The sequence below is a fragment of the Ruegeria sp. HKCCD6604 genome (assembly GCF_013110635.1).
Lineage (GTDB): Bacteria > Pseudomonadota > Alphaproteobacteria > Rhodobacterales > Rhodobacteraceae > Ruegeria.
Window position 1 is genome coordinate 452,744 of sequence record NZ_WVQW01000001.1, and the last position, 458,540, is coordinate 911,283.

At 58.6% G+C, this 458,540-nt stretch carries 449 protein-coding genes, 6 tRNA genes and 2 pseudogenes (1 of these 457 cut by a window edge); 210 read left to right on the plus strand and 247 right to left on the minus strand.

The genetic code is table 11. From position 1 onward, the window contains the following. The 3 genes from GS614_RS02255 to cls all read left to right on the plus strand — a co-directional run. Positions 1–1,520, plus strand: partial view of an arylsulfatase gene (locus GS614_RS02255; protein ID WP_253285273.1) — the 3' portion only. It extends 91 nt beyond the left edge of the window; 1,520 of the gene's 1,611 nt are visible here — the last part of the coding sequence; the start codon falls outside the window, past its left edge; it ends in the stop codon at positions 1,518–1,520. A 74-nt stretch (positions 1,521–1,594) separates the two neighbouring features. After that, a complete protein-coding gene (locus tag GS614_RS02260; RefSeq protein WP_171725405.1) occupies positions 1,595–2,569 on the plus strand; it encodes an HAD family phosphatase in 975 nt (324 codons plus the stop codon). Positions 2,570–2,592: 23 nt separating this feature from the next. Then, positions 2,593–4,005, plus strand: coding sequence for a cardiolipin synthase (gene cls / locus GS614_RS02265; protein WP_171231591.1), 1,413 nt, complete (start codon positions 2,593–2,595; stop codon positions 4,003–4,005). Here cls and GS614_RS02270 read toward each other — a convergent pair. Then, the gene (locus GS614_RS02270; protein WP_152458063.1) at positions 4,002–4,436 is read right to left on the minus strand and encodes an ion channel; all 435 of its coding nucleotides are present in this window, start codon (positions 4,434–4,436) and stop codon (positions 4,002–4,004) included. The genes cls and GS614_RS02270 overlap by 4 nt on opposite strands. A gap of 174 nt (positions 4,437–4,610) precedes the next feature. Between GS614_RS02270 and GS614_RS02275 the strand changes: the two genes are divergently transcribed. The 3 genes from GS614_RS02275 to GS614_RS02285 are packed head-to-tail and all read left to right on the plus strand — an operon-like array spanning position 4,611 to position 8,705. Beyond that, positions 4,611–5,258: an ABC transporter ATP-binding protein gene (locus tag GS614_RS02275; protein WP_171328300.1), complete on the plus strand. Its 648-nt coding sequence runs from the start codon at positions 4,611–4,613 to the stop codon at positions 5,256–5,258. Next, entirely contained in the window at positions 5,255–7,669 is a 2,415-nt protein-coding gene (locus GS614_RS02280) for an FtsX-like permease family protein (RefSeq protein ID WP_171725406.1), read from the plus strand. Before GS614_RS02275 ends, GS614_RS02280 begins: the two co-directional genes overlap by 4 nt. Beyond that, on the plus strand, positions 7,659–8,705 hold the full coding sequence (locus tag GS614_RS02285) for a lipocalin-like domain-containing protein (RefSeq protein WP_171725407.1): 1,047 nt from the start codon (positions 7,659–7,661) through the stop codon (positions 8,703–8,705). Before GS614_RS02280 ends, GS614_RS02285 begins: the two co-directional genes overlap by 11 nt. Before the next feature lie 75 nt (positions 8,706–8,780). Here the strand turns inward: GS614_RS02285 and GS614_RS02290 are convergent, their stop codons facing one another. From GS614_RS02290 to GS614_RS02305, 4 genes are all read right to left on the minus strand, one after another. Then, positions 8,781–9,212, minus strand: a complete 432-nt coding sequence (locus tag GS614_RS02290) for a universal stress protein (protein WP_171115790.1) — start codon at positions 9,210–9,212, stop codon at positions 8,781–8,783. Continuing rightward, positions 9,209–11,818: a TRAP transporter permease gene (locus GS614_RS02295; RefSeq protein WP_171725408.1), complete on the minus strand. Its 2,610-nt coding sequence runs from the start codon at positions 11,816–11,818 to the stop codon at positions 9,209–9,211. Before GS614_RS02295 ends, GS614_RS02290 begins: the two co-directional genes overlap by 4 nt. 99 nt (positions 11,819–11,917) lie before the next feature. Beyond that, entirely contained in the window at positions 11,918–12,886 is a 969-nt protein-coding gene (locus GS614_RS02300) for a TAXI family TRAP transporter solute-binding subunit (protein ID WP_171115786.1), read from the minus strand. A gap of 591 nt (positions 12,887–13,477) precedes the next feature. Beyond that, positions 13,478–13,563, minus strand: a tRNA-Leu gene (locus tag GS614_RS02305). Positions 13,564–13,710: 147 nt separating this feature from the next. Here GS614_RS02305 and GS614_RS02310 point away from each other — a divergent pair. Both GS614_RS02310 and GS614_RS02315 read left to right on the plus strand, forming a co-directional pair. Further along, the gene (locus tag GS614_RS02310) at positions 13,711–14,289 is read left to right on the plus strand and encodes a YqaA family protein (protein ID WP_152458071.1); all 579 of its coding nucleotides are present in this window, start codon (positions 13,711–13,713) and stop codon (positions 14,287–14,289) included. After that, entirely contained in the window at positions 14,286–14,756 is a 471-nt protein-coding gene (locus GS614_RS02315) for a disulfide bond formation protein B (RefSeq protein WP_171725409.1), read from the plus strand. The genes GS614_RS02310 and GS614_RS02315 overlap by 4 nt, the downstream gene beginning before the upstream one ends. On the opposite strand, the gene GS614_RS02320 is transcribed toward GS614_RS02315, so the two are convergent. Beyond that, entirely contained in the window at positions 14,753–15,340 is a 588-nt protein-coding gene (locus tag GS614_RS02320; RefSeq protein ID WP_152458073.1) for an HNH endonuclease, read from the minus strand. The genes GS614_RS02315 and GS614_RS02320 overlap by 4 nt on opposite strands. A 213-nt stretch (positions 15,341–15,553) precedes the next feature. Between GS614_RS02320 and GS614_RS02325 the strand changes: the two genes are divergently transcribed. Both GS614_RS02325 and GS614_RS02330 read left to right on the plus strand, forming a co-directional pair. Beyond that, positions 15,554–16,159: an rRNA large subunit pseudouridine synthase E gene (locus tag GS614_RS02325; RefSeq protein ID WP_171725410.1), complete on the plus strand. Its 606-nt coding sequence runs from the start codon at positions 15,554–15,556 to the stop codon at positions 16,157–16,159. Between the two features lie 32 nt (positions 16,160–16,191). Then, entirely contained in the window at positions 16,192–16,617 is a 426-nt protein-coding gene (locus tag GS614_RS02330; RefSeq protein ID WP_171725411.1) for a VOC family protein, read from the plus strand. Between the two features lie 45 nt (positions 16,618–16,662). Here the strand turns inward: GS614_RS02330 and GS614_RS02335 are convergent, their stop codons facing one another. Together GS614_RS02335 and GS614_RS02340 are read right to left on the minus strand one after the other, a co-directional pair. Beyond that, positions 16,663–17,328 (minus strand): alpha/beta hydrolase, encoded by a 666-nt coding sequence (locus GS614_RS02335; protein WP_171725412.1) that lies wholly within the window; start codon positions 17,326–17,328, stop codon positions 16,663–16,665. After that, on the minus strand, positions 17,325–17,957 hold the full coding sequence (locus tag GS614_RS02340) for a DNA-3-methyladenine glycosylase (protein ID WP_171115777.1): 633 nt from the start codon (positions 17,955–17,957) through the stop codon (positions 17,325–17,327). The genes GS614_RS02335 and GS614_RS02340 overlap by 4 nt, the downstream gene beginning before the upstream one ends. Positions 17,958–18,054: 97 nt before the next feature. Between GS614_RS02340 and GS614_RS02345 the strand changes: the two genes are divergently transcribed. After that, positions 18,055–19,281, plus strand: a complete 1,227-nt coding sequence (locus GS614_RS02345; RefSeq protein ID WP_171725413.1) for an MFS transporter — start codon at positions 18,055–18,057, stop codon at positions 19,279–19,281. Here GS614_RS02345 and GS614_RS02350 read toward each other — a convergent pair whose 3' ends face one another. From GS614_RS02350 to cysS, 3 genes are read right to left on the minus strand one after another with little or no spacing between them, the layout of a single operon-like run. Next, the gene (locus GS614_RS02350; RefSeq protein ID WP_171116538.1) at positions 19,282–20,058 is read right to left on the minus strand and encodes a squalene/phytoene synthase family protein; all 777 of its coding nucleotides are present in this window, start codon (positions 20,056–20,058) and stop codon (positions 19,282–19,284) included. 2 nt (positions 20,059–20,060) lie between these two features. Further along, positions 20,061–21,695, minus strand: coding sequence for a citramalate synthase (gene cimA, locus GS614_RS02355; RefSeq protein WP_171725414.1), 1,635 nt, complete (start codon positions 21,693–21,695; stop codon positions 20,061–20,063). Beyond that, positions 21,695–23,092 (minus strand): cysteine--tRNA ligase, encoded by a 1,398-nt coding sequence (cysS, locus tag GS614_RS02360; RefSeq protein ID WP_171725415.1) that lies wholly within the window; start codon positions 23,090–23,092, stop codon positions 21,695–21,697. The genes cimA and cysS overlap by 1 nt, the downstream gene beginning before the upstream one ends. 218 nt (positions 23,093–23,310) lie before the next feature. Here cysS and GS614_RS02365 point away from each other — a divergent pair, with 218 nt between their 5' ends. After that, a complete protein-coding gene (locus GS614_RS02365; RefSeq protein WP_171725416.1) occupies positions 23,311–23,655 on the plus strand; it encodes an MmcQ/YjbR family DNA-binding protein in 345 nt (114 codons plus the stop codon). A gap of 56 nt (positions 23,656–23,711) precedes the next feature. Further along, positions 23,712–24,899 carry a pyridoxal phosphate-dependent aminotransferase gene (locus tag GS614_RS02370; RefSeq protein WP_171725417.1) on the plus strand — a complete coding sequence of 396 codons (1,188 nt, stop codon included), beginning with the start codon at positions 23,712–23,714 and terminating at the stop codon, positions 24,897–24,899. Positions 24,900–24,907: 8 nt separating this feature from the next. Here GS614_RS02370 and GS614_RS02375 read toward each other — a convergent pair whose 3' ends face one another. Beyond that, complete coding sequence (locus GS614_RS02375) at positions 24,908–25,438, minus strand: outer membrane protein (protein ID WP_171167979.1); 531 nt, start codon at positions 25,436–25,438, stop codon at positions 24,908–24,910. A 400-nt stretch (positions 25,439–25,838) separates the two neighbouring features. Between GS614_RS02375 and GS614_RS02380 the strand changes: the two genes are divergently transcribed. Next, a complete protein-coding gene (locus GS614_RS02380; protein WP_171725418.1) occupies positions 25,839–27,383 on the plus strand; it encodes a trimethylamine methyltransferase family protein in 1,545 nt (514 codons plus the stop codon). A gap of 45 nt (positions 27,384–27,428) precedes the next feature. Here GS614_RS02380 and GS614_RS02385 read toward each other — a convergent pair whose 3' ends face one another. Both GS614_RS02385 and GS614_RS02390 read right to left on the minus strand, forming a co-directional pair. Beyond that, positions 27,429–27,674, minus strand: a complete 246-nt coding sequence (locus GS614_RS02385; RefSeq protein ID WP_117868858.1) for a hypothetical protein — start codon at positions 27,672–27,674, stop codon at positions 27,429–27,431. A gap of 540 nt (positions 27,675–28,214) precedes the next feature. Next, positions 28,215–31,835: a vitamin B12-dependent ribonucleotide reductase gene (locus GS614_RS02390; RefSeq protein ID WP_171725419.1), complete on the minus strand. Its 3,621-nt coding sequence runs from the start codon at positions 31,833–31,835 to the stop codon at positions 28,215–28,217. Positions 31,836–32,281: 446 nt separating this feature from the next. On the opposite strand from GS614_RS02390, the gene GS614_RS02395 reads away from it, so the two are divergent. Further along, positions 32,282–32,812 (plus strand): hypothetical protein, encoded by a 531-nt coding sequence (locus tag GS614_RS02395; protein WP_253285274.1) that lies wholly within the window; start codon positions 32,282–32,284, stop codon positions 32,810–32,812. Positions 32,813–32,823: 11 nt separating this feature from the next. Here the strand turns inward: GS614_RS02395 and GS614_RS02400 are convergent. The 4 genes from GS614_RS02400 to pdxH all read right to left on the minus strand — a co-directional run bounded on the left by GS614_RS02400 (position 32,824) and on the right by pdxH (position 34,671). Beyond that, positions 32,824–32,900, minus strand: a tRNA-Pro gene (locus tag GS614_RS02400). Between the two features lie 43 nt (positions 32,901–32,943). Continuing rightward, entirely contained in the window at positions 32,944–33,411 is a 468-nt protein-coding gene (locus tag GS614_RS02405; protein ID WP_171328270.1) for a DUF192 domain-containing protein, read from the minus strand. Positions 33,412–33,416: 5 nt separating this feature from the next. Next, positions 33,417–33,923 (minus strand): cold-shock protein, encoded by a 507-nt coding sequence (locus GS614_RS02410; RefSeq protein WP_174829352.1) that lies wholly within the window; start codon positions 33,921–33,923, stop codon positions 33,417–33,419. A 142-nt stretch (positions 33,924–34,065) separates the two neighbouring features. Next, positions 34,066–34,671, minus strand: coding sequence for a pyridoxamine 5'-phosphate oxidase (pdxH, locus tag GS614_RS02415; RefSeq protein ID WP_171116534.1), 606 nt, complete (start codon positions 34,669–34,671; stop codon positions 34,066–34,068). Positions 34,672–34,806: 135 nt separating this feature from the next. On the opposite strand from pdxH, the gene fabI reads away from it, so the two are divergent. From fabI to trpE, 5 genes are all read left to right on the plus strand, one after another. After that, the gene (fabI, locus tag GS614_RS02420; RefSeq protein ID WP_171725420.1) at positions 34,807–35,613 is read left to right on the plus strand and encodes an enoyl-ACP reductase FabI; all 807 of its coding nucleotides are present in this window, start codon (positions 34,807–34,809) and stop codon (positions 35,611–35,613) included. Positions 35,614–35,617: 4 nt separating this feature from the next. Next, entirely contained in the window at positions 35,618–36,127 is a 510-nt protein-coding gene (gene gpt, locus GS614_RS02425; RefSeq protein WP_170344155.1) for a xanthine phosphoribosyltransferase, read from the plus strand. A 21-nt stretch (positions 36,128–36,148) separates the two neighbouring features. Then, the gene (locus tag GS614_RS02430) at positions 36,149–37,324 is read left to right on the plus strand and encodes an aminotransferase (protein WP_171725421.1); all 1,176 of its coding nucleotides are present in this window, start codon (positions 36,149–36,151) and stop codon (positions 37,322–37,324) included. Between the two features lie 80 nt (positions 37,325–37,404). Then, positions 37,405–39,246 carry a peptidylprolyl isomerase gene (locus GS614_RS02435; RefSeq protein ID WP_171725422.1) on the plus strand — a complete coding sequence of 614 codons (1,842 nt, stop codon included), beginning with the start codon at positions 37,405–37,407 and terminating at the stop codon, positions 39,244–39,246. 11 nt (positions 39,247–39,257) lie between these two features. Next, a complete protein-coding gene (trpE, locus tag GS614_RS02440; protein WP_171725423.1) occupies positions 39,258–40,769 on the plus strand; it encodes an anthranilate synthase component I in 1,512 nt (503 codons plus the stop codon). Between the two features lie 58 nt (positions 40,770–40,827). On the opposite strand, the gene GS614_RS02445 is transcribed toward trpE, so the two are convergent. Then, the gene (locus GS614_RS02445; RefSeq protein WP_171115749.1) at positions 40,828–42,261 is read right to left on the minus strand and encodes a polysaccharide deacteylase family 2 protein; all 1,434 of its coding nucleotides are present in this window, start codon (positions 42,259–42,261) and stop codon (positions 40,828–40,830) included. A 198-nt stretch (positions 42,262–42,459) separates the two neighbouring features. Here GS614_RS02445 and GS614_RS02450 point away from each other — a divergent pair, with 198 nt between their 5' ends. From GS614_RS02450 to lexA, 6 genes are all read left to right on the plus strand, one after another. Continuing rightward, positions 42,460–43,041 carry an aminodeoxychorismate/anthranilate synthase component II gene (locus tag GS614_RS02450; RefSeq protein ID WP_171115746.1) on the plus strand — a complete coding sequence of 194 codons (582 nt, stop codon included), beginning with the start codon at positions 42,460–42,462 and terminating at the stop codon, positions 43,039–43,041. Beyond that, a complete protein-coding gene (gene trpD, locus GS614_RS02455) occupies positions 43,038–44,057 on the plus strand; it encodes an anthranilate phosphoribosyltransferase (protein WP_171228257.1) in 1,020 nt (339 codons plus the stop codon). Before GS614_RS02450 ends, trpD begins: the two co-directional genes overlap by 4 nt. Next, complete coding sequence (gene trpC / locus GS614_RS02460; protein WP_152458096.1) at positions 44,054–44,866, plus strand: indole-3-glycerol phosphate synthase TrpC; 813 nt, start codon at positions 44,054–44,056, stop codon at positions 44,864–44,866. Before trpD ends, trpC begins: the two co-directional genes overlap by 4 nt. Next, positions 44,866–45,339 carry a cyclic pyranopterin monophosphate synthase MoaC gene (gene moaC / locus GS614_RS02465; RefSeq protein WP_171725424.1) on the plus strand — a complete coding sequence of 158 codons (474 nt, stop codon included), beginning with the start codon at positions 44,866–44,868 and terminating at the stop codon, positions 45,337–45,339. The genes trpC and moaC overlap by 1 nt, the downstream gene beginning before the upstream one ends. Next, positions 45,336–46,508 carry a gephyrin-like molybdotransferase Glp gene (gene glp, locus GS614_RS02470; RefSeq protein ID WP_171725425.1) on the plus strand — a complete coding sequence of 391 codons (1,173 nt, stop codon included), beginning with the start codon at positions 45,336–45,338 and terminating at the stop codon, positions 46,506–46,508. The genes moaC and glp overlap by 4 nt, the downstream gene beginning before the upstream one ends. A 78-nt stretch (positions 46,509–46,586) precedes the next feature. Continuing rightward, positions 46,587–47,285: a transcriptional repressor LexA gene (gene lexA / locus GS614_RS02475; RefSeq protein WP_171725426.1), complete on the plus strand. Its 699-nt coding sequence runs from the start codon at positions 46,587–46,589 to the stop codon at positions 47,283–47,285. Here the strand turns inward: lexA and GS614_RS02480 are convergent. Continuing rightward, positions 47,279–49,327, minus strand: a complete 2,049-nt coding sequence (locus GS614_RS02480; RefSeq protein WP_171725427.1) for a ComEC/Rec2 family competence protein — start codon at positions 49,325–49,327, stop codon at positions 47,279–47,281. The genes lexA and GS614_RS02480 overlap by 7 nt on opposite strands. Before the next feature lie 78 nt (positions 49,328–49,405). Here GS614_RS02480 and gltX point away from each other — a divergent pair, with 78 nt between their 5' ends. After that, the gene (gene gltX / locus GS614_RS02485; protein ID WP_171115736.1) at positions 49,406–50,806 is read left to right on the plus strand and encodes a glutamate--tRNA ligase; all 1,401 of its coding nucleotides are present in this window, start codon (positions 49,406–49,408) and stop codon (positions 50,804–50,806) included. Between the two features lie 121 nt (positions 50,807–50,927). After that, the gene (gltA, locus tag GS614_RS02490) at positions 50,928–52,223 is read left to right on the plus strand and encodes a citrate synthase (protein ID WP_171115733.1); all 1,296 of its coding nucleotides are present in this window, start codon (positions 50,928–50,930) and stop codon (positions 52,221–52,223) included. A 135-nt stretch (positions 52,224–52,358) separates the two neighbouring features. Here the strand turns inward: gltA and GS614_RS02495 are convergent, their stop codons facing one another. Continuing rightward, positions 52,359–53,426, minus strand: coding sequence for a PA0069 family radical SAM protein (locus GS614_RS02495; protein ID WP_171725428.1), 1,068 nt, complete (start codon positions 53,424–53,426; stop codon positions 52,359–52,361). 270 nt (positions 53,427–53,696) lie between these two features. Between GS614_RS02495 and GS614_RS02500 the strand changes: the two genes are divergently transcribed. The 3 genes from GS614_RS02500 to GS614_RS02510 all read left to right on the plus strand — a co-directional run bounded on the left by GS614_RS02500 (position 53,697) and on the right by GS614_RS02510 (position 56,316). Then, positions 53,697–54,395 carry a B12-binding domain-containing protein gene (locus GS614_RS02500; RefSeq protein WP_152458104.1) on the plus strand — a complete coding sequence of 233 codons (699 nt, stop codon included), beginning with the start codon at positions 53,697–53,699 and terminating at the stop codon, positions 54,393–54,395. 146 nt (positions 54,396–54,541) lie between these two features. Then, on the plus strand, positions 54,542–55,579 hold the full coding sequence (locus GS614_RS22035) for a Hint domain-containing protein (RefSeq protein WP_171725429.1): 1,038 nt from the start codon (positions 54,542–54,544) through the stop codon (positions 55,577–55,579). A 77-nt stretch (positions 55,580–55,656) separates the two neighbouring features. Continuing rightward, the gene (locus tag GS614_RS02510) at positions 55,657–56,316 is read left to right on the plus strand and encodes a DUF1638 domain-containing protein (protein WP_171725430.1); all 660 of its coding nucleotides are present in this window, start codon (positions 55,657–55,659) and stop codon (positions 56,314–56,316) included. 2 nt (positions 56,317–56,318) lie between these two features. On the opposite strand, the gene GS614_RS02515 is transcribed toward GS614_RS02510, so the two are convergent. Then, positions 56,319–56,729: a SufE family protein gene (locus GS614_RS02515; protein WP_117868838.1), complete on the minus strand. Its 411-nt coding sequence runs from the start codon at positions 56,727–56,729 to the stop codon at positions 56,319–56,321. A 139-nt stretch (positions 56,730–56,868) separates the two neighbouring features. On the opposite strand from GS614_RS02515, the gene GS614_RS02520 reads away from it, so the two are divergent. Beyond that, positions 56,869–57,399 carry a hypothetical protein gene (locus GS614_RS02520; protein ID WP_152458108.1) on the plus strand — a complete coding sequence of 177 codons (531 nt, stop codon included), beginning with the start codon at positions 56,869–56,871 and terminating at the stop codon, positions 57,397–57,399. A 6-nt stretch (positions 57,400–57,405) separates the two neighbouring features. Here the strand turns inward: GS614_RS02520 and rnd are convergent, their stop codons facing one another. From rnd to purM, 3 genes are all read right to left on the minus strand, one after another. Next, entirely contained in the window at positions 57,406–58,563 is a 1,158-nt protein-coding gene (gene rnd / locus GS614_RS02525; protein WP_171725431.1) for a ribonuclease D, read from the minus strand. Positions 58,564–58,677: 114 nt separating this feature from the next. Further along, a complete protein-coding gene (gene purN / locus GS614_RS02530; protein WP_171204835.1) occupies positions 58,678–59,274 on the minus strand; it encodes a phosphoribosylglycinamide formyltransferase in 597 nt (198 codons plus the stop codon). Continuing rightward, a complete protein-coding gene (gene purM, locus GS614_RS02535; RefSeq protein ID WP_171725432.1) occupies positions 59,271–60,317 on the minus strand; it encodes a phosphoribosylformylglycinamidine cyclo-ligase in 1,047 nt (348 codons plus the stop codon). The genes purN and purM overlap by 4 nt, the downstream gene beginning before the upstream one ends. A gap of 106 nt (positions 60,318–60,423) precedes the next feature. On the opposite strand from purM, the gene GS614_RS02540 reads away from it, so the two are divergent. Beyond that, a tRNA-Ile gene (locus tag GS614_RS02540) sits at positions 60,424–60,500 on the plus strand. A gap of 53 nt (positions 60,501–60,553) precedes the next feature. Here the strand turns inward: GS614_RS02540 and GS614_RS02545 are convergent. Together GS614_RS02545 and GS614_RS02550 are read right to left on the minus strand one after the other, a co-directional pair. Beyond that, entirely contained in the window at positions 60,554–61,111 is a 558-nt protein-coding gene (locus GS614_RS02545) for a hypothetical protein (protein ID WP_171115717.1), read from the minus strand. Between the two features lie 98 nt (positions 61,112–61,209). Continuing rightward, entirely contained in the window at positions 61,210–62,529 is a 1,320-nt protein-coding gene (locus tag GS614_RS02550; RefSeq protein WP_171167937.1) for an ATP-binding protein, read from the minus strand. Between the two features lie 44 nt (positions 62,530–62,573). On the opposite strand from GS614_RS02550, the gene GS614_RS02555 reads away from it, so the two are divergent. The 3 genes from GS614_RS02555 (at position 62,574) to GS614_RS02565 (ending at position 63,841) form a co-directional block, all read left to right on the plus strand. After that, positions 62,574–63,488, plus strand: a complete 915-nt coding sequence (locus GS614_RS02555; protein WP_171725433.1) for an MBL fold metallo-hydrolase — start codon at positions 62,574–62,576, stop codon at positions 63,486–63,488. Positions 63,489–63,563: 75 nt separating this feature from the next. Further along, positions 63,564–63,638, plus strand: a tRNA-Asn gene (locus GS614_RS02560). 128 nt (positions 63,639–63,766) lie between these two features. Next, positions 63,767–63,841, plus strand: a tRNA-Asn gene (locus GS614_RS02565). Positions 63,842–63,862: 21 nt separating this feature from the next. Here the strand turns inward: GS614_RS02565 and GS614_RS02570 are convergent. From GS614_RS02570 to zwf, 4 genes are all read right to left on the minus strand, one after another. Continuing rightward, the gene (locus GS614_RS02570) at positions 63,863–65,482 is read right to left on the minus strand and encodes a long-chain-fatty-acid--CoA ligase (RefSeq protein WP_171725921.1); all 1,620 of its coding nucleotides are present in this window, start codon (positions 65,480–65,482) and stop codon (positions 63,863–63,865) included. Between the two features lie 186 nt (positions 65,483–65,668). Next, entirely contained in the window at positions 65,669–67,273 is a 1,605-nt protein-coding gene (gene pgi, locus GS614_RS02575; RefSeq protein WP_171725434.1) for a glucose-6-phosphate isomerase, read from the minus strand. Between the two features lie 4 nt (positions 67,274–67,277). Then, positions 67,278–67,949 (minus strand): 6-phosphogluconolactonase, encoded by a 672-nt coding sequence (gene pgl / locus GS614_RS02580; protein WP_171167932.1) that lies wholly within the window; start codon positions 67,947–67,949, stop codon positions 67,278–67,280. Next, positions 67,946–69,400 carry a glucose-6-phosphate dehydrogenase gene (zwf, locus tag GS614_RS02585; RefSeq protein WP_171725435.1) on the minus strand — a complete coding sequence of 485 codons (1,455 nt, stop codon included), beginning with the start codon at positions 69,398–69,400 and terminating at the stop codon, positions 67,946–67,948. Before zwf ends, pgl begins: the two co-directional genes overlap by 4 nt. Positions 69,401–69,563: 163 nt before the next feature. On the opposite strand from zwf, the gene GS614_RS02590 reads away from it, so the two are divergent. Next, positions 69,564–70,517: a radical SAM protein gene (locus tag GS614_RS02590; protein WP_171725436.1), complete on the plus strand. Its 954-nt coding sequence runs from the start codon at positions 69,564–69,566 to the stop codon at positions 70,515–70,517. On the opposite strand, the gene GS614_RS02595 is transcribed toward GS614_RS02590, so the two are convergent. Continuing rightward, on the minus strand, positions 70,518–71,180 hold the full coding sequence (locus GS614_RS02595) for a hypothetical protein (protein ID WP_216601082.1): 663 nt from the start codon (positions 71,178–71,180) through the stop codon (positions 70,518–70,520). Positions 71,181–71,278: 98 nt separating this feature from the next. Further along, the gene (locus tag GS614_RS02600; RefSeq protein ID WP_171725437.1) at positions 71,279–71,548 is read right to left on the minus strand and encodes an usg protein; all 270 of its coding nucleotides are present in this window, start codon (positions 71,546–71,548) and stop codon (positions 71,279–71,281) included. Between the two features lie 193 nt (positions 71,549–71,741). Here GS614_RS02600 and gyrA point away from each other — a divergent pair, with 193 nt between their 5' ends. Further along, positions 71,742–74,468 (plus strand): DNA gyrase subunit A, encoded by a 2,727-nt coding sequence (gene gyrA / locus GS614_RS02605; RefSeq protein ID WP_171725438.1) that lies wholly within the window; start codon positions 71,742–71,744, stop codon positions 74,466–74,468. A gap of 191 nt (positions 74,469–74,659) precedes the next feature. Next, positions 74,660–75,262, plus strand: a complete 603-nt coding sequence (locus GS614_RS02610; protein ID WP_253285275.1) for a hemolysin III family protein — start codon at positions 74,660–74,662, stop codon at positions 75,260–75,262. A gap of 303 nt (positions 75,263–75,565) precedes the next feature. Here GS614_RS02610 and GS614_RS02615 read toward each other — a convergent pair whose 3' ends face one another. The 4 genes from GS614_RS02615 to GS614_RS02630 form a co-directional block, all read right to left on the minus strand. Beyond that, positions 75,566–75,841 carry a hypothetical protein gene (locus tag GS614_RS02615; RefSeq protein ID WP_171725440.1) on the minus strand — a complete coding sequence of 92 codons (276 nt, stop codon included), beginning with the start codon at positions 75,839–75,841 and terminating at the stop codon, positions 75,566–75,568. A gap of 382 nt (positions 75,842–76,223) precedes the next feature. Then, complete coding sequence (locus GS614_RS02620; RefSeq protein WP_171725441.1) at positions 76,224–77,693, minus strand: carboxypeptidase M32; 1,470 nt, start codon at positions 77,691–77,693, stop codon at positions 76,224–76,226. Position 77,694: 1 nt separating this feature from the next. Further along, positions 77,695–78,843 carry a heme A synthase gene (ctaA, locus tag GS614_RS02625; protein WP_171167918.1) on the minus strand — a complete coding sequence of 383 codons (1,149 nt, stop codon included), beginning with the start codon at positions 78,841–78,843 and terminating at the stop codon, positions 77,695–77,697. A gap of 59 nt (positions 78,844–78,902) precedes the next feature. After that, positions 78,903–79,646: an RNA methyltransferase gene (locus GS614_RS02630; RefSeq protein ID WP_170344120.1), complete on the minus strand. Its 744-nt coding sequence runs from the start codon at positions 79,644–79,646 to the stop codon at positions 78,903–78,905. Positions 79,647–79,801: 155 nt separating this feature from the next. On the opposite strand from GS614_RS02630, the gene GS614_RS02635 reads away from it, so the two are divergent. Then, positions 79,802–80,422: a thiamine phosphate synthase gene (locus tag GS614_RS02635; protein ID WP_171639410.1), complete on the plus strand. Its 621-nt coding sequence runs from the start codon at positions 79,802–79,804 to the stop codon at positions 80,420–80,422. Here the strand turns inward: GS614_RS02635 and GS614_RS02640 are convergent. Beyond that, a complete protein-coding gene (locus GS614_RS02640; protein ID WP_171167912.1) occupies positions 80,419–81,561 on the minus strand; it encodes a HupE/UreJ family protein in 1,143 nt (380 codons plus the stop codon). The two genes, GS614_RS02635 and GS614_RS02640, sit on opposite strands and share 4 nt — an antisense overlap. A 171-nt stretch (positions 81,562–81,732) precedes the next feature. Between GS614_RS02640 and GS614_RS02645 the strand changes: the two genes are divergently transcribed. The 3 genes from GS614_RS02645 (at position 81,733) to GS614_RS02655 (ending at position 84,276) form a co-directional block, all read left to right on the plus strand. Then, complete coding sequence (locus GS614_RS02645; RefSeq protein WP_171725442.1) at positions 81,733–82,626, plus strand: PfkB family carbohydrate kinase; 894 nt, start codon at positions 81,733–81,735, stop codon at positions 82,624–82,626. Next, on the plus strand, positions 82,623–83,534 hold the full coding sequence (locus tag GS614_RS02650; RefSeq protein ID WP_171725443.1) for a pseudouridine-5'-phosphate glycosidase: 912 nt from the start codon (positions 82,623–82,625) through the stop codon (positions 83,532–83,534). Before GS614_RS02645 ends, GS614_RS02650 begins: the two co-directional genes overlap by 4 nt. Positions 83,535–83,598: 64 nt before the next feature. Beyond that, on the plus strand, positions 83,599–84,276 hold the full coding sequence (locus GS614_RS02655; protein WP_152458130.1) for a DUF502 domain-containing protein: 678 nt from the start codon (positions 83,599–83,601) through the stop codon (positions 84,274–84,276). Here GS614_RS02655 and GS614_RS02660 read toward each other — a convergent pair whose 3' ends face one another. Further along, positions 84,277–85,302, minus strand: a complete 1,026-nt coding sequence (locus GS614_RS02660; RefSeq protein ID WP_171725444.1) for a patatin-like phospholipase family protein — start codon at positions 85,300–85,302, stop codon at positions 84,277–84,279. It abuts the gene before it with no gap. Between the two features lie 64 nt (positions 85,303–85,366). Further along, entirely contained in the window at positions 85,367–86,140 is a 774-nt protein-coding gene (locus tag GS614_RS02665; protein WP_171725445.1) for a 3-hydroxybutyrate dehydrogenase, read from the minus strand. A gap of 298 nt (positions 86,141–86,438) precedes the next feature. Here GS614_RS02665 and GS614_RS02670 point away from each other — a divergent pair, with 298 nt between their 5' ends. Together GS614_RS02670 and GS614_RS02675 are read left to right on the plus strand one after the other, a co-directional pair. Then, positions 86,439–88,256: an extracellular solute-binding protein gene (locus GS614_RS02670; protein WP_171725446.1), complete on the plus strand. Its 1,818-nt coding sequence runs from the start codon at positions 86,439–86,441 to the stop codon at positions 88,254–88,256. Positions 88,257–88,814: 558 nt separating this feature from the next. Then, positions 88,815–89,054 carry a hypothetical protein gene (locus GS614_RS02675; RefSeq protein WP_171167900.1) on the plus strand — a complete coding sequence of 80 codons (240 nt, stop codon included), beginning with the start codon at positions 88,815–88,817 and terminating at the stop codon, positions 89,052–89,054. Here GS614_RS02675 and GS614_RS02680 read toward each other — a convergent pair. Further along, positions 89,043–89,666, minus strand: coding sequence for a helix-turn-helix domain-containing protein (locus tag GS614_RS02680; protein ID WP_171167898.1), 624 nt, complete (start codon positions 89,664–89,666; stop codon positions 89,043–89,045). The genes GS614_RS02675 and GS614_RS02680 overlap by 12 nt on opposite strands. Before the next feature lie 64 nt (positions 89,667–89,730). Here GS614_RS02680 and GS614_RS02685 point away from each other — a divergent pair, with 64 nt between their 5' ends. The 4 genes from GS614_RS02685 (at position 89,731) to GS614_RS02700 (ending at position 94,906) form a co-directional block, all read left to right on the plus strand. Further along, entirely contained in the window at positions 89,731–91,248 is a 1,518-nt protein-coding gene (locus tag GS614_RS02685) for a class I adenylate-forming enzyme family protein (protein WP_171725447.1), read from the plus strand. Beyond that, positions 91,245–91,904 (plus strand): DsbA family oxidoreductase, encoded by a 660-nt coding sequence (locus GS614_RS02690; RefSeq protein ID WP_171725448.1) that lies wholly within the window; start codon positions 91,245–91,247, stop codon positions 91,902–91,904. Before GS614_RS02685 ends, GS614_RS02690 begins: the two co-directional genes overlap by 4 nt. A 76-nt stretch (positions 91,905–91,980) precedes the next feature. Further along, positions 91,981–93,189, plus strand: a complete 1,209-nt coding sequence (locus GS614_RS02695; protein WP_171725449.1) for a multidrug effflux MFS transporter — start codon at positions 91,981–91,983, stop codon at positions 93,187–93,189. Positions 93,190–93,247: 58 nt separating this feature from the next. Further along, positions 93,248–94,906, plus strand: a complete 1,659-nt coding sequence (locus GS614_RS02700) for a tetratricopeptide repeat protein (RefSeq protein ID WP_171725450.1) — start codon at positions 93,248–93,250, stop codon at positions 94,904–94,906. Between the two features lie 140 nt (positions 94,907–95,046). Here GS614_RS02700 and mfd read toward each other — a convergent pair whose 3' ends face one another. Next, positions 95,047–98,505, minus strand: coding sequence for a transcription-repair coupling factor (gene mfd / locus GS614_RS02705; RefSeq protein ID WP_171725451.1), 3,459 nt, complete (start codon positions 98,503–98,505; stop codon positions 95,047–95,049). 21 nt (positions 98,506–98,526) lie between these two features. After that, positions 98,527–99,051 (minus strand): component of SufBCD complex, encoded by a 525-nt coding sequence (locus GS614_RS02710; RefSeq protein WP_152458141.1) that lies wholly within the window; start codon positions 99,049–99,051, stop codon positions 98,527–98,529. Between the two features lie 120 nt (positions 99,052–99,171). Here GS614_RS02710 and hemB point away from each other — a divergent pair, with 120 nt between their 5' ends. The 4 genes from hemB to GS614_RS02730 all read left to right on the plus strand — a co-directional run bounded on the left by hemB (position 99,172) and on the right by GS614_RS02730 (position 104,024). Beyond that, positions 99,172–100,170 carry a porphobilinogen synthase gene (hemB, locus tag GS614_RS02715; protein ID WP_171231541.1) on the plus strand — a complete coding sequence of 333 codons (999 nt, stop codon included), beginning with the start codon at positions 99,172–99,174 and terminating at the stop codon, positions 100,168–100,170. 142 nt (positions 100,171–100,312) lie between these two features. Further along, positions 100,313–100,888 (plus strand): YSC84-related protein, encoded by a 576-nt coding sequence (locus GS614_RS02720; RefSeq protein ID WP_152458143.1) that lies wholly within the window; start codon positions 100,313–100,315, stop codon positions 100,886–100,888. Between the two features lie 168 nt (positions 100,889–101,056). Continuing rightward, positions 101,057–103,519: a penicillin acylase family protein gene (locus GS614_RS02725; protein ID WP_171725452.1), complete on the plus strand. Its 2,463-nt coding sequence runs from the start codon at positions 101,057–101,059 to the stop codon at positions 103,517–103,519. A gap of 109 nt (positions 103,520–103,628) precedes the next feature. Then, the gene (locus GS614_RS02730) at positions 103,629–104,024 is read left to right on the plus strand and encodes a nuclear transport factor 2 family protein (RefSeq protein ID WP_171725453.1); all 396 of its coding nucleotides are present in this window, start codon (positions 103,629–103,631) and stop codon (positions 104,022–104,024) included. A 1-nt stretch (position 104,025) separates the two neighbouring features. Here GS614_RS02730 and GS614_RS02735 read toward each other — a convergent pair whose 3' ends face one another. From GS614_RS02735 to trkA, 5 genes are all read right to left on the minus strand, one after another. Continuing rightward, the gene (locus GS614_RS02735) at positions 104,026–104,331 is read right to left on the minus strand and encodes a putative quinol monooxygenase (RefSeq protein WP_171725454.1); all 306 of its coding nucleotides are present in this window, start codon (positions 104,329–104,331) and stop codon (positions 104,026–104,028) included. A gap of 14 nt (positions 104,332–104,345) precedes the next feature. Beyond that, a complete protein-coding gene (hflX, locus tag GS614_RS02740; protein WP_171725455.1) occupies positions 104,346–105,623 on the minus strand; it encodes a GTPase HflX in 1,278 nt (425 codons plus the stop codon). Beyond that, a complete protein-coding gene (gene hfq, locus GS614_RS02745; protein ID WP_005982826.1) occupies positions 105,623–105,862 on the minus strand; it encodes an RNA chaperone Hfq in 240 nt (79 codons plus the stop codon). Before hfq ends, hflX begins: the two co-directional genes overlap by 1 nt. A gap of 132 nt (positions 105,863–105,994) precedes the next feature. After that, positions 105,995–107,533, minus strand: coding sequence for a TrkH family potassium uptake protein (locus GS614_RS02750; RefSeq protein ID WP_171115655.1), 1,539 nt, complete (start codon positions 107,531–107,533; stop codon positions 105,995–105,997). After that, positions 107,533–108,909, minus strand: coding sequence for a Trk system potassium transporter TrkA (trkA, locus tag GS614_RS02755; RefSeq protein WP_152458149.1), 1,377 nt, complete (start codon positions 108,907–108,909; stop codon positions 107,533–107,535). The genes GS614_RS02750 and trkA overlap by 1 nt, the downstream gene beginning before the upstream one ends. Positions 108,910–109,005: 96 nt before the next feature. Between trkA and GS614_RS02760 the strand changes: the two genes are divergently transcribed. After that, a complete protein-coding gene (locus GS614_RS02760; RefSeq protein WP_171115653.1) occupies positions 109,006–109,485 on the plus strand; it encodes a hypothetical protein in 480 nt (159 codons plus the stop codon). 18 nt (positions 109,486–109,503) lie between these two features. Here the strand turns inward: GS614_RS02760 and GS614_RS02765 are convergent, their stop codons facing one another. From GS614_RS02765 to dusB, 5 genes are all read right to left on the minus strand, one after another. After that, positions 109,504–110,913 carry a sigma-54 dependent transcriptional regulator gene (locus GS614_RS02765; RefSeq protein ID WP_152458151.1) on the minus strand — a complete coding sequence of 470 codons (1,410 nt, stop codon included), beginning with the start codon at positions 110,911–110,913 and terminating at the stop codon, positions 109,504–109,506. Further along, positions 110,910–113,174, minus strand: coding sequence for a PAS domain-containing sensor histidine kinase (locus tag GS614_RS02770; RefSeq protein WP_171725922.1), 2,265 nt, complete (start codon positions 113,172–113,174; stop codon positions 110,910–110,912). The genes GS614_RS02765 and GS614_RS02770 overlap by 4 nt, the downstream gene beginning before the upstream one ends. A 123-nt stretch (positions 113,175–113,297) precedes the next feature. Further along, positions 113,298–114,665: a response regulator gene (locus GS614_RS02775; RefSeq protein WP_171725456.1), complete on the minus strand. Its 1,368-nt coding sequence runs from the start codon at positions 114,663–114,665 to the stop codon at positions 113,298–113,300. After that, positions 114,665–115,753 carry a nitrogen regulation protein NR(II) gene (locus GS614_RS02780; protein ID WP_171725457.1) on the minus strand — a complete coding sequence of 363 codons (1,089 nt, stop codon included), beginning with the start codon at positions 115,751–115,753 and terminating at the stop codon, positions 114,665–114,667. The genes GS614_RS02775 and GS614_RS02780 overlap by 1 nt, the downstream gene beginning before the upstream one ends. Further along, positions 115,750–116,733 (minus strand): tRNA dihydrouridine synthase DusB, encoded by a 984-nt coding sequence (gene dusB, locus GS614_RS02785; RefSeq protein ID WP_256368866.1) that lies wholly within the window; start codon positions 116,731–116,733, stop codon positions 115,750–115,752. The genes GS614_RS02780 and dusB overlap by 4 nt, the downstream gene beginning before the upstream one ends. A gap of 182 nt (positions 116,734–116,915) precedes the next feature. Here dusB and GS614_RS02790 point away from each other — a divergent pair, with 182 nt between their 5' ends. The 7 genes from GS614_RS02790 (at position 116,916) to GS614_RS02820 (ending at position 124,100) form a co-directional block, all read left to right on the plus strand. Next, positions 116,916–118,046: a bifunctional 2-C-methyl-D-erythritol 4-phosphate cytidylyltransferase/2-C-methyl-D-erythritol 2,4-cyclodiphosphate synthase gene (locus GS614_RS02790; protein WP_171725459.1), complete on the plus strand. Its 1,131-nt coding sequence runs from the start codon at positions 116,916–116,918 to the stop codon at positions 118,044–118,046. Beyond that, positions 118,043–118,540 (plus strand): phosphatidylglycerophosphatase A, encoded by a 498-nt coding sequence (locus GS614_RS02795; RefSeq protein WP_171614177.1) that lies wholly within the window; start codon positions 118,043–118,045, stop codon positions 118,538–118,540. Before GS614_RS02790 ends, GS614_RS02795 begins: the two co-directional genes overlap by 4 nt. Next, a complete protein-coding gene (locus tag GS614_RS02800) occupies positions 118,537–119,013 on the plus strand; it encodes a CinA family protein (RefSeq protein WP_171725460.1) in 477 nt (158 codons plus the stop codon). The genes GS614_RS02795 and GS614_RS02800 overlap by 4 nt, the downstream gene beginning before the upstream one ends. Positions 119,014–119,210: 197 nt before the next feature. Further along, positions 119,211–120,392, plus strand: a complete 1,182-nt coding sequence (locus GS614_RS02805) for an ammonium transporter (RefSeq protein ID WP_152458157.1) — start codon at positions 119,211–119,213, stop codon at positions 120,390–120,392. Between the two features lie 142 nt (positions 120,393–120,534). Beyond that, positions 120,535–121,215: an orotate phosphoribosyltransferase gene (locus GS614_RS02810; RefSeq protein ID WP_171115637.1), complete on the plus strand. Its 681-nt coding sequence runs from the start codon at positions 120,535–120,537 to the stop codon at positions 121,213–121,215. A 225-nt stretch (positions 121,216–121,440) separates the two neighbouring features. Continuing rightward, a complete protein-coding gene (locus GS614_RS02815) occupies positions 121,441–122,931 on the plus strand; it encodes a replicative DNA helicase (protein WP_171167861.1) in 1,491 nt (496 codons plus the stop codon). A 122-nt stretch (positions 122,932–123,053) separates the two neighbouring features. Beyond that, a complete protein-coding gene (locus GS614_RS02820; RefSeq protein ID WP_171725461.1) occupies positions 123,054–124,100 on the plus strand; it encodes a Hint domain-containing protein in 1,047 nt (348 codons plus the stop codon). A 45-nt stretch (positions 124,101–124,145) separates the two neighbouring features. Here GS614_RS02820 and GS614_RS02825 read toward each other — a convergent pair whose 3' ends face one another. After that, positions 124,146–124,685, minus strand: a complete 540-nt coding sequence (locus tag GS614_RS02825) for a GNAT family N-acetyltransferase (protein ID WP_171725462.1) — start codon at positions 124,683–124,685, stop codon at positions 124,146–124,148. Between the two features lie 241 nt (positions 124,686–124,926). Here GS614_RS02825 and alr point away from each other — a divergent pair, with 241 nt between their 5' ends. The 5 genes from alr to GS614_RS02850 are packed head-to-tail and all read left to right on the plus strand — an operon-like array spanning position 124,927 to position 128,345. After that, positions 124,927–125,961, plus strand: coding sequence for an alanine racemase (alr, locus tag GS614_RS02830; RefSeq protein ID WP_171725463.1), 1,035 nt, complete (start codon positions 124,927–124,929; stop codon positions 125,959–125,961). Further along, positions 125,958–126,740: an ABC transporter permease gene (locus GS614_RS02835; protein ID WP_170344083.1), complete on the plus strand. Its 783-nt coding sequence runs from the start codon at positions 125,958–125,960 to the stop codon at positions 126,738–126,740. Before alr ends, GS614_RS02835 begins: the two co-directional genes overlap by 4 nt. Continuing rightward, positions 126,737–127,483, plus strand: coding sequence for an ABC transporter ATP-binding protein (locus tag GS614_RS02840; RefSeq protein WP_171167850.1), 747 nt, complete (start codon positions 126,737–126,739; stop codon positions 127,481–127,483). The genes GS614_RS02835 and GS614_RS02840 overlap by 4 nt, the downstream gene beginning before the upstream one ends. Further along, positions 127,483–127,872, plus strand: a complete 390-nt coding sequence (locus GS614_RS02845) for a hypothetical protein (RefSeq protein ID WP_171725464.1) — start codon at positions 127,483–127,485, stop codon at positions 127,870–127,872. Before GS614_RS02840 ends, GS614_RS02845 begins: the two co-directional genes overlap by 1 nt. A gap of 20 nt (positions 127,873–127,892) precedes the next feature. Next, entirely contained in the window at positions 127,893–128,345 is a 453-nt protein-coding gene (locus GS614_RS02850) for a paraquat-inducible protein A (RefSeq protein ID WP_171725465.1), read from the plus strand. Between the two features lie 181 nt (positions 128,346–128,526). On the opposite strand, the gene GS614_RS22040 is transcribed toward GS614_RS02850, so the two are convergent. Further along, entirely contained in the window at positions 128,527–128,682 is a 156-nt protein-coding gene (locus tag GS614_RS22040) for a hypothetical protein (protein WP_253282422.1), read from the minus strand. Between GS614_RS22040 and GS614_RS02855 the strand changes: the two genes are divergently transcribed. The 6 genes from GS614_RS02855 (at position 128,675) to GS614_RS02880 (ending at position 134,797) form a co-directional block, all read left to right on the plus strand. Beyond that, entirely contained in the window at positions 128,675–129,277 is a 603-nt protein-coding gene (locus GS614_RS02855; RefSeq protein WP_253285276.1) for a DNA repair protein, read from the plus strand. The genes GS614_RS22040 and GS614_RS02855 overlap by 8 nt on opposite strands. Positions 129,278–129,398: 121 nt before the next feature. Next, entirely contained in the window at positions 129,399–130,763 is a 1,365-nt protein-coding gene (gene radA / locus GS614_RS02860; RefSeq protein WP_152458168.1) for a DNA repair protein RadA, read from the plus strand. Between the two features lie 40 nt (positions 130,764–130,803). After that, on the plus strand, positions 130,804–131,397 hold the full coding sequence (locus GS614_RS02865) for a CvpA family protein (RefSeq protein ID WP_152458169.1): 594 nt from the start codon (positions 130,804–130,806) through the stop codon (positions 131,395–131,397). Positions 131,398–132,039: 642 nt separating this feature from the next. Next, positions 132,040–133,563 (plus strand): amidophosphoribosyltransferase, encoded by a 1,524-nt coding sequence (gene purF, locus GS614_RS02870; RefSeq protein WP_171725467.1) that lies wholly within the window; start codon positions 132,040–132,042, stop codon positions 133,561–133,563. A 298-nt stretch (positions 133,564–133,861) separates the two neighbouring features. Continuing rightward, a complete protein-coding gene (locus GS614_RS02875; RefSeq protein ID WP_171725468.1) occupies positions 133,862–134,110 on the plus strand; it encodes a hypothetical protein in 249 nt (82 codons plus the stop codon). Between the two features lie 42 nt (positions 134,111–134,152). Next, complete coding sequence (locus GS614_RS02880) at positions 134,153–134,797, plus strand: SDR family oxidoreductase (protein ID WP_171115611.1); 645 nt, start codon at positions 134,153–134,155, stop codon at positions 134,795–134,797. Positions 134,798–134,857: 60 nt separating this feature from the next. Here the strand turns inward: GS614_RS02880 and GS614_RS02885 are convergent, their stop codons facing one another. The 4 genes from GS614_RS02885 to GS614_RS02900 all read right to left on the minus strand — a co-directional run bounded on the left by GS614_RS02885 (position 134,858) and on the right by GS614_RS02900 (position 137,375). After that, a complete protein-coding gene (locus GS614_RS02885; protein ID WP_171725469.1) occupies positions 134,858–135,700 on the minus strand; it encodes an ATP-binding protein in 843 nt (280 codons plus the stop codon). A gap of 116 nt (positions 135,701–135,816) precedes the next feature. Further along, positions 135,817–136,698 (minus strand): twin-arginine translocase subunit TatC, encoded by an 882-nt coding sequence (tatC, locus tag GS614_RS02890; RefSeq protein WP_171167848.1) that lies wholly within the window; start codon positions 136,696–136,698, stop codon positions 135,817–135,819. Beyond that, positions 136,695–137,153, minus strand: a complete 459-nt coding sequence (gene tatB / locus GS614_RS02895) for a Sec-independent protein translocase protein TatB (RefSeq protein WP_152458175.1) — start codon at positions 137,151–137,153, stop codon at positions 136,695–136,697. The genes tatC and tatB overlap by 4 nt, the downstream gene beginning before the upstream one ends. 6 nt (positions 137,154–137,159) lie before the next feature. After that, positions 137,160–137,375 carry a twin-arginine translocase TatA/TatE family subunit gene (locus GS614_RS02900; protein ID WP_152458176.1) on the minus strand — a complete coding sequence of 72 codons (216 nt, stop codon included), beginning with the start codon at positions 137,373–137,375 and terminating at the stop codon, positions 137,160–137,162. Positions 137,376–137,597: 222 nt separating this feature from the next. Here GS614_RS02900 and GS614_RS02905 point away from each other — a divergent pair, with 222 nt between their 5' ends. Together GS614_RS02905 and GS614_RS02910 are read left to right on the plus strand one after the other, a co-directional pair. Further along, positions 137,598–137,903, plus strand: a complete 306-nt coding sequence (locus GS614_RS02905) for a hypothetical protein (RefSeq protein WP_171167847.1) — start codon at positions 137,598–137,600, stop codon at positions 137,901–137,903. A 21-nt stretch (positions 137,904–137,924) separates the two neighbouring features. Further along, positions 137,925–138,596: a YafY family protein gene (locus GS614_RS02910; RefSeq protein ID WP_171725470.1), complete on the plus strand. Its 672-nt coding sequence runs from the start codon at positions 137,925–137,927 to the stop codon at positions 138,594–138,596. A gap of 58 nt (positions 138,597–138,654) precedes the next feature. Here the strand turns inward: GS614_RS02910 and GS614_RS02915 are convergent, their stop codons facing one another. From GS614_RS02915 to GS614_RS02950, 8 genes are all read right to left on the minus strand, one after another. After that, entirely contained in the window at positions 138,655–139,821 is a 1,167-nt protein-coding gene (locus GS614_RS02915) for a peptidoglycan DD-metalloendopeptidase family protein (RefSeq protein WP_171725471.1), read from the minus strand. A gap of 62 nt (positions 139,822–139,883) precedes the next feature. Continuing rightward, positions 139,884–140,534, minus strand: coding sequence for a protein-L-isoaspartate(D-aspartate) O-methyltransferase (locus tag GS614_RS02920; RefSeq protein ID WP_152458180.1), 651 nt, complete (start codon positions 140,532–140,534; stop codon positions 139,884–139,886). After that, positions 140,531–141,313: a 5'/3'-nucleotidase SurE gene (gene surE / locus GS614_RS02925; RefSeq protein WP_171725472.1), complete on the minus strand. Its 783-nt coding sequence runs from the start codon at positions 141,311–141,313 to the stop codon at positions 140,531–140,533. The genes GS614_RS02920 and surE overlap by 4 nt, the downstream gene beginning before the upstream one ends. Positions 141,314–141,427: 114 nt before the next feature. Further along, positions 141,428–142,522 carry an ABC transporter ATP-binding protein gene (locus GS614_RS02930; RefSeq protein ID WP_171231521.1) on the minus strand — a complete coding sequence of 365 codons (1,095 nt, stop codon included), beginning with the start codon at positions 142,520–142,522 and terminating at the stop codon, positions 141,428–141,430. Between the two features lie 80 nt (positions 142,523–142,602). After that, the gene (locus GS614_RS02935) at positions 142,603–143,652 is read right to left on the minus strand and encodes a methyltransferase domain-containing protein (RefSeq protein ID WP_171725473.1); all 1,050 of its coding nucleotides are present in this window, start codon (positions 143,650–143,652) and stop codon (positions 142,603–142,605) included. A 106-nt stretch (positions 143,653–143,758) separates the two neighbouring features. After that, entirely contained in the window at positions 143,759–144,871 is a 1,113-nt protein-coding gene (locus GS614_RS02940; RefSeq protein WP_171725474.1) for a hypothetical protein, read from the minus strand. A 2-nt stretch (positions 144,872–144,873) separates the two neighbouring features. Then, positions 144,874–145,653, minus strand: coding sequence for an SDR family oxidoreductase (locus GS614_RS02945; protein WP_171725475.1), 780 nt, complete (start codon positions 145,651–145,653; stop codon positions 144,874–144,876). Between the two features lie 73 nt (positions 145,654–145,726). Beyond that, positions 145,727–146,089 (minus strand): nuclear transport factor 2 family protein, encoded by a 363-nt coding sequence (locus tag GS614_RS02950; RefSeq protein WP_171204874.1) that lies wholly within the window; start codon positions 146,087–146,089, stop codon positions 145,727–145,729. A gap of 109 nt (positions 146,090–146,198) precedes the next feature. Between GS614_RS02950 and GS614_RS02955 the strand changes: the two genes are divergently transcribed. From GS614_RS02955 to GS614_RS02970, 4 genes are all read left to right on the plus strand, one after another. After that, positions 146,199–147,803 (plus strand): peptide chain release factor 3, encoded by a 1,605-nt coding sequence (locus tag GS614_RS02955; RefSeq protein ID WP_171725476.1) that lies wholly within the window; start codon positions 146,199–146,201, stop codon positions 147,801–147,803. A gap of 49 nt (positions 147,804–147,852) precedes the next feature. Next, positions 147,853–148,596: a hypothetical protein gene (locus GS614_RS02960; protein WP_171614202.1), complete on the plus strand. Its 744-nt coding sequence runs from the start codon at positions 147,853–147,855 to the stop codon at positions 148,594–148,596. Further along, positions 148,593–149,522, plus strand: a complete 930-nt coding sequence (locus GS614_RS02965) for a glycosyltransferase family 2 protein (RefSeq protein WP_253282420.1) — start codon at positions 148,593–148,595, stop codon at positions 149,520–149,522. The genes GS614_RS02960 and GS614_RS02965 overlap by 4 nt, the downstream gene beginning before the upstream one ends. Before the next feature lie 185 nt (positions 149,523–149,707). Further along, a complete protein-coding gene (locus GS614_RS02970; protein ID WP_152458188.1) occupies positions 149,708–151,054 on the plus strand; it encodes a DEAD/DEAH box helicase in 1,347 nt (448 codons plus the stop codon). Here the strand turns inward: GS614_RS02970 and GS614_RS02975 are convergent. From GS614_RS02975 to GS614_RS02985, 3 genes are read right to left on the minus strand one after another with little or no spacing between them, the layout of a single operon-like run. Next, positions 151,051–151,953 carry an EamA family transporter gene (locus GS614_RS02975; RefSeq protein ID WP_171725477.1) on the minus strand — a complete coding sequence of 301 codons (903 nt, stop codon included), beginning with the start codon at positions 151,951–151,953 and terminating at the stop codon, positions 151,051–151,053. The two genes, GS614_RS02970 and GS614_RS02975, sit on opposite strands and share 4 nt — an antisense overlap. A 21-nt stretch (positions 151,954–151,974) precedes the next feature. After that, a complete protein-coding gene (locus GS614_RS02980) occupies positions 151,975–152,877 on the minus strand; it encodes a fatty acid desaturase (protein WP_171725478.1) in 903 nt (300 codons plus the stop codon). Then, on the minus strand, positions 152,870–153,073 hold the full coding sequence (locus tag GS614_RS02985; RefSeq protein ID WP_171167827.1) for a DUF2061 domain-containing protein: 204 nt from the start codon (positions 153,071–153,073) through the stop codon (positions 152,870–152,872). The genes GS614_RS02980 and GS614_RS02985 overlap by 8 nt, the downstream gene beginning before the upstream one ends. Positions 153,074–153,181: 108 nt before the next feature. Here GS614_RS02985 and GS614_RS02990 point away from each other — a divergent pair, with 108 nt between their 5' ends. Both GS614_RS02990 and GS614_RS02995 read left to right on the plus strand, forming a co-directional pair. After that, positions 153,182–154,051 carry a helix-turn-helix domain-containing protein gene (locus GS614_RS02990; protein WP_171725479.1) on the plus strand — a complete coding sequence of 290 codons (870 nt, stop codon included), beginning with the start codon at positions 153,182–153,184 and terminating at the stop codon, positions 154,049–154,051. Between the two features lie 79 nt (positions 154,052–154,130). After that, positions 154,131–154,313, plus strand: a complete 183-nt coding sequence (locus GS614_RS02995) for a hypothetical protein (protein WP_117868740.1) — start codon at positions 154,131–154,133, stop codon at positions 154,311–154,313. 1 nt (position 154,314) lies between these two features. Here the strand turns inward: GS614_RS02995 and GS614_RS03000 are convergent, their stop codons facing one another. From GS614_RS03000 to GS614_RS03015, 4 genes are all read right to left on the minus strand, one after another. Beyond that, complete coding sequence (locus GS614_RS03000) at positions 154,315–155,073, minus strand: SDR family oxidoreductase (protein ID WP_171115584.1); 759 nt, start codon at positions 155,071–155,073, stop codon at positions 154,315–154,317. Next, complete coding sequence (locus GS614_RS03005; RefSeq protein ID WP_171167821.1) at positions 155,070–156,536, minus strand: carnitine 3-dehydrogenase; 1,467 nt, start codon at positions 156,534–156,536, stop codon at positions 155,070–155,072. The genes GS614_RS03000 and GS614_RS03005 overlap by 4 nt, the downstream gene beginning before the upstream one ends. 8 nt (positions 156,537–156,544) lie before the next feature. Then, entirely contained in the window at positions 156,545–156,862 is a 318-nt protein-coding gene (locus GS614_RS03010) for a hypothetical protein (protein ID WP_171725480.1), read from the minus strand. 61 nt (positions 156,863–156,923) lie between these two features. After that, positions 156,924–157,838 (minus strand): 3-keto-5-aminohexanoate cleavage protein, encoded by a 915-nt coding sequence (locus GS614_RS03015; RefSeq protein WP_171115578.1) that lies wholly within the window; start codon positions 157,836–157,838, stop codon positions 156,924–156,926. 133 nt (positions 157,839–157,971) lie between these two features. Between GS614_RS03015 and GS614_RS03020 the strand changes: the two genes are divergently transcribed. Then, a complete protein-coding gene (locus GS614_RS03020) occupies positions 157,972–158,958 on the plus strand; it encodes a GlxA family transcriptional regulator (RefSeq protein ID WP_171665400.1) in 987 nt (328 codons plus the stop codon). A gap of 76 nt (positions 158,959–159,034) precedes the next feature. Here GS614_RS03020 and GS614_RS03025 read toward each other — a convergent pair whose 3' ends face one another. From GS614_RS03025 to GS614_RS03035, 3 genes are read right to left on the minus strand one after another with little or no spacing between them, the layout of a single operon-like run. Beyond that, the gene (locus tag GS614_RS03025; RefSeq protein ID WP_171725481.1) at positions 159,035–160,081 is read right to left on the minus strand and encodes an aldo/keto reductase; all 1,047 of its coding nucleotides are present in this window, start codon (positions 160,079–160,081) and stop codon (positions 159,035–159,037) included. Between the two features lie 31 nt (positions 160,082–160,112). Continuing rightward, positions 160,113–160,571 (minus strand): DNA polymerase III subunit chi, encoded by a 459-nt coding sequence (locus tag GS614_RS03030; protein ID WP_171362732.1) that lies wholly within the window; start codon positions 160,569–160,571, stop codon positions 160,113–160,115. 4 nt (positions 160,572–160,575) lie between these two features. Next, entirely contained in the window at positions 160,576–162,042 is a 1,467-nt protein-coding gene (locus GS614_RS03035) for a leucyl aminopeptidase (RefSeq protein ID WP_171167811.1), read from the minus strand. Between the two features lie 229 nt (positions 162,043–162,271). Here GS614_RS03035 and lptG point away from each other — a divergent pair, with 229 nt between their 5' ends. The 5 genes from lptG to rsmA all read left to right on the plus strand — a co-directional run bounded on the left by lptG (position 162,272) and on the right by rsmA (position 168,667). Continuing rightward, the gene (gene lptG / locus GS614_RS03040) at positions 162,272–163,372 is read left to right on the plus strand and encodes an LPS export ABC transporter permease LptG (protein WP_171168656.1); all 1,101 of its coding nucleotides are present in this window, start codon (positions 162,272–162,274) and stop codon (positions 163,370–163,372) included. After that, positions 163,372–165,534 carry an LPS-assembly protein LptD gene (locus GS614_RS03045; RefSeq protein WP_171725482.1) on the plus strand — a complete coding sequence of 721 codons (2,163 nt, stop codon included), beginning with the start codon at positions 163,372–163,374 and terminating at the stop codon, positions 165,532–165,534. Before lptG ends, GS614_RS03045 begins: the two co-directional genes overlap by 1 nt. Next, complete coding sequence (locus tag GS614_RS03050; RefSeq protein ID WP_171725483.1) at positions 165,525–166,778, plus strand: peptidylprolyl isomerase; 1,254 nt, start codon at positions 165,525–165,527, stop codon at positions 166,776–166,778. The genes GS614_RS03045 and GS614_RS03050 overlap by 10 nt, the downstream gene beginning before the upstream one ends. After that, a complete protein-coding gene (pdxA, locus tag GS614_RS03055) occupies positions 166,775–167,740 on the plus strand; it encodes a 4-hydroxythreonine-4-phosphate dehydrogenase PdxA (RefSeq protein ID WP_171725484.1) in 966 nt (321 codons plus the stop codon). Before GS614_RS03050 ends, pdxA begins: the two co-directional genes overlap by 4 nt. Positions 167,741–167,824: 84 nt before the next feature. Next, the gene (gene rsmA, locus GS614_RS03060) at positions 167,825–168,667 is read left to right on the plus strand and encodes a 16S rRNA (adenine(1518)-N(6)/adenine(1519)-N(6))-dimethyltransferase RsmA (protein ID WP_171725485.1); all 843 of its coding nucleotides are present in this window, start codon (positions 167,825–167,827) and stop codon (positions 168,665–168,667) included. A 54-nt stretch (positions 168,668–168,721) separates the two neighbouring features. Here rsmA and GS614_RS03065 read toward each other — a convergent pair whose 3' ends face one another. The 3 genes from GS614_RS03065 to prfA all read right to left on the minus strand — a co-directional run bounded on the left by GS614_RS03065 (position 168,722) and on the right by prfA (position 171,439). After that, the gene (locus GS614_RS03065; RefSeq protein WP_171614229.1) at positions 168,722–169,300 is read right to left on the minus strand and encodes a DUF4167 domain-containing protein; all 579 of its coding nucleotides are present in this window, start codon (positions 169,298–169,300) and stop codon (positions 168,722–168,724) included. 241 nt (positions 169,301–169,541) lie between these two features. Then, complete coding sequence (gene prmC, locus GS614_RS03070; protein WP_171614231.1) at positions 169,542–170,387, minus strand: peptide chain release factor N(5)-glutamine methyltransferase; 846 nt, start codon at positions 170,385–170,387, stop codon at positions 169,542–169,544. Next, positions 170,384–171,439: a peptide chain release factor 1 gene (gene prfA / locus GS614_RS03075; protein ID WP_171725923.1), complete on the minus strand. Its 1,056-nt coding sequence runs from the start codon at positions 171,437–171,439 to the stop codon at positions 170,384–170,386. Before prfA ends, prmC begins: the two co-directional genes overlap by 4 nt. 62 nt (positions 171,440–171,501) lie before the next feature. Here prfA and GS614_RS03080 point away from each other — a divergent pair, with 62 nt between their 5' ends. Further along, positions 171,502–171,783 carry a hypothetical protein gene (locus GS614_RS03080; protein WP_152458207.1) on the plus strand — a complete coding sequence of 94 codons (282 nt, stop codon included), beginning with the start codon at positions 171,502–171,504 and terminating at the stop codon, positions 171,781–171,783. A 15-nt stretch (positions 171,784–171,798) separates the two neighbouring features. On the opposite strand, the gene GS614_RS03085 is transcribed toward GS614_RS03080, so the two are convergent. From GS614_RS03085 to GS614_RS03100, 4 genes are all read right to left on the minus strand, one after another. Beyond that, entirely contained in the window at positions 171,799–172,200 is a 402-nt protein-coding gene (locus tag GS614_RS03085; protein WP_171725486.1) for a DUF1499 domain-containing protein, read from the minus strand. Between the two features lie 66 nt (positions 172,201–172,266). Then, entirely contained in the window at positions 172,267–173,214 is a 948-nt protein-coding gene (gene speB, locus GS614_RS03090; RefSeq protein WP_171725487.1) for an agmatinase, read from the minus strand. Positions 173,215–173,301: 87 nt separating this feature from the next. Further along, positions 173,302–174,270 (minus strand): agmatinase, encoded by a 969-nt coding sequence (gene speB, locus GS614_RS03095; protein WP_171328141.1) that lies wholly within the window; start codon positions 174,268–174,270, stop codon positions 173,302–173,304. A 12-nt stretch (positions 174,271–174,282) separates the two neighbouring features. Further along, positions 174,283–175,446, minus strand: coding sequence for a M20 aminoacylase family protein (locus GS614_RS03100; RefSeq protein WP_171725488.1), 1,164 nt, complete (start codon positions 175,444–175,446; stop codon positions 174,283–174,285). A 66-nt stretch (positions 175,447–175,512) separates the two neighbouring features. Between GS614_RS03100 and mazG the strand changes: the two genes are divergently transcribed. The 3 genes from mazG to GS614_RS03115 are packed head-to-tail and all read left to right on the plus strand — an operon-like array spanning position 175,513 to position 177,821. Beyond that, a complete protein-coding gene (gene mazG / locus GS614_RS03105) occupies positions 175,513–176,379 on the plus strand; it encodes a nucleoside triphosphate pyrophosphohydrolase (protein ID WP_171362726.1) in 867 nt (288 codons plus the stop codon). A 54-nt stretch (positions 176,380–176,433) separates the two neighbouring features. Continuing rightward, positions 176,434–177,375, plus strand: coding sequence for a nucleoside hydrolase (locus tag GS614_RS03110; RefSeq protein WP_171725489.1), 942 nt, complete (start codon positions 176,434–176,436; stop codon positions 177,373–177,375). Further along, positions 177,372–177,821 (plus strand): N-acetyltransferase, encoded by a 450-nt coding sequence (locus GS614_RS03115; RefSeq protein WP_171204894.1) that lies wholly within the window; start codon positions 177,372–177,374, stop codon positions 177,819–177,821. Before GS614_RS03110 ends, GS614_RS03115 begins: the two co-directional genes overlap by 4 nt. On the opposite strand, the gene GS614_RS03120 is transcribed toward GS614_RS03115, so the two are convergent. The 5 genes from GS614_RS03120 to GS614_RS03140 all read right to left on the minus strand — a co-directional run bounded on the left by GS614_RS03120 (position 177,818) and on the right by GS614_RS03140 (position 182,108). Then, the gene (locus GS614_RS03120) at positions 177,818–177,982 is read right to left on the minus strand and encodes a hypothetical protein (protein ID WP_171362724.1); all 165 of its coding nucleotides are present in this window, start codon (positions 177,980–177,982) and stop codon (positions 177,818–177,820) included. The genes GS614_RS03115 and GS614_RS03120 overlap by 4 nt on opposite strands. Before the next feature lie 501 nt (positions 177,983–178,483). Next, positions 178,484–179,758, minus strand: a complete 1,275-nt coding sequence (gene eno, locus GS614_RS03125) for a phosphopyruvate hydratase (protein ID WP_171115541.1) — start codon at positions 179,756–179,758, stop codon at positions 178,484–178,486. Positions 179,759–179,894: 136 nt separating this feature from the next. Then, the gene (locus tag GS614_RS03130; protein ID WP_171167785.1) at positions 179,895–180,773 is read right to left on the minus strand and encodes a DMT family transporter; all 879 of its coding nucleotides are present in this window, start codon (positions 180,771–180,773) and stop codon (positions 179,895–179,897) included. 133 nt (positions 180,774–180,906) lie between these two features. Next, positions 180,907–181,320, minus strand: coding sequence for a Fur family transcriptional regulator (locus GS614_RS03135; RefSeq protein WP_152458216.1), 414 nt, complete (start codon positions 181,318–181,320; stop codon positions 180,907–180,909). A gap of 65 nt (positions 181,321–181,385) precedes the next feature. Then, a complete protein-coding gene (locus GS614_RS03140; RefSeq protein WP_171725490.1) occupies positions 181,386–182,108 on the minus strand; it encodes an endonuclease/exonuclease/phosphatase family protein in 723 nt (240 codons plus the stop codon). Between the two features lie 166 nt (positions 182,109–182,274). Here GS614_RS03140 and GS614_RS03145 point away from each other — a divergent pair, with 166 nt between their 5' ends. Continuing rightward, positions 182,275–183,234 carry a DMT family transporter gene (locus tag GS614_RS03145; protein WP_171725491.1) on the plus strand — a complete coding sequence of 320 codons (960 nt, stop codon included), beginning with the start codon at positions 182,275–182,277 and terminating at the stop codon, positions 183,232–183,234. Between the two features lie 14 nt (positions 183,235–183,248). Here the strand turns inward: GS614_RS03145 and GS614_RS03150 are convergent, their stop codons facing one another. Next, positions 183,249–184,667, minus strand: coding sequence for a YdiU family protein (locus GS614_RS03150; protein WP_171725924.1), 1,419 nt, complete (start codon positions 184,665–184,667; stop codon positions 183,249–183,251). A gap of 85 nt (positions 184,668–184,752) precedes the next feature. Between GS614_RS03150 and GS614_RS03155 the strand changes: the two genes are divergently transcribed. Together GS614_RS03155 and GS614_RS03160 are read left to right on the plus strand one after the other, a co-directional pair. Continuing rightward, positions 184,753–185,172, plus strand: coding sequence for a cupin domain-containing protein (locus GS614_RS03155; protein WP_152458219.1), 420 nt, complete (start codon positions 184,753–184,755; stop codon positions 185,170–185,172). A 97-nt stretch (positions 185,173–185,269) separates the two neighbouring features. Beyond that, the gene (locus GS614_RS03160; protein ID WP_171725492.1) at positions 185,270–186,037 is read left to right on the plus strand and encodes an extensin family protein; all 768 of its coding nucleotides are present in this window, start codon (positions 185,270–185,272) and stop codon (positions 186,035–186,037) included. Between the two features lie 17 nt (positions 186,038–186,054). Here GS614_RS03160 and GS614_RS03165 read toward each other — a convergent pair whose 3' ends face one another. From GS614_RS03165 to GS614_RS03175, 3 genes are all read right to left on the minus strand, one after another. Next, positions 186,055–186,516 carry a hypothetical protein gene (locus GS614_RS03165; RefSeq protein ID WP_152458221.1) on the minus strand — a complete coding sequence of 154 codons (462 nt, stop codon included), beginning with the start codon at positions 186,514–186,516 and terminating at the stop codon, positions 186,055–186,057. A 10-nt stretch (positions 186,517–186,526) separates the two neighbouring features. Continuing rightward, on the minus strand, positions 186,527–186,817 hold the full coding sequence (locus tag GS614_RS03170) for a hypothetical protein (protein WP_171614249.1): 291 nt from the start codon (positions 186,815–186,817) through the stop codon (positions 186,527–186,529). A 77-nt stretch (positions 186,818–186,894) separates the two neighbouring features. Then, entirely contained in the window at positions 186,895–187,968 is a 1,074-nt protein-coding gene (locus tag GS614_RS03175; protein ID WP_371807870.1) for an anhydro-N-acetylmuramic acid kinase, read from the minus strand. Between the two features lie 305 nt (positions 187,969–188,273). On the opposite strand from GS614_RS03175, the gene tyrS reads away from it, so the two are divergent. Further along, complete coding sequence (gene tyrS, locus GS614_RS03180) at positions 188,274–189,527, plus strand: tyrosine--tRNA ligase (RefSeq protein ID WP_171115528.1); 1,254 nt, start codon at positions 188,274–188,276, stop codon at positions 189,525–189,527. On the opposite strand, the gene GS614_RS03185 is transcribed toward tyrS, so the two are convergent. Next, the gene (locus tag GS614_RS03185) at positions 189,515–190,006 is read right to left on the minus strand and encodes a hypothetical protein (RefSeq protein WP_171725493.1); all 492 of its coding nucleotides are present in this window, start codon (positions 190,004–190,006) and stop codon (positions 189,515–189,517) included. The two genes, tyrS and GS614_RS03185, sit on opposite strands and share 13 nt — an antisense overlap. Positions 190,007–190,580: 574 nt before the next feature. Here GS614_RS03185 and GS614_RS03190 point away from each other — a divergent pair. Then, positions 190,581–191,336: a 3-hydroxyacyl-CoA dehydrogenase gene (locus GS614_RS03190; RefSeq protein WP_171725494.1), complete on the plus strand. Its 756-nt coding sequence runs from the start codon at positions 190,581–190,583 to the stop codon at positions 191,334–191,336. A 10-nt stretch (positions 191,337–191,346) separates the two neighbouring features. After that, positions 191,347–191,901, plus strand: coding sequence for a sugar O-acetyltransferase (locus tag GS614_RS03195; protein WP_171725495.1), 555 nt, complete (start codon positions 191,347–191,349; stop codon positions 191,899–191,901). A gap of 437 nt (positions 191,902–192,338) precedes the next feature. Here the strand turns inward: GS614_RS03195 and GS614_RS03200 are convergent, their stop codons facing one another. From GS614_RS03200 to GS614_RS03210, 3 genes are all read right to left on the minus strand, one after another. Continuing rightward, positions 192,339–194,147, minus strand: a complete 1,809-nt coding sequence (locus GS614_RS03200) for an ABC-F family ATP-binding cassette domain-containing protein (RefSeq protein WP_253285277.1) — start codon at positions 194,145–194,147, stop codon at positions 192,339–192,341. A gap of 68 nt (positions 194,148–194,215) precedes the next feature. Further along, positions 194,216–194,971 (minus strand): GNAT family N-acetyltransferase, encoded by a 756-nt coding sequence (locus GS614_RS03205; RefSeq protein WP_171725496.1) that lies wholly within the window; start codon positions 194,969–194,971, stop codon positions 194,216–194,218. 84 nt (positions 194,972–195,055) lie between these two features. Then, a complete protein-coding gene (locus GS614_RS03210; RefSeq protein WP_171167760.1) occupies positions 195,056–195,529 on the minus strand; it encodes an outer membrane protein assembly factor BamE in 474 nt (157 codons plus the stop codon). 85 nt (positions 195,530–195,614) lie between these two features. Here GS614_RS03210 and GS614_RS03215 point away from each other — a divergent pair, with 85 nt between their 5' ends. The 8 genes from GS614_RS03215 to GS614_RS03250 all read left to right on the plus strand — a co-directional run bounded on the left by GS614_RS03215 (position 195,615) and on the right by GS614_RS03250 (position 200,971). After that, complete coding sequence (locus tag GS614_RS03215) at positions 195,615–196,151, plus strand: DUF177 domain-containing protein (protein WP_171725497.1); 537 nt, start codon at positions 195,615–195,617, stop codon at positions 196,149–196,151. A gap of 205 nt (positions 196,152–196,356) precedes the next feature. Next, positions 196,357–196,563 carry a 50S ribosomal protein L32 gene (gene rpmF / locus GS614_RS03220; protein ID WP_008756996.1) on the plus strand — a complete coding sequence of 69 codons (207 nt, stop codon included), beginning with the start codon at positions 196,357–196,359 and terminating at the stop codon, positions 196,561–196,563. A 24-nt stretch (positions 196,564–196,587) separates the two neighbouring features. Further along, on the plus strand, positions 196,588–197,676 hold the full coding sequence (gene plsX / locus GS614_RS03225) for a phosphate acyltransferase PlsX (protein WP_152458232.1): 1,089 nt from the start codon (positions 196,588–196,590) through the stop codon (positions 197,674–197,676). Positions 197,677–197,697: 21 nt separating this feature from the next. Then, positions 197,698–198,669: a beta-ketoacyl-ACP synthase III gene (locus tag GS614_RS03230; protein WP_171614255.1), complete on the plus strand. Its 972-nt coding sequence runs from the start codon at positions 197,698–197,700 to the stop codon at positions 198,667–198,669. Between the two features lie 96 nt (positions 198,670–198,765). Continuing rightward, positions 198,766–199,068 carry an integration host factor subunit alpha gene (ihfA, locus tag GS614_RS03235; RefSeq protein WP_152458234.1) on the plus strand — a complete coding sequence of 101 codons (303 nt, stop codon included), beginning with the start codon at positions 198,766–198,768 and terminating at the stop codon, positions 199,066–199,068. Between the two features lie 18 nt (positions 199,069–199,086). Continuing rightward, positions 199,087–199,692 carry a MerR family transcriptional regulator gene (locus tag GS614_RS03240; RefSeq protein ID WP_171725498.1) on the plus strand — a complete coding sequence of 202 codons (606 nt, stop codon included), beginning with the start codon at positions 199,087–199,089 and terminating at the stop codon, positions 199,690–199,692. Between the two features lie 61 nt (positions 199,693–199,753). Continuing rightward, positions 199,754–199,830, plus strand: a tRNA-Pro gene (locus GS614_RS03245). Between the two features lie 61 nt (positions 199,831–199,891). After that, positions 199,892–200,971 (plus strand): 2'-deoxycytidine 5'-triphosphate deaminase, encoded by a 1,080-nt coding sequence (locus tag GS614_RS03250; protein ID WP_171232026.1) that lies wholly within the window; start codon positions 199,892–199,894, stop codon positions 200,969–200,971. 3 nt (positions 200,972–200,974) lie between these two features. Here the strand turns inward: GS614_RS03250 and GS614_RS03255 are convergent, their stop codons facing one another. The 6 genes from GS614_RS03255 to argS all read right to left on the minus strand — a co-directional run bounded on the left by GS614_RS03255 (position 200,975) and on the right by argS (position 206,585). Continuing rightward, on the minus strand, positions 200,975–201,190 hold the full coding sequence (locus GS614_RS03255; RefSeq protein WP_171204906.1) for a hypothetical protein: 216 nt from the start codon (positions 201,188–201,190) through the stop codon (positions 200,975–200,977). A 65-nt stretch (positions 201,191–201,255) separates the two neighbouring features. After that, positions 201,256–201,906 carry an SMC-Scp complex subunit ScpB gene (gene scpB, locus GS614_RS03260; RefSeq protein ID WP_171231481.1) on the minus strand — a complete coding sequence of 217 codons (651 nt, stop codon included), beginning with the start codon at positions 201,904–201,906 and terminating at the stop codon, positions 201,256–201,258. Further along, positions 201,899–202,693 (minus strand): ScpA family protein, encoded by a 795-nt coding sequence (locus GS614_RS03265; protein ID WP_152458239.1) that lies wholly within the window; start codon positions 202,691–202,693, stop codon positions 201,899–201,901. The genes scpB and GS614_RS03265 overlap by 8 nt, the downstream gene beginning before the upstream one ends. Then, complete coding sequence (gene nagZ / locus GS614_RS03270) at positions 202,683–203,690, minus strand: beta-N-acetylhexosaminidase (RefSeq protein ID WP_171725499.1); 1,008 nt, start codon at positions 203,688–203,690, stop codon at positions 202,683–202,685. The genes GS614_RS03265 and nagZ overlap by 11 nt, the downstream gene beginning before the upstream one ends. Beyond that, the gene (locus GS614_RS03275) at positions 203,687–204,751 is read right to left on the minus strand and encodes an SPOR domain-containing protein (RefSeq protein ID WP_171725500.1); all 1,065 of its coding nucleotides are present in this window, start codon (positions 204,749–204,751) and stop codon (positions 203,687–203,689) included. The genes nagZ and GS614_RS03275 overlap by 4 nt, the downstream gene beginning before the upstream one ends. An 88-nt stretch (positions 204,752–204,839) precedes the next feature. Continuing rightward, positions 204,840–206,585 carry an arginine--tRNA ligase gene (gene argS, locus GS614_RS03280; protein WP_171725501.1) on the minus strand — a complete coding sequence of 582 codons (1,746 nt, stop codon included), beginning with the start codon at positions 206,583–206,585 and terminating at the stop codon, positions 204,840–204,842. A 133-nt stretch (positions 206,586–206,718) separates the two neighbouring features. Between argS and GS614_RS03285 the strand changes: the two genes are divergently transcribed. Next, positions 206,719–207,270 carry a hypothetical protein gene (locus GS614_RS03285; protein ID WP_171725502.1) on the plus strand — a complete coding sequence of 184 codons (552 nt, stop codon included), beginning with the start codon at positions 206,719–206,721 and terminating at the stop codon, positions 207,268–207,270. Here the strand turns inward: GS614_RS03285 and GS614_RS03290 are convergent, their stop codons facing one another. Continuing rightward, a complete protein-coding gene (locus GS614_RS03290; protein ID WP_171328100.1) occupies positions 207,271–208,410 on the minus strand; it encodes a deoxyguanosinetriphosphate triphosphohydrolase in 1,140 nt (379 codons plus the stop codon). Positions 208,411–208,486: 76 nt separating this feature from the next. Between GS614_RS03290 and GS614_RS03295 the strand changes: the two genes are divergently transcribed. Together GS614_RS03295 and xth are read left to right on the plus strand one after the other, a co-directional pair. Continuing rightward, complete coding sequence (locus GS614_RS03295; RefSeq protein ID WP_152458245.1) at positions 208,487–208,810, plus strand: iron-sulfur cluster assembly accessory protein; 324 nt, start codon at positions 208,487–208,489, stop codon at positions 208,808–208,810. A gap of 278 nt (positions 208,811–209,088) precedes the next feature. Then, positions 209,089–209,868: an exodeoxyribonuclease III gene (gene xth, locus GS614_RS03300; protein ID WP_171614269.1), complete on the plus strand. Its 780-nt coding sequence runs from the start codon at positions 209,089–209,091 to the stop codon at positions 209,866–209,868. 4 nt (positions 209,869–209,872) lie between these two features. On the opposite strand, the gene GS614_RS03305 is transcribed toward xth, so the two are convergent. Both GS614_RS03305 and dksA read right to left on the minus strand, forming a co-directional pair. Then, entirely contained in the window at positions 209,873–211,018 is a 1,146-nt protein-coding gene (locus GS614_RS03305) for an FAD-dependent oxidoreductase (RefSeq protein ID WP_171725503.1), read from the minus strand. A 72-nt stretch (positions 211,019–211,090) separates the two neighbouring features. Then, positions 211,091–211,513: an RNA polymerase-binding protein DksA gene (dksA, locus tag GS614_RS03310; protein ID WP_171167736.1), complete on the minus strand. Its 423-nt coding sequence runs from the start codon at positions 211,511–211,513 to the stop codon at positions 211,091–211,093. 382 nt (positions 211,514–211,895) lie between these two features. On the opposite strand from dksA, the gene GS614_RS03315 reads away from it, so the two are divergent. From GS614_RS03315 to GS614_RS03335, 5 genes are all read left to right on the plus strand, one after another. Further along, positions 211,896–212,741, plus strand: coding sequence for a MoxR family ATPase (locus GS614_RS03315; protein ID WP_152458249.1), 846 nt, complete (start codon positions 211,896–211,898; stop codon positions 212,739–212,741). 170 nt (positions 212,742–212,911) lie between these two features. Beyond that, the gene (locus GS614_RS03320; RefSeq protein WP_371809385.1) at positions 212,912–213,301 is read left to right on the plus strand and encodes an N-acetyltransferase family protein; all 390 of its coding nucleotides are present in this window, start codon (positions 212,912–212,914) and stop codon (positions 213,299–213,301) included. Then, the gene (locus GS614_RS03325) at positions 213,298–214,665 is read left to right on the plus strand and encodes a DUF2927 domain-containing protein (protein ID WP_171725505.1); all 1,368 of its coding nucleotides are present in this window, start codon (positions 213,298–213,300) and stop codon (positions 214,663–214,665) included. Before GS614_RS03320 ends, GS614_RS03325 begins: the two co-directional genes overlap by 4 nt. Beyond that, a complete protein-coding gene (locus tag GS614_RS03330) occupies positions 214,646–214,843 on the plus strand; it encodes a hypothetical protein (protein WP_171613446.1) in 198 nt (65 codons plus the stop codon). Before GS614_RS03325 ends, GS614_RS03330 begins: the two co-directional genes overlap by 20 nt. A gap of 4 nt (positions 214,844–214,847) precedes the next feature. Continuing rightward, positions 214,848–216,032, plus strand: a complete 1,185-nt coding sequence (locus GS614_RS03335) for a VWA domain-containing protein (RefSeq protein ID WP_171167723.1) — start codon at positions 214,848–214,850, stop codon at positions 216,030–216,032. Positions 216,033–216,047: 15 nt separating this feature from the next. On the opposite strand, the gene GS614_RS03340 is transcribed toward GS614_RS03335, so the two are convergent. Further along, positions 216,048–217,532, minus strand: coding sequence for an inorganic phosphate transporter (locus tag GS614_RS03340; RefSeq protein WP_171115489.1), 1,485 nt, complete (start codon positions 217,530–217,532; stop codon positions 216,048–216,050). A gap of 209 nt (positions 217,533–217,741) precedes the next feature. Here GS614_RS03340 and GS614_RS03345 point away from each other — a divergent pair, with 209 nt between their 5' ends. Beyond that, positions 217,742–218,428, plus strand: coding sequence for a M48 family metallopeptidase (locus GS614_RS03345; protein WP_152458255.1), 687 nt, complete (start codon positions 217,742–217,744; stop codon positions 218,426–218,428). Between the two features lie 70 nt (positions 218,429–218,498). Here the strand turns inward: GS614_RS03345 and GS614_RS03350 are convergent, their stop codons facing one another. The 5 genes from GS614_RS03350 to GS614_RS03370 are packed head-to-tail and all read right to left on the minus strand — an operon-like array spanning position 218,499 to position 223,763. Continuing rightward, positions 218,499–219,041 carry an RSP_2648 family PIN domain-containing protein gene (locus GS614_RS03350; protein WP_171167719.1) on the minus strand — a complete coding sequence of 181 codons (543 nt, stop codon included), beginning with the start codon at positions 219,039–219,041 and terminating at the stop codon, positions 218,499–218,501. Beyond that, positions 219,038–220,240: an RSP_2647 family RNA methyltransferase gene (locus GS614_RS03355; RefSeq protein WP_171725506.1), complete on the minus strand. Its 1,203-nt coding sequence runs from the start codon at positions 220,238–220,240 to the stop codon at positions 219,038–219,040. The genes GS614_RS03350 and GS614_RS03355 overlap by 4 nt, the downstream gene beginning before the upstream one ends. A gap of 38 nt (positions 220,241–220,278) precedes the next feature. Further along, a complete protein-coding gene (locus GS614_RS03360) occupies positions 220,279–220,551 on the minus strand; it encodes a hypothetical protein (RefSeq protein ID WP_152458258.1) in 273 nt (90 codons plus the stop codon). Then, positions 220,535–223,330 carry a glutamine-synthetase adenylyltransferase gene (locus tag GS614_RS03365; RefSeq protein WP_171725507.1) on the minus strand — a complete coding sequence of 932 codons (2,796 nt, stop codon included), beginning with the start codon at positions 223,328–223,330 and terminating at the stop codon, positions 220,535–220,537. The genes GS614_RS03360 and GS614_RS03365 overlap by 17 nt, the downstream gene beginning before the upstream one ends. Positions 223,331–223,379: 49 nt before the next feature. Continuing rightward, a complete protein-coding gene (locus GS614_RS03370) occupies positions 223,380–223,763 on the minus strand; it encodes a nuclear transport factor 2 family protein (protein WP_216601085.1) in 384 nt (127 codons plus the stop codon). Positions 223,764–223,911: 148 nt separating this feature from the next. On the opposite strand from GS614_RS03370, the gene GS614_RS03375 reads away from it, so the two are divergent. From GS614_RS03375 to GS614_RS03390, 4 genes are all read left to right on the plus strand, one after another. Then, positions 223,912–224,334: a DUF2852 domain-containing protein gene (locus GS614_RS03375; protein WP_171115479.1), complete on the plus strand. Its 423-nt coding sequence runs from the start codon at positions 223,912–223,914 to the stop codon at positions 224,332–224,334. 66 nt (positions 224,335–224,400) lie between these two features. Further along, complete coding sequence (locus tag GS614_RS03380; RefSeq protein WP_171115477.1) at positions 224,401–224,832, plus strand: RDD family protein; 432 nt, start codon at positions 224,401–224,403, stop codon at positions 224,830–224,832. A gap of 75 nt (positions 224,833–224,907) precedes the next feature. Then, a complete protein-coding gene (locus GS614_RS03385) occupies positions 224,908–225,732 on the plus strand; it encodes an arginyltransferase (RefSeq protein WP_171725509.1) in 825 nt (274 codons plus the stop codon). A gap of 7 nt (positions 225,733–225,739) precedes the next feature. Further along, positions 225,740–226,129 carry a VOC family protein gene (locus GS614_RS03390; protein WP_171167707.1) on the plus strand — a complete coding sequence of 130 codons (390 nt, stop codon included), beginning with the start codon at positions 225,740–225,742 and terminating at the stop codon, positions 226,127–226,129. A gap of 132 nt (positions 226,130–226,261) precedes the next feature. Here GS614_RS03390 and GS614_RS03395 read toward each other — a convergent pair whose 3' ends face one another. The 3 genes from GS614_RS03395 to GS614_RS03405 form a co-directional block, all read right to left on the minus strand. Further along, complete coding sequence (locus GS614_RS03395) at positions 226,262–228,616, minus strand: TRAP transporter large permease subunit (RefSeq protein ID WP_171231466.1); 2,355 nt, start codon at positions 228,614–228,616, stop codon at positions 226,262–226,264. Between the two features lie 17 nt (positions 228,617–228,633). Continuing rightward, positions 228,634–229,560, minus strand: a complete 927-nt coding sequence (locus GS614_RS03400) for a TRAP transporter small permease subunit (protein WP_171228130.1) — start codon at positions 229,558–229,560, stop codon at positions 228,634–228,636. A gap of 120 nt (positions 229,561–229,680) precedes the next feature. Further along, positions 229,681–230,763: a TRAP transporter substrate-binding protein gene (locus GS614_RS03405; RefSeq protein WP_117868673.1), complete on the minus strand. Its 1,083-nt coding sequence runs from the start codon at positions 230,761–230,763 to the stop codon at positions 229,681–229,683. 245 nt (positions 230,764–231,008) lie between these two features. Here GS614_RS03405 and GS614_RS03410 point away from each other — a divergent pair, with 245 nt between their 5' ends. Continuing rightward, positions 231,009–232,442 carry a cache domain-containing protein gene (locus tag GS614_RS03410; RefSeq protein ID WP_152458267.1) on the plus strand — a complete coding sequence of 478 codons (1,434 nt, stop codon included), beginning with the start codon at positions 231,009–231,011 and terminating at the stop codon, positions 232,440–232,442. Further along, the gene (locus tag GS614_RS03415; protein WP_171115467.1) at positions 232,439–233,086 is read left to right on the plus strand and encodes a response regulator transcription factor; all 648 of its coding nucleotides are present in this window, start codon (positions 232,439–232,441) and stop codon (positions 233,084–233,086) included. The genes GS614_RS03410 and GS614_RS03415 overlap by 4 nt, the downstream gene beginning before the upstream one ends. A gap of 88 nt (positions 233,087–233,174) precedes the next feature. Here GS614_RS03415 and GS614_RS03420 read toward each other — a convergent pair whose 3' ends face one another. Beyond that, on the minus strand, positions 233,175–233,546 hold the full coding sequence (locus tag GS614_RS03420) for a VOC family protein (RefSeq protein ID WP_171725510.1): 372 nt from the start codon (positions 233,544–233,546) through the stop codon (positions 233,175–233,177). A gap of 47 nt (positions 233,547–233,593) precedes the next feature. Further along, positions 233,594–234,439, minus strand: coding sequence for a hypothetical protein (locus tag GS614_RS03425; protein ID WP_171725511.1), 846 nt, complete (start codon positions 234,437–234,439; stop codon positions 233,594–233,596). Positions 234,440–234,861: 422 nt separating this feature from the next. On the opposite strand from GS614_RS03425, the gene GS614_RS03435 reads away from it, so the two are divergent. The 3 genes from GS614_RS03435 to GS614_RS03445 all read left to right on the plus strand — a co-directional run bounded on the left by GS614_RS03435 (position 234,862) and on the right by GS614_RS03445 (position 238,276). Continuing rightward, the gene (locus tag GS614_RS03435) at positions 234,862–236,613 is read left to right on the plus strand and encodes an acetolactate synthase 3 large subunit (protein WP_152458271.1); all 1,752 of its coding nucleotides are present in this window, start codon (positions 234,862–234,864) and stop codon (positions 236,611–236,613) included. A gap of 69 nt (positions 236,614–236,682) precedes the next feature. Further along, positions 236,683–237,243 carry an acetolactate synthase small subunit gene (gene ilvN / locus GS614_RS03440; RefSeq protein ID WP_117868667.1) on the plus strand — a complete coding sequence of 187 codons (561 nt, stop codon included), beginning with the start codon at positions 236,683–236,685 and terminating at the stop codon, positions 237,241–237,243. A 313-nt stretch (positions 237,244–237,556) separates the two neighbouring features. After that, a complete protein-coding gene (locus GS614_RS03445; protein ID WP_171115460.1) occupies positions 237,557–238,276 on the plus strand; it encodes a helix-turn-helix domain-containing protein in 720 nt (239 codons plus the stop codon). A gap of 9 nt (positions 238,277–238,285) precedes the next feature. Here the strand turns inward: GS614_RS03445 and GS614_RS03450 are convergent, their stop codons facing one another. From GS614_RS03450 to prfB, 4 genes are all read right to left on the minus strand, one after another. Next, a complete protein-coding gene (locus GS614_RS03450) occupies positions 238,286–239,071 on the minus strand; it encodes a DUF2189 domain-containing protein (RefSeq protein ID WP_171725512.1) in 786 nt (261 codons plus the stop codon). A 26-nt stretch (positions 239,072–239,097) separates the two neighbouring features. Continuing rightward, a complete protein-coding gene (locus tag GS614_RS03455; protein WP_171725926.1) occupies positions 239,098–240,498 on the minus strand; it encodes an amidase in 1,401 nt (466 codons plus the stop codon). Between the two features lie 103 nt (positions 240,499–240,601). Then, positions 240,602–241,306 carry a M50 family metallopeptidase gene (locus GS614_RS03460; RefSeq protein WP_367396906.1) on the minus strand — a complete coding sequence of 235 codons (705 nt, stop codon included), beginning with the start codon at positions 241,304–241,306 and terminating at the stop codon, positions 240,602–240,604. Position 241,307: 1 nt separating this feature from the next. Further along, a complete protein-coding gene (gene prfB, locus GS614_RS03465; RefSeq protein ID WP_171328070.1) occupies positions 241,308–242,435 on the minus strand; it encodes a peptide chain release factor 2 in 1,128 nt (375 codons plus the stop codon). A gap of 77 nt (positions 242,436–242,512) precedes the next feature. Here prfB and GS614_RS22045 point away from each other — a divergent pair. After that, positions 242,513–243,340, plus strand: a pseudogene (locus GS614_RS22045) (aminoglycoside phosphotransferase family protein). On the opposite strand, the gene GS614_RS03480 reads toward GS614_RS22045, so the two are convergent. The 3 genes from GS614_RS03480 to GS614_RS03490 all read right to left on the minus strand — a co-directional run bounded on the left by GS614_RS03480 (position 243,337) and on the right by GS614_RS03490 (position 248,371). Next, entirely contained in the window at positions 243,337–245,826 is a 2,490-nt protein-coding gene (locus GS614_RS03480) for a PBP1A family penicillin-binding protein (RefSeq protein WP_171328064.1), read from the minus strand. The pseudogene GS614_RS22045 and the gene GS614_RS03480 overlap by 4 nt on opposite strands. A gap of 94 nt (positions 245,827–245,920) precedes the next feature. Next, complete coding sequence (locus GS614_RS03485) at positions 245,921–247,141, minus strand: N-acetylmuramoyl-L-alanine amidase (protein WP_171725514.1); 1,221 nt, start codon at positions 247,139–247,141, stop codon at positions 245,921–245,923. Between the two features lie 66 nt (positions 247,142–247,207). After that, positions 247,208–248,371 carry a pyridoxal phosphate-dependent aminotransferase gene (locus GS614_RS03490; RefSeq protein WP_171725515.1) on the minus strand — a complete coding sequence of 388 codons (1,164 nt, stop codon included), beginning with the start codon at positions 248,369–248,371 and terminating at the stop codon, positions 247,208–247,210. Here GS614_RS03490 and GS614_RS03495 point away from each other — a divergent pair. Genes GS614_RS03495 through GS614_RS03505 form a run of 3 tightly spaced genes read left to right on the plus strand, consistent with a single transcriptional unit; the run spans position 248,370 to position 251,602 of the window. Beyond that, a complete protein-coding gene (locus tag GS614_RS03495; protein ID WP_171115447.1) occupies positions 248,370–249,752 on the plus strand; it encodes a M48 family metalloprotease in 1,383 nt (460 codons plus the stop codon). The two genes, GS614_RS03490 and GS614_RS03495, sit on opposite strands and share 2 nt — an antisense overlap. Then, positions 249,749–250,507, plus strand: a complete 759-nt coding sequence (locus tag GS614_RS03500) for a DsbA family protein (protein ID WP_171725516.1) — start codon at positions 249,749–249,751, stop codon at positions 250,505–250,507. The genes GS614_RS03495 and GS614_RS03500 overlap by 4 nt, the downstream gene beginning before the upstream one ends. 24 nt (positions 250,508–250,531) lie before the next feature. Further along, complete coding sequence (locus GS614_RS03505; RefSeq protein ID WP_171725517.1) at positions 250,532–251,602, plus strand: agmatine deiminase family protein; 1,071 nt, start codon at positions 250,532–250,534, stop codon at positions 251,600–251,602. A gap of 18 nt (positions 251,603–251,620) precedes the next feature. Here GS614_RS03505 and ispG read toward each other — a convergent pair whose 3' ends face one another. The 3 genes from ispG to hemA form a co-directional block, all read right to left on the minus strand. After that, the gene (gene ispG / locus GS614_RS03510) at positions 251,621–252,751 is read right to left on the minus strand and encodes a flavodoxin-dependent (E)-4-hydroxy-3-methylbut-2-enyl-diphosphate synthase (protein WP_171725518.1); all 1,131 of its coding nucleotides are present in this window, start codon (positions 252,749–252,751) and stop codon (positions 251,621–251,623) included. A gap of 71 nt (positions 252,752–252,822) precedes the next feature. After that, positions 252,823–254,028, minus strand: a complete 1,206-nt coding sequence (locus tag GS614_RS03515) for a helix-turn-helix domain-containing protein (RefSeq protein ID WP_171725519.1) — start codon at positions 254,026–254,028, stop codon at positions 252,823–252,825. A 129-nt stretch (positions 254,029–254,157) separates the two neighbouring features. Continuing rightward, positions 254,158–255,381: a 5-aminolevulinate synthase gene (gene hemA / locus GS614_RS03520; protein ID WP_171328057.1), complete on the minus strand. Its 1,224-nt coding sequence runs from the start codon at positions 255,379–255,381 to the stop codon at positions 254,158–254,160. A gap of 324 nt (positions 255,382–255,705) precedes the next feature. Here hemA and GS614_RS03525 point away from each other — a divergent pair, with 324 nt between their 5' ends. Next, positions 255,706–257,091: a dipeptidase gene (locus GS614_RS03525; protein WP_171725520.1), complete on the plus strand. Its 1,386-nt coding sequence runs from the start codon at positions 255,706–255,708 to the stop codon at positions 257,089–257,091. Between the two features lie 153 nt (positions 257,092–257,244). Here GS614_RS03525 and lpdA read toward each other — a convergent pair whose 3' ends face one another. Beyond that, complete coding sequence (gene lpdA, locus GS614_RS03530) at positions 257,245–258,639, minus strand: dihydrolipoyl dehydrogenase (RefSeq protein WP_171328054.1); 1,395 nt, start codon at positions 258,637–258,639, stop codon at positions 257,245–257,247. 213 nt (positions 258,640–258,852) lie between these two features. On the opposite strand from lpdA, the gene GS614_RS03535 reads away from it, so the two are divergent. Then, positions 258,853–259,287 (plus strand): hypothetical protein, encoded by a 435-nt coding sequence (locus GS614_RS03535; RefSeq protein WP_171725521.1) that lies wholly within the window; start codon positions 258,853–258,855, stop codon positions 259,285–259,287. A gap of 43 nt (positions 259,288–259,330) precedes the next feature. Here GS614_RS03535 and GS614_RS03540 read toward each other — a convergent pair whose 3' ends face one another. The 4 genes from GS614_RS03540 to GS614_RS03555 form a co-directional block, all read right to left on the minus strand. Beyond that, positions 259,331–259,906, minus strand: coding sequence for a DUF924 family protein (locus tag GS614_RS03540; protein WP_152458288.1), 576 nt, complete (start codon positions 259,904–259,906; stop codon positions 259,331–259,333). A 109-nt stretch (positions 259,907–260,015) separates the two neighbouring features. Beyond that, the gene (locus GS614_RS03545; protein ID WP_152458289.1) at positions 260,016–261,287 is read right to left on the minus strand and encodes an MFS transporter; all 1,272 of its coding nucleotides are present in this window, start codon (positions 261,285–261,287) and stop codon (positions 260,016–260,018) included. 111 nt (positions 261,288–261,398) lie between these two features. Continuing rightward, positions 261,399–262,445 (minus strand): tRNA preQ1(34) S-adenosylmethionine ribosyltransferase-isomerase QueA, encoded by a 1,047-nt coding sequence (gene queA, locus GS614_RS03550; protein WP_171725522.1) that lies wholly within the window; start codon positions 262,443–262,445, stop codon positions 261,399–261,401. A 42-nt stretch (positions 262,446–262,487) separates the two neighbouring features. Further along, entirely contained in the window at positions 262,488–265,862 is a 3,375-nt protein-coding gene (locus tag GS614_RS03555) for a DUF3971 domain-containing protein (protein ID WP_253285278.1), read from the minus strand. Between the two features lie 80 nt (positions 265,863–265,942). Between GS614_RS03555 and GS614_RS03560 the strand changes: the two genes are divergently transcribed. The 6 genes from GS614_RS03560 to aqpZ all read left to right on the plus strand — a co-directional run bounded on the left by GS614_RS03560 (position 265,943) and on the right by aqpZ (position 271,037). After that, complete coding sequence (locus GS614_RS03560; RefSeq protein WP_152458292.1) at positions 265,943–266,404, plus strand: peroxiredoxin; 462 nt, start codon at positions 265,943–265,945, stop codon at positions 266,402–266,404. Positions 266,405–266,464: 60 nt separating this feature from the next. Further along, entirely contained in the window at positions 266,465–267,307 is an 843-nt protein-coding gene (locus GS614_RS03565) for a ferritin-like domain-containing protein (protein ID WP_171362681.1), read from the plus strand. A 174-nt stretch (positions 267,308–267,481) separates the two neighbouring features. Then, on the plus strand, positions 267,482–268,813 hold the full coding sequence (locus GS614_RS03570) for a DUF5930 domain-containing protein (protein ID WP_171725524.1): 1,332 nt from the start codon (positions 267,482–267,484) through the stop codon (positions 268,811–268,813). After that, entirely contained in the window at positions 268,803–269,303 is a 501-nt protein-coding gene (locus GS614_RS03575) for a polymer-forming cytoskeletal protein (RefSeq protein ID WP_117868644.1), read from the plus strand. The genes GS614_RS03570 and GS614_RS03575 overlap by 11 nt, the downstream gene beginning before the upstream one ends. Before the next feature lie 121 nt (positions 269,304–269,424). Next, a complete protein-coding gene (locus tag GS614_RS03580; RefSeq protein WP_171725525.1) occupies positions 269,425–270,234 on the plus strand; it encodes a zinc-dependent peptidase in 810 nt (269 codons plus the stop codon). A gap of 113 nt (positions 270,235–270,347) precedes the next feature. Further along, positions 270,348–271,037, plus strand: coding sequence for an aquaporin Z (gene aqpZ / locus GS614_RS03585; protein WP_171167669.1), 690 nt, complete (start codon positions 270,348–270,350; stop codon positions 271,035–271,037). Between the two features lie 62 nt (positions 271,038–271,099). Here aqpZ and GS614_RS03590 read toward each other — a convergent pair whose 3' ends face one another. Both GS614_RS03590 and GS614_RS03595 read right to left on the minus strand, forming a co-directional pair. Then, a complete protein-coding gene (locus GS614_RS03590) occupies positions 271,100–271,657 on the minus strand; it encodes a peptidylprolyl isomerase (protein ID WP_152458297.1) in 558 nt (185 codons plus the stop codon). Next, positions 271,650–272,156 carry a peptidylprolyl isomerase gene (locus GS614_RS03595; protein ID WP_152458298.1) on the minus strand — a complete coding sequence of 169 codons (507 nt, stop codon included), beginning with the start codon at positions 272,154–272,156 and terminating at the stop codon, positions 271,650–271,652. Before GS614_RS03595 ends, GS614_RS03590 begins: the two co-directional genes overlap by 8 nt. Before the next feature lie 133 nt (positions 272,157–272,289). Between GS614_RS03595 and pgk the strand changes: the two genes are divergently transcribed. The 7 genes from pgk (at position 272,290) to GS614_RS03630 (ending at position 278,608) form a co-directional block, all read left to right on the plus strand. Next, positions 272,290–273,480: a phosphoglycerate kinase gene (gene pgk / locus GS614_RS03600; protein WP_171725526.1), complete on the plus strand. Its 1,191-nt coding sequence runs from the start codon at positions 272,290–272,292 to the stop codon at positions 273,478–273,480. 71 nt (positions 273,481–273,551) lie between these two features. Continuing rightward, the gene (locus GS614_RS03605) at positions 273,552–273,896 is read left to right on the plus strand and encodes a lysozyme inhibitor LprI family protein (RefSeq protein ID WP_171725527.1); all 345 of its coding nucleotides are present in this window, start codon (positions 273,552–273,554) and stop codon (positions 273,894–273,896) included. 140 nt (positions 273,897–274,036) lie between these two features. Further along, on the plus strand, positions 274,037–274,336 hold the full coding sequence (locus GS614_RS03610; protein WP_170343950.1) for a septum formation initiator family protein: 300 nt from the start codon (positions 274,037–274,039) through the stop codon (positions 274,334–274,336). A 169-nt stretch (positions 274,337–274,505) separates the two neighbouring features. Beyond that, positions 274,506–275,495 carry a pyruvate dehydrogenase (acetyl-transferring) E1 component subunit alpha gene (gene pdhA, locus GS614_RS03615; protein ID WP_171328037.1) on the plus strand — a complete coding sequence of 330 codons (990 nt, stop codon included), beginning with the start codon at positions 274,506–274,508 and terminating at the stop codon, positions 275,493–275,495. 15 nt (positions 275,496–275,510) lie between these two features. Further along, complete coding sequence (locus tag GS614_RS03620) at positions 275,511–276,884, plus strand: pyruvate dehydrogenase complex E1 component subunit beta (RefSeq protein ID WP_171725528.1); 1,374 nt, start codon at positions 275,511–275,513, stop codon at positions 276,882–276,884. Between the two features lie 14 nt (positions 276,885–276,898). Further along, a complete protein-coding gene (locus tag GS614_RS03625) occupies positions 276,899–278,212 on the plus strand; it encodes a pyruvate dehydrogenase complex dihydrolipoamide acetyltransferase (protein WP_171725529.1) in 1,314 nt (437 codons plus the stop codon). Positions 278,213–278,437: 225 nt separating this feature from the next. Further along, positions 278,438–278,608, plus strand: coding sequence for a hypothetical protein (locus tag GS614_RS03630; RefSeq protein ID WP_171231439.1), 171 nt, complete (start codon positions 278,438–278,440; stop codon positions 278,606–278,608). A gap of 4 nt (positions 278,609–278,612) precedes the next feature. On the opposite strand, the gene cysE is transcribed toward GS614_RS03630, so the two are convergent. Then, a complete protein-coding gene (gene cysE / locus GS614_RS03635) occupies positions 278,613–279,422 on the minus strand; it encodes a serine O-acetyltransferase (protein WP_152458304.1) in 810 nt (269 codons plus the stop codon). 83 nt (positions 279,423–279,505) lie between these two features. Here cysE and GS614_RS03640 point away from each other — a divergent pair, with 83 nt between their 5' ends. Further along, the gene (locus tag GS614_RS03640; RefSeq protein WP_171725530.1) at positions 279,506–279,952 is read left to right on the plus strand and encodes a TraR/DksA C4-type zinc finger protein; all 447 of its coding nucleotides are present in this window, start codon (positions 279,506–279,508) and stop codon (positions 279,950–279,952) included. Between the two features lie 168 nt (positions 279,953–280,120). On the opposite strand, the gene GS614_RS22050 is transcribed toward GS614_RS03640, so the two are convergent. The 15 genes from GS614_RS22050 to GS614_RS03720 form a co-directional block, all read right to left on the minus strand. Then, positions 280,121–284,236 (minus strand): glycoside hydrolase/phage tail family protein, encoded by a 4,116-nt coding sequence (locus GS614_RS22050; RefSeq protein ID WP_253285279.1) that lies wholly within the window; start codon positions 284,234–284,236, stop codon positions 280,121–280,123. Beyond that, the gene (locus GS614_RS03655; RefSeq protein WP_171665372.1) at positions 284,236–284,682 is read right to left on the minus strand and encodes an NlpC/P60 family protein; all 447 of its coding nucleotides are present in this window, start codon (positions 284,680–284,682) and stop codon (positions 284,236–284,238) included. The genes GS614_RS22050 and GS614_RS03655 overlap by 1 nt, the downstream gene beginning before the upstream one ends. Further along, on the minus strand, positions 284,679–285,566 hold the full coding sequence (locus GS614_RS03660; protein WP_171204952.1) for a DUF2163 domain-containing protein: 888 nt from the start codon (positions 285,564–285,566) through the stop codon (positions 284,679–284,681). Before GS614_RS03660 ends, GS614_RS03655 begins: the two co-directional genes overlap by 4 nt. Next, positions 285,566–286,198 carry a DUF2460 domain-containing protein gene (locus tag GS614_RS03665; protein WP_171204953.1) on the minus strand — a complete coding sequence of 211 codons (633 nt, stop codon included), beginning with the start codon at positions 286,196–286,198 and terminating at the stop codon, positions 285,566–285,568. Before GS614_RS03665 ends, GS614_RS03660 begins: the two co-directional genes overlap by 1 nt. Positions 286,199–286,213: 15 nt before the next feature. Next, entirely contained in the window at positions 286,214–286,876 is a 663-nt protein-coding gene (locus GS614_RS03670; protein WP_171167644.1) for a phage tail tape measure protein, read from the minus strand. Further along, on the minus strand, positions 286,863–287,072 hold the full coding sequence (locus GS614_RS03675; protein ID WP_152458311.1) for a rcc01693 family protein: 210 nt from the start codon (positions 287,070–287,072) through the stop codon (positions 286,863–286,865). Before GS614_RS03675 ends, GS614_RS03670 begins: the two co-directional genes overlap by 14 nt. Further along, positions 287,069–287,389 carry a gene transfer agent family protein gene (locus tag GS614_RS03680; RefSeq protein WP_152458312.1) on the minus strand — a complete coding sequence of 107 codons (321 nt, stop codon included), beginning with the start codon at positions 287,387–287,389 and terminating at the stop codon, positions 287,069–287,071. Before GS614_RS03680 ends, GS614_RS03675 begins: the two co-directional genes overlap by 4 nt. A 4-nt stretch (positions 287,390–287,393) precedes the next feature. Beyond that, entirely contained in the window at positions 287,394–287,807 is a 414-nt protein-coding gene (locus GS614_RS03685; protein ID WP_170343937.1) for a phage major tail protein, TP901-1 family, read from the minus strand. A 20-nt stretch (positions 287,808–287,827) separates the two neighbouring features. Next, positions 287,828–288,241 carry a DUF3168 domain-containing protein gene (locus GS614_RS03690; RefSeq protein ID WP_152458314.1) on the minus strand — a complete coding sequence of 138 codons (414 nt, stop codon included), beginning with the start codon at positions 288,239–288,241 and terminating at the stop codon, positions 287,828–287,830. Next, on the minus strand, positions 288,238–288,576 hold the full coding sequence (locus GS614_RS03695; RefSeq protein ID WP_171115397.1) for a phage head closure protein: 339 nt from the start codon (positions 288,574–288,576) through the stop codon (positions 288,238–288,240). Before GS614_RS03695 ends, GS614_RS03690 begins: the two co-directional genes overlap by 4 nt. Continuing rightward, positions 288,573–289,172, minus strand: a complete 600-nt coding sequence (locus tag GS614_RS03700; protein ID WP_171725531.1) for a head-tail connector protein — start codon at positions 289,170–289,172, stop codon at positions 288,573–288,575. The genes GS614_RS03695 and GS614_RS03700 overlap by 4 nt, the downstream gene beginning before the upstream one ends. 169 nt (positions 289,173–289,341) lie before the next feature. Beyond that, the gene (locus tag GS614_RS03705) at positions 289,342–290,520 is read right to left on the minus strand and encodes a phage major capsid protein (protein ID WP_171725532.1); all 1,179 of its coding nucleotides are present in this window, start codon (positions 290,518–290,520) and stop codon (positions 289,342–289,344) included. A gap of 34 nt (positions 290,521–290,554) precedes the next feature. Further along, positions 290,555–291,100 (minus strand): HK97 family phage prohead protease, encoded by a 546-nt coding sequence (locus tag GS614_RS03710; protein WP_171115391.1) that lies wholly within the window; start codon positions 291,098–291,100, stop codon positions 290,555–290,557. 26 nt (positions 291,101–291,126) lie between these two features. Next, positions 291,127–291,345 carry a hypothetical protein gene (locus tag GS614_RS03715; protein WP_152458319.1) on the minus strand — a complete coding sequence of 73 codons (219 nt, stop codon included), beginning with the start codon at positions 291,343–291,345 and terminating at the stop codon, positions 291,127–291,129. Continuing rightward, positions 291,338–292,498, minus strand: coding sequence for a phage portal protein (locus tag GS614_RS03720; RefSeq protein ID WP_171725533.1), 1,161 nt, complete (start codon positions 292,496–292,498; stop codon positions 291,338–291,340). The genes GS614_RS03715 and GS614_RS03720 overlap by 8 nt, the downstream gene beginning before the upstream one ends. 266 nt (positions 292,499–292,764) lie before the next feature. On the opposite strand from GS614_RS03720, the gene GS614_RS03725 reads away from it, so the two are divergent. Next, a complete protein-coding gene (locus GS614_RS03725; RefSeq protein ID WP_171725534.1) occupies positions 292,765–293,283 on the plus strand; it encodes a hypothetical protein in 519 nt (172 codons plus the stop codon). Between the two features lie 63 nt (positions 293,284–293,346). On the opposite strand, the gene GS614_RS03730 is transcribed toward GS614_RS03725, so the two are convergent. The 3 genes from GS614_RS03730 to GS614_RS03740 form a co-directional block, all read right to left on the minus strand. Beyond that, positions 293,347–294,690 carry a DNA-packaging protein gene (locus tag GS614_RS03730; RefSeq protein WP_171725928.1) on the minus strand — a complete coding sequence of 448 codons (1,344 nt, stop codon included), beginning with the start codon at positions 294,688–294,690 and terminating at the stop codon, positions 293,347–293,349. Further along, positions 294,626–294,970 carry a hypothetical protein gene (locus GS614_RS03735; protein WP_171725535.1) on the minus strand — a complete coding sequence of 115 codons (345 nt, stop codon included), beginning with the start codon at positions 294,968–294,970 and terminating at the stop codon, positions 294,626–294,628. The genes GS614_RS03730 and GS614_RS03735 overlap by 65 nt, the downstream gene beginning before the upstream one ends. 199 nt (positions 294,971–295,169) lie before the next feature. Continuing rightward, positions 295,170–295,547 carry a VOC family protein gene (locus tag GS614_RS03740; RefSeq protein ID WP_171204959.1) on the minus strand — a complete coding sequence of 126 codons (378 nt, stop codon included), beginning with the start codon at positions 295,545–295,547 and terminating at the stop codon, positions 295,170–295,172. 204 nt (positions 295,548–295,751) lie between these two features. Here GS614_RS03740 and GS614_RS03745 point away from each other — a divergent pair, with 204 nt between their 5' ends. Together GS614_RS03745 and GS614_RS03750 are read left to right on the plus strand one after the other, a co-directional pair. After that, positions 295,752–296,123 carry a winged helix-turn-helix transcriptional regulator gene (locus GS614_RS03745; protein WP_318245759.1) on the plus strand — a complete coding sequence of 124 codons (372 nt, stop codon included), beginning with the start codon at positions 295,752–295,754 and terminating at the stop codon, positions 296,121–296,123. 326 nt (positions 296,124–296,449) lie between these two features. Next, positions 296,450–297,715 carry a DEAD/DEAH box helicase gene (locus GS614_RS03750; RefSeq protein ID WP_171725536.1) on the plus strand — a complete coding sequence of 422 codons (1,266 nt, stop codon included), beginning with the start codon at positions 296,450–296,452 and terminating at the stop codon, positions 297,713–297,715. 81 nt (positions 297,716–297,796) lie between these two features. Here the strand turns inward: GS614_RS03750 and mltG are convergent, their stop codons facing one another. The 7 genes from mltG to fabD all read right to left on the minus strand — a co-directional run bounded on the left by mltG (position 297,797) and on the right by fabD (position 304,107). Then, positions 297,797–298,954 carry an endolytic transglycosylase MltG gene (gene mltG, locus GS614_RS03755; RefSeq protein ID WP_171725537.1) on the minus strand — a complete coding sequence of 386 codons (1,158 nt, stop codon included), beginning with the start codon at positions 298,952–298,954 and terminating at the stop codon, positions 297,797–297,799. After that, complete coding sequence (gene fabF, locus GS614_RS03760) at positions 298,955–300,220, minus strand: beta-ketoacyl-ACP synthase II (protein WP_152458327.1); 1,266 nt, start codon at positions 300,218–300,220, stop codon at positions 298,955–298,957. 183 nt (positions 300,221–300,403) lie between these two features. After that, positions 300,404–301,147 carry a HisA/HisF-related TIM barrel protein gene (locus tag GS614_RS03765; RefSeq protein ID WP_152458328.1) on the minus strand — a complete coding sequence of 248 codons (744 nt, stop codon included), beginning with the start codon at positions 301,145–301,147 and terminating at the stop codon, positions 300,404–300,406. Between the two features lie 123 nt (positions 301,148–301,270). After that, the gene (locus GS614_RS03770; protein WP_171204962.1) at positions 301,271–301,810 is read right to left on the minus strand and encodes a GNAT family N-acetyltransferase; all 540 of its coding nucleotides are present in this window, start codon (positions 301,808–301,810) and stop codon (positions 301,271–301,273) included. Positions 301,811–301,948: 138 nt separating this feature from the next. Further along, positions 301,949–302,182, minus strand: coding sequence for an acyl carrier protein (locus GS614_RS03775; RefSeq protein WP_008756330.1), 234 nt, complete (start codon positions 302,180–302,182; stop codon positions 301,949–301,951). A 206-nt stretch (positions 302,183–302,388) separates the two neighbouring features. Further along, positions 302,389–303,126 carry a 3-oxoacyl-[acyl-carrier-protein] reductase gene (gene fabG, locus GS614_RS03780; RefSeq protein ID WP_171725538.1) on the minus strand — a complete coding sequence of 246 codons (738 nt, stop codon included), beginning with the start codon at positions 303,124–303,126 and terminating at the stop codon, positions 302,389–302,391. A 42-nt stretch (positions 303,127–303,168) separates the two neighbouring features. Next, positions 303,169–304,107: an ACP S-malonyltransferase gene (fabD, locus tag GS614_RS03785; protein WP_171725539.1), complete on the minus strand. Its 939-nt coding sequence runs from the start codon at positions 304,105–304,107 to the stop codon at positions 303,169–303,171. Positions 304,108–304,281: 174 nt separating this feature from the next. On the opposite strand from fabD, the gene GS614_RS03790 reads away from it, so the two are divergent. Beyond that, positions 304,282–305,508, plus strand: a complete 1,227-nt coding sequence (locus GS614_RS03790; RefSeq protein ID WP_171725540.1) for a cytochrome b/b6 domain-containing protein — start codon at positions 304,282–304,284, stop codon at positions 305,506–305,508. A 60-nt stretch (positions 305,509–305,568) separates the two neighbouring features. Here the strand turns inward: GS614_RS03790 and GS614_RS03795 are convergent, their stop codons facing one another. Continuing rightward, entirely contained in the window at positions 305,569–306,141 is a 573-nt protein-coding gene (locus tag GS614_RS03795) for a YceI family protein (RefSeq protein ID WP_152458333.1), read from the minus strand. A 125-nt stretch (positions 306,142–306,266) separates the two neighbouring features. Next, a complete protein-coding gene (locus GS614_RS03800) occupies positions 306,267–306,785 on the minus strand; it encodes a hypothetical protein (protein ID WP_171115365.1) in 519 nt (172 codons plus the stop codon). Positions 306,786–307,068: 283 nt separating this feature from the next. Between GS614_RS03800 and rpsF the strand changes: the two genes are divergently transcribed. The 6 genes from rpsF to GS614_RS03830 all read left to right on the plus strand — a co-directional run bounded on the left by rpsF (position 307,069) and on the right by GS614_RS03830 (position 310,855). Next, positions 307,069–307,422: a 30S ribosomal protein S6 gene (gene rpsF / locus GS614_RS03805; protein ID WP_152458335.1), complete on the plus strand. Its 354-nt coding sequence runs from the start codon at positions 307,069–307,071 to the stop codon at positions 307,420–307,422. A gap of 28 nt (positions 307,423–307,450) precedes the next feature. After that, a complete protein-coding gene (gene rpsR, locus GS614_RS03810) occupies positions 307,451–307,678 on the plus strand; it encodes a 30S ribosomal protein S18 (RefSeq protein ID WP_005608650.1) in 228 nt (75 codons plus the stop codon). A gap of 12 nt (positions 307,679–307,690) precedes the next feature. Then, positions 307,691–308,311, plus strand: coding sequence for a 50S ribosomal protein L9 (rplI, locus tag GS614_RS03815; protein ID WP_152458336.1), 621 nt, complete (start codon positions 307,691–307,693; stop codon positions 308,309–308,311). A gap of 158 nt (positions 308,312–308,469) precedes the next feature. After that, positions 308,470–308,955, plus strand: a complete 486-nt coding sequence (locus GS614_RS03820; RefSeq protein WP_171167611.1) for a lytic transglycosylase domain-containing protein — start codon at positions 308,470–308,472, stop codon at positions 308,953–308,955. Between the two features lie 236 nt (positions 308,956–309,191). Beyond that, on the plus strand, positions 309,192–309,893 hold the full coding sequence (locus GS614_RS03825; RefSeq protein ID WP_152458337.1) for an autoinducer binding domain-containing protein: 702 nt from the start codon (positions 309,192–309,194) through the stop codon (positions 309,891–309,893). 107 nt (positions 309,894–310,000) lie between these two features. Continuing rightward, positions 310,001–310,855, plus strand: a complete 855-nt coding sequence (locus tag GS614_RS03830) for an acyl-homoserine-lactone synthase (protein ID WP_171115359.1) — start codon at positions 310,001–310,003, stop codon at positions 310,853–310,855. Between the two features lie 100 nt (positions 310,856–310,955). On the opposite strand, the gene tig is transcribed toward GS614_RS03830, so the two are convergent. From tig to GS614_RS03845, 3 genes are all read right to left on the minus strand, one after another. Beyond that, positions 310,956–312,287, minus strand: coding sequence for a trigger factor (gene tig / locus GS614_RS03835; protein WP_171725929.1), 1,332 nt, complete (start codon positions 312,285–312,287; stop codon positions 310,956–310,958). Positions 312,288–312,471: 184 nt separating this feature from the next. Further along, entirely contained in the window at positions 312,472–313,596 is a 1,125-nt protein-coding gene (locus GS614_RS03840) for a porin (protein WP_171204968.1), read from the minus strand. Positions 313,597–313,904: 308 nt separating this feature from the next. After that, positions 313,905–315,506 carry an NAD(P)H-hydrate dehydratase gene (locus GS614_RS03845; protein ID WP_171725541.1) on the minus strand — a complete coding sequence of 534 codons (1,602 nt, stop codon included), beginning with the start codon at positions 315,504–315,506 and terminating at the stop codon, positions 313,905–313,907. Positions 315,507–315,677: 171 nt separating this feature from the next. On the opposite strand from GS614_RS03845, the gene GS614_RS03850 reads away from it, so the two are divergent. The 5 genes from GS614_RS03850 (at position 315,678) to GS614_RS03870 (ending at position 320,202) form a co-directional block, all read left to right on the plus strand. Then, positions 315,678–316,016 (plus strand): P-II family nitrogen regulator, encoded by a 339-nt coding sequence (locus GS614_RS03850; RefSeq protein WP_152458342.1) that lies wholly within the window; start codon positions 315,678–315,680, stop codon positions 316,014–316,016. Between the two features lie 41 nt (positions 316,017–316,057). After that, a complete protein-coding gene (gene glnA, locus GS614_RS03855) occupies positions 316,058–317,464 on the plus strand; it encodes a type I glutamate--ammonia ligase (RefSeq protein WP_152458343.1) in 1,407 nt (468 codons plus the stop codon). A 126-nt stretch (positions 317,465–317,590) separates the two neighbouring features. After that, on the plus strand, positions 317,591–318,238 hold the full coding sequence (locus GS614_RS03860) for an MSMEG_1061 family FMN-dependent PPOX-type flavoprotein (RefSeq protein WP_171231419.1): 648 nt from the start codon (positions 317,591–317,593) through the stop codon (positions 318,236–318,238). A gap of 66 nt (positions 318,239–318,304) precedes the next feature. Further along, positions 318,305–319,093 (plus strand): lytic transglycosylase domain-containing protein, encoded by a 789-nt coding sequence (locus GS614_RS03865; protein WP_171204971.1) that lies wholly within the window; start codon positions 318,305–318,307, stop codon positions 319,091–319,093. A gap of 197 nt (positions 319,094–319,290) precedes the next feature. Continuing rightward, the gene (locus tag GS614_RS03870; RefSeq protein WP_171115347.1) at positions 319,291–320,202 is read left to right on the plus strand and encodes a hypothetical protein; all 912 of its coding nucleotides are present in this window, start codon (positions 319,291–319,293) and stop codon (positions 320,200–320,202) included. Positions 320,203–320,238: 36 nt separating this feature from the next. On the opposite strand, the gene GS614_RS03875 is transcribed toward GS614_RS03870, so the two are convergent. After that, complete coding sequence (locus tag GS614_RS03875; RefSeq protein WP_171725542.1) at positions 320,239–320,982, minus strand: DUF3445 domain-containing protein; 744 nt, start codon at positions 320,980–320,982, stop codon at positions 320,239–320,241. A gap of 123 nt (positions 320,983–321,105) precedes the next feature. On the opposite strand from GS614_RS03875, the gene dddP reads away from it, so the two are divergent. Next, the gene (gene dddP / locus GS614_RS03880) at positions 321,106–322,449 is read left to right on the plus strand and encodes a dimethylsulfonioproprionate lyase DddP (protein WP_171725543.1); all 1,344 of its coding nucleotides are present in this window, start codon (positions 321,106–321,108) and stop codon (positions 322,447–322,449) included. A 10-nt stretch (positions 322,450–322,459) separates the two neighbouring features. Here dddP and GS614_RS03885 read toward each other — a convergent pair whose 3' ends face one another. Further along, positions 322,460–322,654, minus strand: a complete 195-nt coding sequence (locus tag GS614_RS03885; RefSeq protein ID WP_171725544.1) for a hypothetical protein — start codon at positions 322,652–322,654, stop codon at positions 322,460–322,462. Positions 322,655–322,928: 274 nt separating this feature from the next. On the opposite strand from GS614_RS03885, the gene GS614_RS03890 reads away from it, so the two are divergent. Continuing rightward, positions 322,929–324,143: a bifunctional alpha/beta hydrolase/OsmC family protein gene (locus GS614_RS03890; protein ID WP_171725545.1), complete on the plus strand. Its 1,215-nt coding sequence runs from the start codon at positions 322,929–322,931 to the stop codon at positions 324,141–324,143. Positions 324,144–324,173: 30 nt separating this feature from the next. Here GS614_RS03890 and GS614_RS03895 read toward each other — a convergent pair whose 3' ends face one another. The 3 genes from GS614_RS03895 to GS614_RS03905 form a co-directional block, all read right to left on the minus strand. Then, positions 324,174–324,503: a hypothetical protein gene (locus tag GS614_RS03895; protein ID WP_171725546.1), complete on the minus strand. Its 330-nt coding sequence runs from the start codon at positions 324,501–324,503 to the stop codon at positions 324,174–324,176. Positions 324,504–324,513: 10 nt separating this feature from the next. Continuing rightward, the gene (locus GS614_RS03900; RefSeq protein ID WP_171614391.1) at positions 324,514–325,074 is read right to left on the minus strand and encodes a hypothetical protein; all 561 of its coding nucleotides are present in this window, start codon (positions 325,072–325,074) and stop codon (positions 324,514–324,516) included. A gap of 174 nt (positions 325,075–325,248) precedes the next feature. Further along, positions 325,249–325,581: a hypothetical protein gene (locus tag GS614_RS03905; protein ID WP_171328003.1), complete on the minus strand. Its 333-nt coding sequence runs from the start codon at positions 325,579–325,581 to the stop codon at positions 325,249–325,251. An 88-nt stretch (positions 325,582–325,669) separates the two neighbouring features. Between GS614_RS03905 and purB the strand changes: the two genes are divergently transcribed. From purB to GS614_RS03925, 4 genes are all read left to right on the plus strand, one after another. Next, positions 325,670–326,974 (plus strand): adenylosuccinate lyase, encoded by a 1,305-nt coding sequence (gene purB, locus GS614_RS03910; RefSeq protein ID WP_171228076.1) that lies wholly within the window; start codon positions 325,670–325,672, stop codon positions 326,972–326,974. Positions 326,975–327,348: 374 nt separating this feature from the next. Continuing rightward, a complete protein-coding gene (locus GS614_RS03915; protein ID WP_171115327.1) occupies positions 327,349–327,891 on the plus strand; it encodes a tetratricopeptide repeat protein in 543 nt (180 codons plus the stop codon). Between the two features lie 96 nt (positions 327,892–327,987). Continuing rightward, entirely contained in the window at positions 327,988–329,061 is a 1,074-nt protein-coding gene (locus tag GS614_RS03920; RefSeq protein WP_371809386.1) for a flagellar motor switch protein FliG, read from the plus strand. Between the two features lie 138 nt (positions 329,062–329,199). Next, the gene (locus GS614_RS03925) at positions 329,200–330,123 is read left to right on the plus strand and encodes a lysophospholipid acyltransferase family protein (protein ID WP_171115324.1); all 924 of its coding nucleotides are present in this window, start codon (positions 329,200–329,202) and stop codon (positions 330,121–330,123) included. Here the strand turns inward: GS614_RS03925 and GS614_RS03930 are convergent, their stop codons facing one another. Continuing rightward, positions 330,124–330,825 carry a thioredoxin family protein gene (locus GS614_RS03930; RefSeq protein ID WP_171115322.1) on the minus strand — a complete coding sequence of 234 codons (702 nt, stop codon included), beginning with the start codon at positions 330,823–330,825 and terminating at the stop codon, positions 330,124–330,126. 224 nt (positions 330,826–331,049) lie between these two features. Between GS614_RS03930 and acnA the strand changes: the two genes are divergently transcribed. The 3 genes from acnA (at position 331,050) to GS614_RS03945 (ending at position 336,204) form a co-directional block, all read left to right on the plus strand. Beyond that, on the plus strand, positions 331,050–333,740 hold the full coding sequence (gene acnA, locus GS614_RS03935) for an aconitate hydratase AcnA (RefSeq protein ID WP_171725548.1): 2,691 nt from the start codon (positions 331,050–331,052) through the stop codon (positions 333,738–333,740). Between the two features lie 119 nt (positions 333,741–333,859). Further along, a complete protein-coding gene (locus GS614_RS03940) occupies positions 333,860–335,362 on the plus strand; it encodes a BCCT family transporter (RefSeq protein ID WP_171725549.1) in 1,503 nt (500 codons plus the stop codon). Between the two features lie 140 nt (positions 335,363–335,502). Beyond that, on the plus strand, positions 335,503–336,204 hold the full coding sequence (locus GS614_RS03945) for an SDR family NAD(P)-dependent oxidoreductase (protein WP_171725550.1): 702 nt from the start codon (positions 335,503–335,505) through the stop codon (positions 336,202–336,204). A gap of 29 nt (positions 336,205–336,233) precedes the next feature. Here GS614_RS03945 and GS614_RS03950 read toward each other — a convergent pair whose 3' ends face one another. The 10 genes from GS614_RS03950 to yajC form a co-directional block, all read right to left on the minus strand. Then, entirely contained in the window at positions 336,234–336,773 is a 540-nt protein-coding gene (locus tag GS614_RS03950; protein ID WP_171231406.1) for a DsbE family thiol:disulfide interchange protein, read from the minus strand. After that, positions 336,766–336,924 carry a heme exporter protein CcmD gene (gene ccmD / locus GS614_RS03955; protein WP_171115312.1) on the minus strand — a complete coding sequence of 53 codons (159 nt, stop codon included), beginning with the start codon at positions 336,922–336,924 and terminating at the stop codon, positions 336,766–336,768. The genes GS614_RS03950 and ccmD overlap by 8 nt, the downstream gene beginning before the upstream one ends. After that, entirely contained in the window at positions 336,921–337,694 is a 774-nt protein-coding gene (locus tag GS614_RS03960; RefSeq protein WP_171362647.1) for a heme ABC transporter permease, read from the minus strand. The genes ccmD and GS614_RS03960 overlap by 4 nt, the downstream gene beginning before the upstream one ends. 61 nt (positions 337,695–337,755) lie before the next feature. Continuing rightward, on the minus strand, positions 337,756–338,412 hold the full coding sequence (gene ccmB / locus GS614_RS03965) for a heme exporter protein CcmB (RefSeq protein WP_171725551.1): 657 nt from the start codon (positions 338,410–338,412) through the stop codon (positions 337,756–337,758). After that, positions 338,409–339,023, minus strand: coding sequence for a heme ABC exporter ATP-binding protein CcmA (gene ccmA / locus GS614_RS03970; protein WP_171725552.1), 615 nt, complete (start codon positions 339,021–339,023; stop codon positions 338,409–338,411). The genes ccmB and ccmA overlap by 4 nt, the downstream gene beginning before the upstream one ends. A 144-nt stretch (positions 339,024–339,167) precedes the next feature. Next, on the minus strand, positions 339,168–339,521 hold the full coding sequence (locus tag GS614_RS03975; protein ID WP_171614409.1) for an Mth938-like domain-containing protein: 354 nt from the start codon (positions 339,519–339,521) through the stop codon (positions 339,168–339,170). 12 nt (positions 339,522–339,533) lie between these two features. Beyond that, on the minus strand, positions 339,534–340,298 hold the full coding sequence (locus tag GS614_RS03980) for a TSUP family transporter (protein ID WP_371809375.1): 765 nt from the start codon (positions 340,296–340,298) through the stop codon (positions 339,534–339,536). Then, on the minus strand, positions 340,279–341,247 hold the full coding sequence (gene secF / locus GS614_RS03985) for a protein translocase subunit SecF (protein ID WP_171115306.1): 969 nt from the start codon (positions 341,245–341,247) through the stop codon (positions 340,279–340,281). Before secF ends, GS614_RS03980 begins: the two co-directional genes overlap by 20 nt. Before the next feature lies 1 nt (position 341,248). Continuing rightward, on the minus strand, positions 341,249–342,910 hold the full coding sequence (gene secD, locus GS614_RS03990; RefSeq protein WP_171725554.1) for a protein translocase subunit SecD: 1,662 nt from the start codon (positions 342,908–342,910) through the stop codon (positions 341,249–341,251). Between the two features lie 33 nt (positions 342,911–342,943). Beyond that, positions 342,944–343,231 (minus strand): preprotein translocase subunit YajC, encoded by a 288-nt coding sequence (yajC, locus tag GS614_RS03995; protein WP_152458368.1) that lies wholly within the window; start codon positions 343,229–343,231, stop codon positions 342,944–342,946. Positions 343,232–343,432: 201 nt separating this feature from the next. Between yajC and GS614_RS04000 the strand changes: the two genes are divergently transcribed. Further along, positions 343,433–345,097 (plus strand): mechanosensitive ion channel family protein, encoded by a 1,665-nt coding sequence (locus GS614_RS04000; protein WP_171725555.1) that lies wholly within the window; start codon positions 343,433–343,435, stop codon positions 345,095–345,097. A 72-nt stretch (positions 345,098–345,169) separates the two neighbouring features. Beyond that, positions 345,170–346,462, plus strand: coding sequence for a serine--tRNA ligase (serS, locus tag GS614_RS04005; RefSeq protein ID WP_171362644.1), 1,293 nt, complete (start codon positions 345,170–345,172; stop codon positions 346,460–346,462). 57 nt (positions 346,463–346,519) lie between these two features. Here the strand turns inward: serS and GS614_RS04010 are convergent, their stop codons facing one another. Together GS614_RS04010 and GS614_RS04015 are read right to left on the minus strand one after the other, a co-directional pair. Further along, entirely contained in the window at positions 346,520–347,182 is a 663-nt protein-coding gene (locus GS614_RS04010) for a helix-hairpin-helix domain-containing protein (RefSeq protein WP_171725556.1), read from the minus strand. Between the two features lie 93 nt (positions 347,183–347,275). After that, positions 347,276–348,259 (minus strand): fatty acid desaturase, encoded by a 984-nt coding sequence (locus tag GS614_RS04015; protein WP_171115297.1) that lies wholly within the window; start codon positions 348,257–348,259, stop codon positions 347,276–347,278. A 514-nt stretch (positions 348,260–348,773) separates the two neighbouring features. Here GS614_RS04015 and GS614_RS04020 point away from each other — a divergent pair. Then, on the plus strand, positions 348,774–349,139 hold the full coding sequence (locus GS614_RS04020) for a hypothetical protein (protein WP_216601086.1): 366 nt from the start codon (positions 348,774–348,776) through the stop codon (positions 349,137–349,139). Positions 349,140–349,183: 44 nt separating this feature from the next. Here GS614_RS04020 and der read toward each other — a convergent pair whose 3' ends face one another. Genes der through GS614_RS04035 form a run of 3 tightly spaced genes read right to left on the minus strand, consistent with a single transcriptional unit; the run spans position 349,184 to position 352,735 of the window. Then, positions 349,184–350,647: a ribosome biogenesis GTPase Der gene (gene der / locus GS614_RS04025; RefSeq protein WP_171167550.1), complete on the minus strand. Its 1,464-nt coding sequence runs from the start codon at positions 350,645–350,647 to the stop codon at positions 349,184–349,186. A 49-nt stretch (positions 350,648–350,696) separates the two neighbouring features. Next, positions 350,697–352,019 carry a PQQ-like beta-propeller repeat protein gene (locus tag GS614_RS04030; protein ID WP_171167548.1) on the minus strand — a complete coding sequence of 441 codons (1,323 nt, stop codon included), beginning with the start codon at positions 352,017–352,019 and terminating at the stop codon, positions 350,697–350,699. A 44-nt stretch (positions 352,020–352,063) separates the two neighbouring features. Then, positions 352,064–352,735 (minus strand): hypothetical protein, encoded by a 672-nt coding sequence (locus tag GS614_RS04035; protein ID WP_171167546.1) that lies wholly within the window; start codon positions 352,733–352,735, stop codon positions 352,064–352,066. 225 nt (positions 352,736–352,960) lie between these two features. Between GS614_RS04035 and GS614_RS04040 the strand changes: the two genes are divergently transcribed. Both GS614_RS04040 and GS614_RS04045 read left to right on the plus strand, forming a co-directional pair. Then, positions 352,961–354,187 (plus strand): efflux RND transporter periplasmic adaptor subunit, encoded by a 1,227-nt coding sequence (locus tag GS614_RS04040; RefSeq protein WP_171167544.1) that lies wholly within the window; start codon positions 352,961–352,963, stop codon positions 354,185–354,187. Beyond that, positions 354,184–357,972 (plus strand): efflux RND transporter permease subunit, encoded by a 3,789-nt coding sequence (locus GS614_RS04045; RefSeq protein ID WP_171327967.1) that lies wholly within the window; start codon positions 354,184–354,186, stop codon positions 357,970–357,972. Before GS614_RS04040 ends, GS614_RS04045 begins: the two co-directional genes overlap by 4 nt. A 44-nt stretch (positions 357,973–358,016) precedes the next feature. Here GS614_RS04045 and GS614_RS04050 read toward each other — a convergent pair whose 3' ends face one another. The 3 genes from GS614_RS04050 to GS614_RS04060 form a co-directional block, all read right to left on the minus strand. Next, complete coding sequence (locus GS614_RS04050) at positions 358,017–358,415, minus strand: DUF2147 domain-containing protein (RefSeq protein WP_171327965.1); 399 nt, start codon at positions 358,413–358,415, stop codon at positions 358,017–358,019. Positions 358,416–358,472: 57 nt separating this feature from the next. Further along, complete coding sequence (locus GS614_RS04055; RefSeq protein WP_171725558.1) at positions 358,473–360,278, minus strand: ABC transporter ATP-binding protein/permease; 1,806 nt, start codon at positions 360,276–360,278, stop codon at positions 358,473–358,475. Between the two features lie 76 nt (positions 360,279–360,354). Beyond that, positions 360,355–361,728: a LysM peptidoglycan-binding domain-containing protein gene (locus GS614_RS04060; protein ID WP_171725559.1), complete on the minus strand. Its 1,374-nt coding sequence runs from the start codon at positions 361,726–361,728 to the stop codon at positions 360,355–360,357. A 127-nt stretch (positions 361,729–361,855) separates the two neighbouring features. On the opposite strand from GS614_RS04060, the gene GS614_RS04065 reads away from it, so the two are divergent. Then, positions 361,856–362,407 (plus strand): TIGR00730 family Rossman fold protein, encoded by a 552-nt coding sequence (locus GS614_RS04065; RefSeq protein ID WP_171115275.1) that lies wholly within the window; start codon positions 361,856–361,858, stop codon positions 362,405–362,407. A gap of 43 nt (positions 362,408–362,450) precedes the next feature. Here the strand turns inward: GS614_RS04065 and GS614_RS04070 are convergent, their stop codons facing one another. From GS614_RS04070 to GS614_RS04080, 3 genes are all read right to left on the minus strand, one after another. Continuing rightward, positions 362,451–362,912 (minus strand): host attachment protein, encoded by a 462-nt coding sequence (locus GS614_RS04070; RefSeq protein ID WP_152458383.1) that lies wholly within the window; start codon positions 362,910–362,912, stop codon positions 362,451–362,453. A gap of 218 nt (positions 362,913–363,130) precedes the next feature. Then, positions 363,131–364,009, minus strand: a complete 879-nt coding sequence (locus tag GS614_RS04075) for a metallophosphoesterase (protein WP_171115272.1) — start codon at positions 364,007–364,009, stop codon at positions 363,131–363,133. A gap of 4 nt (positions 364,010–364,013) precedes the next feature. Beyond that, positions 364,014–364,613, minus strand: a complete 600-nt coding sequence (locus tag GS614_RS04080; protein ID WP_171115270.1) for a superoxide dismutase — start codon at positions 364,611–364,613, stop codon at positions 364,014–364,016. Between the two features lie 43 nt (positions 364,614–364,656). Between GS614_RS04080 and GS614_RS04085 the strand changes: the two genes are divergently transcribed. Together GS614_RS04085 and GS614_RS04090 are read left to right on the plus strand one after the other, a co-directional pair. Then, positions 364,657–365,475, plus strand: coding sequence for an FkbM family methyltransferase (locus GS614_RS04085; RefSeq protein WP_253285280.1), 819 nt, complete (start codon positions 364,657–364,659; stop codon positions 365,473–365,475). 63 nt (positions 365,476–365,538) lie between these two features. Next, positions 365,539–365,970: a hypothetical protein gene (locus tag GS614_RS04090; protein ID WP_171725560.1), complete on the plus strand. Its 432-nt coding sequence runs from the start codon at positions 365,539–365,541 to the stop codon at positions 365,968–365,970. 33 nt (positions 365,971–366,003) lie between these two features. Here GS614_RS04090 and GS614_RS04095 read toward each other — a convergent pair whose 3' ends face one another. From GS614_RS04095 to GS614_RS04110, 4 genes are all read right to left on the minus strand, one after another. After that, positions 366,004–366,570: a sarcosine oxidase subunit gamma gene (locus tag GS614_RS04095; RefSeq protein ID WP_171725561.1), complete on the minus strand. Its 567-nt coding sequence runs from the start codon at positions 366,568–366,570 to the stop codon at positions 366,004–366,006. Then, positions 366,563–369,577, minus strand: coding sequence for a sarcosine oxidase subunit alpha family protein (locus tag GS614_RS04100; protein WP_171725562.1), 3,015 nt, complete (start codon positions 369,575–369,577; stop codon positions 366,563–366,565). Before GS614_RS04100 ends, GS614_RS04095 begins: the two co-directional genes overlap by 8 nt. A gap of 67 nt (positions 369,578–369,644) precedes the next feature. Next, positions 369,645–369,974 (minus strand): sarcosine oxidase subunit delta, encoded by a 330-nt coding sequence (locus tag GS614_RS04105; protein ID WP_152458389.1) that lies wholly within the window; start codon positions 369,972–369,974, stop codon positions 369,645–369,647. A 75-nt stretch (positions 369,975–370,049) separates the two neighbouring features. After that, positions 370,050–371,294: a sarcosine oxidase subunit beta family protein gene (locus GS614_RS04110; protein WP_171205004.1), complete on the minus strand. Its 1,245-nt coding sequence runs from the start codon at positions 371,292–371,294 to the stop codon at positions 370,050–370,052. Between the two features lie 176 nt (positions 371,295–371,470). Here GS614_RS04110 and ccmI point away from each other — a divergent pair, with 176 nt between their 5' ends. Genes ccmI through GS614_RS04125 form a run of 3 tightly spaced genes read left to right on the plus strand, consistent with a single transcriptional unit; the run spans position 371,471 to position 373,403 of the window. After that, positions 371,471–372,691: a c-type cytochrome biogenesis protein CcmI gene (gene ccmI / locus GS614_RS04115; RefSeq protein ID WP_171205005.1), complete on the plus strand. Its 1,221-nt coding sequence runs from the start codon at positions 371,471–371,473 to the stop codon at positions 372,689–372,691. Then, positions 372,688–373,152 carry a Holliday junction resolvase RuvX gene (gene ruvX, locus GS614_RS04120; RefSeq protein ID WP_171362628.1) on the plus strand — a complete coding sequence of 155 codons (465 nt, stop codon included), beginning with the start codon at positions 372,688–372,690 and terminating at the stop codon, positions 373,150–373,152. Before ccmI ends, ruvX begins: the two co-directional genes overlap by 4 nt. A gap of 17 nt (positions 373,153–373,169) precedes the next feature. Beyond that, complete coding sequence (locus GS614_RS04125; protein WP_152458393.1) at positions 373,170–373,403, plus strand: DUF1289 domain-containing protein; 234 nt, start codon at positions 373,170–373,172, stop codon at positions 373,401–373,403. Between the two features lie 653 nt (positions 373,404–374,056). Here the strand turns inward: GS614_RS04125 and GS614_RS04130 are convergent. The 5 genes from GS614_RS04130 to GS614_RS04150 form a co-directional block, all read right to left on the minus strand. Continuing rightward, positions 374,057–374,785 (minus strand): STAS/SEC14 domain-containing protein, encoded by a 729-nt coding sequence (locus GS614_RS04130; RefSeq protein WP_170343859.1) that lies wholly within the window; start codon positions 374,783–374,785, stop codon positions 374,057–374,059. A 36-nt stretch (positions 374,786–374,821) separates the two neighbouring features. Continuing rightward, on the minus strand, positions 374,822–375,604 hold the full coding sequence (locus GS614_RS04135; RefSeq protein WP_171725563.1) for a hypothetical protein: 783 nt from the start codon (positions 375,602–375,604) through the stop codon (positions 374,822–374,824). Further along, the gene (locus tag GS614_RS04140) at positions 375,601–376,425 is read right to left on the minus strand and encodes a sulfite exporter TauE/SafE family protein (protein ID WP_171725564.1); all 825 of its coding nucleotides are present in this window, start codon (positions 376,423–376,425) and stop codon (positions 375,601–375,603) included. The genes GS614_RS04135 and GS614_RS04140 overlap by 4 nt, the downstream gene beginning before the upstream one ends. A gap of 15 nt (positions 376,426–376,440) precedes the next feature. Then, positions 376,441–377,436: a tRNA dihydrouridine(20/20a) synthase DusA gene (dusA, locus tag GS614_RS04145; protein ID WP_171725565.1), complete on the minus strand. Its 996-nt coding sequence runs from the start codon at positions 377,434–377,436 to the stop codon at positions 376,441–376,443. A 204-nt stretch (positions 377,437–377,640) separates the two neighbouring features. Then, complete coding sequence (locus GS614_RS04150; protein WP_253285282.1) at positions 377,641–378,261, minus strand: tyrosine-type recombinase/integrase; 621 nt, start codon at positions 378,259–378,261, stop codon at positions 377,641–377,643. Positions 378,262–378,631: 370 nt separating this feature from the next. Here GS614_RS04150 and GS614_RS04155 point away from each other — a divergent pair, with 370 nt between their 5' ends. The 4 genes from GS614_RS04155 to GS614_RS04170 all read left to right on the plus strand — a co-directional run bounded on the left by GS614_RS04155 (position 378,632) and on the right by GS614_RS04170 (position 382,550). Beyond that, on the plus strand, positions 378,632–380,146 hold the full coding sequence (locus tag GS614_RS04155; RefSeq protein WP_171725566.1) for an ABC-F family ATP-binding cassette domain-containing protein: 1,515 nt from the start codon (positions 378,632–378,634) through the stop codon (positions 380,144–380,146). A 157-nt stretch (positions 380,147–380,303) separates the two neighbouring features. Further along, positions 380,304–380,879: a carboxymuconolactone decarboxylase family protein gene (locus tag GS614_RS04160; protein ID WP_256368869.1), complete on the plus strand. Its 576-nt coding sequence runs from the start codon at positions 380,304–380,306 to the stop codon at positions 380,877–380,879. 378 nt (positions 380,880–381,257) lie between these two features. Then, positions 381,258–381,464, plus strand: a complete 207-nt coding sequence (locus GS614_RS04165) for a cold-shock protein (RefSeq protein WP_171115248.1) — start codon at positions 381,258–381,260, stop codon at positions 381,462–381,464. 72 nt (positions 381,465–381,536) lie between these two features. Further along, positions 381,537–382,550, plus strand: coding sequence for a fatty acid desaturase (locus tag GS614_RS04170; protein WP_171725568.1), 1,014 nt, complete (start codon positions 381,537–381,539; stop codon positions 382,548–382,550). On the opposite strand, the gene GS614_RS04175 is transcribed toward GS614_RS04170, so the two are convergent. From GS614_RS04175 to GS614_RS04195, 5 genes are all read right to left on the minus strand, one after another. Continuing rightward, positions 382,542–382,790 (minus strand): ParB N-terminal domain-containing protein, encoded by a 249-nt coding sequence (locus GS614_RS04175; RefSeq protein ID WP_039524390.1) that lies wholly within the window; start codon positions 382,788–382,790, stop codon positions 382,542–382,544. The genes GS614_RS04170 and GS614_RS04175 overlap by 9 nt on opposite strands. 74 nt (positions 382,791–382,864) lie before the next feature. Continuing rightward, positions 382,865–383,554, minus strand: coding sequence for a hypothetical protein (locus tag GS614_RS04180; RefSeq protein WP_171725569.1), 690 nt, complete (start codon positions 383,552–383,554; stop codon positions 382,865–382,867). 1,549 nt (positions 383,555–385,103) lie between these two features. Continuing rightward, positions 385,104–385,313 carry a cold-shock protein gene (locus tag GS614_RS04185; protein WP_170329064.1) on the minus strand — a complete coding sequence of 70 codons (210 nt, stop codon included), beginning with the start codon at positions 385,311–385,313 and terminating at the stop codon, positions 385,104–385,106. A gap of 58 nt (positions 385,314–385,371) precedes the next feature. After that, a complete protein-coding gene (locus GS614_RS04190; protein ID WP_216601087.1) occupies positions 385,372–386,724 on the minus strand; it encodes a DEAD/DEAH box helicase in 1,353 nt (450 codons plus the stop codon). 1,016 nt (positions 386,725–387,740) lie between these two features. Then, complete coding sequence (locus tag GS614_RS04195; protein WP_152458466.1) at positions 387,741–388,343, minus strand: TetR/AcrR family transcriptional regulator; 603 nt, start codon at positions 388,341–388,343, stop codon at positions 387,741–387,743. A gap of 141 nt (positions 388,344–388,484) precedes the next feature. Here GS614_RS04195 and GS614_RS04200 point away from each other — a divergent pair, with 141 nt between their 5' ends. From GS614_RS04200 to GS614_RS04230, 7 genes are all read left to right on the plus strand, one after another. Continuing rightward, the gene (locus GS614_RS04200; RefSeq protein WP_152458467.1) at positions 388,485–388,949 is read left to right on the plus strand and encodes a (2Fe-2S)-binding protein; all 465 of its coding nucleotides are present in this window, start codon (positions 388,485–388,487) and stop codon (positions 388,947–388,949) included. A gap of 3 nt (positions 388,950–388,952) precedes the next feature. After that, positions 388,953–391,139, plus strand: coding sequence for a xanthine dehydrogenase family protein molybdopterin-binding subunit (locus GS614_RS04205; RefSeq protein ID WP_171725570.1), 2,187 nt, complete (start codon positions 388,953–388,955; stop codon positions 391,137–391,139). A 132-nt stretch (positions 391,140–391,271) separates the two neighbouring features. Then, the gene (locus tag GS614_RS04210; protein ID WP_171725571.1) at positions 391,272–392,591 is read left to right on the plus strand and encodes a glutamine synthetase family protein; all 1,320 of its coding nucleotides are present in this window, start codon (positions 391,272–391,274) and stop codon (positions 392,589–392,591) included. Positions 392,592–392,649: 58 nt separating this feature from the next. Then, positions 392,650–393,330, plus strand: coding sequence for a type 1 glutamine amidotransferase (locus GS614_RS04215; protein WP_171725572.1), 681 nt, complete (start codon positions 392,650–392,652; stop codon positions 393,328–393,330). Next, positions 393,330–394,688, plus strand: coding sequence for a glutamine synthetase family protein (locus tag GS614_RS04220; protein ID WP_152458471.1), 1,359 nt, complete (start codon positions 393,330–393,332; stop codon positions 394,686–394,688). The genes GS614_RS04215 and GS614_RS04220 overlap by 1 nt, the downstream gene beginning before the upstream one ends. 8 nt (positions 394,689–394,696) lie before the next feature. After that, the gene (locus GS614_RS04225) at positions 394,697–396,001 is read left to right on the plus strand and encodes an FAD-dependent oxidoreductase (protein WP_171725573.1); all 1,305 of its coding nucleotides are present in this window, start codon (positions 394,697–394,699) and stop codon (positions 395,999–396,001) included. Between the two features lie 112 nt (positions 396,002–396,113). Continuing rightward, positions 396,114–397,328: a DegT/DnrJ/EryC1/StrS aminotransferase family protein gene (locus GS614_RS04230; RefSeq protein ID WP_170343849.1), complete on the plus strand. Its 1,215-nt coding sequence runs from the start codon at positions 396,114–396,116 to the stop codon at positions 397,326–397,328. A gap of 64 nt (positions 397,329–397,392) precedes the next feature. Here GS614_RS04230 and phaR read toward each other — a convergent pair whose 3' ends face one another. The 3 genes from phaR to GS614_RS04245 all read right to left on the minus strand — a co-directional run bounded on the left by phaR (position 397,393) and on the right by GS614_RS04245 (position 400,459). Then, on the minus strand, positions 397,393–397,944 hold the full coding sequence (gene phaR, locus GS614_RS04235; protein ID WP_152458474.1) for a polyhydroxyalkanoate synthesis repressor PhaR: 552 nt from the start codon (positions 397,942–397,944) through the stop codon (positions 397,393–397,395). Between the two features lie 135 nt (positions 397,945–398,079). Beyond that, entirely contained in the window at positions 398,080–398,526 is a 447-nt protein-coding gene (locus tag GS614_RS04240) for a phasin family protein (protein ID WP_152458475.1), read from the minus strand. 130 nt (positions 398,527–398,656) lie between these two features. Then, entirely contained in the window at positions 398,657–400,459 is a 1,803-nt protein-coding gene (locus GS614_RS04245; protein WP_171725574.1) for an alpha/beta hydrolase, read from the minus strand. A 111-nt stretch (positions 400,460–400,570) separates the two neighbouring features. Between GS614_RS04245 and phaZ the strand changes: the two genes are divergently transcribed. Beyond that, positions 400,571–401,842 (plus strand): polyhydroxyalkanoate depolymerase, encoded by a 1,272-nt coding sequence (gene phaZ / locus GS614_RS04250; RefSeq protein ID WP_171115225.1) that lies wholly within the window; start codon positions 400,571–400,573, stop codon positions 401,840–401,842. After that, positions 401,842–402,435 (plus strand): DUF6151 family protein, encoded by a 594-nt coding sequence (locus tag GS614_RS04255; protein WP_253285283.1) that lies wholly within the window; start codon positions 401,842–401,844, stop codon positions 402,433–402,435. The genes phaZ and GS614_RS04255 overlap by 1 nt, the downstream gene beginning before the upstream one ends. A gap of 9 nt (positions 402,436–402,444) precedes the next feature. Here GS614_RS04255 and GS614_RS04260 read toward each other — a convergent pair whose 3' ends face one another. From GS614_RS04260 to GS614_RS04275, 4 genes are all read right to left on the minus strand, one after another. Next, on the minus strand, positions 402,445–403,155 hold the full coding sequence (locus GS614_RS04260) for an alpha/beta fold hydrolase (RefSeq protein ID WP_171725575.1): 711 nt from the start codon (positions 403,153–403,155) through the stop codon (positions 402,445–402,447). Between the two features lie 84 nt (positions 403,156–403,239). Further along, positions 403,240–403,854: a hypothetical protein gene (locus GS614_RS04265; protein ID WP_171329040.1), complete on the minus strand. Its 615-nt coding sequence runs from the start codon at positions 403,852–403,854 to the stop codon at positions 403,240–403,242. Between the two features lie 49 nt (positions 403,855–403,903). Next, a complete protein-coding gene (locus GS614_RS04270; protein WP_171327789.1) occupies positions 403,904–404,896 on the minus strand; it encodes a carboxylesterase in 993 nt (330 codons plus the stop codon). Beyond that, the gene (locus GS614_RS04275) at positions 404,896–405,645 is read right to left on the minus strand and encodes an alpha/beta fold hydrolase (protein WP_171615789.1); all 750 of its coding nucleotides are present in this window, start codon (positions 405,643–405,645) and stop codon (positions 404,896–404,898) included. The genes GS614_RS04270 and GS614_RS04275 overlap by 1 nt, the downstream gene beginning before the upstream one ends. A gap of 193 nt (positions 405,646–405,838) precedes the next feature. Between GS614_RS04275 and thrS the strand changes: the two genes are divergently transcribed. The 5 genes from thrS to GS614_RS04300 all read left to right on the plus strand — a co-directional run bounded on the left by thrS (position 405,839) and on the right by GS614_RS04300 (position 410,523). Further along, positions 405,839–407,797, plus strand: a complete 1,959-nt coding sequence (thrS, locus tag GS614_RS04280; RefSeq protein WP_171725576.1) for a threonine--tRNA ligase — start codon at positions 405,839–405,841, stop codon at positions 407,795–407,797. A gap of 221 nt (positions 407,798–408,018) precedes the next feature. Then, a complete protein-coding gene (locus tag GS614_RS04285) occupies positions 408,019–408,321 on the plus strand; it encodes a DUF2282 domain-containing protein (protein ID WP_170343841.1) in 303 nt (100 codons plus the stop codon). A 71-nt stretch (positions 408,322–408,392) separates the two neighbouring features. Next, entirely contained in the window at positions 408,393–409,250 is an 858-nt protein-coding gene (locus GS614_RS04290; RefSeq protein WP_171725577.1) for a DUF692 family multinuclear iron-containing protein, read from the plus strand. Next, complete coding sequence (locus GS614_RS04295; RefSeq protein ID WP_171725578.1) at positions 409,247–410,008, plus strand: DNA-binding domain-containing protein; 762 nt, start codon at positions 409,247–409,249, stop codon at positions 410,006–410,008. Before GS614_RS04290 ends, GS614_RS04295 begins: the two co-directional genes overlap by 4 nt. Further along, the gene (locus GS614_RS04300) at positions 410,005–410,523 is read left to right on the plus strand and encodes a DoxX family protein (protein ID WP_171167483.1); all 519 of its coding nucleotides are present in this window, start codon (positions 410,005–410,007) and stop codon (positions 410,521–410,523) included. Before GS614_RS04295 ends, GS614_RS04300 begins: the two co-directional genes overlap by 4 nt. Before the next feature lies 1 nt (position 410,524). Here GS614_RS04300 and GS614_RS04305 read toward each other — a convergent pair whose 3' ends face one another. Both GS614_RS04305 and GS614_RS04310 read right to left on the minus strand, forming a co-directional pair. Further along, positions 410,525–410,893 carry a hypothetical protein gene (locus GS614_RS04305; RefSeq protein ID WP_152458486.1) on the minus strand — a complete coding sequence of 123 codons (369 nt, stop codon included), beginning with the start codon at positions 410,891–410,893 and terminating at the stop codon, positions 410,525–410,527. Positions 410,894–410,933: 40 nt separating this feature from the next. Further along, positions 410,934–411,251, minus strand: coding sequence for an ArsC/Spx/MgsR family protein (locus GS614_RS04310; RefSeq protein WP_152458487.1), 318 nt, complete (start codon positions 411,249–411,251; stop codon positions 410,934–410,936). Between the two features lie 214 nt (positions 411,252–411,465). Here GS614_RS04310 and GS614_RS04315 point away from each other — a divergent pair, with 214 nt between their 5' ends. Further along, on the plus strand, positions 411,466–411,672 hold the full coding sequence (locus tag GS614_RS04315; protein ID WP_152458488.1) for a cold-shock protein: 207 nt from the start codon (positions 411,466–411,468) through the stop codon (positions 411,670–411,672). Between the two features lie 364 nt (positions 411,673–412,036). Here the strand turns inward: GS614_RS04315 and thyX are convergent, their stop codons facing one another. Further along, positions 412,037–412,945, minus strand: a complete 909-nt coding sequence (gene thyX, locus GS614_RS04320; protein ID WP_152458489.1) for an FAD-dependent thymidylate synthase — start codon at positions 412,943–412,945, stop codon at positions 412,037–412,039. Between the two features lie 175 nt (positions 412,946–413,120). On the opposite strand from thyX, the gene GS614_RS04325 reads away from it, so the two are divergent. Both GS614_RS04325 and GS614_RS04330 read left to right on the plus strand, forming a co-directional pair. Next, the gene (locus tag GS614_RS04325) at positions 413,121–413,549 is read left to right on the plus strand and encodes a VOC family protein (protein WP_170343834.1); all 429 of its coding nucleotides are present in this window, start codon (positions 413,121–413,123) and stop codon (positions 413,547–413,549) included. Further along, positions 413,546–414,247, plus strand: a complete 702-nt coding sequence (locus GS614_RS04330; RefSeq protein ID WP_171725579.1) for a DUF1194 domain-containing protein — start codon at positions 413,546–413,548, stop codon at positions 414,245–414,247. The genes GS614_RS04325 and GS614_RS04330 overlap by 4 nt, the downstream gene beginning before the upstream one ends. A 117-nt stretch (positions 414,248–414,364) precedes the next feature. Here the strand turns inward: GS614_RS04330 and GS614_RS04335 are convergent, their stop codons facing one another. The 3 genes from GS614_RS04335 to GS614_RS04345 form a co-directional block, all read right to left on the minus strand. Further along, a complete protein-coding gene (locus tag GS614_RS04335) occupies positions 414,365–414,862 on the minus strand; it encodes a MarR family winged helix-turn-helix transcriptional regulator (RefSeq protein ID WP_371807722.1) in 498 nt (165 codons plus the stop codon). 77 nt (positions 414,863–414,939) lie between these two features. Then, the gene (locus GS614_RS04340) at positions 414,940–415,164 is read right to left on the minus strand and encodes a succinate dehydrogenase assembly factor 2 (protein ID WP_170344713.1); all 225 of its coding nucleotides are present in this window, start codon (positions 415,162–415,164) and stop codon (positions 414,940–414,942) included. Positions 415,165–415,193: 29 nt separating this feature from the next. Further along, on the minus strand, positions 415,194–415,586 hold the full coding sequence (locus GS614_RS04345) for a helix-turn-helix domain-containing protein (RefSeq protein WP_171115209.1): 393 nt from the start codon (positions 415,584–415,586) through the stop codon (positions 415,194–415,196). A 92-nt stretch (positions 415,587–415,678) separates the two neighbouring features. Here GS614_RS04345 and GS614_RS04350 point away from each other — a divergent pair, with 92 nt between their 5' ends. Further along, complete coding sequence (locus GS614_RS04350) at positions 415,679–416,881, plus strand: pyridoxal phosphate-dependent aminotransferase (protein WP_171205520.1); 1,203 nt, start codon at positions 415,679–415,681, stop codon at positions 416,879–416,881. Between the two features lie 2 nt (positions 416,882–416,883). Then, positions 416,884–417,285 (plus strand): hypothetical protein, encoded by a 402-nt coding sequence (locus tag GS614_RS04355; protein WP_170343830.1) that lies wholly within the window; start codon positions 416,884–416,886, stop codon positions 417,283–417,285. On the opposite strand, the gene GS614_RS04360 is transcribed toward GS614_RS04355, so the two are convergent. From GS614_RS04360 to GS614_RS04380, 5 genes are all read right to left on the minus strand, one after another. Beyond that, positions 417,282–418,640 (minus strand): MATE family efflux transporter, encoded by a 1,359-nt coding sequence (locus tag GS614_RS04360; protein WP_371809376.1) that lies wholly within the window; start codon positions 418,638–418,640, stop codon positions 417,282–417,284. The genes GS614_RS04355 and GS614_RS04360 overlap by 4 nt on opposite strands. A 119-nt stretch (positions 418,641–418,759) precedes the next feature. Next, positions 418,760–419,683 carry a polyphosphate kinase 2 gene (gene ppk2 / locus GS614_RS04365; protein ID WP_171205518.1) on the minus strand — a complete coding sequence of 308 codons (924 nt, stop codon included), beginning with the start codon at positions 419,681–419,683 and terminating at the stop codon, positions 418,760–418,762. A 261-nt stretch (positions 419,684–419,944) separates the two neighbouring features. Next, positions 419,945–420,553 (minus strand): carboxymuconolactone decarboxylase family protein, encoded by a 609-nt coding sequence (locus GS614_RS04370; RefSeq protein ID WP_171725580.1) that lies wholly within the window; start codon positions 420,551–420,553, stop codon positions 419,945–419,947. Positions 420,554–420,775: 222 nt separating this feature from the next. Next, entirely contained in the window at positions 420,776–421,747 is a 972-nt protein-coding gene (locus GS614_RS04375; protein WP_171615803.1) for a LysR family transcriptional regulator, read from the minus strand. A gap of 90 nt (positions 421,748–421,837) precedes the next feature. Then, on the minus strand, positions 421,838–424,273 hold the full coding sequence (locus tag GS614_RS04380) for an FAD-dependent oxidoreductase (protein ID WP_171725581.1): 2,436 nt from the start codon (positions 424,271–424,273) through the stop codon (positions 421,838–421,840). Between the two features lie 181 nt (positions 424,274–424,454). Here GS614_RS04380 and GS614_RS04385 point away from each other — a divergent pair, with 181 nt between their 5' ends. Next, positions 424,455–425,975 carry a trimethylamine methyltransferase family protein gene (locus GS614_RS04385; protein WP_171725582.1) on the plus strand — a complete coding sequence of 507 codons (1,521 nt, stop codon included), beginning with the start codon at positions 424,455–424,457 and terminating at the stop codon, positions 425,973–425,975. 73 nt (positions 425,976–426,048) lie between these two features. Next, positions 426,049–427,017: an agmatinase gene (locus GS614_RS04390; RefSeq protein WP_171725583.1), complete on the plus strand. Its 969-nt coding sequence runs from the start codon at positions 426,049–426,051 to the stop codon at positions 427,015–427,017. Here the strand turns inward: GS614_RS04390 and GS614_RS04395 are convergent. The 4 genes from GS614_RS04395 to GS614_RS04410 all read right to left on the minus strand — a co-directional run bounded on the left by GS614_RS04395 (position 427,014) and on the right by GS614_RS04410 (position 431,697). Further along, positions 427,014–427,994: an arginase family protein gene (locus GS614_RS04395; RefSeq protein ID WP_152458502.1), complete on the minus strand. Its 981-nt coding sequence runs from the start codon at positions 427,992–427,994 to the stop codon at positions 427,014–427,016. The two genes, GS614_RS04390 and GS614_RS04395, sit on opposite strands and share 4 nt — an antisense overlap. A gap of 54 nt (positions 427,995–428,048) precedes the next feature. Then, positions 428,049–429,638 carry a proline/glycine betaine ABC transporter permease gene (locus tag GS614_RS04400; RefSeq protein ID WP_171167457.1) on the minus strand — a complete coding sequence of 530 codons (1,590 nt, stop codon included), beginning with the start codon at positions 429,636–429,638 and terminating at the stop codon, positions 428,049–428,051. Then, positions 429,631–430,668 carry a glycine betaine/L-proline ABC transporter ATP-binding protein gene (locus GS614_RS04405; protein ID WP_171167455.1) on the minus strand — a complete coding sequence of 346 codons (1,038 nt, stop codon included), beginning with the start codon at positions 430,666–430,668 and terminating at the stop codon, positions 429,631–429,633. The genes GS614_RS04400 and GS614_RS04405 overlap by 8 nt, the downstream gene beginning before the upstream one ends. A 78-nt stretch (positions 430,669–430,746) precedes the next feature. After that, on the minus strand, positions 430,747–431,697 hold the full coding sequence (locus GS614_RS04410; protein WP_152458505.1) for a glycine betaine ABC transporter substrate-binding protein: 951 nt from the start codon (positions 431,695–431,697) through the stop codon (positions 430,747–430,749). Between the two features lie 603 nt (positions 431,698–432,300). Here GS614_RS04410 and GS614_RS04415 point away from each other — a divergent pair. Genes GS614_RS04415 through GS614_RS04430 form a run of 4 tightly spaced genes read left to right on the plus strand, consistent with a single transcriptional unit; the run spans position 432,301 to position 435,293 of the window. Continuing rightward, a complete protein-coding gene (locus GS614_RS04415; protein ID WP_171725584.1) occupies positions 432,301–432,969 on the plus strand; it encodes a cupin domain-containing protein in 669 nt (222 codons plus the stop codon). 3 nt (positions 432,970–432,972) lie between these two features. Beyond that, positions 432,973–433,656 (plus strand): SDR family NAD(P)-dependent oxidoreductase, encoded by a 684-nt coding sequence (locus GS614_RS04420; protein WP_171167449.1) that lies wholly within the window; start codon positions 432,973–432,975, stop codon positions 433,654–433,656. A gap of 3 nt (positions 433,657–433,659) precedes the next feature. Beyond that, positions 433,660–434,736 (plus strand): NAD(P)/FAD-dependent oxidoreductase, encoded by a 1,077-nt coding sequence (locus GS614_RS04425; protein ID WP_171725585.1) that lies wholly within the window; start codon positions 433,660–433,662, stop codon positions 434,734–434,736. Then, positions 434,727–435,293: a TetR/AcrR family transcriptional regulator gene (locus GS614_RS04430; RefSeq protein ID WP_171725586.1), complete on the plus strand. Its 567-nt coding sequence runs from the start codon at positions 434,727–434,729 to the stop codon at positions 435,291–435,293. Before GS614_RS04425 ends, GS614_RS04430 begins: the two co-directional genes overlap by 10 nt. Positions 435,294–435,405: 112 nt before the next feature. On the opposite strand, the gene GS614_RS04435 is transcribed toward GS614_RS04430, so the two are convergent. From GS614_RS04435 to GS614_RS04480, 10 genes are all read right to left on the minus strand, one after another. Beyond that, on the minus strand, positions 435,406–436,560 hold the full coding sequence (locus tag GS614_RS04435) for a Gfo/Idh/MocA family protein (RefSeq protein WP_171725587.1): 1,155 nt from the start codon (positions 436,558–436,560) through the stop codon (positions 435,406–435,408). After that, positions 436,560–437,615 (minus strand): sugar phosphate isomerase/epimerase, encoded by a 1,056-nt coding sequence (locus GS614_RS04440; RefSeq protein WP_171725588.1) that lies wholly within the window; start codon positions 437,613–437,615, stop codon positions 436,560–436,562. The genes GS614_RS04435 and GS614_RS04440 overlap by 1 nt, the downstream gene beginning before the upstream one ends. Positions 437,616–437,642: 27 nt before the next feature. After that, positions 437,643–438,701, minus strand: a complete 1,059-nt coding sequence (locus GS614_RS04445) for a LacI family DNA-binding transcriptional regulator (protein WP_171115172.1) — start codon at positions 438,699–438,701, stop codon at positions 437,643–437,645. Between the two features lie 7 nt (positions 438,702–438,708). Continuing rightward, on the minus strand, positions 438,709–440,331 hold the full coding sequence (locus GS614_RS04450) for a dihydroxyacetone kinase subunit DhaK (protein WP_171725589.1): 1,623 nt from the start codon (positions 440,329–440,331) through the stop codon (positions 438,709–438,711). 11 nt (positions 440,332–440,342) lie between these two features. Beyond that, a complete protein-coding gene (locus GS614_RS04455) occupies positions 440,343–441,335 on the minus strand; it encodes an ABC transporter ATP-binding protein (RefSeq protein ID WP_171615820.1) in 993 nt (330 codons plus the stop codon). Further along, positions 441,328–442,425: an ABC transporter ATP-binding protein gene (locus GS614_RS04460; RefSeq protein ID WP_171725590.1), complete on the minus strand. Its 1,098-nt coding sequence runs from the start codon at positions 442,423–442,425 to the stop codon at positions 441,328–441,330. Before GS614_RS04460 ends, GS614_RS04455 begins: the two co-directional genes overlap by 8 nt. Before the next feature lie 2 nt (positions 442,426–442,427). Next, a complete protein-coding gene (locus GS614_RS04465) occupies positions 442,428–442,616 on the minus strand; it encodes a hypothetical protein (RefSeq protein ID WP_058274732.1) in 189 nt (62 codons plus the stop codon). Beyond that, positions 442,613–443,551: a carbohydrate ABC transporter permease gene (locus GS614_RS04470; RefSeq protein WP_171115165.1), complete on the minus strand. Its 939-nt coding sequence runs from the start codon at positions 443,549–443,551 to the stop codon at positions 442,613–442,615. The genes GS614_RS04465 and GS614_RS04470 overlap by 4 nt, the downstream gene beginning before the upstream one ends. Further along, on the minus strand, positions 443,548–444,495 hold the full coding sequence (locus GS614_RS04475) for a carbohydrate ABC transporter permease (protein WP_171115163.1): 948 nt from the start codon (positions 444,493–444,495) through the stop codon (positions 443,548–443,550). The genes GS614_RS04470 and GS614_RS04475 overlap by 4 nt, the downstream gene beginning before the upstream one ends. A gap of 80 nt (positions 444,496–444,575) precedes the next feature. Further along, a complete protein-coding gene (locus tag GS614_RS04480) occupies positions 444,576–445,895 on the minus strand; it encodes an ABC transporter substrate-binding protein (protein ID WP_152458518.1) in 1,320 nt (439 codons plus the stop codon). Positions 445,896–446,295: 400 nt separating this feature from the next. On the opposite strand from GS614_RS04480, the gene GS614_RS04485 reads away from it, so the two are divergent. Continuing rightward, positions 446,296–447,078 (plus strand): MOSC domain-containing protein, encoded by a 783-nt coding sequence (locus GS614_RS04485; protein ID WP_171725591.1) that lies wholly within the window; start codon positions 446,296–446,298, stop codon positions 447,076–447,078. Positions 447,079–447,273: 195 nt separating this feature from the next. Here GS614_RS04485 and GS614_RS04490 read toward each other — a convergent pair. The 3 genes and pseudogenes from GS614_RS04490 to GS614_RS04500 form a co-directional block, all read right to left on the minus strand. Then, positions 447,274–447,852: pseudogene (locus GS614_RS04490) on the minus strand (IS6 family transposase). Between the two features lie 136 nt (positions 447,853–447,988). Then, entirely contained in the window at positions 447,989–448,810 is an 822-nt protein-coding gene (locus GS614_RS04495; protein WP_253285284.1) for a phytanoyl-CoA dioxygenase family protein, read from the minus strand. Further along, the gene (locus GS614_RS04500) at positions 448,803–449,861 is read right to left on the minus strand and encodes an L-idonate 5-dehydrogenase (protein ID WP_171725593.1); all 1,059 of its coding nucleotides are present in this window, start codon (positions 449,859–449,861) and stop codon (positions 448,803–448,805) included. The genes GS614_RS04495 and GS614_RS04500 overlap by 8 nt, the downstream gene beginning before the upstream one ends. A gap of 69 nt (positions 449,862–449,930) precedes the next feature. Between GS614_RS04500 and GS614_RS04505 the strand changes: the two genes are divergently transcribed. Continuing rightward, complete coding sequence (locus tag GS614_RS04505) at positions 449,931–450,698, plus strand: SDR family oxidoreductase (protein WP_171231347.1); 768 nt, start codon at positions 449,931–449,933, stop codon at positions 450,696–450,698. Positions 450,699–450,746: 48 nt separating this feature from the next. Here the strand turns inward: GS614_RS04505 and GS614_RS04510 are convergent, their stop codons facing one another. From GS614_RS04510 to GS614_RS04530, 5 genes are read right to left on the minus strand one after another with little or no spacing between them, the layout of a single operon-like run. Continuing rightward, entirely contained in the window at positions 450,747–451,337 is a 591-nt protein-coding gene (locus GS614_RS04510) for a LysE family translocator (protein WP_152458521.1), read from the minus strand. A 16-nt stretch (positions 451,338–451,353) separates the two neighbouring features. Continuing rightward, positions 451,354–452,277: a 2-hydroxyacid dehydrogenase gene (locus GS614_RS04515; protein ID WP_171725594.1), complete on the minus strand. Its 924-nt coding sequence runs from the start codon at positions 452,275–452,277 to the stop codon at positions 451,354–451,356. After that, entirely contained in the window at positions 452,270–453,118 is an 849-nt protein-coding gene (locus GS614_RS04520) for a fumarylacetoacetate hydrolase family protein (RefSeq protein ID WP_171205503.1), read from the minus strand. The genes GS614_RS04515 and GS614_RS04520 overlap by 8 nt, the downstream gene beginning before the upstream one ends. An 11-nt stretch (positions 453,119–453,129) precedes the next feature. Next, a complete protein-coding gene (locus GS614_RS04525) occupies positions 453,130–454,926 on the minus strand; it encodes an IlvD/Edd family dehydratase (protein ID WP_171725595.1) in 1,797 nt (598 codons plus the stop codon). After that, positions 454,923–455,681, minus strand: a complete 759-nt coding sequence (locus tag GS614_RS04530; RefSeq protein ID WP_171725596.1) for an SDR family oxidoreductase — start codon at positions 455,679–455,681, stop codon at positions 454,923–454,925. Before GS614_RS04530 ends, GS614_RS04525 begins: the two co-directional genes overlap by 4 nt. 190 nt (positions 455,682–455,871) lie before the next feature. Here GS614_RS04530 and GS614_RS04535 point away from each other — a divergent pair, with 190 nt between their 5' ends. Further along, positions 455,872–456,756: an NAD(P)-dependent oxidoreductase gene (locus GS614_RS04535; RefSeq protein WP_171168624.1), complete on the plus strand. Its 885-nt coding sequence runs from the start codon at positions 455,872–455,874 to the stop codon at positions 456,754–456,756. After that, a complete protein-coding gene (gene denD, locus GS614_RS04540) occupies positions 456,753–457,721 on the plus strand; it encodes a D-erythronate dehydrogenase (RefSeq protein WP_171362591.1) in 969 nt (322 codons plus the stop codon). The genes GS614_RS04535 and denD overlap by 4 nt, the downstream gene beginning before the upstream one ends. On the opposite strand, the gene GS614_RS04545 is transcribed toward denD, so the two are convergent. Then, positions 457,718–458,368 (minus strand): GntR family transcriptional regulator, encoded by a 651-nt coding sequence (locus tag GS614_RS04545; protein ID WP_171231342.1) that lies wholly within the window; start codon positions 458,366–458,368, stop codon positions 457,718–457,720. The two genes, denD and GS614_RS04545, sit on opposite strands and share 4 nt — an antisense overlap. Positions 458,369–458,540: the final 172 nt, after the last annotated feature.

Below are 458,540 nucleotides of genomic sequence, written 5' to 3' on the forward strand. Positions count from 1 at the left end.
CCTGGGCGCAGGATCAAAAGCCCAATATTCTTGTGATATGGGGCGACGATATCGGTCAATCCAACATCTCGGCCTATACAATGGGTCTCATGGGATATCAGACACCCAATATAGACAGGGTTGCCAAAGAAGGCATGATCTTTACCGATTACTACGGTGAACAATCCTGTACCGCCGGCCGTTCGTCATACATCATGGGGCAATCCGTGTTCCGCACCGGTCTTTCCAAAGTCGGCCTGCCTGGGGCAGATCTTGGAATGCAGGTTGAAGACCCAACTATCCCGGGGCTTCTTAAAGACCACGGCTATGTGACCGGTCAATTCGGCAAAAACCACCTTGGTGACAAAGACGAACATCTTCCGACAAACCACGGTTTTGATGAGTTTTTTGGCAATCTTTACCACCTGAATGCCGAAGAAGAGCCGGAAAACGAAGACTATCCGGGTGATCGCGTTCTGGCGGATGGGCGCACCTTCCGCGAGGCCTATGGCCCGCGCGGCGTCATCAAGTCCAAAGCGGATGGCACGATCGAAGACACCGGACCCTTGACCCGCAAGCGCATGGAAACGGTAGATGACGAAACCGTGGCCGCGGCCATCGACTTCATCAAGCGGGCGCATGAGCAAGGTCAGCCCTTCTATGTCTGGTGGAACGGTACCCGCATGCACTTCCGCACCCACGTCAAAGACGAGATGCGCGCCAAGGCCAATGAGTTGTCGGGGCGGGTCGCTGATGAATACACCGCCGGTATGATCGAACACGACATGCATGTAGGTCAGCTGCTGGATCTGCTGGACGAGCTTGGCATCGCTGACAACACGATCGTGCACTATTCCACTGACAATGGTCCGCACATGAACACCTGGCCGGATGCAGCTGCGACGCCGTTCTGGGGCGAGAAGAATACCAACTGGGAAGGTGGTTGGCGTGTTCCGTCAATGGTACGCTGGCCGGGCAAGATCGAGGCCGGATCAGTCACCAACGAGATCGTGCATCACATGGACTGGCTGCCCACTTACCTCGCTGTGGCCGGCGATCCGGACATCAAGGAAAAACTGAAGGCCGGCTACAGCTCATCGGGCATGGATCGCGACTATAAGGTGCACCTTGATGGCTACAATATTCTGCCGCTGCTGACTGGTGAGACTGCGGCAAGCCCCCGGAAAGAAATCTTCTATTTCTCGGATGATGGTGACCTCACGGCGCTGCGCTTCGAAGACTGGAAGCTCATCTTCCTGGAGCAGAAAGCCTGGGCCACGTTGCGTGCCTGGATCGAACCATGGACCGAACTGCGCATCCCGCTGATCGTCAACCTGCGCCGCGATCCGTATGAACGCGCGTACCGCACGTCCAACACCTATTACGATTGGCTGTTGGACCGGGCCTATTTCCTTGTGCCCGCCCAGCAATACGTTGGCAATTTCCTCAGTACGTTCCAGGAGTTCCCGCCACGTCAGAAAGCAGCCAGCTTCAACCTAGATCAGGTCATGGAGAAGCTGACAACGCCGACCAACAACTAGGCCCGGCGGCCCCACGCTGTAGGCCGCCCTGCGCAGGGCGGCCTTTTTTCAACACAACAGATATCGAGAGCTTCATGAAACACATTCTTTTAGGTGCCTTTCTGACCTGTGTTCCCGTATCCCTGCTCGCTGATCCGCTGCCCAGTTGGAACGCCACAGCGGCAAAAGAAGCGATCCTTGAATTCGTGTCCAGTGTTACCGACGCGGAAGGACCTGACTATGTGACGCCTTCAGATCGGATCGCGGTATTTGACAATGATGGCACACTCTGGGCCGAACAGCCGGTTTATTTCCAGTTTATCTTTGCCATGGATCGGCTTTCTGAACTGGCTGAACAAGATCCTTCGATCCTGTCCACACCCGCTTTGAAAGCCGCTGCCGAAGGTGATCTTGCGACGGTTCTTCAAGGGGGCCACGATGCGTTGATCGAAGTTGTCAACGCGTCACATTCCGGAACGACTGTCGAGGCGTTTCAGGCCCAAGTCGCGGAATGGCTGGCCGAGGCCCGACACCCGGACACCGGATTGCCCTATGACCAGATGACCTATCAGCCCATGGTCGAGCTGTTGCGCTATCTTCGGGACGAAGGGTTCAAGACCTATATTGTCTCGGGCGGCGGTATTCATTTCATGCGGGTCTTCGCGGAACAGGCCTATGGCATTCCGCCGGAACAGATTCTGGGCACCTATGGAAACTCGACATTCGAAGATGTCGATGGCGTTCCGACTGTCATCAAGGCCCCCGGGATTGCCTTCATCGACGACAAGGAAGGCAAACCCATCAACATCGAACGCACGATCGGCAAACGCCCCATTCTGGCCGGAGGAAACTCGGACGGCGATTTCGCCATGCTGGATTGGACAACCTCGGGTAACGGACCACGGCTGGGTGTTCTGATCCACCATACGGATGCCGAACGTGAATGGGCCTATGATCGGGAAAGTCCGATTGGGCGGTTGGTTGACGGTCTGGATCAGGGGCCGGACAAAGGCTGGATCATCGTCGATATGGCGAAAGACTGGTCGCGGGTCTACACTGGAGGAAACTGAACGACCCGAAAGACTTAACGCCCATGTGGACATTGCTTGTATCCATCTTTGTTTTTGCGTTGTACGCAACTGCAGTTGTGTTTTCGGTGCGCGCGGCACAAACCGCGCGCACACCGCAAGGAGCCGTTGGCTGGGTGGTCTTTTTGGTATCGGCGCCAATCTTTGCGGTTCCGATGTACCTGTTTCTGGGGCATCACAGGTTTCGCGGCTATCGCATCTCGCGCCAACAAAGCGAACGGGTCGTCGAAGGCATCAAGACCTTTGCTGACTACTCCAGACCTGACCCATCCACGATGTCGGTCAATCCACGACCATTCGAATTTCTGGCTCATCTTCCGGTATCCAGTGGCAATGGCGCTCAGCTTCTGATCGATGGTCAGGCAACGTTTGACGCCATTTTTCAGGCGATAGACGAGGCCAGGAACTATATCCTGATCCAATTCTACATCGTCAGAGACGATGCCTTGGGCCGACAGCTTCAGACCAAGCTGATAGAGGCTGCGAAACGCGGGGTGCATGTCCGTTTCATGACCGATGCCGTCGGCAGCTATGGATTGGCAAACACCTATCTGGACACAATGCGCGAGGCCGGAATTGACGTGGCCGACCCGCGTGAACAACGCGGGCCGAATTTCAGGTTTCAGCTGAATTACCGGAACCATCGTAAAACCGTCATCATCGACGGTGAAACAGGCTTTATCGGCGGTCACAACGTGGGTGTTGAATATCTGGGCGAAGACCCGCATTTCGGCCATTGGCGCGACACGCATATCAAGATGACCGGCCACATCGTCCGGCAATTGCAGCTCATCTTCACCGAAGACTGGCACTGGGCCCGCGATGAAGACCTGATTGACGACCTCGACTGGGCAGGCAGCGAGGCCGAGCAAGACATGAATGCCCTATTGGTGGCCACCGGACCCGGAGACGAAACCGAAACCGGCGCCATGATGTTCTTTTCGGCCATCGCCGAGGCGAAAGAAAGACTGTGGATTGCCTCGCCCTATTTTGTGCCCGACATCGACGTCATGACCGCTCTGCAACATGCAGCGATGCGCGGTGTGGACGTGCGCATCCTTGTCCCGGATATGATTGATCATCGGCTGCCGTGGCTGGCTGCTTTTGCCTATTTCGACGAAATCCGCGATTGCGGCGTACGCGTGTTCCGATACACGGACGGTTTCATGCACCAGAAGGTTTTCGTGGTAGACGACACGCTGGCTGCGGTCGGCACGACCAATCTGGACAACCGGTCCTTCCGGCTGAACTTCGAGGCGATGGCCCTGTTTTTCGATGCCCGCGCAGCCCTGGCTGTTGATCACATGCTACGCGCGGATTTCGAGGCAAGCTATGAATTGACGCGCAGTCTGGCCCAGCAACCCGCGCATATCCGGTTTGGCGCCCCATTGGCGCGGTTGTTTGCGCCTATCCTCTAGGTAAAGAACTTCTCTTGAAAGACGCGCGTCATCATCGCCACCAGGTAAGCGGTCGACAGACCAAAGGCCAGAAGACCAGCAACCGCGGCAAAAGACCCAAAGATGCGCAACCCTTCGCCCAAAACGATATCGCCGTATCCCAGGGTCGTGAACGTCACCAATGAGAAATAGATGGCCGAGTTCCAATCCGGCAGAACCTCAAGCAACACCCAGACGATGGCCCAAATCCAGACCTGAATCGTGTGCGTGGCGACGATAAAGGCCAAAGATACCGCGATTGGTGTTGCCGTGCCAAAGAACACCCCCTTGGCCGACCATTTTTCATCCCACTTGATGATCGTGACGGTACACCAGGTCAACAAAAGAATCTCGACCAAGAAGCAGAGCGCCAGAAATGTACTGCCCCAAACGATCTGATGCAGCAACGTCATGTTTTTCATCCTGATTTACGACAGTGGACCGTCCGGGCAGAATGGCCCTTTGAGGTGCGAGGCACAACCCCGGCGATCGCGCCAAAAGCCTGCGGCGAATGGAACCGGGTACCGGTCCGCACTGGACAGTTTGGAATTCCGTCGCACATCCTTGGAAGAAAAAAAGGCCAGATCATGCTGTTGACCATCGACCGTGTTCAGAAAACCTATCCCGGCGGACGCCCGGTTCTGCGCGACGTGTCGCTGACATTGGATGAAGGGCAAACACTGGCCCTGACCGGCGAAAGCGGCAGTGGCAAAAGCACTCTGCTGAACCTTGCCGCAGCGCTTGATTGTTTCGACAGCGGTGAAATCATCTTGAACCGAACGCCCCTGTCCCATCTGGACGATGCCGGGCGGGCTGAATTGCGGCGCAGTCAGCTTTCGTTGGTGTTTCAGCAGTTCAATCTGATCCCTTCGCTGACCGTTGCGCAGAACCTTTCCTTTCACGCCCGCCTTGCCGACGCTGAGGATGCCGATTGGACCGCGCATCTGACGGAACGCTTGGGCCTGTCCGATCTTTTGGACCGATATCCCGAAAACCTGTCCGGCGGGCAACAGCAGCGGGTCGCGATTGGTCGTGCCATGGCTGCGCGTCCGAAACTGCTGCTGGCGGATGAGCCCACGGGCAATCTGGATGAAACCGCCAGCGCAAGGGTTCTGGATCTGATGTTGGCCTTGGTGGCTGATACCGGCGCAGCGCTTCTGTTGGTCACGCATTCCCAACAGATTGCGGCCCGACTGGATCGAACCGTCCAGCTCTGCGGTGGTCGTATCCAATGACACGCGCCGTCATTCAGGCTTTGATGTCACACTGGCGGGTGCACTGGTTGCAGCTGGCGACGCTTTTGACAGGCATCGCGTTGGCCACCGGTCTCTGGTCCGCGGTTCAGGCCATCAATGCCGAAGCGCGCGCCAGCTATGCCCGGGCCAACGCGCAGCTTGCCCTTGGGCAGTTCGACGAGCTGCGCGATCCTTCCGGTCTGATCCCGGTTTCTCGTTACGTCGATCTGCGTCGTGCTGGCTGGCAGGTGGCGGCCGTCCTGGAGGGCCCCTATCGAATCCAGGGCCGCACATTGCGCCTGATGGGTGTGGACATGGTCGCCTACCCGGCCCTGCCCGCCGTCACCGAAGCCGACCAAAGCACCGCGCCGACTGAGCCGGCGGACATGCTGACCGCTCCGGGGCGACTTCTGATCGCGGCAGAGTTGGAGCCGCTGTTGCGCGACCAGAACAACCTTCCGCCGTTTTCAATCACCACGGCGCTGCCACCGGACGTAATTCTGACGGATATCGGCACAGCCGAAGCCCTGCTGAACCAAACCGGTTTCATCTCGCGCCTCATTGTGTTGCCGGATCAGCCGCGTGATCGGCCACCTTTGGCCGAAGTCGCGCCCGAACTGGAGCGCGCCAGCCCATCCTCGCAAGTCGATACTGCTCGGCTGACTGACAGTTTTCACCTGAACCTGTCGGCTTTTGGCCTGCTGTCCTTTGCCGTTGGCCTGTTCATCGTGAACGGCACCGTCGGGCTGGCTTTCGCCCAACGCCGAGGCATGATCCGCACCCTGCGTGCACTGGGCGTTTCGATGCGGCGGCTGGTCTTCCTGATCCTGACCGAACTGACGGGGCTGGCCCTGATCGGTGGAACCTTGGGTCTGCTTCTTGGGTTCTTTCTGGCCGGAGCGTTGTTGCCCGATGTCGCAGCAACCCTTCGCGGCCTGTATGGTGCGCCCGTGACCGGACAGCTGACACTGCACCCCCATTGGGTGTTTGCCGGGATGGCGATGGCTGTCTGCGGCACCTTGTTTGCCAGTGGCCATGCGCTGTGGCGATTGTCTCGTATGCCCCTTCTGGCGGGGCCCGGTGTGCAAGCCTGGCAGGGCAATGCCGGCACACGTCTTGTGACAGGTTTGCTCGGCTTGTCCCTGATCGTCGGCGGTGTCATCGCCTATCTCGGCATCGGTGGTCTGGTTGCCGGTTTCGTGCTGTTGGCCGGATTGCTGACGGGTGCCGCGCTTTTGTTGCCGGCGCTTCTGACCTTTGCGCTTTCCGTCTTTGGCAACAGGTCCCGTGGCGCCGTCGCGCAGTGGGTCTGGGCCGACATGCGCGCCCAATTGCCCGGGCTGTCGCTTGCCCTGATGGCCCTGTTGCTTGCGCTTGCGGCAAATATCGGTGTGGGCACAATGGTTTCAAGTTTCCGGCTGACATTTGTGGGCTGGCTCGACCAGCGCCTGACTTCAGAGCTTTATCTGACCGTCCGTGACGAAGAACAGGGGCGCGAGATCACGGATTGGCTGCGGCCACAGGTCGACGCCATCCTTCCAATTCGCAACATGGAACTGTCGCACGAAACGGGCCCCCTGTTTCTGTACGGGGTCATAGACGATCCGGTCTATCGGCAGCACTGGCCGTTGATATCGGCGAACTCGACCGTATGGGACGACGTGATGGCCGGAGACGCGGTTCTGATCAACGAACAACTGGCACGGCGCGCGAACCTATGGCCCGGAGACACGCTGACGCTGTCCCCGGATCGAACGCTGACCATCGCCGGGGTTTATTCGGATTATGGAAATCCAACCGGGCAAGCCATTGTGTCGATGAGCCAACTTGACCGGATCGCACCAGGGGCCGAAACCCGACGGTTTGGCGTCCGTTTGAACCCCGAACAGGCGACTGAAATGGCGCAAGCCTTGCGCGAGCGGTTTGCCCTGCCGCGTCAGGCCGTGGTCCAGCAGGCCGCCATGAAGGCGCAATCATTAGCAGTCTTCGAAAAGACCTTTGTCGTGACATCGGCGCTCAATGTTCTGACCCTCGGCGTGGCGGTATTTGCCATACTCACCAGCCTGCTGACCCTGTGGACCCAGCGCTTGCCTCAGATTGCTCCGGTATGGGCGCTGGGACTGAACCGGGCGCAACTGGCGCGGCTGGAGCTTTTGCGCAGCGTACTGCTCGCGGCTCTGACCGCGTGCCTGGCGTTGCCGCTTGGTCTGATCCTCGCCTGGGTTCTGTTGGCAGTGATCAATGTGCAAGCCTTTGGCTGGCGGTTGCCGATGTTCGTATTTCCCTGGGATTGGTTATGGCTGTTCCTGCTGACCCTGCTGGCCGCCCTGGTTGCAGCGGCCCTGCCCGCGCTGCGCATGTTGCGTCTGCCCCCTGCCGATTTGCTGAAGGTGTTCGCCAATGAACGTTAATGCCCTTTTAGCCGTTCTCGTGTTTTTGTGCCCATCGCCTCTTTGGGCGCAGGGTTTTGCAGGTCTTGGAGGGTCGGCGGAAGGGTTCGAGGTTCCGCAGGCGGGGATTGAATTCGACTTTCCCAAAGACCACGGACCTCACCCCGCCTATCGGATCGAATGGTGGTATCTGACGGCCAACCTCAAAGGCGAGGACGGGCGTGACTATGGCATCCAATGGACCCTTTTCCGGTCGGCCCTGAAACCGTTTGAAACAGATGGATGGCAAAGCCCGCAGATCTGGATGGGCCATGCGGCTGTCACAACGCCTGACACCCACTATTTTGCCGAACGCCTGTCGCGTGGGGGGATTGGGCAGGCAGGTGTTGCGGTGCAACCGTTCGAGGCCTGGATCGACGAATGGCGCATGGCCGGACCGGATATGGATATGGATACCCTGACTTTGACCGCGAATGGGGCTGATTTCGGGTACGATCTTGCGCTGAGCGCACAAGGCCCGTTGGTGTTTCATGGCCAAGCGGGCTATTCCGTGAAATCCGCTGACGGGCAAGCCAGCTATTACTATTCGCAACCCTTCTATTCAGTCGAAGGCGTACTGCACCTGCCGGATGGTGATATGCGCGTCACCGGTCAGGGCTGGCTGGACCGGGAATGGTCTTCGCAGCCCCTGGCCGAGGATCAAACCGGCTGGGACTGGTTTTCGCTCAGCTTCGAGGACGGGGACAAGCTGATGGCCTTTCGCCTGCGCGGTGGTCGCGGCGATTTCACTTCGGCCACATGGATCAATTCAGACGGCAGCACCGATGCCATCCCCGACGGGTCCGTCAGGCTTGAGCCGCTTGCGACCGATCAGGTGGCAGGGCGCGACGTCCCGACGCAATGGCGCGTCGTGCTTGCCGACCGAAGCATCGACGTCAAGGTATCCGCCCTTACGCCGGACGCCTGGATGGGGACGCGTTTTGAATATTGGGAAGGTCCGGTCACGGTCACCGGCAGCCACGAGGGCGTTGGGTATCTCGAGATGACGGGCTACTGACCTGGCTGCGGAGCCCGAACGGTGGCAGGCGACCGTCGGGGCTCCGGCCTCTGTGCACGGCATCTGCTTTTCGCGTCAGCGCACCACGTAAACCGAAACGTTGGAATGTCGCACCACGCGCGCGGCATTCGGGCCCAGCAGGTAATCCTTGAAATCCGGCTTGTGGGCTCCGATTACGATCAAATCAGAGCCGGCACTTTCGGCCGTCTTCAAAATCTCCTGATAAGCTGTTCCTGTCGCAACCACATGGCGGATGGTTTCGTTGCGCTCGGCCCCCAGGGCCGATACGCAAAGCGCCGTCAGCTTGGCCTGCGCTTCCTCCAACGCCTTGTCATGAAAACCGGATTCAAAAAACCCCGACACCCAGCTTTCCCCGAAATCGGGCAGCACTGTTACCACGTCAAGTTGCGCCCCTTCCATATCCGCCAGAGCGGCTGCTTTTTGCAGCACCGGTGCATCAATCTCGCCATTGCTGATATCAACGGCACACAGAACGGAACGTGTCATACGAGCACCTCTTGTCTGGCGGCACGGCCGCGTTGCAGGAAAGCGATCAGACCCAGAAGGATCAGCGCCGGGATATAGACCAGTTGCTTCGGAGGCTGGCTGGACGGCAGGCTGACCGAGCTCAGACGCACGGCCTCGTCACCGTAATAGTCAAAGTTGGCCAGATCTTCGGCAACCGGTGATCCAAACATCGGCTCGTCAAGTTTGACAAGGCCATCCTCTTCCAGCAACAGCAGCCCCATGGCATCGACGCGCGCTTCACCGCCCTCTTCGGATCCGACTGGCACCACAATCGTGGTGTCCACCATCTTGCCGGTATCAAAATCCGGCCCGCTGATCACCATGCGAACCTCGGTTCCGGGTGAAGTTTGGCCGATGGTTTCGACAAACGCCGCAGGCTCGACCGAAGTGTATGGAGGTGCGATGCGATCCATGAAGAAATCCGGCCTGAACAGGGCGAAGGCAACGGCGATCAGAGCGATACTTTCGTAGATGCGGCTGTGGGTCAGGAAGTACCCCATGGTGCCTGCCGTGAAGACAAGGATCGCTATCGTCGCAAAAATCGCCACTATGATCCCTTCGACCCATGTCACATCGATCAGCAGAAGATCGGTGTTGAAAATGAACACGAAGGGCAGCGCCACGGTACGCAGGCTGTAGAAGAACGCCGTGAAACCGGTTTTGATCGCATCACCGCCCGACACAGCCGCAGCAGCAAAACTGGCCAGCCCGACCGGAGGTGTCACGTCGGCCATGATCCCGAAATAGAACACGAACAGGTGGACAGCGATCAATGGAACGATCAGCCCGCTTTGGGCGCCCAACTCAACAACCACCCCGGCCATCAACGAGCTGACAACGATATAGTTCGCGGTTGTCGGCAGACCCATGCCCAGGATCAGGCTGAGCAGCCCGACCATGACCAGCATCAGGATCAGATTGCCGCCCGACAGGAACTCGACCAGATCGGCCATCACCTGACCAACACCCGTCAACGTGACGGTTCCCACGATCACGCCCGCGGTTGCCGTGGCAAGCGCGATGCCGATCATATTGCGTGCCCCGTCGATCAGACCTTGCCACAGGTCGGCAACACCATCGATGAAAGTGTTGTACAGGTTGCTCTGCCCCCGGAACATCGCTTTCAGCGGCTTCTGCGTCAGCAGGATGACAAACAGCAGCGATGTGGCCCAGAAGGCGGACAGGCCCGGTGACTTCTGTTCGATCATCAGGAAATAGACCAGAACGATGATCGGCAGTAGGTAATGCAGGCCAGCTTTGTAGATATCGGCGATGACCGGAAGCGTAACCTCTTTTGCGTTAGGGTCGTCGGGTTCCAGATCCGGAACCTGTGCCGCCAGATAGAGCAGTGCGACATAAACCGCGCAGATAATCAGGCTGAGCACGATCCCAGCGGCCGACGGCACCCAGCTTGTCACGGCATCCACCGGGAATTGTGAGCCATAGCAAAGACCTGCAAACACTAGGAAGAAACCCAGCATCCCCACCACGGTCCGCGCCAGATGCACATCGCGGTCGCCCAGCGTGGGCATGTTCCGCTTCACGGCCTCGAGATGCACGATGTAAACGAGTGCGATGTAGGAAATCGCTGCCGGCAAGAAGGCATGGGTGATCACCTCGACATATGAGATGCCCACATATTCCACCATCAGGAATGCAGCGGCCCCCATCACCGGCGGCATGATCTGCCCGTTGACCGAACTGGCAACCTCGACCGAGCCCGCTTGTTCACTGCTGAACCCGACGCGCTTCATCAGCGGGATGGTGAAGGTACCGGTGGTAACAACATTGGCAATCGACGAGCCCGAGATCAGGCCGGTCGCAGCCGAGCCCACAACCGCCGCCTTGGCCGGACCACCACGCAGGTGGCCCAGGGCCCCAAAGGCCATCTTGATAAAGTAGTTCCCTGCCCCGGCTTTATCCAGCAATGCGCCGAACAAAACGAACAAGAAGACGAATTTCGTGGAAACACCCAGTGCGATACCAAACACGCCCTCTGACGTGATCCACATGTGGCTCATCGCCTTTTTCAGGCTCGCGCCCTTCCAGCGGATAACTTCGGGCACCCATTCCGAGGCACCGAAGAAGACATAGGCCAAAAATATGGTCGCGATAATTGCCATGGCCGGGCCAAGCGCACGGCGCGCGGCCTCGAACAACAGCACCAGGCCAAGCAACGCAACCCATTTGTCGGTGTCGTCGGCCAAACCGCCCGCATTGACGATCTTGTCATAGAAGAAATAGCCGTACAGCGCGACGAACGCGCCCACCAATCCCATGATCCAATCCTGAACCGGAATATAGTTCCGAGGGCTGGATTTGAGTGCCGGATAAGCCGCAAAGGCCAGAAACAAAGCAAAAGCCAGATGGAATTGCCGTGCATTGTTCACGACGCTTCCGGGCAAGACATAATTCGCCAGGGGCGAGGCCAGAACAACTTGAAATATCGACCAGATCGCGGCCACGACCGCAAGGAAAACGCCCACGTTCCCGACCGGATTGCGCCCTCCTGCGTCAGAAGATGCAACCAGATCCTGAAGCTCTTCTTCGGAAAGCGGACGATTGGATTGAGTGTCGGAATTCATCAAATGTCTCCCCGTCGCGGCCATTGTTCGGCCTTCTGAAATCCCGTTTCACACGGGTTTTGTGCAGGGCGCCCGTGGGCACCCTGCGTCAGGTCTGGTTTACTGAATCCAGCCTTTTTCTTTGTAGTACTTCTCGGCACCCGGATGCAGCGGAGCCGACAGGCCATCCGCAATCATCTCTTCGGGCTTCAGGTTCGCAAACGCCGGGTGCAGCTTTTTGAAATCATCAAAGTTTTCAAAGACCGAACTGACGACCGCATAGACAGCATCATCCGATACATCTGCCGAGGTCACGAAGGTCGCGCCCACACCAAAGGTCGAGGTGTCTTCATCAGATCCACGGTACATGCCACCGGGAATGGTTGCCTTGCGGTAGAACGAGTTTTCGTTGACCAGCTTGTCCACGGCCTCACCGCTGACGTTCACCAGAACCGAGTCACACGCGGTGGTGGCTTCCTGAATCGAACCCGAGGGGTGGCCAACGGTGTACACCATCGCGTCGATCTGGTTGTCGCACAAGGCTGCCGACTGTTCAGCCGCTTTCAGCTCGGTCGCCAGTTCGAAATCATCTGTGGTCCAGCCCATTTCGCCCAGCAGGACTTCCATGGTGCCGCGCTGACCGGAACCGGGGTTGCCGATGTTGACGCGCTTGCCCTTCAGGTCTTCAAAGTTGGTGATGCCGGAATCGGCGCGGGCCACAACGGTGAAGGGTTCGGGGTGCACCGAGAACACGGCGCGCAGGCCTTCGAACGGGCCGGCTTCTTCGAATTTCGAGGTGCCGTTATAGGCGTGGTACTGCCAGTCGGACTGGGCCACACCAAACTCTAGCTCGCCTTCGCGGATGGTGTTGATGTTGTAGACTGAACCACCGGTCGATTCGACCGAGCAGCGCACGCCGTGCTCTTTCCGGCCTTTGTTGACCAGACGACAGATCGCGCCGCCGGTCGGATAGTAAACGCCGGTGACACCACCGGTACCGATCGTAATGAACTCTTCGGCATATGCCGCCGGAGCCAGAAGGGCTGCGGTGACGAAGGCGCCGACGCTCAGTTTGCTGCTGTTTTTCATCTGTTAACTCCCACTTTTTTTGTCTGGCAGTAGGAAATCAAGTTTGATCACCTGCTCAGGGAAGCGTGCCGATAATACAAACCGGCCCGCATCGCAACGGCTACAAATCTTTGAATTTCCCAATTTCTCCCAACCCTTTCGAGGTTTCATTCAGATACCCACAATGTCAAGGCCGGCACCGGTCTGACCTGCGCCAATTCGCATATATGAGCATAAATCCCGAACTTTCCCCATCAGTTCACAGCGAGCCGTCTGGGTTCATGCAGTCACTCCAAATCCAAAACCTGACCTCATTCCTGGCGCAAATCACCGCGAAACAGAGCGAACCGCGTTTCGGATAAGGAGGCAGGGCATATCACGTTTGTACGTTCCGGCGAATCTGACAAAGGCCCTTCAACACCAACCCGGTTCAAGATCCCCCCCGGCCGGGGGCCTGATGATCTGTCGTTGAAGCAGGCCCGGAACGTCGTGGCATTCACGGGCTGCTACAGAGGACCTCAAACAGGACATGAAAATCTAGGTTGCGGATCATCACCTTGATCACGGCACCCCGCCAAGAGGACGGACGGTGTTCTGAGTTTGTCGGAATTGTGGTGCCCAAGGAGAGACTCGAACTCTCACGCCCGTGAAGGCGGGGGATTTTGAATCCCCTGCGTCTACCATTCCGCCACTTGGGCCACGAACACTGGATTAGCGCCCATCCGAGCGAAGGTCCAGAGGCAAAAACCATCCAATATTCCATTTGTTTCGCCCTCGACTGTTGACGGTCCGTCAGGCGCATGGTTTGGCTGGGCTTCAGACCGAAAACGGGATTTGAGTGCTTTATGTTACGATCGCTTTATGACTGGACCATTCGTCTGGCCGAACACCCTCACGCGCTGTGGGCGCTGGCCATCGTGGCTTTCATCGAAAGTTCGTTCTTCCCGATTCCGCCAGATGTGTTGATGATTCCGATGATTCTGGCCCGCCCGTCCCGGGCGTGGCTGATCGCAACCGTGGCATTGGTGGCTTCGGTTCTGGGGGGCATGCTGGGCTATGCGATTGGTGCGTTTTTCTATGAAAGCATCGGGCAGCCCATTCTGGAATCCATGGGGAAAGCCCATGCCATGGAAGAGTTCAATACCCGTTTCAACGACTTCGGATTCTGGGCCGTTCTGGCCGCTGGTGTGACCCCCTTCCCTTACAAGGTCATCACTATTATGTCCGGCTGGACCGGCATGCCGCTTGGAACCTTCATTGCCACCTCGATTCTGGCTCGCGCCTTGAGGTTCTTCCTGGTGGCAGGCCTGCTCTGGGGATTCGGTGAGCCGATCCGCGACTTCATCGAAAAGCGCCTGGGGCTAATGTTCACTTTGTTCATCATCCTCCTGTTTGGCGGATTCCTGGTGGTGAAATACTTATGACGAGACGTTCGCAACTTGTCGCGGTGGCAAGTCTAGGATCACTGGCGCTTCTTATGGCCGCTTTTGGCTTTCAGCATCTCGGCGGGCTTGCGCCATGCAAGATGTGCATCTGGCAGCGCTATCCACATGCAGTGGCAATCGCGATCGGCGCCGTGGCTCTGGCTTTACCGAGGCTGACCTTTCTTCCTTTGCTGGGCGCAGCGGCGGCCGCGACGACATCGGCGGTGGGTGCATTTCACGCCGGCGTTGAACAAGGCTGGTGGGAAGGCCCAAGCAGCTGCACATCCGGCAGCATCAGCGGTCTGTCCGCAGACGATCTGTTCGATCAAATCATGTCCGCGCCTTTGGTGCGGTGCGATGATATCCCCTGGGAAATGTTCGGCATCTCGATGGCTGGCTGGAACGCTATTGCTTCTGCCATGCTGGTACTGATCTGGCTGGCCGCGTGGAAAACCCGCGCGGCTTAGAACTCGTCCAGCTCTGCATCCCAGTACAGGAAATCGATCCAGCTTTCATGCAGGTGGTTCGGCGGAAACTTCCGTCCGATATTGCGCAACGCTTCGGCATCGGGCTGACGTGGCGGCTTGCGCAAGGTCATCCGAGCCTGGCGCAGCGATTTCGACCCTTTGCGCAGATTGCAGGGGCTGCACGCCGCCACCACGTTCTGCCAACTGGTCACACCACCAGCGGCCCGTGGTACCACATGGTCAAAGGTCAGGTTGTCACGGCTGCCGCAGTACTGGCAGCGGAATTCATCCCGCAAAAATAAATTAAAGCGCGTGAAGGCCACGCGCTTTCTGGGTTTTACATAGTCTTTCAAAACAACGACCGAGGGTATTCGGATCTCGGTGCTCGGGCTGCGGACGACTTCGTCATATTCAGCCACGATATCGACCCGATCCAACCAGGCCGCCTTGATCGCTTCTTGCCAGGGCCACAGTGACAGCGGGTAATAGGACAAGGGGCGATAATCGGCGTTCAAAACCAGGGCCGGGTGTTGTTTGAGCGCACCCGGCTCCCTTACAAATTCGGTCCTGAAGTCTCCGTCCATCACAGAATCGCTCCTCGCTCTCAGCTGCCCGTTTGTGACACCAGAGCGGGGAGCACCCGCCCCGGTCTTTTTATAACTATATATCGTGTTAAAACTCTGACAAGCCCTGATTTTCCACAATATGTCGCAGACGGGGTAACGCGAATCCGTAACAGGCACATGACAGTTATCCACAGCTTGCACCGGGGGTGATCTTCAGGCTATGCGCAGATCATGTCCTGGTTCATTCGCTTCAATAAACCTTATGATGTTCTGCCGCAGTTCACCGACCGCGCCAATTCGGACAGCCCGCGCAGCACGCTGTCCGATTTCATCGATCTGCCGGGCGTCTATCCTGCGGGCAGGCTGGACCGTGACAGTGAAGGTTTGATGCTGCTGACGGATCAAGGGAAGCTGCAATCCCAGATCTCTGACCCAAAGTACAAGATGGCCAAAACCTATTGGGTCCAAGTTGAGGGCACCCCCGACGAGGCTGCCCTGAAAACGCTTCGCAACGGGGTCGAATTGAAGGACGGTTTGACCCGTCCTGCCAAGGCCCGCCAAATCGACGAGCCCGAGGCCCTCTGGCCGCGCACCCCGCCGATCCGCGAACGCAAGACCGTACCGGACAGCTGGCTTGAACTGACCATACGTGAGGGCAAAAACCGACAGGTGCGCCGGATGACTGCTGCCGTGGGCCTGCCGACGCTGCGCCTGATCCGGTACCGCATCGGAGACTGGACCCTGGATGATCTTGAGCCCGGGCAGTGGGACAGCCTGCCAATGCCGACACTGAACGCGGCCACCCAACGCAAGCGCGACCGTCGCCCACGCCGGTGACAGACCCTGCCCCGATCTGCTAAACTGGGGTCATGAAGAAAACGCCTGACATCCCGGCCCCTTCGGCCATTCTTGAAGCGGCGCTCTATGTCGATGATCTGGACGCGGCGGAACAGTTTTATGGCCAAGTTCTTGGGCTCAAACGCATCCAACGTGTCGCTGACCGCCATGTTTTCTATCGCATCGGCGGATCGGTCCTGCTTATATTCAACCCCGACCAGACCGAACAACCGCCGCTCGACCCCGGTATGCCGGTTCCGCCCCACGGCGCGCGCGGCCCCGGACATGTGTGTCTTGTGCTGTCACGAGAGGAAATCGCAGTGATGCGCAAACACCTTCTGGACTGGAATATTCCGGTAGATGCCGAGTTTGACTGGCCCGGCGGCGTGCGGTCTTTGTATGTGCGCGACCCGGCCGGAAACTCGGTCGAGTTCGCCGAAGCGCACCTTTGGGCTTGATCCGGTGCGGAACGCACGGGCGCTCCGCTGATCAGGTTCCAAACACTAAAGGCTCAGCTTGTCGCGCATGAAGGCCAGCGCAACGCTCAGCCCATCCGGGGCGATACCGTGCCCGGTACCTTTCATGACATGGGCATAGACCTCTTTGAAGCCGGCAGCCTGCAAGGCTTCGGCCGCTTCCGGCAGGGACTGTGGGGGAACGACGTCGTCAGCGTCGCCATGCACCAGCAAGACAGGCATCCGGCTGACGGTTTCATCCACCAGCAGATCGGGTTCCAGAAAACGGCCTGAAAAGGCTACGATCCCGGCCACGGGATCTTCCCGCCGCGGCGCAACGTGCAGGCTCATCATGGTGCCCTGGCTGAAGCCAAACAGCACAACCTGTTCGGGCAGAACATCTTCGTCCACCATCAGCGCGTCCAGAAAGGCGTTGAAGTCCTCGACAGCCATTTCCATGCCCCGGCGGGCTTCTTCTTCGGAAGATCCATCGATCCACGGAATCGGGAACCACTGATACCCGTTGGGCATTCCGGGGATCTGCTCGGGGGCGTCGGGGGCCACGAACAACGTGTCCGGCAGGTGTTCGCCCAGCGGATCGGCCAATCCCAGCAGATCGGCACCGTTTGCACCATAGCCATGCACGAACACCACGACCGAGCGCGTGTCGCCCGAAACAGGCTCTTTCCGGAGCGCATTCAAAACCCGTGTCATCTGATCCCTTCTCTTTGTTTTGCAACCCGGTAATAGGCCCACAGCACCCGTGCCGCAACCGAACGCCAGGGCGACCAGGCCTCGGCCATTTTGCGCAGCTCCTTGTCCGTTGGACGTTCAGGCAAGTCATAGAGGATGCGCGCCGCCTCTTGCAGGGCCAGATCACCGGGTGCGATGACATCTGCGCGACCCAGTGAGAACATGGCATAGATTTCGGCTGTCCAGACACCGATACCCGGAACTTGCGTCAATATGGCGACGACATCGGCGTCAGTTGCATCGCGCAGTGCCTTATAGTCGATACGTGCCTCGGCCAGTGCCCGCGCATATCGGATCTTCTGTCGGCTCAGCCCAACTGCCCGCAGATCATCATCCGTTGCCCACAGGATCTTGCGCGGGCCGGTCAACCTTGCATCCTGAAGCCGTTTCCAGATCGCATTGGCCGAAGCCACGCTGACTTGCTGACTGACAATTGCACTCAATAATTGCGCAAACCCATCGGGGCGGCGGCGCAGCGGCAAGGGGCCGGTCTGATCCATCGCATACGCCATGCGCGGACAGGTTTTGGCCAGCCACTCGGCCCCTTCGGCCACACAGTCCGATGTTTCGATGATGCGGCCCGCGGGCATGCGGCCTCCCTGCTCTTTTGTTTCGGGCAGGTTAGGCGCATGTGACGCAGATGCAACCCGCTTGTGCCGCAAACACTTAGCCGATAACCATTCGCCCATGACGATGATTTCAACCCTTCCGGACGACCGGCAGGCCAAACGCAATGTGGCCGTACTGGTGGCTGCCCAAGCCATTCTGGGCGCGCAGATGCCGATGATGTTCATCGTCGGCGGGCTTGCAGGTCAGTCGCTGGCCTCGAACCCCTGCCTAGCGACGCTGCCGATATCCCTGATCGTTCTGGGATCGATGCTGGCAGCCACGCCGATCTCGGCCATCATGCAAAAATGGGGCCGTCGCGTGGGGTTCCTTGTCGGGGCAACGGCCGGTGCACTGGGCGGGTTGATCGGGGCCTATGGTCTGTTTCTGGGCTCGTTCCCCACCTTTCTTGTCGGCAGCCTGCTGACCGGCATCTACATGAGCGCACACGGGTTCTATCGCTTTGCGGCAGCAGACACCGCGTCAGACGATTACCGCCCAAAAGCGATTTCATACGTGATGGCCGGCGGGCTGGCGGCCGCCATCATCGGGCCTCAGATCGTGAAGTTTACGTCTGAAGCATACGTCATCCCTTTTCTGGGAACATATATGGCCGTAATCGGCATCAACGTTCTGGGCTCGGCGCTGTTCTTCTTTCTCGACATTCCGACACCTGCGAAACCTGCGGCCGATGAACCCAAGGGGCGGTCACGGATCGAGTTGCTGAAAACACCCCGCATCGCCGTCGCGATCATCTGTGCCATGGTGTCTTATGCGTTGATGAATCTGGTCATGACCTCGACGCCGCTTGCCGTTGTCGGATGTGGATTTTCTGCCAATGACGCGGCGGATATCGTGACAAGTCACGTGCTGGCAATGTATGTCCCCAGCTTCTTTACCGGGCACCTGATCGCCCGGTTTGGCGTTGAAAAGATCGTCGCTCTGGGCTTGGCCATACTTGCCGCATCAGGGGTGGTTGCGCTGCAAGGCGTCGAATTGGGGAACTTTTTTGTCGCCCTTGTTCTTCTGGGCATTGGTTGGAATTTCGGCTTCATCGGCGCGACCACGATGCTGGCCGCGTCGCATGAACCGCAAGAGCGCGGACGGATGCAGGGCCTCAATGACCTGTTGGTGTTTGGCGGTGTGACATTGGCATCGCTGGCCTCGGGCGGGTTGATGAACTGCTCGGGCGGATCCGCGATCGAGGGGTGGAATGCCGTCAACCTGGCCATGATCCCTTTGCTGACACTGGCAGGTGGCGCATTGCTGTGGCTGGTTCTGCGCCCGGCCGATCCCGAAAGGGTCTGATCACCAGCGCCCGCTGCCGACGGTCCACATCAGCGACAGTCGCTGACGCATTTCGCCTGGCTCAAGCGTTCCTGCCGCCACCCGCTCGGGTTGGGCGATGGCCTGCTTCAGAACTCGTTCCGCCAGCCAACCCGCATACAGCGCGGGACGCGCCTCAGGTGCGATGTCGCCCCGCTTTGATCGCGCCTTGCGCAATCGGTCCAAAGCGGATTGGGCCAATTGCTGAACGCCGCCCTTCGTACCATCAAGCAAAGGTACGCGACCCCGCTTTTCCAGTTCGGGAATGGCGCGGAACCAATTTGCCACACCGACCCCGTACCCGAAATCGCGCAACACGCTTTCATCCGCCACACCCAGCGCCTGCGCAGAGGCGACGAAAAGAGATCCGGAACTGTGGTTGATATAGGCGTCAAAGTGCTCCTGATCCTCGAACGGATCCCGGTATATATCCCAACGTCTTACGGCAACAAATTCATCCAGTACGCCTGCCAGATGCGGCGACAGGACCCGCGACAGAGGCGTCACCACCTCGTGCCGCCGAACCGCGGACCCTTCTGCAATCTCCTGCAACGCGTCGCGCCACCATTGCAGCCGCATTTCGGCAATCATGGCCTCTTGCGTCACCCATGGCGCGCGGGCGACTTCGACATTCAACGCATAGATCGGAAACAAAACCACGCGAGCCGCGACCGGAGCAGCCATCGTCGCGCGGAACCGGTCAGGATCCGCTCGCTGAACCAGCGCGGCGCAGGCTTTGACATCATCGTCGAAGGTCACACTCACTCGGCTGCTGCCTTTTGCGGATCGCAATCACGGACCAGTTTCCACTGGATCGCATCCAGCAGCGCCTCAAAGGACGCATCAACTATGTTCGCACTGACACCCACCGTCGACCAGCGCCGCCCCTGGCCGTCTTCGCTGTCGATGATGACGCGGGTCACCGCTTCGGTCCCGCCCTGGGTGATACGGACCTTGAAATCGACAAGTCGCATATCTGACAAAACCTGCGAATACTGGCCCAAATCCTTCGCCAGCGCCTTGGCCAGCGCGTTCACAGGCCCCCTGTCGTTTCCGGAGTCGTCCATGGATTCGCTAACCGACAGTTTCTTTTCACCGTCCACTTTGACCACGACGACAGCCTCGGACAGGCTGACCATCTTGTTGTATTTGTTCTTCCGACGCTCAACAGTGACCTTGTAGCGCTTGACCTCGAAGAACTCAGGCAGTTGCCCCAGTTCATCCCGCGCCAACAGTTCGAAACTGGCCTGCGCGGTGTCGTAGGAATACCCAACCGCTTCACGATCCTTGATCCGTTCAAGGATGCGGCCCAATGCGGGATCACCGGCTTTGACGCTCAGCCCCGCCTCGGTCAGGCGTTTGCGCAGGTTCGACTGACCCGCCTGGTTCGACATCGGAATGATACGTTCATTGCCTATGCTCGCCGGGTCCACATGTTCGTAAGTCGATGGGTCCTTCAGGATCGCGCTGGCGTGCAACCCCGCCTTATGCGCAAAAGCCGACGCGCCCACATAAGCCGCCTGCTTGCTGGGAACCCGGTTCAAAACGTCGTCCAACATGCGGCTGATGCGGGTCAGCCCGGCCAGCGCATCAGGGCTGACACCGGTTTCGAACTGCGACGCATAGGGTTCTTTCAGCAGCAATGTCGGGATCAGCGCCGTCAGGTTTGCGTTGCCGCAGCGTTCCCCCAGACCATTCAGCGTTCCCTGAATTTGCCGTGCACCTGCTTCGACCGCTGCCAGAGAACAGGCCACTGCGTTCTCGGTATCGTTATGGGTGTGGATACCCAACCGTTCACCCGGCAGACCGGCCGCGATCACTTCGGACACGATCCGCCCGACCTCGGACGGCAACGCGCCACCATTGGTATCACACAGCACAACCCATCGCGCGCCCGCCTCCAGCGCGGCCCGGCAAACTTCCGTCGCGTACTCGCCGTTGTCCTTGTACCCGTCAAAGAAATGTTCGGCATCGAACAACGCCTCGCGCCCTTGCGCCACGATATGCGCCACCGAAGCACGAACGTTTTCCGTGTTCTCTTCAAGCGAAATGCCAAGCGCGTGGGTCACGTGATAATCATGCGACTTGCCAACCAGACAAACGGCCTGCGTTCCCGCATTCATCACCGCAGCCAGCACATCGTCATTCTCGGCCGAGCGCCCCGCCCGCTTGGTCATGCCAAAGGCTGTCAACCGGGCCGAAGTCTTTGGCGCCGCCTCGAAAAACGCGCTATCGGTCGGGTTCGCTCCGGGCCAACCGCCTTCGATGTAATCCACACCCAATGCGTCCAGCGCCTGTGCGATCTGCACTTTTTCAGCGGTCGAAAACTGCACGCCCTGGGTTTGCTGCCCGTCACGCAGCGTCGTGTCGTAAAGATAGAGGCGTTCTCTGGTCATCAGACCTCCTCCAGCTTGGCGGCATCAAAACCGGCGCCCGGCACCAGTTCAACACCTTCCTTGCTCATTCGAACCTCAAGCCCTGCCGCAACATACGCCGCCTTGAGGCGGTCGACCTCCGAGAAATCCTTGTTTTCCATTGCAGATACGCGCGCCTTCGCCAAGCGATCTGCATGGGCACTCAGGTCTATGGACGCCGTGTCAGCCCACGACGGGACATCTTTGCCCAACAAGCCCAAAAATTGCAGAGAATGTCTCAACCCCACGACATCGTCAGCGATGGATAACTGGTGGAGTTCGGCGATAGCACCGGCTGTGTTCAGGTCGTCGGCCAAAAAGTTAACGATTTGAGGATGCGGCTCGCCATAACCAACCCCTTGCGCGGCCTGCGCGTAGAATTTGCGCAAGGTTCGCTCCGCCTCACGGGCTCTTTTCTCAGTCCAGTCCATCGGCTTGCGATAATGCGTCTGCAAAAAGACAAAGCGGATCACTTCGCCCGGAACGCCCTGCTCCAGCAGATCATGCACGGTAAAGAAATTGCCCAGCGATTTGGACATCTTCTTGCCTTCGACCTGCAACATCTCGTTATGCAGCCAGACCCGCGCGAATTCACCGTGCGGGTGTGCGCATTTGCTCTGGGCGATCTCGTTCTCGTGGTGCGGGAACATCAGGTCGTTGCCGCCACCATGGATATCAAAACTCTCACCCAGCAACTCATAGCTCATGGCCGAGCATTCGATGTGCCAGCCCGGACGTCCCCGCCCCCATGGGCTGTCCCAGCCCGGCAATTCATCGGTCGAAGGCTTCCACAAGACAAAATCCATCGGGTTCTTCTTGTAGGGCGCCACCTCGACCCGCGCGCCGGCGATCATGTCATCCACCGAGCGCCCCGACAGCTTACCGTAGCTCTCTTTCCAGCTATCCACCGCGAACAGAACATGGCCTTCGGCGGCATAGGCATGACCCTTAGCGATCAGGTCTTCGATCATCGCGATCATCTGCGCGATGAACTGGGTCGCGCGCGGCATCTCGTTCGGCTCCAACGTGCCCAAAGCGCCCATATCATGCAGGTACCAGCCGATGGTCTCATCAGATCGTTCCTGCACCAATTGCTCCAGCGTGCCTTCCGCGCCCGCCTGTTTGCGGGCCAGCGCCGTGGCGTTGATCTTGTCGTCCACGTCGGTGAAGTTGCGCACATAGGTCACGTGTTCTGCGCCATAGACATGGCGCAACAGACGATAAAGAACGTCGAACACGACCACCGGGCGGGCATTGCCCAGATGGGCGCGGTCATAGACCGTCGGACCACAGACATACATCCGCACGTTGTCAGGGTCGATCGGTACGAAATCTTCCTTTGTCCGCGTCCGCGTGTTGTGCAGCTTGATCGTCGTCATCGGTCGGGCTCCTAGAAAACAGCAAAGGCTTGCGCGTTGGCGCGGGCTTAGCAACTTGTCTCAGGGATGAAAACGAAAGAAACCGGCCCGCTTGATAAATCAGCAGGTAATGCAGCAGATAATGATGCAGGTCACCGGGTTCATGCCCCTCGGTTAGCACGGGAACCCCGCCAAGCCAAGCGTTGAGTTTGCTCACCCGGTCCGGCAGAGTGCCCGTCATGGATCGAGACTTCATCAATTCCATCTGCAAGGAATTTCCCGGAGCCGAGCTGTCGGACCCGTGGGGCGGCGGTCATGACGCGTGGAAGGTTGGCGGCAAGATGTTTGCCTGTATCGGAACTGCAAATGACGGCGTGTCAGTCAAAACACCCGACGTGGAAACGGCTCAGATGGTGATTGATGCCGGTGTCGCGGTGAAAGCCCCCTATTTTCACCGCAGCTGGGTCCGCCTGCCGTTTGATGCCGAGACGGAGGAGCTGCGCCATCGTTTGACGGTTTCCTATGACCTCGTACGCGCATCGCTGACAAAAAAGCTTCAGGCAACGCTGGCGCAGCGAAGCTGATTGACAAACGGCCACTGCTCTGCCCCATTCAGCGCAAAGCAACCAGGGGCGATTTCATGAGATTGTCTGAACGCATCACGCAGATCACCGGCGGCGGCAGCGATGGCTGGGACGTGTTCTACCGCGCGCGCCGGATGTTGAGTGAAGGACAAGCCGTAACCGAACTGACGATCGGTGAACATGACACCCGAACCGACCCTTCGATTCTTCGGGCGATGGAGCTGTCGGCCCGCAACGGCCATACAGGGTACGCGATGGTGCCCGGCACGGACCTGCTGCGCGACACGGTCGCCGCGCGGGTTCAGACCCGCACTGGCGTTCCGACCTTTCGGAACAACGTTCTGATCACCCCCGGCGGGCAAGCCGCCCTGTTCGCGGCACATATGGCCGTTTGCGATCCCGGTGATGTCGGATTGTATCTCGACCCGTACTACGCCACCTATCCCGGCACGATTCGGGGTGTTGGCGCCGTGGCACGTGCGGTTCAAACCCCGGCCGATGACGCTTTCCAGCCCCAGGCCGAGCGGATCGATGCCGCTGCTGAAGGCGCGGTTTCGTTGTTGATCAACACGCCGAACAATCCGACCGGCGTGGTTTATTCCCGCCAATCGCTGGAGGCGGTCGCTGACGTGTGCAAACGGCGCGATCTCTGGCTGATCTCGGATGAGGTATACGACACGCAGGTCTGGGACGGTGAACATCTTTCTCCGCGTGCGCTGCCCGACATGGCAGAGCGAACGCTTGTGGTTGGATCCATGTCCAAGTCCCACGCCATGACGGGGTCGCGTTGTGGATGGGTCGTCGGCCCACAGGAGGTCATCGCCCATCTGATCAATCTGGCGACCCACACCACCTACGGCGTTCCCGGGTTCGTACAGGACGCGTCGAGTTTTGCGCTGACCGCGGGTGTTGAACTTGAAGAAAAAATCGCTGCTCCGTTCCGCCGCCGCCGTGCCTTGGCCATGGATATTCTGGCCTCGCAAAACATCGTCGGCCTCGTCCCCGCGCAGGGCGCCATGTATCTGATGCTGGATATCCGCGCGACCGGGATGTCGGGCGACGCGTTTGCCAACGCGCTGCTGGACGCACACAAGATTGCCGTCATGCCCGGCGAAAGCTTCGGCAAGGCCGCTGCCGGGCACATACGGGTGGCCATGACCGTGGCCGATGAACGCTTTGCGGTTGCGCTGAAAACGCTTTGCGAATTCGCGTCGCATCTTGCGAGGAAGCACGCAGCTGAATAAGCCTGTTGTCAGAAACGAAACGTTGTACGCAAGTTGAAGACGTTGGAATCCAGACCACCGGTGGATCGGGTGACATCATCGAAGTCTTGCCGGAGCGCCTCACCGCTGATGACAAAATTCTCGCCAATCGGATAAGCGATGCCGATCCCGTAAACAGCGGCGGTATCGCTGTCGACGGATGTTTCGGCCCGTGCCGCGCCAACGACGACATACCCCAGCGCGCTGCCGAAATCGTACCCGCCACGCAGTTTCAATCGAGTCATGCTGTCCAGACTGCCCTGAGACTGGCTGAGGTTCAGGGAAAGGCGGTTGTATTCAAGTTCACCGCCCAGTACGAAAGCCCCGAAATCCTGATCATAGCCTACATGCGCGCCAAAGGCGGTGTCATCCCCGCTTGATCCACCCGGTCCATCCGCATCCGCGTACCCAAAGCTGAGCCCAACGTAACCGCCTGTCCAATCCTCTGCCAAAACCGGGCTGGCGCTGGCCGTCAGAGCCACGACAATCAGGGCAGAAAAAAGTTCAAAAGTCTGTTTCAACGCGATTTCACTCGGGATTCAGATCATGTCTAGCTTTGAATTCAACTGGGATCGCTTTTGTCAGAGTTCAATTCCTTGCACGCAAAGCTCAAGAGTAAGTGAATGCAGTATAACAGATTTCTGTCACCGCGGGAGAAAATCTGCCTCAGAATTCCGTCAGTGGACCGTTGGGCAAACATTTGCTGAAGTTAATTTCGTTGAGGTCGCAAACAGAACAGATTGCGTCGCCGTGTTTTGGAACTCTTGCGCCAAACGTTGAGAGGCGGAATGACTGACCACGACTGGAAAATCAGCCTGATCAGCCGCACCATTGGTGCGGACCGGGGGCGTGCAGCGAGAGGGCGGCCGTAAGCGGCCACTTGCCAGTTCCCCAAACATCTCTCACAGATCGGAAAAAGAAATGAACGACCAATCCCGCAACACATCGCGCAGCGGCGGTCGCGCTGCGCGTCGCGCTGCCCGTGCAACCGCGTTGCCTGAACATCTGCGCCCCGTGCGCCCCGGTATGGAGGGCGGTGTCCTGAATGTCCTGACCCAGGCACAGATCGAACGTATCCACGAGGCCGCCCTGACCGCATTGGAAACCATTGGTCTGGCGGACGCGCCGCAAAGCGGGATCGACTATCTGGTTGGTGCAGGCTGCACATTGGGCGACGATGGCCGCATCCGCTTTCCCCGTGCCCTTGTCGAAGACACGATCGCAAAAGCGAACCGCAAGGTCACATTGTACAGCCGCGATGGAAAAACCGATCTGGACCTGACCGGTACCAAAGTACATTACGGCACGGCTGGTGCAGCCGTTTCCATGGTCGACGTGCATGGTCGCGAGTATCGTGATTCAACCGTTCAGGATTTGCACGATGCCGCACGCATCTGCCAACAGCTTGACAATATTCACTTTGTTCAGCGCCCCATGGTCTGTCGCGACATCGCGGACAACCTGGAAATGGACCTGAACACGATCTACGCCAGCTGTTCAGGAACATTCAAACACGTCGGCACATCCTTCACGGAACCCAGCCACGTCGCCCCCGCGATGGAGATGATCTACATGATCGCGGGCGGCGAAGATAAATATCGCGAGCGGCCATTCGTGTCGAACTCGAACTGCTTCGTCGTCCCACCGATGAAATTCGCCACTGAAAGCTGCGAAGTGATGGAGGAATGCATCAAGGCCGGAATGCCGGTTCTGTTGCTGTCAGCCGGAATGGCCGGCGCCACCGCGCCATCAACCATCGCCGGAGCAATCACCCAGGCCACGGCGGAATGCCTTGCGGGATTGGTTTATGTAAACGCCGTAAGTCCCGGCGCGCCCGCAGTTTTCGGCACCTGGCCCTTTGGTCTTGATCTGCGGACCGGCGCAATGTCCATCGGTTCCGGAGAACAAGCTCTGCTGACGGCAGGCTGCGCCCAGATGCACCGTTTCTACGACTTGCCTGGGGGTGCAGCGGCCGGTGCATCAGATTCGAAGCTGCCCGACATGCAGGCCGGGTGGGAACAGATGTGCTCGAACGTGATGGCGGGGCTGTCCGGGTTGAACATGGTTTATGAAGCCGCTGGCATGCACGCCTCGCTGCTGGGTTTCTGCTTTGAAAGCCTCATTCTCAGCGACGACCTGATCGGTCAGGCACTGCGCTGTGTGCGCGGGATCGAAGTGACCGATGAAACCCTGGCATTGGATCAGATCGCATCCGTGTGCATGGGCGGCCCCGGTCATTATCTGGGCACCGATGCGACCCTCAGCCGGATGCAGGCCGACTATGTCTATCCGACATTTGGTGACCGCTCGTCCCCCAAGGAATGGGTGGAGCTTGGCAAACCGGATCTGGTTGAAAAGGCAGTGGCCCGAAAGAATGAAATCCTGTCCACCCCGTCGGCGGCCCGGTTCGACCCGCTTCTGGATGCTGAAATTCGGGAAAAATTCAACATTCACTTGCCGTTATAGCATCTGAAAAAGCGGCCCGATGAGTGTCGGGCCGCCCTTTCGTGTTTACCCGTTGCTGGGTGGAAGCAAACCTGCCTCTTGTGCAACGGCCACTTCATCAGCATCCAGCGCCCCGTCACCGTTTGCGTCCATCGCCGAGAAAGTGTCGGCGTCGACGTCGGGCAACACGGCCTGAATTTCTTCGATGGTCAGAACGCCGTCGCCATTGGCGTCGGTTGAGGACTGCGCCGAGAGCACTCCCGGCAAGGTCAGTGCAGCAATGGAAATCCCAATCAAGTACTGCGGTTTCATTTTCGTGCCTCCTGGATAAGTTGATTATGTCTTCGTCCGGACAGGCCCCAGAAACACCGGATTAGCCGCAGGCGTCACCCGTTTTGCGTGATTTCCGGGAAGTCGCGCCAATCTTTGCGTGTTTGCCCGAGTCGGTGTTGCGACACACCGCCGGGCAAAACCTTGCCAGACCCGTTTCGGCAAAACTTGCCCGACAGGCATGGCCCGATCCGGCAAGACCGCGCTCATCCGGGCAACCAGTCGCAAAAAAGAAAGGGGGCCGAAGCCCCCTGTCAGTTTCGCCATCCAGGCTCATTTCGTTGACCGCCCGGTGTTTTTTTGCCTGCGGCCTGGACGTCGCATGGAACGAGCGCACCCGTTCCGTGAAAGAGTGGGAGGGAGCAAATATTCCGCCCCACCCTGTTCCCGGCCAACACGGGCATGTCGGCCGAGTGAAGAAAGGACATCTGGTAAGTCTTGTGTCCTTTCTCCGAATTCGTCGGGGTCGGTTACCTAGGGCAGCGTCCGACCCCTACGCCCCGGGGTGCCGGGGCGCTTTCCTCAGCTACACCCGCTTGTCGCGCCACAGGTGTTGCATTTCATGCAGGTGCCGTTGCGCACCAGTGTGTAGTTTCCGCATTCGCCGCAGGGATCGCCCTCGTACCCCTGCATCTTGGCCTTTGTGCGGGCGTCCATGCTTGTGGCCACCGCCGTTTCGGCTGCCGGTGCTTCAAAGGAAGCCGCCGGTTCAGCCATGCCGTTCACCTCGACCTGACCCGCGTTGAACACAGCCAGATCTTGCGGCAAGCGCTTGCGCAGATAGCCAGTGGAGCTGATTTGTTTCAGCACTTCCAACGACTTGGACGCGGCTGTATCGCTGATTTCCGAAACATTCGAGACACCCTCGTCCTCGCCCCGACCCAGATCGTCAAAGGTTGCGCCTTCGGGTTTCACATGGGCCAGATCGGTACGATCCAGATAAGACACGGCCAGTTCGCGAAAGATATAATCCAGGATCGACGTTGCATTCTTGATCGAGTCGTTGCCCTGCACCATCCCCGCGGGTTCGAACTTGGTGAAGGTGAAGGCGTCCACGAATTCTTCCAGCGGCACACCGTATTGCAGACCAACCGACACGGCGATGGCAAAGTTGTTCATCATCGCACGGAAGCCGGCGCCTTCCTTGTGCATGTCGATGAAAATCTCGCCCAGCTGGCCGTCTTCGAACTCACCGGTGCGCAGATAGACCTTGTGGCCACCAACGATTGCCTTCTGGGTATAGCCCTTGCGGCGATGCGGCAGTTTTTCACGATGGCTGCGGATGATTTCCTTGACCACAACCTTCTCGATCACCTTTTCGGCCAGAACGACGGCCTTTTCCTGCGCCGAGCCGCTTTCCAGCACCTCTGCCGCCTCGTCGTCATCCTCGACCAGTGCTGCCGCCAGCGGTTGCGACAGTTTCGAACCGTCACGATAGAGCGCGTTGGCCTTCACACCCAGCGACCAGCTGAGTTCATAGGCTTTCTGGCAATCCTCGATGGTCGCGTCATTCGGCATGTTGATCGTCTTCGAGATCGCACCCGAGATGAAGCTCTGTGCCGCCGCCATCATGGTGATATGGCTTTCAACCCCAAGGAAACGCTTGCCTTTTTTCCCGCACGGGTTGGCGCAATCAAAGATCGAATAATGCTCTTCCTTCAGATGCGGCGCACCTTCAAGCGTCATGGTTCCGCAGACATGGTCGTTGGCCGCCTCGATATCCGCACGGGAAAAACCAAGATGACGCAGCAGGTCGAATGTCGGGTCATTCAGCTTGGTCGCCGGGATGCCCAGAACACCGGTGCAGAAATCCTCGCCCAGTGTCCACTGGTTGAAGACGAACCGGATGTCGAAGGCGCTTTCTAGCGCGGCGTCCACCTTGGCCAGCTCATTGGGGCCAAAGCCATGACCGGTCAGCGAGGTGTGGTTGATACCCGGCGCATTGCCGATGGTGCCGTGACCAACTGCGTAGGATACGATCTCTTCGATCTGCGACGAGGAATAGCCCAGCTTTTCCAGCGCCGAAGGCACCGAGCGGTTGATGATCTTGAAGTAACCGCCACCGGCCAGCTTCTTGAACTTCACCAGCGCAAAGTCAGGCTCGATCCCGGTGGTGTCGCAATCCATCACAAGACCGATGGTGCCGGTGGGCGCGATCACGGTGGCCTGCGCGTTGCGATAGCCGTTCTTCTCACCAAGGCTCAGCGCCTCATCCCAGGCGGACATGGCCAGATCGACCAAGCGCTTGTCCGGGCAGTTGCCGTGATCCAGCGGCACCGGTTTGACGGCCAGTTTCTCGTAGCCTTCTGTCACACCCTGCGCCGCGCGGCGGTGGTTGCGGATGACACGTAGCATATGCTCGGCGTTGCGCTCATAACCTTTGAATGCGCCCAGCTCACCGGCAATCTCAGCCGAAGTCGCATAAGCCACACCGGTCATGATCGCGGTCAGCGCACCGCAGATCGCCCGGCCTTCGTCCGAGTCATAGCTGTAGCCCATGTTCATCAGCAGACCGCCGATATTGGCATAACCCAGACCCAGTGTGCGGAAGTCATAAGACAGCTGCGCGATTTCCTTCGACGGGAACTGCGCCATGGTCACCGAGATTTCCAGCGTCAGGGTCCACAGGCGCGAGGCATGCATGTAATCCGCTGCCTGGAACTCACCATCCTTGAGGAAGGTCAGCAGGTTCATCGAGGCCAGGTTACAGGCCGTGTCATCCAGGAACATGTATTCCGAGCACGGGTTCGAACCGCGGATCTCACCATCTTCGGGGCATGTGTGCCACTCGTTGACCGTGTCATGGAACTGGATGCCCGGATCGGCACAGGCCCAGGCCGCATGGCCGACCTTTTCCCACAAATCCCGCGCCTTGACCACCTTGGCCACCTTGCCGTCGGTGCGGTTGATCAGCTCCCAATCGGCATCCTTTTCAACCGCCTTGAGGAACGCATTGGTCACGCGGATGGAATTGTTCGAGTTCTGGCCCGAAACCGAGCTGTACGCCTCCGAATCCCAGTCTGTATCATAGGTCGGGAACTCGATGCTGTCGTGGCCCTGCTTAGCATAATCCAAAACACGCTTGATGTAAGTTTCTGGTATTGCGACCTTTTTCGCTTCACGAACCGCCTTTTTCAGCGCGTCGTTCTTGTTCGGATCATAGGCGTCATCGGCAGATCCATCCCAAGACCGGATGGCCTCGAAAATGCCGTTCAGCATCTTCTCGTGCATCTTCGATCCGGCAACGATCGAGGCCACCTTCTGTTCTTCGATCACCTTCCATTCGATGAATTGCTCGATGTCTGGGTGATCTGCATCGACGATCACCATCTTTGCTGCCCGACGGGTTGTTCCGCCTGATTTGATCGCGCCAGCGGCGCGGTCGCCGATCTTGAGAAAGCCCATGAGGCCCGAGGATTTGCCGCCGCCCGACAGCGCCTCGCCTTCTGCACGTAGATGGCTGAAGTTGGTGCCTGTGCCGCTCCCGTATTTGAACAGGCGCGCCTCGCGCACCCACAGGTCCATGATGCCGCCTTCGTTCACCAGATCATCATCGACCGACTGGATGAAGCACGCGTGCGGCTGAGGATGTTCATAGGCCGATTTCGACTTGGTCAGCTTGCCGGTCTTGTAGTCGACATAGTGGTGCCCCTGCGCCGGGCCATCGATTCCATAGGCCCAGTGCAGGCCGGTGTTGAACCACTGCGGCGAGTTTGGCGCCGCACGCTGGGTCGCCAGCATATAGCGCATCTCGTCGAAATAGGCGCGCGCGTCTTCCTCGGTCGAGAAATAGCCGCCCTTCCAACCCCAATAGGCCCAGGCACCGGCCAGACGGTCGAACACTTGCTTCGACGATGTTTCTCCTTCGAACTCTGCACCTTCCGCGGGAACCGATCGCCACAGAAATTCAGGAACATCCTTTTCTTTCACCTTCTTGAGCTTGGTGGGCACCCCCGCCTTGCGGAAGTATTTCTGCGCAATCACATCACTTGCAACCTGCGACCAACTGGAAGGGACTTCGATGTCATCAAGACGAAAGACAATTGTACCGTCCGGATTTCGGATTTCAGATGTTGCGGACACAAAATTCAGTTCCGCATAGGCGTCCTGATCCGGTTTGGTGAATTTTCTTTCAATCTTCATGTCCGCAGCCCTGGTTTATTCAGCTCAATTTCAGATTCCCGACACCAAATCTTGTGTTGCAGGGTGTCGCCCACAACGCCCTGAGAAGCGTGCAAAAAGGTACTGTTCGCTGCCTTGGACAGCGCAATGCCGCTAATGCGGCCGCACGTTAATCGTTTGTGCTTATCCGACCCTCGCCCGCTGCCTTTTCTGGGATATGCACCAGATGTTGTGGCAATCTCGTTGGCTCATACAATTTGACGTATGTTCCCATAGTAGGTCAACGCCCTTTTTCGGTCATTTCCCAAATCTTTTTTATTGACCTGATGGTTGCATGAGGCCTTCTGCGTGCAGGCCGCGATTCCTCCACAGCTTCATCCACGGCGAATTTCCGCCGACGTTTTGCGCTCTCAAAATGAATTCCCGTTTTTACCAGCATAGTTATCTGGATTTGATCAACCAATGGCATGCTGGTTACCTTGAAAGGGAATCAATACCGTCCGGGCAAACAGACCTGCGCCATGTACCGAACGGTTTACCCAAGAGCGAGGGAGTTCAAACGAATGAAGTTGTTTCATTTTTTCCCGGCCGTGGCCTGCATCGTTGCATGCGCACCACAAGATGTGCCCATCCCGTCACGCAGCGCACAGTTTGAATCCTTCCCGAAACGGCTGTTCGATACGTTTGAAACCAGTTGCTCGGGCCCTGGCGAGTCTTTCAAAAAAACCGGGAACCAAGTTTTTGAATGCAGTGAGTTCCTGCCCCCGAAGGCGACAGCTTTTCTGATTCTGAACTATGACGGCCATCCGCAGGAACTGCCCCAAAGCGTCATGCGTCTTACGTCAACAAAAACAAACGCAGGGTATCGCGTGGACGCGCATGTTTTCTTCCACGTCCCGCAAAAAACCGGTGCGGCAGTTGAAGTTCCGGTTGAAAGTAAGGTTTTGAATCAAGCCATCGGCGAGCTCTACCAGACAATGGGTGGCTCGCCGAATTAGCTTGATGGAAGTGGTCGGGGCGGCAGGATTCGAACCTACGACCCCCTGTACCCAAAACAGGTGCGCTACCAGACTGCGCCACGCCCCGGACCGTGCGCCTTCCTAACGACGCCGATCTGATTTGAAAAGCCCTAACAGGGCCAAATTGCAGGTCCTTGCGAAAAAATTTCGTGCTTCATCTGTGTCCCGGGCCTGATGGAGTAGCGCGCGGACAATCCTGCATTGATTTCCAGCACCGCAAATACGGAATCGCCCCCTTCAATCGGCGTAAGATCACCCGGAATCGCGCCTTCATGCACACGCGTCACCAAACCGGTGCGATCCAGAAAAACCATATCGAGCGGGATCAGTGTGTTCTTCATCCAGAAAGCAACGGGTTGCGGCGGATCAAAGACGAACAGCATACCGGATCGAGCCGGCAACGATTCGCGAAACATCAAACCGCGGGATCGCTCTTGCGGAGTGACGGCGACTTCCACGTTAAATTGCACGGTCGCACTGTCGTTTCTGAGTGTGACTCGATCCGATCTGCATGCAGCAGCGGCAACCCCTGCCCACAACGTTACGAATATGGTCAAGAGTATCCGAAGCCGTTTCATCCGGTTCAGCTATCCAAAGCCGCTTCCCAGGCCAGAACCTGCGCGGCCATCCGACCACGCTTGCCGTCGATCACCCTCATGGCCAGCGCTTCACCTGGTTGCAGATCGGCAAGACCCGACCGGCGCAACACCTCGATATGAAGGAATACGTCTTCATTTCGCCCAAAGACATTGGCAAATCCAAAACCCTTGCCTTTGTCGAACCATTTCACCCGTGCGGCTTCCAGCGGCGCCTTTGCGATTGCCTCCGGATCCAGCTCGGCGAAATCGGCAAGCATCATCGAGTCGGTCCGCGCCGGCGGATCAATCGCAACGACCTCGACCGCCTGAACCCCTCGGTCCGTGCGGTGAGTCATGATTTCAATGCTGGCGCCATCCGCAACCGAACTCTGGCCGTAATTGCGCAGAACATTCACGTGCAACAGAATATCCGGGCCGCCCTCTTCGGATACAACAAAGCCATAACCCTTGGCAGGGTCGAACCATTTTACGTGTCCACGGACGCGGTACATGTTGTTCAGGTCTTCTGGCACGGTTTTCCCATCGCGAATTTCAACAGTTCGTTAAGGGTTTGTTGTTTATGGGAATGGCAGGCAAATTCAAGCTGAAAAAATCGTTTATTTTCTGCCTGTTGCATTTCACGACACGTGAACGTCATGGATTCAACCTTTCAACATGCCATGCCGATCCCGGCTCAATTCGTTGCCATCTGAACCGGTCATGCAAGCGGAATGCTCCATCGGCCCAGAACTCAATCTCGGTGGGCGTCAATCTGTACCCGCCCCAAAACGGCGGACGCGGTGGATTTGGCCCAAGTTTCGCCGTCACTTTCGCGACCTCTGCCATCAAAGCTGCCCGGCTTGAAAGCGGTTGCGACTGCTTTGAAGCCCACGCGCCCAGTCGGCTTTTCAATGACCTTGATGCATAATACTCATCTGCCTGGGGCCCATTTTCACGACGTATTGTACCACGAACACGAAGTTGACGCCGCAAAGATTTCCAATGCATCACAAATGCAGCTTTTCCGGCGGTATCCAGTTCCTTGGCCTTGGCGCTTTCGTAGTTCGTATAAAAAACAAACGAGTCCGCTTCGATTTCCTTGAGCAACACCATGCGTGCATTTGGCAAGCCATCCGGATCAACGGTTGCTAGCGCAATCGCATTCGGGTCGTTCAATTCGGTTTCTTCAGCCTCGGCAAGCCACCGGGCCGCTATTTCAAACGGATCGGAGCCAGCAAAGATGCCATCACGCTCGGTCATTTCCATCCCCTGGAAAGTATTAACGACGAACCTAAGGCGAGAACCCGCTGCGGGCAAGAGCGCACGGCCTTGATGCAGCGCAACCAATGGCATAAACCAACTCAACATAACGCGAAGACAGGCGGAGAACCGAACATGTCAAATCAGTTGATGGCCGGCAAACGCGGCCTCATCATGGGACTGGCCAATGACAAATCAATCGCATGGGGAATCGCCCGCGCCTTGTCGAATGCCGGGGCCGAGCTGGCCTTTTCCTATCAGGGCGAGGCTTTGAAAAAGCGTGTCGACCCGCTGGCGGCGCAATTGGGCAGCGAAATCGTTCTGCCCTGCGACGTCAGTGACGAAGCATCCATCGACGCGCTCTTTGCAGCGCTGGAAGAGAAATGGGGCAAGATGGACTTCATCGTCCACGCCATCGGCTTTTCCGACAAGAACGAGCTGCGCGGTCGCTATGTCGACACCAGTCGCGCGAATTTCAAACTGACGATGGATGTGTCGGTCTATTCTTTCACGGCCGTGATGCAGCGTGCTGAAAAGATGATGTCCGAGGGCGGCAGCGCTGTGACCCTGACCTATTACGGCGCCGAGCAGGTCATGCCGCATTACAATGTCATGGGCGTCGCCAAGGCCGCGCTCGAGGCCTCGGTCAAATACCTGGCTGAGGATCTAGGCAAGGATGGCATCCGCGTGAACTCGATCTCGGCCGGTCCGATCAAAACCCTGGCCGCCAGCGGCATCGGCGATTTCCGCTATATCATGAAGTGGAACGAATATAACTCGCCACTGCGCCGCAACGTGACCATTGACGATGTCGGAAACTCGGCGCTGTATCTTCTGTCGGATCTGTCCAGTGGCGTAACCGGTGAAAACCTGCATGTGGATTCCGGGTATCATATCGTCGGCATGAAGGCCGTTGACGCCCCGGACATGGAAAAAGGTTAAGAACATGAGCGCCAAGGACCGCCTGCCCCACGAAAAAGGCTTTCACATCAGCTGGGACCAAATTCATCGCGATTCGCGTGCACTGGCCTGGCGTCTTGACGGGCAAGGGCCCGATGATGGCAACTGGCGGGGTGTTGTCGCGATCACCCGCGGCGGCATGGCGCCTGCGATGATCGTCAGCCGCGAACTGGACATCCGTACGGTGGATACGATCAGCGTGCGTTCGTACCACCATCAGGAACAGGGTGAAGCAGAGGTGTTGAAATCTCCGGACGCCGACCTGATGGGCGACGGAACCGGTATTCTGATCATCGACGATCTGGTCGACAGTGGAAAGACGCTGGAACTGGTGCGGGAAATGTACCCGAACGCGCATTTCGCAACGGTTTACGCCAAACCCAAGGGCCGTCCGATGGTGGATACCTTCATCACCGAGGTCAGCCAGGACACATGGATCTTCTTCCCATGGGATATGGCCCTTCAATATGTCGAGCCGTATCGCGGCACCGATTGATTCCAGAACAGTAGACCGCACATGACGCTCAGCCGTACCGCCGCAACGTTCGCACCTCCGGTGATGGAGGCGCGCCGATGGGTCGAGGGCGTTTCCTTCCCATCCGACCGCCCGTTGATCAACGTAAGCCAGGCGGCCCCGGTCGATCCGCCGCCGCTGGCCTTGCGGCAGGCCATGGCCGAGTTCGCCGTTCGCGAAGACAGCGCACATCTTTATGGCCCGGTTTTGGGCAATGACGATCTGCGCGCTGAACTGGCGGCGCAGATCAGTTCTCACTATGCAGCGCAGGTAGATTCACCCCGGATCGCCATCACATCAGGCTGCAATCAGGCGTTTTCGGCCGTGATATCGGCGATCACCGGCGAAGCCGATGAGGTCATTCTGCCAACCCCATGGTATTTCAACCATAAAATGTGGCTGGACATGGCAGGAGTACAGGCCGTGGACCTGCCGACCGGCGATGACCTTCTACCCGATCCAGAGCGTGCGCGCGGTTTGATTACGGACAAGACCCGCGCCATTGCGCTGGTCACGCCCAACAATCCGGGCGGCATCGAATACCCTGCCGAACTTGTCAGGGCCTTTTACAACATCGCCCGTGAAACCGGGATTCGCCTGATCGTCGATGAAACCTATCGCGATTTCGACAGCCGCAGCGGCCCTCCGCATGATCTGTTTCAACATCCCGGATGGGACGAAACGCTTGTCCACCTGTACTCTTTTTCCAAGGCTTACCGTCTGACGGGCCACAGGGTTGGCGCCATCGCGACAAGCCCGGAGCTGTTGTCCGAGGTCGAGAAATTTTTGGATACTGTCGCCATTTGCCCCGGCCAGATCGGCCAGTTCGCTGCGTTGTGGGGTATGCAAAACCTGTCGCAATGGCTGGCCGGCGAGCGCGATGAAATTCTTGACCGCCGCGCAGCCATTGCAGAAGGGATGCCGGCGCTTGAAACCCGGGGTTGGCGGCTTTTGGGACTTGGCGCCTATTTTGCCTATCTCGAACATCCGTTCGACCTGTCGTCAGACGAGCTTGCGCGCCGTCTGGTCAGCGAAGCCGGTGTGCTGCTGTTACCCGGCACCATGTTCATGCCCGATCATGACCCGGCTGGAAAACGGCAGGTACGCATTGCTTTTGCCAATCTGGATCGGGCCGGGCTGGGCCAATTGTTCGACCGGTTGCAGGACCTGTCCTTCTAAGCTTGCCCCTCGGCGGTGTGCGTCGTATTCAGGGCCGCAACCGACAGGGCAGAACTCTGCCAAAAAAACAAGAGGGCATCATGGCCGCAGGCGCTAAAAGTCTTTCGAAAACCTTTGTCTGGATTCTGATGGGCCTGCTGATGCTGGGCCTTGCGGGATTTGGCGCGGTCAACCTCAGCGGGACGATCCGCACAGTTGCGCAAGTCGGCGACGAAAGCATCTCGGTCGATGACTATGTGCGCGAATTGCAGCGCGAAATCCGAGCGGTCGAAGCACAATCCGGGCAGCCTTTGCAGATGTCGCAAGCGCGCGAGCTGGGTCTGGATCGAAACGCCCTTGCCCGCCTGACCGCTTTGGCAGCGCTGGACAACGAGGTCCGTCAGCTTGGGATTTCCATCGGCGATGAGAACCTTCAGCAAGAGATCATCTCGATCCCGGCGTTTCAGGGTGTCAACGGAACTTTTGACCGTGAATCCTATCGCTTTCAGCTGGAACAGGTCGGCATGACCGATTCCGAATTCGAATCCGATCTGCGCAAGGAATCCGCCCGAACCATCGTGCAGGGCGCAATCATGGGCGGCGTGAAAATGCCCGCAACGATGACGGACACGATGGTCGACTACATCGGCGCGCGGCGCAGCTTTACGGTCGCAACTATCGGGGCGGAAGCACTGGACACACCTGTGGCCGAACCAACGGACGCGCAGATCCAGGCATTCTACGATGACAATGGAGATCAGTTTACCCTGCCCCGCACCAAGCAGCTGACTTATGCGATTCTGTCGCCTGCAATGTTGGTGGACACGGTCGAAATCGACGAAGACGCGTTGCGGAAGCTTTATGAAGAACGGTCCGACGAATACAACCAGCCCGAACGCCGTCTGGTTGAACGTCTGAACTTCCCAAGCGAACAGGCCGCCAAGGACGCTTTGGCGCAGCTCGAGGTTGGCGGCACGACCTTTGAACAGTTGGTTCGGGATCGCGATCTGGAACTGAACGACATCGATCTGGGCGACGTGACGCGTGAGGATCTGGGCGAAGCTGCGGACGCCGTTTTTGCGGCCGAGCTTGACGCTGTCGTGGGCCCGTTGCCTTCGGTGTTCGGTCCGGCCCTGTTCCGTGTCAATGGATCACTGGCCGCGAACAGTGTTCCATATGACGAGGCCGAGCCGGCACTTCGGGAAGAGTTGGCGACTGAACGCGCCCGCCGCCTGATCGAGGCGCAATCCGAAGATATCAACGACATGCTGGCGGGCGGTGCCACTCTGGAAGAACTGGCGGAAGAAACCGAAATGGAACTGGGTCAGATCGACTGGACCCGTGACAGCGACGACGGCGTTGCGGCCTATGACGGGTTCCGAGCGGCCGCAGAAGCCGTGCAGGAAGGGGATTTCCCTGAAATCGCCTTCCTCGAAGACGGGTCAATTTTTGCCCTGCGCCTAGACGAGGTTCTGCCGCGCCGCCCGGAACCGCTGGAGAGCGCGCGCGACCGTGTCGCCGCGGCCTGGCAGCAGGCCGAGATCAACAAAGCCCTGCGCGAAAAGGCGGATGCCATTCTGAACCAACTGGTACCTGACGGTGATTTCGCAGCGACCGGCCTGCCCTTCCGCGTCGAAAACGCCCTGACCCGCACAGCGTTTCTGAATGACGTTCCGGCCAATTTCATGAACGAAGTTTTCGCAATGGAACCGGGCGAGCTGCGCGTTGTTTCGGGCAATGGTGCGGCTTGGATAGTGCGTCTGGATGAAACCCTGCCGCCGGCGGATACGGATGAACTGCGTCAGTTGCGTGATGCCCTGAGCTCGCAGATGGATCAGGCTTTGGCACAGAATATCTTTAACGCCTACGTACGTGACGCCCAGACCCGGGCGCGCCCTGTGGTGGATCAACAGGCGTTGAACGCCGTGCAGGCGAGCTTTTAAACGAGACCGATATGGCCCTGACACCCGATTTCGAAACCTTCGCGCGCGCCTATGATGCGGGCGAAAACCAGGTTGTATATACGCGTCTGGCCGCCGATCTGGACACACCTGTTTCACTGATGCTCAAGCTGACGGGCGCGCAGAAAGATGCGTTCATGCTGGAATCGGTGACAGGCGGTGAGGTTCGCGGCCGCTATTCGATCATCGGCATGAAACCTGATCTGGTTTGGCGCTGTCACGGGGAAACCTCGGAACTGAACCGTTCGGCCCGTTTCGATGCCGAGGCGTTCTCGCCCCAAGATGGCAACCCGATGGACAACCTGCGGGCGCTTCTTGCCGAAAGCCGCATGGAATTGCCCGATGACCTGCCACAGGCCGCTGCCGGGCTGTTCGGGTATCTGGGTTATGACATGGTTCGGCTGGTGGAACACCTTCCGGATGTGAACCCTGATCCACTGGGATTGCCCGATGCGATCATGCTGCGCCCGTCTGTCATCGCGGTGCTGGATGGGGTCAAGGGTGAGGTAACGGTGGTGTCACCCGCCTGGGCCAGTGACGGTCAATCGGCCAAAGCCGCGTATGCGCAGGCGGCTGAGCGTGTAATGGATGCGGTCCGGGATCTGGAACGCGCGATGCCCGCAGAAACCCGCGATCTGGGTGACGCGCGCGAAGTCGCCCCACCGGTGTCGAACTTCACCAAGTCCGGCTATATGGAGGCGGTGGAAAAGGCCAAGGAATACATCCGCGCGGGTGACATTTTCCAAGTTGTTCCGGCTCAGCGCTGGACCCAGGATTTTCCGCTGCCGCCCTTCGCACTCTACCGGTCCTTGCGGCGCACGAATCCGTCGCCGTTCATGTTCTATTTCAACTTCGGCGGTTTCCAGGTCGTGGGCGCAAGCCCCGAGATTTTGGTGCGAGTGTTTGGCAATGAAGTCACCATTCGCCCCATTGCAGGCACCCGCCCCCGTGGCGCGACGCCAGAAGAAGACAAGGCGAATGAGCTTGATCTGCTGGCCGACAAGAAAGAACTGGCCGAACATCTGATGCTGCTGGATCTGGGTCGCAACGATACCGGTCGCGTGTCAAAGATCGGAACCGTGCGTCCGACCGAAGAGTTCATCATCGAACGATACAGCCACGTGATGCACATCGTATCAAACGTTGTAGGCGAACTGGCCGAAGACAAAGACGCGTTGGATGCCTTTTTTGCGGGTATGCCGGCAGGAACGGTTTCGGGCGCACCCAAAGTGCGCGCGATGGAGATCATCGACGAGCTGGAGCCTGAAAAGCGCGGCGTTTACGGTGGCGGCGTCGGCTATTTCAGCGCGGGCGGAGACATGGACATGTGTATTGCCCTGCGTACCGCCATCGTGAAAGATCAGAAACTCTATATCCAAGCTGGGGGTGGTGTTGTTTACGACAGCGACCCCGAAGCCGAGTTCATGGAAACCGTTCATAAATCCAACGCCATACGGCGCGCGGCAGCTGACGCCGCGCGGTTTACCGGCAACGGAAACGGCTAAAAAAACAGGGGCGCCCGATCAGATGATCACCGCCCCTTTTCTTTGCATTCTGCGCAGGTCACTGCACCTGTTTCATCATGACGGCCGAGATCGGAGCCATTGCCACGCGGTTGCCCCGATCTTCCAGCCCCCACAGCAACAGGGCTGAAATCGTCTCGGGACGCACGCGTCCCAGCATGACCACTGTCCCTTCCTGACCCGCACGGAACGCGGCCTGATCCAGGAATCTGCGCATTATTTTGGGATCCTGCCGTGCGCCGTCGATATCGCGGAAAACGACACTGGACGGAATTCCGTTTCGCGCCGCCAGCTTCTGCACGGTGTTGAGCCCATTGTCCTGCGTAATCAGCCCACGACCGGTTCCCGCAGCAATCGCGGCGACCTGATCGGCCAGTTTGCGATTGCCCTGAATCCCGCTGTTCACACCTTCCAGAATACCAACCGTTTCCGGCAGGGTATCCAGCCACACCGACAGCGACACCTCGGCGTCCTGTGCACTTGCCGCCTCGGGCAGATCCGCCAGTGCCAGCACCTCGAACCCGGCCTTGCGATGACGTGCCATCTTTTCTGCCGCATCAGGGTCCGATGGGTTCACGGCGAAGCTGATCGGATACGGAAAGTCCTGCAACGCTTCGGACCCGAATGAACCCTCGTCATCAATCAGAATGATCGACATCAACGGTTTGGCTTCGGGGTTTTCGAACTTTGCCCCAAAACGCTCGATCGGCTTGGTCGATTTCGGCTGTTCAGCCGAGGCCTGTTCCACGACCGGCTCATCATCCCGTTCCGTCAGCGGAACGACGCGTTTTCCGATGATCGAGCTGGCACTTGCTTTTTGCTCACCCCCGATCTGGGGCAGCGCAGCGATGCGCGGAAGTTCGCGAGGCATGGTGTCTTCATCCCCTTCCACGGCAATCGGGCTGTTTTCAAAGGGGTTCTGTTCTTCGGCCTCTGTCGACTCTGGCTCCGGCTCTGGCGCTGCCCGTGGCAGAGGGTCTGGCTCGGGTGCAAGCGCGGCCACCTCGGTGTTCTCGGGCTCTGCCGGCGGGGCCGGTGTTTCATCAATTACGGCAGGCAGCGCATCGTCTGGCTGAATCGCGGGAACCTGACTTGGCTCTGGCAAGGCGGCGGGTGCTTCGATCACGAATGACACTTCATTTGCACCTGCCGCTTCCGGTTGGTTCAGCGCATCCGTTGCCGCACCGACAACCGGCTGGGAATCGATTGACGTTTCCAGCCCCGACAGATCGGCCAGATCCTCGCCTTCGTCATCGGCGGCTTCTGGCGCACGCGGGGCAAGTTCCACCAGATCGGCGTCAGATCCGGCGTCCGCCACTTCAGCTGGAGCCTCGGGAGTTTCAGAAATCGTCGGCGCCGGTGCTTCGGTTGCAACAACCGGGGTATTCACCATCGGCGTCTTGAGTGACACAACCGCACCCAAGATCAAAACAACGATCGCGCCCGCGACCATTCCTCCGAAAAATCCGCCCATTTTCCTGCCTTTCGCCTCTTTCCTCTGCCTCGTCCAGCTCTGCGCCATCTGGTGTGGCACTCGGCCAATTGAACGCGCCAGAAACGGTATGTCCTCTTGACGCTGCCGCTCAAGCCTGAGCATGTATGTGCGGACATTATACCGTGGCCCGGGGCTGCATCGCCAGCCCGAAATGCCCAAGCGAAGATAAGTGCCCAAATGCTGCTGCTGATCGACAACTACGACTCGTTTACCTACAATTTGGTACATTATTTAGGCGAACTTGGTGCCGAAATGGTCATTCGCCGAAATGATGCGCTGGATGTGCAGGAAGCGATGGCCATGAACCCTGCCGGCATTCTGCTGAGCCCCGGCCCCTGCGACCCGGATCAGGCGGGGATTTGCCTGGCACTGACGAAAGCGGCCGCTGAAACCAAAACGCCGCTTTTGGGGGTTTGCCTGGGCCATCAGACCATAGGCCAGGTGTTTGGCGGCAAGGTGGTTCGATGCCACGAGATCGTTCATGGCAAGATGGGCACGGTGAAGCACACCGGCAAGGGGTTGTTTGCCGGTCTGCCCTCACCCTTTGAGGCAACGCGCTACCATTCGCTGGTGGTCGAGCGCGAGACCCTGCCCGATTGCCTGGAGATCACGGCCGAGCTGGACGACGGCACGATCATGGGATTGCAGCACAAGGAATTGCCGATCCACGGTGTGCAGTTCCACCCGGAATCCATCGCATCCGAGCACGGTCACGCCCTTCTCAAAAACTTCCTGCAAGAACTGAAAGTCCCGGCATGAGCGACGCGCTTAAACCGCTGATCGGAGCCGCTGCCGATCGTCCTTTGACACGTGCCGAGGCCGAAAAAGCCTTTGCCATACTGTTCGATGGCGAAGCCACGCCCAGCCAGATCGGCGGATTGCTGATGGCCATGCGGACACGCGGTGAGACGGTGGATGAATACGCCGCGGCAGCCGCCGTGATGCGTTCGAAATGCAATGCCGTAAACGCACCCGAGGGGGCGATGGATATCGTCGGCACCGGCGGTGACGGCAAAGGCACCCTGAACATCTCGACCGCGACCGCTTTTGTCGTGGCCGGTGCCGGAGTCACGGTCGCGAAACACGGCAATCGCAACCTGAGCTCGAAATCCGGCGCGGCGGATGCATTGGGCCAGATGGGTATCAACGTCATGGTTGGCCCGCAAGTCGTTGAAAATGCGCTGAAAGACGTTGGTATCGGCTTCATGATGGCGCCCATGCACCACCCTGCCATCGCCCATGTGATGCCGTCCCGGCAAGAATTGGGAACGCGCACGATCTTCAATATTCTCGGCCCCCTGACCAACCCTGCCGGCGTCAAACGGCAATTGACCGGCGCCTTCAGCCGCGACCTGATCCGCCCGATGGCCGAAACGCTTGGCCTGCTGGGGTCGGACCGGGCCTGGTTGGTGCATGGTTCGGACGGGACGGACGAGCTTACGATCACCGGCATCAGCTGGGTCGCCGCTCTGGAAGACGGGATTGTGAAAGAGGTCGAATTGCACCCCGAAGACGCAGGTCTTCCGGTGCATCCGTTCGAGGACATTATCGGTGGCTCGCCCGAGGAAAACGCCGTTGCGTTCCGGGCTTTGCTGGATGGTGCCCCGTCCGCGTATCGCGACGCGGTGTTGCTGAATTCAGCCGCCGCTCTGGTCGTCGCCGAAGCGGCAAATGATCTGCGCGAAGGCGTGGCCATGGCTGCTGAAAGCATCGACAGTGGCAATGCCAAAAACAAAATCACGGCCTTGGCCGCCAAGACACAGGAAGCCGCATGACCGAAACCGTTCTGGACAGAATCAAAGCCTACAAACTGGAAGAAGTCGCGGCGGACAAAGCGCAGAAATCCCTGGAAACACTGGAAAGTGAGGCCCGGTCCGCCTCGGAACCCCGTGGCTTTGCCAATGCGCTGCAACACGCCTCGCGGCAAGGCTATGGCCTGATCGCCGAGGTCAAGAAAGCCAGCCCGTCCAAAGGACTGATCCGGCCGGATTTCGACCCGCCCGTTCTTGCAAAGGCTTATGAAGATGGTGGCGCGACATGTTTGTCCGTCCTGACCGACACCCCCAGCTTTCAGGGCAAGAAAGAGTATCTGACGCAGGCGCGCGAGGCGACGTCCCTGCCCGCCTTGCGCAAGGATTTCATGTACGACCCGTATCAGGTGGTCGAAGCACGCGCCCTGGGGGCGGATTGCATTCTGATCATCATGGCCTCGGTCAGTGATGATCAGGCGGCTGAACTGGAAGACACTGCATTCGATTGGGGAATGGATGTTCTGATCGAAGTACACGACGAGGCAGAGCTTGAACGCGCGGCACAGCTGAAAAGCCCGCTGATCGGTATCAACAACCGCAATCTGAAGACATTCGAGACAACGCTCGACACGACGCGCCGCCTGTCCAAGCTGGTGCCCGCCGATCGCACCATCGTGTGCGAAAGCGGCCTAGGTACACCAGACGATCTGAAGGACATTGCACGCTACGGGGCCCGCTGCTTCTTGATCGGAGAAAGCCTGATGCGCCAGGACGATGTTGAAGCGGCAACGCGCCATATCCTGTCAAACCCGCTGATCCCCGGAGTGATGTGATGCCACTGACCCATTTCGATGCCCAAGGTCAGGCACATATGGTCGATGTCTCGGGCAAGGAGGTGACAGATCGTGTCGCCGTTGCCGAAGGTCACATCAGGATGGCGCCGGAAACCTTTGAAATCATTTCCGAAGGTCGCGCCAAGAAGGGCGATGTTCTGGGTATTGCCCGTTTGGCCGGCATCATGGGTGCAAAGAAAACGCCGGACCTCATTCCGCTGTGTCATCCTTTGCCGGTGACCAAAGTGGCGGTCGAGCTTACACTTGACCCGGACCTGCCGGGTGTTCGGATCCAGGCCACCGTCAAGACCTCGGGCCAGACCGGGGTCGAGATGGAAGCGCTGACCGCCGTATCGACAGCCGCCTTGACGGTATACGACATGACCAAGGCCGTCGATAAGGCGATGGAGATAGGCGGCATTCGCGTTCTGCTTAAAGATGGCGGTAAATCAGGACGTTACGAGGCGAAATGATTACTGTCGAAGAGGCCCGCGCCCTGTTGTTCGATCTTGTGGGGCCACTGCTGGCGGAAGAGGTTCCACTGGCCCAGTCCGCAGGGCGTGTTCTGTCGCGGGACGTCACGGCCACGCGGGATCAACCGCCTTTTGCCGCCTCTTCCATGGATGGCTATGCGGTCAAATCTGAGGAGGTCGAACTGCACGCCATGTTCAAAATCGTGGGCGAGTCAGCGGCCGGGCGTCGTTTTGAAGGCGCTGTAGGCCCCGGACAGGCCGTTCGCATCTATACCGGCGCCCCTGTACCCGAGGGTGCGGATTTCGTTGTGATTCAAGAGGATACGGACCGCCGCGGCGATCTTCTGACAATCACGGACACACCCGGCGCCAAAACCAACATTCGGCCCGCTGGCGTGGATTTCAAGGCTGGCACGTCCATATCGGCCCCGCGTTTGATCCGCGCGGAAGATGTGGCCTTGATGGCCGCGATGAACATCCCTCGCGTTCCGGTTTCGCGCAAACCCGTGATCGCCCTCATCTCGACTGGTGATGAGTTGGTCATGCCCGGGGAAGAACCCGGCCCGGATCAGATCATCGCCTCAAACACATTTGGCCTAAAGGCAATGCTCGAAGGATTGGGGGCTGTGGTGCGCGTGCTTCCGATCGCACGGGACACTGTATCGTCACTTGAAACGGCCTTTGGTCTCGCGCAGGGGGCGGATCTGGTCGTGACGATCGGCGGGGCGTCGGTTGGCGATTATGATCTCGTGTCGGGCGTCTCGCAGGGGTTGGGGATGAAGCAATCCTTCTACAAGATCCGAATGCGCCCTGGAAAACCCCTGATGGCCGGTCGTATCGGCAACGCGGCGATGGTCGGGTTGCCGGGCAATCCGGTCAGCGCCATGGTCTGCGGCTATCTGTTTCTGGCCCCGATGGTGCGCCGGATGCTGGGGCTTGAACAGGTGCTGCCACCCTTCCGCACGGCCCGGCTGAGTGGTCCTTTGCCCGAGAACGGGCCGCGCGAGCATTATATGCGCGCCGTGGAGACGGATGCCGGTATCGAAGCTTGCGCAGATCAGGACAGTTCCCTTCTCAGCGTATTGGCTCAGTCCAACGCGCTATTGGTCCGCGCCCCACACGATCCGGCGCGCGACATCGGGGAAATGGTCGAATACCTGCCGATCTGACCTGCCCTCAAATTCGTTGACACAAAACGTGAACATGCGTAGAACAAAAGAAAACGCATGAGCAACGAGGTGTGAGCGATGCTGACCAAGAAGCAATTGGATTTGCTGGAATTCATCCACAAACGCGTGCAGGCGGACGGTGTTCCGCCCAGTTTTGATGAAATGAAGGCTGCTCTCGACCTGCGGTCGAAATCCGGCATTCACCGGTTGATCACCGCATTGGAAGAACGTGGGTTTATCCGCCGCCTTGCCCATCGCGCTCGGGCCATTGAGATCGTGAAATTGCCCGAAAGCCTTGGCGGTGAGCCGACAGCTGGATTTACGCCACGTGTGATCGAAGGCGACCGGCCCAAGGCCCCCCGCCCTGCGAATGTGGAGCCTGTATCGGTGGACGCGCTCGAGCTGCCAGTCATGGGCCGGATCGCAGCCGGTGTTCCCATCGAAGCAATCAGCCATGTATCGCATCACGTGGCCGTCCCCGGCCCCATGGTTTCGGGACAGGGTCAGCACTATGCATTGGAAGTTCGCGGCGACTCGATGATCGACGCTGGCATCAATGACGGTGACGTGGTCGTCATTCGAGAAACCTCGACCGCGGATAACGGCGACATCGTGGTTGCCTTGGTCGAGGATCAGGAAGCGACCCTCAAGCGGTACCTCCGCCGCGGCAACGCAATCGCGCTTGAGGCAGCAAACCCGGCTTATGAAACGCGCGTCCTGCCCGAAGAAAAGGTCAAGGTTCAGGGCCGGTTGGTCGGACTGATCCGCACCTATTGAGCCTGATTGGAATGACGGTCCCCGGCAGGTTTCGGGGACCAAAGCCGATGGCCTGTCATGTCCGCGCTCGAGGTCAGCTTTCCATTCGAAACCGACAGGCTGCCGGTTTCATACAACCGTTCCGGATCGAACACCCCGCATGAACCTTGCAGGGCAAGCGCAACAGCCGAGATGATGATCTGGTTTTTTTGGCATTCATCAAACGCCCGCGCCGCCCGTTTTCCGGTGATATGGATGATCTCAAAATCCTTCAGCGGGTATCGTTGCACGATGTCGCTGTCTGGCCATCTGAGCGCCGCCTCGATCTGATCAACGCCGTCTCCGTCATTTTCAAGCCAGACACCGGCGACAAACCCGCTGCCTTTGCTTTTGCTGAGGGCCCGCCCCTTGTCGGTCATAACCCCCACCAATCCGCCGTTTTCAGCGATCAGGACATCCGGTCTGTGCCCCGAGTTCCAAAGCAGAAATGCCAGGACAACTGGCACTGCTCCGGCCCATCGTGCTTGTCCCTGCCACAAGGCCATCCACAAGGCGCCGAATGCGACCAGGGGCAGGATGTACCAAGGCGGGCTGACGACAAAACCCTGCGCGCCATCAAGGTGCGACACCCAGTCCGAAACCGTAAGGATCCAATGCAACGCCCACCCCATGACGGTCAGGGCAATTGCCTCCAGTCCAAACGGGGCCAGAAGCGCCGCAACGACGGCGGAGGGCACGACAAAAAGACCCATGACAGGAACGGAAAGCAGGTTGGCCAGCAGACCGTAATGGGACATCGTATTGAAATGCGCGGCACCTATGGGGGCTGTTGCAAGGCCTGCAATTGCCGATGACATCACCACGCCGGCGACGGGCTTCAGCCAGTTTGGGCCGGGCATCGGGCCCATCTCTCGCAACGCTCCGAAGACGGCGACCAACGCTGTGGTTGCGGCGAAGGACATTTGAAATCCGGGGCTCAGCAGCGACTCAGGCCGAAGAACCAGCACGATTACGGCGGCAACAGCAACCGCGCGCAGTGAAATCGCGCGTCGGTCGATCAATACGGCCCCCAGCATGACGCTGACCATGACAAAGGCCCGTTCGGTTGCAACGTTGCCCCCGGACAACAACAGATAAAGGGTTGCGGCACAAAGCGCGAGAACAGCAGCCACCTTCCGAACCGGAACTCGCAACGCAACAGGGGGGCACAACGACAGCCCCAACCGACACGCGACGAACACGAAGCCTGTCAGAAGCCCCATATGAAGCCCGGAAATGGCCAGCAGATGCGCCAGATTGGACGCCCGCAAGGATGATAGCGTCTCCTGCCCCATCCCGCTGCGATCTCCGGTGGTGACGGCGGCGGCAAATCCACCGATTTCACCGGGCAGATTCTGCCTGACCCGCTGCGAAATGGCCATGCGGATCGCAGTGACCCGAATGCCGTCGATCCCCTCGGTCGCTGGCGCGATGGTCATGATCGGGACGCGGGTATAGCCGACCGCGCCCAATCGTTGAAACCAGGCATGACGGCGAAAGTCGAAACCTCCGGGCTCGACCGGGCCCTGCGGCGGCGAAAGATGACCCGTGGTCATAATACGCTGCCCCGGTGCGATTGCGCCCGTTGGAACATGAACGGAAAGACGGATGCGCTGCGGCCTGCGCTCCTGAGGTACATCCCCTATGCGTACCTGATCAAGCGTCAACCGCAACGCATCCGAGGCAGACCGATCCATGGCGACGACCCTCCCCTCGACAGGGCCATAATATCGCCACGACAGTACCGGTTCTGCCACCATATGGGCGCGAACGCCTGCCAGAATGAAACCGGCAGCGATCAGCACCCCCCCGATTGCCAACGTTCCCACCCCCGGTGGCAGCCGGCGGCGCAAGGCGACAAGAGCGATTCCAAGACAGACAAGACCGGCATAGACTGACCAATCCGGCTCGACGCGGACGCCGAAATAAAGACCAATCCCCGTCGCCAGCAAAACCGGCGTCCAAGGGAAAAGGTAGCCTGTCTGGCGCAGCAGCGCGGCCTCGACCCGTGCAAGAACACGCATGGTTGCCCCCGTCCTTCGGGCTCGTTAGACAGGCTTCAAACTATGCCAGATACGGTTACCAAAAGGTTAATCCTCACCATGACTGAACAGGTCGTCACTCGTTTTGCCCCCTCGCCCACCGGTTTCCTGCATATCGGTGGCGCGCGCACTGCATTGTTCAATTGGCTGTATGCGCGTGGTCGGGGCGGCAAATTCCTGCTGCGGATCGAAGACACCGATCGCGAACGTTCGACACCCGAGGCGACCGCCGCGATCCTTCAGGGCATGGCCTGGCTTGGCCTTGATCACGACGGTGACGTGATCAGCCAGTTCGAAGGGGCCGCCCGTCACGCCGAGGTCGCGCATCAGTTGCTGGCCGAGGGCAAGGCCTACAAGTGTTTCTCGACCCAGGAAGAAATCGCGGCTTTCCGGGACCAGGCGCGCAGCGAAGGGAAATCAACCCTGTTCCGCAGCCCATGGCGTGACGCCGATCCTGCTACACATCCGGATGCACCTTTTGCCATACGCATCAAGGCGCCTCAGGACGGGGTGACCGTGATCCACGATCAGGTTCAGGGCGATGTGAGCATCCGCAATGACCAGTTGGACGACATGATTCTTCTGCGCTCGGACGGAACACCCGTCTACATGCTGGCAGTCGTTGTCGACGATCACGACATGGGTGTCACCCATGTCATTCGCGGCGACGATCACCTCAACAATGCCGCGCGGCAAATGATGATCTACGAAGCCATGGGCTGGGACGTTCCGGTCTGGGCGCATATCCCGCTGATTCACGGGCCGGATGGCAAGAAGCTGTCCAAGCGCCATGGTGCTCTTGGGGCGCAGGAGTATCAGGCCATGGGCTATCCCGCAGCCGGGATGCGCAATTACCTGACCCGGCTGGGCTGGAGTCATGGCGACGATGAGTTTTTCACGGATGCGCAGGCAAAGGACTGGTTCGATCTGGACGGGATCGGCAAAAGCCCTGCACGGTTTGATCTGAAAAAGCTTGAAAACCTGTGTGGACAGCATATCGCAATCTCGGATGATGCTGCACTGCGGCAAGAGATCGAAGCATATCTGGCCGCAGCAGACCTTCCGCCCCTTACCGAAACACAATCCAGTGATCTGGAACGTGCGATGTATTGCCTCAAGGACCGGGCGCGCACTTTCCCGGAACTGCTTGAAAAGGCTCATTTTGCACTGACAAACCGCCCGATCGTTCCGGATGAAAAGGCGGCAAAGGCACTGGCAACTGTATCCGATGGTATACTGACGGAATTGACGCCGCATCTGCAAAATGTTAGCTGGTCGCGGAACGAACTGGAGGAGGCACTGAATTCCTTTGCCGAGTCAAAGGAGCTCAAATTCGGCAAGCTGGCCGGTCCGCTGAGGGCCGCCCTGGCGGGTCGGGCCGTTACGCCTTCGGTTTTTGACATGATGCTTGTGCTGGGACGGGAAGAAACCCTGGCGCGGCTTTCTGAAGCAGCGAAATAACCCAAGCTTCATAAAGGGGTAACGCTGCTCCGCTAACACCCGGACTGCGCGTCCACGCGCAGTCATTGCCCGTATCACCGGAGGTATCTCTGGCGTGCGCATGAATGAAGAAGGGACAACCATGACCGAAAGCAACAAAACAGCCACTCTGACCGTTCACGGCAAAGAGTATGAGTTGCCTGTTCATTCTCCGACCGCTGGTCCGGATGTCATTGATATCCGCAAGCTTTATGGTCAGGCCGGCGTCTTCACCTACGATCCCGGGTTCACTTCGACCGCAAGCTGCGACAGCACCATCACCTATATCGACGGCGAAAAAGGCGAACTGCTGCACCGGGGCTATCCGATCGACCAACTGGCCGAGAAATCGCATTTTCTCGAAGTCTGCTATCTTCTGCTGTACGGAGAACTGCCGGCGGCAAAGGATCTTGAGAAATTCGAGACCACGATCACACGCCACACCATGCTGCACGAGCAGATGCAGTATTTCTATCGCGGTTTCCGCCGCGACGCGCACCCGATGGCCATCATGGTCGGCGTTGTCGGCGCGATGTCGGCCTTCTATCACGATTCAACGGATATCTCGGACCCGCAGCAGCGTGAAATCGCATCGCATCGTCTGATCGCCAAGATGCCGACTATTGCTGCATGGGCCTACAAGTATCACACTGGTCAGCCTTTCGTGTATCCGCGCAACGATCTGGACTATGCCTCGAACTTCCTGCGCATGTGTTTCAGCGTTCCTGCCGAGGAATACGAGGTCAACCCGATCCTCAGCCGCGCCATGGACCGCATCTTTACGCTGCATGCGGATCACGAACAGAATGCCTCGACATCGACCGTGCGTCTGGCGTCGTCCTCGGGGGCAAACCCGTTTGCCTGTATCGCCGCCGGCATCGCTTGCCTTTGGGGTCCGGCACATGGTGGCGCAAATCAGGCCTGCCTGGAGATGCTGGAAGAGATCGGCACCGTTGATCGCATCCCCGAGTTTATTGCCCGCGCCAAAGACAAGAACGATCCGTTCCGCCTGATGGGCTTTGGTCACCGCGTTTACAAGAATTTCGACCCGCGCGCCAAAGTGATGAAGCAATCGGCTGACGAAGTTCTTGATCTGCTGGGCGTTGAAGACAACCCGAAATTGCAGGTTGCCAAGGAACTGGAACGCGAAGCACTGGAAGACCCGTACTTCGCCGATAAAAAGCTATTCCCGAATGTCGACTTCTACTCGGGCATCATCCTCGAAGCGATGGGTTTCCCGACCTCGATGTTCACGCCGATCTTCGCCCTGTCACGCACTGTTGGCTGGGTCAGCCAGTGGAAAGAGATGATCGCCGATCCGCAAAACAAAATCGGCCGCCCGCGTCAGCTGTACCTAGGCGAAACGCTGCGCGATTACGTGGATATCGAAAATCGCTGATACGCGCCTCACGTCAATCTGTTTCGAAGGCCCCGGTACTGCCGGGGTCTTTTTGTTTGGGCTGAAGCAATGAGAGCGCGAAGACCCGGTGTTTTCCCGCGCAAGACAGCACCGGACAAGCCGGGGCGCAAGACCTCAGAACAGGCTCAGCTGATCCCCGGGCTGCGGCGGCACCGCAAACAAGTCGCAACGCAACGGGGCCGATTTTATGGACAGCCCCAGACGTTTGCAGGTCTTCACGAACCTTTGAGCGATAATCCCGGCATACTCACCCTCGCCCCGCATTCTGTGCCCCCAACGCGGATCGTAGTCCCGCCCTCCATGCATTTCCCGCAGTTTGGACATGACCTTTTCCGCCCGCGGCGGCTCATGATCGGCAAGCCAGCCCTGCCAAAGCTGCGATACTTCGCGCGGCAGGCGCAACATGATCCAGCTTGCGGCATCCGCACCAGCCTCTTTCCCGGCTTCCAGAAGGCTTTCCAGTTCATGATCCGTCAGCCCCGGCACGATGGGTGACGTCATGACACGCACCGGAACGCCCGCTTCCGTCAGCGTTCGGATCACGCGCAACCGCCGAAGAGGCGACGGCGCCCGTGGTTCCATCCGGCGGGACAATTCCGCATCCAACGTTGTCAGCGAAATACCAACCCGCACCAGCCCCCGGCCTGCCATGTCGGCAAGCAACTCCAGATCCCGCTCTATCAGGGTACCCTTGGTGACGATTGCGACCGGGTGGTTGAACTCACTCAAAACCTCAAGACATGACTTTGTAATCATGTGCTTTTTCTCAATCGGCTGATACGGGTCCGTATTCGTACCAATTGCAATCGGCGCGACTTTGTAGGATCTGGCGGACAATTCCTTGCGCAGAACACGCCCCATGTTGGGTCGAGCGATCAGGCGGGTTTCGAAATCCAATCCTGCCGATAGCCCAAGATACGCGTGGCTTGGTCGCGCAAAACAGTAAACGCAGCCATGTTCACATCCCCGGTACGGGTTGATCGACCGATCGAAGGGCAAGTCAGGAGATCGGTTGTAAGTAATAGCGCTGCGCGCAACCTCTTCGCTTGTCTCGGTACGCAGCGGCGGCAATTCTTCCTCTATGTCCCACCCGTCTTCGGCGGGCGTGGTGGCAAAGCGTTCAAACCGACCAGCTTCGTTCGTCGTTGTTCCTCTTGCCTTGATCGTCCGCGCGATGTTCATGTCAGTATGTTCTTCTTTTGTTCTCGCGCAAACATAGGCCTGTCGCCGATTTGGCGCAACCCCCGCCAAATCTTCGTTGGATTGAAGTTAGTTGAAGAGTCTGCAGGATAATCTTGCAGACTTTTCTATCGAGCCCCCCCATTTTTTGGCTTATAGGTCGGTCCCGAAACGACCGACGTCGCAATCGTCACAGTCACGATGCGACGTTTTGGCCAAAACGGAAAAAATGCCACCACGGGTCGATGGCCCGCCCAGCACAGGGAATACCCCATGTCCGACGAAGAAGACATCGTCCTGTCCGAACTGAATGACGACGAACTGGTCGAGCAGATGTTCGACGATCTCTACGATGGCCTGAAGGAAGAGATCGAAGAAGGTACCAACATCCTGCTGGAACGCGGATGGACACCTTATGACATCCTGACCAAGGCTCTGGTTGGCGGTATGACCATCGTAGGCCATGACTTCCGCGACGGCATCCTGTTCGTCCCCGAGGTTCTGCTGGCCGCAAACGCCATGAAAGGCGGCATGTCCATTCTCAAGCCGCTGCTGGCCGAAACCGGTGCACCGCGCGTCGGCAAGATGGTCATCGGCACCGTGAAGGGTGACATCCACGACATCGGCAAGAACCTTGTTTCGATGATGATGGAAGGCGCCGGCTTCGAAGTTGTCGATCTGGGCATCAACAACCCGGTCGAAAACTACCTAGAAGCACTGGAAAACGAACAACCCGACATTCTGGGCATGTCGGCCCTGCTGACCACTACGATGCCTTACATGAAAGTGGTCATCGACACGATGGTCGAACAGGGCGTCCGCGACGATTACATCGTTCTGGTCGGCGGCGCGCCCCTGAATGAAGAGTTCGGCAAAGCCATCGGCGCGGATGCCTATTGCCGCGACGCAGCTGTTGCAGTGGAAACCGCCAAGGAATTCGTGGGCCGCAAGCACAATCAACTGGCTGGCTAAGACCCGAACAATACTGATTGAAAGGCCGTCCGATCCGGGCGGCCTTTTCGATTCTGAAGCGCCTTGTCACCGGAGGATCCGGATTATCCAATTTTAAACCAAAGCAGGTCTAAAAGAACGAGGCATCCACATCCCCAGGGGGTCTCGTGCCGACTACATTCACGGCCATCTCACTCGGCAAACTTGCCGATATCGACAGTTTCGAAGGCAACAACACAGCTGAAAACGCTTCGGCGCTTGTCGGGAAAACCTTTGGCGGGTCCGACGATCCGCTGGTTCACAACAGCGTCACCTGGAGCCCGGTCGGCAATCCGAGTTCGTACTACAACATGAACAACATGTCGGCCAATGATCGGTTTTCGATCGATGGCGGGCCGCCTCAGACATTCGATGGCACTTCGGTCTACAACGCCACGATCACATATTTTGACGGATCAAATGCCAGGATTTCCGCAGTTGTGGCGCAGGATGTGGATGGCAACACCTATCTGATGCCGGAATTCTCGGACAATTCGGACCAATCCGCCTTGGAGGCTGGCCCTGTCCGCTCGATCACGCTCAACAGCCTTGCCGGAAACCGGTATTCAGGCCTGACATCCCGCCGTGAAGATTGGGATCTGGTGCCCTGCTTTACCCCCGGAACGATGATCCGCACCGAGCAAGGCGCGCGACCGATTGAAACCCTGTCCGTCGGCGACCGGATTGAAACCCATGATCATGGGCTGCAACCCCTGCGTTGGATGGGGCGGCGAACCGTCAAGGCAACGGGTCCGCATGCGCCTGTTCTTTTCAAAGCGGGCGCCATCGGAAACACGCGCGACCTTCTGGTGTCGCAACAGCACCGCATGCTGATTGGGGATTGGCGTCTCGAGCTGCACACCGGACATTGCGAAGCCCTGGCGCCTGCCAAACATCTCGTGAACGGGTCCGACATCATACTGCGGCCCGGAGGCGTGGTGACCTACATCCACTTGCTGTTCGACCGGCATGAGCTGCTCTGGGCCGAAGATTGCCTGAGCGAGAGCTTTCATCCCGGCGCGCATATCTGGGACAGTCTCGGGTCTGCCGCACGGCAAGAAATCCTGTCTCTGTTTCCGGAACTGTCGCTGAACGGTGTTGCCGCGTACGGCCCGCTGGCCCGGCCCCTGCTGACCGCGTTTGAAGCGCATGCGTCGGCGGCCTGACATGAGATGTCGGATCGGGGCTTGCCCAACGGCCTCAATCATCCTCCTATGGCAAAAGCCCCGGAGGATGCCAAGCGATGTCAAACGAATCCCTGCCAGATGATGCAAGCCTGACCTCGAAGGGCTATGAAGATACAGTCAAGGGAAGCATCCTGTTGATTGCCTGTGGCGCTCTTGCGCGCGAAATACTGGACATCAAAACACGGAATGGCTGGGATCACATGGCTCTGACCTGCCTGCCTGCGATCCTGCACGTTCACCCGGAAAGGATCACCCAGGCCGTGGAAGACGCCGTGGCCAAGCATCAAGGCGATTTTGACAAGATCTACATCGTCTACGCCGATTGCGGCACCGGGGGTCTGCTTCAGGCCGCCTGCGAGAAACTTGGGGTCGAAATGGTGAAGGGGCCCCATTGCTATTCCTTTTTCGAAGGAAATAAGGCCTTTCAGGACCGCGGAGAAGACGAAACAACCGCGTTCTATCTGACAGATTTCCTGGCCCGGCAATTCGACGCCTTTGTCTGGAAACCACTGGGCCTGGACCGCCACCCGGAACTGCGTGACATGTATTTCGGCAATTACACCAAACTTGTCTATCAGGCCCAGATCGACAGCCCAGAGCTGACGGAACGCGCGCGCGAATGTGCAGACCGAATGGGCCTTGAATTCGAACGCCGGTTCACCGGTTACGGCGATCTGGAAAACACGCTGTCGGACTGGGCAAACCGCCCAGGATGAGGTCAGGCGTTTTCCTGTGCGACCTGCCGGATGCGTTCGATCATAGACCGCAGGCCGTTCGAGCGCTGAGCGGACAGGTGGTCGTTCAGCCCAAGGCGTGCCAGTTCCGCCCCCGCATCGACCTTGGGAACTTCGGCCACGGGCAAACCGTTGTACAAGGACCGAAGAACAGCGATCAGGCCGCGCACGATCAGTGCATCGCTGTCACCATCGAATTTGAAGACGCCGGATTCAATCATCGGATGCAGCCAGACCTGGCTGGCGCATCCATGGACTTTTGTCGCCGGAACCTTGAATGCATCGTCCAGCGGCTCCATCGCCTTGCCCTGCTCGATGACATGGCGATACCGGTCTTCCCAATCCTCGAGAAACTCGAAATCCTCGACAATCTCTTCAAAGGCGGGCGTGGCCATGATGCGGTGATCCTTTGGTTGCATTCACAATTGTGACCTAAGCCGGTGACCCGCCACTGTCCAGCCCCCGCGGTGGCTTTTCAACGCGAAGAATATGCGCTAACCCATTGCCTGAACTCGTGTGAAAGTCTGTGGGTCCATGCAAAAATCTCTGTCCGTTCTCATCATCGCCACGCTGACCCTGACTGCATGCAGCAGCTGGCGTGACTCTCGGGTGAACCCTTCAAACTGGTTCGGATCCAGCAGATCTGTCGAAGCCGAAACACCGCCCGACCCAAATGCCGCCGACGCACTGGTTCCGAAGCAAGGCGGAGGAACCGGCCTGTTTTCCCGCCCCGATGCCGAAGACACCAGCATTCCAATTGGTCAGATCGACGAGTTGCGCATCGACCCAACCCCCACCGGCGCGATCATCTATGCGTCTGGCACGGCTGTCCGACAGGGGGCATTCAACGCGCGTCTGGTTCCTGTTGAAAAGGAAGAAAACCAGAAGAACGGAACTTTGGAATTCGTGTTCCGTGTGAACTACCCCAGCTATGAGACGCCGCAAGGGTCGGAACGTACCCGGATGGTATCGGACGCCATCAATGTCTCGAAGCAGGAACTGGAAGGGATTCGGCTGGTCCGCGTGGTCGGACAACAGAACGCATTGGAATCACGGCGCCGGTAAGCGCCGTTACAGGGACACGACCTTGACCGACTGCCCTTTGGCCGCCAGGGCGATCTTTCCTTCGCACAACTTGAGAGCATCCTCGCCAAAGACCTCGAACCGCCATCCCGACAAGGCTGGAACATCCCGCTCGCCGGCCGCAATCTGATCCAGGTCCGCACTTGTGGCGATCAATTTCGCCGCCACACCTGAACTTTCGGTTTTGGACTTCAGCAGAACCCTAAGCAGGTCAGCCAGCGCCGGATTGACCTTGAGCTTGTCGCGCGAAGTGTCGACCTTGGGCAATTTGTCGGGCGGGCAATTCACGCCACGCTGGACTGCGGCCAGAATACCTTCGGCGATCGCCCCTTTGCGGGCTTCGCGCAACAACAGGCGGGATCCGCCCAAATCCGAATGTGTTTTAGGTTTGGTCGATGCCAGCTCGATCAGCGCGTCGTCTTTGAATACGCGGTTCCGTGGCACGTTGTTTTCCTGCGCATAGGCTTCGCGAAACTGCGCCAATTCCCGCACTACGGCCAGAAACTTGGCCGAGTTCGTACGCGTCTTTACCCGCTTCCATGCGTCCTCAGGGCGGATGTCATATGTGGCAGGCTGTGTCAGCGTCCGCAATTCTTCGGCAACCCAATGGCTGCGCTGCGTCTTTTCAAGTTCTGCGGCCAGGTATTCATAGATCCCGCGCAGATGCGTCACGTCTGCCAGAGCATAGTTTTTTTGAGCATCGGTCAACGGGCGCCGGGACCAGTCGGTGAACCGAGAAGTCTTATCAACGCCTTGTTTGCAGATTTTCCGGACCAGAGTTTCATAGCCGACCTGTTCGCCAAAGCCACACACCATCGCTGCGACCTGTGTGTCGAACAGCGGCTTGGGAAAAACGCCGGCTTCGACCCAGAAGATCTCAAGGTCCTGGCGGGCAGCATGGAACACTTTGACCACGCTTTCATTCCGGAAAAGATCGTAAAGCGGGTCAAGCGACAAACCATCGGCAAGCGGATCGACCAGAACCGCGCTGTCTTCATCCTCGGACGGGACAGCCAATTGCACCAGGCACAGCTTGGAGTAATACGTCCGCTCGCGCAGAAATTCGGTGTCGACCGTGATATAGGGATAGCCTTCGGCGGCCTTGCAGAAATCGGCCAGCTCTTGCGTCGTCGTCAGGGTTTTCATGCGCCGTACTAGTATCGCTCTTGTTTTTGTGCCTGCCCGTTTTTGTCCTCGTCCCGAGCGTTGTCGACGACCATAGGCCGATTATTGCACGGGTGTAAATCACCCACAGAGCGTTCACGGCAACAGGACGGGCGACCTGTTGCCTTCTGCAAAGCGCCGCAGCACTTCAGGGTAGAGCTTATGCTCCCACACCAGCACCCGCGCAGCCAGCGATTCCGGTGTATCATCGGCTTGGATCGGCACCCGCGCCTGACCCAGAATCGGGCCGTCATCCAGTGCCGCCGTCACCTCATGCACCGAGCAGCCGTGTTCGGAATCTCCGGCTTGAATCGCGCGGGCATGGGTGTGTAACCCTTTGTATTTTGGCAATAATGAAGGGTGGATATTCAGCATCCGTCCTTGAAACCGAGACACGAAATCCGCTGTCAGAACCCGCATGAAGCCAGCCAGACAGACAATGTCGGGTCGCGCCTCTTGCAGGGGTTTCAAAAGCTCGGCTTCAAAGGCGCTGCGGTCCCCCTTGAAAGGGCGATGATCAACCACTGCGGTCGGAATGCCACGGTCCGCAGCTTTTTTCAGCCCGCCTGCCTGCGCGTCATTGGACAACACCAAACAGGGCCGCGCCGGATGATCTTTGGTCATGCTGTCAACAAGCGACACCATGTTCGACCCGCCCCCGGAGATCAGGATCGCGACGCGCTTCTGGCTCACAGCAGTTTGCCCGAATAGGCAACGCCGGGCGTTTCCGTGACAGTACCGATCCGAGCGACGGTTTCACCGGCATCCGCCAGCAGGGCCGACAGCTCATCCGCCTTGTCCGCGGCGCACACGACAATAAGGCCGATGCCGCAATTGAAGGTCTTGAGCATTTCCGCCTCAACGATACTTCCGGTCTTCGCCATCCAGCCGAAGACAGGGGGCAGTTGCCAGCTGCCCAGATCGATCCGGGCCCCCAGCCCTTGGGGCAGCACGCGCGGAAGATTTTCGGTCAACCCGCCGCCGGTGATATGCGCCAGCGCGTGAACACCACCCGCACGAACCGCAGCCAAAACCGGTTTTACGTAAAGGCGTGTGGGCGTCAGAAGTGCCTCACCCAGGTTGCCCTCTCCGAAGGGCGACGGCGAATCCCAGCCCAGACCGGACAGTTCGACCAGCTTGCGCACAAGCGAATAGCCGTTGGAATGCACCCCGTTCGAGGCCAGACCCAAAAGGACGTCGCCGGCTTGAACGCCCGCGGGCAGATCTGCGCCGCGTTCCATCGCACCGACCGCAAACCCGGCCAGATCAAAATCGCCATCGGGATACATTCCCGGCATCTCGGCAGTTTCACCACCGATCAGGGCACAGCCAGACTGCGCACAGCCTTCGGCAATCCCTTCGATGATCCGCGCCGCCGTATCGGTATCCAGCCTGCCGGTCGCGAAATAGTCGAGGAAGAACAGCGGCTCGGCCCCCTGACAGATCAGGTCATTGACGCACATGGCCACCAGATCGACGCCGACCCCGTCCACGACGCCGGTATCAATCGCAATCCGCAGCTTGGTGCCCACGCCATCCGTCGCACCGACCAGGATCGGGTCCTGGTATCCGGCAGCCTTCAGATCGAACAGCGCGCCAAATCCACCCAGGCCGCTCATCACACCGGGGCGGTTGGTCCGCTTGGCGGCGGGTTTGATCCGATCGACCAGGGCGTTGCCCGCGTCGATATCCACACCTGCATCGGCATAGGTGATTCCGTTTTTACCCGCTGTCATGTCCGGTCCCTCAAGAAAGCTTTGCGGGCGGGTTAGTCGATTGTGGCGTTTGTTGCAACGGTCAGGCTTGACGCGGCTGTTCACCGTGATACCCAAGCGCCTAGGCGGGCCTGTAGCTCAATTGGTTAGAGCAGAGCGCTCATAACGCTTTGGTTGGGGGTTCGAGTCCCTCCGGGCCTACCATTTCGCCGAAACATCCGGGTGGGTTGTTGCCGTCTGGACGCTGATGCGCTGGCTTATCCGTCCGAATCTTCGAACCCAAAATAGGCGTCAAGCTCCTCTTGCGTTACTTGCCATTCATAGGAATAGCCGTCGCGCCCACCAAAGCTGTAATCCTCGTGACTGCCGGACAGGCTCGGATCTTGATGCACCGCCTCCAAATAGGTCTCGAATTCATCAGGATCGACCCAGAACGACGCATCCATGATCATCATGTAATAATCATAGGCGAGAGGCTCATCGAACTTGCCGAAGTCATTCTGCAAATAGTCCAGCATTTCAGCGCAAAATATCGCCATATTGGCACGCACCTGAACTGGAAGAGGTGCCAGATCCTCGTCGCCATCCACCACGTCCTGCTGCGACGCATGCCACAACTCGGATGCCAACGACTCGATCAGGTCGGACCGCAACCATTTCAGACATGTATCGCCTGCCCCGATAAAACCGGTCAAACGTTCCACCCGCCTTTCATCGGTTTCGTCATACCACTGCCAAAGAGGCAGCAAGGCCGCAAGTGTCGCGCACCCGACAAACCCCTTTTCGGCCAATTTCACGAATCCTGCGATAACCATCTTATGCGCCCCCAAAAAAGCAAAAAACTATGAGGACAGGATGCCATGGCCAGACAAATTAACAAAATTGAACCCCATTCGCAGACATAACAGGGGGTCTATCGCCCGATAATAATGTCCGCGCAGAGCCCTCCGAGACGTTCACTTTTCGACAGACGCAAAGCGCCACCATGCGCGCGCGCGACATCCGCCACAATCGCAAGACCAAGGCCAACGCCACTGCCCTGATTCTGATTGCGAGCCGGGTCGAGTCGCGTGAAAGGCTTTACCGCCTCTGTACGTTGGTCCGCAGGTATACCGGGGCCGTCATCCTCAACGCGGATGCGCATCGATTTCGCGTTCAAAAACAGGCTGAGCTCGGCCCGGCTGCCATAGCGCATGGCATTTCCAATCAGGTTTTCCACCGCCCGGCGTACAGCCATGGGGCGTATCATGACCGTCCCCTGCCCCTCGACCGCGATCAGCTCTGCCTGATGACCGGCCCGTTTTGCATCATCCACGATCTGGCGGAGGAATTCATCCGGTTGGACCTCTTCCGTCGATCCCTCGGCAGCCCCACGCGAAAAATCCAGAAACGCATCCAGCAAGGACTGCATTTCCGTGACATCCTTTTGCAACGGTGCGGCCTCGTCTTCCGGCAACATCGACAGTCCAAGCTTCAAACGTGTCAACGGGGTCCGCAGATCGTGGCTGACACCCGACAGCATCAAGGTCCTTTGTTCGATCTGGCGTTCGATCCGGGACCGCATATCCAGAAACGCATTTCCCGCCGCGCGCACCTCGATAGCACCACCTGGTGAATACGGAACGATTCGCCCCCGCCCGAATGCCTGCGCCGCATCAGCGAGGCGCGTAATGGGACGCAATTGATTCCGCATGTAAAGAAACGAGATCGTCGTCATGATGACCGCAAAGAACACCATGGTGACGATCAATTGATGCGGGGCCGCGGGCGACAACCTGCGCCGATCGAACGTCAATTGCAGCAGCCCCAGATGCGTCTTCAGATAGACCCGCGCCTCTTTGCTGCTGGGTAAAGCCACGGCGTCCAGATTGGGCAACCTGGCATACAGTTCGGATTCGACCTGCGGGGCGATGAAATCGTACCATCGCCGCGCGCCAATCTCAGGCTGTTCGTTGACGCCCAGAAACCTGGCCTTCATCTCAAGGGCCTGCAAATCGGGACGAATCGACGCCAGCGCCTGTTGTTGCGTTTCCGCGTCCTCGATCATTGTCGAAATCAGCATCACCTCGCGGGATGCCGCGCGTGTCATCTGGCCGGTGACATCCTCAAGATGCTTTTGAAGGAACGCGATTCCCACGACCAGCAACAGCACGATCACAGGTAAAACCAGGATCAGCGCTGCCCGGGCGTAAAGACTGCGAGGCATATAAGGTTTGAGCCAGTGCGAAGACATGCGCTAAACCTAACGGGCTGCCCGGACAAGAGAAAGAGCACAGAATGCAGGCACCAGATGAATTCGATCCGCCCGTCGGCCAGCCAGAGGAACTGCATCCGGGTTTGCGGCGTATTCTGGCCCCGAATCCCTCTCCGATGACCTATCGTGGCACCAATACGTATCTGCTGGGTGAATGCGACATTGCAGTCATCGATCCAGGCCCCGCAAGCGAGGCACATCTGGGCGCAATTCTGGATTCCTTGGCGCCGGATCAAAGGATCAGCCATATCATTGTCACACATACGCATGTGGACCATTCACCCCTGGCCGCTCCGCTGGCGGCGCGCACAGGGGCGACGATTTATGCTTATGGCGGGCCCGAGGCAGGACGCAGCGCCGTCATGACCGATCTTGCCGCGCAGGGGCTGACCGGCGGCGGCGAAGGCATCGACACCACGTTTCGCCCTGATGTCGAAGTGACGGATGGTGAGACCATCAATGGCGACGGATGGCAGCTTGAGGTCATTCACACACCGGGCCATCTGGGCAATCACATTGCCCTGGCCTGGCAGAACATCTGTTTCACGGCAGATCATGTCATGGGTTGGGCCAGCTCGCTGGTGTCCCCTCCGGATGGTGATCTGACCGACTTCATGACTGCCTGCCATCGGCTGCGCGCGCGCGACTGGTCGGTTTTCCACGCCGGCCATGGCGCACCGATCACCAACCCTGCCCAACGTTTGGATTGGCTGATTGCACATCGCCAAACCCGCGAGGCCCAGATTCTGAGCGCATTGGAAGAAGAAGACGGGACAGCGCGGCATCTGGCCGAGCGCATCTATACGGATACGCCAGCGGCATTGCTGCCCGCGGCCGAGCGCAACGTCTTTGCTCATCTCGTTGATCTGAATGGAAAAAACAAAGTGGGCCCCATTGGCCCCCTGTCAGTTTCATCTGTTTTTCGACGGGTTCGCTAAAACAAAAAAATTTTTGATGGTTCTCGTACTTAACCTCTGGACGTCCGGAATCGGGGTTGCTATATGCGCCTCAGTTCCGGCGTAGCTCAGCGGTAGAGCAGTTGACTGTTAATCAATTGGTCGTAGGTTCGATCCCTACCGCCGGAGCCAAAATCCCCCCTTCGTTCAGACCTGCATTGCCGTCAAAAATCACATCGATTTATGCCGGTTTTTTTCGTCGAAAAACACACGCACCCTCTGGACGTCGGGAAACCGGATTGCTATACGGCGCGAACCGTTCCGGCGTAGCTCAGCGGTAGAGCAGTTGACTGTTAATCAATTGGTCGTAGGTTCGATCCCTACCGCCGGAGCCAATTCCCCAAAACGCAGCAGACCTAGCCTGTCAGGGCGTCGCCGAACTCGGCCCGAAGCTTGCGTTTCAATACCTTTCCGGTCGCGCTCAGCGGCAATGCGTCGACAAAGACAACCTTGTCCGGAATCTGCCACTTGGCGATTTTGCCTTCGAAAAAGGCAAGCAAATCCTCTTCGCTGGGCTCTTCACCATCGGCTTTCACGGCAACCAGCAAGGGGCGTTCATCCCATTTCGGATGCGGAACACCAACCACGGCGGCTGTTGCAAGCTGGGGGTGGGCCACGGCGATGTTTTCAAGCTCGACCGAACTGATCCATTCCCCACCGGATTTGATGATGTCCTTGGATCTGTCGCGAATGGTCATGTAGCCATCCGGGTCCAAAGTGGCCACATCCCCGGTAGCGAACCAGCCATCCTGTAAAAGTTCCTGATCCTGCAACTGGAAGTAGCTGTCCAGAACCCAGTGACCTCGCACCATCAAATCGCCTTGGGTTTCGCCGTCATGCGGCAGATCATTCCCATCTTCGTCCACGATTTTCAATTCGACCCCAAAGGGTGGTCTGCCCTGACTCAGGCGGATCTTGTGCTGTTCTTCCGGCGGCAGCTTCAGATGTTTGGCCAATGGATAATTCGTCGTGCCCAGCGGGCTCATCTCGCTCATGCCCCAGGCGTGGACCGTGTCAACGCCATAGGTTTCGCGGAACGTTTCGATCATCGACGGAGGGCACGCGGCGCCGCCGATAACCGTGCGTTCAAGGCTTTTGAGTTCGGTTCCGCATGCCGCAGCATAGGCCAGCAAGCCCTGCCAGATGGTCGGCACGCCCATGGCCAAGGTCACGCCATAGGTGTCGATCAGATTGACCAGCGCCTCGCCGTGCAAATCCGGCCCAGGCAATACAAGCCGCGATCCCGACATGGCGCAGGCGTAGGGCGACCCCCACGCGTTGACGTGGAACATCGGCACAACCGGCATGACAACATCCATCGCTGAATACCCGATCACATCCCGTGTGTTCGATGCAAAACTGTGCAGCAGTGTTGACCGATGGGAATACAACACGCCCTTTGGATTGCCCGTGGTTCCCGACGTATAGCACAGACCGCAGGCCGTCTTTTCATCCAGCTCAGGCCATTGGAAACCTGCATCCCCGGTCTCCAGCAACTCGTCATAGAACTTCAGATCAGGAACCTGAGCCGCAGCCTCTTCATTGCGAGGCCCCATGAGGACAAAATGCTGAACTTCGGACAAAGCGTCATGCAGCGCGGCGACCAGCGGAATGAACGTCGCATCAAAGAACAGAACCCTGTCCTGGGCATGGTTGATGATAAAGGTCAGCTGCTCGGGGAACAGGCGGGGATTGACCGTGTGACAGACATAGCCCGCGCCGGACGTGGCAAAATAGATCTCGAGATGCCGCCGATTGTTCCAGGCCAGTGTCCCGATCCTGTCCTGCGGTTCCAGCCCCAGATTGGTCAAGGCCGACGCCATCCGTCGGGCATTCACCGCAATCTCGGACCAGTTGGTTTCAGTGACCGTTCCATCCGTTTCAACCGAAACAATCTCGGTCTGGCCGTGATAGCGGTCAGCGTGATCGATCAGCGACGAAACCAGCAAGGGCTGCGTCATCATCTGTCCTAACATGGACATCCTCCCGTCCTTGGCGAGACCTTGGATGGCCTCTGCCTTGTCCATCTGGCATTGACGGCTTGGGGCGTGACCCGATGCGTCAATACAGTCGTTTCCTACGGAGGAACCCTGCCAATCATTTAATTGTCTGACAATAAAAGAATGCAGCCCAACACGGCCGTGGGCGGCATTTTTTCGCTCTTAGTTTCGGTGTTTCAGCGCGTAGGCGACCAATGCGGCGGTTGATCCGTCCTTACCGTCAGCACTGGCGACACCATCCACGACAGGTCCAAGCGAGTTGGCAAGCTCTTTGCCCAATTCCACACCCCACTGATCAAAGGAATTGATGCCCAGCAGAACACCTTCAACGAACACACGATGCTCGTACAGCGCGATAATCTGCCCCAGAACGAACGGCGTAAGCTTCGGATAGATCAGCGTTGTGGAAGGGCGGTTGCCCGGAAACACGCGGTGTCGCGCCTGTCGGTCAAGTTCGTCGCCATCAAGGCCTTTCTCTGCCATGCGTTCATGGGCTTCATCCAAAGACCGGCCACGCATCAAAGCCTCTGACTGGGCCAGACAGTTGGCCAAAAGCAGGCGGTGATGGTGGGTCAACTCGGGTTCGTGCCCTTCGGCGGCGACCATGAATTCGCAGGGAATGACATCCGTCCCCTGATGGATCAGTTGATAGAACGCATGCTGGCCATTGGTACCCGGCTCACCCCAGACCACCGGCCCGGAGGGGACAGCCAGCGAAGATCCGTCCATCGCGACAGATTTGCCATTCGATTCCATTTCCAACTGCTGGAGATAGGCTGGCAGGCGCAGCAGCCGCTGATCATAGGGCAGCACAGCGCGGCTGGTGCAACCCAGAACCTGACGGTGCCATATACCGACGAGCGCCAGCATCACAGGCATGTTTTCCACCCAATCCGCCGAGCGGAAATGCAGATCCATCGCCTGCCCGCCCCGCAGAAACGCATCAAATGCATTTGAACCGACGGCAATCATGACCGGCAATCCGACCGGCCCCCAGACCGAATAACGCCCGCCCACCCAATCGGCGAAACCGAATACATGCGCCTCGGGGATGCCGAAAGCCTGCGTCTTGTCCAGCGCGCTGGATACGGCGGCAAACTGGCGGGACGGATCACCTCCGCCCTCGGACATCCAGGCGCGGGCCGTGCGCGCATTGGTCATCGTTTCGATCGTGGTGAATGTCTTGGACGCGACAATAACAAGCGTCCGCGCCGGATCCAACGGGCGCAACGTGTCCGCGATGTGGGCCCCATCCACGTTCGAGACGTAATGCACCCGCGGGCCATCGTGATAAGGGGCCAGTGCGTGCGTGGCCATCACCGGGCCCAGGTCGGACCCCCCGATGCCGATATTCACCACATCGGTGAAACTGCCCCCTGCCCCCGCAATGGCGCCGCCGCGCACTTCCTCGGCAAAAACACGCATCCGATGCAGCGTGTCCAGAACCCCGGGCATGACGTCCTGACCGTCCACGTCAACCGGCCCACCATCAAGGTTGCGCAGGGCGGTGTGCAGCACTGCGCGCCCTTCGGTTTCGTTGATCTTCTTCCCGGCAAACATGGCGTCGCGCCGCGTCGCAAGCCCGGCATCTTCGCACAATTGCAACAAAGCAGCGCGCACGTCTTCATCGATCTGCGTTTTTGAATAATCGAACAGCAAATCCCCGGTCGAGGCTGAAAACGACCCGGCCCGGGTTGCATCCTTTGCAAACAGGTCGACGATACGGCGGTCAGCTGCTGCAAGCGCCTTCAAAGCATCCAACTGCATTGCCTCACTCCGCCCAATGAACCGTCATGCCGCTGAGGACCGCGGCGATCGGTGCCTCTTCCGGTGGCATCGACATGGCTTTGTCCAATACGTCTCGTTTTGCCTGCCCGTAGATGATCAGATGTTTCGACAAGGCCCCGTCCAGAACAGGGGCCGTCAAAGAAATCCGGGGCTCTGGCTGCACATCGGTCCGGGCGACGATCAAGGTCGGCGCCTGGCTGTCGAGGGCCTTGTCCAGCCCGTCCATTCCCGGGAACAGCGAGGCCGTGTGCATGTCTTCCCCCATCCCGAGGACAAGAACCGACAAAGGCAGTACCGGCGCGATCAGCGATTCAACTTCCGGCAACGCCGCTTCAGGCTCCGCGCCCGGAACATAAAGTGGAATATACTGCGCGACGGATGCCCGGTTTGTCAGCAGTCTTTCCCGGATCAGACGTTCGTTCGAACGTTCGTGATCAGCCGGCACGCAGCGTTCGTCCGTAGGCAGAACACGCACACGGTCCCACTCGAGATCGGCGGCACACAGGCTGTCAAAAACCGGCCCCGGTGTTGTCCCGCCGGGGACGGCCAATGCAACCGTGTCATTGTGCAACAAAGCGGCCTCAAGCTCACCCGCCAACGCGTTTGCCACATCGATGGCCAACATTTCCCGGTCGGCATATTCCTGAATGTTCATGGCTTTATTCCCTGCCAGCGGCGACCGTCACGTTTCATCAGCAGCTCGGCGTCGCCCGGCCCTGTGCTGCCGCTGTCATAAGGTTTCGGCACGTCCCCGCGCGCCAGCCATCCGGCGATGATCGGATCGGTCCAGGCCCAGGCGGCCTCGACCTCGTCCCCACGCATGAACAGCGTCTGGTTGCCCCGTATCACGTCCATGACGAGGCGCTCGTAAGCGTCTGGCGGGTCTTGGTTCTCGGGCCCCAGCGCTTCGGCGAAACTCATGTCCAATGGCACGTCGATCAGCCGCATACCGCCTGGCCCCGGCTCCTTGATCGTCACTTTCAGCGTGATCCCTTCGTTGGGTTGCAACCGGATCGACAACGCATTGGCGTGACGCCCGGCCTCTTCCCCGAAAATCGAATGCGGCGCGTCCTTGAACATCACATTGATAATAGACGAGCGCGCCACCAGCCGTTTGCCCGTACGCAGATAAAACGGCGTGCCCGCCCATCGCCAATTGCTGACATGCGCCTTCAGCGCCACATAGCTTTCAGTGGTCGAGCGTGGATTGCCGACACATTCGCGGTATCCCGCCCCCTCGGGCCCTGCCGAAAACTGGCCGCGCACGATGTGATGCGGCTCCACCGGATCAAGCGCTCGGATCACCTTGAGCTTTTCATCCCGCACCGCGTCCGGATCGAACTTCGCCGGGGGTTCCATGGCAATCAGGCACAGCAGCTGCATCAGGTGATTTTGCACCATGTCCCGCATCGCGCCGGCGCGTTCATAATATTCTTCGCGCCCATCGATACCGACGGTTTCGGCAACGGTGATCTGGATATGGTCGACATACTGGCTGTTCCACAGCGGTTCGAACAGCATATTGCCAAACCGTACGGCCATCAGGTTCTGAACGGTTTCCTTGCCCAGGTAATGATCGATTCGGTAGATCTGGCTTTCATCAAAATGCGCAGCCAGTGTGGCATTCAGCTCTCGCGCGCTGCCCAAATCATGCCCGAACGGCTTTTCCACCACGATGCGCGTATCTTCGGTCGCCAGATCATAGGCCCGGACCCGCTCGGCCAAGGGGCCGAACAGGCTGGGACCGACCGAGAAATAGAACGCGCGCACGCGGTTGGGTGACAGTTTTTCACCCAGAAGGTCCCATCCTTCGGCTGATACTGCATCCAGCGGGACATAATCGACCCGTTGTAGAAAACGGGACACTCTCTGGGACTCCGAAGCGCGAACCGCAGCATGCCGGCGCAGCGATTCTGCGACCATCTGTCGGAAATCTTCCGCCGAATGGCCTGCACGCGCGGCTGCGATAATCCTGGCATCCTCATGCCATTGCCCGGCGCAAAACCGACGGTAGAGCGCGGGCAGAATCTTGCGCTGCGCCAGATCGCCGGTACCGCCGAAAATGATCAGATCAAAGGGATCAACAGGTATGACGCGTGAAACCATGAATTGTCCTTACCTCGCCCCTTCCGGCATGTCCAATGTTAGCGCAACCATTCGGCAAAAAATCACTCTGTTCAAAACTCTGTCAGAACCGCTGCGTCACCCTTACCAAATCCGCGACAAAGGGGTAGATCGAATTGATGACCTTTAAGAACCGGATGCGGGAATGAAAGACAACGCCCCTCAGCTCGCCAATATCGGCAAGTTTCAAAACAAATCGGTGACAGCTGACGGCCAGACCCGCGCAAGGGTTTCCCTGACACGGCCCGAGACCCTTTGGTTCAATACGGGCACTTTGTGCAATATCGAATGCGTGAACTGCTATATCGCCAGCAGCCCGACCAATGACGCTTTGGTTTACATCACCGCTGACGAGGTCCGGAACTACCTGGATCAGATCGGAGCCCGCAACTGGCCCGTGCACGAGATCGGCTTCACGGGCGGTGAGCCGTTCATGAACCCGCAAATGATCGACATGACGCGCGCCGCGCTGGAAAGAGGGTACAAGGTTCTGATCCTGACCAACGCAATGGCGCCGATGATGCGCCGCAAAATGCGCGAAGGGTTGCTGGGGTTGCAAAAGGAATTCAACCAAATGTTGACTCTGCGCATTTCGGTCGATCACTTCCGCCCGGCCCTGCACGACGAAGAACGCGGCGACGGCAGCTTCGACAAAACCCTGACCGGTATGGAATGGTTGCGCGACCACGGTTTCAACATGGCCATCGCCGGGCGTACGGTCTGGGGGGAGTCAGACGCGGAAAGCCGTGCGGGCTATGCCAGGTTCTTTGCCGAGAACGGATTTGACATTGATCCGCAGAACCCGGCTCAGACCGTTCTGTTTCCCGAAATGGACGAAACTGTCGAGGTTCCAGAAATCACCACCGCGTGCTGGGGAATTCTTGACAAATCCCCCAACGACGTCATGTGCGCCAGCGCCCGTATGGTGGTCAAACGCAAGGGGGCCGAAAAACCTGCTGTCCTGGCCTGCACCCTGCTGCCCTATGAGCCCGAGTTCGAGATGGGTCATACCCTGGCCGAGGCCGAGGCGGACGTGCATCTGAACCACCCTCATTGCGCCAAATTCTGCGTTTTGGGCGGGGCCAGCTGTTCTGGCTGATCAGTTCAGCTCGGGCGATTTCCAGAACTTGGTGCCGGACGCGCCAGCCGATACGCGCCAGCCCTTTTTGTTGAGAACAAAGAACGAGCGGCCATCAGTAAAACGCAGGGTTTCGCCCGTTTTGTCCTCGCCATACATGGCCCCCGTTTCTGCGGTCGCGTCATAGCCTTGGTTTATGAACTTATCCAGATCAGCGGGAGTTTCGAACAGGATCACGAATTTGGTCTCGAACCCACCGATGCCGATGGCGCCGCCAACCCCGCCCGTTCCCATGTTCATGTATGTGTGTTGCCCGGTGTCTTTCGACACCGCCACGCCCCGGCCATAGCCCGCCGACACAGGGAATACTGTAACCTTACGAGAGTCGAACACCGCATACCCGGCACTGACGTCATAAAGAGGCCGCGCATCGGGGTTTTCCGCCAAAAGCTGATCCAAAATCTCGCCTGCCATCGCGTCGAGCTTTGCGCGCGTTTCTTCAGGTGTCGCCTCGTTGGACAGCAGCTCCGAAGTGGACGTGATCGTATCGTCAACCGCTTCGGCACCTTTGTCGATCGTCTTCCCGACGCTCTCGGCACCTTTCTTGATCTTGTCCAGAACACCCTCGGCAAAAACGGGGCTGGTCATGCAAAGCGCTGCAACAAATAGAACGGGTCTGATCATTGTTTTTCCTGTGACGCCATCAGATTGGCAGTCACCATACGCGACTTGCCTCAAATGAGAACAGGAATTCCGACGCACAGGCGAACCTGGCCGATCACTCAGTTCACGCGAAACTCGCCAACCATGTTGCGCCACTCGCCCGGTGCGATCATCTTGCGGTGCGTGAATTTCACGGAATGCAGCGGCCCTTCTATTTCTCGTTGCCAAAACTCGATGAATTCGAAGAGTTTCGGATGATCCGGCGCAAGGTCATATTCCTGCCAGATGAAGGTATTCAGGACGTGGACGTAATCGGGCATGTGATAGAAAAATTCGGCCGTTGTCAGGCCATAGCCCTTAAGCATCAATTCGGTTTCAGTTGTCTTCATGCAGACCTCCGGTTTGTTGCACGGTATTCTCAGGCTAGCACGAAAACCCCCTAATACTTAGATAACAATATGTTACTTGGGTGTTACCGAGGATTCGAACCTTGGGGAGCGCTGCTTGCTTGCACCTTATGTGCCGGGTCTGATAAGGTGCATCCACAAGATATAGACCCAGCACAAAATACGGGCAGTTTACGTGAGCGATACGCCAGAAATCCCCGAAAACATGGATGAAACCCCGCCCGAGCGCCCTGTCTATGACGGCCCGACGGTCTCGATCGAATCCGAGATGCGCACGTCCTATCTGGACTATGCGATGTCGGTCATCGTCAGCCGCGCGATCCCCGATCTGCGCGATGGTTTGAAACCGGTGCATCGGCGCATCCTCTATGCGATGCACGAGACCGGTAATACCCATGACAAGGCCTATCGCAAATCGGCCCGTCCGGTGGGTGACGTGATGGGTAAGTATCACCCCCACGGCGACAGCGCGATCTATGATGCGCTGGTGCGGATGGCGCAGGATTTTTCGATGTCGCTGCCACTGCTGGATGGTCAGGGCAACTTCGGCTCGATGGACGGCGACAACCCGGCGGCCATGCGTTACACCGAAGTGCGGATGGACAAGCCCGCCGCCGCCCTACTGGCGGATATCGAGAAAGAGACGGTCGATTTCCAGGACAACTACGACGGCAAGGACAAGGAACCCACCGTCCTACCCGCGCGGTTCCCCAACATGCTGGTCAACGGCGCCGGCGGTATCGCGGTGGGCATGGCCACCAACATCCCGCCGCACAACCTGGGCGAAGTGGTTAACGCGACGCTGGCCCTGATCGACGACCCGGACCTGACGTCCGAGCAACTGATCGAATACGTCCCCGGCCCCGATTTCCCCACCGGCGGCGTGATGCTGGGCCGATCCGGCGCGCGCAAGGCCTATCTGGAAGGCCGCGGCAGCGTCATAATCCGCGCCAAGACCCGCGTCGAGGAGCTGCGCAAGGATCGCTATGCCATTATCGTGGATGAAATCCCCTATCAGGTGAACAAGGCCTCGATGATCGAGAAGATCGCCGAAGCCGTGCGTGAAAAGCGCATCGAAGGCGTCAGCCACGTTCAGGACGAATCCGACCGCAACGGCGTGCGGGTGGTGGTCGAGCTGAAGCGCGACGCAACACCGGAGGTGGTGCTGAACCAACTGTACCGGTTCACGCCTATGCAAACCTCGTTCGGCTGCAACATGCTGGCGCTGAACGGCGGCCGCCCCGAGCAGCTGACCCTGCGCCGTTTCCTGACCAGCTTCATCGATTTCCGCGAAGATGTCGTTGCCCGCCGCACCGCCTTTGACCTGCGCAAGGCGCGGGAACGCAGCCATATCCTCTGCGGTCTGGCCGTGGCGGTCTCGAACGTGGACGAGGTCGTGGCCACGATCCGGTCTTCGGCCGACGCGGCCGAGGCGCGCGAAAAGCTGATGACCCGGCGCTGGCCGGCCGCGGACATCGCGGATTATCTGCGCCTGATCGACGATCCGCTGTCCAAGATGAACGACGACGGGACCTATAACCTGACCGAGGTTCAGGCCCGCGCCATCCTTGACCTGCGCCTGCAACGCCTGACGCAACTGGGCGTCAAAGAGGTCACGGACGAACTGGAAGACCTGGCCGCAAAGATCAAGGAATACCTGAATATCCTGTCCTCGCGCGAACGCATAATGGGCATCATCGCTGATGAACTGCGCAGCGTCCGCGAACAATTCGCAGTACCGCGCCGCACCGAGATCGTCGACTGGTCGGGCGACATGGAAGACGAGGACCTGATCGAGCGCGAAGACATGGTCGTGACCGTGACTTCGGGCGGCTATATCAAGCGCACGCCGCTTGCCGATTTCCGCGCGCAAAAGCGGGGTGGCAAGGGGCTTTCGGGCATGCAGACCAAGGAGGAGGACGTGGTCACCACCCTCTTCGTGGCCAATACGCACACCCAGCTTCTGTTCTTCACCACCGACGGGATGGTCTACAAACTCAAGACCTGGCGCCTGCCCCAGTCGGGGCGCACCGGCAAGGGCAAGGCGATTGTCAACATCCTGCCGATTCCCACCGGCGTTTCCATTGCGGCGATCATGCCGGTCGATGTGCCGGATGAAGAATGGGAAAACCTTCAGATCGTCTTCGCCACCAGCGCCGGCGACGTGCGCCGCAACGCGCTGAGCGACTTCACCAACGTCAAGCGCAACGGCAAGATCGCGATGGACCTGCCCGAGGGCGTGGAACTGGTCAACGCGCGCATCTGCTCGGACGATGACGATGTGATGCTGGTCACCAATTCCGGCCGGGCGATCCGTTTCTCCACAACCGACGTGCGGGTGTTCAAGGGGCGCAAATCGACCGGTGTGCGGGGCATCCGGCTGAACGCGGGCGACCGCGTGGTCTCGATGTCGGTGATCCGTCATTTCGAGGCCACCCCGGACGAGCGCGCCGCCTATCTGAAAATGCGCCGCCTGATGGCCGGCGTGACCGACGATACCGAAGCCGACGAGGATGGCGGCAATGCCGACAGCATCCTGCCGCAGGAACGCTATGCCGAGATGTCGGCGGCCGAGAACCTGATCCTGACCATCACGGCCAAGGGATCGGGCAAGCTCAGCTCGTCGCATGACTATCCGGTGCGCGGCCGTGGTGGCATGGGCGTGATGGCGATGGACAAGGCGATGCGGGGCGGCCCGCTGGTGGCCTCGTTCCCGGTCGAAATCGACGATCAGATCATGCTGGCCACCTCCAAAGGACAGTCGATCCGGGTTCCGGTCGACGGCATCTCGTTCCGGTCCCGCAGCGCCGGCGGGGTCAAAGTTTTCAACACCGGTAAGGGCGAAGAGGTCGTCAGCGTCGCCCGGATCGCCGATCAGGGTGATGAGGAAACCGAAGAATAATCCTCACGCTAAATTACGGATATGAAACAAAACGCTCGCTCTGCGGGCGTTTTGTCATTCTGGATCACGATATCGATAGCTCTCGGGATGATCCGCTTGCCCGAAGCCATTCTGACGCCTAGCGTTTTCATATGTGGTCTTTTGCACATATCCGACCAGCTTACAGCCGCACAGAACGTATCAGCGACGGGATGGTCCATGTGCTCGGTGTCTCGAGTGCGTTGATTGCGGTTCCCTTGCTGATCACGATGACCATCAATTACCGGTATGATCAATCTGCGGTACTGGGTGCCTCGGTTTACGGGGTGACGTTGATACTCATGCTGACGTTTTCTGCGTTGTACAACATGATCGAGAGCGAGGAATGGCGCGGGTTTCTGCAACGCCTCGACCATTCTGGCATCTACGTCAAGATCGCAGGGACCTATACCCCATTTCTACTGTTGTCCGGTGCTCAGCCTCCTGGGCTGTTGCTCGGGTTGTGGTCCTCGGCAACGCTTGGGTCAGTTCTCAAGATGTTAGACCCAAACCGGTTCCGTTGGTTCGGGCTTGCGCTTTACCTTTTGATGGGTTGGGCAGCCGTCTGGGCCGGGCAATCCATGTTGGCAGATCTGTCCCCCACAATCGTCACACTGATGATTTCCGGTGGGCTCGTGTATACGATCGGTGTCGCCTTCTACCTGCTGGATTGGCTGCCGTTCCACAATACGATCTGGCACGTATTTGTGTTGGTCGGCAGCGTTTTGTTCTTTGCAGCCGTCGCGACCCGGATTGAACTGGTGCCAGTGGTTTAGGTCAATCTGTGCATGTTTGTTCGGCAAGTGTTTGGGCAGAATGAAAGGACGCGCCACCCAAAGGCAGCGTTCAGCGTGAAATCTTAAAACAATCTGACTTTCATATATCGCAGGCTCCTATCTATCTTCACGTGATCGGATTTGTGCTAGCAGCGCTCTGGTCCAAAGCATTCACCGCTTCAAACCAGTCGCGCATCACATCGCTCCAGCCATTTGGAACGCCATGCCTGATTTAGTAGCCAACAACCGAAATGTTCAAACCGGCCTCATAGTCCCCCGGAATGCGCCGATCATAGCACCATGCTAAAAAACTTGGTCCCATTGAAAACCCGCAGAGGTCCCGAGCCTTAGTGTGGCTTCCACGGCGCCCATAGAACCTGGATCAAACCAATCAGAACCGGGCGTGGCGAAGGGAGTACCTCTGTTGTCGTAGCCATGGCGGCCATACATGTCGAAATCTGTTGATGCGCACTTTTCCGGTTCGCCGCGGGAATGGCCGGTGGTTACGATCTGTGCCAGATCAATGGGGAATCGTGCCAACACCTCCTCAAGCGTATTTGGCAATGAATTCAGAAACATCGCGCCTATCGTGAGAGTCACTCCAAACCCAGCCTGTGCCCCGGCCATTCTGGTGCTCAATTTCCAGCGTGGTCGGAACGACGCTGGCCTACCGGCGTTCAAGTACCGGTGTGACAGGAAACACACTCTGAAGCACCCGTTGCGCGTTCCGCGATATCCATGAAGAAAAATCACGGTTGGCCATAGTCATTCGCCCTTCGGACGCAAAACACTGGGTTGTCACCCGGAAACCATACATGAAATACCCGCGCGTCCGAATTCCCCTGCTTGGTACAGATGTGAAAACTTTTTGCACGACACGCTGGTTCGAGTATTCAAGCCAAAGCCAATGTTGCAGCTTATATGGCCAGAAGCCTTGCCAATCGGCTACCGATTCATGACGTCACAGCCCGTACAATCCGCTGAACTTCTGTTCTAGATAGTCCAGCAAAGGTTCGGGCCCCGGCTCTACTCCACTCGCCCTCTGGATAATCTCGCGTGGCGCATAAAGCCCGCCATGTTGCTGGACGTGTTCGCGCAGCCAAGCGGTTGCGCCTGTTGTGTCACCTTCTGCCAGTTGCTCATCCAGTTCAGGAACTGCGCCGCGCAGTGCCTGATACAGACATCCTGCATAGACATTGCCCAGCGAATAGGTCGGGAAGTAACCGAACAGTCCAACCGACCAGTGCACATCCTGCAAACAGCCGTTCGACGGTTTGTCGACCGCATAACCGAAGTCGGCCTTGAACCGGTCATTCCACGCCGCTTCCAGCTCGCTGACCTGCAAGTCCCCGGCCATCAAAGCGCGCTCAAGATCGAACCGAAGCATGATGTGCAGATTATATTGCACTTCATCAGCTTCGGTGCGGATATAGCCGTTGTGAACCCGGTTGACGGTAGCGTAGAAAGCATCTGCATCGGCAATTCCGAAATCGCCGAATGCGTCTTTCATCTGATCGAACAACCATCCCGTAAACGCACGCGAACGGCCAAGCTGGTTTTCATAGATCCGGCTTTGGCTTTCATGCACACCCATGGACACGCCGCGCCCCAGCGGCGTCAGCAGGTAGTCGCGGTCGATCCCCTGTTCGTAAGCCGCGTGGCCGACCTCGTGAATGGTGGAATAAAAGCAGTTGAACGGGTCCGTTTCGCTGGTTCGCGTTGTGATGCGCACATCCAGGCCCGAACCCGAGCTGAACGGGTGAACCGCCTTGTCGACACGGCCGTTGTTGAGGTCATAGCCGAAGGCGACCGCCAGTTTTTGCGTAAGCCGCATCTGGGTCAGCTCGTCAAAGCTTCCGGTCAGCGCGGCAGGTTCAGGGCGTTCCAGAACGGCCGCGCGCAAGGCCACAAGACGTGGGCGCATCTCATCGAAAATGGCCGCGATCTGAGCGCCAGTCGTACAGGGTTCATAATCCTCGACCATGGCGTCATAGACGTCTCCGCCCTGTGCCAGCGCCTCGCCTTCCTGACGCTTCAGCGATACGACCTCTTCCAGTACAGGAAGGAAGGACGAGACATCTTCGTCCGCGCGCGCCTGTGCCCATGTTCCCTGTGCGGCGGACGTGGTCCGGGCAATCGCCGTGGCCAGATCAGCGGGCACCTTGACCGCCCGATCATAGGCGCGCCGGATTTCTCGAAGCTGCGCCTTTCCGACTTCATCCTGAGGCGCGGCCTGATCCAGCCACTCTGCCACGCGCGGATCCGATCGGCGCGCGTGCAGGACGGCCTCGATCGCCGCCATTTCCTCGGCGCGTTGAGGCGCGGCCCCGCGCGGCATGACGGTTTCCTGATCCCAACCCAATCGCCCAGCGATTTGGCCCAGTGCCGAGGTTTCACGCTGAAAAGCCATCAGTTCGTCGAAAGCGGTCATGTTATTTTACTCCGCGCACAGATGTTGCGATTGGATATGCAGTCAGGAACCGCGCGCGCAGGATAAGGGTCCAGACGACGACGGCCATAAACTGGTGGAAGATGGCGATCTGCCAGGGCGCTCCGTAGACGACGGTCACAATGCCGACGACAACTTGCAACGACAGGGCCGCGAAAGCCGCGTTGAAGGCGAAGCGCGTCTGAGGATGCGCGCTGGCGCTGCCGCGGCGCCAGACGACAATAGCAAAGATGAACAACAGGTAACCTGCGCAGCGGTGAATAAACTGCACAAGCCCCGGGCTTTCGAAGAAGTTGCGCCACATCGGCTCCAACGCGGTGGCGTCCGGCGGCAGCAGCTGCCCGCCGATCAGCGGCCAATCGGTATAAGACCGTCCGGCGTCGATCCCGGCGACAAGCGCACCAATGAGTATTTGCAAAAAGGCGAAATGCATCAGGCCGGTGGACAACGAGAACAGTTTCGCTTCCTTCATGCGACGCGCCTGCATCAGGTCACGTTCTTCCCGGCCAAGCTCGAAAATATACCAGGCGAGGAACCCGAGAATTACGAATGCCAGCCCCAGATGGGTGGCCAGGCGATAGCTGGCGACGGCGGTCATCCCCTCGCCCTGCGTCACACCCGATGCGACCATCCACCAGCCGACAGCACCCTGCACACCGCCCAGAAGGCCGGGGATCAGCAGCTTGCCGGTCCAACCCGTGGGTATCTTGCGGGCCACGAGGAAGCCCAGGAAACCGATGGCCCAGACCAGCCCTATCACGCGGCCCAGTTGGCGATGCCCCCATTCCCACCAATAGATGGTTTTGAAGTCGCTCAGCTGCATCCACTGGTTCTGAATGCGCCACTGGTCAATCTGCTTGTACTTGTCAAACTCGGCCTGCCAGTCTGCCTCGCTCAACGGTGGAACGGCTCCAGTGATTGGGCGCCATTCAGTAATCGACAGCCCGCTGTCAGTCAGCCGCGTCAGACCGCCGACAGCGATCATCACCACGACCAAAGCGAACAGGATCATCAGCCAGGCACGGATTGCCTTGCGCGCACCGCCACGCCCCCGGTCGATCATACCGGGTTGAACAGCCTGTTGTTTTTCGGTTTCCGAGACCTCTTCGAAGATGCTGCGCTTACCGCTCATGCTGTCCTCATGTCCTGATTTCGTCGCAAGCTAGGGCTTGGTGGAAGATAGGTCCAGCCTCAGCCTTTGTCTTTCCAGCGGACCATCTGCCGCATGATCCCGTGCAGCATCTGCACGTCGGCCCGCGTCATCCGCATCCGCGACCACAGGTTGCGCAGGTTGATCTTCATACCCTCGGCCTTTTCGGGAGGATAGAAGAACCCGGCCTCTTCCAGCCGGTCCTCGTAGTGTTCAACCAGTTTCTCGACCTCGATCCCCGTGGCCCAGTCCCCCTTGCCCAGATCGGTGGATTCATGCACCACGTCGCCGGTCTGGCGCATCCACTCATAAGCGGTCAGCAAGACGCATTGGCCCAGGTTCAGCGACGCGTATTCCGGGTTCACGGGAACCGAGATGATCGCGTTTGCCTTGGCGATATCTTCGTTCTCCAACCCTGCGCGTTCAGGGCCGAACAGAACCGCAACCTTTTCGCCCGCTGCGACCTTTTCGGCGGCGATCTGCATGGCGCGCTCGGGGCTGTAGACGGGTTTCGTCAGGCCGCGTTGCCGTGCAGTGGTGGCGAAGACAAAGGTGCTGTCGGCCAGCGATCCGGCCAGATCGTCAAACAGCTGCGCTTCGTCCAGCAACCGGCCCGCACCGCTGGACATGGCCACCGCCTTGGGGTTTGGCCAGCCGTCGCGGGGCGCCACGATGCGCATCCGGTCCAGTCCAAAGTTCCACATCGCCCGGGCCGCGGCACCGATATTCTCACCCATCTGCGGGCGAACAAGCACGAAGGAAGGCTGGGATTTGTCGCTGGGCATGGTTCACCTTGTAAAAACTTGGCCTGCTGTAATCGGCAGGCTCTTGCAGGGCAAGGCGCTGGGGCTGGAATTTGCATGGTCTCGGCCATAAAAGTTTGCTTCCCCGCCGCAATCCGCTAAACCGCGCCAAAGACCAAAAGCCGAAGGACGCGCCCATGGACACCCCCGAGCAGCCGCAGATTTACCTGATCACGCCTCCGACCATCGAGCTGAGCACGTTCCCCGCCAAACTGGCATCGGTTCTGGACGGGGCCGAGATCGCCTGCATCCGCCTGGCGCTGGCTGGCAACGACGAAGACAGCATCGCCCGTGCTGCTGATGCCTGCCGCGAGGTTGCCCACGCCCGCGACGTGGCCATCGTTATCTCGAACCACGTGCTACTGGCGCAACGTCTGGGGCTGGACGGGGTGCACCTGGATGACGGCGCACGTTCGGTCCGTGCCGCGCGTAAGGAGCTGGGCGCGGACGCGATCGTCGGAAGCTTCTGCGGCGCGTCCAGCCATGATGGCATGACGGCGGGCGAACATGGCGCGGATTATGTGGCCTTCGGCCCCGTAGGCACCGCCACGTTGGGCGACGGAACCCGCGCCGAAAAGGATCTGTTCCAATGGTGGTCCGAGATGATCGAAGTTCCGGTCGTGGCCGAAGGCGGCCTGACGCCCGAACTGATCGGCGATCTGGCCCCCTGCACCGATTTCTTCGGCATCGGGGACGAGATCTGGGGCGATGACGACCCGCTGGGTGCGCTGAACAGGCTGCTGGCGGCAATGTCTTAAGCCAGCAACCAGGGTTCAGCCATCCAATACACACCGATCCCGGCAATCAGCATCGAGGCCAGAACCGAAATCCGGCCTCGTTTTCTGTGTGACCCGCCTGCAACCAAAAGCGCGCAGGCAAAGGCCACAACAGCCACAAAGACGACAGGCAGTAGATTTCCGACGCCAAACCCCAAAACAGCCGGGGCCAGATGATCGGGCGGCACCCCGATCTTTGTCAAATCCGAAGCCAGCGCCAATCCGTAGACACAGCCTGCGGCAAGCACGGCCAGCAGGCGCCAGACCTGCAAGTGCCGGGCCACCAGGTTCCATAGCGCCAGAATGATGACCGAAGCCACCAAGGCCTGATCCTGCAAGCTTTCCGGCAGGTCCAACACGCCGTACATGTCCAACCCGAGCCCGACAAAAACCCCTGCTGCCAAAAACGCCACCTGAGACATCACAGGCCGCAGGCTCAGCGTCAGCATCACGAGTGTCAGAACAACGACGGTTGGCTTGAGGGGGCTTTGAACAAATCGGCTGATCCCCTTTGCCAAAAACGTCTGCAATGTCTGCTCGGTCGTCAACGACGCCCCGCCCTGCAACGGGATCAACGGGCTGATTTCTCCGGCCGTCAGAAACCCTGTATACGGGGCCACAACGTTTTGCTGCCGAAGCACGACCGACCCGCCGTGCAGCGGCCAGGTCAGGCGCAGGTTCGATGCCTGATCCGACAAATGAGCGGTCAACAACAATTTGGAAACACGCACTTTTTCCACATCCCCCACCACGGGAATACGCACACCTTCATAAGACAGGTCCAGGCGATCAGGTGCTTCGACAACAAGGTTCTGCTTCCAGACCTGAACGAAATTCCTGATCTGAAGTTCCAGTTCCGACGACACCAATCGTCGCAGAGATCGGTACTGTGAATTGCCGGAATAAGCGTCGGGTTGTGTCGGATCGGCACCGGCCAGCATAGCCTCGGCGTTCAGTTTCACCTCGAGAAACAGAGTGTCATCCTTGACCCAGAAATCAATGACCGTCGGCGGGGCCGTTTGCGCCTTTACGGATCCCGGATGCAAGGTCAGAAGAACGATAATACTCAGGGCGCAGGTATTGAGGGCTCGGAGGATGGCACGGAAGACAGGGCCATTCATACGAAACGCTCCAACAGGAAAACAAAATCACCAATCATTGCATTTGATTGTTCCCGCGAAGGCCTCGGATCGCAAGCCCAAAGGCGATTTCGGCCCAGGCCGGTCGGGAATCTCTTGTTGCGAAGACGTTCCGGCTTGCACGGGCAACACTGCTGCGGCATGACGTCCCCTATGACTCAGAACACCAATATCCTGTGCATCGGCTCGGTGCTGTGGGACGTGATCGGCCGATCGGCCAGCGCCATGCGACAGGGCTCGGACGTGCCGGGCCGGATCACCCGCCTGCCCGGCGGCGTTGCGATGAACATCGCCATGACACTGGTTCGGTTCGGCATGACGCCCACCCTGCTGACCGCCATTGGCCGTGATCCCGAAGGCGACGAGCTTGTCCATGCCTGTTCACGCCTCGGCATGGTGACGGATCACATCTATCGGTCGCAGGATTTGCCGACTGACCGCTACATGGCCGTCGAAGGTGCGAACGGGTTGATCGCGGCGATTGCCGACGCGCATTCGCTGGAGGCCGCAGGCGCAAAGATACTGCGCCCCTTGATGCACGGGCCTTTGGGCTATGAGAACGCACCGTTTGAGGGCCCGATCGCACTGGATGGCAATCTGACACTGGACCTGCTGGAAGAAATTGCCCAAAGCCCTGCTTTTGCCCGTGCTGATCTGCGCGTGGCCCCGGCCTCGCCCGGCAAGGCCGAACGTCTGCTGCCCTTCCTGAAACACGCCCGTGCCACGCTCTATGTGAACCTCGAAGAGGCTGGCATCCTGTGCCAGCGCGAATTCCCTGATTCCGAATCCGCCGCGAAAGGCCTTCTGGATCGCGGCGCGCTGCGCGTTCTGGTCACCGATGGCGGCAATTCGGCAACCATCGGCAGCTCGACAGAAGTCCTGACGCAAACACCCCCTGCCGTTCTGGTCACCCGCGTGACCGGTGCCGGGGATACTTTCATGGCGGCCCATATCGCCTCAGAATCCCGCGGTGCATCCAGTGACGAGGCTCTGGCCCGCGCCCTGCACGCCGCTGCAACCTACGTTTCCGGAGAAACCCCACTGTGATCGACATCCAATACTCAGCCGAAGTCCGCGCCGCCAAGGACGCGGGCCAGCCCATCGTTGCGCTGGAAAGCACCATCATCACCCACGGGATGCCCTATCCGCAGAACATCGAAGTCGCGGCCCAGGTCGAACAGGACATCCGCGATGCGGGTGCGGTTCCTGCAACCATGGCCGTGATCGAAGGCAAATTGCATGTGGGGCTTGAGCAGGATCAGCTACAATGGCTGGGTCAGGCCCAAGGCGTTGCCAAGATCTCGCGCGCGGACATGGCAGCGTGCATCTCGACCGGTGGCACCGGGGCCACCACCGTTGCGGCCACGATGATCGCCGCGCATTATGCCGGGATCGAGGTTTTTGCCACCGGCGGTATCGGCGGCGTACATCAGGGGGCCGAGACCACGTTCGACATCTCTGCCGATCTGCACGAGCTTGGGCATACGCCCGTGACCGTCGTCGCAGCCGGGGCGAAGGCCATCCTGGACCTCGCCAAAACGCTTGAGGTTCTGGAAACCCTGGGCGTGCCTGTGATCGCACATGGCCAGGACGAGTTTCCTGCGTTCTGGTCGGCAAAGTCGCCCTTAAACGCGCCCCTGCGCATGGACAGTGCCGATGCCATCGCCAAAGCCCACACGACCCGCCGCGCGCTGGGTCTGCCCGGCGGGCAGTTGGTGGCGAACCCGATTCCAGCCGCCGATCAAATCCCGGCCGAGGAATTGGCCCCCATCATCGCCGAAGCCCAGTCAGATGCAGATGCCCATCGCATCACCGGCAAAGCCGTGACCCCCTATCTGCTGCAACGTATCTTTGAAAAGACCGAAGGCCGGTCATTGGTCGCCAACATCGCCCTTGTTCGAAACAATGCGCGTTTGGCGGCCAAGATCGCGCAAGCGCTCGTCAAACAGAGGTGACGTTAACCTATTGTACCAAGGCCGTGGATTGACTACCTAAATCCGGAAACCATTCGGAACCGCAATGAATACACCCTTCGACGAAGAGCCTCACCGCCGCCCGGGCATGCTTTCACGGCTGCGCGCGTCCTTTTTGACGGGCATCGTGGTCATTGCGCCTGTCTGGTTGACGGTCTGGCTGATCTGGTCGGTGGTCGGCTGGATAGACAGCGCGGTCCTGCCGCTGGTGCCCCAACAGTTCCAGCCCGAACAATACGTGGGCATCAACCTGCGCGGTGTGGGTGTGGTGATCTTCCTGATCTTCACCGTTCTGGTCGGCTGGATCGCCAAGGGCATTCTGGGCCGTTCCCTGATCCACTTCGCCGAAAGCGTTGTTGATCGGATGCCCGTCGTGCGCTCGGTCTATTCCGGGATCAAGCAAATCTCGGAAACGGTGTTTGCCCAGACCGAGCGTTCTTTTGAAAAAGCCTGCCTGATCCAGTACCCGCGTCGCGGGATCTGGGCCATCGGCTTTGTCTCGACCAGCGCCAAGGGTGAGGTCAGCCAACGCGCCGAAACCGGAGGCGAGCTGTTGAGCGTGTTCGTACCCACAACACCTAACCCGACATCTGGGTTTCTGCTGTTCTTCCCCGCAGAAGACGTGATCCTGCTGGACATGAGCATCGAAGACGCCGCCAAACTGGTGATTTCGGCGGGGCTTGTATACCCGAATGGAAAAGACCCGACACAGCCGCCCGAGTGATCAGCTGAACATCGCAGGCAGATCAATTGTGCTGGTCTGACCCAAATCGTCCTTATGGTTGGCAAGAAAACCGTCTGCGGCGTTCCGTCCGGCCTGTTTCAACTTATGCAGAATGACCGGATTGGGCACGGTTTTGGTGGCAACAGACAGGCTGTTCATCAACTCGTTATCTGCAATCATGTGAACCAGCACGCGGCTCATCTCTCCGGCCGTCAGCTTGCCCTCTTTCAGCAACCGTTGGACAAAGCTGATCGCCCGCAACTCGCGAAACAGGGATGAGTTGAAGCTGATCTCGTTGATCCGGTTCTGAATTTGCTGCGGTGTGACCGGAACTTCGTCGCGCTCCAGCGGATTGATGTTCACGATCACCACGTCATCCGGCAAATCATCGTTGAACAGCGGATAGAGAGCCGGATTGCCGGTATACCCTCCGTCCCAATAGGCTTCGGTCCGGTTTGTCTTCGGATCGAAAATCTCAACCGCCTTGAACAGGGTCGGCAAACAGGCCGAGGCCAGGATGGCGTCGGTGCTGATTTCGTCGCCGGTAAAGACGCGGATCTTGCCGCTGCGTACGCAAGTGGCACACACAAACAGGCGCGGGCCTTCATCTGCGCACACCTCGTCGAAATTGAACCTGTCCACCACCGGCTTCAAAGGGTTGCTGTAGAACGGTCCGTACGCATAGGGCGACACCATCCGCGACCAGGCATCCCCAATCGAAAACGGCACCGAATATTCCATCGCCTGCGCAATGGCCGCCGGTTCAAGGCCGCGAAACCAGTTAGCAAAGCGCATGTCGCCAATAGCGCCCATGCGCGTCCACAACCCATCCAGGCGCGCCCGCGCGCCTTCGCGCCCGGAATGAACCATACCAGATTTGTAGGCCGCACCGTTCAGCGCCCCTGCGGAAGTTCCTGTGATGGCAGCGACCTCGATGTCTTCCTCGTCCAAAAGACGATCAAGCACACCCCAGGTGAACGCCCCATGCGCCCCACCTCCCTGCAAAGCCAGATTGATCCGCTTCATACCGCAACCCCTTCATCTTTTTCAAAATACTCCGGGGGTGTGGGGGCAGCGCCCCCACGAAACCTCAAAGCGCTGTCCAGCCACCATCGACGGAAATCGTGGTTCCGGTGATCTGAGCCGCCGCGTCCGAGCACAGAAAGACAGTCGTTCCACCCAGTTGCTCGACGGTGGCGAACTCCTTGGACGGTTGCCGTTCCAAAAGAATGTTCTTCACAACGTCCTCACGGCTCATGTTGTATTCTTTCATCGTATCGGGGATCTGCGACTCGACCAGCGGCGTCAGCACATATCCCGGGCAGATGGCGTTGCAGGTGATCGGCTCCTGCGCGGTTTCCAGCGCTACGGTCTTGGTCATTCCCACCACGCCGTGCTTGGCCGTAACATATGCCGCCTTGTAAGGGGATGCCGTCAGACCGTGGGCCGAGGCGATGTTCACCACCCGCCCCCAACCCGCCTTGCGCATCATCGGCAACGCAGCCGCTGTGGTGTGAAAGGCCGAGTTCATGTTGATTGCGATAATCGCGTCCCACTTTTCAACCGGGAACTTATCGATCGGTGAGACATGCTGAATCCCGGCATTGTTCACCAGAATGTCACAAGACCCCGCCTGTTCGATCAAGGATCGGCATTCCTCGCCCTTGGACATGTCGGCCTTGATGTAGCGGGCATTGGTTCCGGTCTCTTTCGCAATTTCGGCGGCCAGCGCGTGATCTTCATCGCGATCGGTAAAGGAATTCAAAACCACATCGGCACCGGCCCTGGCCAGCTCGCGCGCGACGCCGAGCCCGATGCCCGAATTTGATCCCGTGATGATTGCCGTTTTGCCGGACAGTCTCATGTCCATTCTCCCTCAAGCGTTGATCAGGCGCACCATGCCATGCTGCACCTGCAAAGAAAACGGGGAAACACTTCAATTTAGAATCCCGGCCTGAGACTTCGCGACGCACAAAAAAACGCCCGCACGAAGCGGGCGTTAAGTTATTGAGGCAGGTTTCATACAGGCAAGAAACCTATCGAGCAGTGCAACCTTTATAAGCAATTCTGCGCCTTGGTCCAAGCTAAAAGTTTGATAATAAGAAAAATCATCACTACGGTGAATACCAACAAAATAAGGCCAGAGCAGGATTGTTTCCAAAATGAGCCCGGATTTTCTCCGTCCGTTTCGATCACTTGTGGCGGGAATCGCCAGCATTTTCGTGATCTCTGTCGCCCATGCAGAATCGTCTCATGGCATAGCTATGTATGGGGACCCGGCCCTACCACCGGATTTTGTGTCACTCCCATACGCCAACCCGGATGCACCCAAAGGCGGCAAAGCCGTGTTCGGAAACACGGGCGGCTTTAACAGCCTGAACCCGTTTTTGCAAAAAGGCACCTCGCCATGGCAATTGCCTTTCTGGACCCATGAAAGCCTGATGGGACGGTCATGGGACGAACCTTTCACACTTTACGGGCTGTTAGCCGAATCAGTTGAGACCGATCCAGACCGGTCCTGGGTCGAATTCACCCTGCGGGAGGAGGCGCGGTTTTCCGACGGCAGTCCGGTCACGATCGATGATGTTATCTGGTCTTACGAAACGTTGGGCACGCAGGGGCATCTGCGCTATCGCGGTCTTTGGGGCAAGATCGACAGTATCGAACAAACCGGCCCGCGTTCGGTGCGGATCACGTTCAATGAACCCGACCGAGAGCTTGCGCTGCTGGCCGGGATGCGTCCGATCCTGCAAAAGGCGCAATGGGAGGGCAAGGATTTCGCGGATGCGCAACTTCATGATGTACCGATTGGAACCGGCCCCTATGTGATCGAAAGCTACGAAGCGGGACGCTTTGTGAATCTGCGACGCAATCCGGACTATTGGGGGAACGACATCCCGTTTCGCCGCGGCACCATGAACCTTGATGAGCTGCGGATCGAATTCTACGGCGACGGCAGCGTCTTGTTCGAAGCTTTCAAGGCCGGAGAGCTGTCAGCCGTGCGTGAATTCAACGCCGACAAATGGGACACGCAATACAACTTTCCCGCCGTGCAGCGCGGCGATGTCATCAAGACCGAAATTCCGCATGGAAAACCTTCGGGAATGACCGGGTTCGTGATGAACACAAGAAAGGCTCCGTTCGACGACTGGCGCGTGCGCGAAGCGCTGATGCTTGCGTTCAACTTCGAGTTCATCAACGACACGGTAACCGGTGGTGCGCAACCAAGGATCACGTCTTATTTCTCGGGGTCCGACCTTGCGATGCAGCCCGGCCCGGCCCAGGGGCAGGTAAAAGACCTGTTGCTTCCTTACGCTGACATCCTGTTGCCCGGCACGCTGGAAGGGTATGAACTGCCGAAAGGCGACGGATCGGCCCGGAACCGGGCAAACCTCCGCAAGGCCGCCGGACTATTGGCCGAGTCAGGCTGGACCGTTCAGGATGGCGTGCTGCGCAATGCAAATGGCGATCCCTTTCAGATGACTTTCCTGCTGCAACAGGGTGACAGCGAGATGGCAACCGTGGTCGAGATCTATTCCCGCGCGCTGGAACGTCTCGGCATCCGGGTCACGACGGAACAGGTCGACAATGCCCAATATGTCGGGCGCACGTCTGAACTGGACTTTGACGTCACGATGTTCCGCCGGGCGCTTTCCCTGTCTCCCGGCAATGAGCAGCGTCTTTATTGGGGCAGCGAAACTGCCGATGCGCCCGGCACTCGCAACCTGATGGGCGTATCTTCGCCCGCGGTTGATGCCATGATCGATGCCATGCTGGCCTCAAAAACCCGCGAGGACTTTACCGCGGCCACCCGCGCGCTGGACCGGGTATTGACGGCAGGCCGCTATGTCATCCCGATCTGGAGCTTCGACATCGGGCGCATTGCTCATGTCAAAGACCTTAAGCACCCGGAAATTCTGCCCATCTATGGCGACGGTCCGCAGTACATGCCCGAAGTCTGGTGGTACGACGCCCGGTAAAAAGGCGCAAACCCAAGACCAGGCGTTGTACATGTGAATTCGGCTGGTCTTTCCAATTGAAGTTTCCGAAAGACGGAAGCTTGAAGTTCCAGCTGTTTCATACAAACAGAGCTCAGGAAATTTCCACCAATCGGCAAATTTCAGCACATTGCCATCCCACACAAGATATCGTTTGGCCGCATTGGAAGCATCGTAATCAGGGTCCAACATCGTCACATGCAAGCGATCCGGAAAGAAACACCCACAAACAGTTTTACTTGTCTGGAAAATATGCATATATATTGCGCAGTTAAGCTTAATAACAAGCTGGCGATGACCCCGCCTCTCTGCCTGCCGGGACAATCTGGCGCTGCGGATTACAGAACAACCGGGCCCGCCACCACTCACACCAAATGTAGGCCCGTCGGCCCGTTGCGGAAACTTCGCAGCGGGCACTTTTCCCCTCAAGAAGGCAAGGTCCAGCGCTGCGACATTTTGTCATGTCTTACGTAACGGCACCCTATCCGTACTCTGAAGCGGGGGAGAGCAGTCCTAATCGTTGCTAAGGGAAGCTCATTGATGATGAACTGGACCGATCTTACAAACGACTGGAATGCGGCATGCGAACGCGCAAAGCGGCGTTTTCCGAACCTGCGTGACAAGGACATGATGCGCGTGTTGAAGGATCGAAAAGGGTTTGAAGCCTATTTGGCCGAACGTCACCAACTTACGATAAATGAGGCGCATGAAGAGGTCGAAGATTTCCTGTTCACCGAAGGGCTGAACCGGGAATTCAGCAGAACCGCTTTAGGCAAGTGATGTAACCCAAAGGATCGTCGCGTCTTCGTCACTGACGGAAATCACGTTGTGGCCCATGCTGCCATCGTAATACGCGCTGTCCCCTCTGCGCATCTCAACCGGCTCGTAAAACTCGGTGTAAAGCTTGACGACACCGGTCAGCACATACATGAATTCTTCGCCGTCATGGCGCACCCAGCCGTCAAATTCATCCATTGATCTTGCGCGGACCCGCGCACGATAGGGCAGCATCTGTTTCTTGGTCAGGGTTTCGGCTAGCAGCTCATGCTCATAGGTTGTGGTGGCATGAGCCGTGCCGTCGCCCACACGGGTGATCGCCATGCGTCCGATCACCTGATCGCGCTGGGGCGGCGTAAACAGTTGCGGAACAGAAATCTCCAGCCCGGTCGCAAGCTTCTTGAGCGCGTCGTAAGTCGGCGACATCTGCCCGTTTTCAATCTTGCTGAGGGTCGAGCGTGCCAATCCGGCCTGACTGGCGGCCTGTTCCAATGTCCATTCCCGCGCTTTGCGCAGCTCTCGCACACGTGCGCCAAGGTCCAGCGGCTCAACTTCGGTATGGTCGCCAGAGTCGCGGGCAATTCGGATCAGAGATTTGGGATCTTGAGTGCTCATGACCCTTCTATAGGCCCGGCCAGCCATGCTTGCAACGCGGCAGGCGGCGCGATAGCCAGAGGCCATGTTGTCAATCTTCGATCAGGGGTCGCCCACACCCTGCCCCACGCCATTCAATCTGGCGGCCCATGTTCTGGGCCGAGCCGATCACGCGCAGGATAAAGTGGCTTTGTCGATATTGAGCCCGAACGGCGCGCAGGACTGGACCTATCGCGATCTGAAAGCGGCTGTGCTGGGCACAGGCACGGGATTGCTGCGGGCCGGGTTGAAACCCGGTGATATCGCGCTGATGCGGCTGGGAAACACGGTGGATTTCCCGATTGCCTACCTGGGGGCAATTGCCGTGGGCATCGTGCCGGTTCCGACATCGTCACAACTGACGGAACCCGAAACCGCCAGGATGATCGACGAGCTTTCTCCGGCGGTGATTCTGCGTGATCCGGGCGTTGCCTGCGCCTCGCATTCCAAACAGATCGGGCTGGACGCACTGAAAGCGATGCGAAGCCTGCCCCCGGCAGAATTTGACATGGGCGATCCGGAACGTATGGCCTATGTCGTCTATACCTCTGGAACCTCGGGCAAGCCTCGTGCCGTGGCCCATGCCCACCGGGCAATCTGGGCGCGGCAGATGATGGTCGATGGCTGGTATGGTCTGCGCGAGACCGACCGGCTGTGCCACGCCGGAGCATTCAACTGGACCTATACGCTGGGCACCGGCCTGATGGATCCATGGACCATGGGCGCAACTGCCCTGATCCCCGCGCCCGGCACCGAAATCACGGCCCTGCCTGCCCTGCTGCGCCAGCATGGCGCAACGATCTTTGCAGCGGCCCCCGGGGTCTATCGCAAGATGGTGCAAGAGTGCGAACGAATGGAGCTGCCAGACCTGCGCCACGGCTTGTGCGCGGGCGAGAAACTGTCGCGCGCGCTGCACGAAAAATGGCGAAAGGCCACCGGCACCGAGTTGTTCGAAGCCTATGGCATGTCCGAATGCTCTACCTTCATTTCCTCCAGTCCGGATCATCCCGCGCGCAGCGACGCATTAGGGCAACCGCAACCGGGGCGTCGTGTGGCGATCCTTGGTCCGGACGGTCCGGTGCCGAAGGGGCAAGAAGGCACCATCGCCATTCACCGCACTGACCCCGGTTTGATGCTGACCTATCTCAACGCACCCGATGAGGTTGAAACGCGGATGCAGGGAGAGTGGTTTCTGACCGGCGACCAGGGCGCCATGGCTTTGGATGGTCAGATCAGCTATCTGGGCCGCGACGACGATATGATGAACGCGGGTGGCTATCGCGTGTCCCCGGTCGAGGTCGAAGCCGCCCTGTCCCGCTTTCCGGGCATCACTCAGGTCGGCGCCGCCGCGGTCGAGGTCAAACCGGACACATTTGTGATAGCGGCCTTCTATACCGGCCCGGAAAAGCTGGACGATGCGGCCTTGCGCACCTATGTCGAAGCCAACCTGGCGCGTTACAAACAACCACGCGCCTTCATCCATCTGCCCGCCCTGCCGACCGGCGGAAATGGCAAACTCCTGCGCCGGGCGCTGCCGGCCTATTTCGAGGCACCAACAAAATGACCCAGACCGTCAAGCTCGACATCCTGTCCGATCCGATCTGCCCGTGGTGCTATATCGGCAAGACTCAACTGGACAAGGCGCTGGCCAACGTACCCGACCACCCCTTTGTCATTGAATGGCATCCGTTCCAGTTGAATCCTGACATGCCGGATGCAGGAATGGATCGGCGCGAATATCTCGAGCGCAAGTTCGGCGGCAAGGACGGCGCTGTTCGCGCCTATGCGCCGGTGGTGGAACATGCCGAAAAGGCCGGTCTGAACATCAACTTCGAGGCCATGAAACGAACCCCCAACACGCTGGATGCGCATCGCCTGATCCATTGGGCTGGCATCGAAGGCAAGCAGAATGCCGTCGTCGACGCGCTGTTCGACGTCTATTTCGTGCAGGGTCGCGACATCGGCGACCACGAAGTCTTGGCCGATATCGCGGACAGCGCCGGAATGGACGCCGCCGTGGTCATGAAGCTGCTGAAATCAGACGCCGACCGCGAGGATATCCGCAGCCGCGATGCTCATTCCCGCAAAATGGGTGTGAGCTCGGTCCCAACCTTCATTGTCGCCAATCAACACGCAGTTCCCGGTGCCCAACCTCCTGAAATGTGGGAGAAAGTGATCGCTGAAATCATATCTCAACTTGAGGCTTCCCCTGCAGAATAGCACAGAGGTCTGTGCAAATTTCCAGTCTGGCCTATGCCGACCCGCCGTGATAGCGCGAACGGGTTAGGAGGTCTTCATGGCCAATCGCATGTCGAAGGCGGAATTCATTGCACTGATTGCAATGATGTTCGCCACCATAGCCTTTTCGATCGATTCAATGCTGCCTGCGCTGCCCGAGATCGGCGCGCAGCTCAGCCCCGATGACGTTAACCGTGCCCAACTGATCCTGACGTCATTTGTGTTGGGCATGGGGATCGGCACGTTTTTCACAGGCCCGCTTTCGGATGCGCTGGGACGCAAGCCGGTCATTTACGGCGGCGCGGCTTTGTACATTGCGGCGTCTGCTGTCGCATGGGCCAGTTCTTCACTGGAACTGGTCTTGATTGCACGTGTGGTTCAGGGCCTGGGCGCCGCAGGTCCGCGCGTGGTGGCCATGGCGATCATTCGCGACTTGTATTCAGGCCGCGAAATGGCGCGTATCATCTCAATCGCGATGATGATTTTCACACTGGTACCCGCAGCGGCACCGATGCTGGGCGCCGGTGTGATCGCTTTGTTCGGATGGCGCGGGATCTTTGTGTCTTTCATTCTGTTTGCGTTGATCATCATTTCCTGGATGGGCATTCGGTTGCTGGAATCTCTGGCCCGTGAAAACCGTCGTCCCTTCCGCATTCCGTTGATGTTCTCGGCCACGAAGGAAATGTTCTCGCATCCGACCGTGCGCCTTTCGATCATAGTTCAGACCCTGTGCATGGGGGTGCTGTTCACCATGCTGACAATGGTTCAGCCCGTTTATGACGTTATCCATGACCGCGCCGAAAGCTTTCCGTTCTGGTTCGGGTTCGTGGCGCTGATGTCCGGGTCTGCCAGTTTGCTGAACGCGGCACTAGTGGTGCGTGTGGGCATGCGCCGGATGGTGACATGGGCGCTGGGGGGGCAAATCGTGATTACCACCTTTGTCATGACCCTGAACGCCGCGCATCTTTCGCCAGACGCCTCATTCGCGCTGTTCGTGTTCTGGCAAACCATGGTGTTTTTCATGGCCGGCGTGACGCTGGGCAACCTGAACGCCATCGCGATGGAGCCGATGGGACATATTGCCGGAATGGCAGCCTCGGTCATCGGATCGATATCGACGGTGCTGGCCGCTGCCATCGCCGCCCCGATCGGGTTGTTGTTCGACGGTTCGATCGCGCCTTTGACCTTCGGCATCCTGAGCATGTGCATTCTGGCCTTCGGGCTTATGCTGCACATGGGCCGCGTTGAAGAACGTCTGCCAGCCTGATCTGTGCGACTCGTCAGAAACACGCTACCCTCGTCCTGAACCAAGCGGAGTGCTTCTGATGCGTGAATACTATGATCTGGGCAGCTATTCCTGTCCGGTAACGACCTCCGTTCCCGAGGCTCAGCTGTGGTTCGACCGCGGCCTAAACTGGACCTATGGGTACAATCACGAAGAAGCCGTGGTTTGTTTCCAGCGCGCAGCTCAACATGACCCCCAATGCGCCATGGCATATTGGGGCGTCGCCTACGCGGCGGGACCGAATTACAACCTGCCATGGGACTTGCAGGACGAGCGGGGACGCCGCAAGGCGCTGGCGCTGGCTAATGATGCCATGCAAAACGCCCTTCGATTGGCGGACGGCTGTACGCCCGTCGAGCAAGCTCTGATCCGAGCCCTCCCTGCGCGCTATCCGCAACGAGAGCCGGCAGAGGACATGCACCGGTGGGACCACGATTTTGCCGAAGCGATGCGCGCAGCCTTCGCCGCGCACCGCGATCATGCGGACCTGCGCACGGTCTACGTCGAGGCGCTTTTGAACCTGACGCCCTGGAAAATGTGGGACCTGCAAACAGGTCAACCGGCAGAAGGCGCTGCAACGCTTGAAGCGCAAGAGGCGTTGGAATGGGCCATGGCCAACGATCCGGCCGCCATGTCACATCCCGGCCTGCTGCACCTTTATGTTCACCTGATGGAGATGTCGCCCACGCCGGAAAAAGCTCTGAAAGCCGGTGATGTCCTGCGCACATTGGTGCCCGATGCGGGGCACCTGGTGCATATGCCGACGCATATCGACGTGCTGTGCGGCCACTACCACAACGTGGTGCATTGGAACGAAAAAGCCTCGGATGCGGATCTGAAGTATTACGAACGCGAAGGCGCGTTCAATATCTACACCGGCTACCGCCAACACAACTATCACTTCGCCATCTACGGCGCGCTGTTTCTGGGGCAGATCGAACCTGCCCTGCGCGCCAATCAGGGTTTGTGGGAAACGACGCCCGAAGAAATGCTTCGCATCGAAAGCCCCCCCATGGCGGATTACTTCGAAAGCTACATGTCCATGGGGCCGCACATCCTGATCCGCTTTGGCCGCTGGGAAGAGGCCAAAGCGCTGGAGCTACCCTCCGATCCGGATCTCTACCGCACCCTCACGGCCACGACCCACTACGCCCGCGCCATCGCACATGCCGCAACCGGTGATGGTGTCCATGCCGAAGCGGAAGAGAACCTGTTTCTCGCAGCCAGGGAATGCGTTCCGGAAACGCGCAGGCTGCACAACAATCGTGTGATTGACCTGCTGGAAATCGCGCGGGAGATGCTGCGCGGTGAGATCGAGTACCGAAAGGGCAATTTCGAGATCGCCTTTGCCCATCTGCGCCGCTCGGTCGAACTGGACGACACCCTGCCCTATGACGAGCCCTGGGGCTGGATGCAGCCCACCCGCCACGCGCTTGGCGCATTGCTGTTCGAACAAGGTCATGCGGCAGAAGCAGAGGCTGTCTATCGCGAAGATCTTGGCCTTGGCGGTTCGCTCAGCCGCGCTTCGATCCATCCCGACAACGTGTGGAGCCTGAAGGGGCTGTACGATTGCCTCAAAGCCCGCGGGGAAGATGTTGAAATCCTACAGGTCAAACAACGCCTGGATCTGGCTCTGGCCCGGGCAGATCGGGCGGTTGCGGCGTCCTGTTTCTGTGCGCAGGCTGCAATGCGTGAATAGGCGGGATCGCGCTGCCGCGCGATGCCTCCGGCGGGGATATTTTCAGCCAGATGAAGCTGGGATCCGTGACTTCATCTGACCGCAAATATCCCGGGGAAGATGCGCGGAACGCGCATCGGGGCAGAGCCCCAACTAGCCTATCAGCCAGCCTTGGTTTTCTTCTTTTCCGCGACCACCTTTTCAGCAAGGTCGCGGGCAATCGCAAAGGCCCCTTTGATCTTGTCGCTGTCTTTCTTCCAATCCCGGCGCACGACGATCTTGCTATCCTTGACCTTGGCCATGCCGCGCTGGTTCTGAATGAACTCGACCAACCCCTGAGGGGATGCGAACTTGTCATTGTGGAACTGGATCGTCGCGCCTTTCGGGCCTCCGTCCAGCTTGGCAATGCCCGCCCGTTTGCACATGGCCTTGATGCGCACGACCAGCATCAGAGTGTTGACCTCTTTCGGCAATTTGCCGAAACGGTCGATCAACTCTGCGGCAAAACCTTCCAGTTCCACCTTGGTCGACAGCGATGACAGGCGCCGATAGAGGCCCAGACGAACATCCAGATCGGGCACGTAATCCTCGGGAATCAGAACCGGCACGCCCAGATTGATCTGCGGGGCCCACTGGTCATCAGCATCCGACAGCCCCTCCATTTCACCCGCTTTGATCTTGGCGATCGCCTCTTCCAGCATGGACTGGTAGAGTTCATAGCCTACATCGCGCATCTGGCCAGATTGCTCTTCGCCCAGTAGATTGCCCGCGCCTCGGATGTCTAAATCCTGCGAGGCCAAAGTGAACCCGGCGCCCAACGTGTCCAGAGAGCCCAGAACCCGCAGGCGTTTCTCGGCAGTGGCGGTCAGCTTCTGCCGTGGTTTGGTGGTCAGGTAGGCATAGGCGCGGGTTTTGGATCGCCCCACCCGGCCCCGGATCTGGTAGAGCTGCGCAAGACCGAACATATCGGCGCGGTGCACGACCATCGTGTTCGCCGTTGGAATGTCCAAACCGCTTTCCACAATTGTCGTCGCCAGCAGCACATCATACTTACCGTCATAAAACGCGTTCATTCGGTCATCGAGTTCACCCGCCGCCATCTGGCCATGTGCAACCACATAGGTCAGTTCCGGCAGCTGGCTTTTCAGGAACTCCTCGATCTCGGGCAGGTCCGAGATGCGCGGAACCACGTAGAAACTTTGCCCGCCGCGATAGTGTTCGCGCAGCAGCGCCTCGCGGATCGTGACCGCGTCGAATTCGCTGACATAGGTTCTGATCGCCAAGCGGTCGATGGGCGGTGTGCCGATGATCGACAGATCGCGCACCCCGGTCAGCGACAATTGCAAGGTTCGCGGAATCGGGGTTGCGGTCAGAGTGAGAACATGGATGTCACTGCGCAGTTGCTTCAGCCGTTCCTTGTGTCCCACGCCGAAATGTTGTTCTTCGTCGATGACCAGTAGACCCAGATTGTGAAACCGTATGTTCTTGGCCAACAGCGCATGGGTCCCGATCACGATATCGACCGTGCCCTTGGCCAGCCCCTCACGTGTCTGCTGCGCCTCTTTGGCCGAGACGAAGCGCGACAATTGCCGCACTTCCAGAGGGAAGCCGCGAAACCGTTCCCTGAAGCTTGCCGCATGCTGTCGGGCAAGCAGTGTTGTCGGTGCCACGACCGCAACCTGCACGCCGGACATGGCGGCGACAAAGGCGGCGCGCATCGCCACCTCGGTCTTGCCAAAACCGACGTCGCCGCAGATCAGGCGATCCATGGGGGCACCAGAATGCATGTCTTCCATCACATCCGAGATGGCGCGCAACTGGTCATCGGTTTCCTGATAGGGGAAACGCGCGCTGAACTCCTCCCACGCGTGCGGCGGAGGGTCCATAACGGGGGCTTTACGCAAAGCACGTTCCGCCGCGATGCGGATCAGCTTGTCCGCCATCTCGCGAATGCGCTCTTTCAGCTTGGCCTTCTTGGCCTGCCAGGCGCCACCGCCGAGTCGATCCAAGAGCCCTTCGTCATGGCCGTATTTCGACAGCAGTTCGATGTTTTCGACCGGTAGGTACAACTTTGCCTGCTCGGCATATTCCAGCAGCAGGCATTCATGGGCGGCACCGGCGGCCGTGACGACCTCCATCCCCATGTATCGACCAATGCCGTGATCCACATGCACCACCAGATCACCGGGGCTGAGGGATTGGGTCTCGGTCAGGAAATTCTCGGCCTTGCGGCGCTTTTTGGGTTGGCGGATCAGCCTGTCGCCCAGAACATCCTGTTCGGCGATCACCGTCAGGTCGGGGGTCTCGAAACCATGTTCCAGCGCCCAGACGGCAAGGTGCAGGCCGCGCTTTCCGATGCGCGTTCCATTGGCAATGGGAATCGCCTCGGCCAGACCTTCATCCTCGATCAGGCCGGTCAGACGTTCGCGCGCACCTTCTGAATAGGACGCAATCAGCACCGGACCTTTGTCAAGCTTGGCGGTGATGTGGCTGGCCAGAGCACCGAACAGGCTGATGCTTTCCTGCTGACGTTCCGGAGCAAAGTTGCGCCCGATCCGCCCGCCCGCATCGATGACACCGGGACCCGAGGCCTGCGGCAAAGGACTGAACTGCATGACGCGCCGATCCGCAACAGCCGCCTCCCACGCGGCATCATCCAGATACAGCAGCCCCGGAGGTGTGGGTTTATAGACCGTATCCATGCGGGATCGGTTTTCCAGCGCCAGACGCCGGGTTTCGTATTGATCGGAAATCGTCTCCCATCGGGCCAGTCTGGCCGGCGTAACCTGATCATCGACGGTGATCGTGGCATCCGGCAGATAATCAAACAGTGTTTCAAGCTTCTCGTGGAAGAAGGGCAGCCAATGTTCGATACCCTGATGCTTGCGACCGGCGCTTACCGCTTCGTAGAGCGGATCATCCGTACCCGCGGCGCCGAATTCGATCCGATAGTTCTGGCGGAACCGCGTGATGGCCGCATCATCCAGAATGACCTCGGACACCGGCGCAAGTTCAACCACGTCCAGCTTTTCGGTCGTGCGCTGAGACACGGGATCAAAACGGCGCGCGCCGTCCAGTACGTCTCCGAACAGGTCCAGACGGACGGGGCCCGATTCACCCGGCGGGAAGATGTCGATGATACCGCCGCGAATGGCGTAATCGCCCGGCTCCATCACGGTGGGGCTTTGCGTGAAGCCCATGCGCACCAGGAAGTTGCGTAGCGCGGCCTCATCTATGCGCTGATCGACACGGGCGGTGAACGCCGCTTCGCGCAGCACGTCTCGCGCCGGGACGCGTTGGGTTGCCGCATTCAATGTCGTCAACAACACGAATTTCTGCGGCATCTGGTGAACCAGCGCCGCCAGCGTGGCAACGCGGGCCGCTGAAATGTCGGCATTGGGGGACACCCTGTCATAGGGCAGACAATCCCAGCCCGGAAACACGAAGACCGGCATGTCAGGGGCAAAGAAGGCCAGCGCCGCGCGCATCGCCTCCATCCGCTTGTCGTCACGTGCGACATGGGCCACCGGCCCGTTGCTGCGGGCGATTTCGTTCAGCACAAGCTGCGCGTCAAACCCTTCGGGGGCGCCGCCAACTGTCACGTGGTTCGGAGCCTTCATCGCCTCGCCTTTCAGATTTTGCTATCCCAGAACGCCAATCGAGATGTTCTGATACATGCCCCAGAACGAAGTGACCAGTATCGAGATCATGCCTATGATCTGGGTATAGAGCCGGCAGCGCGCAATGGTTTTCGAAACGGACTCGAGCGTCAGTTCCTGCCGCCGCAATCGTCGCGCGTGCACGATGTTCACCACCAGAACAAGCGTTAGTGGAAACAGAAGAAGGAACACGGCCTGCGCGAATTCGACGCCGTAATAGAACCCAAGCGTGGCCAGCCCGGTGAACAGAAAACACCCGAATGCCAACAGGATGGTGCCTGACATGTCGACGATCAACAAGATCCGGTTGGTGTGTATGCGAACGATGTCCAGAAGGTCGATCTCGACCTGCCCGCCAATGCGTCGGGCACGCACCACCAGATCGTAGGGAATGCCCATTACCCAGTGACTCGCCGAAGACCAGACAACCGCCAGCACGATCCAGAACCAGAGATTCGAAAAGCTGCGCATGTCGATGACTTCAAAGATCGAAGAGTACCAGTCCAAACCCAACCCTTTATTCAAACCACTCAGGGAGGATTGGCCACGCTGCCGCGTCCATTGATACCCTTGAGACCTTTGTGAATTCATGCCACCCAATGCACGAATGTTCAAGGAGAACGCGCCATGAAACCGACCATTGCCCCCTATCCCATGACCCGCTTTCGGCGTGCCCGTCAATCCCGGGCAATCCGCGGACTTGTGCGCGAGAACACCTTGACCACGGACGACCTGATCTGGCCCGTTTTCGTCCGCGACGGCGAAGGGGTTGAAGAACCTGTTCCCTCGATGCCGGGCGTGGTTCGCCGGTCGGTGGATCTGATTGCAAAAGCGGCCGTCGAAGCGCAAGCGCTTGGAATCCCGGCGATATGCATCTTTCCCTACACGGATTCCGCGCTCAAGACCGAAGACTGCGCCGAGGCCTGGAACCCCGACAACCTGTCGAACCGGGCGATCCGGGCGATCAAGGCGGCAGCCCCTGACATTGCGGTGATGACGGACGTGGCGCTGGACCCGTACAATATCAATGGTCATGACGGTTATGTCGTCGACGGTGAGATCGTGAATGATCAGACCATCGAAGCGTTGGTCAAGATGACCCTTGCCCAGGCCGATGCCGGTGCCGACATCATCGGACCGTCTGACATGATGGACGGCCGGATCGGGGAAATGCGCCGCGCATTGGAAGGTGCCGGGCATCACAACGTGATGATCCTCAGCTATGCCGCGAAATACGCCAGCGCTTTTTACGGCCCCTTCCGCGACGCCGTCGGCGCCTCGGGCGCGCTGACCGGTGACAAGAAAACCTATCAGATGGACCCGGCCAACTCGAACGAAGCCCTGCGCCTGATCGAACGCGATCTGACCGAAGGCGCGGACATGGTGATGATCAAACCCGGAATGCCCTATCTGGATATCTGCCGTCGTGTGAAAGACAGCTTTGGTGCGCCCACCTATGCCTATCAGGTTTCAGGAGAATACGCGATGATCCAGGCGGCCGCCCAGAATGGCTGGATCGACGGAGAAAAGGCGATGCTGGAAAGCCTGCTGGCCTTCAAGCGCGCTGGGTGCGACGGTATTCTGACCTATTTCTCGCCTCAGGTTGCCCGCATCCTGCAGGGCTAAAACCCCGAAGAGTCGCAACTTTTCGCCGACAAGCCCCCTTGAGCGGACAGCTTTCCCGTGACACAACGCCCTAATCGGCGTATCCTTGCCGGCAAGATCGGGATCACCCGACATATCAGGCACAGTTACAGAGAAAAAAACCATGAGCAGTTCCAACTCCCCCCGACTGAACCGTCGCGGCTTTGCCTTGGGCATGGCAGGCCTGTCCCTGACCGCCGCCTGCGGCAACGGCGTCGGCAATTCAAACTCGGCCATGATCGACGCCCGCGTCGATGCCACGCTGACCGAAATGTACAGCCGGTATCCCAACACCGTGGAAATCGCAAACAAAGCCAACGGCATGTTGGTTATGCCCCTGATCACCGACGCCGGATTGATCTTCTTTGGCGGTGCCTACGGCCAAGGCGCGCTGCGCATCAACGGCGCCACGGTCGATTACTATTCTGCAATTTCAGGAACCGCGGGTCTGCAAATCGGTGCGCAGCAATATGCGCACATCCTGTTCTTCATGACCGAAGATGCGCTGAACGATTTCCGCCGTTCCAGCGGATGGACAGCCGGTGCCGACATTGGATATGTGGTTGACGCAACTGGGAATTCCTTGTCCACGGACACGACAACACTGCGTTCGCCGGTGCTGGCGGTGGTCTTTGGCCAGGCCGGTCTAAAATTCGGCGCGACCGTCGAAGGTACGAAATACACCCGCATCATCCCATAACCCGGATTACCACTTCCCCCACACACGGCCCCGTCGCAGCACAACACTGCGGCGGGGCATTTGATTTCACCCCTTCCCGCGCAGGTTCTTGCCGCGTTCCTCTTTCGGTCGGACCGACCATCCTCTAGTCTCTGCGCAACATTCATCTGAACAATAATAGGGGCAGTAATGGGTCTTGTTTTCCGCTGGCTGGTGCGCATCGCGTCGGGTCTGATCATTTTGATCCTCGCCGCAATGGGCCTTGTCTATTTTCTGGCCAGCCAATCCCTGCCGGACTATGACCAAACGCTTGAGGTCGAAGGTCTGACCGCCCCGGTCGAGATCGTACGCGACACCGCCAACGTACCGCATATTCTGGGCCAGACCGATCCCGATGTGTTCTTTGGATTGGGATATGCCCACGCACAGGATCGACTGTGGCAGATGACGGTCATGCGCCGTACCGCGCAAGGCCGTCTGTCCGAGGTCTTTGGCCCGCGCACGCTTCACATCGACAAGCTGCTGCGCAGGTTGGACCTTTACGGGCTGGCTCACCGATCAGTCGAGGTGCAGGACGATTATACCAAGGCCGCCTTGCGTGCCTATTCCGCCGGGGTCAATGCCCGCCTGACCGAGATCAACGAAGAGGCGCTGGGTCGCGGCGCACCCGAGATGTTCCTGTTCAACGCTCCGGTCTCGCCCTGGCAACCGGGTGACAGTATCGCAATAATCAAGCTGATGGCGCTGCAACTGTCAGGCCACCTGACCGATGAAGTTCTGCGCGCGCGCACGTCCTTGATGCTGAACAACCCAGAACGTCTGGCCGACATCCTGCCCGACGTTCCCGGACCCGGCATTGCCGCGCTGCCCGAATATGCCACCCTGTTCCCAGATCTTCCGCGTTATGCGGCGGGAACGGACATTCCCGAAACACCTCTTTCGCCCCTTCCCAAACGTGGTCTGGCCGGAGCTTCTAACGCCTGGACCGCCGCGCCGTCACGTTCTGCAAGTGGCGGGACCTTGTTGGCCAACGACCCTCATTTGGGTTTCACGGCGCCCGGGATTTGGTACCTGGCACATCTCGGCTTGGAAAAAGGCGGTGTCATCGGGGCCTCGATCCCCGGTGTGCCCGCCATCATGACCGGACGCAGCGACCGGCTGGGATGGGGGCTTACATCCTCGTATCTTGACGATCAGGACGTTCATATCGAGCAGCTGAATCCTGACAATCCCGAGGAATACCTGACCCCGACCGGCTTCAAGGAATTCCAGACCCGCCCTTCGATCATCGAGATCAAGGGGGAAGCTCCGGTAACGCTGACCCTGCGCTGGACGGACAATGGGCCGGTGCTGCCGGGCACGGATTACAAGCTGGAAACCATCACGCCGCCGGGCCATGTGGCATCGCTGTCCTGGACGGCGCTCAGCCCGCAGGACACGTCGATGTCGGCGTCCATGGCGCTGATGAACGCCGACAACGTGGAACAGGCCATCGCAGTCGGTGAGCAGTTCATCGCGCCTTCTCAGAACCTGTCGCTGGTCGACAAGACGACAATCGGGATGAAGCTGATCGGCGCCATGCCTCGGCGTGATCCGCTAAACCAAAGCCGGGGGCGCATCCCCTCGCCCGGCTGGATCGAGGCCAATCGCTGGCAAGGCCGCCTGCCCTATGCCGACAACCCGGAATTCGTGGCCCCCGTCGGCGGCGTTCTGGGCAACACGAACAACAAGATCATCGACCGCCCCTTCCCGGATCACGTCTCGTATGAATGGGGCGATACGCAGCGCGTGCATCGTTGGGAACGCCTGATGCAATCGCGCGAGGTGCATACTCGCGACAGCTTTATCGAGGCACAGCTGGACACGGTCAGCTTTACCGCGCGGTCCCTGCTGCCGCTGATCGGTGCCGATCTTTGGTTCACCGGGGCTTCGGCCCCCGAAGGAACGCCGGAACGCCAGCGCCAGATCGCGCTGTCGCTGCTTGCGGACTGGAACGGTGAGATGAACGAACACCTGCCCGAGCCGTTGATCTATGCGGCCTGGCTGCGTGCGCTGCAAATCCGGCTGATCTCGGACGAGCTTGGGCCTCTGGCCAGCGAATACAAACATGTCGAACCGCTGTTCATCGAACGGGTCTATCGCGACATTGACGGCGCGGGTGTCTGGTGCGACGTGATTCAAAGCGCACCGGTAGAGACATGCACCGAGATGGCGCGGCTTGCGCTGGACGACGCGCTGATCTGGATCTCTGAACGATATGGCAGCGCGCTTGAATCCCTGCGTTGGGGCGACGCGCATCAGGCAACTCATGATCACCCCGTGCTGGGCTCTGTCCCGATATTGCGGTTTTTTGTGAACATTCGCCAATCGACCAGCGGCGGCGACAACACATTGCTGCGTGGCCGAACATCGGGGGAAGGGCCTGATCCGTTCCAGAATGTGCACGGCGCCGGGTATCGCGGGGTGTATGACTTTGCCGACCCCAACAGCTCGGTCTTCATTACTGCGACTGGGCAATCGGGTCATTTCCTGTCGCGTTACTACGACGATCAGGCGCAGCTGTGGCGGCGTGGCGAATACATACCCATGTCACTGGATCTTGATCTGGCCCGCGCCGCGGCTGTCGGGGTAACCAATCTGATCCCGCGATAATCCGCCTATTCGGCAAGTCCCCGCCCTGTTCGCGGGGGCATCGTGGCACCCACAGCTTTATTCGCCTAACATAACGGCACCGATCATGTGGGACCAAAAGGGGGCGAGTATGGCCAGCATTCGGGATACTCTGAATAACCTCGCGCGAGACTACGCAATAGCCTGGAGCTCAGGTGACCCCGACGCGGTTGCCGGCTTCTTCGCGTCAAACGGGCAGGTCATCATCAACCGGGGCGACCCGATCGAGGGGCGCGCTGCGATCGCCGACATGGCCCGGAGGTTTTACGCGGATTTTCCGGATCTCGAGCTGCGTTGCGACATGATGCGATGGGCCGGATCTCATGCCATATTCGTCTGGACCCGCGAAGGGTACCATTCCGTAACCGGCAATCACGTCACAGCGCGCGGCTGGGAAGAATGGGAACTGACGTCAGATTACCTTGTACAATCATCATCGGGCTGGTTCGACGCGGACGACCATCAACGGCAGATAGACGGGGCCTGACTCACCGTCCGCTGGATGCGCGTTCCATCCTGTAGTCCCGCGGTATCCCCTGAGTGACCCGCGACCAGTCAGACGCCCGTGTTCGGGCCTGATGTGTATCGAAAGCCTGCTGATCTGCAAATAGTTCTGACACGTTGAACCGACCTGGACGGGACTGATCCTCGATCACGTCGAAGGATATGCAGCCCTGTTCCGCCCGGGTCAGTTTCACATGGTCCGGCAACGCCGCGCGCACCTCTTCCAGCCGGTCCACAGGCACATCGATATGGCCAGTAAGGAACACTCTTTGGTCCGGCTTGTGAGACATATCCGGCCCCATCGCTAATTCTTCAGCGCCTCGAACTGAGCCGCCTGTTTATCGGTCCACAATACCGTGATGCGGAAACCGTCATCGGTCTGTTCTTCTGTGCGCACCACATCCTGGCGGAACAACCAGGCCCGCTTGTCCCCGTCAGAGAAAGACAGATCCAATACCGCCTCACGCCGTGCACCTTGCAGATGCATCGCAATCTCGGACAGCAACGGCGCGATGCCTTCCCCGGTTACAGCCGAAATCGCGAATATCTCAGGATCTCGGTCCGCCCGCGCCAGCGTTGCCTCGCGCTCATCGGCGCTCAGCAGGTCTATCTTGTTCCAGACCTCAAGCCGAGGCCTCTCTTCGCCGACGCCGAGCGAGGTCAGGATCGCCTCGACATCCTGCGCCTGCGCCTCGGTTTCCTCGTGGCTGATATCACGCACATGGACGATCAGGTCGGCACCCAGGACTTCTTCCAGCGTGGCCCGGAAAGCCGCCACAAGCTCGGTCGGGAGGTTCGAGATAAAGCCCACCGTGTCCGACAGGATCACTTCGGGGCCGTCGGGCAACTGTACGCGGCGCATGGTCGGATCCAGCGTAGCGAACAGCATGTCCTTGGCCATCACTTCGGCCCCGGTCAGGTGATTGAACAGCGTGGATTTGCCCGCGTTCGTATACCCGACGAGTGCGACGATTGGATAAGGCACCTTGGCCCGGGCGGCCCGGTGCAGTGTCCGGGTCTTGACCACCTTCTGCAACTGCCGCCGCAAGCGTACCAGTTGCTCGTCAATGGCGCGGCGGTCGGCTTCGATCTGGGTTTCGCCGGGTCCGCCGACAAATCCCAAACCACCGCGCTGACGTTCAAGGTGTGTCCACGCCCGTACCAGCCGCGTCCGCTGATAGCTGAGCGCGGCCATCTCGACCTGCAACACCCCTTCCCGCGTGCGGGCGCGATCGCTGAAAATCTCAAGGATCAACCCGGTCCGATCGAGGATCTTGACCTTCCACGCCTTTTCCAGATTGCGCTGCTGCACCGGGGTCACCGGCCCGTCGATCAGAACCAGTTCAACCTCGTTGTCGCGAAAACGCGCACCAAGTTCTTCAATCTTGCCGCTGCCGAACAAATACCCGGCCTGCGCGCGTTGAAGTCGCACGACTTCTGACCCGATCACGTCCAGATCGGGCAATGCGGCGGCCAGTGCCACCGCCTCTTCCAGCGCCGGTTCGGGGACACGGCGCTGTTCGTCTGATTTGATTTCGGGATGCAGCACCCAGCCCCGGGTGCGCGCCCGCTCATGTTCCATCAAGAGGCGTCTTCGCCCTCATACAGGTTGATCGGCTGTGACGGCATGATGGTCGAAATCGCGTGTTTGTAGACCAGCTGCGACTGTCCGTCGCGGCGCAACAATACGCAGAAATTGTCGAACCAGGTGATGACACCCTGCAATTTCACACCGTTGATCAGGAAAATCGTGACCGGAACCTTAGCTTTCCGTACATTGTTCAGGAAGGCATCCTGAAGATTCTGTCTGTCCGAAGCCATATTTTTATAATCTCGCCATTGTTCTTGCTACGCGCTGCGGACCAACGCGCTCCCTCCGGCAGAGTATGGAGTGCTACGCACAGATATTCCAGATGAAAAATCAGGCGTTAGCCGCCGCATGATGTGCCCGGCTCAATCCCGCCAAAGCGACGGGGTGATCAGGGCAATGATCGCCAGCGTTTCCAGACGCCCGATGACCATGGCCGCGCACAGCGTCAGCTTGGCGCTGGCAGAAAGGTCGATCAGGCGAATTGGTACGTCGGTGGCCAACTCGATCAACGGCCCCGTCGTGCTGAGTGTGGCCACGCTCAGCACCATGGCCTGTTCGAATCCGGACCCCATCGCCGCAAGCAATAGGTTGAAGACCGCAAGGGTCAGCGCAAAAAGCATCAGAAAGATCCAGGCGATGAACGCCCCGTCGCTTTGAATGCGGCGATTGCCACCCCCTGCACCGCTGACGGACGAGGGATAGATCAGGCGGTCGATCTCTCGTGCGCCATTCAGATACAGCGCGAAGACCCGCAACAACTTGACCCCTCCGGCCGTCGTCGCGACCCCGCCGCCGATCAGTGCCAGCCCCATCAACAGCAAACCGGGCGTTCCCAAACCCGACAGTTGCTGTGCGTCGTTCCAGTTCGCGCTTTCGAAACCGGCCGTCGTGAGGAAAGCCAGAACGGTGAACAGCATCCCCCAGATGACCTGCAAGGCCTGCATTGGTTCCATTTGACCACCGATTTCCGTCACGCCCGCGACAACCCGGAAGAACAACAGGATTGCGACAGCCAGGACAATCATCAGACCGATGCGAAACTCTGGGTCCGTATCCAGACGGGAATAACCTGTTGTCGCGGTATCCTTCGAAAAAGTCAGACGCGAGAGAGCAAAGAACAGAAACAGAAACAGGATGGCTTCGCCCGTAAACCCGGCCTGCGCCCCTTCCATACCCCCGACCGGAGAGATTCCGGACGTGGCCATCACTGCCATCGCATGGCACACGGCCGTCAGACCGACTTCACCGGCGATCAACAGAAGAACCCAGATCACGGTCGTCAGCCCGACATAGACTGGCGTCAGGGTCCTGGCGACACGGATCAGACGGCCTCGCGGGTCCACGCGCTCGCTCTGTGCCACCCCTGACACCGGGCGCCCCGGCTGGCCTTTGGCAGTGACCTCGAACCCGCCAAGCGACAGCGGCGCAAGGATCGCCGCAGCGGCGATCCACATAAGCAGGCCGCCCATCCAACCGACCATGGCGCGCCACAAATGCAACGGGGCCGTCAGGCGGGCCGGATCCGGAAACAGGTCCGCCCCCGTGGTCGTCAGAGAACTGACCATATCGAAATAGGCGTTCAGAAAGGTGGTCGTTCCAAGCGCGTCGTGAAATGGGATCGCCAGAAAGATCGGCAGCAGCGTGAAACAGGCCAGCATCACCGCCAGCTGCCCCAACGTGCCGCGCCGGGGTATGCGGTTGGAGGACGCCATCGCGATGGTGGCAACCAAAAACAAGCCCAGGATCCCGGAATACAGAAAGGATCGTGACGTGTCGTGATCGTCCAGAGCCAACGCATAGATCGCTGGAATCCACATGGTCAGGGATGCAATGCCCCAGATCAGCAGGAACAACGGCAACCGCCGCAACAATCCAACCTGTTGTGTCCCTGCATGCGCCATCAGAAGAAATCGATTGAAACCTGCATCAGGCGTTCAACCTCTGGTACGTCCTTGGCCATGGCAAAGATTGCGACCACATCTTTTTCATCGATCCGCAGGCTGCCTGTCGGTCGCAAAACCTCGTCTCCCTTGCGGACCGCGCCCACAAGCACCCCCTCGGGAAAGTCGATATCGCGCAGACGTTGCCCGGCCATAGGCGAGGTTGACAGAACCTCGGCCTCGATCACCTCGGCCTCGGCGTCCCCTATGGAATAGACCTGACGCACCCGTCCATGCCGGATGTGCCGCAGGATCGAACTGACGGTCGTGGCTCGCGGGTTGATATAAGCATCGATCCCCAAGGGCCCCATCAGGGCCACCATGCTGGGATCGTTGATCAATGCAATAGCCAGAGCGCAGCCTTCGGCCTTGGCACGCACCGCAGCCAGCATGTTCGTACGGTCGTCATCCGTAACTGCCAGCATCGCATCGGCCCGCTCGATCCCCGCTTCGCTCAGTAACCCGGCATCCAGCCCGTCGCCATGCAGCACGATCGTCCGTTCCAGAGCTTCGGCGGCAAGTTCAGCGCAATGGCGGTCGCGTTCGATGATCTTGGCCCGCACGCGGCTTTCGCGTTCTTCCAGCGTTCTGGCCACTTCCAGCCCGACATTTCCGCCGCCCACGATCACCACGCGATCCTGCCGCTTCTGCGCCTTGCCGAACACCTCCATGGTGCGATCCACGTCCTTGACGTTGGTGAAGACATAGCATTCATCGCCCACGAACAGCTGATCCTCGGATTCGGGAGCGAACAGCGTGCCTTCGCGCCGCACCCCAACCACGATGGAACTGAGGGTCGAGAACAGATCCGTCAGCTGCCGCAACGGTGTATTCACGATCGGGCAATCCTCTTCCACCCGCACCCCAAGAAGCTGCGCCTTGCCGTCCATGAAAATCTCGGTGTCAAAGGCGGATGGGGCGGACAGGCGGCGCATGGCGGCGGCGGCAACTTCGCGTTCGGGGCTGATCACCACATCAATCGGCAGATGATCACGACGGTACAGATCCGAGTGGATCGCCTCGAGGTAGGATTTCGACCGCAGGCGCGCGATCTTGCGCTGGATCGAAAAGACCGAATGCGCCATCTGGCAGGTGACCATGTTCACCTCATCCGAATGGGTGGCGGCAATGATCATGTCAGCGTCACGGGCCCCTGCCCGTTCCAGCACGTCCGGATAACTTGCAAACCCGGCGATCCCCTGCACATCAAGCGTTTCAGTCGCCCGCCTTACCAGGTCGGGATTGTTGTCCACGACGGTAACATCGTTCAGCTCGCCCGAAAGATGCCGCGCGATCTGCCAGCCGACCTGACCCGCACCGCAAATAATGACCTTCATGCTTCTGGCCCTTCTGCCTGAAAGGATTGAATGACAGATGCCCCCAGAGCGGTCAATTGAATTGTCATCGCAGCCCGGCTGCGGCAAGATAAGCACATGAAAACGCTGTTTCCCATGCTGTTACCTTTGATGGTGCTGACTTCTTGCGGACCACTTTCGCTTTACTACCGCGAAGGTGAAAGCGTATCGCGCCTGCAAAAAGAGACCACTCAGTGCCAGCTGAAGGCGGTTAAAGAGGTGCCGGTAGCCAATCAGATCCGCCAAAGCCCGCCAACCTATTGGCCGGGGCGCACATATTGCGATGGCAGGGGTCGTTGCTATCGATCACCCGGCTGGTGGCAGCCCGGCCGTGTTTATACCGTGGATGTAAATCAGGGCCTGCGCAACACGGTCGAAGCGCAATGCATGGCCCAGAAAGGGTTTCGACCCGTAAGCCTGCCGCCGTGCAAGCAGAACGTCAAATCACGCGTGCCCGCAACGCGAACAACCACTTTGCCACCGCTCAACAGCGCGTCGTGCTTTGTAAAATTCGATGACGGCTCATTTCAGATCATAACGCCTGGCCAGGCCGGCTGAGGCCGTGCGACCGGCAGATTATTCTGCCGGTTCGGGTTCATCGATTTGCGCCACGCGCGCACCGGATTTGTTCGAAGTCACCACGCCCAGCGATTTCAACTTCCGATGCAGGGCACTGCGTTCCATGCCTACAAAGCTGGCCGTGCGGCTGATATTGCCGCCAAACCGGTTGATCTGTGTCAGCAGATACTCTCGCTCGAACGCCTCGCGGGCTTCGCGCAACGGCAAGGTGGCCAATGCGCCAGACAACACGACACGACCTGAATCTTCTGCCTTTTCTTCCTCGTTGGGCAACTCACGCGCCTCAATCGGGCCGGAGCCATCGCCAAGGATCAGAACCCGCTCGATCAGGTTTTTGAGCTGGCGCACGTTGCCGGGCCAGGTCATCGTCTGCAACAGCGCGACAGCCTCTTCCGAAAGTTCCCTGATCGGCAAACCCTGAGTTTCGTTGCACATCTCAATAAAGTGCTGCGCCAGAACCGGGATATCTTCACGCCGATCTTCCAGTGACGGCACGGCAATCGGCACGACGTTCAGACGGTGGTACAGCTCTTCGCGGAACCGTTCAGCCGCGATTTCTTCGTCAAGATCCTTGCTTGTTGACGAGATCACGCGAAGGTCCACGCGCACCTTGTCACTGCCACCGACACGCTGGAACTGCTGATCCACCAGCACCCGCAGGATTTTTGATTGTGTCCCAAGGGGCATGTCGGCAACTTCGTCAAAATAGACCACGCCTCCATGCGCCTCTTCCAGCAAACCCGATTCCACGCCGCGTTCTGCCGATTCCCGGCCAAACAGCACCTCTTCTACACGTTCGGGTTCGATCCCGGCGCAGTTTACCGTGACAAATGGCGCGTTAGCACGATTGGAGTGGGCATGGATATACCGTGCTGCGATCTCTTTGCCGGACCCAGCTGGGCCGCTGAGCATCACGCGGCCATTCGACTTGGTCACCTTGTCCAACTGCCCCTGCATGGCGCGGAACGCGGCGGATTTGCCAATCATGTCGGAATTATTGACTTCTTTCCGCTTCAGAGACGCATTCTCTCGACGCAGGCGAGAGGTCTCCATCGCGCGGCGGATCACCACCATCAACTGGTCTATGTTGAACGGCTTTTCGATAAAATCATAGGCGCCCTGCTTGATTGCGGCGACGGCAATTTCAATGTTGCCGTGGCCCGAAATGATCACCACCGGCACATCCGGGTTGTCGCGTTTCACCGCTTTCAGGATGTCGATGCCATCCATTCGGCTGTCTTTCAGCCAGATATCCAGGATCAACAACCCCGGCGGTTCAGAGTTGATCGACGCCATGCACTCGTCCGAGTTGGCCGCCAGCCGGGTTGAATAGCCTTCGTCCTCCAGAATGTCGGACACCAGCTCGCGAATATCGCGTTCATCATCTACGATCAGAATGTCACTCATCTTTGGCCTGCTTTCAGTTTGTTGGTTCTAATTGCCTGCTTCTGTGGCGCTGCCGTTTGGGACACAGTAACCCCCGGCAATCGGATCACGGCCATCGCGCCAAAATGGTCCTGTCCGTCAAATACGGGCGCATCCTCGAGGGTCAGCGCGCCGCCATGCTCTTCAATGATCTTCTTGACGATGGGCAGGCCCAGCCCGGTCCCTTCGTCGCGTGTCGTTACATAGGGCTCAAACAGCCGTGCCCGATCCTCGGGCAGGCCGATCCCGTTGTCTGCAATGGTTATGACCGTACCCGCATCATCACTGGTAACCGTCACTTTGATCTGTGGCTGAAGGTTGTCGGGCGCCCCTTTTCCCTTAAGGGTTGCAATGGCTTCCCCGGCATTCTTGATCAGATTGGTAAGCGCCTGATTCAGCATGGTCGCATCCACATCGGCCATGATGGGCTGTTGCGGCAGATCGGCATCAATCTGCACATCCGGCTGCCCGGCCTGTTGCAGCAGGACCGCCTCATGCACCAGATCAACAAGGTTTTCTTCCCTGCGTTCAGGTTCAGGCATCCGTGCAAATTTCGAGAATTCATCCACGATGCGACGCAGGTCGTTGGTCTGCCGCACAATCACGTTCGTCATCGAATCCAGGCTGCTGCTGTCTTCCTCATCCAGTTTGCGCGAGAACTTGCGCTTGATCCGTTCCGCGCTCAGCTGGATCGGGGTCAGAGGGTTCTTGATCTCATGCGCGATGCGGCGGGCCACGTCACCCCAGGCCGCCATCCGTTGGGCGCTGACCAGATCGGTGACGTCATCGAAGGCAACCACATAACCTTCCAGGCCGCCATCTTCTCCGCGACGGATGGCCATGCGGACCAACAGGTTCTCGAGCCGCCCCTTGCGGGTCACTTTGATTTCGCCCTGAACGGCCTCTTGCCCGCTGTCCTTCAGACTTTCGAACAGGGGCAGAAATTCCGGCACCGCAATGCCGATGGCCAGATGCTGCTCGCCCCCGGTCCAATCCAGCAACCGCTCGGCCGAACGGTTCACGAATGTAATGCATCCTTCCGGGTCCACCCCAACGACACCCGAAGTGACAGAGCTGAGCACCGAATCGAACAGACGGCGCCGGCTTTCAATTTGCCGCGTGTTCTCCAACAGCGTATCGCGCTGTCCTTTCAACTGCCGGGTCATCTGGTTGAAATACCGGCCCAGCATCGCGATTTCGTCGTCGCTGGCCTCTTCAATCACCTGGACGCTCAGATCACCGGCCCCAACCCGCTGCGCCGCGGTGGTCAACCGCCCCACGGGACGCGACAGCCGTTCCGCAAACCACATGCCCAGGGACATTGCCGCAAGGATCAGGATCAACGCAAAGCCCAGATACAACAGGCCGAACTCAAACAGCACCCTGCCCCGTTCGCTTTCCAGTTGCTGATAGAACTGTGCCGTTTCCTTGGTATCGTCCAGCAGCGTCAACAACTGCCCATCCACCTCGCGGCTGACATAGAGATAGCGGTCCAGATAAGCCTTCAGAGGAACCAGCGCGCGGAACTCGTTGTTGGGCCAGTCGGCGATGATCAGCAGGCCCTTGTCGGTGGCTTCTGCAATCTGCTCGGTGGTTGGGGCTTCGTAGTTGAACAGGTAGGACCGGTCCCCGCGCGATTTGATTTCGCCACCACCGTCGATGACATAGGCTTCGCGCAGCCCCCGTTGAATCTGAGCTTGCCCCTGCGCCAGAACTTCACGCAGTTCAGCGTCCGAAATATAGAAATCCAGCGATCGCGCATTATCCAGATATCGCGCAAGAACAGACGCGTCTTGCGTCAATCCTCGGCGGTGTTCCTGTTCATACGCTTCTGCCGCGGTCAGCGAAGACCCAACAACCTGACGCACGCGGTCGGAAAACCAGCCCTCAAGGCCGATATTGACGGTCAATCCGGCAAAAATCGCCACGGTCACGGTTGGAACCAGCGCCAGCAGAGTAAACGCCCCGATCAGGCGCAAATGCAGGCGCGAACCCGCCGACTTGGCCCGACGTGCGGCAATCAAGCTGCCAACCTGCCCAAGCACAAGTGCAGCAACAACCAGAACGTATACGAGATCGGCCAACAGAATCAGCCGCAAGGTCGGTGCAGTGGCGCCAAGATCGAAAGGACCGATGACAAGGTAAGTGGCCAGCGCCAGAACAGGCCCCATGAGAACCAGGCCAAACGTGCCAAAATTGCGCAGTTTCCGTGATTTACGCCATCGACTGATCGATGGGATCATCCCGCTCTGTGCTCGGGTTGCCACTGTCTGCCCTCATCCTGATGTGCCGCTTGCGCGGCTTACCGCCATATATCGTGATCTTTTCCCAACAGATGCCGGGATGCCACGGTTTGTGTGGCGATATTACATCAGTTTGCGTCGACGTGTCACCTGAATATCGAGATCCGTAATCTTTTTTCGCAACGTATTTCGGTTGATTCCCAGCAAATCGGCACATTTCGCCTGATTTCCGCCAGTTGCATCCAACGCGATTTCGATCAGTGGGGCCTCAACTTCCCGCAATATGCGTTGATACAGGCCCGGGGGCGGCAGCATGTTGCCGTGCAGGTCAAAATACCTCCGCAGATGCCGCTCGACCGAGGTCGAAAGCTTTTCGCGCTCACCGCCGCTCAGGACCGGTTCGGCCTCGGGTTGGCTGCCCAGCACCGTTTCCACTTCGGCTTTCGTGATTTCATCAGCACGGCTGGTCAGACCCAACCGGCGCACGGCATTTTCCAGTTGCCGCACGTTCCCGGGCCAGGAATAGCGCCGCACCAGCTCCACCGCCTCGGGGCTGAGCCAGCGTTTGGTGCCGTTTTCCCGCTCTTCCCGCGCCAGAAAATGCTCGGCCAGCAGCGGAATGTCGTCCACCCTTTCGCGCAGTGATGGAACGTGGATCGTCGCCCCGCACAAGCGATAATAAAGGTCCTGACGGATGCGCCCGTTCTCCATCCCTTCGGTCAGGTCTGATTGGCTGGTGGCCATGAAACGGGGAACGTGATCGCCCGGTGTGTCCATCATGCGGACGATGCGCGCCTGAACCTCATCTTCGATATCTGCGATTTCGTCTATCAACAGCGTACCGCCGCGAACCCGCGCCATCACACGGGCCGGGCCTTCCAGATCGCGCAATTCGGCAGCGGTGACAGTGACAAAGGGCAAGGTTCGACGGTCGGAAAAATCGTGAATGGCTCGGGCAATCAGTGACTTGCCCGTGCCGCTTTCACCGGAAATCATGACCGAGAGGTCCGTGTTCATCACCCGGGCGACCAACCGGTACAGGGCCTGCATCACCGGTGTTCGCCCGACTAGAGGCAGTTCTTCGGGGCGCTCGCTTGTGCCCACGGCCGGCTCTGGCTGGGCGCGTTGCTTCTGATCCAGCGCCCGCGCCGTCCGTTTCATCAGATCCGGCAGGTCGAAGGGTTTTGGCAGATAATCGTACGCATCCGCCTCTGTCGCCTGAATCGCCGTCATGATGGTGTTTTGTGCGGAAATCACGATCACCGGCAAACCGGGGCGGTCTTCGGCAATCTTCGGCAGCATCTCAAGACCGTTTCCATCAGGCATGACCACGTCGGAAATCACCACGTCCCCTTTCCCCTCGCCGACCCAGCGCATCAACGTGGTCAGTGATGAGGTCGCATGCACTTTGCACCCGGCACGCGTGAGGGCCTGTGTCAGAACAGTGCGGATCGTGCGATCGTCGTCCGCGACCAGTACGGTGCCATCCATCAGGTGCTCTCCTTCTTGTCCTCGATTGCGTCTCGCGGCGCGCGGCGCAGCGACAGTTTGAATACCGTTCGCCCGGGCACGGATTCGGCCGAAATCCAGCCGTCATGGTCCGAGATGATCTTGCTGACCAGCGCCAGCCCCAGGCCGGTGCCGTTTTCCTTGCCGGATACGAAGGGATCAAAAATGTCGCCGCGGATGTCTTCTGGCAGGCCCGGACCATCATCGATGATCTCGATCTGCAAGGGCAGCGAATGCCCTGACCCGTCACTGCGACGCAACCGGAACGAATGTTCGAAATAGGTCCGCAGGCGGATCGTTCCGCTCTGCGATCCTGCCGCTTCGGACGCATTCCTGAGCAGATTCAGGATCACCTGCAGAATCTGATCCGGGTCTCCGTAAGCCAGCGGCAGCGACGGGTCATAGTCTTCGACGATCGTCATATCAGCGCCAAATCCCAACAATGCCGACCGTCTTGCGCGATCCAGCACATCGTGGATGTTGACCGGCTTGAAGTCAGGTTTCTGAAGATTCCCGAATTGCTCGACCTGTTCCAGCAACTTCACGATCCGGCGGCTTTCGGCAACAATAAGGTCAGTCAGTTCAAGATCTTGCGGCGGTATATTCATGCTGAGCAACTGCGCTGCACCGGTGATCCCGGCCAGCGGATTCTTGATCTCGTGCGCCAGCATTTCTGCCATACCGATGGCGGATTGTGCCGCGGATTTGACGGTATTCCCGCGCGTCATCCGACCTGCCAGTTCACGAGGCGATATGATCATGATCATAGAGCCCGGATGCCCGACCAAAGGCGCAATCTGCAACGCGCATTGCAGCGGCGCTCGGCTACCCGACCCCACATCCACATCATTCACGAACAATGGCGTGCCCTGCCAGCGGGCGCGCTCGAACGCCTCTTCCAACGGCGCGTCCACGGCGATCTGATCCCACACCGGATGGCCGATCACCGATTTGCGCGACGCGTTCAGAAACCCCTCACCCGCAGCATTCACATCGGATATCCGGTCCTGTTCATTAATAATGAACGCCGGAACCGGCAGCGAGTTCCAGATGCTGGCATCGGAATTCATGCCGCCACCTCGTCCGTATCGCTGAGCGCATCCGCCAACAGGCGCAGAACTTCCGCCGGATCGCGCGACGTCAGCACCGCCCGGCGCAAGGGCGCAGGCGTCGCGGCTTCGTCCATGTACCATCCCAGATGCTTTCGGGCGACACGCAGACCCAGATCAGCGCCATAGAAATCCAGCATCGACTGATAATGCGCGCAAACCATATCAACCAGATCATGACCGGTCGGAATCTCGGGCGCCTCGGCCCCGTACAGGTCGTGACAGATTTGCGCCAACACCCAAGGTTTGCCCTGGGCGCCACGACCGACCATCACCCCATCCGCGCCGGATTGGCGCAACGCGGTTCGGGCGGCGTCAGTGTCCAAGATGTCTCCGTTCGCGATGACCGGGATCGATACGGCCTCTTTCACCGCCCGGATCGCCTGCCAATCGGCGTGACCCTTGTAGAACTGACAGCGTGTGCGGCCATGGATCGTGACCATCTGAATACCTGCGTCCTGAGCGCGGCGTGCCACGTCGGGCGCGTTCAACAGAGTGTCGTCCCATCCCAGCCGGGTTTTCAGCGTCACCGGCAGATCGACCGCGCCCACCACGGCCTCGATCAGTGCAAGCGCGTGGTCCGGCGTTTTCAGTAGGGCCGAGCCGGAATAACCGTTTGTTACCTTCTTGGCGGGGCACCCCATGTTGATGTCGATCACACGCGCGCCACGGTCGGCCACCTGACGGGCCGCCTCGGCCATCCAATGGGCCTCGCGCCCGGCCAGTTGCACGGCGGTGTTTTCCACATCCGCGGACAGTTCCGCCCGATCCCGCACGCCGGGCTTGGCCTGTACCATCTCTTGACTGGCGACCATTTCGCTGACGACCATACCCGCACCGAAACGCATCACCAGATCGCGAAACGGGCGGTCGGTGATTCCGGCCATGGGGGCCAGCAAAACAGGCGGTGCTATTTCCTTGTCGGCAAGGTGCAGTGTCAACGTGCTTAATCCTTGGGCAGTTGTGGTTTTGATATCGGTTTCTGCGCATATGAACAACAAATCGGCATGCAGCAAGCCCGCAAAATCATCATTTGCCCATTTTTTAATCACATGGCCATGGGTGATTGCCTCTGCATTCACCGCCGCCTAAACAATGCCCATCACGAGGAGAGCGCGCACATATGACAACTGCCGCCATCATAGTTGCCGCCGGTCGCGGGTCGCGCGCCGGGGGTGGCGTGCCAAAGCAATGGCGCAGCCTTGCGGGCCGGCGGGTGGCCGATTGGACGATCGAGCGCTTTCGCGGACAGGTGGATCACATTGTTCTGGTGTTGTCCGACGAAGACAGCGTCGCATGGGAAGAATTCCGTGAAACCGACCTGATCCTGGCTGCGGGCGGAACGGATCGCGCGGGATCGGTGCGCAATGGATTGGCTGCACTGGCCGACCGGAACGTACAGCGCGTTTTGATCCACGACGTTGCAAGGCCTTGCGTCACACCCCGCATCATCACCGACGTTCTGAACGCCCTGGAAACATGTCCGGCGGCGGCGCCCGGGCTGGCGGTGACCGATGCGCTGTGGCTTGGGCATGAACAGGCCGTGACCGGTACGCAGGATCGCAGCAACCTGTTCGCCGCGCAAACTCCGCAGGGGTTTCACTATGACGCCGTCACCGCCGCCCACGCCGCCCATCCGGGCGGCGCTGCGGATGATGTCGAGGTGGCCCGCGCCGCCGGGCTTGATGTCTGCATCGTACCGGGCGATGCGGACAATCTGAAAATCACCCGACCCGAGGATTTTGCCCGGGCGGAACGCATAATGGGAACGGAAATGGATGTAAGGCTGGGCAACGGGTACGATGTGCACCGTTTTGGCGATGGGGATCATGTGATCCTTTGCGGTGTGAAAGTGCCACATGACCGCGGACTGCAAGGCCATTCGGATGCCGATGTCGGAATGCACGCGGTCACCGATGCGATCTATGGCGCACTGGCGCAGGGGGATATCGGGCAACATTTCCCGCCTTCGGATCCGCAATGGAAAGGCGCCGCCAGCGAGATTTTCCTGCGCCACGCGGTCGAGCTGGCGGGGCAGATGGGATACCGAATCTCGAACGTCGATTGCACGCTGGTCTGCGAATATCCAAAGATTGGCCCTCATGCACCAGCCATGCGAGAAAAGATGTCTGAAATCATGGACCTGCGTGCAGATCAGGTTTCGGTCAAGGCGACAACGTCCGAGCGTCTGGGCTTCACCGGCCGCAGCGAGGGCATCGCCTCTTTGGCCACGGCATGTCTGGTGAAAGCATGAACGCGGCACAGATAATCGGGACTGTCGGTGGCGTTGGCTATTTGCGCCCTGCCCCGGGCACTTGGGGATCCCTGGTGGCCCTGCCGATGGCCTGGGTATTGCACACAATGGGTGGTTTCCCGTTGCTGGCCGTCGCAACGGTTGCGGTTTTTGTCGGCGGCCTCTGGGCCACAAGCGTGATGACCGTGGGTCAGGATGACCACGACCCATCTGAAATCGTCATCGATGAGGTCGCAGGCCAGTTCATTGCGCTTTGGGCAATTTCCTATCCGTCCTGGGCGCATGGAATCGACATTACCGCGCTCTGGCCCGGCTGGGTTGCTGGGTTCATCCTGTTTCGTCTGTTCGACATCACCAAACCCGGCCCTGTCGGCTGGGCCGATCGCCGCGGCGATCCGATGGGCGTGATGCTGGATGACGTGATTGCGGGTATATTTGCAGCCATCGGAGTGATGGTTCTGGCAGGTATCGCACACGGAGTTCTGGGGTTATGAACGTGACAGACCTGCTGGACCGCGCCAAGGCGCAGGGCGTGATGATCGCCACCGCCGAAAGCTGCACCGGAGGCATGGTCGCTGCGGCCCTGACCGATATTCCCGGCAGCTCTGCGGTCGTAGATCGGGGTTTCGTCACCTACACCAACGAGGCCAAACAGGACATGCTGGGCGTTCGGGCCGAAACGCTGAACGCGCACGGTGCGGTTTCCGAACAGGTGGCCCGTGAAATGGCAGATGGCGCACTGCGCAACTCGCTGGCGCAACTTGCCGTCTCGATCACGGGAATTGCCGGGCCGGGCGGGTCCGAATTCAAACCCGAAGGGCGTGTTTGTTTCGGCTTGGCCGTCAAGGGACGGCCGACGCATGTTGACACCGTCGAATTCGGCGCACCCGGTCGCGATGCCGTGCGGCGCGCGGCGCGTGACCACGCCTTGACCCTGCTGTACACGGCCCTTTCCGCAGGCGCCTAAACTTTCAGCACATGGCCAAAAAAACCGCTTCTTTTGAAGTCAGTTGAAAAAAGGCTGCCAAAACAGGCACTTTTTTTCGCTTTGCCTCTTTTTTCTCCAACCGACGGTGGCTTGAAACAGCCCACACCGCTCACGCAGCGCCGATCCGTGCCCAGTTTCCAAGGATCCGCGCACTCATTCGGAAGGGAGAATGGCCCATGAACGGAGCCGATACAGCCTGGATCATCGTAGCAACCGCGTTGGTCCTTTTCATGACATTGCCGGGCCTCGCGCTGTTCTATGGCGGGCTCGTTCGTGCCCGAAATGTCCTCAGCGTTTTCATGCATTGCTTTGCCATTGCCTGTTTGATGAGCGTCCTGTGGCTGGTCGCAGGGTATTCCATCGCGTTCGGACCCGGTGAAAGCGGGCTTTGGGGTGGTTTGGGCAAGGCCTTTCTCAACGGCGTCGACGTGGACAGCCTTGCAGGGACCCTGCCCGAGATCCTGTTCTTCGCCTTCCAGATGACCTTTGCCATCATCACCCCGGCGTTGATCGTGGGCGCCTATGTCGAACGTGTGGGCTTTGGCTTTGTCCTGACTTTCTCGGCGCTGTGGATGCTGCTGTGCTATGCGCCCGTGGTGCACTGGATCTGGGGTGGCGGGATGCTGGCTGATGGCGGCATTCTGGGCGAGATCGGTGTGCGCGACTTTGCAGGCGGCATCGTGGTGCATGAAACCGCTGGTCTGGCAGCGCTGATTGTTGCGATCATCCTCGGGCCGCGTCGCAACCGCACCACTCCGCCGCACAACCCCGGTTATGTCATGGTCGGCGCCGCAATGCTGTGGGTCGGCTGGTTCGGTTTCAACGGTGGTTCGCAACTGGCCGCCGATGGCGGAGCGGCGATGGCCCTGACCGTCACGCACCTGTCCGCGGCTACGGCATCGCTAAGCTGGGCCCTGTGGGAGCGTATCCGCTTTGGCAAGGCCTCGATGGTCGGTCTGGTCACCGGCACAATCGCGGGTCTGGCCTCGATCACGCCTGCATCGGGTTTCGTCGGTCCGGTTCAGGCCCTGATCATTGGCGCGGTGGCCGGTGTTCTGTGTCAGGAAGCCGTCAGCATCGTGCGTAACAAGCTGAATATCGACGACACGCTGGATGTCTTCGCCGTGCATGGTGTCGGCGGTATTTTCGGCACGCTCATGATCGCCCTGTTTGGCCTTGGAACCTGGACCGCTCAGTTGGGCGGGCTCGTTATCGTGGGTGCCTTTACGGCAGTTGTCACGTTTGTGTTGGTCAAACTGGTTGCACAGATCACACCACTTCGCGTAGACGCCGAGACCGAGACAAATGGCCTCGACCTCTCGGTACATGGCGAGCGGGCCTATGACATGAGCAGTTAAGCCCACCTTGGCTGCCCATCGCCCGTATGGGCAAAAGCGGACCTCTTGGGGGTCCGCTTTTCTTTTGCCCAATCCCTCTCGACTCCGGCCCAAGGGTCGGGCTATCAGCCCGCAACGTATTTTCAGCCCCGAGGTTTGCGCCATGATCCCCAGTTCTTTTCCCGACAGCACCGAAATCGCCCGCCTGACTGCACGGATGCTGCTGGAGATCAAGGCCGTGCATTTCAACTCGCGGGAACCGTTCACGCTGGCCAGCGGGTTGCCCAGCCCGACCTATATCGACTGCCGCAAACTGATCTCGTATCCGCGCATCCGCTCGACCCTGATGGATTTCCTGACCGTCACGGTGATGCGGGAGGCTGGCTTTGAGGCATTCGACAACATCGCAGGCGGGGAAACGGCGGGCATCCCCTTTGCCGCCATGGTCGCCGAGCGCATGGCTCTGCCCATGACCTACGTGCGCAAGAAACCCAAGGGCTATGGCCGCAACGCCCGAATCGAGGGGGCGATGAGCGAAGGTGAGCGTGTGTTGCTGGTCGAAGACCTGACAACCGACGGCGGCTCGAAACTGTCCTTTGTCGATGCGATCCGCGAAACCGGTGCCACCTGCGGGCACACCGCCGTCATCTTCTACTACGGCATCTTCCCCGAGACCGAGAAAACGCTGGGTGATCATGGCGTCAAGCTGCACTCGCTCTGCACATGGTGGGATGTTCTGGCCGAGGCCAAGGCACAGAAAGCCTTTGATCAGGAAACACTTGAGGGTGTCGAAGCTTTCCTGAACGACCCGCGCGGATGGCAAGAGGCCAATAAACCAGCGTAAACCTCTTGTGGAAGGATTGGGGATAAACCCGAAAGAATCGGGCAGGTCGCCACGATATGTGGTGACTTTTCCGACAATTCCTACATAATAAGCGATGCATATGCAGGCATCCAAGCGGTCTGGAAAGTTATCCCTAGGCTTTACCCCAAGTTAGTCACAGGTATTTCCAGATAGCTTGCGGTGACGTTTCGCGTGTAGAACCTCGGAACGGGCAGCGGGGACAAAATGAACGAGATCAGCAGTATCGAGCAGGCAGCGGCACAGATTCAGAACGCCGAAACCATGCCGCATTCCATTGAGGCCGAACAACAGCTTCTGGGTGCGATCCTGACCAATAACGACCTGTACGACCGGGTCGCCTCGATCATCGGGGCTGAACATTTCTATGATCCGGTCCATGCCCGTATCTACGAGGTGGCCTCGGCCCGTATTGCAAAGAATGCGCTCGCCTCGCCCGTGACGCTCAAATCATTCATGGCCGAGGATGAGGGGCTGAAGGAACTGGGCGGTCCCGCTTATCTGGTCAAACTGGCGGGCGCTTCGATCAGCGCATTCGCGGTGCACGACTATGCCCAGATGATCTATGACCTTGCCATCCGGCGCGAGCTGATCCGGCTGGGCCGCGACATCTCGGACAAAGCGGCGCGGGTCGATGTCTCGAGCGAGCCGAAGGAACAGATCGTCGAGGCCGAGCAGCAGCTGTATCAGTTGTCCGAGCAAGGCCAGACCGAGCAAGGCTTTCAGTCCTTCCTCAAGGCTGTCACCGAAGCCGTCAACGTCACCAACGAGGCCTACCAGCGCGGCGGCGGCATGGCCGGGATTTCCACCGGCCTGGCCGATCTGGACAAGCAATTGGGTGGGTTGCACCCGTCCGACCTGATTATTCTGGCCGGGCGTCCATCCATGGGTAAAACCTCGCTGGCGACCAACATCGCCTTCAACGTTGCCAAGGCCTACAAGCGTGGCACAAAGCCCGACGGCAGCGAAGGCGCGGTCGATGGCGGTGTTGTTGGCTTCTTCTCACTCGAGATGAGTGCGGAACAGCTTGCGGGCCGGGTTCTGGCGGAAGCCTCGGAGATCTCCAGCCACAAAATCCGTCAGGGCGACATGACCGAGGCCGAGTTCCGTCGTTTTGTGGATGCGGCGAAAGAGCTGGAAGCCTGTCCTCTGTTTATTGACGACACCCCTGCCTTGCCGATCTCGCAACTTGCCGCCCGTGCACGACGGTTGAAACGGACCCACGGGCTGGACTTGCTGGTCATCGACTATCTACAGCTCTGCCGCGGCATGGCCGACAACCGGGTGAACGAAATCGCCGAGATTTCGATGGGCATGAAAGCCATCGCCAAGGAACTGAACATCCCGGTCATTGCTCTTTCACAGCTGTCGCGCCAGGTGGAAAACCGCGACGACAAGCGCCCGCAGCTGTCCGACCTGCGCGAATCCGGCTCGATCGAGCAGGACGCCGACGTTGTGATGTTTGTGTTCCGCGAGGAATACTACAAAGAGCGCGAAAAGCCCGGTGATCACGAACTGGAAAAGATGGAAGAGTGGAAGCAGGCGATGGAACGTCTGCACGGCAAGGCCGAAGTCATTGTCGGCAAACAGCGTCACGGACCCATCGGTACGGTCGAGTTGTCGTTCGAAGCCCAATTCACCCGCTTTGGCAATCTGGTCAAGCCCTGGCAACAGGGTGGTGAAATCGAGGGTTATTGATCGCGGACAAAACACCTGCCCCAGATATGAAACGCCAAGCCCTTTGGTGTTTTTCCTGCCCGGTGTTAACGTGACGGTGACGTTCAACCCAACGCGCCAAACCCGCCCGGAGACCCACTGATTTGCCCGCGATCATATCGGAAATAAGATATCGCAACGGCCCGAACTTTGCTCCGGACGGAGATTTCATTGAAATCCGGGTTCCGACCGGAACCGACGTCACCGGCTTGCAGGTCGATGTTTACAACCCCAATGGCTCGGTGCGCAGTTCGACGGATGTCGACAACGGAACGATGACCACCGTGGGCGGGTTCGACTATTACGTGATTTCGGCGCGCATCAACCGGTTTGGTGCGGTCTCACTTTCGGACAATGGTTCGGTCCTCAGCTTTGTATCCTTCGACTCGCAGGTAACTGCGACACAGGGGCCGGCCAGTGGCCAGACCTCGACCCAGATCGGCAGCAACGGCACGGACGATACCGCGTCTCTGTCATCGAAGGACGGGGTCAACTTTGTTGAAGATCCCAATCCCAGCCCCGGCGCCCCCTGTTTCGTTTCGGACACCCTGATCCTGACGGACCGTGGCGAAATCAGCGTTCAGGATATCCGCCCCGGTGACAAAGTGATGACGACCGAAGGCAGCGCGGCCACCGTTCGGCTTGTTCTGTCCCGGTCCCTGCGCCAGGCCGATCTGTTGAAGTCACCCGAACTGCGCCCAGTCCGCATCACGGCCGGCGCCCTGGGGCACGGCCTGCCCCGCCGAGATCTGACGGTTTCGCGACAGCATCGAATGCTGGTCCGATCGGACATCGCGCAGCGCATGTTCGACACAAGGGACGTTTTGGTCTCGGCCATCCGGCTGACAGACCTGCCGGGCGTTTACGTGGATTACGATGCGACGCAGGTGGTTTATCATCACGTTGTCTGTGACCGTCACGTGGTTCTTTTTGCCGAAGGCGCGCCAAGTGAAAGCCTGTTCGCCGGCCCCGAAGCCCTCAAATCCCTTCCGCCCGAAGCGTTGCACGAGCTGTTGCAGATTTTTCCGGGTCTCGACTGCAATAAAGATATGGACCCTGCCTTTTATATCCCCAGCGGCAGGCGACAGAAAAAGCTGGTGGCCCGACATGTCCGGAACAGCAAGGCGATCATAGATCAGGCCCTGTTCTAAGCTGTGGAGCCAAGGCCATCGACCAAAGCGAAAAACCAATCCCACTCACCACAGCGCCGGGTTGTTCAGTGCGGAAACGCATTGCGATGGGCCTTTCAAAGGCTTCAGTTCGTGACCACCCAACGCCTGACCCAACCAGCCATGCGGATGGCTGAGTTTCAGCGGTGGCTGGGCAGTATCCTCGGTGATCTGCACAAATCCCGTTTTGCTATAATAGGCCGGGTCGCCATAGGTCAGTGCCACATCCACACCTGAGGCCCGCAAGCGATCCAGACCATAAGAAATCAGCGCCTGTCCAATACCTGTTTTTTGCGAGCCCGTTTGAACGGCCATCGGCGAGAGGATGAACACATTGCGCGTATCCTGCGAAAACGTCATCCGGGAAAAGATGGCACAGCCAAGCAGCTCGTGATCGTGATGCGCCGTGCAAACCAGAATGTATTCAGGCGGCGTGCTGTTGATCAATTCACGTACGAACGTACCAATTACTGCGCCCTCTTCCGGCCCTTCCGATGCGGAAAAAACGTCTGCAAAAAAACTTGTGATCTGTGATGGGTCTACGGCCAATCCGCTAGAAAAATCCATGACTTCCTCATTGGTTGACGGTGCGCCCTCGCCTTCGCCGGGACAGAACGATCCTGTTCACAGGATCGCTTTAACTTGGATGTGAAGACAATCCCCGAACCGGGCAATTACAGCGGCAGATTGCCGAATCTTCCGATTTTTTGGTGTTTTCCGCCACAACAGACGAAACACCGTCATAAACCGCCAGGTAAATGCGCCATTCCCTCTTGACCTTGGACGGCGCAATGTCATGAACAGTGCCATGAGTACTGCACGTTTGACGATCAATCTTCAGGCGCTCGCCAGCAATTGGCGGGCGCTCGACGCGAAAACCGGGGTCGAAACCGGTGCCGTGGTCAAGGCCGATGCCTACGGGCTGGGTGCCGGGCCCGTCAGTGACACGCTGGCCGAAGAGGGCGTTCGCAAGTTTTTTGTGGCTGCCGCAGAAGAAGGCGCCGCTGTCCGCCAGGCGGTCGGTCCAGGCCCGATGATCTGTGTCTTTTCAGGGCATATGGAAGGCGATACCCAGTTGCTGCTCGCCAACGATCTGACACCATTGATCAATTCGCCAGAGCAGTTCCAACTCCACCAACACGCCCTGCCCAACCATCCGTTCGGCATTCAACTGGACAGTGGCATGAACCGGCTGGGTCTTGAACTCGCCGACTGGGCCGAATTGCGCCCAAAGGCCGAGGCGATGTCACCGGTTGTCATCATGTCCCATCTGGCCTGCGCGGACGAGCCGGACCATCCGATGAACCAGCAGCAGCTTAGAACCTTCCGAGAGATGACCGAAGGTGTCGCCGCGCCGCGTTCTCTGGCCGCGACCGGCGGCATGCTTTTGGGTCCCGAGTTCCATTTCGATTTCTGCCGCCCGGGCATCGGCCTGTATGGCGGCCTGCCCTTTGCGGACGCCAAACCCGTTGTCACGGTCGATCTGCCTGTCATCCAGGTGCGCAAGGTGGCCGTGGGCGAAACTGTTGGTTACGGCAACAGCTGGGTTGCGCGCCGACCCTCTCGTATCGCCACAGTCGCGGCGGGGTATGCAGACGGCCTGCATCGCGCCATCGGCGGCGGCATAGACACCTTCGCCGGCAATCAGCCCTGCCCGGTCGTCGGCCGTATCTCGATGGATCTGATCACGGTGGACGTCACGGACCTGCCGAAAGACCCGGAACGCCTGCGTATCCTGAATGGCCATCAGACCGTCGATGATCTGGCCGAAGCTGCCGGGACAATTGGCTATGAGATCCTCACATCAATGGGCAATCGCTATTCGCGGGGCTATGTGGAATGAACCCTCTCACCGCGCTCGGAGGTCTGGGCCGCACGGTTCTGAGCCTGCTTGCGGCCTTTGGCCGGGTGGCACTGTTCGCGCTTGATGCGATCTCGCATATACTGCGCCCCCCCTTCTATCCGCGCGAATTTGGCATGGCCCTGCTGAACATCGGCTGGCTGTCTCTGCCGGTCGTCGGCCTGACCGCGATTTTCACCGGCGGTGCGCTGGCATTGCAGATCTACGCCGGCGGCGCGCGTTTCAACGCCGAAGCCGTGGTGCCGCAGATCGTGGCCATCGGTATGGTGCGCGAACTTGGCCCGGTTCTGGTCGGCCTGATGATTGCGGCGCGCGTGACATCCTCGATCGCGGCCGAGATCGCCACGATGAAAGTGACCGAACAGATCGACGCGCTGGTCACGCTGTCCACGCATCCGATGAAATACCTCACCGTCCCGCGCGTTCTGGCCGCCCTGATCACAGTGCCTGCTTTGGTGGCCGTGGGTGACATCATCGGAATTGCCGGCGGCTACACCGTGGCCACGCAGAACCTGGGCTTCAACCCGGCGGCCTATCTTAAAAACACCGTGGATTTCCTGGAAACCCGCGACATCGTCTCATCATTGGTCAAAGGCGCGGCCTTCGGCCTGATCGCAGCCACCATGGGCTGCTACTACGGCATGAATTCCGGCCGTGGCGCGCAGGGCGTGGGCCGCGCCACAAAAGGCTCGGTCGAGGCCGCCGCCGTGTTGATCCTGGCTGCAAACTTCGTTCTCACAGGGGTATTCTTCTCGCTATGATCCGGATGGAGAACGTACATAAGGCCTTTGGCGACAACCACGTGCTGCAAGGCATGAACCTTGAGATCCCCAAGGGCACCTCGATGGTCATCATCGGCGGTTCGGGCACCGGAAAATCGGTCGCCCTGAAATGCATTCTGGGCCTGATCAAACCTGACAGCGGCATGATCTATGTGGACGGCAAAGACGCGAGCAAAGGCGACCGAGATGCCTTTCTGGCCCGGTTCGGGATGCTGTTTCAGGGCGCGGCCCTGTTTGATTCACTGACCGTCTGGCAGAACGTCGCCTTCCGCCTGCTGCGCGGATCGTTGAAGCGCCCAACCGAGGAAGCGCGCGAGATCGCCATCGAGAAACTCCGCCGCGTGGGTCTGAAATCCGACGTGGCCGACCGCTTTCCGGCCGAGTTGTCAGGCGGCATGCAAAAACGCGTGGGCCTTGCCCGCGCCATCGCTGCCGAGCCCGAGATCATCTTTTTCGACGAACCCACCACCGGCCTCGACCCGATCATGTCCGGCGTCATCAACGATCTGATCCGCGAAATCGTGACCGAGATGGGCGCCACCGCGATGACCATCACCCACGACATGAGTTCCGTCCGCGCTATTGCCGACAACGTCGCCATGCTGCACGGAGGCGTCATCCAGTGGACCGGCCCGGTGGGCCAGATGGATGCCTCGGGCGATCCCTATGTCGAGCAGTTCATCAGCGGGAGCGCAGAGGGGCCGATTGAGGCGGTGCGTTAATGTCGCCATCAGGCTTCTTGCGCTGGGAATCCGTAGTTTTCTTCCTGCCGGTTTTCGCTCTATTTCTGATCGCGCTTGCTAGCGTCATTTCACTCGTTAAAAACCACCGACGCCCACTTGCAATATATTTACTACTTGTCGTCGGTGCCATTAGTTATCTGATCTTCATCGCCCAATCTACCGCGGAAACAATGGACGGAGGTCCCGTGGTTTTTGCTGTAGCTTTTCTAATGATGGGCATTTCTTTCTTAGGACCAATACTGCTGTCCATCGGGCTGATAGGAATTATCAAAGAAGCTCAAACGAGTATTAGGGTTTTATGCGTTTCTTCTTTAGGATTGGTTTGGCTTTACGTCATTTCTTTAATTGCCTTGATGCTATTTCGTTAAGCAAGATAGTGTGACTGCCTATGCTCCTCCGCCTCGCCACCCTCTCGCTCCTTATCCTCTACCCAATTGCGTGGTTCGCCCCACTGATGCGCGCGGGGTTTCTGCCGATCTTCGGCCTCAGCGAAATCAGTGTCATCACCGGGCTGCAATCCTTGTGGAAATCTGACATCTTCCTCGCGCTGATCGTCACCATCTTCGCGCTCTTCGCCCCGTACATCAAAACCATCGGCACCGCGCTGATCCAATGGAACCTGCTGGATGCCCGCGTCCAACCCGCGCTCAACATCCTCGGCAAACTGGCCATGGCCGACATTTTCCTGATCGCGCTCTACGTCACTTTGGCCAAAGGCATCTCTTACGCGACCGTTGAGACCGCATGGGGCCTTTACCTGTTCACCGCCTGCATTCTGGCCTCCATCGTGCTTGGCCATATTACAGAGATGACATCCACTTCACGAAAAGCTCAGACCTAATTGATTGAAAACACAAATCTAAGTATCATCTTTATATTTCGAGCAGCAGTGTTTTGTAGTTTTCGGGTCCGCAGCGGATCGTACGCAATCGTTTGATTACCTTCCGCTTTGGCCCGGTGTGTACCGGTTTGAGAAGGAGTTCGACGATCATGGCCGCCCTCCACAGTATTACATTGCAATTTCAGAATGCCTTTTTAAGACTGACTTTTTTCCTGATCTGTTTGGCGGCCTTGTCAGCCGTTTCAGCCACACTGTTATCCGCTTTTGGCGTATTGCCCTGGCTCTCGATGCAGGCCGGATTTGGCGAGGCACCGGCAAAGGATGCCGGCATGTTCATCCAGATTGGCCTGACAACGCTGATTCTCATGCTGGCATTTTACCTGCCGGCCAATGCCCGAATGATGGCGCTGGAAAACAACCACCGCAAATTTGCGCTCAATATGCATGACATCGCGGACGCGTATCAAATGGCCCATGCCGCGGATCGCGGCGGGCTGTTCATGATGTCGTCCGAGTTTGACGCCGTCAAGGAACGTATGGGGTTTCTGCGCCAGCACCCCGACCTGCAATCGCTCGAGCCCGAGATCCTGGAACTGGCCGCGCAGATGAGCCAGATCAGTCAGGAACTGGCCCGGACCTATGGCGATGCGCAGGTCGAACGCGCGCGGATGTTCCTGCAACAGCGACAGGAAGAGATCGAACTGTTTCAACAACGTCTGGAAGAGGCGCAGGTCATCCAGAACGAATTGCGCCAATGGACGCGGGATGTGGAAATGGAAGAGACGATCGCCAGGTCGCAACTTACCCGCCTGCGGGATGAGTTGTTCGAGCTTCTGCCCGAATTGTCGACCCAACTGCACACACCGCGCAACAATGGCGCCTCAAAGGCGTCCAGCGTGGTTGCAATGTCGCCCCTTCGACCGGCGGAATAGGCGCGCCAGCGCCCGCTTCGGGCGATGGCCCAACCGGGCCTGAGGCCGCAGCGCGCCATCGGCGGTGAGGAAAGCCCGCAAGGGCTTGAAGAACCGCCCAAGCTCGGGCACCAAGTGCGTCATGGCAAAGACGACATCCTTCTCCTGCTCGGCCTGCGGTGCGACGCATACAAGATGGTCCGGACGCTGCGACGGTTGCGGCGAATGGAACACCATTGTTCAGGACGCGCCCATATCGACTGGCCCGGCCAGAAAATCCCTCGGCGGCAAACGCGGCCAATCCATCGCACTCACGGATTTGTCCACCGAGGAAACACCGCCGCCCCGCACCCTCTGCGGGGTCGAGGAGCTGGACCGCGTCTTGGGCGGCGGGCTGGTCCCGGCCTCCGCCCTTTTGGTGGGCGGAGACCCCGGCATCGGGAAATCCACCCTGCTGCTGCAAGCCGCAGCGCGTTTCGCGCGTGCGGGCGTGAAGACCATCTATGTCTCGGGCGAAGAAGCCAGCGCACAGGTTCGTATGCGCGCCCGCCGTCTTGGGCTTGAGGACGCCCCCGTTCAACTTGCTGCCGAAACCAACCTGCGCGACATCCTCACGACGCTGGAGGCCGAAAAACCGGGCCTGGCCATCATCGATTCGATTCAGACGATGTGGGCGGACAATGTCGACAGCGCACCCGGTTCCGTGTCACAAGTCCGGGCTGCGGCCCATGAACTGACCACGTTTGCGAAACGGCACGGTGTTTCGATCATCATGGTTGGCCACGTCACCAAGGAAGGCCAGATCGCGGGCCCTCGTGTGGTCGAGCACATGGTTGACACCGTCCTTTATTTCGAGGGCGAGCGCGGCCACCAGTTCCGCATCCTGCGCGCGGTCAAGAACCGCTTTGGGCCAGCGGACGAAATCGGCGTGTTCGAGATGACCGGCAAGGGGTTGGCGCAAGTGACTAACCCCTCGGCCCTGTTCCTGTCCGAACGTGGCAGGCCAAGCCCCGGCTCTGCTGTTTTTGCGGGCATTGAAGGCACCCGTCCCGTGCTGGTCGAATTGCAGGCTCTGGTCGCACCCTCGCCCCACTCACAGCCCCGCCGCACCGTTGTTGGGTGGGACAGCGGGCGGTTGGCAATGATCCTTGCGGTGCTCGAGGCCCGCTGCGGCATTCCCTTTGCCGGGCTCGACGTCTATCTCAACGTCGCCGGAGGTCTGAAGGTCAGCGAACCCGCCGCCGATCTGGCTGTTGCCGCCGCCCTTCTGAGTGCCCGCGAAGACACAGCATTGCCCGCGGACACGGTCGTATTCGGAGAAATCTCGCTGTCCGGGGCACTTAGACCGGCCCCACAGACCGAAAACAGGTTGAAAGAAGCTCAAAAACTTGGTTTCACGGCGGCAATTGCTCCGGCTGGTGGCAAAACCGGCACTGTGGCAGGTCTGACACTCACCCGACCCTCTGATTTGGTGGGGTTTGTTGGCGAAACCTTCGGAGCAGGTTAAAGTCGCGCCCCGAGGGGCAGAAAAAGAACAGGCGAGGGCCATGGAAGGTTTTACAATAATTGACGGGGTCGTCGCCCTGATCATCGTGCTGTCGGGCTTGCTGGCCTACTCACGTGGCTTCATGCGCGAGGTTCTGGCCATTGCGGGCTGGGTCGCGGCGGCCGTTCTGGCATTCATCTTTGCGCCACAGGCTGTACCGCTGGTCAAAGAAATCCCGGTGGTCGGAGATTTCCTGCGCGACAGCTGTGAACTTTCGGTGATCACCGGCTTTGCAGCCGTCTTTGCCTTGGCTTTGATTGTGGTCAGCATCTTCACACCGCTGTTTTCATCGCTGGTGCAGCGCTCGGCTTTGGGTGGCCTGGATCAGGCGCTGGGGCTGTTCTTCGGCATCGCGCGCGGTATTCTGCTGGTTGCAATCGCCTTCTTTGTCTATGACACGGTCATGACTGGCCAGTCCTATACAATCGTTGACGAAAGCCGTTCGGCCAAGGTGTTCGAGCAGTTCAGCAGTCAGATTGAAGAGCAAAACCCCGAAGCCGCTCTGGGTTGGGTGACTGCACAATACGAGGAACTGGTTGCCAGCTGCACGGCAGGAAACGAACAACCCGAAACCACGGCACCAGCTGACGGGTAAACTCAAGGTGCATTGCATGATGAAAGCCCGGCACTGTCCGGGCTTTTTCTTTTCAAACGTACCCTTCCCCGCCACAAACCGTGCAGCGGATCGTTTTCAACCCAAAACACCCGTCGCACCGGCTGGAAATCGGTTTTCCAAGAATATCCCGGCTTTTGACAACTTCGCCCGCCCCGTTGCAGATCTGACAGGGCGCCCGGCCCATTCCCCGGCACCTGTGGCACCGTTGTTTAATCCGCTCCTGCTTCTTTTGAGGTTTATGTTGCCACATTCCGGCCCTTTGCGTGCTTCACCCATCCTGATTTGCACATATTAATTGGCATGACAGCACATATGATTGCACATGTCATCTCCTTCGTGAACTTGCCCCGATCTGCGAAATCCTGACCTGCGGCAATAGGTGAGTGTGATCCTTTGATGACAGCCACGCCATTAGGCATTATGTGGAGGCCAACCCGCCACGGAATCGGAGCCACCGATCTTGTTCTTTCTGTTCGAATGCGCGCTGGTCGTTGTGATGGTCGCCCTATTGGCGTCGTTGTCGCCTGCCACCAAACTGACAGCACGCGCCTTGCAGAGGATCCGAAGCCGAACGGCGGTCAGCCCTCAGGTCAAATCGTCATAGAAGTTGGAGCCCCGTAAATGTGTGGGATTTTGGGAATCGCAAGCCGGACACATGATGTGTTTGCCGAAATCTATGACGGGCTGCTGATGTTGCAGCACCGGGGTCAGGATGCCTCAGGGATCGTGACCTATAACGGCGAATTCTTCCGCGAAAAGAAGGCCAACGGACTGGTCAAGGATGTGTTCAACGCCCAGGATGCAGAAACCCTGTTGGGTCGCGTGGGCATGGGGCATGTGCGCTATCCGACGGCGGGGTCCCTCAGCGCGGCCGAAGCGCAACCCTTTTTCGTGAACGCCCCTTACGGCATCTATCTGGTTCACAACGGCAATATCACCAACACCGCTGAGCAGCGCGAAAAGGTTACAGGCAAATACAGCCGTCACCTGCGCACCACGTCAGACTCTGAAATCCTTCTGAACGTCCTGGCCGACAAAGTGGCGGACGCGATCAAGGTGAATGGCAACGGCGAACCCATCCGCAATCTGTTTGCCGGTGTGAAGATGACGATGGAACGCGTTCAGGGCGCCTATTCCGTGATCTGTCTGGTCGCGGGTGTCGGTATGCTGGCCTTCCGCGATCCGTTTGGCATTCGCCCACTTTCGGTCGCCAAACGCGAAGTGGACGGAGACGGTGATGATTATGCCTTTGCCTCGGAAGACGTGGCCTTTGGCATCAACGGCTTTGAAAAGCTGCGTGATCTTCGCCCGGGTGAGGCGATCCTGATCGATCTGGACGGCAACATGCACGAGTATCAGGCGGTCGAAGGCAAGCTGACGCCCTGCATATTCGAGTATGTCTACCTGGCGCGCCCGGATTCTTTGCTGGACGGTGTTTCGGTTTACAAAACGCAGATGCGCATGGGCCAGACGCTGGCGAAACAGATTCAAGACTCGGGGTTGGAAATCGATCGGATCATACCGGTGCCCGACAGCGCCCGCCCCGTGGCCCTGGAAGCCGCAAAGATCACCGGCATCCCCTATCGCGAAGGGCTGGTGAAAAACCGCTATGTCGGGCGTACGTTCATCATGCCGGGTCAGGCGGAACGGCAGAAATCCGTCCGCCGCAAGCTGAATGCCGTGCCGCTGGAATTCAACGGCCACAGTGTTCTGCTGATCGACGATTCCATCGTACGGGGCAACACCATCAAGAAGATCGTTCAGATGTGCCGCGATGCCGGGGCCAAGAAGGTCTATGTCGCCAGCGCCTCGCCGCCGGTGAAATACCCCAATGTCTACGGTATAGACATGCCTACCAAGGCCGAGCTGATCGCGAACGGCAAGGAAGTCGAAGAGATCCGCGAAGAACTGGGTGCCGACGCCCTGTTCTATCAGCACTTGGAAGATCTGATCTGGGCCGCCAAAGAGGGCAATCCCGAGATCGAAGCTTTCGACTGTTCCTGTTTTGACGGCAAATACATCACGGGCAGCGTCAGCGAAGACTATCTGGATAATCTGGAACACAGCAGCCGTGTCAGCCAGAAGCGCGCCGACATGCAGGTTCCGGGCGGGTCCTGGAACGCGGCGAAACTGGCCTCGGGCTGAGCGGACGAAACGGGACTGACACGGTCGGTTTTCCGTTCTGAAAAGCGAATCAAAACGGCGGATCATCCCGGCCAGCCGATAGCTGTCGACCGGCCTGATTGCTGTCATGGGATGTGGATGAGTGGAAACTTGCCACAACCAGTCGGCGAATTCCACGCAATCACAAGGGCTTTTTTCAAGGGCGCCAAATCGTGATGACACCTGTCCGTGCAGCGCTTTTGTTCGCTTGAGCGTTTTGCTATCTGGCCGCGACCACTCACTCAAAAAGGGGTCCGGGCCACGCCCCGGACCGCGGATCATGTCAAACGCCAAAGTCCAAAGCGCGGCCACACAGCGGGGCGCGCTGAAGAAGAATTCCGTCTCGGTTCTGGGCGTATTCGGGCCGAAAGCGGATATGCGCGCCCTGATGCGACTGTCATCAGGCAGCGTGAAAGAAGTAAAACCCGGAAGCCGCGTTGCCTCGGGCACAGTTGTCGCGATTGATGAGCATGGCATAATGCTGCGACAAAGCGGCCAGACCAGACGTATCGCCATCCCCGGCGGCTGATCACATCTTGACGCCCCGCGCGCGGGGGTTCAAACCGCACGCATGACCGATACGACCAAAATCGCCCTGATAACCGGGGCCTCGCGCGGGCTGGGCGCTGCCCTGGCCGAAGCGCTGGCGCCCGAATACCACATCGTCGCCGTCGCCCGGACCACTGGCGGGCTGGAAGAACTGGACGATCGCATCAAGGCCAAGGGTGGCTCTGCCACGCTGGCACCGATGGACATCACCGATCCGAACGCGATGGCAACCCTGTGCCGCGGGATCCATGACCGTTGGGGCAAGGTGGATTTGTGGCTGCATACGGCCATTCACACCTCGGCGCTGACGCCGGTACATTTCGTTGACCCCAAGGAATGGACCAAGGCAGCCAACACGAATGCAAACGCAACCTCGGTTCTGATCCCATATGTCTCGCCGCTGCTGGGTGAAAACGGCCACGCGGTATTCTTCGATGACCCGAAAGCCGGACAGAAGTTCTATGGCATCTATGGGGCCACCAAGGCCGCGCAAATGGCGCTGGCCCGCAGTTGGGCGGCCGAGACCGAACGCACCGGTCCGCGCGTTTCGATCGTGGAACCAGCACCGATGCCGACCGCCGTGCGTGCCCGGTTCCACCCGGGCGAAGATCGCGATGCACTGACGAGCACGGCTGATGAGGCCGCCCGGATACTGGCGCTGCTTTAGGAAATGGCCCTGACGGGCCATGCCTCCGGCGGGGATGTTTTTGGCCAGATGAAGCTGGAATCAGGCGATATGAACGCCGTTGCGCCCGGCCAGATCGACGAAGTACTGCCACGCGACACGGCCTGAACGCGATCCGCGCGTGGCCTGCCATTCAATTGCTTCGGCGCGCAGGATTTCGGCATCGACCGAAACGCCATAGGCGGCACAATAGCGGTCGATCATGGCAAGATATTCGTCCTGATCGCAGGGGTGGAATCCCAGCCACAAACCGAAGCGGTCGGACAATGATACCTTTTCCTCGACCGCCTCTGACGGGTTGATGGCGCTGGAACGTTCGTTTTCAATCATGTCCCGCGGCATCAGGTGGCGACGGTTCGAGGTCGCGTAGAACACCACGTTTTCCGGGCGACCTTCAATACCGCCATCCAGAACGGCCTTGAGCGATTTGTAATGCTGGTCATCGTGACTGAACGAGAGGTCGTCGCAAAACAGGATGAACCGATAAGGCGCCGCGCGCAGGTGGTTCAGCAGACGCGCGACCGAGCCCATATCCTCGCGCTGTAGCTCCACAAGCTTCAGGTCAGGATGATCTGCGCTCAGCGTGCCGTGGACGGCCTTCACGAGGCTGGATTTGCCCATCCCGCGCGCGCCCCACAACAGTGCATTGTTTGCCTTGTAGCCGGCCGCGAAGCGGCGGGTGTTGTCAAGTAACGTGTCGCGCGACCGATTGATGCCGACCAGCAGATCCAGATCGACGCGATTGACCTGTTCGACCGGTTCCAGGCGTTCCGGTTCCACATGCCAGACAAAGGCCGGGGCCGCATTGAAATCCGGTGTGGCCAAAGGCGCCGGCGCCATGCGCTCCAACGCGGCAGCAATACGGTTCAGGGCTTGGTCGTCCATCGGCTCCTCCGGTCAGATACGGATCGGTTCAAAGCATGTTCTGATTGGCGCAACAAGGCCCGCGAACGAAAAAGGCGCGCCCGAACGGGGCGCGCCTCAGCTGTTGTTTCAGCAGGTTACTTGTCGTCTTCGAATTCCCGCATCAGATCTTCGTCCGCTTCGGCTTCTTCATCGTCATAATAGCCGTCGGCCCGCAACTGCTCTTCTCGCTTCCTTTCAACCCGGGCAACCAGGAAGATCGAAATCTCGTAGAGGCCATAGACCACGACAAAAAGGATAATCTGCGTGATCACGTCAGGAGGCGTCACGATCGCCGCCAGCACCAGAATGCCGACCACAGCATATTTGCGCACGGCCCCCAGACCCTCGGCGCTGACCAGACCTGCCTTGCCCATGAGGGTCAGAAGAACCGGCAATTGGAAGCACAGCCCAAAGGCCACGATGAACTTGATCGTGAGGTTCAGGTATTCCTGTGCCGAGCCCTGAAACACCACGCTCAGCGGCGCGGCCGTCGCGCCATCGGCCACGGCTTCGCCTTCAGCGCCGAATTGCTGGAACCCAAGGAAAAAGTCATAAGCCAGGGGCGTGACGACATAGAAGGCAAAGCTCGCGCCCAGAAGGAACATGAAGGGCGAGGCCAGCATGAAAGGCAGAAACGCATTCTTCTCTGACTTGTAGAGGCCCGGAGCCACAAAGCGCCACATCTGCATCCCGATATAGGGAAACGCCAGAATGAAGCCCCCCAAAAGCGAGACCTTGATCGCGACAAAGAACCCTTCCTGCGGCGAGATGAAGATCAGGCCGCAATCCTGTCCGCGCTCGGTCAGGACCTCACACAAAGGGTTGGTCAGAAAATTGAAGATCGGCGTGGCCACCGTAAAGCAGATGATCATCCCGACCAGAAAAGCCACGACGCAGTGGATCAACCGCGTGCGCAGCTCGGCCAGGTGCTCGATCAATGGGGCCGAGGTATCTTCGATCTCGTCGGTCTTGGTCATGTTTCGCCTTCAGTCTTCAGCGCCGCTTCGGCTTCTTCGGCCTTGGCCAGGGCCTCGGCAGCTTCCTTGGCCTTGCGCTCGGCGGCAGCGCGGGCCGTTGAGGCCTGAATTTTCTTGGCCTGTTCGGCTCGCTCGGCTGCCAGTTTGCCGGTTTCGCTGTCAGGATCGAACTTGGTGGGATCCATGCTTTTTGCCATATCCTGCGCGGCTTGTTTCACGCCGTCCATGGCCGAGCCAACCGGATTCGCGGCGGCGTTGAGACCTTTCTTGATCTCGTTTACACCGGCCTGATCGGCGGCCTCGTTCATGGCGCTGCTGAATTCGCGTGCCATGCCACGGGCCTTGCCGACAAATCGCCCGACATTGCGGAACAAAACCGGCAGGTCCTTCGGCCCGACGACGATCAGGGCGACAATGCCGATGACCAGAAGTTCGGTCCAGCCCAGATCAAACATCTGCGCTTACGCCTTGTCTTTCTCGGTTTCAGGCGTCACGTCCTTGGCCAGTTCCGACGCGTCCTGTTCCAGTTCTTCCGAACCGTCCTTCACGCCCTTCTTGAACGCGGTGATACCTTTGCCGACTTCGCCCATCAGCGAGCTGATCTTGCCGCGACCAAACAGAACCAGAACCACAACGGCGATCAGCAGAAGACCGGGAAGGCCAATATTGTTCAGCATCTCATTTCTCCTTTTTCATCGGCGCCTTTGTGCGCCGGGAATATGAACTGGGTCCGTGTTTACGCCGCCAGGCCCTGTCCCAAAAGGGATCCGGCACAGATTGAGCGCGAAAATTGACCTCATCTGCAAAAAACTATGGGCTCGCATTTTCCAACTGACAGGTTTATGTCAGTTGGAAGGGGCTAGGAACAGGGCATCGAAACCTGGTCAACGGAGACTCACATGACCCATGTTGCTGAAATCGTCACCTTCACTCTTGCCAACGGCACCACCCCTGAAGAGTTCGTAGAGCTCAGCAAGGCATCCGAAGCCTTTGTTCGCAGCGCACCTGGCTTTGCCCATCGACAGCTCAGCCAAGGCGCAGACGGCCGCTGGACCGACTATGTCGTCTGGACGGACATGAAGGCCGCGCAGGACGCTGCGGCGCAGTTCCCGCAACAGGAATGTGCAGCAGGCATGATGGCGGCCATCAACCCTGAAAGCGTTCAGATGCGCCATGAGGCCGTATTGTGGAACATGACTGCCTAGGCGCGGTCCGGACGGCGTGTCATGCGCCGAACTGACCGCCTGTTCGATATCATCCAGATCCTGCGCGACGGCAAACTGCACCGCGCGCAGGACATCGCGGACCAGCTGGAAGTGTCGGTCCGTACCATCTATCGCGACATGGACACACTGGTCGCCTCGGGTGTTCCGGTCGAAGGAGAGCGCGGCGTGGGTTACATGGTGCGCGAGCAGATCACCCTGCCGCCGCTGAATCTGACCCCGGCCGAGCTTGAGGCCCTGAACCTCGGCATGGCGATCGTGGCCGAGGCCGCAGATCCAGACCTGAAAGCCGCCGCGAACTCTCTGGCAGACAAGATCGATGCCGTTCTGCCCACACAGGTTGTGGCCGAAGCCGATAGCTGGAAATTCGCGGTCTACCCTTTTGCAGATGCAGCCCGCGGGCTTGCACATATGGCTCCGATCCGCGCGGCCATCAAATCACGCCAAAAGCTTCGGCTGTCCTACCGCCGCATTGACGGCGTTCTGACTGAACGCACAATCCGTCCGCTTCACATGGAGTACTGGGGCCGCGTCTGGACGCTCACAGCATGGTGCGAACTGCGCAACGGCTTCCGCGTCTTCCGCATCGACCTGATTGAATCCGTCTCGCCGCTGCCAGAGATCTTTGCAGACGAACCCGGCAAACGCCTGAGCGACTACGACCCAAACGCCTGACAGGCAGCCGTATTCAGAAGTGTTTCGGGCAGAGGCACAGCCCGAAACGAGCGATATATCATTTCAAGTATGGGTCCGGATCCACTGATTCAAACCCTTTGCGCACCTCGAAATGCACATAGGCATCGTCTCCGCCCCTCAATTGCGCCAGCTTTTGTCCACGGCGCACACGATCCCCTTTCTTGACGGCGATGTCATCAACATTGGCATAGACCGTCAGCAGATCGTTTTTGTGTTTGACCACGATGATCGGAACCTGATCCGCGTCCGCGGTGATTGCCGCTACGGTTCCCGCCTCAGCCGCGGTGACGGCTGTGCCGGGGGCCGCAGCGATGTCGATACCTTCGTTCTTGCCCTTTTTATAGCCGCGGATGATGGTGCCGCTGACCGGCAGGGACAGGGCCGTAGATCGCGTGTTTGTCGGGGCTTCGGCCGTCACATCAGGGGCTTCAGCGCGCGGCGCGACCTTTTCGTCGGGCAAGGGCTGCGTGGCACTTGGAGGCGTCGGCGTCGGCGACCCCTGCCCCGGCTCCGTTACCTCGGTGGCCGCAACCGGTGCCGCTGCAGCAGCGCTTTGACGTGGCGCGGACTGGTTCTTGACCGGGATCAACAGAAACTGACCTTCACGCACGGCGAAGTCGGACCCCAGACCGTTCCATTCCGCCAGCGATTCCACCGGCACCTGATAGAGGCGCGAAATTGTGTAAGCCGTTTCGCCGCGCTTGACCTTGTGGCGGACAGGTTCCGGCCCGCTTGCGACGGGCGCCGGGGCTGGCTTGGCAGGCTCCAGCGTCGTTGTCCGGACGCCCCCCGTTTCAGGGGCCTGATCAATGGCGGCTCCGGCAACTGATGCGATATCTACGCCACTGCCTGCACCTACCGAACGCGGCAAGGCGAGAACTTCGCCCTCTCGCAGGGTGTCGGTTGTCTGAAGGCCGTTGAACCGAGACAGCTCACCCTCGGGCAGGCCGACACGCGCGGCCACATCGCGCACCGTGTCGCCCCGTCGGGCCACGACAACCTGGTAGTTCGGATAGGTTATCACCCCCCGGCTGTCGGGCGACGGGCGCGACGTTGTTGCCGACTGCACTGCATCAGTGGTCGAAAATCCGCCGACCTGACCGCGCAGGTCGTAATCCAGTGGCCCTTCACACCCGGCCAGAATGGCCATAGCGGCCACTCCGGTCGCGCAGCGACGCATAGCTGATTTGGATACTGCACTCATAATTCTGTCCTCAACGCCTGCCCCTGTTGTCCGGGGTTTCGACGACCAATTTATCAAGCCTGTTACGCCTCGTCCTTGCCAAGCCCCTCAAGCAGAGGCACGAAACGGACCGACGTCAATTCTTCATAGTCCAGACCGGCCTCGGTGCGCGTTACTTTGATCAACTGCTGCACCGTGTCCGACTGACCCACGGGTAAAACCATAATACCCCCGATTTTCAGCTGCGCCAAGAGCGGTCCCGGAGGGTCTTCGGCCGCGGCCGTTACGATGATCCGATCAAACGGAGCCTGTTCCGGCAAGCCAAAGGATCCATCCGACAACATGGCCGTGATATTCGTAAGCCCCAGATCGGCAAAAAGCTTCCCTGTCTCGCTGACCAGCCGCCGATGGCGTTCGACCGTATAGACCCTGCGCGCCAGTTTCGACAGGATTGCGGCCTGGTAACCTGACCCGGTTCCGATCTCGAGCACGGTATCGCGCGGCCGAACGTCCAGCGCCTGCGTCATGAGACCAACGACCGACGGCTGACTGATCGTCTGACCGCAGGAGATCGGCAATGGCATGTCCTCGTAAGCGCGATCTGCGAACAGGCCGGTGACAAAGCGGCCCCGATCAACCTGTTCCATTGCCTCCAGAACGCGCGCATCCGTGACCCCCCGTTTGCGCAGGGCAAACAGGAACTGCATCACGGTTTCCGGGTCCAGTCCGCTCATTCGACCGCCTTCAATGCCTCCAGCATGTCATATGCGGTCAAGTCGGCGCGCATCGGTGTAACCGAGATATAGCCTTCCAGATTGACCGCAGCATCCGTTCCCGGCGCAGTCGGGTTATGCTGATAGCCACCCTTGATCCACAGGAACCGCCGCCCTGAGGGCGAGCTGTGCGGTTCGACCGAAAAATGCGTGTCGCGCCGGAAACCCTGCGCGGCAACGCGCGTACCTCGCACTTCATCTGCCGGGACAGGTGGGAAGTTCACGTTGTAAAACAGGCGGTAATCGCCCTGCTCGGCCGGGGTTGCATCCAAAATACGCCGGACCAGATCGGCCCCGAACCGCGCGGCAGCCTCGAACGGGTCGTCCAGCCCCAGATTTCGCGGGCCGAAATACTGTGACAGAGCAATCGCAGGAACCCCCTGCAGCGCCGCTTCCATCGCTCCGCCGATCGTGCCCGAATAAAGCGTGTTCTCGGCCGAGTTGTTGCCCCGGTTCACGCCGGACAAGACAAGATCCGGCGGGCAGTCTGACATCACGTAATGCAGCCCTGCCAACACACAATCCGCAGGCGACCCTTCCGCCGCATAACGCCTTTCGCCCAACTTGGCGATCATCGTGGGATGGGTATAGCTGATGCAATGCCCGACACCCGATTGTTCAAAGGCGGGCGCGACCACCCAGATCTCACCATCCGGACCTGCTAGTTCGGCAGCGATCGCCTCCAGCGTGATCAAGCCCGGAGCGTTGATCCCGTCATCATTGGTCAGAAGAATACGCATGTGCCCGATTTACCCCCGCGTTTGGCCCTTGATAGACCCAGCCCCGCGATGCGGCAAGCGACGCGACCCTGCAATCTGAGGCTTTCGCGCACCACTTGCACGGAAATCGCGAGGTTAACTCTGCGCCTCGGGGAAAACGAAACATTTGTCGCGACGAATGGTCAGCCACATGACACGGCCCGGATTGGGCACAAAGACATTGGGGACCGTCGCCCTGAGGATCGAGCCGTCGTAGTCCATGCGAAACTCGACCAGGCTTTCGTTTCCAAGAAAACGCGCGCGCTCGACCACGCCCCGCGCGGCAACGCCATCGGTCGCGGTCGGCAGCGGGCCCTTGCCGTTGCGGTCGAAATCCAGTTTGACATGCTGGGGGCGAAATACGATCTCGACATCCGTTCCATCCGGAATACCCGGCGCCAGAAACTGGCCGAACGGCGTGTCTGCCAGCGCTCCGTTCACCTGCGCCCGCAACACGTTGACATCACTGAAAAAGGCCACGGCCGCCTTGTCCGCCGGCCGGGTATAGACATTGTATGGCGCGCCCTGCTGGACGATCTTGCCGCGCCGCATCAGCGCGATCTCATCCGCCATCCGCATCGCCTCTTCCGGTTCATGTGTAACCAGCAGAACGGCCGCATCCTCTTCCTTGAGAATGGACAGCGTCTCATCCCGAATACCGTCGCGCAGACGGTTGTCGAGGCCCGAAAAGGGCTCGTCCATCAGCATGATCCGGGGCCGTGGCGCCAAAGCGCGGGCCAGGGCCACGCGTTGTTGCTCGCCGCCCGACAACTGATGTGGGAACCCGTCGATGAAACGCATCAGGTCCACTTTGCGCAAAAGCTCTTCGACCCGGGCTCGTTTTTCGTCCTTGCTGCCTTTCAGGCCAAAGGCCACGTTGTTGGCCACGCTCAGATGAGGAAACAGCGCAAAGTCCTGAAACATCAACCCGATCTCGCGCCGCTCTGGGGGCACCCGAAACACGGTGTCGCAGATCAGTTTGCCATCGACGTAGATCTCGCCCGAGTCCTGCATCTCGACCCCGGCAATCATGCGCAGGGTGGTGGATTTCCCGCAGCCAGACGGCCCCAGCAAACAGGTTACCTTGCCGGCCTGCACGGTCAATGACACGTCATCCACAACAACCCGCCCCTCGAACCGGCGAATAATGTTGCGAATTTCCAGACGCGGAGGAGTTGCGTTACCTGTCACCGATGGACCCCATTGCCTTTCCCGATCAAATCCATCGGGCTTGGGCGGGGATAGCAACCCCGCCCCTCAGGTGCAAGAGATCAGCAGCAACCGCCGGATGATGCGGTTTCGCCTGTTGCCTCGAACGGGCTTTCACCGCCACAGCCTTCGAAAATGCCGAAATGGGTGGAAAAATCGCCGATAAAGTCGAAATGGCGGGCAAACCGCGTGTCCCGCAGCATCATCCAGGTATTGCCGCAGACCGGAAAGACCTTGCCGGTTTCGATGACATGGTGATCGTCCAGTACAAACGCATGCGGCGCGTTGGGAACAGTGCCTTTGTAGATCACCGCCTGGCCGTAATCCTCGCAGGCCGGTTCCAGCGCCGGCAGCTTGAACAGACGGTAGGTCGCCGACAGGAATCTGAGCGGGGCAACACGATCCTCCAGCGCAGGATTCTCGATGGTCAGCGGGCGGTGCGTCACCCGGCGCGGATCACCGAAACCTGCCTTGCGCGCCATCGACAGGAAATCATTCCAGTACAATGCACCCGACAGACACTCGCCATACAGAACTTCATCCTCGGCCATCGCCTGCGGGACACGGCGGTCGGCATAGACGTCCGAGAAATACATCTCGCCGCCTTCTTTCAGCAACCGATGCGCGCCGCGCAGCACGGCATCCTTGTCGGTCGCCAGGTTGATGACGCAGTTCGAGACGATGATGTCGAACGATCCGGGTTCCAGATCCAGTTCCTCCAGCTTCTCGATATAGCCGTGATGGAATTCCACATTGCTTTTGGCGTGCCCAAAGGCTTGGGCGTGATAGTCCTGATGCGCGCGGGCAACGTCCAGTTGTTCGGGTGTCATGTCCACACCGACGACCCGGCCTTTTTCACCAACCATGGCAGACAGCGCATAGACGTCGCGCCCCGCACCACAGCCAAGATCGAGGATCGACATGCCCTCGAGATCCAGAGGCGCGATCAGACCGCACCCGTAATATCGGGTCAGCACATCGTCATGAATCCTGGACACTATCCGCTTGAGATGATCCGGCATGTCGTCCGGCGTGCAACAGGCGTTGGTCTGCAAGTCCGCACTGCTTTGCAGGACTTCACCGTAATAATTCCGTACCGAATCGTGTTTCATCGCTGCTTCCCCGTCATGCGTGTCTGTACGCAGCTAGTGCAGCGGCCTTGCATTCGCAATCCGGCCACGGTCGTTCTGACGAAAGCGTGAGTGTTCCTGCGCCCAACTACTCCAGCAACTCAAAGTCCACATCGGCACGGACAACGCCGTTCACCTGAACCTCAAGCCGATGCGCGCCGGGGATCAGCCTGAAGGTAGACGCATCACCCTTCAGCCTGTGACGCTTGGCCAACGTGAGCCTGCCGTTGCTCAAAGCCGCCTGTTTCAGCTTGTACACCTTAGGTGATGTTTTTCCCGCAGGGCGCTGAAAATAAATAATATAATCCACCAGAACCGGTTGTTTCCCTACCCCGGTCAGATCAACGGAAAACTCCAGCGCTTCGCCGATACGGGCCTCGGAACTCAGATCAATTGTCACGGCGATATCCGCATCTGGGTCATATCCCAGCATCTTCATCGCCTCTGGGTGCCCGGCCTTGACTAAACCGCGCAACGTATGAGAGGTCATCCACTCCAGCTCTGCCGCGGTCTGTCGCGCCTCGGTGCGCCACTTGTCCAGACGCCCAAGCACCAGGCCCGGGTCTTTCTTGGCAATATCATTCAAATGGTTGGCCACCGACCGCGTGACATACCGGGTCGGATCGCCGTGCAACCTGTCCAACAGCGGCAACGGGTCCGTCAGACCCAGACCGATGCCCTGCCCCCATGGCAGACGGGGCCGCGTTCCCTCGCTGACCAATCGGCGCACGTGATAGCTGCCGTGGGTGCACCAGTCCTGCATCCGCCCAAGCACCTTGTCCGGGGCATGGTTCAGAAAAGGCCGAATGGCCCATTCCATCGAAAACCGCTGCGTCAGCTCCTCCAACACATCCAGAGACAGATCGACGTGATCCAGCCCGATGGCCGCGACCCATTCACCCAGCGGCGCGAAAATGAAATCGCCGAAATCATCATCCGATCTGGCAGGGTCCAGCGGAGGCGGCAAAGACCGCAAAATCACCGGGGCGACTGTCGGCAAGTCGCCCGGCACGGCCTGTTGCAGGCATGTCGCGATCCAGCTCATACGCTGTTTCAGTTCCAGTTCAGGCAGGCGCGACATGACCTGTGCCTGAAACGCAGAGGCGTCGAAACCCGGTTCAGCATCCAAGAACAAGGCGCTGAGAAAACTGACCTTTTCAGCATTGAACAACTGATCTTTCAACGAAAACCCCTGCGCCATGATCACATCGTCAGGTTGGTCGCACCGCCGTCCAGCAGGATATTCTGGCCAACGATGAAGCCCGCATGTTGCGAACACAGAAACGCGCAGGTCGAACCAAACTCCTGCCGTGAACCATAGCGTCTGACCGGGATCGTCGCCGCACGGTTGGCACGCGCTTCGTCAATCGAAATACCCTGTTGCGCCGCCACACCGCTGTCCAGAGAATCCGCCCGGTCCGTGGCGTGGATGCCCGGAAGCAGGTTGTTGATGGTCACCCCGTGTGGCGCCACCTGACGCGAGGTTCCGGCCACATAGCCCGTCAGACCTGTACGCGCCGCGTTTGACAGACCCAGAACCGCAATTGGCGCACGCACGGATTGCGAGGTGATATTCACCACCCGGCCCCAACCCTTTTCCATCATTCCGGGAAGCAGGGCCTTCATGAATGCAATCGGCGTCAACATGTTGGCATCCAGCGCCTTGATGAAATCATCGCGCTCCCAGTCCGACCACGATCCGGGTGGCGGTCCACCGGCATTTGTCACAATAATATCAACGCCCTGCGCGGCCTCGATCACCTGCGCCTGACCGTCGGGGGTGGTCACGTCGCAAGCCACGGTCTGCACCTCGACGCCGTGTTCTGACCGAAGGCGTGCGGCTTCAGCCTCCAACACTTCGGGGCCGCGTGCGTTCATCACCAGATTCACGCCAGCCTCGGCAAGCGCCTCGGCGCAGCCAAGACCCAATCCTTTGCTGCTGGCACAGACCAGCGCGCGTTTTCCTTGAATTCCCAGATCCATCGGATCCTCCCTGTCAGTCATCGCCGCATGTCTAGCACCGGCCAGACAGGGAAGACCAGAAACGGATCGTCGATCAATAGAAGAACTCTTCCCGGATGATCTTGCCGTCGGCGACGTGATAGACACCCACTTCGCGCATATCGAACGCTTCGCCGGTTTCCTTCACGGTGCCCTGCACTTCGAAAATCACGGCAAAACGGTCTTCGCCATGAGGAAGCGGATCGCTGACAGACGCACTGGACACTTCATGAGCGCTTTCCCACCACTCATGCTTGCCACGGATGGCGTCGATCCCTTTGGTTTCCCGACCCATTCCCTGAAAATCCTGCCCTTCGACCGACACCGCATCCGGCGCATACAGCTTGGACAGGTTTTCCTTGGCCCGGTCTTCCCGGCAACCAGCCACGAGTTCATCTGCAATCTCTTTCAAATTCATTGATCCACTCCATCATTTGTTCACTATATGTTCTTTTTGCCACAGACCCATGATTCGTACCAGACCCTTTGTCTTGCTTCGGCAGGATTCCCCGCATATACGCGCGCTCATGCTTGATACCTCGAACCAACCCACCCTGCCGCCCGAGATCGCCCGACGCCGGACGTTCGCCATCATCTCGCACCCGGATGCGGGCAAGACGACGCTGACGGAAAAGTTCCTGCTGTACGGGGGCGCGATCCAGATGGCCGGTCAGGTGCGTGCCAAGGGCGAGGCGCGGCGGACCCGGTCGGACTTCATGCAGATGGAAAAGGATCGCGGCATCTCGGTCTCGGCTTCGGCGATGTCGTTCGACTATGGCAACTTCCGGTTCAACCTTGTGGATACACCCGGCCACAGCGATTTCTCGGAAGACACCTATCGCACGCTGACAGCCGTGGACGCGGCCGTCATGGTGATCGACGGCGCGAAAGGTGTGGAAAGCCAGACGCAGAAACTGTTCGAGGTCTGCCGCCTGCGCGATCTGCCGATCCTGACCTTCTGCAACAAGATGGACCGCGAAAGCCGCGACACGTTCGAGATCATCGACGAAATTCAGGAAATGCTGGCCATCGACGTCACGCCCGCCGCCTGGCCCATCGGCGTGGGGCGCGACTTCATCGGCTGTTATGACATGCTGCGCGACCGGCTGGAACTGATGGACCGCGCCGACCGCAACAAGGTGGCGGAAAGCATCGAAATCAACGGGCTGGACGACCCCAAACTGGCCGAGCATGTGCCTGCCGAATTGCTGGGCAAACTGCTGGAAGAGGTCGAGATGGCGCGCGAATTGCTGCCTGCGCTTGACCCGCAGGCGGTACTGGAAGGCCACATGACCCCGATCTGGTTCGGTTCGGCCATCAACTCGTTCGGCGTCAAGGAACTGATGGAAGGCATCGGCGCCTATGGCCCGCAGCCACAGGTTCAATCCGCAGAACCCCGCCAGATTTCCCCCGACGAAAAGAAAGTTTCAGGCTTTGTGTTCAAGGTTCAGGCCAATATGGACCCCAAGCACCGCGACCGGGTGGCCTTTGTCCGTATGGCCAGCGGTCACTTCAAGCGTGGCATGAAGCTGACCCATGTGCGGTCGAAAAAGCCGATGGCGATCTCGAACCCCGTATTGTTCCTGGCCTCTGACCGCGAGTTGGCGGAAGAGGCCTGGGCCGGTGACATCATCGGCATTCCCAACCACGGGCAGCTGCGCATTGGCGATACGCTGACCGAAGGCGAAGCGCTGCGGGTGACCGGCATCCCGTCGTTTGCGCCGGAACTGCTGCAAGGCGTCCGCGCGGGCGACCCGATGAAAGCCAAGCATCTGGAAAAAGCCCTGATGCAATTCGCCGAGGAAGGTGCGGCCAAGGTGTTCAAGCCTTCGATCGGCTCGGGCTTTATCGTGGGGGTCGTGGGTGCATTGCAGTTCGAAGTGCTCGCCAGCCGGATCGAGATGGAATATGGCCTGCCGGTACGGTTCGAGGCATCGCAGTTCACCTCGGCCCGCTGGGTCAGCGGTGACAAGGCCGAAGTCGAGAAATTCGTGGGCGCCAACAAGCAGCACATCGCGCATGATCATGACGGCGACATCGTCTATCTGACCCGCCTGCAATGGGATATCGATCGGGTGGTCCGTGACTATCCCGCGCTGAACCTGACCGCGACAAAAGAGATGATGACCTGAGGCAACTGTCTGATTGCACAGGCAGGTTTGGCTGTGCAATCCTGCGCGCATGAGTGACGACGAACTGACCTATCCCGGTGGCCTGCCCGACATGCTGGACAGCTATGAGAACCGGCGCAGCCCGTTTCAGTTCGGCACCCTGACCCTGCCCGAGCTTGACGTCGATCTGGATGATCTGGCCAAACGCATCGTGCCCGACACCGCCACCGAATTGCCACCCGGGCGCAGCACCACCTGGGATCGCAAACGCGTTCAGATCGCGCGGGAATTCGTCGGAAAGTCAGAGCTTGCCTTCCTGAACGCCCAGCTGATCTCGAATCTCAGAAAACGCTCCTTTCCGCGTCAGGCCCCTGCGCTGTTCTGCCGGTTGTGGGACGAACAATCCGACCATCTTCTTTCCGCCCTCGACCTGCGTTGGCTGGTATCGTCTGTTCAGACCTTTGCGGATCACGGTCAGACGCCGACACAGCGCGAGGTCGGACATGCCTTGCGCGTGTTCTTCAGCATGATGAAGCTGTATGAGTTCGAGCGGCTCTTCTCGGGGCTGGCCCCGGAAACGCCGTTTCAGTTCAAGGACAGGAACCACGTCCCGCTGCCCTATCAGATGAAAGGCTTTTCCTTTGAAAAAGGCGGGCTTGACGTCAATCTCATCGCTCCGATCTGGACCAAGGCGATGAACGATCCCACGATTGCACCGCTGGTGGATCACCTGATGATCCAATTGAACAAGGACCCAGGTGGAGTTTTTCGACGCCTGAAACGCATGCGCGACACCCGCGCACCGCGCAAATGACCACCTGGGGCATTGTTTCCATGGTCCGGGGGCCAACCGAAGACGTCCTTCGGTTCGTGGCCCATCACCTCGAACTGGGGGCAGATTTCATGTATGTCTACATGGACGAACCCAACCGCCGCACGTTCAGAGCGCTGAGAATGCATCCCAAGGTCCGGGTCCGTAACTGTGATGACGCCTTTTGGGAAAAACGCGGACGCGCACGACCGGAAAAGCATCAGGTGCGCCAGTCGGTTCACGCCACTTTTGCCTATCGAAACACCCGGCTGGATTGGTTGACACATATCGATGTGGATGAGTTTCTTTGGCCGGCGGCGCCCATTTCTGATGTTCTGCGCGATGTCCCAGACACGGTTCCCGCGGTGCGTGTCCGCCCGTTGGAGGCCTTGGCCGGGGGCGATGACCTGTACAAAGCTCATATTCCGCATGGCCCGAACCGCGAATCGCTGGTCGAGACCATTTACCCGAATTACGGCGCCTTCGTCATGGGCGGTTTCCTGAGTCATGTTCAGGGAAAGCTGTTCGTGCGCACCGGGTTGAAAAACCTGAGCATCCGCATCCACAACCTGTTTCAGAACAAGGTGCTGCTGCCCTGCAAATACGAACTTCCGCAGATCGATCTGTGCCATCGTCATGCCCCGGACTGGGACCACTGGATAGCGCACTACCAGTTCCGCATGGATCGTGGCTCGTATCAGGCCGGCATGGCTCCGAATGTTCCGCGCGAACAGGGGGGGCTGAGCAAGAACGAACTGCTCAATTGGATCGAGGCCGAACAGGGCATGGTCGGGCTGCGTGCGTTCTACAATGAAATGAGCGGCGCGGACGCAGAGGTGCGCGCCAACCTGGAACGCCACGGCCTGCTGCGCCACCGCCCTTTGAACCTGGACGAAAAACTACAGAAACACTTCCCCGGAAGTTGCTGAATTGTTGCTGAAATTCACCGCAGACAAAAGGCAGGGTCAGGTGAAATTCTCTTCATTTGACCCCGATCAACGTTTTTGTTATGTCCGCGTACAAGCCGAAATGTCGCATTACGCGCATGGCCATCCGGGCCCGGCACATCTTTGACGCGCGGGCCAGGTCAAGTGTCCGCAAAAACCGGACATACATGACAAAATTCAACGAACTGAACCTGAACCCGAAGGTCCTCAAAGCCATTGAAGAGGCCGGATACGAATCCCCCACTCCGATCCAGGAAGGCGCGATTCCGCCCGCTCTGGAAGGCCGTGATGTCTTGGGGATTGCCCAGACCGGCACTGGCAAGACCGCCAGCTTCACACTGCCGATGATCACCCTGCTGGCCCGTGGCCGCGCCCGCGCGCGCATGCCGCGCTCGCTGGTGCTGTGTCCGACGCGGGAACTGGCCGCCCAGGTGGCCGAGAATTTCGACACCTATACCAAACACCTAAAACTGACCAAGGCGCTGTTGATCGGCGGTGTCAGCTTCAAAGAGCAAGAGGCCCTGATCGATCGCGGCGTCGACGTTCTGATCGCCACTCCGGGCCGCCTGCTGGACCATTTCGAACGTGGCAAGCTTCTGCTTACCGGTGTTCAGATCATGGTGGTGGACGAAGCCGATCGGATGCTGGATATGGGCTTTATTCCTGATATCGAACGCATCTTCTCGCTGACGCCGTTCACGCGGCAGACATTGTTCTTCTCGGCGACCATGGCTTCCGAGATCGAGCGCATCACGGATACTTTCCTGTCCGCCCCTGCCCGGGTTGAAGTCGCCCGGCAAGCGACCGCATCCGAGACGATCGAACAGGGCGTTGTCATGTTCAAAGGCGGCCGTCGGGACCGTGAAGCAAGCCAGAAACGCAACGTGCTGCGCGCCTTGATCGACGCAGAGGGCGAAAAGTGCACCAACGCAATCATCTTCTGCAATCGCAAGACAGATGTCGATATCTGCGCGAAATCGCTGAAGAAATACGGCTATGACGCTGCCGCGATCCATGGCGATCTGGACCAATCGCAGCGGATGAAGACGCTGGACGGGTTCCGCGACGGATCATTGCGTCTGCTGGTTGCGTCCGACGTCGCTGCGCGCGGTCTGGATGTTCCAGCCGTCAGCCACGTGTTCAATTTCGACGTCCCCGGCCACCCCGAGGATTACGTGCACCGTATCGGCCGCACCGGTCGCGCCGGGCGCGAAGGCAAGGCCATCACGATCTGCTCGGTCCGCGATGAAAAAGCCCTGGCTGCGATCGAAAAGCTGATCCAGAAGGACATCCCGCGCATCGACAATCCGGTCAAGGAAGAGCCCAAGCCTGAAAAGCCGAAGCCCGAGAAAAAAGCCCGGGACTCCGAAGCCAAGAAAGACACCCGGAAAGAGCGAGAGCCCAAAGGGCGTGGCCGCGGGCGCAAGGAAGACAATGGCCGGGCCGTGGTGGGTATGGGCGATCACCTGCCCAGCTTCATTGCCCTGAGCTTTGACGAGCGTCGTGCTGGCTAAATCGCCAGCACCAAGGCCAGTATCGAGACACCCAACAGCAACATCCCGGCGATTTCTCGCCGGGTGATCGTCTCGCGGAAAAACAGGATCGAGGCCATCAGGCTGAAGATCAGCTCTACCTGCCCCAGCGCTTTGACATAGGCTGCGTTTTGCAGTGTGAAGGCCCAGAACCAACAAAACGAACCACTCAGACTGGTCAGTCCGACAAACACGCCGGTGGATCGGGTTTGCCACACCGCGCGCAGTTCGGCCCGGTCGCGCCACAACAGCCACAGGCCCATGCTGACAAACTGAAACGTCACGACGGCGGCCAGGGTGATCAGTGCGCGGAACCAGGCGTCGGCATCACCCAATTGCAACGAGGCCCCGCGATAGCTGACGGCGGAAAATGCAAACAATACCCCTGATCCAAGCCCCAATTGGGACGCGCGGTTGGTCAGATGCCGCCACCAGGCGCCGCCTCCTCCGGGGGTTTTCGACAGCAAAAGCACCGCCATCAACCCCAACAGGATCGCAACCAGCGCGCCGCTGGAAACGCTGTCGCCCAAAACCAGAAAGCCGACGATCGCGGTCTGAATGACTTCGGTTTTCTTGAAGGTGATCCCGACCGCAAAGTTTCGTTGTTTGAACAACGCCACAACACAGATCGTCGCCAGGATTTGCGCCGTGCCTCCGATGACAGCGTACAGCCAGAACACTCCACCAATCGGAGGCAAGCTGGCGCCCGTTGTCAGCATCGCCACAAACAGCCCAGCAACGGCCAGCGGCATGGAATACGCAAATCGCGCAAAGGTCGCGCCGGCGGCAGACAGTTTCACGCGGCTCAAGGATTTTTGCAGCATGAACCGCACGGTCTGAAAACTGGCGGCGGCGATGGTGACAGGGATCCAGAGACTCATGTCACCCGTTGTGTCGCCAAATCAGTGCTTTGGCCAGAGCGGATGCGGAACCGGGTCCTTGGCGCGCAGCAGATACTGCCGGAAGATCTGTGCATAGGAGCGGTAAACATACGCCTCATTGCAGGCCAGATACCTGTCTTTGCCATCCCGATACAACGACGGCAGCCGATACCATGGCGCGGCGGGATTCATGTGATGAACAACATGCAGGTTGTTGTTCAGAAACAGAAACGCCAACGGCCCGCTGTCTTCGATAATCACGGTCCGCGCGCGAGACTTCTCGTGCGCGCGGTGTTCCAGAAACGTGCGGATCTTCAGCAATGCCAGCCCGATATAGGCCGAAATCAGATAGGCCCAGATCGGCATGGCCGATTGTGCAACGATCCACAGCACCGCAACCGCGCCGGGGATATGCAAAGCCCAGGCCAGCAGGATCGCCCTGTCGCCGCGCCGCAGCCCCCGCCATTCGTCGCGCAGAAACAGCACCTGCCCAATGGCCGGGCCCAGAACCATCCGCCCCAGAAGCGTGTTGTTCAGGGCCAGCACAGCCTGCACGCCACGCGGCAGGTCCGCCCAGACGTTGGGATCCAGATAGTTGGATTCGGGGTCGTCATACGGGTCGGTCAAAGTGGCATCCTGATGATGCGCCAAATGCAGATCGCGAAAACGGTTATACGGAATGGCCAGGGTCAGCGGCAGCGCCATCAGCGCCTCATTCAGCCATTTGGCTCGGAACGGGTGTCCGTGCAGGACTTCGTGCGTCAAAGACGAATGCAGGGCCGCAACAAAGCCCAAAGCCAGCACCGCCAACCACAGCGAAATATCCGCCAGCCAGAACAGCCCGAACAGCCATGCGGCATAGCATCCGACGATCAGGGCAAATGTACCCCATTCGGGCGACTTGGGTGTCGAGGGCTCAGCCATTGCGCCCCCAAGAAACTCCGGCCCAAATTCTTTCATAGACAATGTAAAGCGTCAGGCCGATGGCGGTATTCACCAGTGCCAATGCCCCGCCGACGGCGGCCGAGCCTGTGGCGATCAGGCCCACCAGAGTCATGGTGGCCAACCCCATGACATTCCACACGATTGCTTTCACGACCGATCTTCGCCGCGTTTCCATTCCGATCCCCATTCTTTTTGCTTTTACAAAGGGGTTACATTTCATTTCTCACGCTGAAAATTCTGAATATGATTAACAAAACTAATCATCTGTGATATTTTTCATCGCATGAAGGAAAACATCGACAAACGCGACCGCGCCGCTCAATTCCGCCTACGCCTTGCCCGCGCGATGGAGGACCGTCACGTCAGCCAAAGCGCGCTTGCGCGCCACATCGGCGTGGACCGTTCGACCGTTTCTCAGTTGTTGACCGGTCATGGCGCGCGTCTTCCCAACGCGCATGTTGTGGGTGGCTGTGCCGCGGCACTGGGTGTCTCGGCTGACTGGTTGCTGAGCCTGTCCGACAGACCGGAAAGCGCGGCAGAGATTTTGGCCAGTTCCCTGTCCTTTACGGAAGCCCCTCGCGCCCTTGTCGATGAGCGGATTTTCGACTGGCACAAAGAAGCCGCCGGGTACAAGATCCGCTATGTTCCGGCCACCCTGCCCGACATGCTCAAGACGCGCGCGGTGCTGGAGTGGGAATATGCCCCCCATCTGGGTCGCACGGCAGATCAGGCCATCGGTGCATCCGAAGACAGGTTGACCTGGATGCGCAGTGCGCAGTCTGATTACGAAATTGCAATGCCATTGTTCGAGATCGAAAGCTTTGCAAGCGGCACGGGGTATTACCAAGGCCTTTGCCCGGCGATTCGTCAGGAGCAGATCGATCATCTGCTGGAGCTGTGTGAACAGCTTTATCCCCGAATGCGTATCTATCTGTTCGATGCCAAACGGCTTTATTCGGCCCCTGTAACGATTTTTGGGCCGCTGCTGTGCGTTTTTTACGCAGGCAGTCACTATATGGCGTTCCGTGACCGGGACCGGATCGAGACGTTTTCACGGCACTTCGACACACTTGTGCGCGAGGCCGATGTGGCCGCCCGCGATTTCCCCGACCACTTGCGACAACTCAGAACGGCAGTATCCGGCAAGAATTGATGCAGCGGCGCAAAACCTGTGCTATCGTCCCTTGGCGCGAACCAACGGGCATTCCGATCACAAACGGAGGACCACAGGAATGGACGCAATTCAAACCGCTCAATACGCGCGCGCGCTGTATGCCGCGCACGGAGACCGGGCCGAGGCGGAAGCCGCGCAGAAAATGCGCGAATGCGAAGCCGCCGGAAACCAGAAAGAGGCGCAGGATTGGCAGGCGGTCCGTCAGACCATCCGCCAGATCCGGGGACCAAATCAGGGCTGACCTACAGTTTCGGGTCGGGGTTGACCGTGTGCCCATCCACCGCAATCACCTGCCCAGACACCAGCCGTGCTGCGTCTGAAGCAAGAAAGACGGCCATATTGGCGATATCCTGCGCTTCCACAAAGCGCCCCATAGAGGTGCCCGAGGCATAGCCCTGATAGACCTCATCGCGGGTCATGCCTTTCGCAGCTGCCTCTCGGGCCAAGACACCTTCCATACGCGGGCCTTCCACGGCACCCGGGCAAATGGCGTTTGCGCGAATGCCCATCGGCCCAAGTTCCATCGCCAGCGTTTTCATCAACCCTATGACCGCCCATTTGGCCGAGGCATAGGGCGCTCGGAACGGATAGCCGTACTGACCAGCTGTCGAAGAGGTCAAAATGATGCTGCCCGCCCGCGCCGATTTCATCATAGGGGCCGCGTGCTTGGCGGCCAGAAAGGCCCCGTCCAGATTGACCGCGACGCAGGCGCGCCATGCATCCAGATCGATATCCTCGATCGCGTTGGTCGGCCCGGCGACTCCGGCATTTGCGCACAGAACATCCAGCCCGCCTGCGGCCCCGACAGCCTGAAACACCGCGCTCATGTCGGCCTCATTTGTCACATCAGCCCTGTGCGCCACCCAATGGTCGGGCAAGATATCCAGGGCTGACTGGTCAATATCCGTTACCCAGACATCATAACCAGCAGCGTCAAACGCCGCGGCCATGGCATGACCGACACCCGATGCCCCGGCCGTTACCAATACGCGCCTGGTCACGATGGCTTCCGAATGGCGGCACCCGCCCCTTCAGGGTAAGGCAAACCGGCCTGTGCCTCGGCAATCCGCGCCATCGCTGCTTCGATCTTGGGCGACGGCGGGCTGGGACGGCGGGTTTCAAGACTGACATGCAGCAGAAAGCTCTCGCCCGTGGCCAACAGCTTGTCACCTTCATACATGCTGTGAAAGACATGCAGCTTCTTGCCCTGCCCCAACAGCATCTGCGTGCGCACGTCGATCTTCGCCCCTGCATGGACTTCGTCGATGTAACGGATGTGGTTTTCGGCGGTGAAATAGCTGCCACCCGACGCGATATACTCCATATCGCAACCGATGATCTCCATGAAACGGTCCGTGGCGGCCGCAAAGGCTTCCAGATACTTGGCTTCGTTCATATGGCCGTTGTAATCCGTCCAGTCCAACGGAACGGCGCGGGACAGGGTCAGAATCGGCTGGCTCAGATCCGCCTGATCCAGCGACGGCAGGGCACCCGGTTTCAACAGCGCATCATGCTGGTTCAGCACCGCCCCCGCACCATAGTTCTGCGCCTTGAGGGCACGCATCATGCCAACAAGGTTGTTGTCGCGAATGCGCTCCAGTTCACGGATCGAATGCATCCCTGATTGCGCGTCCGACTGATCCGCGATCAGGTCGACCAGTTCATCGGTGAATTCCGGCACGTCCATCAGCTTGGTCCAGGGCCATTTCAAGGCTGGCCCGAACTGAGCCATGAAATGTCGCATTCCCGCTTCACCTCCGGCCACGCGATAGGTTTCGAACAATCCCATCTGCGCCCAGCGGATGCCAAAGCCCATCCGGATCGCCTCGTCGATCTCTTCGGTCGTGGCGATGCCATCCTTGACCAGCCACAGCGCCTCGCGCCAGACCGCCTCAAGGAACCGGTCGGCGATATGCGCGTCGATCTCTTTCTTGACATGCAGCGGAAAGAATCCAACCGAGGTCAGCAATTCCCTGGCCCGCTCAATCATCTGCGGTGGGTTTTTGTCGGTCGGCACCAGCTCGATCAGCGGCAGCAGATAGACTGGATTGAACGGGTGCGTCACGACGATCTGTTCGGGCCGCAAAGCACCGTCCTGAAGCTCCGATGGTTTGAACCCGCTGGTCGATGACCCGATGATCGCGTCTGGATCACAAGCTTCCTGCAAGCCCTTGTAAACCTTCAGCTTCAAATCCAGCCGCTCTGGCACGCTTTCCTGGATCCACGTCGCGCCCTGTACGGCGTCGGCCATGTCGTCATGAAAGCTCAGCGCGCCCTCGGCCGGCAACGGAACGTCACTCAGCCCCGGCAGGGATCGCCGCGCATTGTCCAGTACTTCGCCTATTTTGCGTTCTGCTTCGGGGTCCGGGTCGAACACCCGAACGTCCCAGCCATTGAGCAGGAACCGTGCGGCCCATCCGCCGCCGATGACACCGCCCCCAATAATTGCTGCCGTCTTTGTCATGCTGTCCTCTAATCGATACAGATTACCTGCGCGCGCGCCGTCTCATCCAAATGCGGAATGCATCCGAATTTCGGCGTCACCGCGCTGCATTGTTTGGTGTCCGACAGGCAGAACCCTGCGCAGTCAGAGGCTTTTTCACAGGAGTTTCCAGCGTCGGGCAAAGGTTCAAAGCAGATAAACTGCCGTATCCGCCCGCCCATCTCATAGCTTCCCCCTTTGGCTTCGCAGTCCTTGCGGGCCAAAGGGTCTTCCGCGGTCTGTGCCACCCCGACCCGGGGCAGACATACGGCCAGAACCGTCGCGCAGATTACAAGCACCGATCGCATTGCTCACTTCCTTTTGCTGGCCCCCCTGCACTTACCGGTCATGGCAAGGGACGCAAACAGGTCAACCTTTGGGAGCCCGTTTGACCAGCCCCAACTTCTCGCGCACCTCGGCCGGCCCGATCACCCGCGCGCCCATGTTCTCGATGATGGTGCCTGCGCGTTCGACCAGTTGCCAGTTTTCGGCCAGCACACCCTTGTCCAGCCACAGGTTGTCCTCGAGCCCCACGCGCACATTGCCGCCCGCCAGCACCGAGGCCGCCACATAGGCCATCTGATGCCGCCCCAGCGAGAACGCGCTGAAGGTCCAGTCATCGGGCACGTTGTTCACCATCGCCATGAAGGTGTTCAGATCATCCGGCGCCCCCCACGGCACGCCCATGCACAGTTGAACCAGGGCGTTGGGTTCCAGAATTCCCTCTTTCACCAGTTGCTTGGCAAACCACAGATGGCCGGTGTCAAAGGCCTCGATCTCGGGTTTCACGCCCAGATCGGTCATCATCTGCCCCATCGCTCGCAACGCGCCGGGCGTGTTGGTCATGACGTAATCCGCCTCGGCAAAGTTCATCGTGCCGCAATCCAGCGTGCAGATTTCGGGCAGGCATTCGGCCACATGCGCCACGCGTTCGGTCGCGCCAACCAGATCGGTTCCAGCCTCGGCCAATGGCAACGGGTTTTCGATACCGCCGAACACCATGTCTCCGCCCATGCCAGCCGTAAGGTTCAGCACTGCGTCCACCTCGGCATCCCGAATCCGATCGGTCACCTCACGATACAGCGCCAGATCGCGCGACGGGGCACCTGTTTCGGGGTCGCGCACATGGCAGTGCACCACGGCCGCACCCGCCTTCGCGGCAGCAATCGCACTGTCGGCAATTTGCTTCGGTGAACGCGGCACATGAGGGCTTCGATCCTGCGTCCCGCCCGAGCCGGTCACGGCGCAGGTGATGAAGACTTCGCGGTTCATTTCCAGAGGCATGGCGTTTTCCCCAAGTTATACCCGGTTTTGCCTTGGGTTTTCCCCAGGCTTCTCCCCGGATTCCGATTTGCGTTCTGCCCCGACTCTGGCGCAGCCTTGGGAAAACCACTTGGCAGAATGCGAATCGAACTTGATGCAATCCGCAAAAAACATACTGCAACCCGAACATCGGGCCCTGAAAACCGCCGTTCTGGTGCTGGACGAATGCAACACGCTCAGCTTCGCCTCGGCGGTCGATCCGATGCGCGCGGCCAACCGTCTGGCGGAACGGCCCGCCTTTGACTGGGACTATGTGACCGCCACAGCCGAACCCGCGATGCTGACCAGCGCCTTGCAAGTACCCGGCATCCCGCTCGCTCGCCTGCAAGGTTGCGACCTAATGATTGTCGTCGCGGGCTTCCAACTGGCCCGCCACGCCACCCCCAGCCTGCTGGCCGGGCTGCGCCGCATTGCCGGTACCGGGGCGACGATGGCCGGGATTGACGGCGGCCCCTGGCTGCTGGCCGAGGCCGGGCTGCTGGACGGCCACCCCGCGACGACCCACTGGGAAGACCTGGAAAGCTTCGCTTCCCGCTTCCCCGACGTCGAAGTGCGCCCCGACCGTTTCACCGTCTCGGACAGTCGCCTGACCTCTGGCGGCGCGATTCCCGCTGTCGAGATGATGCTGCACATCATCGCCGCCCGTCATGGCGCGGGTTTCGCCTCCCGTGTCTCGGGCCTGTTCCTCTATGATGGCGCGCCGGACCCGGGCAAACCGCAAAGCCGCACCGGCGTCCCACATCGCCACACCGCGCTGACGGCAAAGGCGAATTCGTTGATGCAGGCATCCTTGGATGACCCCCTGCCACTGGCCCATATCGCAGACCAGCTGGGCACCAGCCCGCGCACCCTGCAACAACAGTTCCGCTTGCGCCTGAACACCACGCCGCAGGATCACTATCTGCAACTGCGCCTGGCCGAGGCCCGCCGTCTGGTCACTGACACCGACCTTCCATTGATGGATGTCGCGCTGGCCACCGGTTTTGCCTCGCAATCCAGTTTCGCCCGCGCTTTCCGCACCGCGCATGGCCAATCTGCCCGCGACCTCAGGCAAGAGCGCGCGCACCCCACCCATCACTGACCGGATCCAACTTCATCTGGCCAGAAATATCCCGGGGGAGGCACGCGCAGCGTGCCGGGGGCAGAGCCCCCTCGCCTCAGTACGGCATCGGGCGCGCCTTGTGGACAGCGTCCAGCTCGGCCAGCAACTCCTTTGACAACGTCAAATCCGCACCGGCCAATACGTGTTCAAGCTGCGCGACCGTGGTCGCGCCAAAAATCGCCGACATCATGAATGGTCGCGAGCGGCACCAGGCCAACGCCATATGGGTCGGATCCAGGCCATGTCGCGCGGCAACATCCAGATAGGCCGCGACCGCATCAAACACCCGGTCAGACTTGCGCCCGCCCAATTGAGGTGAAAGCGACATACGTGAGCCGTCCGGCACGGCCCCGCCCTGGTATTTCCCGGTCAGCAGCCCGGTGCCCAGGGGTGAAAACGCCATCAGGCCGACATCTTCATGTACGCTCAGCTCGGCCATGTCGGTATCGAACAGACGGCACAGCAACGAATACTCATTCTGTACGGACGCCGCACGCGGTGTGCCCGTCTGCTCGGCCAGTCTCAGCCATTGCGCCGTACCCCATGCGCTTTCATTCGACAGGCCAAAAGCGCAGATGTTGCCTTTGTCCACCTGAACCTGCAAGGCCTCCAGACACTCCTGCATATTTTCCAGAACGTCCGCGGTATTGTGGCCCGAAGGCGCATAATCCCAGTTTTGACGGAACATATAGCTGCCGCGATTGGGCCAGTGGAACTGGTAGAGATCGATGTAATCCGTCTGCAAACGCCGCAAAGACCCTTCGATGGCCTCGGGAATGGTCTTGGCGGTGATCGGCGCACCGTCGCGAACATATGACAGCCCCTCACCCGAATGCTTGGTCGCCAGTACGAAATCCGCCCGGCGCGACGAATTTGCAGCGTTCCAATTTCCAAGAATTTCTTCGGTACGACCAATTGTCTCTTTGGCGACAGGATTCACGGGATACATCTCGGCGGCATCCACAAAGTTGATCCCCGCATCCAGCGCCATGTCCATCTGCCGGTGCGCATCCGCTTCCGAGGTCTGTGACCCGAACGTCATCGTCCCGAGGCAAAGATCGCTCACGACAATCCCGGTGCGGCCCAGAGGCTTCATCTGCATCCTCAAATCTCCTGATAAATGGCACGGCCGGTCAGGCTTCGGCCTTCTTTTCCCACCGCCCGGTTTCTTCCGACCAGTATTGCGCGGCGCATCCGGCGCCGGTCAGCGTCTTCCACTGCCCGCGCGCGTGCTGTACGGCCATGTCGTCATTGCCGTCGAACAGAATGCAAACCCGCTCCAGGGCCGACACCTCTTCGGGTTCGACCGGCGCGCCGTCCACCGCCATGACACACACCGCGCCGTTGGGGGCCTCGGCGCTGGTGGTCAGAAGGATCGGCTGCTCGGCGTCATGCGGGCCGCCTTCGCGACCATGCGGCAGGAACCCGTCCTCGGGGCCCAGCCACAGCTTTTCATCCAGCCAGTCCATCCGTGCGGGATCGGTGCCCCGCACGGCAATCTTCCACCCGGCCTGTCGCGCCTTGTCCAGCAGCACAGGCAAGGTGTGCTCCAGCGGCTGGCGGGTCAGATGGTAGAAATAGACGGCACCCATTCGCTTACTCGAAATTGTCCTGCACGAACCGGCTCAGCGCGCGCACACCCCAGCCCGTGGCACCTTTGGGCGCATAGGATGTCTCGGACGACACCGAGGCCACACCCGCGATATCCAGATGGATCCAGGGCGTATCCTCTTTCACGAAACGTTGCAGAAACTGCGCCGCCGTGATCGAGCCCGCCGGACGGCCACCGACGTTCTTCATGTCGGCGATGCGCGATTTGAGCAGCTTGTCATAGGCATCGCCCAACGGCATCCGCCACGCGCCTTCATCCTCGGCCCGGGCCGATTTCAGGAAGGCGTCACAGAATGTGTCATTGTTGGAAAACACACCTGCATTCTCATGACCCAGCCCGATGATGATCGCCCCGGTCAGGGTGGCCAGATCGATCATGCCCACCGGATTGAACCGCTCCTGTGCGTACCACATCACGTCGCACAGAACCAAACGGCCTTCGGCATCGGTGTTGATGATCTCGACCGTGTCGCCCTTCATCGACTTGACCACATCGCCCGGACGGGTGGCATTGCCCGAAGGCATGTTCTCGACTAGCCCGACAAGGCCCACCACATTGGCCTTGGCCTTGCGCTTGGCCAACGCGCGCATCGTGCCCGCGACAACACCGGCACCGCCCATGTCCATGGTCATGTCTTCCATGCCACCGGCCGGTTTCAGCGAAATGCCCCCTGTGTCGAAAACCACGCCCTTGCCCACCAAAGCCAAGGGCGCATCGTCCTTGTCGCCGCCATTCCAGTGCATCACGACGACTTTGGACGGGCTGGCAGAGCCCTGCCCGACGCTCAGCAAAGTGCGCATGCCCAGTTCAGCCAGCTTGTCCTCTTCCAGAACTTCGACTTCCAGGCCCAACTCCTGCATCTCGACAAGACGATCGGCAAATTCCGTGGTCGTCAGAACATTTGCGGGTTCGTTGGTCAGATCACGCGTCATCCGCACGCCGTCGGCAATCGCGTATAGCGGTGCAAACTCTGCTTCGGCTTCCTTGGGTTTTGAATGTCCGATCGTAATTGAACCGCTGCCTTCGCTGTCCTTGGTTTTGTGCGCGTTGAAATCATAACTGCGCAGCACCATGCCAAGGGCCAGATTTTCGGTATGCGCCTGATTGCCGACCATCACCAGCATGTCCTTGCCACCTGCGGATTTGGCCAACGCGGCACCAGCCTTGCGGGCCTCGTCGGCTTCCGGGCGGCGCGGCAGCACGACGACGTCCAGCGCTTCGGCCGCCATCCCAGCCGGCCAGGCCATCGAGATAACATCGCCGGTCTTGGACTTTCCGAATTTCTCACTTTCGACAAGCCGCGCCACAGCGCCTTTCGTCAGACGATTGGCCCGACGCGCCGCAGGGTTCATTTTTCCGTCCGACGGAATGATGATGGCCACCCGCCCTTCGGCCTGCGCCATCGCATCCAAGTCAAACTCCTGAAAGCGGACCGGTATCAGACTGCTCATTGCAAACTCCTCGAATTCTGTTCCCCAAGACCTAGCCCGCGCCGCCCGACTTGACCAGATAGCAGTTTTCCCCGCGTTTCAATTGCAGTAAGGTCCCGAAAAAATAACCGGCAGGCTCGGGGGAGAAAGACGTGACACGAGAGGGCAGGCATACGCCGTCGCGCAGGAAGACATGCACGCGCGATTTCGGCCCGTTTTCCGGCGCAAAAGGCTTGGCGGGGGCAGTCTTGTGATCCTCGACCGCTATTTCGCCCGCCGCTTTCTACAGAGCTTTCTGGTCATCGGCGGTATTTTTCTGACCTTGATGATTCTCATCGATCTGATCGAACAGATCCGCCGATTTGACGACGTCGACCTGTCCTTCGGCCAATTGTTGCACCTGACGCTTCTGAACACACCGGCCGCCATTAGTGAAATGCTGCCCCTGCTGGTCATTCTGTCCACCATTGCCTTGTTCGTCGGGCTGGCGCGGACCTCTGAACTCGTGGTGACCCGCGCCACGGGTCGCTCGGGTATCCGCGCACTGGTCGCGCCAGCGGCGCTGGCCCTGATCATCGGTGCGCTTGCGGTGGCATTGCTGAACCCCATCTCTGCGGCCACATCCCAGGAATTCCAACGCCTGTCCGATTCCTATCGCAACAACGGCAGTTCAGCGCTTTCGATCAGCAGCGAAGGCCTTTGGCTGCGTCAATCGGCGGAAAACGGACAGGCCGTCATCCATGCCCGGGGCACCTCGAACGGGGATACGCTGGGCCTGGACGACGTGACCATCATCACCTTTGCGCGCGATGGCAAACCCACCCAGCAGATCGTCGCCGACAGGGCCGTGCTGGAAGACCGAAACTGGGTCCTGTCGCGGGCCAAGATCTGGAATTTGCAGAATGGGCAGAACCCCGAAACCAGTTCGGTGGAGCATGAACGGCTGGAGTTGCCGACCTCGCTGACCCGGCAGCGGATTCTGGACACTCTGGGGCAACAGGATTCAGTGTCGGTTTTTGACCTGCCGCAACTGATCAAGGATCTGCGCGAAGCCGGGTTTTCGACCAAGCAATATGAAGTCTGGTTGCAGGTGCAGCTGGCCCGGCCGTTCTTTCTGGTCTCGATGGTGCTGATCGGGGCTGCTTTCACCATGCGCCACGTTCGGTTCGGCGGTACCGGAATAGCAGTTTTGACGGCCGTACTGCTTGGCTTTGCCATCTATTTCGTCCGCAATTTTGCGCAAATCCTCGGGGAAAACGGACAATTGCCCGTCTATATCGCGGCCTGGGCGCCGCCCTTCGCCGCCATCTTGTTGTCCCTTGGCCTGCTTCTACACGCGGAGGACGGCTGATGCGGAGCATGATTTCCCTGCTGCTGACCAGCGCAATCGCGTTGTCGGCACCGACCGTTCTGGCGGCGCAAACCACGTCGGCCGAGCCTGACCCGCAAGCTGCGCAGTCACAGGCCGAACCCGCCCTTTTGGTTGCCGACAAAGTCTTTATTACACCCGACAGAAAACTGGTGGCCGAAGGCAATGTCGAAGCCTTTCAGGGCGATACCAAGCTGTCAGCCCAACGTGTCACCTATGACCGGGAAACCGGTGAGCTGACGCTCGAGGGACCTATTCGCATTGATCAGGGGGGCCAGTCGACCCTTCTGGCCGATTCCGGACAGCTGGACAGCGGTATCCAAAACGGTCTGCTGATCGGTGCTCGGATGGTTTTCGATCAGCAGATCCAGATTGCCTCGGTTCAGGCGAAACGGGCAGCGGGCCGCTATACGCAATTCAGCAAGGTCTCGGCCACTTCCTGCCATGTCTGCACCAATGGTAAGCCACCCCTTTGGCAGATCCGCGCCCGCAAGGTCACACATGACCAGTTGGAGCGGCAATTGTACTTTGAAGGCGCGCAGCTTCGCGTGCTTGATTATCCGGTATTCTATTTCCCGTATCTGCGCTTGCCGGATCCGACATTGGAGCGCGCAACCGGCTTTCTTGTGCCGTCGATCCGCAGCACCTCACAACTGGGAACGGGGGTTCAGGTTCCCTATTTCTTCAAGCTGGGGGACCACAAGGATCTGACCTTGACGCCGTACTTGTCGGGCAAGACCACGACGCTGGGGTATCGATATCGCCAGGCGTTCGTGAACGGGCGCATTCAGCTTGAAGGGGCCTATACCCGTGATGATGTCCAGCCCGATCAGGATCGCGGTTATCTGTTCGCCAGCGGTTGGTTCAACCTGAAGAACGATTTCCGGCTGACATTCGCTCTGCAAACCACCTCGGACGACGCCTATCTGGCGGACTACGGGCTGCCGGGCCTGGATCGTTTGCGCAGCGAGATAGCGCTGGAACGGATCAAACGCGACACCGCGTTCAAAACAAGCCTGATCCATTACAAAACACTGCGTGACAGTGAAAATCAGGACGAAATCCCATCCCGCGTCTTCGACCTGAATTATGAAAAGCGATTCTTCCCCGGCGCACTTGGCGGCGAGGTTCGGCTGGCTTTCATCGGTCACGCACATGAACGCACCAGCGACGCCGATATCGTTGGCCGTGACCTAGCAAGGGCAACTGTTGATGCCGAATGGTTGCGAAGCTGGACACTTGCATCGGGCCTGCGCGCGGACGCGACGCTGGGCGCATCGGTGGATACGTTCAATATTCGCCATGACAGCAACTTTCCCAGCAATGTGACCCGCTCGACGCCGCGCGCGGCGTTGACGCTTCGCTATCCGATGACCCGTCGTGAAAAGACCGGCGCGGTTCAGCTTCTGGAACCGATCGCACAGTTGGGATGGACCCATGTCTCGGACACTGATGTGCCAGATGATGAAAGCACGTTTCAGGAATTCGATCAGGGTAACCTGCTGGCCCTGTCCCGATTCCCTGCGGAAGATCAGCGCGAAGACGGTGCCACCGGGGTCATCGGCCTGAACTGGGCCCGCTATGGTGCAGACGGACAGCAGGCGCTTGTAACGTTGGGTCAGGTGTTTCGGGCGGATGCCGACCCGAATTTCACCCTGACGTCCGGGTTGCAGGGCACCACGTCCGACTTGCTGGTGGCGGGGCAAATCACCACGGCCAACGGTTGGTCACTCGGCGGGCGCGGTCTGATAGACAGCGATTTCAGTTTCGTCAAAGCTGAATTGCGCGGCGCCTGGGCATCCGAGTTTGCCGGCCTGTCCGGAAGTTATATCTGGCAGGAAGAGGATCCGGCGGAAAACATTGCGGATGAAATCTCGGAAATATGGCTTCTGGGCCGCTATCAAGTCGACCAGAACTGGCTTACGAATGCCGAGGCACGCTATGATCTGAACCAGTCAGAGCCAATCCGGTTGGGGCTTGGTGTAACCTACCAGAACGAATGTGTTCAGGTTAACATGTCCGTAAGCAGACGCTTTACTTCAACATCCACTATTGAGCCTTCGACAGAATTCGGCTTTACCCTATCGCTGACAGGATACGCCCTTGAAGGCGGTGGTAACACATACAAGAGAAAATGCAGTTGATATCAGGTTTCTCCAGGTTTCTTCGTTCCGGTTGGCACAAACCGGTCACGCCGGCACTGGCCGCCGTTTTCCTCGCTTTTTCAGCACTGCAGGTCAGCGCCCAGAGCCTGTTCTCGCCAGCGATCCGCGTGAATCAGGATATCGTCACCTGGTACGAACTGGAACAACGCCTGCAATTCCTGAATGTTCTGGGCCTGCCCGGCGGCAATGAAGCTGACGTCAGAGAAGCCCTGATCGAAGAAAAGTTGCGCAAGCAGGCCATGCGTGAAGCAGGCGTGGAAGCTGCGCCGGAAGCCGTACAACTGGGTATCGACGAGTTCGCCTCGCGCGGGCAATTGTCCACCGAACAATTCCTGCAACTTTTGGGTGAGGCAGGCGTCGACCCGGAAACTGTCCGTGATTACGTTGCAGATCAGCTGGCCTGGCGCGACTATATCAGCTCGCGCTATCTGTCGCAGGCCCGTCCGACCGAAGACGAGATTGATCGCGCGCTGGGACAAACCGGTGGCGGCGGCCTTCAGGTTTTGCTGTCCGAGATCATCATCCCGGTGAACCCGCAAACCGTTGCACAGACCGAATTGCTGGCGGAAGAAATCTCGCGACTTGAAACTATCGAAGCGTTTTCAGCCGCAGCGGCGCAATATTCCGGAGCGGCAACCCGCAACGAAGGCGGACGACTGGACTGGCTGAATATCTCCAACCTGCCGCCTGCCTTGCAGCCGGTTATTCTTGGGCTCCAGAACGGCGAGATCACCGACCCCATCAGTTTGCCAAACGCCGTTGCCCTGTTTCAGTTGCGCGGATTGCGCGAGGTGGCGACCGCTGCGCCGCGGATTTCCAAGCTAGATTATGCTGCCTATTACCTGCCGGGTGGTCGCAGCGCCGAGACCCTGGCACGGGCTGCCGCCCTGCGGGAGGAGATCGACACCTGCGATGACTTGTATGGAGTCGCCAAAGATCAACCCGTCGAAGTCCTGGACCGCATCGAAGCCAGCCCTTCAGAAGTACCACGTGATTTCGCCGTAGAACTGGCCAAGCTGGATCGCTTCGAGGTGTCAACAAACCTGACCCGTAACAACGGGCAGACGCTTGTGTTCTTGATGCTGTGCAACCGAGTCCGCGACCTGGGCGAAGACACCTCGCGGGCGGATGTCGCGAATGCACTGGCGCAGCAGCGGCTACAGGCCTTTGCGTCCAGCCTGGTAGAGCAGCTGCGGGCTGACGCCACCATTGTTCAAGAATGACACGCCCGATTGCGCTCAGCTGCGGTGAACCGGCCGGGATCGGCCCTGAAATCGCGGCCAAAGCGTGGGCCGAGCTGCGCCAAACCTGCCCGTTTTTCTTTATCGGCGATGCCAACCACCTGCCTGCTGGCACGCCCATTGCGAAAATCCAAACCGCTTCGGATGCTGTTGCAGTCTGTGATCAGGCCTTGCCCGTGCTGCAACTGAACTTCCCTGCTGCAAACATGCCCGGCCAGCCGGACCCAGCCAATGCCCCATCGGTGATCGATGCCATCGAAACCGGCGTAGACCTTGTAAATGGGGGCGCAGCGGCCGCTCTGTGCACCGCGCCCATTCACAAGAAGGCCCTGATCGACGGGGCCGGGTTTACCTATCCCGGCCATACCGAGTTTCTGGCTGCGCTGTCGGGCACCCGCCGGGTTGTCATGATGCTTGCCAGCGACCAGTTGCGGGTTGTCCCGGCGACAATCCACATTCCCCTGGCGCAGGTTCCCGCCGCGCTGACACCCGACCTGCTTCGCGAGACGATCGAAATCACCACGCGCGGTCTGCGCGACCAGTTTGGCATACAACACCCCCGCATCGCCATAGCCGGCCTGAACCCCCATGCCGGCGAAGGTGGCAAAATGGGCAGCGAGGAGCTTGACTGGATCGCCCCAATGCTGGCCGATCTGAACCCGGAAGCTGCGACCCTGACGGGCCCGCACCCTGCGGATACGCTGTTCCACGCCGCTGCCCGCGCCCGCTATGACGCGGCGATCGCAATGTATCATGATCAGGCCCTGATCCCGATCAAGACACTGGATTTCGACCGGGGCGTAAACGTCACCCTTGGCCTGCCCTTCATCCGCACGTCGCCAGATCATGGCACTGCACTGGATATCGCCGGGAAAGGCATCGCCAATCCTACCAGCCTGATCGAAGCTCTGAAGCTTGCCCAACGCATGGCACAAGGCTCTTGATCCTTCATCTGGCTGAAAATATCCCCGCCGGAGGCATAAAATTTCTGGCGCTGCCCCTGCGGCCTGCGTCACGGTAATCGGATCATGGGTGCTATCGACAATCTCCCCCCTCTGCGCGAGGTCATCGCCACACATCAACTCTCGGCGCGCAAATCCTTGGGTCAGAACTTCCTGCTGGACCTCAACCTGACCGCCAAAATCGCCCGTCAGGCTGGCGATCTTGCAGACTGCGACGTACTGGAAATCGGCCCCGGTCCTGGTGGCCTCACCCGAGGGCTCTTGTCCGAAGGCGCACGCAAGGTCGTGGCGGTGGAAAAAGACACCCGTTGCATCGCCGCCCTGAACGATATCGCCGCTGCCTATCCCGGAAGGCTGGAGGTCATCAATGGTGACGCGCTCGAGATCAACCCGCTGGAACACCTGACCCCGCCAATCCGCATCGCGGCCAACCTTCCATACAACGTCGGCACCGAACTGCTTGTGCGCTGGCTGACACCCCCGGAATGGCCCCCCTTCTGGCAGAGCCTGACACTGATGTTCCAACGCGAAGTGGCCGAACGCATCGTGGCCCGGCCGGGCAGCAAGGCGTATGGCCGCCTCGCCATCCTTGCCCAATGGCGGGCCGAGGCGCGCATCGCCATGTCCCTTCCCCCCGGCGCCTTCACCCCTCCGCCCAAAGTCTCCAGCGCGGTGGTCCACCTGACCGCCCTGCCCGAACCGCGCTATCCTGCTAACGCAGCGACCCTGTCGCGAGTGGTGGCCTCTGCCTTCAATCAACGCCGCAAAATGCTGCGCGCCTCGCTCAAAGGCGTTGCCCCGGATATCGAGGATCGCTTGCGGGCCGCAGGTATCCAACCCACTGAACGGGCCGAGCAGGTTCCGCTTGAAGCGTTCTGTGCCCTGGCGCGCGAAATCCAGAAACCCTGATCACAAAAAAGCCCCGAGGCTTGACCTCGGGGCTTTGCAAATTCTGATGCCGGCTTATTCAGCCGCTTCCGGTGCGTCGCCATCCGTTTTGGGCGCATCTTCAGCCGCTGGCGCCGGTTTGGGTTTGCGTGCCCGCGGTTTGCGCACAGGCTTTTCCTTCTTCTCAGCTGCCGGGGCTTCGGCCCCTTTGCTTTCCGGTGTCTCGACCAGACCGCTTTCCGGAGCAGCGTCCGGTGCCGCGAAATCCATTACGTCCGGCTGCGGCGCTTCGGCGGGATCGGCCTGCCTGGCCGCTTCACGTTCCTGGCGCTCGGCGCGCTCACGGTCACGCTCGGCCTGACGTTCGCGGTTCTGGCGCTCCTGCTCTTCGCGGCGCGCTTCAATCTCGCGCTGCGCCTCACTCAGCATGCGCAGATAATGTTCCGCGTGCTGCTGGAAGTTTTCCGCCGCAACGCGGTCGTTTGACAGCTGAGCGTCACGCGCCAGCTGATTGTACTTATCAATGATTTGCTGCGGTGTGCCACGCACCTTGCCTTCAGGGCCCGAGCTGTCAAAAACCCGGTTCACGACGTTACCGCCGGAAGGACGATTGCGGTTGTTCTTGGCCCGCGAGCGGGATTTGGAAGATCTCATTTTACTTTACGTCAGCCTTATCAATGCGCTGTCGCTCAACCCGTGTTTTGCACTGCTCTGAGGCGTTTGCCGTGACGGGATGTCGACTTTTTTGGGCTTGGCGTCAGGGGTGCGCTGCAACAGCGTCAACCTCGCCGACTAATCCTGAGTAAACATGTCCTGACCGTGCAGACAAGAGGAATCTCGAATTTTCACACGCTTTTTTACTCGGGGCAGCATTTTTTGGCCTCAGACAACAGTTTCAACCCGGCATCTTCGCGCCGACAACCCGGTCACGCCCGTCCAGATCGGGGATCACGCGAATATCCGCCAAACCCGCCGCATCAAACAAGGCAGACACCAGATTTGCCTGTGTCGGGCCAATTTCCACAAGTATTCGCCCGCCTGGCAGCAGGTAATCCGGGGCCGAGGCCGCAATCTGCCGATACGCGCCCAGCCCGTCCCCTTCATCGGTCAGCGCCATGCGCGGCTCGTGCTCCCGCACTTCGGGCGAAAGATCCTCCATTTCGGTTACGGAAATATACGGTGGGTTGGAAACAATCAGGTCAAACCGGCCTTCAATGTCTTCAAACCAGTTTGACTGCGCAATCTCGGCTCGTCCTTGCACCTTGTGGAGCACGGCATTGGCGCTGGCCTGAAGACAGGCGGCTTCACTCAGGTCGACCCCAAGACCCGAAGCGCTGGTTCGTTCCGCAAGCAATGTGACCAGAATACAGCCCGACCCGACGCCGAGGTCCAAAACATGGTCGAAAGGTTCGCTCAGCGCGGCCTCGATCAGGGTTTCAGTCTCGGGGCGTGGATCCAGAACATCGGAGCTGACACGAAACCTGCGCCCATAGAACTCGCGTTCGCCCAGAAGATGAGACACCGGCACCCGAATGGCACGCAAAGAAACCAACTGGTCATAGCGTTCAGCGATCTCGGGCTGCAACTCTTCCGGGGCAATCAGCGTCACTCGGCTGGCTTCTATCCGTGCGGCATGGGCCAACAACAGGCGCGCATCGCGCGCCGGGTCATCCACGCCCGCGGCCCTCAAACGCGCGGTTGCGGCCACCATGGCCTGCGCTGCTGTTTGCGGCCCCATCATTGCGCCATCTCGGCCAGCAACCGGGCCTGATCATCCGCCGTCAGAGCGTCAATCACTTCGTCCAGATCCCCCTGCATCACCTGATCCAGTTTATAGAGCGTCAGGTTGATCCGGTGATCCGTCATCCGCCCCTGTGGGAAATTATAGGTGCGAATGCGTTCCGAACGATCCCCTGACCCCACCTGGCTGGCCCGGTCGGCGGAACGCTCTCTGTCGATCCGCTGCCGCTCGAGGTCATAAAGCCGCGTTTTCAGCACCTGCATGGCGATCTCGCGGTTGCGATGCTGGGACTTCTCGGAGCTTGTTACCACCAAGCCCGTCGGAATATGGGTGATCCGCACCGCCGAGTCGGTGGTGTTCACGTGCTGCCCGCCTGCGCCGGAACTGCGCATCGTGTCGATACGGATGTCATTTGCGTCTATCTGGATGTCGACATCCTCGGCCTCGGGCAAAACCGCCACGGTCGCCGCCGAGGTGTGGATGCGCCCGCCGCTTTCGGTTTCGGGCACGCGCTGCACGCGGTGCACGCCGGATTCGTATTTCAGCCGGGCAAAGACGTTGTCGCCCTTGATATGGGCCACCACCTCTTTGATCCCGCCCAGATCAGAAGCCTGTTCTTCGATGATCTCGAACTGCCACCCGTGGGCCGCGGCATAGCGTTGATACATACGTAACAGATCGCCCGCGAACAAAGCGGCCTCGTCCCCGCCGGTACCGGGGCGAATTTCCAGCATCGCCGGCCGCGCATCCGCCGCATCCTTGGGCAACAGCGCCAGTTGCAGCGCGTGTTCCGCCTCGGGGATGCGCGATTGCAGGTCCGGAATTTCCTCTTCGGCCAACTCCTTCATATCCGGGTCGGCCAGCATCGCCTCGGCCTCAGTCAGATCTGCCACCAGCTGGCGCCAGGCCATGATCTGATCGACCACGGGTTTGAGGTCGGAATATTCCTTGGCCAACGCCGCAATATCGCCGCCCGATGCGCCATCCGCCATGGCTGCTTCGAGGTATTGGAAACGCTGGGTGATCTGTTCAAGACGTTCTTCGGGGATCATCCCGGCGGTGTCTATCATCCGGGGGCTTTGGTCAAGGGCCACGTCGTGCTAAGCTTGCTGTCATGAAACGGATTTTGCTTGCCCTTTTGCTGACGTCCACGCCGGTTTTCGCCGATTACATCGGCCCCGACGGCAAGACCCGCGATTGCTATTGCACCGATACGTCCGGGTCCCGCATCGAACTGGGTGAGATGATCTGCCTACAAGTCGACGGCCGCATGTTCACGGCACAATGCCAGATGTCCCTGAACGTGCCCATGTGGCGCGAGGTGCAGGAGGGATGTTTATCATCCGGGTTGCAAAGCGATCCAGTTGATCACTTTGAACAGGATGAGGCGTCCTGAGCGCCGGTAGAGCAGTTACATCTGCTCCAACCACCCATCAACCCGTGCCTTGTTCACCCCGAAATCCCTGCGCCCGAACCGCAAACGGCCATGGATGCGCAGCGTGTCGCCGTCCTGCTGAACAGTGGTATAGTCGGGAAAACCGATCCATTTCGTGCGGGTGACATAGGTGATCATGCCCTCATCGACCGAACCTGCCAAAACCGAGGTGCGCGGCGTGGCGCGGGCGATCCGATCGAGCTTTTGCAAACCTTCCGGGCCGGTTGCAACAACGCGCAGAACGCCACCCGGCAAGTCCTGATCAACCTCTGCAATCGGTGCAATATGCCATTGGGCCGGCGCAGATGGGGCCAGCCGGATGTAAGCGCCCAGCCCAAGCACCAGCGCGATCACCGCCCAAAGAACCATTCTTTTCATCCCGCTTTACCCTCTTGCAGAAACCCTATGCGGATCATGCGCCGGGGCAAGCCGTTCCGGGCCGGTTTACCGTGACGTCACCCCCGGCAGGATGCACAGCATCTCGTAGATCAGGTTGGCTGCCGTCAGGGCCGTGTTGCCGGACGGGTCATACGGAGGTGAAACCTCGACCAGATCACACCCCACTACATTCACACCCTGCAACGCGTGGATCAGTTGCAGCGCCTGCGGCGTAGTCAGCCCGGCAATCTCTGGCGTACCCGTGCCCGGTGCAAAGGCCGGGTCCAGGCTGTCGATGTCATAGGTGACATAGACCGGATGATCCCCGATGATCTTGCGGATCTGAGAACCGATCTGCGTCAGGTTCTGCTGCCACAACTCCCAGGCCGGGAACTGGCGGAAGCCCCAATCCTTGGCTTCGGTGAAATCCGAAGCCGCGTAGCCCGATCCGCGAATGCCGATCTGAAAGGTCTTGTCGGGGACAATCAGCCCCTCTTCATAGGCGCGGCGGAAGACGGTTCCGTGGGTCTCTTTCTCGCCGAACATCTCGTCATTCACATCCGCATGGGCATCCACATGCACCAGAGCCACCGGCCCATGCTTTGCCGCAATGGCCCGCAGGATCGGCAGGGTGATCGAATGATCGCCCCCCATCGCCACCGGGGTCACGTTCTTTGCCAGGATCGCATCATAGCTTTCCTTGATGATCCTCAGGCTGTCCGCAAGCGAAAAGGTGTTGATCGCCAGATCCCCGATGTCGGAGATTTGCAAGCTGTCGAACGGAGCCGCCGAGGTGGCCATGTTGTAGGGCCTTATCATCGCGCTTTCGCTGCGGATCTGTTTGGGTCCGAACCGGGTGCCCGATCGCCACGAGGTGCCGATATCCATCGGAATCCCCAGAACCGCCACATCCAGCCCCGCCAACGAGGCAGCCTGGGGCAGGCGCATAAACGTATTCGGCCCCGAAAACCGCGCCAGATCATTGCCGCTGACCGGTTGATTGAATTCAGTCATGCGCGTTGTATCCCCATCCCTTCAACTTTCTTTACCCAGCACATACCGGAAGTATGGCTAACCAATGGTTAATACGCATCCAAACGGTTATGTTCTTGCCAGCTTGTTCCACCCCAACAGGCAGACGATCTGCGTCGCCACGTGCGCCCCCGCAATCGCCGTGGCACCGGATGTATCGAACGGCGGAGACACCTCGACCACGTCGCCGCCCTTGATGTTGATCCCGGCGATGTCGCGCAGGATGATCTGCGCCTGAATGGAACTCAAACCACCCCAGACCGGGGTCCCCGTACCCGGTGCAAAGGCCGGGTCCAGACCGTCGATGTCAAAGCTCAGATAGACCGGGCTGTCGCCCAGAATGCCCTTGATCTTCTGTGCCACGGCAGCGGGGCCGGATTCGTAGACCTCGCGCGCGTCGATGATGTTGACGCCCAGCGTGTCCTCGTTGGTGGTGCGGATCCCCACCTGGACGGAGCGTTTCGGATCCACGATCCCCGACTTCACCGCCTTGTAGAACATGGTGCCGTGGTCCACCCGGCTCATGTCGTCGTCGGCCCAGGTGTCGGTATGGGCATCGAACTGCAACAGCGACATCGGCCCGTATTTCTCGGCATAGGCCTTGAGGATCGGAAAGCTGATATAGTGATCGCCCCCCAGCGTAACCGAGGCCACATCCGCCGCCAGAATGGTGCGGATATGGTCGGTCAGCGTGTCTGGAAAGGCGGGGATATTGGCATAGTCATAGGCCATGTCGCCGTAGTCGATGATCGCCAGCTCGCTCAGCGCATCGAAGGGCCAGCCATAAGGCGCATCGGGAGATTGCAGCGCACTGGCCTCGCGGATCGCACGCGGGCCAAGACGGGTGCCCGGGCGGTTGGTCACCGCCTGATCAAACGGCACGCCGGTCACGGCGATGTCGGCACCGGTCAGGTCCTTGGTGTACAGCCGGCGCAGAAACGAGGTCGCCCCGCCAAAGGTGTTTTCGTAGGACAGTCCTTTGAGGTCCGGATTGGTGAATGCCTCATCCACCTGGTTTTTCGCGTCTTCCAGTGCCATTTCGCTCCCCCATCAGCCCAACGGCTGCGCCTTTTCCACGATCCGAGCGAAGAACGATGCCCCCACCGGCGCGATATCGTCATTGAAGTTGTATTTCGGATGATGCAGCCCGGCACCCTCACCCTGACCCAGGAACAGATAGGCCCCCGGCCGCGACTGCAACATGTATGAAAAATCCTCGGCCCCCATGTCGCGGCCCATAGTGTCGACCACCCGCTCAGGCCCTGACACTTCGCGCGCGACGGCCGCGGCAAAGGCAGCCTTTTCAGCATCGTTGATCGTCGCCGGATATCCCACCTGATATTCCAGCCGTGCCTCGACACCGTAAGACGCGGCCTGCCCCTGCACGATCTGCTCCATCCGCTCCATCACCATCTTCTGTACAGAAGGATCAAAGGTCCGCACGGTTCCGTTCAAATAGGCAGTATCAGGGATCACGTTGTTCACCGTTCCGGCGTGGATCTGGGTGACCGAAACAACCAGGTCTTCCACCGCATAGTGGTTGCGGCTTACAATGGTCTGGATTGCCTGCGCAATGCCGCAGGCCGCCATGACCGGGTCGCGGGTCTGATGCGGCATGGCGCCATGGCCGCCGACCCCTTGAATATGAATCTCGAACGTATCCACCGCCGCCATGATCGGTCCCGGCGTGGTATGGAACGTACCTTCCGGGTTTCCCGGATCATTGTGTATTCCATAGACCTCAGAGATATCGAACCGCTCCATGATGCCTTCTTCGACCATCACGCCCGCGCCGCCGCCTTCTTCCTCGGCCGGTTGAAAGATCAGGGCCACGCGGCCGCGGAAATTTCGCGTCTCGGCCAGATACCGTGCCGCGCCCAGCAACATTGTGGTGTGCCCGTCATGCCCGCAGGCATGCATCCTTCCGGGATTCTTCGATGCATATTCGACGCCTGTTTCTTCGGTAATCGGCAATGCATCCATATCGGCACGCAGGCCAATGGTCGGGCCGTCGCCCTGCCCGTTGATGATCGCGACCATCCCGGTCTTTGCGATCCCTTCATGCAATTCATCAACCCCGAATTCACGCAGACGCTCGGCCACAAACGCGCCAGTCTCAAAGCACTCGAACTCCAACTCGGGTATCGTATGCAGATATTGGCGCCATCTGGTCATATCGGCAGAGAAATCGGCAATTCGGTTGACGACGGGCATCTGGGGTGGACTCCTGATCGGGACTGCGGGATGGATGCATCTGACACCGGAATGAAAGGGTTCGCAATGGCCGATAATCCTCTGATCCATGACAGTAACGCAGGGATCGAACGCCTGCTGGAAATCATGCGCCGCCTGCGTGATCCGCAAACCGGCTGCCCGTGGGATATCGAACAGGATTTCGCCACCATCGCGCCCTATACGATCGAAGAGGCCTATGAGGTCGCCGACGCGATCGCGCGCGAGGCTTGGGACGAGTTGAAGGGAGAGCTGGGCGATCTGCTGTTCCAATCCGTCTTCCACGCTCAAATGGCGGAAGAGGCGGGATATTTCACCTTTCAGGACGTGGTTCGCACCATGTCCGACAAGATGGTGGCCCGGCATCCGCACGTCTTCGGTGACGAATCCCGCGACAAATCCGCCGAACAGCAGACCCAGGACTGGGAAGCCATCAAGGCCGCCGAACGTGCGGGCAAGGAACAGAAAGGCGCGCTGGACGGTGTCGCCGCCAACCTGCCAGCCCTGCTGCGGGCGCATAAACTGCAAAAACGGGCCGCGCGCGTAGGGTTCGACTGGCCCGACGCCGGCCACGTGCTGGCCAAGATCACCGAAGAAGCCGCCGAACTGGAAGAGGCGCGTGACAAGATGGACGCGGATGCGCTTGAGGATGAATTCGGCGATCTGCTGTTCGTGATGGTCAATCTGGGCCGTCATCTGGGGATCGAACCCGAAGCTGCGCTGCGCCGCACCAATGCCAAGTTCACCCGTCGCTTTGAACAGGTCGAAGCCCGGCTGGCCGAACGGGGAAAGACCCCCTCGCAAAGCGACCTGACCGAGATGGATGCGCTCTGGGACGAGGTCAAAACCGAAGAGCATCGCGCCAACGGCAAACTCCCGCCGGTTGATGTCATGGCCGCACCCAGAAACGGGTAGACAAGGCACCCGACACTTGCGAGTGTCCCACCTTCACGACCACCGGAGACGCCCATGCCCCCTCGCAAGATCATCATCGACACCGATCCCGGACAGGACGATGCCGTCGCCATCCTGCTGGCACTGGCCAGCCCGGAGGACATCGAGGTTCTTGGCATCACGGCGGTCGCAGGCAACGTGCCCCTGGAGTTGACCGCCAAGAACGCTCGGATCGTGTGCGAACTGGCGGGCCGGACCGACATACCTGTCTATGCGGGCTGCGACAGACCGTTGAACCGCCCGCTGGTCACGGCAGAGCATGTGCACGGCAAGACAGGTCTGGATGGCCCGGACCTGCCCGATCCGCAGATGCCTTTGGCCGAGGGCCACGCGGTGGATTTCATCATCGACACCCTGCGCGCTGAAGAACCGGTTACGGTAACCCTTTGCCCGCTGGGGCCTCTGACAAATATCGCGACCGCATTCAACAAAGCCCCTGATATTGTTGATCGGGTGCAGGAAATCGTTCTGATGGGCGGGGCGTATTTCGAGGTTGGGAACATCACTCCAACAGCAGAGTTCAACATTCATGTCGACCCGGAAGCTGCTGATATCGTTTTCAAATCCGGAAGGCCGATTGTGGTCATGCCGTTGGATGTCACGCATAAGGCGCTGGTCACCAAACCCCGCAATGATGCTTTCCGTGCTCTGGGAAACAAAGTCGGACTCGCTGTGGCCGAGATGACCGATTTCTTTGAGAGGTTCGACAAGGAAAAATACGGCAGCGCGGGTGCGCCTTTGCACGACCCCTGCGTGACCGCCTATCTGATCCGGCCCGAGCTGTTTTCAGGCCGTCATGTGAATGTCGAAATTGAAACCCAGTCCGAACTGACCATGGGCATGACCGTCGCAGATTGGTGGGGCGTAACCGACCGCGCGCCCAATGCGCTGTTCATTGGGGAAATCGACGCCGACGGCTTCTTCAATCTTTTGACGGAAAGGCTGGCCAGATTATGAGCGCCGCCCTGCGCCTTGCGCGCCCCGAAGACCTGGACCGCCTGATGGCGCTGGTCACCGCCTTCCATACCGAAGCCGGATTGACGCAAGACCCGGACCAGACCCGAAATGCTCTGACACCCCTGCTCGAGGGTATTCCCCATGGCTGTGTCTATCTGATCGGACCCGGACGCGCGCCGTTGGGCTACATCATCCTGACCTTCGGCTGGTCCATCGAATTCGGCGGCATGGACGGTTTCGTCGACGAAATCTATATCCGACCCGCTGTTCGCGGGCGCGGCATTGCAACCGAGGTTCTGCTGGCACTTCCCAAAGCTTTGTCCGAAGCGGGGCTGACTGCCCTTCATCTGGAAGTCGACCGAAACAACGAGGCCGCTCAGAAAATCTATCTGCGCACCGGGTTCAAACCACGCGACAGATATATGCTGATGAGCAAGTTGCTTTAACGAGACTCGCCACGGAAGATATTGGCCGGGTTCATGTCCTGTACCGGGTCACTCGCCGAGACCTGGTCTCCGGTTATTGGGTAGGTTCCCGGACCCGCGCAGGCGGAAAGAACTGTGACGGAAGCTGCTGCGATTACCAGAAGGAATTTGGATACAGACATCGTGGTCTCCTTTCTGCAATGCATCCAGATTAGATCACGTGCCTGTGATTTACTTAGTAACAAGTTCACACATAATGTGATTTTTGCATTCTTTTTTGATACAAAAGGGCCATTGCAATACGCCTGCGAAACAAAAACCATTGAAATGATTGCGTAATCCGGATCACACCTCTTTCGCGAAAAGATCCAAGATTTCTTGAAAACTTTCAACTTCAACTGCAAGCAGGCCCGGCAATCTTAAACCCAAAGAAGGATCGAACCAGAGAGGTTCAATCAAGGGTGGATATCAGCTGAAGTCGTGTTTCCCGCCGCAACTTTCACCGGGATCGTCCGGAAGATGCTGGTTCAAGGCCCATGAAACGCTTGAATCCAAGAGGTCCGAAGCGTCAACAACACCAATTGATCAATCACAGAGGTTTCGGCGCGGGCGGCGGAACGACCGCTTGGCGGATCAGAGACCGGACCTTTGAAAAATGGGGGCCGTTGGCCCCCATTCCATGCTTATTTCAGGATCGACGCGCCGGCGTATTCGGCCACTTCCCCCAGCGACTCCTCGATGCGGATCAGCTGGTTGTATTTCGCCAACCGGTCCGATCGTGCAAGCGAGCCGGTTTTGATCTGACCACAATTGGTGGCGACCGCCAGATCGGCAATGGTCGCGTCCTCGGTCTCGCCCGAACGGTGCGACATCACGTTGGTGTAGCGCGCGCGGTGCGCCATATCGACGGCACGCAGGGTTTCCGTCAGCGAGCCGATCTGGTTCACCTTGACCAGCATCGAGTTCGCACAGCCACGTTCGATCCCTTCGGCCAGACGTTCCGGGTTGGTCACGAACAGGTCATCACCAACCAGTTGCACCTTGTCGCCGATGGCATCGGTCAGGGCCTTCCAGCCATCCCAGTCATCTTCGGACATGCCGTCTTCGATCGAGATGATCGGATAGTCATTGACCAGCGCGGCCAAATAAGCCGCGTTTTCCTCGGATGTCAGGGTCGTGCCCTCACCCGACAGAACATATTTTCCGTCTTTGTAATACTCGGTCGCCGCGCAATCGAGCGCCAGATGGATTTCCTCACCCGGCTTGTAGCCCGCCTTTTCGATGGATTTCAGAATGAAATCCAATGCTTCACGGGTCGAGGCAATGTTGGGGGCAAAACCGCCCTCGTCGCCCACACCGGTCGCCAGACCTGCGCCTGACAGTTCCTTTTTCAGCGTGTGAAACACCTCGGACCCCATGCGCACCGCTTCGCGAATGTTCGCGGCGGCGGTCGGCATGATCATGAATTCCTGAATGTCGATCGGGTTGTCGGCATGCTCGCCGCCGTTGATGATGTTCATCATTGGAACCGGCAGAACCCGCGCCGAGGTGCCGCCCACATAACGATAAAGCGGCTGGGTGGTGAAATCCGCCGCTGCCTTCGCCGTGGCCAGCGAGACACCCAGAATCGCGTTTGCGCCCAGACGGCCTTTGTTCTCGGTGCCGTCCAGCTCGATCATGGCCTGGTCAATGGCCACCTGCTCGGTCGCGTCAAAGCCCACCAGTTCTTCGGCAATCTCGCCGTTCACGGCGGCAACGGCTTCCAGAACGCCTTTGCCCATATAGCGCGCCTTGTCGCCATCGCGCTTTTCTACCGCCTCATAGGCACCGGTTGACGCGCCCGAGGGCACGGCCGCGCGGCCCATGGTGCCGTCTTCCAGAATCACGTCAACTTCGACCGTCGGGTTGCCCCGGCTGTCCAGAATTTCGCGTGCGTGGATGTCGATGATGGTGCTCATGAAGCCTGTTCCTGTGACTGCGGTCGGTTGCACGCGTCATAGCAGCAACCGGCCAAAAGTAAACCGGTTCCGTTAACGCTAACACGCATATTGCGGGACATTTAGGGCTAACAGTCCGCTGTTTGCGCCAACAGGGTCAGGCAGGGGCCAATTCGCGCGCCAGACGCCGTTCGCGGACAAAGGTATAAAGGCCCGAACCGATGATCAGGGTCGCCCCCGCCAGTGTCAGCACATCAGGACGTTCACCGAACACCAGCATTCCAGCGAGGATCGAAAACACCAGACGCGTGTACCGGAACGGCATCAGGGCCGAGGCTTCGCCCACTCTCATCGCAGTGACAATGCCGTAATACCCCAGAACGCCAAATCCGATCGCCCCCGCATAAGGGCCCGTTTGACCGGCTTGAACCGGCACGAAGGATGCCCCGGACATGACCATCAGAACCAGGCCGGCCAAAGCCACCGCAATATAGGCCTGCATCGCAACAACGGATGAAGCCACGCGTGGGTCCAGCTTGCGGGTAATCAGATCGCGCGCCGCAATGGCGACCACGGACAACACCACAAAAAGAGATTCGGGCCGAAAACCTTCTATCCCCGGGCGGATGATCATCAGAACACCGACAAAGCCGACACCGATCGCGCTCCAGCGACGCCAGCCGACCTGCTCTCCAAGAAACAGGGCCGCCCCCATGGTGACGACCAGCGGCATGGCCTGAAACACGGCCGCAACGGTGGACAGGTCGATCAGAGACAACGCCGTCACGAACGCCACCGCGCCAAAGCCTTCGGTCGCAGCGCGGATCAATGGCAGGGTTTTCCATGCCACGGGGTCAAGGATCCGCTTGCGGGTGACCACTGACATCGTGGCGAACACGAGCCCGCAAAACACGCCCAGAAACACCATGATCTGCCCTGTCGGCACAGAGCCGGACAGGAGCTTGATGAACATGTCCTCAAGTGCAAAGGCCGCCATCGACCCGATGAGCAGCAGGATGCCGTTTACGTTGTTCATTTGCGCGTCCGTTGGAAAGGGCACATCTGGTGCCTGTAGATGCACAACAACCTCAACCAACGGCATCTGGCAAGACAATTCCCGTCACGCCTGATGAATTAAAGTGAGGGCATCAATCGCGTTTCGTGATGGGTCAGTCCTTTTCCAGCGGGACGCCATACAGCTCCAACCGGTGCCCCTTCAGCTTGTACCCAAGCTTCGCGGCGATTCTTTCCTGCAGGGCTTCGATCTCGGGGTCGACGAATTCAATTACCTCTCCTGACTGCATGTCGATCAGGTGGTCGTGATGATCGCGCTCGGCGTCCTCGTACCGGGCCCGTCCGTCGCCGAACTCAAGGCGTTCCAGAATACCAGCCTCTTCGAACAGTTTGACCGTGCGATAGACCGTTGCAATGGAAATGCCTTTGTCCACGGCAGACGCCCGCGCATAGAGTTCCTCGACATCCGGGTGGTCGTCGCTCTGTTCCAGCACCTGCGCGATGACCCTTCTTTGACCGGTCATGCGCAGCCCCTTGGCTTCACAACGCCCAATAATCGTTTCCGACATGATGCCCCTCAGACTTGCTCGGGTGTCTGTCTTAATATGTCTGCGCAGGTTTCGCTACAGGGATTTCACCTTTTGCGACCTTCTGATCTGGCGCGCGTCAGATCGGCCCAGACCGGCAGGTGATCAGATGCGATATGCGCGGGACGTGTGTCGTGAACACCGTGCGCCACGGCCTGTATTCCGCTGCCCAGCGCGATCCGATCCAGCGCGCCCAAAGGCTGCGCGGCGGGAAAACTTGGTCTGGGGGGCAGAAACCGCATTTCGGGGACCAGATGATCCAGAACTGGCTGACGTGACCACTCGTTGAAGTCACCGGCCCAAACAGTCGGCATCTGGTCCATGTCCCAATCGTCCCGCCGAATGTGTAAAATCTGCTGTCGCCGCGACGCTGGCAGCAGTCCCAGATGCATACCCATCACGCGCAATGGCCCGATATGGGTGTCGAACTCGACCCGAACCGCCCCGCGCGGCTCCAGCCCCGGCAACTCGTGATGCCCTTTTCGGCGGACCGAGATCCCCTCTCCGCGCCAGATCACCGCGTTGCCGTGCCAGCCCAGACTTCCCGCGCCGCCCAGATCGACGATCTGCCATCCCGCCTCGTCCAACATGAAATGCGGCAGCGCGGCCGGACGGGGCGGCAGGCGCTTGTCGGCCTCCTGCAACACCACGATATCCGCTTTCATGTTTTCGATGACTTGCAGAATACGTTGGGGTTGACGCCGGAAATCCAACCCGACGCATTTCTGAATGTTGTAGCTTGCGATACGCAGCGTGGACGAAGTTGGCATGAGGGCTTGACCAAATGAATAGACCCTAAAGTGCCATGCCTGACGTGAGGCGCAACCCCTGTGTTTGGTTTCCTGCTGCGACAATTCCGATACGACACCCGCCCCTGACAATCTGCCTGCTACTTCGGCGATTGAATCCTGGCTGACATCAAAGCGAAGGTTCCGCTTGATCCCCGGCCCTGCAACGCTCTATCCCGATGCGGTGACGACAACGCATCGCAGCCAAAGCGGGGCCCGCATGAGCCTGAGCCAGACCCAACCCGACAACAGCACCCGGGCCAGTATGGTTTTGGTGACAGGTGGCGCGCTGTGGGGCCTTTATTGGATTCCGGTGCGTTTTTTCCACGATCAGGGCCTGACCGGCCCGTGGTCAGGGATCGCGATGTACTGCGCGGCCCTGATTGCGTTGATCCCCTTTGTCTGGCCCGACAGACGCATGCTGGCCCGGCAATGGCGCGATCTGATGCTCAGCGGAATGTTCACAGGGGCTGCATTCAGCCTGTATTCGATCAGCCTTGTTTACACCGACGTCGTCCGCTCGATCCTGTTGTTCTATCTCACTCCGATCTGGGGCACGATTCTGGGCGTCGTATTTCTGAAAGAACGCCTGAGCGTGATGCGCCTTATGGGCCTGATCTGCGGGCTTGGCGGGCTGTTTGTCGTGCTCGGAGGCGCCGGATTCGTGCCATGGCCGCAGAACTTGGGCGACTGGTTGGCGCTGGCATCGGGCATATGCTGGGCATTGGGCACACTGGGCCTTTACAAGGCTGGCAGCATGACCATCTCGGGTCAGGTCTTTGCCTTTGTGATTGGCGCGTTGTTGCTGTCGCTTGTCAGCCTGCTGATGCTTGGGGGCCAAACCCTGCCGAACATCACAAGCGAAGAGTCGATCCGCATAGCGGGATACGCGCTGCTGTCGGCCTTTTATGTCCTGCCCATGATCTACATGACCATCTGGCCAGCAACCAAGCTGTCCCCCGCAAAGGTCGGTCTGCTGCTGATGAGCGAGGTTGTCGTTGGCATCGCGTCGGCCGCAGCCCTGTCAGGAGAACCATTTGGCCTGCGGGAATTTCTGGGCGCCACCCTGATCGTCAGCGCTGCGGTGTTGGAAATCCTGAGGAAATAGACGCAGGCCTCGCGTCACGTCCCGCAGAATGTTGCATGAACCACCTCATTTTCGGCTGGAGGACGCCTCAGATCTTCCGCATCCCCTTGATCCTCGTACGGCCGCGCCAACACGGCGTTCAACCGGTCGAAGGGCGCATAGTCGCCCTGCACCGCCGCCTGGATCATCTGTTCGATCCGGTGATTGCGCGGAATGAATGCAGGGTTTGCGGCGGCCATCACCTCCTGTGGCGTCGCTTCGTGCGCCAACCGTGCGCGCCAGTCTTTTTCCCAGGTGTCAAACGCTGCCGGGTCAAGGAACTGATCCCGCGCCGTGCCGCCGCCCAGCGCCCGGAAGGTATTGGTGAAATCCGCCTGCCCCTCGGCCATGCGCTTCAGAAGATCGGTGATCAGTTCCTGATCACCCTCGTCCGCGGTTGCCAGTCCGATCTTTGCCCGGAACCGGGACAACCAGTTCTGTTGCAGCAGGTCCGGCATCGCGTGGACGATCTCGGTCGCCTCTTCCACGGCGGCCTCTTTGTCGTCCATCTGCTGGATCAAGGCCGTTGCCAACTGCGCGAGGTTCCACACCGCGATATCGGGCTGGTTCGAATAGGCATAACGACCCATCCGGTCGATCGAGCTGTAAACGGTGTTGGGGTGGTACGTATCCATGAACGCACATGGGCCATAGTCAATGGTCTCACCCGCGATCGAGCAGTTGTCGGTATTCATCACCCCATGGATGAACCCCACGCTCATCCATCGTGCAATCAAACCGGCCTGCGCATCGCGCACCGAACGCAACAGGCCCATCGGCCCTTTTGCCTTGGGAAAATGCCGCGCAATGGCATAGTCCGTCAGGCGCTTCAGGCTGTCCATCTGCCCACGCGCGGCAAAAACCTGAAATGTCCCCACCCGCAGATGACTGGATGCAACCCGGGTCAGAACAGCTCCGGGCATCGGAGCTTCGCGAAAGACGGTCTCGCCGGTTTCCACCGCTGCCAAGGCACGTGTGGTCGGAATGCCCAGGGCATGCATCGCCTCGGATACCACATATTCCCGCAGCACCGGCCCCAGCCAGGCCCGGCCATCGCCCCGGCGGGAAAACGGCGTAGGGCCCGAACCTTTCAGCTGGATGTCCCGGCGCACCCCGTCCGTTCCGACCGTCTCGCCCAGCAACACCGCACGTCCGTCGCCCAACTGCGGGTTGTACTGACCGAACTGATGCCCGGAATAAAGCTGTGCGATGGGCTCGGCACCTTCGGGAATACTGTTTCCCGCAAAGGCTTCGGCCATGTCCTCGACGTCTCCGGGCGAAATCCGCAGCAATTTGGCCAGATTATCGTTGAACGCAATCATCCTTGGCGCGCGCACGGGAACCGGTGACTGCCGTGCAAAGAACGCATCCGGCAGACGGGCATAGGAGTTATCGAAGGGGATTTTCAGGGTCATGCCGTAAACATATCCCTCGGACGCATGAATACCATAGCGGATCACACCGGCCCGTGCATAATCGCACCCAAACACGAGGAACCACATGACCGCACAAGAGATTATCGAACGCTTGAACCTGCAACGGCATCCCGAAGGTGGTTGGTACGCCGAGACATGGCGCGCCGAAAACGAAGGTCGCCCCACCGGCACCTGCATCTACTTCCTGTTGCAGAAAGGCGAAAGCAGCCACTGGCACCGCGTCGATGCAACCGAGATCTGGCTGTACCATGCCGGTGCACCGCTTGTCCTGTCGCTCAGTTCAACCGACCAAGGCCCCGCCACCGAACATGTGCTGACCCCCGATCTTTCCTCTGGCGCACCACAATTGATCGTCCCACAAGGCCATTGGCAAGCCGCCCGCAGCACGGGTGATTACACGCTGGTCAGTTGTACGGTCTCGCCCGGTTTCCAGTTCGAGGGGTTCGAACTGGCCGCAACGGGCTTCGATATCCCCAAGGCGTGAGTGTTCACATAACAATCTCTGAAAAGGTGAGTTTACAGACGGTTGCCCATTGATCATGCTGTACACGCAGCCACAGGCGACGGAGTAATGAGTAAGAATGAAGCAGGTCCTGCTGACTGTCTTATTCTTGTGTCAAAGCGCAGCATTCGCCAGCGCAGAGCCCGCTTGCGCCGAGGCCCGTCTTGCATCCGATCTGACTGCGCCAGAGCTGATCGGGGAAGAAACGGCTGAAGATGCTGACCCGGCCGTGACAGTCGAACCTGCGGTGCTGGTTTCCAGGCGTCCTGCCCTGCGACCCTGCAAGTTTCGGCAATTCGAAGTCGGCCGTGAACGAATGCAGGCGCGGGGCGCCGTGTGCGGCGACTGGACCATTCTGGGCGAAACACGCAAGCCCGTCTCGGGAAAGGCCCGCGGATGCGGGATCACGAACCCGGTTCGCGTTTACAAAATCTCTGATATCGCACTCAGCCAATTCTCATTGATGGATTGCCAGACAGCGGTCACGCTGAAAACGTGGATCGAAAACACGGCCAAGCCAGCCTTTGCCAATATGGGCGGCGGGCTGAAGGGGATGCGGATCGTTGGCCACTATGCCTGCAAGACCCAGAACAACCAGCCGCGCTCACGCATCTCGGAACATGCGCGCGGAAAGGCGATCGACATATCGACCTTTGTTCTAGAGGACGGAACACAGATCACGGTCCGGGACGGGTGGAACAACGCGCACGGCGCTGTTTTGCGAAAGCTGCACGATGGCGCCTGCGGCATATTCGGAACCGTGCTTGGCCCGGACGCCGACCGCTATCACGTCGGGCATTTCCATTTTGACACGGCCCGCCGCAAGGGCGCTCCGGTGTGTCGATGAACCTTCGGGTTGCGCCTCTATTTGTCGCTTCGGCTTTTGATCAACAAATTGATCAGCGGCACCAGCAGCGTCGCTGCCGATCCCAAAGGGTTCGATCCAATGCTCTTAACCGCCTGCACGACCTCTTTGGCCTCTGCGGTCATCTCCTCCAATTCGTCTTCAATATCTGCTATGGCCATATCGCGCACCTCGACGGCCGGTGCGACTTCGTCGTCGATATTTCGGCGTCTTGCAATCAGCACCATAAGCCCGGCGAAAACGATGTTTCCAAAGGCCAACAGCGCCGCCGCCGATGCTGGTGACATCGAGCTTTGAAACGCCAAGAACATGGAAACATTCAAAAGCACTACCGCCGACAATGCCGCGATGCCCGCGATGCCCATCAGTATGGTCTGTTGCTGCACCACCCCAAGACGGCGGCGCGCAATCAAACGTTCGGTCCGATAGATCGTAACCAGGTTCTTGCTCAGTCTGCTCATAACCTGCCTCCTAGCCCTGCGCGCGCCCAACGACATACCCAAGCGAAAAGGCAATCAGCAACGCCGTGATCGGATAGTCTTTCTGAAGCCGACCGAACTCCTCGACAACGTCATGTCCCAAGGACTGAACCTGGCTCAGGTCGATCCCGTGGTCTTCCAGCAGCTGCCGGATTTCATCCGACGATTTGGTACCCTCAGGCGGATCTTCGGAACCCGCTTCCTTTTCGGCCTGCGCCTCCAACGTCGCATTCCGCTTCCGCAACTCCTCCAACTCGGCCTCGAGCTCTGCCTTGGTCGCCATGCTGCCATGTCCCTGATCCATCGGTCCGGGCAATCGTCGCACAAAGAGTTGTTTTTTTGAACTGTTTTCGGATCGGGTTATCCGACCGGGTCCATCGACACCGTACTGACGACCCCGCCACCGACAAGCGCCTGAACGCCGGTGGTTCCAGGACAAGAGGTCGGCAACCCTCGCGCGACGCGCACCGCCAGATAGGCAAACGCCTGCGCCTCAAGCATGTCGCCGTCCAGCCCCACCGCCTCAACCGGTTCGACCGGGCAATCCAGCGACACGCGCAACATCTCCATCAGCACCGGGTTGCGCCTGCCGCCCCCGGTGACCAACACACAGGACGGAGGTTTCGGACAGTGCTCCATCCCCTGCACAACAGCTGCGGCGCACATACCGGTCAGAGTCGCCACCGCGTCAGCGTCATTGAGTTCCTTGACCAAACCGATCATTTCCGAAAAATCGTTCCGGTCCAGGGATTTCGGCGGCATGCGAGAAAAATACGGCTCGGCCAGAAACAGCTCCAGCGCGCCCATTTCCACCGTTCCATCGCGCGCAAGCGCCCCGTCGCGGTCCATCGGAAGCCCCAGCCGGGCCTGCATCAGATCATCGACCGGCGCATTGGCCGGGCCTGTATCAAAGGCCAGCAACGCTCCGGGCGCTTCGGGGCCTTCGAACGCCGGATCCACATAGGTCAGGTTGCCGACCCCGCCCAGGTTCAGGAAACACAGCGGCCGGTCCGCGCCGAACCATTTGGCACAGGCGAAATGAAAGAAAGGCGCAAGCGGAGCCCCCTCGCCCCCCATCGCCACATCGTCGCTGCGGAAATCCCAGACCACCGGGCGCCCAAGGGCCTGCGCCAGCCCCAGCCCGTCACCGACCTGCAAGGTCCCGCGCCCGCGCGGCTCATGCGACAGCGTCTGTCCGTGAAAACCGATCAGATCCACATCCTCGAACTCGGACAGTGCTTCGGCATGGGCAATCGTCACCATCTCTGCCGCCGCATCGACCTGGGGACCATGCCACTGGCCCAGCGCGGCGCGCAACACGTCGCGTTCCGCATCCGAATACGCGCGGTATCCACTTTCCCCAAACCCGTAAATCGAATGCCCGTCGGTTTCCACCACTGCGGCATCAACCCCGTCCATGGATGTGCCGGACATTGCGCCCAAAGCCCGGAGCTTTCCGTATTTCGCGATGGTCTGGCCCAAGCCTGCCTCCTGAATTGGCTGTGTCTTTCGCCGCCTCCGGGTCCGGGATTTCACCTTTGGGTTGCAGCCCGGTCAACGTGCCTTCTGTTGGGGCGCAAAGGCAAGCGTTCCGGACCGGCCCGGCAATTTTTTTCTCAAGGCGCGTGTCTCGATCGACACCCTCGACCGCACCCCGCGCCCGAGGTGAAAAGGTGGCTTTTCCTCCCACGCGCTGCCGCCTATACAGTGCCCCGCAACATTAACCCAAAGGGCACGATATGACCTACCACCCCAAATCGGATTTCATCGCCACGATGATCGAGCGCGGCTTTCTCGCCGACTGCACCGATTATCAGGGCCTTGACGACGCGCTGATCAGTGGGTGCAAACCGGCCTATATCGGCTTTGATGCCACGGCCAAGTCGTTGCATGTGGGCAGCCTGATCCAGATCATGATGCTGCGCTGGTTCCAGAAAACCGGTCACCAGCCGATCACCCTGATGGGCGGCGGAACCACCAAGGTTGGCGACCCTTCGTTCCGCGCGGATGAACGCCCCCTGCTGGGACCCGAACAGATCGACGAAAATATCGCGGGCATCAAAAAGGTGTTCTCGGCTTACATCGACTATGACACAGAGGCCGAGAACAAAGCGTTGATGCTGAACAATGCCGAGTGGCTGGACGACCTGAACTACCTCGATTTCCTGCGCGACATCGGGCGTCATTTCTCGGTCAACCGGATGCTGAGCTTTGAATCGGTGAAATCCCGACTGGACCGTGAACAATCACTGTCCTTTCTCGAATTCAACTACATGATCCTACAGGCCTATGACTTCCTGGAGCTGAACCGCCGCTATGGCTGCTTGCTTCAGATGGGCGGCAGCGACCAGTGGGGCAATATCGTCAACGGGATCGACCTGACCCGCCGCGTGCTGGATCACGAGATCTATGGCCTGACCTCGCCCCTGCTGACCACCAGCGACGGCAAGAAAATGGGTAAATCTCAGGACGGCGCGGTTTGGCTGAACGCAGACATGCGCTCGCCCTACGAGTTCTGGCAGTTCTGGCGCAATACCACCGACGCTGATGTCGGGCGGTTCCTGAAGCTCTACACCGAAATGCCGGTGGACGAGTGCGATCGTCTGGGCGCGCTGCAAGGATCCGAGATCAACGAGGCCAAGATCCGTCTTGCCAACGAGGTGACGACTCTGGCCCATGGTGCGCAGGCCGCGGCGAACGCCGAAGCCACTGCGCGCGAAGTCTTCGAAAAGGGTGGCGTGGGCGGGGATCTTCCGACTCTGACCCTCAGCGAGGCCGAACTGGGTGACGGCATGTCCATCGTGCAGATCATCGTCAAATCCGGCCTCGCCAAATCCGGCAAAGAGGCCAAGCGCCTGATCGCCGAAAACGGTGCCAAGCTGGACGACGCGCCACTGACCGATGCCGGGCTGATGATTGACGCAAATGCCCTGTCTTCGCCGATCAAGCTGAGCGCAGGCAAAAAGCGCCACGCGCTGGTTCAACTGGGCTGACCCGGCAAGGCTGAAAGACACAAAACTGCAACGGCCACCCAAACGGGTGGCCGTTTTTCATTCAGTAAGCCGTGCTTATCTGCGTTCTTTTCCGCCGCCACGACCGGGCCGGTCGCCACTTTCGTCATTGTTGGCGTTATGACCGCGGCCCGGGCTGCTGCCTTCACCGCCATTGCCATGGCCGTTGTTGCCCTTACCACCACCTTTACCCTTGCCGCCTTTACCTTCGCCTTTGCCTTCACCACCGCCGGATTCACCACCGCCACCGGATTCACCTCCACCGCCGGATTCATCACCGCCACCGGATTCGCCACCGCCACCGGATTCACCTCCACCGCCGGAGTCACCTCCACCGCCAGATTCACTTCCGCCGCCGGATTCACTTCCTCCACCGCCGGACTGGCCGCCTCCATTGTTTTCGCTTTCTTCAGACGCGCCGCTGGGGCCACTTTCACCGCCTCCGACAGTTCCACCAGCATCGGCGAATCCAGACCCACCGGGTTCAGAGCCGCGGCTTTCACCCCGATTTTCTGCGGAACCAGACAGGCTTGCCGTCGGCAAATCCGTCAGCAACGCGGCCAGCCCCGGGCATTGCGCCCCGGTTACACTCAAGGTTGTTTCAAAGTCGGCCCGCTTTTGAAGCCTGTCCAGAAAGCTCGGGGTTACCTGCACACAATCGCACAACCCGGCATAGTCCCCTGCGTTGGCAAGATTTCGAGCCGTTTTCCAGTTGCAGGTTTCCGGTGCGGCAGCAGCATCGCCAACCATCACCATTCCAAAAACAGGCACAGCGACAACTGCACCCAGTATGTGTTTCGTACTTATTACCATAACAGATCCTCCTGGCGGAAAAACACACAAAGGCGCCGAGTTCTTCGCTCACGAACAGGCGCGTTTTCGTGAAGTCGGCATTAAGTATTGTTGAGGATCGGCCGAAACATCGGGGCCAAGGACCCTACCCGCCAATCAAGTTCCTGCCTTCTCAAATATGTGGACACTGACCCCAAAATGCAGTTATTGAACAAGTGTTCATATCCTTGGGAGGAGTTCACCATGCACCTGTCCACCACTGCCGCCCTCATCACCGGAGGCGCGTCCGGTCTGGGCGAAGCCACGGCACGCCACTTCGCCTCGGAAGGCGCGCAGGTCACCATTCTGGATCGTGATGCGGATCGCGGCGCACAGGTCGCCGCCGAGATTGGCGGGCATTTCGTGCAAACGGATGTGACCGACCAAGAGTCGGTGGCCGCAGCCGTGCGCCATGGCATGGACAAGATGGGCAAGATCACGGCCACGGTGAATTGCGCAGGTATCGCCTATGGTATCAAGACTGTCGGCAAGGATGGCCCTCACCCTCTGGATGCTTTCCAGCGTACGATCGACATCAATCTGGTTGGCACCTTCAACGTGTCCCGGCTGGCCGCTGTCGAAATGGCAAAAAATGAACCCGAACCAGATGGGGCACGTGGGGTGATCATCAACACCGCCTCGATCGCTGCGTTTGACGGGCAAAAGGGTCAGGCGGCCTATGCGGCCTCGAAAGGCGGTGTCGTGGGCATGACGCTGCCGATGGCCCGCGACTTGGCCTCGACCGGCATTCGCGTCATGACCATCGCGCCGGGCATTTTCATGACCCCGATGCTGGCGGGCCTGCCCGAAGAGGTGCAACAACAGCTTGCCGCCGACGTCCCGAACCCTGCCCGCCTTGGCGATCCGCATGAATACGGACGACTGGCCGGCTTCATCGTCGAGATCGGCTATCTGAACGGTGAGGTCATCCGCATCGACGGTGCCCTGCGTATGCGCTAAACCGGGGCTCATGACCGAGCGGCAGAAAATGGAAGCGGGTGAATGGTATTGCTGCCTTGACCCGGAACTGGATGCGCTTCGCGCCGAAGCGCGCCGGGCCGTTCATGCCCATAACACATGCCCGCCGGATGCCCGTGGGGCCATCGCGCCGGAACTGGATGCGCTTTTTGCGGGAGTTGGACGGGATTGCTTTCTCGAGGCTCCGTTTCACTGTGCCTACGGAATAAACCTGTCGTTGGGAGACCGCGTGTTTTTCAACGCAGGCTGTGTCGTGCTCGACACCGCGCCGGTGATGATTGGGAATGACACGATGCTTGGGCCTGCGGTGCAGATCTATTGCGCCGAACACGCGAAAGATCCTGTCTTGCGCGCTCGGGGCCTCGAAGTCGCCCACCCAGTCAGGATCGGCGAAAACGTCTGGATCGGCGGGGCGGCGATCATCATGCCGGGCGTTACGATCGGCGACAATGCCATCATCGGAGCGGGCAGTGTGGTGACAAAAGACGTTCCCGCCGGCGAGACCGTGGTTGGAAACCCTGCCCGGCCTATACGCGCCCACCGATAGCCCTGCTCTTCCCCCAATCCGCCAGGGCCTTGTTCGCGGGGCGCAGCGCCTGTTTTTTTTCAGGCAGCGCCGGGTAAACGTGTCCCCAAGGGCGCGCGCGCCCGGGCAAGGGTGGATTTTGACCGCGCCGAACTCAAAAGTGTCATCGCCTGCACCGAAGAAGAATGCACCCAAAACGACCCCAATGTGGTTGCGACACATCCCGGTGTCGTTGCCTTCCATGCAATTTGGAACAGCCGCGAACCGTCGCAGACGCATTTGAACGCGCTTCATCTCGCCAGTTGCATAAAAATGCTCGACGGGTTCGCAGCCGAAGCAAGCTGAACGAATTGACGCGGATCCGCTGATCCGGTCCCAGGCAAAACCGAAGCAGCAGGCGAACTCCGGTCTTGAGCAACTTTTTCCGCGCCGTCTGATAAGGCGGGCGCAGTTGGCGTCTACTCAGCCTGGGCTTTCTCTTCCAGTGTCAGCCATTCCTCTTCGGCCGCCGACAACTTGTCTTGCCGTTCGACAAGCGCCTCGGTCGCTTTCTGGAACTTGACCGGCTCGCGGGTAAACAGTTCCGGGTCGGACATCAATTCTTCGAGCTTTGCAATCTCGGCCTCCAGCCGTTCAATCTCGGCCGGCAGCTTTTCCAGCCGGTGCTTTTCGGAAAAGGACAATCCCGACCTGGCTTTTGCTTCCTGCTTCACCTTCGGCTTGGAAAGCTTTGTTTTGCTGTCTTTTTTCTCGGAAACTTCACCCCGCTGCGCAATATAGTCGGACCAGCCGCCGGCATAGACGGTCGCCCGCCCGTTGCCTTCCATCGCGATGGTCGTCGTTGCAACGCGGTCCAGAAAATCCCGGTCGTGGCTGACCAGCAGAACCGTTCCTTCGTAATCGTCCAACAACTCCTGCAACAGATCCAGCGTTTCGACATCCAGATCGTTGGTCGGTTCGTCAAGCACCAGAAGATTGGAAGATTTCGCCATCAACTTGGCCAGCAGCAACCGTGCCTTTTCCCCACCCGACAAGGATTTGACAGCCGCCCTTGCCTGCCGCTCGTCAAACAGGAATTCCTTGAGATAGCCCACGACATGTTTGGGCTGCCCGCCAACCATCACCTGATCGGCCTTGCCGGAAACCCGCATATCCGGGTCGCCGGTCAGGCTGTCCCACAAGCTCATCTCGGGGTCCAGTTGCGCGCGGGTCTGATCGAACACCGCGACCTCAAGATTGGTACCCAGCGACACCGAACCTTCGTCCGGCTCCACCTGCCCCAGAAGCATCTTCAGCAAGGTCGTCTTGCCAACCCCGTTCGGCCCGACAAAAGCCACACGATCACCGCGCTGCACCAGCAGATCAAAATTCCGAACGATCTGCTTGTCGCCGAACCCTTTGGCCAGCTCTTTGGCCTCGATCACCTTGCGGCCCGATTTTGGCCCGGCCTCCAGCGTCATCGCAGCGGAACCCTGACGCTTGATCTGTGCCGCCTTTTCGGCCCGCAGCGCCTGTAGGACCCGCACCCGGCCCTGATTGCGTTTGCGCCGCGCGCTGATACCCTCGACCGCCCATTTGGCCTCGGACTTGATCAGACGGTTCAGCTTGTGACGCTGCTGGTCTTCTTCTTCCCAGATCTTGTCCCGCCAGGCTTCGAACGCGTCAAACCCTTGCTCCTGCCGTCGAACCGCGCCCCGATCAATCCACAGTGTCGCCCGCGTCAGTGCCCGCAAAAAGGCCCGGTCGTGCGAGATCAGCACAAACGCCGCTCGTGTCGACCCAAGCTCGCGCTCCAGCCACGCGATGGCTTCGATATCCAGATGGTTGGTCGGTTCGTCCAACAGCATCAGGTCCGGTGCCTCGGCCATCAGTTTGGCCAATGCCGCCCGCCGCCGCTCACCACCCGAAGCAGTCTCAACCGGGCGCGCAGGATCGAATTTCAGCCCCGCACCCGCCCGTTCAACCTTGTAGAGCTCACCCGGCTCCAACCCGCTCGACGCATAGTCTCCCAGGGTGGCAAAGCCCTCCATCGTCGGGTCCTGCTCCATATAGCCCACGGATTTTCCGGGCGGCACGACAATTTCACCGCGGTCAGCCTCGACCAGGCCGGCCATCACTTTCATCAGTGTGGATTTGCCCGACCCGTTGCGCCCAACCAGCGCCACGCGGTCACCGGGCTGTACCACCAGATCCAGTTCGGAAAACACCGGTTCGCCCCCGAAAGTCAGGGATATGCCGGACATCTGCAACAAAGGAATTCTCGCCATGCCCGCCAGCTAAACCGGCGGCCACACTGCGTCAACGCCCTGTCTTCACCTTTTCGGAAATACTCATCTTAACCGGCCAATGCCCGCAACAGGCGTTTTCGGGCCGGAGGGATCGCCCCGATTTCAAGCCCGGTAAACACATGCAACGTGTTCATGTGGCGATCCACAACCGCGTGATCACTCACCCACCCCCCCATCATCAGATAGGTCCGCAACAGGGGCGGCATGCGCGACATTGCCTTTTTCGCGTCCGGCCGGCGCCGCAGACGTGCGGCAAAACGGAACACGTCCGGAGCCTTGACCCGCGGCAACCACCGTTTCGGGGCCAGGTGGCGATGTTTGAGCATCGCAAAGGCATCAAGGTATCGCCCGGTTTCGGTCCCGGCAAACGACGAACATCCAAACAGCATCTGGACATTGTGTTGATCGACATAGGACGTCATTGCACCCCAGGCGACACGCAGAATGTCGGGATCGTTCAGGCCCGGATGAACACAAAACCTGCCCATCTCGACCATGCGGTCACTGAACCCTTCCAACGAACTCAGGTCGTAGAACTGTGCTGAATAGCTGCGTCCGATTTCACCGCCATGCTCCATTGTCAGCATCCGAAAGCAGCAGACCAACTGCCCGGCGGATCGCATATCTTCAACCAGGACATGGCTGCATTGCGCGTCAAAAGCGTCAACGTCCGATTGCCGGGTCCCGAACGCCAATGTCCGCAGGCTTTGTGCGGCCCTGATATCCTCGGCCGATTCCGCCATTCGGGCGCGATAGCGCCCCTTGCTCAACATAACTGCCGCCGCCACGGTCGCGTCCTCCATGGGTGCCGACCCACGAGTGTCGGCACGACACCGTTAACACAAGACATGTGACTGCCTTGTGACCAACGCAAGGTTCCGGCGCGATCAGTTGGCGCCAGGAATATTGGCCGGGTTGAAGTTGCCGATATTGCCCAACAGCTGACGCAGGAAGCCTTTGTCCTGAACGTTGGAATCGGTCACACGGCGTTCCAGCGGAATCACGATGCCGTCTTCCAGGCCAAAACGCTCGATGTTTCTGACGACTCCACGCTGATCAAAGCTGATGGCGACCAGTTCGCGCGCCACCACTTCGGGCCGTTTCGGGCCGTAATGGCGCACCCGCGAGCGGACATAGTAATAGCCCGAATCCCGCACAACCCCGGACGCACCCGGTGCGCCGATGGCTTCTTCCACGCTGTCGCGCGTATCGACGCCCACTTTGATTTCGGCCAGTTCCTCGGCCGGAGGCACATAGCCGTGATTCTTGTAGATCGGCGTACAGGCCCCGGCCGCAGCCAGACAGGCAACAAACACAAGCGATTTCGTCGCTGGTTTCAACCGGTTCACTACCTTCAACATGCACACCCTCTTGCCTTGGCCTCTTGCGGCTTCTATCCGATTACAGAAACCGCTGCCACGGTTCAACACATAGAAAGGCTCACGAATGGGCAACGTTACATCATTTCGGGTGGCTGACCTGTCCCAGAACGCCCCGACACCCTTTGAACTGCGCCCCGCAAGCGCCGCATTGGATGAGATCAGGCAGGGTCTGGGGCTGCTGGGGCTGCGCAAACTCAGCTTTTCCGGCGAGCTTCGCGCACAAGGCAAGCGCGACTGGGTTCTCAACGGCAAACTCGGTGCAACCGTGATCCAACCCTGTGTCGTGACGCTCGAGCCGGTCACGACCCGGATCGACATTCCCGTGCACCGCACCTTTCTGGCCGATTGGACCGACCCGGATGAACCCGAGTTCGAAATTCCCCAGGATGACGAATCCGAGCCCTTGGGCCCGGAAATCGACCCCGCATTGGTGATGATCGAGGCGCTGTCGCTGGCCCTGCCGCAATATCCGCGCAAGGAGGGTGCGGAACTGGGTCAGGCAGACTATACAGAACCCGGAAAACAGGCGATGACCGACGAAGACGCCAAACCTTTCGCCGGATTGGCGGGATTGCGCGATACGCTCAAAAAAGACGAGTGACACAGCGCAGATTTCCTGTCATAGCAGGCGGTCAGAAAAATCGCTTGAACATACCGAGAATCGCAGTATTTTCGCGCGCTCATCGGATTTTGGGTTGGACATTGCGGGGCCCGTCGCCTAAACGCGCGTCAAACCACGATAAACGAACTACGAAACCCGGGTCGGCAGCGATTCTGCGACCCCTAGTCAGACAAAGGTTGAGACCATGGCCGTCCAACAGAACAAAGTTTCCAAGTCGCGTCGCAACAACCGCCGCGCACACGACGCTCTGGTTGCTGCAAACCCGAACGAATGCCCGAACTGCGGCGAGCTGAAGCGCCCGCACCACGTTTGCGCATCCTGCGGCCACTATGATGATCGCGAAGTCGTCGCTCAGGCCGATGAAATCGATCTGGACGAAGACGCAGCCTAAGCCTGATCGAGCGCAGACCAAGGCATGACTGAACAGCCCACGCACGCCGGACGGATAACCATCTCGGTCGACGCTATGGGTGGGGACGCAGGTCCCTCGGTCGTTGTTGCCGGTCTTGCGAAATCGGCCGACAAGAACCCGGATATCAGGTTCTTGCTGCACGGGCCCGAACAGGTATTGCGCAAGCTTGTCGCCAAACGGCGTGTCCTTGAAGGGCGCGTCGTTTTTCGTGATTGCTCGGGCGTGGTCACGATGGAGGACAAGCCCAGTCAAGTCGTGCGCAACGGCAAAGAGACCTCGATGTGGTCCACGCTGGAAGCGGTACGCCAGGGCGAAGCCCATGGCGCGGTGTCCTGCGGCAATACCGGCGCGCTGATGGCCCTGTCGATGATGCGCCTGCGCAAACTGCCGGGCGTGAACCGGCCTGCCATCGCGATACTGTGGCCCTCGCGCAACCCTCAGGGGTTCAACGTGATGCTGGATGTCGGCGCAGATGTGCGCGCCGACGCCAAGGATTTGCTGCAATACGCCCTGATGGGCGCCTCTTATGCGCGCAACGGTTTGGCCCTGAGCCGCCCTCGGATCGGGCTTCTGAATGTCGGCACCGAAGAACACAAGGGACGCGCCGAACTGAAAGAGGCGCACTCGATGATCGCGGGCTTCGCGGAACAGGCGAATTTCGATTTCGTGGGTTTCGTCGAAGGCAGCGACATCCCCGGTGACAAGGCGGATGTCATTGTAACCGATGGCTTTACCGGCAACGTCGCGATCAAGACCGGCGAAGGCACGGCAAGCCTGATCGGTGACCTGCTGCGGCAGGCGTTCAAATACTCCCCGCTATCCCGATTGGCCTCGATTCTGGCTATCACGTCGCTGAACCGTTTGAAGAAACGGATCGACCCGCGACGCGTGAATGGCGGCGTGTTTCTGGGGTTGAACGGCACCGTGGTGAAATCCCACGGCGGCGCTGACGCAACAGGCGTGTCAGCTGCGATCAAACTGGCCTTCACCCTGGCGCAGTCCGGCTTTTCCGAAAAATTGGCTGCGCGGGTTGCATCCACTGCCCAGCTTGCACAAGATGCCGCGCAATCAGCGCCGCAAACAGATAAATAACAAAAAAGGCAGTACCGGAAAATGGCAGGCCGTTCAGTTGTAGTAGGTGTCGGGCATTATTTGCCTGAACGCGTTGTTCCCAATTCCGAGTTTGAAAAAACCCTGGACACGACCGACGAATGGATAAAGACCCGCTCGGGGATCGAACGCCGCCATTTTGCAGCCGAGGACGAGACGACATCCGATCTGGCCACCAACGCCGCCCAGGCCGCGCTGGCCGACGCGGGCCTGACGGCGGATGATATTGACGCAATCGTACTGGCGACTTCAACGGCGGATCTGACCTTTCCTTCGGCCGCCACCATGGTTCAGGCGCGGCTGGGCATGACCAAGGGTTTTGCCTTTGACGTGCAGGCTGTTTGCGCCGGATTCGTTTTTGCACTGTCCAACGCAAATGCGCTGATTGTTTCCGGTCAGGCCAAACGCGTGCTGGTGATCGGGGCCGAGACTTTCTCACGGATCATGGATTGGACCGATCGGTCCACCTGCGTTCTTTTCGGCGATGGCGCCGGTGCAGTGGTGCTGGAGGCTCAAGAGGGCACAGGCACCGCCGAGGACCGCGGTATTCTGGCAACCGACCTGAATTCGGACGGGCGCTACAAGGATCTTCTATATGTCGATGGCGGCGTTTCGACCCAATCAACCGGGCATCTGCGTATGCAGGGCAATCAGGTTTTCCGTCATGCCGTTGAAAAGCTTACGAAAACAGCGGAAACAGCATTGGAACGAGCGGGGCTGAGCAGCTCGGACGTGGATTGGATCGTGCCGCATCAGGCCAACATCCGTATCATTCAGGGCACCGCCAAGAAAATGAACCTGCCGATGGAAAACGTGGTTGTGACCGTTCAGGATCACGGAAACACGTCGGCCGCATCCATCCCATTGGCCCTGTCCGTGGGCAAGCAGCGCGGACAGATCAAGCCGGGTGATCTGATCGTGACCGAAGCCATTGGCGGTGGTCTGGCATGGGGCGCAGTGGTTCTGCGCTGGTAACCGGCGCAAACCGGCTTACACAGCCGCCCGCAATTCATTGATATTGACAGCGAATTTGCCATACCCATATGCTTCGATAGCAACAGGGGAATTAGCATGGGCGACAAAACACTGACTCGAATGGACCTGAGCGAAGCTGTCTTTCGTGAGGTAGGTCTGTCACGAAACGAAAGTGCGCAGCTGGTTGAAAGCGTTCTGAACCACATGTCCGACGCCTTGGTGCGTGGTGAACAGGTGAAGATCTCGTCTTTCGGTACCTTCAGTGTTCGCGACAAGACCGCCCGTGTCGGTCGCAACCCCAAAACCGGCGAAGAAGTCCCGATTCAGCCGCGCCGTGTGCTGACTTTCCGCCCGTCGCATCTGATGAAAGATCGCGTCGCAGCCGGGAACCGCAAGTAAGTTCAGGACGTCCAGGTTATGAGTAAGTCCCCCGATGCCTTTCGCACCATAAGCGAAGTTGCGGACTGGCTCGGTGTTCAGGCTCATGTTCTGCGGTTCTGGGAAAGCCGGTTCACGCAGGTAAAGCCCGTCAAACGCGCAGGTGGACGCAGGTATTATCGCCCAAATGACATGCGTCTTTTGGGCGGGATCAAAAAACTGCTGCACGAAGACGGAATCACGATCAAAGGTGTCCAGCGTATCCTGCGCGAACAAGGCGTCGCGCATGTCGCGGCGCTGTCCCCTTCCCTGGACGATCCCGGCCCAGCCCCAATTGCGCCTGCCCAGGACACCGTGGTGCCGTTCGAACCAAAGCCTGCCCCCGCCACGGAACAGATTCGCATGGATCTGCGCGACCCGATCCAGCCAACCGACAAGGACGATGCGCAGACAAACGCACGCGCCTCTGACGCATCACCGCCCGTGCCAGAGCCCGAACTGGATGCTGCGCCCTTGATGGGGGGAATCGCGTCGCTTGCGTGGAATCAGACAGATTTTGATGATGACCTGCTGCGGCGCATCGCTCCGATTGCGAAAGATCTGCGCCGATGGCTGGACCGGGTTGAAACACAGGCGGCGGGTTAGGACAAAAGGCATTGATTTCCTCTTGCCCCTGCCGGGAAAATCTTTATGAACACCCCAACGTCGGGCTATGGCGCAGCCTGGTAGCGCGTCCGTCTGGGGGACGGAAGGTCGCAGGTTCGAGTCCTGCTAGCCCGACCAAATTACACCGACGTTTATGGCATACAGGCCAGATCCCGCTCTGGCACCAGAGGGGATCGAGATGACAGGTGTTTGCCCGAACCAACAGCTAGAGGCGATGATCGCGCGCGGTGAGATCACCGCCGAACCAGAGGTTCTGCCTGCCCAGATTCAACCTGCCAGCCTTGATTTGCGACTGGGAACAGTGGCTTACCGTGTACGCGCCTCGTTTCTTGCGGGCGAAGGCCGGACTGTCACGGATCGCTTGACCGAGTTTGAGATGCACCGCATCGATATCTCGGATGGCGCGGTTCTGGAAAAGGGCTGCGTCTATCTGGTGCCCCTGATGGAATCGCTTGCGCTGCCCGACAGCATGAGCGCCGTGGCCAACGCCAAAAGCTCGACCGGGCGACTGGACCTTCTGACGCGGACGATCACCGATGGCGGTACCGAGTTCGACCGGGTGCCCGCAGGTTACACAGGCCCGCTTTTTGCCGAAATCTGCCCGCGCTCGTTCTCGGTTCTGGTTCGTCCCGGGATGCGTTTGAACCAGATCCGTTTCCGCCAGGGTCAGGCCGTGTTGTCCGATGCGGAACTGAGGTCCTTGCATGCCGAATCTCCGCTTGTGGACGGACCTGCCGTCATTCAGGACGGTCTGGGCTTTTCGGTCGACCTGCAACTGCCCGATACCGATCTGGTGGGCTATCGCGCCAAACCTCATACCGGGGTGATCGATCTGGATCGAATCGGTGAATACGATCCGCAGGACTATTGGGAAGAGGTACGCACCAAGGATGGTTGCATCATCCTGGACCCCGGCGCGTTCTATATCCTTGTCAGCCGCGAGGCGGTGCATATTCCACCGATGTACGCGGCTGAAATGGCGCCTTATCTGGCGATGGTCGGTGAGTTCAGAGTGCACTATGCAGGCTTCTTCGATCCCGGTTTTGGTCATGCCGCTGCCGGGGGGGCCGGTTCCCGTGGCGTGCTTGAGGTACGCTGCCACGAAGCGCCATTCGTGCTGGAACACGGACAGGTCGTCGGACGTCTGGTCTATGAGAAAATGGCTGAAATGCCGACCCAGCTTTATGGTGCGGGCATTGCCTCGAACTATCAGGGTCAGGGCCTGAAACTGTCAAAGCACTTCAAAGCCGCAAGCTGACCCCTAGAACTTCATGAACCGGCGCATTTGACGGGTCACGCGCTGTGCCTGCCTGAGGTTCTGCGCATGTCGCGGTGCGCTGGTTTTTTCGGGCCCATTCGATATGCCGGGTCCGCCCTCCTTTCGGCTGGCCAGATCGATACCCTTGTTCACACCTTTGTTGACCAGACGGCGCATGACCTGACGCACAATCATGTCGATGATCCGGTTTGCATTCATCGCTCAACTCCGTGTCCTCACGCACAAAGATAGGCGCTTTATGCGGCAACAAAAGGGCTGTTCGATCACTCTTCATCGAACAACTCGCTCTGGTCTTCGTCAACTTCGTCCTCGCGCCCTTCCCCCAAAGGGATCGCACCCGGAGGAGGCCGATTCTCCAACAATCCCGCGGCGCGCAGCTCTTTCAGGCCCGGCAGGTCGCGCGCGTTTTCCAGACCAAAATGATCCAGAAACTCAGGCGTTACCACAAACGTCACCGGACGACCCGGCGTCATGCGGCGGCGGCCCAGCTTGATCCACTCCATCTCAAGCAACTGATCGATGGTCCCGCGCGAGACGGACACGCCCCGGATTTCCTCGATCTCGGCCCGTGTGCAGGGTTGGTGATAGGCCACGATGGCCAGAGTTTCGATCGCAGCGCGGCTGAGCTTGCGGGTCTCGACCGTTTCCTTCTGCATCAGAAAGCCCAGATCAGGGGCCGTACGGATGGCCCAGGCATCCCCCACGCGCACAACGCGCACGCCACGCCCCTCATACCGTTTCTGAAGCAATTCAACCGCTTGCGCCGCATCGCTTCCATGGGGCATCCGCGCCTCAAGATCCGCAATCGTCACCGGCTCGGCGCTGGCGAACAGAACGGCTTCGACCATACGCTCCTGCTCTGCCAGCGGAGGGGCCTCGAACAGCGTACCGGTCTCTTCTGGGGCATCAGTCACGTGTTTCGGTCCTCTTGCGCAATTGGATCGGAGCGAATGTCTCGCTCTGCTTGATTTCCATATGTCCTTCTTTCACCAGTTCCAGCGAGGCCGCAAAGGTCGCCGCCGTTGCCGACCTGCGCCGTACCGGGTCGGAATCCCAGCCATCGGGCAGGTAAGTTTCCATGTCGGTCCATGTCCCGGCAAACCCGATCAGCGGTCGCATCCGTTCCAGTGCCTGTTCCATGGTGAATACCGAATCGCGGTCCATCACAAACGGGCGGAATTCATCACGGGTGCGGATGCGGGCATAGCCCTGCATCAGATCCAGTAGCGTGGCGGAATAGGTGACGGTGCGGATCCGGGTGATATCTTCGCCCTGCCCGCGTTTGAAGAAATCTCGCCCCAGCTGATCGCGCGCCATCAATCGTGCCGCAGCGTCGCGCATCGCCTGCAAGCGTTCCAATTGAAACGCCAGATGTGCGGCCAGTTCCTCACCCGAAGGTCCCTCGTCTTCGGGGTCTGGCGGCAACAGCAGGCGGGATTTCAAAAAGGCCAGCCAGGCCGCCATCACCAGATAGTCGGCGGCCAGTTCAATGCGCAACGCACGCGCCTTTTCGACAAAGGCCAGGTATTGCTGCGCCAGCGCGAGTACGGAAATTTTCCTCAGATCAACCTTCTGCGTGCGCGACAGGGTCAAAAGAACGTCCAGCGGGCCTTCGAACCCATCGACATCAACAATCAGCGCTTCGGCCGCAAGACGATCCGCGACCGAGACAGGATCTTCGCTGAAAAGATTATCGTTCATATACCTGCCCGCCCATTAGGGCAGATAGTTCCGCCTCGGCGGCAGGGATGTCAAGTTCCTGCGGAGCTTTGCGCATCGCCAGCGCCCGTTCTGCGCGGGCCTGTGCCACATCGGACATCTCCCCGGCAGCTTCCAGCACTTCGGCGCGCTCGGCAAAGCTTCCGTTGCAGTGCAGAACGACGTCACAGCCCGCGCTTATGGCTTGCCGCGACACCTCAGCAGGCGTTCCGCTGAGCGCCTTCATCCCGATGTCATCGGTCATGATCAGCCCGCCGAAGCCAATCCTGTCGCGGATCACATCCATCATGGTTGCCGAGATGGTGGCAGGCTGCGGGTCAATCCGGTCATAGACCAAATGCGCAGTCATCCCCATCGGCAGGTCGTTCAAGGCCCGGAACGGCACGAAATCGCTGCGCTCAAGCTCATCCAGGGGCAGATCCACATGCGGCAAGTCATGGTGGCTGTCCAACGTGGCACGTCCATGGCCCGGAATATGTTTGAGCACTGGCAGCACTCCGCCATCCAAATGGCCCTGCGCCACGGCTTTGCCAATTCTGGAAACGCGTTCAGGATCAGCGTCATAACAGCGGTTCATCAGGAACTTGTGCGTCTCGGGGCGCGCGACATCCACCATGGGCGCACAGTTGCTGTCGATGCCCAGACCAAACAATTCATCGGCAATCAGGCGGTACCTCAGATACATGGCGCGCTCGGCCTGCTCGGCGGCATTGGCTACGTGATCCAACGGAGGCAGCCATTCGCGGGCCAGCGGCGCCCGCAGGCGCTGCACGCGCCCACCTTCCTGATCGATGGTGATCGGGCAATTACGCCCGACTGCCTCGCGGAAATCATCACACAAGGCGCGCGCCTGATCCGCGTGTTCGATGTTGCGGGCGAACAGAATGAACCCGAACGGGTTCATCTGCCGAAACAAGTCTTTTTCCTGTTGCGTCAGGCGCAGGCCCTCTGCATCGGTGATCGTGGCACCGTACTTCACCTGACGGCCACCGGGATACAATCAGCCCCTTGCGCAACAAGCGCGGCACAAAACTGGCGCGAGTCGCTCAGGTCTTCAAAGCCCAGCACGCGCAGGCGGTAAAAGGTGCGCCCACCGCTTGAGGTCTTCTGGATAACGCGCTGTTTTCCTGCCATATATTCGCCGAACCTTCCGTTCAGGCGATCCCATTCCGTTTGCGCCACCTGAACGCTGTCATAGGCCCCAAGCTGCGCCAGACGCGTGCCTTTCGCCAGCGTATCAGGATCAACATCCAACCCAACCGAAGCCTTCACCGCGGCATTGATAGCGTCTTCGGAATTCTCGCTTGGCGAAACCCGGCTGCGTGAGGTGCGTGCCGGGCGGGTCAAGGGGCGCAAGGACCGGCGCACACCCGGCAGCGCGGCAATGGCCGGGTCCGGCAAGGCGGCTGCGAAATCGGCCGGGTCAATTGCGGGTTCTTCCTCGGGGGTGGTCAGCGATGCCAGCTGCACGCCATCCTCGGCGTTTTGCTGCGTTTTGGCTGCTTCACCAGCCAATTCCGCAACCAGCGCATCCACCGCGTTCTGGCGCAATCGAGCGGCTTCCTGGGTTGAAATCGGCTTTTCCACAACATGCAGCGCCGGTGTCGGCTTCAGATCTGCGGCGGGTACGTCTTCATCCGTCAACGAGACCGGCCGCGGCGCAAGAATCAGACGATCCGCCGGGGCGGCAGCACTGCCCTTGGCTGCCACGGCATTGACGGCCAAGCCCTGATGATCGGCTGGTGTTCCGCCCGGGTTTTCGGGCTGCACCCGCATCGGCCCTTCGGCTGCCCGCACGACCGGCACGCCGCTGACATCCCGCATGACAAGCTTGTATCCCCAGATTCCGACGCCGGCGACCAGTGCCAACGATGCGACAGCCCCCAGGAAATTGACGGCCCGCCCCAGTCCGAACGCGCCGCGCGGCGCGTCGTAATCCTGCATCTCGTCGGGATAGTCATACGCATCCTCGAAATGCGCTTGATTCGGGTAATCATTCTGCCCGGGGCTTTGGTGCCCCGAGTAATCGTAACTCGCCATGTCCGCCTCACTGCCCGCTTCGCGCCCGAAAATAAGGCGCGCGGGTCATTTCTTGCCTACCTCGTACCGGCGGTTCGGGCGATATTTGTTACCGCATCTCCTGCGCCGGGGTGACGCCAAGAATACCCAAGCCCGCTGAAATCACAACAGAAACGGCCCGGGCCAGCGCAATTTTCGACTGGCTTGTGGCAACATCGCCATCCTGAATGAAACGCAGCTGGGTTTCGTCATTGCCCTTGTTCCACAAAGCGTGAAAATCCCCTGCAAGTTCATACAGATAGAAGGCGACACGGTGCGGTTCGTTGGTCCGCGCAGCGATCTCGACCAGGCGTGGCCATTCCGCCAGCTTCTTGGCAACCGTCAGTTCGGCGGGGTGGTCCAGCGACGCCAGATCGGCCCCGCGTAACGTGTCGTCGGTGGCGTCGATTCCCGCCTCGGCGGCACGGCGCAGCACGCTCATCACCCGGGCATGGGCGTATTGCACGTAGAACACGGGGTTCTCGCGGCTCTGTTCCAGCACTTTGTCGAAATCGAAATCCAGCGGCGCGTCGTTCTTGCGGGTCAGCATCACGAAACGCGTCACATCCGGGCCAACCTGATCGACCACATCCCGCAGGGTGACAAAGTTCCCGGCCCGTTTCGACATCTTGAACGGCTCGCCATTTTTCCACAGTTTCACCAGCTGCGTCAGCTTGATATCCAGCGGCACCTTGCCATCGGACAGGGCCGACACGGCCGCCTTCATCCGCTTGACATAGCCGCCATGATCCGCCCCGAACACGTCGATCAGCGCGTCAAAGCCACGGCTCACCTTGTCATAATGATAGGCGATATCGGGGGCGAAATAGGTCCAGCTGCCGTCCGACTTCTTGACCGGGCGGTCGACGTCATCGCCATGTTCGGTGGATTTGAACAAGGTCTGTTCGCGCGGCTCCCAGTCTTCGGGCTTTTTGCCTTTTGGCGGCTCCAGCACGCCTTCATAGATCAGGCCCTTTTCAGTCAGCGATTGCAGCGCGGCCTCGATCCGGCCTGTGCCATAGAGCGATTTTTCCGAGAAGAAAACATCCATCTCTACGCCCAGCGCCTTCAGGTCGGCGCGGATCAGGTCCATCATCGCGTCGGTCGAAAACTCGCGCAGCTCTTCCAGCCATTCGCTTTCCGGTTTGTCGATGAGGCTGTCGCCATATTTCTCTTTCAGCGCCTCGCCAATCGGGATCAGATAGTCACCGGGATACAGCCCCTCGGCAATCTCGGGGCTCAACCCGTTGGCCTCGCGATAGCGCTCATAGGCCGAACGCGCCAGGACATCCACCTGCGCGCCACCGTCGTTGATATAATACTCGCGGGTCACATCATGTCCGGAATAGGCCAGCAGGCTTGCCAACGCGTCCCCGAACACCGCACCCCGCGTATGGCCCACATGCAGCGGACCGGTCGGGTTGGCCGAGACATACTCGACATTGACCTTCTGCCCCCGCCCCATGGTCGAGCGCCCGAAATCGGTGCCTTTTTCCAGCACCGCCGCCAACACGCCTTGCCAGACGGACGGCGCAAGACGCAGGTTCAGGAAACCGGGCCCCGCCACTTCGGCGCTTGTGATCCGGTCATCCGCCGCCAGTTTCCCGGCCAGCACATCCGCAATGTCGCGCGGCTTCATCCCGGCCGGTTTCGCAAGCACCATCGCGGCGTTGGTTGCCATGTCCCCATGGGCCGCATCGCGCGGAGGCTCGACCGCCACGTTGTCAAAGCTCAGCCCCTCGGGCAATGCGCCTTCGGACTGCATCTGCGCCAGCGCGTCCAGTACAAGGCCGCGGATCTCGGAAAACAGGTTCATTTCGGATGTCCTTTTGCTTGTCGCGGGGTTTACCACGCAAACCGGCAAGGTCAATGGACGCCTAATGTTTAAGCTTGGTTTGGCGAAACATCTCGCTAATCTCGGGCCTGTACGCCGCTACCGGAGACCGTTGATGCACCGCGCCTTGTCCTTTGCCTTGCTTTTGTCCACTGCCCTGCCTGTGCTGGCCGACCTGCCACAGCCCAAAGGCCATGTGCTGCTGACGCTGGGCGGCGCGGTCAGCGAAACAAACCTGCCTGCGCGGGGTGAGAATGACGGCGGTCTGCTGGGTTATCTGGAGGTGACGCATGACGGCGCGGCTGGTTTTGACGCAGCCATGCTGGACGGGCCGGAGCAGTTCGAGATCACGATCCCCTATGGTCCTCCGGGCAATGAGCGGGAATACAGGTTTTCAGGTCCGCTTTTGGCAGAGGTCATGACATTGGCGGGGGCCGAGGGGAAAACCGCTCTTCCCATGGCGCTGGATGGGTATCAGGCTGAAATCGAGTGGGACAGTATCGCCACGCACAAACCGATCGTTGCAACGCATGCTGATGGCGCACCGATGGGGATCGGAGGTTACGGCCCGACGATGATCGTGTTCCCACCAACGAAGAACGCCGAACAGTCCGCTAAACAAGCCGCTCAGCAAGTCTGGGCCATCGCTTACATAGCCGTGGAGTGATCAGCCCGTCAGCCGCGCATGGTCCTGCAAGGCAAATCGGTCGGTCATGCCCGCAATGTAATCGGAAACGATGCGGGCCAAGGCTGTGTCGTCCCTGGCAGCTTCAATGTCATCGTGCCAGCGCACAGGCATTTGCCTGGGATCGTTCATGTAGATCGGAAACAGATCTTCCACGATCTTTGCCACCTCTGCCCGCACTGACATCACCCTGGGTGCGCGATACATCCGTGTGAACAGAAACGACCTGATTTCACGCAGTTGCGCCCAAACTTCATCCGAGAACTGGATGACAGGATACCCAAGATGTCGGATTTCTTCGACGGACTGCGCGCCAGACACAGCAATGAGATCGTTCGAAGTGTTGATGACATCCGCCACCATGACCCCGAAAACCCGCCTGAGCGCTTCGTGACGTCGGCGATAGGAATCCAGCCCTGGGTATCTGGCATCCACCTCGGCGTAACAGACCCCGACAATCGGCAGGTCCTGCAAATCGTCATCCGTGAACAACCCTGCGCGCAACCCGTCCAGAAGATCGTGATTGTTGTAAGCTATGTCATCAGAAAGGGCGGCAACTTGCGCTTCCGCGCTGGCATGGGTGTGCAATTCAAGATCAAACTCCTGATCGCACTCGGCCAATGCCCAGGGCAGATCGCCCTCAACCGGCCCATTGTGCTTGGCTATCCCTTCCAGACATTCCCAGGTCAGGTTGCACCCATCGAATTCTGCATAGTGGCGCTCCAGCTTTGTGACGATCCGAATGGCCTGCGCGTTGTGATCAAAGCCACCATAGGGCTTCATCAACGCGTGCAGCGCGTCTTCGCCGGTATGTCCAAAGGGCGTGTGCCCCAAATCATGCGCCAGGGCCACGGCTTCGGTCAGCTCTGGGTTCAGGCCCAGGGCACCGGCAATGGTCCGGGCCACCTGCGCCACCTCGATGGAATGGGTCAGGCGGGTGCGGTAGCTATCGCCCTCATGCTCAACGAAAACTTGCGTCTTGTGTTTGAGGCGCCGAAAGGCACTGGCGTGAATGATCCTGTCCCGGTCGCGCTGAAAGCATGATCGGAAACTGCTTTCCTCCTCGGCTACGAGCCGTCCCCTGGTGCGGTCCGGATCCGAGGCAAAACTAGCTCTGTCCAAATGGCCCGTCCTTGTCGCCTGTCCTTGCACTTTCTATATTGTATGGCGTAACGGAAGGAAACCTTTGGAGACCGGCATGAATCTGCCCCCAACAGTCACGGATCGCGCCTTTGAACGCCTCGCAGAAATCGGCGCGGCGGATCAGGGTCAGGCACTGCGCGTCGCAGTGGAAGGCGGCGGTTGCTCAGGGTTTCAATACGAAATCGCTTTGGATACGCCAAAAGAAGATGATCTGGTCCTTGAAGGCAAAGGGCAAAAAGTCATTGTTGACGCCATTTCGCTGCCCTTTCTGGAAAACGCGGTTATCGACTTCACCCAGGAACTGATTGGCGCGCGATTTGTGATCGACAACCCCAACGCCACCTCTTCCTGTGGTTGTGGCACATCTTTTTCGATGTAACCGTGGGGGCTTTGCCCCCACACCCCCAGGATATTTTCAGCCAGATGAAGCAGGAGTCCGCCCTCTGACCGAAAGACCAGAGGGCTTCACCTGGCGCGGTCATCGGCGTCCCCGCCTGTCCCGCAACTTCAGCTTGAAGAAATTCGGTTAATAATCCGTTTCTTCATCTGGCCAAAAATATCCCGGAGCGCGAGGCAGAGCCTCGCAAATACGATCTCCGCCTTGCCGTTGGGCCCGTTCTGCGCGATAGGTTGCGCCAAGTATTCGGAGGATCGCGCATGAAAATCGCCACGTTCAACATCAACGGCATCAAAGCGCGGGTCGAAGCCCTGCCCCGTTGGCTGGACGAAGCGCAGCCGGACGTTGTGCTGTTGCAAGAGATCAAGTCGGTCGATGAAAACTTCCCGCGCGAGATATTCGAAGAGCGTGGGTTCAACGTGGAAACCCACGGACAAAAAAGCTTCAACGGCGTTGCAATCTTGTCGAAGCTTCCCCTCGAGGATGTATCCCGCGGCCTTCCCGGCGATGACGCGGATGAACAGGCCCGCTGGATAGAAGCCACCGTCGTTGGCAAAAAGGCTCTTCGGATCTGTGGGTTGTACCTGCCCAATGGCAATCCGGCACCCGGCCCGAAATACGATTACAAACTGGCATGGATGGAACGGCTATATGACCGTGCCCGTGATTTGCTGGCAACCGAAGAACCCGCGTTGATGGCGGGGGATTACAACATCATCCCGCAGGCGGAAGACGCCAAACGCCCCGAAGCATGGCGCGACGATGCATTGTTCCGCCCCGAAAGCCGCGCCGCATTCCGCAAGATCCTGAATCTGGGCTTCACCGAAGCGTTCCGGGCCACCACCCAAAGCGCGGGGCACTATTCATTCTGGGACTACCAGGCCGGGGCCTGGAACCGGAACGACGGAATTCGCATCGATCACTTTCTGCTGACCCCGCAAGCGGCAGATCTAATGCGGGATTGCCAGATTGATGCCGCCGTGCGCGGGCATGAAAAACCCTCGGATCACGTGCCTGTCTGGGTCGATCTGGATATTTAGCGGTTCAGGCCGTGACGTCGTAGCTGTATATCCATTCGTAGCGGCGTGACAATTTCCCCCCTATGGCCATAAGCGCACATTGGGCCGCCAAACGGACGGGGCCTGACAGGTGGAAATTGCGTGCGTTCGACCCCGCCGCGGCAACCACGCTTTCTGCCCTTGGCCTGCGCGTTTGCTCGTAGGCGGCAAGCGCGCTGGTGACGCCCGAGTGTTCGTCGAATGATCGTGCAAGCGTCCAGGCATCTTCCAGCGCCAGGCAGGCGCCTTGCGCCATGAACGGCAAGGTCGGATGCGCCGCGTCCCCCAGCAATGCCAGACGACCGTTCTGCCATTTTTCTGCGACCGGGCGCAGGAACAGGGCCCACAGATTCACATCCGAGACCTTTGACAGAATCTCACCTACCGGACCGCCGAACCCTGAAAAACGTGCGCGCAGCTCGTCCGGATCACCCTTCAGCTTCCATCCCTCTTCCCGCCAGTCCGAGCGTTCCTCGACCGCAACGATGTTCATCACGCTTTGATCGCGTAAAGGATAGGTTACGACATGCCGACCCGGCCCCATGGTCAGGGATGCCGTCACCACGCCTGAATCCGGTCGCCAGGGAATGGTGGCGCGCCAGGCGACCTGGTGCGTGAACGCGGGTGTCTCGGGCCCGTTCAGAGCCGGGCGAATCGTGCTTCGGCCACCGTCGGCGGCGATGACGCATTCGGCGCGCAGCAGTTCGCCGCCCGCCAACAGAATTTCGGCTTCGTTGGGGTGTTTCTGCACGTAGTACACCTTGGCCCCCAGACGGACATCCACACCGGCCTCGCGGGCCGCAGAATGCAGCAGATTCAACAGATCGGCACGGTGAAAATAATAGGTCGGGCCAGCCGAAGGCCCCGGAAGCCGGCTGACAACGCGGCCTTTGCGGTAGTCGCGCAAGATCGTACCGTGCGACTTCTGGCCCGCAGACAGATCCTCCACCCCAAGGGCGCGCAACACGCACATCCCGTTTGCACTGATCTGCAGACCCGCGCCAACCTCGGTCAATGCCGGGGCTTGCTCCAGCAGGGTGACCTGCGCCCCGTGTTGCCGCAGCGCCAACGCAGTCGCGAGACCGCCGATGCCGCCGCCAATTACACAGAAATTCAACCGATTGATCTTCATGCCCCTCGCATAACGCAGAAACGCCAGAGCCACAGGCCCCGGCGTTCGAAATTTTTCAGTTGCACCCGGCGATCAATCGTCGCGGTGGACCTTTTCGCGGCGCTCGTGGCGCTCTTGCGCCTCCAGCGTCATGGTTGCAATCGGACGTGCATCCAGGCGTTTCAGCGAAATCGGATCGCCCGTCTTTTCGCAGTAGCCGTATTCACCTTCTTCAATCCTGCGCAGGGCTGCGTCAATCTTGGCAACCAGCTTGCGCTGGCGGTCGCGAGTCCGCAGCTCCAGAGCGCGATCGGTCTCCTCGCTCGCGCGGTCTGCGACATCCGGGATGTTTCGGGTGTTGTCTTGCAGCCCTTCGATCGTATCGCGGCTGCCCGCCAAAAGCTCATTCTTCCAATCCAACAGCTTGCGGCGGAAATATTCAAGCTGACGTTCATTCATGAAAGGTTCATCTTCGGCCGGGCGGTAATCCTCCGGCAGAAAAACTTCCTGTTTCATATTTGCTCCCTCGGTATGGCCAGAAACGTCGGTCGCGGATGTTTCACCTGACATTTGGCACCCCCTTCTGCGCAGCGTTTAGCCGACGGGCGTGGGATTGTCACTACACAAACGTTGCTTCAGCACGCCCTCGTGCTGTTTTGTCTAAATATGAGACAAACAACAACAAAACCCTGTTTTTCTATGAAATTTAGCAGGCCTTTTTGAGGCAGGTGTCAATTGGCAGGGTACATTCGCGCGCACGAATCAACCAAAAGGGCTTGGAGTTCCTGCAAAAATCGCCTCAACCGACGCAGGGACGCGGGTTGTCAAAATCATTGACCGTCTGTAACCCGGACAACACAACCTGCCCACGGATCACGAAAAACCACACGAGAGGCCCATGACCGCACGCTTTCAAGGTACAGCCGAATATGTCGCCACTGACGATCTGACGATTGCCGTGAACGCCGCCGTCACACTTGAACGCCCATTGCTGGTCAAGGGCGAGCCCGGCACCGGCAAAACAGAGCTGGCCAAACAGGTGGCCGGCGCACTGGGGCTGAGGATGATTGAGTGGAATGTGAAATCCACCACCCGCGCGCAGCAGGGCCTGTATGAATATGACGCGGTCAGCCGCCTGCGGGACAGCCAGTTGGGTGAGGAACGCGTGCATGACGTGTCGAACTATATACGCAAGGGCAAGCTGTGGCAGGCCTTCGAGGCCGACGAAAAGGTCGTTCTGCTGATCGATGAGATCGACAAGGCCGATATCGAGTTTCCAAACGACCTTTTGCAGGAACTCGACAAGATGGAGTTCCATGTCTACGAGACAGGGGAAACGATCCGGGCCAAAAACCGCCCTATCGTCATCATCACCTCGAACAATGAAAAGGAACTGCCGGACGCGTTTCTGCGCCGCTGTTTCTTTCACTACATCCGCTTCCCGGACGAGGCCACGATGCGCCGCATCGTCGAGGTTCATCACCCCGGCATCAAGGATGCGCTGCTGACCACCGCCCTGACCCAGTTCTATGAAATCCGCGAGACGCAGGGGCTCAAGAAAAAGCCGTCAACATCGGAAGTGCTGGATTGGCTGAAGCTGCTGCTGGCCGAGGACCTGAGTGCCGAAGACCTCAAGCGCGGCGGCGCAGATGCGCTTCCGAAACTGCATGGCGCGTTGCTGAAGAACGAACAGGACGTGCATCTGTTCGAACGTCTGGCCTTTATGGCACGCGGCAAACGATAGCCGGAGGGGGACCGGTCGGTGATCATGGCTTGCCTTGGGACGGCCCGGATGCCAGCATCGGCCCATCTGGCGAAACAGAGCTTCGCCGCCCACAGAATCGGATGAATCGCGTGGCGAACGCACTGACAATCCGCACCCTGCGTGCCGAGGACAAAAGCCAATGGGCCGACATGTGGCGGGACTATCTGGCATTTTATGAAACTGCCCTGCCCGATGATGTATACGAAACAACCTTTTCCAGACTGCTGGGCGACGACCCGCAGGATTTTTCCTGCTTCGTTGCCGAGCAGAATGGCGCCCTGGCCGGACTGACACATTATCTGTTTCATCGCCACGCTTGGAAAGTGGAAAAGGTCTGTTACCTGCAAGACCTGTTCGCGCGACCCGAGGCACGGGGGGCAGGCGTTGGCCGGGCCTTGATCCAGGCGGTCTATGATGAGGCAGATCGTCAGGGCGCACCGTCGGTCTATTGGCTGACCCAGGAATTCAACCAAACCGCGCGGAAACTGTATGATCGCATCGGCACACTGACACCGTTCATCAAGTACGCCCGCTCATGAAGCGATTGAGTGCCCTTTTTCTGGCACTGGTTGTTGCTGGCTGCGCGACGGTTGAAACGATCGAGCTGCCCGATCAGGTCACGGTCGTCGAAGCAAGCCTGCCGCCTGCCAAGTCTTTTTCAACGGCACGTCCTTCGCCGCCTGCTAGGTCCAACACAAACATCGCCTCTGACTTCCTGTCCCTGCATTTCGAACTGGAAAGCGGCGCCGCCCTGCCCGTTTTCACGCGTTTTGAGACCCCGGTCACTGTCCGTCTGACCGGATCGCCGACCGCAAGCATGCAGCAGGATCTGACCCGGTTGCTAAACCGTCTGAAGCGCGAGGCCGGGATCAACATCCGACAGATCGACGAAGGACAGGCCAATATCACCATCGAAGCCGTCAGCCAGAAAGACATTCTGCGCATTCTGCCCAATGCGGCCTGTTTCGTCGTCCCCAACTCCTCGAGCCTTGAAGAATATCGCCGTGACCGCCGAAAAATCAAAAGCAGCTGGACTGAACTGCGCAAACGCGAACGGCTTGGGATTTTCATCCCATACGACGTCAGTCCGCAGGAAATACGTGATTGCCTGCATGAAGAACTGGCACAAGCGCTTGGTCCGCTGAACGATCTGTATCACCTGCCGGATTCGGTGTTCAACGACGACAATATCCATACGGTTCTGACCGGGTTTGACATGCTGATCCTGCGGGCTGCTTATGCGCCGGAACTGCGCACTGGCATGACCCGCGATCAGGTCGCCGCGGTCATCCCGGGGGTTCTCAGCCGGATGAACCCGCGCGGGGACAGGGTGCCCGTTCAACCCTTCACGGATACGCCGCGCGAGTGGATTGACGCGATTCAGAAATCACTGGGGCCGGGGTCGGGTTCGCCCAGACAGATGCGCGCGGCGCGAAAGGCGGCACGGATCGGGCAGCAACAGGGATGGACAGATCACCGCCGCGCCTATCCCCATTATCTGATGGGCCGGATGGAACAATTCCGGGACCCCAACGAAGCTCAGCGCCAGTTTCAGATTGCGCAGCAATTTCTGAAGGCCACGCCCGGCACAGAGGTGCATCAGGCCTATGTCACCACGCAAACTGCGGCATTTGCGCTGGCACAGGACAAGGGGCCCAGTGTTCTGCCTGAACTGGACAGGGCCATCGATGTCATGACACGGGCTGAAAATGCGTCTCTGCTGGCCACGTTGTTGTTGCTGAAATCAGAAGCGCTGAAACAGGCGGGGCAGATACAGCAGGCACGTGCCGTCAGGCTGGACAGCCTGGGATGGGCGCGGTACGGGTTTGGTTCGGATCTGGTGGCCCAGTCATTGTCGCGGGGCAATGGCCGAAGAAACACGGATGGCACGAAAGACGGATGACACACATATGTTGGTAGTTCTGGGAATGGCGGCACTGGGTGCGACCTTGGGCGCACTGGCCGCGAAAAAGCGCAGCGGCAATCGGGCCGACATGGCGCAATATGCCGCCGGATACGGCATTGCCTTTGCGCTGGTGGGTCTGGTGATCTCGTTGGTTCTGGTGCGTTTGGTGGGCTGACACGATGTTCCTGCCCTTTTTCGAAAACCTTCGCAAAGCTGGCATCCCGGTATCGCTGCGGGAGTATCTGACTTTTCTGGAAGGCATGAAAAAGGGTCTGGCCACCTATGATGTCGAGGCGTTCTACTATCTCGCGCGCGTGTCGATGGTGAAGGACGAACGCAACATCGACAAGTTCGACCGCGCCTTTGCCGCCAGTTTCGAAGGACTGAACGAGATCAGCTTCGATCAGGTTCTGGAAGCCGTTGACATCCCTGGCGACTGGCTGGCCAAAATGGCCGAAAAGCACCTGTCGGATGAAGAAAAAGCCGAGATCGAGGCGCTTGGCGGTTTCGACAAGCTGATGGACACGCTGCGCGAGCGTCTCAAGGAACAACAAGGCCGCCATCAGGGCGGCAACAAGTGGATCGGCACGGCCGGGACCTCTCCTTTCGGGGCCTATGGCTACAACCCCGAAGGCGTGCGCATCGGCCAAAAGGAAAGCCGCCACCAGCGCGCGGTCAAGGTTTGGGACAAGCGCGAATTCAGAAACCTGGACGACACGGTTGAACTGGGCACGCGCAACATCAAGGTTGCCCTGAAACGCCTGCGCCGCTGGGCGCGCGAAGGTGCTGCGGAAGAACTGGATCTGGACGGCACCATTCGCGCCACGGCCGAACACGGCTATCTGGACGTCAAGACCCGCCCCGAACGTCACAACGCGGTCAAGGTCCTGCTGTTCCTGGATGTTGGCGGTTCAATGGACCCGCATATCAAAGTGGTGGAAGAGCTGTTTTCAGCCGCACGGTCCGAGTTCAAGCATCTGGAATATTATTATTTCCACAATTGCCTTTACGAAGGCGTCTGGCGTGACAATCGCCGCCGCTGGGACCAGCAGACGCCCACGCATGAAGTGTTGCGCACCTATGGGCCCGACTACAAATGCATCTTCGTCGGCGACGCCTCGATGAGCCCATATGAGATCGCCTATCCCGGCGGCGCCAACGAGCATTGGAACGCCGAGGCCGGGCAAGTCTGGCTGCATCGGGCGCGGGATCAATGGGCGTCGAACCTGTGGATCAATCCCGTGCCCGAGAAATATTGGGAATACACCCATTCCATCGGCATGATTCAGGAAATCTTCGAAGGCCACATGGTGCCGATGACCCTGGCAGGGCTGGAACAGGGAATGAAAGCGCTGACCCGTTGAGGTCAGCGCCAGAGTTTACCCGGCAATCACCTGAATCCCAAGAAACAGGATCGCTGCCAGCATTGCTGCTGCGGGAACAGTGATAACCCACGCGGCAACGATGGTCAGGAAATGCGACCGGCGAACCAGCTTGCGGCGGCGGCGTTCTTCCGGCGCGACGCGGGGGCGTTCGGGAAAGGCCAGCCTTGCGCGTTTCAGCCTCCGCTCGGCATCCCATTCCCGGAAGAACCCGACCCCGAATACAGCGCCAACCGCGATATGGGTGGAACTGACAGGCAGGCCCAGCCAGCTTGCAACGATCACAGTGATCGCGGCCGACAGGGCGACGCAATAGGCCCGCATCGGGTTGAGCTTGGTGATCTGGCTGCCGACCATGCGGATCAGTTTCGGACCAAACAGGAACAGGCCGAACGATATCCCGAACGCACCGATGACCATGACCCAATGGGGAATGCTGACGGCATGAGTGAAATCGCCCGAGGCAGAAGCCTGCACAATCGCGGCCAACGGCCCCACCGCGTTGGCAACGTCATTTGCGCCATGCGCAAAGCTCAGCAGCGCTGCAGAGACGATCAGTGGAATTCCAAACAGAATCTTCAGCGATTTATTGCGGTTCTCAAGCCCTTCGGACTGGCGGCGGATCACCGGGATCATCACTGCCCAGATCAGCCCTCCACACGCCGCACCGATCAGCAACGCCGTCCCGAGATCGATCTTGATGATCTTCTTGAGGCCCTTGAGCGCCAGATAAGATGCAAAGGCGCCCGCCATGATCCCGACCAGCATCGGCACCCATTTGCGGGCCGCGGCGATCTTGTCTTCCTGATAGATGATCCTGGCCTTGATGAACCACAGGAAACCGGCTGCGACCAAGCCTCCCAGAAGTGGCGAGATCACCCAACTGGCGGCGATTTTGCTCATGGTACCCCAGCTTACGGCGCCGAACCCAGCCGCGGCGATCCCTGCCCCCATGACGCCGCCCACAACCGAATGCGTGGTGGAAACCGGCGCGCCGACCCATGTGGCCAGATTGACCCAAAGCGCCGAGGACAGCAGCGCCGCCATCATCGCCCAAATGAAGACGTTGGCCGTTCCCATGCTTTCCGGCGCAATAATTCCCTTGGCGATGGTCGACACGACATCGCCCCCGGCAATGAGCGCCCCGGCGCTTTCAAAAATGGCGGCAATCGCGATGGCACCGCCCATGGTCAGCGCATTCGCCCCCACCGCAGGGGCCATGTTGTTGGCGACGTCATTGGCCCCGATATTCAGCGCCATATAGGCCCCGAACATCGCCGCGATCACGACGACAAGCGCGTTGTTGCCCTGCCCGAACAGAAAAGCGGCCACAAGGCCTGCGGTGACAATGAATGCCAGGGCAATCCCTGAGCCCACAAAGGGCCGTCCAGCCTGTGCGGTCGCCATTTCTAGGCGTGAAAAGCGCCGCAAATCCCGGTCGAGTGTTTCCAGGTGACGCGCTTCATAGTTCTTGTCGGTCATGGGTCCCCCATCGATAGCGCCCCGTCGGTTAAGTGGGATCGTTGAAATAATCAACAGCTCATATCGCAAGATCACAACTTATCGAAGGTTGTGCCTGTTTCGGCGCACGAGGAGGGTTGTGCTGACTTCGACGCACGAACATGCGGGTCCCGACGAACATCCCGCAGGTGTGACTTGCGCAATGCCCATGTTCGGACCATATCTTTGACATGCTTCGATTGACCCCGATCCTGCTGGCAATTGGCTACGCCATCGTGATGTACCGTATTTCGGTCTGGCGCACCCATCGTGAGCTGGACGCAAAATCGACCGAACTGGCCGACCCGGTGCTGAAACGGATGACGGACCGGCTGGCCGCAGCTTTGGAAATCGATCGGGTCCCCGTCTATATCTACGAGATCGACCCGGTGAACGGGCTGGCTGCTCCGGACGGTCGGATTTTCATCACGCGCGGGTTTTACCGAAAATTCCGCAACGGAGAGGTTTCGGCCGAGGAGATGGCCAGCGTGATCGCACATGAGTTGGGGCACGTTGCCTTGGGTCATGCAAAGCGACGGATGATTGATTTTTCAGGTCAAAACGCAATGCGGACGGCGCTGATCATGGTGCTGAACCGGTTTATTCCGTTCATCGGAGCGATGATTGCGAATGCCTTGACGTCATTGCTGGCCTCGCGCCTGTCACGACAGGATGAGTATGAGGCAGACGAATATGCCGCCGCCTTGCTGACCAAGGCCGGAATCGGGATCGGGCCGCAGAAATCCTTGTTTCACAAGCTGGAAGACCTGACGCAGCAACGGGCGGGCGTTGCCCCGGCATGGTTGATGAGCCACCCGAAAACGGGTGAGCGCATTGCGGCACTGGAGGCCCTTGAGCAGCGTTGGGCGCGTGGCTGAGGGTGCGCAGCGAGAGGCCAGCCTCTCGCGCTCTCCGGGATATTTTTAGCCAGATGAAGGGGGCCCCAGTCTATTGGGTGAGCGCCTTGCCAAGGCGTGGAAGGCGGGCCTTTTTCATCAGCGCCCGCAAGGTCCATTGGTGGCCGGAAAGGCGGATGGCTTCACTCAGAACGCGATCGGCGATGGTCGCCAGGCCGTCAGGGTCCGATAGCCAGAGACCATGCAGCAAGCCGTCGGGATCTCGGCGGTCGAGCCCCTCCTCTGCCAGAATATTTCTGGGGAAATCCTTGGCGTTGACGGTGACGATGACGTCAGCCGAGGCCGTGATGGCCGTCGCCAGGACGTGGATATCGGCTGCGTCGGGCAGCCAGAGGCGCTGCTCCAACCCCGGGACCGGCGCGCGTTCGGCCTGCGGCCACTGCGCCTGCGCCAAGGCAATTTCGGCGCGGGCTTGCGCCTCGCCCGTCGGGCCCAGCTTGCGCGCGGCGCGGGCCCATTCTTCGAGGATGCGGGCAGACCAGATCGGAGTGAAATGGCCAAGGCGGGCCGCGCCCAGCAGCATCTCGCGCATCACCGTGGGATAGATGACGCAGGTGTCGAGAACGGCCTTCACAGGCGGTAGAACACTGCTTTGAGGTAGCCGCTTTCCGCCAGTTGCGGCAGTTGCGGGTGATCCGGACCCGCAAACTCGGTGTGGATCAGTTGCGCCTGACGCCCGGCGCGCCCGATCCCACGGGAGGACGCATCGCGGAACCGGCTCAGGTCAGCCGCGTGCGAACATGAACACAGCCCCAGATAACCACCGGGTTTGACCAGAGGCGCCGCCAGTCGTGCGATACGTTCATAGGCGCGCAGCCCCGCATCCAGCGCTTGTCTGGACGGTGCAAACGCGGGCGGATCGCAGATCACCACGTCAAATCGCGCGCCTTCTTCGCCCAATTGGGTCAGAACCTCGAACGCGTCGCCCTGTCGGGTCTGGAACTTTTCAGCAAGGCCCGACGCCTCGGCCCCTTGTTTCGCGAGGTCGAGCGCGGCGGCTGAGCCATCGACGGACAATGCCTGCCCCGCTCCACCTGCAAGCATCGCCAGACCGAAGCCGCCCACATGGCTGAACACGTCCAGCACCTGCGCATCGGGATGAACCAGGCGCGCGGCAAAGGCGTGGTTGGGGCGCTGGTCGTAAAACAGCCCGGTCTTCTGACCGCCTGTCAGATCCGCCATGTAGGTGGCGCCATTCATCGGCACAGGCAGGGGCGCATCGGGCGCGGATCCGCGCAATACTTGGTTGACGTCGTCCAACCCCTCCAGCCCGCGTGTACGGCCCGAGGCGTTCTTCAGCACCGTGGTCACGCCAGTGACTTTGACCAGAGCTTGGGTCAGCAGGCCCAGATGCGCCTCAGCCCAGGCCGCGTTGGGCTGAATGACGCAGGCCTCGCCAAAGCGGTCGATGATGACGCCGGGGAAGCCGTCCGCTTCGGCATGGATCAGGCGATAATATGGGGTGTCAAACAGGCTTTCTCGCAGATCGAGGGCGCGCTGCAAACGGTTCTCGAACCATGTCGCGTCAAGCTGCGCATCGATGTCACGGTCCAGCACCCGGCACATGATCTTGGACGCGGGGTTGACCGCGACCAGCGCGACGGGCGCCCGTTTGTCATCTTCGAGCACCGCCAATGCGCCCGCGGGGATTTTTCTGGTACGGCGGTCCGAGACGATGTCATTGGCGTAGACCCAGGGGAAACCATGGCGCAGGCCGCGCGCATTGGCTTTGGGTTTCAGGCGGATACGGGGACGGTCGGCAGATTGGGTCATGGCGCCCTCATAGTCCTGAACGCGCCGGTGGGAAAGCCCTAGCGGTTACGGGATCGCCAACCGCCGCGGCGTTTTGGGGCCTTTGCCGTCTGAAGGCCTTCGGTCAGAACCTGTGTCATCGGATGATCGGGGTTCTGCTCGGCATAGCCCGCGTGCAGCTCGGCCAGCGCCGTGTTCTGGTCGCGATCCGCAGGAAGGCTCAGCGCCCAGTCCAAAAAGATGCTGCGGCACTCTGGCAGGGTGATGCCGTCGATTCGATAGGCTTCGCGGATCAGACCTTTGTGGTCGTTGGGATCACTGCTGCGCGCCATCTTCTTCCCCCTTGATCACGCCGCCGATCAGATCGGCCGCGGTCGTGTAACATTCCTGCAATGCCGCCTGCAACGCCTCGACCTGTTCGAACCCGGTGGCGCGGCACAAAAATGCAGTACCGCCTTCGCCGATCTTGTCGGCTTCGATTGTCTTGCCCGACAGCAACCGCGCGGCGCATTGCACTGACCAGAATAGGTCATAGCAGTCTTTCAGAGATTGCGCCTGCGCGACATCCAGCAACCCGGCTGCGACAGCACCATCCAGACCCGACGCGACATCGCGCTGCGCGGACCCTGCCAGCAAAGCACCGGTTTCGGCCATCAATTCGATATCCATCAGCCGGCCGGGGCCGTTCTTGGCGTCCCAGATGCCGGCGGGTGCCTTGGCCGCGGCCAGACGTGACCGCATCTCGGCCACTTCGCGCAGAACCTTCCCCTGCTCTCGCGGGTGCGACAGAAACTCGGTGCGGAAGGCTTCGATTTCCTCGGCCAGTCCGGCGTCCCCGGCAACAACATGCGCGCGGGTCAGAGCCAGATGCTCCCACACCCAGGCTTCGTTCCGCTGGTAATTGACAAAGCTGGCCCAACTGGTCGCAACCGGCCCCTGATTGCCCGAGGGACGCAATCGCATATCGACCTCATACAAGCGTCCCTGCGACATCGGCGCGGACAATGCCGTGATCAGGGCCTGCGTGAACCGCGCATAATACGTGCGCGTGGCCAAAGGGCGCGGACCGTCAGACATGTCCTGATCCAAAGGATCGTAGATGACGATCATGTCCAGATCGGATTGCGAGTTGATCCGGCCTGCCCCCAGCGACCCCATCCCAAGCACGGCAGCGCCGCGCCCCGGTGCAGGGCCGTGTTTGCGGGCGAAATTTTCGGTGACATGCGGCAGGATGGCCGCGATGACCGACTGCGCAAGCTCGGCATATTGCCGACCTGCCTTCTTTCCGTCGATCAGGCCGCGCAGGTGATGCACGCCGACCCGGAAATGCCACTCCTTGCACCAGCGCCGGGCAAGATCAAGCTGGGTTTCATAATCCGTTTCTTCCGACAAAGCCTGCGTCAATTCCGCTTGCAACGCCTTTTGCCCGGGCCAATCCGCAAAGAAACTGCCCCCGATCACCGCATCAAACACCGACGCATTGCGGGACAGGTGCGAAGCCAGAGCATGCGAGGTTCCGACGATATCGATCAGCAAGTCGATCAGTTGCGGATTCGCCTCGAATAGCGAAAACAGCTGCACCCCGGCGGGCAGGCCCGCCAGGAACCCGTCCAAAGCCAACAATGCTTCGTCGGGCTTGGCGGTTTTGGCCAGACGTGACAGCAACTCGGGGCGCAGACGTTCGAAAATCCGCGCGCCGCGCTGGGACCTGAGGGCCGGATATGTCGTCCATCGAGCCAGAACGTTCTTGTCGAACTCCACATCCTGTACATGGGCGGGCGCCGCACCAGGTCCGGGGGCAAAGAACACTTCGGTCAGCTCATGCACTTCGGTCAGACGGTTTTTCAGGTCCTGCGTCAACTCGGCACTGCTGATACCCATCAGGCAGGCGACGCGTTCGATCCCGTCGGGTGAGTTCGGCACCTTGTGGGTCTGGGCATCATGAATCATCTGGATGCGATGTTCGACTTCGCGGTGCGCGCGGTAATGATCGGTCAGCTTGTCCGCCACATCCTGTGGCACCCAGCCTTTTGCCGCCAGCGCCGCCAGCCCGGGAACCGTGCCTCGTACCCGCAGGTCAGCGTCCCGCCCGCCCGCGATCAACTGGCGGGTTTGCGTGAAAAACTCGATCTCGCGGATACCGCCCTGCCCCAGTTTCATGTCGTGACCGGGGATCGACAAAGACCCGCCCGTCCCTTTGTTTTCCCGGATGCGCAGGCGCATGTCATGGGCGTCCTGAATGGCGGCAAAGTCCAGATGGCGGCGCCAGACAAAGGGGCGCAAGCCGTCAAGGAAACGCTGCCCCGCATCCAGATCCCCGGCGCAGGGCCGCGCCTTGATGTAAGCCGCACGCTCCCACGTGCGACCGAGGCTTTCGTAATACCGCTCGGCGGCCTCCATCGCCATGCAAACCGGTGTCACGGCCGGGTCGGGGCGCAGCCTCAGATCCGTTCGGAACACATAGCCATCCGCCGTCTTCTCGCTCAACGTCGCACAGAAGTTGCGCGTGGCCCGAACCATGCCCTGCCGGGCCTCGTAAAAGTCATCGGGGTCAAAGCGCGTCTCATCAAACAGGACAATAAGATCGATATCCGAGCTGTAGTTCAGCTCATGCGCGCCCATCTTTCCCATCGCCAGTATGACCAGGCCGGCTGCGGTTTCGACATCATCCTCGGTCATGCCCGGCAGCTTCTTGCGCCGGATCAATGTTGCGATCTCGGCCTTGGCGGCAACATCCGCGGCCAGCGCACCGAAATCGGTCAGGGCCGCCGTGACCTTCTCCAATGGCCATGCACCTGCAATATCGGCCAACGCCGTAAGCAGAGCCATTCGCCGCTTGGCCTGCCGCAATCCGGGTTTCAACTGATCCGGCGGCAGATCACGCACAACAGCCATGACGTCAGCCAATGCCTGATCCGGGTGCATCAGGGCCTCGGGCAGCCAGCTCTTCTCTTGTTCGATCATACTTTTCAGATAGGGGCTGGAACCGGCGGTGCCCGCCACCAAATCCGCCATCTCGGCCGGCAAATCAGGCATCAGGGCCCGCGCTTCGGCCCCCAGGGATGGATCGAAAGCGCGCGGAAGTCTTGAAATGGCTAAAACGTCTGTCATGGGCGCAAACTGCGCATCGCGGCGCGTGATCGTCAATGAGGCATTCTGATCAGGTGTTCTGAACCGGCGTGTCCTGACTGAAACTGTTGACCCAAACGTCGTTTCTGCGTTCCCATAACGACGAAATCAGCATCGCCTCGCGCGTTGTCGCACCCGGTCGCAGGTAATCGGCCTTGTAGGACAGCAGGACGATATCCGGTGTCAGAACACGCAATCTCTCGTCGCTCAGTTCGAACTCGGCCATCGTCGGAGCATCTGCAAATTGGCCGACATGATCGTCACGATTGGCAAATCCTGTCGGATAGACCCCAAGAAAATCCGCGCTCAGCAACGCCCGGTCTGCGCTTGCGTTGCCCTCGACCAGCGCCATCCAGACCTGCTTTTCCAAATTCAAAATCTCACTCAGCGCAGGTGCCGTTTTGTGTTCTGTCATATCCATTTCCGCAACCTGCGGCTGATGGCGCTCACCGTCAACCGAATTGCTGAATGTAAATCTTTTTTACATTGAGCCCTTGCAACCCTCGTCCACGACCCCATCTAAGCAATGTGAAAAGAGTTTACATCAACCCTGGAGAGCTCAAATGACCGCATTGTCCGACCCCGCCGTCCCCGCGAATCCGGGATGGCTTTACCGAATCGAGGCCTGGCTGGATGACAAAGGCAAAGGGGCCTGGATCGCCGCCATGGTCCTTGGTTTTATCTTCTTCTGGCCGGTTGGCCTGGCCCTTCTGGCTTACATGATCTGGAGCAAACGCATGTTCAGCAAATCCTGCAGCCGCCGCAAATCCTGGCACAGCCACATGAGCGCGATGAAACCATCCGGCAACAGCGCATTTGACGCTTACAAGGCAGATACACTGGCCCGCCTTGAACGCGAACAGCAGGACTTTGAGGCATTCCTGCGCCGCCTGCGCGAGGCCAAGGACAAGGCTGAATTCGACGAGTTCATGGACGAACGCGCCCGCGAGAACCATGAAGACGACGGAAATGCCAAGCCCGCCTGATTGACCTTGCCCTGTCCCGGCATTCCGGGACAGGGTACCCTGACCCATTTTTTTCGGACCTGACGAATGAACCACCTGCCTGACCCGGATACCCAACCAGAATTCTACAACTCGGTGACAAGCAAACGCTTTGTCGCTTGGTTGTTTGATATCGCCTTCATCTCGCTGCTCTGCACGGTGGCGATCCTGTTGAGCGCAGGCCTCGGTCTGTTTTTTCTGGCAGTGATCTATGCCGTGATCAGCTTTGTCTATCGCGTAGTAACCATCACCAACGGCTCGGCTACACTGGGCATGCGGTTCATGGGAATCGAATTGCGCGACGCATTCGGAGAACGAATGGATATGGGCAAGGCCATCGCCCACACTGCCGGCTATTTCGTCAGCATGGCGTTTGCGGTGATCCAGATCATCTCGGTGATCATGATGTTGACCAGCGCCCGCGGCCAGGGTCTGACCGACAGTTTTCTGGGCACGGTCATGATCAATCGACGGGCCTGACACGCGGTTGCGCGAAACACTTGGCGGCCTCGGGAACGGTTGCTATCATCCCTCCCGAGGCTATCTGGGAACTTCATGCGACACACGCTGCCAATTGCGCCACAATTCTATGTCACGGCCCCGCAACCCTGCCCCTATCTCGATGGCAGGATGGAGCGTAAGCTGTTCACCGCGCTCCAGGGCGAAGGTGCGGAACAGTTGAACAATTCCCTGTCGCAGCAGGGGTTTCGCCGGTCGCAGAATGTACTCTACCGCCCTTCCTGCACAGATTGCGCGGCCTGCCTGTCCGCCCGGATCGACGTTTCGGCGTTCCGCCCGACAAAAAGCCAGAAACGCGCGGTGAAACGCAACGGATTTCTGCAACGCCGCGCCACATCGCCCTGGGCCACGGACGAGCAGTATGAGCTGTTCCGCCGCTATCTTGACACCCGGCACGCCGATGGCGGCATGGCCGACATGGACGTGTTCGAATTTGCGGCAATGATCGAGGAAACCCCGATTCGAAGCCGGGTGGTGGAATATGCAGATCCTGAGACCGGCGACCTGATCGCTGTCAGCCTGACCGATGTGCTCGATGATGGGCTGAGCATGGTCTACTCTTTCTACGATCCGAAGCAGCCTCAGAATTCTCTGGGCACCTATATGATCCTGGACCATATCGAGATCGCGCGCGAAGCTGGCCTGCCCTATATCTACTTGGGCTATTGGGTCCCCGGCAGCCCCAAGATGGGCTACAAGGCAAAATTCTCTGGGCTTGAGGCCTATGTTCAGGGCGAATGGCAAAAGATCACAGATCCGGATACCTTCTGCTCTTCCTCACGGCACCCCCTGTCCACCGCTCCGATTGCCGAGCAAGTGGCCAATATCCAGCTTCCCGACCGCCACCCCACCAAGGGCTGACCATCCGATGAAACAGAACCTGCACGCCGTCACCCTCGTGGTGCCGGATTACAATGACGCACTTGCGTTTTATACGGAAAGACTTGGCTTCCAGCTCTTGAAGGACATCGATCTCGGGGGCGGAAAACGCTGGGTCCTGATCACACCGCCGGGTTCAGACGGCGGCGGCCTTCTTCTGGCCAAAGCCGACGGGCCCGAGCAACGCGCCGCCATCGGCAACCAGACCGGCGGCCGTGTGGGCTTTTTCCTTCAAACCGATGATTTCCAACGCGACTACACACAGATGCGTGCCAACGGGGTCCATTTCGAAGAAACTCCCCGCTTTGAATCCTATGGCACAGTCGCCGTCTGGCGCGATCCTTATGGCAACCGCTGGGATCTGATCCAATTCACCTGATCCGCTTCTTCATCTGGCCCCAAATATCCCGGGGATGAATTGGCCGCAGGGCAAGAAGGGGCTGGCCCCTTCCCTGCAACAAACAAGAAAAAGAGGGCCTTCGGGCCCCCTTTTGCATTTTGATGATCCGGATCAGTTCGGGATCAGGTCCGGTACGATCGTGACAATCGCCGGGAAGAACCACAGAATTGCGATCCCTACCACCTGGATCAAAACAAATGGAATGATCCCGCGATAGATATGGCCCGTCGTCACTTCCTTCGGCGCAACCCCTCGCAAGTAGAACAACGCGAACCCGAACGGTGGTGTCAGGAAGGATGTTTGCAGGTTCACCGCCACCATGATCGTCACCCATTTCGGGTCGAACGACCCGCCATAGATCACCGGCCCCACGATCGGGATCACGATGTAGATGATCTCGAGGAAATCCAGCACGAAGCCCAGAATGAACAACACCAGCATCACGATCAGGAAGACCGTGAACTCGTTGTCAAAACTCTTCAGGAATTGCTGGATATAGTGCTCCCCTCCGAACGAGATCACCACCAGGTTCAGCAATTGGGATCCGATCAGGATGGTAAACACCATCGAGGTCACCTTGGCCGTCTCGCGCACCACCGGGGTCAGAACTCCGCTTGAATACAGCACCCAGCACCCGAACAGCAGCCCGAACAAGGCATACAGATAGGCTGCATACGCGATGATGAAGGCGATCCAGGTCTCCAACGTCACATTGCCCTGATTGACCCGCAGGTCAAAGTTGACCCCCATCAGCAAGGCGATGATCACGGCAAAGGTCGACCAGATGATCACCTTGCCCGATCGCCCCTGATCCTGCAGCTTACGATAGGCCGCCAGCATGATCGCGCCACCCGCCCCCAGCGCAGCTGCCGGTGTCGGGTTGGTCACACCACCCAGGATCGATCCCAGAACCGCGATGATCAGAACCAGTGGCGGGAAGACCACGCGGATCAGGTCATTGGTCGCACATCGCGCTGCGGCTTCCTTGCAACCATACATGGCCAGCGCAAATGGCAACGCGAGCAACAGGAACGTCGCCCCTGAAGATGTTGTGGGCGAAATCAGCAAGATATCGACCAACACCATAAGCAGCAGACCAATCGCACCAACGATAAGCGGCTGTGGCGCACGCGAGGGCGCGATGCCACGACCCAGAACCAGAGTGAGGCCCAACAGCACGACCGTGATCGCGACACCCGTGCCAATTGGTGCGGCTGATGCAATCATTTCCTGTTGTGCGGCGGCCAGTTCTTCTTCGGTCAGGCGCTGAGACTCAGCTGCACCGCCAGCGGCATCAATGGCTTCCTGCTCGGCGACGGCCTGATCCCAGGCGGCCTGACCATGCAGATCGATCATCGATACCTTGCATTCTTCCGACACGTTGGTACGCAACGATGCGCCCTGTCCGATGTCCGAGAAAGCCGAGACCGAAATGTTCTGGCTGCCGATCAGGCCGACATTGCCCAGCAACACGGTGCCGACAATCAGCGCAACCGGTGCGCCCAGCAGCCAAGTCAAACCTTCGGACCGGGTGATTGGCTCACCCGACCCGCCTGACAGCGCCACGGCAGGTGCCTTATGAGGATTCAGCAATGCATAACCAAACGCATACAACGCATAAAGCAAAGCCAGAAGGATCCCCGGCAAAAGAGCCGCCTGGAACAAGGTGCCGACCGAGACAACCGCCGGCTCTCCCAAATAGGTCAGCGCATCGGTACATCCCGCCTCAACTGCCCGCGTCTCCTGCGCTGTCGAGTACAAATCGCCCGCCAATGTGCCAAGCAGAACGATCACGATCGAGGGCGGAATAATCTGCCCCAGCGTACCCGAGGCCGCGATCACACCCGTTGCGAGTTCCGGCGAGTAATTGTTCCGCAACATGGTTGGCAGCGCCAGCAGGCCCATGGTCACCACGGTCGCGCCAACGATGCCGGTAGAGGCCGCAAGAAATGCCCCCACAACCACGATGGACACGGCCAGACCACCCGGCAGCGGTCCAAAGACGCGCGCCATCGTCGTCAGCAGGTCGTTCGCGATTTTCGAGCGTTCCAGCGTGATCCCCATCAGAACGAACATCAGCACGGCCAGCAATGTTTCGATGGACTGACCGGCCAGAACACGTTCGTTCATGCGATTGACGATGAACGACACGTTGCGGTCCAGCGCGGTTTCCCAACCTTGCACAAAAACCGGCTCGGCGATCCTCGGTAACTCCGGGTATCGGAACACGGAAATGACATCCGCTTTGACCCCGGAATTCACGAGATCCCGATAGGCTTGTGAGCCTGTGTCGATTGCCTGGTGGACCAACAACCCGGCGCTGTCCAGTGCGGCAATGATCCCGAAGGAAATCACCCCGGCGCCACCGATGGCAAAGGCCACCGGGAAGCCGGAAAGGATGCCCCCAAAGAGGCAGAAGAATACGATAATGAGGCCTATCTCGACGCCATCAAGTCCGAATAGCATTGTCTTGGTCTCCGTCCCTAATGTGCGCCTTCATAGGCTTCTTCGCCCTCACCAAGGCTGTCCTTGTCGAGGTATTTTCCAGTGCTTTCCGGCCCTTCCACATACTCAAGATACGAGCGGTACAGGAATGCGATTGCGTGCAAGAACACCATCGCGGCAAAAGCCACCAGCAAAATCTTGAACAGGAAGTATCCATTGAACCCGTTGGGACTGAACCCGATGGTTTCCACGTTCCAGCGCAGGGCGCGGGACTTGGCCACCAGCCGGTCCAGCGTGTCACTGGCCGAAGGCTTCGGCACGATCAGGTGTCGCCACATGAAGTACCAGCCATACATCCAGGTCAGCACCGCCATGGGCATCATGAACAAAACCGCACCGCACATATCAACCACCCGTTTGGCACGGTGGCTGATGCCGGCATAGATGAGGTCAACGCGCACATGCCCACCCTGCACGAATGTGTAGGTACAGCACAGGCACACGACCATCGCATTATACAGCTTCAGTTCTTCCGCGAACCAACTGATATCCATCTGGAACGGGATACCCAAACCAAAGGACATATCGGGTCGTGTAAAGACCCGCTGCATGAAAACGATCACGATCTGCTGGATCACCATCAAAAGGCCCGCCCAGGCAAAGAAGCGCCCGGTGGTGTTGGCGAACCCCTCAAGGCCCCGCACGATGGCCCACATGAAGTTCCGGTAGTACAGCCCGATGGCCGTCAGAACCAGAAAGAATGTGAACACCACAAAGAAGAACTCGACCGAACCGCCGTAATAGACAAAGCGCATGATCGACGCCTTGTCGGACCAGTCCAGCCAGAGTTGCGGATGCGTGATGGCGTATCCGAAATTATAGAAGGCTTCGGCAATGTTCTGAATGAACCAGACCAGTCCATTCCACAGGGCGCCGAAGAACGAGATACCGTTTTCGTCCTGCATGTTGTCCCCAGGTCGTCTCAGTTGTGCATGGGATTATTGTTGCTTGCCCAAACCCCTTAGCGCAACGGGAAAGGCTCCCCCGCGCCGCGGGGGAACCGGTTTTTCTTGGATCAGAATGGCTTAGCCGCGAACACGGTCGCGCTGAGCGGTGTAAACACCCGACGACAGGTTGTTCCAAGCAGACGATGCTGCCATCGACGTCATCGCGCTGTCGTGGATCTTCTTGAACAGCTCATCGCCCATGTTCTCGTCCAGAACTTCCTGGCTGGCCTGACCAAACGCGTCCCAGACACTGTCCGGGAATTCCAGAACCTTGACGCCGCCCGCCTGCAGGCGCTGCAGCGCTGCGCCGTTGTTGGCCAGGAACTGTGCCAGGTTCCACTGGTGCGCTTCGGCGGCAGCGATCTCGATGATCTTCTGCTGTGCCGGGGTCAGTTCATTGAACACGTCGCGGTTGGTTGCCAGCGACAGACCTGCGCCCGGCTCGTGGAAGCCCGCAGTGTAGTAGGTCTTGGTGATTTCCTGGAAGCCGGCCTTTTCGTCGGCCCATGGACCGATCCACTCGGTACCGTCGATCGCGCCGGACGACAGCGCCTGATACACTTCCGACCCCGGAATGTTCTGTACGGATGCGCCCAGCTTACCCAGCGCCTTGCCGCCCAGACCCGGCATACGGAACTTCAGACCGTTGAAGTCTTCGGGGCTGTTGATCTCTTTCGAGTACCAGCCACCCGCCTGCGCACCGGTGTTGCCGGCCAGGAAGGACTTCAGGCCAAAGATTTCGCCCAGCTCGTCATGCAGCTCCATACCGCCGTCATGATAGTACCAGTTCACCAGTTCCTGTGCAGTCATGCCGAACGGAACGGCTGTGAAGAACGCATAACCCGGGTGCTGACCCACAAAGTAATAGTCAGCGGCATGATACATATCCGCCTGACCCGACGACACCGCGTCAAATACTTCGAAGGCACCAACCAGTTCGCCTGCCGCCTTGATTTCAACATTCAGGCTGCCATCGGACATGGCGTTGATGCTGTCGGCACAACGCTGCGCGCTGTCAAACACGCCCGCCAGACCACGACCCCACGAGGTCACCATGGTCAGGGTACGCTGGCCCTGAGCATAAGCCGGTGCCGCCAATGCTGTCGCTGCAGCTGCCGAACCGCCCAGCGCGGATTTTTTCAGAAATGAACGACGATCCATATGAGTGTTCCTCCCCTTCATAGTCACGGTCCGGCAGAACCGGACCTGTCGCATTCAGTGCGCGTCAGCCTAATGTGACCGAACTGAAAGGGAATACCTACTACTGCGTAGAGAATCGGATTCTTTGCGATTTCCAGCAAGAAATCAGACCATAAAGCACGTCTTCCCCGACGATAATCTCTGTATTCCCCGAACAAAGCCCATTCTTTTTGCATTTTCGCCGCCGCTTGCGTATCGATTCGTCCATGCAAAGACTCCGACATCTGGTCTCGCTGACCTATGCGCAGAAATTGTCACTGGTTGCCGCAATCCCGCTGGTCGTGGCCGTGGCGGCAATTGCCGTGCTTGTGGCATACGAGGCGCGCGCGACCGCCGAGCGTGAGATCGAAGCGCTGGAACGCAGCCTGGTCGAAGCCAAGAAGGAAGAGTTGCGCAACTACGTGACACAGGCGCGCAACGGGTTCGCCTATATCTACGGCCGGGCCGAGCCTGATGACGAGGTCGCGAAAAACCTCGTGTCCCAAATCCTGTCGGCAATGATCTATGGCCAGGATGGGTTCTTCTTTGTCTACGATTATGACGGCAACAATCTGGTCAGCCCCCGCCAGACGCAGTTCATCAACCGAAACTGGGAAGGGCTGACGGACAGCGACGGCACTCCGATCGTTGACGAGTTCATCCGCCTCGCCCGCCAGGGGGCTGGTTGGCACAGCTTCATGTGGCAAAAGCCCTCGACCGGAGAGGAAGCACAGATGATCGCCTATGTCGTCGGGCTTCAGGACTGGCGCTGGGTCGTGGGAACCGGAGTCTTCATCGACGACATCGTTGCAACGGTCGCCAACGCCAGGGCCGAGGTCGAGGCCCGCGTTCAGCGCACCTTCATGTATATCGGCGCGATCGTTGTGGCGGCGGTGCTCATCGTCTTTGCATCCGGCATGTTGCTGAACATCCGCGAGCGCAGACTTGCGGACGCCAAGCTGAAGGAACTGACCCAGCGCGTCTTCGATGCCCAGGAAGAGGAACGAGGCCGCGTTGCCCGCGAACTGCATGACGGCATCAGCCAGATTCTGGTCGGTGTACGCTATGCGCTGGACAACGCGCGGCGCCGCCTGTCGCGCGGCGATGACGCGGGCGCACGCGATCCGCTGGACAAAGGGATTGACCATCTTGGCACCGCCATCACCGAGGTCCGCCGCATCAGTCGCGACCTGCGCCCCGGCGTACTGGACGATCTGGGCCTTGGGCCAGCGCTGAAAGCTCTGACCGACGATTTCCGGGACCGCACCGGGATCGAGACGGAATTCTCGACCGTGGTGTTCCGCAACCGGCTGGATCAAGACAGCAAGATTGCCCTGTATCGCATCGCGCAAGAGGCGCTGACCAATATCGAGCGCCACTCTGGCGCCACGCATGTTACGATAGACCTGCGCGGGCACAAGAAAGGTGCAACCATGCGGATCACTGACAATGGCCGGGGCATGCGGACCGATCCCAGCACCCCCAGCACCGGGATCGGGTTGCGCAACATGCAAGAGCGCATCGAACAGCTTGACGGGTCCCTGCGCATTCTGTCATCACGCGGACCGCGCGGCGGCACTGTCATCGAAGTCAGCCTGCCGCTGAGCCACCTTCTGCCGCCGCAGGAAGACGCAACTCCGAACCGAAAGGCCGGCACATGAGCGCCGAAAGCATCCGAGTTCTTATCGTCGACGACCATCCAATGGTGGCCGAGGGCATCCAGTCCATCCTTGAAAGCTATGATGAGATCCAAGTTGTCGGTACGCTTGGCAGCGGACAGGCGGCAGTGGATCAAGCTGTTGACCTTGCCCCGGATGTGATCCTGATGGATCTGAACATGCCCGGCCTCGGCGGTCTCAGCGCCACGGAAATCATCCTGGAGCGATTGCCGGAAACGCGCATCCTGATCCTGTCGATGCATGACAGCCCGGAATATATCTCGACCGCGCTCAGCCACGGTGCCAAAGGTTACGTGCTCAAGGACGTTCCCACTGAAGAGATCAAGCAGGCCATTGATGCGGTGATGCGGGGTGAACAGTATCTGTGCACCGGCGCCAGCGGATCGCTCAAGCCCAAGGGCAACAACGTGCGCGAAGCGCTGACCGGACGTGAACAGACCATTCTGCTGGAACTGGCGCAGGGCAAATCCAACAAGGAAGTTGCGCAAACGCTGGATATTTCCGTGCGGACGGTCGAAACGCACCGCAAGAATATCAAACGCAAACTCGGCATATCCTCAACCGCCGGGCTGACACGCTACGCTCTGGAACATGGCGTGCTGCAAGGGACTGGTGTCGGTTTCTGATCTGCACGCGCGCGCAGCGCTGCCCGGCCCAACCATAGAATAGGCGCCGCAAGCGTGTTGACGATGGGCGGGAGCGCTACCCGCCGGGTCAAAGACCTTCTCCGAAAAAAACCAATGTCCCGTCTTCATCCAGAACGTGGAATTCACGCTGATTATAGGGCTGATTGAACGGCGGCCTGACACGGCCTTCGGGCAGATCGGCCAATCGGTCGCGCAGGCTGTCATAAAGCCCATCAATGTCTTCAACATCGATATAGAAGGAGTGTTCTTCACCCAATGGCTTGCCGTCATCCCGGGGTGGGCACTCCAAAAGGCGGATCGCAACAGGACCACGTTTCAAAAAGGCATAATTGTCTTGCATGAACCCACAGGTGAACCCAAGGCGATCACAATAGAAGTCGATCTGGTCCTTCAGGGACGAGCACAACACAAATGGTGTAAGCTGCAAAACCTTGGGCATCTGACTCTCCGGACATCAATCAGATGCATAGTACCGAGGTTGAACACTCAATCCAGCAATTGATCCTTTCGCAGCCCCGCGCGCTTGTAGTGATGCGGCAAAACGCGGCCATACAATTGCTGCGTCCGTTCCACACCGCCACACATGCCTTCAGCCTCGACAAAGGAAAAGATGCCGACATAGCGACGGCGCTTGCCTCTAACCGGAGCGACCCGGTGCAGTGAATACCGGCCCTTGAAAATCTGCAAATCCCCCGGCCGCAGATCCAGCCGGCGAACCCGCCCCATGTTCCCATCGAGAACCGAGGCCACCAGATCAAAGTTTTCATTTTCCGCCGTCCGCAGGTTGGGCACATACTCGAACGCGCCGCCCGTCTCTCCGTTCTGGATGGCCAGCGTCACGGTGTAGTTGTTGGTGTCGAAATGCCAGGGAAAGCCCTGCCCTTCTTCCACGACATTGATGATCACGTCCGCCAATGGGTCATCGTAGCGGAAAAAGCGGTCTTCGGGTTCATTCAGGGCATCGCGGACAAAGGGAAGAAAGCCGTCGAACTCGTATATGCGCCGCAGCGGGCCGGATTTCGAAAGATTGTCGGCCGGAACAAAGGCGTTCGAACGATCATAGAACCGGCGGATCGGATGAGCGATGCCAAGCCTTGGGTCGTCCTTCGTGAAATAGGCGTTGGTTCTGTTGAAGGACCGGTGCGCCTTGGGCGCTACCCCCTCGGCTTCTTGCACCAGAAGCTTGACCCCTGCTTCGTGCACGAAACCCGGCAGAACGGCACATCCATCCTGTTCCAACTCGCGTCTCAAATCCTCGATCAGCCGATCATAAGCCGGTGAATCCGGACGATCGATTGGATAGCGGCCAAGATCAACCAGGTCCTGCAACATTTCAAGCCTCCGGGTTTTGCCCCCTGCACGTTCAGCGTGGCGCAGAAAAAAGTAATGATCATGCCCGTTTCGGACATCGGCCTGACGCTTTCAGACCGCCTTATCCGCACACAAAACGGCCAATTTTCACGTCGAATTCCCGGAAATTCCCGACATGCGGCAATCTGCGCAATAAAATGTCGCAAAATACCGCCGCTGAGATAGAAAATTGGTGCAATTGCCTGTTGACGCCCCTTCCCCCCGACCATAATGTCGCCTCCAAGCAAAAAGGAGCCTCTGGCGATGAGAACGCTAGTCGTAATCGTAGGAACCACGCGCATGGGCCGGTAACGGTAAACCATAATCGAACCCATGCGCCTCCGAAAAATCGGGGGCTTTTTTTTGTCGAACGCAAGACACATGTCGCGAACGGAGCAAAGCAGATGACACGTGAGATGACCGGCGCAAAGATGGTGGTTCAGGCCCTCAAGGATCAGGGCGTGGACACGGTATTCGGATACCCCGGTGGCGCCGTGCTACCGATCTATGATGAGATCTTTCTGCAAAACGACATTCGCCACATTCTGGTGCGTCACGAACAGGGCGCGATCCACGCCGCCGAAGGCTATGCCCGATCGACGGGAAAACCGGGCGTCGCGCTTGTCACCTCCGGCCCCGGTGCCACCAATGCTGTCACCGGTCTGACCGATGCGTTGCTGGATTCGATCCCGATCGTCGTTCTGACCGGGCAAGTCCCGACCTTCATGATCGGATCGGATGCGTTTCAGGAGGCCGACACTGTAGGCATCACCCGCCCCTGCACCAAGCATAACTGGCTGGTGAAGGACACGGACTCGCTGGCTGAAACCCTGCACGAGGCATTCCATGTCGCCACCTCGGGCCGCCCCGGCCCGGTGCTGATCGACATCCCGAAGGATGTGCAGTTCGCGTCGGGCGAATATGCCAGCCCGAAACCTTCGACCTCGCATTACCAACCCGCGATGAAAGGAGATCTGGAAGAGATCACCGAACTGGTTGCCGCGATGGAAACCGCAAAGAAACCGATCTTCTATACCGGCGGTGGCGTTATCAATTCCGGCCCCGCGGCCAGCCAGTTGCTGCGTGAACTGGTGGATGCAACGGGCTTTCCGATCACCTCAACCCTGATGGGACTTGGCGCCTATCCTGCCTCGGGCGAAAATTGGTTGGGAATGCTCGGCATGCACGGCCTTTATGAGGCCAATATGGCGATGCATGATTGCGATCTGATGATCAATATCGGTGCGCGGTTCGATGACCGGATCACCGGGCGTATCGATGCGTTTTCGCCGAACTCGAAAAAAGCGCATATCGACATCGACCCGTCCTCGATCAACAAGGTCATCCGGGTGGACATCCCGATCGTCGGCGATGTGGCGCATGTGCTCGAGGATATTCTGAAGATCTGGAAGTCGCGCGGCCGCAAGACGGACGCCGCGAATGTCAAACAATGGCAGAACCAGATCGCCGAGTGGCGCAAGATCAACTGCCTGGCCTTCACCAACAGCGAAAAGTCGATCAAACCGCAATACGCGCTGCAACGCCTTGAAGAACTGACAAAAAAGCATGATCGCTACATCACCACCGAGGTGGGTCAGCACCAGATGTGGGCGGCGCAGTACCTTGGGTTCGAAGACCCCAACCGCTGGATGACATCGGGTGGTCTGGGCACGATGGGTTATGGGTTCCCCGCCTCGATCGGCGTGCAGATGGCGCATCCGGATGCTCTGGTGATCAATGTCGCCGGCGAGGCCAGCTGGCTGATGAACATGCAGGAAATGGGCACCGCCGTTCAGTACCGCCTGCCGGTGAAACAGTTCATCCTGAACAACGAACGCCTCGGCATGGTCCGTCAGTGGCAGGAGCTGCTGCATGGCGAGCGCTATTCACATTCCTGGTCCGAGGCCCTGCCCGATTTCGTAAAACTGGCTGAGGCCTTTGGCGCCAAAGGTATCCTGTGTTCCGACCCCGCCGATCTGGATGACGCGATCATGGAGATGATCAATTACGACGGTCCGGTGATCTTTGATTGTCTGGTCGAAAAGCACGAAAACTGCTTCCCCATGATCCCGTCGGGCAAGGCCCATAACGAGATGCTGTTGGGCGAGGCGGAAACGCAAGGCGTGATCGATAGCAAAGGCTCGGTTCTGGTTTAACGAAATTCGACGGATTTGGTTGAGCGCCGCGCTGCGCCCAACCTGTCAAGGATGATGAAAGGGACGTAAATGTCTGCCCTACATATCAAAAAAGGCTCTACCCGCCATTCGGCCTATAACCTACGGCCCACCTTCTCGGACGTTCAGGAACGCCATACCATCGCGGTTCTGGTCGAAAACGAGCCCGGAGTGCTGGCCCGTGTCATCGGCCTTTTCTCGGGTCGTGGTTACAACATCGAAAGCCTTACGGTGGCCGAGGTTGATCATACCGGCCACCTGAGCCGCATCACCATCGTCACCACCGGCACGCCCCAAGTCATCGAACAGATCAAGGCGCAGCTTGGCAGGATTGTCTCGGTGCGTGATGTGCATGATCTGACGGTCGAGGGCGCCTCGGTCGAGCGTGAACTGGCGATCATCAAGGTTGTCGGCGAAGGCGATAAACGGGTCGAAGCCCTGCGACTGGCCGATATCTTCCGCGCCAATGTTGTCGACAGCACACTCAATTCCTTCATCTTCGAAATCACCGGTGCGCCCGACAAGATCGACGCATTTGCCGACCTGATGCGCCCGCTGGGCCTGATGGAAATCGCGCGTACCGGCGTGGCGGCCCTGCTGCGCGGCGATTGATCGAACTGTCCCGCCTTGGCACTTGTCTTGCAGCCAAGGCGGGAACACTTTTTAGGGTGGCTGGTCCTTTCAAATTCAACTCTTGCGATCTGAATGCGCCATAATTGCCATAAGGTCGGCTTTTCCCGAAAAAGATCAGGCATTTTCAGATAAAGCCTATTGCCTTTACACATGAGGGCGTTAGCCTCGAAGCTGCAACGCGACGTGGGGATACGTTGCTTGGGGTCATTCTGTACGATTTTAAAAATGCACAGGGCTTCGGCTTCCGTGCGACGATGGTTTCTTCCGGAAACTAAGCAAGACGTGGGCACCCATGACTGACGATATTCGTAGTCCGGCTGAGATTCGCGCAATGTTTGGTGCGAACCTTCGGCAATTGGCGAAGCGATATCGCTCGATCTCGGCGCTGTGCCGACAACTTGGCGTAAACCGTACCCAGTTCAACAGATATCTTTCCGGTGAAAGCGTTCCCAGACCGGATGTGCTGGACCGTATATGCAGGTTTTTCGATGTCGATGCCCGCATTCTTCTGAAACCGCTGGACGAGATCGAGAAGATCGAAGAACACCCTGCAACTCCGGCCCTGACAGAGTTTCTGGGCTCGGGTGCGGATGCGATCGAGAAGTCCCCGTTTTCCCCCGGGTTCTACGCGGTGATCGAAAGCCTGTCGGCTGAACACCGGATGACCCTGCTGCACGCCCGACCCTTGGCCCAATGTACGTTGATCCGTGGCTACGTGTCGCGAGCAGCAATGCCCGAGGCACCCCCGAAGGCGCGGGAGATACAGGGGATAGCGGCCGCAAGCGGTGACACTGTCTATATGCTCACCTCCCAGCGGGAAGGTCACAACAGCCGGGTCTATCTGATCTCTCCGGACCCTACAGGAACGGCAGTTCATTGGCGTGGGTCGGTCATCAGCCCGACAAATGCGACAACGCCCGAACCCGTTGTGCTGAAATACCTTGGGCACGACTCGACGGCCATCTTTGCTGCTGCGCGATTGTCGACGAACAATGTGGCTCAGAACCTGTAACCTACCGTCTCAGGTTGGTGTTTCCTCTTCATCATTCTGCGTGATCTGCCGGTACAAATGCCAACTGGCATGTCCCAGCAACGGCAGAACCACCAGCAACCCCAGAAACCAGGGCACCATCGCCAGAAATGTCAGCACCGCGATGAAGGCACCCCAAGCCAGCATCACAGGAAAGTTCTCTGACACGTAAGTAAAACTGGTGATCATGGCCGTTACGAAATCCAGCTCGCGGTCCAGCAGCAGAGGGATCGACAGAACGGTGATCATGTACAGAACGGTTGCAAAAACCGCCCCGACGGCCGTGCCGACGGCCAGCATTGTCAGGCCATTCAATGTCAGAAACACCTCAAGCGAGGTCGACACGTTGGTCATCGTCGCCAACCCCATGAACAGGGCAAAAATCATGTGGCCCAGAAAAAACCAGAAAAGAAACACGACAACTATGATCGCGCAGATCGAGGGCAATTGTCGGCGGCTTTGCTGCATCACGACCCCGAAGATCGCGCCAAAATCGAGCGGCTCGCCTTGTTCCAGCCTGTGCGATACCTCGTACAGACCAACGGCGGCAAACGGGCCGATCAGCGGAAACCCGATGGCCGCCAGCACCAGCCAAAAGGTTGTTCCGGTCTGAATTGTCACCCATGCCATCGCCCACCCGGACAGTACGTAAAACCCCGCAAAAATAAGTCCGAACAGCGGTGCGCGGCGAAAGTCGGCCCAGGCGCGCTGCAATGCCGTACGCAGCATGGCGGTATCGACCGGTCGCATATCCGGAACACCAAAGGGTTTGTCCATGTTGTCTTCCTCCTCCCTGACCGGCGCTATGGCATCGCCGGCCGCTTGTTCGGCCAATTGGTTTCGGCGTGGTAAGCCGCACCGACTGACAATAGTTTCCGATCCGATCCACTGGGCCCGAACAATTGAAACCCCATCGGCAGCCCCTGCGTGCCAAACCCCGCGGGCGCAGCAAGACATGGCAGGCCGATCAGGCTGACCGGTATCGTGACATGCATCCATCGGTGATAGGTATCCATGGCCCGGCCCGCGATCTCTGTCGGGTAAGGCAAATCAACCGAAAACGGCCAGATCTGAGCAGACGGCAGAACCAACGCGTCAAACTGTTCGAACAGGTTCGCCGCGCAACGGAACCATTCCGAGCGGATGACACTGGCGTGGTGCACCTCCATTGCACTCATTGCCAAACCCCGATCCAGTTCCCATTGTGCTGAATCTTTCAAATCTTCCTTTTGCGACGCCAAGGGTTCCAGCCCGGCGGCCACGCTGAACGACCGCAGGGTGATCCAGCTGGTCCAGAGTTTTTCGGCATCGAAAGGCGGGGCGACGTCCTCAACCCGCGCGCCACGTGTTTCGAACACGTCCATCGCGTCTTTACAGATGTCAAGAATACCGGGCTCGGTCGGAAAAGCGCCGCCCCAGTCGCCAAGCCACCCGATCCGCAGCCCTTGCAGATCTGTGGCGGTCACCGGCGACACCGGCGCACTTTCAACGGCCAGCGGCAAGCGCGGGTCCGGACCCGAGATGACATCAAGCAGAACACCCAGATCTTCGGGGCAGCGCGCCATGGGGCCCAGTGTCGACAACTGGTGCAAAAAGCTGTCCCCTACGGGATCGGAAGGCACCCTGCCCCAGCTTGGCCGAAAGCCATAAACGTTGTTCCAGGCGGCAGGGTTGCGCAAGCTGCCCATCATGTCCGAGCCATCGGCCAGCGCAACCATGCCCGTCGCCAAAGCAACCGCCGCCCCGCCGGATGAGCCACCGCAGGTACGATTGGCATCATAAGGGTTGCGCGTTGCCCCATAGACCGGATTGAACGTGTGCGATCCCAGCCCAAATTCCGGCGTATTGGTTTTGCCGATCAGGATGGCACCGGCTTGCCGCATCCGGGCGGCGATCAGATCGTCACTGGCTGGCACGTGGTCTTGAAAAACAGGTGATCCTTGCGACGAGACGACACCCGCCACATTCACAAGATCCTTGACTGCGATTGGAAGACCGTGCAGCGGGCCGGTGATCGGGCCGTCGTCACAGGCCTTCGCCTCGGCCATCAAACCATCTGAATCCCTCAGCGCCACGATGGCATTCACCTCACCATTGACCTTGGCGATGCGATCCAGCGTGGCCTGCATCACGTCCGAGGCTGAAACCTGCCGGTTAGTCAACTGTTTCAAAAGGTCTGTAGCCGATATCCGGGTCAGGTCCATGACGCGCCAATCCATTGTCGTTTCCGGCAGCCTAGCGGGCAGCTCGGATCATTTAAACCCACTGTCTAAATGTATCTTTTCAGCGTCGTCCCAGACGGCAATGTCAGCGCGCTGATCTGCGAAAATGCAGGTTACTGTCAGCCCCAAGCCAGTAGCGCAGGCAAAGAACGATCACGATGCAGCTGAGCACCAGCCAGATCCCGCCCCACAACATGGCAGAGCCACCGAATTCCTCGGCCAGCATGAATGCATCCGAACGAGCGCCAGACCGTCGGATCGTGTCATCGAAGATGTCGAAAGGGACATAGATCATACTGGTCAATCCGATCACACGCAGCACCAGATCGCTTGCATCGGGACGCAGATACCACGCCGCAGCAATCATCGCAGCCCCGGTTCCGATGCTGAAAACAAGGGCGAACGGGTCGCGGATATACAGCACCGCCACCAGACACATAACACCACCAAAACCCGCCAGAACGGCGCGGTCGGCCCTTGTTCGCAAGGCAAGGATCAAAAGGGCCATGCCAAGCGCCAGTGAACCAAGATACCCGGCAGACAGGCTGAGAAAGCGATTGCCGCCCCGGCCGACGACAACGCCGCCCTGTTGTGGTGAGATCGAAAAGCTCTCGACAGAACCGCCCGTCATCAGGATCGTCACCGCATGAGACAACTCATGCAGAAAGACGACCAGTATCTTCAGTGGAACCGCAACCGGTGTATTCCAGAGCAAAAACACCAGGGCCGTGATGAGGATAAGCTGCCAATGCCCTTTCAGAACGTTCAGGAAAGGGCTGTAACGCTTCACCTCAGCTGTCGCCCTGGGCCTCGGAGCGGCTCTTGCCCGCCACGTTCAGGGCCAGTGTGGCCGCCATGAAGCCGTCCAGATCTCCGTCCAGAACACCCTTGGTATCCGAGGTCTCGTAATTGGTCCGCAGGTCTTTGACCATCTGGTAGGGCTGCAAAACATATGACCGGATCTGGTTGCCCCAGCCCGCATCCCCCTTGGCCTCGTGTGCCGCGTTTATGTCGGCGTTCCGGCGGTCCAGTTCCAGTTGATACAAGCGCGATTTCAGAGCCTTCATGGCGATATCGCGGTTCTGGTGCTGCGACTTCTCGGACGAGGTCACGACAATCCCGGTTGGAATGTGCGTGATCCGCACGGCCGAGTCCGTGGTGTTAACGTGCTGACCACCGGCACCCGATGACCGGTAGGTGTCGATGCGGATATCGGCGGGGTTCACCTCGATCTCGATATTGTCGTCGACCACGGGATAGACCCAGATCGAACAGAACGAAGTGTGCCGCTTGGCCGCCGAGTCAAAAGGCGAAATCCGCACCAGCCGATGTACGCCGCTTTCGGATTTCAGCCAGCCATAAGCGTTGTGCCCCGAAATCTTGTACGCAGCGGATTTGATCCCTGCCTCTTCGCCCGGGGTTTCGGACTGAAGCTCGACCGTATAGCCTTTTTTCTCGGCCCAGCGCACATACATCCGCGCCAGCATCGAGGCCCAGTCGCAGCTTTCGGTTCCGCCCGCGCCCGAGTTGATCTCGAGGAAGGTGTCGTTGCTGTCGGCCTCACCGTCAAGCAGGGCCTCAAGCTCTTTCTTCGCGGCCTTGGCCTGAAGCGCCTTGATCGCGGCTTCGGCGTCCTGGACAACTTCTTCGTCTTCTTCCAGTTCGCCCAGCTCAATCAGTTCGATATTGTCGCTTAGATCGGTTTTGATGGCCTCGTAGGTCTCGATCGCGTCGACCAGCATCTGCCGATCGCGCATCAGTTTCTGCGCCTTTTCGGGATTGTCCCACAGGTTGGGATCTTCGACACGCGCATTGAATTCCTCAAGGCGATGCGGCGCGGTCTCATAGTCCATGCGCTGCGCCAGCAGCTCCAGCGACTTTTCGATTTCCGCCACAGTGTTTTGGGTTTCGGCGCGCATGGTCTTGTCCCAACTTGCTCAATCAGGCCTGCGTGATAGCAAGAGGTGCGAGACACCACAAGACGGGCTGAGCGTGAATGCAAGGCACATTCAAAGAGTTTCTGGACCGATGGGAATTGCATCAACCGGAACTGGTTGCCGAGACAGCCCAGGCGCGGGTGTGGAAGGTACAGTCGGAACACGGGCCGGCCGCCCTGAAACTCTATCGCAGACCGGATCGCGGCAACGAAGAACCCGGGACCGCTTTGTTGAAGGCCTGGCATGACCGGGGAGCGGTTCGGGTTCTCAACGAGGAACGGAATGCCGTTCTGATGGAATGGCTGGAAGGCCCGTCTTTGGGGGACATTGCGCGGGCAGGACGCCCTGAAGACGCTGTTGCGATCCTTGCAGAAACGGCGGCGCGCCTGCATGGGAAGGCCACCGCTGACGTCGGTGGCTTGTAACCCCTGAACCAGGTGGTCGCCCCTTTGTTCGGCTGCGCCTTTGCTCCGGCCTGCCCAACCCTTCTACGCAAGGACGTGCTGTCTGCCACGAATCTGGGTCAGCACCTGTTGATCAGCCAGCCCACGCCGGTACCCCTGCACGGGGATCTTCACCCGGACAACATTATTCTGACCCACAATGGCCCGCGGGTTTTCGATGCCAAAGGATATGCAGGAGATCCGGCCTTTGAACTGGCAAATGCACTGCGGCACCCAAAAGGCATGACCGAATTGGTGCGCGATCCCCGGCAGATCGAAACCTGCCTGTCGCTCTATTCCGAAGCCATGAATGTTTCAGAGAAACGGCTGGCCCAATGGGCAGCCGTCAAATGCGCCTTGTCCATCTGCTGGCGATCCGAAGGTGCCATCGAAAACGACCCGGAAGCCGACCTTTTGCGCCTTTTTCTGGACGTGGCCGATTAGTAAAGACCGCCGGTACTCAGATCGCCTTGCGTGGCCTTGGGGCCGACCGTGATGGTTTGACCGGTGGAGGTTTGAACCTGCACACCTGCGCGCTGCGCTTCCTCGAACAAAGGCAGGTCGGAACCAATCGCAAAACCACCGTCATAAACACGGTCGATGAACCCATCGACACCGTCGCGGAAGAACTCGGCCACGACATAGTCGCCAGTGGCGTCATCCGGCAGGCGGGCGCCGCTGAAACGGTCGATTTTGATAAAGTGACCACCTTCTGGAACCTTGAATGGCCCACCGCCATACTTTTCGACGGCTTTTTCCATGAAGCTCTGGAACACCGGGCCGCACAAGGTACCACCATAAGCCCCCCGTCCCATCGGGCGCGGGCGGTCGTAACCGATATAGCAGCCAGCCACGATGTTCGAGGTGAAGCCGATGAACCACGCATCCTTGGATTCGTTGGTGGTTCCGGTCTTGCCGGCCGTCGGCACCGGCAGGTTCACATAGCGCGAGGCGGTGCCGCGATCCACCACGCCTTTCATCATGGACGTCAGCTGATAGGCCGTGATGGCATCCATGACCTGCGCGCGGTCCGTGACAAGGGTTGGGGCCTCGTCGGGCTCGAGCCAGGTCGAGTTGCAATTCAGGCATTGACGATCATCATGACGATAGATGGTCTTGCCGAACCGGTCCTGAATACGGTCGACCAGTGTGGGTTCAACCCGCTGACCCCCGTTCGCGAACATCGCATAAGCCGCGACCATCTTGTACAGCGTCGTTTCTTCGGACCCCAGCGAGTTTGCAAGGAACGCGCCCATCCGGTCATAGACGCCAAAGCGTTCGGCGTAGCCTGCAACCACCGGCATCGTGACCTCTTGGGCCAGACGGATGGTCATCAGGTTCCGCGACTGCTCGATCCCGGTGCGCAAGGGCGTCGGCCCGTAGAACTTGTTCGACGAGTTCTTGGGCCGCCACAAGCCCTGTGGCGTGTTCACCTCGATCGGTGCGTCCACAACGATGGTTGCCGGGCTGTATCCGCTGTCCAGCGCGGCGGCATAGACAAAGGGTTTGAAGCTGGACCCCGGCTGGCGCTGTGCCTGCGTGGCGCGGTTGAAAACGGTATCCTGATAAGAAAACCCGCCCTGCATCGCCAGAACGCGGCCCGAGTTCACATCCATCGCCACAAAGGCGCCCTGAACTTCGGGCACCTGACGGGCAGACCACTGCCCCTCTTCGCCCTCGACAACGAGGATCACATCACCGCGCTTGAAGTTCGCCGCAAAATCACCCTGCATCCACTTGATATCGGACCGCGGAATGGTGCCATCCGCAGGGCCGTCTTCGATCCCGACGGTAAGTTGCTGATCCGAGACATTCAGAACCACGGCGGGATACCAGCGCGTCGGCAGCACCACATCGCGCGGGATTTCCAGAAGCGACAGCGCCTCGCGCCACTGCGCTTCATCCGCCAGTTTTTCTTCCGAGATCACTTCGCCGGAGCCGCGCCATTTCCCGCGCGACCGGTCATATTTTTGCAACGCCGTGCGCAGGGCCTTTGCGGCCTCGACCTGCATTTCCTCGTCCACCGACGCACGAACCGTGAAGCCGCCGGTAAAGAACTCACCTTCACCAAAGTCCTCGCTCAGTTGGCGACGGATTTCATCGGTGAAGTAGTCGCGCGGCGGCAATGCGGTGCGGAAGCTTTCGAAATCGCCGTTCTGAACCGAGCGCAGCGGCATCTCGACCTCGGACTCATAGGTCGCCTGATCGATGTGACCGTTCTGGTACATCTCGCGCAGCACATAGTTTCGGCGGGCCAGCAGGCGTTCCTTTTCCCGAACCGGGTGGTAATCCGACGGCGCCTTGGGCATCGCGGCCAGCATCGCGGCCTCGTGCGGGGCCAGTTCCTGCAAGGTCTTGTTGAAATAGGTCTGCGCGGCGGCCGTCACACCGTACGAGTTCTGACCCAGAAAGATCTCGTTCAGGTAGAGCTCAAGGATCTGCTCCTTGTCCAGGGTATCCTCGAGCCGGGTGGCCAGGATGATTTCCTTGATCTTGCGTTCCGCCCGGCGGTCGCCCGACAACAGGAAGTTCTTCATCACCTGCTGCGTAATGGTCGACGCACCGCGCACGGTACCGCCTTTGGTGCGCACCGCTTCGACACCTGCCGCGACGATGCCGCGTGGGTCGTAACCCTGATGGGTATAGAAATTCTTGTCTTCCGCCGAAATAAACGCCTGCTTCACCAGATCGGGAATTTCCGCGGACGGCGTGAACAGGCGGCGTTCCTGCGCAAATTCGTCGATCAACTGACCTTCGCCCGAATAGATCCGGCTGATCGTCGGGGGCTTGTACTGGGCCAGGGATTCGTGGCTGGGCAGGTCCCGGCCATACATCCAGAAGACCGCACCGATCACCAGTGCGACCATGAAAATACCCAAGGTAACGATACTGAAGATCGCCCCGAAAAACGAAAGAATGAACCGGATCACGTTACTGCCTTTTTCTCGCGGTGGTGCCTATATAGTGTTGCACCGCCCAAGGGTCAAAACACCAAGCGTATTCTAGCCGTTTTACGTCGCAAGGTCACTGGCCAATCAGGGATTTGCGGATCACATCCTGCTGACGCCAGTCTTCGATCCCCTGAAAGATACCCAAGGCCATTTTCGCCCGCCATTCCGAATCCCTGAGGTTTTCTCGATCTCTGGGGCTCGACAGAAATCCAAGTTCGACCAAAACAGACGGAATATCGGCCGCCTTGAGCACCGAGAACGAAGCGGTCCGCAGCGGTTTTCGGTTCATCGGCCCGCCTTGCTGGGCCATCCCGTTGGCGATCGCGCTGGCCAAGGACCTGGTCCGCGGCATCGTTTCCTGGCGCGCCAGATCAAGTAGAACATCGGCCACCTGATCATCGGCACCATTCAGATCGATACCCGAGATCAAATCCCCCCGATCATGCCGCTCGGCCAGTTTTGAACTGGCCACATCCGAAGCATCGGCCGACAGGGTATAGACGGCAGCCCCATGGGCCTGACCTTCCGAAAGGGAATCCGCATGCAGCGAAATGAACAGATCCGCGCCAGCCCGATGCGCCAGGGCAATCCGGCGCTCCAACGAGACGAACTGGTCGTCAACCCGGGTCAGGACCACCTCATAACCTCCTGATCGCAAGAGAACTTCGCGCAGTTCGCGGGCAAAGGTCAGCATCAGGGTTTTTTCATCAACGCCGTCGATTTCGGCACCCGGATCAATCCCGCCATGCCCCGGATCGAGCATCACGCGCAACGGCCGGTCTGCCGAGCGCGCCGATGCCTGCGGCACATCAGCTGGCTCCGGCAGGTCCCATCCCGGGTTGCGCGGCGCACCTGCGGTTGCGTTGAACGTATCAAAATCCGTGCCCTTGAGGTTGAGAGACAGCAAAGCCGCCCCCGAAACCTCGGAAACTGACAATACGGCAGAGTCTACGGCCATCGGAGCGCCCAGTTCCAACACCAGCCGCGACCAACCCGGAACATAGGCTCCGAATTGCACGCCGCTGACGCGTTCGGATTGCAGGAAATCCGTTCGGTTCAGCCCGGTCCAATCCACTTCGTTGAAGTCCAGAACCATCCGGTACGGATCCTGCAAGGTGAAGATCCGGTACGGCACCCCCTGGCTCAGGCCGATATCCACGCGAACGCCAGTTCGCCCCACATCCGTGATGCGGCTTTGGTCGGGCTGAACGCGTGCCAGCGCGCTGAAATCCTGCGCGACGGCACTGCCGCACAGCGCCCAGATCAGGGCGATGCAAATGAAGATCCTGCTCATGGCCTCAAGTTTTCCCGAGATCGTTTGCCGGGCAGCCTATACCACAAGGGCTGATTTGTGAACGGCTCAGGCAGGTTCTCCGATCACCTTCCGCTCGGTCATGAAAACGCGCAACCGTTCCAGCCCGTCCTGAATGTCGGCCGTCGAACGCGCATAGGAAAAACGCAACGTCGTATGGCCGCGCTGCGGATCGAAATCCAGACCCGGCGTGACCGCGACCCCGGCCTTTTCCAGAATCTCGGCCGCAAATGCGCGGCTGTCATCGGTCAGGTCAGACACGTCGGCATATACATAGAAAGCCCCGTCCGGAGGCGCGATTTTCGTAAAGCCCGCCTTGGGCAGCCCGTCCAGCATCAGGGCGCGGTTTCGGCGGTACACGTCCAGATTGGCTTGCAGTTCGTCCTCGCAATCCATCGCGGCCAGTGCGGCGACCTGACTGGCATGCGGCGCGCAGATGAACATGTTCTGGGCTATCCGCTCGACCACGCGCACCTGATCCTCAGGCACGACCATCCAGCCCACGCGCCAACCGGTCATCGAGAAATACTTGGAAAACGAGTTGATCACATAGCACTCATCCGTCAGTTCCAGCGCGGTCACGGCCTTGGCCTCGTATTCCAGACCATGGTAGATTTCGTCGCTGATGAAGGATGCCCCCTGCCCGTGTGCGGCTTCGATCAGCGACCCCATGGCGGCGTGATCCAGCATCGTGCCGGTAGGATTCGCCGGAGACGCCACCATCAGCCCCTTCAGGCCCATTCCCTGAATATCCGCTGCCACGGGTTGCAGACGGTTTTCAGGCGCGGTCGGCAGATCGACCGGCACCAATCCAAGTGCCCTGAGAATCTGGCGATAAGACGGATACCCCGGCGCACCGATTCCGACGCGATCCCCGCTGTCGAACAATGCCGTGAAAGCCAGCAGAAACCCGCCGGACGATCCGGGCGTGATGACCACGCGCCCCGGGTTCAGGTCCACATGGTACCACTCACCATAAAGCTGCGCGACACGCTTTCGCAGTGCAGGCAAACCCAGAGACACCGTATAGCCCAACGGGCTTTGATCCATCGCCTTGGCCAGCGCCTCGGTCGCGCCCTTGGGGGCGCCGGTTCCGGGCTGGCCAACTTCCATGTGAATCACATGGCGGCCCGCTTCTTCCGCACGGCGCGCGGCCTCCATCACGTCCATCACGATGAAGGGATCGACCCCGGACCGGGTTGAGTTTCTCATGCCCATCTCCCATGTTGCAGCCATGGCTTTTGAACGCGTATCCCTGCTGACGTCAATCCCGGCTCTGATCCTGTCGGTTGGTGTCTGGCTGGCGGCGGCAACGCAATCCCATGGGCAAAGCCTGATCCGCGACCCCGATATCGAGCGTGGCCTGCGCGAGCTGGCCTTTCCGGTTCTGCGTGCCGCCGGTCTGAACACCAATCGGGTTCAAATCCTTGTGGTCAATGACAACACGTTCAATGCATTCGTCATCGACTACAACGCCATCTATTTGAATTACGGGCTGATCCTTACGGTCGAAAGCCCCGAAATGCTGCAAGCGGTGATCGCGCATGAGGCCGCGCATATCGCGAACGGCCATCTGGCCCGGCGTGCCGAAAACCTGAAGGCGGCGCGGCGCAATGCAGGCCTTGGTACCGCTTTGGCCCTTCTTGCGGCTGCGGCCGGAGGGGGTGAAGCTGCCATTGGCATCGCCGCAGGCACCCAAGGCGCCGCAATCCGCAGCTTTCTGGGCCATACCCGCGCCGAAGAGGCCTCGGCCGACCGAAGCGCCGCAAGCTATCTGCGATGGGCTCAGATTTCCCCCAGCGGCATGGTCGAGCTGCACAGAAAATTCGCGGGTCAGGAATTGTTGAGCGTCGCCAATCAGGACCCGTACATGCGGTCGCATCCCACCAGTCGTGAACGATTGCGCGCCGCCGAAGCGTTTCTGGATGAGTTCGGCGACAAGGCCGTTCCGAATGCCAATGCCGATTACTGGTTTGCCCGCGTCAAAGGCAAACTGTCGGCCTTTTTACGCTCACCCAGTTGGACATTACGGCGCGCCAAAGAAGAAACCGCTCAGGACATCCGCCTGATGCGCGAGGCTTCGGCCCATCATCAGAACCGTGATTTGGATCGCGCGCGCCGTGCCATCGACGAGGCACTGGCGCTGCGCCCGAACGACCCCTACTATTATGACCTGAAAGGGCAAATTCTGCTGGAAAACAGGCAAATAGGCGCGGCTGTTGAAGCGTATGGGAACGCTGTTGAAATGGCTCCGAACGATGCGCTTATCCTGGCTGGATACGGGCGGGCGTTGCTGGCGCAGGGTCAAACCAAACAGGCCCTGAGCGTGCTGGAAAAAGCCCGCGCCCGGGACTACCGGAACGCCAGGCTGTTGCAGGATCTGGGTGTGGCCTATGCTCAGGTTGGCAATGATGGTATGGCATCCACCGTGACGGCAGAGCGGTATGCGCTGCAAGGGCGGTTGAAAGATGCCGGAATTCACGCGAAACGCGCCGTGGCACGACTGCCCGAAGGTTCACCGGGTTGGCAAAGGGCACAAGACGTGTTGATTGCGGCGGAACGACTCGACAAAGACAAAAGGAAACGGAAATGATCCTCAGACATGCTGCACCCGCCCTTCTGGGGCTTTCCATGGCGGCGACCTCGGCGCAGGCGCTGGACTTGAATGCGATGAACGATGCCGAGAAGGCGGAATTTGGTGCCCAGGTGCGCGAATACCTGCTGGAAAACCCCGAAGTGATCATCGAAGCCATCAACATACTGGAAGAGCGCAATGCCGTCGCCGAAGCCGCGGCGGACAAAGAACTGGTCGCCGCCAATGCGGATGAACTGTTTGATGACGGGTACAGCTGGGTTGGCGGCAACCCGGATGGCGACATCACGCTGGTCGAGTTCATGGACTACCGGTGTGGCTATTGCCGCCGTGCCGTTCCCGAAGTTACCAGCCTGCTGGCAGAAGACGGCAACATCCGCCTTGTGATCAAGGAATTCCCCATTCTGGGTGATGCGTCTGTGCTGTCCTCACGTTTTGCCTTGGCCACCAAACACGTGGCGGGCGACGACGCATACAAGCAGGTCCATGATGCCCTGCTGGAATTCACCGGCGAGCCAACCGAAGTTGCCCTGCGCCGCATCTCGGACGGTTTGGGGCTGAACAGCGACGAGATCATCGCGGCGATGGACAGCGATCGCGTTACGGATGAGATTGCGCGCACCCGTGCTCTGGCCCAGCGGATGCAGATCTCGGGCACGCCTTCGTTCGTGTTGGGCACAGAGATGCTGCGTGGCTATTTGCCAGCCGATCAGATGCAGCAGATCGTTAACGGTATACGTGCCGAACGCGGCTAAGGCCGGATCTGTCGGCGACGTGCCATGAAACGGCGGGAATTTCTGGTGGCCGGAGGAGCGTTGGGTATGACGGGTTTCTCTGGCCAGTCTATTGCGCAGTCCGCGACAGGCTTCCACGTGCCGGCCGAAGACGCCCGGCATGATCGCACTTTCATGCAATGGCCGGTAAGCCGCACCGTCTATCCCGACCCCGTTTTTTTGGAATTGGTACAGGGGACCATTGCGGAAATCGCAAACACGATCTCTGCTTTTGAACCCGTCACAATGCTCGCCGGATCGGAACATCACGCAGACATCAGCAAACGGCTTTCTGCGGCGGTCGAGATCTGGGATGTCCCGACCGAAGATCTGTGGTGCCGGGACGCAGGCCCGGTCTTTGCGATCAACGACCGTGGCGCGCTTGCGGTCCAACAGATCCAGTTCAATGGGTGGGGAAGAAAACAGGTTCACGCACATGATGCGAAAATTGCCGGCAGAGTGGCCGAAAGGCTGGGTCTGCCCCTGTTGCCGACCGGGCTGATCGGCGAAGCCGGTGGCGTCGAGCAGGATGGGCATGGGACACTTATGGCGCATGAAAGCTCGTGGGTGAATGACGACCGCAATCCCGGCCTCACTCGGGACGATATCGAAGCCCGGTTGTTGGCGGCCTATGGGGCCAAACGCATGATCTGGTCCGAAGGTGTCTGGGGCGAAGACATCACCGACTATCACATTGACAGTCTGGCCCGGTTTACCGGCCCCGGTCGCGGCATCATCAACTTGCCGGATGAACCGGACAAAGATGATCCTTTCCACATGGCCGCGCTGGACACCCATGATCGTCTCATTGCCGCGGGCATCGACATGGACGTGATACCCGAGCCGCATTTCCGCCGTGTCGAAAACCTGGATTTCGTGGCCTCTTATGCCAATTACAACGTCTGCAATGGCGGTGTGATTGCGGCCCGGTTCGGAGACTCGGAAACTGACAGGATCGCGTCGGAAACGCTTGCAAAACACCACCCCGGTCGTGAAGTCGTGACGCTTGACGTGGATGTGCTGGGAGAGCTGGGTGGCGGCATCCATTGCGCTACACAACAGATGCCCGGTTTTTAAATGTCGCGGAGAAACAAGCTATTCAGCCGCTTCAGCCGCTTCAGCCGCCGCATCCAGTTCAGCCGCCTTTTTCTCGACCTCTTCCACGATGTGATCGATCATCTGGTCGTTCGACATCTTGTGGCTGGCTTTGCCGGCCAGATAGACCATGCCGGACCCTGCCCCGCCGCCGGTGAAACCAACATCGGTCATCAGCGCTTCACCCGGCCCGTTGACCACGCATCCGATGATCGACAGGCTCATCGGCGTCTTGATGTGTTCAAGGCGATGTTCCAGCGCCTCGACGGTTTTGATGACATCAAAACCCTGCCGCGCGCAGGATGGGCACGAGATAATGTTGACGCCCCGATGGCGCAGGCCAAGGGATTTGAGGATTTCAAACCCGACCTTGACCTCTTCCACCGGATCAGCAGACAGGCTGACGCGGATCGTGTCGCCGATCCCCATCCACAGCAGGTTGCCAAGGCCGATGGCCGATTTGATCGTGCCGCTGACCAGCCCCCCCGCTTCGGTAATGCCCAGGTGGATGGGGGCATCCGTCGCCTCGGCAATACCTTGATAGGCCGCGGCGGACAGGAACACGTCGCTGGCCTTTACGCTGATCTTGAACTCGTGAAAATCATTGTCCTGAAGGATGCGGATATGTTCCAGCCCGCTTTCGACCATCGCCTCGGGGCACGGCTCGCCATATTTCTCAAGCAGGTGCTTTTCCAGGCTGCCCGCGTTCACGCCGATGCGGATCGAACAGTTGTGGTCGCGCGCCGCCTGGATGACTTCTTTTACGCGGGTTTCGTCGCCGATATTGCCGGGATTGATGCGCAGACAGGCAGCGCCCGCTTCGGCGGCCTCGATCCCGCGCCGATAGTGGAAATGAATATCCGCCACGATGGGCACCGGGCTTTCCCGAACGATCTGTTTCAACGCCTTGGACGACGCTTCGTCAGGAACCGATACGCGAACGATGTCCGCGCCGGCCTCAGCCGCGGCCTGTACCTGCGCCACGGTCGCCGCCACATCGGTGGTCAGCGTGTTGGTCATGGTTTGAACGGCAATGGGTGCATCGCCACCGACGGGGACGTTGCCGACCATAATTTGACGGGATTTACGACGATAGATGTCGCGCCATGGGCGCACGTGATTGAGGGACATAAGGACGGATCCGCGTCTGCCTGAGTTGCGATTGTAGATAGTTCGGCAACCGGGTTATCGCAATGGCTAGATCACTCGGCAGGCGTTTCTGTCGCCTCGGTTTGCAGTTCCGCCACCAGTTGCTTGAGCGCACTGTTCTGTTCCGCCTCCAGATCGGCGACGGCATAGGCCTCGGACACGGCGTCTTTCGACAGAACAACACCCTTGGCGACCGTGCCCGGAGCACCCGCCGGGCCGTAATGCTCACCGTTCATCGCGAAATATACCGATCCCGACGCGCCCGCACGCAATGTCGGCGGTTCTTCCGTCAGGGGCACTTCGAATACACTGCCTTGCTCGACGGTTCCCAGCGTACCTTCGAAAATGACGCTGCCATCCGCAGCCGTCACACGCATCCAGGCGGGATCAACGGCCACGATCTTGAGCGTGGTGTCGATCTGTTCGACCACTTGCGGCAGGGCAGGTTTTTCGACCGTGTGCAGTTCAGCCACTTCGAACTGCGGCAATTCGGGCGGGCGGAAGGTTCCAACCTCGCGCGGATCAAGCGTTGAGATCGGAGCATCCCGCGAGACCAGCACCGGAACATCCAGCGCCTGCGGACGATAGAGACGGTCCAATGCTTCGGCATTCGCCACTTGTGCAGCGTCATCAGACACGTTGCTGCGCGCCGCATCCAGTGGATCCAGATCAGACAGAACCACCGGTGCCTGTTCAACCGGGCTGACCTGTACTTGCTGAATCTTGTTCAGAACAGCCCAACCGCCATAGCCAATGCCACCAATCACCGCCAGCAAAACCAGCGACGAGCCGATTGCGCGGGGTTCAATCTGACTGACCAAAGACTCCTTGCCCGGAATATAGGGCGTATTGGGCGAGATGAATGGATCCCGCCCCATCGGACCGCGCGCAGGTAGAGCCCCCGAAGGTTTCCGCACCACCGAGGCCTCTGCGGACATGCCATGCGCGACCTCAAATCCGCTTTCCTCGCAGAAAGTCGCGAAGGTCTCATCGGGGTTCATACCCAGATAGCGCGCATAGGAACGCACATACCCGGCGATAAAGCCGGGTGTATCAAACGCATCGGGGTCGGCGTTTTCAATTGCAGCGATATAGTTGGCTTTGATCCGCAGTTCGCGCTGAACATCCAGAAGAGATTTGCCCATCGTTGCGCGTTCACCGCGCATCTTGTCGCCTAGGCGAACTTCGTAGTCGTCAAACCCTTTTGGTCTGACATCTACGTCCTCTTCGGATTCGCGCTGAGATCTGCGCCCAATCATCCCTGCTGCCCCATTCTGCCTGTCGCGTATTTCGCGTAAGTGGCGAATCATCCCCAGAACGATTCGTCTACTCGTTTTGTTAGCGTAAGCTTAACACGCGGCAAACTCGTTGCACACTTTGGCGTTAGGTTATCCGGCAAGTTCGGCGCGATTTAGCGCACAATGTGACCAAAGTTCGTCCATCGCCTGCACCAGACGGTTCATTTCGTCGGGTCCATGCACCGGAGACGGGGTAAAACGCAGACGCTCGGTTCCGCGCGGGACGGTCGGGAAATTGATCGGTTGCACGTAAATGCCATAATCGTCCAGCAGCATATCGCTGAGCTTTTTGGTGTGCACCGGATTGCCGACGATCACAGGCACGATATGGCTGCCGTGGTCGATCAGCGGAAGGCCCATTCCCTTCAGCCGCAGCTTGAGAATCTTCGCCTGAGTCTGGTGCTGCTCGCGCAGCTCAGACGCGGTTTTCAGGTGCGCAACGGATGCAGCAGCCCCTGCGGCAACTGCCGGCGGCAACGATGTCGTAAAGATAAAGCCCGGCGCATAAGACCGCACGGCATCGCACATCTTTGCGCTGGCGGCGATATAGCCCCCCATGACGCCATAGGCCTTGGCCAGAGTGCCATTGATGATGTCGATCCGATGTGCCAGCCGGTCACGCTCGGTCACGCCGCCGCCGCGCGGGCCATACATGCCCACCGCGTGCACTTCGTCGATATAGGTCAGCGCGCCGAATTCATCTGCCAGATCGCAGATTTCTTCGATTGGACCAAAATCGCCATCCATCGAGTAGACGGACTCGAACGCGATCAGCTTGGGTGCGGCGGGATCGTCCGCCTCAAGCAATTCGCGCAGATGCGCCAAGTCGTTATGACGGAAGATGCGCTTGGCCCCGCCGTTTCGGCGCACCCCTTCTATCATCGAAGCATGGTTCAGCGCGTCAGAATAGATGATCAGCCCCGGGAACAGCTTGGGCAGCGTGCTGAGCGTGGCGTCGTTGGCGATATAAGCACTGGTGAACAAAAGCGCGGCTTCCTTGCCATGCAGATCTGCCAGCTCGGCCTCGAGCCGTTTGTGATAGACCGTTGTTCCCGAGATGTTGCGCGTACCGCCCGATCCCGCACCTGCGGCTTCGACCGCCTCGTGCATTGCGTTCAGAACAACAGGGTGCTGGCCCATGCCCAGATAGTCATTGCCACACCATACGGTGATGTTCTGCTGCGAGCCGTCCGGGCGCGTGCGTACCGCGTGCGGAAAGTGTCCGTTGCGACGTTCGATATCGATAAAGGTCCGGTAACGTCCTTCGTCATGCAGCCTGGCAATCGCTGAGTCGAGCTGAGCAGTATAGTCCAACGGACCCTCCTTGAATGCCCATTTCCGGTTTCCCTGGGCAATTAGTCTGCCACATCCCACAGCTTAACCTGTATCAGCAGCTTTGTGTTACTTTATTCAGCTGGTTACAGCCGAACAGGTGAACCCAACTTTGATTTGCATCAAATATAAGTTTGCAATGCTCACGGCAAGTATAGTTCCGGCTATCGGACGCGTGGAAACGACGCAGCCCGCGCAACGTCATTTGCGGGCTTGTGATTGCATGAACAATTCAGATCAACCGCTCTGGACGGCGCTGTCAACGCTGCTAGGGTTCGCGCGAACACAGACAAGCAGGAGATCCCCATGTCGCTAGACACCGTGCTGAACCGGATTGACGAAGATCTGCAAACCTCGATCGACCGCCTGATGGAGCTGCTGCGCATCCCTTCGATCTCAACCGATCCCGCGTACAAGGCCGACGTCAGCCGTGCGGCCGACTGGCTGGTTGCCGACCTCAACAGTATCGGAATTGCGGCAGAAAAACGGGAAACCCCGGGACACCCGATGGTCGTAGGCCATGTGGGCGAGGCTTCGGATGCACCCCATATCCTGTTTTATGGCCATTATGATGTGCAACCCGTCGATCCGTTGAACCTTTGGACGCGCGACCCGTTTGACCCCGCCATCGAAGATACCGAGCACGGCCCCGTCATCCGCGGGCGCGGGGCATCGGACGACAAAGGTCAATTGATGACATTCGTCGAAGCCTGCCGCGCCTGGAAAGCGGTGCACGGATCCCTACCCTGCCGCATCACCTTCTTCTTTGAAGGCGAAGAGGAATCCGGCTCACCCTCGCTGGTCCCCTTCCTCGAAGAAAACGCGGCCGAACTCAAAGCGGATCTGGCGCTGGTTTGCGATACATCCATGGTGTCGCGAGGTGTTCCGTCGATTGCCGCGCAGCTTCGCGGCATGCTGAAGGACGAGTTCACGATCATCGGGCCCCGCATCGATCTGCACTCCGGCCATTACGGTGGCCCGGGGTTGAACCCGCTGCGCGAGCTGTCGAAGATCGTTGCCTCATTCTATGATGACGAAACCGGGCGTGTCGCGGTCGATGGTTTCTATGAAGGCGTTCATGAAGTGCCCCAGGACCAGCTGCGCCAGTGGCAGAATTGCGGTTTCGATGAAGCGGATTATCTGAATTCGGTCGGCTATACCCAGCCGCACGGCGAAAAAGCCTATTCGACGCTCGAACAGCAATGGGCGCGCCCGACACTTGAGGTGAACGGGCTGTGGGGCGGATACAATGGCGCAGGCTCGAAAACCGTTATCCCTTCGGAAGCGCATTGTAAAATCACGTGCCGACTGGTCGGCGACATGGACCCCGACGCGCTGCGCAACAAGATCCGCAAACATGTCGAGGATCGCCTGTCCCCGGATGCAAAAGTTGTCTGGGACAACGATCTGGAAGGTTCGCCCGCTTCGGTCATGAATATCGATCGCCCGGAATTCGAAGCCGCGCGCAAAGCACTGTCGGACGAGTGGGACCGCGAAGCGGTGTTTACCGGCATGGGCGGCTCGATCCCCGTCGTCGGGTATTTCAATACCGTTCTGGGGTTGGATTCGATGCTGGTCGGCTATGCCAACGAGGACGACGCCATCCATTCGCCGAATGAGAAATACGACGTCAAAAGCTTTCACAAGGGCATCCGTTCGTGGGCCCGCATTCTGGATGCTTTGAACAAGTAACGGATTTCAGCGAGGCTCTGCCTCGCGCTCCGGGATATTTGACGCCAGATGAATAAAGGATCCCTTGTTCATCTGGCCCAAAATATCCCGGGGGAGCCGCGCGCAGCAAGGCGGGGGCAGAGCCCCCTGTCCGACCGCAACACGCGTATGACGTTACATGTGGATCACGCGGCCATAAGCGTCCAACACGCTTTCATGCATCATTTCTGACAGAGTCGGGTGCGGGAAGACCGTGTTCATCAGGTCTTCTTCGGTGGTCTCCAGCTGCCGCCCAACCACATAGCCCTGAATCAGTTCCGTGACTTCCGCGCCGATCATATGGGCCCCCAGCAGTTCGCCTGTCTTGGCGTCGAACACGGTTTTGATCAGACCTTCCGGTTCGCCCAGAGCAATGGCCTTGCCGTTGCCGATGAAGGGGAAGCGACCGACTTTGATGTCATAGCCCAGCTCTTTGGCCTTGGCTTCGGTATATCCCACCGAGGCCACTTGCGGCTGACAATAGGTACATCCGGCGATGCTTTCGGGCTTGACCGGATGCGCATGCTGGCCCGCGATCAGATCGGCAACCATGACACCTTCGTGGCTGGCTTTATGTGCAAGCCAGGGCGCGCCCGCGATGTCACCGATCGCATAAAGGCCATCGACGCCGGTGCGGCAATATTCATCCGTCACCACATGCGTGCGGTCGATCTTGACGCCCAGCGCCTCGAGCCCGAGGTTTTCGACATTCCCAACAATCCCGACAGCCGAGATAACGGTGTCGAACTCGTGCTTTTCAACCTTGCCCTTGACCTCGATATGAGCGGTGACCTTGCCCTTGCCGCGATCCAACTGCTTGACCATGGCTTTTTCCATGATGGTCATGCCTTGCTTGGTGAAGGCTTTCTTGGCCAAGGCACTGATTTCCGCATCTTCCACGGGCAACACGCGGTCCATCACCTCGACCACCGTCGTGTCGGCCCCCAGCGTGTTGTAGAAACTGGCAAATTCGATTCCGATCGCGCCCGAGCCGATGACCAGCAGCTTCTTTGGCATCCGGGGTGGTTGCAGCGCGTGCTTGTACGTCCAGACCAGATCGCCGTCAGCCTCGAGACCGGGCAGTTCGCGGGCCCGTGCGCCGGTTGCAAGAATGATGTTCTTGGCCGTCAGTTCTTCGGTGCCCTTATCGGTCTTGACGCTGACCTTGCCTTTTGCGGGGATCGTCGCCTCCCCCATCACCACGGCGACCTTGTTCTTTTTCAGCAGATGGCCGATGCCGCCCGAAAGCTGCCCGGCAACGCCACGGGATCTTTTGACGACCGCGTCCAGATCGTAACCGATCTTGTCGGCCTTCAATCCGAAATCCTTGGCGCGTTCCATCAGGTGGAACACTTCGGAGGACCGCAGCAATGCCTTGGTGGGAATGCACCCCCAGTTCAGGCAGATGCCACCGAGGTGCTCCCGCTCGACCACGACGGTTTTCAGTCCAAGCTGGGCCGCACGGATGGCGGCGACATAGCCACCGGGGCCAGCCCCGATTACGATCAGATCATAGGATTGTGCAGCCATGTGTTCCTCTCGGCGCAGGTGGTGAAAATTTAGTTTACCATTAAACTATTTTCAGAAACGCATCAACACGCGTTCCCGCGACAAATGAGACGCAGGGTAAACCTTACCTGAATATGCGGATTTCAGCCTATACGCAGGCCCATGCTATGGCTAGAACAGAAACGCCGACGCCGCTCGGACATTTGTGAACACATTGAATTCAAGGGGTTTACCATGGCCAAAACACTAAAAGATCTGGCGCTTGCTCTGCTAAACGCAACTTTGATACTTGTGGCGCTGTGCTTGTTTTTAGGCTGGAAGCTGGCATCGAAAGTCGAAAGCGTCTCGGCGGAATTCTCAGAGACAGTGCAAGTTCTTGCCCCTATTCGGGATGAAGCGAAGGGCATTTGGGGCGAGCTTTCCGCGTTGCGCGGTGATTTAACGACGCTGATGAGGGAAAACCAAGTTACGGACAGTCAAACCGCTCAAAATATCCAGGCAACATTGCGCCGCCTGAACGCGGTTGAACAAAAGCTACAAACTGCGCAGGAGCGATTCACAGAACTTGCAGAGACACCAGAGGTTTTGATCGCCCAGGCCATACAGACCGGAGCAGACGTCGCGTCCGAACGCGTCTTGTCGTTCAAAGGATGCGAGCCGGGAGCCTGAAGCCACCGCACTAACAACAGAGGCGCAAAACCTTTGTACGGTCTCAGGCCATTGCTTGCAGCTCTCGCACAGTGCTGCCATAGCCGCCCATGTCGACGTAAGCCTCTTCATGGGGGGTCGAGCTGCGCGACAGTGCTTTGTTCCGGTAAGGGAAACGACCGAACTTGCGGATCACTTCACGATGCGCACGGGCGTGCAGCAGATTGCTTGTATCGCCGCTTAGGTTCTGACAGATCAGACGCACGCAGCGTTCCTGATCACACAGATTTTCCGAATGCATCATCGGCAGGTAAAAGAACTGCCGGGCCGGTTCATCGATCTTCTTGTCCCAACCTCTGTCCACCGCGCATTTCGCAGCCGCCAGGGCCGCTCGGTCCGTCGCGAAAGCACGCGCTTGCCCGCGGAACATGTTGCGTGGAAACTGGTCCGTCAAAATTATGTAAGCCAGTGACCCGCTGGGATAGGTCAGCCAGAGCGAAAACTTGCCCTCGGCCGCAGCCTCCCACGTTGATTGAAAACGTGCGCGGATTTCTGAATCCAGCGCTTCATCCTCTATGTACCAGCCCTTTGGACCCACCTCATCTAACCAAAAACTCAATACTTCTTCAGGCGTTACCATTGCCTTAAACTCCGTCTTGTGCCCGTAGTTTGGACGTAACGTCATTTAAGGCCGTTTTACAGAACTGTTACAGTAACATATTGCAACACTTGCGACATAATCCTGTGTCCTAGGCATCTTCCTGCTCAGCCTGTTCGGCCTCGGCGGCTTCGATGGCGACTTCCTGTGCCACTTCAAACGCAACTGGCGAGGCTGTTGGATACAGCGTCGACATTGTGCCGGTTTCGTCCACGGGTATCGATGCCCGCTGCGTCGTCCGATACAGGGCGTAAAGTGCCATTGCGAGTAACAGTGCCGCAATAAAGAGAAAAAAGCCCGGTGGCCCGAATACGGCATCCCCCATCAGCCAGCCGGTGATCACCGGCCCGGCAATCGCGCCCAGACCGTTGATGAATACCAACCCACCGGATGCGGCCGCCATGTCCTCGTGATCCAGAAAGTCATTCGCATGCGCGATCAGCAGTGAATATAGCGGGTTGGACATACCGCCGATCAGGAAAGCCGAAGCAAGCAGAATTGGAAACGATCCGCCCATCATCATAGCGATCGTTGCGCCACCGGCACCGGCGAGCGCCACAAGCAGGATCAGAAAGCGGCGATCCATACGGTCAGAGAACCAGCCCAAAGGGTATTGCAGAACCACAGCGCCGATATAAAACGCCGCAACGAAGGTCGAAATTTCAACAAGCGACAGCCCTGCCCGGGCGCCATACACCGCCGCCATGCCGAACTGCGCGGAAAACACACCCCCCAGAAGAAACATGCCCACGCAGCCTAGAGGCGAGGTTTCCAGTAGTTGCTTCAGGGTCATCGGTTTGGTGGTATCAAAGGCCGGTGTCGGCGAGATCGACAGCAAAATCGGTGCGAAGGACACTGAAACCAGGATCGAGGCGATCACAAACGTCTCGTAACCGGCCGGGTCGCCGACAAGAACAAGCGCCTGCGCACTGATGATCCCCGTCATCTGTACGATCATATAGAGCGACAGCGCCTGCCCGCGATTTTCATTGCTGGCCGCATTGTTGAGCCAGCTTTCAGCGGTGACATAGACGCCCGAAAAACAGAATCCGATCACCACCCGGCCCAAAGCCCACGCGATCGGGTTGGTCAGCATGGGATACATGATCATCACGGCCGAAATAAACGACGCAAGGGCCGCAAAGACCCGCACGTGGCCAACGCGCCGGATCATCTCGGGCGCAAGGCGTGAGCCGCCCAGAAAGCCCAGAAAATAGGCCGACATGACAAAAGACATCTCGAGGGTCGAAAAGCCTTCGATCTCACCCCGCACACCCAGAATCGTGCCCTGAAGGCCGTTTCCGACCATCAGCAACCCCATGCCGAGCAGCAGCGCCCATGCGCTGGAAAGGACCTGAATCATTGGGGCCTCCGACTAGTGCCAACCTGATTTTAGTGTCGTTCTGCGATCAAAGACCGCCTACGTCGCGCTTGTCTACGACATTCCCGATCCGCGATGCTGTTTCCGCGCCTCTCAAGGGATCAAAAGCGACGCGTCGCCATAGGAAAAGAACCGGTATTTCCGGGCGATGGCATGCGCGTAGACATCGCGCATCCGATCCTGCCCCATCAGCGCCGAAACCAGCATGAGCAACGTGGATTTCGGCAGGTGAAAATTGGTCATCAATGCGTCAGTGACATGGAATTCAAAACCTGGATAGATGAAGATATCCGTTTCGCCTTCCCAGGGTTCGATCTTTCCTGACCTTGCCGCACTTTCGATCAGTCGCAAAGCCGTTGTCCCCACCGGGATCACCCGCCCGCCGGCGACCTTGGTTGCCTGTATCTCAGCGGCGGCGTCGGGGCTTACCTGCCCCCACTCAGCATGCATCTTGTGTGTTGTGACATCCTCAACCTTGACCGGAAGAAAAGTCCCTGCCCCCACATGAAGCGTCACATGCGTGAAGCTTACCCCCCGTTTTGCCAGCGCCTTCATCAGCGCCTCATCGAAATGCAATGATGCGGTCGGGGCGGCCACGGCACCGGAATGATTTGCCCAGATGGTCTGATAGTCCGTCTTGTCCCGTTCATCAGCCGGACGTTTGGCTGCGATGTAGGGCGGCAGAGGCATTGCTCCGGCTTGATCCAGCACCGCGTCGAAATCCTCGCCGCTGAGATTGAAGCGCAGATACGCCTGGCCATCCGCAACCCTGTCCAGCGTGGCGCTGAGATCATCCGAGAAGACAATCTCTTCCCCAAGCTTCACCTTCTTGAGCGGCTTGATCAACGCAGACCACGTGCCATCGGCCTGTGGATCAAGCAAAGTGGCCTCGATCCCTGCGGAAACCGGCCCCTGCGCGCTGTCTCGGTGGCGCCGGCCGTTCAGTCGCGCCGGAATGACCCGTGTGTCATTCAACACCAGCCGGTCACCTGGCCGCAGAAAATCGGGCAGGTCGAAAACATGGCTGTCCGTGATTGCATCCCCCTGCGCCACCAGCAGACGTGCAGAGGAACGCGGGCTGGCCGGCCGCGTGGCGATCAGGTCTTCGGGCAGATGGAAATCAAAATCGCTAAGTTTCATGCCCGCGCCTTACAACCCTGCATCAGATTCGGCCATATCCTGTCAGCGGTCACTTGGGGATGAGCCAAATGTGCGTTTGGGTTCATCCGGTTTCTGCGGCACTGCGTTCGGACCATCCTGAACTTTGGGTGCCGGGGCGCGCATCAGGTCGCGCAGGAACAGAGGTGCGAGACCGGACAACGGATTTACCGACACTTTGGGCGAGGCAAGCGGGCCGGTCAGAGTGTAGTTGAAGCCAAAGACGCCCTCGCCCTTGCGCGTAAACACGCTGCCAACTGCGTTGAGGAGGTATATGGGCGAGATCGCACCGCGCAGGTTCAGCAATCCGTTCACCGTATCGATGGTGCCATCAAAAGACAGGCCCATCGACGGGCCGACGGCACTGCCGCTTAGCACTTTGATGTCTGTGGGGGTGACACGCATCCGGCTGTCGATTGCTGCAAAAAAGATACCCTGCCCCGCCATTTCATCCAACAGGCCCACAAGGCTGATGGCATTCAGCAAGGCCGCCATGGCCGGGGCGTCGGTAATCCGTGTGTTGGTGATTTTCAGTATCACGTCATAGCTGCCCGGTGCCGTCACAGGTTCGAGCTTGAGATTCATTTCTCCGCCCCGCGCCTGTGTCAGTACTCCGGCCGATCGCAGCGCGGACCCCGCATCTTGCGACGTAAGGTCAACAGCACTTCGGTTCCCTCTGGGGCTGACCTGCCCCCTGACCGGCGCGCCGCCATTGACCTGCGCGGTGAAGTTCCCTTGTATTCCGCCGGTCGTCTGAAATGCGCCCCGGAACCCGGTCAGCGCGACGGTTTCCGTAACCTGTAGGCGATCCAGAGCCACGTCCAGTTTAGGCCCGGCGCCGCCCCCGCCGCCCGATCCGCCGCTTTCGCCGAAATTCGCGCGGCCCATATCAAGGACGCCGCCAAGCACACGGATGTCCGGCATGGCGTTTCCGCGCCCGATCAGCTCTGCCGGGACCGCCAGCCAATCGCCCAGGTCGAAAGAGGTGAAGCGAACCCGGTCATATTCGCCGTTTTCGCGAAACGTAATGGAGGCTGATGTACGCAATCCGGCTGCATTTATGCGCAGGCTATCCACCTTCAACTGCGATCCCAAAGTCGCTTCGGCCGTCAGAGAGCCGGTCGAATTGGCCCCCTTTCTCCAACCAAGTTCGGGTATGGCCAGCGCGACCCCCTGCAAATCGGATGTGACGGATAATTTCGGGGCAACCCCGGCGCCGAGCCCCAACGTGATATCTGCAATCCCTTTGCCGGTCAGCATCCCCGGAGGCAGGCCGGCGCCGATCTCATCCATCAATCGCGGCGACAGCTCGATCTGACCGGTCAGGGTGCTTCGCTGATCCGACTTGCCGCCTATAGGCTGCCGCCAGAGCGCCGTCAGCGGTACATCCCCGAACTGCCCCTGCCCCTGAATCTGAACGCCGGACTGATCACCAGAAAGGTCCAGAAGATCAGCACTAACGTCAAATCCGGGCACCAAGCGGTCACTGAACAGGTTGGCCAACCTTCCGTCGAAATGGAACTCGGTCTCGTCAAACTTGAGACCCTTTTTCAAAGGCAAGGAAAGGGTTCCCGCCAGCGACACCGTTCCTTTCGCTACGTCAACGGGCAACCCCGCCTTGCTGAGCAATTCCAGCGGAGGCCTGTCCAACAACGACAACGCGGCCGTCACGCTGCCTTTGGCCTGAATGCGCGCAATCGCAGGCGCGGATTTCTTGATATCCGTGTCGGGTATGATGAAGGACGTCCCCGACGCATCAACAGCACCGCCGTCATCCGCAATCACAACACCCTGCTGTGCAGTGACCGTGAACCTGCTGTTGATCAGGCTGGCCTGACCCTGCGCCTTTTCGATCGGCGGCAGCGTTTTGACAAACCGAATCTTCGCCTTTTCAAATCCGAAATCCAGATATAGATCCGGTTTCGATCCGGGCAGCAGGCGCAGGGCAAAGTCCATATCCGACAGAACCCCTTCGTACAGGTTTTCGGTCACCCACTCTCGCGGTTTCGGGGCCAGACGTCCGGGCCAGTATCCCAGAACCTTGTCCGACGTCATTTGATCCAGGTGTGCGTCCAGCTTGACGGCCCAGCCATCCGGCCGCCCGGTCAGGACGCCAAAGGCACGCACCGTGTGACCCGGATCTTCAATGGTCATCTGACCCAGATGCAGCTGGAACGGGTTGAGGACCATCTTGAAATCCAGGCTGGCCCGCGAAAGCTGAATAGGTTGCGGGAACAGGTTTGCCGGGTTCACGTTGATACCGGACAGCCGCAACTGTGCAGACAGGCTGTCCAGCACGCCATCTTCTGCACCTTCCAGATACGCCTTTCCGTCAGCCTGAACCTCACCCCAGGCCGAGACCACCGAAACTTCGTTGAAATCCAGAATCTGACCTTTGGGATCATAGGTGAAATAGGTGCGCGCGGATTCGAAGGGAACCGGGCGTGTTTCCGGGTTTGGCTGCACCGCCCCCGCCCCCAGATTCAGCGTGGCGTACAAAGTTCCGATCGCTCCGTTTTCGTCGACACCACCGCGCAAGGCACCCGAGATCGGGGCCCGCAGAACCTGCAACCAGGCAAGGGCAGGCGTTTGGCCCGCGATGTCCTCGGCCGGAAGATCGGTGACCGAGATTCCGAATTGTGCGGCAGGTGTGCCCAGAACGCTTGTATAATTGGCCTCGATGGCACTGACATAGTCACGCCCCGCCAGAACCGAAAACCCGGTTGCCAAGCGCACTTCGTTGCCGCTTCGGTTGGCTTGAATATGCCCACCGTCCAGAATCCAGGACCGCCCCTGCCGAAGATCGCGATAATCCAGTGTGATCGCATCAAGCTCGACCGAGGTCAGCGCCGATAGCGCCAGAGACAGGAAAACCTGATCCGAAGCCTCGATAAGCTGTGCCAGGTTCGGGGCCTCCTGCACCGGTGCGCTGCCGGACCCGACCGTAAGGCTCAGCGCCCCGTCCTTGTCCCGGGTCACGGCGATCTGCGCACCCCTCAGAATTATCCTTTTGGGGCGGACGTGCCCCCGCAACAAGGGGCGCATGGCCAGACTGGCGCGCATGTCGGACACCTGCGCAATTTGCCGACCCTCAGCGTCGCTGATGGCCACATCGGTCAAGCGCAGACGGGGTCGCCATCCCTCGTGAATGATGAAACTCACATCGCCAAACCGGATTTGCAGCCCGCCCAAAGCCTGCTCAAGCCGCGCTTCGACCCTGTCCCGCAGCCAGACGGGTGCGTGCATTCGTTGTCCGACAACCATGAAACCGGTGAACAGCGCCAGAAGTACCAGCACGAAAGTGCCGCGCATGGCCCACAGACCAGCGGCCCGGCGGCGAGACCGACGGCGCGCGGGCTTATCCGGCTGTGCTCCGTCACCGTCTTCGTGCTGCTTCAAATTGCTATCCACGCCTTCCAACCCGCACGCGTTGCCCTATGATATCAGGCAGCCTTTAAAAACCTTTAGCGGAGTTTCCAATGCCCGACGTTTCAGACATCGCCCCTGACTTCACTTTGCCGCGCGACGGCGGCGGCGAGGTGACGCTTTCGGCGTTGCGCGGTAGCACCGTGGTTCTGTTTTTCTACCCCCGCGATGATACGCCGGGCTGCACCAAGGAATCCATCGGTTTCTCGGAACAACTTCAGGCCTTTGCCGATGCGGGCGCTCAAGTTTTCGGCATCTCGCGCGACAGCGTCGCCAAACATGACAAATTCGTCGCCAAGCATGGGCTGACCACACCGCTGTTGTCGGATGAGAGCTCGACCGTCTGTGAAGACTACGGCGTGTGGGTCGAAAAGAACATGTACGGGCGCAAGTCGATGGGGATTGAGCGTTCGACCTTCATCATCGACCCCGAAGGCAAAATTGCCCGCGTTTGGCGCAAGGTCAAAGTTCCCGGCCACGTGGATGAGGTGCTGGAAGCCGTGCGCGCGATGTAACGCCCTCGACCACGGTCGGCATCCGGTTTAAGAGCCACAGGATCAACCAGGCGGAGAATAATGGTGTCCAAATCGCTGACCCAGATGGCGACTGAAGTTCTTGCAACGGCAGAAGGTCGGGAAAAGACCGCCCTGTCCAAACAGCACGCCGCCGCGTGGTTTGCGTCGCGCAAGGGCGACGCGCCTCCGATCGAGATCGGGACGGCGTCACCCCCGCTGCGACCCGCGCGCCCGGAACGGCCAGAACTCCTGTCTCCGCGCGAGGTACCAAAGCGCAAACCGGGCACCGAGGCGGGCCGCATCGCCCTTTTGCACGCCGTGGCGCATATCGAACTGAACGCCGTCGATCTGCATTGGGATATCATTGCCCGCTTTGGCCATGTGCCGATGCCGATCGGGTTTTATGACGATTGGGTAAAATGCGCCGAAGAGGAATCGCGCCATTTCGAGATGGTCTGCGATTGTTTGGAACAAATGGGCAGCCATTATGGCGCCTTGCCCGCCCATGCGGGAATGTGGCGCGCGGCCGAGGACACTGCAGACGACCTGATGGGACGGCTTGCGGTCGTGCCGATGGTTCTCGAAGCGCGTGGTCTGGATGTGACTCCCGGCATGATCGAGATTTTTCGCAAGGCCAAGTCTGAGCAGGCCATCGCGGCACTTGAGGTGATCTATGCCGAAGAAGTCGGCCATGTCGCTTATGGGTCCAAGTGGTTTCACTTCCTGTGCGGCCGGGAAAACACGGACCCCAAGGATGTGTTTCACGCATTGGTACGCCGGTATTTCCACGGCGTCCTCAAACCACCCTTCAACGAGGAAAAACGGGCTGAGGCCGGGTTGCCGCCCGATTTCTACTGGCCGCTGACCGAAGACCTACCCGCGCCCGGCGATATCACCAACTGACGCCTCAACATGCTTTTCGGCAATTTCCCGCCGATCTTTGGGGGGATTTCTACGCAGTTGGCGCCAGACTGATCAACAAACTTGCCCGAACGCTGCCTGCCCTTTATGCAGTCGGCCCAAGGAGCGGCCGGCACTCACAACCGGTCCCGATCTTGGGGATGAGAGGTAGGACGCGTGCGAACACGTCTGGCAATAAAAATACACTCCGCATTTGAACGGTACTTTCCGGAACGCCGGGTTTTTCTGAAGTCTGACAAAGATACACGTTTTATCCGTCTCAGCTCGGAAACGCAGGTGGTCGCGGTGGCCGGTGTTGCCGTCATGGTCGGATGGACCGCGGTCGCAACTGCCATTCTGCTTATGGACAGCATCGGTTCGGGCAACTTCCGGGAACAGGCGAAACGCGACCAGGCAACCTATCAGGAACGATTGAATGTCCTGTCCGCAGAACGCGACGCCCGTGCGCAGGAAGCCCTCGCCGCTCAGGATCGTTTCAACGCCGCACTGGAACAGATATCCGCCATGCAGTCCGAACTGCTGGCCTCGGAAAACCGCCGTCGCGAACTTGAGACGGGGATCGAAGTCATTCAGACCACGCTGCGCACAACCATGAAACAGCGGGAAGATGCGCGGAAGGAACTGGCGGCGCTGAAGCAGGAAAACAGCAACGCTGACATGTACGTAACGGCCTCCAGCGCGCCGGTACAGATGGCCTTCATGACGGACGCTCTGGCGCGTACGGCCGAGGAACGCGATCAGATCGCCGCCGACGCCCGGCAAGCACTGGACCAGCGCGATGATCTTGAGCTGGAAATCCGCCTGATGCAGGAACGCAGCGACGAGATTTTCCGGCAGCTGGAAGAGGCCATGGTGATCTCGGTCGAGCCGCTGGACAAGATGTTCCGTCAGGCGGGAATGCCAACAGACCGTATCATCGAAGAGGTCCGGCGCGGATACAGCGGTATGGGCGGTCCGCTGACCCCTTTATCCCTTAGCACGCGCGGTGAGGTGGACGAGTTGTCCGCCGAGGAAGCCCGCGCGAATACATTGCTGAAACAGATGGATCAGCTGAACCTTTACCGACTTGCGGCGGAAAAGGCCCCCTTTGCCAATCCTGTACATTCGGCCGTGCGTTTCACCAGCGGCTATGGCAGCCGGCGCGACCCCAAAACCGGTGGTCGCCGGATGCATAACGGGGTCGATTTCGCAGGGCCGCAAGGCACGGATATCTTTGCGACCGCAGACGGCGTCGTTACCCATGCAGGCTGGCAATCCGGTTTCGGACGGCTTGTGAAAATCAAGCACGCATTCGGAATTGAGACACTTTACGCTCATAACACCAAGATCAAAGTGAAGGTTGGTCAAAGGGTCTCGCGCGGGGATCATATTGCTGATATGGGTAGCACCGGACGGTCGACCGGCACGCATCTGCACTATGAGGTGCGCGTGAACGGAAAACCCGTAAACCCAATGACTTACATCAAGGCTGCGAGAAATGTTTTCTAAAAGCAAAATCAACGAGCCCGCATCCAAGGCACCCGAGGCGGCCAAACCAGCCGCTCCGGCGACCCCAGCGGCCCCTGCACCGACCGAGTCGAAACCTGCCACTGCACCCAAGCCCAAGCCGCCTGCGTCGGTTTTGTCTTCGGATCTGCACATCACTGGCAATATCAAAACCTCTGGTGACATACAGGTGGAAGGCACAGTCGAAGGCGACATCCGCGCTCACCTTCTGACCATTGGTGAATCGGCAACGATCAAAGGTGAAGTCACCGCAGATGACGTCGTGATCAACGGACGTATCGTGGGTCGCGTACGTGGTCTCAAGGTGCGTCTGACATCGACCGCACGTGTCGAAGGCGACATCATCCACAAGACCATCGCCATCGAAAGCGGAGCGCATTTCGAAGGGTCTGTACAGCGCCAGGACGATCCGCTGAATCCGGGCCGCAGCGCCAAAGCCGGATCGAACCCGGCAGCAGACGTCAAACAATAATTCGACCCTTCAGGTCAGATCGGAAACGCCGCAGGGAGACCAGCGGCGTTTCTTTTTTGCGCCACAGCCTGTACCCGGGAAACTTGTTTTGATCCCGCCGGGATCACGTTAGGGTCGGGTCATGTTGATTTTTCTGACACTTGTTGCGGTGATCGCCGCAGGTCTGGCCTTTTATTTCTGGTCCAAACGACAGGCGCGCCACGTCCTGTTAGCCGCGCCGTTGACTGACAAACAACGGCAGCTTGTCGACACTCAGGTCCCGATCTTGCGGAAACTGCCGCACGGCCTGCGCGCAAAGCTGGAGGGCAAGATCAACCTGTTCCTTGATCAGGTTGAATTCATCGGGTGTGACGGCCTGGACGTTACCGAAGACATGCAACTGTCCATCGCCGCGCAAGCCTGTCTGCTGGTTGTGAATACCGATCTCTGGTATGACAACCTGACCACCATTCTGATCTATCCCAGCGCATTCAAATCCAGACAGAGCCGTCACAGCGGCTATGTCGTCACCGAGAAGGAAATCGTGCGCACAGGGGAAAGCTGGAACCGCGGCCCGGTGATCCTGTCCTGGGCGCATAGCCAGCTCGGGGCCATGAACGATCATGACGGCCAAAATGTTGTGTTTCACGAATTTGCACACCAGATCGACGATCTGACAGGGTCGGCCAACGGAGTGCCCGTACTTAGCGACGACCAAAGCTTTTCAGAATGGGAATCCGCATTCCTGACAGCCTATGACGCGCATGTCCGCGCCGTCGAATCCGGGCAGCCAACCGTAATCGACCCCTATGGCGCGGAAGGGCACGAGGAGTTTTTCGCCGTTTCGGTTGAAGTGTTCTTTGAGCGACCAAAGGCCCTGCGCAGGTCGGACCCGGAGGTTTACAAGCAACTCTCCAAGCTGTTTCACCTGGATCCTGCTCAATGGCACTAAGGGCTTTGCGACCCCTGGTGCGAGGGTGCCGGGAAAATTCCCCGTTCTGCACAATTTAACAAAAGTTAATTTATGAACTACGCTTAAGCGCATTGCATTGTGGAGGAAATTTCATGTCATCAAAACTACTGGCCGAGTTCTTCGGCACCTTCTGGCTGGTTCTCGGAGGTTGCGGCAGTGCCGTATTGGCAGCGGGCGTTGCAGATGTCGGCATTGGGTGGCTTGGCGTTTCCTTCGCCTTCGGCCTGACGGTTCTGACAATGGCTTACACGGTTGGCCATATCTCGGGCGGGCACTTCAATCCGGCGGTCAGCCTGGGCCTGATGATCGGCGGGCGGTTTCCGGCAAAGGATCTGCTGCCCTACTGGATCGCTCAGGTCATCGGCGCCATCGCCGCCGCAGTGGTTCTGTATCTGATCGTCAGCGGTGCGCCCGACTTCGCCGGCGTCGGGGGATTTGCGTCCAACGGATATGGTGAGGCCTCACCCGGCGGGTATTCTTTGATGTCGGCTCTGGTAATCGAGATCGTGATGACCGCTTTCTTCATTCTGATCATCCTGGGTGCAACCTCGGACAAGGCGCCGGCTGGTTTCGCCCCCATCGCAATTGGTCTGGCCTTGACCCTGATCCACCTGGTATCAATTCCGGTCACCAACACTTCGGTCAACCCGGCCCGGTCCACAGGCGTCGCCCTGTTTGCCGACGGCCCTGCCCTGTCACAGCTGTGGCTGTTCTGGGTGGCCCCGCTGATCGGCGGCGCGATCGGTGCTGTCATCTGGAAAGCGATGTCACAAGACGATTGAGTTTCGTTCAATCGACCATAAGGAACAGCCCGGCGCTCTTTGGAACGCCGGGCTGTTTCGGTTCATTCGGTGACGGTGACTTTTTTCATTACGTCGGGCTGTCCCGTAACCGCTCCGGTCTGGGAATGCCCCCGTTTGATTGCATCCACCACGTCCATCCCGTCGGTCACCTGACCGACCACGGTGTACTGGCCATCCAGAAACGGGCCGGGTTCGAACATGATAAAGAACTGCGAATTGGCTGAATCCGGGTTTTGCGACCGGGCCATGCCGACCACGCCACGATCAAACGTCAGATCAGAAAACTCAGCCGGCAGATCCGGGCGGTCTGACCCACCACGCCCGGCATACCGCATGTCAAAGCCGTTCGCGGTGGAATTGCCGTATTGAACATCGCCGGTCTGGGCCATGAAACCTTCGATCACGCGGTGGAACACCACACCATCATACTTGCCGTCCGCAGCCAGTACCGTGATCTGTTCCACGTGCTTCGGCGCGACATCTTCGAACAGATCGATGGAGATCGTGCCATTGGCCCCTTCCCCTTCGACCTCGATCTGCAAACCGCTGGCCAGCGCCGGGCTTGCCAGCAAGGCAAAGGTGGCGGCAAGCTTATACATCTGCGGCCACCTTGACGCTGATCATGCGGTCGGGGTTCGCAGGCGGCTCGCCACGAACGATCGCGTCCACATGCTCCATGCCTTCGATGACGCGGCCATAAACGGTGTACTGACCGTTCAGGAAGTGGTTGTCCTTGAAGTTGATGAAGAACTGAGAGTTGGCCGAATCCGGGTTCTGCGACCGGGCCGCGCCCAGCGTACCGCGATCATGGGGCAACTTGGAGAACTCTGCCGGTACGTTCGGCAGCGACGAACCGCCGGTCCCCGCCATACGCAGGTTGAACCCATCTTCCATGTCGCCATGCTGCACGTCACCGGTTTGGGCCATGAAGCCGTCGATCACTCGGTGAAAGGCCACGTTGTCGTATTCTCCGCTGCGGGCCAGTTCTTTCATCCGCGCGCTGTGCAAAGGCGCCACATCCGGCAGCAGCTCGATGACGACATTGCCGTCTTTCAGCTCGATGATGATCGTGTTTTCGGGATCCTTGATCTCGGCCATGAGGCCCTCCTGTCGTTTATCTTGCGCAAATACCTATGACGCACGCGTACGAATGCCAAGTGACGCATTGACCTGAGGGCAAATTGCAGGAAAAGAACCGCCTAAATCATTTGCCAATGACAAGGATCGCACAATGGGCTGGAAAACACTGGACGATATGGACCTGAACGGCAAACGCGTACTTGTGCGTGTGGATATCAACGTGCCCGTGGTTGACGGTGTCGTGACCGACGTCACCCGCATCCAGAGAATCGTGCCGACGGTGCGCGACATTCTGGCCGCTGGCGGCAAACCGATCCTTCTGGCCCATTTCGGTCGCCCCGGAGGCGAGCGGCGCGAGAACCTGTCGCTCAAGCAACTGGTTCCGACCCTCGAAAGCGCTTTTGACGCCAAAGTCCTGTTTGCTGCCGACTGTGTCGGAACCGAGGCCGAACTGGCGGCGCAGGCGTTGCAGCCCGGCCAGGTGCTGTTACTTGAGAACACGCGTTTTCACGCTGCGGAAACCAAGAACGATGCTGATCTGGCCGCAGGTATGGCCAGGCTGGGCGACGTATACTGCAACGACGCGTTTTCAGCGGCGCACCGGGCCCACAGCTCGACCGAGGCCATCGCGCGCCTGCTGCCCGCTTGTGCCGGTCGTTTGATGCAGGCCGAGTTGCAGGCACTGGAAAGCGCGTTGGGCGCGCCCAAACGCCCGGTAACCGCAGTTGTGGGCGGCGCCAAGGTCTCGACCAAGCTGGAACTGCTGGGCAACCTGATCGACAAGGTCGATTATCTGGTGATCGGTGGAGGCATGGCGAATACATTCCTCGTCGCACAGGGCATCAGTGTTGGTAAATCACTGGCCGAAACCGCGATGAAAGACACCGCCACCGAAATCCTCGCCAAAGCCAAAGGCACCGGCTGTCAGATCGTTCTGCCGCGTGACGTCGTGGTGGCCGAAACGTTTGAAGCCAACGCCCCTCATCAGGTCCTGCCCGCAGATCAATGCCCCGAGGATGGCATGATCCTGGACGCTGGCCCCGAAAGCGTGGCCGCGATCATCGAGATATTCGACAAAAGCAAAACCCTGATCTGGAACGGTCCGCTGGGTGCGTTCGAACTGGAACCGTTTGACGCCGCCACCAACGCCGCCGCCTTGAAGGCGGCCGCGCTCAGCCGTTCGGGCCAGCTGATCTCGGTCGCCGGGGGTGGAGACACGGTCGCGGCCCTGAATGCGTCGGGTGCCGCCAAGGACTTCACCTACATCTCGACCGCAGGTGGTGCATTCCTGGAATGGATGGAAGGCAAGACGCTGCCCGGTGTCGCGGCGCTGGATCAATAGGCGTCACTTACCGTTTTTGATCGCCTGATAGGGTTCATGGTATTATCCCCTTTTGAACGGGGGATTTTACCGTGAAGCCAATTTACCTTCTTGTCCTTTCCATCCTGCCCTGCTCTGCCGCAGCTCAAACCAGTTGCGGCGGCCAGACCCAACTTGACGCCAATTTCTGCGCCAAAGAACAATGGGAAATCGCTGATCGCGAACTCAACCGGCTGTGGGCACAGATCAAACCCGCAGCCGATGCGCGCGGCGACGGTGATGCTCTTTTGACCGAACAACGCGCCTGGCTGAAAGCCCGAGACGCAACCTGCGAAAAAGAACTGTCGGGCGGCGGCAGCGCTGCCCCGATGTTCTACTGGACCTGCATGAAAGAGCAGACCGAGGCACGAAACCAGGCGCTGCAAGCGTGGCGCTGACCTGTACCAGAGCGCGCATAAAATACTGATGAAAAAATCGAATCAGGGGATTCACAACCCGAATCACCTGTGACATAGTGCGTTCAGATGTCCGCAAAGGGCACGTTTTTGAGGCAAGTTTTCATACGGCGGTAAACAGAGTGTCCCGTTCCCATCGGCCCGGTTTGGGCTCAATCGTCTTCTTCTCGGTGGCTTTCATGCTTGGTGTGTATTTCACCTTTGCCGCCGTGCAGGGTGACTATGGCCTGTTTCGGCGGGTCGAAATCGCTGCGGAACGGGACGCCCTGTCACACGACCTGGAAAAACTGAATGCCCAAATCGCCGAATTGGAAAACCTGACCCGCCGCCTGTCTGATACCTATCTGGATCTCGACCTGCTCGATCAGCAGGCGCGTTCGGTTCTTGGCATGATCCGGGCGGATGAAATCGTGATCCGCTGATCCTTTTCGGGTGCCGCAATTCTTCGATACATCGTTGCACCGCTTTGCATTTCAGCACCGCCGCGCCCGCGCGGACGCTGCGTCACATTTCCCCTCGCCAGAAAGCCCCAAATGCTTTATGAGATAGTTTAACGCTAAACTATCTTGCCGAAAGGGGGAGATCGCCACTATGGCTGCGCGAAAAACCACAAAGAAACCAAATGTTTCTGCGGAAGAACTCAAGACATACTACCGCGAGATGCTTCTGATCCGTCGATTCGAGGAAAAGGCGGGCCAACTTTACGGCATGGGTCTGATCGGCGGGTTCTGCCACCTTTACATCGGACAAGAGGCGGTTGTTGTTGGGCTCGAAGCGGCAGCTCAGGACGGCGACAAGCGGATCACCTCTTATCGGGACCACGGCCATATGCTGGCCTGTGGCATGGACCCAGGCGGCGTGATGGCCGAACTGACCGGGCGCGAAGGCGGCCTGTCCAAGGGCAAGGGCGGTTCGATGCACATGTTCTCGAAAGAGAAGCATTTCTATGGTGGCCATGGCATCGTTGGCGCGCAGGTTCCGCTGGGTGCCGGTCTGGCCTTCGCCGACAAGTACAAGGAAACCGGCGGCGTGACCTTTACCTATTTCGGCGACGGTGCCGCAAACCAGGGTCAGGTCTATGAGACGTTCAACATGGCCGCCCTGTGGGATCTTCCCGTGGTTTTCGTGATCGAGAACAACCAATACGCCATGGGCACAGCGCAGGCGCGCTCGACCTCGTCACCTGATATCTATGTGCGCGGCGAAGCGTTCGGCATTCCCGGCGAGATCGTCAACGGTATGGATGTGCTGGCCGTCAAAGCTGCTGGTGAAAAGGCCGTTGCCCACTGCCGCGCCGGCAAGGGCCCGTACATTCTTGAGGTAAAGACCTACCGCTATCGCGGCCACTCGATGTCTGACCCGGCCAAGTACCGCACCCGCGAAGAGGTTCAGAAAGTCCGCGAACAAAGCGACCCGATCGAACATGTGCGCGAGTTGCTGCTGACCGGCAAACACGCGACCGAGGATGACCTGAAGGCGATCGACAAGGAAATCAAAGAGATCGTGAACCAAGCCGCCGAATTCTCGAAAGAAAGCCCCGAGCCCGCCGTTGAAGAGCTCTGGACCGACATTTACGCCTGAGAGGACGAATAAGACATGGCAACCGAAATTTTCATGCCCGCCCTTTCGCCCACGATGGAAGAGGGCACGCTGGCCAAATGGCTGGTCAAGGAAGGCGACACCGTATCAAGCGGTGACATCCTGGCCGAAATCGAGACCGACAAGGCGACAATGGAATTTGAAGCTGTCGACGAGGGCATCGTCGGCAAGATCCTGATCGCCGAAGGCACCGAAGGGGTCAAAGTGAACACCCCGATTGCGGTTCTGGTCGAGGAAGGCGAAGACGCCTCGGCCGTGACCGCGGCTGCACCGGCAGCCGCAGCGGTGGCCGAAGCCGCCCCGGCGGCGGTCGAGGCCCCCGCTCCTGCCGCTGCGGCCCCCGCTGCGCCGGTAGTCGACCTGTCGCCCGACTGGCCGGCAGATGCCGAGATGAAATCCGAAACCGTTCGCGAAGCTCTGCGTGACGCGATGGCCGAAGAAATGCGCAACGACGAAGACGTCTATCTGATGGGCGAGGAAGTCGCGGAGTATCAGGGCGCATACAAGATTTCCCAGGGTCTGCTGGACGAATTCGGCCCCAAGCGCGTGATCGATACACCAATCACCGAACATGGTTTCGCCGGTATCGCCGTCGGGTCGGCCTTTGGCGGGCTGAAACCGATCGTCGAGTTCATGACGTTCAACTTCGCGATGCAGGCGATCGACCAGATCATCAACTCGGCCGCCAAGACGCTGTACATGTCCGGCGGTCAGATGGGTTGTCCGATCGTCTTCCGCGGCCCCAACGGCGCCGCCGCGCGCGTGGCTGCCCAGCACAGCCAGGACTATGCCGCCTGGTACATGCAGATCCCCGGCCTGAAGGTGGTGATGCCCTATTCCGCAGCCGACGCCAAGGGCCTGCTGAAATCGGCCATCCGCGACCCCAACCCGGTGATCTTCCTGGAAAACGAAATCCTCTATGGTCGCACTTTCGACATGCCACAGGTCGATGACCTGACCGTGCCGCTGGGCAAGGCGCGCATCTGGCGCGAAGGCTCGGACGTGACCATCGTCAGCTTCGGTATCGGCATGCAATACGCGCTGGAAGCCGCCGACAGGCTGGCCGAAGACGGCATCAGCGCCGAGGTGATTGACCTGCGCACCATCCGTCCGATGGATACCGGTGCGATCATCAACTCGGTGATGAAAACCAACCGTCTGGTGACCGTGGAAGAAGGCTGGCCGCAAGGTTCGGTCGGCAGCTACATCTCATCCGTCGTGATGCAGGAAGCATTCGATTATCTCGACGCGCCGGTCATCAACTGCACCGGCAAGGATGTTCCGATGCCCTACGCCGCGAACCTCGAAAAGCTGGCCCTGATCACTACGGACGAGGTGATCGAAGCCGTGAAACAAGTGACCTACCGGTAAGGAGCGACAGACAGATGCCCACCGAAATTCTGATGCCCGCCCTTTCACCGACCATGGAGGAAGGCACGCTTGCAAAATGGCTGATCAAGGAAGGCGACACCGTCTCCTCCGGCGATTTGCTGGCCGAGATCGAAACCGACAAGGCCACAATGGAGTTCGAAGCCGTCGATGAAGGCATCGTCGGCAAGATCCTGATCCCCGAAGGTACCGAAGGGGTCAAAGTCAACACCGCCATCGCGATTTTGCTGGAAGATGGCGAAAGCGCCGATGACATCGCCGCGGCCCCGGCCAAAGCCCCGGAGGCTGCCCCCGCGGCCGACGCGGGCAACGAGGCCGCCGCCCCTGCGGCGTCCGAGGCGCCCGCCCCTGCCCCTGCGCCGGCCGCTCCGGTCAAGGCGGATGGCGGTCGTATCTTTGCTTCCCCTCTAGCCCGACGGATCGCTGCGCAGAAAGGCCTCGATCTGGCACAGATCACAGGCTCTGGCCCGCATGGCCGCATCGTCAAGGCGGATGTCGAGGGCGCGACGGCCACTGCGACGCCCCCTGCCCCGGCAGCCGCCGCGGCCGCGCCTGCGACCGCACCGGCGGCGGCCTCTGGACCGTCCGCCGATATGGTCGCGCGGATGTATGAGGGCCGCGAGTACGAAGAAATTCAGCTCGACGGTATGCGGAAAACCATCGCTGCGCGTCTGGGCGAGGCCAAACAGACCATCCCGCATTTCTACCTGCGCCGCGACATCAAGCTGGACGCGCTGCTGAAGTTCCGCAGCCAGTTGAACAAGCAGTTGGAAGGCCGTGGCGTGAAGTTGAGCGTCAACGACTTCATCATCAAGGCCGTCGCCAACGCGCTTCAGCAGGTTCCAGCCTGCAACGCCGTCTGGGCGGGCGACCGCGTGCTGCAACTCAAGCCTTCGGACGTGGCAGTAGCGGTCGCGATCGAGGGCGGGTTGTTCACCCCGGTTCTTCAGGACGCCGACATGAAATCTCTGTCGGCGCTTTCGACCGAGATGAAGGATCTCGCCGCCCGCGCCCGCGAGCGCAAGCTGGCACCGCACGAGTATCAGGGCGGCACGTTTGCCATCTCGAACCTCGGTATGTTCGGCATCGACAATTTCGACGCCATCGTGAACCCGCCTCATGCCGGCATTCTGGCGGTGGGCACCGGCGTGAAAAAGCCCGTTGTCGGGGATGATGGAGAACTGACGGTGGCGACCGTAATGTCTGTTACCATGTCCGTCGATCACCGCGTCATCGACGGCGCGCTGGGGGCAGAACTGCTCAAGGCTATTGTCGACAACCTGGAAAACCCGATGGTCATGCTGGCCTGACGACCCGAATGATGCCCGTGCCCCGGACAGCCGGAGCGCGGGCAGCCTCAAGTGTTTGCACTGAATTGAACTTGCGTGATCGGGGCACCGATTGCCCGATGTATCCAAACGCCCCACTTCCTTCCTTTAGAAGCAGACGGAAGGCAGGTGCGCGATGCTCTCAAGAAATCTCATTCTCGGCCTACTGTTTTGGCGATACCCGCAGCCACGGCACCTGAATGTGCCATGGCAAAGCCCAACGGCTATCCGGGTGAGCATTCAAAGTTCAAGCCAAACGATCCGGCCGCGATTGCCCGGCACAAAGCCGCACAGGACAGACGGCAGGAGCTTCGCAAACAAAAACGGGAAGAACGGCGGCGCAAGCGGTTGGACAAACGCGCCAACCGCTCCCGCTGAGCTGTTACTGATCCTTGCCCAGCATATGATCCATCGAGATCGAAGGCTGGTCGCACCCGGCTTCCCCCACGATCTTGGCGGGGATACCGGCGACGGTCTTGCAGGGCGGCACCTCTTGCAGCACCACCGAACCGGCCGCGATGCGGCTGCAATGGCCAATGGTGATATTGCCCAGCACCTTGGCCCCGGCCCCGATCAGAACACCGTCTCCGATTTTTGGATGGCGGTCTTCTTCTTCCTTGCCGGTTCCGCCCAGTGTCACCGAGTGCAGCATCGACACGTTGTCGCCCACCACTGCCGTCTCGCCAATCACGATGGAATGGGCATGGTCGATCATGATGCCCTTGCCGATTTTGGCTGCCGGGTGAATGTCGATCCCGAAAATCTCGGATGAGCGCATCTGGAAGAAATAGGCCAGATCATAGCGCCCCTTGCGCCACAACCAATGGGCCACGCGATAGGCCTGCATGGCCTGGTACCCTTTGAAATACAGGATCGGCTGCAACAGCCGATGACAGGCCGGGTCACGTTCGTAAACGGCCATAAGGTCCGCCCGAGCAGCTTCGAGCAAACCCGGATCGTCGGCATATGCCTCATCCACGATTTCACGCAGAACCATCATCGACATTTCGTTCGAGCACAGCTTCGCCGCCACCCGATATGAAAGCGCGCGTTCAAGGCTGCGGTGATGCAGGATACAGGCGTGCACGAGCCCCCCCATGAGGGGCTCTTTCTCGACGGCAGCATGGGCCTCGGATGTGATACGGGTCCAGACCGGATCAACCGGTGTCACATGGCTGCGCTTTTCGAACATGGCTTTGATCCTTTGCTGCGCCTAGAATGCCATTTAGTGGCAAAAAGACCAAACGCAAACCCATGATCGGTCATGTAACGAAAATGAATGAGTCAGAGCGCACCCATTTCGAAACACGAATTCGCGAGCGATTGGCGGAATTGCAGCAGATGTCAGCGTCGGGACAGCAGGCCCAGGCCGTTGTCGAGCTGGATCAACAGGCCGTTGGACGGCTGAGCCGCATGGATGCGCTGCAAAATCAGGCCATGGCCAAGGCACAGCAGGCCAATCGCGATGTGGAAACACGCCGGCTTCTGGCCGCGTTGGAACGGCTTGAAGCGGGCGAGTTCGGGTATTGCGAAGACTGCGGAGAGCGCATTCCGGATGGGCGGCTGAATCTGGATCTGGCTGCCAGCAAATGCGTCAGCTGCGCGTCCGGCCAGCCTGAAATCTGGCAAGCTGGTGCAGAACCATCTCAAAACACTGACAATATTGCAGATCGTCAAACCCGGGTTCATCGGCCAGGGCCCTGTTTCGCGCAACGGCCATGAGAGAACCATTGCCGTAGACCGGGTGGAGCTTGCCCGTGCGCTCCAAATGCCTGTCGGCCAATTCCGCCTCGTGGATCATCCGCACACACAAAGCCCCCCTGTCCGGCTGCGCCACGGCCAGCAAGGCGCGCGCCGCAGCACTGACATCCCCATGCAGAACCGGCCGCATCAGGCAGCTTGCCCAACCGCAAGACGCGACCAAGCACCCGGTCCGAATACAGCAGATACCTGGGCCACTTCGACCTCATAGACCCCGGACTGACCATCCGCCGCTTTCATGGCTGTCGAATAGGTCCACCTTGGTTCGGATGTCAGTTCTTCACGCAGAACGGTTCCACCCGCAATGACACGGACCAGGTAGGATTCGTTTTCTTCGCCCAGGGGAATCTCCAGCCCCGACCAGTCATCCGCATCCGTTCGGGCACGTCGGATCCACGCAAGCTCATCCCCGGCGGCACCAGACCGAACCCGCATGTGCACAGGCGCATAGGGGCGCAATCCGTTGCCTGCAAACGAGGCAATCAGATGTTGATAGGACGGATCATCATAGCCGCGGGTCGCAGGCCCAATGCGAAAATGTTTGGCAAGACGCCTTTCGTTTCGCAGCAGGCTGATCTGTTGCACCCTGTCATTCAACAGAACGAATACTGATCCATCCGGCCAGACATCAGGCATCAAGGCTTCTGTTCCCAGTTGACCCCTGAGCCGCCCGGACAACGCGTATACATCCGGGGCCTCGAGCGCCGCGTCAGCGAACTGAAAAACCTCCCAGTTACCGGGTGTTCCGTCACCGATTGCAGCCAGATTGACGCCATTCATCACCGAGCTGCGCGGTCGGGATTCCAACTGACCTGCAAGCAGTTTGACCTTCAAGGCAGGGCCCTCATCCCAGACACCGGCACTGGCGCGCCTCAGCGGTGTTTCGGTCACGCCGACCACGGCCCGCTGGGCAATGACGTCGCTCAGGCGATAGCTATCGTCGCTGGACGAGGAATAGACCGCTGCCGCCCCGGGCCATGGATCTCCGGTAACGGCCAGATAGGGCGCATGAGGGGCCTCGGCCCCCGTGATCAAGGGCAGATCCAGAAAGACCGGCAGCACGGGGACCGGCGCGGCATAGGGTTTGACCGTTGCCGGGTCGTCATTCAATTCGGACGCTTTGTACACGCCCTGTTCGATCCGGACCGCTTCAACCAGTTGCAGGTCAGCGGATTCCAACCGGTCAATCCGGTAAACCGGCCCGGTTTCAGCGTCTGTCAAACGAACCAGATCCCCTGCCCCCAGATGCATTTGAGACGGCGGAAGCGCAAACCGAACCGTATCGCGGGAAACTCTGGCTTCGCTCAACCAGCGTTCAGCCGTTTGCCGCCCTTCGGCGCGGGTCATGGACAGAGGCATCTCATTCACGGATACGGAATGGGTGCGATCATCGGGCAAAACCGCCTCTTCCGCGACGACATCATGATCCGCGTCTGACTGAACAAAGCGCAGACGAACGCGCCCGGTCATTTCGGCCTCGGCCTCGCGCCGGTGTTCGACCGTACCCTCAAGATCGCTGCTGATCGCCAGATGGTCGGGGTTCAAGGCAACTGCGCCGTACCCGTCGCGCATCTGGAACTTCAACACTCCATCCCTTTCGATCGCATCAAACCCATAGCGCAGCATCAGCGGCTGCAAGGCGGAACGGGCGTTCGTCACGTCTTCGATGACATACCCTCGGACCACGCCGTACAGACCAGAGACGTCTATATCTGTGACACCTGCACCGTGGCAGATTTCGGTCACCACGGAGGCCAACGTGCGAGACCCGGACCGACCGTTCAGCCAGTGCCCTCTGGGATAGTTCTCGCCATCGTCCCACTGGCTTTTCAGGTTCGGAAAGGTCGGAAACGGACGGGTATCCCATGCCCAGACATAAGCGTTTGCCATGTCCAGCATCGGCGCGCCGTAGATGTCCGAGATCGGATTGACCTTCGGATCGCTCCAATAGCCAAGCATCGCCGTCAGATACTGAACCTGAATGAAGTCGTCGCGCAGCCCGTTCGAATACGCGGGCAACAACGATTCCGATGACTTCGGGTCCAGGAATTTGTTCGGCTGGTTCGTGCCCTTGTCGATTGCCGCACACCCCAACTCGGTGAACCAGATCGGTTTCGATCCGGGCACCCAATCGGTCGGGTTGGGTTGACGCTCACCTCCGATCCGTTCGTGATGCGAATTTGACCACCAGTTGCGCAGGTCCTTGTATCTCCAGATCCACGGCTCGTCATGCCCCTGATCTTCGATCGGAGTCCTGATCTGCGCTTCCGCCTCTTCCGGAGAGGCGTAGTACCAGTTATACCCTTCACCGCCTTCGATATTGCTGCGAAGATACCCAAGGTCGTAAATCGAAGGCGCGCCGGCCTCGGCGTCCAGATGATGTTCACCGTCACGCCAATCGGACAACGGCATGTAGTTGTCGATGCCGATGAAATCGATGTTGTCGTCCGCCCAAAGAGGGTCGAGGTGAAAATACCTGTCGCTGGTGCCCTTTGGCTGGTATCCGAAATACTCGCTCCAATCCGCTGCATAGCCGATTTTGGTGTTCGGCCCCAGAATCTGACGCACCTCGGCCGCCAAGGCGCGAAGCTGCGCAACGGCCGGAAAGCCCGAAGCCCCCCTGATCTGGGTCAGGCCACGCATCTCGGACGAGATGCAGAACGACGAAACGCCGCCGGCAGCCTTGCACAGCATGGCATAGTGCAGAATGAAACGCCGCAGGCTCCATTCCTGAGGGCCGGAATATGTGATGATTTCTTTGGCCGGGACACCGCTGTCCCCCAGCAGCCCGCCAAGGTTACCGCCCCCGGTTACCCAAGTTAAACCGGTATCCCCTCTGTCGTCAGGCCGACCACCCGGTCTGGGCCTGACCAGACCACCCGAGCCACCACCGCTGCCGCCCGATCCGTTCGTACCCTGGTTGATCGCAAAATCTTGCGCACGTGCTGTTCCGAAGAACGCGGCGACTTGTGCATCGGCCGATGCCGTCTGGTCCACGGAACCCGGACGTCCCGGCGCCACATCCAGGGTGATCCGCCCACGCCATGGCAGGTGAGGCTGACTTGATGCACCCGACCAGGGATCAGGCAGCCCGTTCCCCGGCAATTGCTCCATCAGGATGAACGGGTAAAACATCACCCGTTTGCCGGATTGGTTCAGATGCCGGATCGCCTCGACCACGGCCGCATCGGCCGGAGTCCCCCCATAGACCGGGCGGCCGTTCTGTCGCACCACAAGCCCGGCGTCGCTTCGGGCCTGATCAGATACGATCCAGGGCATATCGCTGCTGTCGATCTCACGCTGTTCGATCTTAGGCCGGATCTTGCAGTGTCCGCATCTCAGGTCATCGCCGAACCACGACACCACCAATGATGCGGCATCGCAATTGGGCAACTCGCTTTCCAGCGCTCGGGTCGAGGAGACAAGATCCGAGGTGCCGGACGCGGAATGTGCGTTTGCAGACCAGCTTTTACCAGATTGTGAATAATTCACCTGAGAGCTGGCCAGAGCGTATTCTCCGGTCCCCGGTATCATGGCGACCCCGCGCACGATCTGAGGCAATGCACTACCATAATCGGGCATGTCCCGCTGCGTGGGGCGCACAACTTCAAATGAAAACTGCGGCACCCGGTTGCCAAAAGCGCCGAGCGGGAAGTCCTCGATCACGACATAGGCGGTTCCGCGATATGCTGGAACCGTTCCAGCGCCTTCAATCGCCTCGATCATAGGATCCGGCAACTGATCCCACGTGCCATGATAAACCCGCATGTTGAGGCTGGATCGATCTTGCTCTTCTCCATCCGCCCAAATGCGCGCGACATCGGCAATCTCACCGGCGCCGACCGCAATCGCCAGCGAAATCGAGTAACTGTACGTGACCGTAGTCACCTCAGGGGTCTTGGGTTTCCCCTTGCCCCCGCCGCCGCCACCCTCTGTGGTGGTCGTCTGGGTCTCCAGAAAATCCGAAGCCCAAATAACCTGACCACCCACACGCATACGGCCAAACACGGTGGTCACTGGCGCACCTTCGCCGGTTTCCGTCAACCGAAACCGATCCATACGGCCGGTTTCGACGACTTCACTGCCGCTGCCCATAACGGACTGGTTGAAGAACTTCTGATCAAGGACCCGCCCGACCGTCGCACCAACGGCCCGACCGATAATCGCGGTTGAAAGGCCCGCAACCGTGCCCCCGATCGAACCGCCCAGCGCGGCCCCGGCCGCAGAAAGAAGAATAGTGGCCATCAATGCATCTCCATCGGGAATTCGAAACAGGAAACGATACGGCGGTACCAAGGCCTGCTCAGTGCGTTTTCCACCACGCCGTGGCCGGAATACGCGTGAATAAAGCGGGGCTCGGGGTGCGTGGTACTGACGATGCCCAGATGCTTGGCGACGCTTGCGTCGCGCATCCGAAACAGCAGAACATCCCCCGATGCCATTTTGCCTATTGGTTTTTCGACCAGATGCCGCCTGGCAGCCACCCACATCCGTTCCTCACCCTGCGGTTCGGACCAGTCCATGCTGTAGGCCGGAACAGATTCAGGTTCCCGCCCGATCACGGCGCGCCAAACGCCGCGCAACAGGCCCAGACAATCCGCACCGGCACCTTTGACCGAGGCCTGATGCATATAAGGCGTTCCAAGCCAATTGCGCGCCTCTGTCACAATATCCTCTCTACGTATCGTCATCGTAAGCTGCCTCCGCTATTGGCTTTGCTTTTCTTGGGAACAGCCATGACCCAGTCTTCGCCCGGAAGATCTGGAAATCCTTGAAAATTCAGAAAGTTGTTGAACTTGAACTGGCAGGTTTCCATGCGTTTGTCGCATCCTGCCCGCAGTTTCACACTGTCGCCGATCGCCAGGCTTGCCCCGAAACCGGACCAAAGCGTGATCTCGCGCCCGGTTGCCGTCTGCCTGTCGTTCTTGATCGAAGACCACAACCCCTTGGCAGATCCGGACAAAACATCCACGCGTCCCCGTTCGAACCAGCCTTCTTCAATGGTCTGGCCTCCTGCAACATGCAAAAGGGTGCCGCCATCGAAACCCGAGATCACACCGTCGAACCAATACCCCGGCGTGTCGGTGTTGAACCGGCAGGCCCGATCCCCCAACACAGCCGTGCAAGGCTTTTGGTAAACGCGCCCCAAAGGGCGGTTCAGCAAGTCGGTCAGGCCACGCAATTCCGCATGGAACGCGCCGCCAGAGCGGCGCAATTCACCGATAGAACCACGGAACTGAAGGACGCGCTGATCCAGATCTGCCCAATTGACCAGCCAGGCGCGCACTTCGGCCCCGTCAAAACGCCCCGCTTCGATATCCTCGTCGCGAATGGCCGCGTCAGACAGGGCGCCCATCGCTTCCGTGTTGTCGATGGATAGGCCCGTGGCCTGCTCGATGGCGGCGGCCGTCAGGCCGGTACTGGCCTTGAAGGTCAACCCGTCAAAACTCAGCTCCATGTCGTGGTCGGTGAAACCGTATTCCTGCCCGTCCGTGCGTTTGATCGCCCAACAGCGGCAGACCGTTGTCAACCCGCTTTGCAGATGCGCGTGCAGGCCCTTAATATCTTCAGCCATCAGATGCGCACCTCGACCACTGGAACATTCGGTACGTCGCCGGCCTGAAAACTGGCAACACTGGTCTGGATTTTGTCGGTGTCAAAACGCACCGGCACATCAAACTCAAAACCCGCGGTGATATCGACCTCTTCCGGCGGCGGGTCCGCAAACGTGACCCTGCCCGTCATCAGATCAACGTCAAAATCCACGCCCTCGCGGACCTCATCCTGATCCAGCCCCAGACGCACCGTCCCCAATACCGGTTTCACGATGGGACGCGCATAGCTTACTCCGCCCGATTGGTAGGTCTTGATCAACTGGAACTCGGTGCGTGTTCCGTCGCCTTTCGCGATCACCTGATCTCCGAAATTGATGTCCGCCGTGGCCTTGCCGGATTTGAAATCCGACCAGTCTTTCCAGCGAAAGCCGAACATCTGACCCTGCCGCGCTTCGAAGAACGAAATCAGTGTCTCGATATCGTCCAGCGACCGCATCCCCAGCCCCGCGTCATATCGACGACGCGAATGAGCCCAGGGCGTGTTGCGCTCTTCAAAACCATTGGCCAGCGTCACGATGTCCGTGCGCCGTTCCGGCCCCCCGACCGAGCCAAAGCTCAGGCTGGCGGGAAATCTCACCTCGTGGAAATTCATCAGCTGCTCCCTGATTTACCTGTTGCGATTGCCGCGCCCCAGCGCGCGGCTCATCTGGGCCGCAATCTGCCCCTGAGAGCGGCGGAACCCCTGCACATCAGGTGTCGAAATGTTCATCACCACATTCACGGCACGCCCGGCGCCCTGCGTCCGCACGCCCAGTTTGCCATCGGCCCCGCGCGCAAGCGGCATGATCGCCTCTGGCCCGGCTTCTCCCATCAGCCCGGTGCCGCCGCGCATGGGAAACATGGTCGGGCCGCTGACCACACCGCCATTGGCGAACGGCATCACCCGGCCCTGGCTGAAGCTACCGCCATCAGCAAAGGGCAGAATTCCCTTCACCAACCCGCCGACCGTGTTGGCCAGCATGCCGCCAAAGTGGTCCGTCACCGGCTTGATCGCAGCCGCATAAGCCGTTTGGATCAACGAGTTCCTCAGGATATCCAACGCACCGGAAAGGCTCATCCCATCCAGAACGACACCATCGAAGGCCTTGCGCAATCCGCTGGACATGCCGCGCTCCAGCGTGGCGACATCCTTGCCGGTCTCTTCAAATGCGGCGCTGATGCGCTTCATCTGGCTGTCAAACGCCGCCGCCATAGTCGCTGCATCGCCGAGGGAATCGCCCAGCGCTTCACCTCGTTCTTGCAGGTCATCAAACCCGTCACGATCTGTCATCACGCTCTCCTTGTGTCTTGTCCGGATAGGCGGCCAGCAAAGCGTCCAACCCCGCCCGGTTCATTGCGGGCGCTCCGGAACCCTGCCCCAGCATCAGCCGCAGCTCTGCCGGGGTCAGACGCCAGAATTGATCCGGCGTCAGTCGCAGCCCCAGAAATCCGGCCCGCATCAGGGCAGGCCAGTCGAACCCGCTCATGCGCCCTCCGGCACCATGAAGGCGCGCGCCAACAATTCGGCTGCGGTTCTGGCGGCAGCCATGGGGCCGCCTTCGATCTCGGCATGCATCAGGTCGGCCCGGGCAATGTTCCAGCCACCGCCCCGCAAACCGGCAACGATCAGCGCCAGAACATCTGCACTGGAATACGCACCGCCCTCAAACCGTTGCACCAGCTCAACCAGCGACCCAGCATTCAGCTCCTGCTCCAGCTCCGCCAAAGCACCAAGCGTCAGTTTGAGCACACGCTGCTCGCCATCGATGGTCAGCGCCACCTCGCCTGTCCACGGATTGGCCATCGGATCAAAGCGCCGTAAAGGTCAGAGCACCGGCACTGGCCATGCTCATCTCATAGGTCGCCTCACCGTTGTGCGAGCCCGCATATTCGATGCTGGTCACCTGGAACGGGCCTTCTACAATCCCGAAATCAGGGATGATGACCTGAAAGGCCGGAGTTTCGCCATCAAAGAACAACTGCCGCGCGCGTTCATCCGTGCCAGCATCCTTGAACACGCCCGAGCCAGAGATAGAAGCCGATTTGACCCCCGCCCCGGACAAAAGCTCGCGCCATCCACCCTGGCTTTCCAGACTGGTGACATCCACACTTTCAGCATTGAAACTTATGCGCGTGGCCCGCAGCCCCGCGATGGTCTGGAACAGGCCGGTACCGTTCATATCCATTTTGACCAACAGGTCTTTTCCGTTCTGGGCAGCCATGTGCTCTCTCCGTTGATTGCTTAGTCATCTTCCACGCGGGCGCGGAACTTCAGGTCGATCTGGCGGATGGTGCCGCCGGTCCCGGTGCGCCGGGCCGAGGCCCGCTCGAACCACAGCCCCACCAAACGCCCGCGAACCAGGTTAAGTGGCGCGTTTTCCAGCGCGTCACACACCGCGCCCGCCAGTGTTTTGGCAGCACCGAACCCTGCCTCCTGGGACACCACCGAAACGGTGAAGCGGTGTATCGCGCCCGCGCCTGTTCGGTCCGACGCGTCGCGCACCTCTTCGGGGCCCAGCGTCACATAGGTCTGCGGCACGGTTCCCGCGGGTACGGCATCATAGATCGCGCCCCCCGATTGGCTGCTGACTGCTGCGTCCGCTGAAAGCTGTTGATACACGGCCGCCTGCAAAGCGGCGGAAACGCCATAGCTCATGCCGCCACCTCTTCATCTGCGAAACAGGTCAGGAACTTGCCGCGCGGGTCATGCTCGGCCACGGCCCGGATTACGAAACAGCGATTTCCCTCGCGAAACCGCTGATCTGGCGCGGGGCGCACCGAAGATCCCATGGGCGCTCCGCGTACCACGATGCGGTACCCGACACGCGAAACGGACGCTCCGGCGATCTGCCGTTCGGCCCCACTGCGCGCCGTCACCTCGGCCCATAGCGTCCCCATCGCGGCCCATGTTTCGGTATAGCCCCCCGACCCATCAGCACTTCGCATTGGCGCCTCCAGCACCAGTTTACGGTTCAGATGCGGCGTATTCATTGCGATACCCCCGCCCCGAAACGCACCATGCGATAGCGCTGGATCAGGCTGGTGACACCAAAGGGCATACATCCAGCGCCCAATGAGGTTTCATCCCGGTATTCATAGTAATGCGCCGCCAGCAGCAGCACGGCTTGCCCAAGATCGGCAGGCAACCCGCCCCAATCCTGCGCCATCCCCGCGACAAACGAAATCTTTATGGAACCACCCGTTTCGATGGCAGGCAGGCTGGATCCCAATGGGCGGATCCGGGGCCGCTGACTATCATGCTCCAGGCGATAGGTCGCGGCGTCCGCAACTTTTTCGGCTCCTTGCTTGTCAGTCAGCGTTACGGCCTGCACTGAAACCACCGGGGCCACAGGCAGAACTTCGCCCGACGGGTCGCGCCACCTGTTCAAACTCCACGAGAAATCCCGTGTGATCAGAACCGTGCCAGTGCGCGCCTCGATCGCCGCGATGGCGGCCCGCAGGAACCCCTTCAACACTTCATTCTGCACATCATCTTCGGCAAAGCCCGTGCCCAACCTCAGATGCGCCTTGAACTGATCCACCGGCAGCGCCGCATCCGCGATGGCGGTCTCTTCGATCAACATCATCCACTCACTCCGCAATCTCGGACCCCTCCAGGGCCCCATCCTTGGAAAATGGCGGGCACGCGCCGCCCCACGTTGCTCGGACGGAGGGGAGCAGCTAGACAACGCAGAGGATCTCACTCCGGCCCGCGCCCGCCGTCCGAGGGGCCAGGCCCCCCGGATTCAGCCCGCGTTAGGCGGTGCCGAATTTCACCAGCTTGATCGCAGCAAAGTCGCTGACATCGCCGCCGACGCGCTTGGTCGCGTAGAACAGGACATGTGGCTTGGCACTGAACGGGTCGCGCAGCACGCGCAGATCAGGACGCTCGGCAATGGTGTAACCAGCCTGGAAGTCACCAAAGGCAATTGAGAAACTGTCGGTTGCCACATCCGGCATGTCCTCGGCGATCAGAACCGGATACCCCATCAGACGCGCCGGCTCACCTGCGGCCAAACCATCGGACCACAGGAAGCGGCCATCGCTGTCCTTCAGCTTGCGGATCACACCTGCGGTCTTCGAATTCATCACGAAGGTCCCGTTGACCCGGTACTGCGCGCCCAGCGCATAAACCACATCGACAATCGCATCCGCATCAATACCCGCATCAATACCGGTCGCGACATAGCCAAGGCTGCCCCAGGACCAGCCATCATTCGGAACCGCTCGGTGGATCATCAACCCCTTGGGCTTGTCGACGCCATCGCCGTTGATGAATGCGGCCGCCTCGGCGCGTGCAAACTTGTCGGCAATGCGCCCGGCCAGCCAGCCCTCGACGTCGAAGGCGCTGTCATCCAACAGACGCTGCGACGCTTTGGGCAGCGCGCTCAGCTCGTGCAGCGGGATCGAGATGCGATCGATCGACGATGTTCCGGTTTCCGCTGTGGCCGAGTTTTCGTCAGCCCAGCCCGCACCTACATCGGTGTGATCGATCAGCACGTCGAACGAATTTGCCTCGACATTCACGACCGATGCAATCGAACGGATCGAGGCGGTCGAGTTCAAAACCGACTTGATCGTCTCGGCAGTCTGCGGATCAACCAGATAGCCACCATCGCTGTTGACCGCTGTTGACAGGGACTTGGCCTCCATCTCGAGGCCACGCAGCCCGTCATCTTCGCCGGACCGCACATAGGCGTCAAATGCCTTCTGATGCGGGGCTCCGTCTTCGATCGAAGCGGCAAGATGCGGGCGTGCCGCGATGGTTGATTTACGATCCAGCATGGTCAGTCGCTCTTCTGTTTGTTGCACTTTGGTGTTAACTTCGGCTTTCAGACCCTTGAATTCATTCACGAAGCCAGCCATCGCCTGCTTCACCTCATGAACCAGGGGCGCACCCTCTCCGGTCAAGGCCGGGGTTTCGGTCTTGCTCATCAGCATGTCCTGTTCTGAGTGGTTTTGAGGCGCGCTAGTTCCGCGCCAGCTCCTGCCGGGCATCGTTGAATACGTCGGCAATACAGCGCAGGGCCTCCTCGGCGTCAGGTGTCCTTCCCTTCGCCGCCACCCGCGCACTGGGCAGCATCGGGAAGGTCACCAATGACACCTCCCACAGCTCCAGTTCGGTCAGGACCCGCTGGCCCCTGTCATTCTTCACGGCCCGTTTGGTGCGGTAGCCGATCGACAGACCATCCATCGCACCTGCCCGGATCAATTCTGCCGCCTCGCGGCCCTTCTGCGTGCTCTCCAGCAGACGCCCCTTGACCCACAGGCCCTTGTCGTCCTCGCGTACTTCGTCCCACACGCCGATGGGCTGCGCCGGATCATGCTGCCACAGCATCTTGACGCGCTGCCCCGCCCTGGCCAACCTGTCAAGCGAACCGCGATAGGCGCCACGCTGCACCACGTCACTGCCCTGATCGACCTGCCCAAACAGGCTGGCATAGCCCTCGATTACCGCATCATCCGTAACCGACAAACCGTCGCCGAACCGTGCGAACTTATGTTCCAAATCCATGAACTTCTCCACGTAACCCATTGAACTCATGGCGCTACCACCAAGAGAGATTGAAACGCCTGTGCCAGAATCACCGCCGCCACGCCATAAACCGTCAGCCACAGCCGGCGCTCCAGCCGCTCCATCATCTCTTCGATCTGATCCAGACGCCGACACAGATGTGCATGCTGGATCTCGGCCACCCGCTCATGCGCGGCCAGACGCAGACCCGGCGCGCACTCGAACGAGGGATACCCCTCACCCATCCGCACGCTCCGGCAGGCCCAGCAAGGCACGCTTCTCGGCGTTGGTCAGGAAGTCGGCCCCGTTGACCCGCGCCCATTGCGCATCCCGTTCTGCGGACAGCGCAGGCACCTGATCCAGATCGGGCTTCAGCATCAAATCCTCACCGGTAAAGCCCACCAGCCACTCCGACACCGCCGCCGCCACCCGCGTCACCAGGGGCAACACGGTCAGGCGATAAAACGCCCGGTTGGCCTCCTGATAGTTCGAATAGGTCGCATCGCCCTGGATCCCCAGCAGCATCGGCGGGACCCCAAAGGCCAGCGCGATCTCACGGGCGGCGGCTTCCTTGGTCTTTTGAAACTCCATATCGGACGGAGAGAACCCCATCGGCTTCCAATCCAGCCCCCCTTCCAGAACCATAGGACGGCCTGCATTGCGCGCCCCGCGATAGTTCGCCTCGATCTCGTCTGACAGACGCCGGAACTGATCTTCGGCCATCACTCCATGGCCATCACCCTTCCAAACCAGCGCCCCCGAAGGCCGCGCCGCGTTATCCAACAGCGACTTCGACCACCGCGACGCACTGTTATGTACATCAATCGCCATCGCCGCCGCCTGCATCGGCGAGAACCCGTAGTGGTCATCCTGAGGGTGGAACGATTTGATATGGCAGATGGCTTCCGCCGCAAACCGATGTTTTTTGCCGCCAACCGCATAATCATACGCCTTGGGCCATCCATCCGCCCCCGGCACCACGCTCATCCGGTCCGAGCGCAACACATGCAGCTCAACCGGCAGGCCTTCCTCGGCCTGAACCGCCTCGACAAAGGCATTGCCCGACAGCAGCAACTGCCCGAACAAGGTCTCCATCAACTCCGCTTGCCCCTGCGCCGCATTCGGACGGCGCATCAGGGACAGGATCGGATGGGTCTCATAACGCTGCGCCTGATCCTGCAACACCAACGGCAAAGCCGCCGCCGCCTCGGCAATCAGCTTGACGGAACGAAACCCCACCGGGTTCCCTGAAAACCCCGTCCGCGTCAGCGACACCGTGTCCCTCGGGCTCCAGGCCACGCGCCCGCCCGTCTGCCACGCCACCACCGGCCCAGCCGCGCTTGCTTTTGCCTCGGGCGCCGCTTCAGCCGATCCACGACGCAAGAAATCGAATACCATCTGTGCTCCTTTCTGCCGCCGCTCTGCCCGGCTTGTTGAAAGGAGTTATGAGGGAAAGACGTTTAAGCCTCGGGAATGGAGCGTACGGGGGGTGGGCAACGGTTGGAAACAGCTAAATCCACACTTGGTAACGCGTAGCCCAATCAAAACTTAACGACTGGTTCTAAAATTTCGGTTGTGATCATTCTATCTCGCTTCGCGCTCCTTTATAGAAGAAGAAACATAAAGTCGGGAAACCTACGAGAAACATAGTATTTTCAAGCCTATTGGTATTCACTCCCCTTGAAATTTCACTAGCGCAAGACGCCCAATCATCGCTTGCTCAAGAAATAGAGAAATCTTCCGAGACCCGACGGATCGAGGGAGGAAACAAGATTGGCAGTCGTGAATACTTCCCTGAAATATGTTTTCGAAACTATATTGATGTGCGCGGCTGCAATCTGACTGCCGTGGCTGAAGAAACGACAGCTCAAGGCATACGAACTCTCGGCATCACTTTTGATCTCGCGAGAACTGACCTACCCGACCCCAATGATCCCAACAGCTCGGATTGGGGTGTTGTCAGCCTGGCGGAGCATATTCAGTTCGGGGAGAAAGCGTTTAGATTTATCGAACCGTATAGTCCTACTCCGTATGGAACAGGCGACCTTTACGTTTCCATAGAGTTTTCTCCCGAAAAATCTTACTGGTTCGGGATGAACGAATTGCAAGACGCTGAACAGCCTCATCGGCTGTTAAGTCTGCTTCACCAATATCAAGCCCAGTATTGCGCCTTATCGGGATAGAACGATCATAACTGTTGACTTCGCTTCATTGGTACGGCGCGCTGAGAAGTTAGTGAATGAACTTCACAACCTCCGCACCCTCGGCCGCCGATACGCACCCGCGGGCCCCACGACCAACTCATGCAGCGCCCAGACCAGCGCATCGACGCGGTCGGGCGAGCCCTGCCCCTCAAATCCCCGCGCAGTCATCTGGCACATCTGTTCCTCCAGCGCCTCCAGCCCGGCCACATGGAACACCCGCCCCTGTTCGTACAGCGCCGCCACCGGCTCGGCCCGCGCCACCTTGCCGCGTGAGGCCCGCACCGCCCGGAAAGGGACCAGAGGGGCCACCTGCCGCACCACCTCTTCCACCAGCTGCCCGCCTTGGTTGACCTCAGCCACCAGCCGTTCGGCCCCGAATTCGTCCATCGCGTCAATCGCCGCCTGCGCCCAGCCCGCCGGGCCGACGCCCTGCACCGTCCGATCAGCCAGCACATAGGCACGCCACTCCTCGGGCGGACCTTGCAATTGCGCGCCCACCACCACGATCCCACAGGCATCCGCGCTTGATCCCGCCGTCACCGCCGGGTCCAGCGCCACGACGACTCGGTCCAGGTCCGGCACCTGCGAACAGCGTGCGTCATCCAGCATGGATCCGGTCCACAACGCCCCTTCGGCATCGGCCAGCAGCACCCCGTCCAGCTCCTGCCGCCCCAGCCGCGTGCCCGCGTAACGCGCACGCACCTCTTGCAGGAACGAGTCCGCCAGATTGGCCCGGTTCGCCTCGGTCGGCGCATCGGTCTGAACCGTGGACGGCGAGGCCAGCAGATCCTTCAGCACCTTCACGTTGCGCGGCGTCGTGGTCACGCAGACCCGCGGCCGCTCACCCAGCCGCAACGCGAATTGCAGCATGTCCCAGGTCTCGCCGGCCTTCTTCCACTTGGCCAACTCATCCACCCATGCCGCATCGAACTGAGGCCCCCTCAGACCCTCAGGATCATGCGCCGAAAACGCCTGCGCCTCGGCCCCGTTGGGCCAGATCAGTTTGCGCTCGGATGCCTTCCACACCGGCCGACGATCCGGCGGCGAGCATTGCAAAATCCCGCTATCGCCAAAAATCATCACATCGCGTACCTGATCGAAGGTCTCACCAACCAAAGCCACCCGACAGGCCTGGCCCTTATCCAATGGCAAAGACCCCTCGACCATCGACCGTACCCACTCGGCCCCGGCGCGCGTCTTGCCCGCACCGCGCCCGCCCATGATCACCCAGGACCGCCAGTCGCCCTCGGGTGGCAGCTGATGCGGCAGCGCCCAGAATTCGAACAGGAAAGGGAGGGCACACAGCCCTCCCTCCCCGATCTCACTCAGAAATCTGTTCTGCGCCGCAACAGGCGCGGAGGCGAGCCAGCCTGCACCCGACTTCAAACCGAGCTCGGTCAAGATCGAGCGCGTACCCTCCTTGGGCAATTCCGGCTTGTCTGTGATGTTGTTCGACAAAGCTTGTCTCCACTTTCTGACAACTTCGGATCAGCCCCTCTAACTGCCCGAGTTGCTTGGCTGAACCAGCAAGATCTGCATCCTCCCCGGCTCCGATCTGTTTGCGCAGGTCTTCCGCCGCTTGCCGCAGATCGCGAATGGACCTCTCAAGCGACTGCAACAATTCAGCCGTCTGGGAAATCCGCTCTTCCGGGGTAATCAAAGTCATGTTTGCCTGTGACCTCATGCGTGAGTTTTCTCCGCACGAGGGAAGCAAAAAACGGCCACCGGGTCGCCCCGGGGCCGTTGCCCACTTCCTCTAGCATGTCACAAGCTATACGGTATTAAGTGCGCAAAGTCAATGAGTTGCGCAACGTCGACGCAACACGCAGCGGTCGCTGTGTTGAGTTTTCCTTTACCTCTTACTCTCAGCTCTGGCCTGTCAAATCCTGCGCCAGCATCAGCGCATTCCTATCCGGATCATAGAACGTTGCCGTGCTGACCATCCCCTCAATCGTGTCCGTTTCACCGTCAAATTCCACTCCTGCAAGTTCCAACTTTCCGCGCGCCTCCGCGATATCCGCGACTTCGAAAACAGGCACGCAATTCCCCGGAGAGGCTTCGGCCTGTTCGCCCAGCCCCAAAGTGACTCGGTCGACATTGGTTCGCAATTCGCTCCATCCCGCTTCATCAATGTGGTGGATAAGCTCAAATCCCAGCTTGGCGGCATACCATTCCGCACTGGCGTGTCGATCCCGAACGGACATCGCAAGTGTGATGGTGTTTTTCAATGAAACGAGCGACATAAGGCTTTTCCTTTTTGAAAAATATATTTACTATACTTTATGGACATAAATACACTTGTCAAGCTGACATCGCGGGCTTGGTCCCTGAAAATTCTTGCCCTGCTGCACGCCAAAGTTCCGGGCCGGCAAGCCCCGCTTTTGGCAGCGACCGACGCAAGCCGAACGGCCTTTGCAGCCAGCCTTTCTCATCTTATTGAACTTGGAATGATCGAAAGAAACCCCGGACATGGGCACCCTCTGCGTCCAGAATTTCGACTTACGCCATTCGGAACCGAGGCTGCCACGATCGCCAGCAAGATAATTACTACCGCCCGCTCTGAGGATGAAATCAGACTGCTAAGAAAATCCTGGACTGTGCCAGTTCTGGCGTTGACAGGTACCCCTCATCGTTTCTCGGCCATCAAATCTGGTCTTACGATCATTACAGATCGGGCGCTGTCCTCATCCCTTCACCAATTGGAAGCACAAAACTGGATCCGACGCGACATTCACACTGCCGAGAGGATGCCATTTCCAACCTATCAGGCCGTGAATACTGGAATGGCGATCAACAGGGCCGTTGGTTTTACGCTGTAATTCAATGGCAGTCTGGTGCCGCGAACAGTGCCTTATTCGACTCAGTAGACCACCAGAAGGCTTGCCAGCGCTTGACATTTCATGGCGGAACCCTCATGTGCCCCACATCACAGCGCTGATGCGTGAGTTCAAGCGGACCTCGTCCGCCCCACAGCGCCAACTCATCATTCCAGTTCCCCATCACGCAGGGTTCTTGACGCGGCGGCCGGATGGCGCAGGATACGCCTGCTCGTCCCGAGGTCTCGCACAACCCCTGTCGGTCGCCAACGCGCGACCCTTCATGACCTGTCCGTGGGCCAACGCTCCGGGCTGCAAAGGATAGTTATTTGTTCGACTTTGATATGCTGGGCCTTGCCCCGGCACTGAACGAGGCACTCAAACGCGCCAATTTCACTCAACCCACCCCAATCCAGAATCAGGCGATTCCACTTGCTCTGAATGGTCACGACATTCTGGGACTGGCGCAAACCGGCACCGGAAAGACCTTGGCTTTTGGCCTGCCTCTGATCGATCACCTTCTGGCCCAACCCGGCAAGCCCGACCCGAAAACCGCCAAAGCACTGATCCTGGCGCCCACCCGCGAACTTGTGAATCAAATCGCCGACAGCCTCCGCACCTTGACGAAAGGCACCAAGCTGCGTGTGGCCACCGTTGTCGGTGGCCAATCGATCAACAAGCAGATAATGTTCCTTTCCCGTGGCACTGATATTCTGGTCGCCACACCGGGCCGCCTGATAGATCTGATGGAGCGGGGCGCGGTAAACCTCGGAGCGGTGCGCCATCTGGTGCTGGACGAAGCAGACCAGATGCTTGACCTGGGCTTTATCCATGCGCTGCGAAAAATCGCTCCGGCACTGGGCACCCCACGCCAAACCATGTTGTTTTCGGCCACTATGCCGAAGCAGATGGAAGAGCTCAGCCGCGCTTACCTGACCAACCCGCAACGGGTGCAGGTCTCGCCTCCGGGCAAAGCCGCAGACAAGATTACGCAATCTCTGCACTTCGTCTCCAAACCCGGGAAACCAGCCAAGCTGCGTGAAATCCTGTCGAAGGACATGGATGCCCTGACACTGGTCTTTACCCGCACCAAACATGGCGCGGAAAGGCTGATGAAAGGGCTTGTGGCCGATGGCTACAACGCCGCATCCATCCACGGCAACAAAAGCCAGGGTCAGCGTGATCGCGCGATCAAGGCGTTCCGCGCGGGTGACATCAACATTCTGGTGGCCACCGACGTTGCCGCCCGGGGCATCGACATCCCGGGCGTCGCCTACGTGATCAACTTCGACCTGCCCGAGGTACCTGACAACTACGTCCACCGTATCGGGCGCACTGCCCGCGCAGGGCGCGAGGGCGAAGCCATCGCCTTCTGTTCCGCGGAAGAAGTTGATCTGCTGCGCCAGATTCAAAAGCTGATGAAGATCGAGATTCCAGTTGCCAGTGGCGCGATGCCCGAAGCTGTGCAACCTGAAAAACCGGCGCGCCGCCCGAACAACCGTCGCCGGGGGTTCAAACCCAAATCCGCCGACGCGGGGTCAAAACCCGCAGCAAACAAACGGCGTCGCCCACGCGGCAAACGTCCGGCGGCCTAAGATCGGAACACAAAAAAGCCAACGCCGGTTCAATGACCGGCGTTGGCGCAACACGATGAACGAAACCATTTTTCGTTCAGATCAATTCCCCGAATTCTGCTCTGCCTCAATCTCGCGCCATTTGGCGACATTGCGATTATGCTCCTGCAAGGTTTCGGCAAATGCATGGCCGCCCGTGCCATCGGCAACGAAGAACACGAAATCCGTGTCATCCGGCGCAACAGCAGCTTCAAGGCTGGCCAAGCCCGGATTGGCAATCGGCGTCGGCGGCAAACCGTCTATCTGATAGGTGTTCCACGGGGTTGGTCGGTTCAGCTCGCTGCGGCGCAGCCCGCGCCCCAACGTGCCTTGCCCTTTGGTGACGCCATAGATGACGGTCGGGTCCGTCTGCAACCGCATCCCCTGTTTCAGCCGGTTCACAAAAACACTGGCCACTTGCCCGCGCTCTTCCGGAACTCCGGTTTCCTTTTCGATGATCGACGCAAGGATCAGCATTTCTTCGGGATTTTGCAGCGGCAACCCGTCCTGACGGCTTTCCCAAACGGCATTGATCCGCAATTGTTGCTTGTCCTGCATCGCCTGCAAAATGTCGTTACGGTCCTGGCCCGCCACAACATCGTAACTGTCGGGCGCCAGCATCCCTTCGGCCGGGATCTCGGTCACCTCACCTGTCAAAGCGTCGAACGCCTTCAACGCCTGGACCACCTGCCACGAGGTCACACCTTCGGCCAGCGACACGCGGTAACGGGTGTCCGCCTCGTTGCGTTTCTCGGTATAGGTCTCAGGCACCTCGTCTTCCGAAGGATCAAACGACGCGATTTCGACAAAATCCAGGGTCGCAGGGTTCAACTCGCGCACACGGGTCTGAGCACGCGTCACACCGATACGATACTCAATCTCGGATCCGCAGGTGCTGGCACCGCTGCTGGTAATTTCGTCGATGATTTGCTCCATCGACGCGCCTTCCCGCACCAGGAAGCTGCCGGCTTTCAACTGCTGTGCCCGATCCGTGTAATCGGCGGCCATCCGAAAGATCGTGGCACTGCGGATCGCGCCCTGATCTTCCAGTTCCTGACTGACACGTGTCATGTTCGATCCGCTTCTGACCTGAAGGCAGATCGCGGTTTCAAGCGGGCCTTCGGCCTTGTACTGGGTCTGCCCCCAAAGGATCAGTCCACCCATCAGGAACAGGCCGACCACCAGAATGGTCAGCGCGTTCGAAGCAATGGCCCGCCACATTTAGTTGGCCTTTCCGAAGATCACGCTGGCATTGGTGCCGCCAAACCCGAACGAGTTCGACAGGGCCACGTTGATCTCGCGCTCACGCTTGGCGTTCGGGGCCAGATCAATCGGTGTCTCCACCGCGGGGTTGTCCAGGTTGATCGTCGGAGGTGCGACCTGATCGCGGATCGCCAGAATCGAGAAGATTGCCTCGATCGCCCCCGCTGCACCCAAAAGGTGCCCGGTTGCCGATTTGGTCGACGTCATGGTGGCGTTCGCGGCGTGGTCTCCCAGCAGACGTTCGACCGCACCCAGTTCGATCGTATCCGCCATGGTCGAGGTGCCATGGGCGTTGATGTAATCCAGGTCCTTCGGCTCCAGCCCCGCGCTGCGCAACGCGGCTTTCATCGAACGTTCTGCCCCGTCACCATCCTCGGACGGTGCCGTGATGTGATATGCGTCGCCCGACATGCCATAGCCCAGCACCTCGGCGTAGATCTTCGCACCGCGGGCCTTCGCGTGTTCATACTCTTCCAGGATGACGATGCCCGCACCTTCGCCCATGACGAATCCGTCGCGGTCAACGTCATAGGGTCGGCTAGCCGCCTTTGGGTTGTCTGCATATTTGGTCGACAACGCCTTGCATGCGTTGAACCCGGCGATGCCGATTTCGCAGATGCAACCTTCGCCGCCACCTGCAACCATGACGTCTGCGTCACCTGCCCGAATGATACGGCTGGCGTCACCGATTGCATGGGCACCGGTGGAACACGCCGTCACGACCGAATGGTTCGGCCCTTTGAAGCCGTGCCGGATCGACACCTGACCTGATGCCAGGTTGATCAGAGCGCCCGGAATAAAGAACGGTGAAACCCGGCGCGGGCCCTTGTCGCGGATCAGATTGGCGGTATTCGCGATCGAACCCAACCCCCCGATGCCCGAACCGATCAGAACACCTGTTCGCAGGCGGTCCTCTTCATCTTCCGGCAACCAGTTCGCATCCTTGCAGGCCATTTCCGCGGCTGCGATGGAATACAGGATAAAGTCCTCGATCTTGCGTTGCTCTTTCGGCGGCATCCAGTCATCGGGATTGAAGGTCCCATTGGTTCCATCCCCGCGGGGCACCTCACAGGCGTAGGTCGTGGCGACACCACTGCCTTCCGCATCAAAATGCGTGATGGGACCAGCGCCGGACTCTCCGTCCAGCAGCCGCGACCAGGTTTCCTCGACCCCGCTGGCCAAAGGAGTGACCAATCCAAGACCGGTTACAACGACTCTGCGCATGAAGTGCCTCTTGCCTGCTTCCTGTTATGAGAACCGCTCTTACCCCGGCCCGGGGTGCGGGGGCAAGAGCAACGGCGATTTCAGGCGGGCTTCCCGCCGCCGGGCAACCGAAGCAGTACCGCTGTGGGTTACGGAAATCGGTGCCCGCCCTTTCACGGATCCGGTTGAAAGGGCGAAGCGTATTTATTGGAACTGTGCCACCGGCTCATGCGCCGATTTTGCCATTTCCAGTGCATCCGTCAGATCAAGTGTCTTGCGAAACAGTGCACGCCCCACGATTGCACCCGAGATATTGGGAATATAGGCCAGCCGCGAGATGTCATCCGCGGTACGTACAACCCCGCTTGCTATCACCGGGGTGCGCGAATGGCTGGCAAGTCCCGAGATCAGGCCAAGCTGAGCCTCGACGTCCTCCATATCGCTGTCGATATCCGTCACCACGATAGCAGCAAATGGCGCTCCTTCGAATGCATCGATAAACGCTTCGGGCGTGAATACGCTTTGGCTGCGCCAGCCATCCGTCATTACATAACCTTGCCAGACATCGACCGACAGCACGATTTGATCCGGGTAGAGCGTGGCCAATTCCTTGACCAGTTTCGGCTCGCGCGCTGCCAGCGTCCCGATCACGACGCGACCGACGCCCTTGTCGATCCAGCGTTCGACCTGTTCGCGGGTCCGCATACCCCCCGCCAACTGAACCGGGATTTCGGCAGCGCGGATAATCTCTTCAATCAATTCGACGTTGGTATCCTTGCCTTCGATCGCGTCGAAATCGGTCAGATGCATCCATTCGGCACCCGCTTCCGCCCAGCTTCGCGCCGTTTCAACCGGGTTTACATGCCAAATCATAGCGTTGTCCAAACGACCTTTGTCCAACGTGACACACCGGCCGTTCTGCAATTCCATAGTGGGGTATATCCTCATGAGCTCGGTCCTCCGCTCAATCGCTCTGAAAATCCCCGGAAGCATACACCTTGAACGCGCTCCCAATATCACCGGGATCGGCACAGTTTGGCCATTTTGCGGCATAGTGTCGAAGTGGCGGATTTACGCGAGCGCAGGTGGCCCGTTGCGCCGAAGCAAATGCACCGGGGTTTCATTATACACCCCTTCCCGCATCAATACATAGCCCAGCTTTTTGGCAAGTTTCTGCGACGAGGCGTTGGACGCATTCACCATCGCAACCAAAGGCCCGGGAATCACCCGGTCAAACCAGTCATGCGCTGCCTTGGCCGCCTCATACCCCAGGCCCTGCCCCTGCGCTTCGGGCGCCAGAACCCAGCCCGCTTCGGGAAAGCCGTCGAAATCATCGCCCATCTGACGGTTTCCGTAAAAGAAACCGGCCTGTCCGATCAGCTTTCGATTCGATTGTTGCAGCACACCCCATTGTCCAAACCCGGCCATGTGCCAATGCCCGGCATTGCGCAAAAAGGAATCCCATGCCTCTCCGCGCGATCGGGGTGAGCCGCCAATATGCTGAACGACGCACGGATCTCTCCAGATCTCGGCGAACCGGTCAAAGTCCTCCGGGCGCATGGCACACAGCGTCAAACGCGCGGTATTTATCATGGGAGTGGATCTTATCATGCCCTGTCCACTTTGAATTTTGCCTCAATGGAAACAGTGCGCATCCGAAAATGCACGCGCAAGCGTGAATTTTGAGCGGGCATAAAAAAACGGCGCCTCCGTTGCTCGGAAGCGCCGCTTTTGATCAGAAGGAAACGCTTAGGACGCTTCACTGATGAATTTGACCGCGTCGCCGAAGGTCTGGATGGTCTCGGCTGCGTCATCGGGGATTTCGATGCCGAACTCTTCTTCGAAGGCCATGACCAGTTCAACGGTGTCCAGGCTGTCTGCGCCCAGATCATCGATGAAGGACGCGTTTTCCGCGACTTTATCTTCTTCAACACCCAGGTGCTCAACAACGATCTTCTTAACGCGATCTGCGACGTCGCTCATGTCTATTCCTCATTCCTTTACAGGGCGGTCTGCCCGATTCTGCCCTTGCCCGCACGGGTTGGCTTTGATTTGCCCGTTTCGGGCGGTTTGGGTCCCGGCGAACCGGGAAGTCGAAGGCCGACCTGAACAACCGGCCCCGCATAGATGCGCCGCCTATAGCATAGTCGACGCAAGAGGCAAACGCTTTCGCGCTGCCCCTGTGGCGATCACAACATGGCCATACCACCGTTCACATGCAAGGTGCTTCCGGTAACATAACCCGCTTCGGGGCTGGCAAGATACAGAACAGCCGCTGCAATTTCTTCGGGTTCACCCATGCGGCCCGCCGGAACCTTGAGCAACAGACCCTTTTTCTGCTCCTCGGTCAGCTTCTCGGTCATTGCAGTCGTGATAAAACCCGGTGCCACGGCATTCACGGTAATTCCGCGCGTTGCCACTTCGTGAGCCAAAGCCTTGGAAAACCCTATCATCCCGGCTTTTGACGCAGCATAGTTGGCCTGCCCCGGATTACCGATTACGGCCACCACGGACGAGACATTCACGATCCGGCCCCACCGTGACTTCATCATGCCGCGGATCACACCTTTGCACAGTTTCATCGTCGAGGTCATGTTCACGTCAATAACGCTCTGCCATTCCTCATCGGACATGCGCATGAACAGGTTGTCGCGCGTGATACCCGCATTGTTCACCAGGATATCCACCGATCCCATCGCCTCGACCGCTTGCTTTGGCAACGCTTCCACGGCTTCCGGATCGCTCAGATTGCAAGGCAACACATGCGCGCGTTCGCCCAGTTCGTCTGCCAGAGCCTGCAATGGCTCGACTCGTGTACCGGACAATCCGACCGCTGCGCCAGCACCGTGCAACGCACGTGCAATGTCGCCTCCGATACCGCCCGAAGCACCGGTGATCAGCGCATTTTTACCTGTCAAATCAAACATTCGGTTTTCCTCTTGGTGCGTCGGCCACGACGCTTTTTGAGCTTACGATTCGGCCTGAATGGCCTTTTGAACATCTTCCGGTGTGCCCACAGCCTTGCCTGCAATGGCACGATCGATCTTGCGGATCATGCCGGACAAGGCTTTGCCAGCACCGATTTCCCACGTTTCAGTCACGCCCTGCGCGGCCATGAACTGAACGCTTTCACGCCAGCGAACCGACCCCGTCACCTGTTCCACCAGCAACTGACGTATCAGATCCGGATCACTGACGGCTTCGGCGCGCACATTGGCCACCAAAGGCACGGAAGGCGCGTTTATCTCGACGGCAGCAAGCGCTTCCGCCATGACATCTGCCGCAGGCTGCATCAGCGCACAGTGAAATGGAGCACTTACAGGCAACATAACAGCACGTTTTGCGCCTTTTTCTTTGGCAATCTCGGCGGCACGCTCGACAGCGGCCTTGGAACCGGACACAACGACCTGGGTTGGATCATTGTCATTGGCAGCCTGACAGACCTGTCCCTGCGCGGCTTCCTCTGCAACGGCGCGCACCGCCTCCAGGTTCAATCCAAGAATGGCCGCCATTGCGCCCTCGCCCACCGGTACGGCACTTTGCATCGCAAGACCGCGGGTGCGCAGCAAGCGCGCGGTGTCCGCAACCGACAAAGCCCCCGCAGCCGCAAGGGCCGAGTATTCACCTAAGGAATGACCCGCCACGAAAGCCGCCTGACCAACCGAAACGCCTTCGGCTTCCAGCGCACGCATTGCCGCCATGGATGTCGCCATAAGAGCCGGCTGGGCATTCTGAGTCAGCGTCAACTCGGCGATGTCGCCTTCCCAGATCACGCTGCTCAGCTTCTCTCCCAATGCCTCGTCCACCTCATCGAAGACGGCCTGCGCCGCCGGATAGGCATCGGCCAGTGCTTTGCCCATACCGATGGTCTGGGCGCCCTGCCCCGGAAAAACGAACGCGAGTGTCATTGCAACCTCATGGATGATGTCAGGTTGCGGCGGGGTGTAAACTGACTGATCGTCTGGCACAAGCATTGCCTGTGTTCTGCATTCTGGCACCTTGGCTGTGCACAAGCGCTTACTTGTGCCGACTTCCGATAACCTTAACTTGGGCGCAGCACAGAATCTCGGAGCGTTGCACCCATGGCCTCGACCAATTCCTTCTCAAGTTACGGAAGTGTCGCAAAGACGTTTCACTGGCTCACCGCGTTGCTGATCTTTACGGCCCTGCCGCTCGGCTGGATCGCGGACAACCTGGCCCACGCCGTATTGCATGCCTCCACAGCCCCAAGCGAGGCCGAAATCGCACGCGCGGCGCGCATGTTCTCATTGCACAAAACCGTAGGCGTCACCGTGTTCTTCGTTGCTTTGGCTCGGATAATGTGGGCCTTCACGCAAACCAAGCCCGGCCTGCTGAATGCCGACAACAAGCCCGAGGCTTTTGCCGCCGAAACTGTCCACTGGCTTCTTTATGGGTCACTGGTGCTTGTGCCACTGACCGGTTGGGTGCACCACGCCGCAACCGAAGGGTTTGCTCCAATCCTCTGGCCCTTCGGCCAAAACCTGCCTTTTGTACCGAAATCAACCATTGTGGCCGAGGTGACAGGCGTTCTGCATTGGCTGTTCATGTGGACGCTCGTCGGCGCGCTGGTCCTGCATGTTGCCGGAGCGTTGAAGCATCACATCATAGACAAAGACAGCACGTTGCGCAGGATGTTGCCGGGTGGGTCAGATGCACCGGAGCCTCCGCACCAGCATCATTCCCTTGTGCCCGCCGTCGCCGCAGTGGCCGTTTGGGCGCTTGTCCTCACCGGCGGCTGGGTCTCTGGCGAATTTGCGCGTGAGGCCGACGATGATGACGCCGACGTCCAACTGGCCGAGGTGCAATCAGACTGGCAGGTTCAGAACGGCACCCTTTCCATCACGATTTCCCAATTGGGCAGCCCGGTCACCGGCTCGTTTTCCGACTGGACAGCCGCAATTGCTTTTGACGACCCGGCCGAGCCTGGTCCGGCCGGGTCCGTCGAGGTCACGATCGCAATAGGTTCTCTCAGCCTCGGAACCGTAACCGAACAGGCCATGGGTGCGGATTTCTTCAACAACGCCCAGTTTCCGACGGCCCAGTTCGCGGCTGACCTTTTCAAAACCGAAAGCGGATATGAGGCACGCGGACCACTGACAATCCGCGACAAGACGATCGATATCGTACTACCGTTTTCACTGGAGCTTCAGGACGACACCGCGACCATGACAGGCTCGGTTGATCTGAACAGGTTGGATTTCGGCATCGGCGCATCGCAGCCCACCGAAGATTCGCTCGGCTTCACCGTCACCGTCGCTGTGGAACTCGCCGCGTCCCGCAGTCAGTGATGCCAAAAAATACCGCCGGCGACAGGATCACCGGCGGTTTTCGTGTTCGTTGCCTCGCGCTTATTCGGCTTTTTGCGCTTCGACCGAGATCTGCACCTGCACTTCGTCGCTGACAAACGGTGCGAACTGGCCCAGATCAAATTCACTGCGGACAAGGGTCGTGGTGGCGTCGAAACCGGCCCATGGCTTGTTCGCCATTGGATGGGTATCAACCTTGTTCAGTTTGGCATCCAGAACAACGGATTTGGTCACGCCGTTCATGGTGAGGTCGCCGGTGATCTTGGCAGTGTTTTCACCGGTCACTTCGATACCCGTCGAGGTAAAGGTGATCAGATCGCCCTCGGTCGCACCAAAGAAATCCTCGGTCATGAAGTGATCTTCGCGCGGCTTCCAGCCGGTGAACATCTCCAATACCGGCATCGACACGCTCACGCTGGAGGCGGCGGGATTTTCCTGATCAAACATGATCTCGCCCTCAAAGCCCGAGAACATGCCGGTTGTGGTTGAAAAGCCCAGGTGGTCATAGCTGAAGACAACCTGGCTGTGGCTCGGGTCCAGCACGTATTTCTCGGCGCTGGCGAATGCCGTGGTCGCCGATACGGCCAGTGCAGCAGCAAGAAGGGTGGATTTCATAACAATCTCCGCGTTTTTGTGAACGCAACCCGGCAGGGTTGCTCACAAACAAAATGTGCCGCCTGTCGGCGGCACACAACCTTTTTCGAGTCACAACATCTGTTCCTTTTTGAACAGAATAAAGTTCAGCCGAAAATTGTTACGCTCTTGCTCAGTTGCCCTTTCAACGCTCGGCTGACATCCGCCGATTCAAGGGGCAGCTTCATCAAAAGGCTCCCATCTACATCAAACAAGTGGACTTCGTTTTCTTCAAAACGTGCACCACCCAGCGATTCATAGCTGCGGCGCAGCACCGTCTGAGGGCGTCCGTCTTCGTTCTTTTGCAGAACACGGACTTCGCGGCGGATCGGGTCGAAATAGGCATCCGGGCGCTGATCAAGAACTTCAATTGTCAGCAAACTGACACCGACGATCAGAAACAGCATGGACGCCACCATCTTGATCGGCCAGACATCTGCGCCAACGATCGAACCCGGCATCAGCCACATCGAAAACGCCGAAAAGATCAGAAACGCTCCGGCCAACCGCGCCAGGATCAAACGGGCCTTCCAGTTTGGCGCGAAGGCAATCATTACCGGCACCGAATGCTCAAAGCGCGAGCCTGCCGCCTCTTCCCGGTATGTGTTTGTATTGGTCGCGGTCATAACACTTCACCTTTTATCAGGTTACTGTCGAATTTCTGTTTGGTCCGGGTAACGTCCGGTATGCAAAACAACTTTGAGCCGAAAAGCGTCAGCATTTGGGCGGCCCAAAGGAAATTGGGCGGCGTCTCAAAGGCATATGTGGCGGGGCTTGCTCCTGCGGTTCAAACGTGTATACGGGGCCATCCTTCGCAATCAGATGAATCGCGCAGCCTCTCGTGGCAGGGTCGCGAAGGACCGGATGGCCCCGCCTATGAAATGCGCCTTGACATAAACAGGAGTGCACATGCCACTGTATGAGCATGTAATGATCGCGCGTCAGGATCTGTCCAACGCGCAGGCGGAAAGCCTCGTCGAACATTTCGGCACCGTTCTGGCTGACAACGGCGGCAAGCTGGTTGATAGCGAGTACTGGGGCGTCAAGACGATGGCCTACAAGATCAACAAGAACCGCAAGGGCCACTACGCCTTCCTGAAAACCGATGCGCCCTCGGGTGCGGTTCAGGAAATGGAACGCCTGATGCGCCTGCATGATGACGTCATGCGCGTTTTGACCATCAAGGTCGACGGTCACGAAGACGGCCCGTCGGTTCAGATGCAGAAGCGTGACGAACGTGGCGACCGCCGCGAGCGTCGTTGATCACTGCCTGAGGAAAGGACACTAAACCATGGCCGCAAAACCATTTTTCCGCCGCCGCAAGGTCTGCCCGTTCTCGGGTGAGAACGCGCCGAAAATCGACTACAAGGACACCCGTCTGCTGCAACGCTACATCTCTGAGCGCGGCAAGATCGTTCCTTCGCGCATCACCGCCGTTTCGGCGAAAAAGCAGCGTGAACTGGCCCGTGCTATCAAGCGCGCCCGCTTTCTCGCCCTGCTGCCCTACGCCGTGAAGTAAGGAGAGACTGATATGCAAGTTATCCTGCTGGAACGCGTTGCGAAACTGGGTCAAATGGGCGACGTCGTTGACGTCAAGCCCGGCTACGCCCGCAACTTCCTGCTGCCTCAGGGCAAAGCTCTGAGCGCCTCGGACGCCAACATCGCGTCGTTCGAAGCCCAGAAAGCACAGCTTGAGGCACGCAACCTGGAAACCAAGAAAGAGGCTGAAGCACTGGCTGAAAAGCTGGACGGACAGCAGTTCATCGTGATTCGCTCGGCATCGGATGCTGGCGCTCTGTACGGCTCGGTCACCCCGCGTGACGCCGCAGAGGCTGCAACCGAAGCTGGTTTCACCGTCGACAAAAAGCAGGTTGTTCTGGTCAATCCGATCAAGGAACTGGGTCTGCACTCGGTTGCAGTCAAGCTGCACCCCGAAGTCGAAGTTGAAATCAAGATGAACGTGGCGCGTTCGGAAGAAGAAGCCGAACTTCAGGCCTCGGGCAAATCGATCCAGGAACTGGCCGCCGAAGAAGAAGCAGCCGCTGAATTCGAGATCGCCGAACTGTTCGACGACATCGGCTCGGCCGCATCCGAGGACGAAGAGCTGGCTGCGGAAGCCGCTCCTGCCGAGGAAGACGAAGCCAAAGCCTGATCCGGCAAGGTTTCAAGCAAAACAAAGGCCGTGCTTCAGCGCGGCCTTTTTTTTCTTGTCTCCGAGCCAAACCAGCAAATTTTAGCCCAACTCCATCCATAATCTTGCAGCCAAATACTCAGGCCATATCATTGCAACTCGAAACCCCGGAGAAACGTATGCCCCTGTTCACCCGTCGCAATCTCATGGCACTCTTACTGACAGCCCCGTTGGTTGCCTGCGGTGCAGGAGAAGTATCCAAGGCGGAGACACAACAATTCAATCCTCCGCTCTATCCAAACGAAACGCCGGAACTTCGCGCGTCGATCAACAAATGGGCGGACCACTACGAGCTTCCGCGAGAGCTTGTTCACAAGCTTGCTATTCGTGAAAGCACGCATCGCCCCTGGGCGGTCAACCGACCCTATTATGGGTTGTTGCAAATCCTCCCGGCCACCGCGCGATCCATGGGATACACCGGAAACGCCAAAGGCTTGTTGGACGCGGACACCAACCTTGAGTTCGCCGGGAAATACCTTCGTGGCGCCTGGCTTTTGTCTGATGGCAACCAGGATCGGGCCATATTTCTTTATGCCAAGGGCTTTTACCCCGAGGCCAAAGCGCGCGGATTGTTGGTGGAAACTGGGCTGAAACCCGCCAACTGACGGTGATTAGCGTCAGAAAGCCGCGTGAAATTAGCACTTTTTGCCGAATAGTGACAAAAATGTTCTATTGAATGTCTCATTATTTGGAATTGCGCAGACAATTAGTACCTCGCCTTGTCATGTTTAGGAAAGTATGGTGTTCTGGCTCGGTGAGGTAAACGGGTTCCACTCTGTGTTATATGCATGCTCGACGACACCATCGGGCTGTAAGATGGGCCGCAGCTGGTAGGCACCACATGGAAATTGTCGATCTGAGCACTCTGCCGGATTCAGAAGTTCGATACACCGAATTTCTAAGGCAAATCTGTGAGAAGCATGATATGGATCATGCTGCTTATGCTGGCATGAACCCTGCTGCCGGCACGGTTGCCGGCTTTGTTACCTATGACGACGCCTGGAATGAGCACTACCAAAACCAGGGTCTGATCATGATTGATCCGACCATCCATATGGCCCGCCGCAGCATCGCGCCAGTGGATTGGAGCCGACTTGAGCGCAGCCCCGACTTCCAACGTGTATTCCGGGATGCCCATGATTTTGGATTGCCAAACCAAGGCGTTACAATTCCCGTGCGCGGTCCCTACGGAGATATCGGCCTGCTGAGCGCAACGCGCAATTGCAGCAAAGAGGAATGGCGCAAGCTATACACGCATGTCATCAGTGACTTGCAATCGATGGCAGTGCACATCCATGACAATGTGGTTTCCTCAGACGAATTGACCAGCGCGCTGTATCATCCAACACTTTCCAGACGTGAGACAGAGATCTTGCAGTGGGTTGCAGCAGGGAAATCGCAACAGGACATCGGCGATATTTTGTCCATTTCACACCGAACCGTAGAAGTGCACTTGCGTTCCAGTCGAGAAAAGCTTAGTGCGCTGACCACCCCTCAGGCCGTTGGCCGGGCGATTGCAATTGGGCTTATTACCCCAAGTTAAACAAAAAAAACGCAAAATTTCGCCAAAATACGGGAAACCCCCAATAGAAAAATCCCCTGTGTCCGGTAACGTCTAAGTTACCGAACAACCACTCGAAGGGGGAAGAAATGATCATCGTGGTAGATGGCCTGAACAGACATATGTTCAGCGAAGTTCTTGATGAAATGTTCGAGTTGAGAGCAAGAGTTTTTGGCGAACGCCTGGGATGGGACGTCAACATTGAAGATGGCAAAGAGATCGACGAGTTCGATCACCTGGACCCGGCATATGTAATCGGACTCGACGATGAGGGGAATGTCGTCGCAGCCGTGCGTGCCCTCCAGACCACCGGACCACACATGTTGTCGGATGTCTTCTCGGCTATCCTTTGCGGCGAAGCACCACTTCGCAGTGCGACCATGTGGGAATCTACCCGCTTCTGCGTCGACACGCAACGGCTCACGCGTGGCAAAGAAAAGAACTCGGTCTCCTACGCGACTTGCGAGTTGATGATCGGATCTTTGGAATATGCGAAAAATGCAGGTATTCAGGACATCATCACCGTGATTGATCCGGTTATGGATAGGGTGTTGAAGCGTTCGAATTGCGCGCCTTACGACTATGTCGGTAAGACAGTTCCAATGGGTAAGGTTCACGCATTGGCCGCTCTGCTGGACTGCACCGAAGAACGCATCGCCGGCCTGCGTGAATTTGCGGGCATTCACGACGACGTCTTTATGGACGAAGAAGAAGCGTTAGCTCTGTTCGCCGCTAAGAAAGCCGCAGCACAGAACCCCGCGAACCAGGATCACAAACCACTCACCGATCTCGAGAAATATTTTGTGGAACAGATGAGCGCCGCAAAAACAGAAGCTGAACGGCAGGATGTCCTCAAGCTGATCGAAGCGCTCACGGATACGTTCACGCCAGAGCAAAGAACCGCTCTTTTGGAAACCCCCCGTGCTTTTGCTCATGAGGCCTGACCCCCTCACCTCATAGATTCAAAAGCCACCCATGCGGAGCCGTCTGATTGCAGGCGGCTCCGTTTTTTGTCCCTTCTTCTGACGAAGGGAAGGAAGAGGATTACTCCTCTTCCAAAGCGTCAACGGCTTTCTTAAGGTCATCTTTGCTGACTTCCTTGTCAGTGACCTGAGCCAGCTCCAAAACGTAATCCACAACCTTGTCTTCAAAGATCGGCGCGCGCAGCTGCTGTTGCATCTGTGCGTTCTGTTGAACGAACTCGAAGAACTGACGTTCCTGACCCGGGTACTGACGTGCCTGGTTCATGATCGCCTGCGTCATCTCGGCGTCGGTAACTTCAACCTCGGCCTTCTGGCCCAGTTCAGCCAGCAACAGGCCCAGACGCACGCGGCGCTCGGCCAGCTTGGTGTGCTCGTCCGTGGGCTCGATCGGGTCATGGTCGTGGCCCTCGACTTCTGGGTTTTCTTCGTGCCACAGTTGATGCGCAATCTGCTTGGCTTCGGCTTCAACCAGCGACGGCGGCAGATCGAACGACACCTTCTCGTCCAGCGCATCCAGCAAAGCGCGCTTGATCACGGCGCGCGATGCACCTGCATATTCAGCTTCCAGGCGCTCTGCGATCTGGCTTTTCAGGGCTTCAAGATCTTCGGCACCGAATTTTTTAGCCAGTTCGTCGTTCACTTCCGCAGCAACCGGTTCTTTGACTTCCTTGATGGTGCAGGTGAAAACAGCGTCTTTGCCAGCCAGATGCTCGGCGCCGTACTCTTCAGGGAACGTGACGTTGACGTCTTTTACTTCTTCGGCTTTCACGCCAACCAGCTGCTCTTCAAAGCCGGGGATGAAGCTGTTCGAGCCCAGAACCAGCGGGTAATCCTCGGCCGAACCACCTTCGAATTCCTCGCCGTCAACCTTACCGACGAAATCGAACACGATCTGGTCGCCGTCCTTGGCTTTTGACCCCTTGCGGCGCGCTTTGAAATCCTGAGCGGTTTCCGCCAGATTGTTAAGAGCTTCCTCGACGGCTGCTTCATCAGCCTTGACGATCAGCTTTTCCAACTCGACCGATTTCAGATCAACTTCCGGGATCGCTGGCAGCGCCTCGTAAGACATGGCGACTTCTACGTCATCGCCTTCTTTCCAGTCCTCATTGGTCATCTTGACCTCGGGCTGCAGCGCAGGGCGATCACCACTGTCTTCGAAATGCTTGTTCATGGCGCCGTCGATGGTTTCCTGCATCGCCTCGCCCAACAGGCGCTGGCCGAACTGCTTTTTCAGCAGCGCCATAGGCACCTTGCCTTTACGGAAACCTTTCATTTCGATTTCCGGCTGCGCTTCGGTCAGCTTTTCATTGACCTTTTCGTCCAGCTCGGCTGCTGACACAACGATGTTGTAGCCACGTTTCAGACCTTCGTTCAGCGTCTCGGTAACCTGCATTATGGTAGTCCCCATAGGATTCGGGGCGCGCAAAACGGGCGCGCCGGGCAAATTTGAAGCCTTCTATTTGCCCTGCCGCCCGCGTGCAAGGGGCAAAGGCTGAATCCAGTGGTATTTGATCGCCAAAACCGCAAAAAAGAACGCCCCGGAAACCGGGGCGTTCGCGCTTGTTCCAGCCAGACAATCAGAACTTCCAGCGTGCGCCCAGAACCCATGCTTCGTTGTTGTCAAAGGATGTGCCGTCATCGAAATCGTGGTTGCGGTATTTCAGATAAACATCCGTGTTGATCGGCTCGACTTTCTGCACGACCGCGATACCCCATGCTTTGGTGTCAGAACCGTTGCTCTGGAAATCCGAGCCATCATAATAGTCGATACCGACGCCGGTCTTGCCCCAGGACACCCAGTTGCCTTCGTACGAGATCTTACCATACCAATAGTTCGGATCCGTGGCACCGGCTTGATCATCGTCGCGCGTACCGCCCGCAATCGTAAAGCCCAGGCCGCTGGGAAGCAGGACAGAAGCAGAACCGATCGTATCTTTGCGATCCCCCGAATTGTTATCCCGGTCTCTTACCGAATAGGCAACGGCTGCAGCGAATTCCACACCACCGGCAAAGGTGTTTTCATAAAACAGGCCGACGTCATAATAGTCGTCGTCGTCGCTGCTGGACAAAATGTTCTGACCATATGCGAATCCGGCGGAAAACCCGTTGAACGACGGCGTATCATACCGCACACGACCACGCCGCGCGCCGTCAAAGTTGCTGGAACTGTCACCAACCGTAATACCGCTCAGCATACCGGTCGTGTCCCGATAGAAGAACCCTGCATTTTCATCGTTGGTAAACGAATACAGCGCGGTTCCGACATATGACAGATCAACTTCTGCGGCGCCATCAGCGACCATGCTGCCCTGACCTGCCGAAAACTTGCCGTAGCCACCTTTCAGCGAAAAATCCACGTGGCGAATGTCTTCGCGATTCCAACCATCTGCGTTGGTTCCGAATTGATCGGCAGACGCCGAACCCGGCAGGCCAAGGCCTGACTCAAACCAAAATTGGAATTCGTTGCTTCCATATGGCTGCACAAGACGCAGGCCAACACGGCTGTTCGACAGATCGTTGTCGAGTACACGGGTCTCGGTATCCTGTCCGTCATCCACCGAGATCAAGGCGGGGTGCAGTTGTCCATACAGCAGCACATATCCGCCACTATTGTTTTCGTATTTCATTTCCGCCACAGCCGGGATGGCGGTCGTCGCAGTCAGAACAGCGGCTACTGATATCGGTTTGATGTTAAGGGTCATTTCACTCACCATGAAAGGTTCGGGGTTCAGGTACTGTCCAATTGTTTACGAACTGCGAGCGTTCCAGTGGTCCGCATTCACTCCCTCGCAAGCATTGCAAATTCGCAACATGGCATGTCGAAAAATTGGTTATTTTTCATTTTATTTCATACAGTTAAAAATCCATTCGAAAATCCGCAGCTCAGTGTGCAAATAAATTGTGACGTCCAGCTATGCATCTGGCAAACATTCGGTCTGCATTGATGTGAACCTTGACGGCGGATTTCCGCCGACTCGCCGGGAATTGAGCCGTTCCACGCCCAACAAACTCAAATATTCAACTTTCTGAAAACCTCCGGCACCTGTTCCGGCAAATCTTCCGCGATCAAACCCGGCCCGAACTGGCGCGCGCACTCCACATGCAGCCACGCCGCAGTTTCCACCGCCTGCATCGGTGCCAAACCTCGCGCCAACAAACCTGCGATGAACCCTGCCAGCACATCGCCAGACCCGGCCGTCGCCAACCATGGGGCCGCTCTTTCGTATACGGCCAAGTTGACCACGCACCGGCCATCCGGCACAGCGATCACCGTGTCCGGGCCCTTGAACAGAACCACGCACCCAGCCCGCTTTGCGGCAGCACGCGTCGCATCCACCTTGGAAAACGCCGGGCCGTTGGCCAGTTGCTCGTTCATTTGCGCGGCAATGTCAGGGAACAACCTTGCAAATTCCCCGCCATGCGGCGTCAGTACGCATTTGTCGTGCAATCGCGCGATCAGGGCGCCGGGATCCTCTGCAAAAGCTGACAAAGCATCCGCATCCAACACGGTCGCCCGCCGTGCAGCTAGGACAATCGGCACCAGCGCCCGCGCCCGCTCGAATCCCAGCGCAGGCCCAAGGCAGAGTGCATTCAGACGCGTATCCTCAAGTGTTTCAGACAATCCATCAGCCCCATCAACCCGCTGCAACATGAGGGCCGTGATCTGACTGGCCACCTCCATCTGCGCAGACGGCGGCACGCCCAGCGTCACCAGCCCCGCTCCAACCCGCAAAGCCCCCCGCGCCGCCAAACGCGCGGCCCCTGTTTTGCCCGCCCCCCCAGACAGGATCAAAGCATGACCATGTGAGTATTTGTGGCCAACCGAAACTTTCGAAAGCTTCACCCCGTCAGCCTCGGTCGTGTGAACGATCTGACCGTCTTCCAGTGTTTCAAGCCCGATCGACTTGGTTCGGACCGTCCCGCAGGTCACCGGACCATCGCACAGAACATGCCCAAGCTTCTTGCTGTGAAACGTCACCGTCATATCCGCAACAATCGCCTGACCAAGAATGCGACCACTGTCGGCGCACAAGCCGCTTGGCGCGTCAATTGAAACGACCTTTACGCCTCGATCTCGCAGCAGGTCTCTGACCGGCGCATTGGCCAACATGGAAAACGCCCCTGCAAATGGCCGGGTGAGACCCGTGCCAAAAACCCCGTCGACAACCAGATCAATGCTCTTTGGAAACCCAAGAAAATCATCCGCCAACGGGGCGGAGTCGACAGCGAAGACGCGAACCTCGTTCTTTGCCCCCCATCTCTCATAATTCACTCGCGCATCCGGAGGCAGCTTTTCCGGGTCTCCATAAAGGAACACCTCAACCGCCCACCCCTGCTTCTGCAAAAGCCGCGCCACGACAAACCCGTCACCCCCATTGTTGCCCGGTCCGCACAGCACCACTGCGCGCAGCGGATCCTCTTCATCTGGCCCTAAATATCCCGGGGAGCGCGAGGGGCTGGCCCCTCGCCTGTCCAACACGGGCCATTCTTCGAAAACCGCGTCAACAACACCCCGCCCGGCCCGCTCCATCAGCTCCAGACCGGTCACGTCACCAGACTTGATGGCGGCCTGCTCAATGGCCCGCATCTGTGCCGCTGTCAGCAATTCCATCCTTTCACCCCTTGCTCGATTCAATTTTGATTACTTTTTGTGCAAGTCGCTCAAAAAATAGCATACAGCCGTTTTTCAAAGCACCCCGACCCGCACGATATCGCAATCACATTGCCGCCCGATCTTAGACGTGATCACTGCCCCTGAGACAACCATTCAAGGTGAGCCGGGATGAAAAAGATCGAAGCGATCATCAAGCCGTTCAAACTGGACGAAGTGAAAGAGGCATTGCAGGATGTGGGCGTCCAGGGCCTCAGCGTCATCGAGGTCAAGGGTTTCGGTCGCCAGAAAGGCCATACCGAATTGTATCGCGGCGCGGAATATGTCGTCGATTTTCTACCCAAGGTAAAGGTCGAGGTCGTATTGGACGACGACCAGGTCGACGCCGCGATCGAAGCCATCGTATCGGCCGCCAAAACCGACAAGATCGGAGACGGCAAGATTTTCGTCTCGCCCGTCGACCAAGCCATTCGCATCCGGACCGGCGAGACCGGCTCGGAAGCACTCTAACTCACAACATTACTGACACATCTATCAGAAGGACCAAGGGAATGAGCGCAGACGCAGTTCTCAATACAATCCGCGAAGAAGACGTCGCATATGTCGACATCCGCTTCACCGACGTGCGCGGCAAACTACAGCACGTCACGGTGGACGTCGATCTGGTCGACGAAGACTTCCTGGAAGAAGGCTTCATGTTTGACGGCTCGTCCATTGCAGGCTGGAAATCGATCGAAAACTCGGACATGAAACTGATCGCCGACACGACTTCGGCTTACATCGACCCGTTCTATGCGGAGAAGACACTGTGTCTGCACTGCTCGATCGTTGAGCCCGACACTGGTGAAGCCTATGGCCGCGACCCGCGCGGAACCGCGCAGAAAGCCGAAGCCTACCTGAAGTCCAGCGGTATCGGTGACGTTGCCTATATGGGTCCCGAAGCTGAATTCTTCCTGTTCGATGACGTTCGTTTTTCCAACAGCATCAATAAAGTATCTTTCGAAGTTGATGCAACGGATGCGTCGTGGAACACCGACACCGAATACGAGATGGGCAACATGGGCCACCGTCCGGGCGTCAAGGGCGGCTACTTCCCTGTCAACCCCATCGACGAAGCGCAGGACCTGCGTTCGGAAATGCTTTCGACCATGAAACGTCTGGGCATGAAGGTCGACAAGCACCACCACGAAGTGGCCTCGTGCCAGCACGAGCTGGGTCTTGTCTTTGACAGCCTGACCAAGCAGGCCGATGAGCTGCAAAAATACAAGTACGTCATCCACAACGTAGCACACGCCTACGGCAAATCGGCCACTTTCATGCCCAAGCCGGTCGCAGGTGACAACGGCACCGGCATGCACGTGAACATGTCGATCTGGAAAGATGGCAAGCCGCTGTTCGCTGGCGACAAATATGCCGACCTTTCGGACGAGGCGCTGTACTTCATCGGCGGCATCCTGAAACACGCCAAGACCCTGAACGCCTTCACCAACCCGTCGACCAACAGCTACAAGCGCTTGATCCCCGGGTTTGAAGCCCCCGTTCTGCGAGCCTATTCGGCACGTAACCGTTCGGGTTGTGTGCGTATCCCATGGACTGAAAGCCCCAAAGCCAAACGTGTCGAGGCGCGGTTCCCCGATCCGTCATCCAACCCCTATCTGGCGTTTGCCGCCCTGCTTATGGCTGGCCTGGACGGTATCAAGAACAAGATCAACCCCGGCGAGGCGATGGACAAGAACCTGTACGACTTGCCCGCCGAGGAACTGGCCGACATCCCGACCGTCTGCGGCAGCCTGCGTGAGGCTCTGGAAGCTCTGGCATCCGATCACGACTTCCTGCTTCAGGGCGATGTGTTCACCAAAGACCAGATCGACGGTTACATCGCACTTAAGATGGAAGAGGTGGAAACCTACGAGCACACGCCGCACCCGGTGGAGTACGGCATGTACTACAGCTGCTAAGCTGAGTACGGAAACGATTTGGCAGGGCGCCCCTTCGGGCGCCCTTGTCATTTCTGCCCACACGGTTTGACGCGCCGCCGTTGATCCAACAAACTGGTGAGAACACTCCCGACCGGAGACGACAGCATGCCTTGCGATACCTCACCTTTCTCGAAATTCACAAACCTTGTGACCTCCGAACAGGAGCTGAGGAGGATCTCTGGCCATCCTCTGCCACAGATCACTGCCAAAGAGGTGTCTTCACTCGATCAGATGTGTCGCGATTTCATAGCGACCTCGCCATTTTGCCTGATCGCTTCGGCCAACACGGATGGGCATCTTGATGTTTCACCCCGTGGCGACCCGCCCGGCTTTGTTCAGGTGCTGTCCGATACCCTGATCGCGATCCCGGATCGGCCGGGAAACAAACGCGTGGATACGTTTCACAATGTTCTCAAAGATCCGCGCGTCAGCGTCCTGTTCTTTGTTCCGGGCAAGATGGAAACGCTCCGCATTCGCGGCACGGCCCGCATCTGTGCTGACCCCCGTTTGCTTGAAACCATGGCCATTGACGGGCACCCGCCCAAACTGGCGCTGCTCATCCATGTCGCGACAGCATTTGCACACTGTCCCAAATGTGTAATCCGCGCACATCTGTGGCAACCCGAAGACTGGCCGGATTCGACCCATCTGCCAAATATGAATGCGATGATGGTGAAACACGCCCGCATCAATGCCACGCCTGAGGAATGGTTCGAAACGCTCAGGAAAAAGGGCGAGTTGGACCTTTATTAACCGCTTTGCCCAAGACGCAGCCCACGCTAGGCTAACCGCAGATTTCAATTCCATCGGATTACGCCCATGTTTCGCCTTGCCACCATTCTTGCCCTTTCCCTGACGTCCCCGGTTCTGGCCGCACCCTGTGGCAACACCAGCGCAGGATTTGAGGCGTGGAAGGCCGATTTTGCCAAACAGGCACGCAAGGCGGGAGTGAAAAAGAAAGGTCTGCAAGCGCTGTCCCAGACACAATATGCCACGCGCACCATCGCCGCGGACCGCAATCAAAAAAGCTTCAAATACTCGCTGGACAAATTCATGCGTGTCCGAGGGGCCGATACTATTGTCGCACAGGGGCGCAAACGCAAAGCCGCCAACCCGAACTATTATGCCGCCTTTGAGCGGCAATATGGTGTTCCTGCGGGCGTTCTGATCGCCATTCACGGCATGGAAACCGGCTTTGGCAATTTCATGGGCGACAGTCAGGTTGTTTCCGCAATCACAACACTGGCCTATGATTGTCGCCGGTCAGAGTTCTTTATTCCCCACGCAATTGGGGCACTGAAACTGGTCGACATGGGTAGTATCACAATGGCGACAAAAGGGGCAAAACATGGCGAACTGGGCCACACGCAATTCCTGCCCGGCAACGCCCTGACCTATGGTGTCGATGCTACGGGCGACCGGCGCGTGGACTTCTACAACATGACGGATGCACTGGCCTCAACCGCCAATTTTCTTCGCAAGAAGGGGTGGAAACCGGGGCGCGGTTATCAACCCGGAGAACCAAATTTTCGCGTCTTGCAGCAGTGGAATGCTGCCTCGGTCTATCAGCAATCCATCGCAATAATGGCTGCCCGAATCGACAATTAGCCCCGCCGCACCGGCACCACGCGCCGCACCTGATTTCGCCACATTTCCGCCACAGTGACAAACAAAAGCCTTTAGTTGCTTGGTTTCCAAAGCGTAACCAATCGCTAGGAAATTTCACTTTTTTGCATTTTTCGCCAAATTCTCTCCAAGATGGGGTGCTAGTCTTTGAATAACAGAACGCAGAAAAGGACGGGGCAGTGGCTCGGAAGCACAGCTACCATGGCGGCCTGCAATTTGATGGCGACGCAACCGGCGCAATAGAGCGCTTTGGATCCATCGTTGCCACGACGCTGGAAGACTACGGTCATCTGGTCGAGCGCAAGGCCCTGCTCAGCGCGACCGAGGCCAGCATCGTCTCGAGCCAGTATCTTGTGCGGATGACTCTGGATACAGGCGCCTCCGGGCAGCAGGACCGCTACGAGCGCATGGATCGCGCCGCAGGGTTGAAAACCATAACAAAGCCCCGCGTGTCGCATCCCCAAAACAGGTTGGTGCTGACAATTACGCCAGTCTCGCCACTTTTGGACGACGCCGAGATTTCGGAACTGATGCTGGTGGTCACTCTGTATCGCATGGTCGATATCTGTTCGACCCGACGGGTTGAATGGTTGTCGCCGCACACGGTTCTTACAGTCGAGCACTTCATGAGCGCCTTTGACACCCTGACACCAAGCCGAACAACGCGGGATCGAAAGCAGATCTTTCAATCACTGACCGGACAGTTCGCCGGGATGCAGCAGTCTGAACAGGATGACACGATCACTGCCCTACACTCTCCTGCCGCGCGTCCAATTCAACTGACCGACGAACAATTGCTCAGCATCGCGTTCCGAAGCGACGAGGCAGACCTGCCCACCCAGATGGACGCAGGTGCGGCCATCGCGGATGATGATGACAAGCCAAGCGACATCCTGCGCCTTAGTAGTTGGTGCATGACCGGAGTTTTGGCCAGCATTTCAGCGCCAATTGCCGTATCGATGGCCGCAGTCAACCTGATCCGGGGCGAGGATTTCCGCCTGAACACACAGGTGCTTGTGCTCACATTCGCCATTGTCGCGCTGAACGCCAGCAACGCGTTGGCTGATGTAGCGGGTGCCTTGGGCATGTAAAAGAATTATCGAAGACCCTCCTAGGAGGCCCCGCCATCAGGCGGGGTTTTCCGTTTTTGGGATCGCGTTTGCGGCCAGAACGTATGTGTGGATGGAAAACACGACCGCGTTGGATTTCGGCAAACGCAACAACGTCTGCCGCTCGCTTCGCAGATAAGACGCCTGACGCCGGTCCCGTATTTCGCGCGGCTCACTGGCACTGCGAGGTTGGAACAACTCCGGGTCTTCGTACCACAGGGCGTTGAAGCGCCACAGCGGGCGACCGGGTTGAATACCGTCAAACAGCCTCTGTACCCGTTTCGCGACATTGGCGTCATAGCTTTCCACGGGCACGTGGATATCAATCAGCGGCCGCATGAATTTCTCGGACAAGCGCCAACTGGCAGGAAAACACAGAATGGCACCCGTCAGAACATGCTCATTTCCCCGTTTCTGAAGAATGCAGAAGTCCTCCTGCACCAGCCTGCACAGCGTATCAAGCGGTCGGTCGCGGTCGATCGCGACGGATATACCATCCGGCCTTGCGGCCTCTGCCCCGGCCGTGGGATATGTCTGCATCAGCACCAGATCCAGCAACTCTTGCGCGGCAGGTTTGGCCCCAGGATCAAGCGCAAGAACATCGTCGCGCCGTTCAGCCAGAATTTCTTCGCGACGCCGCATCTGGTCGGCAAAAGCCTCATCCTGATGCAGCCAGTTTTCCATGGTTGCCGGTTGAATACCCGGCAAAGCGCGTGGGTTTTCGACATCATACGGGATCTTGTTTTGCAGAATACGAGTCATGCCGGGGGCTTAGCATGCGCAGCTTTTCTTGTCGGTCGAAAACGACAACCTCGCCGTCGCATTTTTCTCAGACGATTGGTTGTGGCGGATGAATTGTAATTGGAACAAGCAACGAGGCCAGCCATGAACCAGCACTACCGAGACGCGCGCAAGATTGACCCCAGCCGTGGCACGACATTGGGCGATGGTACGCCAAACGAAAATGACCGGATCGAGATTGGTCCGACGCAGCTTGCGTTTGACGAGTGGGCCGCTGCGGGGCTGGAACTTCCCAATCTGGCACGGATGCGGGAACACCGCTGGAAGAGGCTGACACAGGCCATCGTGGACCGCGGCTATGGCGGCTTGCTGATTTTTGATCCGCTGAATATCCGCTATGCCACCGACAGCACGAATATGCAGCTGTGGAACACCCACAATCCGTTTCGGGCGGTTTTGCTGTGTGCAGATGGCTATATGGTGATCTGGGATTACAAGAACTCCCCCTTCCTCAGCACCTTCAACCCACTTGTGCGCGAGCAGCGCTCGGGCGCTGACCTGTTTTACTTCGACCGGGGCGACAAGGTTGACGTTGCCGCAGATGTGTTCTCGAACGAAGTACGCGTACTGATCGAAGAACACGGCGGCGGCAATATGCGCCTGGCGGTCGACAAGATCATGCTGCACGGATTGCGCGCGCTCGAGGCGCAGGGGTTCGACATCATGGAAGGCGAAGAACTGACCGAGAAGACCCGCGCCATCAAAGGGCCTGACGAAATCCTGGCCATGCGCTGCGCCAGCCATGCCTGCGAAACTGCGGTTGCCGAAATGGAACGGTTTGCCCGTGCCAATGTCGTCGACGGCAAGACCTCGGAAGATGATATCTGGGCTGTCCTTCACGCCGAAAACATCAGGCGTGGCGGTGAATGGATCGAAACCCGTCTGCTGGCTTCGGGCCAGCGGACCAACCCGTGGTTTCAGGAATGCGGCCCGCGGATCACCCAGCAGAACGAGATCATCTCGTTCGACACTGACCTGATTGGTTCTTACGGGATTTGCATCGATATTTCCCGCAGTTGGTGGATTGGCGATCAGAAGCCACGCGAGGACATGATCTATGCCATGCAGCACGCCCATGAACACATCATGACCAATATGGAGATGCTGAAGCCCGGCGTGATGATCCCGGAACTGACCGCAAATTCCCACAGGCTGGACGAGAAGTTCCAGGCGCAGAAATATGGCTGTCTGATGCACGGCGTCGGGCTTTGCGATGAATGGCCGCTGGTTGCTTATCCAGACAAGGCGGTTGAAGGGGCCTACGATTATCCGCTGGAACCCGGAATGGTCTTGTGTGTCGAAGCCTGCGTGGGCGAAGTGGGTGGCGATTTCAGCATCAAGCTGGAGGATCAGGTTCTCATAACCGAAGACGGATATGAAAACCTGACGAAATACCCCTTCGATGCCCGGTTGATGGGGCTCGAGTGAGGCAGGCGCCTCATTCTGACCAATGAGACCGGCGCACGTTGCCGTGCCAGTCTTCGACAGTTGGACTTGCCTGAGCCTGCGGCCCGCTGAAAACTGCGGGCCGGGATTGCCCGACGGCAAAACCCACGAGGCCAGCCAGAACAATCGCCATGACTGTACCGGGAAGTTTCTTTGGAAGGTGTGCGGCAGCGTCTGCATGTGCCATCTGCGTCTCCTTTATCAATTGCTGTAGGCCGTAGATGGGCCTGATTGCGACATAAGTGAAACGAATGTTTGTTCGGTTTTGCATCACACACATTGATGGAGCGCCAAACACCCCCAATTAGCGGCCGCGCCTGTCACCGCCCGGGGCATCTTTCGGATTGCAAGGCGTTCGCTTGGTTCTCACCTTCCCGTGACGCGTTTGACATAAGGGTTGTGACCCGGCGGGCTTGACCACAGTATTGGGGATGTTTCCCCGAACCGTTCAAGGAGCCGACATGCCCACGGAACGCATCACTTTTGCCGGACATGAAGGCAGCCAATTGGCCGCGCGGCTGGATTTGCCGGATGGTCCGGTCCTTGCAACAGCCCTGTTTGCCCATTGCTTCACCTGTTCCAAGGACATACCTGCGGCCCGGCGCATTTCGGCCCGCCTGGCGGCCATGGGAATTGCAGTGCTTCGGTTCGACTTTACCGGCCTGGGTCATTCCGAAGGAGAATTCGCCAACACGACTTTCACGTCGAATGTCGAGGACCTGATCTCGGCCGCGCAATATCTGGCCGGACGAAACATGGCCCCTGCCCTTCTGATCGGTCACTCGCTTGGCGGTGCGGCGGTTTTGCGGGCGCGTGCCGGAATTCCGTCGGTCAAGGCTGTGGTCACCTTGGGCGCACCGGCGGATCCCGGCCACGTGTCCCATCATTTCGAGGAAGCCCTGCCTCAGATCGAACAGGAGGGCAGCGCCAAGGTCACCTTGGGCGGGCGCCCGTTTCGAATTGGCAAAGCGTTTGTGGATGACATTGCGGGATCGGCCCTGTCTGCCTCGATCGCTGATCTCAAGGCCGCTTTGCTGATCCTGCACGCCCCTCGGGACGAAACGGTCAGTATCGACAACGCAAGCACCATCTTTCTGGCTGCAAAGCACCCAAAAAGCTTCGTCACCCTCGACGATGCCGATCACCTGATCACACGGGCCTCTGATGCTGAATATGCCGCGGATGTCATCTCGGCTTGGGTCTCGCGCTATCTGAAGCTTTGCCCGCCCGCGCCGCCCCCGGGTGCGCCGGAAGGTGTCGTTCGCGTAACAGAAGCGGATCCGAATGGCTTCATGCAGGATATTCAGGCAGGCCCGCACCATCATGCGGTTGCAGATGAGCCTGCCTCTTACGGCGGCACGGATAAGGGCATGTCGCCTTATGGCTTTGTCTCATCCGGCCTCGGCGCCTGCACGTCCATGACGATAAGGATGTACGCGCGCCGCAAAAAATGGCCGCTGACCAGTGTCAGCGTCGATGTCTGCCATGACAAAGTTCATGCTCAGGATGCCGGTTTGGCAAATGAGGGTAAAGTGGATCAGTTCCGCCGCAAAATCCGCCTGAACGGCCCGCTTGATAAGGAACAAAAACAGCGCCTGCTGGAAATCGCAGACAAATGCCCGGTTCACCGGACACTTGAAGGCTCGGCGCATATCACAACCGAACTTCTTACCTGAGAAAAGGCCGCCGGACAGGCGGCCTTTTGATTATCTGCGGCGTGGTGCCGGGCGATGGATCGGTGGCCGCGCGGCAGGTGGCCGGGCCACCGGGGGCCGCGGCCGCGCAGGAGGTTTGGCAACCGGTGGATTCGGACGCTCGGGACGCACGGGCCGATCAGGTCTATCTGGGCGGTCCGGGCGGTCGATATCAACATTCACATCGACATCGCGATAGTAATCGTTCCACAGCATCGAGTCATAGAACGGGTCATACCCGTATCCGACGCCGACCGTTACGCCGTCACAGGCCGACAACGTCATAGTTGCAGCCCCCAGCCCCAATGCAAGGGAAATCCGTTTGATCAGTCCAATGCGCATCTTGCCCCCCTTACAGAAGCGACCGGAACGACGCGAAAACGGCGTTCAAATCTTTGGCGAAATCCGGGTCTGCCCCGTCCCGCAGGATGGCAACAGCTATGGCGACACGGTTGCGCGGCAAATCAATGACAGTGGCCGTGAAGTTCACCCCCTTGCCATCGCGGCGCCCCGTCCCCCGAAAGACCCGGGCGGGCAACCCGCCGATGCGGATGTCGCTGGTGCTGGTAAGGGTCGGGTCTTTGACCAGAAACTTGTCGATGTCCTGCAAGTAGCGGACCCCATCCTGAATGGTTGCAACCCCTGAAGGTGAAACAAACCCCATCCAGACGTTGTCGTCCGTTACGGGGCGCAGCCCCATGACCCGAGCCACCGCACGCGGATCATCCAACCCGGTGTCTTCGATCTCACGCGGGCCGCCAGTGCGCAGCACCCAGAAATCGGGCACGTCGAATCTAAACAGAGCGCGACCATCCTCGGTATATGTCACCGGAGTGTCGGCCAGTGCTGATCCTGCCTCACCCAGCCAGACAGCGGCGCAAGCGGCAAGAATTGGAGATGATAATAAACGCATATCTCAATAACCTGATGATTTCTTCGCCCTCAGCTTGACCGCTGAAAGCGCGACTTGTCCAGCACTGCGTTGCAAAGACCCAGGAAAACCGCGTTCAGGTATTTCCCTTCCCCGCACATGACGCCTGACTCTTGCAAGCATCACGCCCCAGTTTTTCAGACAAATACATGAGTTCTATTTCGCATAGACCCCGACGGTCTGGCCGCCCGCATCATCAACGAAACGGATCGCGTCCCCGTTTTGCCAGACGTCATAGCAGGCCCACAAATCGGAAGGTGGCCATGTCGAGCAGTATTGATCCCCTCTCACCGCCCAGCGCCCGACACTGGGCCCGCCCGAGAAATACTGCGTGGTCATGCTGGCTTCGAAAACCTGCCAAACACCCGCGCCGTATTCCAGCTTCTTGCCGGCCAAGGCTGACAGGATTTCCTCTCCGGACAATTTCTGGAAGTCTCCGGCCGCCAAAACACCCGGCCAAAGGGCGAAAATCAGGGCAAACCGTCTCATACCTGTTCTCACATCTTGTTCCCTTGCGCACAGGCGGCTAAACCCCGCGCCAACGCCTCATCCCAATCACATAAAGGTGCTGCCGCCAATGATTCCCCGTTATTCCCGCCCTGACATGGTTGCCATCTGGTCGCCCGAAACGAAGTTTCGCATCTGGTACGAAATCGAGGCGCATGCCTGCGATGCCATGGCCGATCTGGGCGTGATCCCGCGCGAGAATGCAGAAGCCGTCTGGAAAGCCAAGGACGTGGAATTCGACGTCGCCCGCATCGACGAGATCGAAGCCGTCACCAAGCATGACGTCATCGCATTCCTGACCCATCTCGCCGAACACGTCGGTAGTGAAGAGGCCCGGTTCGTGCACCAGGGCATGACCAGTTCAGACGTGTTGGACACCTGCTTCAACGTCCAGCTGACGCGCGCGGCCGACCTTTTGATCGCCGATCTCGAAGGGCTTTTGGCAGCGCTCAAGCGCCGTGCGTTTGAACACAAGGACACCGTTCGCATCGGCCGCAGCCACGGCATCCACGCAGAGCCCACGACAATGGGTCTGACCTTTGCCCGGTTCTATGCCGAGATGGACCGCAACCTGTCCCGTATGCGCGACGCCCGTGCGGAAATCGCAACCGGAGCCATCAGCGGCGCCGTCGGAACATTTGCCAATATCGATCCCGCCGTCGAGGAACATGTCTGTGACAAACTGGGCCTTGTGCCCGAACCGATCAGCACCCAAGTGATCCCGCGTGATCGCCATGCGGCCTTCTTTGCGACGCTTGGCGTCATCGCCAGCAGCATCGAAAACATCGCCATCGAAATCCGCCACATGCAGCGGACCGAGGTTTTGGAGGGCGCAGAATTCTTCTCGATGGGCCAGAAAGGCTCGTCCGCCATGCCGCACAAGAAAAACCCGGTACTGACCGAGAACCTGACCGGGCTGGCTCGCATGGTACGCGCGGCAGTGATCCCGGCAATGGAGAATGTCGCGCTCTGGCATGAACGCGACATCTCGCATTCCTCGGTCGAGCGCATGATCGGTCCGGATGCCACGATTACACTGGATTTTGCGCTGGCCCGTCTGACAGGCGTGATCGACAAGATGCTGATCTTCCCCGAAAACATGCTGGAAAACATGAACAAATTTCCCGGTCTTGTCATGAGCCAGCGTGTTCTTCTGGCTCTGACCCAGGCAGGGGTCAGCCGTGAGGACGCCTATGCCATGGTCCAGCGCAACGCGCTGAAGGTTTGGGAACACCGCACCGATTTCAAACAGGAACTGCTGGCGGACGCCGATGTAACTGCCGCGCTCAGCCCCGAAGAAATCGAAGAGAAATTCGACCTCGGCTATCACACCAAACACGTTGATACGATCTTCGCCCGGGTATTCGGCGAATAACGTAGGTCTCGACGCCGCCTTCCCACGGCCCGGTCTGCATTTCACAGGCCGGGCCTTGTTTTTTGCCAGACCGCCCGAAATCGGTTATTCTGTGGATGATTTTTTGGGGAGAGGCACCATGATCCGTACCGTTCTTTGCTCACTTGCACTTGTTTGTGTGGCATCTGCCAGCTTTGCGTGCAGCGGGCATTCCAAGCAGACGCAATCCTGCGCGCCCGGCACAACCTGGGACACTGAAACGCAAAGCTGCGCGAAATCCGTCAACAGCTGACGAATTTCTGTCCGACTTGTGAATAAAAGCAACCGTTCCACTGTTAGCTTTTTTGTAGATCGCACTATGATTTTGTGAGCAGCCCCGAGAACGGAGTAAGAATATGCGCCTTTTGTTAGCTTCAGCCCTCGCTTTGCAGGCCTTCGCCTTTGCCCCGGTGGTCCACGCCGCAGGCGGCGACAGCAGCAGCCCGCCGAAACCGACGAATACGACCAAGAAATGTTTGTTCGGTCGGGTCTATGACGAAGCCAGAGGCCGGTGCGTCAAACCCAACAAAACCAACCTGTCGGAAGATCAGCTTTACGACGCCGTCCGCGAACTGGCCTATGACGGGCAATACGGGCACGCGCAGGATATCCTGCGGATCATGGATCAGGACGACGACCGTGTGCAGACCTATTGGGGCTTTACCTACCGCAAGATGGGCGAGCTGGAGCTGGCGAACGTCTTTTACCAGAATGCCATCAATGCCAATCCCGACAATCTTCTGGCGCGCAGCTACATGGCGCAAGGCTTTGTAACCGAAGGCAAAACCGATCTGGCAATCGAGCAATGGCGCGAGATCAAAGCCCGCGGCGGCGAAGGGACCTGGGCCGAGACATCTCTGCGCGAGGCCATCCGGACAGGGTTGACCTACAGCTACTGAGCTTCAGGGTTATTTAACCCAACTCCCGTTAATCTGCCCGTGGTTCGGGAAATTTGGCACTACGGGCAGATGCAGGACACAAACGCTTTGATACAAATGGCAAATGGGGGATCTGCCCCACTTGCCGCAGGGGATGAACACGCGCCGCAAGTTGTTCCGCGCGCATTGACCGGTCGGCAAAAAGCGGCCGTTGTCGTGCGCCTTCTGTTGAACGAAGGCGCCGATGTTCCACTTGAGGAATTGCCAGACGACCTGCAAGAGACATTGACCCATCAACTTGGTCAAATGGGCCTTGTCGATCGCGTCACTCTAGGCGTGGTGGCCCAGGAATTCAGCGACGCTCTGGACAATGTCGGGCTTGCTTTTCCACATGGGCTTGCAGGTGCACTGGATGCGATGAACGGAAAGATCGCACCATCGACGGCCGCGCGCCTGCGCAAGCTTGCCGGGGTGCGCCAAATCGGCGACCCTTGGCAACGCCTGCGTGACGTACCCGTTGAGGATCTTGCCAAAATGGCTCAGTCGGAAAGCATCGAGGTGGCGGCCGTCATGCTTTCAAAGATGGATACCGCACAGGCGGCGCAGATGCTGGCCCATATGCCGGGCCCGGTTGCGCGGCGCATTACCTATGCCATCTCGAAAACAACAAATGTCACCCCCGAAGCGGTTGAACGTATTGGCTGGTCGCTGGCCGCGCAACTGGATCAGCGGCCTGCTCAGGCTTTCGACAATGGTCCCGACGCACGCGTGGGCGCGATCCTGAACCAGTCGGCGGCCGCAACACGCGACGACTTGTTGAACGCATTGGACGAGGACGATGCCGAATTTGCGGATCTGGTACGCCAATCGATCTTCACTTTTGCCCATATCCCAAGCCGTATCGCGGCCCGCGACGTTCCCGCCATCCTGCGTGAAGTGGAACAGCCGGTTCTTGTCACCGCATTGGCAGGTGCCGCCGCAGATGATGACAAGGCATCCGTTGAATTCATTCTGTCAAACATTTCGTCCCGCATGGCCGATAATCTGCGCGAGGAAATGGCCGAACGTGGGCCCGTCAAACAATCGGAAGCCGAAGATGCCATGACACAGGTCGTGGCCGCCGTTCGCGTTCTGGTCGATGCCGGGTCCATTGTTCTGATCGAAAACGATGACGAGGAAGATGCAGCCTGACCCCGCGAACCCACGGGTATTGCGCGATCCGGCCACCTGCTGCGGGTTCAGGTTTTCCGCCCGTCTGGGCGCTTGAGCTTGCAGGCATCGGGCTGTATGTCTTTCTCAGCAATTCGCAACACGCGGTGAGACACCTCCATGCCCGTTGAAAAGTCGGAGCTCAGCCGGTTTGAGCTTGGGAAATACTATGTCGCCAACCTGTTTCTGCAGGGGGTCATCCGCGTTATGCGCATGCTTCCGTATGAGCGGCGTATTGCAACGATGGGGGCCATCGTGCGGTTTCTGGCACCTGTTGTCGGGTTTCGCAAACGTGTTCGTCGGAATCTGAAGCTTACTTGCCCGGACTTGCCTGAAGCCGAAGTCAGGCAGATCTGCCGCGATGTGCCGGACAATGCCGGTCGTGCGATCATGGAACATTTTTCTCCGGAAGACTTTATCGAACGGCAGAGCAAGGCCAAGATTTCTGGGCCAGGTATCACTGCATTAGACGCGGCTGTTGCCGAGGGGCGTCCGGTCATGATGATTACGGCGCATTTCGGTCACTACCTGGCAGCGCGCATCGCCTTGCAGACATACAGCGGTCAGCCCATCGGCTGCCTGTATCGGCGGATGGCCAACCCGTATTTCAACGACGCTTATGTCGAAGCCTTCTACAAGACAGGCGCCCCGATGTTCGAACAGGGGCGGCGCGGAATGGTCGAGATGGTACGCTCGTTGAAAAAGGGCGGGATCATTGCCATCGTTTCCGATCTTCATGCAATGGGCGGTGAGGAACTGATGTTCTTCGGCAAACCCGCCGTGACATCCGTGCTGAACGCCGAGTTGGCCATCAAATACAATGCCGAGCTGATTCCGTGTTACGCGGTGCGTCAGCCCAACGGTATCGATTTTGAGATCGTTCTGCACGAACCGGTTCCGCACACGGACCCTAAAACCATGACCCAGTTCACCAATGACGATCTGGAAAAGATGGTGCGGCAGCATATGGGGCAATGGTTCTGGATTCACCGTCGCTGGAAACATTGGAACGGGTTGGGCATCAAACCGGAAGAAATGCCCTGATCACTTGACCCGGGTGGCGGCAACAATCGGCCCTTCCCCGGCCCTTTGAACCAGAACGACTGCCGGCAGGTCCAAACCAAGCTGAACCGTGAATGATTGCGGTGCAGTTCCATCCCATTGCCCCGCAATCTGCCAGGCCTCAACGACATTGGCATAGTCCAGCTCGTGCCCGGCCAGCTCTCCACGACGGATCGAAGCGTGACGCATGGGAGAATACTGAACCACATGCACGTCATAGGTATCGCCTTTCGGCAACTCGACGGGCGTCACATCCACTGTCACTTCATCGGCTGAGCGCACGGCCGTCACAAGCGCTTCGGGCGCTGCTTTCAGATGCGCTTCGATCAATCGATCAAGTTCACGGGATTGCGCCCCGACGATGTCGTGCTGCCCGTTGATCACCATCTGCGGGGTATAGATCATGGAACGCCCCCCCTCGCGGGCATAAGCCCGCTGCCGAAGCGTATGATCGGGGTTCGCATATTCGTCCTTCCACCCGATATAGTCCCAGTAGTCGACATGCAAAGCCAGCCCTATGACGTCGTCGCGCTTGGCCAAATCATGCATGATCCGATCCGCCGGCGGGCAGGATGAACACCCCTGAGACGTGAACAGCTCGACCACAACCGGGTCTTCCTCGGCCGCGACCTGTACCGCCACAAGGCAGGAAAACACGGTGGTCAAGGCAATGGATCTGAACATGTGAACTCTCGGGTTGAGCGGTTGGATCTCAGGGATAGCTGCTTTGACACTCAACAGCCAATCAAGGTTTCTTGAGGCTTTGATACATTCCCTCCGCGAAAAAGTGTACAATAGTATACAAAATTGCCTCTCATTGCGTGTTCAGCCTTGAACACGGGGGCTTGGTGATGCAGATAACACTCAGCAAATCCTAATATCCAAGTCATTTGAGAGGGAGGCCACAGATGCCCATCAAAGTCGGACAGGATACCGCCAAAACGCGCCGTAGTCTGAGCGTGAATGGTAAATCCATTTCCTATTATTCGATCCCTGCCGCACAAGAGGCCGGTCTGGGCGATTTCTCGAAACTGCCAGCCGCACTCAAGGTGGTGCTGGAAAACATGTTGCGGTTCGAGGATGCCGGGTTCTCGGTCTCGGTCGATGACATCAAAGCTTTTGCCGAATGGGGGGCCAACGGTGGAAAAAACCCTCGTGAAATCGCCTATCGCCCTGCCCGCGTATTGATGCAGGATTTCACCGGCGTTCCGGCCGTGGTGGATCTGGCCGCGATGCGTGATGGCATCAAGGCGCTGGGCGGCGACGCGCAAAAGATCAACCCGCTGAACCCGGTCGATCTGGTCATCGACCATTCCGTCATGATCGACGAATTCGGCAACCCGCGTGCGTTCCAGATGAATGTGGACCGTGAATATGAACGCAATATGGAACGGTATCAGTTCCTGAAATGGGGTCAGGGTGCATTCAACAACTTCCGCGTTGTTCCCCCCGGCACAGGTATCTGCCACCAGGTGAACCTTGAATATCTGGCCCAGACCGTCTGGACCGACACCGACCAGAACGGTGAAGAAGTCGCCTATCCCGACACGCTGGTCGGCACCGACAGCCACACCACCATGGTCAACGGCATGGCCGTGCTGGGCTGGGGTGTCGGCGGGATCGAGGCCGAGGCCGCGATGCTGGGTCAACCGATCTCGATGCTGATCCCCGAGGTCGTGGGCTTTGAGCTGACCGGTGATCTGGTCGAAGGCACAACCGGCACCGACCTGGTTCTGAAGGTCGTGGAGATGCTGCGCGAAAAAGGCGTGGTGGGCAAGTTCGTCGAATTTTACGGCGAAGGCCTGGATCGTCTGCCGCTGGCCGACCGTGCGACCATCGCCAACATGGCCCCTGAATACGGCGCGACATGCGGCTTTTTCCCGATTGACGGCGAAACGCTGCGCTACATGCGCAACACCGGCCGCGACGAGGATCGCATCGCGCTGGTTGAAGCCTACGCAAAGGAAAACGGTTTCTGGCGCGATGAAAACTATGCGCCGATCTACACCGATACCCTGTCGCTGGATATGGGCACGATTGTTCCGGCAATCTCGGGGCCCAAACGCCCGCAAGATTATGTTGCGCTGACTGACGCCAAAGCCGCTTTCGCCAAGGAAATGGCCGAGACCTTCAAGCGCCCGATGGGTAAACAGGTCGAGGTCAAAGGCGAAAACTATGGCATGGAATCGGGTAAGGTCGTGATCGCCTCGATCACGTCCTGCACCAACACGTCGAACCCTTACGTGATGATCGGAGCGGGCCTCGTGGCGCGTAAGGCAGCCGCGCTGGGGCTGGATCGCAAGCCTTGGGTCAAAACCTCACTGGCACCGGGGTCGCAGGTTGTGTCCGCTTACCTCGAGGCCGCAGGCCTTCAAGAGGATCTGGACAAGATCGGCTTCAACCTTGTCGGATACGGCTGCACCACATGTATCGGCAACTCGGGTCCGATCCAGAAAGAAATCTCGGAGGCCATTGCGGAAGGCGATCTGGTCGCCACTTCGGTCTTGTCCGGCAACCGCAACTTCGAAGGCCGCATCTCGCCTGACGTGCGCGCAAACTATCTGGCTTCGCCGCCTCTGGTCGTCGTGTACGCCCTGGCAGGCACCATGGACATCGACCTGACATCCGAACCGATCGGTCAGGACAAGGACGGCAACGACGTCTATATGAAAGACCTCTGGCCGACGCAGCAGGAGGTCGCGGAACTGGTCGAACAGACCGTCACGCGCGAAGCGTTCCAATCGAAATACGCCGACGTCTTCAAAGGGGACGAGAAATGGCAGTCGGTCGAAACCACCGATGCGGAAACCTATGACTGGCCGCCGACATCGACCTATATCCAGAACCCGCCCTATTTCCAGGGCATGGGCCCCGAACCGGGCACGATTTCCAACATCGAAGGCGCCAAGGTTCTGGCCATTCTGGGTGACATGGTCACGACCGACCACATCTCGCCCGCGGGGTCATTCGCGACGACCTCGCCCGCAGGCCAGTACCTGATCGAACGTCAGGTTCAGCCGCGTGAATTCAATTCATATGGTTCACGTCGCGGCAACCACGAGGTGATGATGCGCGGCACTTTCGCCAACATCCGCATCAAGAACGAAATGCTGGACGGCGTAGAAGGCGGTTACACCAAAGGCCCGGACGGTGAACAGACGTCAATTTATGACGCCTCGATGGCCTATCAGGCGAACGGCACCCCGCTTGTGGTATTCGGTGGCGAGCAATATGGCGCAGGCTCAAGCCGCGACTGGGCGGCCAAGGGCACGGCGCTGCTGGGCGTCAAGGCCGTAATCGCCGAGAGCTTTGAGCGTATCCACCGTTCGAACCTTGTTGGCATGGGAGTCATTCCATTCGAGTTCACAGGTGGCGACACCCGTAAAACCCTGGGGCTGAAAGGGGATGAAACCGTTTCGATTCACGGGCTGGATACGATCGAGCCGCTACAGGAAGTCCCCTGCACGATCGTTTATGGCGATGGAACCGAAAAGACCATCACCCTGAAATGCCGCATCGATACCGCGCCCGAGATTGAATACATCGAAAACGGAGGCGTGTTGCATTACGTCCTGCGCAATCTTGCGAAGGCATCATAACCGATACCAAAGCGTGCAATTCAAACCCCCGGCTACCCGCCGGGGGTTTTTTGTATTCTGGTCATTTATTCGAAAACCTGAAACTGTTGGGCAAGGTCATCAACGGAAAACCAAACGCCATGAAGAAACCCAACGCCCTGCTGGTATGTTCGCTCAGCGTAATTGCCGTGATCGGGATATGGGGTGTCGTGGACATTCAAAGCCTGGTGACCTGGGCAAGCGGCATCGTCCAGCAGACCTTCCACAGCCGCGGCTGGTTCGTGATGCTCGCCGCTTCGGGCATGTTGATCGGATGCCTGTTTCTGGCATTTTCACCCTATGGAAACATTCGCCTCGGCCGGGATGACGAGGAGCCAGAGTTTTCCACCGCCACATGGATTTCAATGTTGTTCTCCGCCGGTATGGGCGTCGGCCTGCTGTTTTGGGCTGTGGCGGAACCGCTGACCCATTTCAACTTCATCTCCGGCATGGCACCGGATTTCATCGCGGCGCAGCAGGCGATGCTGGCGACAAATTTCCATTGGGGGCTGCATGCCTGGGCGATTTATGGCTCCACCGCGCTGACAATTGCCTATTTCAGCTTCCGGCGCGGTACCGGGATGATGGTTAGTGCGCCGATCAAAAACCTGTTTCCCGGTGAACGCTGGGCTGAACGCGTCGGGTGGCTTTCGGACTTCATGGCGATCATCGCCATTGCCATTGGTGTCGGTGGCTCCATGGCCATGGGCGTGTTTCAGGTGGCAGACGGCATCGCAGTGCTGGGCGGTCGGGAAACGGTCGGCGCCCTTTTGATTGGTGTCGTGTTTCTGGCAATGGTTGCTGCGTATATCCCGGCACTCATGATCGATCTGGGCCAGGGCATGGCGCGCCTGTCCAATGCCGCCATGCTGATCGCAATCGGCCTTGTTGCCTACACGGTGGTCCTTGGCCCCACCGAATACCTTCTGAATACCATCGTTCAGGGGTTCGGAGACTATGTCACCAATGTCATTCCCAGGGGATTTCAGACCTTTACGTTCTTCAGCGATGACGTCACCAGATGGTTCAGCGACTGGACCCTTACCTACATGGTCTGGTGGATTGCCTGGGGCCCGTTCGTGGGCGTCTTTGTCGCCCGCATCTCTCGCGGTCGCACGATACGGGAATTCGTGATCGGCGTCCTGTTCGCCCCCACGCTGTTTTCAATCCTCTGGTTCGGTGCCTTTGGTGGCATTGGCCTGTTCGAGGCGCTCAATGGTGCGGGCGAGCTGCTGGCCTATACGCAGACAAATATCGAACGCGTGACCTTCGCCCTGCTCGACCGGCTTCCATTTTCCGTGATTACCACGCTTGCAACGGTACTGGCCGCCTTTCTGTTCATCGTGACCAGCGTCGTAAGCGCAGCCTTTGTTCTGGGCACCTTCTCGACGGGCGGGGACGAGAACCCCCCGCCGCGTGTGCGTCTGATCTGGGGGGGATTGCTGGGACTGCTGAGCGTTGCAATGATCCTTTCGGGATCCGTGGACTCGGTTAAGATCCTCATCTCGCTTGGCGCATTGCCCTTTGTCTTCATTTCGGTCCTGCTGATGGTGTGCCTGTTCCGCGGGCTCAGAGAGGAGGGGCAACGCAATGCTGATCGGTGATCTAACGGACACATTGATGAACCTTGTCACCTTCGCGTTCATCGCGGCAATGCTCTGGATATTGCTGCGCAAGTGACCGCATTCCGCCAGAGCAAAAAAACAACGTTGAATCCTGGGCGCTTTGCCGGTCATCTGAGTTCATGGAAAAAGTTGCACTGATAACCGGTGGTGCACGTGGAATTGGGCGGGCAATAGTCGAAGACCTGCGCGGTGATCACCATGTCGCCTTCACCTGGTTGGCCAGCCACCCCGATTCGGAATTGCTGAAAGGTGACGTTCTGGCGGTTCAGTCTGACCTTACAAAAGACAACCAACCCAACCGGGTGGTCGAAAAGGTCATTGATCACTTCGGGCGACTGGACGTGATCGTGAACAACGCTGGTCTTGTTCGCTCCACTCCGAAACAAGAGTTTCAGGCCGCGGACCATCGCGCCATTCTTGACCTCAACGTGCTGGCCCCCGCCGCGTTGCTTGCTGCGGCGTTGCCGCATCTGAAACGCGGCGCTTCGATCGTCAGCATCTCATCGATGAACGCAACATTGCCACCGCGCGACGCCGCGACCTATGGGGCAAGCAAGGCCGCGCTGAACCTCTGGACGCGCGCCATGGCGAAAGAGCTTGGCCCGGACGGAATCCGCGTCAACGCGGTAGCGCCGGGTGCCATCAACATCCCCGAAGACCCCCGTCCTGACGATCTGACATCGCTTTTCGTCAAGGAAATGGCGCTGGGCCGGATCGGAACTCCGGAAGACATCGCCAGGGTCGTTCGGTTTCTGACCTCGGACGCGGCGGGATTCGTAACCGGAGAGGTTCTGGGCGTGACCGGAGGCTATCGCTTGTAAGATAGCGTAAACCTCGTTTTCCAAATTGCTCAACCGCCCGCAGCCTTTTCCAACGCCGGACGCAGAGTGTTTTCAATCACACGCTGCGTGATCGGGCCGGCAAAGCGCAGAATGATCGTGCCGTCGCCATCAACCACATAGGTTTCAGGAACGCCGTAAAGGCCCCAATCCAATGCCATGCGACCCTTCTCATCACGTCCAATCGCGGCGTAGGGATCGCCAAGCTCGGTCAAAAAGGCTTGGGCGTTGTCCAGCTGGTCTTTGTAGTTGATGCCATAGACCGGGATGCCTTCGGCGGCCAGAGCCTCCAGATTGGGATGCTCGGCACGGCATGGCGCGCACCAGCTGGCCCAGTAGTTGACCAGCTTGACCTCTCCATCCCGCAGCGTGGCATCATCAAACAGCTTCTTTTCCGGGAACTCGCTCAGAACCACGGGCGGAGCCGGTTGGCCTTCGCGGGCAGAGGGCAACGCGTTGGGGTCTTCACGGAACATACCGATCCCGGCCAACACGGCGAAAGCGCCAAAAATCAAAGGCGGCGCGATCATCAGGGGCGATATCTTAGCCATTTCGCGAAATCCTTTGTTCGATCTTTTCCATTTCAGTGCGTACCTTGCGCCCTCGCATCACGCTGAACACGATCAATGCCACCAGCAGCACGATGGACACGGCATAAGACGACAAAACCGCGTCAGCATATTTTCCAAGATCGGGGATCATCCGCCTACCCTTTCCCGCGCCTGCAACGCCTTTATGCGCCGCGCGCGGATTTCAGTTCCGGTGCGGTACAGCACCAAAGCGATGAACAGCAGCACAAATCCGATAATGCACAGCAACAGCGGATAGAAGTAGATATTGCTGACTTTTTCTTCCGTATCGGCCCCGGTCACGGCTGCCGCGCGCATGACTGATGCGCCCTGATGCAGGCCCTGGTTCCAGAAGTTGACCGCATATCGGCTGAGCAGCGCGAACACGGATCCGACCAGACACAGAACCGAAGTCAGGTCCGCCGCAGTGTCCGGATCCTCGATGGCTTCCCACAACGCGACATAGCCAAGATAGAACAGGAACAGGATCAGAAACGACGTCAGGCGCGGATCCCACGCCCACCAGGTGCCCCACATGGGCTGTCCCCAGATCGCCCCGGTCAGCAACGCAATCAGGGTCATCACGATCCCGATCGGCGCAGCCGCCCGTGCCGCCAGCGCGCTGACATGATGACGCCGCACCAGCCAGACCAGAGAAGTTGCCAGCATCATCAGCCAGCAATTGATCGCCATCAGTGCCGCCGGGACGTGCAGATAGATGATCTTGACCGTCGACCCTTGTTTGTAGTCGTCCGGCGTGAAGAAGAACCCCCAGACCAGCCCGACGACGATGCTTAAAATCGAGACAATCCAGAAAAACGGCAGGACACGTTCACTGGTCGCAAGAAACTTGCGCGGGTTGGCGTATTCCCAGAGGGCATTGGCTTTGGCTGCTATAGACATGGGCCCTATCTAGTCCGAGTTGGGGGTTTTCTCAATTGACATCAGTCAAAGTTGGGACGGTTCACCGCAGATTGATACGCAACACAGCCGCGCTGGCGAAGGGCAACAACGCGATGGTGGCCGCCGTGATCCCCGCCAGCATCAACAACGGCGTCTGCACGTCCATCGCCGTTGCCCCACGCCGGGCGACCTCGGCCCCGAAAATCAGGGTGGGGACGTAAAGCGGCAACACCAGAAGCGACAACAGCAACCCGCCGCGCTTGAGACCGACGGTCAAGGCAGCGCCGAATGTTCCGATCACGCTCATGGCCGGGGTGCCGATCAGCAGCGAGATGACAAGCCAGAAAAACCCCTGCGCAGGCAGGTTCAGCAGGACCCCCAGAAAAGGTGCGGCCAGAACCAAAGGCAGGCCTGTGGTCAGCCAGTGGGCCATCGCCTTGATGGTCACGACTGATTCCAGTGGCAGCGGCGCCGTGGCCAGCAGGTCCAGCGATCCGTCCTCCCAGTCCAGCGCCAGAAGACGGTCAAGAGACAGCAGGCAAGCCAGCAACGCCCCCAGCCAGAGCACACCGGGCGCAATGGTGGACAGCAGTGACGATTGTGGCCCCACTGCAAACGGCACCATCACGGTCACGATCAGGAAAAAGGCCAATCCCAAACCAAACCCGCCGCCCGCACGGAAGGCCAGTTTCAGGTCGCGCAGCAGAAGGGCGATCACAGGAAGCCTCCGTCGAAATCGTCAATGGGTTTGGGTTTGGCCTTGTTCGGGCCGACGTCCAGAACCTCACCATCGAGGCCAAGGTCGATATGGGTCGCGATCAGGGCTGACCCACCCTGCCCCAGATGCGCGCGGACTGCATCGGCGAACATCTGCACCGCATTTCTGTCCAGAGAAACGGTCGGCTCGTCCAGCATCCAGATCGGCCGCCCGGTGACCAGCATGCGTGCCAGCCCCAGCCGCCGTTTCTGACCTGCCGACAGGTTCCCTGCATGGCGATCCGCCAGCTCGTTCAACTGGAACGCGTCCAACGCCGTCTGGATGCCGTTGGTTCCAAAAACAGAAGCCCAGAACGTCAGGTTCTCGGATACAGTCAGCGTCGGTTTCAGCCCGTCCGAATGGGACGCATATGCAATCTGATCTTCCTCGCCCTGAATCTGACCCTTCAGCGGCGGCTGCAACCCGGCCAATGTGCGCAGAAGGGTCGTTTTGCCGATCCCGTTCGGCCCACGCAGAATCAGCGCTTTGCCAGGAGGCAGCTGAAAGCTGAGATGCTCCAGGACGGGAATGCCACCACGGGTGATCGACAGGTCGGTTACAATCAGAGTCATGAGACCCGCTTATCGGAATGTCATCAAAGGCAAAAGGTGGGATTTGCCGCAGTTCGGTTGTGGGAGCTCTGTGGATAGAGGTCCGAGTGAGGGGCCAGCCCCTCACACACCCCGGGATATTTTCAGCCAGATGAAGGGATCCCGTCAGACCGGGATCAGAGCAAGCGCTATTCGACGACCTTCAGAAAGCAAGACATTGTAGGTGCGGCACGCAGCCGGAGAATTCATGATTTCGACGCCGACACCGGCACTCTCCAGCCGGGTGCGCAAAGACTGGGGAATGTGGGCCATGTCTTTGCCCGTACCGACAAGCAGAACGTCAATTCCATCGGCCAGCTCCAGAAGTGGCTGCGCATCTTCATAACCGCCCCAGGTGGCAGGTCCTGCGGGGCCCGTCAGAACGGCGCCTTCGAACACATCACCGCCAATGCGAAAAAAACCGGGGCCATAGCCATCAACCGGTTTGGCATCTGAAAACGTAACTTGGTTCAGGCGCATTTCTTCCCTCCTTCAATCCAGGATCGGCAAGCCGGACACCAGTGCTATCAGAATGACCGAATAAGCCGCAGCGCGATAGATCCGTTCGAGCTTTGGATCGAACAGAGCCTTGCCGATCAGTGTCGTGGTCAGATAGGGCAAGCCCAGCAGCAGGACAATCCAAAGGATCGACAGATCCGCAGCGCCTCCGATCAGGATGCTGAAGACGATGGCCACGTCCAGCAAAGCCAGAAAGATGATCGTGTTGGCACGAATCTTACGCACATCTGAAGAGCTGGCCAGATAGAATACGATAACGACCGGGCCGGTCAGTCCGGTCATGCCGCCGATCACGCCTGCGCTGCCTCCGATGGCCAGCCGTCCGGGTACACCCAGTCGCCCCTGCCAGCGCCAGCCAGTGACGATCGCCAACAGGGTCACGCCGGTGATACCGCAGGCGATCCAGCGCAGAACGACCGTGTCGGCCTGTGCCATGACCCAAAGGCCAAGCGGCACGGTTAATGCCGCTGCAACGCCCAAAGTGCTGATTTCGGTCTTGTCGCATTCACGCCATGCCTGCGGCGCCAGCGCAAAGGTCGATACGATCCCGGTGGCTGCCATCAGAAAGACGACATCGGCAATCGGCAGAAATTGAGTGGCCACCGGAACAAAGATCATCGCGGTGCCAAAACCAGTGAAGCCGCGGACAAGTCCCGCGGCTCCGATGGTAAGAACCAACCAACCCAGCCCCGGCAGGGACAAGGCCTGTTGCAACGCCTCAGGCATCAATATTGGCAAACTGGTTGCCCGCCGTGTTCGACGGCTTGGACCAGTCGCGCTTGACCCCCAGCCACAACAGGATGGTCGAGGCGACGAAGACCGATGAATAGGTGCCCACGATCACGCCCCAGATCATCGCGAATACGAAGCCGCGGATCACATCGCCACCCAGAACATAAAGTGAGATCAACGCCAGCAACGTGGTGACCGAGGTCATCACCGTCCGGCTGAGCGTCTCGTTGATCGAAATGTTCAGCACCTCTTTGAGGTCTTTCTTTTTGTACTTCCGCAGATTCTCTCGCACCCGGTCGAAAACGACCACGGTATCGTTCAGCGAATAACCGACGATGGTCAGAAGGGCCGCGATAATGGCCAGGTCAAACCGGATTTGCAGTTCCGAGAAGATGCCGATGGTCAGGATCACATCGTGAACCAGTGCCGCCACGGCCCCCAGCGCGAACTGCCATTCGAACCGTAGCCAGATATAGACAAGCACCGCGCCAATCGCCAAAGCCACCGCGATGACGGCGGTCTGGATCAACTCGCCCGAGACCTTGGGGCCCACGGATTCTACGGAGACGAACTGAATATCAGGTATTACCTGCTGCAACGCGTCCTCTACGGCGGTGATGGTCGCTGCTTCGACAGCCTCGGCATCTTCCTGCGCCTGGATGCGGATCATCGCAACGTTTTCGTCATCCGCAAAGGTTGGATCGAAAATCTCGGTGATGGTCACATCGCCCAGTTCCAGCGGGGCGATGGCATCTCGGTATGTGCCCACATCGATCTCGACCGCGCTTTGCGTCCGGATCGTCGTGCCACCCCGGAAATCAATACCGAAATTCAGCCCTTGCAGCATGAACGAGGTGAAGGCAATCACCATCATCAGGCCGGAAATGCCCAACCAGACCTTCCAGCGGTTGAAGAAATCGAACGAGGTGTTCTGGGGTACGAGTTTCAGTCTCATGTCAAACCTCGATCGTTTTCGGACGGCGGCGTTCGAACCACATCACGACCATCAGGCGCGTCACGAAGATCGCGGTGAAGACCGAGGTCAGAATGCCGAGGCCCAGAGTGATTGCAAAGCCGCGCACAGGGCCACTACCCATGGCAAACAGGATCACGGCGGTGATGAATGTGGTCACGTTCGCGTCCAGAATGGCAGACAGCGCCTTTTCATAGCCCAGTTCGATTGCGCGCGCCGGACCTTTGGCGGATTTCAATTCCTCGCGGATACGTTCAAAGATCAGCACGTTGGCGTCCACCGCCATACCGACAGTCAATACGATCCCCGCGATACCCGGCAGGGTCAGGGTTGCTCCGATCATGGACAGCAGACCGAACAACAGGCCCACATTGATGATCAGCGCGATGTTGGCGAAGATCCCGAACAGACCATAGCTGAGCGCCATGAAAACCAGTACTGCCACAAAGGCCACGATTGTGGCGACTTTACCCGCGTCGATACTGTCCTGCCCCAACTCGGGTCCGATGGTACGTTCTTCGAGGAATTCCAAACCGGCAGGCAGTGCGCCCGCTCGCAGCAAGACGGCTAGGTTGGTGCTTTCCTCAACCGTAAAGTTGCCGGTGATGATGCCCGAGCCACCCGGAATATGACTTTGGATCACGGGGGCTGAAATCACTTCATCGTCCAGAACGATGGCAAAGGGGGCTCCGATATTGTCGCGGGTGTAATCCCCGAATTTGCGCGCACCAGACGTGTTGAACCGGAAGTTGACCGCAGGGCGGCCGTTTTGGTCGAATGCGGGCTGCGCATCGACCAGTTCCTCTCCGGTAACGACTGGAGCGGACTCAATTGTGTAATAGACACCGCTTTCGTCAATCGACGGCACAATTTCTTCACCGATGCCTGCAACGGCATCCGGATCGGTGCCGCGTCCGGCAACCGGGTTAAAGGTCAGTTGCGCCGTCGTGCCGATGATCTCTTTCAACTCACCCGCGCTGCCGATGCCAGGCACCTGAATTAGGATACGATCGGCACCCTGACGTTGAATGGTCGGCTCTCGGGTGCCCACTTCGTCGATCCGGCGGCGGATGATTTCCAACGATTGACGCACTGTGCGGTCGTCTGAGGCCAGTTTTTCTGCCTCGGACAACTGAACGACAATCGTGTCGCCTTCGGCACGTGCCTCGATATCCGTTGCCCCGACACCGGTCAGGGTCTGCACTTGACGGGCAAGACCGCGCACGACCTCCAGTGCCCGCGCCATGCCCTCAGGCTGGCTGATGCGCACGCGAATCTCATCTGGGGCCGATTCCTGACGGCGGACCGTCCCAACGGTCGAACGCTCATCGCGCAGGGCGTCACGGATATCTGGCCACATCGCCTCCATCCGGGATTCGTAGACGTCCTGCACCTGAACTTCGGCCAACAGATGTGCACCGCCGCGCAGGTCAAGGCCCAGATTGACCAGTGACGAGGGCAGCCAGTTCAGCCATTGCCCCGCCTCGGCCTGCAACTCGGGCGTGTCCACGCCCAGTTCGATCGCGGCTTTGGCGTCGTTTGATTGCTCGACCCGTGTGTAAAACGCATTTGGCAGGGCCATGATCAGGCCAGTCACGCAGACCAGCCAGATCAGAACCCGCTTCCAGGTATCAATGTGCAGCATTACCCTGCCTTTTCAAGGATTTGTAAGGTGGTGTTATTTCGCGGGTTCGGTTTTGTTCAGAACCTGAGCGATGGTCGATTTGACGACACGCACTTTGACACCTTCGGCGATCTCGACTTCGATCTCGTTTTCGCCTTCCTTGACCTTCGACACTTTGCCGATCAGCCCGCCTTGGGTGACAACCTGATCCCCCCGACGCACGGCATCGACCATGGCCTGATGTTCCTTCATTTTCTTCTGCTGCGGACGGATCAGCAGGAAATACATGATCGCAAAGATCAGGATAAGCGGGAGAAACTGGGCGATTGCGCCACCTTCCATGGGATATTCCTTTGTTCAGATCTTGCGGCACCGTTCCGCAAATTTTGCCGGAACCTATGCTTTGAAATGCGCGTTTGCAAGCAAAGGTGGTCATGTGATCGGCCGCAACCTGACAAAGGTGCCACATGAACCGGTCAATCGTTGCAGATATGTCCTATGCAGATATCTCAATTTGGCTATAGTCGAACATCAGGGGGGGCAATGAGAGCTAGATACAAACCATTCCAATCGTTGACGCTTTTGCTGTCTCTGCTGAGCTTGATCTTGTGTCTGGCCGCATCGGTGAAGGCCCAGGAATTGCCTGCCGAAGCCACCGAACCCGAGGCGGAAGAAACCGAAAGTTTCAAGGCACCCGTCATCGTGGACGGCGACATGTTGTTCTTCCTGCGCGGCTCCAGCGCCCTGCCCGCGCCGGAACGTGCCGAAAGCGTGCAGAACAAGATCATTGATGTGGCCGAGGCCTCGGAAAGCCCCACGGTCGACATCACCTTTGAAGAAACCGACCTGGGTATACGCATTCGCGCCGACGGTGAAATCGTATCGATCGTTACAGTTGCAGACGCCGAACTGGACCAGATGGAGCTGGACGTCCTCGGCTTCTTGCATGGTCAGGCCATCGAAGAGGCCATCCTTGCCTACCGCTCCAACCGTACAGATCAAGCCCGGGTATCCGGAGCGATTGAAGCCGCGGGATGGACCTTAGGTTTTGTCGTCTTCGTGCTGGTTATCCTTTGGCTTCACCGGCGGATCAGGCGGCGCACTCTGAAACTGGTAAAGCGTTATTTGAAGGATGTCGAAACGGCGACGGCCAAAAGCGTTCAGGCCGAAGCAATCGCCGCCCTGATCCGATACGGGCTGAATTTTGCCCTGTTGGTCATCTTCTTTCTCGGCTTCTACTACTACCTGTCCTTCGTTCTACTGGCCTTTGCGGAAACACGCTATTTCGCGCAACTGCTGCTTACCTATCTGACAGAACCGGTACTGCTGATATTCAAGGGAATACTCAGCTATATCCCAAACCTGATTATGCTCAGCCTGATCGCATGGGTCACGTTGTACATAATCAAGGGCATGCGCGTGTTCTTCGACGCGGTCGAAGCCGGTTCGTTCGAAATGGGCGACTTTGAAAAACACTGGGTCAATCCGACGTTCAACATCGCTCGGGTTGTCGTGATTCTGATCGCGCTCGTCTTTGCCGTTCCCTACATTCCCGGTTCGGATTCGGCCGCCTTCCAGGGTCTGACCATTCTGGTCGGCGCCATGCTGTCGCTGGGTGCCAACTCGGTCGTGTCCAACATGCTGGCGGGGCTTTTCGTGATCTATCGCCGTTCCACGTCAATTGGCGACCGTATTCAGATCGGAGAGCATATCGGCGACGTGGTTCAGATCAAACTGATGGAGACGCATCTGAAATCCATCAAGAACGAGCTGATTTCGATCCCGAACGCCCAATTGATGAATTCGGACGTCGTGAATTTCTCGAAGAAAACCGATGGCAGTGGGTTGCTGCTGCACACGACGGTTGGCATCGGATATGAAGAACCGCCCGAAAAGGTCGAAGCGATGCTGATCGAGGCGGCCAACCGCACCAAGGGGATCAAGGCCAAACCTGAACCTTTCGTGTTGTGGACGGCGCTGGCCGACTACGCCATCAATTATCAGATCAACGGTTACACCACCCGCGGCAGCATCATTCCCAAAATCCGCTCGGACCTGCATCGCAATATTGTCGCCGTTTTCAATGAGAACAAAGTGCAGATCATGACGCCATCTTACATGGCTGATCCGCCAGAACCAAAAATCCCGGCGGATGAATGGGATGGTCATCTGGCACATGAATCGCACGAGGAAGCGGATAAGTCGTAACCGGCGCTACACCCTGCCACACAGATGGTGCATAAGCGGTTTCAGTGATTCACGCATTCAAGGATCTGAGACATGCACGACATCCGCGCCATTCGCGAAAACCCTGCCGCTTTCGACGCCGCTTTAGCGCGCCGTGGGGACGCGCCGGTGTCGTCAGATTTGCTCAGGCTGGACGAAAGCCGCCGCGCCAAGATTCTGGCGGCCGAAACAGCGCAAGCCGAACAGAACAAAGCGTCCAAGGAAGTCGGGGCTGCCAAAGCTCGAGGCGACGAAGCCGAATTCGAACGCCTGCGCGCGCTGGTCGCCGAGAAAAAGGCCGAAATCGCGCGCATGCAGACCGAGGCCAAGGATCTGGATGCCCTGCTGACGGATCAGTTGATCCGGATCGCAAATCTGCCCGCCGAGGATGTGCCGGATGGCGTGGATGAAAACGACAATGTCGAGATCAGCCGCTGGGGCACACCGCGTGAACTGGATTTTGCGCCCAAGGAACACTTCGAGATCGAAGCCGTTCAGCAAGGCATGGATTTCGAAACCGCGGCCAAACTCTCGGGTTCGCGATTTGTGCTGTTGTCCGGTGGAGTCGCCCGTATTCATCGCGCTTTGGCGCAGTTCATGCTGGATACGCATATCACCGAAAACGGGCTGACCGAGGTGAATGGCCCGGTTCTGGTTCTGTCCGAGATGATGCAGGGCACCGGCCAATTGCCGAAATTTGGCGAAGACAGCTATCAGACCCGCGAAGGCTGGTGGCTTATCCCGACCTCCGAAGTGTCGCTGACCAATATCGTAAACGACAGTTTGATCGAGGAAAGCTATCTGCCCCGCCGCTACACCGCGCATTCCCTGTGCTTCCGGTCCGAGGCCGGATCCGCGGGCAAAGACACCCGCGGGATGTTGCGGCAGCACCAGTTCGAAAAGGTCGAGATGGTTTCGATCACGCATCCGGACAAATCGGATGAAGAACAGAAGCGCATGCTGCGCTGCGCCGAGGGCATTCTGGAAAAGCTGGGCATTCCTTACCGCACTGTCATCCTGTGTACCGGTGACATGGGCTTTGGCGCCCGCCGCACCTATGATATCGAGGCCTGGTTGCCCGGTCAGGACACCTATCGCGAGATCAGCTCGGTTTCGACCTGTGGTGATTTCCAGGCCCGCCGCATGAACGCAAGGTTCCGCCCCGAAGGTGGCGGCAAGCCGGAATACGTCCATACGCTGAACGGTTCGGGTTTGGCCGTTGGGCGTTGCCTGATTGCAGTGCTGGAAAATGGCCAGAACGCGGACGGCACCGTGACCCTGCCCGAAGTCCTGAGCCCCTATCTGGGCGGCAAACTGACCCTGCAACTGGACGGCACACTAGCCTGAAAAACGAAACCGGCACCACCGGGCGCCGGTTCACAATGCAAGACGGGGCGAAGGAATTTATTTCTTCGCCTTTTTCTTGTCCTTCTTGCTATCTTTCTTCTTGTCACTTTTTTTCTTGCCCTTCTCGGCGTCTTTTTTGCCCTTCTCGGCGTCTTTTTTGCCCTTCTTGGCGTCTTTTTTCTTTTCGTCCTTTTTCGATTTTTTGTCCTTCTTGGACTTTGCTTTCACCTTATCCTTGGCCTTGGAAAACGCTGCTTCCATTTCTTTGCGTTTCTTGGCGGCTTTTTCAGCTTTCGCCTTGGCCTTGGCCTTTTTCTTGGCTGCGGCTTCGGCTTTTTCGGCCGCCGCTTGTTCTTCTGCCGCTTTGCGTGCAGCTTCTTCCGCCCGTTTTTCTGCCGCTACAGCGGCCACGGTCTTGCGAGGGGCGGCTTTTCGTGTCGCCGGCTTTCGGGCGGCTGGTTTTGCGGCTGCTGGCTTCCGTGCCGCTGGCTTTCGTGCCGGCGCCTTGCGCGCGCCAGGTTTACCGGCAGTGGGTGTTGCGGCTATTGCGGCTTTTGCGGCTTCGATCAATACGGCGGCTCGGCTCTCACCGACCCGAGGAACCTTGACCAGATCTGCGGGTGACGCCTTCGCTATCGCTTCTGCGGTCTTAAAGCCATTGGCTGCAAGGGCTTTTTCCAGCGCCTCTCCCACACCTTTTACGTCGGTCACTGCAGTCATCTAAGGGTCCTTTCTCTATCGCCCTGCCTCATCGCGTATACATTGGAAATGCATGTACGCCAGTTCAGCACTTGCCTTCTCAGAGCCAATGGATCAGCTATGCGCCAACCCAGCGGTTCGGTCATTTTTCGGGAATGGCACGAGGCGTTTCGCATCCTCATCCCAAAGCTTGAGGTTCAAAGCCGCCACTGCCTCGGGGAACTTGATCCGACGAGGCGTGAATTCAGGCGGCAGGTTATAGTGGCAGGCCCGCAACCGGTACGATGGGATACGTGCGTTGTAATGATGGATGTCATGTAGCGTGATGCAGGCGACGGCAGTATCGAACCACCATCCGAAGTCCAGTGCAGAAGATCCATGCAACGCTGCAGTCTGCGGGTTCAGATCAGGACGGCGATCCCAATAGGTATCTTCAAAATTGTGTTGCAGATACACGAGAAACACACCCAGCATTCCACCCAGAAAAGAAAACACCAGCCAGACCAGAATTCCGGTCATGCCCGCCACCAAGTACAACAGGCCCAAAAATACGATGATCGAGGCATTGTGAAGCAAGACGCCTTTGACACCGAAACGAACAGTGTTCTTGGGCCAGCGATAGCGAATGAAATATGTGAACAGCGCACCGACCGGCACCAGGATGAAAGGGTTTCGATACAGCCTGTAAAACAAACGAGTTTTCCAGTCCGCGTCCTGCCATTCCCGCAATGTCATGGTGTGAATTTCGCCGGTCTCACGATGCTCAAGGTTTCCGATCCCCGCGTGGTGCAGATTGTGGTTCTGTTTCATCACCTCGAACGGTGCAAAGGTGAATGGCGAAAGACCATGCCCTGCCCATTCGTTCTGCATTCGCGTTTCAAACAGCGAATGGTGCCCGCAATCATGTTGCAGCACATAAAGGCGTACCGCCGAAAAGGCGAAAACGATCCCGGCCGGGATCATGATGTACCAGCGATCCACGAATACGATCGCCAGAGACAACGATGCGAAATACACCGCAAACGTGCCGAAATAGCTCAGTGCAGCCAATCTGTTGTCCTGAACTGCGTAGTGTCTTGTGTATTCCCTCAGATCCATCCAGTCCGCTCCCCACGATGGCCCTGTTTTAATCTGTTAAAAATCCAGGCGCGGCTTGACCGCGTGCAGGCAATGCATGTGCTGACAGATGCACACACATGAATGCTAACGCGCAGAACAGGGACTGTCACGCCCTCAGAGCGAAAACGCTGAAAATTGGCGCAGTTACGCGCTGGCGTCAGGATCACCGGCACTGAAATACGCAAACCTTTCATTTGAAGGAAGCGCCCGAGAAATACTGCCCTGAAGTGTCTCGAAAAGCTTCAACCGCATTCGCATGCCCCTCTGAGTTGACGCGTGGAGACTTCCGATCAGAATAAGAACCAGAATTTTCAGGTCCATTGATTGATTTTTTCGAGAATAATAATGCCGTTTGCGCCAATGATCTGCGTCTCGCTTGCGGGGTGCTCTTATAACGGTTTCAGCACCTCATCCTCTGCCGCCATCTTGACTGGCAATGCAGTCCTGCACGAGTTGCGCGGTCGCGGGCTGCACCTCAATTCAGGATCGCAGTTTGGTCTATGGGGAACGCAGCGGCGTGAACATCGCCTTGCGCTCTGATCCTGCCAAGGCACTGCCTGTCGAGGTCAACTCAGGTGTACAGCGCCGCATAACGACGCTGGTTCCGCCCATATCGCGCAATCAAAACAAACGACCCAATGATGAGGCGGTCAGTTTGGTTTCGACATTTGATCTGACCTATGACAATGCCGACGCTTCCAAAGGTCTTTTCGGAGGTCGAACGCGAATTGCATCGATCTTCACGACCGGCTCAGCCGCGACCGAACTGGCGACGGCCATTGAACAGGGCAATGGGACGTCGGAGGGTATCGCCAATGCCGCAGAAGCGAACCGCGCATTCGTCCTTGGGAACGATTGAGACAACCAGCCTGTGTCATCAAAGCCCTGTGTCTGGTGCGCAGCTTATCCGCGCCCCTTCAGATGCTTGGCCAATGCGCCCGCGTTTTTCTTGCGCCGACCCTTGTAGGGGTTCTTGTCCCCCTGCCCGCGCAGCGTCAGGCGGATCGGTGTTCCGGGCATGTCGAAATCCTGCCGTAAACCGTTCACCAAATAACGGGTATAGCTTTCAGGCATTTTGTCCGGATGCGAACACATCACCACAAACCCCGGAGGTCGGGTTTTGGCCTGCGTCATGTAGCGCAGTTTGATCCGGCGTCCCTGTGGGGCTGGCGGCGGGTGTTGTTCCAGCATCGCGGTCAGCCAGCGATTCAAGGCGGCAGTCGGCACCCGACGATTCCAGACGTCATGGGCGCGCAGGATCGCGGCGCGCAAACGCTCCAACCCCCGGCCCGTCTTGGCGGAAACCGTGATCAGCGGCGCGCCGCGAAGTTGCGGCAGCAGACGGTCAAACGACTCCTTCAACTCGCGCAGCTTTTCCTGCTTGTTGTCTTCGATGTCCCACTTGTTGACGGCGACGACAACGGCCCGGCCTTCGCGCTCGGCCAAATCGGCAATTCGCAGATCCTGCTGTTCAAACGGGATCGCGGCGTCCAGCAACACAACGACGACCTCGGCAAATTTTACCGCGCGCAGGCCGTCGGACACGGAAAGCTTTTCCAGCTTTTCCTGTACTTTTGCTTTCTTGCGCATCCCTGCGGTGTCAAAGATCCGCATCGGCGTGCTTTGACCGTCCGGGTCAGCCCAGTCGATTCGCAAACTGATTGCGTCACGCGTGATCCCGGCTTCTGGCCCGGTCAACAGACGGTCTTCGCCGATGATCTTGTTGATCAAGGTGGATTTGCCAGCGTTCGGACGCCCCACCACCGCAACCTGCAAGGGTTTGGCTGCAGTGATCAGCGGCGTCTCACCCTCACCGTCTTCGTCCAGTTCAATGTCGGTTTGCGGGGCTTCCTCGACCTGTTTTTCCTCTGCCGCATCCGCCAGAGGCATCAGCTGCGCATAGAGGTCCGTCATCCCTTCACCGTGTTCGCCCGACAAGCGGACCGGTTCACCCAGACCAAGGTTGTAAGCTTCCAGAACACCCGCATCCGCAGCATTGCCTTCGGCCTTGTTGGCCGCAAGAATCACGTGCTTGGACCGTTTGCGCAGGATCTCTGCGAACATTTCATCCGTAGGTGTCACACCCACGCGCGCGTCGATCATGAACAGGCAAACATCAGCCATGTCCACGGCACGTTCCGTCAGACGGCGCATCCGCCCCTGAAGGCTGTCATCCGTCGCGTCCTCAAGACCCGCCGTATCAATCACTGTAAAGCGCAGATCGCCCAGACGCCCTTCGCCTTCGCGCAGGTCACGCGTCACGCCGGGCTGGTCGTCGACAAGGGCCAGACGTTTGCCCACAAGGCGGTTGAACAGGGTGGATTTGCCCACATTCGGGCGCCCCACGATGGCGAGGGTCAGCGACATGATACTCAACTTTCAAGACTCAAGAAGCGCCCTTTAGCGCATCTTGCCGTCAACGGAAAGCGTGTAGATCCCCCTTGGAGGAAACGACATACAGCGTTTGCCCGGCGACAACCGGAGCCGTAGTTGCACCTCCGGGAACTTCGACCTGGTGAACCAGTGCCCCGTTAACCGGATTGAAGAAGCGCAGATAACCATCATTGGATGCAATCACAATACGGCCTCCGGCCAGGATCGGACCGTAATGTGCAAAGATCGGTCCACGGCGGCCTCGCTTGTCCTTGACAAAGCTTGGCAGATCCTGCGCCCAGATGACCGAGCCATCGGCCGCATTCAAGCGCACCAGCTGACTGCGGTCACTGATCAGGAAGATGCTGTTGCCTGCGGGCCAGACAGTATCAACCGCTCCTTCATCGGCGGTCCAGCGGCGTTCACCGGTGGCAGCGTCAAAGGCAACGGTCCGGCCAGAATGGTTGCCGATATAGATTGTGTTTCCGACAACCATCGGACTGCCGGTCACGTCAACGATCTGCGCAGCGGCCCGTCCCCGCCGCCCGCCTGCGACGGACGCATTCCAGCGACGGATGCCCCCACGGCGGAAGGTGGCCGCAACATCGCCGGACCCGAATGCAAACACAGCCAGGTCCGAGGCAATCACCGGTGCCGGTGCGCCCAGAACGTTGCCGACGCTGGGCGTGCCTTCGATTTGCCAGGCGATACGCCCATCCTTGGTGTTGATGGTCCACCCGGTCTCGTCCCCCGCAACCAGGTACAACAACCCGTCATTGACCATCGGAGAGCCGCTTCCGGTTGCGTCCAATCGCTTCTGCCACCGCACGGCGCCCGTTTTTGCATCCAATGCGGTCAATCGCCCGAACCCGGAGGACACATAGAGAACGCCGTTCGAATACGCCATGCCGCCACCGGTGGCGTCTGCATCACCGTCGCTTGGCGGAACCAGATCGGTATCCCAGGCCAACTGGCCCTGCGGCGTGACCGCTGACACCGTCGCCCCCGCATCCAGTGTATAGATCAACCCGCCCGCAACCACCGGTTCGGCGGTGATACGTTGCTTGCGCGAGTCGCCCTGCCCGATCGACACAGACCAGACCCGCTGTGGCGTGCCACGCAGTGCTGCGTTCGAGGTTCGGTAAGCAGCCGTACCAGGGCTTTGCGGCCAGCTGGCATTCGCTTTTTGAGCTGGCAGGCTGATGGGCTGAGAGCCGCTTTTTTCCACTGTTTCCAGATCAGACGCCGGACGGATGTCTTCACGTTCTCCGGGCAAAATCGCTTCGGGAGGTTCACAGGCGGTCAATGCGGTCAAAGCCAGTGCCGCAACCGGCAATCCCGCGCGGGAAATTAGTCTTGTTACCATGGTGTTCCGAACTCGCCTGTCATTAAGTCTTTTGTCCCGCCTGGTCAGCCCTGTTGCGCCACCAATGGCTCGGGTTCGCCGCCCAACGCAACTATCAGCTGGGCCGCACGCTGTTGCAGATCAATACCGACCTCGGCGTCCTGACGCAGCGCCTGCAAGCGGTCCAGTGCCGCATCGACATTGCCCTCGGACACGTCGATCAGGGCCAGTTGCTCTTCGGCCAGCAGTCGAAGGGGCGCACCCGGCGCTGCCAGCGCTTCGAACTGCTGTCGACGGTCGGCGGCGGGCAAGGTGTCGTTTTGCAACAAAAGCGCCTTGAAGCTTGCGATCGCACGATAGATCTCGGGCAAATCCCCCTGCACGGCAACCGCGTTCAGACTGTTGACCGCCTCTTCGCGCGATCCCGCTTCAAGCTGAGACGCAGACAGCAGCATGTTCAGAACAGCATTCCCGCCCGGCGACTGCGCCTCGATTTCCCGCAAACCGGCTGCCCGTGCATCAGAATCGTTTTCCGACAGGGCCGCAAGAATCGAGTCACCCAGATCCTGCGCCTGGGCCGTATCGCGGGATTTGCGGTATTCATTGAATGCCGCCCCGCCAACAATCAGCGCGACCGCCGCCACACCAACCCAGCCCCAACGGCGCAGCAGCAGATACATCCGGTCACGGCGTACCTCTTCCGTGACCTCATCAATGAAACTGTCGGTGTCGCTCATTCCTGCCCCCTGGGCTGTGTGTCTTGCATAAGTGCGCCATGTCATACCCCGCCACCAACGCCAAGCCAAGGGTTCGATTTTGCGCATTTTCACCGCTTGGCTTCTCTCTTGCGAAAAAAACTAAACCGAACTATTCAGTTTAGTGTAGAAATTACACAGCCGACGCCCCATTTCATACCAAGACGGCCCGCTTTCGTTGGCACCGAATTCTAGGAGAAACACTGAATGCGTTTGATTTCTTTCATCAACGCCCTTCTGGTTATTATTGCGTTGTATTTTCTTGTTTTTGAGCGCGACTCTTTGTTTGCTTTCGCCGGGCGTGGCGAAGCGGAAGAAGCGGCGCAGACCGAAGCCGCCGAATCCGACGAAACCGATATTGATGCCGTTGGCGTGGTCGCCCTGCGTTCGCAGGCGCGCGAAATTGACAGTGCGGTTCTGCTGCGAGGACAAACCAAGGCGAACCGGCAGGTCGAGGTTCTGTCTGAAACCACGTCCACGGTCATCTCGGAACCCAAGCGCAAAGGTGCCTTTGTCGAGGCCGGGGATGTTCTGTGTGAACTCGACCCCGGCACGCGCCCAGCGCAACTGGCCGAGGCGCTGGCCGGAAAACTCGAAGCCGAAAGCCGCATTCCCGAGGCTGAAGCCCGCTTGCAAGAGGCGCATGCCCGTGTGGCCGAGGCCGAAATCAATCTGACGGCTTCGCGCAAACTGGCGGAAACCGGGTTTGCTTCGGAAACCCGCCGGATTTCCAGCGAGGCTGCGATGAGCGCCGCCAAAGCAGGTGTAAAATCCGCCGAAGCCGAGCTGGAGGCGACCCGGGCCGGAATCGAAGCCGCCGCAGCGGCTGTCGAAGCCGCGCAGCGAGAGGTTGGCCGCCTGACCATCAAAGCCCCATTCAAGGGTCTGCTGGAAAGCGACACCGCCGAATTGGGCAGCCTGATGCAGCCCGGGTCCCTGTGCGCGACTGTAATTCAGCTCGATCCGATCAAACTGGTCGGGTATGTTCCGGAAACCGAGGTCAACCGTGTTCAGGTGGGGTCCGAGGCGTCGGCAACACTGGTCACCGGTCGGCAGCTTGGCGGCCGTGTCACCTTTCTTAGCCGCTCGGCGGATGAGACAACACGCACCTTCGAAGTTGAAATCACGGTTCCGAACCCGGATCTGACCATTCGCGACGGTCAGACCGCGACCATTCGCATCGCGGCAGAGGGCACCAAGGCGCACCTGCTGCCTCAATCCGCACTGACCCTGAGCAACGAAGGTCAATTGGGTGTCCGTACGGTCGGTACCGGCAATGTCGTCGATTTCATGCCCGTCCGCATTCTGCGTGACACGACAGAGGGCGTGTGGATCGACGGCCTTCCCGAAACGACGGATATTATTGTTGTCGGTCAGGAATTCGTGACACGCGGTGTAACTGTTGCGCCGACCTATCGGGAAGCATCCCAATGACCGGCGTTGTCGCATGGGCTGCTGATCGGGCCCGAATGGTATTGGCATTTATCGCCATCTCGCTCGTTATAGGCGGGTTTGCCTATGTCTCGCTTCCAAAAGAAGGCGAGCCAGATATCGAAATCCCCGCCCTGTTTGTATCAGTGCAGTTTCCCGGGATTTCCGCGGAGGATTCTGAAAACCTGCTGATCAAGCCGATGGAGACCGAACTGGCGGATCTCGACGGGCTCAAGGAAATGACCTCGACCGCTGCCGAAAACTATGCAGGGGTCGCGCTCGAATTTGACTTCGGTTGGGATAAAACCGCGATCATGGCGGATGTGCGTGACGCGATGAACACAGCTCAGGCGGACTTCCCCGAAGGCGCAGAACAGTATTCCCTGACCGAGATCAACTTTTCCGAATTCCCAATCGTCATCGTGAACCTGACCGGTTCCGTTCCCGAACGTACGATGGCCCGTGTCGCCAAGGATCTGCAGGACGATCTTGAGGCTCTGGATTCCGTTCTCGAAGCCGGCATCGCAGGCAATCGCGACGAGATGCTCGAGGTCGTGATCGACCCGCTTCGGCTCGAGGCGTACAACGTGACGGCGGACGAGCTGATCAACGTGGTGCGAAACAACAACCAGTTGATTGCGGCCGGTGAAGTTGAAACCGCGCAAGGCACCTTCTCGGTCAAGATACCGTCGTCGTTTAAAACCGCACAGGATGTTTACGGCCTGCCCATCAAGGTCAACGGGGATCGGGTCGTAACCTTGGGGGAACTGGCGCAGATCAATTACACTTTTGAAGACCGTGAAGGCACGGCCCGTTTCAACGGTGAATCGACCGTTGCGCTGCAGGTGGTCAAACGCAAGGGATATAACCTGATCGACACTGTCGCTCAGGTGAAGGAGACCATCGCCCATGCAAAGACCAAATGGCCGCCCGAGCTTCAGGCGGCGGTTGACCTGGGTACATCGAACGACCAGAGCCGCATCGTCGGCTCGATGGTCAGCCAGCTTGAAGGCTCGGTTCTGACTGCAATCGCGCTGGTGATGATCGTGGTTCTTGCCTCGCTGGGCACGCGGGCCGCCCTGCTGGTCGGATTTGCGATCCCGACCTCGTTCCTGCTGTGTTTTGCGTTTCTTGCCGTCATGGGCATCAGCATTTCCAACATCGTGATGTTCGGCCTCATCCTCGCTGTGGGGATGCTGGTGGATGGCGCCATCGTGGTTGTGGAATACGCCGACAAACGTATCAAGGAAGGCGTCGGCCCGATGCATGCTTATGTCGAGGCCGCCCAGCGCATGTTCTGGCCCATCGTGTCCTCGACCGCGACGACGCTCTGTGCGTTCCTGCCCATGTTGTTCTGGCCCGGTATTCCTGGTGAGTTCATGGGAATGCTGCCGGTCACGCTGATCTTCGTTCTGTCGGCTTCACTGATCGTGGCGCTGATCTATCTGCCTGTCATGGGCGGTGTTTCCGGTCGGCTAAGCCGCATCTTCGACCGGTCCTCGACCTGGTTGCGGGCCCGCACGCCATGGTGGGTACGGGTGTTGATGGTGCCGCCGTCGCTGTACATGATCTTTCTGGGCGCGATGCAGGTTCTGAACCCCAACTACCTGCTGCCCGGGGGCTCGATCGCCGGCGCCCTGCTGTTCCTGTTCGGGGCGTTTGCCGGGTCCGTAACCCTGAGCGCGGCCAAAATTGAACGCGCCGAAGAGGACCACGTTCATACAGCGGACGAACACACTCCGTTTGGCCATGTGATCCGGTTCCTGGTCGGCAACCCGATCATGCCTATTGTCTCTCTGTTGGTCGTTTTCTCTGCGGTGTATTTCGTGACATTCGTCTGGTTCCCCCAGGAATCCCGTGGCGTTGAATTCTTCGTGGAAAGCGAACCTGAACAGGCCACCGCATATGTGCGTGCTCGCGGAAACCTTTCCCTGGCTGAAAAAGACGCGATGGTTCTTGCCGCCGAAGAGATCATCGGATCTCATCCCGCGGTCATCAATGTCTTTGCCTTTGCCGGCGAAGGTGGCCTGAACCAGAATAACGGTGGCGCTCAGGCGCCCGCCGATACAGTGGGCCGGGTTCAGTTCGAAATCATCCCGTGGGAAGATCGTCCCAACATCTCGGAATCCGCTCTGTGGGGCCTGTTCGAGCGGCACTTCGTGGCGCCCGAATATGACGGCGACTTCGTGATTGATGAACTGAATGCCCAACTTGCAACGATCCCCGGTATCATCGTCGAGATTCTGCCCTTGGAGCAAGGCCCTGCTTCAGCCAAGCCTGTGCATCTGCGCATCAAGGGTGACGGGTGGGAAGACCTGACCTCGGCAGCGATCACCGCCCGCGAGGTTTTCGACACCACGCCGGGCCTGATCAAGACCGAAGACACCCTGCCCCTGCCCGGCATCGACTGGCAGATTGACGTGGATGTCGCCAAGGCCGGTCGGTTCGGAGCCGACGTGGCAACCGTCGGCGCCATGGTCCAGTTGGTCACGCGCGGCATATTGCTGGGCGAGATGCGCCCGGACAGCAATGATGAAGAGATCGAGATTCGCGTTCGCCTGCCCGAAGAAGACCGCGTTTTGTCGACACTGGATACACTCAAGGTTCGTACCCCGGACGGTTTGGTGCCGTTGTCGAACTTCGTAACGCGCAAACCCGTGGCCAAGCTGGCCGAAATCAACCGCGTCGACCAGCAGCGATACTACGACGTCAAAGCGGATGTCGAACCGGGGCTGAGCAAGGTCGTGACCGAAGGCCCCGATGGAAAACAGGTGCGGCTGGCCGTCATGCGTGAAGTGACGGAAGGCTACACACCGACCGGCACCGTTCTGAATGGTACGGGTGGAAAGTCATATGAACTGGTGCAACTGACCGGCGCAGAAAGTGTCGACCAGCTGCGCAGCGCAATCGAAGACGGGGACGCTCAGTTTGCGCTGATCAACCCGAACGAGCGTATTGCGGTGCTGACGGAGTGGCTGGAAACCGACCCGTTTGCCAACGCGATCAGCTGGGAATGGACCGGTGATCAGGAAGAACAGGAAGAATCCGGCGCCTTCCTGGTGAACGCGTTCATGGGCGCCCTGGGGCTGATGTTCGTGATCCTGCTGGCGCAGTTCAACTCGTTCTACAATTCGGTGCTCGTGCTGCTGGCAGTGGTTCTGTCCACCACCGGGGTTCTGATCGGCATGATCGTGATGGAACAGCCCTTCTCGATCATCATGACCGGGACCGGCATCGTGGCCCTGGCCGGTATCGTGGTGAACAACAATATCGTTCTGATCGACACCTATCAGGAATACAGCAGCTATATGCCGAGGATCGAGGCGATCATCCGCACTGCGGAGTCCCGTATCCGCCCTGTGCTGCTGACCACGCTGACAACGATGGCCGGTCTGACGCCGATGATGTTCGGCCTATCGCTGGACTTCATCAATGGCGGCTATTCCATCGACAGCCCCACCGCACTGTGGTGGAAACAGCTGGCCACGGCGGTGGTCTTTGGCCTGGGCATTGCAACTGTCCTGACGCTGATCGTGACGCCATCGCTTCTGGCCTTGCGGGTCTGGGTGACAACCTATGCGATTTGGCTCAGCCGAGTTCTGGCCCGTGTAACGGCAGGCCGGTCCAGCCAGATCGCGCAGGACATGGCGATAGGGCGCTCTGCCCGGCAGATGCAGGCCACTGAAATTGTGTGGGAGGACGACTCGCGTTTTGAAGGATCAGAACAGGACAGTCGATCAGATCAGTCTGGTCGCCCCTCTGGCCCGCCGCTGAAAGCTGCTGAATAAAGGAAGAGGACCGGTATTCCCGGTCCTTTTTCATTTGGCCATCATCACAACCGGGACCACGTCTGATGCGCGCAAATCGCGTGTTCACATCCTTTAACCAGCAGCTTGTCCCCCTGCAACGTCATCTGTGGCACCGCATCCACGTTGATCAACGGGACCCAGAATTCGCCGCCGCCGTATTTTCCACCGCCTTCACCGGCCACGTCCCAGAACAGTTTCTTGCCGATATTCGGGGTTTGGACTTCTTTGCCTGAAGCGTCATAGGCCGAAAGGATCCGACCGCAGAACTTGTCCCCACACGCCGTGATTTTGATGTGCGAAATCAGGTTCTTGCGGTCAGGTTCAGTCTTCCAGACACCCACGATGGGATCTGCCACCACAATAACGGGCAAACAAATCGCGATCACAATAGACGATAGTCGTGATTTCAGCCGCTTCATCATGACAGGCACCCTCCTGGTTTAGTGTATTTTACCCTGTTTCGCTCCAAGTTTGGATCTTCAGGCCGCCTCCCCGTCCGATTGCTGCCGGTTCCACAATTGGGCATACCGCCCCGACCGCGCCAGCAACTCGTCATGCGTGCCCTGTTCGATGACCTCGCCCGCTTCCAGAACCACGATCCGGTCCGCTTCGGCAATGGTGCTGAGGCGATGGGCAATGGTGATAACCGTACGACCCTCTCCCGCGCGCGCCAGCGCATCCTTGATGTCCTGCTCGGTATCCGTGTCCAGGGCCGAGGTCGCCTCGTCCAGCAACAGGATCGGCGGGTTCTTGAGCAAAGTCCGCGCGATGCCGACTCTTTGTTTTTCACCACCTGACAGTTTGAGCCCCCGTTCACCGACCATAGTGTCGTAGCCTTCGGGCAGCGAGGTTATGAAATCGTGAATTTGCGCAGCTCGGGCGGCGGCCTCGACCTCCTCCGGGGTGGCGTCGTCACGGCCATAGGCAATGTTGTACCGGATGCTGTCGTTGAACAGTACTGTGTCCTGCGGCACAACGCCGATGGCCGCGTGCAGGCTGGACTGCGTCACATCCCGCACATCCTGCCCGTCGATCTTCAAGGCTCCTTTGGTCACATCGTAGAACCGGAACAGCAGCCGCCCGATGGTTGATTTGCCAGAACCGGTTGCCCCGACGATGGCCACGGTCTGCCCGGCAGGAACGGTCAACGAAACACCTTTGAGGATCTCTCTTTCAGGGTCATAGCCGAAATGCACGTCGTCCAGCGTGACTTCGCCGCCATTCACCTTGAGGTTGGGCGCACAGGGTTTGTCGGTGACCTCGGCGGGCTGTTCAAGCAGATCGAACATCTGGCCCATATCGACCAACGATTGCCGGATTTCCCGATAGACCGTCCCCAGAAAATTCAGGGGTACAGTGATCTGGATCATGTAGGCGTTGACCATGACAAAGTCGCCCACTGTCAGGTTCCCGCTCTGAACCCCGATTGCAGCCAAAACCATCACACCGATCAAACCACAGGTGATCAGGAATGACTGGCCAAAATTCAGAAATGCCAGCGAATAAGCCGTTTTCAACGCCGCCCCGGCATAGGCTTTCATCGACACATCATATCGTTCAACTTCGCGGGCTTCGGCATTGAAATACTTGACGGTTTCGAAATTCAGCAGGCTGTCGATGGCGCGCTGATTGGCTTCGGTGTCCTGATCGTTCATCTCGCGCCGAAGCTTCACCCGCCATTCGGTCACGGCAAATGTAAACCAGATATACAGGCCGATTGTGACGGCGACGACCACCAGATACCAGACATCGAACAGCCACATCAGGATGATCGCCACCAGCAGCAGTTCCAGGATCAGCGGCCCGATCGAGAACAGCAGAAAGCGCAACAGGAACTCGACGCCCTTGACACCCCGCTCGATGATGCGGCTCAGCCCTCCGGTACGGCGGGACACGTGGTAACGCATCGAGAGGTTGTGAATATGCCGAAAGGTCTCAAGCGCCAACGCCCGCAGGGCCCTTTGCCCTACGGGCGCAAAGGCCGCATCCCGCAGTTGTTGGAAACCCACGGTCAGCATCCGCGCCACGCCATAGGCAACCGTCAGCCCGACCGCGCCCAGCGCCACCGGCGGCACGCCTTCACCTGCCAGGGCGTCAACGGCACCTTTGTAAAGGATCGGCGTATAGACCGCGATCAGCTTGGCCAGAACCAGCATGACCATGGCAATCACCACGCGGCGCTTTACCCATGGCTCATCCTGTGGCCAAAGATAGGGTGCCACTTTGCGGATCGTGCGCCAGCCCGAGCTTCGTTCGTCGCGCGGCGCCGTATCGTCCGGGGTCATAGTAGGTGTTCGTCTCATCACGTACCTTAACTGCGGTCAGAGATTGACCCCGGCCCGCTTGGGCCAAAGGCGATGCTTATTCAGGTATGGTGAAGACCTGCCCCGGATAGATCAGATCCGGATCGCGGATCAGGTCGCGATTGGCCTCGAACAGCCGTACATACAGGACCCCATCGCCAAACCGATCGCGCGAGATGGCCCACAGCGTGTCGCCCCGTTGAACCGTAACCGAACGGATTGCAGCTGCTTCGCCCTGCGCGTTGGCTTGGCTGGCCGCCACGGCGGCATCCAGCACTTCAACCGGCTCTCGCTTGAACGGCGTTTCGACCCGGCTCAGCACCGTCCCGTCCGTATTCACCGCGTCCACGCGCAGCGTGTAGACACCCGGATCAATCCCCTCCAGATCGCTGCGCCAGGATCCATCCTCTTTCGGGTCGAGATCGGCAACCAGACGATTGTTCAGGTACAGTCGAACGGCTGCACCGTCCTGCACACGTCCTGTAAACTGAACATTGCCGGTATCAGAATATCCGATGGTATCCAGTGCGATCTGATCGGGGGGCGTATCCCGCACCACAGGCGGCTGCACCAGTTCAACCCCTTCTTCGCCGGACCGCAGCACCGCAATCTGCTGATCCGGTTCGGGTGTCTGTGTCGGCAAGTCGGCGGTTTGCGTTTCCTCGGCTTCCGGCACTGTGCTTTCGGTTCCGGTCACGTCAGCTTTTGGCGCTGGAACTTCGGTCGTCGTTTCGGGCTCGACATCTGCATCGGCCGTCGCGATCGTGGCGTCTTCGGCATCGGCCGGCGTGTCCGGATCGGATGCCGGCGATTCTTCAGGTACAGGCGCTTCTTCGACCGGCTTTGGCAATGCCGCAATTAGATAGTCGTCGGACTGTGTGATCCGTTCGCCATCCTTGCTTTGCAGGACCAACCCCTGAGCCGCATCGCTGAACGGGATCGAAACGAATTCGGCAAACTGGCCGCTGCCGTCCACGGTAAAGCTGTGCAGGGGTTCGCCGTTCAGCAGCACCTCGATCCGGCTGCCGGGCTCGGCATCGCCGGACAACAGCGCCGTGCCATCTGGCTCAACAAATATCTGATCCAGCGCCGGAGGGGCCGCTGGCTGGGGCGCGGTATCATCCGTCTTGGCAACGGCAGTATCTGCGTCAGAGGCGTCGGCCGTTTCACTTGTGTCCTCGGCAGGCTCGGTCGAGGGCCCTTCATCCGCAGGAGCCGCCTGTTCAGCCACTTCCGGTTTCGAAACCTGCGCATCCTGCCCTACAGGTTCCGGGGCTACGGCAGAGGCGGTTTCCTGCGGAGTGCTCGGCTCGGGCGTTTTGGTGAAGACGCCGGACAGATACAATCCACCCGCGCCCAATATCGCAACAAGACCCGCAATCACCCCCCAGATGAAATTGCCCGAGCTTCCGTTTCCCGATTTGGCGTCCATTATTTTCCTTTCACTCCGACGGGCAAAAGCTTTGCGTTGAAAAGCTTTCCGACGGACAGTTGAGCCAATCTATCAATCCCGCTATCACGGGTCAAAACCCCTGACACAACCCCGGAGCCCCTCTTTGATGTCTCAGAAATCAGTCTGTGTGTACTGCGGGTCACGCAATGGAGCCGAGAAGGCTTATTCTGAAACTGCACGGCAGTTCGGCAGCCTGCTGGCGCAGGAAGGCTGGCGGCTGGTCTACGGAGCCGGAGATGTCGGTTTGATGGGTGAAGTGGCCCGCGCCGCGCAGAATGCCGGTGGTGAAACTTTCGGCGTCATTCCGGTGCATCTGGTCAAGCGCGAGGTCGGAAAAACGGATCTGACCCATTTCGTGATCACCGAGACAATGCACGAGCGCAAGAAGGTCATGATCATGAACGCCGACGCCGTCGTGGTTCTGCCAGGCGGTCCGGGGTCGCTGGACGAGCTGTTCGAAGCGCTGACATGGCGCCAGCTTGGCCTGCATGACAAGCCAATCGTCGTGGTCAATGTGAACGGCTATTGGGACGCGTTGCACACATTGTTGGATCAGGTGATCGGGCAAGGCTTTGCCGACACGTCTTTGGCGGATTTCATCACCTGGGTCGAAGACGCCGATACTGCCATGATCGCCCTGCGTGACACGCTGACCTGAGGATGGGAAACCGTGCGGGCGGTTGAACCGCCCGCCGTATTGATCAGGCCAGTCTGGCTTTGGGTTGCAGACTGTGGCGCACCACCTGTTCGACCTTGTGCAAAGGATGATTGGTCAGGGTCTTGTTGACCTCGGCCACGACCTTTCCCAGCACCTCGCTGTGCAACCGACGCCGCAACAGGCCCAGAACATGAGGGCTGGCCACCAGAACCAGCCTGTCATAAGCGCCTTTCAGCCCCTTGCGATTCAACAGGTTCGCCAGATCCTGCACGAACAGAGATTTTGCGTGCGCCTTCCACGTGGGTTCTTCAATTGCCGATTTCTGTTTTGGTCCGCCGTCGTTGCGACGACCTGCGCGGTCCGTCGGTTTTCCGGTCGGGCCGTCTTGTTCTTCGACAGCGACGACGACAAGGTTGGGATCGTCGGCGTCGGTGATATTCTCCATCACCAGCGCTTTCTCTCCATCTGCAACAATAACCCAAGTTCCCTGTGTAAGTGCGACCATTGCGATCTCCTGATTAGGTTGTGTTCTGGGTATCCCTCGACCTGCCGGACATGCGGGGTTGTTGACGCACGAACAGTGCGCAGCCCGATCATGGTTTGAATTGATATGCAGTTTCTCCCTCCGCCCTACAGAGATGTGTACTGGAAAACAGCAAACAAGATACCGTCATGCGGAAAGGGCGCGTATCGGCGGGTTTTCACCGGCTGGTCATCAACCCTTTAGGCGGACATCTCGACAACCGTGATTTCGGGCGTCACGCCCAGACGAACCGGCAGGATCGAACAGCCGATACCGCCCGAAACGACCAGATCGCGCCCATTTTCGCGTACATGGCCATAGGCATAGCGATTGCCGAATTTCGATGGCACCACAGGCGACCAGCCGAACAGGCGCACCTGGCCACCATGTGTGTGCCCTGAAAGCGTCAAGGCCACCCGCCCGGGCACTGTGGGAAACACATCGGGCTCATGCGCCATCATCACAACCGGAGCGTCATCGGTGATCTGCGCCAGAGTACCTTCCAGATCGTCCAATCCTTGCGGCTTGCCGTTGCGCCAGATCGCCAGCTGATCCTCGAGCCCGGCCAGCCAGATGCCCTGAGCTTCGAGTTTGATCGCGGCATTGGACAACACCGAAATGCCGTTCTGTTCCAGAATTTCGGCATAGCGATTGGGCCCGGACCCGCGCCGCTGAGCCGACCTGTCATCCCACCAGTCGTGATTGCCCAGAACGGCAAAGACACCATTCTTCGCCTCAAGCCCAGCAAGCACAGGGGCCAGGTCCTGCATCTTGACCGTGTCCGAGACACCTTTGTGGCTTGCAAAGAAATCACCCAACAGCAGGATCACGTCCGGAGCCAGCGCATTGGTTCTGCGGACCACCTGCTTTACGCGGTTCAGGCCGACATAGGGCTCGCCCACATGCATATCGGACAGTACGGCGATTCTGAGCGGCGGCGCTGTCCAGTCGTCCCGCTGAATGCGCCATTTGCGCACGCGCAACCGAACCGCGGGTTCAATGATGAACCCGTAGGCGGCCGTGACAAGGCCTGCCAGCGTCACCGCAAGCAGGCCCTTTATAAACCGACGTCGGTTCAATACGTTACATCCGCGATGCGACGTTTTCCCAGTTCACCAGATTGTCGAGGAAGTTCGACAGGTAGGCCGGGCGCTTGTTGCGGAAATCGATGTAGTAGGAGTGCTCCCAAACGTCGCAACCCAGCAGCGCGGTTTGACCAAAGCACAGTGGGTTCACGCCATTCTCGGTCTTGGTGACGGCCAGCGAGCCATCGGCGTTCTTGACCAGCCACGCCCAGCCCGAACCGAACTGACCCGCACCGGCGGCACTGAATTGCGACTTGAATTCATCTACCGAACCGAAGCTTTCGGTCAGCGCCTTTTCCAGCTCGCCCGGCAACTTGGACTCGCCCGGCCCCATCATTTCCCAGAACTGGTTGTGGTTCCACAACTGGCTGATGTTGTTGAAGATACCGTTTTGTGCCACGGCGTTTGCGTCGTAAGTACCAACGATGATCTCTTCCAGCGACTTGCCGTCCCATTCGGTGCCGGCGATCAGCTTGTTGCCGTTGTCGACATAGGCCTTGTGGTGCAGGTCGTGGTGATATTCCAACGTTTCCGCGGACATACCCTTGGCTGCCAGCGCGTCATGTGCATAAGGAAGATCAGGAAGTTCAAAAGCCATGTCGGCCCCCTGTTTAAATGTAAGTTGCGGTTCCCAAGGTTAAATGCTTTGGCAGCCGCCGCAGGTCAAGGGGCGTGACAAGAAAACCCGGAGGCAGGCGATGCTGACACAGGCGCGCAAGATGTTCTATCGCGCCCGCGGATATTATGCGGGCAATCTGAACGGCGAGCCGTTTCGTCTGGACCCGTACCATTCGAAATTCTGGCGCAAAGCCGCTGCGGGCGCTTGGGAACCTGAAACATTTGCAGTTCTTGACCGGTTCCTGTCTCCGCAAAGCGACTATCTGGACATCGGCGCGTGGATTGGCCCGACGGTGCTGTACGGTGCGCGAAGGGCACGGCATGTCTGGTGTTTTGAGCCTGACCCGACCGCGTTTCGGCATCTGGCATGGAATCTTGATCTGAACGGCATTCAGAACGTTTCGGCATTCGGGGTCGCCCTGTCAGATCGATTTGGCGTGGCACGCATGGCCTCTGTGCGCGGTGAACCCGGGGATTCCACCAGTTCGCTTCTGCACGACGGGGCGCATGGGTCTGACACGCTGACGATCGCCTGGGACCAATTCGAAAAAACAAACGACCTGTCACGGGTTTCGCTGGTCAAAATGGACATCGAGGGTGCGGAATTCATTGTTGCCCCCACTTTGTCCGCGTGGCTGAAGGAACGCCGCCCCGCCCTTCTTCTGTCTCTTCACGCACCTCTGCTTCCGGAAGACCAAAGGCACGAACGTGTCAGTGCGCTGATGGATGAACTGGGTTATTACGCAAAGCTGTCGGATGACAAGGCGCAGCCTGTAAAGACTTCGGACTTGCTGACCGAAGACGGCCTGAACCGTTTTCACACCGTTCTCTTGCATGGGTAGAACGTCTGGCGTTTTTTTCTTCGTTCACGCGAGGTCCCGCTTGCGGCATTGAGGTGTATCAGTTTGAGTGCACTTACAAAGAATCATACCCAAGTGGATAAAATGAAAAGACTTTTACCGATTGCAGTCGCCGCATTGCTTGCACAAACCGCTGCGGCAGAAACGGTTACCTATCATTGCAAGATGACCAAACAGGACGCCCATGGCTGGATTGCGCCAGAGTATGCGTTCCGGATCGACCCCGCCGCAGCTTCGGCGATGGCCGCAACGTCGTATCAGGATTGGGCCAAGGCAAAATTCAAAGACCGCGGCGCCAAGGGATATCGTATTATCTGGAATCTCGATCAAAAAATGGTTGCCGGCGGCAATGTCCGCGTTCGATATCAGGCGAACCTGAAAACAACCGACAATACGGTCGCCGTCCGCATGGCATTCGTTCAGGGAAATTTCGCGAACAAACCTTTCGGAGTCGGGACCTGTTCGACAGTCAAGTAAGAAAAAGCCCCGGATGAACCGGGGCTTTTTTGTTCAGTAGACCCCGACTTCACTGCCGGGCTGTGCTGCCACCTTGAGCAGTTTGAACACGTAATCCGCAGCGGAACGGAAGCAGACCACGCGGAAGGTCTGTTCATCATCCATCCAGAAAGCACCAGCCACCTGCGCCAGACGCGTGCGACGGATCTGGCCAGGCTGGAATGCATCCGCCGACAGATCGACAGGTGCGACCTTGCCCAGCACCTCTCTTGCGCTGGCACCAGAGACGCTGAAGACGGCGCGGGCATCCGAGACGTTGACCGCCAAAGCATGGGTGCCACTCAGGGCACCGACCATGTTGGCCAGTTTGGCTTCGACCTCGGCATAAGGCACCAGAACCAGCAACTCGTCTGTCGACATCCAAGCCACGCCGGTATCGCCAGTCACAAGCACCTGGCGCTGACCCGGCAGTTTCTGACCGGTTGCATCCTTGACGGCCTTGGCCAGCACCTTGTCGGACAGGTCGCCGCGCAGGGTTATCATGCCTTGCAGGCCGCATTCCTGGACCTTGGCGATGCCGTCATAGCTGGCGTGGTTCAATGCGCTGATGGGTTCAGACATTCTGCTTCTCCCCGTCCTTGTCATAAAAGATCGGGTCCACGATCTTGGCTTTGTAGGTTTTGCCGTCCGTGCCCGGGAACTCGACGATCTCGCCCATGCGGTCGGGGCCGTGTTTGATCAGCCCCATGGCGATGCCTTTGCCCAGATTGGCCGAGTAATATGTCGACGTCACACGGCCGATCATGTTGCGCTGACCGTTGGCGTTGACGCCCTCGCCCACCGCGTAAGCACCATCAGGCAGAACCGATCCGTCCACAGTCTCGAGACCGACCAGTTTCCAACGCTCAGGACCCGCCATGTGGCTGCGGGAATGAGCGCGTTTGCCCAGATAATCCTCTTTCTTCTTGGACAGCGCCCAGTGCAGCCCCAGATCCTGCGGGATCACGGTGCCGTCGGTCTCGTCCCCGATCATGATAAAGCCCTTCTCGGCCCGCAGGATGTGCAGACATTCGGTTCCGTAAGGCATGACGCCGAACTCTTTGCCTGCCTCCATCAAGGCATCCCAGAACGCCTGACCCTGGCTGGCCGGAACGGCGATTTCATAAGACAGCTCGCCTGAGAACGAAATGCGGTAGGCCCGGCAATCGAAGCCTCCGATCTTGCCATCGCGCCATTCCATGAAGGGCAGCGCCTCTTTGCTGACATCCATGCCGCCCAGCTTCTCCAGCACTTTGCGGGCGTTGGGGCCCACCACGGCGACCTGCGCGTATTGCTCGGTCACGTTGGCGACATAGACTTTCCAGTCCCACCATTCGGTCTGAAGCCATTCTTCCATTTGACCATGGATACGCTCGGCCCCGCCGGTGGTGGTGTGGCACAGCCACGTGTCCTCGTCGATGCGGGCGACAACGCCGTCGTCGATCAGGAAGCCGTTTTCCGAACACATCAGGCCATAGCGGCATTTGCCGACCTTCAGCGTGGACATCATGTTGGTGTACATCATGTCCAGGAACTTGCCGGCATCCGGGCCTTTGACGATCAGCTTGCCCAGCGTCGAGGCATCCAGCAGGCCAAGGTTCTCGCGGGTGTTCTTGACCTCGCGATTGACCGCGTCATGCACGGATTCGCCGGGGCGGACATAGGCATAGGCCCGGCGCCAGTGACCGACCGGCTCCCAGTCGGCGCCGTTCCTGTCGTGCCAGTTGTGCATCGGTGTCCGACGGATCGGCTGAAAGACCTCACCGCGGGCCTCACCGCCGATCGCACCCATCGAGATAGGCGTATAGGGCGGGCGGAAGGTGGTTGTGCCAACCTTGGGAATTTCGGATTCCAGCGCATCAGCAAGGATCGCCAATCCGTTGATGTTGCTCAATTTACCCTGATCTGTCGCCATGCCCAGCGTTGTATAGCGCTTGGTGTGTTCGACGCTTTCATACCCTTCGCGCGCGGCCAGTTGGACGTCAGAAACCTTGACGTCGTTCTGGAAATCCAGCCAGGATTTCATGCGCAATTGGACTTCTGCATTTGCCGGCATCAGCCAGACTGCTTCCATCGGCGCTTCGGCGGTTGTTTCCCCTGCGGGCGCCTTGGTGTTCTTGGGCTTGAAGCCAGCCGCCTTGGCGGCCGCCTTACCGGCCGCATGGGCGTCTGTCAGAACATCTTGCAACGCCAGAGGACCGTTGGACGCGCCAGCAGCAACAACGAACCCTTTGCCGTCGGCCCCCAGCGGCGGACGCTGAGGATCCGGCCGGAAATGCGCGTTCGCCTCATCCCAGATCAGCTTGCCCCCGCAATGGGACCACATGTGCACGACCGGAGACCAGCCGCCGGACATGGCGACTGCATCCGCCTCAACCTCTTCACGCGCGCCACCAACGCCTTCCTGGTTGCAGATGGCGACTTTCTTGACGCGCTTGCCGCCCTTGACCTTGGCAATGGCCTTGCCCGGATCAACGCGGATACCCAACTGGCGAGCTTCCTCTGCCAAAGGTCCGGCCGTTGCGCGTGCGTCAACAATGCGCAAAACATCCACACCTGCCTGTTTCAGGATAATCGCGGTGCGGTAAGCGTCATCATTGTTGGTGGCGACGATGACCCGATCGCCCGGAGTAACCCCCCAGTTCACGACATAATCGCGCATGGCCGAAGCCAGCATCACACCCGGAACATCGTTGCCAGCAAAGGACAATGGTCTTTCAATTGCACCCGTTGCAGTTACAATTTGCTTGGCGCGAATACGCCACAAGCGGTGGCGCGGGCCCTGCACGCCCGGCGTGTGGTCCGTCAGGCGTTCGTATCCCAACACATAACCATGGTCGTAAACACCCGCTCCCATGCAACGCGTGCGCATGATGACGTTGTCCATTGTTTCGAGTTCGGAAACCAATTGTTCCACGAACTTATCCACAGGCTCACCATCCACAGTGCCGCCGTCAACCGGAGCGCGACCGCCCCAATGCGCGGTCTGCTCGATCAGCAGGACCTTGGCACCGGATTGTGCCGCCGCCTTGGCCGCCTGCAAACCAGCCACACCGCCGCCGATCACCAGAACATCGGTAAAGGCGTAGAAATGTTCATAGGTGTCGGCATCCCGGTTGTCTTTGTCAGGCGCCTTGCCCAATCCCGCCGACTGCCGGATGAACGGTTCGTAGACGTGTTTCCAGAAAGGTTTGGGGTGGATGAACGTCTTGTAGTAGAAGCCGGCCGGCAGAAACCGGGCAAAGGTCGTGTTCACCGCACCGATATCATATTCAAGGCTTGGCCAATGGTTCTGTGAAATCGCGGTCAAGCCGTTGAACACCTCGGTCGTCGTGGCGCGCTGGTTCGGCTCGAACCGGTTGCCCTGCCCCAGGCCGACAAGCGCGTTCGGCTCTTCCGCGCCGCTGGCGACAACGCCGCGGGGACGGTGGTATTTGAACGACCGGCCAACCATCATCTGGTCATTGGCCAACAGGGCCGAGGCAAGCGTATCCCCCTCATAGCCCTGCATCGAGGTTCCGTTGAAGGTGAATGTGACCTTTTTCGACCGGTCAATCAGCCGGCCTTGTTTTGCGAGACGGGTGCTCATTGTGCGGGCCTTTCGCATGTGGAGGCGTCAAAGCCTCCGGCGGGAGTATTTTTGAAAAGATGAAGCATCAGGAGAACTCTCTCCACGTCCAGCCGGGCCGTTTGGCAGTGATGGCATCCTTGATGTCTTGCGGCGGCTCGGTGACCTGCGCGGAATAGGTGCCGAACACTTCGAGTGTCTGCGTGCAGCGCGCGGCGTGGAACCACTTGCCGCAGCCATTGGCGTGCCGCCAGCGCTCGAAATGAACACCTTTCGGGTTTTCACGCATGAACAGATAGTCGTGGAATTCGTCATCGGACGAGCCCGGACCGAAACGCTTCAGATGCGCTTCGCCGCCGGCGGCCAGTTCGGTTTCTTCGGCGTCTACGCCGCAATAGGGGCAATTCAGGATTAGCATGTTGTCATCCTTTTGGCGGTCAGTCGGCGCGGGGGCCGACCTGAATTCTGTTTTCTGGCACCTTCGGGAATCCCCCTAGTGCGCCACCCCGGCGGCGACGCTTTCGTCGATGAAGCGGCCTTCTTTGAAGCGGTCCATCGAGAAGGCTTCGGTCAGCGGTGAATGGCCTGTCGCCATCAGCTGCGCCATCCCCCAGCCGGAACCCGGAATCGCCTTGAAGCCACCGGTGCCCCAGCCGCCGTTGATAAAGCAGCCCTGCAACGGTGTTTTCGACAGGATGGGCGAGCGGTCACCGGTCATGTCCACGATCCCGCCCCACTGGCGCAGCATCTTCAGGCGCGAAATCATCGGGAAGGTTTCGACCAGCGCCCGCACTGTTTCCTCGATATGATGGAAAGACCCGCGCTGCGTGAAGTTGTTGAACCCGTCGGTGCCACCGCCGATCACCATTTCGCCCTTGTCGGATTGCGACATGTAGCCGTGCACGGTGTTGGCCATCACGACAACATCCATGCAGGGTTTGATGGGCTCGGACACCAGCGCCTGCAAAGCAACGGCTTCCAGCGGCAGGCGGAAGCCCGCCATCTCGGCCAACTGACCCGAATGGCCCGCGACGACGATGCCCAGCTTGTCACAATCGATGGCACCCTTGGTGGTATCGACCCCGACAACGCGACCGTTGTCCGAGCGCACACCGGTGACTTCGCATTGCTGGATGATATCCATCCCCATCGCCGAACAGGCACGCGCATAGCCCCACGCCACCGCATCATGGCGCGCAGTGCCCCCGCGTTCCTGCCAAAGGCCGCCCAGAACCGGATACCGAGGGCCGTCCAGATTGATGATTGGCACCAGTTGCTTCACGCGCTCGGGGCCGATCCATTCCGTCTTGACACCTTGCAGCGCGTTGGCATGGGCCGTGCGCTGGTAGCCGCGGATCTCGTGCTGGGTCTGCGCCAGCATGATGACACCGCGCGGGCTGAACATGATGTTGTAGTTCAGTTCCTGGCTCAGGTCCTCGTAAAGGCTGCGCGCTTTCTCATAGATCGCCGCAGACGGGTCTTGCAGATAGTTCGAACGGATGATCGTCGTGTTGCGACCAGTATTGCCGCCGCCCAGCCAGCCTTTTTCGATAACCGCGACATTCTGGATGCCATAGTTCTTGCCAAGGTAATACGCGGTCGCCAGACCATGACCGCCAGCACCAACGATGATGACGTCATAGCGCTTCTTGGGTTCGGGTGAGCGCCAGGCGCGCTCCCATCCGGTGTGATAGCGCAGAGCTTCCCGCGCCACAGCAAAGGCTGAATAGTGTTTCATGTGCGAATCCATCCGGTTCGGTGATTGGGCGCAGATATGCCGTGTGACGGCATTTTAACCCTGCCGTGCAACGCCGCAATATCGCACTATTGCGACATGTCGCTCATTCGCGGCCATTTGTCCCTTTTGTCGGACGCCTCACAGGTCTAAGTCAGGGCAGCATCCTCGGAGGGACCATGACGTTCTGGGTTCTGATTTTTCTTGTCGCGCTGCTGATCGCAGCTTTTCTCTGCTTTACCCTGCTGCGCAAACGCCGTGGGGATGAACCCGCGGCGGCATACGACCTGCGGGTTTATCGCGAACAGTTGGCCGGTGTGGACCGGGATCTGGCGCGCGGGGTCATTGGCGAGGCCGACGCCGAACGGGTGCGCACGGAAATTTCCCGTCGCATACTGGCCGCAGATGACCAAATGAAGAAAGAGGGCGCCGGCGCCGGGCCATCTCGTGCGGTTTCGGTGTTGTCAATCCTGGCAATCTCGTTGCTTCTGATCGGTGGAGCGTTGGCAATGTATCATCGCACCGGGGCCGTGGGTTTGCCTGACATGCCGCTGACCGCACGGCTTGAACTGGCCAAGGAAGTGCGCGCCAACCGGCCATCCCAAAGCGCCGCGGAAGAACTGGCGACCCCACCTCAACCTGGACAGCTGGAAGAAAGCTATGCCAACCTGCTGAAGCAGTTGCGCGAAACCGTTGCAAGCCGGCCGGATGATTTGCAGGGTCAGATGTTGCTGGCGCAGCACGAGACGAATGCGGGCAACTTCAAGGATGGGTACACCGCGCAGCAAAAGGTGATCGAGCTGTCCGGCGACAGCGCCACGGCTGATACCTATGCGGACCTGGCTGAAATGATGATTCTGGCAGCAGGGGGGTATGTCTCACCCGAAGCGGAACAGGCGCTGATCGAAGCGCTGAACCGTGACCCCCGTCACGGCCCGGCGCGCTATTATTGGGGGCAGATGCTGGCACAGATCGGGCGGCCGGACCTTGCCTATCGCATGTGGGTCGAAACGTTGCAGGATTCCCCCGCGGGTGCGCCCTGGGCCGAAGCAATTCGGGCTCAGATCGACGAACTCGCCTTTCGGGCCGGCGTTTTCAATGCACCGGATCTGAGCACAGCACCCGGCCCCAGCCAGGAAGACATGGCCGCCGCCGCAGAGCTGAGCCCCGAAGAACGGCAGCAGATGATTCAGGGTATGGTGGACCAGCTGTCTGATCGGCTGGCGACAGAAGGCGGATCCCCCGAGGAATGGGCCCGCCTGATCGCCGCCTTGGGCGTTCTTGGCCAGGGCCAGCGTGCCATCGATATCCGCGATGAGGCCATGGAAGTCTTTGCCGGCAATTCAGAGGCGTTGCAGATCATCGATGCGGCGGCCCTTCAAGCCGGGATCGCTCAATGATCCATGACGCTATCGAAGAGTTCGCAGCAGCCTTGCAACCTATGAGTGCCCTGATGGGGCTGGACCTTGGGGAAAAGACAATCGGCGTCGCCGTGTCCGACCGGATGCGCGGTGTCGCCAGCCCGCTGGAAACAGTTCGGCGCAAGAAATTCACGCTCGATTCCGCGCGCCTGATCGAAATTGTAACCGATCGCAAGATCGGGGGCATCTTGCTGGGCCTGCCCAAGAACATGGATGGCAGCGAAGGGCCAAGATGCCAGTCAACGCGGGCATTTGCGCGCAATTTGTCCCGCCTGACCGATTTGCCCATCGGATTTTGGGACGAGCGGCTCAGCACGGTTGCGGCAGAAAAAGCACTACTTGAGGCGGATACGACACGAAAACGTCGCGGACAGGTTATTGATCACGTTGCGGCCAGCTATATCTTGCAAGGGGCGCTGGACAGGCTGCGCTTTTTGTAACGAGTCGGAGACCAGTGATGACGAATATGGTTTGGAAAAGGAATGAGGTCGAAAGCCCTTGTGTCCAGATCTGTGTCGTTCACCCGACTGAACGCATCTGTACCGGCTGCTATCGCACGATTGACGAAATCACCCGCTGGTCCAAGATGGACAGCAGCGAACGCGCCGAAATCATGGAAGATCTACCAACCAGAAAGCCGCGCCTCAGCAAACGCCGTGGCGGGCGTGCAGCGCGCATAAACGGTTCCTGAAGTCAGCCAGCCTGCTTTGGGGACGTATCCCTGTGGTCATTGGATTCGTCGCGGGCCGACCTGTTTGTGTCTTGCCCGCGCAGCTCTGACTCGAACAGTGCTGCGATTTCGGATCTGCTTGTTTTTGCAGTCCCGTATTTTTTCGCTGCACGTTGGACATGCTTCGTGCTGGTCTTGTCCGCCTTGAATACTGGCGTCTTGCGTGCCGCAAATCTTTCCATCAATAACCTAAGTGTCATCGCAAACTTCCCGCTTCCAATAACTGTGCCGCCGCGGGCCGAGTTCGAGCTCCTAAAAGGGGCCAGCTCATGAACGCATCTGTTCAACGTGAGTGGAGGCCCGCAGCGACACGGCGTAGGTAAGGACATTTCCGGTCAAATTTAGGGGGAAAACACAGGGTTTTTGGTCCGTGTTGTCCTTAAGGTCAGAAATTCCACGGAAAAACCCACCAGTTCCCTTACGTCACAATTCTTGACCGGCACGGGATCAAGACCGGTTTCAAGACATGTGGCGCGTGTCGTTCCGCGAAAAAAGCCAATCAGATTTGGTCAATTCGCGCTCAAGGGTGCATTGTTCTGACCAGAGAACAAAACACGCAAGCCGCCTGTTGGCAGCAAGATCACAGGATGTAGGTTGAGGCGCAGAGCAGGGCCTTACCCGGCAGCCAGCCAGGTTTTGGCGTTTTCGATTTCCTCGGACGGAAAGAACTGAGTCCGCGTGCCCAAGACATGACTGGCGACACGTTGTGCCATGTGCTGCCAGCTTTTGTCCCCGACGATGGCCGCGCGATCCAGTTGCCCGATATGGCGGCTGGCCAGACGAAAATGTGCTGCAAGAGCGGACAACCCCTGCCAGCCATCAAATTCCCGCAGGTCGATCAGCAACCGAAACCCGGATCGGTCATGCAACAAAGCGTCCAGGTCGCGCTCGGCCTGCTTGTACTCCTCGGGGTCGAGTTTTCCCAAAAGGCTGATCTGCACGCATGGGCCCTCAAGATCGGTCACGTGAATGGACCCCAGCGACTCGCGCATCCAGCGGCGCGCGGCCTCAAGCTCGGCCAATTCAAAGACTTGAACCGGGCACGGCAGGATCGGGGCCGCCAGTCGGATGCTGGTTTGCACCCAGCCCTGATCGGCAACAACCGCGATCCGGTCGAACCCCCGCCAGTGGCTGAGCCCCAGCTTGGTGTCGGACCAGGCCGCACCCAAATCATACCCCTTGAACTCCGGCTGCACGATAGCCAGCAGCCGAACGGAATCGTGTTCGGTCAGCGCTGCTTCGATCGCAGGAACCAAGATGTCCGCGTAGTCGGCGCTGGTGACCTGCCCCGACAACTCGACTTCAATCAACGCACCATCAGAATTCGTATGGACCGTAATCATCGGTCAAAACCTCCAAAGCCAAACAATGACAGGAGGTTAAGTGGATTCGATCCATTCCGCCACACCCCCGGCGCATTCCGGACGGAAATAGGCGATCATCCGTCCATCCGGCCCTGCGCTTGCCGTTTCCGTCCAGGGGGCAACCCCGTGCAGGCAGTGGCGGTGCAGCACGTAAGCCTCGCCTGGCTTGGCCGGCAGTTCGATTCGCGGGCAGGTTTCGAAAACCTCGCGACGGGCGGATTGGTAGATATCCGTAACATCGACTTCATGCAGACGCTCTTGTGGCGTCCCCGCAAGGGCGCGCCTGAACGCCGCGCCCAGGATATGATGGCTGCCCTCCCACAACACCATGGGCGAGGCATCCGGGCTGGCCTCGGTCAGCGGTATGCCCAAAATCCAGGCATGCGGTTCATCGACCCGGCGGCGGCGATCCGGCCCCATTGGGCGCAAGCCATCCACATGGGCCGCGTCCTGATTTCTGCGATACCGCGCGGCGGCTTCGTTTTCCCCCCGACGCGGGCGTGGATATCCCGGATGCATGACCGAGACTTGGCCTTTGTGAAGCGGCAACTGCCCATAACGCCCAGCAATGAATGACATGGCGGTTCCTGCCAAAGGCCCCGAACGGCCAACCCTGCCCTGCGCGTCATTGGGCAACGCGTCAACACCGATGAACCACGTCCCGTCACAATCCAGCCAGTCAGCATGGGCCGGGTCCGTTACCGAGGCCCGTGCGGCAGACAGCGCATGGCCCACCCAGGCCGCAAGCACTGGATCATAGGGGAATTTCACCCACCCCCTGACGTCAAAATCCTTCACAAACCCACCGCCTTGCGCAGCATATTGAGCGCCACCAGCGTAAGGAACACGGCGAACACGCGCTTCAAGGGTTTCGGATCCATCGCATGGGCCAGCTTCACCCCCCAGGGCGCGGTGATCATCGTCATTGCCACGACGATACCGAAGGCCACCAGATTGACCGCCCCAATGGTCAGCGGAGGCCGGTGTTCCGGTGCGATATCCAGAAACAAAAACCCGATGACCGAGGGGACGGCGATGATCACACCAAACCCGGCGGCGGTTGCAACGGCGCGGTGGATCGGCGTGTTGTAGAGGCTCATCAGCGGCACACCAAAACTGCCGCCGCCTATTCCCATCAGAACCGAAAGAAACCCGACCGCAGGAGACAGGATGGCCCGCTTTACCCCACCGGGCATGACATCACCCAGCCGCCATTCCGAACGACCCAGCCCCAGATAGGCCCCGATCACCATTCCCAATATGCCGAACAGCGCCTGCAAGGCTTCGGTCCGCAGGGCCGATGCAACCAGAACTCCGATGATCGCACCGACGACGATCCCCGGTCCCCAGCCGCGCAGGATATCCCAATCCACCGCACCCTTTTTATTGTGCGCAAGAACGGATCGGACCGATGTCACGATGATCGTGGCCAGCGACGTGGCCAGACACAGTTGCATCAACTGCGGGCCACCGTAGCCAAGAGTTTGAAACGCATAGAAAAAGGCGGGCACCAAGACGATTCCACCGCCGACCCCCAGCAATCCGGCAAGCACGCCGGCCAGCGCTCCGATCGCAAGCAAAAGGCCCAGCATCTGGGCCAGCAACATCGTCTCGGGCATCGTTCCCCCTGCCGCTTAAACTTCTGCCATGGGCGCCACATGATCCAGCGCCCGCAGCATCACTTCGGGTCCGGCCCCATCCCGCACAGCCCCTTCCGACAAGGCGCGCCGCCATGCGCGGGCTCCGGGACGACCTGCGAAAAGGCCCAGCATGTGACGCGTGATCTGGTGCAAACGCCCGCCATTGGCAAGGTGCCGTTCCACATAAGGCACCATATGTTGAACGATCGCGAACGGATCACGCGTCGTTCCGGTACCAAAGATGCGTCGGTCAGCATCCGACAGGACATCGCCCGGCTGATGGTACGCAGCCCGGCCGATCATCACCCCATCCAGACCGGCTTCCAGATGTGCGGTTGCCTCGTCCAGCGTGTTGATGCCGCCATTGATCGATATGTGAAGATCCGAAAACTCATCCTTCATCCGATGCACAAGGTCATAGTTCAAAGGTGGGATATCCCGGTTTTCCTTAGGGCTCAGCCCTTGCAGCCATGCCTTGCGGGCATGGATTGTCACCCTTTGACAACCTGCCGCGCTGATGTGCTCAAGAAACGCGGGCAATACATCTTCGGGCTCCTGGTCATCGACTCCGATGCGGCATTTAACGGTGACATCCACATTCACCGCTTCGCGCATGGCAGTCACGCAGTCGGCAACGCGGGCCGGGTCTTTCATCAAGACCGCGCCGAAAGTGCCGGATTGCACCCGATCCGACGGGCAGCCGCAGTTCAGATTGATCTCATCATACCCGGCCTCAGCCCCCAGTCTCGCGGCCTGCGCCAATTCTTCCGGGTCAGAGCCGCCGAGTTGCAAAGCAACCGGGTGTTCCTCGGGAGAGTAGTCCAACAGATGCAACGCCCCGCCCCGCACGAGCGCCGGCGCCGTCACCATCTCGGTATACAGCAATGTTTCCGCGCTGAGCAGCCGATGGAAATAGCGGCAGTGTCGGTCTGTCCAGTCCATCATGGGTGCCACGCTTAAACGCGCTGCTTTTTGTGCTTTATTTTTCAAAGCGTTAACTCCACTCAGCTCCAAACTTCGCGTAGCACGATTTCCCCTGATTTCACCGTATTTCCGGGGATTTTCGCAGGTTCTCGATTCGAGCGTGCTACGGTGTAGCACATCCAAAGCCTACAAACAGCGGCCCAAATGCAGCTGTTTCCTGGCCCGGGCACCACCGGTTCCATCTTCCCTTCTTCCCTCGGAATTCGGCTATCAAACCCCGGAATCTTTTTCGTGTGACCGAGCCGAATTCCCTATCATCGAAAGCAAGATGGGACGAATTCCATGACCACTATCAACAAAAGCACGACGGATGCCAGTCTTCTTGTATATCTGGGTGACTTTGGTTCTGCGCATCGAATGGGTACCGTAAGCACTCGCCTCGAGACCGATCGACGTAACCCAGTCGCGGACAATCCTTGCATACTGCCGGGTTGAGATGTGCAGGCGCTCATGGAACCGACCCGGCCACAGGTACTCTGAGCCGACCATGAGTTCATCTTCCATCCATTTCTCAACCGAGGCGCGTGTGCCTTCAGAAATTACGAAGCGCACCGGCTTCTGCGTTTTGCTTTGTAAGACCGACGCCCTTTCTTTGATCTGACCGGACGCCATGACGTCGACGACTTTCATCTTCACGAGGTCACAGCCCCGCAATTTGCTGTCAATGGCCATATTGAATAGCGCGAGATCATGGTGGTTCTCGGCCAGTTCAAGTCGTACCCGGATTGCCCAGACATGCTTTGGTTTCAATGGTCGCTTCTGACCGACGATGCGTCCTTTGTTCCAGGCTGGCCGAAGCGCACGAATGGCAGGTAAGTTTGGTGTTTCCATGGCTGATCCTCCGATCCGCCATGCCCTCCCAAAACGACAACCTGACGTTGACCAGAGTATCCTATCACAACATGCCGCGCCGTATCCGATGTTGGATCAAGAGCCCAAACCGGTTTTTTTGCAATCCGGCAAAGGTCTGCTTTTCTTGTCGAGCCGCTTGATGAGACGGGAATTGTTTTTTAAGGTCTGAGCACATAGTCACAATCTACACCGGGAGGGCACAAGCTGAACATGCGTATCACCCGCCGACTTCAGCATGGTCCCCGTTTCGCCCTGTAAATGCGTTTGCAGGGCGGGCCCGAGAAACAACCTTTCTATCGGTCTGCCCAAAGCCGCACTGCGGCACCCCTTTCTATGAGCAGAGACTCTGATGACTGTGATGAACATCAACGCTTTAAGCGTAATCCGTGGCGACCTCCTTTTCGATGAACTGAACCTGACAATTTCCAAGGGTGATCGTATTGGATTGGTTGCCGCAAATGGGCGCGGCAAGACAACACTTTTGGAATGCATGGCCGGCCAATCTGAACCGACCAACGGGAGTATCGTCCGGGCGCGCGGTTTGCGAGCGGGATATGTAACCCAATACGTGCCGGAACGCGCCTATGCCAAAACGCTTTATGAGTGGGTGCTGGGTGCCCTTCCTGCCGAGCAGGCAGAATACGAAAGCTGGCGTGTGGATGTCGTGCTTGGTGATCTGAGTGTTCCGCTCGAGTTGCAGCATCGCCTGCTCAACGAATTGAGCGGTGGGTGGCAGCGGACTGCATTGTTGGCTGCCGCGTGGATTCAGGAGCCAGATATCCTATTGCTGGATGAACCAACCAATCATTTGGATTTGCATCGTATAGGCTTGCTCCAGAACTGGTTGTCTGCCTTGCCACGTGAAGTGCCCATTGTAGTGACCTCTCATGATCGAGCATTTCTTGATGCGACCACCAACAAAACGCTGTTTTTGCGCGCGAAAAGGTCACGTGTTTTTTCACTTCCATTTTCGGCAGCACGGGCGGCGCTTGATGAAGCGGATGCTGCTGACCAACGGCGGTTTGCCAATGAATTGAACAAAGCGCAGCAGCTACGCAAGCAGGCGGCGAAGCTGAAGAACATCGGCATCAATTCTGGGTCTGATCTTCTGGTGAACAAGACCAAACAGCTAAATGATCGCGCGGCGCAGATTGAAGCATCTGCCAAACCTGCCCACTACGAACGCAGCGCTGGTGATATCAGACTGGTCAACAGCGGAACTCATGCCAGAGCTCTGATCACATTGGATGACGCACGGGTTGAGACGCCTGACGGTCGCTTGTTGTACAAGACCGGGCGGAAATGGATTTTGCCAGGAGATCGCATCGTGCTTCTGGGGGCCAATGGCACCGGCAAAACCCGATTGATAAAGATGGTGCAAAGTGCACTTTCAGGGAATAGTGGGGTGGTCAAATGTGCCCCTTCGGTAGTGCCAGCCTATTCAGACCAGCATCTGAGCCAGCTTTCGGACAGCGACACACCGATGGTCGCTGTTACGGGGCAGTTTGACATTGGTGATCAACGCGCACGTGGCGTTTTGGCGGGCGCCGGTGTGAACATACAGATGCAAGGCGCCAAAATCGGTGCACTGTCTGGGGGGCAAAAGGCGCGCTTGGCGATGCTGATACTGCGGCTCAAAAATCCGAATTTCTATTTGCTTGATGAGCCGACGAACCATCTCGACATTGAAGGACAAGAGGCTCTCGAGGGTGAATTGATCACACACGGCGCTTCATGTTTGCTTGTTAGTCACGACCGCAGCTTTTTGCGAAATGTTGGCAATCGGTTTTGGCTTGTCACAGATAAAGGTCTGGAAGAAACGGGCAGCCCCGAGCCGTTTTTGGCAAGTGAGATGGGTTCGTAGTGATTATTTTGTTCCAACATTTTGTGCAGTGCGGAAGGCATCGAAACGGACTTTCGTGTGATTTAAGCCAAAGCTCACTTTGTTTCGCGTCTGGCCGAAAGATGACTCGCACGCGATCCGTGGTATGTTCAAAAACCCAAACAATTGAGTTCGAAGAATGCCGCGATTGCCTTCTCTGCCAGAAGGCGCTCACCTTCGAGACCTTTTGGCACGTTTTCCCAAGAGTATTGAACCCTTGATGACTTTTGTCAACTCAGTCCTTCGGTCTAACGGAGAACTGACCATCGGAGAACGGGAGCTCATTGCAGCGTTTGTATCAGGGCTCAATTCCTGCCGATTTTGTTATGGTTCGCACGTGATCCATGCTGAAACGTTAGGCATTGATCCCGGTCTTATTAAACAGCTTTTGGAAGACATCGAGGCTTCGGATGTTTCAGAGAAGATGAAACCGATGCTGCGTTATGTCGAGAAGCTCAACACCTTGCCAAACAAACTCGTTCAGGCCGATGTCGATGCCGTTCTTGAACAGGGGTGGGTTGAGGAAGCGCTGTTCGAAGCAATTGAGGTAACCGGGCTTTTTAACATGATGAACCGCATCGTCGAAGGCGGCGACGTCACCTTTGACTATGGTGGGCGTACTCAGGGTCACACCTTGCAGAAAGCTGGCCCAGACGCGGCTAAGGACTCCTACTTGGTTTTCTTAGAGATGATAAAGCAGCAAGCCTCTGCGTAGAGTCAGGTGGTGCCTGACGACAAAACTCATACTTTCCTGTCACAGACAATTACCACCGTTTTGCGCCGCGTCCATTCTTCGAAAACGGACTTAGGCACAAGTGCAGCGTATTGGCGCTTCGTCCCGCTCCAGTCACGTATTCGAAAGACAGCGAACAGCGACACCTTACCTAAGTTTTGCTAGGCAGGCAGGATCTCTCTGTTGTCCTCCACCGCATCAATGCTTGTATTGTGGGTACTCGAAGTCCATATACATAAAGCTTACGTTTTTCTTTTTCGACCTGCTGTCTCCTCAATTCGGCGTTCAGTCTTTCGATTTAGACCGACCACGCCGGGTCGCCGCATTGATGCGGGCGACACGCAATTGGAGACTTCCACCATGGCAAATGGCACAGTAAAATGGTTCAACTCGACCAAAGGTTTTGGCTTTATCGAGCCTGAAGACGGCAAGCGCGATGTGTTCGTGCATGTATCCGCTCTTGAACGTTCCGGCATCAGCGAATTGAAGGACGGCCAAAAGGTTACTTTTGACGTCGAAGCTGGTCGTGACGGACGCGACAGCGCTTCCAACCTGGCACTCGCATAGCCTGCTACGGGCATCCTTTTGGGGTGCCCGGTTGCTCAGAGGGTTCCCAAGAGCCGTTGGAGAACAAGTCAGTTGCAACAGCAGGAATTGACCCGGGCGCTCGTTCAATACCGCGTACCCGATACGAAGCGTAGTGTTTTTGAACTGACAATTACTGTTATCCCTTTTTTCGCGCTATGGGGCGCAGCGTGGTTTGCGCTTTCCCTTGGTGTCTGGGTCGCTATTCCACTGGCAACCCTTAACGCTGCATTTCTGGTGCGTCTCTTCATCATCATGCATGATTGTGGTCACGGATCATTTTTTAAAAACCGTACCGTTTGCAATTGGACAGGCCGGGTCTTGGGTGTTCTCGCCCTCACACCTTTTGACATCTGGCGGCAAAGCCACGCGATTCACCACGCCTCAACCGGCAACCTTGATCGGCGCGGGATGGGCGATATCCCTACGTTGACTGTAGAGGAATATCTGAAGCGAAAGTGGGTCGGGCGTGCCGCTTACAGGTTAATCCGGAACCCCTTCTTCCTGTTCTGTATCGTACCGGTCTACACGTTCTTTCTTCAAAACCGTTTGCCTTTTGGGTTCATGCGGTCAGGCTGGCTGTATTGGGCAAGTGCTATGGGAACAAACGCCGCGATTGCGGTGGTCCTGGCTCTGATTTTTTGGACCGGGGGCCTGGATGTATTGGTTTATGTATTCCTGCCAACCATGATCGTCGCCGCGTCGATTGGTATTTGGCTTTTCTACATTCAGCACCAGTTTGAACATACATCCTGGGAGCGGGAAGAAGGGTGGAATCTTCAGAACGCCGCATTCTATGGAAGTTCTCACTATGCCCTGCCCGGCATCCTGCGCTGGTTCTCTGCCAATATTGGTGTGCACCATGTTCACCACCTTGCCAGTCGCATACCGTTCTATCGGCTAAACGAGGTTTTGCGCGACCATTCGGAGTTGGAAAATTGCCAGCGTATTACTCTATATGAGAGCTTTCATTGTGCACGATTGCATCTTTGGGATGAAAGAAGTCAACGTCTGCTAACATTTTCCGAGGCTTTGTCGAACGCCAATCCCAACAAGAATTTAGTGTAATCTGGCGCGCACCAAGTAGGCTTCGACAGTATCTCCTCCGAGGGCGCGAATGGCCTCTAGGCGGTGAAGGCCTTCAATCAGCACGAACCTCTTGTTGTCCGAGCGTATCTGGATCGGGGTCTTCTGGCCGTTCTTCAGGATATCTTCGGCCAGCGTCAGAACTTTTTGTTGATCAAGCGTTTTCGCCCGTTTCACAGGAACATAGATCAGGTCGAGCGGATATGGTCTTTTCTCCAACATTAGCTACGTGAGCAACCTTTCGTGCATTTGTTCCGGTTCAGAGCTCGCTTCAAAAGCGGGGGCTGGAACGTACGTCATAGAACCGAACGAACAGCGTCGCGCAGTTCCTGATGCATAATCCAAGTTGCTGGCTCATCGTCACTTTCGATGTGAGAAAATGCCAGGACCTGAGCGGCGCCATCATTCTGTACCGATCCGGCTTCGGGTAGGTCCAGTTCCAGATATTCTGCGATCAATAGTCCGATTTTCTTGAAAACCTTGATGGAGGCCTCGCGCGATTTGTAACCAGCTGCCTGAGACAAGTGACCAATAGTCAGACCTTCCTTGCCTGCGATTGTGAGTGCTTTGAGCAATGTGACCTGCGCGGGGGCGAGCCTGATCTGGCGCAATGCCTCGGCATATTCTCTTTCACTGGGAACTAGGGTGCCGGAGTTTCCTTCCAAACGGCGTTGACCGCTACGCTTCCTGTCTCGTTCTTCGAGAATTTCTTTTAAGGCTTCAATGGCCAATACTGGTGTTTCTCCAACTGCATCGGCAATCATTGCCTGCGTTTTAGCCGGCGGCTTGGGAAATGCCCGTGCAACACTATTGCCGCTCAGAACGCCAGCCTTAATCAAGTACTTTCCAAATTCTTCCTCAATCACTCCTGATACGTCAGCGTTCCGCGACTTACGAACACTGCGGTCCTGAAACGCTCTTTGTTCCAAACCATGAGCTGACATCTTTGAACCGGGAAGGGTTACTTGAGGGGCATTTTTACGCATCAGAGAAACACCACTACAATTATCGCTGCAACGCACACTGCTGACGCAATAGATATCTTAATCCCATTGGACCGGCGACGCGCCTTTTCGGCTTTGAGACTTTTACCCAGGTTTTCGTCAATCGAGTTATGGTTCACGGCGTAGTCCTTCCGGATTTGTCAGGCGGCTTTGGTTTCCACCAACTTATTGTCGCGCCACATTTTCGGTGCACTTGTCGTTCTGTCTCGTGAACGGCCGATTACATTCCCAACCATCACCTCTTCGATTCAAATGCGCGTTTGAAGGGACAAGGATCGCAACGCACCTGTCTCGGTTTGCGCGAAAACCACGTTCGCACTTCCATCCGGAATAAGTTTCAGGTGCAAGATATGCATGCTGTGGAACAGCCACAGGCTCACAGCCGCTCTCCGCTGCCCTGTAACCTCTGAGGCATACCCAACCATCCGAGCTTCCTCTGTCGCTCAGACGACCGTTTTCTGGGACCTCTATTGCAACACAATCCTGGTTCTCCTTACGAAATCCCCAGTTGCAGTGTATTTCCTGCACGCCAAACCGAGTTTCGACGTACCCATTTTGGGGCGAAATCACTTCTTCACACTCTTCTCCGGCACGCTGGAACAGCCGATTGCACGCCCACTGATCTCCGGTTGATGCCAGGTAGGCATTTTCAGGAACTCTTATTTTCTCACAGAGTTCTCCGACATTCTGAAAACCGTGATTGCATTCCCACCCGCGGCCATAGGAGCTACCCGTTAAATATGCGTTTTGGGGTACGTCTGGACTTTGGCAGGATCCGTTTCTGTTTTCGAAACCTTCGTCACAAACCGTTGCACTGGCATTGCCTGCGACTTGGGCAGCAAGCTGCGTTCCTGAGAGCGACACCAAAAGTGTCGAGATCAAACAAAGTATGCAGCGCGTAAACCCAATGAGTGACTGATCCAAACGGAGCCAGAGACCTGATCTATCGGGCATCAAACACGCAATTCATGTGCCAAGTGCTGTTCATGCGGCGCCTTCTTTCCTTGGTCACGCGATGACAGGTGCATGTCCGGTGACAGTTGCAAATGCTTGCGAGGAACGAGCTCATAGCGAAGACCCCAGCGAAACCCGTTCCTATGCTGGGGCACATGCTACAGTTAGTCTGAAGGCCATTGGATTTGCGAAGCCGGCAGCATCGCGGCATCGAGTAATTTTTACCAATACACTCTTGTGGTTCTTAGCCAGCATAGAGTCAAGGCCACACCGTCGTCACGAAGCCTGTGCTACGGAGATATCTCATTTTTGAGACCGGTGTTTGACCAGGTGGCTTAGAGAATAATTGAGAGACAAAATTCAGCGTGACATCACCTTTGAAACGTGGCCGTTGACGAACTAACAGGGACCGAGCTCTGCTAAGGGCTGGCAGAAGCTCGAAGCTATTAATACGCCACCAATAGGTGACCGCTTACATATTGTGTCTCAATCCCAATCCGAACCGATCAACCAGTCTTTGGCTGTGCTTCCAGACAGCGGCAATAGCAACCGCTATCTGGCATCGTTTGTGAATTGCCTACTGCAATTGCAGGTTCTCGGCGGAGGTCTTGCCGCGCATCCGGTCTTCTTTCAGATCGAAGCCGACCTTTGCGCCTTCTTTCAGGCTATCGAGGCCAGAGCGCTGAACGGCACTGATGTGCACGAATGCGTCGCCGCTGCCGTTGTCCAGTTCGATGAAGCCGTAGCCTTTAGTTTCGTTGAACCATTTAACTGTTCCGGTCGTCATGAGGTTATCCTTTCAATGACATGTGCGCCCGCCGGGATTGGCCGGGCTGCTTGCTGCGTTAGGCAGCAGGTTGAGTGAACTCACCAATATTGGAGAGCATTCGCATAAGACCGTCCTGCGCTTGGGCGGGGTCGATCTTGTGTTGTTGGTGTCCGTTCCGCTGACGCGTTGCGTGACCAACCGTTCGCGGTTTTGGCGGCGGCGCAATTTTGGCAGCACAGGGCTTTTGCAGTTGTGCAACCCGACCGCGTTTCACAGGCACGTCTTGCGCTTCTGAGCCGCTTGGCAGCCTGTTGCCGATCAGCTTTTCGATATCCCGCAGGAGGGACATCTCTTCGCGATCACACAGTGAAATTGCGGTGCCGGTTCTGCCTGCGCGGGCGGTCCTGCCGATGCGATGCACATAGGATTCCGGCACATTCGGAAGCTCGTAATTCACCACATGGGATACATCATCGATGTCGATCCCCCGTGCCGCAATATCGGTGGCCACAAGGACAGTGGTTGCCCCTGACCGGAATCCTGCCATGGCGCGTTCGCGCTGTGGCTGGCTTTTGTTCCCGTGAATAGCGGCGGAGTTGATCCCGGCAGCAATCAGGTGCTTGCAGACGTTATCCGCTCCGCGTTTGGTGCGCGTGAAGACAACGGCGCGATGCACGTCCTTGTCCGACAGAATATCTGCCAGAACACGGCGTTTGTCCTGCTTGGCCACATGCCGGACGCTCTGCGCGATCCGTTCAATCGGCGTTGAAACAGCAGCCACCTGAACCTCTGCCGGATCGTTCAGGAAGTCATCAGCGAGTTTTCTGATCTGCCCCGGCATTGTTGCCGAAAGCAGTGCCGTCAGGCGAGCCTCGGGCAGTTTTGCTATGATCTTGCGAATGCTGGGCAGAAAGCCCAGATCCAGCATCTGATCAGCCTCATCCACCACAATGGCTTTGGTTGCGGACAGGTTGATAACGCCAGTGCCAAGGTGGTCGAGCAGGCGTCCGGGTGTTGCCACCACAATGTCCACACCGCCGCTGAGAGCCTTGATCTGCCCGCCGGGGCGTACGCCACCGACGACAAGTGTCGCCGTGATCTGGCTGAACTTGCTGTAAGCGCGGATGTTGTCCACGATCTGCGCCGCAAGCTCGCGCGTCGGCGTCAGGATCAATGTCGTGCACTGTTTCGGAGCGGGTTTTGATCTCTCACGCTCAATCCGATGCAACAGGGGCAATACAAATGAGGCGGTTTTTCCTGTGCCGGTCTGGGCAATGCCGATCACGTCGCGCTCAGATTGCAGCAGCGGAATGACCTTGGCCTGAATGGGCGTAGGGGTCGAATATCCTTGAGCCTTGATGGCCTTCAGGATGGGCTCGGCAAGGCCGAGGGTGTCAAATGTCGTCAAAAGCGTTTGGTCTCGTGCCATAAACGCGGTTCACCGCTATCGGCACTTGGTCTCTCTAATCTACTGGGAAGCTCGTATGAAATAGCCGCCGTCGTTTCGTTGCTCTCAAGGAGCTATTCAAGACAACGATCTGGGGATCACGGGCGAGAATACTTTGCCGCTGATTTGGTCATCCACACGCGGCGTTGCGCTTCTCCTACAGGGCAAAGGTTAAGAAAGCAACAACTCATTTGAGAGCAAATATTTGCCCAAGGTTGGGTTTGCCCGCGTCTTGCGCGTCCATGAACAATGCGGCGAAAGCGCGGTTTTGGGTAGGTTTATCATGTGCGGTTTGAATGTCCGCAAAGCGGGTGCAACTGCAGCATCAAGATAGCGGGTTGGATGTCGGCTCTGGGCCGGAATTCCCCTGACCTATCCCCGTGCCATGAGAGACCGAAGTCAGATGTAGTCACGAGGACGCTGGAAAACCCTTGTTCTCTTCTCGAATTCCGATTGAACGTTGAAGAAGTGAAATCAGGCGCGACTTGCTGTATCAGGTTTTTTCTCCTGGACTTCTTCATGAACCCCGAAGAAACACTCGCCCCCGCAGTGAGGCGAAAGACGCCGGCCCTCGGCTGTGCAGCCAGAGCGTTTCAACAAGGTACTTCATTCTCAGAGTTCCCACCAAAGAAGAGGCCCGGCGTTCTCCTCTACGTTCGCTTGCCGAAAAACCGAGAATGCTGCATCATCAAGCGAGTGAAGCACGGCTTCAACATCAGGTAGGGCCTGTCGCTACATATGTGCTACGCGCCAAATTCACCCCCAATAAACACATATAAAACAATACGCTACGCTCAGCCGCACAAATCCATCATGGGTGCCACGCTTAAACGCGCAGCTTGTGTTGCCTTGCCTGTCACAGCAACGCCTCCGTCCTGCTATGCTTCGAAATCCGATGGACTGTCAGCGGCCTTGCCCATCCGAATCAAGTCGAAAAGCCCTAACAAATTCCTCTGACGACGTCCCGACGGCGACCATTATCAGTGAGTTGCTTCCGATCAGACACCATATCGGCTCATTACCATCTGGACACTGCTTTCGATCGTTTCAGTCATCTCGGCTTCGCTGAGCACCCCACCCGTAAACAGCAGCGGCCAGAAGGCGCGCGCCTTGATCAGGCCAATGAATTCGCGCCCGGCCCGTTCCGGATCATCGATCCGAAGCTGCCCATCCTCTGCCGCATCTTTGAGCATGGCAATGAACGTCGCCGTCTTGTCCAGCTTGCCCTGCGCTTCCGCCGCAAGCGTCGGGTTGCGCAAGGTTTCGCTGATCACCATCCGGGCCATCGCGATAACATCGGGCCGCATCAGAATGCGCCCTTCGGCCCAGGCCAGTTCAGTCAGTTGCGTACGAATATCGCGACCTTTTTCATACCGAATTTCCAGCACTTCAGCAAAGCGACTTGACAATTCGACCACGATGGAGCGGAACAGGTTTTCTTTACTTTCAAAGTACTTGTACAACGTACGCTTGGACACTTCGGCCCTTGCTGAAATGCGATCCATACTGGCCGCGGCAAAGCCCTTTTCCTGGAACTCGGCCACGGCAGCTTCGATGATCTGTGCGCGCTTGGACGCATTCTGTGCGCTGCATTCGTTCATGTCAGAGCTATAGACCTATTGACGTGCCCCGGTCAAATACTAGGTAAACGCAGGAGTTTACAAGGGCGAAATTATATGCCATGAGTAAACCCGCGAGTTTACCAATTGCGGAAACCAGCACCAACAGGAGACCCCCTCATCATGGCTCTTAAATTGAACCTGAACGGCACGACCCACGAGGTTGATGCCGAACCCGGAACGCCTCTTCTCTGGGTGATCCGAGACGAACTGAAACTGACCGGCACAAAATTCGGCTGCGGCGTGGCATCCTGCGGGGCCTGCACCGTGCACGTGAATGGTGAGCCCGTCCGTTCCTGTCAGACATTCATTGAAGACGTCGAAGACGCCGAAGTCACGACCATCGAAGCTGTCGGTGACGACAAGATCGGTGCTGCCGTACAACAGGCCTGGGTCGAACTGGATGTTGTCCAGTGCGGCTATTGCCAGTCGGGTCAGGTGATGTCGGCTGTCGGGCTGCTGTCCGAGAACCCGAAACCGTCAGTCCAGGAGATTGACGAGTACATGTCCGGCAACGCCTGCCGCTGCGCCACCTATCAACGCATTCGCGCCGGCATCCAGCGCGCGTCTGAAATTCTGGAGGCCTGATCCATGACCATCAACACTTCTCGCCGTGGGTTTCTGAAAAGCGCCGCCGCTGCCGGTGCCGTCCTTCTGGTCGGCACCCGTCCGGACGGTGCGCTGGCCGCGGCCTCGTCCGAGACCGCGCAGTTCAATCCATTTGTGAAGATCGATGCCGATGGCACCGTGACCGCCATCGTCAAACATTTTGAGAAAGGTCAGGGCCCGGCGACCGGACTGCCGACGCTGATTGCCGAAGAAATCGGCCTGACCATGGACCAGATCGAATACGAGTTCGCCCCCTCGGATCCGAATGTCTACAACAACCTGCTGTTCGGCCCATTCCAGGGCACCGGCGGTTCGACCGCGATGGCGAATTCGTGGCTGCAATACCGTCAGGCCGGTGCTGCCGCGCGCGAAATGCTGATCAACGCCGCCGCGCAAAGCTGGGGCGTGGATGCATCCGGCATCACCATCGAAGACGGCATCGTGAAGGCAGGCGACAAGTCGGCTCCGATCGCTGAATTCGTGTCCGCTGCGTCGCAACTGGACGCTCCGGCAGAGCCACGCCTGAAGGACCCGTCCGAATTCCGTCTGATCGGAAATGAAACGGTGCGCCGCAAGGATACGGCAATCAAAAGCAACGGCCAGGCGATGTTTGCCATGGACGTTCACCTACCCAACCAGATGATCGCCATGATCAAACGCCCCGAAGCGAAGGGCGGCATCGCGCTGGGCTTTGATGACAGCGCATCGAAAGAGGTCAAAGGCTATATCAGCGCCGCGGTTCTGCCCAATCAGGCGGGCGTCGCGGTGTACGCCGAGAACACCTGGGCCGCGATTCAGGCACGCGATGCGCTTGAGGTCGAGTGGGACATGTCCGGCGCGGAAACCCGCAACTCGGACCAGATCAAGGCCGAGATCATGGCCGCGCTGGAGGCTGAGCCCACGTATAACGTCAACAAGGCGGATTTTGCCGCTGTGGTAGCCGCCATCGACGGCGCGGACAAGGTCGTCGAAAATACGTTCTACTTCCCACTGCTGGCCCATGCCCCGATGGAACCGTTGAACTGCACCATCGAGCAGACCGCAGACGGAGACATCGTTCTGCATGACGGGGCACAAATGCCGACGGGACCTCATATGGCCTACCAGCAGATCTTTGGCCTGCCCGCCGAGAAGATCCACATCAAAACCATGCTAGCAGGCGGGTCGTTCGGGCGCCGCGCCACCCCGGATGCGGATTATCAGGTCGAGGCCGCCCTGGCCTTTGTCATCACTGACCGCTCGCGCCCGGTGAAACTGGTCTGGACGCGCGAAGACGACATTCGCAGCGGGTATTACCGACCGGCCTTTGGCCACAAGGTTCGTGTGGGTCTGGACGCCGAAGGCAACATCGTCGGGTGGCAGCACCAGATTGCCGGCCAATCCGTGATCAAGGGCACCCCGTTCGAGGCTGTTCTGGTTCATGACGGCATCGACCACAGCTCGGTCGAAGGCGTTTCGGACAGCCCCTACAACATCCCCGGCATGGCGGTGGGTCTGACCGACACGCCAAAGGCGACGACGGTTCTGTGGTGGCGCTCGGTCGGGCACACCCACACCGCCTATACGATGGAAACCATGATGGATCTGGTGGCCGAGGTCGCCGGTCGTGATCCGGTGGAGTTCCGTCTGGCCCATCTGCCCGACAGCAGCAACCCGGACCAGCAGCGCAAGGCAGCTGTTTTGAAGCTGGCGGCCGAAAAGGCGAACTGGGGCAATGCGCCAGAAGGCCGGTCGCAGGGGATTGCCGTTCACAAGTCCTTTGGGTCTTACGCGGCTGAAGTGGTCGAAATCTCGGGCGATCCGGAAAGTGGCATCAGGATTGAAAAGGTCACCTGTGCCGTGGATTGCGGTATCGCCGTGAACCCCGATATCGTGCGGGCCCAGATGGAAGGCGGCATCGGCTATGGCATTGGCCATGTGATGCGTGACCAGATCACCCTGACAAGCGGGGCCGTTGATCAATACAACTTCCCGGATTACGAACCGCTGCGCATCGGGGATATTGCTGCAATCGACGTGCACATCGTGCCATCGGCCGAAGCGCCGACCGGCGTCGGAGAACCCGGCACGCCACCGTCGGCACCGGCTTTGGCCAATGCGATCAAGGCCCTGTCAGGTTTGCATGTGGCGCAATTGCCCATGGAAGAACATGGCGTAAGCTTTGCCTGAAAACAGCTCTCCGCGCCGGTCAATACCGGCGCGGGCGTTCCTTGAATACCCAAGTCAGAATTTGATCAAATTTGGTGACAAAGCACATCCATTGAAGTAAATCACTGGGGAGTTTCACCGACGGAGCCCCCAATGGATCTGAGAGCCCTGCACAATTTTCGCGTTGCCGCATGTGACCTGAACGGTCAGATGCGGGGCAAACGCGTGCCCCCCGGCTATGCCGACAAACTGGGAAAAGGCGCCGTGCGAATGCCGTTTTCGGCACTGAACGTAGACCTGTGGGGCGCTGATATCGAAGGAAGCCCGCTGGTCTTTGAAACCGGCGACGCTGATGGGGTGCTGCGCCCGACCGAACGCGGCCCGGTCCCCGTGCCCTGGCTGGATACGGAAACAGCGCTGGTGCCGATGTGTCTGTATGATGATGACGGCGTACCCTTCCCGGGCGACCCGCGGCATGCCCTGTCCGCCACACTCGACCGCTATGCGCAACGCGGCTGGTCCGTTGTTGCCGCGACGGAGTTGGAGTTCACACTCGTTGACGCTTCTGCCGCGCAGCCGCAACCACCGGTGAATCCGATCACAGGGCGGCGCCTTGCGGATGAGGCCGTTCTGTCGGTTGCCGAAATGGACGCGTTCGAGGCGTTCTTTACCGACCTGTACGATGGCTGCGCCGCAATGGGCATCCCCGCGCAGACGGCCATTTCCGAAAGCGGCATCGGTCAGTTCGAAATCAACCTGAACCATCAGGACGCCATGCGCTGCGCTGATGATACGTGGCTTTTCAAGGCATTGACGCGTGGATTAGCACGCAGGCACGGATTTGCGGCCACCTTCATGTCCAAGCCTTATGCCGATGACGCGGGCAACGGAATGCATGTGCATTTCTCGGTGTTGGACCAGAACGGACACAATGTGTTCGACAACAACGGGCCGGAAGGCACCGAGATATTGCGGTCTGCCGTAGCGGGCTGTGTCGCGGCCATGCCGGGCAGTACGCTGATATTTGCACCTCACGGCAACTCCTACACACGGCTCATACCGGGTGCACATGCGCCCACGGGCGCCTGCTGGGCCTATGAAAACCGAACGGCCGCCATTCGCATCCCGGGGGGGGCGCCCGCCGCACGGCGCATCGAACACCGCGTCGCCGGCGGGGACATAAACCCGTATCTGATGCTGACCGCGGTTCTGGGCGCGGCACTTGTCGGCATCGAGGACAGCTTGACCCCACCTGCCCCGATCACGGGGAACGCCTATGACATCGTGGACCTGCCTCAACTGATGCCGGATTGGTCGAGCGCGATTGACACGTTCGCCACGGATCCCCTGGTGGCCCGGCTGTTCCCCGCTGACCTGATCCGCTATCTGACCATGACCAAGCGACAAGAGATCACCCGATTTGCGAACATCCCGCCCGAGGATCACTGGCTGTGCTATCTCGAGACGGTTTGACCCCCTTGCCGCGTCAACCAGTCTCGGTTAGGGTTAATTTGATCAAATTTGGTGACACATGAAAATCGGTATTCTACAAACCGGCCACACCCCCGAAGTGCTACAGGAAGAATTCGGGGATTATGACGAACTTTTCCCCGCGTTGCTGCGTGACAACGGGTTCGAGTTCGTGACCTTCGCCGTCGTGGACGGCACTTTCCCCGATGGCGCGGATGATGCGGATGGATGGATCATTACCGGATCGCGCCACGGGGTTTACGAGGACCTTCCCTGGATCGCCCCGCTGGAAGCGTTGGTGCGCGAGATCCGGGAAAGTGGAAAACCCCTGATCGGCGTTTGCTTTGGCCACCAGATCATTGCTCAGGCACTGGGTGGCAAGGTCGAGAAATTCTCGAAAGGATGGGCCGTAGGTCGTACGGAATACGAATATGACGGCAACAGATTATGGCTGAATGCCTGGCATCAGGATCAGGTTGTCGAATTGCCGAAAGAAGCGCGGGTTCTGGGCCGGAATGCCTTCTGCGAAAACGCGATGCTGGCTTATGGGGATACAATCTGGACGGTTCAGGCCCACCCGGAATTCACCAACGGATTCGTCGCAGGCCTGATGCGGACACGGGGCAAGGGCGTGGTGCCCGAAGACCTGATGCGCGAAGCCGCAAATCGCGAGACGGCCCCGGACGACAACGCCAAAATCGCGCGCCACATGGCTGAGTTTCTAAAGAAAGAGAGAGCCTGATGGCTGATTGGACCGATAAATTGCCGGAAGCCGCAAAGGCATATTTCCACGGGCAACGACTGGACGAAGTTGAATGCATCATTTCGGACCTGCCGGGCATTGCGCGCGGCAAGGCGGTGCCTGCATCAAAATTCGCAAAGCAATCCTATTTCCACCTGCCCGACAGCATTTTTTACCAGACCATCACGGGGGGCTGGGGCGAAGCGGCCGGCGATGACGGGTTCATCGAAAAGGATATGATCCTGAAGCCCGATTTCTCGACCACTTCCGCTGCGCCGTGGACGGGGGATTGGACATTGCAAGTGATCCACGACGCCTACGACCGGGATGACAATCCGATCCCCTACAGCCCGCGTAACGTGCTCAAGCGTGTTGTGCAGCTTTATCATGATAAGGGATGGAAGCCGGTTGTTGCACCAGAGATGGAGTTCTTTCTGGTTGCCCCCAACGTGGACCCGGCGCAGGGCATCAAACCCATGATGGGGCGTTCCGGCCGCCCGGCCGCGGCGCGGCAGGCCTATTCCATGACGGCCGTGGACGAGTTTGGCCCGGTGATCGACGACATCTATGATTTCGCCGAGCATCAGGGGTTTGAGATCGACGGCATCACGCAGGAAGGCGGCGCCGGGCAGTTGGAAATCAACCTGCGTCACGGCAATCCGGTGAAACTGGCCGATGAAGTCTTCTATTTCAAACGCCTGATCCGCGAGGCCGCGCTGCGCCACAATTGTTTTGCCACCTTCATGGCCAAACCGATCGAGGAAGAGCCGGGTTCGGCCATGCATATCCATCACTCGATCATCGACATGGAAACCGGTCAGAACATCTTCTCTGGTCCTCAAGGGGGTGAGACGGACGCGTTTTATCACTTCATCGCCGGTTTGCAGAACCACCTGCCCGCCGGTCTGGCAGTCATGGCGCCCTATGTGAATTCCTACCGGCGCTATGTGAAAGATCACGCGGCACCGATCAACCTGGAATGGGCCCGTGACAACCGCACCACCGGTATTCGCGTGCCCCTGTCCGGCCCGGAATCGCGACGCGTCGAGAACCGCATCGCCGGGATGGACTGCAACCCGTATCTGGGCATCGCGCTGTCGCTGGCCTGCGGCTATCTTGGCCTGGTCGAGCAGGAACGCCCACGTCGTCAGTTCTATGGCGACGCTTATGAAGGCGAGGGCGATATCCCGCAGGTCATGGGCGAAGCGCTGGACCTGTTCGACGAGGCCACTGCCCTGCACGAAGTTCTGGGCCCCGAATTCGCCCGCGTTTACGGCATCGTCAAACGGGCCGAGTACGAGGAGTTCCTACAGGTCATCTCTCCGTGGGAACGTGAACATCTGCTGATCAACGTCTGAGACCTTCCGTGAACCTGCTTTATTCCAATGACCGCAGGGGCCAGTACCCTGACAGTTGGTATGCCGCGACGGCACATCCGATGGATCGCTTTCCCGCGTTGTCAGAAGACACCAAGGCGGATGTATGCGTTGTCGGTGGCGGTTATACGGGGCTGTCCGCGGCCCTTCATCTGGCCGAAGCCGGGTTCGACGTCGTGCTGCTTGAAGCGCACCGCGTCGGCTTTGGCGCGTCGGGCCGAAACGGCGGCCAGTTGGGCAGCGCGCAGCGGATGGACCAGGAAGACCTCGAGCGTCTTGTAGGCGATGCCGACGCCGCCAGGCTGTGGGAACTGGCCGAAGACGCCAAGGATCTGGTCAAATCCCTGATTGCAAAACACCGGATCGCGTGTGACCTGAAACCCGGTGTCGCCGTTCTGGGCCTGAGCAAATCCGAGCAGAAAGAGCTGCATGACCACGCCGGCCATCTTTCCGAGCGGTATGGATACGACCAGATCGAGCTGCTGGACGAAAACGCGGGTCATTCGCTGTGCCCGTCACCAGCCTATCACGGGGGGTATCTGGATACGGGTGCGGCGCATCTGCACCCTTTGAACTTTGCGTTGGGATTGGCGCAAGCCGCGGCCAAAGCGGGCGTTCGCATCCATGAAAGCACCGAAGTGACCGGGATCGACGAGGGCCAGACGGCAGTGATCCGAACTGCACACGGCAACGTTCGGGCCAAGCACGTCATTCTGGCCTGCAACGGGTATCTGGGCGATCTCAATCGTTCCGTCGCCGCCAGGGTCATGCCCATCAACAATTTCATCGCGGCCACCGAGCCCCTAGGAAAGGATGCCGCGCGGGTTTTGACCCGGGATGTGGCGGTTGCGGATACGAAATTCGTGGTGAACTACTTTCGCCTAAGCGCCGATGGCCGCCTCTTGTTCGGAGGCGGCGAAAGCTATGGCTATCGCTTTCCATCGGATGTCGCCGCCAAGGTCCGCAAACCCATGACGGAAATTTTCCCGCATTTGCGGGATGTGAAGATCGACTATGCCTGGGGCGGAACGCTGGCCATTACCATGCGGCGGATGCCGTATCTGGCCCGTGTTGCACCCAATATCCTTTCGGCTTCGGGATATTCCGGTCACGGTGTCGGCACTGCGACCCATGCCGGACAACTCATGGCGATGGCGATTCAGGGTCAGGCCGAAGGGTTTGACACGATGGCACGCGTGCCCGCGCTGTCTTTCCCCGGCGGCCCCGCCCTGCGCAATCCGTTGCTTGTGCTGGCCATGACGTGGTTCGCACTGCGCGACCGGCTTGGAATCTGATCCACGTAAATTGCGACAGATTGGTGAATTTTCGCCTGCCCGGCGATTGGGACTTGGATTGCCTTCCGAATATCTTTATCTTTCCCAAAGATAGAATTCGGGAATTCCAAATATGACGCTGCCCCCCAACGTTCACGACGCCGAGCCCATCCCTGCCGCCGCCAAGGACGCGATCGAGGCCCTGATGCAGTCAGGTGATCTGTTCCGATATACAGCACCGCAGGATGCCCCTGTGGCCTTGCTTGAGGCAGAGTTCGCGGAATTGTTGGGCACGAAGTACGCCTTGGCGGTGTCGTCCTGCTCGGCCGCGCTGTTTCTGTCGCTCAAAGCTCTGGGCCTGCCCCGTGACGCGCGTGTTCTTATCCCGGGCTTCACCTTCGCTGCCGTACCGTCGTCGGTCGTCCACGCCGACTGCATTCCGGTTCTGTGCGAAGTGGGTGAAAACTATCGCATCGACATGGCCGATTTCGAAGCCAAGCTGGACAACATTCAGGCTGTCATCATCAGCCACATGCGCGGGCATACATCCGACATGGATGCGATCATGGCCTTGTGCGACGCACGAAACATTCCGGTGATCGAGGATGCCGCGCATTCGCTGGGCACCACATGGCATGGCCGCAATATCGGTACGATCGGAAAGGCCGGATGTTTCTCATTCCAATCCTACAAGATGATCAATGCCGGCGAAGGTGGCATCCTGATCACGAACGATGCAGATCTTGTCGCGCGGGCCGTCATCATGTCGGGCGCGTATGAACACAATTGGAAGAAGCACAAAGGTCCGCAGGGCGACAACTCACCCGAACTGCAAGAGGCCTTTGCCCGCTGGCAGAACAAGCTGCCGCTGTACAACCTTCGCCTGAGCAACCTCAGCGCCGCCGTGATCCGTCCGCAGCTTCCGGAACTGGCGCGCCGCGTCCGCGATGGCCTGGCGAACCACGATTACGTGGCCGGCCGCCTGAACACCTCGCCTCATATCGAGGTTCCCGCCCCGCTCCCCCCCGAGCAGCGTGCGCCGGATTCGATCCAGTTCAATCTTGTCGGAATGCAGGAACATGAGATCCGCGCCTTTGCCGCAGCGTCCGAGGCGCGCGGCGTCAAGGTTCAGGTTTTTGGTCTGAGCGAAGACAACGCCCGCGCCTTCTGGAACTGGCAATTCCTTCCGGAATCTTTCGACCTGCCCAAGACGCGCGACATGCTGATGAAGGCCTGTGACGTGCGCCTGCCCGTCCGACTGACCCGCGAAGAGCTGGACGTGATTGCAGACATCCTGCTGGCATCGGTTGGCGAAGTGACCGGCCCGATGCCGGTTTACGGGACGTAAGACGAAGGCACTTTGAACAAGAAAGGCCCGCACGATGCGGGCCTGTTTCTTTGTTCGGAACGGATCAATTCAGCTTGGACAGTTTTTGCTGCAACTCGGCCAGCTGTTTCTTGATGTCGTCCAGATCCTCTTTCGGTTCGGACTTGTCCTCTTCCTTTTCCGGGCTGGACCATCCGCTGGACAGCCCACTGGTCATCGCCTTCAGGAAAGCCTGTTGCTGCGCCTGCAACGCGTCAAAACCCGGCATCTGAGACATCGGATTCATCGCGCTCATGTTTTCCATCATCTTGTTTTGGCTTTCGCGCAGCATCTCGAACGAGCTTTGCAGAAACTGGGGCATCATTCCCCCGCCCGGCAGCATGTAACTGCGCACCAGATCATTCAGTACATTCACCGGCAGCACGTTTTCACCCCGGCTTTCATGTTCGGCAATGATTTGCAGAAGATACTGACGTGTCAGGTCATCGCCTGTTTTCAGATCAATGATCTGCACTTCGCGCCCGTCGCGGATGAACCCCGCGATATCTTCGAGCGTCACGTAATCGCTGGTCTCGGTATTATACAGCCGACGGCTGGCATAGCGCTTGATAAGCAGCGGTTTTTCTTGGTCCGACACCGGGTTCCCTCCCCAAGGATGATGCGTTGCAGCACAGGTTATGCGAGTGCAGCACAAAAAGAAAGGGCAGGTCAATGGACCTGCCCAACGCGATTGCACCTAATGGGAGGGTTGGGTGCGCTTCGCGGACGTTTCTTACTTTGCAGCTGCAGCTTTCTTAGCTGCGGTGGTGACCTCGTTGGTCGCCTTTTTGACGGCAGCGGTTGCTTCTTCCGCGGCGTCTTTGCCGGCAGCCATCAGCAGCTCGACGGTTTCGGTTTGAACTTTTTTCGCGATTTCAGCGAAAGCGGCCAGATTTTCAGCTGCAACTTCAGCCGACGCGCTTGCGAAGTCGGTTGCGGCTTTTGCGTAGTCAGCAGGCTCTGCCTTGGCTTTCGACATCTCGCTCAGCTTGGCCAGGGTGTCCTTGGTCCATTTGTTCGAGATCTCGGCCGATTTCTCAGCAGCGTCCAGGGCAACGCCCGACAGCTTCTCGTTCAGCGAAGCGGTCGATTTGAATGCGCCTTCCATTGCGGTGGTGTCCACCGGAAATGCACCCATCATGTCTTTCATGATCGCGGTAAAGTCTTGGGTCTTTGCCATTGTCCTAATCCTTTTAGCCGGTCCGGGCCCACCCCGGGTTTCATCAGCTTGAGGACAATATGATTGCTGCACCGCAGCATTGCAAGTTTTTTCTTGCTGCGACGCAGAATTTTTAAGTTTCAAAATGAAATCAGGCGTTTGGTTTCGCCACAACATAAGTCCCGGGTGCGGATGCAAGGCTCGGGTGCTTCGAATCACCCGGCTCACGGGCCGGAACCTGCTTGCCGGACCGCTTCTTCAACCACGCGTCCCACATTGGCCACCAGGACCCCTCGTGAAAATCAGCTTCTTTCAGCCAGGTGCTGGCGTCCGACTTCATATCCGGGTTGGTGTAGTGGCCATATTTCTTCTTGCTGGGCGGGTTCACGATACCCGCAATATGACCCGATTCTGAAACCACGAAGGTTTTGGACCGCGAGCCCATTTTCTGCACGCCGCGGTAACAGTCTTTCCATGCCGCGATGTGGTCGGTTTCGCAGGTTATGGCCATCAGCGGCACATCCACGTCTTCGAGTTTCAGCTTGTGCCCCATCAACTCGAAACCATCGGTCGCGAACTCGTTGCGCTGGCAGAGGCCTCGCAGATATTCCACGGCCATTTTTGCTGGCAGGTTTGCACCATCGCCGTTCCAGTAAAGCAGATCAAAGGCAGGAGGCACTTCCCCCATCATGTAGCTGCGAATGGCCGGACCATAAATCAGGTCGCGTGATCGCAGGAACGACATGGTGCGCGCCATGATCCACGACCGCAGAACGCCCTCCTTTTTTACTTCCTCTTCGATTCCGTCGATGAAGTCGTTTTGCAGGAATGGCGTAAACTCACCCTGATCGGAAAAATCCGTCAGTGCCGTGAACAGCGTTGCGGATTTGACCGACTTGTCGCCACGCTGTTTCAGCAAAGACAAGGTCAGGCTCAGCGTCGTGCCCGCGATGCAATAACCCACAGCGTTGACCTGTTTGACCTTGCAGATCTTCTTGGCCGTTTCGATTGCGGTCAGGAAACCGTCCTGAATATAGTCTTCCATGCCGGTTTCGGCATAGCTTTCATCCGGGTTCACCCAGCTTACGACAAACAGGGTATAGCCCTGTTCGGTGATCCATTTGATCATGCTGTTCTGGGCTTTCAGATCCAGAATATAGAACTTGTTGATCCAGGGCGGGAAAAGAACGATGGGCGTCTCATAAACCGTTTCAGTCACCGGCTTGTATTGGATCAGCTCCATCATCCGGTTGCGATATATGACCTCGCCCGGCGTTGTCGCCAGGTTTCCACCAACCTCGAACGCGCTTTCATCCGCCAGTTTGACGACCAACTCGCCATCATTGGCTTCGAGGTCTGAAACAAGGTTCTCCAACCCTTTTATCAGCGACTGACCTTCGGTCTCGACCGCCTTTTCCAGAGCATCCGGGTTAGTCGCCAGAAAATTCGTGGGCGCCATCATGTCGATGATCTGCTGCGAAAAATACTGTAGGCGTCGTTTGTCCTTGGCATCCAGATCATCGACCGACGAGACAGCCTGCGCAATCGCTTCCGCGTTCGTCAGGTATTGCTGCCGGATCAGTCGGAAATAAGGGTTTGTCTCCCAAAGGGGATTGGAGAACCGTTTGTCACCGGGCTTGGTTTCCTTGGTTTCCACCTCACCCGTAGTCAGCGCTTTCTGCGCTTCGGCAAAGTTGAGAACCGACTTGCCCCAGAATTCTATCTGTTGCTCCAACAGTTTGGCGGGATTTTGCCATGCATCGGCCCAATACGCCGTTGCTGCTCGTGCGAAAAGCTCTTGATTCGGGCCGTCCAGCGATGGGGTGTGCGACTTTTTTGACGCCATAATTTCAATCAGGCGCTTCGAGAGCTGCTCGACCTTTTCCATATTTTCTTTAATTCGTTCAATATGTTCTTCGGACACGTCCGGCATTTGGTCTTCACTTGTTGTCATTTTAACAATTCCACCCTAACCTCGCTGCCATGCAGAATAACGTCGTGGGTGCTGGGGGGCAAAGCGACGAATGGTCCGAACTCTCAGGATGACACTCAGGAGGCCCCATTTATGCGCTATATGATGACCTACGACCTTATGGAGTCCATGCGTAACACCAACCAGTGGCTTGGTGCAACCGCAAGCGCGATGGCGTCCTACCCGCTGTTTTCCATGACACCCAACCCGGCGTTCAGCTGGATGGCTGCCTGGGGCGAAGTTACCGAACGAACCTTCCAGCGAATGATCGTCAAACCTGACTGGGGCATTCGTACTTTCACCTGCGAGGATGGAAAGGACCATCTGGTCGAGATCACGACAGTTCTGGAACGCCCCTTTGGCGATCTGGTTCACTTCCGTGTCAACGGCCGGGAAGAACAACCGCGCAAGGTCCTGCTGGTTGCGCCCATGTCCGGCCACTACGCCACGCTGCTGCGCTCGACCGTCAAAAGCCTGCTGGTCAATTGCGAAGTTTACATCACCGATTGGCATAATGCGCGCGATATTCCTGTGTCTGCCGGCAAGTTCGATGTCGAAGACTACACGCTCTACCTTGTAGATTTCATGAAGGAACTGGGGCCGGACACGCATGTCGTCGCGGTTTGTCAGCCCGCCCCGCTGACACTGGCGGCCACCGCCTATCTGGCCGAGGTCGAACCCAAGGCTCAACCCAGCACTCTGACACTGATTGGCGGGCCGGTGGACCCGGACGCGACCCCGACCGACGTCACCGACTTTGGACGCCGTGTGACGATGGGTCAGCTGGAAGAAACCATGATTCAACGGGTCGGATTCAAGTACAAAGGTGTCGGGCGTATGGTCTATCCCGGCCTGCTGCAACTGGCCTCGTTCATGTCGATGAACGCCGATCGCCACTCCAAGGCGTTTTCCGATCAGATTCAGCGTGTTATCCGCAACGAAGCCTCGGACCTGGATGCCCATAACCGTTTCTATGACGAATATCTTGCGGTGATGGACATGACGGCCGAGTTCTATCTGTCGACGGTCGAACGCGTCTTCAAAAACCGCGAGATCGCACGCAACGAATTTGTTGTCGCCGGCCACAAGGTGGATATCGGCAAAATCACCGATGTTGCCGTGAAATCGGTCGAAGGTGCGAATGACGATATCTCGGCGCCCGGGCAATGTATTGCTGCACTGGACCTGTGCACCGGTTTGCCAGACAGCAAAAAGGCCAGTCACGTAGAACCCGGCGCGGGTCATTACGGCATTTTCGCGGGCCGCAGCTGGCGCGACAACATTCGCCCGCTTGTGATTGATTTCATGAACGAAAACAGCCGCAAGAAACGTCGCCGCGCAGCGAACACCAACAAGGTCGCCTGATGAACATGGGCGGGCCGGCACATGGTGGCCTTGCCTTTTCCTGCAGTTGCGGCCAGTTGAAGGGTCAAATCTCGGACCGGGGTGTTCGGCTTGGAACCCATGTCGAGTGTTTCTGTCATGACTGCCGCGCGGCGCAGCTGTATTTCGGGCAGCCCGACCCGGCGCCCGGCCCGGTCGACATCTTCCAGATGGCACCGGATGAAATCGAAATCACCGCCGGAGGCCAATTCCTTTCCGCCATGAAACTCAGCCCAAATGGTATGCTGCGATGGTATGCCAGCTGCTGCAACGCCCCGCTGGCGACGACGCCACGGACTGCACGTTTGCCCTTTGCAGGGTTTATCGTCGGAAGGATGACCGGTGACGTTTCCGCATTGGGGCCGGTCACGACCCGTGGGTTTGTCCCTCGGCCCGATGGAAAACAAAAACACGAAAAGGTCAGGTTTGCGGCGTTTGGCCTTTTGCGCCGCGCCCTGCTATCGCGCCTGTCAGGACGGTGGAAGAATACGCCGTTTTTCGACCCCGAGACCGGCGATCCTGCGGTCCTACCGAATGTCATTTCGAAAGACGAGCGGGCGGCGCTTTACCCCTAGACAAAACCCCTAGACAAACTTTTGCGGAGTATTCAGCCAGGTTTCCAAGGCTTTGTTGACGGCATCGGGCGCTTCCAGCGGCAGCAGATGCCCGGCATTTTCGACGATCTCAAACGCGGCCTCTGGTATCAGGTCAGACATGAAAGAATGCCGTTTGACCGGGGTAAGCGTGTCATGGGCACCGCACATGATCAAAGTGGGGACTTTGATCCGGCGCAACGATCCCTGTTGGTCGGGTCGGCGCTGCAAGGCACGCATTTGGCGCACAAAAGTTTCGGCGCCCAGATCATTCGCCATTGCCAAAAGATCATTCAGAATGGGGATTCGCCTGGGCCCCGGCGCCAAAGTATCTGTGCCGACCAGTTGGCGCATGACCTCTTCCAGCCGCCCACCCAGGGCCCCGATGATCAGATCCTCGCGGCTGGCCGCGATCTGAGGTGTGTCCGCCTGTGCGTCCGTCGACATCAGGCACAAGCGCGTCACCCGTTCCGGTGCCCGCCGGATCAGTTCCAGCCCCACCACACCACCCATGCTCTGCCCGGCCAATGCAAACCGATGTGGAAGCTGATCCAACAGCCCCGAGGCGATCTCTTCAATTCGCTCGCCTCCGGAAACAGGTGCAACAGTGACGGGCCGCGACCGTGACAACACCTCGATCTGAGGTCGAAACAGCCGGGCATCACACATCAACCCAGGCAACAACACCAGCGGTTCGTTCACGCGGGGGCTCCATCTGCTCGGTTTTCCGAGTCCTTCCAGTTGTTGTCAGGATGAGAGTTTTGCCGCAGCCGGGCAAGGAAAACTTCACGGGTAGGCGATGGCGCGAAATGCCGGAAAATCGGCGTAACGGGCTTGCCGCGTCGCAAGGTCTTCACCGGGTTCAGCGCCGGGCTTCAACAGACACCCACGCGGAGCAATATAGCTGTCGATCCGGCGATGCGGCCTGGGCCGCCAGACAAGGTTGAACGCACAGAGCTTGGGGAAGAACCAGATTTCGGAATACTCCAGATGATCGTGCATCCACCACGCCAGATCTCGCCAGTCCCTGCCCTGCGCATATTGATCCGCGAACCACGGGATAACGATAGATGCCCCGGCAATCCGCGCATCCCCTTCCCCGCGATCCCAGATATGGCATTCCAGCGGGTGATCGTTTCGGGCGCAGTTCAGCTTGTTTTCATTGCCAAACCGGTTCAAGGACGATGAACGATAACCCGACCTGACCGCGACCCGGCCAAATGTCTCTTCCAATGGGTCAAGAAGGGTTTCGCAAAACGCGCGGCCTGTTTCGATCGCCAGATCCGGGTTGTCCGGAATATTCTGCTTTTGGTGGAAGTTGCCGATTTCCGAATACAGAAAATCGCGCATGAAGAAATGCCGGGACAAGCGGACACGACCCAGGGTCTCAAGGCTCCACATGCTGCCCGGCTTACGCATCTTGCGTCCTTTTTATCCAATCAATCAGGGTTTATTCCACCCCCAAGCCCTTCAGCCACTCCAGAGTACCAGCAACGGCGGCATCGGTTTGACCCGGCGACATCAACCGCCCCGCGATAACATGTGAAGACGGATCGTCACCCGGCCCCATCGTCACCAGCCTGACCGTTGCCGGAGCGCCCCAGGCCTCGGCAACCTTGTGCGTCCGGTCCGGCCGCACAACCTGATCATCATCCGAAAACCAGAACAAGGCGGGTATCAGGGCCTCAGAGAAATCCAGTGCATAGACCGTATCCACCAGCACGGACATCGGCACGACGGCTTCCCACGGGTAGACCGACGTCCAGTACCTGTTCTTCTCTGGGTCCGGCCCTGACACATCGCGTTCTTGCCCCATCAAAACAGGCAACCAGCTTCTTGCCCATGGCAATGAAGGCACCCACGCCGCGACGGTATTCACACCAAAGTTCGGCGAGACAAAAACCATGCCGACCACATCCTGGCTGAGGTCTGCATCCAACGCAGCGGCCGCCGCCAGCGTTCCTCCGGTCGAGGTGGAAATGACGATCACCTTTTCCCCGACCGCGCGCGCCGCTGCCAGCCCTTCTGCGGTATCCTGCATCCAGCCCGAGGCCGTACCCTCGGCCATCGCCGGCCCATCCCGACCGTGACCTTGCAACCGCGTGTAGACCAGATTGGCGCCCAAAGCGTCAGCCACCAGATCAGGAACAGGGCGGATTTCCTCGGAACTTGCTGAAAAACCGTGGATGTACAGAACAGAATACGGCGTGCGCTGTTCCTTGAACCCGTCCTGCCAGATCACGCGTTTTTCGACACCCGGAACGATGTCATCATAGGCAGACTCGGTGCTTTCAAAATAAACCTGAACACCTTCACCAAATTTTCGAGAGTCAAAGGTCGGGTGCAGGTTCACTTCCTCGCGCGGGCCGAACCAGAAGACCAGGCCGCCAAGAACAACCAGCGCCAGAAGAGCGCGCCCCAGAAACCAACCAAAGCGCCGCATCAGGCTTCTCCCAACACGTCAAGAACCGCGGTCTTGATCAGACGCAGGCACTTCTCGTCCGAGAAGCGATGATCGGCCCCCTTGACCAACAGCAGCCGCATGTCAGGGCCCGCAGCATGTTCCAGCAGCCGCACGGCTGTTTCGGTCGAAACTGCCGTGTCTGCGGTGCCTTGCAGGAAACGAACCGGGAACGGCAGATCCAGTGCGCCCCGCAGAACCAAATTCTGGCGTCCGTCTTCGATCATGCGCTTGGTGATGATATAGGGTTCCATATAGTCGGACGGCAGCTCGACATGGCCGACAGTGTCCAGCGCAGCTTTTTGTTCGTCGCTGAACGAAGCCCAATACCCGTCCTCGGTGAAATCCGGCGCGGCGGCGATTGTCACCATGCCTGCAATTCGCTCGGGCATGACTTTGGCCAGCAGCAATGCCTGCCATCCCCCCATTGATGAGCCAACCACGATCAAAGGTCCGTCCGTCAATGCCTTTACCGCAGCCAATGTGTCCTGATGCCAGTCACCGATACAGCCCTCGGTGAACGCGCCCGAGCTTTCGCCGTGGCCGGAATAATCGAACCGCAAGAACGATTGCCCCCGCGCCTGTGCCCAGGCTTCCAGATGCACGGCCTTGGTGCCTTCCATGTCCGATTTGAGCCCGCCCAGAAAAACGATGGTCGGTCCTGCCCCTTCGGTCTTGTGATAAGCCAGTCGCCGCCCCTGCGGCGTCTCCAGAAAATCCGTCGCTGCCATGAAATCCTCTTTCTCTTTAGGCAACATCATGCACGGCAGCACGATGGTCGCAATTCCGGAATTCGATTTCCCGTTGCGTCAGCTACGCACCTTGCGACACTTGACAGTAATTGTTGCACCTGCCACATGGGCCGAACACACATAACCCGCAACCGGGCGTTCAGTGGGCGCCAAACCGACGAGGAGAGCCGATATGGCCTTGGATTCTCAATCCGTCTCTCTCACCTTTCCCGATGGCAATGCACGCACCTACGCCGCAGGCGTCACGCCCGCGCAGGTGGCTGCCGACATCTCAACCTCGCTGGCCAAAAAGGCCATCTCGGCCACCGTTGACGGCCAGCACTGGGACCTGCAATGGCCCATCGAATCCGACGCGCAGATCGCCATCCACACCATAAAGGATGAGGCCCAGGCCAATGAGCTGATCCGCCACGATCTGGCCCATATCATGGCGCGCGCGGTTCAGGAGATCTGGCCCGCCACCAAGGTCACCATCGGCCCTGTCATCGAAAACGGCTGGTATTATGACTTCGACCGCGAAGAGCCGTTCACGCCGGAAGATCTCGGCCTCATCGAGAAAAAGATGAAAGAGATCATCAACAAGCGTGATCCCGTCACCACCGAGGTCTGGGACCGCGAGCGGGCGATCGAGTTCTACAAGGCCAACAACGAGCCCTACAAGGTCGAGCTGATCGAGGCTATTCCCGGCAACGAGCCGCTGCGCATGTACTGGCACGGGCACTGGCAGGATCTGTGCCGAGGTCCGCACCTGCAACATACCGGGCAGGTTCCGGGGGATGCGTTCAAGCTGATGTCCATCGCCGGCGCCTATTGGCGTGGCGACAGCGACCGTGCGATGTTGCAGCGTATCTATGGTGTGGCCTTCACCGGAAAGGAAAAGCTGAAAGCGCACCTGCATATGCTGGAAGAGGCCGCCAAGCGCGACCACCGCAAGCTGGGCCGCGAGATGGACCTGTTCCACATGCAGGAAGAGGCCCCCGGCCAGATTTTCTGGCACCCCAATGGCTGGACGATCTACACCCAGTTGCAGGACTACATGCGCCGTCAGCAGCGCAACGGCGGCTATGTCGAGGTCAACACGCCGCAGGTTGTAGACCGCAAACTGTGGGAAGCATCGGGCCATTGGGACAAGTATCAGGAAAACATGTTCATCGTCGAAGTGGACGAGGAACATGCCCGCGAAAAGGCGATCAACGCGCTCAAGCCGATGAACTGCCCCTGCCATGTGCAGATTTTCAATCAGGGCCTGAAATCCTATCGTGACCTGCCGCTGCGCATGGCCGAGTTCGGGTCTTGCAACCGCTATGAGCCGTCAGGTGCGCTGCACGGTATCATGCGTGTGCGCGGCTTTACCCAGGACGATGGGCACATCTTCTGCACCGAAGACCAGATCGAGTCAGAAACCGCAGAGTTCATCCGGTTCCTGTCCCGGATCTACAAGGATCTGGGATTCGAGAACTTCTCGGTCAAATTCTCGGATCGCCCCGAGAAACGGTCGGGGTCGGATGAAGTCTGGGACAAGGCCGAAGCCGCGTTGCTCAGCGCGACACGTGCTGCCGGGATCGAGCCGGAGCTCAACCCCGGTGAAGGCGCCTTTTATGGTCCCAAGCTGGAATTTGTTCTGACTGATGCGATCGGTCGCGATTGGCAATGCGGCACGCACCAGGTTGATTTCGTTCTGCCCGAACGCCTTGAAGCCACCTATGTCGGCGCTGACGGTGGCAAGCACCGCCCCGTCATGCTGCATCGCGCGACGCTGGGCTCGTTCGAGCGTTTCATCGGTATCCTGATCGAAGAACACGCCGGCAAGCTGCCCTTCTGGCTTGCGCCGCGTCAGGTCGTGGTTGCGTCCATCACCTCCGATGCGGATGGCTATGTCGCCGAAGTGGTCGAAACGCTGCGCGGCGCCGGTGTGCGGGCCGAAGCCGACATTCGCAACGAAAAGATCAACTACAAGGTTCGTGAACACTCGGTCGGCAAAGTTCCGGTCATTCTGGCCGTCGGCCATCGCGAAGTTGAAGACCGCACCGTCAGTGTCCGGCGTCTGGGCGAAAAACAGACGCAGGTCCAACCGCTTGACGTTGTAACAAACGAGCTGTCGCAGGCAGCCACCCCGCCGGATTTGCTGTAACAATCGGCAGCATATTGCTGGGAATCTGGCCCCCGAATTGGGGCCAGATTGAAACAATTCACTCTTTCTTCATCAAAAACAATGCATTACGCTGCAAGAGGGCACGCCGCCCCTTGACGTGCTTGTGAGACACGGGCTCGTGAATTCAACTCTGTCTACCAAGCTACTACCTTTGTCATTGTCACAAGCAGACATACCCAGTCATCAAGAGGATTACCGAGATGTCGAACACAGCCAAGTCCCTGGTTATCGCAACCGCAGTCGCAGCCGCCGTATCGGGCGCCGCAACCACTGCATCCGCTCAGGCAAAGGAAAAATGCTATGGCGTATCGCTGGCCGGTCAGAACGACTGCGCCGCGGGCCCCGGCACCACCTGCGCGGGCACCTCGACCGTTGATTATCAGGGCAACGCATGGACCCTGGTTGATGCAGGCACCTGCGCGGATATCGAACTGCCCGCACAGGCAGACGGCACCCCGCGCAAAGGCTCACTGGAAGCTCAGGATCGCGACCTGCCGGCATAAGAACGGCCTGACGAATTCAGGGGCGGGCACCATCGCCCGCCCCTTCCCTTTCGTGATCAAGGAACTGACCCATGCTGGATGATGCCCAACGGTCGAACCGTCTGCCCGCAGCGCCGGGCGTTGGTTACAAGCCGCAACACTTCGCTCAGATACTTGAACACGCACAGCCCGTCGCATGGTTGGAAATCCATGCCGAGAACTACATGGGCGACGGCGGGCGGCCTCTGGCGCAGCTGCGCCACCTTTCCGAACAATTCCCGATCTCGGTCCATGGCGTCGGCCTGTCCATCGGCGGCGAAGGCGCGCTGGACCCTGATCACCTGGCCCGGCTGAAACATCTGGTGGGTTGGCTGAATCCCGCCAGCTTTTCCGAACACCTGGCTTGGTCCACACATGACACCCATTTCTACAACGACCTGCTGCCCCTGCCCTATACCGACGCAACACTGACGCGCGTTTGCGATCATATCGATCAGGTTCAGGACACCGTCGGACGGCAGATGCTGTTGGAAAACCCCTCAAGCTATTTGGCTTTTGAAGAAAGCACCTGGTCCGAGCCCGACTTCCTGCGCGAAATTGCGCGTCGCACCGGTTGTGGCTTGTTGCTGGATGTCAATAACGTCTTTGTCTCTGCCACCAATCTGGACTTTTCTCCTCAGGGTTACATCGATGCCTACCCACTTGAAAAAGTGGGGGAAATTCACCTTGGCGGCCATGACGAGGATGAAGACGATCACGGCCATCCGCTGCTGATCGACAGCCACGGGCGTGAAGTGGTCGACCCGGTTTGGGCGCTGTTGGATTACGTGCTGGAACGCACGGGGCCGAAACCCGTCCTGATCGAGTGGGACACCGACGTACCGGACTGGTCCATTTTGCGGGAAGAGGCCGTTCGCGCGCAGACCGCCCTTGAACGGATCCCGGCATGAGCGTTTCGCAATCCGAATTTCGCGCGGCCATGATGGATGCGTCAGCCCCTGTCCCCGAAGGTTTGCTTGACGCCCAGGCGCAGCCAGCCGGTCGTCGGTTCAGCGTCTATCGCAACAATGTCGCCGTGTCCTTGACCGAGGCGATGCATCAGGCGTTTCCAGTCATCACCAAGTTGCTGGGGCCACAGAACATGGACGGGCTGGCCGGGATATTTCTGCGCCAGCACCCGCCATCATCACCGCTGATGATGTTCTACGGTGAAGCCTTTCCCGAATTTCTGGCCGGAATGCAGCAGCTTTCCCATCTTGGTTACCTGCCGGATGTGGCTCGGCTGGAACTTGCGTTGCGCAAGTCGTACCACGCCGCCGACAGCCAACCCGCCCCGGCAGACGCGCTGGCCGCAGACCCCGAACAGGTCATGCGAACCCGGCTGCGTTTTGCCCCGGCCATGCGGGTGGTACGCTCGGACTGGCCCATTCACGCGATCTGGCGTTTCAACACCGAAACCGACGCGCCGAAACCCGATGCGCGCGCCGAGGATGTTTTGATCACGCGCCCGGAATTCGACCCGGTTGCCCAGTTGTTGCCCGCCGGCGGCGCCGATTGGATCGCCCATATGCAAGGCGGCGACATGATCGGCGAAGCATTTGAAAAAACCGCTGCGGCGCAGCCGGAATTTGACCTTGGAACCACTCTGGCACTGCTTTTGCAGGGCGGTGCAATAACTTCTGTGACTATCGAAAGGCTGGAGACATGACTGCCCTGATCTCACTTCACAACAATGTTCTGGGAAAGGTGGACCTGGCGTCCAACTGGCTTACACCCACTCTGGCGCGACTGGTCTTTGTCGCGGTTCTTCTGGTCTATTACTGGAACTCGGCTATGCTGAAGATCGACGGCTCGATCTTTTCACCTTCAGCCGGTGCCTTCGGTCAGATTTTCCCCAAAGCCGCCGAAGCCGTCCTTTACGACGTATCCCAAATGACGTTCTTTCAACGGGTCGTCATTTTTTTTGGCACGGTTGCAGAATTCGTCCTTCCCGCGCTGCTGCTGGTCGGTCTGTTCACCCGTCTGGCGGCCTTGGGTATGATCGGTTTCATCTGGGTGCAGACTCTGGTCGACGTCACCGGCCATGGCGTGAAACTGGGCAGCCTGTTCGACGCGGCGCCATCCATTATGGATCAGCGCACGATGTGGACATTCATGATGCTGGTGATCGTGATCAACGGTGCAGGCCCCATCTCACTTGATCGGATCCTGCGTCTGAAATGACCTAGAAATGCGCTTTGGGCTGGTCTGGCTTACCTGCTGCCAGCCCAAGCACCCCGGCAACCCCGGCAAACGCGATCGGGAACATGGTGAACACACCAAATCCGAAGGCGTAGTACATCGCCGCCGCTGAAATCAGCAGCAGGATCCCTGCAACGAGGGCGCGCGCGGGCGCCATCGCCCCCCCGGCAATGGCCAACAAAGGCGCAATGATCGACACAGCCTGAATCAGGTCAGGGTTGTCCACCTGCCTCAGAACGCCGTCTATCTCGCCGACGTGATCGATGACGACCACCTTCGCATACCCGAAAAACCCGACGATCATCCCGATCAGCCCGGCAATAACGCCCAAGATCATGGCGGCATTACGCATTTAACGTCCTCACTGTTGCTTGCAGGCACATAAGCATTCCTTAAGAAATACCAAGCTGCGTGCGTGTTTCCGCAGTCCAGCCGAGAAACAGCTCTCCGCCTTTCTCGATCAACGGGCGCTTCATCAGGGTGGGATGCTGTTTCAAAAGCTCCAAAGGTGCTTTCGCGCGCTGGTTGTCATCCAATCCGCGCCATGTCGCTGACCTGGTGTTGAGCAAAGCGTCGCCGAAGTCAGCAAGAGCCTGCGACAGCACAGCATCCGGCACGCCGTCGCTGCGGACATCCACGAACTCTGCGTCTGGCAACGTTTTCAATGCTTTGCGACAGGTGTCACAGGTTTTCAATCCATAAAGGCGCATGTTTTTACTGCTCCTGCATTTGATTGCATTTTAGGCAAACTTGCCAGTTTCAGGCGGTTATTCTTGATTTTTTACTTCACCGTGCAATGTTGAAAAAGGCGAAACACACGAAACGGACTGTTCAGAAAGTGCCAAACAGTCTTTTTTGTGGTGACGCTGACCACAGCCCCCACCAATTTGTGGGACAATGCGCAAGTAGAAGGAGACACGGGACATGCCAACCGGCACCGTGAAATGGTTCAATACCACTAAAGGTTATGGTTTTATTGCCCCTGATGAAGGGGGCAAAGATGTGTTTGTACATATCTCGGCCGTAGAACGGTCCGGCCTCACCGGACTCGCAGACAATCAGAAAGTCTCGTACGAGTTGCAGGACGGACGCGACGGCCGACAAATGGCTGCGGAATTGAAGCCGTTGTAACGACATCCCCGCTGATCGCGGGATGGATCCATTAAGGATGGCGGCCAATTTCCGGCCGTCAACCACCCCCTACCGGGCCTGTTCCATTACCCGCGCGCGGATTGTTCATTTGCGCGGCGTCGATGGTGTATATCCGTTGCTGTGGTGTCGGATACCCCGGGTTCCTGCGACCTGATCCCAGCCCCGCCCCCAGATCGGATTTCCCAGGCTTTCATTGTGTGCTCGGGGCGACGCTGGCACGTTGCGACGCCCTTCGTTCCGGTTTCAGGTCATCGTGCATGCGTCGCAAAAGCCCACACTCTGCTTAGGCGATGGATCGCTTGGCATGACAATCCGAAAAAATTGGCGCCCGGCAATTCGAATTCTATTTGCGAATGATCTCTTCGAATTCGCGCCACTCCCGAGCCGTCATGCCCGAGCTTTCCTGCGTGACGTCCTCACCCGCCAGCATGCGGCGCAGGCTTTCAACCATCTGAGCCGACAGGTTGACGGCCCCAAGACGGTAGTCCTCGAATGCTTTATAGGCAAAGGGCACCCAGTCGGCGACAATCTTGCACATCGTATCAGCGTAGACGCGGATCTCATATTGAGCATGAGGGTCAGCGCGCAGTCGCAAAAAATGGAACAGGTTGTGCAGGTCGACCTTCCAATACCACTGCGTATAGATGTTTGCAGGCAGGTTCATCCGCGCCAATTCTCGAGCCAGACCCTGCTGCCCGTCCTGGCTGATCATCGACTCGTAATTGTCATAGCACCGGGCGCTGTCGGCCTTGAGGATGTCCAGAACACGCGCGGCCTCTTCACCTTCCAGAGCAGAGCCACGGCCCTGATTGTTCACCTCTGATTGGGCGGCCACATGTTCGGGTGCGGGAATATAGAACTCACGATCCAGAATTGAATATCGCGCCGAATACTCATTTACATTGGCCGTACGGTGCCGAATCCACTGCCGCGCCACGAAGACCGGCAGCTTCACATGCAGTTTGACCTCGCACATTTCGAAAGGGGTCGAATGCCAGTGCCGCATCAGATACCGGATCAGACCTTCGTCATTCTGAACCGATTTGGTTCCTTTGCCGTAAGACACGCGCGCGGCCTGACAGATGGCCGCATCATCGCCCATATAATCAATCACGCGGACAAAGCCGTGATCCAAAACCTGATGCGCGGTGTACAGGTGATCTTCCATTCCCGCTGAAACGACGCGACGAGTGGGATGCGATTGGGCACGTTGCGCTTCGATCTCGGCCTGTTGGTCAGCGGACAGCGGCATCAAGTTTTCCTTTCTGGCAATGAGTCGCCCCCTACTATATCTCGCCAACCGCAACATCGAAACCGCGATATATGCCGCAACCCACGCAAAATTCAGTTCGCCAGACCCAGCGGTCTCGACACACTAGGTCGGCGCGCTAAGCTCTTTGCAAACTGAGTCGAAAAGGATGAGCAAAATGGCGCTGACATATCTTCACACCATGGTCCGCGTGAAGGATTTGGAAAAATCCATGGCGTTTTACAAGCTTCTGGGCCTGAAGGAAACACGCCGCTATGACAGCGAAGCCGGGCGATTTTCACTGATTTTCATGGCCCCTCCGGGGCAGGAGGATGCGCCGATCGAGCTGACCTACAACTGGGACGGTGATGACGGCCTTCCCAGCGACAGCCGCCATTTCGGTCACCTTGCATACGGCGTCGACAACATCTACGAGGTTTGCCAGCACCTTCAGGACAATGGTGTCACGATCAATCGCCCTCCGCGTGACGGTCGCATGGCCTTTGTACGCTCACCCGACAATATCTCGATCGAGCTTTTGCAAAACGGCGATGCTTTGGAGCCGAAGGAACCCTGGGCCAGCATGGAAAGCGTTGGCCACTGGTGATCCGGTGGGTCATAACGCTTGGGTTGGCCGTGCTGGCCAGCCCGATCAAGGCCGAGACGTGTCGTCTGGCCCTTGCATTGGCCATGGACATTTCAGTGTCGGTCGATGAGGCCGAGGACTTGCTGCAACGGCAGGGTTTGGCGGCTGCGCTGATCGCACCCGAAGTGCAGGAGGCCTTTTTCTCCTCTCCTATGCCGGTTGCTTTGGCTGTTTACGAATGGAGCGGTCGTTCCACCCAGCACGTCATTTTGAATTGGTTGCTGATAGAAGATGTTGCTGACCTGCTGTTCGCCTCCGGTCAGATAGGTGGTTCCGTGCGATCAGATACCGGATCAGCGACCGCCATGGGCTATGCCCTGGCTTTCGGGTCAACCTTGATGAACAAAGCACCCGACTGCTTGTTTCAAACGATTGACCTGTCCGGAGATGGTTCAAACAACGATGGCTATGGGCCGCAGATAGCCTATCGTCACTTCGCTTTCCAGAATGTGGTGGTCAATGGCCTCGTGATCAACGCGGCTGATTTTGAAGGCGAACTTTTTCTGATCCCGTTTTTTGAAAACAACGTCCTGCATGGTCCCGGTGCCTTTTTGGAGGTCGCTCAGGGGTTCGAAGATTTCGAACGGGCCATGCGGAAAAAGCTGAAACGGGAATTGAGCGGTTTGCAGATTGGTGCGCTTGATGAAGACCCGCAATAAATCCGCGCCTGAGTGCTGCTTTTGCGGGCCTGTTCTCTGGACCGGCATTTGAACAAGGCCGCCAGGCCTGTGCATCAGTGCAGGACGGTTTTGGTTCTGCGCGACACACAACCCCGGTCAGTAGATGTATCGGATCTGGTCGGTCCAATATCGCTCCACCCGGCGCAGTGACGTGGTGATGTCTTCGATACCTTCCAACTCCAACACGCCCCTGCTTTGCAATCCTTCGGCGTGACGCGCAAACAGGTCGGACACGATATTGCGGATTTCCCTGCCTCGTGGTGTCAGACGTACGCGGACAGAGCGGCGGTCAATCTCGCATCTCTGGTGGTGCATATACCCCATCTCAACCAGCTTCTTGAGGTTGTAGCTGACATTGCTGCCCTGATAGTAGCCGCGGCTTTTCAGCTCGCCCGCCGTCACTTCGTGATCGCCGATATTGAACAGCAGCAGCGCCTGAACCGCGTTGATTTCCAGCACGCCGACGCGCTCGAATTCATCCTTGATGACATCCAGCAGCAACCGATGCAGCCGCTCCACCAGGGCCAGCGCCTCAAGATAGCTGGTCATGAACCCCTTGGCTTCAAGCCCGGAGACCTGCATTTCCATACTCATCCGACCCTCCGATTCAGTCGTGCTGTTTGAGACACGATGACCTGAAAGTCCGAAAAATCGGTTAAGCCGGTATTTTCTTATTTCTGAAAGGTCTGCGCGATGTTTGAAATCAGACTGGCAAACTGCGCCGGCGGCTGCACCTGACCTGTGACCCATTGATAAAGGTCCTGATCGTTTTCGTGCAGCAGCGCGTCAAAGACATCCAGCCCGGCGGCATCCATATCTGCCAGGTTGCGATCGGCATAAGCGGACAGGATGATGTCCATCTCTTTGATCCCGCGCCGCATGGATCGCATTTTCATTCGCTTGATGCGTACGTCCCGGGGTTCACTCAATTCTTCTGCTCCAGCATCAGACGCATTTTCTTTTCCAGACGCGCCGCACGTTCAGCGCAAACCCGCATCTCTCCTCGGATGGCGCGCAGTTCGGCCACCGCGGTCGACAGTTCCATTCCACCTTCGCCCTCTTCCACCGGGGCATCCATGCCATCGCCCTCACCGGTCAGCAGCCACATGATCGAGACATTGACCAGCCCCGCCATCATCGACAACCGGTTCGCACGCGGCTCGGACAGATCGTTTTCCCAATCGACAATCGTCGTCTTCTTGACGCCAAGGCGGCGCGCCAGCTCTGCCTGGGTCATTCCGGCCGCTTCGCGCGCGCCTGCCAGACGGTCCCCGAATGTCGCTGACTCAGGTCCATACCAGTCTTTTTCATCATTCATCGGGGTCTCCAATTCACATTGTCCATTCGGCTTGATCGTCATTCCGGCGCACCCTATGACAGTCGGGTTGAACATACAAACCGAGGCCATCCATGAGTTTCCTGTCTGCGACACTGTCACGCGTTAAACCATCGCCCACGATAGCCATGACAGCCAAGGCCGCCGAGTTGAAAGCCGCCGGGCGCGACGTGATCGGCCTGAGCGCGGGTGAGCCGGATTTCGACACCCCGCAAAACATCAAGGACGCCGCCGTTGCAGCGATTGCAGCCGGAAAAACCAAGTACACCGCACCGGACGGCATTCCGGAACTGAAGCAGGCGGTTTGCGCCAAGATGAAGCGCGATCACGGGCTTGACTACACGCCCGCGCAGATCTCGGTTGGAACGGGCGGAAAGCAGACGCTGTACAACGCCTTGATGGCAACAATGAATGACGGTGACGAGGTGATCATCCCCGCGCCATATTGGGTAAGCTACCCCGACATGGTTTTGCTGGCAGGTGGAACGCCGGTTGTTGTTGAAACGACGCTGGCCAACAGCTTCAAGCTGACGGCAGAACAACTGGAAGCCGCCATCACCCCAAGGACAAAGTGGTTCATCTTCAACTCGCCCTCGAACCCGACAGGCGCAGGGTACAGCCGGGATGAGCTCAAGGCCCTCACCGATGTTCTGATGCGCCATCCGCATGTTTGGATCATGTCGGACGACATGTATGAACACCTGGCCTATGACGGGTTTGAATTCTGCACGCCTGCCGAGGTGGAGCCCGGCCTGTATGACAGGACGCTCACCTGCAACGGTGTTTCGAAAGCCTACGCCATGACCGGCTGGCGCATCGGTTATGCGGCCGGTCCGGTCGAACTCATCTCGGCGATGCGCAAGATCCAGTCGCAATCCACCTCGAACCCCTGCTCGATCAGCCAGTGGGCGGCGGTGGAAGCGCTGAACGGAACACAGGATTTTCTGACGCCGAACAATGAAACGTTCAAACGCCGCCGTGATCTGGTGGTGCGCATGTTGGACGAGATTGACGGCATAACCTGCCCGACACCCGAGGGCGCGTTTTATGTCTACCCCTCGATCGCCGGGCTGATTGGCAAAACGACACCCGCGGGAACCGTCATCGAAAACGATGAAGCCTTTGCCACGGCCCTGCTGGAAGAGGCGGATGTCGCCGTCGTGTTTGGCGCGGCCTTCGGCCTGTCACCCAACTTCCGGGTCAGCTATGCGACGTCCGATGCAGCCCTGACCGAAGCTTGCGCTCGTATACAGCGCTTTTGTGCATCTCTGAGGTAAACATGTCTGCCGACCTGCCCGAATATTATTTTCGTATCCGTGAAAACGGGGCCGCGGTGTTTCGGATCGATACGGAAAACCGCCAGCGCCGGATCGAGATGGACCAGATCGCCGTCATCAACATCCGCAACGGTGAGGTCAAGCCGCACGGCCAACGGGTTTTGTCCGAACGGGATCAGGCAGAGATCGCCCAATGGATGGACGAGCGCCGGGCCGTACTGGCCCAGCGCGACATCGACGACATTCACCGCGCTGTCGACTATCTGAATCTGACAACGCAATGGGCGCAGTCCAAGGCAAGCGACGAACAGCTTGAGGATGTAACCGACAGGTTGCTGATGGCGATGCACGATCTGCGCACGGTTCTGGTTCGGAAAAAGGCCGACCGGTTGAGCAAAGACTAGGCAGGTTCCGCTGGCGCCTGCATCTGCCGCACCGAATGCATCCAGAACCGGGCCATCAGCAGCACCGCCGCGAAGGCCAGGCCAAGCACCAGTCCCAGCCAGACACCGATGCCATCCATCTGACGGACGAAGCCGAAATAGTAGGACGCCGGAATTCCCACCACCCAATAGCTGAGCGCCGCCATAACCATCGGTATCTTGGCATCCTGCAAACCACGCAGCAGTCCCAGCGCAATCACCTGCGCCCCGTCGACCAGTTGGAACAGGGCAGCCATGGCCAGCAATCCTGTCCCGATTGCCAGAATTTGTCCGCGCTGCGGATCATCGGCCTCCATGAACAGGGAAATCAGCGGCTCGGCATATGTCAGGAACAGGATGACGGTCACGACGGACATGACCAGCGACATGCCAGTCACGGCAATCGCACCTTTCTCCAGATGCGCCTTGTCCCGGCGGCCCAACGCGTTGCCGGCCCGGATGGTGGCCGCATTTGACAGCCCCAGGTGCACCATGAATGTGGCCGACGCCAGATTCAGGGCGATCCCGTGCGCGGCCAGCGGGACCTGACCCAGCCAGCCCATCATCACGGCGGATGTTGCGAACAGCGACACCTCGGCCAGGGTGGTCAGGCCAATGGGCACGCCCAGTTTCCACACGCTGATGAACATTTCCCAATCCGGACGCCAGAAGCGCTGGAACAGGCTGTGTTCCGGCAAGGTCCGGACCACATAGACGACAACAGCGACCAGTGAAACGACCTGCGTCGCGATCGAAGCGATCGCAGCGCCCATCACGCCCAGTTCCGGCGCGCCCCAGTTGCCAAAGATCAGCGCATAGTTGGTAAACCCGTTCACAACCGCCGCCGTAACCGTGATCCACAGCACGATCTGAGTTCGCTCCAGAGCCGCAAGGTAGGACTTCAACACCATCACGATGAGCGCCGGAAACAACCCCCAACCGGCAACACGCAAATATTCCGACGCGGTTTCAGCGATATGCGGCTCTTGTTTCATGGCGATCAGGATCGGATTGGACCACCACAACAACGGCATGACCACCGCAGCGTATAGCAGTGACAACCACAGCCCCATGCGCGTCGAGCGGCGAATGCTGGTTTCGTCCCCTTCTGCCGCGGCGGTGGCAACCATCGGCATGACGGCCCAGCCAAACCCCGCACCAAACAAAAACAGAACGAAATAATAGCTGCTGGCCAGGGTAACCGCCGCCAGCGCCTCGACCCCGTACCAGCCCAGCATGACGGTGTCGGTCAGGCCGATGGCAAACTGCGCCAGATGGCCACCGATCAACGGCAGGCCAAGCACGGCAATTGCCCGAAAGTGGGCCGGATATGTCATCACTTTTGTCATCGCACCAGCCATATGCGCGGGCTTGGCGCGAGACAAGAGATGATCGCTAAAATGTCAACATGATACTTCGGTGCCCGCTTGCGCAGTCCAGGCGGGCACCGGCGTGATTAACGAGCGTCCGGATGCAGTGCTGTACCCAGAATATGCTCGGAGCGGTGAATCACGTGATGCGCCTGCCCCACGATCAACGGATCGGGCTCACCCACAATGTCGTGATCCTTGCCCGGATAGTCCAGCGTCGACAGGAAATGGCGCATACAATTCAGCCGCGCGCGTTTCTTGTCATTCGACTTGATGATCGTCCACGGCGCGTCCGCGGTATCGGTGTAAAAGAACATGGCCTCTTTTGCTTCGGTATAATCGTCCCACTTGCTGAGGCTGGCCTTGTCAATCGGTGACAATTTCCACTGTTTCAGAGGATCCGTCTCGCGACTTTTGAAACGACGCTGCTGTTCTTCCTGCGTGACCGAGAACCAGTATTTGTAAAGCTGGATGCCCGAACGTACCAGCATCCGCTCCAACTCTGGCGTCTGCCGCATGAATTCCAGATATTCATTGGGAGAGCAGAAGCCCATCACCCGCTCGACACCGGCGCGGTTGTACCAGGACCGGTCGTAGAACACCATTTCGCCAACTGTTGGCAGTTCCTGAATATAGCGCTGGTAATACCACTGCCCCTTTTCTTCCCAAGTGGGTTTATTCAAGGCCACGACCCGGGCCTGACGCGGATTGAGGTGCTCCATAAACCGCTTTATCGTACCGCCCTTGCCGGCAGCATCGCGCCCTTCGAACAGCAGAACGAAACGCTGCCCGGTTTCCTGCGCCCACAACTGAACCTTCAGCAACTCTGCCTGAAGCTTGGCCTTCTGTTCTTCGTACACCGACCGCGCCATCTTGCGGCCATAGGGGTACTTGCCGCTTTCAAACGCCTGCCGGATCTTTTCAGGGCTGGGCTCTGCGACCTCTGCAACCGGCGTCGGCCTGGTCTTGACCTGAGTTGAATTTGTTTCGACCCGAGCAATGGCTTCCATGAAATCTTTCCTTTTCTGTTGTCCCGGAAAGGAGCTAGCAGAAAGGCCACGGATGCGCTTTGATTGGGGTCAAATTGATGCCTCAAAAACCCATATATTCCGCACTGGATACAAGGTTCCGATACAAACGCCGTTTTTCAAGCTGTGCCCGAGCGGCCCTTGCCTGAATCCTCAATAGGATCGTCTAATCGACCTCGGCCAACATGGCCGAGGCTGGCGCCCGTTTGGCGCACCGGGTCGCTGATCCCCTTGTTTCAGGCTTCATCTATGCCCCCAATCGTAAGGGTTGTCAGAGTTGTTGGGCGACAGACCCAATTCGTCGCCTTCCGTCGAACATCCCAGCCCCAGAACCGTGCGGTTCGCATAAGAGAAGTAGGAACAGACCTGATTGATCTCGAGGATTTCTCCATCATCCCACCCTGCCGTGCGCAGCGCCGTCACATCCGCTTCGACCAGATCGCCCGGATCCTCGGTCAGTTTGCGCGCATAGGTCATGGCCGCCACCTGCGCTGCATCCAATGGCGCGGCGGCCGGATCGCGGGCTTCGATCGCGGCCCGGATCGCGTTTCCCCGTTCTTCGTTGTCCAGCAACCGCTGCAACCCTGCGAAATGATGTTCGACGCAATATCCGCATCGGTTCAGAGAACTGACCCACACACCCAGCACCTCGAGGAACCACTTCGGTATCTTGTTGCCCGAGTGATGCAGCACTGCCTTGTAGATCGCCATGTGCCCTTCCATCGAATGCGGCCGCAACGAATGCGCCATCATGATATTGTCCACATTGTTGCCCGGGCCCGTGACGCGGTCATAGAGTTTCTTCAGCCTGCCTGTGGCCTGCTCGAATGGGATGGTTCTGATCCAGCTCATTTGGCTTCCTGTTGACGTGATTGCCTGTCCTTCAAAGACTAGAAGCGCTTTGAGCCCGAGGCGAGACGAATTCGACACCCCGTCAGAAAGAACCCGGACCAGCACAGACCGCAATTCGATCATCGGCCCGGTTTCCCGAAACACAAACACGGCAAGTCCAGTTTAAGCCCTGCGAGCATCCGCCCTAAACCATCAGCCGTTCGGCACCCCGGTCAGATTGGGCTAGACGCCCTCTATCTCCATGGTGCGGAACTCATTCTTCAGCCAATTGTGCCGGGCACACATCGGTCTTGTGAAATGCTGACGTATCAATTTGCTCATGGCCTTCTGGATCAGCACCGACGTTGTTGCCGGGTATACTTCGGTTGTAAACAGCGATACTGTGCGAACGAAGTTGCTGCCGGGAAAAGGCATGGCCTTTACGCTGTTGTGAAACCTCTGCGTTCGGTGAAAGCACGCCGCCGTCGTGATTGCCCAGCCACTGCCCTGCGCGACCAGGCCGATGATGGATTGGTTGCACTCCAGTTCAAACCGGTTGGGCAGGCTGAACTTGCTTCGGGCCAGTTGAGTTTCAATCTGCTTGCCGATCACATAGTCACGCGAATACCTCAACAATGGCAGGTCGGCATCCGGGTTGAACAGCTCGTCCGGGGACCCTTCAAACTTGTTGGGAACCACGACGATGAAGGGGTCTCTCATCAACGGGTATTCGATCAGCCCCTCGGTACGACCCAGCGGTCGTGTGGCGACGCCCACGTCAAGCTTGTGTTCCTGAAGTTTGGCAAGAATTTCGTGGCTTGGGCGCGTGAAATGGCGGAAATTGCACCGCGGCAGAGCCTGCGCCAGAAAACGAACAAGGTCGGGCGCGATCTGGTTGTCGAAATCATCGATCAAAGCCAGCCGCAGATCCGTCGCATGCTGCCAGTTTCCCGTTCGTATCTCGGCCTCACCGCGTTTCAGCACAGTCAGACCCTCACGCACATAGCGGGCAAACACCTCGCCCGCCGGCGTCAGGCCCATCGGGCGGCGCCCATGGTCGACCAATTCAATACCCAACGCGCGTTCGAGGCTGCGCAGGTGGTTCGAAACCGTGCTGATCGACAAGTCTGTTTCTGATGCGACTTGCTGAATCGATCCGGATTTGGCGATCAGCTGAAACACTTCCAGCCATCGAAGACTCAGAGATTTGGACACGGCAACCGACCATTGTTTCGATTTGTTCGAAACTAGCGAAGCAGAGTTTTGCCCATGCGGCAATGAAGATGTTGATCGAAAGGGTCGATTCTAGGCTTTCATCCGCACAAAATCAGGGTCGTACGGGCTTGGGCTGATAACCGTCGCACCAATCCGTTTCCCGCAGCTGTCCAGCTCCATTTCGCGGCCAAGCTTCGCCAGGGACGGATGAATGAAAGCGTGCGCCAGATTTAGCTCCGTGCGATACCCCCATTCGCCCGACGTGATGGTGCCAACGACAGTATCATCCTGCATCAGTGATGCGCCGGGATGCGCGGGGCCAAGGGATGAATCGATGCGCAAGGGGACCAGCTTGCGTCGTGGTCCATCCGATTTCCGTTTCAACAAGGCATCACGCCCCACGAAGGCGCCCTTTTCCAGTCGGACGAACCGATCCAAGCCGGTTTCAAAAGGATCAAATTCGGTGATCAGATCGGCTTTCCAGTGCAAAAAGCTCTTCTCCATGCGCATGGATTCAACGGCCCTGGCACCGAACAGTTTCAGCCCATGCGTTTCGCCGGCCTCGCGCAAGGCAAGATAGGCCGCATAGAGCGAGGCGTTGGGAACATGGATTTCATAGGCCAACTCGCCCGAGAAACTGAGGTTCATAACCGTCGCCGGAGCAATACCGACAAAGCACTCGCGCACGCTGAGCCACGGGAACGCATCTGCCGACCAATCTCCTCTGGCGCAGGCTGACAAGACAGAACGCGACTTCGGGCCAGCCAGAACCAGAATGGTCTGATCATTTGTCAGGCTGCGCAACTGAACGTCCTCATCGATGCGCAGATGCAAGCGCAACCAATCCATGTCGTGAAACTCGCTCGCCGCGGCGGAACCATACCAAACGCGGGCCGGCCCCCTGTCGCAGGCGGGCAGATTGGCAATCGTCGCTTCTGCCTTGATCATACCGTGGTCGTTCAACAGGTATCCCAACCCGACACGCCCGTCACGCCGAGAGACCAATCCACAAAACAACCGGTCCAGCAATGCGTGCCTGTCGGATCCTGTGATCTCGATGCGGTTGAACCCGTTGACCTCTGCAAGCCCGACGCCGGTTCGAATGCTTTCGACTTCGGCAGCTACCAAGTCGAAGGTTTCGTCAAAATCGAAACCAAGCGTCGGCGAAAATCCGGGATCGGGTTTGATATAGTCCACCCTCTCCCACCCGTTGACCACAGTGAACTCGGCCCCTTCGGATGCCAGAACAGGCGTCAGAGGGGTCGTCTTGGCGGGTCGGCCCGCAGGGCGATGTTCATGCGGAAAGTGGAACCTGAATTCGTTCTGGTAATCTTCAATCGCCTTTAGTGCCGTGAGTTCCACATTTGCATGTCCGGCGAACCTTCGGGGATCGAGGCACCACGTGTCATAGCATGCCTCGCCATGCACGATCTGCTGTGCCAGCAACCATCCGTGACCGCCACCTTCACCCAGCCCGGCCCGCAGGCCAATGATACAAAACGCGTTGCGTTTTCCCGGGATCGGACCGACCAGAGGCGCCCCGTCAATTGTGTAGGTGATTGGCCCGTTGACCACGGTGTGAATACCAACCTCCATCAAGGCAGGCATGCGCGCGAAGGCCCCTTCCAGCACATCGGTCACACGGTCCAGATCATCCGGGCACAAAGCGTTCACGAAGTTCGGATCGATCCCGTCCATACCCCAGGTCTTACATCCCTGCTCGTAGAACCCGAGTAGCAGCCCGTTCTTTTCCTGTCGGCAATAATAGTCGCTGATCGGGCAGCGCAGCAGCGGCATCCGATGCCCGGCATCCCGGATAGCCTCGATTTCTTCGGTCAGGAAATACTGATGTTCCATGGACGACACGGGATGATGAACACCCATCATGGCGCCGACTTCGTTGACCCTGTAACCACAGGCGTTGACGACGACATCACAGTCGATATCCCCGTGCTCGGTATGCACGGTCCAGGTGTCATCGTTGTGCTGTGTCAGCGCGGTCACCGGCGTATTTCGATACACCTCGGCGCCCGCCTTGCGTGCCCGGCGCGCAAGGGCCTGGCACAATTGCGCCGGATCGATGTCGCCGTCCAGCGGATCCCAAAGCCCACCGATGAGATTATCGGTCGAAATCAACGGGTGTCTCCGAGCACATTCATCCGCGTCTATCACCTCGAAATGCACGTCCATCCCCCGCGCCATGGACGCAAAGTGACGATAGCCCTGCATCTGCCCTTCGGTGTTGGCCAGACGGATCCCACCGTCTGCGTGGTGATAGTTGATAGGGTAATCCGGATCGTCGGCCAGTTCCTTGTACAGACGGATCGAATGAGATTTCAGGCCGACCATCGTCTGGTTCATGCCGAAATTGGTGACCTGCGCCGCCGAATGCCATGTCGTGCCCGAGGTCAGTTCATTCCGTTCGACCAAAACCACATCGGTCCACCCTTCCCGGGTCAGGTGGTAGAGCGTCGAACATCCGGCGATCCCGCCCCCTATCACAACGGCTCTGGTACGCGACTTCATGGCATTGCTCCTTCAACTTCGGCACCAGTCTTGCTGAATAACGGGATGGGCATACAACAGGGCAGATGCGGGTGCCGGAAAATCGAAACCGCGATTTCGAATTCTGAAAACGGCACTTCTTCTTTGATACCGGGACAAGTTGGGTCCTAGGGTGCAGGAAAACGCAAGGTAACGTAAACGAATGCCATCGGAGAGCGTCAAAAGAAGCGGTCGAAAGGCACGGCACGCACAGCGTGCGGCCAAGCCCGTTTTTGACCCTTGCCCGCCCGGTCAGAAAGGCGGGACATTCAGGCCCTTAAGCATTTCGGAAATCGAGAAAATTTACGACACCGCGCTGCGTCTGCTGGAAGAACTGGGGATGGGAGACGTGCCGGACAGGCTGGCCATCGACCTCAGGGCAGCGGGGGCTCAGGACCGGGAACAGAACCGGCTGGTTTTTCCCCGTTCAATGGTCGAACAGGCCATCGCCTCGGCCGCGAAGAGCTTCACCTTTCATGGCCGGGATGAAAACCGGTCCATCGAGGTGGGTGGCGACCGCGTGTATTTTGGCACCGGCGGTGCTGCGGTTCAGACACTTGATATCAACAGTGGGCTTTATCGCCCGTCTACCCTGGCGGATCTGCATGATTTCACCCGGCTACAGGATACGCTGGCCAATGTCAGTTGGTTCACCCGGTGCTGCGTGGCGACCGACGTCCCCGATGTGTTCGATCTGGACGTCAACACGGTTTATGCTTTGGTACGGAATACAACCAAACCAATTGCAACGTCTTTCACGTTGGCGGAACATGTCGGCCCGATTGTCGAGATGCTGGACATCGTCGCCGGAGGGGTCGGGGAATTCGCCAAACGCCCCTTCCTGAAAGCGCATATAAGTCCGATCATTTCACCAATGCGATACGGCGAGGATGCCGTGGACGTGGTTTATGAATGCATCGCCCATAACATTCCGATGTCCTGCATCACGGCCGCGCAGGCGGGCGCAACCGCCCCGGCAACTCTGGCCGGATTTCTGGCGCAATCACTGGCCGAAACGCTGGCCAGTCTCGTGATGGTCAATGCGATCAAACCCGGCTTTCCGATGGTCTTTTCCAACTGGCCCTTCATCGTGGATCTCAGGACCGGCTCTTTCGCAGGGGGCAGCGGTGAGACCGCAATCCTGAATGCGGCGTCGGCGCAAATCACGAACTGGCTGGGTTTGCCGTCGGGTGTGGCCGCCTCGATGGCCGATGCCAAGGCCATCGACGCCCAGCATGGGGCAGAAAAAGGCATTACATCGCTGGCGGCGGCGCTGGCAGGAGGCAATCTGATCTATGAAAGCTCGGGGATGACGGCATCTCTGCTCGGGGTCAGCTTCGAGGCTTTCGTTCTGGACAACGAAATGCACTCGCACACCTATCGCGTCTTGCGCGGGATCGAGGTCACCGAAGCGAATCTTGGCTTTGACGCCATATGCCATTCGGTTCTGGGCGATGGGCATTTTCTGGGCAGCGAGCAAACCTATGAAGCCATGGAACGAGACTATTTCTATCCGAAACTCGCCGATCGTCAGGAGCCCCGCACCTGGCAAACCGATGGCGCGATGGATGCGTGGTCATCCGCACGGCGCGTCGCTCAAGAGGTGTTGCGCACGCATTACCCCGAATATCTCACCCCGGAACAAGACGCCGAAATCCGCCGGCGTTTTCATATCCTGTCTTGAAGAGCGGCGGGCATTTCCAGCCCGGTCCTGAACCGTTAGGGTCACTGAGGAAACTTGCAGAGGATGGGGCATCATGGCCGATTCATTTTTTCAACCGGTGTCCGCCATGGAACTGGCCCGATTTGCCGGCATTCCCGCATTCATGCGCCTGCCCATGCTGGATCTGGCGCACGAACGGATCTCGGAAGTCGAACTGGGCATCGTCGGTATACCTTGGGATGGCGGAACCACCAATCGCCCCGGCGCCCGGCATGGTCCGCGGCAATTAAGAGATTATTCCACGATGATCAGGGCGATGAACCCGGTTACGGGTGTGGCACCGTTTTCAATGGTGAACTGCGCAGATCTAGGAGACGTCGCCCCCAACCCCGTCGACATAGAAGACACGCTGGATCGGGTCACGCGTTTCTACACTGATCTTCGAAGCCGCAACATCACACCATTGACCGCCGGAGGAGATCACCTGACCACCCTGCCCGTCCTGCGAGCCCTGGCCGCTTCGGGTCCGGTTGGCCTGATCCAGTTCGACAGTCACACGGACTTGTTCGACACTTATTTCGGAGGTCACAAATTCACCCACGGCACCCCGTTCCGCCGAGCGGTCGAGGAAGGGTTGGTGGACCCGAAGCGTTTTGTACAAGTCGGGACTCGCGGCACGGCCTACAACACTGAAGATATCGAATGGGGCGAGGCGCAGGGCATCCGCATCATCCGTATCGAAGAACTGTTCGACAGGGGCATGGTCGACGTTATGAACGAGGTACGCGATATCGTTGGCATGCAGCCGACCTATTGCACCTATGACATCGACTTTGTCGATCCAACTTACGCCCCCGGCACAGGAACACCTGAAATCGGCGGGCCCAACAGCTTTCAGGCCCAGCAGGTCATTCGCAGGATGTCCGGTCTGAACCTTGTTGGCGCCGATCTTGTCGAAGTGTCACCGCCATTCGACCCCCAAGGTGGAACGGCGTGGCTTGGCATCTCGCTGATGTTCGAGTTGCTGTGTGTTCTGGCACAGGCGATCGACGCGCGGCGCTAGGCCCGCGCGACATTCTCGGCGATCATCGAAATCATCTCGAACATCACGGCCGCCGCCGTCAGCGCGGTGATGTTGTTGGGGCTGTCTTTGGTGGGCATCATGCATACCACATCGCCGCCGATGATGTTCAATCCGCGCGCCGCGCGCAGGATGCCGACCGCCTCATCTATGTCAAACCCCTTCTCACCCGGTTCCAGATTGGACACGGCCGGCGCGACGGTTGGGTCCAGACAGTCCAGATCGAAGGTGATGTAAACCGGGCGGTCACCCAAAACCTCTTTGGTCTGCGCGACCACATCGGCCAACCCGCGCTGTCGGAACTCTCGCATTGTGACGATATTGTACCCGTAGTCATAAGACGGTTGCAGCCAGTCCAGGCTGCGTGGATGGCCCCGCAGACCGATCTGCATCGACCGGGTTGGATCCACCTGCCCCTGATCGGCCAGATAGGCCCCCCAGTGAGCCGCTGATTTCTTGGCACCAAGAAAGTGATCAACCTTGGTGAAGACATCCGTATGCGCGTCCAGATGCAGAAAGCTGACCGGCTGCCCGCCTGCAAGCTTGCCGCCACCCAGGGCCTGAACAATGCCACCGGTGATGGAATGGTCGCCTCCGACGGAAACGGGGCGCGCTCCGGCCGCGTCTATGGTCTTGTAGAATTCAGTGATGCGTTCGATGCAGTCTTCGTTGTCGTTGGCCTTTGGAAAAGGCACATCACCAACATCGGCGATCCGCGCACTCTGCCAAGGATCAATTTCAAAGACCGAATGCACCCTGCGTTGTACGGCCGAGACATGCCGCAACGCGCGTGGTCCCAAGTGCTGGTCCCGTTCGGTCGTGCCGTTGCCCGTCGAATGCGGCACGCCCGCCAGCGCGATATCCTGCCCTTCGGGCCCGACATTGGGACACCGGAACAATGTAGGCACGCCCCACCAATACAGGTTGTCCATCATCGATTGTTCATACGGATCTGTCATGGCTTCCCCGGATCAAAGAAAAGCGCCCCCGATCGGAACCGGGGGCGTTTGCGTTCAGAGTTTTTCGTCTTCTCGCCGGAACGCGCCCTGCACGATCCGGTCCATGACCATGGCAAGGAACAGGATCGCAAAGCCACCCAGCAGACCCGGCCCCTTGGCGGCGTATTGCAGCGCCTCAAGGATTTCCTTGCCCAGGCCGCCCCCGCCGATCAGCGAGATGATCACGACCATGGACAGGCACATCAGGATTGTCTGGTTTACACCCGTCATGATCGATGGCAGCGCCAGAGGGATTTCCACATCCTTCAACAATTGCCATTTCGACGCACCAAAGGCGACCGCAGCCTCCTTGATGCTTTCCGGAACCCCTTGCATGCCCAGCGCCGTCAGGCGGATCACCGGCGGCATGCCAAAGATGATGGTGGCCAGAATTCCCGGCGGGTTGCCGGTGCCGAAAAAGGCGATGATCGGGATAAGGTAGACGAAGGCAGGAAGCGTCTGCATCAGGTCCAGAACCGGTTCCGCCGCGCGATAGGCGCGCTGCGATTTGCCGAACCAGATACCCAGCGGAATGCCGAAAACCACGCACAGCAACACCGCCGCACCGACCAGAGCAACCGTTTCCATCGCCACGTCCCAATACCCCAGCAACGCGATATAGGCCAGGGAAGACGCGGTGAAGATGGCAACCCTTGGTCCCGCCGCACGCCAGGCCGTCACACAGATGACCAGCATGACCACCGGCCAGGGCGACCCAATCAGTGCAATCGTCAGCGCATCAAGCACCGATCGCACGCCCGCCACGATCCCGTCAAAGATGTCGCCGCCCGCCGCTGCAGCCGCATCAATCCTGGCCTCCATCCAGTTTGCCAGGCTCGAGAACAGCGTGCCGTTGCCTTCGCCAAGAAACATCGCAGACACTTGCTGTTCCGGGAACGCGTCAAGCAATGGAAGGGATGCGTTCACTGTGAACTTGTACACAATCAATGGTCCGATTGCCGCAACAAGGATCGCGCCCATGACGATGTTACGGGTCGAACGCCCACTTTCAGTGCTTTCCGGATCGATACGCCAGTTCGAATACTGTTTCTCGTAGACGCGGTCGGCGTAGAACCCTTGAACCAACTTGAACACCAGCAACATCAACAACCCGGTAATCAGGATTCCTGCCGCCTCGGACTGGGCGGCGGCAGCCCTTTCCAGACTTGTGGCCGCTGCTTTTTGTATGTTCTCGGCCAGTTTGGTGAAACGGTCGATATCGGCCTGTTCCGTGGCATCCGCTGCGCGCGCCAACAGTTCGGCCGCACGTTCCTGCTGACGCGCAGCGCGCTCGGCGAAATCCGCGCCGGGATTGCCCCACGCGCCCCTGCCGATCTGGACCCACGCGATGATCTCAAGGATCAGAAAGGTCCAGAACATGCCCCAAATGGCGCGTGACGCAGACCAGAATGGCCCCAGCACCGCGGCCCACTTGTTGAACGTGTTGGGAATCGCGCTGGTCGCATCATGAATCTTGTGGAACGCATTGACATAGTAGTCACCGTTCGGACCCGCGAACTCTTTGATGGAAAGGTCCAGGGCCTCGCGATCGACCTCGATATCAGAGGCGGCCGTTACTTTCATCTCTGTTGCAGCATCAGTCATTTTTGCCCCCCTGGATACCGCGCAACAGGCGCGGCTTGGTCACGACACCCACATCGATACCCGCATCCGTGATGACGACCGGCAGATCAGAATTCACGGCCAGGTCGATCAATTGATCCAGATCCGCGCCCTCGTCGGCTCGGGGCGCACCGTCAAGTGGCCCTGAGTAACTGCCCACCGGCTCCATGATGGAATGCGCCTTGACCAGTTTGAGCTTTGAGATGCCCTGAACGAATTCGCGCACGTAATCGTCGGACGGGTTCATGACGATGTCTTCGGGGGTTCCGATCTGTACGATGACGCCATCTTTCATGATCGCAATCCGGTGGCCGATCCGAATGGCTTCGTCCAGATCGTGGGTGATGAACAGCGTGGTCTTTTTGAGCTGCGCCACAAGTGCTTTGAACTGGTCCTGCAATTGCAGGCGGATCAGCGGATCAAGGGCAGAGAACGGTTCATCCATCAACAGGATTTCCGGGTCCGAGGCCAGCGCCCGCGCGATCCCCACGCGTTGCTGCATCCCGCCCGAAAGCTCTTTGGGCAGGCGGTCCTCGTAACCTGTCAGGTTCACCAGGCTCAGCGCGTGATCCGAGACGGCCCAGCGCTTTGACTTGGACACCTTTCGGATCTCCAACGGATAGGCCACATTATCGCGCACGGAACGATGCGGCATCAGCGCCATGTGCTGAAAGACCATCCCGATTTGCTGGGCGCGAATGCGGCGCAACTCGGATTCCGACAGTTTCGAAACGTCGTGACCCAGAATCTCGATCCGACCCGCCGTGGGTTCGATCAATCGATTCACATGTCGCACCAATGTGGACTTGCCCGAGCCGGACAGCCCCATGATACAGAAAATCTCACCCCTCGGCACTTCGAACGTGGCGCCCTGAACGCCTACAACACAGTTGAACCGCTCCAGAACCTCCGGCTTGCCTATGCCTTCGTTTCTGACCGCTTCCATTGCCTCTTCCGCACGCGAGCCGAAGATCTTCCAAACGTTTTCTAATTTTACGACAGGTTCGTCCATTTATCCCCCACAGGGCGATGCCCTGCCCGACAGAAAAAGGCCGCCGCGGTTTTGCGCGACGGCCCGAAGAGTGGTGATTTAGTTGGTCAGCCAGCCGATGACGGTGTCTTCATTCGCAGCCACCCATTCCTTGGCGAAATCCGCAGCTTCGATGTTGTCGACGGCCAGTGCCTTGCCCATCGCGCTAAGATCGTCGCCTGTCATCTGGTAGTTGCTGAACAGGGCGGCCACTTCGGGATAGCTCTCTTCCAGTTCCTTGGCGTAGTGCAAGTGAAGCGTTGCTCCGTTCCAGGCCGAGGACGCCTCGGACTTGGACAACCAATCCGGATCATCCGTGGGCTGAACGATTGTCCAGGTGGCCGGATCATGAGGCGGTTCTTCCAGAACCGTCAGATCCTGTGTCACGAAGATATAGTGGGGGCTGTAGCAGAACCCTATCCACGGGTCGCCCGCTTTGGTCGCATTTGCCAGATTGGCATAGGCAATGGTTTCTTCGTATTCCGTCAGCTCGAAGATCTGGTCATAGCCATAGGACTTGGCCCGGATCTTCTCGACAACGGTCGACGCCCAACCCGGCGCACCGATCCATACCTCGGGTGTTCCGTTGCCATCAGTATCAAAGATCGCAACCTTGTCGGGGTCGCTCAGGTCATCGATCGATTTGATGTCATATTGTTCCGCGATATAGGTCGGCACGCACATGCCCTGTTCGGCCTGAACCGGGTTTTGGTTCATGACGACGGTGCCGTTTTCCTTGACATAGGTATCGTGCAGGTTCTGCTGATTGGGCATCCACACTTCCGGATGGACATGCATCGAACCGCTGTCCATCGCCTCGAAGACAATCGGGTTGGTGCCATTTTGCAATTCCACGTCCAGGCCGAGGTTTTCTTCGATCACGACCTCAAGAATATGTGCCGTGGCGTTCACCGAGGCCCAGTTGGGCACACCGATCACGATATCCGCGGCCATGGCCGGCCCGGCAATCGCGAAAGACGCGCTTCCAAGTAGCGTTGCAATTTTTTTCATCTGATATCTCCGTGTTGGGTAGCTTCCGCGCTTGTTTTTCTCACCCTCTCGGGCAGCGGTGCGCTCAGGTTTTTGGTGTGGAAAGGTAGTGCCTTTCGGTTTTTTGGGGCCAGCAAAATCAAATGCTGACATAGCCCCGAAAGTGAAGCATGCGGATGCGTTGCCCATCAAGGGTTACGTCTTTCTACCTCATGAATGCGATATTATCATAAGTTTGTTTCGGCTTCTTGCAATTCAATGCGGTACTTCCGAAACCCCCGAAACCGAAGATACCCGCTGTTTTCATGAGCACTGAATTGCCTCGTGCGAAAACCACAGCCAGTTTCAAAACGGCTTTTGAAGCTTTCCTTTTGCAGGAAGCAATTGATATCAAGCATATATTGCTGCACCTGATATAGCGTGTCGCGCACGCTCCGCCCTCAAAACGAGGCGTGAAACCTCTCCGTGGCGGTTGCGCCACCTAACCGTACGACCAAGCCCCCCTGACAAGAAACCGTTCAACACTCTGTGAAACGTGTCGAGTATTCTAGTTTTGCAGCTGGCGCTTATCTACCTACTAGTAGATAATATCATGCGTCGTAACCAAGGAAGAGACCTGACCCCATGGAAATCAATTCGGACTTCTCTGACCGCGTTGTCGTTCACTCAGACCAGCTGGAATGGCAGGCCTCTCCTATGAAGGGTGTGGATCGCAGGATGTTGGACCGGATCGGAGGCGAGGTCGCACGGGCCACCACTATCGTGCGTTATGCGCCGGGCAGTCATTTCTCTGCCCACACCCATACCGGCGGCGAGGAATTCATTGTCCTTGACGGTGTATTTCAGGATGAACACGGCGACTATCCGGCGGGGACCTATGTGCGCAATCCGCCAACCTCGCAACACACACCGGGGTCGGAACCGGGATGCACGATCTTCGTCAAGCTCTGGCAGTTCGACATGAACGACCGAACCCAGTTTCGCAAAAACATGGTGGATGAGCTGCGCGCGCCCGCGAACGGCATCGCCACCGCAGTCCTGCATGAGGATGCGCGCGAGATAGTGACCTACTCCCATCTGGACGCGGGCGCGACGCTGCGCTCGGACGCCCCTGGCGGGATCGAGGTTCTGATCATCGACGGGTCGGTCACCGAAGGCTGGGACGAACTGGTCAAAAACGATTGGCTGCGCCTGCCTGAAGGCCATAGCCTGACGGCCGTTGCTGGGGCGGACGGGGCCAAGATCTGGATGAAGACAGGCCACCTGCCTTACGCCCAACCGCCGGGGGTGTAACCGATGGCTGAACCAAAACCCTTGGCGCTTGTCGCCGGAGCGGGGGCTGGGCTTGGCCAGGCATTGGTGTCACGTTTCCAAACCGAAGGCATGGTGACCGTGGGTCTGGGCCGAACCCAACCCGACAACCCAATCGGTTCCTTTCATCAGGTCGATCTGTCCGACCCCGGCGAAACGGCACCGGTCATAGCCGATTTGATTGCCACTTACGGGCCGCCCAAGATCGTGGTGCACAACACCGCAGAACTGGTGATCTCACCCTTCCTGAAAACAACGCTGAACGATTACCAGCGCAGCTGGACGTCGATGGTGCAAACGCTGATCGTGCTGGCGCAATCGGTGATGCAGCCGATGGTCCGTGGCGGTGGCGGAACCTTGATCGTGTCGGGTGCAACCGCCTCTCTGCGCGGTGGTGCACAGTTTTCAGCATTTGCTTCGGCCAAGTTCGCCCTGCGCGGGCTGACACAATCGCTTGCACGAGAGTTTCAACCGGTAGGCGTGCATATCACGCATGTCACTCTGGACGGCATAATCGACACGGCCCGGTCACGCGACCGGCACAGTCTGGACCCAGCCAAAATGATGAAGCCCGAAGATATTGCCGAGGTATATTGGCAACTGGCGCAACAACCCAGGTCGACTTGGACCCAAGAGCTGGACCTGCGTCCTTCAACTGAGGGGTTCTGATCCATGCGCACCGATACGCTCATCATCGGCGGTGGGCTTTCAGGGCTCAGCCTGGCGACACAGCTTGTGGATCAGGGTCAGGAAGTTCTGGTTGTTGAGGCGCGCAGCCGTCTGGGCGGACGCATTCTGACCGAGGTTCAGGGGAACGCCCATCTGGACATGGGTCCGGCTTGGTTCTGGCCCGGCCAGCCACGTATCGCAGCGCTGACAGACCGGCTGGGCCTGCACCGGTTTGACCAATTCAGTTCCGGCGCGCTGAGTTTCGAAGATGAACAGGGCCGTGTTGAGCGGGGCCGCGGGTTTTCATCCATGGAAGGGTCATATCGTCTGGTCGGGGGGCTCGCTGCTTTGACAGATGCGCTGTCGGCACGGTTGCCGGATGGGGCAATTCACCTGTCCACGCAGATCACCGTCTTGGCCTGCACCGAAGGTGGGGTTCGGGTCACCACGCAATCTGGGCAGCATATTTTGGCAAACCGTGTGGTACTTGCCGTGCCCCCACGCATCGCGGCCGAGTTGATCTATGAGCCCGCCCTGCCCGATGGCACGTTGTCAGCCATGCGGCACATCGCGACCTGGATGGCCGGGCAGGCCAAAGCGGTTGCGGTCTATGACACTCCGTTCTGGCGCGAAGACGGACTGTCAGGGGATGCTATGAGCCGGCACGGTCCCATGGTGGAAATCCACGACGCGTCGCCTGCCAGCGGTGGTCCCTTCGCGCTGTTCGGTTTCATCGGCATCCCCGCGCAAGCTCGCCGGGATGAAGGGGATTTGCGGCAGCAGGTTCTGGCTCAGCTGGGGCGATTGTTCGGGCGCAAGGCGACCAGCCCCGGCGCGCTTTTGCTAAAAGACTGGGCGTTTGATCGCTTCACAGCGACCGACCTGGACCTTCAGCCCGTATATGCCCATCCGCAGTACGGCATGCCGAAGGCCATGACACGGATCTGGGAAGACCGGATCATTTTCAGTGGCACCGAAACAGTCGCGCAATTTGGGGGATATCTGGAAGGTGCATTGGAAGCAGCAGAAAACACCGCGGCATTGTTGAGCGCAAATAGGATGAACGTGGTATGGAAATAGATACAAAAACCGCTTTGCTGAATTCTGCCGAATTTGCCGTACGCAGCAAAGGCTTCGACGGCTTCAGCTATGCCGACCTCGCCAATGATGTGGGCATCCGCAAGGCATCGATCCACTATCACTTCCCAACCAAAGCCGCGCTGTCAGCAGCTTTGATGGACCGCTACCATACCGAGCTTACCGGGCGCTGCGCCGAGATCGAGGAAACTTGTGACACGGCGGGTGCGCGCATGCGCGCACTGATCGCGCTGTATCGCGCGGCTTTGAACGACGGAAAAACCCTGTGTTTATGTGTGTCGCTGATCATCAGCCGGGAGAGCTTGTCGAATGAGGTCACCGACAAAATCCGCGAGTTCCGGCGCATGATGACCCGGTGGATCGAGAATGTCTTTGCGCTTGGCAAAACCGATCATTCGATCACGGGCGTTGAAGATCCGAAAGCAGAAGCACGCGCGGCTTTGGCCTTGCTGGAAGGCGCTCATCTGACGGCGCGGGCCGAGAATAGCGCCCAAACATTTGATTACGCCGTGGAAACGCTAACAGCACGTTGTTTGTGACACGGCCTATGCTTGCTCATACAGAGTGGCCGCGTCGATTGTTGAGGCGCCTGCCCGCCTCAACCCGGTTTTTCATACGAGGCCGGCAATTCAACCCGCAAAGCAGAAAGCCTCACTCCAGCTTGACCCAGGCCGAATTTCTGGCAGAGCTTTGCACGCATGCGGCCACAAACCTGACGCCTTCAAGCCCATCCTGGACCGTTGGATAGACGACGGATGCGTCAGGTAAACTTCCGTTTCTGAACGCCAGAATGGCTTCGGCTGCTTCGCCATAGATATTGGCGAACCCTTCCAAGTAACCTTCGGGGTGTCCCGGGGGCACTCTGCTGAGCCGATTGGCCGCATCCCCTGCCCCGACCCCATTTCGGGTGATCAGACGCTTTGACTCTCCGTAAGGAGTAAACCAAAGATAGTTCGGGTCTTCCTGAGCCCACTCGATGCCGCCCCTTTCGCCGTACACACGCAATCGCAGAGCGTTTTCGTTACCGGGCGCAACCTGCGAAGACCACAGCATGCCACGGGCTCCGCCTTGGAACCTAAGCAACACATGCGCGTTATCGTCGACCTGACGACCCGGCACAAAAGCCTGCAAATCCGCCGCAAGGCTTTCTGCCCTCAATCCGGTTACAAAGCAGGCAATATTATAGGCATGAGTTCCAATATCACCGGTTGATCCTCCGGCACCGGAGCGTTCCGGATCAGTCCTCCATTCGGCCTGCTTGAAATCCTGCGGCTCTGTCAGCCAGTCTTGCGGATACTCAACCTGAACCACGCGGATTTTGCCGATATCCCCGTTGGCAACCATCTCACGCGCTTGCCGAACCATTGGATAGCCCGTGTAGTTGTGGGTAAGGATGAACAGCGCGTTTGAGTTTTCAGCGGTTCTGACCAGTTTCTTCGCATCACCAAGGGTCGACGTAAGCGGCTTATCGCAAATCACGTGAATGCCGCGTTTCAGAAACTCACGCGCGGCAGCATAGTGAACGTGATTTGGCGTGACGATCGAAACCGCTTCGATCCCGGATTTCAAACGCGCTTCTCGCATCGCCATCTGCTTGAAGTCATCGTAAACCCGCTCGAGGCCCAGCGCCTCGCCGCTTTCCCGAGATTTTTCGGGCGTCGAGGACAACGCGCCTGCAACCAGCTCGAACTTGTCATCCAGTCGCGCAGCTATGCGGTGGACACCGCCGATAAAAGCATCGTTTCCACCGCCGACCATACCAAGGCGAATGCGCCCCGTTCTTTCTTCGTTGCGTCCTGTTACCATCAGCCTATCCCCAGCATTTTCCGATTGGCCGCTTCGTCGGTGCCGCCGTCGGCAAAGTCGTCAAAGGCCTTCTCGGTCACGCGAATAATGTGATCGGAAACGAACTGAGCACCTTCACGCGCACCATCCTCGGGATGTTTCAGGCAGCATTCCCATTCGACCACGGCCCAGCCATCAAAGTCGTTTGCCGCCATCTTGGAAAAGACAGCCCCGAAATCCACCTGTCCATCACCAAGTGACCTGAACCGCCCTGCGCGATCGACCCAGCTTTGATAGCCGGAATAGACACCTTGCCTTCCGGTCGGATTGAACTCGGCATCCTTTACGTGAAACATCCGGATGCGGTCTTTATATATGTCGATATTGTCAAGGTAATCGAGGCATTGCAGGACATAATGCGACGGGTCGTACAGCATGCACGCCCGCGTATGGTTGCCTGTTCGTTCAAGGAACATTTCGTATGTAACCCCGTCATGAAGATCCTCGCCGGGGTGGATTTCATAGCAAACATCAACGCCACAGTCTTCGGCGTGGTCCAAAATCGGCACCCAACGACGGGCAAGCTCATCAAATGCGGTTTCAATCAGACCAGCAGGACGTTGGGGCCAGGGATACACGTAAGGCCAGGCCAGCGCGCCAGAGAATGTTGCATGAGCCGAGATTCCCAAATTCAGAGAGGCTGAAAGCGCTTTCTTGACCTGATCAACGGCCCATTCCTGCCGGGCTTTGGGATCTCCCCTGACGCTTTCGGCCGCAAAACCATCAAACGCCGTATCATAGGCCGGGTGAACAGCGACAAGTTGGCCTTGCAGGTGCGTCGATAATTCCGTGACTTCAACGCCGTTCTCTTGGGCTTTGCCCTTGAAGTCATCGCAATAGTCTTTGCTTGTCGCGGCCGTTTCAAGGTCGAACAACCGCCCGTCCCAACTGGGCACTTGAACGCCCCTGTATCCGCAATCCGCCGCCCATTTGGTTATGGCGTCCCATGAATTGAACGGCGCTTCGTCACCGGCAAATTGTGCAAGAAATAATGCAGGCCCTTTGATCGTCTTCATTCAGTTTCCTCCCCGAAACCAATGCCTCTATGGCGGCAAGTTTTCCTTCAGATAGATGTCGATGCGGATGCGTTCCTGTGATTTGTTGAAAGGGACTTTGTCCGATGTTGCACGCAACAGACGCACGGCGGACCGCACCAGATGCCCGGAGTCCTGCGAGATCAGCGCGTCAAAGGTGCCACGGCGAAGCGCATCACGACTAAGCGGCGTGAGTTCATGCGCGATAATGACCAGATCCTTGCTGATCCTGCTCTCTGACAGAAATTGAACCAAACCCGCATTGCCCGCGGCGGAAGAGTATATTCCGACCAGGTCAGGGTAGGTCTCAAATATCCCAGGCATCATCTTGTAGATCAGATCCGGGTCATCTCTGCCCTCGACAGACGCCACGACTTCCAGATGAGGGAACTCTTCAGCGACAACAAGATCAAATCCCTGGCGCCGCTCCAGATGATCACGTGCCAAACGTGAGCCCGTCAGAACCAAAACCTTACCCGGACGATGCACAAAGCGCCCCATCAACTGAGCTGCGGTTCGCCCGGCCGAAACGTTATCGATCCCGACAAAATGATCTCTGTCCGAGCTTGGCAAGTCCGACACCAATGCAACCACTGGAATGCCTTTATCCCTGACCCTCTTCACAGCGTCGCGGACCGAAGGCGTTTCCGGCCCGAATACGGCCACTCCGTCGACATTCAGGCGGTCGACCCCATCCAGAATGTTAACTATGTCCTGAGGCTCGAACGGAGCGACCTTTTTTATCGTGACCCGTGTTCTTTCGATGAACTGATCGCGCGATTGTTCAGCTATCTGATCGCATATCGCCTCGACAAATTCATTGCCGGCATCCGGCAGAATAAAGACGAAATTGTAGACACGGTTCCGCGCGAGGTTGGCAGCAGCGGTGTCGCGCACATACCCAAGCTCATCAATCGCCTTTTGTACTTTCTGCACGGTCACCGCCCGCACACCGGGACGCCTGTTCAAGACCCGGTCAACAGTCGCCAGACTGACACCCGCAACGCGCGCGATGTCGTTTACGGTTGGCTTTTTCACCAATTCTAGTTTTTGCTTTTGGTCTTCCACGTGTCTTTCAGCCCTCAATCTCCCGTGCCAAGCTTTCGAACAACAATGCAACAGCTTCTGCACCCGGGTCGTTATGTCCGATCAGGTTTTCTTCGGGAACATAGGCTGCACGGCCTGCTTTGGCACGATGAATATTTGCGGTTTTGTCAGCACCTTCGCGCGCGGCTTTCGCGGCTTGCACCAGCCCTGAAGGCAGCGCCTCAAGCGCAGGTGCCAGAGCATCAATCATTGTCCTGTCGCCAACTTTGGCCCCACCTACTTGGCTGACCCGGTTCAGACCTTCGACCAAAGACTTTGATATGGAAGCGCCACTGGCACAGGCGTCTCCGGCGGCATTGAAAAAGATCGCCAGGATCACACCGGAAGATCCCCCCATGGTCTGGCTCAGCTCATTGCCCAGCGCGGGAAACAATTGCGTCAGATCCGCAAGAGGCATTCGATCCAGGCTTCCCTGCAAAGATCTGGCTGCTGTCGCCAAGGTACTGCCTGTATCTCCATCTCCGGATTTCGCGTCCAATTCGTTCAGGTCTTTCTCGGCTTGGATCAGCAGTTCTGCCAAGCGATTTATTGTTTCCTTGGTCGCCGGATTGTTCGACGGGATGGGGTCAATCGGGGTTAAACCATCAGGCAAAGGGGCAATTCGAACCGGCTTTATCGTTTTGACCCCTGGCCATGCCACCAACTCGACCGGTTCTTCCAGCGCCAACAAGTCACTCGGATCAACCGGCAGAATCGAAACAGAAAATCCATGCATGTCCAGCGAAGTCATCAGCGGTGCCGGACCGATAATATGTCCCGCGATACCGGTTTCGGACAAGGCGTGCGTCAAAACAGACATCTCAAGCGGTGTTGTAGACCCCAAGTTGTTTACCAGCGCCACGCAGTCACCCGCCCCCACTCGCTGCTGCAACTTTTCCACGACGGTGGACATTGCGGTCACGGCATTTGCGAACTCCACCTGCTCAACACCCGGCTCGCCGTGAATACCCAGCCCGAGCTCTGCTTTGCCAGGGGCAATCCTGTCTTCTTTCGGGGAACCCGGAACGGTGCAGGTGTCCAAACTCATCCCGATACTGACTACTTTCTCGACTACGTTCTTAGCGGCCTTGGTTACGGTTTCCAGATCAGCCCCACGTTCTGCCAATGCTCCGGCAATCTTGTGCACGAACAAGGTCCCTGCCACGCCACGCGGTTGCGGCAGGTCAGGAAGGGCGATGTCATCATCGACCACCACCATTTCCACCTTGCGCCCCAATGCGCGGGCGCGCTCGGCCGCCAGTCCAAAATTCAGCCGGTCGCCAGTATAATTCTTGACGATCAGCAAACACCCCGCCTCACCGGTCACGGCCAGAATGCCCGCCAGGACAGCTTCTACCGATGGGGAAGCGAAAACCTCTCCGCATACGGCCGCAGTTAACATTCCCGCGCCCACAAACCCGGCATGGGCAGGTTCGTGGCCGGAACCTCCGCCCGAAACCAGGGCGACTTTCGATTTGTCCCAATCCGATCTGTAGACAACCTTGATATGAGGGTACCCATCCAATCTGGTCAGTGCCCCACCTGAGGATGCAAGAAGACCATCTATCGCCTCGGTCACGAGGGTTTCTTTTGTGTTGAGGAACTGGGCCATGCTTTTGCTCCTTAATTCACGCGCGCGCCGGACGCGTCAAAATACAACGGGTTTCGTGGGCTAATTTTGATAGTCTTACCTGCGGGGTAATCTTGATGGACATCGATCAGCGTCACGACCGGATGGCCATTCAAGTCCAGATGAAGTCGGGTTTGGTCACCCAGGTGTTCGGCACGTATCACGCGCGCGTCACTGCCTTCGCCTTCAATGATGTTTTCCGGGCGAAGACCAATCTGCGGGCCCTTGTGATCTCCTCCGAACAACTCCGACGGAAGGATATTTATCCGCGGCAGACCCAATCGACTGGCAACATAAACACTGCACGGGTTTTCATAGATGTCCCTTGGCGTGCCGTACTGAACCAGCCTGCCCTCTTCCAGAACTCCGATATGTGTTGCCATTGTCATGGCCTCAACCTGATCATGAGTCACATACAAAAGCGTAGACCCAAGGTCGGCCTGAATTCTCTTGAGCTCGACGCGCAGATCCGCTCTCAGCTTGGCATCCAGTGAACTGAGCGGCTCGTCCATCAAGAAAATTTGGGGATCCCGCACCAATGCGCGGCCAATCGAAACACGCTGCATCTCTCCGCCGGACAATTCCGTGGCCTTGTTGTCCAGCTTGTGCGGGATTTGCAGGATTTCCGCGACTTCGTTCACCTTTTTCTTGATCTGATCCTCAGGAGTTTTCAGGATCGGCGAACGCAGTGGAAACGACAGATTCTCGCGTACCGTCATATGCGGGTACAGCGAATATTGCTGAAAAACCATCGCCACATCGCGTTGGGCAGGCGTTTCCAGGCCAACATCTCGGCCGGCGATGCGTACCGATCCCGAATCCATCTTCTCGAGTCCGGAAATCAATCGAAGCGTTGTCGTTTTTCCCGCACCTGTCGGACCCAAAAGCACGACGAAGGCACCATCGGGAATTGTCATCGAGATACCGTCGACGGCTTGAACAGTTCCGAATGACTTCGAGATGTTCTGCAAAATGACTTCAGCCATTGCTCAGCACCTCTTCGTTCAGGGCGGATTTCAGCGCCCGGCCCGTGGAGCGCTCAAAAAGAGTCACCGTTGTCGAACGGAAATCCAATCCCACGGTTTCACCCGGCGCAACCTTTTCACCTGCGCCGATGCGGGCCTTCAACTCACCGTTCGGGCTTTGCAATGTCACGATCTGGGTTGTCCCCAGGTATTCAGCTGCCAGAACTTGGGCTCTATAGTCGCTGTCGTCGGACAAAAATACATGTTCCGGCCGGACACCGAAGATCAGTTCCCCTTCCGCCCCCTCCATCAGCTTCGGGACCGCTTCTTCATGGCCGTTCAGCCTGACCCTTTCAGAGCCGGGTGCCACTTTTCCATGAAACGGCAAGAAGTTCATTGACGGAGATCCTATGAAATCCGCCACAAACATGGTCGCAGGTTTGTCGTAGATTTCTTGCGGCGTTCCGAATTGTTCGATCACTGCGTTATTCATGACAACAATCTTGTCGCCCATCTGCATGGCCTCTAGCTGATCGTGTGTGACGTAAACCGTTGTCGCTCCCATGCGATCGTGAAGCGCGCGCAACTCTTCAGCCATGTGCTCGCGAAATTCGGCGTCCAAAGCGCCGAGAGGTTCGTCCATCATGAACGCCTTGGGCTCGCGAACGATCGCCCGCCCAAGTGCAACGCGCTGCCTGTCGCCACCCGAAAGCCCCCCCACCGGGCTTTCCAGAATGTCAGTTATCCCCAGAATTCCGGCAACTTCTTCGACTTTGGCTTTGACGGCTGCACGTGACATGCCTTGCGAAATCAGTGGATAGCTGATGTTCTTGCGAACATTCATGTGCGGATACAGCGCGAACATCTGGAAAACGAACGCTATGTCACGTTCTGAAGGCGGCTTTTGGCTGATTTCTTCACCATCCAGATAGATTTCGCCGGAAGTCGGAAGTTCCAGCCCCGCAATCATCCTGAGCGTTGTCGTCTTTCCACATCCCGACGGCCCAAGCAGCATGAAAAACTCACCGTCCTCAATTGTAAAAGAGCTTTCGCGCACAGCAGTGAAATCGCCGAACATCTTCTTTACGTTTTTGACTATGATTTGGGCCATTTCTACTCCGGAAAATGGCTGACGATGATGAACATGACGGTTCCGATCAGCGTGACGATGAAGGAATAGGTGAACGCCCAAAGGACAAAGGGCTGCATCAGCATGAAGACACCCAGTGCGATCAGGATGGTGGCGACCATCTCCCACGGGCCGCGGCGGAGCCGCATCAATCCGGTAAGAAACTCGCTCATTTGCGTACGGCTCCGAATGTGATCCCGCGCAGCAGGTGTTTGCGCATCAGGATGGTGAAAATCATAACGGGGATCAGGAAGATCGTCGCACCGGCCGCAACCGCAGGCCAATCCAGACCGCCAATACCGATGATGGTGGGGATGAACGGGGGCGCTGTCTGCGCGTTGGCCGAAGTCAGCAGCACGGCGAAAGCATATTCATTCCATGCGAAGATCAGGCAGAAGATCGCAGTTGACGCAATGCCTGTGGCGGCTTGCGGCAGCACCACTTTGTAGAAGGCCTGAAACCTCGTGTAGCCATCTATGAGGGCGGCTTCCTCGTACTCTCTTGGAATTTCGTCGATGAACCCTTTCAGCAACCAGACCGCCAGAGAGATATTCACGCCCGTATACAGGAGGATCATTCCCAGATGCGTGTCGCTCAGCCCAAGGTTTCTGAACATCAGGAAGATCGGGATGGCGACAGCGACCGGAGGCATCATCCTTGTACTAAGAATGAAGAACAGAAGGTCGTCTTTGAGCGGTACCTTGAACCTGCTGAACGCATAGGCGGCCAGCGTGCCGAGGAAGATACTCAAGAACGTGGAGCCAAATCCGATGATGACCGAATTCATGAAACGCTCGCCGAACTTGGAGGGCCCAACGATAACCATGTCATATTGGCGGACGATCTCATCGGCCCAGTTCTGCGGCGGGTTGGCTTCCAGAAACTCCTGCGTCTGCCTGGTGCGCGTGGTGAAAAGATTGACGTAACCTTCGAGCGTTGGGTCAAAGACCACTTTGGGCGGGTAGCTGATCGCGTCGGCAGGGGATTTGAACCCGGTCAGCAAAATCCACACCAGCGGGATCATCGTGATCAGCGCATAAGTGATGACCAGGATTCCTGCGATCCATTTGGACCGGTTCGAAGGTTCAGTGACGGAAAAGCCGCTCATCTCTGCTTCACCTTGTTCAGGGCTTTGACGTAAATCGACGCAAGGCCGAACACAGTGACGAACAGGATGATTGCATAAGCCGATGCATACCCTGTACGCCACTTCTCAAACGCCTCTCGCTTGAGATTGATCGAAGTGAGTTCCGTAACGGACCCCGGCCCACCGCCAGTCAATTGCACCACCAGATCAAACATTTTGAAGTTCTCGATCCCTCGAAACAGCACCGCCAGCATCAGGAAAGGCAGCACCATCGGGATCGTAATCGTAAAGAACTGCCGCAGCTTGCTGGCCCTGTCGATCTCGGCCGCCTCGTAGATGTAATCGGGAATACTGCGCAGCCCGGCCAGGCAGATCAGCATCACAAACGGCGTCCACATCCATGTGTCGACGATGACGATGGCCCAGGGCGCCAACGTCACCGAACCCAGCATCTCAAAACTTGACGGGTCTTTGCCGGTGAACCACGAAACGATATAGTTGAACAGTCCGATCTGAGGCTGATAGAGAAACTTCCAAAAGTTCCCGACGACAGCAGGGGACAGCATCATTGGCAAGACAATAATCGTGGTCCACAGGTCATTTCCCTTAAACTTCTTGTTGATTAGCCACGCCAAAGTGAACCCGATCAGAACCTGAAAAAAGATCGTCCAGAACAAAAAATGCGCCGTCGCCTGCATATTCAACCAGGTGTCGGAATCCGTCAGGATACGCTCGTAATTCCTGAACCCGACATCCTTGACCTCGCGCCCTATCCGATTGGCTTTGTAGTTGGTAAAGCTAAGCTGGATTGTCCAAATCAACGGAAAAATGTTGATTGCAAGCAGCAGGAAGATCGTCGGGGAAATGAATATCCAAGCAATTGCTCGATCGGATAACCCTCTGATTTTGCGCGCAACTCGCGTGGGCGTTGCCTGCGCAACGCGATCTATGGTCCGGTCAGACATTTCTTTGCCAGTTCTTGTCGGTTCGGGACACACGGGTCATGGTGGAGCGGGCTTGAACCCGCTCCTGCCCTGCTTCCGGATTAAAGCTTGCCTTCGTCTTCGAAGACTTCGGTCCAATCCTCGATCAAAAGATCAAGCGCTTCCTGGGCGGTGCCTTGATCGGCGACAACGTAGTCATGGATACGTTTCTGCATGGCCAACAGCAATTCCGCATAGGCAGGCTCCTGCCAGAAGTCCTGCACACCTGCCATGGCTTCCAGAAAGTCACCGGCAAAGGGTTGGCTGTCCACGAAGCCGGGGTCTTCCAGCACGGAATTATGTGCTGAATAACCGCCCAGTTCCCACCATTTGGCCTGAACTTCGGGTTGCGCGAACCACTTGATGTACTCAAGCGCGGCATCCTGTTTGTCAGAATAGCTGACGACAGAAATCCCTTGCCCGCCCAACGTTGAACCTGCCTGATTTTGCGGCGGGTTCACGAAGAAGTCGATCTTGTCGCCACCGGTATTGGGATCGGCATAGAGGCCCGGGAAGAATGCAAACCAATTCATGGCCATGGCGACCTGACCTGACTTAAAGGCGTCCAAGCTTTCACCCATGTAAGAGTTTGTGTACCCCGGAGGTGTCGCTGTTTTGTAGAACTCTTTGTAGAATTCCAGCGCTTCGACGGCTTCGGGTGAATTCACGGCGCCTTCCATGTCATACGAGCCCGGCGTATTTTCATACTTGAACCCCCAAGGGTAAAGCGCACTCGTCACACCCATTGTTATCCCTTCCGAACCGCGCTCGGTAAAGATCGCAGCGCCGTAAACGGTTTTTCCGTCGATCTCGCGACCTTGGAAAAATTGCGCAATCTGCAACAGCTCTTTCTGGGATTCCGGTTCACGCAAATCTTGACCGGTTGCTTCTTTGTAGGCGGCTTGGATATCGGGATCTTCGAACCAGTCCTTGCGATAGAACCAACCGTTCGCATCACCCATTGCAGGCAGCGCATAGTAATTTGGCGTGCCCTTTGGCCAAGTCGAATAAGCGTACACAGTTGCCGGCGCGAAATCATCCATACTGATGCCTTCAGCATCAAAGAAGTCATTCAGCTTTACATAGTGACCGTTCTCAGCTCCGCCGCCAATCCATTGGCTGTCCCCGATCAGCAGGTCACAAAGCTTCCCTCCGGAATTCAGCTCGTTCAGCATGCGGTCCGCAAAGTTCGGCCAAGGCACAAACTCGAAGTTCATTGTGTGGCCAGACTCGGCCTCGAATTCCTTGGATAGCTCAACCAGCGCGTTGGCCGGGTCCCATGCCGCCCAACACAGTGTCAGGTCTTCAGCATTTGCCTTGGTAGAAAGAGTAGTAGCGGCAAGGACTATTGCGCTGGCAGACGCCAGTTTTGAGTAAGTCATCCATTCCTCCCTTTTTAGCGCCGTCAATCGAGGATGTGCGAATCGCGGCATACTTCTAAGGCTATTTGAGGTACGCACCTCAAGTCTAGATAATTTTGAGGTTCGTACCTCAAAATTCCCCATGTGACTTTAAATTAATCCCCTACTCCTTTGTTTTTACAAAATTTACGGCGTGTCATCTCCTCCTGCATACTATGCAACAATCCATTGGAAAAACCGCTAGTCTCAAAACAGTTCCTTGAAACTGACCTGCTGGCAGCTTTGGATAGCCAGTTCTCACAGGCCCTGCATTGCTGGATTTTCGGCTTTCCGCCCCCCGCCTGAAAGCGCGGAAATCGATGGACCAGAAGACGCAAGACGAGCCAAATTCGGCTGTTCACGACGGATCGGAAACCAACGCATGAGCAAACTCACCATTGTCAGAATGAAGCGTTACCCTATCAAGGGTCTGAGTCCGGAGCCGCTGAACACAGTCAACCTGAGCGCGGGTGAGGGTGTACCTGGTGATCGCCTTTTCGGCTTTGCTCGCTACAATTCCGGCTTTGACCCGACTGACCCAAAGCCACTTCCTAAAGACCGCTTTGTTGTTTTGCTGAAAGAAGCTGGGCTTGCGGGTCTCAGGACACGTTTCGACGCAACAACTCAGCAGTTGGAAATTGATGTGGACGGCCGCACCCACTGCTTCCGCATGAGTGAGCCCCAAGGAAAAACGGATGCCGCCAGACTCCTCTACGATACGCTGGAACTACAGGATCCTGAACCGCCTAGATTCGTGTCTTCGCACCCGCATCGTTTCACGGATGTTTCAGTCGTTTCACCGAAGATGATGAATGCGATATCGGTTCTCAACTTAAGCTCTGTTGATGCGTTAAGCAGAAAGTTGCGCACAGACATTCACCCGGACAGATTTCGGGCGAATATCGAAATTGACGGATTGCCACCGTTTTCCGAGCTGAGCTCTGTCGGTTCCACCTTTGTGTTTGGCGATGTCAGGCTGCGGATACTCTCGCGGACGAAAAGATGCGCCGCTACCGAGGTGAATCCTGAGACGGCCCTACGAGACTTGAACATTCCGTTCTTACTTCGAACCCATCTGGGCCATATGGATATGGGGGTTTACGTAGAAGTGCTGGATGGCGGCACCCTCTTTGCTGGCCAAAAAGGAAAATGCCCGCAGGAATAAGTGGCCCAATTGATCAGACACTTAAACGTCTCCGGAATTCTTTTGGCATTCATCGGACGTGATCAGACCAACCTGTGCTCGGAATCACGCAATGCAACTCGCGAAAATTGCAGCATGAATCCAGATCGTCGAATGGAAATGATGCGAAACGGATACAAATGGCGGTGCTGTACGACAAATTGGAAGCAGTCTCTGCTAAGCCAGTACAGCTGCCCTTTTTGCCGCACCAAGTTCGCGCGGCCCGGCAAGAGCGAAGGTGCGTGTTCGCTTGAAGGTATCTCTGCTGGCTAACGATCTTTTATGGTTGAAGTGGTTGTGGACGGAGGAGTGGACTACAGCGAACTTCTGCAAACTTCGCATGCGCCTGAAACGTAGCATGGCGCGTTCGCGTCGTTGAAACGGCAGGTGCGAATTCTCGACACGGTTTTTAGGCATCTGCCAGCTTGCTGGTTTTCTGTAGCACCCAAATCTCTGATTGCCGCCACAGATTATCAGGCTGGCCGTTGATCTTAAAAAAAACCTCATCCACATGCCACTTCCATTTTGAGTACGCCCGCTGCTGCTGGACCCGTTTTCTAAGGATTTCCGAGGCGAACATTGGGCCGAACCGGGTCCACCAGTATCGAACTGCCTCCTGGCTCACATCTATCCTACGCTCATTCATCAGGTCTTCGACATTGTAAAAGGCACAGGAAACAGAAGGTACAGTATCACGGCCCGACGAATGATCCTGGGATTGGTCTTGAATTCCTTGAATGGGCTTGAGTTGGTCATAGGTGGAGGCTTCGAAAGCCCCTACCCGTTTCAACCCGAGTTCTTCTGACAAGACCCTTTTAGATGTCCACCTGTTCTCGCAATTCAGGTCTGCTTTAGGGTTGGTGTAATAATGGTTCAGAGCTTGCGAAGGAAATCATTGCACTCCGGCGAAAAGTATTTGTTTCTTGCGGTCTGCATCCCTTTGACACAAATCGAAATCGCACTCATGCAAAAAGCCCCGAGGGGAAGGCGCAACTAAGAAATGCCCAAAATCATCTCGCCCTGCGACTAGCGCAACCAAAGTTTTCACGCCGTTTTTCTGTTTCATTGAGGGTTTTATGAAACGCAACGCCGCGCCAATGCGTCTGTCGTCAGTGTTATTGGGTCCCGATGCGTGAAAGAGATGCCCGTGATGCATGGATGCCTGCCCCGCACGCAATTCCGCAGCCACTGCATCTTGTTCGTTCACATCGACTGCGATTTCCTGCCCGCGTGATAACAGATTGTTTTTGCTGAAGGTGTCTACGTGAGGCACGATACGGTTTTTATGACTGCCGGGAACAAACTTCATACACCCGCTTTGCTCAGACGCTTCTGAAATCGCAACCCAACAAGTAACCTCTTCTGCATCATCCAATCCCCAATAGGTCAAGTCCTGGTGCCACGAGACGATTTTCGATGATCGCGCCTCTTTTACGAAAAGTGCACCGCTCCAAACCATGAGGTCCGGCCCCAACACCGTTGAAGCAGCCTCAATCAGCTTCGAATGGCGGAGAAGTGCATCGAATGATGGTATCAGCCTGTCCGGATACGAGTATAGAAGCTTGAGTTTCTCTGGGTCATCTCTGAGGGTGCGCTCTGCTTTCTCAAAATCATCGCGCAGCGTTTGAACCTCGGAAACTGTCAGGATATCCAGCGGAGCCACGAAACCATCTCTTTCATAAGTCGTCGCTATATCAGGCATTCGTTTAACCATTGTCATTATCCGGAAATGTTAACTGCACCTTCATTGATCGGCTTCGATCAGACGCAACCTCGAAAGCAGTGACAGCCTCCCCAACTTCGAAGGAATGCGTCACCAGATGGTCGACGTTTAGTAGTCCGCTTCGCATCATTTCGACAGCGACCGCGAACTCGGAATGGAAACGGAAAGATCCGCGAAGTTCAATCTCTTTTGCAGTCAACGCCTGCATCGGCACTGTCATGTCTCCGCCCAGGCCAAGCTGAACCAAAGTTCCACGCGGGCGCAAACATTCGACGCCAGAAGCCAGGGCCGATTGAGCCCCGGAACATTCCAGTTGGACGTCAATCTGGCCCTTGTCCTTTTCAAACCGTTCCAACATTTGCGGATCAGTGTAGGTGTTGATGACATCGTCTGCCCCGCATTCACGCGCTATGGCTAGGGTCTGGTCCGAGATATCTGTCGCGACTATTCTGGCCGCCCCAGAACGACGTGCCACCAAGGTCGTAAGGCAGCCGATCGGGCCGCATCCGGTGATAAGCACCGTTTTACCAACCAGGCTTCCAGCTTGTTTAACCGCGTGCAAACAAACCGCCAGCGGTTCTGCCATAGCGGCCTGTGCAGGGCTCAACCCGTCTGCCGGAACACATTGACTGGCTTTCGCCACGAGTTTGCTCCGAAAAGCGCCTTGGATATGCGGGAACGGCATTGCGCTGCCATAGAACTTCATATCAAGACAGTGGTTTTGCTGCCCGTTCAGACAATAGTAGCAGGCTTGGCAGGGGCGGGATGGAGAAACTGCAACCAATTGACCTAGGTTCAGCCCCTGCACACTTGACCCGAATTCTACGATTTCGCCGGCGACTTCGTGTCCAAGCACCATCGGTTGAAGCAACTTGATCGCGCCGAAGCCACCGTGGTTGTAATAATGCAGGTCAGAGCCGCAAATCCCCCCCACGCGCAATGCAATTAAAACTTCGTCTTGTCCCAGGTCGCGTACATCCCGGTTTTCCAACCTCAGATCTTTCGCAGCATGGATAACAACAGCAACACTGGCCGAAGACATTGCTCAGACTCCCTATACACATCGCCAAAAGATACGGATAGTCGGTGCCGACAACCAAGGGATTTTTGCATGACGCTTGAAATGTTCAGCCTAAGTGGAACTCGGGCGCTGATAACAGGCTCCAGTCAGGGAATTGGATTTGCACTGGCGCGAGGTTTGGCTGCTGCCGGTGCGCAGGTCGTTTTGAACGGGCGCGACACCACAAAACTGGCGGCAGCAGCCTCCGAACTAAGTGAAACAGGCGCCTCGGTACGGGAACTTGCGTTCGATGCGACCGATCATGAAGGCGTCCGATCTGCTGTGGACGACTTTGAAGAAAAGGTCGGCCCGATAGACATCCTGATAAACAACGCCGGAATGCAACACAGGACGGAGTTACAGGATTTCCCCGCTGATGCCTTCGAGCGCCTACTACAGACAAATGTGGCGTCCGTCTTTCACGTCGGTCAGGCAGTGGCACGGCACATGATTGAAAGAAAGTCGGGTAAGATCATTAACATTGCGTCGGTTCAATCCGCATTGGCAAGACCGGGTATTGCGCCTTACACGGCGACAAAAGGTGCCGTGACCAACCTTACAAAAGGAATGGCGACTGATTGGGCCAAGTATGGTCTGAACTGCAATGCCATTGCGCCTGGATATTTCGATACACCTTTGAACGCCGCATTGGTTGCTGACCCAGCGTTTAGTGCATGGCTCGAGAAACGTACTCCAGCCGGTCGCTGGGGAAATGTAGAAGAACTTGTCGGTGCCGCCATATTCCTTGCGTCCCCTGCATCCAGTTTCGTCAATGGACATACTCTCTATGTCGATGGTGGAATAACGGCGTCACTTTGATCTGTGGCTTTCAATCCTATGCTGAATGCGACTGACCGTAGATATCGTTTACAGCGCCGACGCCAAAGCAATCACCACAACAACAATCAAGGAAGCCGCCATCGCAAAGTTGATCCTTCGATGCGATCTTTGGCTTATATCAAGTCTGCCCAGTTTTGCGCCAGCACCCAGCCAGATCATGTGAACTGGCACCCATATCATATTGAAAACAAGGATTTTTATGACGACCTCCCAAACGGGCGCATCGGGCAAAAAGGCAAACCCTGAAAACAATGCTGTGCTGACCACGTAAGCCTTGGGATTAATGAACTGAAGTGTCAGCCCATTCGCAAAACCAAGTGGCGAAACCGCTGGAGAAAACCCGACCTTTGAGCCAGCGCTGGCAATTCGCCAGGCCAGAAATACCAAATACCCGACTGAGGCGAATAGCAGCAAAGTTCTGAGCGCCGGTATAGCCAAAGCTACCGCAGCGACTCCAGAGACAACCAACATCATGTTGATGAACCCGCCCAGCATCAAACCAGCCACGAAGGCGAGACCAGCTCGAAAACCAAATGCTGATCCAATACCCGCAGTTGTTAGAACACCTGGGCCCGGCGTAATCAGCAGAAAGAAAACCGCGACAGCAAACTCAAACACTCTTCAGATTGGCCTTTTACAGATCTCTGCATTCTGGCACAGCTGTGATCACCGATCCGTCCTTAAGGTGTTGCAGAAGATTGTCGACGGTTAGGTCACCCATAGCTACACGCGTCTCAATAGTCGCGCTACCAGCGTGAGGGAGCAGAACGACATTGGACATCTCGCGCAACGCTTTTGGAACACGCGGTTCGTCCTCGAAAACATCAAGCCCCGCCCACCCAAGCTCGCCGTTTTGCAATGCGTTGATAAGGGCAGTTTCGTCGACGACCGAACCTCGACTAACGTTTATCAGAGTGCCGCCCGCCCCCAACGCGCGAAGCACCTCAGCGTTGACCAGCCTATTGGTCGACGGACCGCCGGGCGTGATGCATATGAGGACGTCAACATGTTCTGCCATTTCAACCAAATTGTCAAAATAGCGGTACGGGACATCCTTTTGATTGCGGGTATGATAAGAGATTTCGGGGGCCCACGGCTCTAACTTATCAACGATCGCCTGACCAATGCGACCAAGACCAAGAATGCCTATCTTTTGATTGTCTGCTGATCGGGTCAAAGGGGCATTGCCTTCAACCTCCCACCGTTCGGACCGAACGTAATTGTCGTCACGTAAAAGCTCTCGGTAACATGACAGCAATAGCAGAACGGCGGTGGTTGCGACTTCTTTGTTCAAAACATCAGGTGTGTGTGTCACAACAATTCCGCGCTTAGCCGCAGCACTGGCGTCGACGGCGTCGTAACCGACCCCATAGACACTGATCATCTTAAGATTACTGAGTGATGTCATCAGGTCATGCGGAACACCATCGTGCCCGTTCGTTACGATATGCGTAATACTATCCGCGTTGAAATCGTCCAATTGATGAATGTCGAACGCTGCGGACAGGCGTTCTCGCATCCGTTCAGTGATCCCGCCGATTTGCAATAAGTCAGTCATCTTGGCCGACCGTTTGCCGCTGAACACCAAGCCCATCGATGCGAAGCTCCATGACGTCGCCTTTTTTCAGGTAAACTGGTTCCGGTTTGATCCCCATTCCGACGCCGGGCGGTGTTCCAGTTGAAATGACGTCACCGGGGTGCAGTGTGAAAAGTTGGCTTAGATGTTCAATGATCTCGGCAACGGAAAAGATCATCGTAGAAGTATTCCCGGTTTGCATGCGCTGACCGTTTACATCCAGTGACATACCAAGGCTTTGAGGATCCGGCACCTCATCCCGGGTCACCAACCAAGGACCTGTGGGGCCAAATGTGTCGCAAGACTTGCCTTTGGTCCATTGACCGGTCAGTTGAGTTTGAAAATGCCGTTCTGACACGTCGTTTACGATGCAATAGCCGGCAACGTATTCGAGCGCGTCGGCCTTGGACACGTATTTGGCCGTTTTGCCGATGACGACGCCCAGTTCGCATTCCCAGTCGGTGTGAGTAGATCCGCGCGGCATGACGACATCGTCATAGGCACCAATGACGGCTGAGTTTGCCTTGAAAAAAAGTATCGGATGCTCTGGAATATCTGCGCCGGTTTCTGCGGCATGGTCCGAGTAATTCAAACCGATGCAAAGAAATTTTCCGATGCCACCGACACACGGTGCGATACGAGGATCCCCCTCGACAATTGGCAGGTTATTCGGATCCAATGAGCGCAGATTATCAAGCGTTCCGTCATCCAGAACATCGCCCGTAACATCATTGATGTGGGCGGACAAATCCCGCAATTGACCCTGGGAATCGACCAAAGCAGGCTTTTCCGAGCCCTCGGCTCCGTAACGAACAAGTTTCATTTCTGTTCCTTTTAGTGATTGTCGCGTGGCATGAAGCCTCGCGCGATATCGCGGTAGTTTTCGGCACCCTTGAGCGTCATACCGCGATCCAACCGATCTACTTTTTCGCGGAATATTTCCTGCCATGGGGATTGATTGGGCGGCATTGTATACCCACCCTTTGCCTCCAGATCGCGGGCGCGTTCATGCAGCTCTTCAAGCGAAACCAGCATATCTGCAGTGCCTTTGCTTAGATCGATGCGCAGTCGGTCGCCAGTTCGCACCAAGGCCAACCCACCGCCCTCTGCAGCTTCTGGTGAAGCATTCAGGATAGACGGGCTACCTGATGTGCCGGATTGTCGACCATCACCGATGCAAGGAAGGGCTTCGATGCCTTGTTTCAACAAATATGCAGGCGGACGCATGTTCACGACCTCTGCGGCACCCGGGTACCCTTTTGGTCCTGCTCCGCGCATAATCAGAATACAGTTTGCATCGATTTTTTCGGCGGGATCATCGATCCGATGGTGAAAATCCTCGGGCCCATCAAACACAACCGCCCTGCCCTCAAATGCATTAGGATCATCCGGGTTCGACAAGTAGGTCTCTCGAAATGCCTGCGAAATCACAGATGTCTTCATAATCGCACTCTCGAACAAGTTGCCCGAGAGATTGATGAACCCCGCCTGTGGCTTAACCGGGCTACTGACAGGCTTGATTACGTCGCTATTCTGAGACCGGCGCGTCGAGCAATTTTTGCCTATCGTCTTACCGTTCACCGTTATCGCATCGGGATGCGGCAGCAATCCTGTATCAAGAAGCTCTCCGACAACTGCGGGAATGCCCCCGGCCTGTTGGTAATCTTCGCCCAGATATTTTCCCGCAGGCTGCATGTTAACCAACAGAGGAACGTCGTGGCCAAGCTTCTGCCAATCATCGTTGTTCAATGGAACACCAAGATGCCGGGCGATTGCATTCAGGTGGATCGGCGCATTTGTCGATCCGCCGATCGCCGAGTTTATGACAATCGCATTCTCAAAAGCCTGACGTGTCATCACATCACTGGGGCGTAAATCCTCCCAGACCATGTCCACAATGCGTTTACCCGTTTCATAACTGATTTGACCGCGCTCTCTGTACGGGGCTGGTATGGCTGCTGATCCTGGCAATTGCATACCCAAGGCTTCAGCAAGCGAATTCATGGTCGTTGCTGTTCCCATCGTATTGCAATACCCCACCGAAGGTGCCGCGGCGGCTGCGATCTCCATGAACTCATCGGTGTCGATTTCATCAGCCGCAAGGTCTTCGCGCGCTTTCCAAATAACCGTTCCTGATCCTGCGCGCTCACCTTTCCACCAGCCGTTGAGCATTGGGCCGACCGACAGGGCAATCGCTGGGATGTTGACGGTCGCAGCGGCCATAAGAAGTGCGGGCGTGGTCTTGTCGCAACCAATGTTCAGAACAACGCCATCAATCGGATACCCGAATAGACTCTCAACCAGGGACAGATAAGCCAGATTGCGGTCGAGAGAGGCCGTTGGCCGTTTACCGGTCTCTTGTATCGGGTGGACCGGTATTTCGATGCACGTTCCCCCGGCGGCGATGATTCCGTCGCGAACGCGTTTGGACAACTCGATATGATGCCGGTTGCAGGGGCTCAAATCACTCCCGGTCTGAGCAATCCCAATGATCGGCTTGCCGGATTGCAGTTCAGCGCGGGTCAATCCGTAATTCAGGTATCTCTCAAGATACAATGCCGTCATCTCAAGGTTCTCAGAATTCATGAACCACTTGCGAGATCGCAGATCATTTTTTGATATTTTAGTCATTGGCCTGACCATCCCCCATCAATTATGTGCGTGTGTCCCGTGGTGAATGCACTTTCATCGCTCGCTAAATAGACGACCAATGCAGCAATCTCTTCTGCCTTCGCTACACGCCCCATGGGCTGACGCGCCACAAATTGTGCAAGGGCTTCTTCTCTGCTGCCCAGTTGCTCGCCCAACGCATCTACGCGGTCACGCCAACTGGGACTGTCGACTGTTCCCGGACAAATGCAATTGCACCGAATTCCTTGTGTTATGAAGTCCACGGCTACCGATTTCGTCAGCCCAACAACAGCAGCCTTAGTTGTTCCATATACAAAACGATTTGGCGCACCGATTATGGAACCCAATGCGGAAGACATGTTGATAATCGAGCCTCCTCCGCGCTCTAGCATCCCCGGCAATACAGCCTTTGTTGTGCGCACCATTGAACGCACATTCAGGTCCATGGCGAAGTCCCATTCTTCATCGGTTGCATCCAGAATAGTTCCATGATGCACGAACCCGGCGCAGTTGAACAAAGCATCCGGCCGCGCTCGCGCGACCCCATGATGAATACTGTCATTATTTGTCACATCCATCTCGAAAATTTCGAGATTTTCGAGATTCCGATCGCGAATCAATTTTAGTTTTTCAGGGTCAATATCCGTCGCATAGACTTTCGCACCCTCTCTTGCCATCGCAATTGCGCTTGCAAGTCCGATCCCTTGTGCGGCGGCTGTAACCAGGACGTTTTTTCCCTTAAGTCTCTCTGACATATATATTTTCCGACCCTAAAAGTGGCGACTGGACAAGTGTTGCTTCGTCCCACAGATCAACCGAGAAGCAAAGAAACCTTGGTGGATTTGCAACGACTTCTGGCATGTGGGCCCAGAGCCGTTAGCGTATGACAGAGATTTTGGTTTGGCCATAACCATGCGTGGCGCACCTTCGGAAGGACAGAGGATTATGAGCAAGCAGTTCAAAGTAGCTCTATTGGGAACCGGCCTGATGGGCGCTCCTATGGCGAGGAATATTTTGCGCGCCGAATTTCCGTTAACTGTATGGAACCGCAGCTTGGATAAGGCAAAACCGTTGACGGCGGAAGGCGCGACATTGGCGGAAACTGCCCCGCTGGCGGTTTCGGGTGCAGACGTAATTGTAACGATGCTGTCGGACGGATACGCGACCGGCGCGCTACTTTCTGACGAGGCTTTCCGCAAACAACTCAAACCCGGAATGATCTGGATTGATATGTCCAGCGCCAAACCCGAACACGCCCGTGAACAATCCGCGCAATTGTCTTCGATGGGGTTGCAGCATCTCGATGCCCCGGTTTCCGGCGGCACCAAAGGTGCCGAAGCTGCCACGCTTGCGATCATGGTCGGTGGTGATCAGGACGTTATGGAGAGCGTCCGACCAGTTCTGTCAGCAATGGGCCGCCCTGTGCATGTAGGCCCAAGTGGTTCTGGCCAATTGTGCAAATTGGCCAATCAGACGATTGTCGCTGTGACTATATCGGCTGTCGCCGAAGCGACTTTACTGGCTCAGCGAGGCGGGGCTCACCCTGCCGCGTTGAGGGCCGCACTGAAGGGGGGATTTGCTGATAGCATTATCTTGCAACAACATGGCGAACGCATGTCTGACGGAAATTTTGTACCCGGAGGTTTGTCCAAGTTTCAGTTAAAGGATTTGGACAACACGCTGGAGGAAGCGCGAAGCCTTGGCGTTGAGCTACCTAGCACCCAATCTGTGCGCGACCGTTTCGAATATCTGATTGACGAAATGGATGGGGCCGAACTGGATCATTCGGCTTTGTATCTAGAACTCAAAAAACGGAACGGAATGCTGTGACGCGGATCCTGATTATAGGCGGCGGAGGAATGCTGGGCCAGAAACTGGCCCATCGCGTGTCGACCCAAGAAACCTTTGGAGCCGATGCCCAAGTTTCACTGTTCGATCTCTCGTTCCCGCCCGACAGTGCGGCAGGTAATCAAATTGTGGGGAACTTGACTGCGTCAGGCATAGCTAAGTCTTTTGCTACGCAGCGGCCAGACGTCATTTTTCATCTTGCAGCTATCGTTTCAGGCCAAGCTGAAACAGACTTTGCGTTGGGTTGGGATGTAAACCTTATGGCAACGTGGGCACTGCTGAACGCACTTAAGGATGAACACGAGGCATCAGGAAGGGAGTACACACCTCGCCTGGTTTTTGCCTCGTCCATAGCAGTTTTCGGGTCACCATTCCCTGAAAAGATAAGCGATGAATTCCTCTCGGCACCTTTGACAAGTTACGGAGCGCAGAAAGCGGCGGCTGAATTGATGATCACGGATTTCAGCAGGAAAGGATATATCGACGGTGTTTCCTTGCGCTTGCCCACTTTGTGTGTGCGCCCGGGCAAAGCCAACGCTGCCGCTTCGTCCTTCTTTTCAGGTATAATCCGAGAGCCATTGAATGGGGATGAGGCTGTCTTGCCAGTTGCCGAAACTGTTCGACACTGGCACGCTAGCCCCCGCGCCGCTGCGACTTTTTTGACCCACGCAGCAACATTGGACACGCAGCTTTTGAATGACCGACGCGCCTTGAACATGCCAGGTGTCAGTTGCACCGTCGCCGAACAAATCGAAGCTCTGCGCAATGTCGCCGGTCAAGGCGCGGTTGGCCTAATCAGGCGAAAACCAGACAAGACAATTGAAGGAATAGTCAAGAATTGGCCGCGCGACTTTCAAACAGATCGCGCTCTGAAGCTGGGGTTTGAGGCGGAATCAAGTTTTGATGATATCATTCAGGTGTATTTGGAAGACGATTTTCGGCCTTAGTCGCCCATCGTCTTTCCGGTTAGATGGCGTTTCAGATGATTGTGGATTTTCTCCCGTGTTAACTGCTCATCCCCCGACAATGCCGCTTCAAGTATATCTGCATGATGCCTTATGTTCTGAGAAATGAACTCAAAGTTCCGGTCTGCCACCATCAACTGTTGTCTGAATTGCGCGTAAATCCGGCTATGCAATTGTTTTAAGGTTTCCGAACCACAGGCAGAAATAAGCGTCTGGTGAAACTCCTTTTCCGAGGCAAACCAGATCTCGACAAGGTCGCTTGGGTCGTCCGTGGCGTGAATGCGTTTTTCGATATGGCTGAGTTTGTGATGTGCAGCCGTCAATCTTGCTTCCCAATCCACCCCGCCATTTCGGATCGACATTGCGGTGCCTTCGGCCTCCAACAGAACACGGACATGCGTCAATTCGATAAGCTTCTGCGGTGAACGCTTTGGTACGCGAAAACCTTTTTGTTCCTGAAAGTCCACCAAACCAACAGCGGCCAAACGAAAAAGGACTTCACGAACGGCACTTGCCGAACAGCCATACACTTTACGTAGTTCTTCGGCCCGCACCTTGGCTCCATGCTCGAATCCATTAGAGATCAGGCGCATCTTAAGGTCTTGATAAATATCTATTTCTTCGTTCATACCGGCATGCACCTTAAAGTTTTGTCCAAGTAGCGTCCTAACCTTATTTTCGAATTATCGCAAGAATCTCGAAATTTTTAGAAATTTCAATTTTTTCTTGTTGCATTCGATTCGTCGGCTTAACGTTTACCTGCGTGACAGCAAAGGAGGCGGCAAGATCTTCCACACCGCG

Bases quoted from the DNA above. Each gene is read 5' to 3' on its own strand.
- GS614_RS04085 (WP_253285280.1), top strand. From the start codon at position 364,657: ATGCTTTGGCAGCCGCCGCAGGTCAAGGGGCGTGACAAGAAAACCCGG.
- GS614_RS02900 (WP_152458176.1), bottom strand. From the start codon at position 137,375: ATGCTGAACAATATTGGCCTTCCCGGTCTTCTGCTGATCGCCGTTGTG.
- GS614_RS03170 (WP_171614249.1), bottom strand. From the start codon at position 186,817: ATGGCGACCAAGGCAGAGCTCGAGGCCGAGTTGGAGGAGTTGCGGAAG.
- GS614_RS04340 (WP_170344713.1), bottom strand. From the start codon at position 415,164: ATGAAAATGCGATCCATGCGGCGCGGGATCAAAGAGATGGACATCATC.
- GS614_RS02620 (WP_171725441.1), bottom strand. From the start codon at position 77,693: ATGACCGCTTTCGACGAACTGATGGCTTTTCAGCGTGAAACCTCGGCA.
- GS614_RS02545 (WP_171115717.1), bottom strand. From the start codon at position 61,111: ATGGTTATCGCAGGATTCGTGAAATTGGCCGAAAAGGGGTTTGTCGGG.
- GS614_RS03795 (WP_152458333.1), bottom strand. From the start codon at position 306,141: ATGAAATCCACCCTTCTTGCTGCTGCACTGGCCGTATCGGCGACCACG.
- GS614_RS03435 (WP_152458271.1), top strand. From the start codon at position 234,862: ATGACACGTGAGATGACCGGCGCAAAGATGGTGGTTCAGGCCCTCAAG.
- GS614_RS02380 (WP_171725418.1), top strand. From the start codon at position 25,839: ATGAACGACCAATCCCGCAACACATCGCGCAGCGGCGGTCGCGCTGCG.
- secF (WP_171115306.1), bottom strand. From the start codon at position 341,247: ATGAGACTGAAACTCGTACCCCAGAACACCTCGTTCGATTTCTTCAAC.
- hfq (WP_005982826.1), bottom strand. From the start codon at position 105,862: ATGGCTTCGGACAGACAGAATCTTCAGGATGCCTTCCTGAACAATGTA.
- GS614_RS04150 (WP_253285282.1), bottom strand. From the start codon at position 378,261: ATGGAAACACCAAACTTACCTGCCATTCGTGCGCTTCGGCCAGCCTGG.
- GS614_RS04140 (WP_171725564.1), bottom strand. From the start codon at position 376,425: ATGCCCGAGACGATGTTGCTGGCCCAGATGCTGGGCCTTTTGCTTGCG.
- GS614_RS02390 (WP_171725419.1), bottom strand. From the start codon at position 31,835: ATGAAGATTGAAAGAAAATTCACCAAACCGGATCAGGACGCCTATGCG.
- hflX (WP_171725455.1), bottom strand. From the start codon at position 105,623: ATGGAACATGAGCGGGCGCGCACCCGGGGCTGGGTGCTGCATCCCGAA.
- GS614_RS03705 (WP_171725532.1), bottom strand. From the start codon at position 290,520: ATGAGCAAGACCGAAACCCCGGCCTTGACCGGAGAGGGTGCGCCCCTG.
- GS614_RS03050 (WP_171725483.1), top strand. From the start codon at position 165,525: ATGCAGTTGATATCAGGTTTCTCCAGGTTTCTTCGTTCCGGTTGGCAC.
- GS614_RS02775 (WP_171725456.1), bottom strand. From the start codon at position 114,665: ATGGATGGCACCGTACTGGTCGCGGACGACGATCGCACGATCCGCACT.
- GS614_RS02610 (WP_253285275.1), top strand. From the start codon at position 74,660: ATGGTCCATGTGCTCGGTGTCTCGAGTGCGTTGATTGCGGTTCCCTTG.
- trpC (WP_152458096.1), top strand. From the start codon at position 44,054: ATGACCGAAACCGTTCTGGACAGAATCAAAGCCTACAAACTGGAAGAA.
- GS614_RS03030 (WP_171362732.1), bottom strand. From the start codon at position 160,571: ATGGGTGCCGTCTATTTCTACCATCTGACCCGCCAGCCGCTGGAGCAC.
- GS614_RS02480 (WP_171725427.1), bottom strand. From the start codon at position 49,327: ATGCGTGTTCTTGCACGGGTCGAGGCCGCGCTGCTGCGCCAGACAGGC.
- GS614_RS02310 (WP_152458071.1), top strand. From the start codon at position 13,711: ATGTTACGATCGCTTTATGACTGGACCATTCGTCTGGCCGAACACCCT.
- GS614_RS04295 (WP_171725578.1), top strand. From the start codon at position 409,247: ATGAGCGTTTCGCAATCCGAATTTCGCGCGGCCATGATGGATGCGTCA.
- GS614_RS02770 (WP_171725922.1), bottom strand. From the start codon at position 113,174: ATGATCCCATCGATCAGTCGATGGCGTAAATCACGGAAACTGCGCAAT.
- GS614_RS02880 (WP_171115611.1), top strand. From the start codon at position 134,153: ATGACCGATACGACCAAAATCGCCCTGATAACCGGGGCCTCGCGCGGG.
- tatB (WP_152458175.1), bottom strand. From the start codon at position 137,153: ATGTTTGATCTGGGCTGGACCGAACTTCTGGTCATCGGCATTGTCGCC.
- GS614_RS02795 (WP_171614177.1), top strand. From the start codon at position 118,043: ATGAACGCGGCACAGATAATCGGGACTGTCGGTGGCGTTGGCTATTTG.
- GS614_RS02330 (WP_171725411.1), top strand. From the start codon at position 16,192: ATGAAGAAAACGCCTGACATCCCGGCCCCTTCGGCCATTCTTGAAGCG.
- GS614_RS03150 (WP_171725924.1), bottom strand. From the start codon at position 184,667: ATGACCCTGAAAATCCCCTTCGATAACTCCTATGCCCGTCTGCCGGAT.
- GS614_RS03415 (WP_171115467.1), top strand. From the start codon at position 232,439: ATGAGCGCCGAAAGCATCCGAGTTCTTATCGTCGACGACCATCCAATG.
- GS614_RS03345 (WP_152458255.1), top strand. From the start codon at position 217,742: ATGCTTCGATTGACCCCGATCCTGCTGGCAATTGGCTACGCCATCGTG.
- GS614_RS04380 (WP_171725581.1), bottom strand. From the start codon at position 424,273: ATGAAGTCGCGTACCAGAGCCGTTGTGATAGGGGGCGGGATCGCCGGA.
- acnA (WP_171725548.1), top strand. From the start codon at position 331,050: ATGCCCATCAAAGTCGGACAGGATACCGCCAAAACGCGCCGTAGTCTG.
- GS614_RS02550 (WP_171167937.1), bottom strand. From the start codon at position 62,529: ATGTCTTCGCACTGGCTCAAACCTTATATGCCTCGCAGTCTTTACGCC.
- GS614_RS02290 (WP_171115790.1), bottom strand. From the start codon at position 9,212: ATGACACGTTCCGTTCTGTGTGCCGTTGATATCAGCAATGGCGAGATT.
- GS614_RS02615 (WP_171725440.1), bottom strand. From the start codon at position 75,841: ATGTTTCTGAATTCATTGCCAAATACGCTTGAGGAGGTGTTGGCACGA.
- plsX (WP_152458232.1), top strand. From the start codon at position 196,588: ATGACTGAACAGCCCACGCACGCCGGACGGATAACCATCTCGGTCGAC.
- GS614_RS03035 (WP_171167811.1), bottom strand. From the start codon at position 162,042: ATGAGCAGTCTGATACCGGTCCGCTTTCAGGAGTTTGACTTGGATGCG.
- GS614_RS02655 (WP_152458130.1), top strand. From the start codon at position 83,599: ATGAATACACCCTTCGACGAAGAGCCTCACCGCCGCCCGGGCATGCTT.
- GS614_RS02660 (WP_171725444.1), bottom strand. From the start codon at position 85,302: ATGAAGCGGATCAATCTGGCTTTGCAGGGAGGTGGGGCGCATGGGGCG.
- GS614_RS03195 (WP_171725495.1), top strand. From the start codon at position 191,347: ATGACCGAGCGGCAGAAAATGGAAGCGGGTGAATGGTATTGCTGCCTT.
- rpsF (WP_152458335.1), top strand. From the start codon at position 307,069: ATGCCACTGTATGAGCATGTAATGATCGCGCGTCAGGATCTGTCCAAC.
- GS614_RS02760 (WP_171115653.1), top strand. From the start codon at position 109,006: ATGAAAACGCTGTTTCCCATGCTGTTACCTTTGATGGTGCTGACTTCT.
- GS614_RS03495 (WP_171115447.1), top strand. From the start codon at position 248,370: ATGCCCATCTCCCATGTTGCAGCCATGGCTTTTGAACGCGTATCCCTG.
- GS614_RS03925 (WP_171115324.1), top strand. From the start codon at position 329,200: ATGCCCGTTGAAAAGTCGGAGCTCAGCCGGTTTGAGCTTGGGAAATAC.
- xth (WP_171614269.1), top strand. From the start codon at position 209,089: ATGAAAATCGCCACGTTCAACATCAACGGCATCAAAGCGCGGGTCGAA.
- dksA (WP_171167736.1), bottom strand. From the start codon at position 211,513: ATGAAACAGGAAGTTTTTCTGCCGGAGGATTACCGCCCGGCCGAAGAT.
- GS614_RS02915 (WP_171725471.1), bottom strand. From the start codon at position 139,821: ATGAGTGCAGTATCCAAATCAGCTATGCGTCGCTGCGCGACCGGAGTG.
- GS614_RS03240 (WP_171725498.1), top strand. From the start codon at position 199,087: ATGAGTAAGTCCCCCGATGCCTTTCGCACCATAAGCGAAGTTGCGGAC.
- GS614_RS02270 (WP_152458063.1), bottom strand. From the start codon at position 4,436: ATGACGTTGCTGCATCAGATCGTTTGGGGCAGTACATTTCTGGCGCTC.
- eno (WP_171115541.1), bottom strand. From the start codon at position 179,758: ATGAGCACCATCATCGACATCCACGCACGCGAAATTCTGGACAGCCGG.
- GS614_RS02950 (WP_171204874.1), bottom strand. From the start codon at position 146,089: ATGAATTTGAAAGAGATTGCAGATGAACTCGTGGCTGGTTGCCGGGAA.
- tatC (WP_171167848.1), bottom strand. From the start codon at position 136,698: ATGACCAAGACCGACGAGATCGAAGATACCTCGGCCCCATTGATCGAG.
- der (WP_171167550.1), bottom strand. From the start codon at position 350,647: ATGTCGCTGACCCTCGCCATCGTGGGGCGCCCGAATGTGGGCAAATCC.
- GS614_RS03525 (WP_171725520.1), top strand. From the start codon at position 255,706: ATGTCGCTAGACACCGTGCTGAACCGGATTGACGAAGATCTGCAAACC.
- GS614_RS04275 (WP_171615789.1), bottom strand. From the start codon at position 405,645: ATGGCAGCGACGGATTTTCTGGAGACGCCGCAGGGGCGGCGACTGGCT.
- GS614_RS03085 (WP_171725486.1), bottom strand. From the start codon at position 172,200: ATGAAAAGAATGGTTCTTTGGGCGGTGATCGCGCTGGTGCTTGGGCTG.
- GS614_RS02910 (WP_171725470.1), top strand. From the start codon at position 137,925: ATGCGCCGAACTGACCGCCTGTTCGATATCATCCAGATCCTGCGCGAC.
- GS614_RS02275 (WP_171328300.1), top strand. From the start codon at position 4,611: ATGCTGTTGACCATCGACCGTGTTCAGAAAACCTATCCCGGCGGACGC.
- GS614_RS02905 (WP_171167847.1), top strand. From the start codon at position 137,598: ATGACCCATGTTGCTGAAATCGTCACCTTCACTCTTGCCAACGGCACC.
- GS614_RS02865 (WP_152458169.1), top strand. From the start codon at position 130,804: ATGGAAGGTTTTACAATAATTGACGGGGTCGTCGCCCTGATCATCGTG.
- GS614_RS02970 (WP_152458188.1), top strand. From the start codon at position 149,708: ATGACAAAATTCAACGAACTGAACCTGAACCCGAAGGTCCTCAAAGCC.
- GS614_RS03675 (WP_152458311.1), bottom strand. From the start codon at position 287,072: ATGAGCGGGTTCGACTGGCCTGCCCTGATGCGGGCCGGATTTCTGGGG.
- GS614_RS02370 (WP_171725417.1), top strand. From the start codon at position 23,712: ATGAGATTGTCTGAACGCATCACGCAGATCACCGGCGGCGGCAGCGAT.
- GS614_RS04060 (WP_171725559.1), bottom strand. From the start codon at position 361,728: ATGGACGCCAAATCGGGAAACGGAAGCTCGGGCAATTTCATCTGGGGG.
- pdxA (WP_171725484.1), top strand. From the start codon at position 166,775: ATGACACGCCCGATTGCGCTCAGCTGCGGTGAACCGGCCGGGATCGGC.
- GS614_RS02365 (WP_171725416.1), top strand. From the start codon at position 23,311: ATGGATCGAGACTTCATCAATTCCATCTGCAAGGAATTTCCCGGAGCC.
- fabI (WP_171725420.1), top strand. From the start codon at position 34,807: ATGTCAAATCAGTTGATGGCCGGCAAACGCGGCCTCATCATGGGACTG.
- yajC (WP_152458368.1), bottom strand. From the start codon at position 343,231: ATGGAAGGTGGCGCAATCGCCCAGTTTCTCCCGCTTATCCTGATCTTT.
- GS614_RS03930 (WP_171115322.1), bottom strand. From the start codon at position 330,825: ATGTTCAGATCCATTGCCTTGACCACCGTGTTTTCCTGCCTTGTGGCG.
- GS614_RS04210 (WP_171725571.1), top strand. From the start codon at position 391,272: ATGGATCTGAGAGCCCTGCACAATTTTCGCGTTGCCGCATGTGACCTG.
- GS614_RS03305 (WP_171725503.1), bottom strand. From the start codon at position 211,018: ATGAAGATCAATCGGTTGAATTTCTGTGTAATTGGCGGCGGCATCGGC.
- alr (WP_171725463.1), top strand. From the start codon at position 124,927: ATGAGTACTGCACGTTTGACGATCAATCTTCAGGCGCTCGCCAGCAAT.
- GS614_RS02635 (WP_171639410.1), top strand. From the start codon at position 79,802: ATGGACACCCCCGAGCAGCCGCAGATTTACCTGATCACGCCTCCGACC.
- GS614_RS02765 (WP_152458151.1), bottom strand. From the start codon at position 110,913: ATGAGTGACATTCTGATCGTAGATGATGAACGCGATATTCGCGAGCTG.
- GS614_RS03655 (WP_171665372.1), bottom strand. From the start codon at position 284,682: ATGACGATACGTAGAGAGGATATTGTGACAGAGGCGCGCAATTGGCTT.
- GS614_RS04475 (WP_171115163.1), bottom strand. From the start codon at position 444,495: ATGTCTGACCGGACCATAGATCGCGTTGCGCAGGCAACGCCCACGCGA.
- ilvN (WP_117868667.1), top strand. From the start codon at position 236,683: ATGTCTGCCCTACATATCAAAAAAGGCTCTACCCGCCATTCGGCCTAT.
- GS614_RS03065 (WP_171614229.1), bottom strand. From the start codon at position 169,300: ATGAGATCTTCCAAATCCCGCTCGCGGGCCAAGAACAACCGCAATCGT.
- GS614_RS02885 (WP_171725469.1), bottom strand. From the start codon at position 135,700: ATGGACGACCAAGCCCTGAACCGTATTGCTGCCGCGTTGGAGCGCATG.
- zwf (WP_171725435.1), bottom strand. From the start codon at position 69,400: ATGGTTTCACGCGTCATACCTGTTGATCCCTTTGATCTGATCATTTTC.
- GS614_RS02780 (WP_171725457.1), bottom strand. From the start codon at position 115,753: ATGAATTCCGATGCCAGCATCTGGAACTCGCTGCCGGTTCCGGCGTTC.
- ppk2 (WP_171205518.1), bottom strand. From the start codon at position 419,683: ATGGAAGCCATTGCTCGGGTCGAAACAAATTCAACTCAGGTCAAGACC.
- GS614_RS03200 (WP_253285277.1), bottom strand. From the start codon at position 194,147: ATGGCGAGAATTCCTTTGTTGCAGATGTCCGGCATATCCCTGACTTTC.
- purF (WP_171725467.1), top strand. From the start codon at position 132,040: ATGTGTGGGATTTTGGGAATCGCAAGCCGGACACATGATGTGTTTGCC.
- GS614_RS02430 (WP_171725421.1), top strand. From the start codon at position 36,149: ATGACGCTCAGCCGTACCGCCGCAACGTTCGCACCTCCGGTGATGGAG.
- GS614_RS03545 (WP_152458289.1), bottom strand. From the start codon at position 261,287: ATGATTCAGGTCCTTTCCAGCGCATGGGCGCTGCTGCTCGGCATGGGG.
- GS614_RS04230 (WP_170343849.1), top strand. From the start codon at position 396,114: ATGACGCTGCCCCCCAACGTTCACGACGCCGAGCCCATCCCTGCCGCC.
- GS614_RS04460 (WP_171725590.1), bottom strand. From the start codon at position 442,425: ATGGCCCAAATCATAGTCAAAAACGTAAAGAAGATGTTCGGCGATTTC.
- GS614_RS04355 (WP_170343830.1), top strand. From the start codon at position 416,884: ATGTCTGCCGACCTGCCCGAATATTATTTTCGTATCCGTGAAAACGGG.
- GS614_RS03340 (WP_171115489.1), bottom strand. From the start codon at position 217,532: ATGACCGACAAGAACTATGAAGCGCGTCACCTGGAAACACTCGACCGG.
- GS614_RS03255 (WP_171204906.1), bottom strand. From the start codon at position 201,190: ATGAATGCAAACCGGATCATCGACATGATTGTGCGTCAGGTCATGCGC.
- surE (WP_171725472.1), bottom strand. From the start codon at position 141,313: ATGCGTATTCTTCTGACCAATGATGACGGGATCAACGCTCCGGGCTTG.
- GS614_RS04055 (WP_171725558.1), bottom strand. From the start codon at position 360,278: ATGACCCCGGACGATACGGCGCCGCGCGACGAACGAAGCTCGGGCTGG.
- GS614_RS04345 (WP_171115209.1), bottom strand. From the start codon at position 415,586: ATGAATGATGAAAAAGACTGGTATGGACCTGAGTCAGCGACATTCGGG.
- GS614_RS04405 (WP_171167455.1), bottom strand. From the start codon at position 430,668: ATGGACGAACCTGTCGTAAAATTAGAAAACGTTTGGAAGATCTTCGGC.
- thyX (WP_152458489.1), bottom strand. From the start codon at position 412,945: ATGCCGCTGTCCGCTGACCAACAGGCCGAGATCGAAGCGCAACGTGCC.
- GS614_RS04105 (WP_152458389.1), bottom strand. From the start codon at position 369,974: ATGCTAATCCTGAATTGCCCCTATTGCGGCGTAGACGCCGAAGAAACC.
- GS614_RS03765 (WP_152458328.1), bottom strand. From the start codon at position 301,147: ATGAGGATATACCCCACTATGGAATTGCAGAACGGCCGGTGTGTCACG.
- GS614_RS03485 (WP_171725514.1), bottom strand. From the start codon at position 247,141: ATGAGCAGGATCTTCATTTGCATCGCCCTGATCTGGGCGCTGTGCGGC.
- GS614_RS03025 (WP_171725481.1), bottom strand. From the start codon at position 160,081: ATGCAGATGAAGCCTCTGGGCCGCACCGGGATTGTCGTGAGCGATCTT.
- GS614_RS04030 (WP_171167548.1), bottom strand. From the start codon at position 352,019: ATGGTAACAAGACTAATTTCCCGCGCGGGATTGCCGGTTGCGGCACTG.
- GS614_RS02435 (WP_171725422.1), top strand. From the start codon at position 37,405: ATGGCCGCAGGCGCTAAAAGTCTTTCGAAAACCTTTGTCTGGATTCTG.
- GS614_RS03700 (WP_171725531.1), bottom strand. From the start codon at position 289,172: ATGATGTTGATCGAAGAGACCGCCATCGCGGATGCGGCGCTGCCGGTG.
- GS614_RS03250 (WP_171232026.1), top strand. From the start codon at position 199,892: ATGACAGGTGTTTGCCCGAACCAACAGCTAGAGGCGATGATCGCGCGC.
- GS614_RS03580 (WP_171725525.1), top strand. From the start codon at position 269,425: ATGTTGATTTTTCTGACACTTGTTGCGGTGATCGCCGCAGGTCTGGCC.
- GS614_RS03885 (WP_171725544.1), bottom strand. From the start codon at position 322,654: ATGGCACATGCAGACGCTGCCGCACACCTTCCAAAGAAACTTCCCGGT.
- GS614_RS04515 (WP_171725594.1), bottom strand. From the start codon at position 452,277: ATGACTGACTTATTGCAAATCGGCGGGATCACTGAACGGATGCGAGAA.
- GS614_RS03575 (WP_117868644.1), top strand. From the start codon at position 268,803: ATGTTTTCTAAAAGCAAAATCAACGAGCCCGCATCCAAGGCACCCGAG.
- GS614_RS04545 (WP_171231342.1), bottom strand. From the start codon at position 458,368: ATGAACGAAGAAATAGATATTTATCAAGACCTTAAGATGCGCCTGATC.
- GS614_RS04165 (WP_171115248.1), top strand. From the start codon at position 381,258: ATGGCAAATGGCACAGTAAAATGGTTCAACTCGACCAAAGGTTTTGGC.
- GS614_RS03595 (WP_152458298.1), bottom strand. From the start codon at position 272,156: ATGGCCGAGATCAAGGATCCCGAAAACACGATCATCATCGAGCTGAAA.
- GS614_RS02840 (WP_171167850.1), top strand. From the start codon at position 126,737: ATGATCCGGATGGAGAACGTACATAAGGCCTTTGGCGACAACCACGTG.
- speB (WP_171725487.1), bottom strand. From the start codon at position 173,214: ATGACTGAATTCAATCAACCGGTCAGCGGCAATGATCTGGCGCGGTTT.
- GS614_RS04290 (WP_171725577.1), top strand. From the start codon at position 408,393: ATGCTGGATGATGCCCAACGGTCGAACCGTCTGCCCGCAGCGCCGGGC.
- GS614_RS04430 (WP_171725586.1), top strand. From the start codon at position 434,727: ATGGAAATAGATACAAAAACCGCTTTGCTGAATTCTGCCGAATTTGCC.
- GS614_RS02520 (WP_152458108.1), top strand. From the start codon at position 56,869: ATGCAAAAATCTCTGTCCGTTCTCATCATCGCCACGCTGACCCTGACT.
- GS614_RS02960 (WP_171614202.1), top strand. From the start codon at position 147,853: ATGAGTGACGACGAACTGACCTATCCCGGTGGCCTGCCCGACATGCTG.
- GS614_RS04195 (WP_152458466.1), bottom strand. From the start codon at position 388,343: ATGAACGAATGCAGCGCACAGAATGCGTCCAAGCGCGCACAGATCATC.
- GS614_RS04325 (WP_170343834.1), top strand. From the start codon at position 413,121: ATGGCGCTGACATATCTTCACACCATGGTCCGCGTGAAGGATTTGGAA.
- GS614_RS02600 (WP_171725437.1), bottom strand. From the start codon at position 71,548: ATGAAGACAACTGAAACCGAATTGATGCTTAAGGGCTATGGCCTGACA.
- dddP (WP_171725543.1), top strand. From the start codon at position 321,106: ATGAACCAGCACTACCGAGACGCGCGCAAGATTGACCCCAGCCGTGGC.
- GS614_RS03895 (WP_171725546.1), bottom strand. From the start codon at position 324,503: ATGCGCATTGGACTGATCAAACGGATTTCCCTTGCATTGGGGCTGGGG.
- GS614_RS03790 (WP_171725540.1), top strand. From the start codon at position 304,282: ATGGCCTCGACCAATTCCTTCTCAAGTTACGGAAGTGTCGCAAAGACG.
- ctaA (WP_171167918.1), bottom strand. From the start codon at position 78,843: ATGAGCGGTAAGCGCAGCATCTTCGAAGAGGTCTCGGAAACCGAAAAA.
- GS614_RS03535 (WP_171725521.1), top strand. From the start codon at position 258,853: ATGGCCAAAACACTAAAAGATCTGGCGCTTGCTCTGCTAAACGCAACT.
- trpE (WP_171725423.1), top strand. From the start codon at position 39,258: ATGGCCCTGACACCCGATTTCGAAACCTTCGCGCGCGCCTATGATGCG.
- GS614_RS04300 (WP_171167483.1), top strand. From the start codon at position 410,005: ATGACTGCCCTGATCTCACTTCACAACAATGTTCTGGGAAAGGTGGAC.
- GS614_RS03850 (WP_152458342.1), top strand. From the start codon at position 315,678: ATGAAAAAGATCGAAGCGATCATCAAGCCGTTCAAACTGGACGAAGTG.
- GS614_RS03745 (WP_318245759.1), top strand. From the start codon at position 295,752: ATGATCGAAAGAAACCCCGGACATGGGCACCCTCTGCGTCCAGAATTT.
- GS614_RS04465 (WP_058274732.1), bottom strand. From the start codon at position 442,616: ATGAGCGAGTTTCTTACCGGATTGATGCGGCTCCGCCGCGGCCCGTGG.
- ruvX (WP_171362628.1), top strand. From the start codon at position 372,688: ATGATCCATGACGCTATCGAAGAGTTCGCAGCAGCCTTGCAACCTATG.
- GS614_RS03185 (WP_171725493.1), bottom strand. From the start codon at position 190,006: ATGCTGGTGGAACTGTCGGAGGCGGTGAAAGTGGCCCCAGCGGCGCGT.
- GS614_RS04455 (WP_171615820.1), bottom strand. From the start codon at position 441,335: ATGGCTGAAGTCATTTTGCAGAACATCTCGAAGTCATTCGGAACTGTT.
- GS614_RS03395 (WP_171231466.1), bottom strand. From the start codon at position 228,616: ATGCTATTCGGACTTGATGGCGTCGAGATAGGCCTCATTATCGTATTC.
- secD (WP_171725554.1), bottom strand. From the start codon at position 342,910: ATGCTGCACATTGATACCTGGAAGCGGGTTCTGATCTGGCTGGTCTGC.
- GS614_RS02630 (WP_170344120.1), bottom strand. From the start codon at position 79,646: ATGCCCAGCGACAAATCCCAGCCTTCCTTCGTGCTTGTTCGCCCGCAG.
- tig (WP_171725929.1), bottom strand. From the start codon at position 312,287: ATGCAGGTTACCGAGACGCTGAACGAAGGTCTGAAACGTGGCTACAAC.
- GS614_RS04425 (WP_171725585.1), top strand. From the start codon at position 433,660: ATGCGCACCGATACGCTCATCATCGGCGGTGGGCTTTCAGGGCTCAGC.
- GS614_RS03820 (WP_171167611.1), top strand. From the start codon at position 308,470: ATGCCCCTGTTCACCCGTCGCAATCTCATGGCACTCTTACTGACAGCC.
- GS614_RS02495 (WP_171725428.1), bottom strand. From the start codon at position 53,426: ATGAACATCGCGCGGACGATCAAGGCAAGAGGAACAACGACGAACGAA.
- pgi (WP_171725434.1), bottom strand. From the start codon at position 67,273: ATGCAGTTGGATGCTTTGAAGGCGCTTGCAGCAGCTGACCGCCGTATC.
- GS614_RS04400 (WP_171167457.1), bottom strand. From the start codon at position 429,638: ATGACTGATGCTGCAACAGAGATGAAAGTAACGGCCGCCTCTGATATC.
- GS614_RS02845 (WP_171725464.1), top strand. From the start codon at position 127,483: ATGTCGCCATCAGGCTTCTTGCGCTGGGAATCCGTAGTTTTCTTCCTG.
- GS614_RS03015 (WP_171115578.1), bottom strand. From the start codon at position 157,838: ATGCCTCTGGAAATGAACCGCGAAGTCTTCATCACCTGCGCCGTGACC.
- cysE (WP_152458304.1), bottom strand. From the start codon at position 279,422: ATGTTCGAAAAGCGCAGCCATGTGACACCGGTTGATCCGGTCTGGACC.
- GS614_RS04065 (WP_171115275.1), top strand. From the start codon at position 361,856: ATGTCTCAGAAATCAGTCTGTGTGTACTGCGGGTCACGCAATGGAGCC.
- GS614_RS04200 (WP_152458467.1), top strand. From the start codon at position 388,485: ATGGCTCTTAAATTGAACCTGAACGGCACGACCCACGAGGTTGATGCC.
- GS614_RS02945 (WP_171725475.1), bottom strand. From the start codon at position 145,653: ATGGATCTGGGAATTCAAGGAAAACGCGCGCTGGTCTGTGCCAGCAGC.
- pgk (WP_171725526.1), top strand. From the start codon at position 272,290: ATGGGCTGGAAAACACTGGACGATATGGACCTGAACGGCAAACGCGTA.
- GS614_RS03845 (WP_171725541.1), bottom strand. From the start codon at position 315,506: ATGGAATTGCTGACAGCGGCACAGATGCGGGCCATTGAGCAGGCCGCC.
- GS614_RS03020 (WP_171665400.1), top strand. From the start codon at position 157,972: ATGCAATCCGCAAAAAACATACTGCAACCCGAACATCGGGCCCTGAAA.
- GS614_RS03360 (WP_152458258.1), bottom strand. From the start codon at position 220,551: ATGGCGCGCAGCAGTGATCCCAACGACCACAAAGGTCTGATCCGCGAA.
- GS614_RS03165 (WP_152458221.1), bottom strand. From the start codon at position 186,516: ATGAGCAGACTGAGCAAGAACCTGGTTACGATCTATCGGACCGAACGT.
- mfd (WP_171725451.1), bottom strand. From the start codon at position 98,505: ATGAAGGCTCCGAACCACGTGACAGTTGGCGGCGCCCCCGAAGGGTTT.
- GS614_RS02680 (WP_171167898.1), bottom strand. From the start codon at position 89,666: ATGAGCACTCAAGATCCCAAATCTCTGATCCGAATTGCCCGCGACTCT.
- GS614_RS03830 (WP_171115359.1), top strand. From the start codon at position 310,001: ATGATCATCGTGGTAGATGGCCTGAACAGACATATGTTCAGCGAAGTT.
- GS614_RS04480 (WP_152458518.1), bottom strand. From the start codon at position 445,895: ATGACTTACTCAAAACTGGCGTCTGCCAGCGCAATAGTCCTTGCCGCT.
- GS614_RS03135 (WP_152458216.1), bottom strand. From the start codon at position 181,320: ATGTCGGAAACGATTATTGGGCGTTGTGAAGCCAAGGGGCTGCGCATG.
- GS614_RS04435 (WP_171725587.1), bottom strand. From the start codon at position 436,560: ATGGTAACAGGACGCAACGAAGAAAGAACGGGGCGCATTCGCCTTGGT.
- GS614_RS02850 (WP_171725465.1), top strand. From the start codon at position 127,893: ATGCTCCTCCGCCTCGCCACCCTCTCGCTCCTTATCCTCTACCCAATT.
- GS614_RS03215 (WP_171725497.1), top strand. From the start codon at position 195,615: ATGGGCAACGTTACATCATTTCGGGTGGCTGACCTGTCCCAGAACGCC.
- ccmD (WP_171115312.1), bottom strand. From the start codon at position 336,924: ATGATCCCCGATCTTGGAAAATATGCTGACGCGGTTTTGTCGTCTTAT.
- GS614_RS03385 (WP_171725509.1), top strand. From the start codon at position 224,908: ATGCGACACACGCTGCCAATTGCGCCACAATTCTATGTCACGGCCCCG.
- GS614_RS03115 (WP_171204894.1), top strand. From the start codon at position 177,372: ATGAGCGCCGCCCTGCGCCTTGCGCGCCCCGAAGACCTGGACCGCCTG.
- GS614_RS04000 (WP_171725555.1), top strand. From the start codon at position 343,433: ATGAGAGCTAGATACAAACCATTCCAATCGTTGACGCTTTTGCTGTCT.
- GS614_RS04015 (WP_171115297.1), bottom strand. From the start codon at position 348,259: ATGGATCTGAGGGAATACACAAGACACTACGCAGTTCAGGACAACAGA.
- prfB (WP_171328070.1), bottom strand. From the start codon at position 242,435: ATGCGCGCCGAAACCCAAAACACTGTGGCGGAAATCGAAAAGTCGCTG.
- queA (WP_171725522.1), bottom strand. From the start codon at position 262,445: ATGAAACTTAGCGATTTTGATTTCCATCTGCCCGAAGACCTGATCGCC.
- GS614_RS03860 (WP_171231419.1), top strand. From the start codon at position 317,591: ATGCCTTGCGATACCTCACCTTTCTCGAAATTCACAAACCTTGTGACC.
- GS614_RS02445 (WP_171115749.1), bottom strand. From the start codon at position 42,261: ATGGGCGGATTTTTCGGAGGAATGGTCGCGGGCGCGATCGTTGTTTTG.
- cysS (WP_171725415.1), bottom strand. From the start codon at position 23,092: ATGACGACGATCAAGCTGCACAACACGCGGACGCGGACAAAGGAAGAT.
- GS614_RS02555 (WP_171725433.1), top strand. From the start codon at position 62,574: ATGCAGGCACCAGATGAATTCGATCCGCCCGTCGGCCAGCCAGAGGAA.
- GS614_RS03400 (WP_171228130.1), bottom strand. From the start codon at position 229,560: ATGCAGGACGAAAACGGTATCTCGTTCTTCGGCGCCCTGTGGAATGGA.
- GS614_RS03670 (WP_171167644.1), bottom strand. From the start codon at position 286,876: ATGACAGATCGTGACGGGTTTGATGACCTGCAAGAACGAGGTGAAGCG.
- GS614_RS02665 (WP_171725445.1), bottom strand. From the start codon at position 86,140: ATGAGACTGTCCGGCAAAACGGCAATCATCACGGGATCAAATTCGGGC.
- GS614_RS03315 (WP_152458249.1), top strand. From the start codon at position 211,896: ATGACCGCACGCTTTCAAGGTACAGCCGAATATGTCGCCACTGACGAT.
- GS614_RS03005 (WP_171167821.1), bottom strand. From the start codon at position 156,536: ATGACAAAGACGGCAGCAATTATTGGGGGCGGTGTCATCGGCGGCGGA.
- GS614_RS02685 (WP_171725447.1), top strand. From the start codon at position 89,731: ATGTTGTCAATCTTCGATCAGGGGTCGCCCACACCCTGCCCCACGCCA.
- GS614_RS02790 (WP_171725459.1), top strand. From the start codon at position 116,916: ATGACAACTGCCGCCATCATAGTTGCCGCCGGTCGCGGGTCGCGCGCC.
- GS614_RS03010 (WP_171725480.1), bottom strand. From the start codon at position 156,862: ATGCGATCGGTGCTTGTAATCTGCGCGACGGTTCTGGCCGTATGTCTG.
- GS614_RS02855 (WP_253285276.1), top strand. From the start codon at position 128,675: ATGTTCATCCAGATTGGCCTGACAACGCTGATTCTCATGCTGGCATTT.
- argS (WP_171725501.1), bottom strand. From the start codon at position 206,585: ATGAACCTGTTTTCCGAGATCCGCGGCCTTGTACTGGACGCGCTGGCG.
- GS614_RS03275 (WP_171725500.1), bottom strand. From the start codon at position 204,751: ATGGCGAGTTACGATTACTCGGGGCACCAAAGCCCCGGGCAGAATGAT.
- ccmA (WP_171725552.1), bottom strand. From the start codon at position 339,023: ATGACTCTGATTGTAACCGACCTGTCGATCACCCGTGGTGGCATTCCC.
- GS614_RS03640 (WP_171725530.1), top strand. From the start codon at position 279,506: ATGAATGAGTCAGAGCGCACCCATTTCGAAACACGAATTCGCGAGCGA.
- GS614_RS04350 (WP_171205520.1), top strand. From the start codon at position 415,679: ATGAGTTTCCTGTCTGCGACACTGTCACGCGTTAAACCATCGCCCACG.
- GS614_RS03190 (WP_171725494.1), top strand. From the start codon at position 190,581: ATGCACCTGTCCACCACTGCCGCCCTCATCACCGGAGGCGCGTCCGGT.
- GS614_RS03825 (WP_152458337.1), top strand. From the start codon at position 309,192: ATGGAAATTGTCGATCTGAGCACTCTGCCGGATTCAGAAGTTCGATAC.
- GS614_RS04520 (WP_171205503.1), bottom strand. From the start codon at position 453,118: ATGAAACTTGTTCGTTACGGAGCCGAGGGCTCGGAAAAGCCTGCTTTG.
- GS614_RS02735 (WP_171725454.1), bottom strand. From the start codon at position 104,331: ATGTCTCACAAGCCGGACCAAAGAGTGTTCCTTACTGGCCATATCGAT.
- GS614_RS02300 (WP_171115786.1), bottom strand. From the start codon at position 12,886: ATGAAAAACAGCAGCAAACTGAGCGTCGGCGCCTTCGTCACCGCAGCC.
- GS614_RS02805 (WP_152458157.1), top strand. From the start codon at position 119,211: ATGAACGGAGCCGATACAGCCTGGATCATCGTAGCAACCGCGTTGGTC.
- GS614_RS03500 (WP_171725516.1), top strand. From the start codon at position 249,749: ATGATCCTCAGACATGCTGCACCCGCCCTTCTGGGGCTTTCCATGGCG.
- GS614_RS03230 (WP_171614255.1), top strand. From the start codon at position 197,698: ATGGCAGGCCGTTCAGTTGTAGTAGGTGTCGGGCATTATTTGCCTGAA.
- GS614_RS04315 (WP_152458488.1), top strand. From the start codon at position 411,466: ATGCCAACCGGCACCGTGAAATGGTTCAATACCACTAAAGGTTATGGT.
- GS614_RS03715 (WP_152458319.1), bottom strand. From the start codon at position 291,345: ATGGGTGAGGGGTATCCCTCGTTCGAGTGCGCGCCGGGTCTGCGTCTG.
- GS614_RS02955 (WP_171725476.1), top strand. From the start codon at position 146,199: ATGCTTGATACCTCGAACCAACCCACCCTGCCGCCCGAGATCGCCCGA.
- GS614_RS04095 (WP_171725561.1), bottom strand. From the start codon at position 366,570: ATGTCTGAACCCATCAGCGCATTGAACCACGCCAGCTATGACGGCATC.
- GS614_RS02995 (WP_117868740.1), top strand. From the start codon at position 154,131: ATGGACGCAATTCAAACCGCTCAATACGCGCGCGCGCTGTATGCCGCG.
- GS614_RS04040 (WP_171167544.1), top strand. From the start codon at position 352,961: ATGCGTTTGATTTCTTTCATCAACGCCCTTCTGGTTATTATTGCGTTG.
- GS614_RS03950 (WP_171231406.1), bottom strand. From the start codon at position 336,773: ATGGCTAAGATATCGCCCCTGATGATCGCGCCGCCTTTGATTTTTGGC.
- rnd (WP_171725431.1), bottom strand. From the start codon at position 58,563: ATGAAAACCCTGACGACGACGCAAGAGCTGGCCGATTTCTGCAAGGCC.
- gltA (WP_171115733.1), top strand. From the start codon at position 50,928: ATGACCGAAAGCAACAAAACAGCCACTCTGACCGTTCACGGCAAAGAG.
- GS614_RS04535 (WP_171168624.1), top strand. From the start codon at position 455,872: ATGAGCAAGCAGTTCAAAGTAGCTCTATTGGGAACCGGCCTGATGGGC.
- GS614_RS04220 (WP_152458471.1), top strand. From the start codon at position 393,330: ATGGCTGATTGGACCGATAAATTGCCGGAAGCCGCAAAGGCATATTTC.
- GS614_RS02325 (WP_171725410.1), top strand. From the start codon at position 15,554: ATGTCCTGGTTCATTCGCTTCAATAAACCTTATGATGTTCTGCCGCAG.
- GS614_RS03355 (WP_171725506.1), bottom strand. From the start codon at position 220,240: ATGACCCAATCTGCCGACCGTCCCCGTATCCGCCTGAAACCCAAAGCC.
- GS614_RS02700 (WP_171725450.1), top strand. From the start codon at position 93,248: ATGCGTGAATACTATGATCTGGGCAGCTATTCCTGTCCGGTAACGACC.
- radA (WP_152458168.1), top strand. From the start codon at position 129,399: ATGGCAAAGACGACATCCTTCTCCTGCTCGGCCTGCGGTGCGACGCAT.
- GS614_RS04470 (WP_171115165.1), bottom strand. From the start codon at position 443,551: ATGAGCGGCTTTTCCGTCACTGAACCTTCGAACCGGTCCAAATGGATC.
- GS614_RS03515 (WP_171725519.1), bottom strand. From the start codon at position 254,028: ATGATTGGGCGCAGATCTCAGCGCGAATCCGAAGAGGACGTAGATGTC.
- GS614_RS02640 (WP_171167912.1), bottom strand. From the start codon at position 81,561: ATGAATGGCCCTGTCTTCCGTGCCATCCTCCGAGCCCTCAATACCTGC.
- GS614_RS04255 (WP_253285283.1), top strand. From the start codon at position 401,842: ATGAACATGGGCGGGCCGGCACATGGTGGCCTTGCCTTTTCCTGCAGT.
- GS614_RS03330 (WP_171613446.1), top strand. From the start codon at position 214,646: ATGGCACGAAAGACGGATGACACACATATGTTGGTAGTTCTGGGAATG.
- GS614_RS02825 (WP_171725462.1), bottom strand. From the start codon at position 124,685: ATGGATTTTTCTAGCGGATTGGCCGTAGACCCATCACAGATCACAAGT.
- GS614_RS03740 (WP_171204959.1), bottom strand. From the start codon at position 295,547: ATGTCGCTCGTTTCATTGAAAAACACCATCACACTTGCGATGTCCGTT.
- GS614_RS02410 (WP_174829352.1), bottom strand. From the start codon at position 33,923: ATGTACCGCGTCCGTGGACACGTAAAATGGTTCGACCCTGCCAAGGGT.
- GS614_RS02395 (WP_253285274.1), top strand. From the start codon at position 32,282: ATGCTGGTTACCTTGAAAGGGAATCAATACCGTCCGGGCAAACAGACC.
- GS614_RS04410 (WP_152458505.1), bottom strand. From the start codon at position 431,697: ATGAAAAAAATTGCAACGCTACTTGGAAGCGCGTCTTTCGCGATTGCC.
- GS614_RS04525 (WP_171725595.1), bottom strand. From the start codon at position 454,926: ATGACTAAAATATCAAAAAATGATCTGCGATCTCGCAAGTGGTTCATG.
- GS614_RS04215 (WP_171725572.1), top strand. From the start codon at position 392,650: ATGAAAATCGGTATTCTACAAACCGGCCACACCCCCGAAGTGCTACAG.
- GS614_RS04160 (WP_256368869.1), top strand. From the start codon at position 380,304: ATGCCGCGATTGCCTTCTCTGCCAGAAGGCGCTCACCTTCGAGACCTT.
- GS614_RS03915 (WP_171115327.1), top strand. From the start codon at position 327,349: ATGCGCCTTTTGTTAGCTTCAGCCCTCGCTTTGCAGGCCTTCGCCTTT.
- GS614_RS02985 (WP_171167827.1), bottom strand. From the start codon at position 153,073: ATGGAAACGCGGCGAAGATCGGTCGTGAAAGCAATCGTGTGGAATGTC.
- GS614_RS02990 (WP_171725479.1), top strand. From the start codon at position 153,182: ATGAAGGAAAACATCGACAAACGCGACCGCGCCGCTCAATTCCGCCTA.
- fabG (WP_171725538.1), bottom strand. From the start codon at position 303,126: ATGTTTGATTTGACAGGTAAAAATGCGCTGATCACCGGTGCTTCGGGC.
- GS614_RS02500 (WP_152458104.1), top strand. From the start codon at position 53,697: ATGTCCGACGAAGAAGACATCGTCCTGTCCGAACTGAATGACGACGAA.
- GS614_RS03680 (WP_152458312.1), bottom strand. From the start codon at position 287,389: ATGGCCAATCCGTGGACAGGCGAGGTGGCGCTGACCATCGATGGCGAG.
- GS614_RS03775 (WP_008756330.1), bottom strand. From the start codon at position 302,182: ATGAGCGACGTCGCAGATCGCGTTAAGAAGATCGTTGTTGAGCACCTG.
- GS614_RS03410 (WP_152458267.1), top strand. From the start codon at position 231,009: ATGCAAAGACTCCGACATCTGGTCTCGCTGACCTATGCGCAGAAATTG.
- GS614_RS04130 (WP_170343859.1), bottom strand. From the start codon at position 374,785: ATGATTACGGTCCATACGAATTCTGATGGTGCGTTGATTGAAGTCGAG.
- GS614_RS03365 (WP_171725507.1), bottom strand. From the start codon at position 223,330: ATGACAGACGTTTTAGCCATTTCAAGACTTCCGCGCGCTTTCGATCCA.
- GS614_RS03695 (WP_171115397.1), bottom strand. From the start codon at position 288,576: ATGAATACGCCGCATCTGAACCGTAAACTGGTGCTGGAGGCGCCAATG.
- GS614_RS02720 (WP_152458143.1), top strand. From the start codon at position 100,313: ATGAGCAGTTCCAACTCCCCCCGACTGAACCGTCGCGGCTTTGCCTTG.
- GS614_RS03875 (WP_171725542.1), bottom strand. From the start codon at position 320,982: ATGACTCGTATTCTGCAAAACAAGATCCCGTATGATGTCGAAAACCCA.
- GS614_RS02810 (WP_171115637.1), top strand. From the start codon at position 120,535: ATGATCCCCAGTTCTTTTCCCGACAGCACCGAAATCGCCCGCCTGACT.
- GS614_RS03175 (WP_371807870.1), bottom strand. From the start codon at position 187,968: ATGTCCGGCACATCCATGGACGGGGTTGATGCCGCAGTGGTGGAAACC.
- GS614_RS03265 (WP_152458239.1), bottom strand. From the start codon at position 202,693: ATGAACGATAATCTTTTCAGCGAAGATCCTGTCTCGGTCGCGGATCGT.
- GS614_RS03865 (WP_171204971.1), top strand. From the start codon at position 318,305: ATGTTTCGCCTTGCCACCATTCTTGCCCTTTCCCTGACGTCCCCGGTT.
- ihfA (WP_152458234.1), top strand. From the start codon at position 198,766: ATGGGCGACAAAACACTGACTCGAATGGACCTGAGCGAAGCTGTCTTT.
- GS614_RS03120 (WP_171362724.1), bottom strand. From the start codon at position 177,982: ATGTCTGTATCCAAATTCCTTCTGGTAATCGCAGCAGCTTCCGTCACA.
- hemB (WP_171231541.1), top strand. From the start codon at position 99,172: ATGAAACCGACCATTGCCCCCTATCCCATGACCCGCTTTCGGCGTGCC.
- GS614_RS22040 (WP_253282422.1), bottom strand. From the start codon at position 128,682: ATGAACATGCCGGCATCCTTTGCCGGTGCCTCGCCAAATCCGGCCTGC.
- glp (WP_171725425.1), top strand. From the start codon at position 45,336: ATGATTACTGTCGAAGAGGCCCGCGCCCTGTTGTTCGATCTTGTGGGG.
- GS614_RS03770 (WP_171204962.1), bottom strand. From the start codon at position 301,810: ATGATAAGATCCACTCCCATGATAAATACCGCGCGTTTGACGCTGTGT.
- GS614_RS04155 (WP_171725566.1), top strand. From the start codon at position 378,632: ATGACTGTGATGAACATCAACGCTTTAAGCGTAATCCGTGGCGACCTC.
- GS614_RS04175 (WP_039524390.1), bottom strand. From the start codon at position 382,790: ATGTTGGAGAAAAGACCATATCCGCTCGACCTGATCTATGTTCCTGTG.
- GS614_RS03335 (WP_171167723.1), top strand. From the start codon at position 214,848: ATGTTCCTGCCCTTTTTCGAAAACCTTCGCAAAGCTGGCATCCCGGTA.
- GS614_RS04385 (WP_171725582.1), top strand. From the start codon at position 424,455: ATGCCATCGGAGAGCGTCAAAAGAAGCGGTCGAAAGGCACGGCACGCA.
- GS614_RS04010 (WP_171725556.1), bottom strand. From the start codon at position 347,182: ATGACTGCAGTGACCGACGTAAAAGGTGTGGGAGAGGCGCTGGAAAAA.
- GS614_RS03660 (WP_171204952.1), bottom strand. From the start codon at position 285,566: ATGGCTGAAGATATTAAGGGCCTGCACGCGCATCTGCAAAGCGGGTTG.
- GS614_RS02675 (WP_171167900.1), top strand. From the start codon at position 88,815: ATGATGAACTGGACCGATCTTACAAACGACTGGAATGCGGCATGCGAA.
- GS614_RS04530 (WP_171725596.1), bottom strand. From the start codon at position 455,681: ATGTCAGAGAGACTTAAGGGAAAAAACGTCCTGGTTACAGCCGCCGCA.
- GS614_RS03630 (WP_171231439.1), top strand. From the start codon at position 278,438: ATGGCAAAGCCCAACGGCTATCCGGGTGAGCATTCAAAGTTCAAGCCA.
- GS614_RS03710 (WP_171115391.1), bottom strand. From the start codon at position 291,100: ATGGATTTGGAACATAAGTTCGCACGGTTCGGCGACGGTTTGTCGGTT.
- GS614_RS03900 (WP_171614391.1), bottom strand. From the start codon at position 325,074: ATGCGTTTATTATCATCTCCAATTCTTGCCGCTTGCGCCGCTGTCTGG.
- GS614_RS03425 (WP_171725511.1), bottom strand. From the start codon at position 234,439: ATGTTGCAGGACCTGGTTGATCTTGGCCGCTATCCAATCGATCGTCCG.
- GS614_RS03625 (WP_171725529.1), top strand. From the start codon at position 276,899: ATGCCCACCGAAATTCTGATGCCCGCCCTTTCACCGACCATGGAGGAA.
- GS614_RS04045 (WP_171327967.1), top strand. From the start codon at position 354,184: ATGACCGGCGTTGTCGCATGGGCTGCTGATCGGGCCCGAATGGTATTG.
- GS614_RS03720 (WP_171725533.1), bottom strand. From the start codon at position 292,498: ATGGTATTCGATTTCTTGCGTCGTGGATCGGCTGAAGCGGCGCCCGAG.
- gltX (WP_171115736.1), top strand. From the start codon at position 49,406: ATGACTGAACAGGTCGTCACTCGTTTTGCCCCCTCGCCCACCGGTTTC.
- GS614_RS02315 (WP_171725409.1), top strand. From the start codon at position 14,286: ATGACGAGACGTTCGCAACTTGTCGCGGTGGCAAGTCTAGGATCACTG.
- GS614_RS03945 (WP_171725550.1), top strand. From the start codon at position 335,503: ATGGAAAAAGTTGCACTGATAACCGGTGGTGCACGTGGAATTGGGCGG.
- GS614_RS03975 (WP_171614409.1), bottom strand. From the start codon at position 339,521: ATGCGCCTGAACCAAGTTACGTTTTCAGATGCCAAACCGGTTGATGGC.
- GS614_RS02385 (WP_117868858.1), bottom strand. From the start codon at position 27,674: ATGAAACCGCAGTACTTGATTGGGATTTCCATTGCTGCACTGACCTTG.
- GS614_RS04245 (WP_171725574.1), bottom strand. From the start codon at position 400,459: ATGACAACAAGTGAAGACCAAATGCCGGACGTGTCCGAAGAACATATT.
- speB (WP_171328141.1), bottom strand. From the start codon at position 174,270: ATGGCACTGGAAGACGCGAAAAACCAGGTGGATGAGGCATTCACCAAT.
- moaC (WP_171725424.1), top strand. From the start codon at position 44,866: ATGCCACTGACCCATTTCGATGCCCAAGGTCAGGCACATATGGTCGAT.
- GS614_RS02345 (WP_171725413.1), top strand. From the start codon at position 18,055: ATGACGATGATTTCAACCCTTCCGGACGACCGGCAGGCCAAACGCAAT.
- GS614_RS02920 (WP_152458180.1), bottom strand. From the start codon at position 140,534: ATGAGCGGACTGGACCCGGAAACCGTGATGCAGTTCCTGTTTGCCCTG.
- GS614_RS04050 (WP_171327965.1), bottom strand. From the start codon at position 358,415: ATGATGAAGCGGCTGAAATCACGACTATCGTCTATTGTGATCGCGATT.
- GS614_RS03735 (WP_171725535.1), bottom strand. From the start codon at position 294,970: ATGACTTTGATTACCCCGGAAGAGCGGATTTCCCAGACGGCTGAATTG.
- GS614_RS04035 (WP_171167546.1), bottom strand. From the start codon at position 352,735: ATGAGCGACACCGACAGTTTCATTGATGAGGTCACGGAAGAGGTACGC.
- GS614_RS22050 (WP_253285279.1), bottom strand. From the start codon at position 284,236: ATGGCCACTATTCTTCTTTCTGCGGCCGGGGCCGCGCTGGGCGGTTCG.
- GS614_RS03920 (WP_371809386.1), top strand. From the start codon at position 327,988: ATGGCAAATGGGGGATCTGCCCCACTTGCCGCAGGGGATGAACACGCG.
- GS614_RS03320 (WP_371809385.1), top strand. From the start codon at position 212,912: ATGTGGCGGGACTATCTGGCATTTTATGAAACTGCCCTGCCCGATGAT.
- GS614_RS02965 (WP_253282420.1), top strand. From the start codon at position 148,593: ATGACCACCTGGGGCATTGTTTCCATGGTCCGGGGGCCAACCGAAGAC.
- GS614_RS02280 (WP_171725406.1), top strand. From the start codon at position 5,255: ATGACACGCGCCGTCATTCAGGCTTTGATGTCACACTGGCGGGTGCAC.
- GS614_RS02405 (WP_171328270.1), bottom strand. From the start codon at position 33,411: ATGAAACGGCTTCGGATACTCTTGACCATATTCGTAACGTTGTGGGCA.
- GS614_RS03140 (WP_171725490.1), bottom strand. From the start codon at position 182,108: ATGCCAACTTCGTCCACGCTGCGTATCGCAAGCTACAACATTCAGAAA.
- GS614_RS03800 (WP_171115365.1), bottom strand. From the start codon at position 306,785: ATGACCGCGACCAATACAAACACATACCGGGAAGAGGCGGCAGGCTCG.
- prfA (WP_171725923.1), bottom strand. From the start codon at position 171,439: ATGATCCCCGAAGAACGTCTTGAACAGATCACCCAGCGTTTCCAATAC.
- GS614_RS04205 (WP_171725570.1), top strand. From the start codon at position 388,953: ATGACCATCAACACTTCTCGCCGTGGGTTTCTGAAAAGCGCCGCCGCT.
- GS614_RS02450 (WP_171115746.1), top strand. From the start codon at position 42,460: ATGCTGCTGCTGATCGACAACTACGACTCGTTTACCTACAATTTGGTA.
- GS614_RS04285 (WP_170343841.1), top strand. From the start codon at position 408,019: ATGTCGAACACAGCCAAGTCCCTGGTTATCGCAACCGCAGTCGCAGCC.
- GS614_RS03590 (WP_152458297.1), bottom strand. From the start codon at position 271,657: ATGTATAAGCTTGCCGCCACCTTTGCCTTGCTGGCAAGCCCGGCGCTG.
- GS614_RS03690 (WP_152458314.1), bottom strand. From the start codon at position 288,241: ATGAGCTATGGCGTTTCCGCCGCTTTGCAGGCGGCCGTGTATCAACAG.
- GS614_RS02750 (WP_171115655.1), bottom strand. From the start codon at position 107,533: ATGGCGCATGCAGGGACACAACAGGTTGGATTGTTGCGGCGGTTGCCG.
- GS614_RS02980 (WP_171725478.1), bottom strand. From the start codon at position 152,877: ATGGCTGAGCCCTCGACACCCAAGTCGCCCGAATGGGGTACATTTGCC.
- GS614_RS02940 (WP_171725474.1), bottom strand. From the start codon at position 144,871: ATGGCGCAGGGGTTTTCGTTGAAAGATCAGTTGTTCAATGCTGAAAAG.
- GS614_RS03160 (WP_171725492.1), top strand. From the start codon at position 185,270: ATGAAGCAGGTCCTGCTGACTGTCTTATTCTTGTGTCAAAGCGCAGCA.
- cls (WP_171231591.1), top strand. From the start codon at position 2,593: ATGTGGACATTGCTTGTATCCATCTTTGTTTTTGCGTTGTACGCAACT.
- GS614_RS03560 (WP_152458292.1), top strand. From the start codon at position 265,943: ATGCCCGACGTTTCAGACATCGCCCCTGACTTCACTTTGCCGCGCGAC.
- GS614_RS03940 (WP_171725549.1), top strand. From the start codon at position 333,860: ATGAAGAAACCCAACGCCCTGCTGGTATGTTCGCTCAGCGTAATTGCC.
- GS614_RS03100 (WP_171725488.1), bottom strand. From the start codon at position 175,446: ATGCCCGTCGTCAACCGAATTGCCGATTTCTCTGCCGATATGACCAGA.
- GS614_RS04125 (WP_152458393.1), top strand. From the start codon at position 373,170: ATGACGAATATGGTTTGGAAAAGGAATGAGGTCGAAAGCCCTTGTGTC.
- GS614_RS02975 (WP_171725477.1), bottom strand. From the start codon at position 151,953: ATGAGTCTCTGGATCCCTGTCACCATCGCCGCCGCCAGTTTTCAGACC.
- GS614_RS04240 (WP_152458475.1), bottom strand. From the start codon at position 398,526: ATGGCAAAGACCCAAGACTTTACCGCGATCATGAAAGACATGATGGGT.
- GS614_RS03455 (WP_171725926.1), bottom strand. From the start codon at position 240,498: ATGGACCTGACCCGGATATCGGCTACAGACCTTTTGAAACAGTTGACT.
- GS614_RS03540 (WP_152458288.1), bottom strand. From the start codon at position 259,906: ATGGTAACGCCTGAAGAAGTATTGAGTTTTTGGTTAGATGAGGTGGGT.
- GS614_RS02335 (WP_171725412.1), bottom strand. From the start codon at position 17,328: ATGACACGGGTTTTGAATGCGCTCCGGAAAGAGCCTGTTTCGGGCGAC.
- tyrS (WP_171115528.1), top strand. From the start codon at position 188,274: ATGACCTACCACCCCAAATCGGATTTCATCGCCACGATGATCGAGCGC.
- GS614_RS02340 (WP_171115777.1), bottom strand. From the start codon at position 17,957: ATGCCCGCGGGCCGCATCATCGAAACATCGGACTGTGTGGCCGAAGGG.
- GS614_RS02690 (WP_171725448.1), top strand. From the start codon at position 91,245: ATGACCCAGACCGTCAAGCTCGACATCCTGTCCGATCCGATCTGCCCG.
- cimA (WP_171725414.1), bottom strand. From the start codon at position 21,695: ATGACCAGAGAACGCCTCTATCTTTACGACACGACGCTGCGTGACGGG.
- GS614_RS03420 (WP_171725510.1), bottom strand. From the start codon at position 233,546: ATGCCCAAGGTTTTGCAGCTTACACCATTTGTGTTGTGCTCGTCCCTG.
- GS614_RS02260 (WP_171725405.1), top strand. From the start codon at position 1,595: ATGAAACACATTCTTTTAGGTGCCTTTCTGACCTGTGTTCCCGTATCC.
- GS614_RS03155 (WP_152458219.1), top strand. From the start codon at position 184,753: ATGACCGCACAAGAGATTATCGAACGCTTGAACCTGCAACGGCATCCC.
- GS614_RS04180 (WP_171725569.1), bottom strand. From the start codon at position 383,554: ATGCGTAAAAATGCCCCTCAAGTAACCCTTCCCGGTTCAAAGATGTCA.
- GS614_RS04265 (WP_171329040.1), bottom strand. From the start codon at position 403,854: ATGTGGAGCCTTGAGACCCTGGGTCGTGTCCGCTTGTCCCGGCATTTC.
- GS614_RS04370 (WP_171725580.1), bottom strand. From the start codon at position 420,553: ATGAGCTGGATCAGAACCATCCCATTCGAGCAGGCCACAGGCAGGCTG.
- GS614_RS03045 (WP_171725482.1), top strand. From the start codon at position 163,372: ATGCGGAGCATGATTTCCCTGCTGCTGACCAGCGCAATCGCGTTGTCG.
- rpmF (WP_008756996.1), top strand. From the start codon at position 196,357: ATGGCCGTCCAACAGAACAAAGTTTCCAAGTCGCGTCGCAACAACCGC.
- ispG (WP_171725518.1), bottom strand. From the start codon at position 252,751: ATGTCCCTCAATCACGTGCGCCCATGGCGCGACATCTATCGTCGTAAA.
- GS614_RS03445 (WP_171115460.1), top strand. From the start codon at position 237,557: ATGACTGACGATATTCGTAGTCCGGCTGAGATTCGCGCAATGTTTGGT.
- GS614_RS04440 (WP_171725588.1), bottom strand. From the start codon at position 437,615: ATGAAGACGATCAAAGGGCCTGCATTATTTCTTGCACAATTTGCCGGT.
- GS614_RS03370 (WP_216601085.1), bottom strand. From the start codon at position 223,763: ATGACAGAACACAAAACGGCACCTGCGCTGAGTGAGATTTTGAATTTG.
- trpD (WP_171228257.1), top strand. From the start codon at position 43,038: ATGAGCGACGCGCTTAAACCGCTGATCGGAGCCGCTGCCGATCGTCCT.
- GS614_RS02645 (WP_171725442.1), top strand. From the start codon at position 81,733: ATGACTCAGAACACCAATATCCTGTGCATCGGCTCGGTGCTGTGGGAC.
- GS614_RS03960 (WP_171362647.1), bottom strand. From the start codon at position 337,694: ATGTCTATAGCAGCCAAAGCCAATGCCCTCTGGGAATACGCCAACCCG.
- GS614_RS03405 (WP_117868673.1), bottom strand. From the start codon at position 230,763: ATGGATCGTCGTTCATTTCTGAAAAAATCCGCGCTGGGCGGTTCGGCA.
- GS614_RS04070 (WP_152458383.1), bottom strand. From the start codon at position 362,912: ATGGTCGCACTTACACAGGGAACTTGGGTTATTGTTGCAGATGGAGAG.
- GS614_RS04110 (WP_171205004.1), bottom strand. From the start codon at position 371,294: ATGAAACACTATTCAGCCTTTGCTGTGGCGCGGGAAGCTCTGCGCTAT.
- GS614_RS03130 (WP_171167785.1), bottom strand. From the start codon at position 180,773: ATGAACAACGTAAACGGCATCCTGCTGCTCATCGGGTCGATGGCGGCC.
- mltG (WP_171725537.1), bottom strand. From the start codon at position 298,954: ATGTGGCGGGCCATTGCTTCGAACGCGCTGACCATTCTGGTGGTCGGC.
- fabF (WP_152458327.1), bottom strand. From the start codon at position 300,220: ATGCGCAGAGTCGTTGTAACCGGTCTTGGATTGGTCACTCCTTTGGCC.
- trkA (WP_152458149.1), bottom strand. From the start codon at position 108,909: ATGAAGGTCATTATTTGCGGTGCGGGTCAGGTCGGCTGGCAGATCGCG.
- GS614_RS02730 (WP_171725453.1), top strand. From the start codon at position 103,629: ATGGCCAGCATTCGGGATACTCTGAATAACCTCGCGCGAGACTACGCA.
- GS614_RS03380 (WP_171115477.1), top strand. From the start codon at position 224,401: ATGAACCACCTGCCTGACCCGGATACCCAACCAGAATTCTACAACTCG.
- GS614_RS02595 (WP_216601082.1), bottom strand. From the start codon at position 71,180: ATGATCAGACCCGTTCTATTTGTTGCAGCGCTTTGCATGACCAGCCCC.
- glnA (WP_152458343.1), top strand. From the start codon at position 316,058: ATGAGCGCAGACGCAGTTCTCAATACAATCCGCGAAGAAGACGTCGCA.
- GS614_RS04335 (WP_371807722.1), bottom strand. From the start codon at position 414,862: ATGAGTATGGAAATGCAGGTCTCCGGGCTTGAAGCCAAGGGGTTCATG.
- GS614_RS03210 (WP_171167760.1), bottom strand. From the start codon at position 195,529: ATGTTGAAGGTAGTGAACCGGTTGAAACCAGCGACGAAATCGCTTGTG.
- GS614_RS03905 (WP_171328003.1), bottom strand. From the start codon at position 325,581: ATGAGACGGTTTGCCCTGATTTTCGCCCTTTGGCCGGGTGTTTTGGCG.
- rplI (WP_152458336.1), top strand. From the start codon at position 307,691: ATGCAAGTTATCCTGCTGGAACGCGTTGCGAAACTGGGTCAAATGGGC.
- ccmI (WP_171205005.1), top strand. From the start codon at position 371,471: ATGACGTTCTGGGTTCTGATTTTTCTTGTCGCGCTGCTGATCGCAGCT.
- phaZ (WP_171115225.1), top strand. From the start codon at position 400,571: ATGCGCTATATGATGACCTACGACCTTATGGAGTCCATGCGTAACACC.
- GS614_RS04495 (WP_253285284.1), bottom strand. From the start codon at position 448,810: ATGGTTAAACGAATGCCTGATATAGCGACGACTTATGAAAGAGATGGT.
- GS614_RS02695 (WP_171725449.1), top strand. From the start codon at position 91,981: ATGGCCAATCGCATGTCGAAGGCGGAATTCATTGCACTGATTGCAATG.
- GS614_RS03450 (WP_171725512.1), bottom strand. From the start codon at position 239,071: ATGGACAAACCCTTTGGTGTTCCGGATATGCGACCGGTCGATACCGCC.
- pgl (WP_171167932.1), bottom strand. From the start codon at position 67,949: ATGAACATTCAGGAATATGCCGACCGGGAAATGTTGGCCATCGATGTG.
- GS614_RS04505 (WP_171231347.1), top strand. From the start codon at position 449,931: ATGACGCTTGAAATGTTCAGCCTAAGTGGAACTCGGGCGCTGATAACA.
- GS614_RS04420 (WP_171167449.1), top strand. From the start codon at position 432,973: ATGGCTGAACCAAAACCCTTGGCGCTTGTCGCCGGAGCGGGGGCTGGG.
- GS614_RS02295 (WP_171725408.1), bottom strand. From the start codon at position 11,818: ATGAATTCCGACACTCAATCCAATCGTCCGCTTTCCGAAGAAGAGCTT.
- GS614_RS04185 (WP_170329064.1), bottom strand. From the start codon at position 385,313: ATGACGACCGGAACAGTTAAATGGTTCAACGAAACTAAAGGCTACGGC.
- GS614_RS03840 (WP_171204968.1), bottom strand. From the start codon at position 313,596: ATGACCCTTAACATCAAACCGATATCAGTAGCCGCTGTTCTGACTGCG.
- GS614_RS03285 (WP_171725502.1), top strand. From the start codon at position 206,719: ATGCACCGCGCCTTGTCCTTTGCCTTGCTTTTGTCCACTGCCCTGCCT.
- prmC (WP_171614231.1), bottom strand. From the start codon at position 170,387: ATGATGGGGCCGCAAACAGCAGCGCAGGCCATGGTGGCCGCAACCGCG.
- GS614_RS02725 (WP_171725452.1), top strand. From the start codon at position 101,057: ATGGGTCTTGTTTTCCGCTGGCTGGTGCGCATCGCGTCGGGTCTGATC.
- GS614_RS03505 (WP_171725517.1), top strand. From the start codon at position 250,532: ATGAAACGGCGGGAATTTCTGGTGGCCGGAGGAGCGTTGGGTATGACG.
- mazG (WP_171362726.1), top strand. From the start codon at position 175,513: ATGGCCGATAATCCTCTGATCCATGACAGTAACGCAGGGATCGAACGC.
- GS614_RS03685 (WP_170343937.1), bottom strand. From the start codon at position 287,807: ATGGCTGCCCAGAACGGAAAAGACCTGTTGGTCAAAATGGATATGAAC.
- fabD (WP_171725539.1), bottom strand. From the start codon at position 304,107: ATGACACTCGCGTTCGTTTTTCCGGGGCAGGGCGCCCAGACCATCGGT.
- GS614_RS02670 (WP_171725446.1), top strand. From the start codon at position 86,439: ATGAGCCCGGATTTTCTCCGTCCGTTTCGATCACTTGTGGCGGGAATC.
- GS614_RS02815 (WP_171167861.1), top strand. From the start codon at position 121,441: ATGAACGAGATCAGCAGTATCGAGCAGGCAGCGGCACAGATTCAGAAC.
- rsmA (WP_171725485.1), top strand. From the start codon at position 167,825: ATGGGTGCTATCGACAATCTCCCCCCTCTGCGCGAGGTCATCGCCACA.
- GS614_RS04390 (WP_171725583.1), top strand. From the start codon at position 426,049: ATGGCCGATTCATTTTTTCAACCGGTGTCCGCCATGGAACTGGCCCGA.
- lexA (WP_171725426.1), top strand. From the start codon at position 46,587: ATGCTGACCAAGAAGCAATTGGATTTGCTGGAATTCATCCACAAACGC.
- GS614_RS04190 (WP_216601087.1), bottom strand. From the start codon at position 386,724: ATGGCACGAGACCAAACGCTTTTGACGACATTTGACACCCTCGGCCTT.
- gpt (WP_170344155.1), top strand. From the start codon at position 35,618: ATGAGCGCCAAGGACCGCCTGCCCCACGAAAAAGGCTTTCACATCAGC.
- GS614_RS03080 (WP_152458207.1), top strand. From the start codon at position 171,502: ATGAAACGGATTTTGCTTGCCCTTTTGCTGACGTCCACGCCGGTTTTC.
- GS614_RS04100 (WP_171725562.1), bottom strand. From the start codon at position 369,577: ATGAGCACCCGTCTCGCAAAACAAGGCCGGCTGATTGACCGGTCGAAA.
- GS614_RS03620 (WP_171725528.1), top strand. From the start codon at position 275,511: ATGGCAACCGAAATTTTCATGCCCGCCCTTTCGCCCACGATGGAAGAG.
- GS614_RS03665 (WP_171204953.1), bottom strand. From the start codon at position 286,198: ATGAATTTCCACGAGGTGAGATTTCCCGCCAGCCTGAGCTTTGGCTCG.
- GS614_RS03375 (WP_171115479.1), top strand. From the start codon at position 223,912: ATGACCGCATTGTCCGACCCCGCCGTCCCCGCGAATCCGGGATGGCTT.
- GS614_RS02875 (WP_171725468.1), top strand. From the start codon at position 133,862: ATGTCAAACGCCAAAGTCCAAAGCGCGGCCACACAGCGGGGCGCGCTG.
- GS614_RS03205 (WP_171725496.1), bottom strand. From the start codon at position 194,971: ATGGAGGACGCGACCGTGGCGGCGGCAGTTATGTTGAGCAAGGGGCGC.
- pdhA (WP_171328037.1), top strand. From the start codon at position 274,506: ATGGCTGCGCGAAAAACCACAAAGAAACCAAATGTTTCTGCGGAAGAA.
- GS614_RS02935 (WP_171725473.1), bottom strand. From the start codon at position 143,652: ATGAAACACGATTCGGTACGGAATTATTACGGTGAAGTCCTGCAAAGC.
- GS614_RS03490 (WP_171725515.1), bottom strand. From the start codon at position 248,371: ATGAGAAACTCAACCCGGTCCGGGGTCGATCCCTTCATCGTGATGGAC.
- GS614_RS03295 (WP_152458245.1), top strand. From the start codon at position 208,487: ATGAATCTGCCCCCAACAGTCACGGATCGCGCCTTTGAACGCCTCGCA.
- GS614_RS04310 (WP_152458487.1), bottom strand. From the start codon at position 411,251: ATGCGCCTTTATGGATTGAAAACCTGTGACACCTGTCGCAAAGCATTG.
- GS614_RS04360 (WP_371809376.1), bottom strand. From the start codon at position 418,640: ATGACATATCCGGCCCACTTTCGGGCAATTGCCGTGCTTGGCCTGCCG.
- GS614_RS04305 (WP_152458486.1), bottom strand. From the start codon at position 410,893: ATGCGTAATGCCGCCATGATCTTGGGCGTTATTGCCGGGCTGATCGGG.
- lpdA (WP_171328054.1), bottom strand. From the start codon at position 258,639: ATGGCTGCACAATCCTATGATCTGATCGTAATCGGGGCTGGCCCCGGT.
- GS614_RS04415 (WP_171725584.1), top strand. From the start codon at position 432,301: ATGGAAATCAATTCGGACTTCTCTGACCGCGTTGTCGTTCACTCAGAC.
- GS614_RS04450 (WP_171725589.1), bottom strand. From the start codon at position 440,331: ATGGCCCAGTTCCTCAACACAAAAGAAACCCTCGTGACCGAGGCGATA.
- pdxH (WP_171116534.1), bottom strand. From the start codon at position 34,671: ATGACCGAGCGTGATGGCATCTTTGCTGGCTCCGATCCGTTTGAAATA.
- GS614_RS04395 (WP_152458502.1), bottom strand. From the start codon at position 427,994: ATGACAGATCCGTATGAACAATCGATGATGGACAACCTGTATTGGTGG.
- GS614_RS02800 (WP_171725460.1), top strand. From the start codon at position 118,537: ATGAACGTGACAGACCTGCTGGACCGCGCCAAGGCGCAGGGCGTGATG.
- GS614_RS02320 (WP_152458073.1), bottom strand. From the start codon at position 15,340: ATGGACGGAGACTTCAGGACCGAATTTGTAAGGGAGCCGGGTGCGCTC.
- GS614_RS04500 (WP_171725593.1), bottom strand. From the start codon at position 449,861: ATGTCTTCGGCCAGTGTTGCTGTTGTTATCCATGCTGCGAAAGATCTG.
- GS614_RS03390 (WP_171167707.1), top strand. From the start codon at position 225,740: ATGAAACAGAACCTGCACGCCGTCACCCTCGTGGTGCCGGATTACAAT.
- GS614_RS03110 (WP_171725489.1), top strand. From the start codon at position 176,434: ATGCCCCCTCGCAAGATCATCATCGACACCGATCCCGGACAGGACGAT.
- GS614_RS02570 (WP_171725921.1), bottom strand. From the start codon at position 65,482: ATGTTAGGACAGATGATGACGCAGCCCTTGCTGGTTTCGTCGCTGATC.
- rpsR (WP_005608650.1), top strand. From the start codon at position 307,451: ATGGCCGCAAAACCATTTTTCCGCCGCCGCAAGGTCTGCCCGTTCTCG.
- GS614_RS03325 (WP_171725505.1), top strand. From the start codon at position 213,298: ATGAAGCGATTGAGTGCCCTTTTTCTGGCACTGGTTGTTGCTGGCTGC.
- purB (WP_171228076.1), top strand. From the start codon at position 325,670: ATGATTCCCCGTTATTCCCGCCCTGACATGGTTGCCATCTGGTCGCCC.
- GS614_RS02285 (WP_171725407.1), top strand. From the start codon at position 7,659: ATGAACGTTAATGCCCTTTTAGCCGTTCTCGTGTTTTTGTGCCCATCG.
- GS614_RS03565 (WP_171362681.1), top strand. From the start codon at position 266,465: ATGGTGTCCAAATCGCTGACCCAGATGGCGACTGAAGTTCTTGCAACG.
- GS614_RS04080 (WP_171115270.1), bottom strand. From the start codon at position 364,613: ATGGCTTTTGAACTTCCTGATCTTCCTTATGCACATGACGCGCTGGCA.
- GS614_RS03890 (WP_171725545.1), top strand. From the start codon at position 322,929: ATGCCCACGGAACGCATCACTTTTGCCGGACATGAAGGCAGCCAATTG.
- thrS (WP_171725576.1), top strand. From the start codon at position 405,839: ATGGCCTTGGATTCTCAATCCGTCTCTCTCACCTTTCCCGATGGCAAT.
- GS614_RS02590 (WP_171725436.1), top strand. From the start codon at position 69,564: ATGAAAGACAACGCCCCTCAGCTCGCCAATATCGGCAAGTTTCAAAAC.
- aqpZ (WP_171167669.1), top strand. From the start codon at position 270,348: ATGTCATCAAAACTACTGGCCGAGTTCTTCGGCACCTTCTGGCTGGTT.
- GS614_RS02515 (WP_117868838.1), bottom strand. From the start codon at position 56,729: ATGGCCACGCCCGCCTTTGAAGAGATTGTCGAGGATTTCGAGTTTCTC.
- GS614_RS02835 (WP_170344083.1), top strand. From the start codon at position 125,958: ATGAACCCTCTCACCGCGCTCGGAGGTCTGGGCCGCACGGTTCTGAGC.
- GS614_RS02510 (WP_171725430.1), top strand. From the start codon at position 55,657: ATGTCAAACGAATCCCTGCCAGATGATGCAAGCCTGACCTCGAAGGGC.
- purM (WP_171725432.1), bottom strand. From the start codon at position 60,317: ATGACAGCGGGTAAAAACGGAATCACCTATGCCGATGCAGGTGTGGAT.
- GS614_RS04485 (WP_171725591.1), top strand. From the start codon at position 446,296: ATGAGCAAACTCACCATTGTCAGAATGAAGCGTTACCCTATCAAGGGT.
- serS (WP_171362644.1), top strand. From the start codon at position 345,170: ATGCACGACATCCGCGCCATTCGCGAAAACCCTGCCGCTTTCGACGCC.
- GS614_RS04270 (WP_171327789.1), bottom strand. From the start codon at position 404,896: ATGCGGCGCTTTGGTTGGTTTCTGGGGCGCGCTCTTCTGGCGCTGGTT.